The organism is Streptomyces sp. NBC_00239 (assembly GCF_036194065.1).
Taxonomy (GTDB): domain Bacteria; phylum Actinomycetota; class Actinomycetes; order Streptomycetales; family Streptomycetaceae; genus Streptomyces.
In genome coordinates this window covers 6,808,624-7,264,366 of record NZ_CP108095.1, presented here as the reverse complement: position 1 = coordinate 7,264,366, position 455,743 = coordinate 6,808,624, and the positions used below count along the sequence as shown (strand labels likewise).

At 71.9% G+C, this 455,743-nt stretch carries 418 protein-coding genes, 1 tRNA gene, 10 pseudogenes and 2 riboswitches (2 of these 431 running past the window's edge); of the genes and pseudogenes, 220 read left to right on the top strand and 209 right to left on the bottom strand.

Annotated elements, in window-relative coordinates; genetic code table 11:
• A protein-coding gene (locus OG764_RS32290; protein ID WP_328971866.1) for an ATP-binding protein crosses the window boundary here: on the bottom strand, positions 1-1,083 show its 5' portion. The gene continues 207 nt to the left of window position 1, outside the view; the window shows 1,083 of its 1,290 coding nt (coding positions 1-1,083); the start codon lies at positions 1,081-1,083; the stop codon falls past the left edge of the window.
• A gap of 232 nt (positions 1,084-1,315) precedes the next feature.
• On the opposite strand from OG764_RS32290, the gene OG764_RS32285 reads away from it, so the two are divergent.
• Together OG764_RS32285 and OG764_RS32280 are read left to right on the top strand one after the other, a co-directional pair.
• Complete coding sequence (locus tag OG764_RS32285; protein WP_328971865.1) at positions 1,316-2,944, top strand: glycosyltransferase family 39 protein; 1,629 nt, start codon at positions 1,316-1,318, stop codon at positions 2,942-2,944.
• Positions 2,945-2,996: 52 nt separating this feature from the next.
• On the top strand, positions 2,997-3,770 hold the full coding sequence (locus OG764_RS32280; protein WP_328971864.1) for a trypsin-like serine peptidase: 774 nt from the start codon (positions 2,997-2,999) through the stop codon (positions 3,768-3,770).
• 87 nt (positions 3,771-3,857) lie between these two features.
• On the opposite strand, the gene OG764_RS32275 is transcribed toward OG764_RS32280, so the two are convergent.
• The 4 genes from OG764_RS32275 to OG764_RS32260 all read right to left on the bottom strand — a co-directional run bounded on the left by OG764_RS32275 (position 3,858) and on the right by OG764_RS32260 (position 7,774).
• Positions 3,858-4,352: an NUDIX hydrolase gene (locus OG764_RS32275; RefSeq protein WP_328971863.1), complete on the bottom strand. Its 495-nt coding sequence runs from the start codon at positions 4,350-4,352 to the stop codon at positions 3,858-3,860.
• Between the two features lie 10 nt (positions 4,353-4,362).
• The gene (gene lnt, locus OG764_RS32270; RefSeq protein WP_328971862.1) at positions 4,363-6,078 is read right to left on the bottom strand and encodes an apolipoprotein N-acyltransferase; all 1,716 of its coding nucleotides are present in this window, start codon (positions 6,076-6,078) and stop codon (positions 4,363-4,365) included.
• A 154-nt stretch (positions 6,079-6,232) separates the two neighbouring features.
• Positions 6,233-6,769, bottom strand: a complete 537-nt coding sequence (locus OG764_RS32265) for a hypothetical protein (protein ID WP_328971861.1) — start codon at positions 6,767-6,769, stop codon at positions 6,233-6,235.
• 213 nt (positions 6,770-6,982) lie between these two features.
• The gene (locus OG764_RS32260; protein WP_328971860.1) at positions 6,983-7,774 is read right to left on the bottom strand and encodes a glutamate racemase; all 792 of its coding nucleotides are present in this window, start codon (positions 7,772-7,774) and stop codon (positions 6,983-6,985) included.
• A 369-nt stretch (positions 7,775-8,143) separates the two neighbouring features.
• Between OG764_RS32260 and OG764_RS32255 the strand changes: the two genes are divergently transcribed.
• The 5 genes from OG764_RS32255 (at position 8,144) to OG764_RS32235 (ending at position 14,321) form a co-directional block, all read left to right on the top strand.
• Entirely contained in the window at positions 8,144-9,355 is a 1,212-nt protein-coding gene (locus tag OG764_RS32255; RefSeq protein WP_328971859.1) for a glycosyltransferase, read from the top strand.
• 206 nt (positions 9,356-9,561) lie between these two features.
• Positions 9,562-10,047 (top strand): DUF6643 family protein, encoded by a 486-nt coding sequence (locus OG764_RS32250; protein WP_328971858.1) that lies wholly within the window; start codon positions 9,562-9,564, stop codon positions 10,045-10,047.
• A gap of 68 nt (positions 10,048-10,115) precedes the next feature.
• Complete coding sequence (locus OG764_RS32245; RefSeq protein ID WP_328971857.1) at positions 10,116-11,012, top strand: MOSC domain-containing protein; 897 nt, start codon at positions 10,116-10,118, stop codon at positions 11,010-11,012.
• 165 nt (positions 11,013-11,177) lie between these two features.
• Entirely contained in the window at positions 11,178-11,789 is a 612-nt protein-coding gene (locus tag OG764_RS32240) for an Rv1733c family protein (RefSeq protein ID WP_443056111.1), read from the top strand.
• Between the two features lie 78 nt (positions 11,790-11,867).
• Positions 11,868-14,321: a right-handed parallel beta-helix repeat-containing protein gene (locus OG764_RS32235; protein WP_328971855.1), complete on the top strand. Its 2,454-nt coding sequence runs from the start codon at positions 11,868-11,870 to the stop codon at positions 14,319-14,321.
• On the opposite strand, the gene OG764_RS32230 is transcribed toward OG764_RS32235, so the two are convergent.
• Positions 14,281-16,671, bottom strand: a complete 2,391-nt coding sequence (locus OG764_RS32230) for a hypothetical protein (protein WP_443056109.1) — start codon at positions 16,669-16,671, stop codon at positions 14,281-14,283. The two genes, OG764_RS32235 and OG764_RS32230, sit on opposite strands and share 41 nt — an antisense overlap.
• 192 nt (positions 16,672-16,863) lie before the next feature.
• On the opposite strand from OG764_RS32230, the gene OG764_RS32225 reads away from it, so the two are divergent.
• Both OG764_RS32225 and OG764_RS32220 read left to right on the top strand, forming a co-directional pair.
• Positions 16,864-17,352 (top strand): SRPBCC family protein, encoded by a 489-nt coding sequence (locus tag OG764_RS32225; RefSeq protein ID WP_328971853.1) that lies wholly within the window; start codon positions 16,864-16,866, stop codon positions 17,350-17,352.
• Positions 17,353-17,473: 121 nt separating this feature from the next.
• Positions 17,474-18,181, top strand: a complete 708-nt coding sequence (locus OG764_RS32220) for a DUF2470 domain-containing protein (protein ID WP_328971852.1) — start codon at positions 17,474-17,476, stop codon at positions 18,179-18,181.
• A 32-nt stretch (positions 18,182-18,213) separates the two neighbouring features.
• Here OG764_RS32220 and OG764_RS32215 read toward each other — a convergent pair whose 3' ends face one another.
• Complete coding sequence (locus OG764_RS32215; RefSeq protein WP_328971851.1) at positions 18,214-19,356, bottom strand: PLP-dependent cysteine synthase family protein; 1,143 nt, start codon at positions 19,354-19,356, stop codon at positions 18,214-18,216.
• A 182-nt stretch (positions 19,357-19,538) separates the two neighbouring features.
• Here OG764_RS32215 and OG764_RS32210 point away from each other — a divergent pair, with 182 nt between their 5' ends.
• The gene (locus OG764_RS32210; protein ID WP_328971850.1) at positions 19,539-19,823 is read left to right on the top strand and encodes a hypothetical protein; all 285 of its coding nucleotides are present in this window, start codon (positions 19,539-19,541) and stop codon (positions 19,821-19,823) included.
• A gap of 157 nt (positions 19,824-19,980) precedes the next feature.
• Positions 19,981-20,481: an ATP-binding protein gene (locus tag OG764_RS32205; protein WP_328971849.1), complete on the top strand. Its 501-nt coding sequence runs from the start codon at positions 19,981-19,983 to the stop codon at positions 20,479-20,481.
• A gap of 155 nt (positions 20,482-20,636) precedes the next feature.
• On the opposite strand, the gene OG764_RS32200 is transcribed toward OG764_RS32205, so the two are convergent.
• On the bottom strand, positions 20,637-21,890 hold the full coding sequence (locus OG764_RS32200) for an ROK family protein (protein WP_328971848.1): 1,254 nt from the start codon (positions 21,888-21,890) through the stop codon (positions 20,637-20,639).
• 707 nt (positions 21,891-22,597) lie between these two features.
• Here OG764_RS32200 and OG764_RS32195 point away from each other — a divergent pair.
• Positions 22,598-23,341: a maleylpyruvate isomerase family mycothiol-dependent enzyme gene (locus tag OG764_RS32195; protein WP_328971847.1), complete on the top strand. Its 744-nt coding sequence runs from the start codon at positions 22,598-22,600 to the stop codon at positions 23,339-23,341.
• 525 nt (positions 23,342-23,866) lie between these two features.
• Positions 23,867-24,118, top strand: coding sequence for a DUF6332 family protein (locus OG764_RS32190; protein WP_328971846.1), 252 nt, complete (start codon positions 23,867-23,869; stop codon positions 24,116-24,118).
• Between the two features lie 116 nt (positions 24,119-24,234).
• Here the strand turns inward: OG764_RS32190 and OG764_RS32185 are convergent, their stop codons facing one another.
• Together OG764_RS32185 and OG764_RS32180 are read right to left on the bottom strand one after the other, a co-directional pair.
• Positions 24,235-25,179 carry a spherulation-specific family 4 protein gene (locus tag OG764_RS32185; RefSeq protein ID WP_328971845.1) on the bottom strand — a complete coding sequence of 315 codons (945 nt, stop codon included), beginning with the start codon at positions 25,177-25,179 and terminating at the stop codon, positions 24,235-24,237.
• Between the two features lie 454 nt (positions 25,180-25,633).
• Positions 25,634-26,326, bottom strand: coding sequence for a TetR/AcrR family transcriptional regulator (locus tag OG764_RS32180; RefSeq protein WP_328971844.1), 693 nt, complete (start codon positions 26,324-26,326; stop codon positions 25,634-25,636).
• Between the two features lie 130 nt (positions 26,327-26,456).
• Here OG764_RS32180 and OG764_RS32175 point away from each other — a divergent pair, with 130 nt between their 5' ends.
• On the top strand, positions 26,457-26,918 hold the full coding sequence (locus tag OG764_RS32175) for a nitroreductase/quinone reductase family protein (protein WP_328971843.1): 462 nt from the start codon (positions 26,457-26,459) through the stop codon (positions 26,916-26,918).
• Here OG764_RS32175 and OG764_RS32170 read toward each other — a convergent pair.
• Positions 26,902-28,152, bottom strand: coding sequence for a geranylgeranyl reductase family protein (locus OG764_RS32170; RefSeq protein WP_443056257.1), 1,251 nt, complete (start codon positions 28,150-28,152; stop codon positions 26,902-26,904). The two genes, OG764_RS32175 and OG764_RS32170, sit on opposite strands and share 17 nt — an antisense overlap.
• Before the next feature lie 519 nt (positions 28,153-28,671).
• Here OG764_RS32170 and OG764_RS32165 point away from each other — a divergent pair.
• Positions 28,672-30,036 carry a dipeptidase gene (locus tag OG764_RS32165; protein WP_328971842.1) on the top strand — a complete coding sequence of 455 codons (1,365 nt, stop codon included), beginning with the start codon at positions 28,672-28,674 and terminating at the stop codon, positions 30,034-30,036.
• A gap of 154 nt (positions 30,037-30,190) precedes the next feature.
• On the top strand, positions 30,191-30,901 hold the full coding sequence (locus tag OG764_RS32160; protein WP_328971841.1) for an MBL fold metallo-hydrolase: 711 nt from the start codon (positions 30,191-30,193) through the stop codon (positions 30,899-30,901).
• A 196-nt stretch (positions 30,902-31,097) separates the two neighbouring features.
• On the opposite strand, the gene OG764_RS32155 is transcribed toward OG764_RS32160, so the two are convergent.
• The gene (locus tag OG764_RS32155) at positions 31,098-32,138 is read right to left on the bottom strand and encodes an NUDIX hydrolase (protein WP_328971840.1); all 1,041 of its coding nucleotides are present in this window, start codon (positions 32,136-32,138) and stop codon (positions 31,098-31,100) included.
• Between the two features lie 195 nt (positions 32,139-32,333).
• On the opposite strand from OG764_RS32155, the gene OG764_RS32150 reads away from it, so the two are divergent.
• Positions 32,334-33,365 carry a LacI family DNA-binding transcriptional regulator gene (locus OG764_RS32150; protein WP_328973242.1) on the top strand — a complete coding sequence of 344 codons (1,032 nt, stop codon included), beginning with the start codon at positions 32,334-32,336 and terminating at the stop codon, positions 33,363-33,365.
• A gap of 86 nt (positions 33,366-33,451) precedes the next feature.
• On the opposite strand, the gene OG764_RS32145 is transcribed toward OG764_RS32150, so the two are convergent.
• The 5 genes from OG764_RS32145 to OG764_RS32125 all read right to left on the bottom strand — a co-directional run bounded on the left by OG764_RS32145 (position 33,452) and on the right by OG764_RS32125 (position 38,159).
• Entirely contained in the window at positions 33,452-34,750 is a 1,299-nt protein-coding gene (locus OG764_RS32145) for a DUF6986 family protein (RefSeq protein WP_328971839.1), read from the bottom strand.
• 169 nt (positions 34,751-34,919) lie between these two features.
• Positions 34,920-35,882 carry an electron transfer flavoprotein subunit alpha/FixB family protein gene (locus OG764_RS32140; protein WP_328971838.1) on the bottom strand — a complete coding sequence of 321 codons (963 nt, stop codon included), beginning with the start codon at positions 35,880-35,882 and terminating at the stop codon, positions 34,920-34,922.
• Positions 35,883-35,970: 88 nt separating this feature from the next.
• Complete coding sequence (locus OG764_RS32135) at positions 35,971-36,756, bottom strand: electron transfer flavoprotein subunit beta/FixA family protein (protein ID WP_328971837.1); 786 nt, start codon at positions 36,754-36,756, stop codon at positions 35,971-35,973.
• A 211-nt stretch (positions 36,757-36,967) separates the two neighbouring features.
• Positions 36,968-37,492, bottom strand: coding sequence for a flavin reductase family protein (locus OG764_RS32130; protein WP_328971836.1), 525 nt, complete (start codon positions 37,490-37,492; stop codon positions 36,968-36,970).
• Positions 37,493-37,826: 334 nt separating this feature from the next.
• Positions 37,827-38,159 carry a thioredoxin family protein gene (locus OG764_RS32125; protein ID WP_328971835.1) on the bottom strand — a complete coding sequence of 111 codons (333 nt, stop codon included), beginning with the start codon at positions 38,157-38,159 and terminating at the stop codon, positions 37,827-37,829.
• A 207-nt stretch (positions 38,160-38,366) separates the two neighbouring features.
• Here OG764_RS32125 and OG764_RS32120 point away from each other — a divergent pair, with 207 nt between their 5' ends.
• Positions 38,367-39,089: a lysophospholipid acyltransferase family protein gene (locus OG764_RS32120; protein WP_328971834.1), complete on the top strand. Its 723-nt coding sequence runs from the start codon at positions 38,367-38,369 to the stop codon at positions 39,087-39,089.
• Between the two features lie 103 nt (positions 39,090-39,192).
• Here OG764_RS32120 and OG764_RS32115 read toward each other — a convergent pair whose 3' ends face one another.
• The 7 genes from OG764_RS32115 to OG764_RS32085 form a co-directional block, all read right to left on the bottom strand.
• Positions 39,193-40,407, bottom strand: coding sequence for an alginate lyase family protein (locus OG764_RS32115; protein ID WP_328971833.1), 1,215 nt, complete (start codon positions 40,405-40,407; stop codon positions 39,193-39,195).
• A 142-nt stretch (positions 40,408-40,549) separates the two neighbouring features.
• Positions 40,550-41,191: a transglutaminase-like domain-containing protein gene (locus tag OG764_RS32110; RefSeq protein ID WP_328971832.1), complete on the bottom strand. Its 642-nt coding sequence runs from the start codon at positions 41,189-41,191 to the stop codon at positions 40,550-40,552.
• A 43-nt stretch (positions 41,192-41,234) separates the two neighbouring features.
• A complete protein-coding gene (locus OG764_RS32105) occupies positions 41,235-42,296 on the bottom strand; it encodes a threonine aldolase family protein (RefSeq protein ID WP_328973241.1) in 1,062 nt (353 codons plus the stop codon).
• Positions 42,293-43,054, bottom strand: a complete 762-nt coding sequence (locus OG764_RS32100; RefSeq protein WP_328971831.1) for an SDR family oxidoreductase — start codon at positions 43,052-43,054, stop codon at positions 42,293-42,295. The genes OG764_RS32105 and OG764_RS32100 overlap by 4 nt, the downstream gene beginning before the upstream one ends.
• A 26-nt stretch (positions 43,055-43,080) precedes the next feature.
• Positions 43,081-44,478, bottom strand: a complete 1,398-nt coding sequence (locus tag OG764_RS32095) for a DUF6421 family protein (protein WP_328971830.1) — start codon at positions 44,476-44,478, stop codon at positions 43,081-43,083.
• An 81-nt stretch (positions 44,479-44,559) separates the two neighbouring features.
• Positions 44,560-45,681 carry an alpha/beta hydrolase gene (locus tag OG764_RS32090; protein WP_328971829.1) on the bottom strand — a complete coding sequence of 374 codons (1,122 nt, stop codon included), beginning with the start codon at positions 45,679-45,681 and terminating at the stop codon, positions 44,560-44,562.
• 13 nt (positions 45,682-45,694) lie between these two features.
• Entirely contained in the window at positions 45,695-46,816 is a 1,122-nt protein-coding gene (locus OG764_RS32085; RefSeq protein WP_328971828.1) for an LLM class flavin-dependent oxidoreductase, read from the bottom strand.
• A 49-nt stretch (positions 46,817-46,865) separates the two neighbouring features.
• On the opposite strand from OG764_RS32085, the gene OG764_RS32080 reads away from it, so the two are divergent.
• Together OG764_RS32080 and OG764_RS32075 are read left to right on the top strand one after the other, a co-directional pair.
• Complete coding sequence (locus OG764_RS32080; RefSeq protein WP_328971827.1) at positions 46,866-47,450, top strand: PadR family transcriptional regulator; 585 nt, start codon at positions 46,866-46,868, stop codon at positions 47,448-47,450.
• Positions 47,451-47,696: 246 nt separating this feature from the next.
• The gene (locus tag OG764_RS32075; protein ID WP_328971826.1) at positions 47,697-48,380 is read left to right on the top strand and encodes a glycerophosphodiester phosphodiesterase; all 684 of its coding nucleotides are present in this window, start codon (positions 47,697-47,699) and stop codon (positions 48,378-48,380) included.
• Between the two features lie 54 nt (positions 48,381-48,434).
• On the opposite strand, the gene OG764_RS32070 is transcribed toward OG764_RS32075, so the two are convergent.
• Positions 48,435-48,977, bottom strand: coding sequence for a GNAT family N-acetyltransferase (locus OG764_RS32070; protein WP_328971825.1), 543 nt, complete (start codon positions 48,975-48,977; stop codon positions 48,435-48,437).
• 149 nt (positions 48,978-49,126) lie between these two features.
• On the opposite strand from OG764_RS32070, the gene OG764_RS32065 reads away from it, so the two are divergent.
• The 4 genes from OG764_RS32065 (at position 49,127) to OG764_RS32050 (ending at position 52,525) form a co-directional block, all read left to right on the top strand.
• The gene (locus OG764_RS32065) at positions 49,127-49,861 is read left to right on the top strand and encodes a DUF5134 domain-containing protein (protein WP_328971824.1); all 735 of its coding nucleotides are present in this window, start codon (positions 49,127-49,129) and stop codon (positions 49,859-49,861) included.
• Between the two features lie 109 nt (positions 49,862-49,970).
• Entirely contained in the window at positions 49,971-50,906 is a 936-nt protein-coding gene (locus OG764_RS32060; RefSeq protein ID WP_328971823.1) for a M56 family metallopeptidase, read from the top strand.
• 82 nt (positions 50,907-50,988) lie between these two features.
• Complete coding sequence (locus OG764_RS32055; RefSeq protein ID WP_328971822.1) at positions 50,989-51,648, top strand: phosphatase PAP2 family protein; 660 nt, start codon at positions 50,989-50,991, stop codon at positions 51,646-51,648.
• Between the two features lie 229 nt (positions 51,649-51,877).
• Positions 51,878-52,525 carry a TetR/AcrR family transcriptional regulator gene (locus OG764_RS32050; RefSeq protein WP_328971821.1) on the top strand — a complete coding sequence of 216 codons (648 nt, stop codon included), beginning with the start codon at positions 51,878-51,880 and terminating at the stop codon, positions 52,523-52,525.
• Here OG764_RS32050 and OG764_RS32045 read toward each other — a convergent pair.
• Positions 52,516-54,000, bottom strand: coding sequence for an LVIVD repeat-containing protein (locus tag OG764_RS32045; protein ID WP_328971820.1), 1,485 nt, complete (start codon positions 53,998-54,000; stop codon positions 52,516-52,518). The genes OG764_RS32050 and OG764_RS32045 overlap by 10 nt on opposite strands.
• A 145-nt stretch (positions 54,001-54,145) precedes the next feature.
• Here OG764_RS32045 and OG764_RS32040 point away from each other — a divergent pair, with 145 nt between their 5' ends.
• Together OG764_RS32040 and OG764_RS32035 are read left to right on the top strand one after the other, a co-directional pair.
• Positions 54,146-54,796, top strand: a complete 651-nt coding sequence (locus OG764_RS32040) for a DUF305 domain-containing protein (protein ID WP_328971819.1) — start codon at positions 54,146-54,148, stop codon at positions 54,794-54,796.
• A 53-nt stretch (positions 54,797-54,849) separates the two neighbouring features.
• Positions 54,850-56,232: an FAD-dependent oxidoreductase gene (locus OG764_RS32035; protein ID WP_328971818.1), complete on the top strand. Its 1,383-nt coding sequence runs from the start codon at positions 54,850-54,852 to the stop codon at positions 56,230-56,232.
• Positions 56,233-56,549: 317 nt separating this feature from the next.
• Here the strand turns inward: OG764_RS32035 and OG764_RS32030 are convergent, their stop codons facing one another.
• A complete protein-coding gene (locus OG764_RS32030) occupies positions 56,550-56,894 on the bottom strand; it encodes an ArsR/SmtB family transcription factor (protein WP_328971817.1) in 345 nt (114 codons plus the stop codon).
• A 147-nt stretch (positions 56,895-57,041) separates the two neighbouring features.
• Here OG764_RS32030 and OG764_RS32025 point away from each other — a divergent pair, with 147 nt between their 5' ends.
• Positions 57,042-58,118, top strand: coding sequence for an NADH:flavin oxidoreductase/NADH oxidase (locus OG764_RS32025; RefSeq protein ID WP_328971816.1), 1,077 nt, complete (start codon positions 57,042-57,044; stop codon positions 58,116-58,118).
• A 55-nt stretch (positions 58,119-58,173) separates the two neighbouring features.
• Here OG764_RS32025 and OG764_RS32020 read toward each other — a convergent pair whose 3' ends face one another.
• Positions 58,174-59,553, bottom strand: coding sequence for a wax ester/triacylglycerol synthase family O-acyltransferase (locus OG764_RS32020; RefSeq protein ID WP_328971815.1), 1,380 nt, complete (start codon positions 59,551-59,553; stop codon positions 58,174-58,176).
• A 201-nt stretch (positions 59,554-59,754) separates the two neighbouring features.
• Here OG764_RS32020 and OG764_RS32015 point away from each other — a divergent pair, with 201 nt between their 5' ends.
• The 3 genes from OG764_RS32015 (at position 59,755) to OG764_RS32005 (ending at position 62,562) form a co-directional block, all read left to right on the top strand.
• On the top strand, positions 59,755-60,843 hold the full coding sequence (locus tag OG764_RS32015; protein WP_328971814.1) for a WD40/YVTN/BNR-like repeat-containing protein: 1,089 nt from the start codon (positions 59,755-59,757) through the stop codon (positions 60,841-60,843).
• An 11-nt stretch (positions 60,844-60,854) separates the two neighbouring features.
• Entirely contained in the window at positions 60,855-61,538 is a 684-nt protein-coding gene (locus OG764_RS32010) for a uracil-DNA glycosylase (RefSeq protein ID WP_328971813.1), read from the top strand.
• Positions 61,539-61,635: 97 nt separating this feature from the next.
• Positions 61,636-62,562 carry a sirohydrochlorin chelatase gene (locus OG764_RS32005; RefSeq protein ID WP_328971812.1) on the top strand — a complete coding sequence of 309 codons (927 nt, stop codon included), beginning with the start codon at positions 61,636-61,638 and terminating at the stop codon, positions 62,560-62,562.
• A gap of 537 nt (positions 62,563-63,099) precedes the next feature.
• On the opposite strand, the gene OG764_RS32000 is transcribed toward OG764_RS32005, so the two are convergent.
• The 3 genes from OG764_RS32000 to OG764_RS31990 form a co-directional block, all read right to left on the bottom strand.
• Entirely contained in the window at positions 63,100-64,152 is a 1,053-nt protein-coding gene (locus OG764_RS32000; protein WP_328971811.1) for a lactonase family protein, read from the bottom strand.
• Between the two features lie 77 nt (positions 64,153-64,229).
• On the bottom strand, positions 64,230-65,603 hold the full coding sequence (locus OG764_RS31995) for a nitric oxide synthase oxygenase (protein WP_443056107.1): 1,374 nt from the start codon (positions 65,601-65,603) through the stop codon (positions 64,230-64,232).
• 90 nt (positions 65,604-65,693) lie between these two features.
• Positions 65,694-67,208, bottom strand: a complete 1,515-nt coding sequence (locus OG764_RS31990; protein WP_328973240.1) for an FUSC family protein — start codon at positions 67,206-67,208, stop codon at positions 65,694-65,696.
• A gap of 261 nt (positions 67,209-67,469) precedes the next feature.
• On the opposite strand from OG764_RS31990, the gene OG764_RS31985 reads away from it, so the two are divergent.
• Together OG764_RS31985 and OG764_RS31980 are read left to right on the top strand one after the other, a co-directional pair.
• Positions 67,470-67,949: an Lrp/AsnC family transcriptional regulator gene (locus OG764_RS31985; protein ID WP_328971810.1), complete on the top strand. Its 480-nt coding sequence runs from the start codon at positions 67,470-67,472 to the stop codon at positions 67,947-67,949.
• Between the two features lie 65 nt (positions 67,950-68,014).
• On the top strand, positions 68,015-68,722 hold the full coding sequence (locus OG764_RS31980; RefSeq protein WP_328971809.1) for an HAD family hydrolase: 708 nt from the start codon (positions 68,015-68,017) through the stop codon (positions 68,720-68,722).
• Between the two features lie 127 nt (positions 68,723-68,849).
• Here OG764_RS31980 and OG764_RS31975 read toward each other — a convergent pair whose 3' ends face one another.
• Genes OG764_RS31975 through OG764_RS31965 form a run of 3 tightly spaced genes read right to left on the bottom strand, consistent with a single transcriptional unit; the run spans position 68,850 to position 71,805 of the window.
• Positions 68,850-69,743 carry an ABC transporter ATP-binding protein gene (locus OG764_RS31975; RefSeq protein WP_328971808.1) on the bottom strand — a complete coding sequence of 298 codons (894 nt, stop codon included), beginning with the start codon at positions 69,741-69,743 and terminating at the stop codon, positions 68,850-68,852.
• On the bottom strand, positions 69,740-70,777 hold the full coding sequence (locus OG764_RS31970) for a FecCD family ABC transporter permease (protein WP_328971807.1): 1,038 nt from the start codon (positions 70,775-70,777) through the stop codon (positions 69,740-69,742). Before OG764_RS31970 ends, OG764_RS31975 begins: the two co-directional genes overlap by 4 nt.
• Complete coding sequence (locus OG764_RS31965) at positions 70,774-71,805, bottom strand: ABC transporter substrate-binding protein (RefSeq protein WP_328971806.1); 1,032 nt, start codon at positions 71,803-71,805, stop codon at positions 70,774-70,776. The genes OG764_RS31970 and OG764_RS31965 overlap by 4 nt, the downstream gene beginning before the upstream one ends.
• A 54-nt stretch (positions 71,806-71,859) precedes the next feature.
• A riboswitch (cobalamin riboswitch) is annotated at positions 71,860-71,938 on the bottom strand.
• Positions 71,939-72,250: 312 nt separating this feature from the next.
• Between OG764_RS31965 and OG764_RS31960 the strand changes: the two genes are divergently transcribed.
• A complete protein-coding gene (locus OG764_RS31960) occupies positions 72,251-73,486 on the top strand; it encodes an NAD(P)-binding domain-containing protein (protein WP_328971805.1) in 1,236 nt (411 codons plus the stop codon).
• 8 nt (positions 73,487-73,494) lie between these two features.
• Here the strand turns inward: OG764_RS31960 and mltG are convergent, their stop codons facing one another.
• Together mltG and OG764_RS31950 are read right to left on the bottom strand one after the other, a co-directional pair.
• On the bottom strand, positions 73,495-74,337 hold the full coding sequence (mltG, locus tag OG764_RS31955; RefSeq protein ID WP_328971804.1) for an endolytic transglycosylase MltG: 843 nt from the start codon (positions 74,335-74,337) through the stop codon (positions 73,495-73,497).
• 56 nt (positions 74,338-74,393) lie between these two features.
• Positions 74,394-76,268 (bottom strand): ABC transporter ATP-binding protein, encoded by a 1,875-nt coding sequence (locus OG764_RS31950; protein WP_328971803.1) that lies wholly within the window; start codon positions 76,266-76,268, stop codon positions 74,394-74,396.
• Between the two features lie 107 nt (positions 76,269-76,375).
• On the opposite strand from OG764_RS31950, the gene OG764_RS31945 reads away from it, so the two are divergent.
• The 4 genes from OG764_RS31945 to OG764_RS31930 all read left to right on the top strand — a co-directional run bounded on the left by OG764_RS31945 (position 76,376) and on the right by OG764_RS31930 (position 83,791).
• Positions 76,376-76,939: a MarR family winged helix-turn-helix transcriptional regulator gene (locus OG764_RS31945; RefSeq protein WP_328971802.1), complete on the top strand. Its 564-nt coding sequence runs from the start codon at positions 76,376-76,378 to the stop codon at positions 76,937-76,939.
• Positions 76,940-76,957: 18 nt separating this feature from the next.
• Positions 76,958-79,894 (top strand): FAD-binding and (Fe-S)-binding domain-containing protein, encoded by a 2,937-nt coding sequence (locus OG764_RS31940; protein WP_328971801.1) that lies wholly within the window; start codon positions 76,958-76,960, stop codon positions 79,892-79,894.
• Positions 79,895-80,063: 169 nt separating this feature from the next.
• Complete coding sequence (locus OG764_RS31935) at positions 80,064-82,013, top strand: ABC transporter ATP-binding protein (RefSeq protein WP_328971800.1); 1,950 nt, start codon at positions 80,064-80,066, stop codon at positions 82,011-82,013.
• Positions 82,010-83,791, top strand: a complete 1,782-nt coding sequence (locus tag OG764_RS31930) for an ABC transporter ATP-binding protein (RefSeq protein WP_328971799.1) — start codon at positions 82,010-82,012, stop codon at positions 83,789-83,791. Before OG764_RS31935 ends, OG764_RS31930 begins: the two co-directional genes overlap by 4 nt.
• Before the next feature lie 185 nt (positions 83,792-83,976).
• Here the strand turns inward: OG764_RS31930 and OG764_RS31925 are convergent, their stop codons facing one another.
• Together OG764_RS31925 and OG764_RS31920 are read right to left on the bottom strand one after the other, a co-directional pair.
• Positions 83,977-85,122: a hypothetical protein gene (locus OG764_RS31925; RefSeq protein ID WP_328971798.1), complete on the bottom strand. Its 1,146-nt coding sequence runs from the start codon at positions 85,120-85,122 to the stop codon at positions 83,977-83,979.
• Between the two features lie 273 nt (positions 85,123-85,395).
• A complete protein-coding gene (locus OG764_RS31920; RefSeq protein WP_328971797.1) occupies positions 85,396-86,190 on the bottom strand; it encodes a metal-dependent hydrolase in 795 nt (264 codons plus the stop codon).
• A gap of 143 nt (positions 86,191-86,333) precedes the next feature.
• On the opposite strand from OG764_RS31920, the gene OG764_RS31915 reads away from it, so the two are divergent.
• From OG764_RS31915 to OG764_RS31905, 3 genes are read left to right on the top strand one after another with little or no spacing between them, the layout of a single operon-like run.
• Positions 86,334-88,847, top strand: coding sequence for a DEAD/DEAH box helicase (locus OG764_RS31915; protein WP_443056105.1), 2,514 nt, complete (start codon positions 86,334-86,336; stop codon positions 88,845-88,847).
• A gap of 16 nt (positions 88,848-88,863) precedes the next feature.
• Complete coding sequence (locus tag OG764_RS31910; RefSeq protein ID WP_328971795.1) at positions 88,864-89,754, top strand: acyl-CoA thioesterase; 891 nt, start codon at positions 88,864-88,866, stop codon at positions 89,752-89,754.
• 10 nt (positions 89,755-89,764) lie between these two features.
• Positions 89,765-90,166: a YchJ family protein gene (locus OG764_RS31905; RefSeq protein ID WP_328971794.1), complete on the top strand. Its 402-nt coding sequence runs from the start codon at positions 89,765-89,767 to the stop codon at positions 90,164-90,166.
• Here OG764_RS31905 and OG764_RS31900 read toward each other — a convergent pair.
• Positions 90,083-90,904 (bottom strand): DUF6397 family protein, encoded by an 822-nt coding sequence (locus OG764_RS31900; RefSeq protein ID WP_328971793.1) that lies wholly within the window; start codon positions 90,902-90,904, stop codon positions 90,083-90,085. The genes OG764_RS31905 and OG764_RS31900 overlap by 84 nt on opposite strands.
• Before the next feature lie 151 nt (positions 90,905-91,055).
• Complete coding sequence (locus tag OG764_RS31895; RefSeq protein WP_328971792.1) at positions 91,056-91,451, bottom strand: roadblock/LC7 domain-containing protein; 396 nt, start codon at positions 91,449-91,451, stop codon at positions 91,056-91,058.
• A gap of 97 nt (positions 91,452-91,548) precedes the next feature.
• On the opposite strand from OG764_RS31895, the gene OG764_RS31890 reads away from it, so the two are divergent.
• Positions 91,549-91,977, top strand: coding sequence for a PPOX class F420-dependent oxidoreductase (locus OG764_RS31890; RefSeq protein WP_328971791.1), 429 nt, complete (start codon positions 91,549-91,551; stop codon positions 91,975-91,977).
• A gap of 69 nt (positions 91,978-92,046) precedes the next feature.
• Here the strand turns inward: OG764_RS31890 and OG764_RS31885 are convergent, their stop codons facing one another.
• The 5 genes from OG764_RS31885 to OG764_RS31865 all read right to left on the bottom strand — a co-directional run bounded on the left by OG764_RS31885 (position 92,047) and on the right by OG764_RS31865 (position 97,610).
• Entirely contained in the window at positions 92,047-92,718 is a 672-nt protein-coding gene (locus OG764_RS31885; protein ID WP_328971790.1) for a GTP-binding protein, read from the bottom strand.
• On the bottom strand, positions 92,718-93,116 hold the full coding sequence (locus OG764_RS31880; protein ID WP_328971789.1) for a DUF742 domain-containing protein: 399 nt from the start codon (positions 93,114-93,116) through the stop codon (positions 92,718-92,720). Before OG764_RS31880 ends, OG764_RS31885 begins: the two co-directional genes overlap by 1 nt.
• Positions 93,117-93,130: 14 nt before the next feature.
• Complete coding sequence (locus OG764_RS31875; protein WP_328973239.1) at positions 93,131-93,550, bottom strand: roadblock/LC7 domain-containing protein; 420 nt, start codon at positions 93,548-93,550, stop codon at positions 93,131-93,133.
• Positions 93,551-93,570: 20 nt separating this feature from the next.
• The gene (locus OG764_RS31870) at positions 93,571-96,627 is read right to left on the bottom strand and encodes a sensor histidine kinase (protein WP_328971788.1); all 3,057 of its coding nucleotides are present in this window, start codon (positions 96,625-96,627) and stop codon (positions 93,571-93,573) included.
• A 209-nt stretch (positions 96,628-96,836) separates the two neighbouring features.
• Complete coding sequence (locus OG764_RS31865; RefSeq protein WP_328971787.1) at positions 96,837-97,610, bottom strand: MHYT domain-containing protein; 774 nt, start codon at positions 97,608-97,610, stop codon at positions 96,837-96,839.
• A gap of 150 nt (positions 97,611-97,760) precedes the next feature.
• On the opposite strand from OG764_RS31865, the gene OG764_RS31860 reads away from it, so the two are divergent.
• Positions 97,761-98,360, top strand: coding sequence for a class I SAM-dependent methyltransferase (locus tag OG764_RS31860; RefSeq protein WP_328971786.1), 600 nt, complete (start codon positions 97,761-97,763; stop codon positions 98,358-98,360).
• 63 nt (positions 98,361-98,423) lie between these two features.
• Here OG764_RS31860 and OG764_RS31855 read toward each other — a convergent pair whose 3' ends face one another.
• Complete coding sequence (locus tag OG764_RS31855) at positions 98,424-99,344, bottom strand: oxygenase MpaB family protein (RefSeq protein ID WP_328971785.1); 921 nt, start codon at positions 99,342-99,344, stop codon at positions 98,424-98,426.
• Between the two features lie 218 nt (positions 99,345-99,562).
• Between OG764_RS31855 and OG764_RS31850 the strand changes: the two genes are divergently transcribed.
• Positions 99,563-100,519 carry a hypothetical protein gene (locus OG764_RS31850; RefSeq protein WP_443056256.1) on the top strand — a complete coding sequence of 319 codons (957 nt, stop codon included), beginning with the start codon at positions 99,563-99,565 and terminating at the stop codon, positions 100,517-100,519.
• A 52-nt stretch (positions 100,520-100,571) separates the two neighbouring features.
• The gene (locus OG764_RS31845; RefSeq protein WP_328971783.1) at positions 100,572-101,066 is read left to right on the top strand and encodes an SAM-dependent methyltransferase; all 495 of its coding nucleotides are present in this window, start codon (positions 100,572-100,574) and stop codon (positions 101,064-101,066) included.
• Positions 101,067-101,308: 242 nt separating this feature from the next.
• Here OG764_RS31845 and OG764_RS31840 read toward each other — a convergent pair whose 3' ends face one another.
• The gene (locus OG764_RS31840; RefSeq protein WP_328971782.1) at positions 101,309-101,491 is read right to left on the bottom strand and encodes a hypothetical protein; all 183 of its coding nucleotides are present in this window, start codon (positions 101,489-101,491) and stop codon (positions 101,309-101,311) included.
• A 205-nt stretch (positions 101,492-101,696) separates the two neighbouring features.
• Between OG764_RS31840 and OG764_RS31835 the strand changes: the two genes are divergently transcribed.
• From OG764_RS31835 to OG764_RS31805, 7 genes are all read left to right on the top strand, one after another.
• Complete coding sequence (locus OG764_RS31835; RefSeq protein WP_328971781.1) at positions 101,697-104,867, top strand: DEAD/DEAH box helicase; 3,171 nt, start codon at positions 101,697-101,699, stop codon at positions 104,865-104,867.
• Positions 104,864-106,726: an SWF or SNF family helicase gene (locus tag OG764_RS31830; RefSeq protein ID WP_328971780.1), complete on the top strand. Its 1,863-nt coding sequence runs from the start codon at positions 104,864-104,866 to the stop codon at positions 106,724-106,726. The genes OG764_RS31835 and OG764_RS31830 overlap by 4 nt, the downstream gene beginning before the upstream one ends.
• Before the next feature lie 458 nt (positions 106,727-107,184).
• Entirely contained in the window at positions 107,185-108,450 is a 1,266-nt protein-coding gene (locus tag OG764_RS31825; protein ID WP_328971779.1) for a GAF domain-containing protein, read from the top strand.
• Positions 108,451-108,618: 168 nt separating this feature from the next.
• Entirely contained in the window at positions 108,619-110,142 is a 1,524-nt protein-coding gene (gene exaC, locus OG764_RS31820; RefSeq protein ID WP_328971778.1) for an acetaldehyde dehydrogenase ExaC, read from the top strand.
• Positions 110,143-110,311: 169 nt separating this feature from the next.
• Positions 110,312-110,788 (top strand): YybH family protein, encoded by a 477-nt coding sequence (locus OG764_RS31815; protein ID WP_328971777.1) that lies wholly within the window; start codon positions 110,312-110,314, stop codon positions 110,786-110,788.
• Between the two features lie 110 nt (positions 110,789-110,898).
• The gene (locus tag OG764_RS31810) at positions 110,899-112,941 is read left to right on the top strand and encodes a hydantoinase/oxoprolinase family protein (RefSeq protein ID WP_328971776.1); all 2,043 of its coding nucleotides are present in this window, start codon (positions 110,899-110,901) and stop codon (positions 112,939-112,941) included.
• Positions 112,938-114,632, top strand: a complete 1,695-nt coding sequence (locus tag OG764_RS31805) for a hydantoinase B/oxoprolinase family protein (RefSeq protein ID WP_328971775.1) — start codon at positions 112,938-112,940, stop codon at positions 114,630-114,632. Before OG764_RS31810 ends, OG764_RS31805 begins: the two co-directional genes overlap by 4 nt.
• Before the next feature lie 115 nt (positions 114,633-114,747).
• On the opposite strand, the gene OG764_RS31800 is transcribed toward OG764_RS31805, so the two are convergent.
• The 6 genes from OG764_RS31800 to OG764_RS31775 all read right to left on the bottom strand — a co-directional run bounded on the left by OG764_RS31800 (position 114,748) and on the right by OG764_RS31775 (position 121,744).
• Positions 114,748-116,262 (bottom strand): PucR family transcriptional regulator, encoded by a 1,515-nt coding sequence (locus tag OG764_RS31800; RefSeq protein WP_328971774.1) that lies wholly within the window; start codon positions 116,260-116,262, stop codon positions 114,748-114,750.
• Positions 116,259-117,389, bottom strand: a complete 1,131-nt coding sequence (locus OG764_RS31795) for a DUF917 domain-containing protein (RefSeq protein ID WP_328971773.1) — start codon at positions 117,387-117,389, stop codon at positions 116,259-116,261. Before OG764_RS31795 ends, OG764_RS31800 begins: the two co-directional genes overlap by 4 nt.
• Positions 117,386-118,732 (bottom strand): hydantoinase/oxoprolinase family protein, encoded by a 1,347-nt coding sequence (locus OG764_RS31790; protein WP_328971772.1) that lies wholly within the window; start codon positions 118,730-118,732, stop codon positions 117,386-117,388. The genes OG764_RS31795 and OG764_RS31790 overlap by 4 nt, the downstream gene beginning before the upstream one ends.
• Positions 118,733-118,774: 42 nt before the next feature.
• Positions 118,775-120,124 carry an MFS transporter gene (locus OG764_RS31785; protein ID WP_328971771.1) on the bottom strand — a complete coding sequence of 450 codons (1,350 nt, stop codon included), beginning with the start codon at positions 120,122-120,124 and terminating at the stop codon, positions 118,775-118,777.
• A gap of 331 nt (positions 120,125-120,455) precedes the next feature.
• Positions 120,456-120,884: a nucleoside deaminase gene (locus tag OG764_RS31780; RefSeq protein ID WP_328971770.1), complete on the bottom strand. Its 429-nt coding sequence runs from the start codon at positions 120,882-120,884 to the stop codon at positions 120,456-120,458.
• The gene (locus OG764_RS31775) at positions 120,881-121,744 is read right to left on the bottom strand and encodes an LLM class flavin-dependent oxidoreductase (RefSeq protein WP_328971769.1); all 864 of its coding nucleotides are present in this window, start codon (positions 121,742-121,744) and stop codon (positions 120,881-120,883) included. Before OG764_RS31775 ends, OG764_RS31780 begins: the two co-directional genes overlap by 4 nt.
• 94 nt (positions 121,745-121,838) lie before the next feature.
• On the opposite strand from OG764_RS31775, the gene OG764_RS31770 reads away from it, so the two are divergent.
• From OG764_RS31770 to OG764_RS31745, 6 genes are all read left to right on the top strand, one after another.
• Positions 121,839-122,306 (top strand): Lrp/AsnC family transcriptional regulator, encoded by a 468-nt coding sequence (locus tag OG764_RS31770; protein ID WP_328971768.1) that lies wholly within the window; start codon positions 121,839-121,841, stop codon positions 122,304-122,306.
• A gap of 324 nt (positions 122,307-122,630) precedes the next feature.
• Positions 122,631-124,484 (top strand): SpoIIE family protein phosphatase, encoded by a 1,854-nt coding sequence (locus OG764_RS31765; protein ID WP_328971767.1) that lies wholly within the window; start codon positions 122,631-122,633, stop codon positions 124,482-124,484.
• 225 nt (positions 124,485-124,709) lie between these two features.
• On the top strand, positions 124,710-124,865 hold the full coding sequence (locus OG764_RS31760) for a DUF6131 family protein (RefSeq protein ID WP_328971766.1): 156 nt from the start codon (positions 124,710-124,712) through the stop codon (positions 124,863-124,865).
• Between the two features lie 288 nt (positions 124,866-125,153).
• Entirely contained in the window at positions 125,154-125,555 is a 402-nt protein-coding gene (locus OG764_RS31755; RefSeq protein WP_328971765.1) for a hypothetical protein, read from the top strand.
• A gap of 182 nt (positions 125,556-125,737) precedes the next feature.
• Positions 125,738-128,026: a catalase gene (locus tag OG764_RS31750; protein ID WP_328971764.1), complete on the top strand. Its 2,289-nt coding sequence runs from the start codon at positions 125,738-125,740 to the stop codon at positions 128,024-128,026.
• A gap of 519 nt (positions 128,027-128,545) precedes the next feature.
• Positions 128,546-131,920 carry a S8 family serine peptidase gene (locus tag OG764_RS31745; protein ID WP_328971763.1) on the top strand — a complete coding sequence of 1,125 codons (3,375 nt, stop codon included), beginning with the start codon at positions 128,546-128,548 and terminating at the stop codon, positions 131,918-131,920.
• A gap of 146 nt (positions 131,921-132,066) precedes the next feature.
• Here the strand turns inward: OG764_RS31745 and OG764_RS31740 are convergent, their stop codons facing one another.
• Both OG764_RS31740 and OG764_RS31735 read right to left on the bottom strand, forming a co-directional pair.
• Positions 132,067-133,263: a M6 family metalloprotease domain-containing protein gene (locus OG764_RS31740; RefSeq protein WP_328971762.1), complete on the bottom strand. Its 1,197-nt coding sequence runs from the start codon at positions 133,261-133,263 to the stop codon at positions 132,067-132,069.
• Positions 133,264-133,332: 69 nt separating this feature from the next.
• A complete protein-coding gene (locus OG764_RS31735; protein WP_328971761.1) occupies positions 133,333-134,598 on the bottom strand; it encodes an alpha/beta fold hydrolase in 1,266 nt (421 codons plus the stop codon).
• A 208-nt stretch (positions 134,599-134,806) separates the two neighbouring features.
• Between OG764_RS31735 and OG764_RS31730 the strand changes: the two genes are divergently transcribed.
• Positions 134,807-136,555, top strand: a complete 1,749-nt coding sequence (locus OG764_RS31730; RefSeq protein ID WP_328971760.1) for an ABC transporter substrate-binding protein — start codon at positions 134,807-134,809, stop codon at positions 136,553-136,555.
• Between the two features lie 3 nt (positions 136,556-136,558).
• Complete coding sequence (locus tag OG764_RS31725) at positions 136,559-137,527, top strand: LysR family transcriptional regulator (RefSeq protein WP_328971759.1); 969 nt, start codon at positions 136,559-136,561, stop codon at positions 137,525-137,527.
• Between the two features lie 12 nt (positions 137,528-137,539).
• On the opposite strand, the gene OG764_RS31720 is transcribed toward OG764_RS31725, so the two are convergent.
• Positions 137,540-138,700 (bottom strand): agmatine deiminase family protein, encoded by a 1,161-nt coding sequence (locus tag OG764_RS31720; protein WP_328971758.1) that lies wholly within the window; start codon positions 138,698-138,700, stop codon positions 137,540-137,542.
• A 197-nt stretch (positions 138,701-138,897) separates the two neighbouring features.
• On the opposite strand from OG764_RS31720, the gene OG764_RS31715 reads away from it, so the two are divergent.
• Positions 138,898-139,578: a TetR/AcrR family transcriptional regulator gene (locus OG764_RS31715; RefSeq protein WP_328971757.1), complete on the top strand. Its 681-nt coding sequence runs from the start codon at positions 138,898-138,900 to the stop codon at positions 139,576-139,578.
• Between the two features lie 58 nt (positions 139,579-139,636).
• Here OG764_RS31715 and OG764_RS31710 read toward each other — a convergent pair whose 3' ends face one another.
• The 10 genes from OG764_RS31710 to OG764_RS31665 form a co-directional block, all read right to left on the bottom strand.
• Entirely contained in the window at positions 139,637-140,434 is a 798-nt protein-coding gene (locus OG764_RS31710) for an ABC transporter ATP-binding protein (RefSeq protein WP_328971756.1), read from the bottom strand.
• The gene (locus OG764_RS31705) at positions 140,427-141,482 is read right to left on the bottom strand and encodes an ABC transporter ATP-binding protein (protein ID WP_443056255.1); all 1,056 of its coding nucleotides are present in this window, start codon (positions 141,480-141,482) and stop codon (positions 140,427-140,429) included. Before OG764_RS31705 ends, OG764_RS31710 begins: the two co-directional genes overlap by 8 nt.
• A gap of 5 nt (positions 141,483-141,487) precedes the next feature.
• Positions 141,488-142,342, bottom strand: coding sequence for an ABC transporter permease (locus OG764_RS31700; RefSeq protein WP_328971754.1), 855 nt, complete (start codon positions 142,340-142,342; stop codon positions 141,488-141,490).
• A complete protein-coding gene (locus OG764_RS31695; protein WP_328971753.1) occupies positions 142,339-143,298 on the bottom strand; it encodes an ABC transporter permease in 960 nt (319 codons plus the stop codon). The genes OG764_RS31700 and OG764_RS31695 overlap by 4 nt, the downstream gene beginning before the upstream one ends.
• Positions 143,295-144,959 carry an ABC transporter substrate-binding protein gene (locus OG764_RS31690; protein ID WP_328971752.1) on the bottom strand — a complete coding sequence of 555 codons (1,665 nt, stop codon included), beginning with the start codon at positions 144,957-144,959 and terminating at the stop codon, positions 143,295-143,297. Before OG764_RS31690 ends, OG764_RS31695 begins: the two co-directional genes overlap by 4 nt.
• An 85-nt stretch (positions 144,960-145,044) precedes the next feature.
• Positions 145,045-146,067, bottom strand: a complete 1,023-nt coding sequence (locus OG764_RS31685; protein WP_328971751.1) for an agmatine deiminase family protein — start codon at positions 146,065-146,067, stop codon at positions 145,045-145,047.
• Between the two features lie 172 nt (positions 146,068-146,239).
• Positions 146,240-147,991: an urease subunit alpha gene (locus tag OG764_RS31680; protein ID WP_328971750.1), complete on the bottom strand. Its 1,752-nt coding sequence runs from the start codon at positions 147,989-147,991 to the stop codon at positions 146,240-146,242.
• Positions 147,988-148,683: an urease subunit gamma gene (ureA, locus tag OG764_RS31675; RefSeq protein WP_328971749.1), complete on the bottom strand. Its 696-nt coding sequence runs from the start codon at positions 148,681-148,683 to the stop codon at positions 147,988-147,990. Before ureA ends, OG764_RS31680 begins: the two co-directional genes overlap by 4 nt.
• 93 nt (positions 148,684-148,776) lie before the next feature.
• Positions 148,777-149,934, bottom strand: a complete 1,158-nt coding sequence (locus OG764_RS31670) for an agmatine deiminase family protein (protein WP_328971748.1) — start codon at positions 149,932-149,934, stop codon at positions 148,777-148,779.
• Positions 149,935-150,169: 235 nt separating this feature from the next.
• Entirely contained in the window at positions 150,170-151,801 is a 1,632-nt protein-coding gene (locus OG764_RS31665) for a serine/threonine-protein kinase (protein WP_328971747.1), read from the bottom strand.
• Positions 151,802-151,970: 169 nt separating this feature from the next.
• On the opposite strand from OG764_RS31665, the gene OG764_RS31660 reads away from it, so the two are divergent.
• Together OG764_RS31660 and OG764_RS31655 are read left to right on the top strand one after the other, a co-directional pair.
• Positions 151,971-152,555, top strand: a complete 585-nt coding sequence (locus OG764_RS31660) for a TetR/AcrR family transcriptional regulator (protein WP_328971746.1) — start codon at positions 151,971-151,973, stop codon at positions 152,553-152,555.
• 288 nt (positions 152,556-152,843) lie between these two features.
• A complete protein-coding gene (locus OG764_RS31655; protein ID WP_328971745.1) occupies positions 152,844-154,016 on the top strand; it encodes an agmatine deiminase family protein in 1,173 nt (390 codons plus the stop codon).
• A 38-nt stretch (positions 154,017-154,054) separates the two neighbouring features.
• On the opposite strand, the gene OG764_RS31650 is transcribed toward OG764_RS31655, so the two are convergent.
• The 9 genes from OG764_RS31650 to OG764_RS31610 form a co-directional block, all read right to left on the bottom strand.
• Positions 154,055-154,852 carry an N-formylglutamate amidohydrolase gene (locus OG764_RS31650; protein WP_328971744.1) on the bottom strand — a complete coding sequence of 266 codons (798 nt, stop codon included), beginning with the start codon at positions 154,850-154,852 and terminating at the stop codon, positions 154,055-154,057.
• Positions 154,853-154,863: 11 nt separating this feature from the next.
• Positions 154,864-155,445, bottom strand: coding sequence for a TetR/AcrR family transcriptional regulator (locus OG764_RS31645; RefSeq protein ID WP_328971743.1), 582 nt, complete (start codon positions 155,443-155,445; stop codon positions 154,864-154,866).
• 45 nt (positions 155,446-155,490) lie between these two features.
• Positions 155,491-155,679, bottom strand: a complete 189-nt coding sequence (locus OG764_RS31640; RefSeq protein ID WP_328971742.1) for a hypothetical protein — start codon at positions 155,677-155,679, stop codon at positions 155,491-155,493.
• Positions 155,680-155,826: 147 nt separating this feature from the next.
• Positions 155,827-156,693 (bottom strand): ABC transporter ATP-binding protein, encoded by an 867-nt coding sequence (locus tag OG764_RS31635; protein ID WP_443056254.1) that lies wholly within the window; start codon positions 156,691-156,693, stop codon positions 155,827-155,829.
• A 5-nt stretch (positions 156,694-156,698) separates the two neighbouring features.
• Positions 156,699-157,769 carry an ABC transporter ATP-binding protein gene (locus OG764_RS31630; RefSeq protein WP_328971741.1) on the bottom strand — a complete coding sequence of 357 codons (1,071 nt, stop codon included), beginning with the start codon at positions 157,767-157,769 and terminating at the stop codon, positions 156,699-156,701.
• A complete protein-coding gene (locus OG764_RS31625) occupies positions 157,766-158,632 on the bottom strand; it encodes an ABC transporter permease (RefSeq protein ID WP_328971740.1) in 867 nt (288 codons plus the stop codon). The genes OG764_RS31630 and OG764_RS31625 overlap by 4 nt, the downstream gene beginning before the upstream one ends.
• Entirely contained in the window at positions 158,629-159,609 is a 981-nt protein-coding gene (locus OG764_RS31620; protein WP_328971739.1) for an ABC transporter permease, read from the bottom strand. The genes OG764_RS31625 and OG764_RS31620 overlap by 4 nt, the downstream gene beginning before the upstream one ends.
• Positions 159,606-161,267 (bottom strand): ABC transporter substrate-binding protein, encoded by a 1,662-nt coding sequence (locus OG764_RS31615; protein ID WP_328971738.1) that lies wholly within the window; start codon positions 161,265-161,267, stop codon positions 159,606-159,608. The genes OG764_RS31620 and OG764_RS31615 overlap by 4 nt, the downstream gene beginning before the upstream one ends.
• An 80-nt stretch (positions 161,268-161,347) precedes the next feature.
• Positions 161,348-163,030, bottom strand: coding sequence for an amidohydrolase (locus OG764_RS31610; RefSeq protein WP_328971737.1), 1,683 nt, complete (start codon positions 163,028-163,030; stop codon positions 161,348-161,350).
• A 126-nt stretch (positions 163,031-163,156) separates the two neighbouring features.
• Here OG764_RS31610 and OG764_RS31605 point away from each other — a divergent pair, with 126 nt between their 5' ends.
• Complete coding sequence (locus tag OG764_RS31605; RefSeq protein WP_328971736.1) at positions 163,157-163,867, top strand: TetR/AcrR family transcriptional regulator; 711 nt, start codon at positions 163,157-163,159, stop codon at positions 163,865-163,867.
• 249 nt (positions 163,868-164,116) lie between these two features.
• Positions 164,117-165,010 (top strand): SigB/SigF/SigG family RNA polymerase sigma factor, encoded by an 894-nt coding sequence (locus OG764_RS31600; protein ID WP_328971735.1) that lies wholly within the window; start codon positions 164,117-164,119, stop codon positions 165,008-165,010.
• Between the two features lie 126 nt (positions 165,011-165,136).
• Here OG764_RS31600 and OG764_RS31595 read toward each other — a convergent pair whose 3' ends face one another.
• The 3 genes from OG764_RS31595 to OG764_RS31585 all read right to left on the bottom strand — a co-directional run bounded on the left by OG764_RS31595 (position 165,137) and on the right by OG764_RS31585 (position 166,444).
• A complete protein-coding gene (locus tag OG764_RS31595) occupies positions 165,137-165,577 on the bottom strand; it encodes an ATP-binding protein (RefSeq protein ID WP_328971734.1) in 441 nt (146 codons plus the stop codon).
• Positions 165,578-165,603: 26 nt separating this feature from the next.
• Positions 165,604-165,975 carry an STAS domain-containing protein gene (locus tag OG764_RS31590; protein ID WP_328971733.1) on the bottom strand — a complete coding sequence of 124 codons (372 nt, stop codon included), beginning with the start codon at positions 165,973-165,975 and terminating at the stop codon, positions 165,604-165,606.
• A 145-nt stretch (positions 165,976-166,120) separates the two neighbouring features.
• Positions 166,121-166,444, bottom strand: coding sequence for a plasmid stabilization protein (locus OG764_RS31585; RefSeq protein ID WP_328971732.1), 324 nt, complete (start codon positions 166,442-166,444; stop codon positions 166,121-166,123).
• A 135-nt stretch (positions 166,445-166,579) separates the two neighbouring features.
• Between OG764_RS31585 and OG764_RS31580 the strand changes: the two genes are divergently transcribed.
• The gene (locus tag OG764_RS31580; protein WP_328971731.1) at positions 166,580-166,966 is read left to right on the top strand and encodes a VOC family protein; all 387 of its coding nucleotides are present in this window, start codon (positions 166,580-166,582) and stop codon (positions 166,964-166,966) included.
• Between the two features lie 91 nt (positions 166,967-167,057).
• Here the strand turns inward: OG764_RS31580 and OG764_RS31575 are convergent, their stop codons facing one another.
• On the bottom strand, positions 167,058-167,690 hold the full coding sequence (locus OG764_RS31575; RefSeq protein WP_328971730.1) for a CGNR zinc finger domain-containing protein: 633 nt from the start codon (positions 167,688-167,690) through the stop codon (positions 167,058-167,060).
• Positions 167,691-167,770: 80 nt separating this feature from the next.
• On the opposite strand from OG764_RS31575, the gene OG764_RS31570 reads away from it, so the two are divergent.
• Complete coding sequence (locus OG764_RS31570) at positions 167,771-169,003, top strand: MFS transporter (protein WP_328971729.1); 1,233 nt, start codon at positions 167,771-167,773, stop codon at positions 169,001-169,003.
• An 8-nt stretch (positions 169,004-169,011) separates the two neighbouring features.
• Here the strand turns inward: OG764_RS31570 and OG764_RS31565 are convergent, their stop codons facing one another.
• Complete coding sequence (locus OG764_RS31565; RefSeq protein WP_328971728.1) at positions 169,012-169,413, bottom strand: hypothetical protein; 402 nt, start codon at positions 169,411-169,413, stop codon at positions 169,012-169,014.
• Between the two features lie 622 nt (positions 169,414-170,035).
• Between OG764_RS31565 and OG764_RS31560 the strand changes: the two genes are divergently transcribed.
• The 6 genes from OG764_RS31560 (at position 170,036) to OG764_RS31535 (ending at position 175,337) form a co-directional block, all read left to right on the top strand.
• The gene (locus OG764_RS31560) at positions 170,036-171,205 is read left to right on the top strand and encodes an ATP-binding protein (RefSeq protein WP_328971727.1); all 1,170 of its coding nucleotides are present in this window, start codon (positions 170,036-170,038) and stop codon (positions 171,203-171,205) included.
• On the top strand, positions 171,202-171,603 hold the full coding sequence (locus OG764_RS31555) for a roadblock/LC7 domain-containing protein (RefSeq protein WP_328971726.1): 402 nt from the start codon (positions 171,202-171,204) through the stop codon (positions 171,601-171,603). Before OG764_RS31560 ends, OG764_RS31555 begins: the two co-directional genes overlap by 4 nt.
• Positions 171,600-171,977 carry a DUF742 domain-containing protein gene (locus OG764_RS31550; protein ID WP_328971725.1) on the top strand — a complete coding sequence of 126 codons (378 nt, stop codon included), beginning with the start codon at positions 171,600-171,602 and terminating at the stop codon, positions 171,975-171,977. Before OG764_RS31555 ends, OG764_RS31550 begins: the two co-directional genes overlap by 4 nt.
• A complete protein-coding gene (locus OG764_RS31545; RefSeq protein ID WP_328971724.1) occupies positions 171,952-172,545 on the top strand; it encodes a GTP-binding protein in 594 nt (197 codons plus the stop codon). Before OG764_RS31550 ends, OG764_RS31545 begins: the two co-directional genes overlap by 26 nt.
• A 9-nt stretch (positions 172,546-172,554) precedes the next feature.
• Entirely contained in the window at positions 172,555-173,904 is a 1,350-nt protein-coding gene (locus OG764_RS31540; RefSeq protein ID WP_328971723.1) for a cytochrome P450, read from the top strand.
• Between the two features lie 314 nt (positions 173,905-174,218).
• On the top strand, positions 174,219-175,337 hold the full coding sequence (locus tag OG764_RS31535) for a tryptophan dimethylallyltransferase family protein (RefSeq protein ID WP_328973237.1): 1,119 nt from the start codon (positions 174,219-174,221) through the stop codon (positions 175,335-175,337).
• 7 nt (positions 175,338-175,344) lie between these two features.
• Here OG764_RS31535 and OG764_RS31530 read toward each other — a convergent pair whose 3' ends face one another.
• The 3 genes from OG764_RS31530 to OG764_RS31520 form a co-directional block, all read right to left on the bottom strand.
• Positions 175,345-176,721, bottom strand: a complete 1,377-nt coding sequence (locus OG764_RS31530) for a flavin-containing monooxygenase (RefSeq protein WP_328971722.1) — start codon at positions 176,719-176,721, stop codon at positions 175,345-175,347.
• A gap of 151 nt (positions 176,722-176,872) precedes the next feature.
• Entirely contained in the window at positions 176,873-178,147 is a 1,275-nt protein-coding gene (locus OG764_RS31525; RefSeq protein WP_328971721.1) for an MFS transporter, read from the bottom strand.
• A complete protein-coding gene (locus OG764_RS31520) occupies positions 178,144-179,409 on the bottom strand; it encodes an ATP-grasp domain-containing protein (protein ID WP_328971720.1) in 1,266 nt (421 codons plus the stop codon). Before OG764_RS31520 ends, OG764_RS31525 begins: the two co-directional genes overlap by 4 nt.
• Before the next feature lie 169 nt (positions 179,410-179,578).
• Here OG764_RS31520 and pdxR point away from each other — a divergent pair, with 169 nt between their 5' ends.
• A complete protein-coding gene (gene pdxR, locus OG764_RS31515; RefSeq protein WP_328971719.1) occupies positions 179,579-180,997 on the top strand; it encodes a MocR-like pyridoxine biosynthesis transcription factor PdxR in 1,419 nt (472 codons plus the stop codon).
• A gap of 18 nt (positions 180,998-181,015) precedes the next feature.
• On the opposite strand, the gene OG764_RS31510 is transcribed toward pdxR, so the two are convergent.
• The 7 genes from OG764_RS31510 to OG764_RS31480 form a co-directional block, all read right to left on the bottom strand.
• On the bottom strand, positions 181,016-182,362 hold the full coding sequence (locus OG764_RS31510) for a hypothetical protein (RefSeq protein WP_328971718.1): 1,347 nt from the start codon (positions 182,360-182,362) through the stop codon (positions 181,016-181,018).
• 55 nt (positions 182,363-182,417) lie between these two features.
• A complete protein-coding gene (locus tag OG764_RS31505) occupies positions 182,418-183,104 on the bottom strand; it encodes a hypothetical protein (protein ID WP_328971717.1) in 687 nt (228 codons plus the stop codon).
• Positions 183,101-183,742, bottom strand: coding sequence for a phenylalanine--tRNA ligase beta subunit-related protein (locus OG764_RS31500; protein WP_328971716.1), 642 nt, complete (start codon positions 183,740-183,742; stop codon positions 183,101-183,103). Before OG764_RS31500 ends, OG764_RS31505 begins: the two co-directional genes overlap by 4 nt.
• A gap of 218 nt (positions 183,743-183,960) precedes the next feature.
• Positions 183,961-185,388, bottom strand: a complete 1,428-nt coding sequence (locus OG764_RS31495) for a polysaccharide lyase 6 family protein (RefSeq protein WP_328971715.1) — start codon at positions 185,386-185,388, stop codon at positions 183,961-183,963.
• Between the two features lie 163 nt (positions 185,389-185,551).
• Entirely contained in the window at positions 185,552-187,270 is a 1,719-nt protein-coding gene (locus tag OG764_RS31490; RefSeq protein ID WP_328971714.1) for an acyl-CoA dehydrogenase family protein, read from the bottom strand.
• 44 nt (positions 187,271-187,314) lie between these two features.
• The gene (locus OG764_RS31485) at positions 187,315-187,935 is read right to left on the bottom strand and encodes a PadR family transcriptional regulator (RefSeq protein WP_328971713.1); all 621 of its coding nucleotides are present in this window, start codon (positions 187,933-187,935) and stop codon (positions 187,315-187,317) included.
• A 116-nt stretch (positions 187,936-188,051) separates the two neighbouring features.
• Positions 188,052-188,483 carry a VOC family protein gene (locus OG764_RS31480; protein ID WP_328971712.1) on the bottom strand — a complete coding sequence of 144 codons (432 nt, stop codon included), beginning with the start codon at positions 188,481-188,483 and terminating at the stop codon, positions 188,052-188,054.
• Between the two features lie 185 nt (positions 188,484-188,668).
• On the opposite strand from OG764_RS31480, the gene OG764_RS31475 reads away from it, so the two are divergent.
• On the top strand, positions 188,669-190,012 hold the full coding sequence (locus tag OG764_RS31475) for an Nramp family divalent metal transporter (protein ID WP_328971711.1): 1,344 nt from the start codon (positions 188,669-188,671) through the stop codon (positions 190,010-190,012).
• Positions 190,013-190,112: 100 nt separating this feature from the next.
• Here the strand turns inward: OG764_RS31475 and OG764_RS31470 are convergent, their stop codons facing one another.
• From OG764_RS31470 to OG764_RS31450, 5 genes are all read right to left on the bottom strand, one after another.
• Positions 190,113-191,570, bottom strand: a complete 1,458-nt coding sequence (locus tag OG764_RS31470; RefSeq protein WP_328971710.1) for a glyceraldehyde-3-phosphate dehydrogenase — start codon at positions 191,568-191,570, stop codon at positions 190,113-190,115.
• 225 nt (positions 191,571-191,795) lie between these two features.
• A complete protein-coding gene (recQ, locus tag OG764_RS31465) occupies positions 191,796-193,856 on the bottom strand; it encodes a DNA helicase RecQ (RefSeq protein WP_328971709.1) in 2,061 nt (686 codons plus the stop codon).
• A gap of 82 nt (positions 193,857-193,938) precedes the next feature.
• Complete coding sequence (locus OG764_RS31460) at positions 193,939-195,147, bottom strand: BadF/BadG/BcrA/BcrD ATPase family protein (protein WP_328971708.1); 1,209 nt, start codon at positions 195,145-195,147, stop codon at positions 193,939-193,941.
• Positions 195,148-195,381: 234 nt separating this feature from the next.
• Complete coding sequence (locus OG764_RS31455; RefSeq protein ID WP_328971707.1) at positions 195,382-198,189, bottom strand: hypothetical protein; 2,808 nt, start codon at positions 198,187-198,189, stop codon at positions 195,382-195,384.
• A 261-nt stretch (positions 198,190-198,450) separates the two neighbouring features.
• Positions 198,451-198,987 carry a universal stress protein gene (locus tag OG764_RS31450; protein ID WP_328971706.1) on the bottom strand — a complete coding sequence of 179 codons (537 nt, stop codon included), beginning with the start codon at positions 198,985-198,987 and terminating at the stop codon, positions 198,451-198,453.
• Between the two features lie 328 nt (positions 198,988-199,315).
• On the opposite strand from OG764_RS31450, the gene OG764_RS31445 reads away from it, so the two are divergent.
• Positions 199,316-199,390 (top strand) — tRNA-Ala (locus OG764_RS31445).
• A 2-nt stretch (positions 199,391-199,392) separates the two neighbouring features.
• Here the strand turns inward: OG764_RS31445 and OG764_RS31440 are convergent.
• Positions 199,393-200,088, bottom strand: coding sequence for a hypothetical protein (locus tag OG764_RS31440; RefSeq protein WP_328971705.1), 696 nt, complete (start codon positions 200,086-200,088; stop codon positions 199,393-199,395).
• Positions 200,089-200,481: 393 nt separating this feature from the next.
• Between OG764_RS31440 and OG764_RS31435 the strand changes: the two genes are divergently transcribed.
• Complete coding sequence (locus OG764_RS31435; RefSeq protein ID WP_328971704.1) at positions 200,482-200,985, top strand: hypothetical protein; 504 nt, start codon at positions 200,482-200,484, stop codon at positions 200,983-200,985.
• Positions 200,986-201,060: 75 nt separating this feature from the next.
• Here OG764_RS31435 and OG764_RS31430 read toward each other — a convergent pair whose 3' ends face one another.
• From OG764_RS31430 to OG764_RS31400, 7 genes are all read right to left on the bottom strand, one after another.
• Positions 201,061-202,626 (bottom strand): hypothetical protein, encoded by a 1,566-nt coding sequence (locus OG764_RS31430; protein WP_328971703.1) that lies wholly within the window; start codon positions 202,624-202,626, stop codon positions 201,061-201,063.
• 110 nt (positions 202,627-202,736) lie between these two features.
• Positions 202,737-202,931, bottom strand: a complete 195-nt coding sequence (locus tag OG764_RS31425; RefSeq protein WP_328971702.1) for a hypothetical protein — start codon at positions 202,929-202,931, stop codon at positions 202,737-202,739.
• A 128-nt stretch (positions 202,932-203,059) separates the two neighbouring features.
• A complete protein-coding gene (locus OG764_RS31420; protein WP_328971701.1) occupies positions 203,060-203,734 on the bottom strand; it encodes an ABC transporter ATP-binding protein in 675 nt (224 codons plus the stop codon).
• Complete coding sequence (locus OG764_RS31415) at positions 203,727-204,635, bottom strand: ABC transporter ATP-binding protein (RefSeq protein ID WP_328973236.1); 909 nt, start codon at positions 204,633-204,635, stop codon at positions 203,727-203,729. Before OG764_RS31415 ends, OG764_RS31420 begins: the two co-directional genes overlap by 8 nt.
• 185 nt (positions 204,636-204,820) lie before the next feature.
• Positions 204,821-205,777 carry an ABC transporter permease gene (locus OG764_RS31410; protein ID WP_328971700.1) on the bottom strand — a complete coding sequence of 319 codons (957 nt, stop codon included), beginning with the start codon at positions 205,775-205,777 and terminating at the stop codon, positions 204,821-204,823.
• On the bottom strand, positions 205,770-206,735 hold the full coding sequence (locus tag OG764_RS31405) for an ABC transporter permease (protein WP_328973235.1): 966 nt from the start codon (positions 206,733-206,735) through the stop codon (positions 205,770-205,772). The genes OG764_RS31410 and OG764_RS31405 overlap by 8 nt, the downstream gene beginning before the upstream one ends.
• A gap of 23 nt (positions 206,736-206,758) precedes the next feature.
• Positions 206,759-208,357 (bottom strand): ABC transporter substrate-binding protein, encoded by a 1,599-nt coding sequence (locus OG764_RS31400; RefSeq protein ID WP_328971699.1) that lies wholly within the window; start codon positions 208,355-208,357, stop codon positions 206,759-206,761.
• A 279-nt stretch (positions 208,358-208,636) separates the two neighbouring features.
• Between OG764_RS31400 and OG764_RS31395 the strand changes: the two genes are divergently transcribed.
• Both OG764_RS31395 and OG764_RS31390 read left to right on the top strand, forming a co-directional pair.
• The gene (locus OG764_RS31395) at positions 208,637-209,584 is read left to right on the top strand and encodes a fibronectin type III domain-containing protein (RefSeq protein WP_328971698.1); all 948 of its coding nucleotides are present in this window, start codon (positions 208,637-208,639) and stop codon (positions 209,582-209,584) included.
• Between the two features lie 91 nt (positions 209,585-209,675).
• Positions 209,676-211,703, top strand: coding sequence for an ATP-binding protein (locus tag OG764_RS31390; RefSeq protein WP_328971697.1), 2,028 nt, complete (start codon positions 209,676-209,678; stop codon positions 211,701-211,703).
• Between the two features lie 173 nt (positions 211,704-211,876).
• Here the strand turns inward: OG764_RS31390 and OG764_RS31385 are convergent, their stop codons facing one another.
• The gene (locus tag OG764_RS31385; protein WP_328971696.1) at positions 211,877-212,062 is read right to left on the bottom strand and encodes a DUF5999 family protein; all 186 of its coding nucleotides are present in this window, start codon (positions 212,060-212,062) and stop codon (positions 211,877-211,879) included.
• Between the two features lie 156 nt (positions 212,063-212,218).
• On the opposite strand from OG764_RS31385, the gene OG764_RS31380 reads away from it, so the two are divergent.
• Positions 212,219-212,665, top strand: a complete 447-nt coding sequence (locus OG764_RS31380; protein ID WP_328971695.1) for an SRPBCC family protein — start codon at positions 212,219-212,221, stop codon at positions 212,663-212,665.
• 424 nt (positions 212,666-213,089) lie between these two features.
• Here OG764_RS31380 and OG764_RS31375 read toward each other — a convergent pair whose 3' ends face one another.
• The gene (locus tag OG764_RS31375) at positions 213,090-214,319 is read right to left on the bottom strand and encodes an acyl-CoA dehydrogenase family protein (protein WP_328971694.1); all 1,230 of its coding nucleotides are present in this window, start codon (positions 214,317-214,319) and stop codon (positions 213,090-213,092) included.
• 164 nt (positions 214,320-214,483) lie between these two features.
• On the opposite strand from OG764_RS31375, the gene OG764_RS31370 reads away from it, so the two are divergent.
• Complete coding sequence (locus OG764_RS31370) at positions 214,484-215,128, top strand: TetR family transcriptional regulator (protein ID WP_328971693.1); 645 nt, start codon at positions 214,484-214,486, stop codon at positions 215,126-215,128.
• A 63-nt stretch (positions 215,129-215,191) separates the two neighbouring features.
• On the opposite strand, the gene def is transcribed toward OG764_RS31370, so the two are convergent.
• The gene (gene def / locus OG764_RS31365; protein WP_328971692.1) at positions 215,192-215,728 is read right to left on the bottom strand and encodes a peptide deformylase; all 537 of its coding nucleotides are present in this window, start codon (positions 215,726-215,728) and stop codon (positions 215,192-215,194) included.
• Positions 215,729-215,850: 122 nt separating this feature from the next.
• Between def and OG764_RS31360 the strand changes: the two genes are divergently transcribed.
• From OG764_RS31360 to OG764_RS31335, 6 genes are all read left to right on the top strand, one after another.
• Positions 215,851-217,089 carry a Mur ligase family protein gene (locus OG764_RS31360; protein ID WP_328971691.1) on the top strand — a complete coding sequence of 413 codons (1,239 nt, stop codon included), beginning with the start codon at positions 215,851-215,853 and terminating at the stop codon, positions 217,087-217,089.
• Between the two features lie 24 nt (positions 217,090-217,113).
• Positions 217,114-217,842, top strand: coding sequence for a type 1 glutamine amidotransferase (locus tag OG764_RS31355; protein ID WP_328971690.1), 729 nt, complete (start codon positions 217,114-217,116; stop codon positions 217,840-217,842).
• Between the two features lie 236 nt (positions 217,843-218,078).
• Positions 218,079-219,104, top strand: a complete 1,026-nt coding sequence (locus tag OG764_RS31350) for a 6-phosphofructokinase (RefSeq protein ID WP_328971689.1) — start codon at positions 218,079-218,081, stop codon at positions 219,102-219,104.
• A 91-nt stretch (positions 219,105-219,195) separates the two neighbouring features.
• Positions 219,196-220,152, top strand: coding sequence for a cytochrome c oxidase assembly protein (locus OG764_RS31345; protein ID WP_328971688.1), 957 nt, complete (start codon positions 219,196-219,198; stop codon positions 220,150-220,152).
• A gap of 149 nt (positions 220,153-220,301) precedes the next feature.
• A complete protein-coding gene (locus OG764_RS31340; protein WP_328971687.1) occupies positions 220,302-220,460 on the top strand; it encodes a hypothetical protein in 159 nt (52 codons plus the stop codon).
• An 89-nt stretch (positions 220,461-220,549) separates the two neighbouring features.
• Positions 220,550-221,266: a lysophospholipid acyltransferase family protein gene (locus OG764_RS31335; RefSeq protein WP_328971686.1), complete on the top strand. Its 717-nt coding sequence runs from the start codon at positions 220,550-220,552 to the stop codon at positions 221,264-221,266.
• 70 nt (positions 221,267-221,336) lie between these two features.
• On the opposite strand, the gene OG764_RS31330 is transcribed toward OG764_RS31335, so the two are convergent.
• The 7 genes from OG764_RS31330 to OG764_RS31300 all read right to left on the bottom strand — a co-directional run bounded on the left by OG764_RS31330 (position 221,337) and on the right by OG764_RS31300 (position 227,699).
• On the bottom strand, positions 221,337-222,986 hold the full coding sequence (locus OG764_RS31330; protein WP_328971685.1) for an alpha/beta hydrolase: 1,650 nt from the start codon (positions 222,984-222,986) through the stop codon (positions 221,337-221,339).
• Positions 222,987-223,144: 158 nt separating this feature from the next.
• Positions 223,145-223,939, bottom strand: coding sequence for an urease accessory protein UreD (locus OG764_RS31325; protein ID WP_328971684.1), 795 nt, complete (start codon positions 223,937-223,939; stop codon positions 223,145-223,147).
• Positions 223,936-224,625, bottom strand: coding sequence for an urease accessory protein UreG (gene ureG, locus OG764_RS31320; protein WP_328971683.1), 690 nt, complete (start codon positions 224,623-224,625; stop codon positions 223,936-223,938). The genes OG764_RS31325 and ureG overlap by 4 nt, the downstream gene beginning before the upstream one ends.
• 25 nt (positions 224,626-224,650) lie before the next feature.
• Positions 224,651-225,325, bottom strand: coding sequence for an urease accessory protein UreF (locus OG764_RS31315; RefSeq protein ID WP_328971682.1), 675 nt, complete (start codon positions 225,323-225,325; stop codon positions 224,651-224,653).
• A 28-nt stretch (positions 225,326-225,353) separates the two neighbouring features.
• Positions 225,354-227,075 (bottom strand): urease subunit alpha, encoded by a 1,722-nt coding sequence (locus OG764_RS31310; protein ID WP_328971681.1) that lies wholly within the window; start codon positions 227,073-227,075, stop codon positions 225,354-225,356.
• Entirely contained in the window at positions 227,068-227,379 is a 312-nt protein-coding gene (locus OG764_RS31305; protein ID WP_328971680.1) for an urease subunit beta, read from the bottom strand. The genes OG764_RS31310 and OG764_RS31305 overlap by 8 nt, the downstream gene beginning before the upstream one ends.
• Before the next feature lie 17 nt (positions 227,380-227,396).
• Positions 227,397-227,699 carry an urease subunit gamma gene (locus tag OG764_RS31300; protein WP_328971679.1) on the bottom strand — a complete coding sequence of 101 codons (303 nt, stop codon included), beginning with the start codon at positions 227,697-227,699 and terminating at the stop codon, positions 227,397-227,399.
• A 571-nt stretch (positions 227,700-228,270) separates the two neighbouring features.
• A riboswitch (cyclic di-AMP (ydaO/yuaA leader) is annotated at positions 228,271-228,430 on the top strand.
• A gap of 3 nt (positions 228,431-228,433) precedes the next feature.
• On the opposite strand from OG764_RS31300, the gene OG764_RS31295 reads away from it, so the two are divergent.
• Positions 228,434-228,910 (top strand): C40 family peptidase, encoded by a 477-nt coding sequence (locus OG764_RS31295; protein WP_328971678.1) that lies wholly within the window; start codon positions 228,434-228,436, stop codon positions 228,908-228,910.
• 124 nt (positions 228,911-229,034) lie between these two features.
• Positions 229,035-229,421 carry a VOC family protein gene (locus OG764_RS31290; protein WP_328971677.1) on the top strand — a complete coding sequence of 129 codons (387 nt, stop codon included), beginning with the start codon at positions 229,035-229,037 and terminating at the stop codon, positions 229,419-229,421.
• 45 nt (positions 229,422-229,466) lie between these two features.
• Here the strand turns inward: OG764_RS31290 and OG764_RS31285 are convergent, their stop codons facing one another.
• On the bottom strand, positions 229,467-229,919 hold the full coding sequence (locus OG764_RS31285) for an ATP-binding protein (protein ID WP_328971676.1): 453 nt from the start codon (positions 229,917-229,919) through the stop codon (positions 229,467-229,469).
• Between the two features lie 236 nt (positions 229,920-230,155).
• Between OG764_RS31285 and OG764_RS31280 the strand changes: the two genes are divergently transcribed.
• Complete coding sequence (locus OG764_RS31280; RefSeq protein WP_328971675.1) at positions 230,156-231,031, top strand: helix-turn-helix domain-containing protein; 876 nt, start codon at positions 230,156-230,158, stop codon at positions 231,029-231,031.
• 9 nt (positions 231,032-231,040) lie between these two features.
• The gene (locus tag OG764_RS31275) at positions 231,041-231,286 is read left to right on the top strand and encodes a DUF397 domain-containing protein (protein WP_328971674.1); all 246 of its coding nucleotides are present in this window, start codon (positions 231,041-231,043) and stop codon (positions 231,284-231,286) included.
• Here the strand turns inward: OG764_RS31275 and OG764_RS31270 are convergent.
• On the bottom strand, positions 231,283-232,512 hold the full coding sequence (locus tag OG764_RS31270) for an 8-amino-7-oxononanoate synthase (protein ID WP_328971673.1): 1,230 nt from the start codon (positions 232,510-232,512) through the stop codon (positions 231,283-231,285). The genes OG764_RS31275 and OG764_RS31270 overlap by 4 nt on opposite strands.
• Before the next feature lie 148 nt (positions 232,513-232,660).
• Between OG764_RS31270 and bioB the strand changes: the two genes are divergently transcribed.
• From bioB to mug, 10 genes are all read left to right on the top strand, one after another.
• Positions 232,661-233,950, top strand: coding sequence for a biotin synthase BioB (bioB, locus tag OG764_RS31265; protein WP_328971672.1), 1,290 nt, complete (start codon positions 232,661-232,663; stop codon positions 233,948-233,950).
• On the top strand, positions 233,943-235,256 hold the full coding sequence (locus OG764_RS31260; RefSeq protein ID WP_443056099.1) for an adenosylmethionine--8-amino-7-oxononanoate transaminase: 1,314 nt from the start codon (positions 233,943-233,945) through the stop codon (positions 235,254-235,256). The genes bioB and OG764_RS31260 overlap by 8 nt, the downstream gene beginning before the upstream one ends.
• A 6-nt stretch (positions 235,257-235,262) precedes the next feature.
• Positions 235,263-235,979 carry a dethiobiotin synthase gene (bioD, locus tag OG764_RS31255; RefSeq protein ID WP_328971671.1) on the top strand — a complete coding sequence of 239 codons (717 nt, stop codon included), beginning with the start codon at positions 235,263-235,265 and terminating at the stop codon, positions 235,977-235,979.
• 713 nt (positions 235,980-236,692) lie between these two features.
• Positions 236,693-237,370, top strand: a complete 678-nt coding sequence (locus OG764_RS31250) for a class I SAM-dependent methyltransferase (protein ID WP_328971670.1) — start codon at positions 236,693-236,695, stop codon at positions 237,368-237,370.
• A gap of 606 nt (positions 237,371-237,976) precedes the next feature.
• Complete coding sequence (locus OG764_RS31245; protein WP_328973233.1) at positions 237,977-238,399, top strand: GNAT family N-acetyltransferase; 423 nt, start codon at positions 237,977-237,979, stop codon at positions 238,397-238,399.
• 176 nt (positions 238,400-238,575) lie between these two features.
• A complete protein-coding gene (locus tag OG764_RS31240; protein WP_328971669.1) occupies positions 238,576-240,015 on the top strand; it encodes a hemolysin family protein in 1,440 nt (479 codons plus the stop codon).
• Positions 240,012-241,031, top strand: a complete 1,020-nt coding sequence (locus OG764_RS31235) for a hemolysin family protein (protein ID WP_328971668.1) — start codon at positions 240,012-240,014, stop codon at positions 241,029-241,031. Before OG764_RS31240 ends, OG764_RS31235 begins: the two co-directional genes overlap by 4 nt.
• Positions 241,032-241,089: 58 nt before the next feature.
• Positions 241,090-241,869 (top strand): SGNH/GDSL hydrolase family protein, encoded by a 780-nt coding sequence (locus OG764_RS31230; RefSeq protein WP_328971667.1) that lies wholly within the window; start codon positions 241,090-241,092, stop codon positions 241,867-241,869.
• 59 nt (positions 241,870-241,928) lie between these two features.
• On the top strand, positions 241,929-243,362 hold the full coding sequence (gene purB / locus OG764_RS31225; RefSeq protein ID WP_328971666.1) for an adenylosuccinate lyase: 1,434 nt from the start codon (positions 241,929-241,931) through the stop codon (positions 243,360-243,362).
• Positions 243,359-243,907, top strand: coding sequence for a G/U mismatch-specific DNA glycosylase (gene mug / locus OG764_RS31220; protein WP_328973232.1), 549 nt, complete (start codon positions 243,359-243,361; stop codon positions 243,905-243,907). Before purB ends, mug begins: the two co-directional genes overlap by 4 nt.
• Here mug and OG764_RS31215 read toward each other — a convergent pair.
• The 3 genes from OG764_RS31215 to OG764_RS31205 are packed head-to-tail and all read right to left on the bottom strand — an operon-like array spanning position 243,885 to position 246,048.
• Positions 243,885-244,319: a hypothetical protein gene (locus OG764_RS31215; protein WP_328971665.1), complete on the bottom strand. Its 435-nt coding sequence runs from the start codon at positions 244,317-244,319 to the stop codon at positions 243,885-243,887. The two genes, mug and OG764_RS31215, sit on opposite strands and share 23 nt — an antisense overlap.
• 40 nt (positions 244,320-244,359) lie before the next feature.
• Positions 244,360-245,112 carry an ABC transporter permease gene (locus OG764_RS31210; protein WP_328971664.1) on the bottom strand — a complete coding sequence of 251 codons (753 nt, stop codon included), beginning with the start codon at positions 245,110-245,112 and terminating at the stop codon, positions 244,360-244,362.
• Positions 245,113-245,115: 3 nt separating this feature from the next.
• A complete protein-coding gene (locus tag OG764_RS31205) occupies positions 245,116-246,048 on the bottom strand; it encodes an ABC transporter ATP-binding protein (RefSeq protein WP_328971663.1) in 933 nt (310 codons plus the stop codon).
• A 108-nt stretch (positions 246,049-246,156) separates the two neighbouring features.
• On the opposite strand from OG764_RS31205, the gene OG764_RS31200 reads away from it, so the two are divergent.
• From OG764_RS31200 to OG764_RS31190, 3 genes are all read left to right on the top strand, one after another.
• Positions 246,157-247,338 (top strand): sensor histidine kinase, encoded by a 1,182-nt coding sequence (locus tag OG764_RS31200; RefSeq protein WP_328971662.1) that lies wholly within the window; start codon positions 246,157-246,159, stop codon positions 247,336-247,338.
• A gap of 4 nt (positions 247,339-247,342) precedes the next feature.
• On the top strand, positions 247,343-247,993 hold the full coding sequence (locus OG764_RS31195; RefSeq protein ID WP_328971661.1) for a response regulator transcription factor: 651 nt from the start codon (positions 247,343-247,345) through the stop codon (positions 247,991-247,993).
• An 84-nt stretch (positions 247,994-248,077) separates the two neighbouring features.
• Positions 248,078-249,232: an ROK family transcriptional regulator gene (locus OG764_RS31190; protein ID WP_328971660.1), complete on the top strand. Its 1,155-nt coding sequence runs from the start codon at positions 248,078-248,080 to the stop codon at positions 249,230-249,232.
• Between the two features lie 445 nt (positions 249,233-249,677).
• Here OG764_RS31190 and OG764_RS31185 read toward each other — a convergent pair whose 3' ends face one another.
• Positions 249,678-250,439: a GntR family transcriptional regulator gene (locus tag OG764_RS31185; protein WP_328971659.1), complete on the bottom strand. Its 762-nt coding sequence runs from the start codon at positions 250,437-250,439 to the stop codon at positions 249,678-249,680.
• 261 nt (positions 250,440-250,700) lie between these two features.
• Positions 250,701-251,567, bottom strand: coding sequence for an RNA polymerase sigma-70 factor (locus OG764_RS31180; RefSeq protein ID WP_328971658.1), 867 nt, complete (start codon positions 251,565-251,567; stop codon positions 250,701-250,703).
• Positions 251,568-251,845: 278 nt separating this feature from the next.
• Between OG764_RS31180 and OG764_RS31175 the strand changes: the two genes are divergently transcribed.
• The 4 genes from OG764_RS31175 to OG764_RS31160 all read left to right on the top strand — a co-directional run bounded on the left by OG764_RS31175 (position 251,846) and on the right by OG764_RS31160 (position 258,148).
• On the top strand, positions 251,846-252,697 hold the full coding sequence (locus tag OG764_RS31175; protein WP_328971657.1) for an alpha/beta fold hydrolase: 852 nt from the start codon (positions 251,846-251,848) through the stop codon (positions 252,695-252,697).
• 231 nt (positions 252,698-252,928) lie between these two features.
• Positions 252,929-254,761, top strand: coding sequence for an alkaline phosphatase D family protein (locus OG764_RS31170; protein ID WP_328971656.1), 1,833 nt, complete (start codon positions 252,929-252,931; stop codon positions 254,759-254,761).
• Positions 254,762-254,918: 157 nt separating this feature from the next.
• Positions 254,919-256,382 (top strand): GNAT family N-acetyltransferase, encoded by a 1,464-nt coding sequence (locus tag OG764_RS31165; protein ID WP_328971655.1) that lies wholly within the window; start codon positions 254,919-254,921, stop codon positions 256,380-256,382.
• 74 nt (positions 256,383-256,456) lie between these two features.
• The gene (locus OG764_RS31160) at positions 256,457-258,148 is read left to right on the top strand and encodes a DUF885 domain-containing protein (protein WP_328971654.1); all 1,692 of its coding nucleotides are present in this window, start codon (positions 256,457-256,459) and stop codon (positions 258,146-258,148) included.
• Between the two features lie 73 nt (positions 258,149-258,221).
• Here the strand turns inward: OG764_RS31160 and OG764_RS31155 are convergent, their stop codons facing one another.
• Positions 258,222-258,734, bottom strand: a complete 513-nt coding sequence (locus tag OG764_RS31155) for a rhodanese-like domain-containing protein (protein WP_328971653.1) — start codon at positions 258,732-258,734, stop codon at positions 258,222-258,224.
• Between the two features lie 94 nt (positions 258,735-258,828).
• Between OG764_RS31155 and OG764_RS31150 the strand changes: the two genes are divergently transcribed.
• On the top strand, positions 258,829-259,275 hold the full coding sequence (locus OG764_RS31150; RefSeq protein WP_328971652.1) for an Lrp/AsnC family transcriptional regulator: 447 nt from the start codon (positions 258,829-258,831) through the stop codon (positions 259,273-259,275).
• A gap of 6 nt (positions 259,276-259,281) precedes the next feature.
• On the opposite strand, the gene OG764_RS31145 is transcribed toward OG764_RS31150, so the two are convergent.
• The gene (locus OG764_RS31145) at positions 259,282-262,401 is read right to left on the bottom strand and encodes an SMC family ATPase (protein ID WP_328971651.1); all 3,120 of its coding nucleotides are present in this window, start codon (positions 262,399-262,401) and stop codon (positions 259,282-259,284) included.
• Positions 262,398-263,564, bottom strand: coding sequence for an exonuclease SbcCD subunit D (locus OG764_RS31140; RefSeq protein ID WP_328971650.1), 1,167 nt, complete (start codon positions 263,562-263,564; stop codon positions 262,398-262,400). Before OG764_RS31140 ends, OG764_RS31145 begins: the two co-directional genes overlap by 4 nt.
• Before the next feature lie 72 nt (positions 263,565-263,636).
• Here OG764_RS31140 and OG764_RS31135 point away from each other — a divergent pair, with 72 nt between their 5' ends.
• Positions 263,637-264,668, top strand: coding sequence for an enoyl-CoA hydratase/isomerase family protein (locus tag OG764_RS31135; protein ID WP_443056097.1), 1,032 nt, complete (start codon positions 263,637-263,639; stop codon positions 264,666-264,668).
• A gap of 26 nt (positions 264,669-264,694) precedes the next feature.
• Here OG764_RS31135 and OG764_RS31130 read toward each other — a convergent pair whose 3' ends face one another.
• Positions 264,695-265,324 carry a YigZ family protein gene (locus OG764_RS31130; protein WP_328971648.1) on the bottom strand — a complete coding sequence of 210 codons (630 nt, stop codon included), beginning with the start codon at positions 265,322-265,324 and terminating at the stop codon, positions 264,695-264,697.
• A 123-nt stretch (positions 265,325-265,447) separates the two neighbouring features.
• On the opposite strand from OG764_RS31130, the gene OG764_RS31125 reads away from it, so the two are divergent.
• The gene (locus OG764_RS31125; RefSeq protein ID WP_328971647.1) at positions 265,448-265,855 is read left to right on the top strand and encodes a CoA-binding protein; all 408 of its coding nucleotides are present in this window, start codon (positions 265,448-265,450) and stop codon (positions 265,853-265,855) included.
• An 18-nt stretch (positions 265,856-265,873) separates the two neighbouring features.
• Here OG764_RS31125 and OG764_RS31120 read toward each other — a convergent pair whose 3' ends face one another.
• A complete protein-coding gene (locus OG764_RS31120; protein ID WP_328971646.1) occupies positions 265,874-266,446 on the bottom strand; it encodes a helix-turn-helix domain-containing protein in 573 nt (190 codons plus the stop codon).
• A gap of 95 nt (positions 266,447-266,541) precedes the next feature.
• On the opposite strand from OG764_RS31120, the gene OG764_RS31115 reads away from it, so the two are divergent.
• On the top strand, positions 266,542-267,411 hold the full coding sequence (locus tag OG764_RS31115; RefSeq protein WP_328971645.1) for a DMT family transporter: 870 nt from the start codon (positions 266,542-266,544) through the stop codon (positions 267,409-267,411).
• Positions 267,412-267,518: 107 nt separating this feature from the next.
• Here OG764_RS31115 and OG764_RS31110 read toward each other — a convergent pair whose 3' ends face one another.
• Positions 267,519-268,274, bottom strand: coding sequence for an acyltransferase (locus tag OG764_RS31110; protein ID WP_328971644.1), 756 nt, complete (start codon positions 268,272-268,274; stop codon positions 267,519-267,521).
• Between the two features lie 129 nt (positions 268,275-268,403).
• Between OG764_RS31110 and OG764_RS31105 the strand changes: the two genes are divergently transcribed.
• Positions 268,404-268,949, top strand: a complete 546-nt coding sequence (locus OG764_RS31105; protein ID WP_328971643.1) for a gamma carbonic anhydrase family protein — start codon at positions 268,404-268,406, stop codon at positions 268,947-268,949.
• A gap of 4 nt (positions 268,950-268,953) precedes the next feature.
• Here OG764_RS31105 and OG764_RS31100 read toward each other — a convergent pair whose 3' ends face one another.
• The 3 genes from OG764_RS31100 to OG764_RS31090 form a co-directional block, all read right to left on the bottom strand.
• Positions 268,954-269,616: a DedA family protein gene (locus OG764_RS31100; RefSeq protein ID WP_328971642.1), complete on the bottom strand. Its 663-nt coding sequence runs from the start codon at positions 269,614-269,616 to the stop codon at positions 268,954-268,956.
• 74 nt (positions 269,617-269,690) lie between these two features.
• On the bottom strand, positions 269,691-272,216 hold the full coding sequence (locus OG764_RS31095) for a beta-glucosidase family protein (protein WP_328971641.1): 2,526 nt from the start codon (positions 272,214-272,216) through the stop codon (positions 269,691-269,693).
• A gap of 267 nt (positions 272,217-272,483) precedes the next feature.
• Positions 272,484-272,936, bottom strand: a complete 453-nt coding sequence (locus OG764_RS31090) for a DUF4442 domain-containing protein (protein WP_328971640.1) — start codon at positions 272,934-272,936, stop codon at positions 272,484-272,486.
• Between the two features lie 95 nt (positions 272,937-273,031).
• Between OG764_RS31090 and OG764_RS31085 the strand changes: the two genes are divergently transcribed.
• Both OG764_RS31085 and OG764_RS31080 read left to right on the top strand, forming a co-directional pair.
• The gene (locus OG764_RS31085; protein ID WP_328971639.1) at positions 273,032-274,144 is read left to right on the top strand and encodes a hypothetical protein; all 1,113 of its coding nucleotides are present in this window, start codon (positions 273,032-273,034) and stop codon (positions 274,142-274,144) included.
• Positions 274,145-274,271: 127 nt separating this feature from the next.
• A complete protein-coding gene (locus OG764_RS31080; RefSeq protein WP_328971638.1) occupies positions 274,272-275,684 on the top strand; it encodes an MFS transporter in 1,413 nt (470 codons plus the stop codon).
• On the opposite strand, the gene OG764_RS31075 is transcribed toward OG764_RS31080, so the two are convergent.
• The 3 genes from OG764_RS31075 to OG764_RS31065 form a co-directional block, all read right to left on the bottom strand.
• A complete protein-coding gene (locus OG764_RS31075; RefSeq protein ID WP_328971637.1) occupies positions 275,646-276,491 on the bottom strand; it encodes a spermidine synthase in 846 nt (281 codons plus the stop codon). The genes OG764_RS31080 and OG764_RS31075 overlap by 39 nt on opposite strands.
• A gap of 75 nt (positions 276,492-276,566) precedes the next feature.
• On the bottom strand, positions 276,567-277,457 hold the full coding sequence (locus OG764_RS31070) for a patatin-like phospholipase family protein (RefSeq protein ID WP_328971636.1): 891 nt from the start codon (positions 277,455-277,457) through the stop codon (positions 276,567-276,569).
• 115 nt (positions 277,458-277,572) lie between these two features.
• Positions 277,573-278,289, bottom strand: coding sequence for a DNA alkylation repair protein (locus OG764_RS31065; protein WP_328971635.1), 717 nt, complete (start codon positions 278,287-278,289; stop codon positions 277,573-277,575).
• Positions 278,290-278,338: 49 nt separating this feature from the next.
• Here OG764_RS31065 and OG764_RS31060 point away from each other — a divergent pair, with 49 nt between their 5' ends.
• From OG764_RS31060 to lnt (OG764_RS31040), 5 genes are all read left to right on the top strand, one after another.
• Positions 278,339-279,055, top strand: coding sequence for a TVP38/TMEM64 family protein (locus OG764_RS31060; protein ID WP_328971634.1), 717 nt, complete (start codon positions 278,339-278,341; stop codon positions 279,053-279,055).
• A gap of 48 nt (positions 279,056-279,103) precedes the next feature.
• Positions 279,104-280,000 (top strand): undecaprenyl-diphosphate phosphatase, encoded by an 897-nt coding sequence (locus tag OG764_RS31055; protein WP_328971633.1) that lies wholly within the window; start codon positions 279,104-279,106, stop codon positions 279,998-280,000.
• Positions 280,001-280,148: 148 nt separating this feature from the next.
• Positions 280,149-280,328 carry a hypothetical protein gene (locus tag OG764_RS31050; protein ID WP_328971632.1) on the top strand — a complete coding sequence of 60 codons (180 nt, stop codon included), beginning with the start codon at positions 280,149-280,151 and terminating at the stop codon, positions 280,326-280,328.
• A 70-nt stretch (positions 280,329-280,398) separates the two neighbouring features.
• Entirely contained in the window at positions 280,399-280,884 is a 486-nt protein-coding gene (locus tag OG764_RS31045) for a nuclear transport factor 2 family protein (RefSeq protein ID WP_328971631.1), read from the top strand.
• A gap of 34 nt (positions 280,885-280,918) precedes the next feature.
• A complete protein-coding gene (lnt, locus tag OG764_RS31040; protein ID WP_328971630.1) occupies positions 280,919-282,493 on the top strand; it encodes an apolipoprotein N-acyltransferase in 1,575 nt (524 codons plus the stop codon).
• Here the strand turns inward: lnt (OG764_RS31040) and OG764_RS31035 are convergent.
• On the bottom strand, positions 282,438-283,343 hold the full coding sequence (locus OG764_RS31035; protein WP_328971629.1) for a Gfo/Idh/MocA family protein: 906 nt from the start codon (positions 283,341-283,343) through the stop codon (positions 282,438-282,440). The genes lnt (OG764_RS31040) and OG764_RS31035 overlap by 56 nt on opposite strands.
• A gap of 96 nt (positions 283,344-283,439) precedes the next feature.
• Between OG764_RS31035 and OG764_RS31030 the strand changes: the two genes are divergently transcribed.
• Positions 283,440-283,952 (top strand): DinB family protein, encoded by a 513-nt coding sequence (locus OG764_RS31030; protein ID WP_328971628.1) that lies wholly within the window; start codon positions 283,440-283,442, stop codon positions 283,950-283,952.
• Between the two features lie 145 nt (positions 283,953-284,097).
• Complete coding sequence (locus tag OG764_RS31025; protein ID WP_328971627.1) at positions 284,098-284,577, top strand: hypothetical protein; 480 nt, start codon at positions 284,098-284,100, stop codon at positions 284,575-284,577.
• Positions 284,578-284,670: 93 nt separating this feature from the next.
• Here OG764_RS31025 and OG764_RS31020 read toward each other — a convergent pair whose 3' ends face one another.
• The 12 genes from OG764_RS31020 to OG764_RS30965 all read right to left on the bottom strand — a co-directional run bounded on the left by OG764_RS31020 (position 284,671) and on the right by OG764_RS30965 (position 295,906).
• Positions 284,671-285,189, bottom strand: a complete 519-nt coding sequence (locus OG764_RS31020) for a hypothetical protein (protein WP_328971626.1) — start codon at positions 285,187-285,189, stop codon at positions 284,671-284,673.
• A gap of 83 nt (positions 285,190-285,272) precedes the next feature.
• Positions 285,273-285,950 (bottom strand): uracil-DNA glycosylase, encoded by a 678-nt coding sequence (locus OG764_RS31015; RefSeq protein WP_328971625.1) that lies wholly within the window; start codon positions 285,948-285,950, stop codon positions 285,273-285,275.
• A 113-nt stretch (positions 285,951-286,063) separates the two neighbouring features.
• Positions 286,064-287,647: an ABC transporter substrate-binding protein gene (locus tag OG764_RS31010; protein WP_443056095.1), complete on the bottom strand. Its 1,584-nt coding sequence runs from the start codon at positions 287,645-287,647 to the stop codon at positions 286,064-286,066.
• 152 nt (positions 287,648-287,799) lie between these two features.
• The gene (locus OG764_RS31005) at positions 287,800-288,564 is read right to left on the bottom strand and encodes an SDR family oxidoreductase (protein ID WP_328971623.1); all 765 of its coding nucleotides are present in this window, start codon (positions 288,562-288,564) and stop codon (positions 287,800-287,802) included.
• Between the two features lie 13 nt (positions 288,565-288,577).
• Positions 288,578-289,339 (bottom strand): 3-oxoacyl-ACP reductase FabG, encoded by a 762-nt coding sequence (gene fabG / locus OG764_RS31000; RefSeq protein ID WP_328971622.1) that lies wholly within the window; start codon positions 289,337-289,339, stop codon positions 288,578-288,580.
• Positions 289,340-289,492: 153 nt separating this feature from the next.
• The gene (locus OG764_RS30995; protein ID WP_328971621.1) at positions 289,493-289,876 is read right to left on the bottom strand and encodes a DUF3037 domain-containing protein; all 384 of its coding nucleotides are present in this window, start codon (positions 289,874-289,876) and stop codon (positions 289,493-289,495) included.
• The gene (locus tag OG764_RS30990; protein WP_328971620.1) at positions 289,873-290,712 is read right to left on the bottom strand and encodes a HipA family kinase; all 840 of its coding nucleotides are present in this window, start codon (positions 290,710-290,712) and stop codon (positions 289,873-289,875) included. Before OG764_RS30990 ends, OG764_RS30995 begins: the two co-directional genes overlap by 4 nt.
• A gap of 76 nt (positions 290,713-290,788) precedes the next feature.
• A complete protein-coding gene (locus tag OG764_RS30985; RefSeq protein WP_328973231.1) occupies positions 290,789-291,916 on the bottom strand; it encodes a tyrosine-type recombinase/integrase in 1,128 nt (375 codons plus the stop codon).
• Positions 291,917-292,106: 190 nt separating this feature from the next.
• Complete coding sequence (locus OG764_RS30980; RefSeq protein WP_328971619.1) at positions 292,107-292,424, bottom strand: helix-turn-helix transcriptional regulator; 318 nt, start codon at positions 292,422-292,424, stop codon at positions 292,107-292,109.
• 969 nt (positions 292,425-293,393) lie between these two features.
• Positions 293,394-294,173, bottom strand: coding sequence for a WbqC family protein (locus tag OG764_RS30975; RefSeq protein WP_390169031.1), 780 nt, complete (start codon positions 294,171-294,173; stop codon positions 293,394-293,396).
• The gene (locus OG764_RS30970) at positions 294,121-294,786 is read right to left on the bottom strand and encodes a YdcF family protein (RefSeq protein ID WP_328971617.1); all 666 of its coding nucleotides are present in this window, start codon (positions 294,784-294,786) and stop codon (positions 294,121-294,123) included. The genes OG764_RS30975 and OG764_RS30970 overlap by 53 nt, the downstream gene beginning before the upstream one ends.
• Positions 294,787-294,802: 16 nt before the next feature.
• Positions 294,803-295,906, bottom strand: a complete 1,104-nt coding sequence (locus OG764_RS30965) for a helix-turn-helix domain-containing protein (RefSeq protein WP_328971616.1) — start codon at positions 295,904-295,906, stop codon at positions 294,803-294,805.
• 302 nt (positions 295,907-296,208) lie between these two features.
• Here OG764_RS30965 and OG764_RS30960 point away from each other — a divergent pair, with 302 nt between their 5' ends.
• Both OG764_RS30960 and OG764_RS30955 read left to right on the top strand, forming a co-directional pair.
• The gene (locus tag OG764_RS30960) at positions 296,209-296,505 is read left to right on the top strand and encodes a hypothetical protein (protein ID WP_328971615.1); all 297 of its coding nucleotides are present in this window, start codon (positions 296,209-296,211) and stop codon (positions 296,503-296,505) included.
• Positions 296,506-296,512: 7 nt separating this feature from the next.
• Entirely contained in the window at positions 296,513-296,935 is a 423-nt protein-coding gene (locus OG764_RS30955; RefSeq protein WP_328971614.1) for an ATP-binding protein, read from the top strand.
• A gap of 152 nt (positions 296,936-297,087) precedes the next feature.
• Here the strand turns inward: OG764_RS30955 and OG764_RS30950 are convergent, their stop codons facing one another.
• Positions 297,088-297,579 carry a TrmO family methyltransferase domain-containing protein gene (locus OG764_RS30950; protein WP_328971613.1) on the bottom strand — a complete coding sequence of 164 codons (492 nt, stop codon included), beginning with the start codon at positions 297,577-297,579 and terminating at the stop codon, positions 297,088-297,090.
• Positions 297,580-297,642: 63 nt separating this feature from the next.
• Positions 297,643-299,028 (bottom strand): Tat pathway signal protein, encoded by a 1,386-nt coding sequence (locus tag OG764_RS30945; protein WP_328971612.1) that lies wholly within the window; start codon positions 299,026-299,028, stop codon positions 297,643-297,645.
• Between the two features lie 221 nt (positions 299,029-299,249).
• On the opposite strand from OG764_RS30945, the gene OG764_RS30940 reads away from it, so the two are divergent.
• From OG764_RS30940 to OG764_RS30725, 44 genes are all read left to right on the top strand, one after another.
• Positions 299,250-300,443, top strand: a complete 1,194-nt coding sequence (locus OG764_RS30940; RefSeq protein ID WP_328971611.1) for an ATP-binding protein — start codon at positions 299,250-299,252, stop codon at positions 300,441-300,443.
• A 96-nt stretch (positions 300,444-300,539) separates the two neighbouring features.
• On the top strand, positions 300,540-300,731 hold the full coding sequence (locus tag OG764_RS30935) for a DUF5999 family protein (protein WP_328971610.1): 192 nt from the start codon (positions 300,540-300,542) through the stop codon (positions 300,729-300,731).
• Positions 300,728-301,303: a DUF6624 domain-containing protein gene (locus OG764_RS30930; RefSeq protein ID WP_328971609.1), complete on the top strand. Its 576-nt coding sequence runs from the start codon at positions 300,728-300,730 to the stop codon at positions 301,301-301,303. The genes OG764_RS30935 and OG764_RS30930 overlap by 4 nt, the downstream gene beginning before the upstream one ends.
• 65 nt (positions 301,304-301,368) lie before the next feature.
• Positions 301,369-301,935, top strand: a complete 567-nt coding sequence (locus OG764_RS30925) for a recombinase family protein (protein ID WP_328971608.1) — start codon at positions 301,369-301,371, stop codon at positions 301,933-301,935.
• A gap of 217 nt (positions 301,936-302,152) precedes the next feature.
• Positions 302,153-302,617, top strand: a complete 465-nt coding sequence (locus tag OG764_RS30920; RefSeq protein WP_328971607.1) for a hypothetical protein — start codon at positions 302,153-302,155, stop codon at positions 302,615-302,617.
• Complete coding sequence (locus OG764_RS30915; RefSeq protein WP_328971606.1) at positions 302,614-303,750, top strand: hypothetical protein; 1,137 nt, start codon at positions 302,614-302,616, stop codon at positions 303,748-303,750. Before OG764_RS30920 ends, OG764_RS30915 begins: the two co-directional genes overlap by 4 nt.
• Complete coding sequence (locus OG764_RS30910) at positions 303,747-304,502, top strand: hypothetical protein (protein WP_328971605.1); 756 nt, start codon at positions 303,747-303,749, stop codon at positions 304,500-304,502. The genes OG764_RS30915 and OG764_RS30910 overlap by 4 nt, the downstream gene beginning before the upstream one ends.
• Entirely contained in the window at positions 304,499-305,092 is a 594-nt protein-coding gene (locus OG764_RS30905; RefSeq protein ID WP_328971604.1) for a hypothetical protein, read from the top strand. The genes OG764_RS30910 and OG764_RS30905 overlap by 4 nt, the downstream gene beginning before the upstream one ends.
• Before the next feature lie 154 nt (positions 305,093-305,246).
• Complete coding sequence (locus tag OG764_RS30900; RefSeq protein ID WP_328971603.1) at positions 305,247-306,263, top strand: hypothetical protein; 1,017 nt, start codon at positions 305,247-305,249, stop codon at positions 306,261-306,263.
• Positions 306,260-307,654 (top strand): MFS transporter, encoded by a 1,395-nt coding sequence (locus OG764_RS30895; RefSeq protein WP_328971602.1) that lies wholly within the window; start codon positions 306,260-306,262, stop codon positions 307,652-307,654. The genes OG764_RS30900 and OG764_RS30895 overlap by 4 nt, the downstream gene beginning before the upstream one ends.
• A complete protein-coding gene (locus OG764_RS30890) occupies positions 307,651-308,205 on the top strand; it encodes a LuxR C-terminal-related transcriptional regulator (protein WP_328971601.1) in 555 nt (184 codons plus the stop codon). The genes OG764_RS30895 and OG764_RS30890 overlap by 4 nt, the downstream gene beginning before the upstream one ends.
• Positions 308,202-309,044, top strand: coding sequence for an SAM-dependent methyltransferase (locus tag OG764_RS30885; RefSeq protein ID WP_328971600.1), 843 nt, complete (start codon positions 308,202-308,204; stop codon positions 309,042-309,044). The genes OG764_RS30890 and OG764_RS30885 overlap by 4 nt, the downstream gene beginning before the upstream one ends.
• 430 nt (positions 309,045-309,474) lie before the next feature.
• Positions 309,475-309,741 carry a hypothetical protein gene (locus tag OG764_RS30880; RefSeq protein ID WP_328971599.1) on the top strand — a complete coding sequence of 89 codons (267 nt, stop codon included), beginning with the start codon at positions 309,475-309,477 and terminating at the stop codon, positions 309,739-309,741.
• A gap of 97 nt (positions 309,742-309,838) precedes the next feature.
• Positions 309,839-311,086 carry a hypothetical protein gene (locus OG764_RS30875; RefSeq protein WP_328971598.1) on the top strand — a complete coding sequence of 416 codons (1,248 nt, stop codon included), beginning with the start codon at positions 309,839-309,841 and terminating at the stop codon, positions 311,084-311,086.
• Between the two features lie 89 nt (positions 311,087-311,175).
• Complete coding sequence (locus OG764_RS30870) at positions 311,176-311,856, top strand: HAD family hydrolase (protein WP_328971597.1); 681 nt, start codon at positions 311,176-311,178, stop codon at positions 311,854-311,856.
• Positions 311,857-312,181: 325 nt separating this feature from the next.
• Positions 312,182-312,757, top strand: coding sequence for an HAD-IA family hydrolase (locus OG764_RS30865; protein WP_328973230.1), 576 nt, complete (start codon positions 312,182-312,184; stop codon positions 312,755-312,757).
• Entirely contained in the window at positions 312,754-313,740 is a 987-nt protein-coding gene (locus tag OG764_RS30860) for a glycosyltransferase (RefSeq protein WP_328971596.1), read from the top strand. Before OG764_RS30865 ends, OG764_RS30860 begins: the two co-directional genes overlap by 4 nt.
• Positions 313,631-314,968: a hypothetical protein gene (locus OG764_RS30855; RefSeq protein ID WP_328971595.1), complete on the top strand. Its 1,338-nt coding sequence runs from the start codon at positions 313,631-313,633 to the stop codon at positions 314,966-314,968. The genes OG764_RS30860 and OG764_RS30855 overlap by 110 nt, the downstream gene beginning before the upstream one ends.
• A 22-nt stretch (positions 314,969-314,990) precedes the next feature.
• The gene (locus tag OG764_RS30850; protein WP_328971594.1) at positions 314,991-315,989 is read left to right on the top strand and encodes a phosphotransferase enzyme family protein; all 999 of its coding nucleotides are present in this window, start codon (positions 314,991-314,993) and stop codon (positions 315,987-315,989) included.
• Positions 315,990-316,106: 117 nt separating this feature from the next.
• Positions 316,107-317,099 (top strand): Gfo/Idh/MocA family protein, encoded by a 993-nt coding sequence (locus OG764_RS30845; RefSeq protein WP_328971593.1) that lies wholly within the window; start codon positions 316,107-316,109, stop codon positions 317,097-317,099.
• Entirely contained in the window at positions 317,087-318,160 is a 1,074-nt protein-coding gene (locus OG764_RS30840) for a DegT/DnrJ/EryC1/StrS family aminotransferase (RefSeq protein ID WP_328971592.1), read from the top strand. Before OG764_RS30845 ends, OG764_RS30840 begins: the two co-directional genes overlap by 13 nt.
• 1 nt (position 318,161) lies before the next feature.
• On the top strand, positions 318,162-318,944 hold the full coding sequence (locus OG764_RS30835; RefSeq protein ID WP_328971591.1) for a hypothetical protein: 783 nt from the start codon (positions 318,162-318,164) through the stop codon (positions 318,942-318,944).
• 58 nt (positions 318,945-319,002) lie between these two features.
• Positions 319,003-320,907, top strand: coding sequence for a polysaccharide deacetylase family protein (locus OG764_RS30830; protein WP_328971590.1), 1,905 nt, complete (start codon positions 319,003-319,005; stop codon positions 320,905-320,907).
• A gap of 14 nt (positions 320,908-320,921) precedes the next feature.
• Positions 320,922-322,442 carry an AMP-binding protein gene (locus tag OG764_RS30825; RefSeq protein ID WP_328971589.1) on the top strand — a complete coding sequence of 507 codons (1,521 nt, stop codon included), beginning with the start codon at positions 320,922-320,924 and terminating at the stop codon, positions 322,440-322,442.
• Positions 322,439-323,596 (top strand): aminotransferase class I/II-fold pyridoxal phosphate-dependent enzyme, encoded by a 1,158-nt coding sequence (locus tag OG764_RS30820; RefSeq protein WP_328971588.1) that lies wholly within the window; start codon positions 322,439-322,441, stop codon positions 323,594-323,596. Before OG764_RS30825 ends, OG764_RS30820 begins: the two co-directional genes overlap by 4 nt.
• A complete protein-coding gene (locus OG764_RS30815; protein ID WP_328971587.1) occupies positions 323,589-324,839 on the top strand; it encodes an asparagine synthase-related protein in 1,251 nt (416 codons plus the stop codon). The genes OG764_RS30820 and OG764_RS30815 overlap by 8 nt, the downstream gene beginning before the upstream one ends.
• 11 nt (positions 324,840-324,850) lie before the next feature.
• A complete protein-coding gene (locus OG764_RS30810) occupies positions 324,851-325,135 on the top strand; it encodes an acyl carrier protein (protein WP_328971586.1) in 285 nt (94 codons plus the stop codon).
• Between the two features lie 321 nt (positions 325,136-325,456).
• Positions 325,457-326,044 (top strand): NUDIX hydrolase, encoded by a 588-nt coding sequence (locus OG764_RS30805; protein WP_328971585.1) that lies wholly within the window; start codon positions 325,457-325,459, stop codon positions 326,042-326,044.
• Between the two features lie 109 nt (positions 326,045-326,153).
• A complete protein-coding gene (locus OG764_RS30800) occupies positions 326,154-326,291 on the top strand; it encodes a hypothetical protein (RefSeq protein WP_328971584.1) in 138 nt (45 codons plus the stop codon).
• 650 nt (positions 326,292-326,941) lie between these two features.
• On the top strand, positions 326,942-327,577 hold the full coding sequence (locus OG764_RS30795) for an NUDIX domain-containing protein (RefSeq protein ID WP_328971583.1): 636 nt from the start codon (positions 326,942-326,944) through the stop codon (positions 327,575-327,577).
• The gene (locus tag OG764_RS30790; protein WP_371639254.1) at positions 327,574-329,574 is read left to right on the top strand and encodes an ABC transporter ATP-binding protein; all 2,001 of its coding nucleotides are present in this window, start codon (positions 327,574-327,576) and stop codon (positions 329,572-329,574) included. The genes OG764_RS30795 and OG764_RS30790 overlap by 4 nt, the downstream gene beginning before the upstream one ends.
• A gap of 113 nt (positions 329,575-329,687) precedes the next feature.
• Positions 329,688-330,536, top strand: coding sequence for a 5'-3' exonuclease (locus OG764_RS30785; protein WP_328971582.1), 849 nt, complete (start codon positions 329,688-329,690; stop codon positions 330,534-330,536).
• On the top strand, positions 330,530-331,654 hold the full coding sequence (locus tag OG764_RS30780; protein ID WP_328971581.1) for an MFS transporter: 1,125 nt from the start codon (positions 330,530-330,532) through the stop codon (positions 331,652-331,654). Before OG764_RS30785 ends, OG764_RS30780 begins: the two co-directional genes overlap by 7 nt.
• A 42-nt stretch (positions 331,655-331,696) precedes the next feature.
• Complete coding sequence (locus OG764_RS30775) at positions 331,697-333,175, top strand: hypothetical protein (protein WP_202198298.1); 1,479 nt, start codon at positions 331,697-331,699, stop codon at positions 333,173-333,175.
• Positions 333,175-335,115, top strand: a complete 1,941-nt coding sequence (locus OG764_RS30770; RefSeq protein ID WP_328971580.1) for a hypothetical protein — start codon at positions 333,175-333,177, stop codon at positions 335,113-335,115. The genes OG764_RS30775 and OG764_RS30770 overlap by 1 nt, the downstream gene beginning before the upstream one ends.
• Before the next feature lie 74 nt (positions 335,116-335,189).
• Positions 335,190-337,220: an integrase gene (locus OG764_RS30765; protein WP_266354724.1), complete on the top strand. Its 2,031-nt coding sequence runs from the start codon at positions 335,190-335,192 to the stop codon at positions 337,218-337,220.
• Entirely contained in the window at positions 337,217-337,675 is a 459-nt protein-coding gene (locus tag OG764_RS30760) for a hypothetical protein (protein ID WP_033224085.1), read from the top strand. The genes OG764_RS30765 and OG764_RS30760 overlap by 4 nt, the downstream gene beginning before the upstream one ends.
• An 893-nt stretch (positions 337,676-338,568) precedes the next feature.
• Entirely contained in the window at positions 338,569-338,910 is a 342-nt protein-coding gene (locus OG764_RS30755) for an ArsR/SmtB family transcription factor (protein WP_008736324.1), read from the top strand.
• A 68-nt stretch (positions 338,911-338,978) separates the two neighbouring features.
• Positions 338,979-340,646: a SulP family inorganic anion transporter gene (locus OG764_RS30750; protein ID WP_237404268.1), complete on the top strand. Its 1,668-nt coding sequence runs from the start codon at positions 338,979-338,981 to the stop codon at positions 340,644-340,646.
• Complete coding sequence (locus OG764_RS30745; protein ID WP_033224087.1) at positions 340,643-341,074, top strand: pyridoxamine 5'-phosphate oxidase family protein; 432 nt, start codon at positions 340,643-340,645, stop codon at positions 341,072-341,074. The genes OG764_RS30750 and OG764_RS30745 overlap by 4 nt, the downstream gene beginning before the upstream one ends.
• Positions 341,075-341,124: 50 nt before the next feature.
• Complete coding sequence (locus tag OG764_RS30740) at positions 341,125-341,496, top strand: ATP-binding protein (protein ID WP_051763608.1); 372 nt, start codon at positions 341,125-341,127, stop codon at positions 341,494-341,496.
• Between the two features lie 17 nt (positions 341,497-341,513).
• Positions 341,514-341,924: an STAS domain-containing protein gene (locus OG764_RS30735; protein WP_033224106.1), complete on the top strand. Its 411-nt coding sequence runs from the start codon at positions 341,514-341,516 to the stop codon at positions 341,922-341,924.
• A 35-nt stretch (positions 341,925-341,959) separates the two neighbouring features.
• Positions 341,960-342,181, top strand: a complete 222-nt coding sequence (locus tag OG764_RS30730; RefSeq protein ID WP_033224089.1) for an alkylphosphonate utilization protein — start codon at positions 341,960-341,962, stop codon at positions 342,179-342,181.
• Between the two features lie 234 nt (positions 342,182-342,415).
• Positions 342,416-342,751 (top strand): ArsR/SmtB family transcription factor, encoded by a 336-nt coding sequence (locus tag OG764_RS30725; RefSeq protein ID WP_008736311.1) that lies wholly within the window; start codon positions 342,416-342,418, stop codon positions 342,749-342,751.
• Positions 342,752-343,243: 492 nt separating this feature from the next.
• Here OG764_RS30725 and OG764_RS30720 read toward each other — a convergent pair whose 3' ends face one another.
• The 5 genes from OG764_RS30720 to OG764_RS30700 all read right to left on the bottom strand — a co-directional run bounded on the left by OG764_RS30720 (position 343,244) and on the right by OG764_RS30700 (position 345,115).
• Positions 343,244-343,402 (bottom strand): DUF6126 family protein, encoded by a 159-nt coding sequence (locus OG764_RS30720; RefSeq protein WP_008736308.1) that lies wholly within the window; start codon positions 343,400-343,402, stop codon positions 343,244-343,246.
• Complete coding sequence (locus OG764_RS30715) at positions 343,399-343,611, bottom strand: hypothetical protein (protein ID WP_202198300.1); 213 nt, start codon at positions 343,609-343,611, stop codon at positions 343,399-343,401. Before OG764_RS30715 ends, OG764_RS30720 begins: the two co-directional genes overlap by 4 nt.
• A gap of 10 nt (positions 343,612-343,621) precedes the next feature.
• Positions 343,622-344,062: an ATP-binding protein gene (locus OG764_RS30710; RefSeq protein WP_266354734.1), complete on the bottom strand. Its 441-nt coding sequence runs from the start codon at positions 344,060-344,062 to the stop codon at positions 343,622-343,624.
• 31 nt (positions 344,063-344,093) lie between these two features.
• Entirely contained in the window at positions 344,094-344,270 is a 177-nt protein-coding gene (locus tag OG764_RS30705; RefSeq protein WP_158711911.1) for a hypothetical protein, read from the bottom strand.
• A 104-nt stretch (positions 344,271-344,374) separates the two neighbouring features.
• The gene (locus OG764_RS30700; RefSeq protein WP_202198302.1) at positions 344,375-345,115 is read right to left on the bottom strand and encodes a carbonic anhydrase; all 741 of its coding nucleotides are present in this window, start codon (positions 345,113-345,115) and stop codon (positions 344,375-344,377) included.
• A gap of 284 nt (positions 345,116-345,399) precedes the next feature.
• Between OG764_RS30700 and OG764_RS30695 the strand changes: the two genes are divergently transcribed.
• On the top strand, positions 345,400-345,780 hold the full coding sequence (locus tag OG764_RS30695; RefSeq protein WP_202198303.1) for an ArsR/SmtB family transcription factor: 381 nt from the start codon (positions 345,400-345,402) through the stop codon (positions 345,778-345,780).
• A gap of 195 nt (positions 345,781-345,975) precedes the next feature.
• A complete protein-coding gene (locus OG764_RS30690) occupies positions 345,976-346,350 on the top strand; it encodes a hypothetical protein (protein ID WP_202198304.1) in 375 nt (124 codons plus the stop codon).
• A gap of 607 nt (positions 346,351-346,957) precedes the next feature.
• On the opposite strand, the pseudogene OG764_RS30685 reads toward OG764_RS30690, so the two are convergent.
• From OG764_RS30685 to OG764_RS30665, 5 genes and pseudogenes are all read right to left on the bottom strand, one after another.
• A pseudogene (locus OG764_RS30685) lies at positions 346,958-347,698 on the bottom strand (IS5 family transposase).
• A 48-nt stretch (positions 347,699-347,746) separates the two neighbouring features.
• Complete coding sequence (locus OG764_RS30680) at positions 347,747-348,331, bottom strand: DinB family protein (RefSeq protein WP_202198305.1); 585 nt, start codon at positions 348,329-348,331, stop codon at positions 347,747-347,749.
• Positions 348,332-348,681: 350 nt separating this feature from the next.
• Positions 348,682-349,125: a CBS domain-containing protein gene (locus OG764_RS30675; protein ID WP_051762664.1), complete on the bottom strand. Its 444-nt coding sequence runs from the start codon at positions 349,123-349,125 to the stop codon at positions 348,682-348,684.
• 6 nt (positions 349,126-349,131) lie between these two features.
• Positions 349,132-349,497, bottom strand: coding sequence for an ArsR/SmtB family transcription factor (locus tag OG764_RS30670; protein WP_033215673.1), 366 nt, complete (start codon positions 349,495-349,497; stop codon positions 349,132-349,134).
• A gap of 105 nt (positions 349,498-349,602) precedes the next feature.
• The gene (locus tag OG764_RS30665; RefSeq protein ID WP_033215671.1) at positions 349,603-349,965 is read right to left on the bottom strand and encodes a hypothetical protein; all 363 of its coding nucleotides are present in this window, start codon (positions 349,963-349,965) and stop codon (positions 349,603-349,605) included.
• Between the two features lie 443 nt (positions 349,966-350,408).
• Between OG764_RS30665 and OG764_RS30660 the strand changes: the two genes are divergently transcribed.
• The 17 genes from OG764_RS30660 (at position 350,409) to OG764_RS30580 (ending at position 368,535) form a co-directional block, all read left to right on the top strand.
• Positions 350,409-350,546 (top strand): hypothetical protein, encoded by a 138-nt coding sequence (locus OG764_RS30660; protein ID WP_158711739.1) that lies wholly within the window; start codon positions 350,409-350,411, stop codon positions 350,544-350,546.
• A 47-nt stretch (positions 350,547-350,593) separates the two neighbouring features.
• Positions 350,594-350,995 (top strand): pyridoxamine 5'-phosphate oxidase family protein, encoded by a 402-nt coding sequence (locus OG764_RS30655; RefSeq protein ID WP_051762659.1) that lies wholly within the window; start codon positions 350,594-350,596, stop codon positions 350,993-350,995.
• A gap of 49 nt (positions 350,996-351,044) precedes the next feature.
• Positions 351,045-352,286 (top strand): hypothetical protein, encoded by a 1,242-nt coding sequence (locus OG764_RS30650; protein WP_051762657.1) that lies wholly within the window; start codon positions 351,045-351,047, stop codon positions 352,284-352,286.
• Positions 352,287-352,526: 240 nt separating this feature from the next.
• Complete coding sequence (locus tag OG764_RS30645; protein ID WP_033215667.1) at positions 352,527-353,741, top strand: pyridoxal phosphate-dependent aminotransferase; 1,215 nt, start codon at positions 352,527-352,529, stop codon at positions 353,739-353,741.
• Positions 353,742-354,536: 795 nt separating this feature from the next.
• A complete protein-coding gene (locus OG764_RS30640) occupies positions 354,537-354,677 on the top strand; it encodes a hypothetical protein (protein WP_328971579.1) in 141 nt (46 codons plus the stop codon).
• 10 nt (positions 354,678-354,687) lie between these two features.
• Positions 354,688-355,602: an NUDIX hydrolase gene (locus tag OG764_RS30635; protein ID WP_328971578.1), complete on the top strand. Its 915-nt coding sequence runs from the start codon at positions 354,688-354,690 to the stop codon at positions 355,600-355,602.
• A 49-nt stretch (positions 355,603-355,651) separates the two neighbouring features.
• Positions 355,652-356,977: a protein-L-isoaspartate O-methyltransferase family protein gene (locus OG764_RS30630; protein WP_328971577.1), complete on the top strand. Its 1,326-nt coding sequence runs from the start codon at positions 355,652-355,654 to the stop codon at positions 356,975-356,977.
• Positions 356,974-357,399: a GFA family protein gene (locus tag OG764_RS30625; protein WP_328971576.1), complete on the top strand. Its 426-nt coding sequence runs from the start codon at positions 356,974-356,976 to the stop codon at positions 357,397-357,399. Before OG764_RS30630 ends, OG764_RS30625 begins: the two co-directional genes overlap by 4 nt.
• Positions 357,396-358,781 (top strand): phosphotransferase, encoded by a 1,386-nt coding sequence (locus OG764_RS30620; protein WP_328971575.1) that lies wholly within the window; start codon positions 357,396-357,398, stop codon positions 358,779-358,781. The genes OG764_RS30625 and OG764_RS30620 overlap by 4 nt, the downstream gene beginning before the upstream one ends.
• A gap of 35 nt (positions 358,782-358,816) precedes the next feature.
• Positions 358,817-359,296 carry a GNAT family N-acetyltransferase gene (locus OG764_RS30615; protein WP_328971574.1) on the top strand — a complete coding sequence of 160 codons (480 nt, stop codon included), beginning with the start codon at positions 358,817-358,819 and terminating at the stop codon, positions 359,294-359,296.
• Between the two features lie 62 nt (positions 359,297-359,358).
• Positions 359,359-361,716, top strand: a complete 2,358-nt coding sequence (gene fxlM, locus OG764_RS30610) for a methyltransferase, FxLD system (protein ID WP_328971573.1) — start codon at positions 359,359-359,361, stop codon at positions 361,714-361,716.
• Positions 361,713-362,261, top strand: a complete 549-nt coding sequence (locus OG764_RS30605) for an AAA family ATPase (RefSeq protein ID WP_328971572.1) — start codon at positions 361,713-361,715, stop codon at positions 362,259-362,261. Before fxlM ends, OG764_RS30605 begins: the two co-directional genes overlap by 4 nt.
• Positions 362,262-362,286: 25 nt before the next feature.
• A complete protein-coding gene (locus OG764_RS30600; protein ID WP_328971571.1) occupies positions 362,287-362,490 on the top strand; it encodes a hypothetical protein in 204 nt (67 codons plus the stop codon).
• 43 nt (positions 362,491-362,533) lie between these two features.
• Positions 362,534-363,994 carry a site-specific integrase gene (locus OG764_RS30595; protein WP_051762651.1) on the top strand — a complete coding sequence of 487 codons (1,461 nt, stop codon included), beginning with the start codon at positions 362,534-362,536 and terminating at the stop codon, positions 363,992-363,994.
• Positions 363,991-365,787 carry a hypothetical protein gene (locus tag OG764_RS30590; protein ID WP_328971570.1) on the top strand — a complete coding sequence of 599 codons (1,797 nt, stop codon included), beginning with the start codon at positions 363,991-363,993 and terminating at the stop codon, positions 365,785-365,787. The genes OG764_RS30595 and OG764_RS30590 overlap by 4 nt, the downstream gene beginning before the upstream one ends.
• Positions 365,788-365,885: 98 nt before the next feature.
• Positions 365,886-367,970, top strand: a complete 2,085-nt coding sequence (locus OG764_RS30585; protein ID WP_033215654.1) for a hypothetical protein — start codon at positions 365,886-365,888, stop codon at positions 367,968-367,970.
• Positions 367,971-367,983: 13 nt separating this feature from the next.
• Complete coding sequence (locus tag OG764_RS30580; RefSeq protein ID WP_327386878.1) at positions 367,984-368,535, top strand: hypothetical protein; 552 nt, start codon at positions 367,984-367,986, stop codon at positions 368,533-368,535.
• A 50-nt stretch (positions 368,536-368,585) separates the two neighbouring features.
• On the opposite strand, the pseudogene OG764_RS30575 reads toward OG764_RS30580, so the two are convergent.
• The 8 genes and pseudogenes from OG764_RS30575 to OG764_RS30540 all read right to left on the bottom strand — a co-directional run.
• A pseudogene (locus OG764_RS30575) lies at positions 368,586-369,419 on the bottom strand (ISAzo13 family transposase); the annotation flags it as partial.
• 12 nt (positions 369,420-369,431) lie between these two features.
• Positions 369,432-370,342, bottom strand: a protein-coding gene (locus OG764_RS30570) for an IS5 family transposase (RefSeq protein ID WP_106971281.1) whose coding sequence is annotated in 2 segments (ribosomal slippage) — positions 369,432-369,988 and positions 369,988-370,342 — 912 coding nt in all. Because the reading frame shifts where the segments join, the coding sequence is not laid out codon by codon here.
• A 169-nt stretch (positions 370,343-370,511) separates the two neighbouring features.
• Positions 370,512-371,090, bottom strand: a complete 579-nt coding sequence (locus tag OG764_RS30565; RefSeq protein WP_266447290.1) for a TetR/AcrR family transcriptional regulator — start codon at positions 371,088-371,090, stop codon at positions 370,512-370,514.
• Between the two features lie 224 nt (positions 371,091-371,314).
• Positions 371,315-372,073 carry an SDR family oxidoreductase gene (locus OG764_RS30560; protein WP_033215650.1) on the bottom strand — a complete coding sequence of 253 codons (759 nt, stop codon included), beginning with the start codon at positions 372,071-372,073 and terminating at the stop codon, positions 371,315-371,317.
• Positions 372,070-372,858, bottom strand: a complete 789-nt coding sequence (locus OG764_RS30555; protein WP_033215649.1) for an enoyl-CoA hydratase/isomerase family protein — start codon at positions 372,856-372,858, stop codon at positions 372,070-372,072. The genes OG764_RS30560 and OG764_RS30555 overlap by 4 nt, the downstream gene beginning before the upstream one ends.
• A complete protein-coding gene (locus OG764_RS30550) occupies positions 372,855-374,498 on the bottom strand; it encodes an AMP-binding protein (protein ID WP_328971569.1) in 1,644 nt (547 codons plus the stop codon). The genes OG764_RS30555 and OG764_RS30550 overlap by 4 nt, the downstream gene beginning before the upstream one ends.
• Entirely contained in the window at positions 374,495-374,674 is a 180-nt protein-coding gene (locus tag OG764_RS30545; RefSeq protein ID WP_033215647.1) for a hypothetical protein, read from the bottom strand. Before OG764_RS30545 ends, OG764_RS30550 begins: the two co-directional genes overlap by 4 nt.
• 698 nt (positions 374,675-375,372) lie before the next feature.
• Positions 375,373-376,836, bottom strand: a complete 1,464-nt coding sequence (locus tag OG764_RS30540; RefSeq protein ID WP_328971568.1) for a purine-cytosine permease family protein — start codon at positions 376,834-376,836, stop codon at positions 375,373-375,375.
• A 139-nt stretch (positions 376,837-376,975) separates the two neighbouring features.
• Here OG764_RS30540 and OG764_RS30535 point away from each other — a divergent pair, with 139 nt between their 5' ends.
• The 6 genes from OG764_RS30535 to OG764_RS30510 all read left to right on the top strand — a co-directional run bounded on the left by OG764_RS30535 (position 376,976) and on the right by OG764_RS30510 (position 382,589).
• Entirely contained in the window at positions 376,976-378,610 is a 1,635-nt protein-coding gene (locus OG764_RS30535) for a CocE/NonD family hydrolase (protein WP_051762647.1), read from the top strand.
• Complete coding sequence (locus OG764_RS30530) at positions 378,607-379,272, top strand: GntR family transcriptional regulator (RefSeq protein WP_051762645.1); 666 nt, start codon at positions 378,607-378,609, stop codon at positions 379,270-379,272. The genes OG764_RS30535 and OG764_RS30530 overlap by 4 nt, the downstream gene beginning before the upstream one ends.
• Before the next feature lie 820 nt (positions 379,273-380,092).
• Entirely contained in the window at positions 380,093-381,229 is a 1,137-nt protein-coding gene (locus OG764_RS30525) for a PucR family transcriptional regulator (protein WP_244290657.1), read from the top strand.
• Between the two features lie 458 nt (positions 381,230-381,687).
• Positions 381,688-382,170: a hypothetical protein gene (locus tag OG764_RS30520; RefSeq protein WP_328971567.1), complete on the top strand. Its 483-nt coding sequence runs from the start codon at positions 381,688-381,690 to the stop codon at positions 382,168-382,170.
• Positions 382,167-382,334 (top strand): helix-turn-helix domain-containing protein, encoded by a 168-nt coding sequence (locus tag OG764_RS30515; protein WP_244290656.1) that lies wholly within the window; start codon positions 382,167-382,169, stop codon positions 382,332-382,334. Before OG764_RS30520 ends, OG764_RS30515 begins: the two co-directional genes overlap by 4 nt.
• A 63-nt stretch (positions 382,335-382,397) precedes the next feature.
• Positions 382,398-382,589: a hypothetical protein gene (locus OG764_RS30510; protein ID WP_033215642.1), complete on the top strand. Its 192-nt coding sequence runs from the start codon at positions 382,398-382,400 to the stop codon at positions 382,587-382,589.
• A 125-nt stretch (positions 382,590-382,714) separates the two neighbouring features.
• Here OG764_RS30510 and OG764_RS30505 read toward each other — a convergent pair.
• Positions 382,715-382,962: pseudogene (locus OG764_RS30505) on the bottom strand (IS5/IS1182 family transposase); the annotation flags it as partial.
• 616 nt (positions 382,963-383,578) lie between these two features.
• Between OG764_RS30505 and OG764_RS30500 the strand changes: the two are divergent.
• From OG764_RS30500 to OG764_RS30490, 3 genes and pseudogenes are all read left to right on the top strand, one after another.
• Positions 383,579-385,042, top strand: coding sequence for an APC family permease (locus OG764_RS30500; RefSeq protein WP_033215640.1), 1,464 nt, complete (start codon positions 383,579-383,581; stop codon positions 385,040-385,042).
• An 11-nt stretch (positions 385,043-385,053) separates the two neighbouring features.
• Complete coding sequence (locus OG764_RS30495; RefSeq protein WP_033215637.1) at positions 385,054-386,004, top strand: hypothetical protein; 951 nt, start codon at positions 385,054-385,056, stop codon at positions 386,002-386,004.
• 490 nt (positions 386,005-386,494) lie between these two features.
• Positions 386,495-388,016 (top strand): annotated as a pseudogene (locus OG764_RS30490) (ISL3 family transposase).
• Between the two features lie 68 nt (positions 388,017-388,084).
• Here OG764_RS30490 and OG764_RS30485 read toward each other — a convergent pair.
• Both OG764_RS30485 and OG764_RS30480 read right to left on the bottom strand, forming a co-directional pair.
• Positions 388,085-388,342 (bottom strand): annotated as a pseudogene (locus tag OG764_RS30485) (transposase); the annotation flags it as partial.
• A gap of 421 nt (positions 388,343-388,763) precedes the next feature.
• Positions 388,764-391,103, bottom strand: coding sequence for a SpoIIE family protein phosphatase (locus OG764_RS30480; RefSeq protein WP_051762684.1), 2,340 nt, complete (start codon positions 391,101-391,103; stop codon positions 388,764-388,766).
• A 998-nt stretch (positions 391,104-392,101) separates the two neighbouring features.
• Here OG764_RS30480 and OG764_RS41805 point away from each other — a divergent pair.
• A complete protein-coding gene (locus OG764_RS41805; protein WP_078909021.1) occupies positions 392,102-392,521 on the top strand; it encodes a hypothetical protein in 420 nt (139 codons plus the stop codon).
• A gap of 436 nt (positions 392,522-392,957) precedes the next feature.
• The gene (locus OG764_RS30475) at positions 392,958-393,839 is read left to right on the top strand and encodes a helix-turn-helix domain-containing protein (RefSeq protein WP_033215631.1); all 882 of its coding nucleotides are present in this window, start codon (positions 392,958-392,960) and stop codon (positions 393,837-393,839) included.
• Between the two features lie 19 nt (positions 393,840-393,858).
• Here the strand turns inward: OG764_RS30475 and OG764_RS30470 are convergent, their stop codons facing one another.
• From OG764_RS30470 to OG764_RS30445, 6 genes are all read right to left on the bottom strand, one after another.
• On the bottom strand, positions 393,859-394,107 hold the full coding sequence (locus OG764_RS30470; protein WP_158711737.1) for a hypothetical protein: 249 nt from the start codon (positions 394,105-394,107) through the stop codon (positions 393,859-393,861).
• A gap of 183 nt (positions 394,108-394,290) precedes the next feature.
• Complete coding sequence (locus tag OG764_RS30465; protein ID WP_158711736.1) at positions 394,291-394,449, bottom strand: hypothetical protein; 159 nt, start codon at positions 394,447-394,449, stop codon at positions 394,291-394,293.
• Between the two features lie 604 nt (positions 394,450-395,053).
• Positions 395,054-395,272, bottom strand: a complete 219-nt coding sequence (locus tag OG764_RS30460; protein WP_328971566.1) for a hypothetical protein — start codon at positions 395,270-395,272, stop codon at positions 395,054-395,056.
• Positions 395,269-395,526: a hypothetical protein gene (locus OG764_RS30455; protein ID WP_033215628.1), complete on the bottom strand. Its 258-nt coding sequence runs from the start codon at positions 395,524-395,526 to the stop codon at positions 395,269-395,271. Before OG764_RS30455 ends, OG764_RS30460 begins: the two co-directional genes overlap by 4 nt.
• Positions 395,527-395,653: 127 nt before the next feature.
• A complete protein-coding gene (locus OG764_RS30450) occupies positions 395,654-396,319 on the bottom strand; it encodes a response regulator transcription factor (RefSeq protein ID WP_033215626.1) in 666 nt (221 codons plus the stop codon).
• Positions 396,316-397,269, bottom strand: coding sequence for a HAMP domain-containing sensor histidine kinase (locus OG764_RS30445; RefSeq protein WP_033215838.1), 954 nt, complete (start codon positions 397,267-397,269; stop codon positions 396,316-396,318). Before OG764_RS30445 ends, OG764_RS30450 begins: the two co-directional genes overlap by 4 nt.
• A gap of 279 nt (positions 397,270-397,548) precedes the next feature.
• Here OG764_RS30445 and OG764_RS30440 point away from each other — a divergent pair, with 279 nt between their 5' ends.
• The 3 genes from OG764_RS30440 to OG764_RS30430 are packed head-to-tail and all read left to right on the top strand — an operon-like array spanning position 397,549 to position 399,532.
• Entirely contained in the window at positions 397,549-398,019 is a 471-nt protein-coding gene (locus tag OG764_RS30440; protein WP_033215624.1) for a cation:proton antiporter regulatory subunit, read from the top strand.
• Between the two features lie 5 nt (positions 398,020-398,024).
• Positions 398,025-399,278 (top strand): cation:proton antiporter, encoded by a 1,254-nt coding sequence (locus tag OG764_RS30435; RefSeq protein WP_033215621.1) that lies wholly within the window; start codon positions 398,025-398,027, stop codon positions 399,276-399,278.
• Positions 399,275-399,532, top strand: coding sequence for a hypothetical protein (locus OG764_RS30430; RefSeq protein WP_033215619.1), 258 nt, complete (start codon positions 399,275-399,277; stop codon positions 399,530-399,532). The genes OG764_RS30435 and OG764_RS30430 overlap by 4 nt, the downstream gene beginning before the upstream one ends.
• A gap of 349 nt (positions 399,533-399,881) precedes the next feature.
• Here OG764_RS30430 and OG764_RS30425 read toward each other — a convergent pair whose 3' ends face one another.
• Genes OG764_RS30425 through OG764_RS30415 form a run of 3 tightly spaced genes read right to left on the bottom strand, consistent with a single transcriptional unit; the run spans position 399,882 to position 403,014 of the window.
• Entirely contained in the window at positions 399,882-401,402 is a 1,521-nt protein-coding gene (locus OG764_RS30425; protein WP_033215617.1) for a potassium/proton antiporter, read from the bottom strand.
• Positions 401,403-401,411: 9 nt separating this feature from the next.
• Positions 401,412-401,693, bottom strand: a complete 282-nt coding sequence (locus tag OG764_RS30420) for a DUF3040 domain-containing protein (protein WP_033215615.1) — start codon at positions 401,691-401,693, stop codon at positions 401,412-401,414.
• Positions 401,694-401,715: 22 nt separating this feature from the next.
• Positions 401,716-403,014 carry an ArsB/NhaD family transporter gene (locus tag OG764_RS30415; protein WP_328971565.1) on the bottom strand — a complete coding sequence of 433 codons (1,299 nt, stop codon included), beginning with the start codon at positions 403,012-403,014 and terminating at the stop codon, positions 401,716-401,718.
• Between the two features lie 478 nt (positions 403,015-403,492).
• Here OG764_RS30415 and OG764_RS30410 point away from each other — a divergent pair, with 478 nt between their 5' ends.
• Entirely contained in the window at positions 403,493-404,308 is an 816-nt protein-coding gene (locus tag OG764_RS30410; protein WP_051762643.1) for a slipin family protein, read from the top strand.
• A 307-nt stretch (positions 404,309-404,615) separates the two neighbouring features.
• Here the strand turns inward: OG764_RS30410 and OG764_RS30405 are convergent.
• The 14 genes and pseudogenes from OG764_RS30405 to OG764_RS30335 all read right to left on the bottom strand — a co-directional run.
• Positions 404,616-404,891, bottom strand: a pseudogene (locus OG764_RS30405) (amino acid permease); the annotation flags it as partial.
• 194 nt (positions 404,892-405,085) lie between these two features.
• Positions 405,086-405,592 (bottom strand): gluconokinase, encoded by a 507-nt coding sequence (locus tag OG764_RS30400; RefSeq protein ID WP_033215608.1) that lies wholly within the window; start codon positions 405,590-405,592, stop codon positions 405,086-405,088.
• Positions 405,593-405,628: 36 nt separating this feature from the next.
• Positions 405,629-406,675 (bottom strand): glucose 1-dehydrogenase, encoded by a 1,047-nt coding sequence (locus OG764_RS30395; protein ID WP_033215834.1) that lies wholly within the window; start codon positions 406,673-406,675, stop codon positions 405,629-405,631.
• A gap of 635 nt (positions 406,676-407,310) precedes the next feature.
• Positions 407,311-407,604 (bottom strand): hypothetical protein, encoded by a 294-nt coding sequence (locus OG764_RS30390; protein ID WP_033215607.1) that lies wholly within the window; start codon positions 407,602-407,604, stop codon positions 407,311-407,313.
• Positions 407,605-408,491: 887 nt separating this feature from the next.
• Positions 408,492-409,316, bottom strand: coding sequence for a dihydrofolate reductase family protein (locus tag OG764_RS30380; RefSeq protein ID WP_158711735.1), 825 nt, complete (start codon positions 409,314-409,316; stop codon positions 408,492-408,494).
• Between the two features lie 52 nt (positions 409,317-409,368).
• Positions 409,369-410,082 carry a GTP cyclohydrolase I gene (folE, locus tag OG764_RS30375; protein WP_051762622.1) on the bottom strand — a complete coding sequence of 238 codons (714 nt, stop codon included), beginning with the start codon at positions 410,080-410,082 and terminating at the stop codon, positions 409,369-409,371.
• Positions 410,083-410,229: 147 nt separating this feature from the next.
• On the bottom strand, positions 410,230-410,592 hold the full coding sequence (locus tag OG764_RS30370; RefSeq protein ID WP_033215603.1) for a DUF488 domain-containing protein: 363 nt from the start codon (positions 410,590-410,592) through the stop codon (positions 410,230-410,232).
• 42 nt (positions 410,593-410,634) lie between these two features.
• The gene (locus OG764_RS30365) at positions 410,635-411,111 is read right to left on the bottom strand and encodes a VOC family protein (RefSeq protein ID WP_244290655.1); all 477 of its coding nucleotides are present in this window, start codon (positions 411,109-411,111) and stop codon (positions 410,635-410,637) included.
• Between the two features lie 135 nt (positions 411,112-411,246).
• A complete protein-coding gene (locus tag OG764_RS30360) occupies positions 411,247-411,729 on the bottom strand; it encodes a hypothetical protein (RefSeq protein WP_033215599.1) in 483 nt (160 codons plus the stop codon).
• Positions 411,726-413,543 carry a glycoside hydrolase family 15 protein gene (locus OG764_RS30355; protein WP_033215584.1) on the bottom strand — a complete coding sequence of 606 codons (1,818 nt, stop codon included), beginning with the start codon at positions 413,541-413,543 and terminating at the stop codon, positions 411,726-411,728. Before OG764_RS30355 ends, OG764_RS30360 begins: the two co-directional genes overlap by 4 nt.
• Positions 413,540-414,019, bottom strand: coding sequence for a universal stress protein (locus OG764_RS30350; RefSeq protein WP_033215582.1), 480 nt, complete (start codon positions 414,017-414,019; stop codon positions 413,540-413,542). The genes OG764_RS30355 and OG764_RS30350 overlap by 4 nt, the downstream gene beginning before the upstream one ends.
• The gene (locus tag OG764_RS30345; RefSeq protein ID WP_051762620.1) at positions 414,016-415,107 is read right to left on the bottom strand and encodes a PP2C family protein-serine/threonine phosphatase; all 1,092 of its coding nucleotides are present in this window, start codon (positions 415,105-415,107) and stop codon (positions 414,016-414,018) included. Before OG764_RS30345 ends, OG764_RS30350 begins: the two co-directional genes overlap by 4 nt.
• 786 nt (positions 415,108-415,893) lie before the next feature.
• Positions 415,894-416,169 (bottom strand): MGMT family protein, encoded by a 276-nt coding sequence (locus OG764_RS30340; RefSeq protein WP_033215581.1) that lies wholly within the window; start codon positions 416,167-416,169, stop codon positions 415,894-415,896.
• Positions 416,170-416,176: 7 nt separating this feature from the next.
• Positions 416,177-416,704 carry a DUF488 domain-containing protein gene (locus OG764_RS30335; protein WP_033215580.1) on the bottom strand — a complete coding sequence of 176 codons (528 nt, stop codon included), beginning with the start codon at positions 416,702-416,704 and terminating at the stop codon, positions 416,177-416,179.
• A 276-nt stretch (positions 416,705-416,980) separates the two neighbouring features.
• On the opposite strand from OG764_RS30335, the gene OG764_RS30330 reads away from it, so the two are divergent.
• Positions 416,981-417,745, top strand: a complete 765-nt coding sequence (locus tag OG764_RS30330; protein ID WP_051762618.1) for a uracil-DNA glycosylase — start codon at positions 416,981-416,983, stop codon at positions 417,743-417,745.
• Between the two features lie 73 nt (positions 417,746-417,818).
• Here the strand turns inward: OG764_RS30330 and OG764_RS30325 are convergent, their stop codons facing one another.
• On the bottom strand, positions 417,819-418,724 hold the full coding sequence (locus OG764_RS30325; RefSeq protein ID WP_244290654.1) for a universal stress protein: 906 nt from the start codon (positions 418,722-418,724) through the stop codon (positions 417,819-417,821).
• On the bottom strand, positions 418,721-418,909 hold the full coding sequence (locus OG764_RS30320; RefSeq protein ID WP_033215577.1) for a hypothetical protein: 189 nt from the start codon (positions 418,907-418,909) through the stop codon (positions 418,721-418,723). The genes OG764_RS30325 and OG764_RS30320 overlap by 4 nt, the downstream gene beginning before the upstream one ends.
• Positions 418,910-419,493: 584 nt before the next feature.
• Between OG764_RS30320 and OG764_RS30315 the strand changes: the two genes are divergently transcribed.
• A complete protein-coding gene (locus OG764_RS30315; protein WP_033215575.1) occupies positions 419,494-419,982 on the top strand; it encodes a beta-class carbonic anhydrase in 489 nt (162 codons plus the stop codon).
• Positions 419,983-420,072: 90 nt separating this feature from the next.
• On the opposite strand, the gene OG764_RS30310 is transcribed toward OG764_RS30315, so the two are convergent.
• From OG764_RS30310 to OG764_RS30300, 3 genes are all read right to left on the bottom strand, one after another.
• Positions 420,073-421,323 (bottom strand): NAD(P)/FAD-dependent oxidoreductase, encoded by a 1,251-nt coding sequence (locus OG764_RS30310; protein WP_033215573.1) that lies wholly within the window; start codon positions 421,321-421,323, stop codon positions 420,073-420,075.
• A gap of 189 nt (positions 421,324-421,512) precedes the next feature.
• On the bottom strand, positions 421,513-422,628 hold the full coding sequence (gene tal / locus OG764_RS30305; RefSeq protein ID WP_033215827.1) for a transaldolase: 1,116 nt from the start codon (positions 422,626-422,628) through the stop codon (positions 421,513-421,515).
• Complete coding sequence (locus OG764_RS30300) at positions 422,625-423,422, bottom strand: helix-turn-helix transcriptional regulator (RefSeq protein ID WP_328971564.1); 798 nt, start codon at positions 423,420-423,422, stop codon at positions 422,625-422,627. Before OG764_RS30300 ends, tal begins: the two co-directional genes overlap by 4 nt.
• A gap of 179 nt (positions 423,423-423,601) precedes the next feature.
• On the opposite strand from OG764_RS30300, the gene OG764_RS30295 reads away from it, so the two are divergent.
• Together OG764_RS30295 and OG764_RS30290 are read left to right on the top strand one after the other, a co-directional pair.
• Complete coding sequence (locus tag OG764_RS30295) at positions 423,602-424,141, top strand: DUF2231 domain-containing protein (protein ID WP_033215571.1); 540 nt, start codon at positions 423,602-423,604, stop codon at positions 424,139-424,141.
• 716 nt (positions 424,142-424,857) lie between these two features.
• A complete protein-coding gene (locus OG764_RS30290) occupies positions 424,858-425,232 on the top strand; it encodes a hypothetical protein (protein ID WP_266354791.1) in 375 nt (124 codons plus the stop codon).
• A 108-nt stretch (positions 425,233-425,340) separates the two neighbouring features.
• Here OG764_RS30290 and OG764_RS30285 read toward each other — a convergent pair whose 3' ends face one another.
• The 3 genes from OG764_RS30285 to OG764_RS30275 all read right to left on the bottom strand — a co-directional run bounded on the left by OG764_RS30285 (position 425,341) and on the right by OG764_RS30275 (position 428,267).
• Positions 425,341-425,814, bottom strand: coding sequence for a hemerythrin domain-containing protein (locus OG764_RS30285; protein ID WP_033215563.1), 474 nt, complete (start codon positions 425,812-425,814; stop codon positions 425,341-425,343).
• 14 nt (positions 425,815-425,828) lie between these two features.
• Complete coding sequence (locus tag OG764_RS30280) at positions 425,829-427,016, bottom strand: MFS transporter (protein ID WP_266355116.1); 1,188 nt, start codon at positions 427,014-427,016, stop codon at positions 425,829-425,831.
• Between the two features lie 270 nt (positions 427,017-427,286).
• On the bottom strand, positions 427,287-428,267 hold the full coding sequence (locus OG764_RS30275) for an Acg family FMN-binding oxidoreductase (RefSeq protein ID WP_033215561.1): 981 nt from the start codon (positions 428,265-428,267) through the stop codon (positions 427,287-427,289).
• A gap of 491 nt (positions 428,268-428,758) precedes the next feature.
• Here OG764_RS30275 and OG764_RS30270 point away from each other — a divergent pair, with 491 nt between their 5' ends.
• The 5 genes from OG764_RS30270 to narI all read left to right on the top strand — a co-directional run bounded on the left by OG764_RS30270 (position 428,759) and on the right by narI (position 436,228).
• Entirely contained in the window at positions 428,759-429,091 is a 333-nt protein-coding gene (locus OG764_RS30270) for a cupin domain-containing protein (protein WP_033215559.1), read from the top strand.
• A 354-nt stretch (positions 429,092-429,445) separates the two neighbouring features.
• Entirely contained in the window at positions 429,446-433,159 is a 3,714-nt protein-coding gene (locus OG764_RS30265) for a nitrate reductase subunit alpha (RefSeq protein ID WP_208869297.1), read from the top strand.
• Positions 433,159-434,817, top strand: coding sequence for a nitrate reductase subunit beta (gene narH, locus OG764_RS30260; protein ID WP_033215556.1), 1,659 nt, complete (start codon positions 433,159-433,161; stop codon positions 434,815-434,817). Before OG764_RS30265 ends, narH begins: the two co-directional genes overlap by 1 nt.
• Complete coding sequence (gene narJ / locus OG764_RS30255; RefSeq protein ID WP_051762612.1) at positions 434,814-435,512, top strand: nitrate reductase molybdenum cofactor assembly chaperone; 699 nt, start codon at positions 434,814-434,816, stop codon at positions 435,510-435,512. The genes narH and narJ overlap by 4 nt, the downstream gene beginning before the upstream one ends.
• Positions 435,509-436,228, top strand: coding sequence for a respiratory nitrate reductase subunit gamma (gene narI, locus OG764_RS30250; RefSeq protein WP_033215555.1), 720 nt, complete (start codon positions 435,509-435,511; stop codon positions 436,226-436,228). The genes narJ and narI overlap by 4 nt, the downstream gene beginning before the upstream one ends.
• A 373-nt stretch (positions 436,229-436,601) precedes the next feature.
• Here narI and OG764_RS30245 read toward each other — a convergent pair.
• Positions 436,602-436,827 (bottom strand): annotated as a pseudogene (locus tag OG764_RS30245) (transposase); the annotation flags it as partial.
• Positions 436,828-436,830: 3 nt separating this feature from the next.
• Here OG764_RS30245 and OG764_RS30240 point away from each other — a divergent pair.
• Both OG764_RS30240 and OG764_RS30235 read left to right on the top strand, forming a co-directional pair.
• Complete coding sequence (locus tag OG764_RS30240) at positions 436,831-437,286, top strand: hypothetical protein (protein WP_266354796.1); 456 nt, start codon at positions 436,831-436,833, stop codon at positions 437,284-437,286.
• 102 nt (positions 437,287-437,388) lie between these two features.
• Positions 437,389-437,968 (top strand): annotated as a pseudogene (locus tag OG764_RS30235) (DUF488 domain-containing protein).
• Positions 437,969-437,975: 7 nt separating this feature from the next.
• Here OG764_RS30235 and OG764_RS30230 read toward each other — a convergent pair.
• The 3 genes from OG764_RS30230 to OG764_RS30220 all read right to left on the bottom strand — a co-directional run bounded on the left by OG764_RS30230 (position 437,976) and on the right by OG764_RS30220 (position 439,630).
• The gene (locus OG764_RS30230) at positions 437,976-438,410 is read right to left on the bottom strand and encodes a cupin domain-containing protein (protein ID WP_033215821.1); all 435 of its coding nucleotides are present in this window, start codon (positions 438,408-438,410) and stop codon (positions 437,976-437,978) included.
• 207 nt (positions 438,411-438,617) lie between these two features.
• The gene (locus tag OG764_RS30225; RefSeq protein ID WP_208869296.1) at positions 438,618-439,118 is read right to left on the bottom strand and encodes a hypothetical protein; all 501 of its coding nucleotides are present in this window, start codon (positions 439,116-439,118) and stop codon (positions 438,618-438,620) included.
• Positions 439,118-439,630 (bottom strand): glyceraldehyde 3-phosphate dehydrogenase NAD-binding domain-containing protein, encoded by a 513-nt coding sequence (locus tag OG764_RS30220; RefSeq protein ID WP_208869295.1) that lies wholly within the window; start codon positions 439,628-439,630, stop codon positions 439,118-439,120. Before OG764_RS30220 ends, OG764_RS30225 begins: the two co-directional genes overlap by 1 nt.
• 422 nt (positions 439,631-440,052) lie before the next feature.
• Here OG764_RS30220 and OG764_RS30215 point away from each other — a divergent pair.
• Positions 440,053-442,826: pseudogene (locus tag OG764_RS30215) on the top strand (aconitate hydratase).
• 361 nt (positions 442,827-443,187) lie between these two features.
• Here OG764_RS30215 and OG764_RS30210 read toward each other — a convergent pair.
• Both OG764_RS30210 and OG764_RS30205 read right to left on the bottom strand, forming a co-directional pair.
• Entirely contained in the window at positions 443,188-443,658 is a 471-nt protein-coding gene (locus OG764_RS30210; RefSeq protein ID WP_033215554.1) for a universal stress protein, read from the bottom strand.
• A gap of 258 nt (positions 443,659-443,916) precedes the next feature.
• Entirely contained in the window at positions 443,917-446,685 is a 2,769-nt protein-coding gene (locus tag OG764_RS30205; protein WP_033215551.1) for a cation-translocating P-type ATPase, read from the bottom strand.
• Between the two features lie 185 nt (positions 446,686-446,870).
• Between OG764_RS30205 and OG764_RS30200 the strand changes: the two genes are divergently transcribed.
• The gene (locus OG764_RS30200) at positions 446,871-447,341 is read left to right on the top strand and encodes a universal stress protein (protein ID WP_033215549.1); all 471 of its coding nucleotides are present in this window, start codon (positions 446,871-446,873) and stop codon (positions 447,339-447,341) included.
• Between the two features lie 35 nt (positions 447,342-447,376).
• Here the strand turns inward: OG764_RS30200 and acnA are convergent.
• Positions 447,377-447,662 (bottom strand): annotated as a pseudogene (acnA, locus tag OG764_RS30195) (aconitate hydratase); the annotation flags it as partial.
• A gap of 130 nt (positions 447,663-447,792) precedes the next feature.
• On the opposite strand from acnA, the gene OG764_RS30190 reads away from it, so the two are divergent.
• The 3 genes from OG764_RS30190 (at position 447,793) to OG764_RS30180 (ending at position 450,268) form a co-directional block, all read left to right on the top strand.
• Positions 447,793-448,680 carry a universal stress protein gene (locus tag OG764_RS30190; protein WP_033215547.1) on the top strand — a complete coding sequence of 296 codons (888 nt, stop codon included), beginning with the start codon at positions 447,793-447,795 and terminating at the stop codon, positions 448,678-448,680.
• Between the two features lie 716 nt (positions 448,681-449,396).
• Positions 449,397-449,696 carry a hypothetical protein gene (locus OG764_RS30185; protein ID WP_244290653.1) on the top strand — a complete coding sequence of 100 codons (300 nt, stop codon included), beginning with the start codon at positions 449,397-449,399 and terminating at the stop codon, positions 449,694-449,696.
• A gap of 71 nt (positions 449,697-449,767) precedes the next feature.
• Positions 449,768-450,268 (top strand): AAA family ATPase, encoded by a 501-nt coding sequence (locus OG764_RS30180; protein ID WP_266354808.1) that lies wholly within the window; start codon positions 449,768-449,770, stop codon positions 450,266-450,268.
• Positions 450,269-450,299: 31 nt separating this feature from the next.
• Here the strand turns inward: OG764_RS30180 and OG764_RS30175 are convergent, their stop codons facing one another.
• Positions 450,300-450,629, bottom strand: a complete 330-nt coding sequence (locus OG764_RS30175; RefSeq protein WP_033215544.1) for a hypothetical protein — start codon at positions 450,627-450,629, stop codon at positions 450,300-450,302.
• A gap of 276 nt (positions 450,630-450,905) precedes the next feature.
• Positions 450,906-451,325 (bottom strand): pyridoxamine 5'-phosphate oxidase family protein, encoded by a 420-nt coding sequence (locus OG764_RS30170; RefSeq protein WP_078909015.1) that lies wholly within the window; start codon positions 451,323-451,325, stop codon positions 450,906-450,908.
• 938 nt (positions 451,326-452,263) lie between these two features.
• On the opposite strand from OG764_RS30170, the gene OG764_RS30165 reads away from it, so the two are divergent.
• From OG764_RS30165 to OG764_RS30155, 3 genes are read left to right on the top strand one after another with little or no spacing between them, the layout of a single operon-like run.
• Positions 452,264-452,623 carry a hypothetical protein gene (locus OG764_RS30165; protein WP_244290651.1) on the top strand — a complete coding sequence of 120 codons (360 nt, stop codon included), beginning with the start codon at positions 452,264-452,266 and terminating at the stop codon, positions 452,621-452,623.
• A complete protein-coding gene (locus OG764_RS30160; RefSeq protein WP_033215542.1) occupies positions 452,623-453,732 on the top strand; it encodes an MAB_1171c family putative transporter in 1,110 nt (369 codons plus the stop codon). The genes OG764_RS30165 and OG764_RS30160 overlap by 1 nt, the downstream gene beginning before the upstream one ends.
• Positions 453,733-453,759: 27 nt before the next feature.
• Entirely contained in the window at positions 453,760-454,935 is a 1,176-nt protein-coding gene (locus OG764_RS30155) for an amidohydrolase family protein (protein WP_033215540.1), read from the top strand.
• Between the two features lie 37 nt (positions 454,936-454,972).
• Here OG764_RS30155 and OG764_RS30150 read toward each other — a convergent pair whose 3' ends face one another.
• Positions 454,973-455,743, bottom strand: partial view of a helix-turn-helix domain-containing protein gene (locus OG764_RS30150; protein WP_033215538.1) — the 3' portion only. Its footprint extends 84 nt past the window's final position; only the last 771 of its 855 coding nucleotides appear in the window; the start codon falls outside the window, past its right edge; the stop codon is at positions 454,973-454,975.

The following is a 455,743-nucleotide window of genomic DNA, read 5'->3' as shown; positions in this document are numbered from 1 at the left end:
GGGCGAGAACATCTCGCTCGCCTCGACCAGCGCGGCCACGTCGACGTCGGCGCGGCCCGCCGTGTACCGGGACCAGATCGCCGCCCGCGCTCCGGCGTCCGGGGTCCCGATGGGGATCAGGTAGTCGAAGCGTCCGGGCCGCAGGAACGCCGGGTCGAGCGAGCGGATCGAGTTGGTGGCGCAGACCAGCAGCCGCTCGCCGCCCTCCCGGAAGCCGGGGATCAGCTTGAGCAGCTCGTTGGTCACGCCGTGGATCCCGCCCGGCTGGGCCGGCTCGGTGCGCACCGGGGCGATCTCCTCGACCTCGTCGATGAAGACGAGCACCCGTTCCAGTTCGGCGATCCGGGCGAAGGCGCTGCGCAGCGCGGCGGCGAGGTTGCCCTCGTCGGCCAGCCGGGACGGCAGCAGTTCGACGAACGGCCAGCCGAGCCGGGAGGCGATGGCCCGGGCGAAGGTCGTCTTGCCGGTACCGGGCGGGCCGAACAGGGTGATGGCGCGCGGCGGCCGCACCCCGTGCTGCGCGGCCCGCTCGGGCTCGGCGAGCGGCAGGACCACGCGGCGCTCGATGAGGTCCTTCTCGTGCTCCATGCCGGCCACCTTGGCCCACAGGTCGTTGGGGAGGAAGCGGCCGCCGAGGTCGTCGAGGAGTCCGGCCGCCGGGCCGTGCAGCGGCTCGGTCTTCTCGAAGTAGGCGACGGCGGGCTGGCGGGTGTACCCGGCGTTGAGCAGGCCCTCGCCCAGGAGGTCCTCCTCGGGGAGCACGTACGCGATCTTGCCGACGCGGGCGGCGATGAGGCGCCGTTCCAGTTCGACGAGCAGGGCGCTGGCGAGGCCGCGGCCGCGCCAGCCGGAGTTGATGGCGATCCGCATCACCCAGGCGCGCTCCCCGGCGACGCAGGCGAGGGCCGCGCCGATGGGTACGCCCTGGTGGACGGCGACCACGGCGGGCTGCCGGTCGGTGAGCGCGCTGATGCACTCGCCGAGCGAGAACACCGATTCCTGGCCGAGCTCGGCCGTCGTGTCGATCAGGTGGACCACTGCGGCGAGATCGCTCTCGCGGTAGTCGTGGATCAGCCAGTTCACCGGTGCCGCCCCTCGTTCGTGCTCGCTCCTGGGGCCGAGGCTAGGGGCGCGCGGGGGTGCCGCCGCAGCTCCGTCGTGCACAATGCGCAACCCTTTGGCCATACGTTCCGTCTATAGACGGGGGCGGCCCGGCGGCGGCCCCGACCGGAGGCGGCCCGCCGTTTCCCCTCCCGCTTCCCCGCCGGCCGTGGTCCGTCGGCGTCGCACACCACCCGAAGTCCCGAAAGTCTCCATGCCACCGCTTTCCGCCCCGCCCGCTCCGCCCGCCCCGCCGCGCACGCCGGCCCCCGGCCGGGTCCGGACGCCGAGACGGTCCCGGAGCCGGGCCCGGCTCGCGGCGCTCGCCGTCCCGCTGGTGCCCGCCCTGTTCGCGCTGGTCCTGGGAGTGTGGGGGCTGTCGCGCGGGCACAGCGTGTGGCGGGACGAGGCGGCGACCTGGCAGACGTCGCTGCGGACGGTGCCGCAGATCTGGCACATGCTCGGACAGGTGGACGCCGTGCACGGCCTCTACTACCTGCTGATGCACGGGCTCTTCACGGTGTTCGGCGACGGCACGACCACCCTGCGGCTGCCGTCGGTGCTCGCGGTCGCCGCGGCCGCGGCGTTCGTCGCGCTCACCGGCGCCCGGCTGGGCCGCACCGGGCCGGGGATCCTGCGGTCGTCGGGCCGGTGGGCCGGGATCGGGGCCGGGCTCACCCTGGCGCTGCTGCCGGCCGTGCAGTTCCACGCGCAGGAGGGCCGCCCGTACGCGCTGGTCACCGCCGGCGCCGCGGTGGCGACCTGGCTGCTGGTCCGGGCGCTGGACGGCGCCGGGCCCGGGCGCCGCGGGCTGTGGGTGGCGTACGGCCTGGCCCTGCTGGCCTGCGCCCTGCTCAACTGGTTCTCGCTGCTGGTCCCGGCCGCCCACGCGGTGACCCTGGCCTGGGTGCGCGCCGACCGGGCGCTGCTGCGGCGCTGGGCGGCCGCCACCGCGGCGGCGGTGGCCGGGGCGCTGCCGCTGGTGCTGTTCAGCCGGTCCCAGGCCGGTCAGGTGTCCTGGATACCGGCAACCACCTGGCACACCCTGATCGGGCCCGGTGCGCTGCTGCTGGCGGGCGGCGCGTGCGCGCTGGTGCGCCCGCCGCGGGCCGTGCGGCTGACGGCGGCGTCGGTGGGGCTGCCGTTGCTGGCCGTGCCGCAGTTGGCGCTGATCCTGGCCTCCCTGGTCAAGCCGCTGTACCTGGACCGGTACGTGCTGTTCAGCATGCTCGGGGTGGCGCTGCCGGCCGGGCACGCGATGGCCGCGCTCGTACGGGCCGCCGCCGCGCGGGGCCTGCGGTCGGCCGGCCTGATCGTCCCGGTGACGGCGGGCGTGGCGCTGGTGGCGATGCTGCCGCTGGAGCGGGCCTACCGCGAGCCGGGCAGCCGGGTCGACGACGTGCTGTCGGCGGCCGGCGAGGTGGCGCGGCTGAAGCGTCCCGGCGACGGGGTGGTGTTCGTGCCGGCGGCCCGCCGCGACACGGCCCTGGTCTCACCGCACGCGTTCGCGGGCCTGACGGACCTGGCGCTGGCCGTGGGGCCCGCGGAGTCCGGCACGCTCAAGGGGGTGGAGGCGGATCCGGCCACGATCTGCGCGGCGATGAGGCACCACCTCCGCATCCTGCTCGTGACGGACGCCGGCGCACGGCCGAAGCCGCTCGCGAACGAGCGGGACCGGACCAAGGCCGAGGTGCTGAGGCAGTGGTTCCACCCCGTGGCGGACACGCAGGTACGCGGCCGGCGGGTGACCGTGTACGAGGTGGCCGGCCCGGACCGACGGGATCGGGGCGACCACCGGGCGATTTCCGGCGAACCGTCTCCGGCGCCGAGGATTCATTGCTGATTCACAGGTAATTCCGGGCCCGGGCCATAGCCTCGGACCGCACCCTCGGGGCATGATCCACCGCATGCTGCTCTTCCGACCGGCAGCGCGCGTCCGGACCTCGGCGCGCGTGCTCGTCGCCTCGACCGCCCTGGCCGCGCTCGTCACCTCCACGGGCGAGCCCGCGCTCTCGGCGCCCCTGCCGTTCGGCGTCACCGCCGAGGCGCGGGCGAGCCGGATCACCGACCGGGTGGGGGCCCTGTTCGCGGGCGACCTGGACGGCGGGCACTTCTGCACCGCCTCGGTGGTCCGCAGCGACGACCACAACCTCATCGCCACCGCCGCGCACTGCCTCGACGACGTGACCAACACCGTCTTCGTGCCCGGCTACCGCGACGGCCGGGCCCCGCACGGCGTCTGGCGGCTGACCGGCTCGTACGTGGATCCCGCCTGGCAGAGCGCCGAGGACCCCGACGCGGACATCGCCTTCGCCACGGTCGCCCCGCTCGACGGCCGTGAGGTCCAGGACGCGCTCGGCGGATTCCCACTGCGGGCCGCTCAGCCGGACGACGTGGCCGTGACGGTGGTCGGCTATCCGTCGGCCCGCGAAACCCCGCTGATCTGCGCGAACAGCACGACGAAGTGGAGCAGTACACAGCGCCAGATCGGCTGCCCGGAGCTCAGCGGCGGCACCAGTGGCAGCCCGTGGCTCACCGCGGACGGCGGCCTCGCGGGGGTGCTCGGCGGCTACGAGGGCGGCGGCACCGTCCCGGAGGTCTCGTACAGCGCGGTCCTCGGCGATACGGCCCGGGCGCTGTACCGGCAGGCGGCGGTCTCCGGCGGCTGAGCCGCCGCGGACGGGCGTGCGGGCCCGCGGCACGAGGTCCGCGGATCCTCTTGCCGGCGCGGGCCCGCGGCCATCGCGGTCACGGCATCAGGAGCCCGCCGTCGGCCGGTCGCCCGCGGGCTCGAACCAGGTCGGCTCGTCCTTGAGGGCCCGGTGGATCCGGTCGAGGGCGAACGGTTCCAGGTCCGGCAGCGCGTCCAGCGGGAACCAGGCCACGTCGAGGGACTCGTCGTCGTTCACCCGGGCCCGGCCGCCGACCGCGCGGCACCGGAAGGTGATGTCCATGTACTGGCACTCGTCGCCGTTGGGGTAGACGACGGGCTGCAGCGCCTGCACCAGCACCACCCGCTCGGCGACGCAGCGCACCGCGGTCTCCTCGTACACCTCGCGCACCGCGGTCACCGCCGGCTGCTCCCCCGGCTCGGCGATGCCGCCGATGACGGACCAGCCGCCGGTGTCCGCGCGGCGGCCCAGGAGGACCCGCCCGGCGTCGTCGAAGACCACGGCGGTCACGCCGGGCAGGTGCAGCAGCTGGTGTCCGGCGGTGGCGCGGATGCGGCGGATGAAGTCGGGGGTGGCCATGACCCCGACCCTACGGCTTCGGGGTCGCGGCCCGCGGCCGGCGCCGGCCGCGGGCCGCCCCGTACAGGGCCCAACCGAGCGGGGCGGCGGCCAGGACGAACAGGGCGTACTCCGGGAGGGGCCCGAGCCGGGTGGCCGGGGTCAGCGAGGACCGCAGCGGGATCCGCGCGACCAGCGCGGCGGGCGTGAACATCTCGGTCTGCTTTACGACCTTCCCGTCCGGCCGGATGACGGCGCTGACGCCGCTGGTCACGGGGACCAGGACGGCACGGCCGTGCTCGACCGCGCGGACCCGGTCCATGGCGAGCTGCTGGTAGGTCATCTCGGTCCGGCCGAAGGTGGCGTTGTTGCTGGGCACGGAGATGACCTGGGCGCCGGCCCGCACGGTGTCGCGGACCCGGCCGTCGAAGGCCGCTTCGTAGCAGGTGACCAGACCGACCCCGGTGCCCGCCATGTCGAAGACGCCCGGCTCGTCGCCGGGGCCGAAGTCGCGGCGCACCCGGTCCACGTCGGAGCTGAAGACCCGGGCGATCGAGCGCATCGGGATGTACTCGCCGAAGGGCTGGATCTGCCGCTTGTCGTAGGTGTCGACCGGGCCCTTGGCCGGGTCCCACAGGATCTGGGTGTTGCGCAGCGGGCCGGTCTCCGGGGCGAGGACCGCGCCGATGGACACGGGCACGCCGATGGCCTTCACGGCCCGGTCGATGACCTGGTACGCGTCGGGGTTGGTGTACGGGTCGAGGTCGGAGGAGTTCTCCGGCCAGACCACGAAGTCGGGGCGGGCGGCGCGGCCCGCCTTGACGTCCTCGGCCAGTTGGACGGTCCGGCGGGCGTGGTTGTCGAGGACCGCGCGGCGCTGGGCGTTGAAGTCGAAGCCGGCGCGGGGCACGTTGCCCTGGATGACGGCGGCGGTCGCGGTGCCGTCCTCGGCGCCGGCGTCCACCAGCGGCCGTGCCGCGAGCGCGGCGGCGACGGGGAGCAGCACGGCGAGCCCGGCGACGACGGCCGGCAGCCGCGCGGGCCGGCCGACCGACGGGCCGGTACGGGGCGCGGCGGCGGGGACGGCCGGGGGGACGGCGGGGTCGTCCGCCGGGGTGACGGCGGGGTCGTCGGTCGCGGCCGGACGGCGGCGGTCGGCGGCCGTGCGCAGGCCCGCGTAGAGGCCGAAGCCGCAGAGCGCGACGGCGAACCCGACCAGCGGGGTGCCGCCCAGCGCGACGAGCGGAATGAACACGCCGTCCGCCTGCCCGAAGGCGATCTTGCCCCAGGAGAACCCGCCGAACGGCACCCGGGCCCGCAGCCCCTCGGCGCCGACCCAGACCGCGGCGGCCCACACCGGCCACAGCGGCAGCCGGGCCACCAGCGCGATGCCGAGGCAGCCGGCGGCGACGAAGAGGGCCTCGATCAGGGTGAGCGCGAGCCAGGGAACGGGCCCCACCTCCTCGCCGGTCCACACCAGCAGGGGCAGCAGGAAACCGAGCCCGGCGATCAGCCCGAGCCCGAACGCGGCGCGCGGCCGACGCCCGAACAGGCAGTGCGCGAGCAGCGCGAAGGCGGGCACGGCCAGCCACCACAGCGGGCGCGGCGGGAAGCTCAGATACAGCAGCACCCCGGCAACCGCGGCAAGACCGCAGTCGACCAACACCGCCACCCCACGCCGCCGCCTGCGCGGTACGACAACGGCAGGCGGATCCTCGGCGGCGGTCACGGCAACGCTGCTACTCATTGCCGGAGTGTACGACGCCCCCCTGTGCGGACCACCAGCAGAGCCCACCCGCCGAGGTCCCGCGCGAGCACTGTTCCAGCCCCGCCTGGGGGTCCCCCGGACGGAGTCCGGGGGAGTTCGGGGCGCGGGGTCCGGGGCGGAGCCCCGTGGCGGGTCAGGCCTGACCGGCGGCGGCCAGCGCGAGCAACCGGTCACGGATCACCCGCACAGCGGTCTCCGCATCGTCAACGGTCACCGTGAACAACCGCCCGTCCCCCAACCGCAGCACCAGCCCCTCCCCCCGCCGGACGACCACCGCCGTGCCCTTCTCGGGCCGCCACCGATAGCCCCAGCCGCCCCACTGCCGCGGTGTGACACGTGGTTCGAAGTCGGCGGCGGCCACCTCCGCGAGCGGGATCCGCCGTCGGGGCAGGCCGATGTGCCCGCACCGCACCTCCATCGCGACGTCGTCGACGGTGACGGCGACGTGCACGAAGGCGAGGGTGCCGTACAGCACGAAGAGGCCGGCGGCGAGGCAGCCGACCACGGACATGACCAGGGCGACGAGCCCGGAGGTCCAGGTGGATTCCACGGCGAGTTCGACGCCGAGCGCCATGCACGCGGCGCCGGCGGCGGCGAGCAGCCACTGGGCGCGGTTGGTGGCACGCCCGGTCCAGAGCGCGGGGGAGGTGCCGGGGGGATGGTCCCTCATGGGAGGCAGCGTACTCACGTTCCCCCGGCCCGGCACCGTGCGTGAGCCGCCCGGAGGAACCCGTCCGCAAGCCGTCCCGAAGCGTCGCGAAGGGCCCTCGGACCGCGCACGTGGCAGTCCGGGGCGGGCAGGGTACGGCCGGCGTCGTGCGGCCGGCGAAGGACGAGTGCGGCCGTGGGGGCGGTCAGCCGCGGGCCGGCCGGCGTACGGTCATCAGCCGCGGACGGGTGCCGCCGCGCCGAGCAGCCGGCCCTCGGCGTATCCCAGGGCCTCGGCCGGCAGCTCCGAGGTACGGCCGCTGAGCAGCACCGTCAGCCCGCCGGTGGGCGCGGCGTCCGGCGCGGCGGCGAGACCCAGCCGGCGCAGGGCCTGGGCGGCGACGGCGTCCGCGGAGCCGTGGAAGACCGGCAGGGCGCCGCCGGTACGGGTGCGCAGCGCGGCCCGGATCGGCTCCTCGACCAGCTCGTAGTGCGTGCAGCCGAGGACCAGGTCGGTGACGTCGGGCGGGGTGAGGGCGGCGGCGGCCGCGACGGTGCGGCGTACGGCGTCCTCGTCCGCCCACTGCACGGCGTCGGCGAGCCCGGGGCAGGGCACCTCGGTGACCTCGACGCCCGTGGCGAACTCGCGGATCAGACCGCGCTGGTACGGGCTCCCGGTGGTGGCCGGGGTGGCCCAGATCGCGACCTTGCCGCGCGCGGCGGCGGCCGGCTTGATCGCGGGGACGGTGCCGATGACCGGGATGCCCGGCTCCAGTTCGGCGCGCAGGGTGGGCAGGCTGTGCACGGAGGCGGTGTTGCAGGCGACGATCAGCGCGTCCGGGGCCAGGGCGGCGGCGGCGCGCGCGACGTCGAGGGCGCGCAGGGTCAGGTCCTCCGGGGTGCGGGGGCCCCAGGGCATCCCTTCGGGGTCGGAGGAGAGGACGATGTCGGCGTCCGGCCGCAGCCGGCGCACCGCGGCGGCTGCCGCCAGCAGGCCGATTCCCGAGTCCATGAGCGCGATCATCACCCGGTCACTTTAATCGACCCACCCCCCGACCCCCCTTTCCCGACGCCACCCACCCCCACCGACCCCCTGGCTCACAACCCCAGCCTCCCCGGCGCCAGGCCGCCTACCCCGCCAGGCCGGCAACCTCCAGCCTCGCCGGCGTTTGAGGCGAACCCCAGCGGGCCCACCCCAGCCTCACCGACGCCCTGGGATGCAACCCCCAGCCCCGCAGGGTCGGCGAGGCTGCATGCTGCCGCCGAGGCAGGGCGTTGCCCCACCGCGGGGCCGAGCTGAAGGATGCGCCACGGCCACCCGCGGAGCGGACATCGCGCCACGGGTCAGCCGGCGAGGCTGAACGGGTGGGGCGCAGGCAGCCGGCAGACTGCGGTCGTGAGCCTCGTCACCGCGACCGCCGCCCTGTCCCTGACCACCTGGCTGTGGCTGCTCCTCGCACACGGCCTCTTCTGGCGCACGGACATCCGGCTGCCCCCGCGCACCGCCCCCACCCACTGGCCCTCGGTCGCCATCGTGGTGCCCGCCCGGGACGAGGCGGAGGTGCTGCCCGCGAGCCTGCCGTCGCTGCTGGCCCAGGACTATCCGGGCGAGGCGTACGTCGTCCTCGTCGACGACGGCAGCACCGACGGCACCGCGGACACCGCGCAGGACCTCGCAGGGCGCCTCGGCGGGCTGCCGCTGACGGTGACCTCGCCGGGGGATCCGGCACCCGGCTGGACCGGCAAGCTGTGGGCGCTGCGGCACGGCATCGCGCTGGCCCGCACCGCGGGCCCGGCGGAGCCGGAGTTCCTGCTCCTCACCGACGCGGACATCGCGCACGAACCGGACAGTCTGCGCGAGCTGGTCGCCGCGGCCTGCTCGGCCGATCTCGACCTGGTGTCACAGATGGCCCGGTTGCGGGTGACCACCGGTTGGGAGCGCCTCCTGGTGCCCGCATTCGTCTACTTCTTCGCCCAGTTGTACCCGTTCCGCTGGATCAACCGGCCCGGCGCCCGCACCGCCGCGGCCGCCGGCGGCTGCGTACTGCTGCGCACCCGGGCGGCCGTCCGCGCCGGGGTGCCCGACTCGATCCGGCAGGCGGTGATCGACGACGTCTCGCTCGCCGGCGCGGTGCAGCGCTCCGGCGGCCGGATCTGGCTGGGGCTGGCCGACCGGGTCGACAGTGTGCGCCCGTACCCGGGGCTCGGGGAGCTGTGGCGGATGGTCTCGCGCAGCGCGTACACGCAACTGCGGCACAGCCTCCCGCTGCTGGCGGGCACGGTGGCCGGGCTGACCCTGGTGTACCTGGTGCCGCCGCTCGCGCTCGTCGTCGGGGCGGCCGGCGGGCGTCCGGCGGCCGCCTGGGCGGGCGGCCTCGCCTGGCTGGTGATGGCGGGGACGTACGTGCCGATGCTGCGCTACTACCGGCAGCCGGTGTGGCTGGCGCCGCTGCTGCCGCTGACCGCGTTCCTGTACCTGCTGATGACGGTGGACTCGGCGATGCAGCACCACCGCGGGCGGGGCGCCGCGTGGAAGGGCCGCACGTACGCCCGGACCCGTGCCACACCGGGCACTTCGAGCCAATCCGGCGAACCGGACGGAGTGTGACCCACGGCGATACTGATTTGACAAAGGGTCAGGATCATGCGCCTTACCGCCGGTACGAGTAGCCGCATAAACGGGCACAAGTGACGAACCGTTCGCGTGTGCGCCGAGTGAAAGCCGTGGCCCTGACCTGGGAAGAAGCAGGTCAGCGCGGGGTTGACGGAACCTCGCTATAGACCCGGTGGACCCGTGGGCTTAACTTATGTCACATGACCTCCCCCCGCGCCTCTTACGGCGGCGGTTACTACTCCGCGCCGTCCTTCACGGACACTCCCATCTACGACTCCCTCGTCGCCGAGCGTGGCACCCCGCAGATCGCCCCGATCCGGGTTCCCGCCGCCTACGAGCCCGCGGTGAGCAACAGCTACCTGCCCGCTCTTCCCGCCGCCCTGCCGGCCCTCCCGGCCGCTCCGGTCCCGGCGTACCAGCACCAACAGCAGCACACCCCGGCGTACGGGTACCCGTACCAGCAGCAGGCCGCCCAGCCGGTCCCGCTGCAGCACGCGCCGGCCCCGTACATCCCGCCGCAGCCCGTGGCGGCCCGCGGGTACGCCCAGCAGCAGCCGCGGCCGGTGGCGACCACCGGGTACGAGGCGATGCGCCCGGCCGCCCCGCGTCCGATGCAGGCGCCGGTCCCCGCGCAGTCTCCGTACGAGGACCCCTACAGCCGCCAGTACCAGGGGCGCGGCTACTGACCGTCCGCGGGTCGCAGGTCACAGGTGGGGGTGCCGGGCCGAGAGGTCCGGCCTGGCACGATGCCCCCATGGCGAACATGTATGTCCAGGCGCTCCACGTCCATCCCGTCAAGTCGCTCGGGGGCACCGCCCCCGAAGAGGCGGCCGTGGAGCCCTGGGGTCTGTCCGGGGACCGCCGGTGGGCGCTCGTCGCGCCCGACGGCGCGGTCCTCACCCAACGCGAACAGCCGCGGCTGGCGTTGGCTTCTGCTCTGCCGCTGGGGGGCGGCGGAGTGGCACTGTCCGCACCGGGACTCGCGCCGCTGACCGTGGCCGTGCCCGGTGCGGGCGAAACGATCACGGTGACGCTCTTCGGCAAGCAGGTCGAGGCGGTGCTCGCGGACGACTCCGCGCACCGCTGGCTCAGCGCCTACCTCGGCACCGGGGCGCGGCTGGTCCACCTCGACGCGCCGGAGCACCGGCGGCCCGTCGACCCCGCGTACGCGCTGCCGGGCGAGACCGTCAGCCTGGCCGACGGCTATCCCCTGATGGTCGCGACGACCGCCTCGCTCGATGCGCTCAACGCGCTGATCGCGCAGGGCCCGCACGCCGCTGAGGGGCCGCTCCCGATGGACCGGTTCCGGCCGAACGTGGTGGTGGCCGGGGCCCAGCCGTGGGGCGAGGACCGCTGGCGGCGGATCGCGGTCGGCGAGGTGGAGTTCCGGGTCGCGAGGGCGTGCGGGCGCTGCATCATCACGACCACCGACCAGCGGACCGCGGAACGCGGCAAGGAGCCGCTGCGCACGCTGGGGGTGCACCGGCGCTTCGGCAAGCAGCTGGTCTTCGGCCAACTCCTGGTGCCGGTGACCCTCGGCACGGTGCGCGTCGGCGACGAGGTGCGGATCCTGGAGTCGGTGCCGGACGGGCGGCAAGAAGCACCGCAGCAGGAGCAGTTGCACGAAGGGTTGCAGGAGCAGTCGGGCTGACGGCTCCGCCGCCGGCTCGCCCGACAGCCGGCCCGACGCCGCGGCAGGGGGAACCCGCGCGCCCTGTGGGGACGTTGTGTCGGTGATGCACGTCTCCGCGGGTCGTGGTGCGCGGGTGCCGGGCATGGGGGAGGCTGGGGCGGAGGCAAAGGGGGTGCCGGACTCGTGCGGACGGCTGTGGGTGTGTGGCGTTGGCGGCGCAATCCGCTGCGCCGGAGGACGGATTTGGTGGAGGCGTGGGTGGCGTTGGCCGCCGTGGTCTGCCTGTTCGTGGCTGCGCCGGCCGTCGGCTGGGTGACCGGGTCCCGGGTCGGCGACACCCTCCAGCAGGCCTCCCGCCGGCAGCACGAGGAGCGCCGGATGGTGGCCGCGGTCGTGGTCCGTCCCGCGAAGGAACCGCCCGCGGCCCCGGGTGCCGAGCCCGCCGCCCGGCAGGAGTCCGGGCCGTATCCGCAGGTGTTCGCGGAGTGGACCGCACCGGACGGCAGCGCGCACACCGGTGCGGTGGCCGCCGTGCAGGAGACTCCCCGGCCCGGGGACCGGCTGCGGATCTGGACCGACGCCCACGGCCGCCTGGTGCCCCGCCCGCTGGACTCGGCCACGGCCGCCTCGTACGCCGCACTGGCCGGGCTGGCCGCTGCCGTGGCGCTGGCGACGCTGGTGGACACGGTCCGGCGACTGGTCGTACGAAGGCTCATGCACCGGCGGTACGCGCGACTGGACCGGGCCTGGGCCGCGGCCGGGCCCGACTGGGGCCGTGCGGACGCGGGCAGCTGAGCGGTCAACTCCCCCGCTCCGCGCGCGCTACGGTGGAGCGACCAGTTCGGTCGGCACAGGCGGGGGCACCTCAGCACCATGGCACAGGGAACGGTCCAGGTCACGCACGGCAGCGCCTCGCGATGGCGGCGCCGTACCGGTGAATACCCCACCCTGACCGCCGCCCTCGCGGCGGCGGGCGACGGCGATGTCCTGTCCATCGCCCCCGGCACCTACCGGGAGAACCTGGTGCTCCGCCACGCCGTCACCCTGCGCGGCCCCGAGGGGTCGGTCGGGTCGGTGCGGATCGCGCCCGCGGACGGGGTGGCGCTCACCGTGCACGCCTCCGCCGTGGTGCAGGACCTGCACCTGGAGGGCCAGGACGCGGCCGCGCCCGCCGTGCTGATCGAGGACGGCGCGCCCGAACTCACCGACCTGCGCGTGGTGACGCGTTCCTCGGCGGGCATCGAGGTGCGCGGCGGCGGGCGGCCGGTGGTCCGCCGCTGCACCGTCGACAATCCGGCCGGTGTCGGCATCTCCGTGACCGACGGCGCCGGCGGGGTGTTCGAGGACTGCGAGGTGGTCGCCGCCGGCCAGTCCGGGATCGCCGTGCGCGGCGGCGGGCACCCGAGGCTGGAGCGCTGCCGGGTCCACCACACGGCGGGCGCCGGGCTGATGGTGACCGGCGAGGGCTCCGGCCTGGAGGCGCTCGGCTGCGAGATCTACGAGATCAAGGGCACCGGGGTGCAGATCGCGGCCCGCGGGGCGGCCCGGCTCACCGACTGCACGGTGCACCGCACGTCCGCGGACGGGGTCACCCTCGACACGGACGCGGTCCTGGCACTGTCCGGCTGCGACATCCACGACATCCCGGAGAACGCGCTGGACCTGCGGGCGCGTTCGGTGCTGACGCTGCACCGCACCACCGTGCGCCGGTTCGGGCGCAACGGCCTGTCGGTGTGGGACCCGGGGACCCGGGCCACCGCCGAGTCCTGCGAGATCCACGACAGCACCGGCGACTACCCGGCGGTGTGGATCAGCGACGGCGCCTCGGTGTCCCTGGTCTCCTGCCGGGTGCACGACGTGCCGGACGCGGTGTTCGTCCTGGACCGCGGCTCGCGCGCGGAGGTCGTGGACAGCGATCTCAGCCAGATCCGCAACACGGCCGTGTCGGTGAGCGACGGGGCGGTGGCCGAACTCGACGACTGCCGGATCCGGGAGGCCGGCACCGGTGCCTGGTTCCGCGACCACGGCAGCGGCGGCACCCTGGCCGGATGCACCGTGGACGGCGTGCAGACCGGGGTGATCGTCACCAAGGGCGCCGACCCGCAGGTGGAGCGCTGCACCGTCAGCTCCTCCGCGGAGGCGGGGTTCTACGTGTCCGCCGAGGGCCGCGGCACCTTCCGGGACTGCCGGGTCACCGGCAGCGACGGGTTCGGCTTCCACGTCCTGGACGGCTGCCGTACGACGCTGACCGGCTGCCGCACCGAGCGCTGCGCGCGCGGGGGCTACGAGTTCCCGGAGGAGGGGCCCGTCGCGCACGACTGCACGAGCGACGACAGCGGTCCGCGCCGCGCCGAGGGCGTGACCCGCACACCGCTGCTCCAGACCACGGGGCTGCCGGCCGCCCCCGGCCCGGTCGCCCACGCGCCGGGCACGGTGGCGGGCGCCGCGGTGGCGCCCCACACCGGGACGGCGTCGGCCTCCGCGGCCGGGTCCGTACCGGCGCGGGTGCCCGCGGCGCGCGGTTCGGTCGAAGTGCTGGGCGCCCTCGACGCGTTGGTGGGGCTGGACAGCGTCAAGCGCGAGGTCCGCGCGCTCACCGACATGATCGAGGTGGGGCGGCGCCGGCAGCAGGCCGGGCTGAAGGCCGCCTCGGTGCGCCGGCACCTCGTCTTCACGGGCTCCCCCGGCACCGGCAAGACCACCGTGGCCCGGCTGTACGGGGAGATCCTCGCCTCCCTCGGGGTGCTGGAGAGGGGCCACCTGGTCGAGGTGTCCCGGGTGGACCTGGTCGGCGAGCACATCGGGTCGACCGCGATCCGCACCCAGGAGGCCTTCGAACGGGCCCGGGGCGGCGTGCTGTTCATCGACGAGGCGTACGCGCTGGCACCCGAGGACTCGGGCCGGGACTTCGGCCGGGAGGCCATCGACACCCTGGTCAAACTGATGGAGGACCACCGGGACGCGGTGGTGGTGATCGTCGCCGGGTACACGGCCGAGATGGAACGCTTCCTGACCGTCAACCCGGGCGTGGCGTCACGTTTCTCACGGACCATCACCTTCGGCGACTACGGCCCCGACGAGCTGCTGCGGATCGTGGAGCAGCAGGCCGACGAGCACGAGTACCGGCTCGGCCTGGGCACCTCCGACGCGCTGCTCGGCTACTTCGCCGAGCTGCCCAGGGGTCCGGCCTTCGGCAACGGCCGCACGGCCCGGCAGACCTTCGAGTCGATGGTCGAACGGCACGCGGGGCGGGTGGCACAGCTGCCGGAGCCGGACACCGACCAGCTCACCCTGCTGTTCCCGGAGGATCTGCCGCAGCCCTCCTGACGGCGGCCCGGGGTCCGGGCAGCGCGGCCGGGTCCGCCGCCAGCCGGGCCAGCAGCGCGTCGCGCTCCGCGGCGAACACCGGGTCCTCCTGGTACAGGTTGTGCCCCAGGATCGGTGCGGGCAGCGGGTGTTCGCAGGTGCGCCCGTACGCGAGGGGGTCGGCGAGCGGGCCGCGGTCCACGCCGTCGGCGGGTCCGAGGACCGGCCCGCCGATGGGGTCCGTGGACCGCCACAGGTTCCGCCAGCAGTCCACGTCCCGGTGCAGCGCGGCGAGCGGCCCGGGCCCGAAGTACGCGGGGAACCAGCGCCCGTACAGCCGGCGCAGCGGCGATCCGTACGTCAACAGCGCGACGCGGGACCGGACTTCGGGCGGCAGCTGGCGGACGGCGGCGGCCGCGAGCACGCTGCCCTGCGAATGCCCGGAGATCACCAGCCGGCCGCCGGTGCGCGCCGTCCACGTGGTCATCCGCCACGTCAGGTCGGGGACCGCGCGCTCGGCGTAGCAGGGCGGGGCGAAGGGGTGGGCGGCCCGCGGCCAGAAGGTGCCCACGTCCCACAGGATGCCGATGGTGCGGCGGGCGGAGGCGTCGCGGTAGGCGCGGCGGCCCCAGGTCACGAAGAGCAGGAAGCCGAAACCGGTCAGCCAGGAGCCGAGCCCCTGCGCGCCCTGCGCGGCGCGCTCCAGGAGGGGGTGCGCGCCGCGCGCGGCCTCGCCGGGCACCCGGCCGGTGGCCCAGGCACCGGCGACGGCGGCGGCCCCGAGCAGCAGGGTCAGCCCGGCAACGGCCGCCACGAACCAGGGAGTCGAGTCGGTGAGCGCGGCCGCGGCCCGGGCGCCGGCCACCGCCCGGCTGCGCGCCGGGTCCTCGCCCTGCCCCGGGTACTCGGCGGCGACGCCGGCGGCCAGGCGGCGCCGGTGGCGGGCGCCGCGGACGGCGAACCAGAGGGCCAGGAGCAGCAGGACGACGAGCAACGGCGGCAGCACCGAGGCCTGCCAGGACAGCAGGACGGGCGGGCCGGGCAGCGGGGCGCCCGCCATGCCGGGCGTGGCTCCCCCGTCGAGCCAGTCGGCGACCCGCTGCGCGACCCCTCCGGACATCACCCCGCCCAGCGCGCAGGCCAGCATGGCGACGGCCGGTCCGCCGAGCCCGCGCAGTGCCGCGTCCGGGTCGGGGGCCCGGCGGTGCAGCCGGGCGGCGGTCCCCGCGAGCGCGAGGACCAGCAGCCCCTGGACGAGCACGAGGGCGCCGAAGGCCGGATCGCCGGGCAGCCGGCCGGCGGCCGTCCAGCCGGGCCGGGACCAGGCCGCGTACCCGAGGCAGAGGAGCAGCAGGGCGAGCGCCCCCGCGGGCAGCAGGACGACGACCCGGTCCGCCGTTTCGTCGGTGCGGTGCTCGGCGCGCCCGCGGCGGCACACCACCCAGACGACGGCGGCGAACCCGGCCGCCAGCAGCGCCTCGACGGTCCAGCCGGCGGCCGCGAGCGCGGCCGGGCCGCCGGGTGCGCGGTCGTGGCGGGCGGCGGCGGTCGCCACCGCGGCGCCGACGGTGAGCAGGCCGGCGGCGGTGTGGGCGGCGCGCAGCCGGGCGACCAGGCGCCGCCCGAACCAGAAGCCGGGCCGGCCCAGCGGGTCGGTGTCCGCGCCCACACCCCCGGCCGGCGCTGTCGCGGGGTGCGCTCCCACGGGCCGGGTCTCCCCCGGCGGCGCTGCCGCGGGCGGCGGGGGCTGGGACTCGTAGGCGCCCCACGTGTGGTGGGAGAGGTACCAGAGCAGTCCGGTCAGCGCGGCGGGCACCAGGGCGGCGACGGCCAGCCGGCGCCCGGGCTGGGCCCACCAGCCGCCGCTGCCGGGCGGGTTGCCCGGGGCGAAGGCGGCGAGCCAGGAACGGGAGGCGGCGCAGTGCGCGGAGCCGGCGCACTGCCAGGCGACCAGGTCGAGGGCCACCTCGCAGGCGGCGGCGACGAGGAGCACGGTGAGGCTGAGCGCGAGCAGGCGCACCAAAACCCCGTACGTGCGGACGGTGCGCGGGGCGCCGGCCGCGGCGGGCCGGTTCCAGTGGGCGAGGTTGGCCACCATGAAGGGCAGGAGCAGCAGCCACAGCGCGCGGGCGCCGTTGCCGGAGGTGAGCCGCGACCAGCAGTACGCCTCGGGCACCGGCCGGCCCGCGTAGCGCTCCGGGTGGGCCTCGGCGTCGGCGTCGTCGGCGCGGCGGAAGACGGCGGCGGTGGCGTCGCCGGTGACGCGTACGGTGCGGGGGTCGCCGAGCAGGTCGTCGGGGCCGGACCCGGCCACGCCGTGCACGAGGAGTTCGAGGGAGAGCGGGGATTCGGGCACGGCGGCACCTCTCACTGCGGTCCTGCGCGCGGCCCCTGCTCCCGGGCCCGCGGTCGTGACCGGTACAGCATCCCGTGTCGCGGCCCGTCCGCCCAGCGGCCATATGGGCCAAGACTTCTGACGGCCCGCCAGTTAGGGTGGCGGCGCGCACCGCCGGGCCCCGCGGTCCGGTCACCGTCACCGTCGCAGCATCCAGGGGGTACCGCCATGGCACGCCGACTCCGCTCCGTCGGGCTCGACTTCGTCGAGTCCGCGCCCGTGCGCCTGGTCTTCGCGGCGGTGACGCACGCCCCGCCGGAAGCCGTCTACCGGGCCCTGGCCGAGGAGGTCACCGGCTGGCCTTCCTGGTTCCGCGCGGTGACGCTGGCCCGGCCGACGCACGGCGGCGCCGGCCGCGAGATAGGCCTGCTGGGCGGCATCCGCTTCCAGGAGACGATCATGTCCGCCGATCCGGAGCAGCGGTACGCGTACCGGGTCGACAGCACCAACGCCCCCGGCATGCAGGCCCTGCTGGAGGAGTGGCGGCTGTATCCGTCGGGCGGGGGCACCCGGGTGCAGTGGACCTTCGCGGCGGCGGGCCCGCGGCCCTTCCGGCTCGCCCTGCGTGCCGCCCGGCCGGGGCTGGCCCGCGCCTTCCGCGACGCGGTCCACACCCTGGACCGCCGCCTGACGGGTACCCGGGCCGACACGGTCTGACCGGGGGCCCGCCGAGGGCGGCGGGGCGGGCTACCCCCACACCACTTCATAAGTTAGGTTAGGCATGCCTAAGTAGCCCGAACGGCTGCTTGGGTTCCCGTTGCCGACCCTGGAGTTCCGGATGCGCCCGTTCAGCACCCCCGCCCCGCAGCGGCCGACCCGCGCCGAGCGCGTCCGGTCGGTCCTCCTCGCCGCCCACTCGATGTCGGTCGTCACCGACGGGCGCCGCGAGGAGGTCCGGCGCCTCGAACCCGTCGGCGTCATGGGGCACATGCGCCTGCACGCCCCCGGCGACGAGGCGCAGGCCACCGCGGGCGAACGGGTGCCGGTCCGGATGGAGTTCACCGACATCGCCCCGACCGCGGTACGGGACCGGGTGCGCGCCCGCGTCACCGTCACCGGCCTGCTCACCGGCCCGTACCGCCCCGACGCCACGGAGATCACCCACGTGGAATTCGGGCAGGCGGTCATCGAGGACGCGGCGGGGCGCGCGTACGTCACGCTCGACGAGCTGGAGGCCGCCAGCGCCGATCCGCTGGCCACCGCCGAGGCGTCGATGCTCACCCACCTGGTGGACGACCACGCCGAACTGGTCCCGCTGCTGCTGCGGCTCGTCCCGGACCTCCGCACCACCGGCCTGCTCCGCGCCCTGCCGGTGGCGATGGACCGCTACGGGATCACCCTGCGCCTGGAGTACGCGCTCGGGCACGACGACGTCCCGCTCCCGTTCGCGAGCCCGCTGACGGACATCGACCAGGCGGGCCCGCGCATCCACGGCCTGTTCGCCGCCGCCCGCCGCCTCTCGCACGGCAACCGGCTGCCCGCCTGACCCGCCGGACGCCATCGGGCCGCCGGCTCCCGTCAGGCCGCCGGTTCCCGCCAGGCGCCGGTCGTCAGCAGCGTCTCGATGGTCTGCGCGTACGGCGCGAGGTCCAGGCCCTGCGCGGCCACCCACGCGTCGGAGTAGTACTTGTCGAGGTAGCGGTCGCCCGGGTCGCACAGGAGGGTCACGACACTGCCCTTGCGGCCCTCGGCGACCATCTCCGCGACGATCTTCAGGGCGCTCCACAGGCCGGTGCCGGTCGAGCCGCCCGCCTTGCGGCCGATCGCCCGCTCCAGCGCGCGGCACGCGGCGACGCTCGCCGCGTCCGGGACCTTCATCATGCGGTCTATGGCCCCCGGCACGAAGCTCGGCTCCATGCGCGGCCGTCCGATGCCCTCGATGCGCGAGCCGCAGTCGCTGCTGGCAAGCGGGTCGCCCTGCATCCAGCCGTCGAAGAAGCAGGAGTTCTCCGGGTCGGGGACGCAGATCCGGGTGTCGTGCTGCATGTAGTGCACGTAGCGGGCGATGGTCGCGGAGGTGCCGCCGGTGCCCGCGGTGGCGACGATCCACGCCGGCTCCGGGTAGCGCTCCAACTTCAGCTGCTGGTACATCGACTCGGCGATGTTGTTGTTCCCGCGCCAGTCGGTGGCCCGCTCGGCGTACGTGAACTGGTCCATGTAGTGGCCGCCGGTCTCGGCCGCGAGCGAGGCGGACTCGTCGTACATCTTCATCGGGTCGTCCACGAAGTGGCACTCGCCGCCGTGGAATTCGATGAGCCGGCACTTCTCCGGGCTCGTCGTGCGCGGCATGACCGCGATGAACGGGACCCCGATCAGCTTCGCGAAGTACGCCTCGGAGACGGCGGTGGAGCCGCTGGACGCCTCGATGACCGGGCGGCCGGGGCGGATCCAGCCGTTGCAGAGCGCGTACAGGAAGAGCGAGCGGGCCAGCCGGTGCTTGAGGGAGCCGGTCGGGTGCGTGGACTCGTCCTTCAGGTACAGGTCGATGCCCCACGCCTCGGGCAGCGGGAAGCGCAGCAGATGCGTGTCCGCGGAGCGGTTCGCGTCGGCCTGCACCTTGCGGACCGCCTCCTTGAGCCAGGCCCGGTAGCCGGCGTCGCTGCGGTCGACGTCGACGGTGGCCGACGGGCCGACTGCGCCCGGCTGTGCGGTCGTACTCATGTGCCTTGCTCCTTGCTTCGTGCGGTCCCCCTGAATCGCAATGTACCTCTCTCACCTGCACAAACGCTTACTTTGGGGGTCTCTCGGATTTGCTTTGGGAACAGATGTGCGAGGGTGCACACCCCCTGGTGCGGGCGGCTCCGCCGGGGCACACTGGGCCGGGTCGAAGGGGGCTGTCGACCATGAGCGATCCCGAGTTCACCGCGACGGGCGTACGCATCGACCGCTGGCCGCGGGCGCTGACCAGGGCCGGCAAGGTGCTGATCCGCGACGGCAGGCTGCACCTGCTGACCAGCAGCGACCGCGAGATCGACAGCGCCCCGCTGGGCGCCGTCAGCGCGGCCAGGTCCTGGCTGCCGGGGCGCGCCGCCACGGTGGCGCGGATGAACGGGACCCGCTATCGGCTGCGGATCCCGGCCGGCCGGTTCCTGGAGGCGGTACGGCGGGCCCGCACCGCCGTGGACTGAGGGGCCCCGGGAGCGTTCCGCCGCGAGTTGCGTGCTGGGCGGCGGCAGGTGACGCTGAAGGGGCGTCACTCAGGGTGCACCCTTCCGGACGTACAGTCAGCGCGCGCTGGATCGGATCGTCGTCTTCTTCCGGACCTCATTTCGGGGAGTCGCAGCCGTGATCAGTCATCGAAGCAGGCACTGCGCGGTGGAGCTGGACGCTCTGCCGGTTCGCATGGGACAGATTCGCAGAATCGTTTCTGCACAACTCCGCTACTGGCAGCTGGACCCGCTCATAGAGCAGGCCGCGCTCGGAGTGACCGAACTGCTGAGCAACGTCCACCGGCACGCGCAGCCCGACAAGCTGTGCACGGTGGAGATGCGGCTGCTGCGCGGCCGGCTCACCGTCTCGGTCCACGACCACGACCCCCGGCTGCCCGTGGTGCGCACGGCCGACCCGCTGGAGACGTGCGGGCGCGGGCTCGCGCTGGTGGCGGCGATGAGCGAGAGCTGGGGCGCGCGGCCCCGGGAGGGTGCGGGCGGCGTCGGCAAGGTGGTGTGGTTCACCCTCGAAGCCGCGGTCGCGGCCCCGCCCCCGCCGCACCCCACGGCGGTACGGATCCGCCCGGCCCCGATCCGCGTGGCCGCGCTGCCGCCGGCGGTCGTGGCGGCGGGCTGAGCGCGTCGCCGGGGCTGTTGCCGGGTTCCGTCACCTCGACCGGGGCCGCGGCCCGGCCGGGAGCCACTCAGACTCCGTCTGGGGGTTTGAGGCGCGGGGTTCGGGGCGGATCCCCGAGGACACCCCGGCCCCGCAGGGCAGGGCAGGGCAGGGCGTTACGCTGCCGAGCCCAGCGTGCCGAGGGGGTCGTCGAGGACCGGCTGCCAGGCCAGTTCGGCGGCTCCCACCAGGCTGTTGTGGTCGAGCGTGCACGGCAGGATCGGCACTCCCCCGCTGCGCCCCCACAGGCTGCGGTCCGCCACGACGGCGCGCAGCCGTTCGGGGTCCGCGTCCAGCAGTTCGCGATGCAGCCCGCCGAGGATGATCCGGTCGGGGTTGAGGATGTTCACGAGGCCGGCCAGGCCCAGGCCCAGCCGGTCGATGAGTTCCTCCGCCGCGTGCCGGACGGCCGGGTCGGCGGGTCGGGCGTACTCGCTGCGCAGCAGGTCGCGGGCCTGCTGGAGCAGCGAGACCTCCGGGCCGGGGGTGCGGCCCGCGGCGGTGAGGAAGGCCAGCGGGTCCGCCTCGACGTCCAGGCAGCCGCGCCCGCCGCAGTGGCAGGCCCGCCCCTCCGGGTTCACCGTCAGGTGGCCGACCTCCAGGGCCAGGCCGGAACTGCCGCTGTGCAGACGGCCGTCGAGGACGAGCGCGCCGCCGACCCCGCGATGGCCGGTGGCCACGCACAGCAGGTGCTGGGCGCTGCGCCCGGCGCCGTGCCGGTGCTCTGCGAGGGCCGCGAGGTTGACGTCGTTGCCGGTGAGCGCGGGCCCGTCGATGCCCGCGGCCCGGACCCGCTCGGCGAAGATCGCGCGGACCGGTGAGCCGGGCGGCCAGGCCAGGTGCAGCGGGTTGAGGGCGGTGCCCTCGGGTTCGGCGACGGCCGAGGGGACGGCGAGTCCCGCGCCGATGCAGCGCCGGCCGCTGTCCTTGAGCAGGGCCGCGCCCGCGTCGACGACCTCGCCGAGCACCTGCGCGGGGTCCGCGGAGACGGTGACCTTGCCGGGGGCGGTGGCCACGATGCGGCCGCCGAGCCCGACGAGCGCCGCCCGGAAGCCGTCCGGGTGCACCTGGGCCGCGAGGGCGACCGGGCCGTTCTCTTCGATGGACAGCCGGTGCGAGGGGCGGCCCTGCGTGCCGCCCACGCCCCCGGGCCGGGAGTCGACGCGGATCAGGCCCAGCGCCTCCAGCTCGGCGGCGACGGCGCCGGCGGTGGCGCGGGTGACGCCGAGCTCGGCGGTCAGCACCGCGCGCGTCGGCGCCCGGCCGGTGTGGACGAGTTCGAGAGCCGGTCCGAGCGCACCGCGGCCTCGCTCCAGCCGGGTCCGCGTGGACACATCCCCCACCCGCCGCGGGGCCGCGTTGCCGTTCATGGAGCCGATCCTCGCACGATCTCGATCCGGCTCCGCATCCGCGCCCACCGCGGGGCTGGCCGGGGCGCCACAAAGTCGATCAGGCCGATGCCGTAGGGGTCGTACGGGGTGTACTGGTCCGGGGCGCGGCCGCCCCGACGTCCGTCAGGGTCACCCGCGACGCAACCACACCTCCAGCCTTGACGGCACTGCGGGGTGCGACTTCCAACCTCGCCGGCGCCCAGGCGGGCAAATCCCAGCCTCGCCAGTGCCCGGCGGCGAACCCCGCCCGGCCGGCAACATCCAGCCTCGCGGGCGTTTGAGGCGCGGGGTTGGGGCGGAGCCCGCTCCGGATTCGCCGGTGCCCTGGGGGCAAGTCCCAGCCTCGCTCGCGCCCGGCGGCGAACCCCGCCCGGCCGGCAACATCCAGCCTCGCCGGCGTTTGAGGCGCGGGCCCGGGCAGGGCCCACCCCAGCCTCGCCGGTGCCCAGGCGGGCAGATCCCAGCCTCGCCGGCGTTTGAGGCGCGGGGTTTGGGGCGGAGCCCCAAGCAACCCGGCTGGCGCCGGGCACCGGGCTCCGCCCGGACCCGCTCCTCAAGCGCCGGAGGGGCTGAAGATGCGCAGGGTTGCCGGGCTCCGCCCGGACCCGCTCCCCGTCGCCCGGCCAGGCGGCAGCCGCCCAGGCACCCTGCGGGCGCACCGCCCGCCCCTGGCAGACTCCCGGATCATGGAGATCACCGAATTCATCGAAGTCCTCGCGCGGGAGAGCGCACTCCTGGCCGACACGGCCGATCAGGCCGGGACGGACGCGCCCGTCCCGGTCTGTCCCGGCTGGCGGGTCGCGGAACTGCTGCGCCACACCGGGGCGGTGCACCGCTGGGCGGCACGCTTCGTCGCGGACGGCCTCCCGGACGCGGTGCCGCTGCTGGACGGGCCGGAACTGGACGGTGCCGAGCTGGTCGCCTGGTACCGGGAGCAGAGCGGCGCACTGACGGAGCTGCTCTCCACCACTCCGGCCGACCGGCAGTGCTGGACGTTCCTGCCCACCGCTCCCCCGTCGCCGCTGGCGTTCTGGGCCAGGCGGCAGGCTCACGAGACGACCATCCACCGGATGGACGCGGAGGCCGCGCTGGGCCGGGAGTTCACGGCGGTCGAGCCCCGGTTCGCGGAGGACGGCGTGGACGAGCTGCTGACCGGTTTCCACGCGCGCCCGCGCAGCCGGGTGCGGACGGCGGGGGAGCCGAAGGTACTACGGGTACGGGCCGCCGACACCGGCGCGGTGTGGTCGGTGCACCTGTCGGCGGAACCGGCCCGAACGGTACTCGACGACGCGGGCCCGGCGGACTGCGAGATCACGGGGACGGCCGACTGGCTGTACCCCGCCCTCTGGAACCGCCTTCCCCTGACGGGCCCCCAGGTCACCGGCGACCTGTCACTGGCCCGCCTGTGGCGCGACACCTCGGGCATCTGACCCCACCCGCCGGACGGGCCCGGAACCGGCCCGCCCCGGTCCAGCCCGCTCTCGTCCGACCCGCTCCGGTCCGACCCGCTCCGGTCCAGCCCGCCCTGGTCCAGCCCGCCCTGGTCCGGCCCGCCCTGGTCCGGCCCGCCCTGGTCCGGCCCGCCCTGGTCCGGCCCGCTCCGGTCCAGCCCGCTCCGACCCGGCCTCGCCCGACCCGGCCTCGCCCTGCCTCGTCCGGCCCGGCCGGTCGGCGCGCCGGTCACCCGTCCGGCCGAGGCAGGGCAAGGCAAGGCAAGGCAAGGCGGGGAGGCGGGGAGGCGATCCGGTTCCCGTCGGGCCGGGTCGGGCACCCGCACGGTAGGCAGGCGGTCCGGATTCGGTCGGGCCCTGGTCGAAGGTGGCTCGCGGCGGTGAGGCGCGTTCGGCGACCCGGCGCGCGCTGCCCTGCGCTGCCGGCCCCCGTACGCTCCGGCGCGCCCGCTGCGCCCCTCGCGCCCCCTTGCCCGCCCCACGGGCACATGGTGGGGTGCGCGCATGGGGAGACGTACGCAGGCCGAGCGGGACGCGATCACGGTGGAGATCGGATACGCGTTGTTCAGCGCGGTGTTCGCCGCCGCGCTGGTGTTCGGCGCGGTGGCCGGACCCGCGCTGTTCTTCTCGCTGGGGTCCCGGGTGGAGTCGCTTCTCGCCGGTGTCGGCGGGGTGCTGGCCATGGCCGTGTTCCTGCTGCGGGTCACGTACGTGCTGTGGCGGTTTCCCCACCGGCAGGAGCGCACGGGCGACTGACCGGTCCCGTGGCCGCCGGGCGAACCCCGTAAGGCCCGTGTGGCCGCCTGTCGGCCGACCGTCCGAGCGCGCCCGACGGCCGATGGCCGACCCGCCGGCTACGGGCCGAAGGGGCGTCAGCCGAGCGTGGCCGCGTAGCCCGTCATCGGGCCGAAGCCCCAAACGGGCGTGGTGTCCCACGGGTTGGGCATGCCGGCCGAGGCGGCGTACGCGTATCCGGCGCCGCGGCCGAAGGCCGTCCGCAGGGTGGCGCGCATGGCGGCCTGGTCGGGGACGCCGTGGACGAGGTGCCAGAAGGCGGTGCCGCTCGGGTCGAGCGCGGCACCCGAGTGGTAGCCCTCGGTGGCGTTGAAGACGTTGCCGCCGGACCAGCCGCCGCCCGTGTAGGCGGCGTACGTGTCCTCGTACGTGACGAAGACGTCGGCTGTGCGGCGGCCCGGCGCCAGGTAGCAGTCGGCGATGGCGGTGCCCGGGTTGTCGACGACCAGGTCCGGGACGGCCGGGTCCACGTCGTGCATGACGTCCTGGACGTGGCGGCGGAGCGCGAGGTAGTGGTCGCGGGTCCGGTCCCCCGGACCGCAGTCCCGGCTGACCACGTCGAAGAAGATGCCGTCGACGTGCAGCCGGCCGTCGGCGGTCCGCAGGTAGTTGTCGATGGACGCCTCGACGGCGGCCCGGTCGCGCTGGCCGTGGTCGGTGTGGACGTAGCCGAGGACCTTGGTGTGTTCGCCGGTGGCGGTGACACCGCGACGCAGCGCGTCGGCGCGGGCCTGCCAGCCGGCGTCGAACGGGGCGTCCCCGTTGCCCGGGTTGAGGACCACCACGGAAGCCGCGGGGCCCGTTCCCGTGAGCGCGGCCAGCATGGGGTCGTCCGCGTGCCCGTACGCGGGTACGGCTATCTCCAGTCCGCGGACCGAGGCGTGCGACGGGGTCGGGGCCGGGCTCGGGGCCGCGGTGCGGGCGGGCGAGGGTGCCGGTTCGGCGGTCGCCACCGAGGGCGCCGGGGCGGCCAGCAGTGCGGTGAGCGCGACGGCGGCAAGGCACTTCGCTGCGCGGCCCATGGGCGTCTCCTCGGGAAGGCGCGGACCGGCCCGGCGGCGCAGGCACCGCCGACCCGTCGGACAGGCAGGCAGCGTAGAACGCGCCCACCCCTCCGAGAGGCAGAAGCCGCCAACTTCGGTACGACGAACAGATCAGCGAACAGTCACCTTGTCGGGAGAATCAAGCCGGCCCCCGCTCCCCCACAGCCAACGCCCCACGAGCGCAGGCACCCGACACGGCGCGCGTGCGCTGGGTACGGCCAGGGGCGTGGGCACGGGGTTGCGTGGGCACGGGGTACGGCCAGGGGTGCGGGCACGGGGTACGGCCGCGGGGTGCGGGCACGGGGTACGGCCGCGGGGTACGCGCGTGCGGCGGCGCCGGCCCGTCGCACGGATACCGGCCGGTGGCCGGGAGCCGACAGACGGGAGCAGGTGGCCGGAGCCGGCGGCCGGGCGCCGGTGGCCGGTGGCCGCTTCAGTCGGCTTGGAGGCCCACGTGGAGGGCGAGTTGGGTGGCGGCGTGGGCGAAGAACGTGTCGCGGTCCTCGACCACCCGGTTGAACTGGCCGAACAGTTCGAAGGAGAGCAGCCCGATCAGCTGGGCCCAGGCGGCGACCAGTGCGGCGGTCACCGCCGGCGGCAGCCCCGGCGCGAAGTCCGCGGTCATCCGGTCCGCCTCGGGGCGCAGGTCGGCAGGCAGCGGGGGCAGGGCCAGTCCGCGGCCGGCGTGGGCCTCGCGGACGACGGCGATGAGGGTGTTGCCGACCCGGGAGGCGGGGGCGATCGTGTCCTGCGGGGCGGTGTATCCGGGCACGGGCGAGCCGTAGATCAGCGCGTACTCGTGCGGGCGGGCCAGCGCCCAGGCGCGTACGGCCCGGCACACGGCCAGCCAGCGCTCGCGCGGCGGTGCGTCCGCGCTTCCCGCGTGGGCGGCCTCGGCGGCCGCGCCGACGCTGTCGTACGCGTCGATGATCAAGGCGGTGAGCAGGTCGTCCCGGCTGGGGAAGTAGCGGTAGAGGGCGGAGGACACCATGCCCAGTTCGCGCGCCACGGCCCGCAGGGACAGCTTCGCGGCGCCCTCGGCGGCGAGCTGCCGGCGCGCCTCGTCCTTGATCGCGGCGGTGATTTCGATGCGGGCGCGCTCGCGGGCCCCTCGGACCGTAGTCATGAGCCCCAGTCTGCCACGCAATCGGAGCACTGACCAAAATCGAGAGCACTGCTCTTGATTCGGTGCGGTGATCCGTGCACACTGATCTCAAGCGAGAGCACCGCTCTCCATTTGGGTCACGGAGGCCACGATGAGCAGCAACACCCCCACCCCGTACTACGCCCGCGCCGGCCGTTCCGCGACCCTGTTCAACTCGCTCTTCGGGAAGCTGGCCCGCATCGGCATCAGCATCGCCGGCTCGGCCGAACTCTCCGTCCGCGGCCGCACGTCCGGCCGAATGCAGCGGATCCCCGTCAACCCGTACGTCCACGACGGCGTCCAGTACCTGGTCTCCGCCCGCGGCCACTCGCACTGGGTCCGCAACATGCGCGTCGCCGGCGGCGGCGAACTCCGGGTCGGCCGCAAGGTGCGCACCTTCACGGCCACGGAGCTCGTCGACGCCGACAAGCCGGAGATCCTGCGCGGCTACCTCCAGAAGTGGGGCTGGGAGGTCAACGCCTTCTTCCAGGGCGTGACCGCGAAGTCCTCCCCGGAGGAGCTCCTCGCGGCCGCGCAGGACCACCCCGTCTTCCGCATCACGGTGTCGGAGTGACCGGCCCCTGCCTGCGGTCCACCGCGTTCAGCGCCCGGCGCGCCAGCGGATACGTCCGCACCATCTCGCCCAGCGAAGTGGATCCGCGGGTGATCCGGGCGAAGGCCCGCCAGGCAGGCCGGAAACCGGTGATGGCCGCGTGCAGCAGCCCCGGCTTGCTCTCGAACAGGGCGAGCATCCGGCTGCCGACCGCCATCTCCACCCCGAGGCCCGCCTTGATGGCGAACGCGTAGTTCAGGGCCTGCCGGCGGGTGTCCACCGCGTCCTGGGACTCCGCGATGCGCACCGCCCACTCGCCCGCCAGCCGCCCGGAGCGCAGCGCGAAGGAGATGCCCTCCCGGGTCCACGGCTCCAGCAGCCCGGCCGCGTCGCCCGCCACCAGCACGCGGCCGCGCGACAGCGGCGAGTCGTCGGCGCGGCAGCGCGTCAGGTGACCGGAGGAGAGTTCCGGCTCGAAGCCGGCGAGCCCCAGCCGCCCGATGAAGTCCTCCAGGTACCGCTTGGTCGCCGCGCCTTCGCCGCGCGCCGAGATCACGCCGACGGTGAGGGTGTCGCCCTTGGGGAACACCCAGCCGTAACTGCCCGGCATCGGGCCCCAGTCGATGAGCACCCGGCCCCGCCAGTCCTCGGCCACCGTCGCCGGCACCGGGATCTCCGCTTCCAGGCCCAGGTCCACCTGCCGCATCTTCACCCCCACGTGGGCGCCGATCCGGCCGGCACTGCCGTCCGCGCCGACCACGGCGCGGGCCAGCACCGTCTCGCCGTCGGCGAGCACCACGGCCACGGTCCGCCGGTCCGGCACCGCCGCGCCGTGCTGCTCGACCCGGGCCACGGAGACCCCGGTGCGCACCTCGGCCCCAGCCTTCTCCGCCGCGGCCACCAGACCGGCGTCGAACTCCGCCCGGTTGACGAGCCCGAAGAGCATCTGGCGGGAGCGCCGGGTCCGGGTCAGCCGGCCGTTCAGCGAGAAGGTGACGGCGTGGATGCGGTCCTGGAACGGCAGCACGAAGCCCGGCGGCAGGGCGTCGCGCGACGGGCCGATGATGCCGCCGCCACAGGTCTTGTACCGCGGCAGCTCGGCCTTCTCCAGCAGCAGGACCCGGCGGCCGGCGGCCGCGGCGGCGTGTGCCGCGGAGGCTCCCGCGGGCCCGGCGCCGACCACGACCACGTCCCAGATCTCGTCCGCGCCCGCCGGCCCGCCGTCCTCGGCGGCCACCGCACGCTCCGCGACCACGCCGGGCCCGGCCTCCGCCGCGGGGGCAGCCGTCCCACCGGCCTCGGCCGCGGGCTCCGCGTCCCCGGCCGGATCCCCGGCCCCGGCCCCAGTCGCAGTCGCGGCCTCGGGCCCGGTCCCAGCAGCCTCCGGAGTTCCGGCCGTTCTGCCCGTGCCGGCCGTCTCCGCGGCCCGGGCCGCCTCGTCCGTCGCCACGCCGTCGCCGGTGTCCGCGGTCCCGGCCACCCCGGCCGTCCCGCCCGCCGCCACGCTGTCGGCGCCCTCGACGCTGCCCGCCGTCTTCGTACCCTCGGCGCCCTCGGCGCCCTCGGCTCGGCCGTTGTCCCCGTGCTCGCTCACGATGTCCTGCTGCTCCTGATCCCCTGGTGCTCCGGTGCCGAGCGCATCCTACGGGCGGAGCCGCTCCGGCCCCGCTATGGGAAGATCGGCCCTGTCCCCGCCGTACCTCCGGTACGCACACGATGCGTACGGTGCCCGGCGTACACATCCAACAACGTCGCACCCACAAGGAGCGTGCCCATGCCGTCCCACCCGATCGCCGAGACCGTCGCCGCCCTCATGCCGAGGGCCAAGTCGGAGCTGGCAGAACTGGTGGCCTTCCGGTCGGTGGCGGACTGGGCGCAGTTCCCCAAGAGCGAGAGCGAGGGCGCCGCGAACTGGGTGGCCGCCGCGCTGCGCGCCGAGGGTTTCGTCGACGTGGCCCTCCTGGACACCCCGGACGACACGCAGTCGGTGTACGGGTACCTGCCCGGCCCCGAAGGCGCTCCGACCGTACTCCTGTACGCGCACTACGACGTGCAGCCGCCGCTGGACGAGGCGGCGTGGATCTCCCCGCCGTTCGAGCTGACCGAGCGCGACGGCCGCTGGTACGGGCGCGGCGCGGCGGACTGCAAGGGCGGGTTCATCATGCACCTGCTCGCGCTGCGGGCGCTGAAGGCCAACGGCGGTGTCCCGGTCGGCATCAAGGTGATCGTCGAGGGTTCGGAGGAGATGGGCACCGGCGGTCTCCAGCAGTACGCGGAGGCGCACCCGGAGCTGCTGACCGCCGACAGCATCGTCATCGGCGACGCCGGCAACTTCCGCCTCGGCCTGCCCACCGTCACCGCGACCCTGCGCGGCATGACCCTGGTCCGCGTGCAGGTCGACACCCTGGAGGGCAACCTGCACTCCGGCATGTTCGGCGGCGCCGCCCCGGACGCCCTGGCCGCGCTGATCCGCGTACTCGACTCGCTGCGCTCCGAGGACGGTTCGACGACCGTCGACGGGCTCGCGGCCGGCGCGGAGTGGGACGGCCTGCAGTACCCGGAGGAGCAGTTCCGCACGGACGCCCGGGTGCTGGACGGCGTGGACCTGATCGGCGACGGCTCGGTCTCCGACCGCCTGTGGTCGCGGCCCGCCGTGACCGTGCTCGGCATCGACTGCCCGCCGGTGGTCGGCGCCACCCCGTCCGTCCACGCGAGCGCCCGCGCCCTGGTCAGCCTGCGGGTGCCGCCGGGCATGGACACCGTCGAGGCCAACAAGCTGCTCGTCGCGCACCTGGAGTCGAACACCCCCTGGAACGCGCGGGTGACGGCTGAGCAGGTCGGCCAGGGCCAGCCGTTCCTGGCCGACACCGCGAGCCCCGCGTACGCGTCGATGTCCGCCGCGATGAAGGTCGCGTACCCGGGTGAGGAGATGCAGGCCGCCGGCATGGGCGGCTCGATCCCGCTGTGCAACACCCTCCAGGGGCTGTACCCGGAGGCCGAGATCCTGCTGATCGGCCTGAGCGAGCCGGAGGCGCAGATCCACGCGGTGAACGAGAGCGTGTCCCCGCAGGAGTTGGAGCGGCTGTCGGTCGCCGAGGCCCTGTTCCTCGTCAACTACGCGGCGTCCAAGCAGGTCTGACGCACCGTCTGCTGGTTACCTGGTCCCCCGTACGGACGTTCCCGACTCCCGTAGGCGGGTTCCCGGATCCGCCGTGGGCGTACTGCGCCGAGCGCGTAGTACGCCCACGGCTTGCCCGCTCCCACGGGCGGGGCCGGCGTCGTACGTTCGAGGCATGGATCTTGTCGAAGTCACTCCGCGCCTGCACATGTTCCGCTTCCCCATCGGCCAGGCCTACCTCTGGCGTGACGACACCGCGTCCGGCACCGAGCTGACGCTCGTGGACGCCGGGAACGTCACCTCCGGCCCGGAGATCGAGGCGGCGATACGCTCCCTCGGGCTGCGTCCCGAGGACATCCGCCGCATCGTGCTCACCCACTGCCACCGCGACCACGTCGGCGCGGCCGGGGAACTCGCCGGGCGGTACGGGGCCGAGGTGGTGGCCCACCGACTGGAGGCGCCCGTCATCCGAGGCGAACGGCCCGTCCCGGAGCCGGTGTTGCTGGACTGGGAGCGCCCGCTGCACGCGCACGGGCTGACGGTGCCCGAGGCGCCGCCGACCCGGGTGGACCGGGAGGTGGAGGACGGCGACGACCTCGGCTTCGGGGACGGCGCGTACGCGGTGCACTCCCCCGGCCACACCGACGGCAGCATCGCCGTCCATCTGCCGCGCCACGGCGTGCTGTTCACGGGTGACTGCGTGGCCGGCGTGCAGCTGGTGATGGTCGGCGTGTTCAACACCGACCGGGAGCGGGCGCTGGCCTCCTTCCGCCGGCTCGCGGCCCTGGATCCGGCGACCGCCTGCTTCGGCCACGGCGATCCGCTGACGCGGGACACGGCGAAGGTGCTCGCGGAGGCCGCTGCCCGCGACTCGTCGGCCGGCTGACGGCTGACGGCTGACGGCTGACGGCTGACGGCTGACGGCTGACGGCTGACGGCTGACGGCTGACGGCTGACGGCTGACGGCTGACGGCTGACGGTACCCCCCCCCGGCCGATGCGGCCGGCCCGGTCCGGCCGCCCCGGCAGACCCGTGCGCCCCGTCCCCGACCCCCCGGCCAGGCCAGGTCAGGTCAGGTCAGGTCAGCCGACGGGGATGCCCGCCTCCAGGTTCAGGACGGTGGCGCGTTCGCGTGCCCGCAGGGCCCAGCGCAGGCGCTCGAAGCGGACCTGCGGCAGCAGGCCCGCCGCCTCGGCCTCGGAGACGAACCGCCACGCGCGCAGCTCGGGCCCCGGCAGTCGCAGCCGCCCGGTCTGTTCCGGCCCGAGCCGGCCGCCGTCGAACAGCAGCCGCAGCCCGCCGTACGAGGGGCCGCGCGGCGGTTCCCAGTCGACGACGAGCAGCTTCGGCACCTCGTCGAGGGTGAGGCCGAGCTCCTCGGCGACCTCGCGCATCCCGGCCTCGGCGGGCGCCTCGCCGGATTCGACCACGCCGCCCGGGAACTCCCAGCCCGGCTTGTACGTGGGGTCCACGAGCAGGACCCGGTCCTGTTCGTCGAAGAGCAGCACCCCCGAGGCGAGGGTCTCCCCGGTCGGCTCGGGCGTCTGCACGATCTCGCAGGCGCCGGCCCGACCGCCGCGCACCGCCTCGGCGATGAGTTCGGCGGTCGCACGGGGCGTGAGCGTGCTGTTGTCGACGGCGAAGGCGTCGGCGGTCAGCCAGCCGAGGGCGTCGAGGTAGGCCGGGATGTGGTCGTAGGCCCACTGCCGGACGCGCTCGTCCCGTTCCGCCTCCGGGACGTCGGTGTCCTCGCGGGTCGCGATCCGCTCCCGCAGGATCGTTTCCTCCGGGGTGAGCAGCACGTGGCACACCGGGATCCGGCGCGACGCGAGACCGCCGAAGATCTCGTCCCGGTACTCCTGGCGCAGCAGGGTCATCGGCACGACGAGCACTCCGCCCAGCTCGGCGAGCATCGCCGCGGCGCCGTCGACGACCAGCCGGCGCCAGATGGGCAGGTCCTGGTAGTCCGTCACCTCGTCCAGGCGCTTCTGCGGCAGCAGATGGCGCAGGGCACCGCCGATCACCTCGGGGTCGTACAGGGTGCTGTTCGGTATCAGGCCGGTCAGCTCGCGTGCCGTGCTGGTCTTGCCGGCGCTGAAGGTGCCGTTGATCCAGACAATCACGTATCCCCCTCTTCCGAAGCCCCCAGTGGCTTGCCCGCAACACCCTGTCACGGAAACGCGGTTACCGGCCATCTCGGCCCTGACAACGTTGTCCTAGGCCCTACCCTGGAATCCGGGGCGGCTTTCGGCCCGCCCCGCGCCCGCCCGCACCGCCCGCAGCCGCCCGCGACAGTCCGGAGGACCCCGCCCGTGTCCATGCCGCCCCGCCCGTCCGAGCCCCGCTACGGCAGCCGTCCGACCATGAAGGACGTCGCCGCGCACGCCGGGGTCGGCCTCAAGACGGTCTCGCGGGTCGTCAACGCCGAGGCGGGCGTCACCCCGGAAACCGAGCGGAGGGTGCAGGCCTCGATCGACACGCTCGGCTTCCGGCGCAACGACAGCGCACGGGTGCTCCGCAAGGGGCGCACGGCGAGCATCGGCCTGGTGCTGGAGGACCTGGCCGACCCCTTCTACGGTCCGCTGAACCGCGCGGTGGAAGAGGTCGCGCGGGCGCACGGCGCGCTGCTGATCAACGGTTCCAGCGCGGAGGACCCGGACCGGGAGCGGGAACTGGCGCTGGCGCTGTGCGCGCGCCGGGTGGAAGGGCTGGTGGTCATCCCGGCCGGGGACGACCACCGCTATCTGGAGCCGGAGATCCGGGCGGGCATGGCCACGGTGTTCGTGGACCGCCCGGCCGGCCTGATCGACGCGGACGTGGTCCTCTCCGACAGCTTCGGCGGGGCCCGCGACGGGGTCGCGCACCTGATCGCGCACGGGCACAGCAGGATCGGTTTCATCGGCGACCACCCCCGCATCCACACCGCGACGGAGCGCCTGCGCGGCTACCGGGAGGCGATGGCTCGGGCCGGGCTGCCGGTGCACGACGCGTGGGTCGCACCGGGTTCGACGGCGCCCGGCCGGGTGGCCGGGGCGGCCGAGGCGATGCTGGCCGGCAGCGAACCGGTGACCGCGCTGTTCGCCGGGAACAACCGGGTGACGGTGACGCTGGTACGGGTGCTGGCCGACCGCGTCCCGCCGGTGGCGCTGGTCGGATTCGACGACTTCGAGCTGGCCGATCTGCTGCGGCCCGCGGTCACGGTGGTCGCGCAGGACGCGGCGGCACTGGGGCGGGTGGCCACCGAGCGGCTCTTCGACCGGCTGGCGGGGGCGCGTCCCGCGCCGGAGCGGATCGTGCTCCCGACCCGGCTCATCGCCCGGGGCTCGGGCGAGCTGCCGCCGCATCCGTAGCGGACCCGGACCGGCGATCCGCGCCGGTGCGCTCAGAACGCCGCGCGGGCTGGATCTTCCGGCCCGCGCGGCGTGCGAGACGACGATCAGGCGGTTGCCGTCAGGGTCGCCGAGCGCCGCGGGATGGCGAAGGCGTCCAGTTCGGCGCGGGTCAGGCCGGTCAGGGCGGTGACCTCCTCGGCGCCGACGGCGCCGCAGTCGAGGCCGCGTACGAGGTAGCCGGCCAGCGCCTTGGCGGTGGCGGGCTCGTCCATGACGTCGCCCTCGATCTTGGCGACGTACGCCTTCAGCCGGGCCGCGGCGGCGTCGAGGCCCTCGCGGTAGAAGGTGAAGACGGCCGCGTAACGGGTGGGCAGGTGCGCCGGGTGCATGTCCCAGCCCTGGTAGTAGGCGCGGGCCAGGGCCCGGCGGGTCAGGCCGTAGTGCAGCTTCCAGGCCTCGTGGACGTGCTCCGTCGAGCCGATCGGCAGGACGTTGGTGGAGCCGTCCGAGACGCGTACGCCGGTGCCCGCGGCCGCGACCTGCATGATCGCCTTGGCGTGGTCGGCGGCCGGGTGGTCGCTGGACTGGTAGGCGGCGGAGACGCCGACGCAGGCGCTGTAGTCGAAGGTGCCGTAGTGCAGCCCGGTGGCGCGGCCCTTCGCGGCGTCGATCATGCGGGCGACGGTGGCGGTGCCGTCGGAGGCCACGATGGACTGGCTGGTCTCGATCTGGATCTCGAAGCCGATCCGGCCGGGGCGCAGGCCGCGGGAGGACTCGAAGGCCTCCAGGAGCTCGACGAAGGCGGAGACCTGCTCGGCGTAGGTGACCTTGGGCAGGGTCAGCACGAGGCCGTCGGGGAGGCCGCCGTGCTCGAGCAGGCCGGACAGGAACACGTCGGTGGTCCGGATGCCGCGGTCGCGGACGTTGGACTCCATGCACTTCATGCGGATGCCCATGTAGGGGGCGTTGGTGCCGTTGGAGAAGGCCTCGGAGACGAGCCGGGCGGCGCGGGCGGCCGCCTGGTCCTCCTCCTCGTCGGAGCGGACGCCGAAGCCGTCCTCGAAGTCGACGCGCAGGTCCTCGATGGGCTCGCGCTCCAGCTTGGCGCGTACGCGGTCGTAGACCGGGCCGGCCAGCTCGTCGGAGATGCCGAGGACCTTGGCGAAGGTGTCCGCGTCCGGGGCGTGCTCGTCGAGGGCCGCGAGGGCCTGGTCGCCCCAGGAGCGGATGGTGTCGGCGGCGAACACGTCACCGGGGACGTAGACGGTGTGGATGGGCTGGCGGGTGCCGGGGTCGCCCGGGTAGCGGCGCGCGAGTTCCGCGTCCACCGGCGCGAGGGAAGCGCTGATGCCCTCGCTGACCGCGCCGGCGAGGCTCGTTGCCACCTTCTCCTGCTGACCCATCCTGCACACTCCTCTTTTCCGCTTCACGGAAGCATTGATCCGCATAGCAGAATTTAGCCAGGGCATTCCGCTCCGTCAATGGTCTCCCGTCCGACTCGTGGGAACGACTCGGGGCCGTGCGGTGACAATCACCACACGGCCCCGGAGACGGAGTATGCCCAGGTCAGGACTAGCCCTTGCGCGCCTGGATCTCCTCGGTCAGCTGCGGGACGACCTGGAACAGGTCGCCGACCACGCCGTAGTCGACCAGGTCGAAGATCGGGGCCTCGGAGTCCTTGTTGATGGCCACGATGGTCTTCGAGGTCTGCATGCCGGCCCGGTGCTGGATCGCGCCGGAGATGCCCGAGGCGATGTACAGCTGCGGGGAGACCGACTTGCCGGTCTGGCCGACCTGGTTGGAGTGCGGGTACCAGCCGGCGTCGACGGCGGCGCGGGAGGCGCCGACGGCGGCACCGAGCGAGTCGGCCAGCCCCTCGATGATCGCGAAGTTCTCGGCACCGTTGACGCCGCGGCCGCCGGAGACCACGATCGCGGCCTCGGTCAGCTCGGGGCGGCCGGTGGACTCGCGCGGGGTGCGGGCGACGACCTTGGTGCCGGTGGCCAGCGCACCGAAGGTGACGGCCAGCGCCTCGACGGCGCCCGCGGCCGGGGCGGCCTCGACCGGAGCCGAGTTCGGCTTGACGGTGACGACCGGAGTGCCCTTGGAGACACGGGACTTGGTGGTGAAGGAGGCGGCGAACGCGGACTGCGTCGCGACCGGGCCCTCGTCACCGGCCTCCAGGTCGATGGCGTCGGTGATGATGCCGGAGCCGATGCGGACCGCGAGGCGGGCCGCGATCTCCTTGCCCTCGGCGGAGGACGGGACCAGCACGGCGGCCGGCGAAACGGCGTCGTAGGCGGCCTGCAGCGCGTCCACCTTCGGCACGACGAGGTAGTCGGCGAACTCCGGGGCGTCGGCGGTGAGTACCTTGACCGCGCCGTGCTCGGCGAGGGTGGCGGCGGTGGCCTCGGCGCCGGCGCCGAGGGCGACCGCGACCGGCTCGCCGATGCGGCGGGCCAGGGTCAGCAGCTCAAGGGTGGGCTTGCGGACGGCGCCGTCCACGTGGTCGACGTAGACGAGAACTTCAGCCATGGGACTGCTCTCCTGCTGTTACGGGATGTCGGGGGGCGGTTGAGGAAGCGGCCGGAGCTCGGATGGGCTTCCGGCCGGGCAGGCAGCTCTAGATGAACTTCTGCTCCGCAAGGAAGGCGGCCAGCTGCTTGCCGCCCTCGCCCTCGTCCGTCACGATCTTGCCCGCGGTGCGGGCCGGGCGCTGCGCCGCGGAGTCGACCGCGGTCCACGCGCCCTCAAGGCCGACCTCGTCCGCCTCGATGTCCAGCTCCTCCAGGTCCCAGGCCTGAACCGGCTTCTTCTTGGCGGCCATGATGCCCTTGAAGGAGGGGTAGCGGGCCTCGCCGGACTGGTCGGTCACGGAGACGACGGCCGGCAGGGAGGCCTCGAGCTGCTCGCTGGCGCTGTCGCCGTCGCGGCGGCCGGTGACGGTGCCGTCCTCGACCTTGACCTCGGAGAGCAGGGTGACCTGCGGGACGCCCAGGCGCTCGGCCAGGATCGCCGGCAGCACGCCCATGGTGCCGTCGGTGGAGGCCATGCCGGTGACGACCAGGTCATAGCCGGCCTTCTCGATCGCCTTGGCGAGCACCAGCGAGGTGCCCATGACGTCGGTGCCGTGCAGGTCGTCGTCCTCGACGTGGATGGCCTTGTCGGCACCCATCGACAGCGCCTTGCGCAGCGCGTCCTTGGCGTCCTCGGGGCCGACCGTCAGGACGGTCACCTCGGCGTCGTCCGCCTCGTCGGCGATCTGCAGCGCCTGCTCGACGGCGTACTCGTCGAGCTCCGACAGCAGGCCGTCGACGTCGTCGCGGTCGACGGTCAGGTCATCGGCGAAGTGCCGGTCGCCGGTGGCGTCGGGCACGTACTTCACACAGACAACGATCCTCAAGCTCACGCCGGCTCTCCTACTGCATCGTCTTTTCTGGCTGCTGCCCTGTGAGGGCAGCATAGGCGCCTTACTGGGCGGATCCCGGTCGGGGCGACCCGCGCTCCGAACGAAATGTTACTCGTCAGTACACCGTGCGTCCCGCCAGGAATCAAGCTCGGGGAACTGTGACCTTGCCAACGCCCGGCGCGGCCGAAAAGTGCCCGCCAACAGGCACGACTCAGTCGCGCAGCGCGTTGAAGCGGCCCTGGTGGTAGAGCAGCGGCCGGGCCCGCTCCGCGACCTGCGCCGCGGGCTCGCCCGCGACCACCTCGGCGAGCACCAGCCGGTGCGTGCCGGCCGGCACGCGGGCGACCACCCGGCACACCAGCCAGGCCGGTACGCCGTCCAGCACCGGCACGCCCTCGGGCCCGGTGTGCCAGTCGGTGCCCGGCCCGAACCGGTCGGCGCCGCTGCGGGCGAACAGCCCGGCCAGCTCGGCCTGGTGCTCGCCGAGTATGTGGACGCCGATGTGTTCCGTCTCGGCGATCACGGGCCAGCTGGAGGAGCCGGTGCCCATGGAGAACGACAGCAGCGGCGGCTCGGCGGCGACCGAGCTGAGCGAGGTGGCGGTGAAGCCCACCGGCCGGTCGCCCCGGGCAGCGGTGATCACCGCGACGCCGGCGGCGTGCTGCCGGAAGACGGAGCGCAGGAGTTCGGGCGAGCCCTGGAGGGGGGTGGCGGGGAATGCGGTCTGAGCCGTCATGCGAATGTCCTTCGGAGTCGTCTGCTGCGGGTGAGGGCTGTTCACGAACCCTGACAGCGCGCGCTCGCGTGGCGGACGAGATCGACGTGGATCCGTCCGTAAAGAAGGAGTTCAGACCGCATGCGGTCAGCCTGTCGACGGTGAGCGGGTGCAGTCAAGCCACTACGGCGAGATGCGAGCGGGGTCACGGCCCGGACGGAAGCACGGACCGGGGCCCGAACGCACGGACGAGGGGCCCGGGATGCCCGAGGAGGAGGTCCGCCGACCGGCCGGCGATCGGCGGACGTGATCGCCGCACTCGGCGCGCGACGGCCGACGCCCGGCGGCCGACCGGTCAGATCGCCGCGCCGAGTGCGGCGATCACGTCCGCCTTGCGCGGCATGCCCGCCGCGCGCCGCACGATCGCCCCGGCCGCGTCGAGGACGAGGACGGTCGGGGTCTTCTCGATGCCCAGCTCCCGGACCAGGCCGAGGTGCTCCTCCGCGTCGATCTCGATGTGCGCGACCCCCGGGACCAGCGCGGCGACCTCCGCGAGGATCCGCCGGGTGGCGCGGCACGGCTGGCAGAAGGCGCTGGAGAACTGGACCAGCGTCGCCCGCTCCCCCGGCTCCGCGCCCAGTTCCGCGGCCCCCAGCCGCCTGCCCTCGTCCTGCCCGCGCACCCGCACTCCCCTGCACCCGCTCGTTCCGGCCCGTACGCAGTTCCGAGCGCCCCCGTGACCCGCCGCATTCCCGGCGTGACGAGAATCTCTCCGGGCACATGCCTCTCAACTGGCCAGCAGGGCCGCCATGGGGCACGATCCCCTTGCCACGTACCTACGATGGCGTAACTTCCACGGGAGAACCTCCCAGGCAGAAAGAAGGGGTCTCCCCGCATGGCAGAGCTCGTCTACCCCCCGGTCGTCGGTGCCGCGCACTCCCTGTTCCGTGCGCTGGACATCCGCATCGACATGAAGGGCACCGAGAACATCCCGCGCCAGGGCGGGGCCGTGCTGGTCTCCAACCACATCGGCTACCTCGACTTCATCTTCACCGGCCTGACCGCCCGGCCCTCGAAGCGGCTGGTGCGCTTCATGGCGAAGGAGTCGGTGTTCCGGCACAAGGTGTCGGGTCCCCTGATGCGCGCGATGAAGCACATCCCGGTGGACCGGACCCAGGGTGAGGCGGCCTACCAGGAGGCGCTGCGCGCGCTGCGGTCGGGCGAGATCATCGGCGTCTTCCCGGAGGCGACGATCTCCCAGTCGTTCACGCTGAAGAGCTTCAAGTCGGGTGCCGCGCGCATGGCCCAGGAGGCCGGCGTCCCGCTGATCCCGATGGCGCTGTGGGGTACCCAGCGGCTGTGGACCAAGGGCCGCCCGAAGGACCTGCGCCGCAGCCACATCCCCGTGACCATGCGGGTCGGCGAGCCCATGGAGGCGCCCGCCGACCAGTACGCGGGCGCGATCACCCGCCGGCTGCGCGAGCGGGTCCAGGAGCTGCTGGACGCTGCGCAGCGCGCCTACCCGGCCAAGCCCAAGGGCACCGAGGACTCCTGGTGGCTGCCGGCCCACCTCGGCGGCACCGCGCCGACTCCGGCCGAGGTCCGCGACGCGGGCTGAGCCGCCCGGCCCGGCGGTCCGGGCGGCCCGGGGCGGCTGCCGTTCCGCCGCCGGCCCGTCAGTTCGGGCCGTGGGCGCCCGTCAGTCCGGTTGTCGGCGTGCGTCAGTTCGGGTTGTCGGCGTGCGTGAGGGTCTCCCACGCCTCGAAGTGGTTGTCGGTGCCGGCCGGGCGGCGGCCCTCGGTGAGGGTGCGGGTCTTCTCCATGGTGACGCCGAGCCGCGTGTGCAGGGCGTTGTACCCGACCTCGGTGGCCGGGCCGAGGCCCTTGGTCACGCTCCCGCGGCACAGCCAGGACGGCACGGCCTCGCCGAGTTCGTAGCGGGCGTGGAAGCCGAGCGCGTGCCGGAAGCGGTCCTTGAACTGCGGGTAGAGGTCGCGTCCTTGGATGCGTGAGGTCTCGGCGACGTGCATGGCCGCCGCGATGCCCATGCCGGTGTGCCCGAAGTCCCGGCAGGTCTCCTGGGCGAGGCCGTCGACGAAGGTGCTCTGGCCGTGCCAGTAGTCGACGAGCTCGGCGGGCGTGTCGATGTGCGAGCGCGGCGGGTACGCGGGCTGCGCGCCGTCGGTCTTCAGGTAGAAGTACGCGGGGACCCGGCCGAGGTAGATCGCCATGGCCTTGTCGTAGGCGGCCTTGTCGTCGAGGTGGACGGCGATGCCGATCGCGGCGTCCGTCATGATGAGTTCCCAGTTGCCGTTGCTGCTCGGCCGGCCGTCCACCACCTCGGGCAGGTAGACGTTCCGCAGCATGGTGGCGAAGCGCCCCTGGTTCGGCCAGCCGCCGGTGTACGTGTGCTTGACGAGTTCCGCGGCGCGTGCCCAGCTCGAACCCGACCAGCCGCTCTGGAGCGGCGCGTTGCTGTTGGTGTGGTCCTTGATCGTGGCGGACCAGGCGTCCATCAGTTCGATCGCCTTCCGCGCGTGGCGCGCGTCCCGGGTGACGTACCAGGCGAGCCCGTGGCTGTACGCGGCGATGGCGTCCTCGCGCTCCTCCGTACAGCCGTTGTTCGGGTTGGAGTAGGAGCCGCACTCCACGATCGCGCGCGGCCTGGGCGTGCGCGCGAGCGAGCCGTACTTGCTGCCGAGCATCTGGTCGAACGCCGACTTCCACGGCTGCCGGCCCGCCTGCACCTGGGTCCGTACGAAGTCCAGCTGCGCCCGGCTGTTCAGCACGCCGGGGTGGGCGAAGGCGGCGGGGGCGGCCGCCGCGGCGGGCCCGGCCGCTCCCGTCGGTCCGGCGTGCGCGGCGGGGGTGAGGGTCAGGGCTGCGGCCAGGCCGAGGGCGAGGGCCGCGACCCCGGCGGGGAGTCCGTAACGCATGGAGCGCCTTCCTGTCGGAGGGAGGGATTCCTGCGGCCGAACATACTCATGCCCATGTCAACGTGACAACGTTATCGACAGGAAACTTTCCTATCGCCTGCCCCGCGGCACGCAGGGGTCCCCTGCCGACCGGTCGGTGGGCCTACGCGAGCGCGGTCGGAAGGGCTTTCCAGAGGGCGGGGCGGTCGGGCGATTGCCGGAGCGCCGCGAGCGGCGCCGGGTGCGGGGCGGCATGGAGCACGGGATAGTCGACCTCCCCCAGCTCCGGGCGGACCGGGAAGGCCAGTTGCTCCCGGTCGAGCGCGAACCGGGCGTCGACGCCGGGCCTGTTGCCGCGCGGGTCCTGCCGCGCCCAGGCTCCCCGGCCGGGCAGCAGGACAGCGACCAGGCCGTGGACGACCGGGTTCGTCCCGTCGTCGTCCGCCAGGCGCTGGTAGCAGAGGGCGGTCGGGATGCCCTCGGCCCGCAACAGGGCGGCGAGGGCGTGGGACTTGGCGTAGCAGATGCCCGTCCGCAGGGCGAGCACGTCGGAGGCGCGCCAGGTGACGCGCGGGTCCCCCGCGTCGGCCGAGTGCGGGATCGTGTCGCGGACGAAGTCGAAGGCCGCCTCGGCGTAGACGCGGGCGCACGCGGACCCGCCGCCGTCGGCACCGCCGGCCGGATCGGGGGTGACGGCGGCACGCAGGGCGGCCGCCGTCCGGCGGACCAGCGGATGGCCGTGGTCGATCGCGTCATCAGCCGCCAGATAGGCGGAAACGTCAGGCTGCTCCTGGATCAATTCCATGATCCAGGAGCATACCTATACGCCAGTCCGCATGACTATCGAATCAGCGGGCCATTTCTTCCTTGAGGGCCTGGAGGAAGGCGTCCACGTCCTCCGGCTGCGTGTCGAATCCGCACATCCAGCGGACGTCACCCGCGGCCTCGTCCCAGAAGTAGAAGCGGAAACGCTTCTGCAGGCGACGGGTCACCTCGTGCGGCAGCCGCGCGAAGACCGCGTTGGCCTGCACCGGGTAGAGGATCTCCACCCCGTCGACCTGGCGGACGCCGGCGGCGAGCCGCTGGGCCATCTCGTTGCCCTGGCGGGCGTTGCGCAGCCACAGGTCCTTGGCCAGCAGGGCCTCCAGCTGCACCGAGACGAAACGCATCTTCGACGCCAGCTGCATGGACATCTTGCGGATGTGCTTCATCTGGCGGACCGCGTCGGGGTTCAGCACCACGATGGCCTCGCCGAACATCATGCCGTTCTTCGTGCCGCCGTAGGACAGCACGTCGACGCCCACGGCGTTGGTGAACGCCCGCATCGGGACGTCCAGCGAGGCCGCGGCGTTGGCTATCCGCGCCCCGTCGAGGTGGACCTTCATGCCGAGCCCGTGCGCGTGCTCGCAGATGGCCCGGATCTCGTCCGGGGTGTAGACCGTGCCCAGCTCGGTGTTCTGGGTGATCGACACGACCTGCGGCATCGCCCGGTGCTCGTCCTCGAAGCCCCAGGCCTCCTGGTCGATCAGCTCGGGGGTGAGCTTGCCGTCCGGGGTGGGGACGGCGAGCAGCTTGATGCCCGCCATCCGCTCCGGCGCGCCGCCCTCGTCCACGTTGATGTGGGCGGTCTTGGCGCAGATCACCGCACCCCAGCGGTCGGTCATCGCCTGCAGCGCGGTGACGTTCGCACCCGTGCCGTTGAAGACCGGGAAGGCCTCCGCGTACGGGCCGAAGTGGCTGCGGATGATCTTCTGCAGGTGTTCGGTGTACTCGTCCTCGCCGTAGGAGACCTGGTGGCCGCCGTTGGCGAGGGCTATCGCCTCGAGGATCTCCGGGTGGACGCCGGCGTAGTTGTCGCTGGCGAACCCGCGCACCGCCGGGTCATGGTGGCGGCGGGCGTCGGTCCTCAGGGTTGCGGGGTGAGCCACAGACGCTGTCCGTTCACTTCCGAGGCGGGCCGGTCCCAGACGGCGGCGATGGCCTCGGCCAGCTCCTTGACGTCGGTAAAGCCCGCGAACTTCGCATTGGGGCGCTCGGCGCGCATCGCGTCGTGCACCAGTGCCTTGATGACCAGGATCGCAGCCGCGGCCTGCGGGCCGTCCTCGCCCCCGGCCTTGCGGAAGGAGTCGGCGAGCGCGAGGGTCCAGGCCTCGGCGGCCGCCTTGCCCGCGTTGTAGGCGGCGTTGTTCGCGACCGGCTTGTGCGCGCCGGACTGGCTGATCAGCACGTACCGGCCGAGGTCGCTGCGCAGCAGGCCGTCGTGGAAGGCCAGCGAGGTGTGCTGGACCGTGCGGATGAGGAGCTTCTCCAGGAAGTCCCAGTCCGCGAGGTCGACGTCGGTGAAGGTCTTGCTGCCGCGCCAGCCGCCGACGAGGTGGACCAGGCCGTCGACGCGGCCGAATTCCTTCTCGGTCCGCGCCGCCCACTCCTTGGTGGCGTCGAGGTCGAGCAGGTCGACGGTGTCGCCGATGACGGTGGCGCCGCCGTGCGCGTAGCGCGCCGCGTCCACGGACTCGGCGAGCCGTGTCGCGTCGGCGTCGGACGCCACCACGATCGCGCCCGCCTCGGCGAGGCGGAGCACGGCCGCCTTGCCGGCGGGGCCGCCGGCCCCGGCCACCGCGACGACCGCGCCGCTCAGCTTGCCGTTGCCGTTCCCGGAGCCGTTCATGACTGCTGCCTCCTGTGCGCGGTCGTTCACGCGGCGACCTGCTCGGCGTTCGCCGCGGTGATGCCCTCGGTGGAGGCGATCACGGACTTGAGCTTCTTGGCGAGCGCCTCATAGAACATGCTGAGCGGAAACTCGTCCGCGAGCACGTCGTCCACGAGCTTGCGCGGCGGCTGCGTCAGGTCGAGGGCGTCGGGACCCTTGGCCCACTTGGAGCCCGGGTGCGGGGCCAGGTAGGTGGAGACGAGCTCGTACGCCTTGAACCAGTGGACGAGCTTGGGGCGGTCGATGCCGGCCCGGTACAGGTCCTCGATCTCGGCGCACAGCTGGTTGGTGACCTGCGGGGCGCGCATCCAGTCGATCTTCAGCTTGTTGTCGGTCCAGCGCACCACGTCGTGCTTGTGCAGGTACGCGAAGAGCAGCTGGCCGCCGAGACCGTCGTAGTTGCGGTTGCGGTCACCGGAGACCGGGAAGCGGAACATCCGGTCGAACAGGACGGCGTACTGCACGTCACGGCCGTGCTCGTTGCCCTCGGACTCCAGCTTCACGGCCTCCTTGAAGGCGGTGAGGTCGCAGCGCAGCTCCTCCAGGCCGTACATCCAGAACGGCTGGCGCTGCTTGATCATGAAGGGGTCGAACGGCAGGTCGCCGTGGCTGTGGGTGCGGTCGTGGACCATGTCCCACAGGACGAACGCCTTCTCGCAGCGGCCCTGGTCCTGGACCATCGCGGCGATGTCCTCGGGCAGCTCGATGCCCAGGACGTCGACGGCGGCCGCGGTGACCTTGCGGTAGCGGGCGGCCTCGCGGTCGCAGAAGATGCCGCCCCAGGTGAAGCGCTCGGGGGCCTCGCGCACGGCGATGGTCTCCGGGAACAGCACCGCGGAGTGGGTGTCGTAACCCGGGGTGAAGTCCTCGAAGGTGATGCCGAGGAAGAGCGGGTTGTCGTACCGGGTGCGCTCGAGCTCGGCGAGCCACTCGGGCCACACCATCTTCAGGACGACGGCCTCGAAGTTGCGGTCGAGGTTGCCGTTCTGGGTGTACATCGGGAAGACGACCAGGTGCTGGAGCCCGTCGGCGCGCTCGGCGGCCGGGTGGAAGGCCAGCAGGGAGTCCAGGAAGTCCGGCACCTTGAAGCCGTCCGCGACCCACTTGCGCAGGTCGGCCACGACGGCCCGGTGGTAGGCGGTGGCGTGCGGCAGCAGCGGGGAGAGCTCCTCGACGGACGCGACGACGCGCTCCACCGCGGCCTCGACGGCGGCGGGGGCGGGGGCGCCCTCGGCCTCGAAGTCGATCGAACCGTCCTTGGACTGCCAAGGGCGGATCTCTTCCACGGCGGCCTTGAGCACGGGCCATGCCGGGTGGTCCACCACCCGGGCACCGGCGGTTATGGCGCCACCGGTGGCACCCTGCACAAGAGTTTCCGTCATGTCACTTCCTCCACAGGAGAACCTCACGTAAAGACAGCGTAGGCATGTGAGGCTCTCCCGCTCAAGAGGGGATCCAGGAAATTATCCTGCGGCCACCCCTGATCCACCGGAATTCTTCCCGCGATCCAGGGTGGCGGCGACGACTTCGCCCAGAATTGCCAGAGCCCGGCCGGCTTGCGGGAGTTGAGCGGACAGCGCGAGGAATCCGTGGAACATCCCGGGGTACAGGTCCACCGTCACGGGGGCACCGCGCGAGCGCCGCAGCCGGGCGTACACGTGTCCGTCATCACACAGCGGATCGCGACCCGCGAGCACCAGATGGGCCGGCGGCAGGGCCGCGAGGGCCTCGGCGCCGGCCTCAAGCGGGGCGGCCAGGGGGTCCCGGCGGTCGCCGCCGGGACCGAGGTACTGCTCCCAGAACCAGCGCAGGTGCACGGTGGTGAGGTAGGGCCCGTGCGCGTGGCGCCGGTACGCGTCCAGGTCCATGGCGGCCGAGAGCATGGGGTACGCCAGCACCTGGAGCGCCACCGGCGGACCGCCCCGCCGGGCCGCGAGCAGCAGCGAGGCGGTGGCGAGGTTGCCGCCGGCGCTGTCGCCGGCCACGACGAGGGCGCCGGGGTCCCCGCCGAGCTCCGCCACCCGCTCCCCGGCCCAGCACAGGGCGGCGTACGCGTCGAGCAGCGCGGCCGGGTACGGGTGCTCGGGGGCCCGCCGGTAGTCGACGGACACGACGACGGCGCCCGCCGCCCGGCACAGGTTGCGGACGGTGCGGTCGTGGGTGTCGAGGTCGCAGAGCACGAAGCCGCCGCCGTGGCAGAAGACCACGGTCGGCCGCGGGCCGGGCCACCGCGCCGGGTCGGGCCGGTAGACCCGTACGGGCACGGGCGGCGCCCCGGCCGGGCCGGGGACGGTCCGGTCGTTCACGGCGCCGACCGCCGGGGGCGGGCCGGCCGGGCGGGACGCGGCGGCCAGCAGCCGGCGGGCCTCGGCGGCGTCGGTGACGGCGCCGCCGAGGTCGGGGAAGACGGCGGCGAGGGCTTCGGCGTACGGGCGCGCCTCGGGGTCGAGCCCGCGGGCGGGGCCGGGGCGGCCCGGGCGGGCGGTGCGGTCGGGGGTGTCGGCGGGGGGCACGGGGTCGGGCGGGGCCGAGGGAGCGGAGGTGCGCACGGGGTCGGGGCGCTCGGGGTCGGGGCGGCCGGTCATGGTCGGTGTCCGCTCAGGCCGCGCGGAAGTGCGGGATGACCTTCTCGCCCCACTGCCGCAGGGTCTCCATGCAGGCCTCCTGCGGGACGGTGCCCATCTGGATCAGGCACATGACCTCGTCGGCCCCGGCCGCCCCGAGACGTTCGACGTACGCGATGGCGTCGTCGGCCGTGCCGTAGGCGTGGTCGGCGTTGAAGGTGGCGGTGGAGGTGGGGCGGACCGGGATGTCCTGCTCGTGCAGCCGGGCCACCACCTGCTCGGCGGCGCGGCGCAGCTCGGCCGCCTCGTCGGCGCCCTCGGTGACCGCCTCGTCGGGGATGCCGGCGCCGCCGTACCAGTGCCCGATGGACTGCGCGAAGAAGCGCTGGCCGCGGATCCCGATGCGCTGCGCCTCCGCGCGGTCGTCGAGGACGATGGTGGGGCAGAGCACCGAGAAGTGGTCGTTGACCGCGGTCGACACGAACCGGCCGCCGTCCCGGGCCGCGATCGCCGCGTCGTACGCCTCCCGCATCGCGGCGATGGGCCCGGGTCCGGCGAAGCCCATCACCAGGGCGCCGATGCCCAGCTCGGCGGCCTGGACGAGGGTCTCGGCGCGTGAGCAGGCCAGGAAGAGCGGCGGGTGCGGGTGCTGGCGGGGGCGCGGCAGGATCGGGTGCGGGTCGATGTCGATCAGCTCGCCGTGGTACTCCAGCTCGTCCTCCTGCCAGGCCTTCCCGATGATCCGCAGGGCCTCCTCGACCTCCTGGGTGGTGCGGTCGGGGTCGACTCCGCACAGGGAGGTCTCCTGCCGGGTGCCGCCGCGGCCGGCGCCGAGGTCGAGCCGGCCGCCGGAGAGCAGGTCGAGCATGGCGGCGCGTTCGGCGACGCGGACGGGGTGGTTGAAGTTGAAGGGCATGCACACCACGCCGTGGCCGATGCGGATGGTCTTGGTCCGGGCCGCCACGAAGGTCAGGAAGATCTCCGGAGCGCTCATGTGCGCGTACCAGCGCAGGGAGTGGTGCTCCACCGCCCAGATCCGGTCGAAGCCCATCTCCTCGGCGAACACCGCCTGTTCGACGCAGTCGCGGATGACCTGGTGCTCGCGTTCCACGGTGGGGTCGGCGAGCTGTGCCTCGAAGATCACGGAGAATTTCACGGTGCCTCCAGGGTTGCGTTCCGTGCCGGGCCTTACTTCAATTCGGAATATGACTAATAGTCAGACCTCGAAGAAGCAAGAGCGACGGCCGGACGATCTGCCGGCCACCGCGTGGGCGGTGCTGGGGCTGCTCTCGTTCCCCGGCGAGCGGACCGGGTACGAGCTGAAGAAGTGGGCCGACTCCTCACTCCGCTTCTTCTACTGGTCGCCGGCGATCAGCCAGATCTACGCCGAGCTGCGCCGCCTCGAGGAGCTCGGGTACGCCGGCTCGCGGCGCTCGGGCCCCGAGGAGGCGCGCGCGAAACGGCGCTACGCCATCACCCCGCGGGGCAGGGCGGCGCTGGCCCGCTGGGCCGCCGACACCGGCGAGTCCGGGCCGCCGGTGCTCAAGCACAGCCTGCTGCTGCGCGTCTGGCTGGGCCACCTCGCCGACCCGGACCGGCTGCGGGAGCTGGTCGCGGAGCACGCGGAGCGCACCCTCGGCGAACTGGCGCAGGTGCGGGCGGCGCAGGAGCAGAGCCGGGACGTGCCGCAGTGGGCGTTTCCGGAGCTGGTCCTCAAATGGAGCGAGCGGCAGCACCTGGCGGAGCTGGAGCTCGCCCGGGCGCTGCTCGCCGACCTAGGGGGTGTCTGACGGATCTCCGCGGCGTCGCGACGCGGCCCGCGGGCGCCCGTCAAGGCGCGCAGGACTCGCCCACGCCCGGGTGACGCGCGCGGGGCGGCCGGTCCGTACGGGGACAGGCCGGATACGGTCGGCGTGCCCCGTACGGCCCCTGCACGCACGGTTCCATTCCACGGGCGGAGCACTAGGCTCCCTCTTTGCCGCGTGGCCGGTCAGGGCCGGCGCGCGGGAGCCGCCGTCGACGGAAGCGAGAGAACCTTGACTTTCCTCACCATCGGTCACCGCGGGGTCATGGGCGTGGAGCCCGAGAACACGCTGCGGTCCTTCGTCCGTGCGGAGCGATCCGGCATGGACGTCGTCGAACTCGACCTCCAGCTGAGCAAGGACGGCGCCCTCGTCGTGATGCACGACGCGGAGGTCGACCGGACCACGGACGGCTCGGGCGCCGTCGCCGATCTGACCCTCGCGGAACTCCGGGAGCTCGATGCCGGGCAGGGCGAGCACGTCCCGGTCTTCGAGGAGGTGCTCGACGCCGTCCGGGCGCCACTGCTGGCCGACGTCAAGGACGTGGCCGTGGCCCGGGCGCTGGCCGAGGTGATGCGGCGCCGGGACCTCACCGGCCGGGTGGAGGTCTCCTCGTTCCACGACGCCGCGGTCTCCGAGGCCGCCCGGCTGGTACCGGGCGTACGGACCACCCTGATCGCGGGCCGCTACGGCGAGGACGTGGTGGACCGCGCCCTGGCCGCGGGTGCGCAGACGCTGTCGCTGAACATCCGGCGGCTGACCGTGGAGACGGTGGAGTCGGCGCACGCCGCCGGACTGCGGGTGATCGGCTGGGTGGTCAACACCCAGGAACACCTGCGGCTGGTGCGCGCGCTGGAACTGGACGGGGCGACCACCGACCTCCCGGAGATCCGGCGGACGGGCCGCTTCACGGCCTGACCCACCCCGGACCTTCCACGGCGCGACCGCGGCAGTGCCGGCGCCTGACGGCGGCTAGCCGAGGTCCTTGACCAGCAGGACGAATTCCAGGTCGTCGCGGAGCGGCACCCCGAAACGCTGGTCGCCGTACGGGAACGGGCTGGTGTCGCCGGTGAGCCGGTAGCCGCGCCGCTCGTACCAGGCGATCAGCTCGGCGCGCAGGTTGACCACGGTCATCCGCATCTGCGTCGCGTCCCACGCTGCGCGTACCCGGCGCTCGGCCTCGGCGATGATCACCTTGCCGAGGCCTTCGCCCTGCAGCTCCGGGCGGACGGCGAACATGCCGAAGTACGCGTGGTCGCCCCGGTGCTGGAGGTGGCAGCAGGCGACGATCTCGTCCTCGCGCTCGACCACCAGCAGGGTGCTGTCCGGGCTCTCGACGATCCCGCGGACGCCCCGCTCGTCGGTGCGCTGGCCCTCCAGGTAGTCGGCCTCGGTGGTCCAGCCCGCCCGGCTGGCGTCGCCCCTGTACGCCGACTCCACGAGTGCGACGAGGACGGGGATGTCGGCCTCGACGGCGGCACGGAACGTCAGTCCGTCCTGCGTGCGGGTCTCCATGGGTCAGCAGTCTCCGATCCGGTCCGTGGTGCGGTGGCGCACCCAGAGCCTAACCCGGTCGCCGTGCGGGCATCTCTCCCCTGGAACATCCCGGGTCCCGGACCCCCGGACCCCCGGACCCCCGGAACCCCGCGGAAGGGGAGGCCCCCGTGCACGGACCCGCGACCCCCGCCTGGCTGCTCGTGGCGCTCTGCACGGTGAGCGGCATAGCGTGCCTGATGCGGCTGCGGCTGCGGGCGGGACCGGCTCAGGACCGGGCGGCCGCGGCCGGCGAGGCGCTGATGAGTTTCGGGATGGCGGCCATGGCGGCGCCGGTGGCGGCGGGCGGCGGCGCCGGGCGGGCGTGGCTGCTGGGCACCGTGTTCGGCGGGGCGGCGCTGCACGCGCTGTGGCACACGGGCCGGGCCGTGTGGTCCGCGGCGCCGGGTTCCGGCCATCTCGCCCACCATCTGGTGGGCTCCCTCGCGATGCTCTACATGGCGCTGGTGATGGCGGGCGGCCACGGCACGCCCGGCATCCCGCTGCTCACCGGGGCGCTGCTCCTCTACTACGCGGCGTACGCGCTGCTCGCCGGAGTACGCCTGGCGCCCGTACCGGTACCGGTACGGGCCGCGACGGTGGCGGGAGTGCCGGTGGGCGTGGGTGTGACGGCCGGGGTGGGTGGGGCGGCCGAGGTGAGTGGGGCGGCCGGGTGCGGCGTCGGCGACGGAGCAGCCGCCGACGGCGGACCCGGGCGGGGCACCGGGGGAGCCTTCGGCGCCACCGGCGCACCCGGGGGCGGCGGCCACCTGCCCGGGGGCACCGGCGGACCGGCGGCCGATCTGGCGCGGGCCTGCCGACTGGCCACGGGGCTGGGCATGTTCGCCATGCTGCTGACGATGTGAGCGGCCCCGGCGGCCCGGGCGCCGCGGCGGCCCGGCGCCGACGTGTCCTCGGTCACTTGGCGTCCGCGGCCGTACCCGCGGGCGGGCGCCCGCTCATAGGCTGGCGTACATGATGGTCCCCGCCGCACTGCTGCTGCTCGGCGTCCTGACCGCTCTCGCGGCCCCCCGTCTGCTCGCCCGGGCCGACTGGCCGGACCGCGAACCGGTGGTGGCGCTGTGGGTGTGGCAGTGCGTGGTGGGCGCGGTGCTGCTGTGCTTCGCGCTGTCGATGCTGCTGAGCGCGGCCGCGGCCTGGCAGGCGGTGCGCGGCCGGCTGTTCGCCCCCGCGCCGCACGGCGTGGTCGAGGCGTACGGGCTCGGCCCGGGCGGTCCTTGGGCAGCGGGCACCGCGCTGGTGCTGGCCGGGGGTGCGGTGTGGACCGGGGCGATGCTGACCGGCGAGGTGCTGCGGGCCCGTGCCCGGCACCGCCAGCGGCACGCGGAACTCCTCGTACGGGCTCCGCTGCTGCCCGGGGAGGAGCCCGGCGGCGACGGGCTGGTGGTGCTGGAGGCGCCGCGGCCCGGCGCGTGGTGGCTGTCGGGTCCGGCGCCACGGCTGGTGGTGACCACGGCCGCGCTGCGCCGCCTGAAGGGGCACCAGTTGGATGCCGTGCTGGCGCACGAGCAGGGGCACGCGGTGGCCCGGCACGACTGGCTGCTGCACTGTTCGCGGGCGCTGGCCGGCGGGTTTCCGCAGGTGCCGGTGTTCGAGGCGTTCCGCAGCGAGGTGCACCGGCTGGTGGAGCTCGCGGCCGACGACGCCGCGTCCCGGCGGTACGGGCGGCTCACGATCGCGCTCGCACTGGTCGAACTCAACGAGGACCGCGGGGCGTTCGGGCCCGGCGCGCATCCGCAGGACCATGTGCACCAGCGGGTGCGGCGGCTGCTGTCCGCGCCCGGCCGACTGACCGCGACCCGCCGGCTGCGGCTGACGGCGGCGGCCGCCCTGATCCCCGCGGTGCCGCTGCTGGTCGCCTTCGTGCCGGGGCTGAGCGCGCTGGCCTGACCCCGGCGCCGACCCGGTCCGCGCGCCGGCCCGACCACCGGGCTGACCCGGTCCGCGCGCCGGATGTGCCAGGATCCCCGGCATGCGACCTGCGACGACGGTGCTCTGGCGGACGGCTTCCGGGTGCGCCGCGGCGGCGCTCGTGCTGACCGTCCTGCTCGTGGCGCAGTGGCCACCGCTGCTGCGGTTCGACCGGTGGCTGGCGGCCGCCCTGCACCGCCACGCGGTCGCCCATCCGGCGGTGACGCGGCTCAACCGGGTGCTGAGCGACTGGGTCTGGGACCCGTGGACGATGCGGACGCTGGCGGCGCTGGCCGCCGGGTGGCTGCTGTGGCGCGGGAACCGGCGGCGCGCGCTGTGCGTGGCGGTCGCGACCGTGGTGGCCTCGGCGGTGCAGCACGGGCTGAAGGTACTGCTGGGCCGGGAGCGGCCGACGTGGCCGGATCCGGTGGATTCGGCATGGTTCGCGGCGTTCCCGTCGGGTCACGCCATGACCGCGGCCGTGGTGTGCGGGCTGCTGCTGTGGGTGGTGGGGCGGCCCGGCCGGACGGGCTGGGCGGTGGCGGCCGTCTCGGTGCTGGGGGTCGGCTGGACCCGCCTGTACCTGGGGGTGCACTGGTTCTCGGACGTGCTGGGCGGCTGGCTGCTGGGGGTGGCGCTGGCGGCCGGAACCATCGCGTGGTGCACGCGGACCCGCCCGGAACCGCCGCGCTCTCCGGGCACGACACACCGGGGATCCTGATCGCGGCGGGGCGCGGGCGGCGCGCGTCCCCCACCGCTGCCGACGTCCCTTCCGATGCCGCGGCCGATGCCGTGCGCGGTGCTGGTCGCACCATGTGCCGGTGGGGCCGGTGGTGGGTGATCCCCCGCGTCACCCACCACTGGCGACCGGCCGCTGCGGGGCACTCGCGAGCATCCCTGCGGAGTGCGTTGAGTATATTGGCTGGGAGCCAGTCAACGCAGGAGTAAGCATGTCCCCGCGCAGCGCATCGGTCAATGAAGAATTGCGGAGACGCTCCCGGGAGCGACTTCTCCAGGCCACGGTCGAACTGGTGGCCGAGCGTGGGTACGAGGCGACGACGCTCGCGGACATCGCGGACCGTGCGGGCGCGGCCCGCGGACTCGTCTCGTACTACTTCCCCGGCAAGCGCCAGCTGCTGCAGTCCGCCGTTCACCGGCTGATGCACCGCACGCTGCACGAGGCGCTGGAGCGGGAGCCGCGTACGGCCGACGGGCGGGAGCGGCTGGCGCGGGCCGTCGACGCGGTGCTCGGGCTCGCCGTGGACCATCCGCTGCTGATGCGCACGCACATGGCGGGGATCCTGGCGGCGGAGGGTTTCGTGCAGTGCCCCGAGCAGCAGCGGCTGGCGGAGCTGCTGCGGGACACCGTGGAGCGGTACGGCTCGGCGGACGTGGACACCGACTACCCGCTGCTGCGGGCCCTGTTGATGGGGGCGGTGTTCGCGGTGCTGCTGCCGGGGGCCGCGATGCCGGCGGTGAAGCTGCGGGCCGAGCTGTTCCAGCGGTACGGGCTGGACTGGGAGCTGGGTGACCCGCCGGGCGGCGAACCGCCCGGCGGGCCGGTGGTGCGGGCCGCGCCGGGCCGGGGTCAGCGGTAGTCGGGCTGCGTCTGCGCGTTGAGGCGGTCGAGCCACACGTGCCGGGCGCTGTCGGTGCGCCGGTCGTCGATCTTCAGGACGTCGAAGCCCTTGGCGATGTCGTTCGAGTAGATGTAGCCGTTGTAGTAGTACGCGGACCAGGAGCCGCCGAGGGACATGGTGTCGGTGCTGATCGGGCCGCGCTCGAAGTAGCCGATCTCCTTGGGCCTGGCCGAGTCGGTGAAGTCCCAGACGGAGACGCCGCCCTGGTACCAGGCCTGGACCATGATGTCGCGGCCGCCGCCGACGGGTATCAGCGAGCCGTTGTGGGCGACGCAGTTCTCGGTGTCCGCCTGGTGGCGGTCGATCTTGAAGTAGCTGCGGAAGACGAGCTTGCGGGCGTCACCGCGGCCCGTGATGTCGTAGATGCCGTCCGCGCCGCGGTTCGGCCCGGTCGCCTCGTTGCAGGTGGCGCCGACGCCGCCGCCGAGCTCGTCGGTGAAGACGACCTTGCGGCCGTCCTCGCTGAAGGTCGCGGAGTGCCAGAACGCGAAGTTGACGTTGTCCTGGACCCGGTCGATCACCCGCGGCCGCTCGGGCCGGCTGATGTCGAAGATGATGCCGTCACCCATGCAGGCTCCGGCCGCGAGCCGCTTCGACGGGAACACGGTGATGTCGTGGCAGCCGGTGGTCTTGCTGACACCCGGGTTGGTGGGCCCGCCCGGGTTGCCGCCGTCCGGGAAGAGCACGGGGAAGCCGACCAGGGCCGCCTTCTCGGGCGCGTGCCGCGGGACCTTGACGACCGAGATGCCGTCGTGCGGCGGCTGGCAGTCGGGGAAGGCGGCGTTGGGCCCGTACGAGGAGACGTACAGGTAGACGTCACGGCCGCCCGGCACCAGGGTGTGGGTGTGGGAACCGCAGTTGGTCTCGACGGCGGCGACGTACTTCGGGTTCTTCTTGTCGCTGATGTCGAAGACCTTGATGCCCTCCCACGAGGACTTCTCGGTGGCGGGCTGCGAGACGCTGGCGCAGGAGTTGTCGCTGCGCGAGGAGTCGGTCGACAGGAACAGCAGGTCGCCGGAGACCGAGATGTCGTTCTGGCCGCCCGGGCACAGGACCTCGCTGACGATCTTCGGGGTCCTGGGGCGGCTGATGTCGTAGATGGTGAAGCCGTCGTAGTTGCCCGCGTACGCGTACCGGCCCTGGAAGGCGAGGTCGGTGTTGATGCCCGTCAGTGCGCCCTTGGGCATGGCGGCGACATGCTCGATGTTGGCGCTGTGCACGATCTCGTCCTGGCCCGGGATGTCTCCGGCGGCGACCGCGGCCCGCGCCGCGGCGGCCGCCTCACGGCTCACCGCGCTGCGGGTGGGGGCGTCGCCGGGATCCGGGGTGGCCGCGGCGGGGGCGGCGACGAGGAACGTGGCGAGGAGTCCGGCCGCGACCGCGGCCACCCCCAGGCGCCTGCGCCGCACCGGGGTGTTGTGCAACGAAGTCACTGTGCCCTCCCTTGAATCCGTTCGTGGTGGGAACGGAACGCGAAGCATGACCAAGGGAGTATCGTCCCGGTCATGCTCATGGCAACAGAGGTCTGACCGCGCCGGCCGCCGGACGACGGAACGCCGACTCCTTGAGGAGGACACCTTGCTGACTTTTCGTCACCTTGCGCGCACCCTGTCGGCGGCGGCCCTGCTGGCCCTCGCCCTCACCGGCTGCGACGACGGCGGACAGCGGGCGGACGGGCGGGCCGCGGCCGGCGGAGCCAAGGTGATCGCCCCGGGCAAGCCCGGCGAGACGGCCCGGACCCTCACCCCGCAGGAGGCAGCCGCGGAACTGCCGGACGACTCCCCCAACGCCGCCGACCACGCCTACGTGCGCCGCATGATCGAGCACCACCGGCAGGCCCTGACGATGAGCGCACTGGCACCGGACCGGGCCGCGTCCGCGCAGGTCAAACGGCTCGCCGAACGGATCTCCGCGGCCCAGAAGCCGGAGATCGGAGCCATGGAGGGATGGCTGGCGGCCCACCCGGGCGTGCCGGGCCCGGGCGCCGGCCACGACCACGCGGCGATGCCGGGCATGGCCACCGGGCAGCAGCTCGACCGGCTGCGGGCCGCCCGCGGCAAGGAGTTCGACCGGCAGTTCCTGGCGTTGATGATCAGCCATCACACGGGGGCGCTCACCATGGCCGGCGAGGCCCTCTCCGGCGGGAACAACGTGGCGGTCGAGGAGATGGCGACCGATGTGCTCGCCCAGCAGACCGCCGAGATCAGCCGGATGCGCGCCATGGGCTGACGCGCCCGGCCCCCGGTGGCATGCTGAAGTCACCCTGCGGAAGGAGCACCGCCGTGCTTCGTGTGGCCGTCGTCGGTTCGGGCCCGAGCGGGGTCTACACCGCCCAGACGCTCGTCCAGCAGCGTGAGGTGCCGGACGTGCGGGTCGACGTGCTCGACCGGCTGCCGTGCCCGTACGGGCTCGTGCGGTACGGGGTGGCCCCCGATCACGAGAGGATCAAGTCCTTGCAGGGCAACCTGCGCACGGTGCTGGAGGACGAGCGGATCCGCTTCCTCGGCAACGTCGAGGTGGGCGGCCCGCGGCTGGGCACCGGCAGGCTGCTGGAGCTCTACCACGCGGTGGTGTACTGCGTCGGCGCGGCCCGCGACCGCCGGCTGGGCATCCCCGGCGAGGACCTGGCGGGCGTGCGCTCCGCCACCGCTTTCGTGTCCTGGTACAGCGCCCATCCGGACGCGGCCGGCGACGCCTTCGGGCTCGGCGCGGTCACGTCCGCGGTGGTGATCGGGGCCGGGAACGTCGCGGTGGACGTGACGCGCATCCTGGCCCGCGGCGCCGCCGAGCTGAGCCCCACCGACATGCCGCACCCGGCCCTCGACGCGCTCGCCGCGAGCGGTGTGCGGGCGGTGCACATGGTGGCCCGGCGCGGCCCCTCGCACGGCAAGTTCACCACGAAGGAGCTGCGCGAACTGGGCGGGCTGCCCGGCGTGGACGTGGTCGTGGACCCGGCCGAGCTGGCCCTGGACCCGGCGTACGCGGACCCCGGCGCGGCGCTGCCCGCCGTGAACCGGCGCAATGTGGAGGTGCTCCGCGGCTGGGCGACGGCGCCCCCGGCCCCGGCCGTGCCCGAGGCGCCCGGCGGCCGCCGGATCGGCCTGCGGTTCTTCCTGCGCCCGGTGGAGGTGCTGGGCGACGGCACCGGCCGGGTGGCGGGCGTCCGCTTCGAACGCACGGAGCCAGACGGCCTCGGCGGCGTGACCGGCACCGGGCGGTACGAGGAGATCCCCGCCCAGCTCGTGCTGCGCTCGGTCGGCTACCAGGGGGTGCCGCTCGACGGGCTGCCCTTCGACGAGCACACCTGTACGGTCCCGCACGCGGCGGGGCGGGTCCTGCGCAACGGCACGCCCTCCGAGGGCGAGTACGTGGCCGGGTGGATCAAGCGGGGCCCCACGGGGGTCATCGGCACGAACCGGCCCTGCGCGAAGGAGACGGCGGGCTCGCTGCTCGCGGACGCCGGGGTGCTGGCCCGGCGCGTGCTGGCCGGGGACCCGGCCGACGGGTTGCGGGCGGCCGGGCTCGCGCCGGTGGAATGGACGGGGTGGCTCGGGATCGAGGCCGCGGAGGCCGCGCTGGGCCGCGCCCTCGGCCGCCGCTCGGTGAAGATCCCCGACTGGCCCGGCCTCCTGACCGCCGCCGCCAACCCCCCACCCCAGCCGTGACGCCCTCCCCCCGGGGCACCACCGGCCCGGCCGGCGCTTGAGCGAACCTCAGCGCCGCCGGCGCCCGGGCGGCGCCTCCCGCCGGGCCGGCGCTTGAGGCGGACCTCGAGCAATTGCAGCCTCGCCGGCGTTTGAGGCGCGGGGTTTGGGGCGGAGCCCCAAGACCAACCCGGCTGGCGCCGAGCACCGGGCTCCGCCCGAACCCGCTCCTCAAACGCCGGAGGGGCTGAAAGGTCCGCCGAGGCAGGGGGAATGCCCCCGGGGGCGTCGACTGGGGGGCTGAGGGGCGTCGCAGGCGGGCGGGGAGGTCCGGGGCGTCAGCCCCGTCTGGCTTCCTCGGCCGCCGCGGCGTGCAGCACCCGGTCGAGCAACCCGGGAAAGAGCCGCTCCAGTTCATCCGCACGCAGTGCGTTCAGCTTCGCCGTGCCCCGGTACGTCTGACGCACCACGCCACTCTCCCGCAGCACCCGGAAGTGATGGGTCGTCGTCGACTTGGTGACCGGCAGGTCGAAGGCCGAGCAGGCCAACGCGTCCGGCGCGGCCGCCAGCCGGCGCACGATCGCCAGCCGCACCGGGTCGGACAGGGCGTGCAGCACGCCCTCCAGCAGGATCTCGTCCGGCCCGGGATGGGCGAGCCTGCGAGGGGTGGCCTGTTCCGTCATGCGCGCGCTCCGCTCGCTCGTACCCGGTCCTCCGGAACCCCATCGTACGAGAACTCTCGTACTTCGATGAACGTCGTAGTACGATGACCCTCGAACTTAGCCGCCGCCCCGGCGCGTCCAGCGCCGGGCGAGAACGGAGTCCGACGGATGAGCACCCTCTTCGAGCCCTACACCCTGCGCTCGGTCACCGCGCCCAACCGCGTGTGGATGGCGCCCATGTGCCAGTACTCCGCGGCCCCCGACGGCCCCGGCGCCGGCGTGGCCGGCGACTGGCACTTCGCCCACTACGCGGCCCGCGCCGCCGGCGGCACCGGCCTGATACTCCAGGAGGCCACCGCGGTCTCCCCCGAGGGCCGCATCTCCCCGTACGACCTCGGCATCTGGAACGACACCCAGGTCCAGGCGCTCCGCCGGATCACCGGCTTCCTGCGGGAGCAGGGCACCGTCCCCGGCATCCAGCTCGCACATGCGGGGCGCAAGGCGTCCACCGACCGCATGTGGAAGGGCTCCCGCCCGGTCGGACCCGCGGAGCACGGCTGGCGGCCGGTCGGCCCGAGCCCGGTGGCCTTCGACGAGGGCCACCAGGTGCCGCACGAGCTGACGACCGGTGAGATCCGCGACATCGTCGGCCAGTTCGCGGCGGCGGCCCGGCGCGCCCTCGCCGCCGGGTTCCAGGTGGCCGAGGTGCACGGCGCGCACGGCTACCTGATCGGCGAGTTCCTCTCCCCGCACAGCAACCGGCGTACCGACGCGTACGGCGGCTCCTTCGAGAACCGCACGCGCTTCGCCCTCGAAGTGGTGGACGCCGTGCGGGCGGTGTGGCCCGAGGAGCTCCCCCTCCTGTTCCGGGTGTCCGCCACCGACTGGCTGGCGGACGGCGGCTGGGACGCCGGAGACACGGTGCGCCTCGCCGCGCTGCTCCGGGCGCACGGGGTGGACCTGCTGGACGTCTCGACGGGCGGCAACGTCCCGCGCGCGGCGATCCCGGTCGGCCCCGGCTACCAGGTGCCCTTCGCCGCGCGGGTCAAGCGGGAGACCGCCCTGCCGGTGGGCGCCGTGGGCCTGATCACCGATCCCCAGCAGGCCGAGAAGATCCTCGACAACGGCGAGGCGGACGTGGTCCTGCTCGGCCGCGAGCTGCTGCGCGACCCGTACTGGGCCCGCCGCGCCGCCCGCGAACTCGGCGCGGAGATCCGTACCCCGGCCCCGTACAGCCGCAGCTGACCGCACCGGCATCCGACCGCACCGGCGCGGACCCGACCCGGCCGCCCGGGGCCGGCTACCGCGCCGGCTCCGTGGCCGCGGCCAGCAGGGCGTCGAGTTCCGCGTGCAGGGCGGACGCCAGGTCGGCGAGGTCCGGGACCGAGGCGGCGTCGGCGACCAGGCCGAAGTGCACGGCGTCCCGGTAGGTGGAGACGGCGACCGCGAGGGACTGGCCGCAGGCCAGCGGCGCCAGCGGGTACACCTCGCGCAGCGCGCTGCCCGCCAGGGTGAAGGCGAGCCCGGGCAGCGGCACGCTCGTGACCAGGATGTCGAAGAGCAGTTGGGCCGCCCGGGCCACGAGCGGGCCGCCGAGCCGGTGGCCGAGCGGGTGGACGTGGTCGGCGAGCAGCGCGACGGCCCCGGCGCCCCGGTTCGGCCCGGCCTCCTTGTTGCGGTCCATCTCGGCGCGTACGGCGTCCAGCCGGGCCAGCGGGTCGGGCTCCGCGAGCGGCAGGCTCACGAGGTAGCCGGAGAGCCGGTTGCCGTCGGCGGCGCGGCCGGCCCGGCGCCGGCGCGAGACGGGGACCAGGGCCCGGGTGCCGGATCCGTCCAGCCGCTCGCCGCGCGCCTCCAGCCAGCGCCGCAGTCCGCCCGCGACCAGCGTGATCAGGACGTCGTTGACGGTGCCGCCGGCCGCCCGGCGGATCCGGTTGACCTGCTCCAGGCCGAGCGTGGCCCCGGCGACCGCCCGGCGGCCCGGGTCGGCGCCGGTGCTGGTCAGGCCGTCCGGGACGCCGAAGGGCAGCCCCGCCCGGGCCACCGCGGCGCCGATCTCCAGGGCCTGGCCGAGGTCCTGGACCCGGGCGGCCAGCACGCCCGGCAGCCGGGTGAGCAGCGGACGGTCGCGTTCCGCGGCGGCGCTCGCGGACCTGCGCCGGGTACGCGGCACCGCCCCGCCCGGCCCGCCGGCGCCCGGCCCGCCGTCCGCGGGCCCGTCGAAGAGCGCGGCGGCCAGCGCCAGCGCCCCGAGCCCGTCGGCCAGGGCGTGGTGGAACTTGAACAGCACCGCGAAGGAACCGTCGTCCGGCCCGCCGGGCCCCGGGAGCACGTGCGCCGCCCACGGCGGCCGCTCCCGGTCCAGCGGCCGGGCCATCAGCGCCCCGGCGGCCTCGTGCGGGCCGGGGCCGTTGCCCGGTGCGAGGAACACGTGCCGGGACGGGTCGAAATCCGGGTCGGGCACCCAGGCGGCGGCGCCGACCGGCAGGAGTACGTCCTGGATGCGGTGGCGCAGCCGGGGAACGCCGGCACAGCGGGCGGTGAGCTGCGCCGCGGCGCGGGCGGCGGCGCCGGGGCGGTCGGCGGTGAACACCGCGAGTGCACCGAGGTGCATCGGATGCCCTGAGGACTCGATCCGCCAGAAGGCGAGGTCGAGCGGGGAGAGGTGTTCGGTGGCCACGCTCCGAAGTCAATCGGCTGCGCCGCTTACGATCAAGTAACCCCATGTGAATGGTCATCATCGATCAATTGCGGACTGGCGGCCCGGCCACCGCCCCGCCCGCCGGGCCGCTGTCGGTGCCCGGGTGCAGAGTGGACGCTGAAGCCGCGGGAGCGCGGGTTCAGACCGGTTTCGGGACAACGACGTCCGGAGGTGTCGGCGATGTCCGACGTGCTGCTCACCGTGGGTACCCGCAAGGGGCTCTTCCTCGGCCGCAGGAGCGGCGGCCGCTGGGAGTTCGACGGCCCGCACTTCAACGCCCAGGCCGTGTACGCGGTCGCCATCGACCGGCGCGGGCCCGCCCCCCGCCTGCTGGCCGCGGGGGACAGCACGCACTGGGGCCCGTCGGTGTTCCACTCGGACGACATGGGCGCGACGTGGACCGAACCGGCCCGGCCCGCGGTGAAGTTCCCGGCCGACACCGGCGCCTCCCTGGAGCGGGTCTGGCAGCTGCACCCGGCCGGCCCGGCGGCCCCGGGCGTGGTCTACGCGGGCACCGAACCGGCGGCGCTGTTCCGGTCCGAGGACGGCGGCGAGTCCTTCGAGCTGGTCAGGCCGCTGTGGGAGCACCCGACCCGGGACCGGTGGATGCCGGGTGGCGGCGGTGAGGCCGTGCACACGGTGATCACGGACCCGGCCGACCCCGACCTGGTCACGGTGGCCGTGTCGACCGCGGGCGTCTTCCGCAGCCGCGACGGCGGGGCGAGCTGGTCCCCGTCGAACGAAGGGGTGTCCGCGGTGTTCCTCCCCGACCCGAACCCGGAGTTCGGCCAGTGCGTGCACAAGATCGCCCAGGACGCGGCGGACTCGGACCGGCTGTACCTGCAGAACCACTGGGGCGTGTACCGCAGCGACGACGCCGGCGGGAAGTGGACCGACATCGGCGGCGGGCTCCCCTCGGACTTCGGGTTCGCGGTGGCCGCGCACCCGCACCGGCCGGACACGGCGTACGTCTTCCCGCTCAACGCGGACTCCGACCGGGTCCCGGCCGGGCGCCGCTGCCACGTCTACCGCACCCCGGACGCCGGCCGCAGCTGGCAGCAGCTGTCCGCCGGCCTGCCGGACGGCGACCACTACGGCACGGTGCTCCGCGACGCCCTGTGCACCGACGACGCCGACCCCGCGGGCGTCTACTTCGGCAACCGCAACGGCGAGCTGTACGCGAGCGCGGACGACGGCGACACCTGGCAGCTCCTCGCCTCCCACCTGCCGGACGTCCTCTGTGTACGGGCGGCGGTGATCGACCAGTAGAGTGATGCGGCGTGGCACGACCTTTGAGCGAAATCGTCGAAGCAGGCTGGGCGCAGGCGCTGGAACCGGTGGCGGGGCAGATCGCCGCGATGGGTGACTTCCTGCGCGCCGAGATCGCGGCGGGGCGCACGTACCTGCCCGCGGGGGCGAACGTGCTGCGCGCGTTCCAGCAGCCCTTCGACGAGGTCAGAGTGCTGATCGTCGGGCAGGACCCGTACCCGACCCCCGGGCACGCGGTCGGCCTGTCCTTCTCGGTCGCGCCCGAGGTGCAGCCGGTGCCGGGCAGCCTCGACAACATCTTCCGCGAGCTGCACACCGACCTCGGGATGCCCCGGCCGGCCAACGGGGACCTGACCCCGTGGACCCGGCAGGGCGTGCTGTTGCTCAACCGCGCCCTGACCACGGCCCCGCGCAAGCCCGCCGCGCACCGCGGCAAGGGCTGGGAGGCCGTGACGGAGCAGGCCATCCGGGCCCTGGCCGGCCGCGGCAAGCCGCTGGTCTCGGTGCTGTGGGGGCGCGACGCCCGCAATCTGCGGCCGCTGCTCGGCGACCTGCCCGCGGTCGAGTCCTCGCACCCCTCGCCCATGTCTGCGGACCGGGGCTTCTTCGGCTCGCGCCCCTTCAGCCGGACCAACGACCTGCTGGCGCGCCAGGGCGCACAGCCCGTGGACTGGCGCTTGCCGTCAGTTAGTTGAAGCGTATCTGACATTCAGCGGATAAATACGGACAGATGCCGCTCGACTCCCCCCTGCCCGAACAGGCGGCCCGGGAAAGCCAGTAGCATGCGGCGCCATGAGCTCCCCCACTGGGCCCGCTGGCCTGCCCGTACGAATGCCGCGACCCCGCCAGACCGGACGGCACCGCCGCCCCGAGCCTGCGGTGGCTCCCGAGGGTGCGCCCGCGCTGGTGCTGGCCGTGCCGGGTGCCCCCACGGCCGCGTCTCGCTCGCTGGCGGAGGAGACCCTGAGCATCGCCCGTTCCGAGCTGCCGGGCCTCGACGCCCGGATCGGCTTCCTCGACGGTGATTCCGACGTCGCGGACGTGTCCGCGCAGTTCCCGACCCTGCAGGCGGTGCTCGGCGCCGTCGTCGCCGAGCGCACCGCCCGGATCGAGTTCGCGCGTGCGGCCGGCCAGGAGGTCGCCGCGCCGCAGGGCCCGGACGCGGTCGTGGTCCCGCTGCTCGCCGGACCCGACAACGGCCTGCTGCGCCGGATCCGCCAGGCGCTGATGGACAGCCCGGCCGCCGCCGAGCTGACCGAGGTGCTCGGCCCGCACCCGCTGCTCGCCGAGGCCCTGCACGTCCGCCTGTCCGAGGCGGGCCTGGCCCGTGCGGACCGCGCCCGCCTGTTCACCGTGGCGACCGCCGCGGACGGCATCATCCTGGGCACGGTCGGCGGCGAGGAGGCCGTGCAGACCGCCGGGATCACCGGCATGCTGCTCGCCGCGCGGCTCGCGGTGCCGGTGATGGCGGCCGCCCTCGACCAGGAGGGGTCGGTGGCCGCGATCGCCGAGCAGCTGCGCGGCTCGGGCTCGGTGCAGTTGGCTCTGGCGCCGTACGTGGTCGGGCCGGAGGCGGCCGAGGGGCTGCTGGACACGGCGTGCAAGGAGGCGGACTGTGCTGCCGCGGAGGCGCTCGGCGCGTACCCCGCGATCGGGAAGCTCGCCGTCGAGAAGTACGCGGCCGCCCTCGGCCTCCCCCACCCCACCCCGGCCCGCTGACCCACACCCCGCCGCCGCTCGCCCTCCGGGCCCAGCCCGGAACCCCTTGAGCAGCAACCTCCGGCCTGGCCGGGGCGGGGCCTTGCCAACCTGGCCGGGGCCGTCCCGGCCTCGCCCGACGCCCGGGCTCCAGCAGCCTGGCCCGGGGCAACTTCCAGCCCCTCCGGCGTTTGAGGAGCGGGTCCGGGCGGAGCCCGGCAACCCCGCGCACTTTCCAGCCCCTCCGGCGCTTGAGGCGCAGGTCCGGGCGGAGCCCGGCAACCCCGCGCACTTTCCAGCCCCTCCGGCGCTTGAGGAGCGGGTCTGGGCGGAGCCCGGTGCCCGGCGTCAGCCGGGTTGCCTTGGGGCTCCGCCCCAAACCCCGCGCCTCAAACGCCGGCGAGGCTGGAGGTTGCCCCACAGGGCGCCGGAGGGGCTGGAGGTTGCAGCCCAGGCGGGATGCGCCGCCTGGGCACCGCAAGCCCGGGGGTTGCGCCCCAGGGAACCAGCGAGGCCGGATCGGCCCGCTCAGGTTGAGGTCCGGCCGGCCCGGGCGGGTCAGGGGCGGGTGAAGACGATGCAGGACGGGGCCGGGAGGGCGACGGTGCCGGTGGGGGTGGGGATACCCGTCGACGGGTCGACGTCGAACCACGTGACGTCACCGGAGCGCTCATTGGCCGCGTAGAGCCACCGCCCCGACGGGTCGAGCGCCAGATCGCGGGGCCACTCCCCGCCACAGCCGACCGTCCCGACCACCCGCACCCCCTCACCGCCCCGGTCGAGCGCGAGCACCGCGATCGTGTCGTGCCCGCGGACGGCCGCCCACAGGTGACGCCCGTCGGGTGAGGCCACGATCGCCGAGGGATAGCCCCGTACGGCCCCTGAAGGCCCCTCCAGCGCCACCGGAACCTCTTCGACCGCTTCCACTGCCCCCGACTCCCCGTCCCACCGGCAGACGGTCACCGTGGGCGTCAGCTCGTTCAGGACGTAGAGCACCCGGCCGCCGGGGTGGAAGGCCAGGTGCCGGGGGCCGGAGCCGGCGCGCAGCGCGGTCTCGGCGTGCAGCCGCGGCGCCCCCGCGTCGGGGTCCACCGTGCAGATCCGCAGCGAGTCGGTGCCGAGGTCGACGCTGAGCACCCAGCGACCGCCGGGCGCGGCGACGACCTGGTGGGCGTGCGGCCCGCGCTGCCGCCCGGCGTCGGGGCCGGAACCCTCGTGCACCAGCACCCCGGCCGGCCCGGCCGGGGCGCCGTCCGCCCCGATGGCCAGCGCGCTGACGCTGCCGGAGCCGTAGTTGGCGGTGAGCAGCCAAGGCCCTGCCACGCAGAGGTGGGTGGGGCCGTCGCCGTCGACCGGGACGGCCGCGCCGAGCGGGCGCGGCCCGTCGGCGGTGAGCGCGAACGCGCCGACCGCCCCCGCCGTCACCTCGCTGACCGCGTAGAGCACCTCGCGCCGCGGGTCCAGCACGAGGTAGGAGGGGTCTGCGACGGCATCGGTGGCGCCGAGCAGCGTCAGCGCGCCCGTCTTCGGGTCGACGGCCGCGGTGGTGATGCCGCGGCCGCCCGCCGAGGTGAACGAGCCGATGTACGCCCTGTGGTCGTGGTCCTGCACGGGGTTTTCCCCTCTCCCGCCGGCCGTTCTGCCGGCCCCGGGCCGACCGTAGCAGGTCTAGACCACCAGCAGAGTGGTTATCTCGCTTCCGCCACGCGCACGCCCTCCCCCGACGTCTCCTTCGACGTCTCCCCCGGTTCCGCCCCCGGTCGCGGGTGCGACCCCGGTCCCGGTCCCGGTGGGCCCGGCTGCGCCGGTACCGCCCCCGTGACCGGGCAGCGCCCGCCCGCCGGCGGCTCGGGCGGGCCGGCCGCCGGGTCCGCGGCCGCCGGTTCGCCGAGCCCGACCCCCCGGGCCCGCGCCTCGGCCCCCGGGTGGTGGACGTACGCCGGGGTCCGCTCCGTCGTGTCGTACGTGCGGTGGAACACCGGTGTCGCCGCGCCGGACATGGGCGGCACGATCCACGACCAGTCCGCGCCGACCTCGCGGCCCTTGCGCTCCTCGCGCTCCAGGTGCGACAGGAAGCGCCGGGACTCGGTGTGGTGGTCGGCGATGGTGACGCCGGCCCGGTCGAAGGAGTCGAGGACCGCCCGGTTCAGTTCGACCAGGGCCCGGTCCTTCCAGAGCGAGCGGTCGCTGGAGGTGTCGAGCCCGAGTCTGCGGGCGACCGCGGGGAGGAGGTCGTAGCGGTCGTGGTCGGCGAGGTTGCGGGCGCCGATCTCGGTGCCCATGTACCAGCCGTTGAAGGGGGCCGCCGGGTAGCGCACGCCGCCGATCTCCAGCGTCATGTTCGAGATGGCCGGCACCGCGTGCCAGCGGAGCCCCCAGTCCGCCCACCGGTCGCCCTCGGGGTGCTCGATGGGCACCTCCAGCACGGCGTCCTCGGGGAGTTCGAACCAGCGCGGCTTGTCGTCGCAGCCCTGGACGACCAGCGGGAGGATGTCGAACGGGGTGCCGGGGCCGCCCGGCCAGCCCAGCCGCTGCACCCCCTCGGTGAAGGCCTCGTTCCGCGGGTCCCCGACCGGCTTCCCCGGCTGCCCCCAGGCCGACGCGCCGTCCCGGCCGCCGGCGCCCCCGCCGCTTCCGTAGCCCGCGTACCGGATCAGCTGCTCGTTCCAGATGACCGGGCCGGGGCGGCCGGGGATGTCCGGGGCGAAGACGGTGATGGTCGGGCGGATCCGGCCGCCGTGGGTCGCCTCGCGCAGGTGGTCGACGCAGGCCGCGGCTATCTCGTCCGCGCCCGTGAGGCCCCGCAGGTCCCGGACCCGCAGCGACTGCCAGTAGAGCCTGCCGATACAGCGGTTGCTGTTGCGCCAGGCGACCCTGGCGCCGTGGGCGAGCTCCTCCGGCGTGTGCCGGTAGGTCCCCAGCACGTGTATCTCGTCCCGGACGTCGCCGAGCCGCGCCGCCACGTCCCCGGCTTCCGGATTCTCACGGTGGTGGAGTCTGATGAACTCCTCGGCCGCTGCCCACACCTGCTCGGTCGTCGACCGCTGTTGCAGTGTTTCCATTCCGGTCGGTTACCCCCTGTCCGGCCAGATCCACCCTGCACGTGCCGGGTGAATGTGCTGAGAACAAGGACCCGTCGCACATGTCCGGGGTCAGGCGGCCACGAGGGGCGCACCCGGATTCGTGTGCAGCGGTGTCGCGAGTTCGGCTAGCGCCCGTTCCAGATCGGCGAGATGGACCAGGGCGGTGTCGCTCTGCGCGAGGTCCTCGCGCGGCGCCGGCTCGGGCCGCCAGTGGATCACCTCGCGCTCCATCGGGACCGCGCGCCGGGCCACGAGCGCCTCCACCGCGTCCTCCACCCGCGCGCACGCCAGGGCGAGGCGGTCGTCGTGCGACGCGTCCGGGTCGGCGGCGACCGCGACCAGTCCGCGGACCTGACGGGCGCACGCGTCGAGGAGTCCGAGCACCTGGCGGGCGCGCGCCTTGCGGGCGCGCAGCGGGCTGAGCGGGTGCACGAGCGGCGCGAGCGCCATCCGGACACGGGCCAGCAGGAGTTCGAGCTCCGCCGCGTGCGGGGCGGGGTCGGCCTCGGGATCGCCGGCGAGCCGGCGGGCGCTGGCGGCCGTGCAGTTGCGCACGCAGTGCAGTGCGCGCTGGATCCAGGCGTCGTTCGCCGCGTGGGTGGTCACGGGGAGCACGAGGGCGACGGCGAGGGCCGCGCCGATCGCACCCACCGCAGTCTCCTCGAAGCGCAGCAGGAGCAGCCCGGGGTGGAGCACCCCGAGCAGCCCGTACAGAAGTCCGGCCATGACGGTCACGAAGAACATCATCCAGCTGTACGAGGGGGCGGCCGTGTAGAAAATGCCGAACACGCACACGGCGACGAGAAATGCGGTAGGGGCGGGTGCGCCGTGCAGCGGGACGGCGATGAGCAGTCCGGCGGCGATGCCCACGAGCGTGCCGAGCACCCGGCGGAAGCCGCGGACCAGGGTCTCGCCGCGGGAGGCGGTGTTCACGAAGATCCACCAGGCGGTGCCGACGGCCCAGTACCAGCGGTCCTCGGACAGGGCCTGGCCGACCGCGAGGGCGAAGGCGCAGGCGGCGGTGGCCTGGACGGCCTGCCGGGTGGTGGGCCGGGCCAGGCCGCGGCCGGGCAGCGGGGGCGGCGCGGCGGCGGGCGGGTTGCGGCGCTCGATCGGCCACAGCAGGAAGCGGACGGCGCCGGCGGCGGCCAGCGCGATGCCGACCGCGGAGTACAGCTCGGGCAGCTGCCCGGGCACCGCGTGCAGGAACTGGGTGACGAAGAACATCATGAACGCGAAGACGCCGAGCGCGTGCCCGCGCGCCCCCCAGCGGCGGGCGTAGACGCCGCAGCAGACCACGGCGAGGAAGGCTGCGTCGCGGGCGACCGGGACGCCGTGCAGCGTGGTGGCCAGGGCCAGCACGGGGAAACCCGCCGCGGGCAGCAGGGCGGTGGTGAGGCGCTGCGCGGGGACACTCGCGTCGAGCACGGTGAACAGGGCGAGCAGCGCGGCCAGCCCGCCGGTGATGGACGCGGTGAGGGAGAGCCCGCAGAGCTCCGCCACGATGACGGCCAGCCCCACGCCGACGACGGCGCGAAGCGAGTTTCTGAGCCTGAAATGCCCCGGATCCGGAGCCACGAACATCCTCTTCACGGCGCTCGGCCGCCCCCTTGTGGTGCTTGGGTCACCGCGCCGTGCCGCCCGGGGTGGGGGCGGTCCGGGCACGACGAAGGCACCGCGGTCCGGAACGGCCTCGTCGCCGTCCGGCGCTGCGCGGCGCCGATTGTGCATGGATACTGCACAGATAAACATCCGGAGGCCGGTTGGCTCAACCGGCCGCAGGATGACTGGGCCATTGGTACAGCAATCGACCGTGATCTTCGTCCAGGAGGAGGCCAACGGACCATGGCGGTGGACGAGCTCGACACGCGGATCCTGCGGCTGCTCATCGAGCAGCCGCGCACGAGCGTGCGCGAGTACGCGCGGCTGCTCGGCATCGCTCGCGGCACGCTGCAGGCGCGCCTGGACCGGCTGGAGCGCACCGGGGTGATCACCGGTACGGGTCCGGCGCTGTCCCCGGCGGCCCTCGGCCACCCGGTGCTGGCCTTCGTGCACATCGAAGTCACGCAGGGGTACCTGGACGAGGTCGGCGACGCGCTGGCGGCGGTGCCCGAGATCATCGAGGCCTTCTCGATCACCGGGGGCGGCGACCTGCTGACCCGGGTGGCGGCCCGGGACAACGCGCACCTGGAGGACGTCATCCAGCACCTCATCCGGCTGCCGGGCGTGGTGCGCACGCGGACCGAGGTCGCTCTGCGCGAGCGGGTGCCGCACCGGCTGCTGCCGCTGGTGGAGGCCGTGGGCCGGGCCGCCCGCACACCCTGAGATCCTGGAGCGGGGAAGCGCATGTCCGAAGCGGCATCACAGAACCGGCAGGACGGGCGAACCGAATGATTTCCGTCATATTCGATCTCGATGGCACTCTCGTGGACAGCGAGCCGAACTACTACGAGTCCGGGCGCCGGACCCTGGAGCGCCACGGGGTCGCCGACTTCGGGTGGGAGGATCACGCCGCCTTCATCGGGATCGGCACCCGGGAGACGCTGGAGATCCTGCGCGAGCGGTACGGCATCGCCGCCCCGGTGGGGCAGCTGCTGGACGAGCAGAACGCGGTCTACCTGGAGCTGGCGGGTGCCGCCACCGAGGTCTTCCCGCAGATGCGCGCCTTCGTGGCGCGGCTGCACGCGGACGGCGTGCCGATGGCCGTGGCGTCCGGCTCCTCGCGCGCGGCCATCGACGCGGTGCTGGCGGGGACCGGCCTGGACGCGCTGCTGACCACGGCGGTCTCCGCGGAGGAGGTGCCGCACGGAAAGCCGGCGCCGGACGTGTTCCTGGAGGCGGCGCGGCGGCTGGGCACGCAGCCGGCGGACTGCGTGGTCCTGGAGGACGCGGCGCCGGGCGTGCGGGCCGCGCACGCGGCGGGGATGGGCTGCGTGGCGGTCCCGTACGTGGCGCTGGGCGCCGACGACCCGGCCTTCGCCACCGCGGACCTGGTGTTCCCCGCCGGGCAGTCGCAATTCGACGCGGCCACGGCGTACGCCTGGCTGCAGACCCGCGCGTCGGCCACGGCAACCCGCCGCACGGCATCCGCCGGCTGACTCCGACGCCCCTTCCGACCCCGCCGAGGCCACGAGGCCACGATTCAGCCTGGCGGTAACCCAGCCTCGCCGGCGTTTGAGGCGCGGCCGGAATCGGCCGCCAGGGCACCGGCAAGGCTGGGGGCGGTCAGGTCGGGGGGAGGTAGAGGAGGGTGGGGCCGCCTGTGACGGGGTGGACGCCGATCATGGCGCGCACCCCGTAGACCTCCGCGAGCAGCCCCTCGGTGAGCACCTCTGCCGGCGGCCCGCCGGCCACGACCCTGCCGCGGTCCAGGACGTACAGCCGGTCGCAGTGCGCCGCCGCCAGGTTGAGGTCGTGCAGCACGAGCAGACCGGTGGCGGGCAGCCGCCGCACCAGCGCGAGGACCTCCAGCTGGTGCCGGATGTCGAGGTGGTTGGTCGGCTCGTCGAGGGCGAGCAGCCCCGGGTCCTGGACCAGCGCGCGGGCCACCAGCGCGCGCTGGCGCTCGCCGCCGGAGAGTTCGTCGAAGGGCCGTCCGGCGAGGTCCGTCACGCCGACCCGGTTCAGCGCCGCCGTGACCCGGGTGCGGTCCCCCGCGCCGTCCTGCTCCCAGAACCGCTTGTGGGGGCTGCGGCCCATCGCGACGACCTCGCGGACGGTCAGCCCGAGCGTGCCGGTCGCGTCCTGTGGGACGACCGCGACCCGGCGGGCGCGTTCCTTGACGCCGAGGGCGGCCGTGTCCGTGCCGTCGAGGAGGATCCGGCCGGCGGTCGGCCGCAGGGTGCCGTACACACAGCGCAGCAGCGTGGTCTTGCCGCTGCCGTTGGGCCCGACCACGCCGACGGTCTCCCCGGGGCCGGCCCGCAGGTCCACCCCGTCGAGGAGGGTGCGGCCGCCGGTCTCGTAGCGCAGGCCCTCGACGGCCAGGGCCACCGGGACGGGCCCGGCCGCCCCGGCCGCCCCGGCCGTGTTGTCGGCCCCGTCGAGCCCGTGGCGTCCGTCGAGCCCGTCGAGTCCCTGTCGTCCGCCGAGCCCGCCGAGTCCGTCCGGCGCGTTCATCCCGTCAGCCCCTCGGCGCGCTGGGACCGCCGCAGCAGCCACAGGAAGAACGGGCCGCCGGCCAGCGCGGTGACGACGCCGACGGGGATTTCCTCGGGGGCGGCGACGGTGCGTGCGGCCAGGTCGGCCAGGGTCAGGAAGAGCGCGCCGCCGAGCGCGGCGACCGGGAGCAGCCTGCGGTGGGCGGACCCGACGGCCATCCGGGCTGCGTGCGGGACCATCAGGCCGACGAAGCCGATGGCTCCGCTGGCCGCCACGAGGATGCCGACGACCAGGGAGGTCAGGACGAAGACGGCGGCCCGGAAGCGGCCGGTGTCCAGGCCCAGGGTGTGGGCGCCCTCCTCGCCCGCGAGGAGCAGGTCGAGGGGGCGGGCCAGGGCGAGCAGCAGGCCGGTGCCGAGCGCCAGGGCGGCGGCGGGCAGGCCGAGTTCGCTCCAGCGCGCGCCGCCGAGGCCGCCCAGCGTCCAGAACATGATCGACCGCAGGTGTTCGGCCTGCGCGGCCATGACGAGGACCAGGCTGGTGAGCGCCGACAGGATGTACTGCACGCACACCCCGGCGAGGATCAGCCGGCCGGTGGTCATCGTGCCGCCGCGCCGGGCCAGCGCGTAGACCGCCACCAGGGCGAAAGTGGAGCCGGCGAACGCCGCCGCGGGCAGGGCGACGCTGGTGGCGATGCCCGCGCCGGCGCCGAGCACGATCACCGCGACGGCGCCCGCCGAGGCGCCGGAGGAGGCGCCCAGCAGGAAGGGGTCGGCGAGCTGGTTGCGCACCAGGGCCTGCAGGACGGTGCCCGCGACCGCGAGCCCGGCCCCGACCACCGCGCCGAGCAGCACCCGGGGCATCCGTACGTCCCACACGATCGCGGCGTAGGCGCCGGTCCGTTCGCCGTCCACGACGATCCGCAGGACCTCTCCGGGGGCCATCCGCACCGGGCCCAGCGCCAGGCCCGCGACGGCGGACCCGGCGAGGGCGGCGGCGAGCAGGAGCAGGACGGCGGGCAGCGGGAGGGTGGCGGGGAGGCGGGGCCTCACCGGGGTGCGGGGGTGTCGCCGGACTTCGATCCGGGGTGGAGCTGTGCGGCGAGGCTCTCGACGGCGTCGGCGACGCGGACGCCGAGCACCGCCGAGGAGAGCGGGAGCACGACGAACCGCCGGTTGCGCACGGCCGGCACCTGCGCGAGCGCCGGGTCGTTCAGCAGGCGCGCCTTCTTGGCGGCGACGCCGGTGCCGCCGTAGTCGTAGATGAGCACGACCTCGGGCTTGCGGGCGATGACCTGCTCCCAGGACACGTCCGCGAAGGTCTTGGGCAGGTCGGCGAAGGCGTTGGTGCCGCCGGCCAGGGAGATGATCTCGTTGCCGATGCCGTTGCCGCCGGAGGTGAAGGCGGAGCCCTCGCCGGAGTCGTAGACGAAGACCGAGGGGCGTTTCGCCGCCCGCACCCGGTCGCGGACGGCGGCGATCCGGCGCTCCTCGTCGCGGATCAGCCGTTCCCCGCGGTCGGGGACGCCGAAGGTGCGGGCCACCTCTGTGATCTCCGCCCTGAGCCGGCCGACGCCGACCGGGCCCTCGGTGCAGTACTCGGTGCTGAGGCGAGTGTTGACGCCGATGTCCTGGAGGCCGGCGCGGTCGCGGCCCGCGCCCTTGTCGAAGGCCGAGGAGTAACCGCCGTACACGAAGTCGGGGTTGGCGCCGAGGAGCACCTCCTTGGAGGGGTACTCCTCGGCCAGCACCTTGATCCCGTCGTAGGCGGCCCGGAAGCGGGGCTGCACGGAGTCGTCGAGGTAGGCGGTGCCGACGATCCGGTCCTGGAGGCCGAGGGCCAGCAGCAGCTCGGTGGCGTGCTGGTTCATGGTGACCGCACGGGCCGGGGCGGCCTTGAACGTGGTCTTCACACCGCAGTTGTCGACGGTGTACGGGAAGCCCGCGGCGGCGGCGCCGGAGCGCCCGCTTCCGCCGGGAGCGGGGGTGCCTGATGAGCCTTCTGAGCCGCCGCAGGCGGCGAGCGGGGTCAGCAGGGCGGCGCACAGGAGCGTGCGCAGGGCAGCGCGAATTCGCGGCATGGCGGCCTCTCCGGGGGATCCTCGTCCCCTGGTCGGTACGGAAAGGCGGCGCGTCAGTGTCTGACTCCCGGCCCCCGCACGGCGGGTACCGGTCACAGTGGCGGGACCGCACCGGGTTCTCACCGGTTTCCTGGCCTGCGCCGCCTGGGCAATGGGTGCCAGTCTGCCAGACCCCGCTCGGACGGGTCCCGCGCCGCCGGGCCCCCGTTCGCCGCGCACAACGAAACTGCAGCCGCCTGCCGTCTTTTGACGATGCGTCAGCCGGGCAAGTTCGCGCACGACGACCTCACGACTCCTACAGGAGGCGTTCCACGAAACAGAGCCTGAAGCGGGGACCGGGGCCGCGGCCGAGGCGGAGGCCCGGGGCCGGGGTCGGTGGCGGATGGATCGGCCGAGGCGGCCGGGCGGCGGGAAGAAGCGGCACCGCCCGCCGGTTAGTAGAACCGTGAACAATTCTTTGGGGCAGGGCGCCGGGCAGGACGTGGACGTGGCCGTGATCGGCGCCGGGCAGGCGGGCCTGTCCGGCGCCTTCCATCTGCGGCGGGCCGGGCTCGCCCCGGGCCGGGACTTCGTCGTCCTGGACCACGCGCCCCGCCCCGGCGGGGCGTGGCAGTTCCGCTGGCCGTCGCTCACGTACGGCAAGGTGCACGGCATGCACGCGCTGCCGGGCATGGAGCTGACGGGCGCAGACCCGCAGCGCCCTTCGGCCGAGGTGATCGGCGAGTACTTCACCGCGTACGAGGATGTGTTCGGGCTGGGTGTGCTGCGGCCGGTGGACGTGCGCGCCGTACGGGAGGGCGACGGCGGGCGGCTGCGGGTCGAGTCTTCGGCCGGGATCTGGAACGCCCGGGCGGTGATCAGTGCCACCGGCACGTGGGACCGGCCGTTCTGGCCGCGCTATCCGGGCCAGGAGGCGTTCCGGGGCCGGCAGCTGCACACGGCCGGCTACCCGGGTCCGCAGGCTTTCGCCGGGGCCCGGGTGGTCGTGGTCGGAGGCGGCACGTCGGCCGTGCAGCACCTGCTGGAGATCGCGCAGGTTGCCGAGCGGACCACGTGGGTGACCCGTCGGCCGCCGGTGTTCCGCGAGGGGCCGTTCGGGGAGGCCGAGGGTCGGGCTGCCGTCGCCATGGTCGACGAGCGGGTCCGGCGGGGCCTGCCGCCGCAGAGCGTGGTGTCGGTGACCGGCCTGCCGCTGAACGAGGCGGTACGGGAGGGGCTGGCGAGCGGGGTGCTGGACCGGCTGCCCGTCTTCGACCGGATCACGGAGACCGGGGTGGCCTGGGACGACGGGCGGACGGTCGAGGCGGACGTCATCCTGTGGGCGACGGGTTTCCGGGCGGCGATCGACCATCTGGCACCGCTGCGGCTGCGCGAGCCGGGCGGCGGGATCCGGGTCGAGGGCACCAGGGCGGTCCGCGACGAGCGGGTCCACCTGGTCGGCTACGGCCCTTCGGCGAGCACCATCGGCGCGAACCGCGCGGGCGCCGCCGCGGTACGGGAGATCAGACGACTGCTGGCCCGGGACCCGGGGGGCGCGGCCGTGAGTGCCGGAACGGGCACGGAAGCAGGCGCGCGCACCGACGCCGGAACGGGCACGGAAGCAGGTGCGCGCACCGATGGCGGCACCGGCTTCGGGAGGCAGCCCGCCGGCGTCGCCGCGGCCGCCGTCACCATCGGCTGACGTTCCGGTCAGGCGGACTTGGCGGCTGCCGCGCGCAGCCGGTTGAACTCGGCGACGTGCCGCTTGTGCTCCTCGTACGTGGCGGAGAAGCGGGTGTCGCCGCGCTTGACCGTGACGAAGAACAGCCAGTTCCCGGGGGTCGGGGCCACCGCCGCGCGCAGGGCGTCGGCTCCCGGGCTGTCGATGGGCGTGGGCGGCAGGCCCTGTCGCACGTACGTGTTGAACGGGCTGTCGACCCGGGTCTCGGCCAGGCTGGTGTCCACCGTCCGCCGGTCGAGGGCGTAGTGGAGCGTGGAGTCCATCTGGAGCGGCATCGAGCGGGCCAGCCGGTTGTACACCACCCGGGCCACCTTCCCCATGTCCGCGGGGGTCTCCGCCTCGGCCTGGACGATGCTGGCGAGGGTGGCGGTCTGGTAGGGGGTCATGCCGTGCTGCCGGGCGCCGTCGGCGATGCTCCCGGCCCGCAGCTTCCGGTTCGCGGTGTCCACCATGTACGCGAGCAGTCCTCCGGCCGTGCTCTTGGAGGTGACCGGGTAGGTCGCCGGGAAGAGGTAGCCCTCGGGATTGCCCTTGGCTTCGGCGGGCAGGGCGAGACCGGCGCTCGCGGAGGCGGCCTTCGCGGAGCCCGGCGGGAGCTTCAGCTCGCGGTCGAGTGCGGCGTAGACCTGTGCGGCCCGCCAGCCTTCCGGGATGAGCAGGTGCCGCGGCTGCTCCGGCTTCTCTTCGGGCAGCAGCGTCGGCAGCAGGACCACGGCGGCGGCGAGGGCGAGCAGCGCGCCGAGGAACAGGGCGAGCCGTCCTCGGCGGGTGAGTGTGGTGCGGCCGCTCCGGGGGCGGTACTCATCGCGCATGCGGGCACGCTAGCCCGACATCAGGGACATTCTGGCGCATCCCGACGGCGTGCCGATCATACGATCACACGTTTACGGGGCAGTGAGGGCGTGCTCTCCGAGGTCGTGGGGACGAGTTCGCCGTCCCGTCGGACCAGGGCCGCATACCTGCCGTCGGCCTCCAGCAGTTCCTCGTGGGTGCCGCGCTCGGCGATCCTGCCGGCGTGCAGGACCACGATCTGGTCGGCGTCCCGGACGGTGGAGAGCCGGTGGGCGATGGTGATGGTGGTGCGCCCCTCCGAGAGGGCGTCGATGGCCTGCTGCACGGCCTGCTCGGTACGGGTGTCCAGGGCGCTGGTGGCCTCGTCGAGGATCAGCACGGGCGGGTCGCGCAGGATGGTCCGGGCGATGGCAAGCCGCTGCTTCTCGCCGCCGGAGAAGCGGTAGCCGCGCTCGCCGACGAGGGTGTCGTACCCGTCGGGAAGCGAGGAGATGTGGTCGTGGATCTGAGCGGCCCGGGCCGCCTGGGCTATCTCCTCGTCGGTGGCGTCCGGCTTGGCGAAGCGCAGGTTGTCCGCGACGGAGGCGTGGAAGAGGTACGTCTCCTGGGAGACCACGCCCACGGATCGCGCGAGCGAGTCGAAGTCCAGGTCGCGCACGTCGGTCCCGTCGAGGGTGACGCGGCCGCCCGTCACGTCGTACAGCCGCGGCACGAGGTAGCTCAGGGTGCTCTTGCCCGACCCGGTGGCGCCGACCACGGCGAGGGAGCCGCCGGCCGGGACGCTGAGGTCGATCCCGGACAGGGTCTGCCGCTCGGCGCCGTCAGCCGGCTCGTACGCGAAGTCCACCGACTCGAAGCGCACCTCGCCCTTGGCCTGGTCGAGCCGTACCGGGTCGGGGCGCTCGGTGATGTCGACCGGCAGGTCGAGGTACTCGAAGATGCGGGCGAACAGGGCGAGCGAGGTCTGTATCTGCACGCCGGTGGACAGCAAGCTCACGGCGGGCCGGAACAGGCCCTGCTGGAGGCTGACGAAGGCGACGAGGGTGCCCACGGAGAGGGCGGGCGCGCCGGACTGCAGGGCGAGGCCCGCGGCCCAGTAGATCAGGGCGGGCATGGCGGCCATGACGATGCCGATGGTCGACATCCGCCAGCGCCCGGCCATGCTGGAGCGGACCTCCAGGTCCACCAGCTTCTCGGACTCCTCGGCGAAGGAGCTGGTCAGGGAGTCGGCCCGGCCCATCGTCCGGCCGAGCAGGATGCCGCTCACGGACAGCGACTCGGTGACCGTGGCGGCCATCGCCGCCATCTGCTTCTGCCGCTGCGTGGTGATCTTCTTGCGCTCGCGGCCGACCCGACGGCTGATCCACACGAACACGGGGAGCAGGAACAGCGAGACGAGGGTCAGCCGCCAGTCGAGGGCCAGCATGGCGACGACGGACGCGACCACCGCGGTGAGGTTGGAGACCAGGGAGGTGGCGGTGGAGGTGACGGTGGCCTGCATGCCACCGATGTCGTTGGCTATTCGGGACTGCACCTCACCGGTGCGGGTCCGCGTGAAGAAGGCCAGCGGCATCCGCTGGAGCTGGGCGTAGACCGCGGTCCTCAGGTCGTGCATGACCCGCTGGCCCACGGTCGTGGAGATCAGCGTCTGCAGAACGCCGAAGACGCTGGTGACGACCGCGGTGAGGATCATGCCCAGCGCGAGCAGGCTGAGCAGGCCGGTGCGCCCCTCGGGGATCGCGGTGTCGAGGATTTCCTTGAGCAGGAACGGCGAGGCGACGCCCACCAGCGAGGAGGCGGCGACGAGCACGCCCACCACGGCGAGCCGGCCGCGGTAGGGCCGGAAGAGCCGCACGATCCGGCGCAGCTCGCGCGGCTGCTCCGCGGGTGCGGGCCGGGCGGGGTCGAGCGGTTTGGACGACGGGGTCCAGTCTGGTCCTTCGGGACGCATGCGCCTCCTCCGAGGTGTGACGGCAAGGCTGACACGGAAGCCAAGAGTGAGCTTAGCTCATTGTTACCTACCTTCACAATGAACGGCATCCTGATATCGTTCCCGGTATGACCACCGCCTCCAGCCCGGCCTCCTCCGTGCCGCCCCCGGCACCCTCACCGGCCGCTCCGGCCGAGCCGACGGCTCCGGCCGACCCGGGCGCTCCGGCCGGCCCGGCCGCTCCCGCCGGGGGAAGGGCCGCCGACGCCGACGGGCTGCTGGCCGAGCAGTTGCTGCGGCTGACCCGCCGGCTCCACCGCATACACAAGCGCCAGCTGGAGCCGATCGGCATCACCCCCGCCCAGTCCCGCCTGCTGCGGACCGTGGCGCACTACGAGCAGCCGCCGCGGATGGCCGACCTCGCGGCCCGCCTGGAGGTCGTCCCGCGCGCGGTCACCAGCCTGGTCGACGGCCTGGAGGCGGCCGGCTGTGTGCGCCGCGCCCCCGATCCGGCCAGCCGGCGGGTGGTCCGCATCGAACTCACCGACACCGGCCGCGCCACGCTGCGGCAGTTGCGCAGCGCGCGCCGGGAGGCGGCAGAGGAGATCCTGGCTCCGTTGACCGCCGCCCAGCGCGAGGTGCTCGGCGGTCTGCTGACCGCTCTGGCCGAGGGGCCCGAGGTCCGCTGCTGAGAAGGTGAGGGGCCCGCCATGCCGCTGCTGGAGCCGAAGCCCGGCGCTCTGCGCCCGCATTCCGTGGCCGGCCCCTCGCCCGACCGGGTGCCCGAACACCGCGCCCAGGGCACCCCGGAGGCGCTGCGCGCCGACCTCGCCGAGCTGCTCGGTCCGGAGAAGGTGCTCGGGAAGGTCTCCGACCTGGTGCGCTACGCCACCGACGCCTCCCCGTACCGGTTCGTCCCGCAGGTGGTCGTGGTCGCCGAGGACCTCGACGACGTCTCCGCGGTCCTGTCGTACGCGCACGGACGGCAGCGGGAGGTCGTCTTCCGGGCCGCCGGCACCTCGCTCAACGGACAGGCCCAGGGCGAGGACATCCTCGTGGACGTCCGCCGCCACTGGGCCGGCGTCGAGGTCGAGGAGGACGGGCTGCGGGCCCGGATCCGGCCCGGCACGACGGTCCTGCGGGCGAACGCCGCGCTCGCCCGGTACGGCAGGGCGCTCGGCCCGGACCCGGCCAGCGCGATCGCCTGCACCATCGGCGGGGTCGTCGCCAACAACGCGTCGGGCATGACGGCGGGCACCACGAGGAACGCGTACCGCACCGTGTCCTCCCTCACCTTCGTGCTGCCGGGCGGCACCGTGGTCGACACCGCCGACCCCCTCGCCGACGAGGAACTGGCCCGCGCCGAACCCGCCCTGTGCGCCGGGCTGCTCGCCGTGAAGCGGGAGATCGAGGCGGACCCCGCGCTCACCGCCCGGATCCGGGCGAAGTACGAGATCAAGAACACCAACGGCTACCGGCTCGACGCCTACCTCGACGGGGTCACGCCGGTCGAGATCCTGCGCGGCCTGATGGTCGGCTCCGAGGGCACCCTCGGCTTCATCTCCGAGGTCGTCTTCGACACCCTGCCGCTGGACCGGCTGGTCACCAGCGGCCTGCTCTTCTTCCCCTCGCTGCCCGCGGCGGCCGCCGCGGTGCCGCTGTTCACCGAGGCGGGCGCGCTCGCCGTGGAACTGATGGACGGCAACACCCTGCGCGCCTCCGTCAGCGTCGCGGGCGTCCCCGCGGACTGGGCCGCGCTGCCCAAGGACACCACCGCCCTGCTGGTCGAGTTCCGGGCGCCGGACGAAGCCGCGCGGGCGGCGTACGAGGAGCGGGCCGCCGCGCTCACGGCCGGCCTGGAGCTGGTCGCCCCCGTGCCGTCGGTGACCAACACCTTCACCCGGGATCCGCACACCGTCGCCGGATACTGGAAGGCCCGCAAGGCGTTCGTGACGGCCGTCGGCGGCGCCCGCGCCTCGGGGACGACCCTGATCACCGAGGACTTCGCCGTGCCGCCCGCCCGGCTCGCCGAGGCCTGCGGGGCGCTGCTGGAACTCCAGGCCGAGCACGGCTTCGACGCCGCCGTGGCCGGCCACGCGGCCCACGGCAACCTGCACTTCCTCCTCGCCTTCGACGCCGCGAAACCCTCCGACGTGGCGCGCTACGCCGCGTTCATGGACGCCTTCTGCCGGCTGACGGTGGAGCGGTTCGACGGCTCGCTGAAGGCCGAACACGCCACCGGCCGCAATATCGCGCCGTTCCTGGAGCTGGAGTGGGGGCCGCGGGCCACCGAACTCATGTGGCGCACCAAGCAGATCATCGACCCGGACGGGGTGCTGGCCCCGCGGATCGTGCTGGACCGCGACCCGCAGGCCCACCTGCGCGGCCTGAAGACCATCCCGCGGATCGAGGCGGTCGGCGACCCCTGCATCGAGTGCGGATTCTGCGAACCGACCTGCCCGAGCGGCGATCTGACCACCACGCCGCGCCAGCGCATCGCGCTGCGCCGCGAGATGATGCGCCAGCAGCCCGGCTCGGCGGTCCTCGACGGCCTCCTGGAGGCGTACGGGTACGACGCCGTCGACACCTGCGCCGCCGACTCCACCTGCAAGCTGGCCTGCCCCGTCGGCATCGACACGGGCGCGCTGATGAAGGACTTCCGTCACCTCCGGCACGGCCCCCGCGAGGAACGGGCCGCCGCCCTGGCCGCGCGGAACTTCAAGGCCGTCGAGCTCTCGGCGCGCCTCGCGGTCGCCGCCGCGGACGAGATCACCGGACGGATCGGCGACGCCCCGCTGCGCGCCGCCACGGCCGCCGCCCGCAAGGCGGTGCGCCCGGACCTGCTGCCCCAGTGGCTCCCCGAGATCCCCGCGGCGGCGGCCCGTGCGCTCCCGGCCACCGAGCGGGTGGGCGCGGCCGCCGTCTACTACCCGGCCTGCGTCAACCGCGTCTTCGGCGGCTCGCGCGACGCTGACGGACCCTCCCTGCCCGAGGCGGTCGTGGCGGTATCCCGGCGCGCCGGGCGACCGGTGTGGATCCCGTCGGACGTGACCGGAACCTGCTGCGCGACCATCTGGCACTCCAAGGGGTACGAGGTCGGGAACCGGGTGATGGCCAACCGGATCGTCGAGGCCGCCTGGGGCTGGACCGCGGGCGGGCGGCTGCCGCTGGTGGTGGACGCCTCCTCGTGCACCCTCGGCATCGCGCGCGAGGTGGTGCCGTACCTCACCGACGGCAACCGGGGCCTGCACGCCGAACTCCGCGTCGTGGACTCGGTGGTGTGGGCGGCGCAGGAGCTGCTCCCGCGGCTGGAGGTGCTGCGCACGGTCGGCTCGGCCGTCCTGCACCCCACCTGTTCGATGCACCACCTCGGCACCGAGGGGCAGTTGCATGCGGTCGCCCGGGCGTGCGCGGACGAGGTGGTGGTGCCGGACGACGCCGGCTGCTGCGCCTTCGCCGGCGACCGCGGCATGCTGCACCCGGAGCTGACGGCATCGGCGACGGCGCGGGAGGCCGCGGAGGTGACGTCCCGTCCGTACGACGTGCACCTGTCGGCCAACCGGATGTGCGAGGTGGGCATGGACCGGGCGACCGGGCGCAGCTACCACTCGGTCCTGCTCGAACTGGAGCTGGCCACCCGGCCCTGAGCCCCGGCGGCCGGTACGGCGGGCCCTTGCGGGTGGTGCGGCCGGATGCGGCGAGGGGCGGCGGGCAGTGGCCGGAAAGCGCCTGTCCCCGCGGAAAATCGATTGCACCGGATCGATCCGGAAGGCGAACCTTGCACGGTTTGAACCATTCACCGAGCCATGGGGCGTCATGCAGATCAGCGATCTTCCGTATCCGGATCCAGGGGTACCGGACGCCCGCTCCGGCCCCCGGTTCCTGTGGTGGCTGGGCCGCAACCAGCTCGGTGGGCAGTGCCGGAGTCTGGCCTGGGGGCTGCTGCACCACTTCGGCGTCGCCGGGCTGCCGTTCGCGGTCGGGCTCGGCGTCGAGGCGGTCGTCGACCGCGACGGCGGCCGGCTGGTCTTCGTCGGCGGGCTCATCGTGCTGCTGGGCATCGCGATCTCGCTCGGTGACACCATGCTGCACCGCACCGCGGTCACCAACTGGATCACCGCGGCCGCCCGGGTCCAGCAATTGCTGTCCCGCAGGACGGCCGAGCTGGGCGCTGCGCTGACCCGACGGGTCGCCGCCGGCGAGGTGGTCGCCGTCTCGACGGGCGACGTCGAGAAGATCGGCTGGTTCGTCGAGTCCGTCTCGCGCTTCCTGGCGGCGGCCCTGGCCGTCGTCGCGGTCTGCATCGGGCTGCTCGTGTACGCGCCCGCCCTGGGCTGGGTCGTGGCGGTCGGCGTGCCGGTGCTCGCGCTGGCGGTGCTGCCGCTGCTGCCGGTCGCCACCAAACGGGCGGACGTCCAGCGCGAGAAGGCGGGCAAGGCCACCGAGCTGGCCTCGGACACGGTGGCGGGCCTGCGGGTGCTGCGCGGCATCGGCGGCGAGGAACTGTTCCTGGGCCGCTACCGGGAGGCCTCGCAGGAGGTGCGCCGGGCGGCCGTGCGCAGTGCGCGGATGTGGGCCGTGATCTCGGCGGTGCAGGTGTTGCTGCCGGGTCTGCTGATGCTCGTGGTGGTCGCCCACGGGGCCTCGCTGGCCCTGGACGGGCGGATCACCGTGGGTGAACTGGTCGCCGTGTTCAGCGCCGTGGCGATGATGATGTACCCGCTGCGGCACTTCGAGGAGATCGCGATGGCGTACTCCTTCTCCCGTCCGTCGGCCAAGCGGGCCGCACGGGTGCTGTCGCTGACCCGTTCGCTGCCGGACGCGTCCGCGCAGGCGGACCCGGAGGTGACGGGCGCGGCGGTGGAGGCCGTGGCGCCGGTGGCCGCGCCGGAGCCGGGCGGGGACCTGTACGACCCGGAGACCGGGCTGCTCGCGCCCGCGGGCCGGTTCACCGCGGTGGTCTGCGGGGACCCTGACCTGGCCGGGCGGCTCGCCGAGCGGCTGGGCGGCCATCCCGCCGAGGCCTCGGACGCTCCGTCCGTGCTGCTGGGCGGGGTGGCTCTGGACGAGATGGCGCTGGACACGGCGCGTACGTGCGTCCTGGTGCAGGACAAGGACCCGGTGCTGCTGTCGGGGACCCTGCGCGAGCTGCTGGACGTACCGGCCTCGGGGCTGGTGGCTGCCGAGCGGGCGCTGGCGGCGGCGCAGTGCGCCGACGTGCTCGACGCGCTGCTGCAGTCCGCCCCGGACGGGGTGACCGACGCGATGGATGCGCGGATCACCGAGCGCGGCCGGTCGCTGTCCGGCGGGCAGCGCCAGCGCCTCGCGCTGGCCAGGTCCCTGGTCACCGATCCGGAGGTGCTGGTGCTGGACGAGCCGACCTCGGCGGTCGACTCGCACACCGAGGCGCGGATCGCGGCGGGGATCGCGGAGCTGCGCAAGGGCCGCACCACGGTGGTGCTGGCCTCGTCGCCGCTGCTGCTGGACCGGGCCGAGCGGGTGGTGCTCGTGGACGGGGGCCGCGCCGCGGCCGTGGGCAGGCACCGGGAGCTGCTGGCGACCGAGCCGCGCTACCGGGCCGTGGTGACCCGCGAGACCGACGAGGAGCAGCGGGCGGCGGCACTGGACGGGACGCCCGGCCCGGACGCGGTGGTCGGGGTGAACGTCGTGGACGGACGGGATGGAAGCAACGGCCTGGCCGCCGTAAACGGCTTGGACGGCTTGGACGAAGTGAAGGCACTTTCCGAAATCGAGGAGTCGGCATGATCGGCGTGGCGCCACCGGAGTACGACCCGGCGGCCCCGGAGACGGCCGCGACGCTGCCGGTGGGCACACCGGCGACGGTACGGGCGTACGTGAGCGGGCTGTTGCGGCGGCACCGCCGGGCCTTCGTGCTGCTCGTCGCGTGCAACGCGGTCGCGGTGGTCGCCTCGATGGCGGGCCCGTACCTGCTGGGCCGGGTCGTCGACGACCTCGCCTCGGGCGCCCGCGACCTGCATCTGGGGCAGGTCGCCCTCGTGTTCGGGATCGCGCTCGCCGTGCAGGCCGTCTTCGTGCGGATGATGCGGCTGCGCGGGGCGATGCTCGGCGAGGAGATGCTCGCCGACCTCCGCGAGGACTTCCTGGTGCGGTCGGTCGGGCTGCCGCCGGGGGTGCTGGAGCGGGCCGGTACGGGTGACCTGCTGTCGCGGATCACCACGGACATCGACCGGTTGGCGAACGCGATGCGGGAGGCCGTGCCGCAGCTGGCCATCGGCGTGGTGTGGGCGGGACTGCTCTTCGGTGCGCTCGCGGTCACCGCGCCGCCGCTGGCGCTGGCCGCACTGGTGGCACTGCCGGTACTGGTGTTCGGTTGTCGCTGGTATTTCCGGCGGGCTCCTGCCGCGTACCGGTCGGAGGCGGCCGGGTACGCGGCGGTCTCGGCGGTGCTGACGGAGACGGTGGACGCGGGCCGCACGGTCGAGGCGCACCGGCTGGGCGACCGCCGGATCCGGCTGTCGGAGCAGCGGATCCGGGAGTGGACCCAGTGGGAGCGCTACACGCTCTTCCTCCGGTCGGTGCTGTTCCCGGTCATCAACATCACCTACGTGACGATCCTGGGCTCCGTCCTGATGATCGGCGGCTTCTGTGTGATGCAGGGCTGGATGACGGTCGGCCGGCTGACCACGGGCGCGCTGCTGGCGCAGATGATGGTCGACCCGATCGGGCTGATCCTGCGCTGGTACGACGAGTTGCAGGTCGCCCAGGTGTCGATCGCGCGGCTGGTGGGGGTCCGGGAGATCGAACCGGACGCCGGTGACGCGCAGGTCGCGCCGGACGGCCGGGACGTACGGGCCGACGAGGTGCGCTTCGGCTACCGGGAGGGCGTGGACGTCCTGCACCAGGTGTCGCTGGGGGTGCCGCCGGGCACCCGGATGGCGCTCGTCGGCCCTTCGGGCGCCGGCAAGTCCACGCTGGGGCGGCTGCTCGCGGGCATTTACGCGCCCCGGTCCGGCGAGGTCACGCTCGGCGGCGCGGAGCTGTCGCGGATGCCGGCCGAGCGGGTGCGTACGCACGTGGCGCTGGTGAACCAGGAGCACCACGTGTTCGTCGGCTCGTTGCGGGACAACCTGCGGCTGGCTCGCGAGGGCGCCGCGGACGCGGAGCTGTGGGCGGCGCTGTGCGCGGTCGACGCGGACGGCTGGGCGCGGGCGCTGGCGGACGGACTCGACACGGAAGTCGGTTCCGGCGGCGCGTCGCTGACTCCGGCTCAGGCCCAGCAGATCGCGCTGGCGCGGCTGGTGCTGGCGGACCCGCACACGCTGGTGCTGGACGAGGCGACCTCGCTGCTCGACCCGAGGGCGGCCCGCCATCTGGAACGGTCGCTGGCGCGGGTGCTGGACGGCCGTACGGTCATCGCGATCGCGCACCGGCTGCACACGGCGCACGACGCGGATGTGATCGCGGTGGTCGAGGGAGGCCGGATCAGCGAACTGGGCAGCCACGACGAACTGGTGGCGGCGGACGGCGCGTACGCGGCGCTCTGGCGCTCGTGGCACGGCTGATCGCCGTGTGAGCGTCCCCGCTGCGGCCCGGGGCCCGGCCTTGTGAGGAAAGGCCGGGCCCCCGGGTGCGCGCGAAGGCTGCCCGCCCGGGCGGGCAGCCATGCCGAGCCGCGCCGGAACCCGGGACCGCAGAAGTGCGGAGCTGCGGCGCGCTGCGGTGCTGCGGTGCTGCGGTGCTGCGGAAACTACGGTGCGGGCGGTACGTCGGGCAGGTAGGCCTGCCGCGAGGCACAGGTCCAGATGACGGGGCGTTCGATGCCGGACGCGTCCAGGGCGACGCCGCCGACCTGGTCCCGGGCGGTCACCGTGAAGGCCGCCGAGAACCCGCCGGGGGCGAGCCGGGGCAGCGCGAGCACGGGACCGCTGCCGGGCCAGTACTGGGCCTGGACCGGCGGCATGGGATCCGGCGGCCAGTCGTACGGCGAGTCGAAGGCCGTGCCCACCGTCACGTTGCCGGTCGGGCTGATGTCCTCGAAGCTGCCGCTGGTCCGGCCGGCCAGTGGCGCCGGGCCGGACCAGGTGTCGTACGGGGCGTCCCACGTCGCCAGGGTGTCGCGCAGGTCGCGGCTGCCCGTGATCACCCCGACGAGGCGGCCCGACTCGTCGATGGCCTGCGGCTGCGAGATCTCGTACGCGTTGCCGGCCGGCTCGGTCAGTCCGGGCGGCGCAGCCGGGTCGGCGCTCCACACGACCCCGGGTGCGGTCCCCCACGTGTCGTCCGGGTCCGCCGAGGTGCCCCAGCCGTAGCCGACGATCTGCCCGGCGTTGTTGATGCCGGTGACGTCCCGCAGGTCGAACCCGGCGGGCTCGGCCAGCTCGCGCCGGACGGCGGCGCCCGACCATTCGACGCCGACGGTGTCGGCGCCCTCGAAGCGGTAGCCGACGATCCGGCCGCGGTCGTTGACGGCGGTCGCGTACTGGCCGCCCGGCAGCAGGGTCACCGCACGCGCCCACGGCCGGTAGCTGAAGGCGCGCGGCCCGGCGGGCGAGAACAGCGTGCCGACCATCAGCCCGAACCGGTTGACGGCCGCGACGCGACCGGAGGTGAATCCGGCGGGCAGCGGCACCGCGTGCACGCCGGTGCCGAGCCAGTAGGCGGGCCGGCCGTGGGACACGCCGACCGCGAGGCCCACCGGGCCGATGCCGTTGACCTGGGTGTCCTCGATCCAGGGGCTCGGTTCGGCGGGTTCGGCGCCCGGCAGCGCGTGCAGGACCCTGATGGCCGGCCGGCAGCGCGCCGAGCCCGCCGCCTGCGGCCCCGCGGCTTCTGCCGGGGCCGCGACCGCCGGCAGTGCCAGCGCGAGCGAGGCGAGCACCGTACCGGCCGCCACCGCCCCGGCCCTGCTCCCGCTCTTCGCTCTGCTCTTCCCGGCGCTTCTGCCCGTGCGCCTGCCCACACCGTTCCCCATGCCCATGCCCATGCCCCCAGTCATGTGCGAGCCGACGGACCTGACGGCTCGTCGGCTCACATCATGAACGGACGTGGGCCCCCTGGCCACCCCTGCTTCGGGAACGGCGGGTGCCTGAGCCGGTCCGCCTGTCGAAGGGCGACGCGCGGGTATCTTCCGGGCTTGCTCGGGGTGACGGGGTGGGCGGCGGGGCGGCTAGGAGAGGAATCCGAGGGCCGAGGCGCCGCCCACGCCGCCGAGCAGCATGAAGACCGGCATGAGCACCTTCAGCTCGACCCAGCTGCCGGCGCGGAACCGCATGCCCTTGGGCGGCCCGAGCGGGTACCAGCGCTTGCCGGCGATGGGGATGGGCCACAGCACCGGGCAGCCGGACACGGTCAGCGCGTCCCCGATGTCGTGGACGAGCGCGCCCAGCACGATGGGCAGGCCCAGCCACAGGTACTCCTGGCCCGGTCCGGTGAACAGCCAGTCGGATCCGTTGTGCGGCTGGTCGAGCACGCCGGCGAGGATCCAGGCGCTGGTGGCGCCCAGCAGCCAGACCAGCACGTCGCTCGACATCCGCGCGGCCCGCCACAGCAGGCCTTCGACGGCCAGCACCAGGTGGACGAAGAGGAGGGCGAGCACGCCCCAGCGGCCGGTGGTGACGGCGATGGCGGAGGCTCCGGCCCCGATCAGGACGGCCCAGACCCAGGTGTGGGTGAGGGTCCGGTGGCCGCCGGATCGACGCGGGTCGCGGGTGGTGCGGGTCGCCTTGTATACGGCGTACGAGATCTTGTCGACCACTTCGCACAGGCCACGGGAGAGGGGACCGAATGCGCGCGAGATGGTCGCCGACTTGTGGTCGAGGTCGGGCGCGAGGGCGGCGCCGGCACAGATCAGGGCGCCGACGACGAGGACCGGCCAGGGCATCGGATGCCCGGCGGCCGCGACCGCCGCCCCCACCCCCAGCCAGGCCGCCGCGCCGGACAGGGAGTGTGCCGGTCCCATCATGGTCGTACCCGCCCCAGGTCTGTGGTGTTCGGGCCCTGTTGACGGTGTCGGTCGGGCCCGGTCGACGGGACAGCGTACCTGCGATGATCTTCATTGCGTCCTCCGGTTCCCCCTTAGGGGGTGAAGCCAGGCAAGATGGGGTCGTGACCCTCATTGATCAGCTGCCGCCGAACGCCGACCCCGACGCCCTCTTCGAGGCCTTCTCCTCGTGGGCGGAGGGACAGGGCATCGCCTTGTACCCGGCGCAGGAAGAGGCGCTGATCGAGGTGGTCTCGGGTGCGAACGTGATCCTTTCCACCCCCACCGGCTCCGGAAAGAGCCTCGTGGCGGCGGGTGCCCACTTCACCGCGCTGGCCCAGGACAAGGTCACCTTCTACACCGCGCCGATCAAGGCACTGGTCTCGGAGAAGTTCTTCGACCTGTGCAAGCTCTTCGGCACCGAGAACGTGGGCATGCTCACGGGCGACGCCTCGGTCAACGCGGACGCGCCGGTCATCTGCTGCACGGCCGAGGTGCTCGCCTCGATCGCGCTGCGGGACGGCAAGCACGCCGACATCGGCCAGGTCGTCATGGACGAGTTCCACTTCTATGCCGAGCCGGACCGCGGCTGGGCGTGGCAGATCCCTCTCCTGGAGCTGCCGCAGGCGCAGTTCGTCCTGATGTCGGCGACCCTCGGCGACATGAAGCGGTTCGAGGAGGACCTGACCCGGCGCACCGGCCGGCCCACCTCGGTGGTCCGTTCCGCGACCCGGCCCGTCCCGCTGTCCTACGAGTACGTCACCACGCCGATCACCGACACGATCACCGAGCTGCTGGAGACCCGGCAGGCGCCGGTCTACATCGTGCACTTCACCCAGGCCCAGGCGGTCGAGCGGGCGCAGTCGCTCATGAGCATCAACATGTGCACCCGCGAGGAGAAGGACAAGATCCAGGACCTGATCGGCAACTTCCGCTTCACCACCAAGTTCGGCCAGAACCTCTCCCGCTACGTCCGGCACGGCATCGGCGTGCACCACGCCGGCATGCTGCCCAAGTACCGGCGCCTGGTGGAGAAGCTCGCCCAGGCCGGCCTGCTGAAGGTCATCTGCGGTACGGACACCCTCGGCGTCGGTGTCAACGTCCCGATCCGCACGGTGCTGTTCACCGCGCTCACCAAGTACGACGGCAACCGGGTCCGCACGCTGCGCGCCCGCGAGTTCCACCAGATCGCCGGCCGCGCCGGCCGGGCCGGCTTCGACACGGCGGGCTACGTGGTGGCGCAGGCGCCCGAGCACGTCATCGAGAACGAGAAGGCCCTCGCGAAGGCGGGCGACGACCCGAAGAAGCGCCGCAAGGTGGTGCGCAAGAAGGCCCCGGAGGGCTTCGTCGCGTGGTCGGACACCACCTTCGAGAAGCTCATCGCCGCCGACCCGGAGCCGCTGACCTCGCGCTTCAAGGTCACCAACATCATGCTGCTGTCGGTCATCGCCCGGCCGGGCGATGCCTTCAAGGCGATGCGCCACCTCCTCGAGGACAACCACGAGCCCCGCAAGGCACAGCTGCGGCACATCCGCCGGGCCATCGCGATCTACCGCTCGCTGCTGGACGGCGGTGTGGTCGAGAAGCTCGACACCCCGGATGCCGAGGGCCGCACGATCCGGCTCACCGTCGACCTCCAGCAGGACTTCGCGCTCAACCAGCCGCTGTCCACCTTCGCGCTGGCCTCCTTCGACCTGCTGGACCCGGAGTCCCCCTCCTACGCGCTGGACATGGTGTCCGTGGTGGAGTCCACGCTGGACGACCCGCGCCAGATCCTGGCCGCCCAGCAGAACAAGGAACGGGGCATCCAGGTCGGCCAGATGAAGGCCGACGGCATCGAGTACGAGGAGCGGATGGAGCGTCTCCAGGACGTCACCTATCCCAAGCCGCTCGAAGAGCTGCTGCTCCACGCCTACGACGTCTACGCCAAGAGCCACCCGTGGGTGCGCGACCACCCCGTCTCCCCGAAGTCGATCATCCGCGACATGTACGAACGCGCGATGACCTTCACCGAATTCACCTCCTTCTACGAGCTGGCCCGCACCGAGGGCATCGTGCTGCGCTACCTGGCGAGCGCGTTCAAGGCGCTCGACCACACCATCCCCGACGACCTCAAGTCCGAGGACCTCCAGGACCTGATCGAGTGGCTCGGCGAACTGGTCCGCCAGGTCGACTCCAGCCTCCTCGACGAGTGGGAGCAGCTGGCCAACCCGGAGGTGGAGACCGCCGAGCAGGCGCAGGAGAAGGCCGAGCAGGTCAAGCCGGTGACGGCGAACGCCCGTGCCTTCCGGGTGCTGGTGCGCAACGCCATGTTCCGCCGGGTGGAGCTGGCCGCCCTGGACAACATCGACGAGCTCGGCGCCCTGGACGGCGAGGCCGGCTGGGACGCGGACCGCTGGGGCGACGCGATGGACGCCTACTGGGACGAGTACGACGACCTCGGCACCGGCCCGGACGCCCGCGGCCCCAAGCTGCTCGCGATCGAGGAGGACCCGGCGCACGGCCTGTGGCGCGTTCGGCAGACTTTCGCCGACCCGAACAGCGACCATGACTGGGGCATCAGCGCCGAGGTCGATCTCGCCGCCTCCGACGAGGAGGGCCGGGCAGTGCTCCGGGTCACCTTGGTCGGTCAGCTGTGAAACTGGAGGACGTGGCATGACGAACCCGGCCGAGAGACTGGTCGATCTGCTCGATCTCGAACAGATCGAAGTCAACATCTTCCGTGGCCTGAGCCCGCAGGAGTCGCTGCAGCGCGTCTTCGGCGGGCAGGTGGCCGGGCAGGCCCTGGTGGCCGCCGGCCGCACCACCGAGGGGGACCGGCCGGTCCATTCCCTGCACGCGTACTTCCTGCGCCCCGGCATTCCCGGGGTGCCGATCGTGTACCAGGTGGAGCGCGTGCGTGACGGCCGCTCCTTCACCACCCGCCGGGTCACCGCCGTCCAGCAGGGCCGCACGATCTTCAATCTGACCGCCTCCTTCCACCATCCGGAGGAGGGCAGCATCGAGCACCAGCTGCCTCCTCGCCTCGATTTCCCGCACCCGGACTCGCTGCCGAAGGTGGCGGACGAGATCCGCGAGCACCTCGGCGCGCTGCCCGAGGCTCTGGAGCGGATGGCCCGGCGCCAGCCCTTCGACATCCGCTACGTGGACCGGCTGCGCTGGACGCCCGAGGACCTGAAGGACGCCGATCCGCGCAGCGCGGTGTGGATGCGCGCGGTGGGCCCGCTGGGCGACGACCCGCTCGTGCACACCTGCGCGCTCACCTACGCCAGTGACATGACCCTCCTCGACGCCGTGCGCATCCCCGTGGAACCCCTGTGGGGCGTGCGCGGTTTCGACATGGCCTCGCTCGACCACGCCATGTGGTTCCACCGGCCCTTCCGTGCGGACGAGTGGTTCCTGTACGACCAGGAGTCCCCCATCGCGCACGGCGGCCGGGGCCTGGCCCGCGGCCGGATCTACGACGTCGAGGGACGGCTGCTGGTCTCCGTGGTCCAGGAGGGCCTGTTCCGCCCGTACGCCCCCTCGTCATCGAAGAAGGGATGACCCGGCTCCCATGAGCTCCGCCCCCTCCCCCTGCCCCTGTGGGCTGCCCGCCACGTACGCGAACTGCTGTGGGCGTTTCCACTCGGGGGCCCAGCAGGCGCCCACCGCCGAGCTGCTGATGCGCTCCCGCTTCAGCGCCTTCGCGGTCCGCGACACGGCCTACCTGCTGCGCTCCTGGCACCCGGACACCCGACCGGACCGGCTCGACCTCGACCCCGGGCAGCACTGGGAGAAGCTCGACATCCTCGGCACGGAGCACGGCGGGATGTTCGAGACGGAAGGCGCCGTGGAGTTCCGGGCGTACTACCGCGAGGGCGGGCACGCCGGCTCACTCCACGAGCACAGCCACTTTTCGCGCGTGGGCGGCGCCTGGGTGTATGTCGGCCCCCTGCAGCCCGTCTCCTTCGACTGAGCGGGCCTCGGCCAGCGCGAGGTAGAGGGCGGCCCGGTACCAGAGGACTTCGTCCGGGTGCTGTGCCCGCAGCAGCCGGCCGGCCACCTCGGCCGCGGACGGCAACTGCGGGTGCCCGTACGGCCGGGCCGGGGCGAGGGCCGTGAGGAGGATGCGCTCCGCCTCGTCGGGGACCGTCTCGGCCAGCACCTCGGGCGACAGCACGGCGGCCGTCACCGCCGCCCGCTCCCACCGGTCCGTGCACTGACGCAGCAGTTGCCCCGTGTGCCTGCCGCGCCAGTTGCGCGGCCGCAGGTCGGCGCCGGACGCGAGGGCCTCGCGGTCCCGGGCCGGTGCCGGGCCGGCGAGCAGCCGGGGCTCCCGGCGCCCGAACTCCCGGACTTCCTCGGCGAGATAGGCCCAGACCACGGCCCGGTAGCGGTTGATCCGGTAGGACACCGGGGTGAGGTACCCGCAGCGGGCGAGCCGGGTGAAACGGCCCGGGCTGGTGCCGAGCAGCGCGGCGCCGGTCACCGTGCCGACCGTGCGCACCCGCTCCTTCAGGGAGTCCGGGAACCCTTCGAGGGACCTGATGCGGTCCAGTTCGGCCCGCCGCCATCTGCGCACTCCGTCCGGCCCGCGCGCCGCGGCCCGGACCACGCCCAACTGCACGGCGAGCTGGAACTCCCCGCGTCGCAGGCCCAGTTCGGACGCGGCGCGGGCAGCCGTCACCGTATCGCCGATCGCCTTTTCGTTCATGACGGTCCTCCCACGAGCACTATTGCTGACTCTGTGTGAAGACCGTAACTCAGCGCGACGACATCCCGTCGGGCCTGTGGATAACTCCTCGGCCAGGACCGGACCACCCCGCGGGACCACCCCGCCCGGCCGCCCGGCCCACCGGCGCCCGCTAGTCGGCGCGACCCCGCTCCGCCACGCCCAGGTGTTCGCCGACCCGGTTGACCAGCAGGGTCATCTCGTAGGCGACCTGCCCGATGTCGGCCTCCGCCGCGCTGAGCACGCACAGGCAGCTGCCTTCGCCTGCGGCCATCACGAAGAGGGCCCCCTCGTCGTACTCCACCATCGTCTGCCGCACCTGCCCGGCCCTGAAGTGCAGGCCGGATCCCTTCGCCAGGCTCTGCAGGCCCGCCGAGACCGCCGCGAGATGCTCCGCGTCCGCGCGCTCGAGGCTGCTGCTGGCCCCGGTGACCAGGCCGTCGTTGGAGAGCACCACGGCGTGCCGCACCTGGTGGACTCGTTGGGTCAGATCGTCGAGCAGCCAGTCGAGCTGCTTGTCCAGCGCCATGTCTGTCGCCTCCCCCTACGCGCGGTCGCCCCCGCCCCCGCGCTCTCGTTCAGCCAGCCTTCCCCACCAGCGGCTTTCGGGCAAGGAGGATGTCCCCATGGCGACGAGAATGACTCAAGAGGAATGGCGGGCGTTTGTCTCGCATTCCACCCGAACCGGCAAACTCTCCACGGTACGAGCCGACGGCAGCCCGCACGTTGCCCCCATCTGGTTCGTTCTCGACGGGGACACCTTCGTCTTCAACACCGGGAAGGACACTGTCAAGGGGCGCAATCTGGCCCGCGACGGCCGGGTGGCGCTGTGCGTCGACGACGACCGGCCGCCGTTCTCCTACGTGGTCCTGCAAGGGCGCGCGGACATCTCGGAGGACCTCGACGAGATGCTGCACCACGCCACCCGGATCGGCGCGCGCTACATGGGAGAGGAGAGGGCCGAGGCGTTCGGCCGGCGCAACGCGGTGCCGGGTGAACTCCTGGTACGCGTAAGCATCGAGAAGGTCATAGCGTTCGCCGGCATCGCCGACTGAGCGGACTCGTCCTACTCGGCAGACCCGTCATACCCGGCCGACCCGGCCGACCCGGCCGACCCGGCGTGGTCACACCGTCCCGGCCTGCGGCTCCACCGAGTCCAGCAGCCGGGCGGTGTGCACCCGTCCCGCGTACTCGACCAGCCGGATCAGGACCTCCTTCCCCGAGTCCTTGTCCCGCGCGTCGCACAGCACCACGGGGGTGCCCTGTTCGAGGTCCAGGGCCCGCGCGACGTCGTGGGCGCCGTACGTCCGGCTGCCGGCGAAGCAGTTGACGGCGACCGCGAACGGGATGCGGCGGTGCTCGAAGTAGTCGACGGCCGGGAAGCAGTCCTCCAGCCGCCGGGTGTCCGCGAGGACCACGGCCCCGAGCGCGCCCTGGGACAGCTCGTCCCACAGGAACCAGAAACGATCCTGCCCCGGTGTGCCGAAGAGGTAGAGCGACAGGCCCGCCCTGATGGTGATGCGCCCGAAGTCCATGGCGACGGTGGTCGTGGTCTTGTGGTCGATGCCACCGGTGTCGTCGACCAACTCTCCGGCCTCGCTGAGGAGTTCCTCGGTCCGCAGCGGGCGGATCTCGCTGACCGCGCCGACCAGCGTGGTCTTGCCCACGCCGAAGCCGCCGGCCACCAGGATCTTCAGCGCGAGCGACGCCAGCTCCTCGCCGCCGCCGTCCCGACCGCCACCACCCCTGCCGCCGTCTCTGCCGCCGTCTCTGTCGTCTCTGGCGTCGTGTCCCATCACAGAGCTCTCAATCCTTCGATGACTTCCCGCAGAATCCGTTCGTCCGGCAACTGCGCCGGGGGCACCGGGCGGCTCACCCGTACGTGGCCGGCCTCCAGGAGGTCCCCGAGGAGCACCCGTACGACGCCGACCGGCAGGTCCGCGTCGGCCGACAGCTCCGCCACGGACTGGGTCTCCGACCTGCACAGCGCCAGCAGCGCCCGGTGCTCGGGCCCGAGCAGCGACTCGGCCGCCGCGTCGAGGCCGTCCGGGTCCACGACCACCAGCGCGATCAGGTCGAACCTGACCCCGCTCGGGCCCGGCTTCGTCCGGCCGCCCGTCATCGCGTACGGCCTGACGAGCGGGCCCGCGTCGGCGTCGAACCAGCGGCTGCCGCCGGACAGTTCCTCGCTCATGTGCGGGGCCGCCGTCAGCCTGCGGCCGGCGGCCGGCCGGCGAACCGCGGCGGCGTGTACAGGTGCTCGCCGACCCGCTTGACCAGCCGCGCCATCTCGTACGCGATGAGTCCGACGTCGGCGGCGGCGGCGCTCAGCACGGCGAGGCAGGAGCCGTCCCCGGCCGCGGCCACGAACAGGAAGCCGTCGTCCATCTCCACCATCGTCTGGCGCACGCCCCCGGCGTGGAAATGCCGGCCCGCGCCCTTGGCCAGGCTGTGGAACCCCGACGCCACCGCGGCGAGGTGCTCGGCGTCCTCACGGCTCAGCGCGCTGGACGCACCGACCGCCAGGCCGTCGTTGGACAGCACGACCGCGTGCCGCACCTCCCGCACCCGCGCCACCATGTCGTCCAGCAGCCAGTCCAGCTCGCCGGAACGCCGTGCACTGTCCATGTCGGTCCTCTGGTGTTCGATCACGACTGGTCTCCTTCGCTGCCTGCTCGGGTGGCATCTGCCGCGCCGCGGGCCCAGCCGGCGCGGTAGGCCGACATCCGGTCCCGGGCCTCCTCGGGGCTGCGCCCGGGCGGGTCTTCCGGTGCCCGGACCCCGGCGGGGGCGGCCGGCGCCGGTGCCTCGCGCAACTGCGGGACGAGGCTGGCCTGCCGGACCCGGCGGGGCAGTTCGGTGACGCCGGCGGGCAGCGCGCCCGGCCCCGCGGGCAGCGGTACGGGTGCGGTGGCGCGCAGGACGGTACGGGAGCCCGGCCCGCCTGCGCCGGTGCCGCCTGCGCCGGTGCCGCCTGCGCCGCGCGGGCGCAGCGTCGACACCGGGGCGGGGGCCTGATCCGGGGCGGGCGTCCGTTCCGGAGTCGGGCGCCCGGCGGGGCCGCCCGAGCTGCCGGAACCGCCGGAGCTGTCGTGGCCACCGTGGCCACCGGAGCTGCCGTGGCCACCGGAGCCACCGGAGCCACCGGCTGCGGACCCGGTCGCCCCGGAGCCGGTTCCGTCGGATCCGGCTCGCCGGGCGGCGGGGCGCTCGGAGGCGGCTCGCTCGTACGTGTGACCCGGCCCGGAGGCGCCGGGTCCGAGGGCGGTGACCCCGGATGCAGCGGGTCCGGATGCAGCGGGCCCGGCCAGGGTCTGGCGGGCGGGGGCCTGACCGACGGGGACTTGACGGGCGGGGACTTGGCCCATGGGGGTTTCCCAGGCGGCGAAGGGTCGCGGCGCCGCCGGGCGCTCCGCGTCGGGGGCCTGTGACCACGGCCCGCCCCGCCCTGGAGCGCTCTCCGCGAGGCGGCTCCGCGCCTGCCCGTTCCGCGCCGGGACTCCCGGGGCCGCGGCCCCTTCGGCCCCATCGGCCCCCGCCTCCGGCTCCGGCTCCGGAGCACCGGCCGGCAGGGCGCCTTGCAGGAGCGAGGTCGGGAGGAGCACCACCGCGGTGGTCCCCCCGTACGGCGAGGGCCTCAGGTGCACCTTCACGCCGTGCCGGGCGGACAGCCTGCTCACCACGAACAGCCCGAGCCGGTCACTGTCGAAGAGGTCGAGGGCCTCCGACTGTTCGATGCGCCGGTTGGCTTCGGCGAGCGACTCCCGGCCCATGCCCAGCCCGCGGTCCTCGACTTCGAGGACGTAGCCGGTGCCGACGGGTTCGCCGCTGACCCGGACCTTGGTGTGCGGGGGCGAGAACTGGGCGGCGTTCTCGACGAGTTCGGCGAGGAGGTGGGTGAGGTCGGCGACGGCGGCGCCGGCCACGGAGGTCTCGGCGAGCCGGCGCACCTCCACCCGCGGGTAGTCCTCGATCTCGGAGACGGCCGCCCGTACGACGTTGGTGAGCGGGACCGGCATCCGCCAGGCGCGGCCCGGGGCGGCGCCGGAGAGGATGATGAGGCTCTCGGCGTGCCGTCGCATCCGGGTGGTGAGGTGGTCCAGTCGGAAGAGGTCGCCGAGTTCGCCGGGGTCGTCGGCGCGCCGCTCCATCGAGTCCAGCAGGTTGAGCTGCCGGTGGACGAGGACCTGGCTGCGGCGGGCGAGGTTGACGAAGACGCCGGAGACTCCGCTGGCCAGTTCGGCGCGTTCCACGGCGGCGCTGAGCGCGGCCCGGTGAACCGTCGCCAACGCCTCGCCGACCTGCGCGATCTCGTCGTCGGCCGGGGTGCCTTCGGGTGTCTCCGCCGCCACGTCGATGTCCTGTCCGGCCCGCAGCCGGTCCATCGCCTCGGGGAGTTTTCGGTGGGCGATCTCCAGGGCGCCGTTGCGCAGCGAGACGAGTTCGACGACCAGGGCGCGGCCGATCCGGACGGAGATCACGAGGGAGGCGGCCACGGCCGCGAGGCCGAGGAGTACCGCGGCGCCGGCCACACTGACCACGCCTTCGGCCAGCGGGTCGGCGCGGTCGGCGGCGCTGTCGCGTGCCGCGTTCTCCACGGCGCGCATCGCCGTGGCCACTTCGGCGGCCGCGGTGTCCCAGCCGGCCGGAACGTCCCGGTCCGCCGCCCGTTCGCCGACCCGCCCGCCGCCGCTGCCGCCGCCCGTACGGGTGTCCGCGCCGAGCAGCCGGTCCTCGACGGCGGTCAGGGTGGCGTACGCGGCTCCCCTGCCGGTGGCCTGCCAGGACGCGCGCTGGGCGGCCGGCAGGTCCGCGGCCGCGGCCTCGGTCAGGGTGCGGCGGCTCTCGGCGGCGGCGGTGAACCGCCGCAGGTCCTCGGCGCCGAGCCGGGTGCCGGCGCCGGTGCGGCCGGCGAGTACGGCGTCCTCCCGGGCGAGCTGCTCGGCGGCGCGCGTGAACTCCAGGAGCACCCGGGCCTCGGAACCGTGCCCGGCGCCCTCCGCTCCGTCGCTCCCGGCGAGGGCGCCGCTGACGGCGAAGGCGGCGCCGACGACCTCGGTGTACGCCTCGAAGGCGGCGTCCCGGGTGGTCTTGCGCGCGCCGACGTCCGTACGTACCGCGGAGAGCGCGTCCGCCGCCGCGACGAACTCCCGCAGCGTGCGCGAGACGGCGGGCGGGTGGTCGCCCGAGTCGGCGACGGTGTGCCGGCCGCCGAGCCGGAGCCGGTCCAGGGCGGCGTCGGTGCGGCGGCCCTGCGCCGAGAGCGCGGCGGCGAGGTCGCCCCCCGGCGCGCCCAGGTAGCGGACGGCCGCGCGGCGCTCGGCTTGGAGTTCGGTGACGGCGCGGCCGACGGGGATACGTATCTGCTCGTCCACGCGCTGGATCCGGCCGAGCCGGGCGACGTCCTGCGCGGTGCTGACCGTGGCGAAGGCCCACAGGGCGAGCAGCGACACCACGGGCACCATCAGCAGCGAGACGATCTTGGCGCGGACGGTGCCGGGTCGCAGCCGCAGTCGCAGCGGCGCGGGGGCGGCGGGCGCGGCCGGGACGGAGGAGGCCGGTCCCGGGGCGCCGCCGGTGGCAGACCGGGGGCCCGCGGTCGGGTGCTCCTCGGCGGGCGGGCCGGCGTGCGCCCGACGGCCGCGCGCCGGTGGCGCCGGCAGCCGGGACGCGTCGGCGTCCGGGGTGCTGCGGGGTGTGCGCATGGGCTCCTCGTTCCGGATGGCGGTACGGCGGTACGGGTGGTGCCTGGGAGTCGGGCGGGGCCGGGGGTGCCTGGGAGTCGGGCGGGGCGGGGCGGCTGAACGACGGAGCGCGGAAGCGGGACGCGAACACCTCGGCCGCTGCGCCGCGTCAGGCGACGCCCGGCCCTGTCACGTCGGTGACCGGTCGTGCACGTCAGCGCGCGGTCGCGTCACGTCAGCGCGCGGTCGCCGAGGCGTTGGGCGGAAGCCGAGGCCGCGCGCTCGTCCGCGGTCGGGGAGAGCGCCACGAAGGCGGCGGTGAGGAAGAGGTACGAGCCCAGACCGACGGCGAGGGGGAAGATGAACTGCATGGCCGTGGCCCCGGGCAGGGTGCCGTCGGACGGGGCGACTTCGACGCCCACGGCCATCATTCCGGTGTAGTGCATGCTGGTCACGGCCGCGCCCATGACGAGGGAGGCCACGGCCACGGCGACGGGCGACTTGATGTTGAGGGCGGCCCACAGGGCGGCGGTGGCGGCGACGACCGCGATGCCGACGGACAGGGCGACGGTGAGCGGGTCGTAGCTGATCCGCCCGTGCAGCCGCAGTGCGGCCATGCCGAGGTAGTGCATGCTCGCGACGCCGAGTCCGGTGGTGAGGCCGCCCAGCACGAGGGCCCGGGTGCGGTCCCGGCCGTATCCGACGGCGAACACGCCGGCGCCGACGACGGCCATGGCGACGAGCAGGCTGAGGATGGTCAGCGGCACGTTGTAGTGGATCTCGGTACCGGTGACGCTGAAGCCGAGCATGGCCACGAAGTGCATGGTCCAGATGCCCGATCCGATGGCGGAGGCGGCGGTGAGCAGCCAGTTGCGCCGGGAGCGTCCGGTGGCGGCGAGCGCGCGGACGGTGCAGCGCAGCCCGAGGGCGGCGCCGATGGCGGCCATCACGTATGACAGCACGGGTGTGAGCCAGCCGAAGGCTGCGTGGTCCAGGTGTCCCATGACCCGGGGACGCTAGTCCGGGTGAGGGCACGAACAAGGGGCGCATTTCGAAAGGTGATGGAATATGACAGAGATACGTTCTTGCACGATCACACCCGGTGTCATCCTGCGCACGGCGTGTGTGGATCGCCGTTGAGGGATCATGGGCTCATGAGCGAAGACCACACGGAAGTCCAGGAGTTCTTCGGATCGCGTGCCGCCTCCTGGGACAGCAAGTTCCCCGACGACGGCCCCAAGTTCGCGGTCGGTGTCGGCGAGCTGGGCCTGCGGCGGGGCGACCGCGTGCTCGACGCGGGCTGCGGCACCGGCCGGGCGCTCCCGCACCTGCGCGAGGCGGTCGGCCCCGGCGGCACGGTGATCGGCCTGGACCTCACTCCCCACATGCTGGCGCAGGCGGCACTGGCCGGCCGCGACCGGGATGCCGTCCTGGTGCTGGGCGACGTGGCACGGCTGCCCCTGGGCGACGCGTCGCTCGACGCCGTGTTCGGCGCCGGACTCGTCTCGCACCTGGCCGACCCCGTGCGGGACCTCGCCGAGTTGGCGCGGGTGGTGCGCCCGGGCGGCAGGCTCGCGCTCTTCCACGCCATCGGGCGCAAGGCGCTGGCCGCCCGGCACGGCCGCGAGATCACCCCCGACGACCTGCGGGCCGAGGAGAACCTCCGCCCGGTCCTCGCCGAGGCCGGCTGGCAGCTGCTCTCGTACGCCGACGAGGACGCCCGTTTCCTCGCGCTGTCGGTCCGCACGGGCTGACCCGGGCATGTCCGCGCGACCGCCCCGGGCCGGGACCGGGTGGGCCGGGCCGCGGTGGGTCCGTTACCCGTCGGCCGGGGGCCGCGCGGCCGCGGCGGCCGGGCCGCGGGTGTGCGGGACCGGGCAACCGCCCCGCCCCGGCACCGGGAAGGTGCCGAGCGCGGCGACGGCGTAACCACCCGGATAGCTCTTGATCTCGGGGTTCTGGCGGGCGTAGTGCGGTGCGCGGCGCGGCGGCAGCAGCCGCACCGCCCGGCCGCGCAGCCGCAGGGCGCCCCGTACCAGCGAGCGGACGGCCGGGCGGGGCTGCTCGTAGCGGAAGGCCCGAAGGAGCGCGTCGTCGAGGAGGGCGAGGCTGGCGCCGCGCAGCAGCGGGGCGAGCGGGGCGGGGTACCAGGAGGCCATCAGGTCGAGTGTGGCGTCGGAGACCTTGCGGCCGCCCTCGTCCCAGGCGAAGTGCTCCGCCTCGTACGCGTCGAGGCAGCGCTCGAACTCCTCGAAGGTGCCCGGGATGTCCGTGATGCCCATGTGGCTGCCGAGGGTCGCGTAGTACCGGGCGGCGGCCTGCGCCTCGTGACCCGAGAGCGGCCGCCAGCCGTAGGCGTCCATCCAGCGCTTGGGGACGACCACGAACGTGCACAGCACGTAGCGCATGTCCTCGTTGCTGATGTCGTAGCTGCGGTGCATCTGGTTGACGCGGCGGATCGCGGTGCGCCCCGGGTCGCTGTCGAAGCCGTGCTCGATGACCGCGTCGAGGAGCAGCGCGGTGTCGTCGTAGCGCTTCTGCGCGCGGGTGGTGAACTCGGCCGTCTCGGCGAGCAGCCGTCCGATGCTGGGCACGGCGTACGTCCGGTAGAGGGCCAATTCGAGCGCCCGGGTGTAGTCCCAGGGGAATTCGTACGTCGCGGTGAGCCGGTAGATGGCCAGGAAGTCCTTCTCCGGGTCGAGCCGGAGGATCTCCTTGAGCCGGTCGTAACGCGTCACCGCGCGGTCCCCTTCCGTGGTGGAGGGTCAACTCTACGTGCGGGTCCAGGCCTTGGCACACCGGAGGACGGCCGCGGGGGCGGGCCGGGCGTGCGGCCGGGAAATCACATCCGGCCGCCTCTCGACGGTGGGGTTACTCACTGGTTAGGGTGCGCCGACGAACAGCAATGGGAGGGCACGTGACCGGGACGGACGAGGACGCCGACGCGGACGGCGCGATGGCGGGGACCGGCGCGGACGGCGAGGCCGCAGGAGGCGGCGACGGCGTGGACGACGGGGAGGGCGCGCTCTACGTGCTGTCGGCCCAGCTGCTCACCCCGGCACAGTTCCCGAGCGTGTTCGGCGACGACTACCCGGAGGCCTGCCGGGCCCTGGGCCTGGCCCCGCACGCCGAGGGCTACGGGCTGGTCCTCGGCCAGGACGAGCTCGGCGCGCGCTGGACCGTCGTGATCGACGACGTGTCGCTGGTCGCGGTCGCGATCGCCTCCTGGGACTGCGGGATGGAGTACGACCTTTCGCCCGACGACCGCACGATCGTGGCCTCCCTCGCGGGCTGGCCGCTCGACCTGGCCGTGTCCGCGCCCGGCGTGCCTGAGCCGCACGACCCGGAGCAGGGCGCGGACGGCACCGGCCGGGTGCCGCTGTCGCCGCCGCGCACGGACGTCTGGGGGCCGGCGCAGCGGCGGATGGGCGCGGACGAGATCGCCCTCCAGTGGACCGCGTGGCGCGAACAGTACGTCGCCCCCGAGGCGGTCGACAGCGCGTCGGGGGACGACGGATCGGCCGACGGCGCACCGGCCGAGAGCGATGCGGGCAGCGCGGCCGCGGGCTCCGCGGGAGGGGGTTCCACGGATGCCGGTTCCGCGGGCGAGGCAGGCCGGGACGCGGCGGCTGCCGCCCGGCCCGGGAGCACCGGTGTGCGGCGGGTGCTCGACGAGGCCCGCGCGTACACGCAGAACCCGCCGCCGCCCGGCCGCATCCGGTCCACGTTCGCCTCGGGCGATGCCCGCACCCTGCGGGTCGACGGGCCGGGCTGGTCGCTGGTGGCCCGGACGGACGACATGGCGTTCGTCCTGCTCGACGAGGAGCCGGGCCAGGTCCGTCCGATCGGCCGCGGGCCCGAACTCCCCGGCCTGCTGGAGTCCTTGGACAAGATCGCGGTCCGTCCGACCTGACTATTGTGATCATCACTAAGCAGTAGGGAAGCAGGGTGAGCAGGAGGCGGGCATGACGGACGGACCGGAGCGGAACGACAGCGGACACGAGGTGGCGTGTGCGCCGGTGGGCCGGGTGGTCGGCGGGCGGGCCGAGGCCGTCGACGACGACTGGGGCCGCGAGGCGGCCGTGATCCGGCTGGACGCGGCACGGTTCGGCCCCGAGGCCCTGTTCGGACTGGCGGACTTCTCCCACCTGGAGGTCGTCTACCACTTCGACCGGGTGCCCGTGTCGAAGATCGAGACGGGTGCGCGGCACCCACGCGGCAACACCGACTGGCCACTGGTCGGCATCTTCGCGCAGCGGGGCAAGAACCGCCCGAACCGGCTGGGCGTTTCCCGCTGCCGGCTGCTCAAGGTGGACGGCCTCGACGTGCACGTCGAGGGGCTGGACGCGGTCGACGGCACGCCGGTGCTCGACATCAAGCCGTACCTCGCGGAGTTCGGCCCCCGCGGCGACGTCCGGCAGCCCTCGTGGTCGGTGGAGCTCATGCGCGACTACTACTGAGCCGGCCGGACAGGGCGCGGCGGCCGGTTCCGGGCCGCGCGCCTTGTCTCCGCCGTGCCGGCTCGGGCGCGCCCGCCTCCGCCGACGTCGATCAGGCCTGCTCCGCCGCGGCGGTCAGACCCGCCCGCTGTCGGAGTCGGGGGCGGGCTCGGAGCCGGGCTCGGACCCGGTGGAGCTGTGCTCGGTGGAGCTGTGCTCGGCGGGGGCGCCGACGGCTCTCACGGAACCGCTCCTCGTGCCGGTCACCGGCCTATCTGCTTGCGCGAGACTCCCCGCAGCCGGCGCCGCTGCGACGGGTCGAGCAGGAGGTACGCGGCCACGGGCACACCGATCAGCACCAGCAGTCCGGCCCAGAACCCGACCGCCCAGAACAGGACGATCGCCGCCACCACACCCGCAGCGGCCACCTTCGCGCGTGTCGACATCGCGGCGCCTCCAACCAACCGATCGGCGGCGCCCTGCGGCGACCCGCCTCCTGTCCCCTCAACGCCCGGCCCCGCCGCGCCGTTCCCGTGCGGTTCGCGCACCGCCGCCGTACCGGCCGGGGCGTCGCCGGGTCGCCCGCGTCCGGCCGGTGCGTTGAGGTACCCTCGGCCGCTCCGGTCTCAAGTAGTCAAATTTGAGGAATGTGTGCTCCACGAGATCTCCGACCTCATCCGCTGCTCCGCCGTCTTCCTGCCCGCCGACCCCGCCCGCACCGGCCGGATCGCCTTCTGGCGCCCGGACGGGGAGACCGCCGCGGTCGCCGGACTCGCCGCGCCCGACGCCCTCCCCGGAATCTCCGCCCTCCCTGGACCCTCCGGGCCCCCCGGGCTCCCCGGGCTCTCCGCCATCGCCGCGGATCCGGCCGCACGGATTGAGGAACTGACCGTCCTCACCCCGGCCCTGCGGACCGTGACCGTGTCGGCCGTGACCCTGCCGGTGCGGGCCGCCCTCCCCTTCCTCACCCGCGCGCGGGCGGCGGCGCTCAGCGGCCCGGAGCCGTCCCGGACCGCCCCCGCGTTCTGGGGCGCGGCCGCCCTGCTCGCCCTCCAGCTCACCGCCCGCGGGCTGCTGCTGCCCGGCCTGACCGCCACCGGCCACGACGCCTGGCGGGCCGGCCCCCTCGGCGCCGAGGAGCTGGCGCAGCTCCGGGCGCTGGCCGCGGCCATGCCGCCCGACGCGCACTGCGTACCGCTGCCGGGCCCCGGTCCCCTGCGGCTGCCCGCTCCCGAGGGCCTGGTACGGGCGTTCCTGGACGCCGTCGCGGACACCCTGCCGCGCTCCCCCGCCGCGGTACTCGCCGCGGGCGGCCCGGCCTTCGCCGCCGAGGAGCCCGGCCGCCACCCCGAACACCGGGCCTGGGCCGCCGACGTGGCCTCGGCCCACGACGCGGGCGTACGCGTCTCCCTGCGGATCGAAGTCTCCGGCCTCGACACCCCCGCCCCGGGCTCCGGCGCCGGCCCGGACGGCGACACCGACACCTCCGCCTCCGCCTCCGCCTCCGCCTCCGCCTCCGCCTCCGCCTCCGGGGAGCGTGCCGCGTTCCGGGCCGTGGTGCAGATGCACAGCCTCGCCGACCCCTCCCTCGTCGCCGACGCGGCCGCGGTGTGGTCCGCGTCCGTCCCGGGCGAGTCCGCGGCGGCGGGTGCGGGCCTCGGCCCGCAGGCCCGGATGGACGCGCTGCTCGCCCTGCGGCGCGCGGCCCGGGTCTGGCCGCCGCTCACCCCGCTGCTGACGGCCGCCGTGCCGGACTCGGTCGCGCTCGCGGACGAAGACGTCGCCGAACTCCTGGGCCGCGGCGCGCAGGCACTCGCCGCCGAAGGCGTCCAGGTCCACTGGCCGCGGCACCTCGCCCGGGAGCTGACCGCGCACGCCGTGGTCGGCCTCCCCGGCGACCCGGACCACCGCACCCACCCGGGCACTCCCGACTCCACCAGCAGCACGCCCGGCTCCACGTCCGATCCCGGTCCCGCTCCCGGATCCGGTCTCCGTTCCGGATCCGGGTCCGGCTCCACTTCCGATTCAGGATCCGGCTCCGGCCCGGGAATCGGGGCGCCGGCCTTCCTCGCCCCGGACGCCGTCCTCGCCTTCGACTGGCGGTTCGCGCTCGGCGACGAGCCGCTCAGCCGCGCCGACCTCGACCGGCTCGCCGAGGCCAAGCGCCCGCTGGTCCGGCTGCGCGACCGTTGGGTCCTGGTCGACCCCCGCGCCGCCCGGCGGGCGCTGGCGCGGCAGGACCGCAAGATCGCTCCGGTCGAGGCCCTGTCCGCCGTGCTGACCGGTGCCGCCGAAGTGGACGGCGTACGGATTCCTGTGGCGGCCACCGGTGCGCTGGAGCGGTTGCGGGCGCGGCTGGCCGATCCCGAGGCTCCCGGCGCCGATCCCGTACCGCAGCCGGCGGGCCTCGCCGCGACGCTCCGGGACTATCAGCTGCGCGGCCTGGACTGGCTCGCCCGTACCACCGCGCTCGGGCTGGGCTGCTGCCTCGCCGACGACATGGGGCTCGGCAAGACGGTCACCCTGATCGCGCTGCACCTGCACCGCCGGCAGGACCCTGCGACCGCGGGGCCGACCCTGGTGGTGTGCCCGGCCTCGCTGATGGGCAACTGGCAGCGGGAGATCGAGAAGTTCGCGCCCGGCACGCCCGTGCACCGCTTCCACGGTGCCGGGCGCCGGCTGCCCGAGCCGGATGCGGGGGCGTTCGTGCTCACGACGTACGGCACGATGCGGCTGGACGCCGCGCGCCTCGCCGGCGTCCCGTGGGGCCTGGTGGTGGCCGACGAGGCGCAGCACGTGAAGAACCCGCGTTCGGGGACGGCGCGGGCGCTGCGGACCATCGGTTCCCGGGCCAGGGTGGCGCTGACCGGCACCCCGGTGGAGAACAGCCTCTCCGAGCTGTGGGCCATCCTGGACTGGACGACGCCCGGTCTGCTCGGCCGGCCGAGCGCCTTCCGCGCCCGGTACGCGCGGGCCGTCGAGGGCGGTACGGATCCGCAGGCCGCGGCGCGCCTGGCCGCGCTGGTACGGCCGTTCCTGCTGCGCCGGCGCAAGTCCGACCCGGGGATCGCACCCGAGCTGCCCGCGAAGACGGAAACAGACCATCCGGTCTCGCTGACGGCGGAGCAGGTGGTGCTGTACGAGGCGGTGGTGCGGGAGACGCTCGCCGAGATCGCGGGGGCGGACGGCTTCGAGCGGCGCGGGCTGGTGGTGAAGCTGCTGACCTCGCTGAAGCAGATCTGCAACCATCCGGCCCAGTACCTGAAGGAGGAGCAGCCGCGGCTGCCCGGCCGTTCGGGGAAACTGGAACTGTTCGACGAGCTGCTGGACACCATCCTCGCCGAGGGCGGCGCGGTGCTCGTCTTCACGCAGTACGTGGCCATGGCCCGCCTGGTGGAGCGGCACCTCGCGGCGCGGGGCATCGGCAGCCGGCTGCTGCACGGGGCGACCCCGCTGGCCCGCCGTCAGGAGCTGGTGGACCTTTTCCAGGCCGGCGAGGTGCCGGTGTTCCTGCTGTCCCTGAAGGCCGCGGGCACCGGGCTGAACCTCACCCGGGCCGGACACGTCGTGCACTTCGACCGCTGGTGGAATCCGGCCGTCGAGGACCAGGCCACCGACCGCGCGTACCGGATCGGCCAGACCCAGCCGGTACAGGTGCACCGGCTGATCGCCGAGGGCACCGTCGAGGACCGGATCGCCCGGCTGCTGGAGCGCAAGCGGGCGCTGGCCGAGTCGGTGCTCTCCGGCGGCGACAGCGCGCTGACGGAACTGACCGATGCCGAGCTGGCTGAGCTCGTGGAACTGCGGGGAGGCACCCGGTGAGCGGTGGGTACGACGCCGAAGACCAGGCTGAGGACGGGGCCCGGGACGCGGGCGAGCGCGGGGAGCGGCACGAGGCCGGGCGCGGGAGTCGGCGTGGCGGGGCGGAACAGGTGCGGACGTTCGCGGCGCTGCCGCCCGCCCGCGGGCGCGGATTCGCGCTGACGTGGTGGGGCCGGGCGTGGCTGCGGGCGCTGGAGGACAGCGCGCTCGACGGCGAGCAACTGCGGAAGGGCCGCCGGTACGCGCGCGCCGGCGTGGTCGGCGCGGTGTCGGTGCGGCCGGGCCGGCTGACGGCGGTCGTGAGCGACACGGACGGCACCGCGCACCGCACGGACGTGCTGGTGCAGCGTTTCGCGAGGGCCGAGTGGAACCGGTTCCTGGACCTCGCGGCCGCCGAGTCGGGGCACATCGCCGCGCTGCTCGACCGGGAGATGCCGCCGGTACTGGCGGAGGACGCGGCGGCGGCCGGGATCGAACTGCTGCCCGGCATGGGCGATCTGGACCCCCGGTGCGACTGCGGGGAGTGGGACCACTGCGCGCACACGGCAGCCCTGTGCTACCAGCTGGCACGCCTCCTGGACCAGGACCCGATGCTGCTGCTCCTGCTGCGCGGGCTCGGGGAACGCGAGGTGCTGGACGAACTCCAGGACCGGAACGCGGCATCGGGCGCGGCCGCACGGCGGGCCGGCGGAGGCTCGGGCGGCTCCGATACGGCGGGCGCGGACGGGGCGGGCGCGGCCGCGTCTTGTGCGGAGGGGTGCCGCTCGGGCGGGTCTTGCGCGAACGGGACTTGCGCGAGCGGGTCGGGGGTGGACGGGGTACGTGCGAGCGGCGCTGGGGCGAGCGGGCCGCGTGCGGACGCCGCGGGGGTGGATGCGGCGGAGGCCTTCGGCGCCCGGGAGATGCTGCCGCCGCTGCCGCCTCCCCCGGCGCTGCCCGACGGTCCGGGGCAGCCGCCGCTGCTCGACACGGAGACCGAGCCGGGCGACGGCCTCGACCCGGGCGCGGTGGAGTTCCTCGCGGAGGCGGCGGCCGTGGAGGCCCACCGGCTGCTCGCCCGGGCCCTGGCACCGGGCCACGCGGAACAGCCGCCTCCGCGGTCCGGGGCGGCGCCGCTCCCGAGCCCGTACCGGGACCGGGACCGGGAGCTGGGGTTCGACTCCGGCCGGGACCGGGAGCTGGAGTTCGACTCCGGCCGGGACCGGGAGGGAGAGCGGGAAGGGGAGCGACCGCGGGACCGGTACCGGGACGAGGAGCGCGATCAGGCCCTCCACGCCGACCTGATGCGGCTGGCCGCCGTGGCGGCCGATGTGCGGGTGCTGTCCCGGCTGGCCGCCGCGAGCGGGCGCGACCGGGCCGGTCTGGGCCGGGCGGTACGCGCCTGGCGGTACGGGGGCCCGGCCGCGGTGGCCGTACTGGAGGAGGCGTGGCAGCCCACCGGCGAGGCCGCGGCCCGGGCGCGGGCCGCACTGGACACGGCATGGGACGAAGGCACGGACGGCATGGATTCCGACGGCATGGACGGCGCGGATTCCGGCGGCACGGACGGCATGGATTCGGACGGCACGGATTCGGGCGGGAACCGTGGCGACGGAGTCGGTACGGAGGCCTACGCCGGAAGTGGCGGGACTGGCGCGAGTGGTGGGAGTGGCGGGAGCGGCGGGCGCCCGGTTCTCGAAGCGGACGGGAACCGGTGGACGTTGGCGGGCGGTGCCGCTCAGCTCCGGCTGGGGCGGGACGGGCGCTGGTGGCCGTACCGCCGGGACGGCGCGCATTGGGAGGCGGCCGGTCCGAGCGAGACCGATCCGGCGGCGGCCCTGTCCGCCCTCGACACCGGCGAGTCCGAGGAACCCTGGTAGCGGTCGGCGGGCGGGGCAGCGGGCGCAGCGGCGGACGGGAACCAGCCGCGCCGGATCCTTCCCCCTTCGCGCGCTGGCCGACGGCACGCTTGTCGGCCCTGACGCCCGGGACGACGATGGGTGCGCGCCAAGGCGAGTCCGGGGAGGACGAGTTGGTCGGATCCACCAGGTCGGGCGGAGCGAACGGGCAAGGCGATGAACGCGGGGCGGGCAGAGGCCGCAGGGCGGGCGAAGGAAGCCGGGCGGCCGAACCAGCCGAAGCGGACCGAGCCGGTGGAACGGCCCGGGCCGAAGCGGACCGAGCCCGTGGAACGGACCGGGCCGATGGGGACCGAGCCGGTGGAACGGGCCGACCCGGTGCAGGCCGAGCGGGCGGACCGGGCCGAGCCGATGCGGACCGAGCGGGCGGACCGCGCGGACCGGGCCTGCGTGCCGGGGCCAGGGCCGCGGCCGGGGCCGTGTTCCCGGGCGCGGGTGGTGATCCGTGGGTCGCCCTGCCGCCCGGCACCGACCCCGCCGAACGCCAGCTGCAACTGCGCCGCGCGCACCGGGTGTTCACGGCCGACGGCCGGGTGGAGGCGCCGGTGCGCCCGGTGGTGGCCGCCTCGTGGCGGCGCTGCGCGCGGGCCCGGGTCAGCCCCGACAGCAGCGCCGGCGTGGACCTCCCGGAGCGCGAGCTCAGGGCGTACCGGGAACGTCATCCGCTGGCCCCGGTGATGCCGCTGTTCCGCGAGCTGGTCGGTGCGTTCGCGGCCGACGGCGAGCACCTCCTCGCCGTGTGCGACGCGCAGGGCCGGCTGCTGTGGGTGGAGGGGCACGCGCAGACCCGGCGCCGGGCCGACGGCCTGGGGTTCGTGCCCGGCGCCTGCTGGGCGGAGTCGGTGATGGGGACGAACGCGCCCGGCACGGCGGTCGCCGAGGACCGGCCCGTCCAGGTGTTCGGCGCCGAGCACTTCAGCAGGCGGGTGCACTCGTGGACGTGCGCGGCCGCTCCCGTGCACCATCCGCGGACCGGACGGCTGCTGGGCGCGGTCGACGTCACCGGCGGCGCCGGGCTGGCCCATCCGCATTCGCTGGCGTTCGTCCAGGCGGTGGCGCGTGCGGCCGAGTCGCAACTCGCGCTGCTGGAACCGGATCCGCCCGCCGCGGACGGGCTGTTCGCCCTGGGGCGTGAGGAGGCCGTGTTCGTATCCGGCGGCCGCAGGATCCAGCTCGGCCGCCGGCACAGCGAGATCCTGGTCCTGCTCACCCGACACCCGGGCGGGCTGTCCGGCGACGAACTGCTGATCGGACTGTACGAGGACGAGTCGGTGTCGCCGGTGACGCTGCGCGCCGAACTGTCGCGGCTGCGCGCCCTGCTCGGTCCGGGCACACTGCTCTCCCGCCCCTACCGGCTGGCCGCGCCCGTGGAAGCGGACTTCGCCGCGGTCGGCCGCCACGTGGCGCTCGGCGCCGCCTCCGCCGCCCTGGCCGGCTACCCGGGCCCGCTCCTGCCGTCCTCGTCCGCGCCCGAGATCGTACGGCTGCGCACCCGGCTGGCCGACCAGCTGCGGGCCGCGCTGATCGCGCGCGGCGACCCGGGGCTGCTCACGGACTGGGCGTACAGCCCGTGGGGCGAGGACGACCTGGAGGTCTGGCGCGCCCTCGCGGCGCTCCTCCCCCGGGAGGGCCGGGCCGCCGCCCTGGCCCGGGCGCACAGCCTCGACGCGGAGCTCCGCGGCTGACGACGGGGCGGGCGGACGGTCGGTCCGGCAGCGGCCGGCCGAGCACCCGGCGCCCGTGCGCGGTGACCCGCGCCCGGACCCGCGCAACGTGGGCGCAACGTACGGCTCCATAGCCTCGCGCCGAGCGTCGTCCGGCACGGCCGGCGCCGTCACCGGGAGGACTCTGGGATGACCCGCTACGCAGCGCCGGGCAGCGAGGGCTCGATCATGTCGTACGCGTCCCGCTACGACCACTGGATCGGCGGCGCGTACGTGCCGCCGGCCCGCGGCCGGTACTTCGAGAACCCCTCGCCCGTCAACGGGCAGCCGTTCGCCGAGATCGCCCGCGGCACCGCCGAGGACGTCGAGCGCGCCCTCGACGCGGCGCACGCGGCCGCACCCGCCTGGGGCCGGGTGCCCGCCTCGGAGCGCTCCACGATCCTGCTGCGCATCGCGGACCGGATGGAGCAGAACCTCGAACGCCTCGCGGTCGCCGAGAGCTGGGAGAACGGCAAGCCCGTACGCGAGACGCTCGCGGCCGACATCCCGCTCGCCATCGACCACTTCCGCTACTTCGCGGGCGCGGTACGTGCCCAGGAGGGCGCCCTCAGCGAGGTCGACGAGGACACGGTCGCCTACCACTTCCACGAACCGCTGGGCGTGGTCGGCCAGATCATCCCGTGGAACTTCCCGATCCTGATGGCGGTGTGGAAGCTGGCGCCGGCGCTCGCCGCGGGCAACGCGGTCGTGCTCAAGCCCGCCGAACAGACCCCGGCCTCGGTGCACTTCTGGCTGAGCCTGGTCGCGGACCTGCTGCCGCCCGGGGTCCTGAACATCGTCAACGGCTTCGGCGAGGAGGCGGGCAAGCCGCTCGCGTCGAGCCCCCGCGTCGCCAAGATCGCCTTCACCGGGGAGACCGCGACCGGCCGGCTGATCATGCAGTACGCGGCCGAACACCTGAAGCCGGTCACCCTCGAACTCGGCGGCAAGAGCCCCAACATCTTCTTCGACGACGTGTGGGCCGTCGACGACGACCTGCGCGACAAGGCCCTCGAAGGCTTCACGATGTTCGCCCTCAACCAGGGCGAGGTGTGCACGTGTCCCTCGCGGGCCCTCATCGAGCGCGGCCGCTACGGAGACTTCCTCGACGCGGCGGTCGCCCGCACCGAACTCATCGTGCCCGGCCACCCGCTGGACACGGAGACGATGATCGGCGCGCAGGCCTCCGCCGAACAGCTGAAGAAGGTCCTGTCGTACCTGGAGATCGGCCTGCAGGAGGGCGCGAAGATCCTGACGGGCGGACAACAGATCAGCTACGACGGGGAGATGGCGGGCGGCTACTACGTCCAGCCGACGATCTTCGAGGGCGACAACCGCATGCGGATCTTCCAGGAGGAGATCTTCGGCCCGGTCGTCTCCGTGACGTCCTTCCAGGACTTCGACGACGCGATCCGCATCGCGAACGACACGGCGTACGGCCTCGGCGCGGGCGTCTGGACCCGCGACATCAACAACGCCTACCGCGCCGGCCGCGCCATCCAGGCAGGCCGCGTCTGGACGAACTGCTACCACGCCTACCCCGCCCACGCGGCCTTCGGCGGCTACAAGCAGTCCGGCATCGGCCGCGAAACCCACAAAATGATGCTGGACCACTACCAGCAGACCAAAAACCTCCTGGTCAGCTACTCCCCCAAGAAGCTCGGCTTCTTCTAGAGACTCGAACCGAGTACGGAGCCACCGGGAATCGCCCCGCGCGCCCATCCGCGCGCCGTGAAGGGCGCATGGGCGCATCATGGGCTGCCGGCCCGGGTGTGTAGGTTGACTGCCCGTCGCCGCCCCACACGACGCGACCTCTCTCCCCGCAGCTCCAGGAGGCTCCGCCATGCCCGCATTCCCCTCGCCCCCCGTCGGTGCCCGCCCCGGCGCGGCTCCTGAGACGGCAGCCGATGTGTGGCGAGTGATCACCACCATGTACGAGGCCTACTCGGCCGGGGACCGCGCGCGGATCGACGCCTGTCTGGACCCGGAGGCGACCGTGTGGGATTCCGGTACTGCCGGGCTGCTCTTCGGGAAGCCGGACCTGGACCGGGTGCGCGAGGAACGCCCGGCCGCTGGAGAGGGGCCGGTGGAGGCCGGGCTGGAGCCGTACGGGCAGGTCGTGGACGTCTTCGGTGACATCGCGGTGCTGCGTTTCTGGCTGCGGGTGGACTTCGCGCCCGACCCGTCGGCCGGTGAGCTGCGCCCCGAGCTGGTCCGCAACACCGCGGTCCTGCGGCAGGGCGCCGACGCGCGGTGGCGCATCGTCCACCTGCACGAGGACGTGCAGCAGCCGGGCGGTGCTCCCCTCGGCGATGACTGACCCGGGCGCGGCGCACTGCGGTGGTCCGCCACCCGTGCGCCGCGCACAGCGCTCTCCGGAAGCCTCGGGCTAGCGTCCTCGGCGATCCCCTGAGAAAGCCGGGAGGCGCAATGACATACCGGGTGGCCATGGACATCGGTGGAACCTTCACCGACGTCGTCGCCTATGACGAACACAGCGGTACCTACTTCGCGGCCAAGGCGCCCACGACGCCGGGTGACCTGGCCGAGGGAGTCTTCGCCTCGCTGGGCCGGGCGGTGGACTCGCCCGGCGACATCTCCTTCTTCGTGCACGGGACCACGCAGGGCCTCAACGCCCTGCTGGAGCGCAAGGGCGCCCGCGTCCTGCTGCTCACGTCGGCCGGGATGCGGGACGTCTACCACATCGCCCGCGGCAACCGGGACCGGATGTTCGACCTGCACTACCGCAAGCCGAAGCCGCTGGTGGAGCGCCGCGACACGATGGAGGCGGGCGGCCGCTTCGACTGGCGCGGCACCGAACTCGAGCCCCTCGACGAGGACGCCGTACGGGCCGCCGCCCGACGTGCGAAGGACGAGGGCTTCGACGCCGTCGCCGTGTCATTCCTCTTCTCGTACGTGAACCCGGACCACGAGCTGCTGGCCGGGAAGATCCTGGAGCAGGAGCTCGGCGAGGACGTCGTCGTGGTGCTGTCGCACCAGGTGGCCGGCGAGTGGCGCGAGTACGAGCGGACGTCCTCGGCCGTCCTGGAGGCGTACACGGGCCCTGTGGTGCGCCGCTATCTGGGCCGGATCGAGGGGCGGTTCGCGGAGCACGGCCTGACCGTCCCGGTCCAGGTGATGCAGTCCTCGGGCGGCATCGTGAACGCCGCCTACGCCCGCCGCCACCCCTTGCAGACCCTGCTGTCCGGGCCGGTCGGCGGCACCATGGGCGGCGCGGCGGCCGTAGGGCTGCTGGGCCGGCGCAACGCGATCTGCGTGGACATGGGCGGCACCTCCTTCGACGTGTCGCTGGTCCTCGACGGCCGCCCCGACGTCTCCAACGAGGGCTCTGCGGACGGCTTCCCGGTCCTGATGCCGCTGGTCAACCTGCAGACCATCGGCGCCGGCGGCGGCTCCCTCGCCTATGCCGAGGCCGGGGGCCTGCGCGTGGGACCGGAATCCGCCGGAGCCGTCCCCGGCCCGGCCTGCTACGGGCGCGGCGGTACGCGGGCCACCGTCACCGACGCCAACGCGGTGCTCGGACGCGTCGACCCGGACTGGTTCGCCGGCGGCCACATGACGCTCGACGTGGCCGCGGCCCGGCAGGCCGTCGCCGCTCTCGCCGGTGAGCTCGGTCTGGAGCCGCTGGAACTGGCGAGCGGGATCTGTGACGTCGCCAATGCCAAGATGGCCCAGGCGATCCGTACGCTCACCGTCGAACACGGCTTGGAGCCCGGCGAGTTCGTGCTGCTGGCGTTCGGCGGCGCGGGCCCGATGCACGCCGTGGAGATCGCCCGCGAGCTCGGCATCGGCGAGGTCGTCGTGCCGCGTTTCCCCGGCGCGTTCTCCGCCTGGGGCATGCTCGGCACCGAGGTCCGCCGCGACCTCACCCGCCAGTTCTTCACCCTGGCCGCCGACCTGGACGGCGATGCCATGGCGCGGGCCCTGGCAGGCCAGGAGGCCGAAGCACTGGCCGAACTCGCCCAGCAGGGCGTCCCCGAGGAGCGCCAGCGCGTCGAGCACGTCGTCGACATGCGGTACGAGGGCCAGGACTACACCCTCGCCGTGCCGCTGCTCTCCGCCACCGAGCCGGCCGACGAGGATTTCCTCGCCACCGCCGCCGAACGCTTCGCCGCCCTCCACGAACGCCGCTACGGCCACGCCACGCCCGAGGCGCCCGTCGAGTTCGTCACCCTGCGCAGCACCGCGCTCGGCGCGCTGCCCGAGGCCGCACCGGTGCCGTACGCCGCCGACGAGGCCGCCTGCGACACCGTCCGGCAGCGGCCGGTCGTGTTCGGCGGCCGCTCGTACGACACCACCGTTCTGCGCCGAGAGCGGCTGGCGCCCGGGCAGCGCCTCGAAGGGCCTGCGGTCATCGTGGAGGCCACCTCCACCACCGTCGTCCCCCCGGACTCGTCGGTCTCCGTCGACGAGAACGGCTTCCTCGTCATCAAGGTTGGAGCCACGGCATGACCGACACCGACAGCCGGGTCGTCGACCCGGTCACCACCGAGATCATCCGCTGCGCGCTCATGCAGGCCGCGGAGGACATGAACACCACCCTCATCCGGTCTTCCTACACGCCCACCATCTACGAGGCGAAGGACTGCGCGGTCGCCCTCCTCGACCGGGACCACAACGTGCTCGGCCAGTCCTCGGGCCTGCCGATCTTCCTGGGCAACCTGGAGGTGTGCACCCGGGCCACCGAGGAGACGTACGGCGCGGACGTCTGGAAGCCCGGCGACGTGTGGGTCCTCAACGACTCCTACATCGGCGGCACACACCTCAACGACGTCACCGTCTACGCGCCGATCTTCACCGAGGACACCGCCGACGGGGAGCTGATCGGCTTCGCCGCGTCCCGTGCGCACTGGATCGACATGGGATCCAAGGACCCCGGCGGTTCGATGGACTCCACCTCGATCCACCAGGAGGGCCTGCGGATGGGCCCGTTGAAGATCTACGAGGGCGGCGAACCCTGCGAGCAGGCACACTCGTTGATCGCCCGCAACGTCCGCTTCCCGCAGCCCACCCTCGGGGACATGCGCGCCCAGGTGGCCTGCGCCCGCACCGGCGCGCGGCGGTTCGCCGAGATCGTCCGCCGCTGGGGGCTGCCGACCGTCCTCGCCGCGCGGGACGCCATCTTCGCGCAGACCGAGCGGCTCGAGCGGGAGCAGATCGCGGCCATTCCCGACGGTGTCTACGAGGCGACCGGCTACCTGGACAACGACGGCATCGACCTGCGCACCCCGCTGCACGTCACCGTGCGCGTCGAGATCGACGGCGACCGGATGACCATGGACGTCACCGACTGCGCCGACCAGGCCACCGGGCCCGTCAACTGCGGCGCGGCGCAGACCGTCGCCGCCTGCCGGGTCGGCTACAAACTGCTGGTCAGCGGCGACGTCCCGCTCAACGGCGGTTCCTTCCGGCCGCTGAAGGTGCTCACCCGGCCGGGCACCATGCTCGCTGCCGTCGAGCCGGCCGCGTGCCAGTACTACTACTCCCACCTCGGGCTGGTCATCGACCTGGTGGTCCAGGCGCTGGCGCCCGCGGTGCCCTCGCGGGCGGCCGCCGCCAGCTACGGCGACTCGATGATCGTGCAGTTCACCGGGACCGACCCGCGCAACGGCAGGCTCTTCGTCTCCCAGGAGGCGACGGTCGGCGGCTGGGGCGCCTGGCAGACCGACGACGGCGAGTCCTGCCTGATCAACAACGTCAACGGCTCCCTGCGGGACATGCCCGTGGAGGTGCTGGAGACGCTGTTCCCCGTACGGGTCACCGAGTACGCGATCCGTACCGACTCCGGCGGGGCGGGCCGCACCCGCGGCGGCAACGGCGTGGTGCGCCAGTACACCTTCGAGGCCGACCAGGACCTGTCGCTGTGGTGGGAGCGTTCCGTGACTCCCGCGTGGGGCGTCTTCGGCGGCGGCGCCGGCGCGGCGCCCCGCGTTGTCCTCAACCCCGGCCGGGACGGCGAGCGCGAACTGCTCAAGGTGAACGCGCTGGCCGTGCGCCGGGGCGACGTGCTGCGCTGCGAGAGCGGCGGGGGCGGCGGGTTCGGTCCCGTCGCCGAGCGTCCGGCCGGGGCGGTACGGGAAGACCTCCGGCAGGGGCTGCTGAGCCATGGGCGGGCAGCGTCCGCCTACGGCGTGGAGGACTGACCTCCCAGCGCTCCGAATACCCCCTGAACCGGGCCCGGTTGCCGAATCCCCCCCCACACGGCGACCGGGCCCTCCCCACGTGGCGGCGCGTTCGTCGCTGCTTCCCGCTTCCCGCTCAGGACTCGGCCAGCAGGACGCGGCAGGCCAGGTGCAGGGGGAGCCGCTGGGCGGGGTCTTCGGGGTCGAAGCCGAGCGACCGGATGCGCTCCAGGCGCGCCGCGACCGTGTTCCGGTGGACACCGAGGATCTCCGCCGCCGCAGAGGGGGCGGCGCCCTGGTCCAGGACGACCGCCAGCGTACGCAGCAGCGTTCCGTCCCGGTCCGCGGCGAGCAGCGAAGCCAGCACGACCTCGGAGGGCCGCCGCAGTGCCTCCGCGGGCAGCGCGGACAGCAGTTGGGCGGGCCCCATCCGGTCGGCGCGGACGACCGCCCCGGGTACGGCGGCGACCGCCGCAGCGGCCCGGGCATCGGCGAGCGCCACGCCCAGCGTGCCGGTACCGTCGGCCGGACCGGCCACTCCCCCGGCGAGCGGCAGCTGGTCCCCGATCGCCCCGACGGCCGTACGCAGCTGTGCCTCGCCCTGCCGCAGCCACACCTCCGGGTCGGGTGCCGTGCTGCCCACTGCTGCGGAACGCCACGACACCCAGCAGTCCTCGTACGCGATGAGCGGGCCGCCGACGCCGTACCTGGCCCAGAGCGCCCGCAGCGCGGGTCCCGGTGCCGACCCGGTGCCGGCGTCCGCGGCGACGGCCGGTCGCAGGGCGAACGCGATCAGGGGCCCGGCCAGCGGCCAGCCCAGCGCCGCGGCCTCGGCCCGGACGCGGCTACGGGCCTCTTCGTCCTCGTCCTCGGAGCCATGCGTCAGCAGGTGCAGCAGCAACTCGCTGCGGCGGTCCTGCTGTTCTTCCGCGAGGCGGCGGGTGGCGGCCCATGCGGTCAGCGGAGGTACGGCCAGCCGCAGCACCGCTTCGACGGTCGACGCCCAACCCGCTTCCTTGGAGCGGGAGTCGGCTACGAGAACCGCGAGCGGATGTCCGTCCGGGCCCGGCACGTCCAGCCGCACCGGGTGCGCGGAGTCGAGTGCGGCCCGCCGCCCGGCCAGCATTCCGCCCACCGGATCGGTGAGGGCCAGGGACGTCGAGGGCAGCGCCGTGTGCAGCGCGGCCAGTACGCGATCGACGTGCGGGCCGGCGGCGGCGAGGCGCTGGGCGGCTTCGGCCAGCAGTGCGGTCCGGCCGGCGTCGGGCCGGGACACCGCGGAGGCGATCCGTACGGCGCCCTCCAACGCGTCGCCGCCGATCAGCAGCAGGGGAACGCCGAGGCGGTCCGCGAGGGCGCCCGGCGGATGCGCGGCCACCGCCGTCTCGGTGACGACCACGCAGGCGGCCGCCTGCTCCCAGGCCTTGCGCAGGGCCATCTCCACGATCCATCCCGACCGGGCGAGCGCCTCGGTGAGGACGACCGCGGTGTGCGGACGCAGGTCGTCGAGGGCTTCACGCCGGTCCACGATGCGCACGTCCAGGACCTGGGCGTCGCGCCCCGCCGTACCGAGTATGCGCACACCGGGCAGCGGGCCGTACTGCACCAGCTCCGCGACGGTCATGGGCACGGGCAGGTCGGGACGTCTCACCACCGTGTCTCCTCGGGTCGTTCCGCGTCCGGGCGTTCCGCCCGCCACGCATCCGGTTCCGGGCCCAGCAGGATGAGCCCGCCGGCAGCCGCCAGCCGGCGGCCTTGCGGGGTGTGCCAGGCGGGTGCGGCGGGGATCACGACGATCTCCACCTCGACACCTGGCATGGCACGTTCGACGTCCAGCACCCGCTGGTCGGCCGCCGACAGCATCAGGATCTGGTCCGGCGCGGCCGCGGCCGGCGCGCCGTCGGCGAGGACCAGCAGTACCTCGTTGTGTGCCTCCAGGCGAAACCGTCTGTGCAGGCCCTCGGTCTCGGAGACGACCACACTGGTCGGCCGGGAGGGCAGCGCCGTGCCCCCGGCGGTGTCCGGTCCGGGGGTCACGGGGTGCTCCACGGCAGTGATCCGCCCGATGCCCAGTCGGCGGGGCCGCGGCTGCCACAGGGCGAAGGGGTCACCGTGCGTCGGGCGCCCGGCCCCCAGGGCCCGGCTCACGGTGCCGGGAACCACGGCGGCCGCCAGCCGTCCGCCGTCCATGGCGTAGCAGGCGGCGACCGCCCAGCCTCCCGCCGCGAGGACCAGCGGCCGTACGAGCTCCTCCACACGGCTGCCGGCCGCCTCCACGACGACCACGTCCCCGGCGGGCGTGGCCAGGGCGACCGGGGCGACGTCGATCCCGGCGATGGTGAACGTGGTCTGCTCCAGCAGGGGGAGCACTCGTCCGCAGCCGTCCCCGTCCACCAGCGGCAGCCCGCAGGACGCCGCCGTGACGACGGCGAGCAGGGCGTTCTCAGCCGCGGTGTTGAGCGGCACCACGGCGTCCGCCGCCTTGCCCAGGCGGCGCTCCAGCGCCCGGACCGCCCGGCGCGGCTCCTCGCCCGTGGGCAGCTGCTCGGCGAGCGCGGCCGAGGAGCCGAGCAGGCTGACCGTGACGCACATCTGCCCGGAGCCCAGGCCGCCGGGGCGGATCAGCGGCACCGGCCCGTGCTCGACGATGGCTGCCCGCGCCCAGTCGAGGCTCGCCCGGTACGAGGAGTGCTCGGAGCCGGCTGCGAGCAGCAGTGCCCCCTTGGCGAGCTCCTCCAGCCGTGCGGCGTCCAGCACGGTCTCCGTCCCGGGCGTCATGTGCGGCGGCTACGGGTCATGCCGGGATTCCCGAGGGATCCGGCGGCGCGGACGCGGAGGCGGTGGACGCCCTCGGGCAGGTAGGACACGGGGGTGTGGGCGGCGAACGCGATGCGGGCGGTGTCCGGGGCGGCGCCGGCGGCGACGACCCGGGCCAGGGCCTGGTCACGGGCGAGCCCGAGAAGCCGTTCGAGTTCGCCGCTGCCCCCGGCGACGGCGACCTGATCGACTTCGGCGACGATCTCCGAGCAGGCGGCTCCGTAGGCCGCCGCGGCGATGGCGGCCGCCGGATCCGGGGCGCCGACGGGCACCAGCCCGCTGTCGCCGCCCGCCGCGAGGAGCACACCGCCGGGGGTCCGTCGCCGGACCCTGGCCACCAGGTCGGCGACCTGCTCGGCGCCGGTACGGACGAGGTCGACCCGGGCCAGCAGTTCGGTGCGGATCCGGGCCAGGTCCAGGTCGACGCCGCCGAGCCCGGGGCCGACGTCAGAGCGTTCCACTTCGCCGTCGGTGACGCTCGCGCACCGGAATTCCGCGGCCCCCGCGTCGACGACCAGGGCACGGTCCGCCCCGGCCGCGAGCGCGGCGCCCCGTACGGCGCTCGCCGTGGTGGAGGCGATGGCGAGGACCGGGTAGCGGCGGAAGTACACGGTGGAAACCAGTCCGCCGGTGTTACGGGCCAGGAACAGCGGCGCCCGCAGACCGCCGGCGCGCAGCGCGCGTTCAGCCGTATGGCTCACGCGTGCCGCCCACGGCCGCAGGGCGGCGTTGATGACCGCGGTGTTCTCGCGCTCCCGCAGTCCCGCCCGCCCGAGCTCGTGCGACAAGGTGATCTCCGCACCGGGCACGGCTTCCGCGATGACCTCTGCGGCGGCGACCTCCGGGTCGGGCCGGGTCAGCGCGCCGGCCGCCGCGACCGAGAAAGCGGTCACACCGTCCTCGGCGGCCCGCCGCGCGAACTCCGCGACCGCTCCCCGGTCGAGCCGGGCCAGTTGCCGCCCGGTGAGCGCGGATCCGCCCGGAACGACCGCGTGGAGCGGCCCCACCTCGCGGGCGGCCTGCGCAGGCCAGCCTGCGAGCGGCCCGAGGGAGGGATGGCTGGGCGGGGCGATCCGCAGTGCGGCCACCCGTCGCAGCCGCGACGGACGGCGCTCCAGGTCCGTGGTGAGGCCGACGGCGTCCACCTCACCGGTCCGGTCCCCCGGCAGCGCGGCAAGCACCGAACGCAGACACTCGCCGAGGCCGGGAACGCTGTCCACCACCGCGCGCGCCACCGTCCGACCGTCCGGCCCGACCAGCACGGCGACGGTGGTGACGCGCCCCACGTCCACTCCCAGCCTCACCCACGTGATCCTGTCACCATCTGCCCCCGTATATCACTCGCCTCACTCCAGATCGCGGCCCTCGGTCTCCGGCAGCGGCACGGCCACGACCAGCGCCACGACCAGGAATCCGGTGATGAACAGCACGGTGGAGGAGAACCCGGTGGCGCGCGCCAGCAGGTACCCGACGGCCGACGGTGCGACCGAGGTGGAGATCAGCTGCGCCGCGGTGGCCCACGAGTACCCGGTGGCGCGCAGCGCGGTCGGGTAGAACTCGCCGTTCCAGGTGTTCCAGACACCCCATGCGCCGAGGCTGAAGAACGACAGGGCGAAGTTGGCCGCGTACAGCTGGGTGAGGCTGCCCGAGTAGGCGAACAGCACTCCGCTGACCGCGGCGGCCGCCACGTACGGCAGGAAGACCTTCTTGCGGCCGAAGCGCCCGGTCAGGTACGAGGCCGAGACGTAGCCGGGGATCATGAAGAGGGCGCTCAGCGCCACGAAGCCAAGGCTGCCGGACATGCTCAGCCCCTTCTCCATGAGCAGCGTGGGCAGCCAGGTCTGCAGGCCCCAGTAGCCCCAGTTGAACGCGAAGTTCACGATCAGCATGAGCAAGGTGACGCGCAGCAGCCGGCCACGGAGCAGCGCGAGGGGGTTACCGGCCCGCTCGGCCTCGACCACGGCGAAGCGGGCGCCCTGGGGGACCTCGGCGCCGAGCTTCACGAGCACCGCCCGGGCTTCGGCGTGCCGGCCACGGGCGGCCAGCCAGTACGGCGACTCGGGCACCCAGGCGCGGATCGCGAACACCCACAGGGCCGCCAGCGCACTGGCCACGGCCACGACGTGCCAGCCCATCCCGGAGAGCACCTGCGTCACGCCCACGGCGGCGAGCACGCCGATGGGCCAGCCGATCGACAGGCAGACGGCGGCCCGGCCCCGCAGCCTGGCCGGGAGCAGCTCGAGGAAGTACGGGAAGGTGACGCTGTAGATGCCTGCCAGGGCCATCCCCGAGAGCACCCGGGTGACCATCAACGTGGTGAAGTTCGGCGAGAAGGCGCTGGCCAGCGCCACGGCACCGTAGGAACCGAGGCTCCACAGGCAGACGGCCCGGCGTCCGATCCTGTCGGCCACGGGCCCCCAGACGAGCGCACCGGGGATCATGCCGAGAGCGACGGCCGACAGGACCCAGCCGATCCGTCCGGTGTCGAGGGCGAAGGCGTCGCCGAGGTCGGCGGAGACGTAGACGAGAGCGAGCTGCTCCCACGATTCGATGACGAAGGCCATGAACAGCGCGAGGGCGATCAACACATGGGCCCTCCCGAACGGCATCCGTTCGAAGTAGACACCCACGGGCTGCGGACCGACGGCCCCGTCCGGGACTCCGGCGGTTCCGGACTCTACTGAGACTGCGCTCATCGGCTGCCCTCCTGGCGACTGGTACCGAGACGCACACCATCGGGTTCGGTGTGAATGCGAGGCACCATAAACAAGCCACCACGGCCGGAACCGTGCTGCGAGCACAGACGGCCGGGCCGTGGGTGTGCCCGGCGCACGGGCCCCGGCCGCGGGCACGCGGCCGGGGCATCACGAGTCGTGGCCGGCGCATCCTCCGAGGTCCACCCGGTCCGCACCGGGGCATCCGTCTGAGCTCCGCCGAAACCGCGGGCCAGGCGCGGCGCCATGACCGACCGCCCGGCCGGTGCACCGTGCACAGCCCGGACCGGGAGATGGCGGCTATGGCAGACGCTCAGCGGTAGTACCCCTCGACCACGGACCGCACCTCGTCGAGCAAGGCCGGGCCGTCCTGAGGCACCGGCTGCCGCCCGCTGCCCGGCCTGATGTCCAGGAGCTGTTCGTTGGACAGGGCGAACACCACCCTTCGCAGCCCCGCCTGTTGGATGACCGCTGCGCACATCCCACACGGCTGGCAGCTGGTGTACATCGTGGTTTCCGCCGCGGTGGCCACGTCCAGCTCCCTCGCGGCCCACCTCGCCAGCTTCAGCTCCGGGTGCGCGGTGATGTCCTCGTCGGTGAGGGTCGTGTTGTGCGCCTCTGCCAGGACCGTCCCGTCCGGCCCCGCCAACAGCGACCCGAACGGCGGGTCACCGCCCTCGCGTGCCTTGGCCGCGAGGGCGATGGCCCGCCGGAGGAGGGTGTGGTCGTCGGAAGTGGTCATGACGGTTCCGATCCGGTGCGGGGAGAGGAGAAGTGAGCGGCCACCGTGGCGAGCGCCTGCCAAGCCGCCTGTGGCCGGCAGGTCTGGCGGGGGTCGCCGCTGTAGGTGTCGAGGACGACGGTCTCGGCGCCCAGCAGCCGCAGTTGGTCGAGGTCGTCCATGATCTGGTCGATCGTGCCCTCCCCTGCGAGCCGTTGCGGTCCGGTGATCGGCGCCTGGGTGAGCTTGAGAGCGATCCGGGGGGCCAGCGCGGGGACGGGGAGATGCTGCTCGTCCGCAGCCCCCTTCATCCTGACCGCAGCCTCGCGCAGCCACGGCAGGGTGCAGCGCAGTGGATGCCATGCGTCGCCGAGCCGCACGGCACGGCGCAGCCCCGCGTCACTGTTGCCGCCGACCCACACGGGGATCTGTCCGCTCCCGTAGGAAGCGGTATTCGCCCAGGCCGCCCGGATGTCCCGCAAATGATCGTCGGTCAGCCGTCCCCGGCGTTCGAACGGGATCCCGAGGGCGGCGAACTCCTGCCGTGCCCAGCCCACCCCCACGCCGAGGACCAGCCGGCCGCCGCTCAACTCGTCCAGGTTGGCCGCCATGCGGGCGGTGAGCAGCGGGTGCCGGTAGGGAGCGATGAGTACCGTCGTGCCGAGCCGGATCCGAGTGGTGAGGCCTGCGAGCCAGGACAAGGTGGTGAACGGCTCGTAGAAGGGCGCCGGATAGCGCTCGGCCACGTCGGGGGTGATGGCGATGTGGTCCGAGACCATCAGCAGGTCGAAGCCCAGGCCCTCCACGGTCTGGGCCCAGCTCCGCAGGATTCCCGGGTCGGTTCCGGGACCGAAATTGAGGACGTTGATTCCGATCTTCACGAAACCCAGGCTAGTCAGGGAGCAGGCGCCGCCAGAAGGGATTCCTGCCTGTTCAGGCGCGGTTCCCCAGTGGATCCACCGGTAATCTGAGCGGATGACCGAGAATCTTGACGCGACCGACTGGGCGATCCTGGATGAGCTCCAGCGGGACGGCAGGATCGCGTTCACAGAGCTGGCACGGCGGGTGAATCTGAGCGCGTCGGCGACGACGGAGCGGGTGCGGCGGCTGGAGGCGGCCGAGGTCATAACGGGGTACCGCGCGGAGGTGCACCTCGAGCGGACCGGGTACATGGCGCTGGCAGTGGTTCGGCTGAAGTATCCGGGGACCCGCCACGAGCCCTTGCATCAACTGCTCGCGGAGCGCTCGGAGATCCTGGAGTGCCTGCGCACCACCGGAGAGGACTGCTACGTCCTGAAAGTGGCAGCCACGTCGATGGCCCAGTTGGAGGAGATCGTCGACGCGCTGGCCCGGTTCGGGAGCACGACCACCAACCTGGTCCTCAGTCCGACGCTGCCGTTCCGCGGCCCACGAAAGCCTCAGGCCGCCACCCGGCCGCTCTGAGGGACCACCTCGACTCACCCGGCCACGGCAGCCGCCCGGCCGTCTCGGCGGCGGCGTTGCCGGATCCCGCACCGATGACGTCAAGATCGTGGTGTCGCATCTTCCGTCAAGATCGTGGTGTCGCATCTTCGACGACGCGCGGACCGCGGTCCACGGGGATCCCCCCTGTCCCGCTCCACGAACAGGAACTCCTCCTCCACTCCCAACGTCATCCGCCGGGTGCCCGAGGGCTGTGCCGCGGCCCGCGGCGCGACCGGTCGTGCCGCTTCCTGCTGTTCTACGATGCTTTCAGAAAACGCCTCGGGCAGCGGCACCGGAGGGCAGATGGCACTGCAGGACCGGGATCCGGAAGCGGCGGCTGTCACCGGACGGCGGGAGGCCTTGCGACTGGCCGGGCTGTCGGCCGCGTCCGATCCCGGGATGGACCGCTTCGCGCGACTGGTGGCGAGACTGCTCCGGGTGCCCGTGGCCTTCGTTTCGATGGTCGAGGAGGACCGTCAGGTCCTGCCCGGCATGATCGGCCTCTCCGAGCCCTGGGCGGGACGGCGGGTACTGCCCCTGTCGCATGCGCTGTGCCGGTACGTGGTGCCCTCCGGGGAGCCGCTGATCGTTTCCGACGTCCGCGCGGACGACCGGCTGCGCATCAGCCCGGCCATCGCCGACCTCGGGGTGGTCGCGTACGCCGGTGTGCCGCTGACCGACGTCGACGGGGTGGTGCTGGGTTCCCTGTGCGCGATCGACCACGAGCCGCGGACCTGGGACGGCGATGAACTGACCGACCTGGAGGATCTGGCCGCGGCCTGCTCGGCCGAGCTGTGCCTGCGGATCCTGTCGGTGCAGCGCCGCTCCGCACAGAAGGTGCTGGAAACCGCACGGTCCGCCGCCGAGCGGGCCCGGAGCGAAGCGGTGCGGTTGGAGCGCGAGGCCCAGACGGGTCTGGACCACGCCGAGCTGCTGCTGAGGGCCTCGGAAGAGCTGGCGCAGACCTCCGGGCTGGAGGACGTACGGCGCCGGCTGCGTGACCTCTTCGCCGGTGTGGGGAAGCCTGCGTACGTGGGCCTGCTCGTCGCCTACAAGGACGAACTGCGGCGGATCCCCGACCCGGACGATCCACGGTCCCTGGAGCGCGAGGTCCTCACCCTCGCAGCGGACGCGGCGTTTCCGAGCGCCCAGGCCATGCGTGACGGGCGGACCGTGTTCGTGCCCGACCGCGAGGCGCTCGTCGCCGGCTACGGCCCCGAGGCGGTCCGCTTCTTCGACCGCATGGGTTTCACCACCGTGATGTGCCTGCCTCTCTGGGGAAGCCGCAGCCTGCTGGGCGTACTCGCGATCGGCTGGGCCAAGCGGCACGAGGTGACCATCACGGAGCGCGCCACGCTCACGGCCGCGTCCGGCTACATCGCTCAGGCGGTGGAGCGTGCCCAGTACCTCGACGAGCGGATCTCCGTCGCCCGGCAGCTCCAGGAAGCCATGCTCACCGATCTGCCGCTCGCCAACAGCATCGAGATCAGCGCCCTCTACCAGCCGGCCGCCGACGACCACATGATCGGCGGGGACTGGTACGACGCCTACCACCTGCCGCCCGCCTCACCCGGCGCGGACTCCGCGCTCATGATCACCGTGGGGGACATCACCGGGCACGACATGCACGCCGCCACCGTGATGGGCCAGATCCGCAGCATGCTCCGCCAGGCCACCCTCGACCATCCCCCGTACAGCCCCGCCAGCGCTCTGGCCGCCCTGGACGCCGCCTGCGCCGTCCTGCCCATCGAGGCCGGCGGCACCCTGGTCCACGCCCGCCTCGACCCAGCCGCGCCCGGCACTCCCTGGAGCCTGACCTGGTCCAACGCCGGCCACCCCCCTCCGCTCCTGCGCACCCCCGACGGCCGGGTGACCCCCCTGGACGAGCACGACATCCTCCTCCACCAGGGCCTGCAGACCGTTCACCGGACCGAGCACCAGCGCGAACTGCCTCCGGGCGCGACCCTGCTGATCTACACCGACGGCCTCATCGAGCGCCGCGGCCGCGACATCGACGCCGCGATCACACAGCTCGCGGGCCTGCTGGCCCGCCACGGAAGCCGCCCAATGCCCGAATTGCTCCGCAGGATCAGCACCCGGATGACCGAGACACCTCCCGGCGACGACGTGGTCCTGCTGGCACTGCGCATTCCCTGACCTCCCCCGGGCAGGTCCGGGCCGCAGCGGAGTCCTGCGCACCGCGCTCGGGCCCGGGCCCGGGCACCACGGCGGAACCGATCGACTGCCGAGACTTGGCGACTGCCCCTCCACCTGCTCACCGTCCGGAAGGCCGTCGATCTCAGGAGGATCCCGGGCACGGCAAGCCGATGGCGGCGAACGTGCCTAGGCTGGAAGGGCGGCACAGCGAAATAGGAGGACGACATGATCATCCTCGGAGTGATTCTGCTGGTCATCGGCTTCGTCGCGGGAATCAGCATCCTGTGGACCATCGGCATCATCCTCGTCGTCATCGGAGCCATCCTCTGGATCCTCGGCGCCCTCGGACACGCCGTGGGCGGACGCAAGCACTACTGGTGACGACGACGCCGCCAGGGGAACTCCGCAGACACGGAAGGCGATTGTCCCCGCCGCGGGAAGGCGGGCGGCCACCCCCTGCGCGGCCTCGGCGGCACGCTCCCCAACCCCGTCACGAAAAACGCCGCTCCAGCTCCGGCACCCGCGGCATGCCGGCCCGCCTCGCCAAGGTCGTCGAAACGGCGGGACGGCGGGCCATTGGTGTGCGCCGCCCCGCGTGACGTTTCCCTTTCCGGGTAGGCGCCAGCCGTGCCCGGCGGGTCATCCGGGCACGGACGCGAGGAGCAGGCCATGATTCTCATCCTGGGATTGATCATTCTGATCGCCGCCGTGGTCTTCGGCGTTGTCGGCATATTCGGCAACATGGGAGCCGATCACGCTCTCGGCGCCGGCGGCGATTTCTCCATCTTCGGCTACCACGTCCTGGGCTCCACGGGAAGTGTCTTCCTGTCCGGAGTCATCGTGGGCGGCGCCGCCCTGCTCGGCCTGACCATGGTCATGCTCGGAGTCCGTCGCTCCGCGCGGGCCCGGCGCGGAGTCGGCGCGTCTCGCCGTGAGGCCGCCGTCGTCGACCGCGAACGCGACGACCTGATCAAGCAGCGCGACATCGCCCGCGCCGAGACCGGCGGCCCGGTGCCCGAGGCCCCCGACACCCGCCGCCACTGGTTCGGCCACCGCGCCGCGCCGCGCTGACCTCGCGGCCGGCCGTTCTCAGCCGCCCGCCCACGATCGGAGCAGGCTTAGCCGATACGGCCGTACTCAAGGTGCCGGAGGGCGGGCGGCGGAGAAAGGGTTGTGCCAGGGCTCGAGGGCCGTCAGCCGGTCGGGCGGCAATGGATCGCGGGCCGAGGAATCCGTAGAGGGAGACACCGGGCATGGCCCAGACGAAGGCGACGAAGGCAGCGAAGGCAGCGAAGGCAGCGGCCAAGAAGGCCACGACGGCGAAGTCCGCAAGGCGGGGCAAGCCCGATACCGCCCCCGACAGTCCCGCACCGAAGCCTCGAAAGTTGACCGGGCCCACCGAGCCGCGCGAGCCGCTGCCGCCCGAACCGGACCAGGTCGGGCCCGAGACGCTCAGCCCCACGGGACAGCCCACCGGTGCGCCCCGGGCCGCGGTGGCGCAGGGCGGCGCCTACCTGACCACTGCCCAGGGGGCCCGGCTCTACGACAGTGACCATTCTCTGAAGGCCGGCCCACGCGGGCCGGTGCTCCTCCAGGACCACCACCTGCGGGAGAAGATCACCCACTTCGATCACGAGCGGATTCCCGAGCGGGTGGTGCACGCACGGGGTGCCGCCGCCCACGGGGTCTTCCAGGGCTACGGCACGGCGGGCAAGATCACCAAGGCGGCGTTCCTGGCGAAGGGCGTCGAGACCCCGGTGTTCGTCCGGTTCTCCACCGTCCTCGGATCCCGGGGCTCGGCGGACACGGTGCGTGACACGCGCGGGTTCGCCACGAAGTTCTACACCGGTGAGGGCACCTTCGACCTGGTCGGCAACAACATCCCGGTCTTCTTCATCCAGGACGCCGTCAAGTTCCCCGACATCATCCACGCCGGGAAGCCGCATCCGGACCGGGAGATCCCCCAGGCGCAGAGCGCGCACGACACCTTCTGGGACTTCGTCTCCCTGCACACCGAGGCCACCCACCACACCCTCTGGAACATGTCCGACCGCGCCGTCCCCCGGTCGTTCCGGATGATGGAGGGCTTCGGCATCCACACCTTCCGCCTGGTCAACGCCAAGGGCGCGACCACCCTGGTGAAGTTCCACTGGAAGCCGAAGCTCGGCGTCCACTCGCTGCTCTGGGAGGAAGCACAGCTCACCAACGGAATGGACCCCGACTTCCACCGCAGGGATCTCGCCGACGCGATCGAGGCCGGCGCGTACCCGCAGTGGGAACTGGGCGTCCAGACCTTCCCCGACACTCCGGAGCAGACCTTCGAAGGGATCGACCTCCTCGACCCCACCAAGATCGTCCCGGAGGAGCTCGCACCCGTACGACCCATCGGTCTGATGACGCTCAACGCCAACCCGTCCAACTACTTCGCCGAGACCGAACAGGTCGCGTTCCACCCAGGCCACCTCGTCCCGGGCATCGACGTCACCGACGACCCACTGCTCGCGGGACGGCTCTTCTCCTACCTCGACACGCAGATCACCCGGCTCGGCGGCCCGAACTTCGCGCAGATCCCGATCAACCGCCCGCACGCCCCCGTCAACGACATGCTCCGCGACGGCCTGCACCAGAGTGCCGTGCACAGCGGCGTCGCCCCGTACCGCCCCAACAGCCTCGACGGAGGCTGCCCCTTCCTCGCCGGAGCCGACACGGGCGCCTTCATCGAGGTGCCCCTCGAACTCCCGGCGACGCGAAAGGTCCGGGACGCATCCGCCTCCTTCGCGGACCACTTCACCCAACCCCGCTTGTTCTGGCTGAGCATGACCCCGGTCGAACGCGAACACATCATCGCCGCGTACACCTTCGAACTGAACAAGTGCCACCGGCAGACCGTCAAGGAACGCACGCTCGCCGTCCTCGCGAACATCGACCCGCGACTCTGCGCGGAAGTGGCCACCGGGCTCGGGCTCCCCGCCCCCTCTGCCACCGAACCGCTCGCGGACGCCGATCCGAGTCCGGCGCTTTCACAGCTGGGCCGCACGTGGCCGGTGGACGGACGGATCGTGGGCATCGTCGCCGATGCCTCCTGCGACCTGAAGGGCGTCCGGGCCGTGCGGGACACCGTGCTCGAATCCGGCATGGTCCCCCTCGTCATCGCCCCCACGGGCGGCACGCTCGGACCCAAGAGGAACCCGGTCGCGGTCCAGCGCACCTTCGCCACCGCCCGCTCCATCGAGTTCGACGCCCTCCTCCTGGCCGGAACGCCCCGGGCGGCCGCCGACGCCCACGGCGCCCGCGACGCCAAAGCCGGCGCACCCGAGCCCGACAGCCCCGACCCCCGCGTCCTGATGCTGGTCACCGAGGCCTACCGCCACGGCAAGGCCATCGGCGGTTGGAACGACTCCTCCCGCGTCCTCGAAGCCGCCGGGATCCGGGCAGAGGGACCCGGCCTGGCCTTCGACGACACCGCCGCCGGCGCTCTCGAACACCTCACGCACGCCCTGGCGGAACACCGCGCCTGGGACAGGTTCCCCGCGACCGTCTGACCGACCGGCCGATCCGGACCATTTCGCACAAGAAGCTCGGGCTCTTCGAGGGCCGTGAGAGAGGGCGCCTGACCCGGCTGGTCGACGGGCAGGCGCCTTCGGCCTGTGCGGTCGGCGCGGGTGGGGCCATGGGCTGGAGGGGCGGGTACGGGCGGGTACGGGCGGGTGCGGATATGGCCAACTTGAGGGGTGCGCTCCGGTCGTAAGGGTTCCGGGGGGTGAAACGGGGGCGCGGCCCGGTCTCCAGGGGGATTCGAGGGGCTGGTGCGCGGCGGGGTCGCAGGGCCATCGTCCAGCGGTCACACAACCGTCACAGTGCCATCGTCGCCCCGTCAAACTCGGGGAACCCAAGATGACTTGAAATGGTGCGCCTCAATCCCCCACGCCCACAGCGCCGTTGATCACATTCCGCTGACCTCACATACTGCGCTGACCGCCGGCGGCGCTGTTGGTTGCGCCCTGGCTGGAATTGACCGCTCGATCTCATTCCAAGCTCCTGGGGGAGCCTTGCGCCCACATGTGAAGAGAGCACGCGCCTTCACCCTCGCAGCCGCCACGTCGGTGGCCCTCGTGGCCGGTATGACCGGTCCCGCGACAGCGATCGCTGCGAACACGACGTACGCGATGAACACGACGAACACGACGAGTCCCACACGCTTTGATGGCGACCAGCGGATCCAGCTCATCACGGGCGACCGCGTGGTGGTCGGCGCCAAGGGCCAGATGCTGGGCTTCGAGCCCGCGGAGGGCCGTGAGCACATACCCGTACAGGTGCAGCGCACCAACGGCCGCACGCTGGTGGTGCCCGCCGACGCGCAGCGCCTGATCGCCACCGGCAGGCTGGACCAGCGGCTCTTCGACATCAAGGAGCTCACCGACCCGCTGCTGCGCAAGAGCCACGGGGACGGGCTCAAGCTGATCGTGCGGTACGACGCCGGCTCCGTTGCCGCGCGGGCCGACGTCCGGTCGGCCGGTGACACCCGGCTGCGGCGTACGTTCCCCACCATCAACGCCGACGCCATCGGTACGTCGCAGGACGACGTGGCCCGGGTGTGGGAAGCGCTGACCGACCGGCAGGCGAGCGGCCTGCGCGCCACCGCCCCGGGCATCGGCAAGGTGTGGCTGGACGGGGTGCGGCGCGCGAGCCTGGACCGCAGTGTCCGGCAGATCGGCGCCGACAAGGCGTGGCGGGCCGGGTTCGACGGCAAGGGCGTCAAGATCGCCGTCCTGGACACCGGCGTCGACAAGACGCACGACGACCTCAAGACCCAGGTCGTCGGCGAGAAGAACTTCTCCGCCTCCCCCGACACCGCGGACCGGGTCGGCCACGGCACCCACGTCGCCTCGATCGCCGCCGGCACCGGCGCTCGGTCGGGCGGCAAGTACAAGGGTGTCGCGCCCGGCGCGAAGGTCATCAGCGGCAAGGTGCTGGGCGACGACGGCTACGGGGACGACTCCGCGATCGTCGCGGGCATGGAGTGGGCCGCCGCCCAGGGCGCGGACGTGGTCAACCTCAGCCTCGGCAGCCCGGACTCCCCCGGCGTGGACCCGTTGGAGGCGACGGTCGACAAGCTGTCCGCCGAGAAGGGGATCCTGTTCGCCATCGCGGCGGGCAACGACGGCGAGTTCGGCGAATCGACGGTGGGATCGCCGGGCAGTGCGGACGCCGCGCTGACCGTCGGCGCCGTCGACCATGACGACAAGCTGGCGCCCTTCTCCAGCATCGGCCCGCGCGTCGACGGCGCCGTCAAGCCCGACGTGACCGCGCCGGGCGTCGCCATCGCCGCGGCCGCTGCCGCCGGCAGCCTCATCGACACCCGCCCGGGCACACCGCACCCGGCGCCCGGCTACCTGCAGATCGACGGCACCTCCATGGCCACCCCGCACGTGGCGGGCGCGGCGGCGATCCTCAAGCAGCAGCACCCGGGCTGGAAGTCCACCGAGCTCAAGGGCGCGCTCACCGCGTCCGCCAAGGGCGGCGCCTACACCCCCTTCCAGCAGGGCACGGGACGCATCCAGGTCGACAAGGCGCTCGCCCAGAGCGTGATCGCCGAGTCGGGCTCGCTGAACTTCGGCCTCGCGCAGTGGCCGCACACCGACGACAAGCCCGTCACCAAGAAGGTCGTCTACCGCAACCTCGGGACCAAGGACGTCACGCTCGACGTGTCGGTGTCCGGGCTGGACCCGGCGGGCAAGCCTGCCCCGGCCGGCTTCTTCGGCGTCGGCGCCGGCAAGGTGACCGTGCCCGCCGGCGGCAAGGCCGCGGTCGACCTCACCGCGAACACCCGGATCGGCACCGCCGACGGCACCTACACGGGCTACGTCACCGCCACCGTCGCCGGCCAGTCCGTCCGTACGGCCGCGGTGGCCGTACGCGAGGTCGAGTCCTACGACCTCACGCTCCGGACCGTCGACCGCGACGGCGTCGACGCCCGGAACTTCTCCAACTCCCTCTACGGCGTCTCCGGCCCCGCCAAGGACTTCCAGCTCTACATCGACAGCCGGCCGGGCACGCACAAGGTCCGCGTGCCCAAGGGCTCGTACACCTTCAACGCGGCCGTCTACCGGGACCCGTCGGACTACACCAAGGGCACCGACTGGATCGCCCAGCCGAAGCTGGACGTCTCCGGCGACGCCAAGGTCACCGCCGATGCGCGCACCGCCAAGCCCGTGAACGTCACGGTGCCCGGCCTCGACAAGGTCGACTTCGGCGGCACGTACTACGAGCGCGCGACCGACGGCAGCCACGTCGGCAACGGCTGGGTGCTGCGCAGTTTCACCAACTTCCGCACCGCCCACATGGGTCCGGCCATCACCGACGGCTCGCTCCTGCAGACCTGGGACGCGCAGTTCGTCAAGGGAGCCACCACTCACTACGCGGTGGCGTTCGGCGGCAAGACGCGCAAGGTCTCGACCGGCTACACCAAGCACGTGAAGGCGAACGAGCTGGCGACGGTCAAGGTCGCCATCGGCGCCCCGGCCCCCGGGAAGACCGCTCTGCTCGCCCCGTTCCCCCACCTGCCGGGAGCACCGGAAGGCAACGGGTTCTGGGGGTCGCAGGCGGCGCCGGGCACGCGCACCTTCCTCGTCTCCACTGCCGACGGCGTCAAGTGGCTGACCCGGTTCAACCAGTACGGCGCGCCCGGCGAGGGGGGCCAACCGGTCTTCGACGCGGCGTCCATGTCGTCCGAGCCGAAGCGCTACGAGGTCGGCCGCACCTACCGGGAGACGTTCAACACCGGCGTCTTCGGCCCGCAGCTCACCAAGGACGCGGGCGTCTTCCGCACCGCGCCCGACCCGGCCACGGGCGAGCAGCAGCTCATCGGCTCCGTGCGACTGTTCTCCGACGGCCAGGGCCACCTGGGTGTTTCGACGCACACCTCCGCCAAGTCGACGCTGTACCGCAACGGTGTCAAGGTCGCCGAGAACGACGACGCGCTGAGCGGTGAGCAGCCCTTCACGGTCGACTCCGCCGACGCCGAGTACCGGCTCACGACCTCCGTCAAGCGCTCGGCGAAGGTCGCGGCGGTCTCCACCCGCATCGACACCAGCTTCACCTTCCGCTCCGGGCAGGTCGCGTCCACCACGGCGCTGCCGGTGTCCACGGTCCGCTTCGCGGTCCCCGTCGACCTCGCCTCGCGCGCCCCGGCGGGCAAGACGGTCCTCGTCCCGGTGACCGTGCAGGGTTCGGCGGCCGGGAGGAACCTCAAGTCGCTCACGGTGTCCGTGAGTTACGACAACGGGCGGACCTGGCAGCGCGTGACCGTCGCGCACGGCAAGATCTCCGTGAAGAACCCGGCGAAGGACAAGGCCGTGTCCTTCCGCGCCCACGTCACGGACAAGCAGGGCAACCAGTCGACGCTGACGATCCACAACGCGTACTACGGCAAGTGATGCCGCCGCGGTGACGCGTTCCTCGTGACGGCGACGCGTTCCTCGTGACGGCGACGCGTCCTCGCAGCGGTACCGCGAGGACGTGAGGGGCGGCACCACCGAGTCGATCGGTGGTGCCGCCCCGTTCGTGTCGGACGGGCCGCTTCTCACTCCTTGGTCAGCCGCACCGTGTCGCCCGCCCGTCCGCCCGCGAGGACGTCGATGCGCACGCCGCTCTCTGGGTCGGTGAAGCTCTGTCCGGGCGCGTGCGCGGCCAGGTCCAGCGGGGTGCAGCCGGTGGGCGGGGTCGCGGTCGGGTTCGCGTTCATGATCCGTACCGGGCCCTCGCCGGTCCGGGCGGCGGAGTCGACCTTGTAGATGAGGACGCCGGTGGAGCAGGCGGCCGCGTCGTTGCCCCGGGCCCGGCGGGACTCCGCCACGTACGCGGTCGTCTCACCGGTGCGCAGGACGGCGATGGTGGTTCCGCCGGGCCGTTCCACCGGGGTCAGCCGTACCGTCCGGCGACCGGAGGCGGGCAGGCAGGCGACCTGGTCGTCGCGGGTCCAGCCGAGCTTCCAGGAGTGCCAGCCGAGGTACTGCGGGGCGTGGCCGGCGATGTTGCCCATGACGTCCCAGCCGCCCGCGTACCGGTGGGTGGCGCCGGTGAACGCGTACAGGTCGGGCAGTCCGAAGGTGTGGGCGGTCTCGTGGGCGACGACCTTGTGGCCCCAGCGCCACATGTCCTGCCCGAAGGTGACGGCCCATTTGATGCGGGTGCCGTCGGCGGTGATGCCGGGCGTGGCCGGGTCGTGGAGGTAGGTCGGGGAGAAGGGAACGGCGGTCGCCGTCCTGGCGGGGACCACGTAGACCATGTCGTAGCGGGAGAAGTCCGCGTAGGGGTCGGCGGCCGTGATCGCGTCGCGGAGGTACTTCTCGTGGGCCTCGAAGGTGAGGCCGCGCGCGAAGCCGTACGAGGTGGACTCGGCGGGCATCCGGATCCAGCGGTGCAGCGGGGTGTTGTCCAGGCGCAGGCGGCCGTGGCTCGCGCGGCCCATCCAGCCGGCGGCCGGGGCGAGGTGGGCGGCGTACGGCGCGGTGGAGTCGCCGGCCGGGGCGTCCGGGAAGTCCACGTACAGGGTCAGGGCGCGGCGGGTTCCGGTGGCGGGCTGGAACCGGTTCCGGTCGGTGTCGTGGCCCTCGTCCGTCCAGCCGGTCCGGCCGGGGAGGGCGCAGCCGGCGGCGGGTGCCGGCCGGCCGGGCGCGGCGGCGGGGGTGGATGCGGCGGCCGCGGTGGGCGCGGACAGGCAGGAGACGAGGGCGACGGCCGCGGCGAGCGGCCGCAGGCGGTGGAGCGGGCTGGTCATGTCTCTCCCGTCGGAGGCAGGTTGAGGGGGTACGAGGGGCGGGTGCGGCCGGGCAGGGGCGGCGCGGGCTTACGCGCGGCCCGCGGCCAGGTCCATCAGGCGGGACAGCACGCGGCCGCCGGAGGCGGTGATGCCGTCGTGCTCCCATTCGTTGGTGACCCATGCGCGGGTGGCGCCGACCTCGCGGGCGGTGCGCAGGGAGAGCCCGGCGTCCACGTACATGTCGTCGTGGTAGACGATCGCGGCGAGTGGCACCCGGTTGGCGGCGAGACGGCGGGGGTCGTACAGCGCCGGCCAGTCGGGGCGTTCGGCGAGCAGGTCGGCGGCTTGGGCGAAGGGGCGCAGTCCCTTGATCTCGCGGAACATCCAGGGGTAGATCATTTCGCCGGTGAGCAGGAGGGGGTCGGCGTCCTCGGCGAACGCGGGGGCGTCCGCCAGGGCCCTGGCCGCCGCCCAGCCCGTCGGGCCCGCGCCCTGGCCGTACAGGGTCTCCTGCATGACGGCGAAGAGCGGGTTGTCGGTGAAGCCGGTCAGGGCCGTCACCTGGTGCAGGAACGTGTCGGTCGGCTGTCCTTCCCCGTCGAGGGATTCGTCGAGGAGCCAGTGGAGCCGCTCGAAGCCGTCGCCCATGCCGAGGACGAGGCCGAGGGTGCGCAGGCGGTGCGGGGTGAGCCGGTCTCCGTCGGGCAGGCGCACCTCGGTGGCGGCCAGGAGGCGCGCGAGTTCCCGCAGCCGGGCGGCGTCGTCGGGGTAGCGGGCGTAGAAGTCGAGGACGCGGTCCCGGACCCGGGGGTAGGTGCGGGCGTAGACGTCGTCGGCGGTGGCCGACAGGCCCGGCAGGCCGCCGGTCACGTAGCACGCCCGCAGGCCTTCGGGGGCCTGGGAGAGGTAGGTGAGGGTGATGAACCCGCCGTAGCTCTGGCCGAGGGTCTCCCAGGGTTCGTCGCCGCACAGCTGCCGGCGGATCAGTTCGGCGTCCGCGACGATCGAGTCGGCGCGGAAGTGGCCGAGGTGGTCGGCCAGCCGGGCCGGTGAGGCGAAGCGGGAGGCCGTCCGGGCGGTGACGGGGGTGGAGCGGCCGGTGCCGCGCTGGTCGAGGAGGAGGACCCGGTGGGTCTTGAGGGCCTGCGGCAGCCATCCGGGTGAGCCGGCCGTAGGTCTGGGGGACTTGCCGCCGGGTCCGCCCTGCAGATAGAGCAGCCAGGGCAGTTGCCGGCCCGCGTGGCGCGCGTCGGTGACCTCGCGGGCGAAGATCCGCAGGGTCGGGCCGTGCGGGGCCGCGTGGTCGAGGGGGACGGCGAAGACGTGGTCGACGGTCGCGTACGCGGGGTTCATGGGTCCCTTTCAGGCTGCGGGCGCACGGTGGCGTGTGACATTGCACGACAGCATGGCGCGGCCGCCGGAACCCGTGGAGCCCCCACTTGTCCATAACTCCGCGCTATGGAGGTACGACAATTGTGGGTACCATTTCACATAACTATGTTACGGGTCACATTCCACAGCCTTCCAGGGCTCTTCCCGACCGTTCACGGAGTGACCACTGATGAACAAGCGCACTCTCCACGCCGTCGCCACCGGCCTGGCGGCGACCGTCACGCTCGGCCTGGCGGGCTGTTCCAACGGCAGCCACTCCGACGGGGGCCGGCAGGACGGGGCCGCCCCGAAGAACCCCGCACTCGCCAACGCCGGGGCCACGGTCGGCGGCACCCCGCAGAAGGGCGGCACGCTGACCGTCCTGTCCAACCAGGACTTCACCCACCTCGACCCGGCCCGCAACTGGGTGATCGGCGACATGGACTTCGGCACCCGGCTGCTCTACCGCACGCTGGTGACGTACAGGGCGGCGCCGGGCGCGAAGGGCGGAGAGCTGGTCCCCGACCTGGCCGAGGACCTCGGCGTCTCCTCCAACGGCGCCAGGACCTGGACCTTCAAGCTCAAGAGGGGCCTCCGTTACGAGGACGGCACCCCGATCACCGCGCAGGACGTCAAGTACAACGTGGAGCGGTCCTTCTCCCCCGACCTGGCCGGCGGCCCCGACTACGCCGCCCGCTACCTGGTGGGCGGCGAGGGCTACCGGGGACCCGCCCGGGGGCAGCACCTCGACTCCGTCAGGACCCCCGACGACCACACGATCGTCTTCGAACTCCGCAAGCCCTTCGCGGAATTCTGCAACGTCACCGTCCTGCCCACCTTCGCCCCGGTGCCCAGGGCCCGGGACAAGGGCCCCCGGTACGACAGCCGCCCGTTCTCCTCGGGCCCCTACAAGATCGAGTCGTACGACCGGGACAAGCGGCTCGTGCTGGTCCGCAACCCGCACTGGGACCCGGCGACCGACACCGTGCGCAAGGCGTACCCGGACAAGCTGGTCGTGATGATGGGGATGAGGGCCAACCAGATCGACGACCGGCTCATCGCCTCGGAGGGCGTGGACGCCTCTGCCGTCCCCTGGAGCAAGCTGCGCCCCGAGAGCACTCCCAAGGTGCTCACGAAGACCGACGTCAGGGCGCGGCTGCTGGCCGAGTCCACCAACTGCACCGAGATGGTGCAGATGCACACGGGACGCGCCCCCTTCGACGACCTCAAGGTCCGCCAGGCCGTCCTGTACGCCCTGGACCGCGAGGCGGTGCTGACCGCCTCGGGCGGTCCCGCGCTCAACGACCTCACCACCGCCCTCATGCCCGGCTCGCTCTTCGGCGGCAAGCAGCCCGACACGCTGGGGATCCCGGCCACGGGTGACGTGGAGAAGGCGAAGCGGCTCCTCAAGGAGGCGGGCCGGCCGGACGGATTCGCCACCACCATCACCGTCTCCAACGGCGACAAGGGAGTCGCCGAGGCGATCCAGCAGTCCCTGGGCCGGGCGGGGATCAAGGTCACGATCGACGCGGTCGACCCGTCGGCCTTCTACGACACCATCGGCGACACCGAGAACCGCACCGACCTCGTCTACACCGGCTGGTGCCCCGACTACCCGTCCGGCTCCACCTTCCTGCCCTTCCTCTTCGACGGCCGCTACATCAAGGAGAAGGGGAACTCCGGCAACCACTCGCTCTTCCGCGACGCGGCGACGATGAAGCGGATGGACGAGATCGCCGGCATGACCGACGCCGCGCGGGCCGATGCGGCGTGGCGGCAGCTGGACGGGGAGATCCTCGCCAAGGCCCCGACGGTGCCCGCCGTCATCGAGCGCATGCCGCTGCTGCTCGGCACCAACATCGCGGGCGCGTTCGGCCACACGTCCTTCGGCGGCCAGCTCGACTACGCCACCATCGGGCTCAAGGACCCGGCGAAGTAGCGCATGGAACTGGAGGTACGGCACCTGCGTGTGGTGTGCGCGATCGCCGAGGCCGGCAGCCTCACCCGGGCCGCCGCCGCGTTGTCCATGACCCAGCCGGGCCTCAGCACGCAGTTGCGCCGCATCGAGTCGATGCTCGGCGGAGCGCTCTTCGAGCGGCGGCGCGCCGGGGCCACGCCCACGGCCTTCGGTGAGCTGGTGCTGGCCCGGGCCCACGCCGTGCTGCCCGGCATCGACGCGCTCCTCGCCGACACCGCCCGCGCGGCCCGCCACCTGGCGTCCCCGGACCGGGTCCGCGTGGGATCGGTAGGTGCTCCCCTCATCGGCCACCTCGTCCTGGCCGTACGGACGTTGCTGGCCGAGGCGGAGGTGACCTCCCGGTGCCACTACTCCCCCGTCACGCTCCTGGACGACCTGGCCGCCGGCCGCCTGGAGGCGGCGGTCCTCGGGGACCACCCGGAGCAGGTCCTGCCGCCGCGCGACGGGGTGGTCCTCACTCCCCTCGTCACCGAACCCGTCTTCGCCCTGCTGCCCGCCGCCCACCACCTGGCCGGCCAGGAGGCCGTGTCCCTGGCCGAACTCGCCGATCACGACTGGGCGATGCCCAGGCCCGACGGCGACCGCACCCGCGAGTACTGGTCCTCGGTGTGCGCCCTGACCGGCCGCCGCCCCTCCGCCCCGCACGAGGCGGAGGGGCGCCAGCTGATCGAACTGGTCCGCGCGGGCCTGGCCGTCAGCCTCTGCCAGGCCACTTTCTCGGAAACCCCCGGCATCGCCGTCCGCCCCCTCGCGGGAAACCCGCTCTGGTACCGCCACGTCCTGGCCTGGCACCGGGACGGCCCGCTGGCCCCCCACGGCGACGGCATCCTGCGCGCGGTGGCGGCCGGCTACCTGGAGACGTGTGCCGCCAGCCCGGTCTACGCGGACTGGCGGCTACGGCACCCGGGCGCGGCCCGGGTGCGGTCGGCGTGAGCCGGTCAGGGGTCACGCCACCGGCTGCTGCTGGGTGACGCAGTGGATACCGCCGCCGCCGGTGCCCAGGCGGTCGATGTTGAGCTGTTCGATGGCGCGGCCGGGGAAGAGCCGGGCGAGAGTGGACCGGGCGGCGGCGTCGGCGGCGGTGTCCCCGAACTGCCCGGTGACGAGGGCGCCGTTGCACAGGTAGTAGTTGGCGTAGGAGGCGAGGAAGTCCGGGTTGGCGGAGCGGATCTTGTAGTAGTCGGGGCCCTGGAGCCTGGAGACGGACATCGGGGTGCCGGACGCCGTCGTGGCGGTGGACAGGACCTGGTACTGCTTGCGCGCGTCCTTCGCGTAGACGTCGTTGTCGGAGGCCAGGGGCATCTGGACGAGCGCCCTGCCGGGGGCGAGGAAGCGCGAGGTGGCGTCGACGTGGTCGTCGGTGATGTCCTGACCGACGACGCCGTCGAACCAGATGACCTTGGAGGCGCCGTAGGCGGCGAGCATCGCGCTCTCGACCTGTGCCTGCGACATCCCGGGGTTGCGGTTGCGGTTGACGAGGCTGCTGCGGGTGGCCATCAGGGTGCCGGCGCCGTCCTGTTCGATGGCCCCGCCCTCGCCCACCAGGTCGGCGCGGCTGAACGGCACGCCCGCGTAGGCGGCGATCCGCTCGGCGACGAGGGCGTCCTTGGCGTGGGTCTGCTTGTTGCCCCAGCCGTTGAAGTTCAGTCCGACGGCGTCGAGGCCGCCGGCGCCGTCGGTGCGGAAGACCGGTCCGCTGTCGCGCATCCAGCAGTCGTCGACCGGGATCGAGGTGATGACGGTGACGGACGTGCCGCACATCGAGCGGGCCTTGGCGGCGCCCGCGGAGTTGGCGCACATGACGACGGGTTCGTAGCGGGCGATGGTCTTCGCGATCAGCGCGATGTCCGCCTGCACGCCGCCGAGTTTGCCGCCCCAGATCGAGGTGCTGTCGGGCCAGGCCATCCAGGTGCGGGTGTGCCGGACGTCCTCGATCGGGACGCTGAAGCCGGCCGCCGACGCGGCGCCGCTCCTCCGCGACGCCGCCCGGGCACGGCCTTCGGCCGCGGCCAGCGCGGCGCCCGCGGCGGTCAGTCCCGCGACCGTCAGGAACCTCCGCCTGCCCATCCCCTCACCCGAGGGATGACTCACAGCGTGATCGTTCATGGCTGTCTCCTGTCTCAACTGCCTGCATTGGATGGGGTGTTGAAGGGAAGCTAGAACTGACCGAGCGCTCGGTCAATAATCTCGACACCAGTTCTGCGGGGGGGGGTGCCGCACGAACACCGGGCGGATGCCGAACGGATGTCGACCGGACCGGAGAAACCCGCAGGTGGCGCCGGGACGCTGGTTAGAGTGGCGCCATGGCAGCATCCGCGAAGAGTTCCCGGGATCTCGGCACGGCCCCCGCCCGTACGGTCCCGGCCCGCACCGTCCCCGCCCCCGCGGGTCCCGCTCCCACGGGCCGGCCCCGCGTGTCGGCCAAGGGCGAGCAGACCCGGGCACGGCTCGTCGCGGCGGCCCGCACCCTGCTCGCGGGCGAGCAGAGCGAGCGCTTCACCACGCGCAACGTGGCCGCCCTGTGCGGGGTTTCGCACGGGATGTGCCACTACCACTTCAAGGACCGCACCGACCTCGTCCTGGCGGTCGTCGAGGACATCCGGCCCGAGTGGATTTCCCCCCTCGAACAGGCTGTGTCCGCGCCCGGCGCCTTCGCCGAGCGGGCCGAGCGGGTCCTCGCCCTACTGACGGAGCCCGAGAGCGCCGACCTCTCGCACCTGCACGCCGCGCTGCACTGGCACGCGCTGAACGACGAGCGCGTACGGGAGTCCCTGGAGGCGGAGTACCGGCGCTGGCGGGCTTGCTTCGTGGACCTGTTCCGGGTGCTGGCGGACGAACGCGGCGAGGACGTCGACGCCCGCCCGCTGGGCGAGGCGGTGGCCGCGGCCGTGGACGGACTGGCCGCCGCTCAGTCCCTCGACGCGGAGTTCGACGCGGGCGCGGTGCTGCGCGTGCTCGTGCGCACGCTCGCCGCCGGCGCCTGAACCACCCGCGGCCCACGCCCTGCCGCAGAGCCCGCAACAGGGCCGGTACCACCGCCCGTCACAGGGCCCGGCGGGCGGCGGCGATCGACGCGGGATCCCAGCCGGGACGGGGCACCGACTCCATCAGGAGCCGCGTGTACGGGTGCCGGGGCGCGGCGAGCACCTCCGCCGTGGCGCCCGCCTCGACGATCCGGCCCTCACGCATGACGATCACGTCGTCCGTGACGCAGCGCACCACGCCCAGGTCGTGGGTGATGAACAGGTAGCCGATCCGGGTCTCCTCCCGGATGTCGGCGAGCAGGTTGAGGATCTGAGCCTGCACCGACACGTCGAGGGCCGCGACGGCTTCGTCGAGGACGAGCACGGCCGGCTCGACGGCCAGGGCGCGCGCGATGGCGACCCGCTGGCGCTGACCGCCGGAGAGCTGGCGGGGCCGGGCCTGCGCCGCCCGGCTGCCGAGGCCGACCTGGTCGAGGAGTTCGCGGACGCGCCGGTCGTGGTCCCCGCCGGGGAAGTGCAGGCGCAGGGTCTCGCGGAGGACCCCTTCGATGCTGGTCCTGGGGTCGAGGGAGAGGTAGGGGTCCTGGAAGACCATCTGGACCTCGCGGGCCCGAGCCAGGCGCTGTGCGCGACCGCGCCCGTGCGCCGGCCGGGCCTTGCCCCGTACGAGGACCTCGCCGGAGTCGGCCCGCTCCAGGCCGACGACGATCCGGGCGGTGGTGGTCTTGCCGGAGCCGGACTCGCCCACGATGCCCAGGGAGCCGCCCTCGGGGAGGACGAACGACACGTCTTCCACGGCCCGTACGGTCCCGTAGCTGCGGTGGAGGCCGACGGCCTCCAGTACGTGCTCAGGCATCGGCCGGGCTCCCTTCGAGGCGGTCGGTGTGGTGGCAGGCGGCCCGGTGTTCCGGGCGTCCCGGGGCGGCCAGCGGCTGCGGGGCCTGCCGGTCGCAGATCTCCGTGGCGAACGGGCAGCGGGCGGCGAAGGAGCAGCCGTGGAGTTCCTGCCGCAGGTCGGGCGGCCGGCCGTCGATGGCGGCGAGCCGGCCCCGCGGCGCCGCCGGCCGGGGGGTGGAGGCGAGCAGCGCGGCGGTGTACGGGTGGCGGGGGTGCGCGAACAGGTCCGCGGCCGGGCCGGTCTCGACGATTCGCCCGGCGTACATGACACAGACCCGGTCGCTGATGGCGGCGGCGAGGTCGAGGTCGTGGGTGACGAAGAGCAGGCCGGTGCCGAAGCGTTCGCGGAGCGTGGCCAGCAGGGCGATGACCTCGGCCTGGGTGGTGACGTCGAGGGCGGTGGTCGGCTCGTCGGCCAGCAGGAGGACGGGGTCCCCCATGAGGGCCGCCGCGATCACGACCCGCTGGAGCATTCCGCCGGAGACCTGGCCGGGGTACTTCTGGAGGGCCGAGGCGTCCAGGCCCACGGCTTCCAGGAGTTCGACGGCACGGGCGGTCGCCCGGGGCCGGCTCAGGCTCGCCGTCCTGGCGAGCCTGACGCTCTCGGTGAGGAAGTCCCCGATCCGGCGGAGCGGGTTGACGGCTGCGCGGGGGTCCTGGAAGACCATGGCCGCGGTGCGGGTGCGCAGGGCGCCCAGGTCGTCGGCGCCCATGGCCAGGACGTCCCGGCCGGCCACCCGGACGGAGCCCTCGGCCGTGGCGCCGGGCGGGAGCAGCCGTAGGGCGGCGCGGGAGGTGAGGGTCTTCCCGGAGCCGGACTCGCCGACGAGGGCGACGGTCTCGCCGGGCGCGACGGTGAGGTCGACGCCGTCGAGGACGGGGCGCGCGGTGCCGGGCAGGGTGATCCTGAGTCCCCGGACGTCGAGCACGTACGCATCCGCCGTCGTGCGCGTCGGATCCGTCGGGCGGGCCGGGTCGGTGGGGCTCGCGGGGCCGGTCGGTTTCATGGGGCTCATCGGTCTCTCCTGGCGACGCGGTCGGCCCAGCGTTCCCCGACCACGTTGAAGGCGACCACCGTCAGCACGATGAAGGCGCAGGGCAGGATCGCGGACAGCGGGTAGCCGTGCTGGACGGCGGTCTGCCCGTCGAAGACCATGCGGCCCCAGTCGGGGGTGAGCGCCGGCACGCCCAGCCCGAGGAACGAGAGACCGGCGAGGTCCATCAGGGCGTAGCCGAAGTTGATGGTGGACTGGGCGAGGACCACGGGGGCGATGTTGGGCAGGACGTGGCGCAGGCAGATCTGCACCGCCGAGTGGCCTTGGACCTGGTACGCGCTGACGTAGGGGCGTTCGCGCTCGGCAAGGACCAGGGAGCGGGTGAGGCGGCTGACGTAGGGCAGGTAGGCGATGGCGAGGGCGATGACCGGTGCGGTCAGGCCTTCGCCGTAGACCGAGATGATCAGGATGGCCAGCAGCATGCCGGGGAAGGCGAAGACCAGCTCGGTGCTGCGGGACAGGACCGAGTCGAGCCAGCCGCCCCTCCAGGCGGCGGCCGTGCCGATGGCGACACCGGCGACGGTGGAGAAGACCACGACTCCCAGAGGGCCGAGGAGCGAGGTGCGCGCGCCCAGCAGCAGCCGCGAGAGGGTGTCGCGGCCGGCCGCGTCCACGCCGAGCGGGTGCCCGGCGGAGGGTCCGGCGAGTGCGTTGCCCAGGTCGATGACGTTGGGGTCGTACGGCACCACCCAGGGGGCGAGGAGTGCCGCCGCCACCACGAGGGCGACGAACCCCATGCAGAGCACGTACAGCGGGGACCTCGGTGACCGGATCCGGGCGAGGCCCGGCCGGCGCGTCAGGACGGCGGTCATGCGGAGGACCTCCTCGAACCGAGGGCGATCCGCGGGTCCACCAGGGGCAGCAGCAGGTCGACGACGAGGTTCACGGTCATGAACAGGGCGACGATGATGAGGGAGATGGCCTGGACCGTGGGGAAGTCCTTGGTGGTCGTGGACAGTTCGAGGAGTTGTCCGATGCCGCCGATGCTGAAGGCGGTCTCGACGAGGATCGTGCAGACCAGCAGGGTGGAGACGATCAGACCGCCGGTGGTCAGGACGGTTCCCAGGGCGTTGCGGAACACGTGGCGGCGGATGACCTGTCGTTCGGGGACGCCGCGGCTGCGGGCGACCGTGACGTGCTCGCTGTCGAGGGCCTCGGCCATCGCGGAGCGGGTGACGCGGGCCAGCATGCCGATCAGGTACAGGGCCAGCGCGATCGAGGGGAGGGTCAGGTGCCAGACCATGTCCCCGAAGCCGTCGCCGGCCCCGCTGCTGGGGAACCAGCCGAGGTTGACGGCGAACAGGCCCTGGAGCAGGACGGCCGCGACGAAGGACGGGGTGCCGACGGCGAACGTGGTGGTGACCAGGACGGCGGAGTCGGTGGCGCCGCCGCGGACCGCCGCGATCCAGCCGAGCAGCAGCCCGAGGGCGACGACCACGGCCAGCGCCATCGTGATCAGCAGCAGCGTGGTGGGGAGCCGGTCGGCGAGCAGCCGCGAGACGTCGGTGCGGTAGGTGATGGAGCGCCCGAAGTCGCCCTGCAGCACGTCGCCGAGCCAGCGCAGGTACCGGACGAGGAAGGGGTCGTCGAGGTGGTACCGGGCGTTGATCGCGGCGAGCGCTTCGGGTGAGGCGGAGCGGCCGGCGAGCAGAAAGCCGGCGGGGCTGCCCGGCGCGAGGTACATCGCGCCGAAGACCACGAACGACGCGCCCAGGAGGGTGGCGGCCATCTCCGCCACCCGTCGCACGGCGAATCTGGCGATGTTCACTGGGCTGCCCCCACGCCGGCGGCCCACGGGTGGTACATGTAGGAGATGGTCGTGGGGGCGCCGGTGATCCTCTTGTTGAGGAACATCGCGGTGGGCCATTCGGCCACCGGGATCCACAGCAGCTGTTCGGCGGCCCGCTTCTGGAGTTCGGCCTCGACGGCGAGCCGCGCCCGCCGGTCGTACGTCGCGGTGGCCCGGTCGACCAGCGCGTCGTACTTCTTGTCGCTGTAGCCGGCGAAGTTCAGGTAGGCGCCGGTCTTGAAGGCCGTGAGCAGGTCCAGCGGATCGGTGATCGAGTCGTAGTAGGTGAGCGGGAACATGTCGATGCCCTCGCGCGCCTTGGGATCGGTGAACAGCGCGGTGAAGGCGTTCGGGGCGATCGTCTTGAGCCGGATGTCCAGGCCGATCTGGGTGCCGGCGGCCTGGACCGCGGTGGCGAGGAGGGAGACGTCCTGGCCGATGGAGCTGGTGGCGACGGTCAGCGTCCTGCCGGTGGCACCCGCCTCCTTGATCAGCGCCTTCGCCTTCTCGATGTCCCGGTCGGGGCGCGGCAGGCTGTCGAGGGCGACCTTCAGGGTGTTCTCGGGGGCGGCGGCCCAGGCGGCCCGGGTGGTGAGCGAGTTCGTGACCGTGCCGGCGCCGCCGAGTCCGGCCTTGACGAATCCGGAGCGGTCGAGGGCCAGGGACAGGGCGCGCCGTACGCGGACGTCGCCGAGCGGGCCCTTCATGTTGGTGACGTTGACGTTGACCGTGCTCAGGCCCTCGCCGAAGTACAGCGTGCCGACGCCGCTGCCGCGCAGCCGGGCGTAGCTCTCGGTGGGGATGAGGTAACCGCCGTCGGCTTCTCCGCTGAGCAGGGCGTTGGTGCGGGCGGAGGGGTCGGTGAGGACCCGGAAGACGGCCTTCCTGGACTTGGCCTTCTCGCCGCGGTAGCCGTCGAAGCGTTCGAGTTCGATCGACTGGCCCTTGTTCCAGGTGCCGAGTTTGAAGGGACCGGTGCAGGCGAGGCTGCCGGCGGTGCCGTAGTCCTTGCCCGCCGCTTCGATGCCGGCCTTGGAGGCCACCACTCCGGCGGCGGTCGCCATGTACTGGGGGAACTGGGAGTCGGGCTTCTTGAGCTTGACGGTGACCTGGAGGGGGCCGGTCTTGGTCACGCCGGCGACGTTCTGGAAGACCTGGGCCCAGGCGGCGGCGTTGTCCGGGTCCATCTGGCGGCCGAGGCTGTAGACCACGTCGTCGGCGGTCATGATGCCGCCGTCGTGGAAGCGGACGCCGGAGCGCAGGTCGTAGACCCACGTGGTGGGGTCGGGGTTGGCGGCTTTGACGGCCAGCCCGGGCTCGGTGGTCAGCTCCGGGGTCCAGCGCATGAGGCTCTCGCACACGTTGGAGAGGATCGTGTTCTGCGGGTAGTCGAACGCCACCGTGTAGTCGAGGGTGGGCGGTTCGGCGTAGACGGCCCAGGTGAAGGAGTCGATCTCGCCGCGGGCGGTGGGCGTGGACGCGGAGAGGTGCACGTCGGTGACGTTGCCGGGGTCGCCCTTGGGCGGACCCGCACAGGCCGCGAGCAGGGCGGAAGAGGTCAGAACGGCGGTGGCGAGGCCCGCGCTGCGGCGGCCGGCGCGGTAGGGGCGTCTGCTCGCGCGGGGTGGGGAGGTGGTCATCGTCGCGCTCTCTTTCCGTGAGGGATGCGGGGGGAGGAGCGGGCGGACCGCCGGGGCGGACCGCCGGGAACGGCGGGTGTGCGGGTCAGCCGGCGGCCGCGGTGGTGCGCGTGGCGGGGACCTGCTGGGTGATGCAGTGGACTCCGCCGCCGCCGAAGGCGATGGCGAGGGCGCGCACGCCGACGACCTTGCGGCCGGGGTGGGCCGAGGCGATCACCGCGAGGGCCTCGTCGTCCTGGGGCATGCCGGCCACCGGAACGACCACGCCGCCGTTGGCGACGTAGTAGTTCAGGTAGGACACCTCGATCTCGCCGCCGGCGAGGTCGGCGAAGGCCGTCTGGGGTACGTCGATGATCTCCAGCCGGCGGCCGCGGGCGTCGGTGGAGGCGTCGAGCACGGCGCGGTTGGCGCGCATCCGGGCGTAGTCGGGGTGGTCCGGGTCGGAGGGGAGCGAGACGACGACCGTGCCGGGCGCGGCGAAGGCGCAGACCCCGTCGACGTGGCCGTCGGTCTCGGTGTCGAGCAGACCGCCGTAGGGCAGCCAGATGACCTTGGTGACCCCGAGCCGGGTCTTCAGTTCGGCCTCGATCTCGTCACGGGTCAGGCCGGGGTTGCGGTTGGGGTGCAGCAGGCACTGCTCGGTGGTGATCAGCGTGCCCTCGCCGTCGACGGTGATCGCGCCGCCTTCGAGGATCATGTCGGAGGCGATCCGGTCGACTCCGAGGTGCTCCAGCAGCAGGGAGCTGATCCGGTCGTCGGCGTCGAAGGGGTGGTGCTTGCCGCCCCAGGCGTTGAAGCGGAAGTCCACGCCGGCGCGGTTGCCGTCGCCGTCGAGGACGAACAGCGGGGCGGAATCCCGGAACCAGGAGTCGTCGAGGGGCAGCTCGATCACGGTGACGTCGGTGCCGCAGCGGGTGCGGGCCTCCTCCCCGTGGCCGGGCGGCGCGACCATGGTCACGGGCTCGAATCCGGCGATGGCCCGGGCGACGTCGGCGTACTCCTCCTTGGCCTCGTCCAGCACGCTCCCCCACAGGTCCTGGCGGGTGGGCCAGGCCATCAGGCACCCGTCGTGCGCGGACCACTCGGCGGGCATACGGAATGCAGTCATCGCGGGTCTCTCTTCTTCTCGCCAGAAGTACCCGTCGGCGGTGGCCGGCAGCTCGGTGTCCGGCAGAGGCGCGGGACGGGTACGCGGTAGTGAACGGAATCTTCCTCTCGACTGAAAATTCAGTCAAGAGTGGGGATGTGGGTCTACAGGGACGAAGCGGCCGCGGCCGGACTCACAGGAAGTACAGGCGGCTCAGCGAGACCTCGTCCGCGGGTTCGGAGCGCATCGGATCACCGTCGAGGGTGACGAGACCGCTGCGGGGGTCGACGTCGACCCGGCCCAGGCGGGCGTTGTGCACCATGTCGGCGGGTCCGATGCCGCGGGTTCCCCGGACGGCCACCCGCCGGCGCCGGGTGCCCAGCGTGTCGTGGGGTCTTCCGAAGGAGCCGGACTCGGCGGCGGCCCGGCTGACGAAGGCCACGGAGAGATCGGCCGGTGCCGCTCCATGGGCGCCGAACAGAGGCCCGAGCACCAGGGGCTCGCAGCTGTCGGTGGCGGCGTTCGGGTCACCGGTGACCCCGTACGCGGGGAAGCCGGACTTGAGGACGAGCTGTGGTTTGGCGCCGAAGAACGGGGGGCGCCACAGGACGATGTCGGCGAGTTTGCCGACCTCGATGGAGCCGATCTCGTGGGCGAGGCCGTGGGCGATGGCCGGGTTGATGGTCAGCTTGGCCATGTAGCGCAGCACGCGGGCGTTGTCGTCGCCCGCGCCGTCGCCTTCGAGCGGGCCGAGTTCGGCCTTCATCTTGGCGGCCATGGCGAAGGTGCGGCGGATGGTCTCGCCGGCGCGGCCCATGCCCTGGGCGTCGGAGGAGGTGATGCCGATGGCCCCGAGGTCGTGCAGGACGTCTTCGGCGCCCATGGTCCCGGCGCGGATCCGGTCGCGGGCCATCGCCGCGTCACCCGGCAGGTCCGTCTTGAGCGCATGGACGGAGACGATCATGCCGTAGTGCTCCGCGATGGCGTCGCGGCCGAAGGGCAGGGTGGGGTTGGTGGAGGAGCCGATGACGTTCGGCACGCCCGCCATCTTCAGCACGTTCGGCACGTGCCCGCCACCACAGCCCTCGATGTGGAACGCGTGGATCGTGCGGCCTTCCAGGACCCGCAGGGTGTCCTCGACGGAGAGGCACTCGTTGAGGCCGTCCGAGTGCAGCGCCACCTGCACGTCGTGCTCCTCGGCCACCCGCAACGCGGTGTCCAGGGCGCGCGTGTGGGCGCCCATGTCCTCGTGCACCTTGAAGCCGCAGGCACCACCCTCGGCGAGGGCCTCGACCAGCGGGGCGGCGTCCGACGAGGAACCGCGCGCCAGGAAGCCGATGTTGACCGGCCAGGCGTCGAAGGCGTTGAACCCGTGCTTCAGCGCCCACGGTGAGTTCACCCCGACGCCCCAGACCGGCCCGATCTCCTGGCCGATGATCGTGGTGACGCCTGCGGCCAGCGAGGCTTCCATGATGCGCGGGGAGAGCAGGTGCACGTGGGTGTCCACGGCTCCGGCGGTGGCGATGAGGCCCTCGCCGGAGACGATGGTCGTACCCGTGCCCACGACGACGTCGACGCCGTCGAGGGTGTCGGGGTTGCCGGCCCGGCCGATCGCGTGGATGCGGCCCTCACGGATGCCGATCGACACCTTCCGGATGCCGAGCACCGCATCGATCACCAGAACGTTGCTGATCACCACGTCACACGTGTCACGGACCGCCGCCGCCTTCAGGTGCAGACCGTCCCGGGCCGTCTTCCCGAAACCCGCCAGGAACTCGTCACCCGCCTTCTGCGCGTCCGACTCCACCCGCACGGTCAGCCCCGAGTCCCCGAGCCGCACCCGGTCACCGGCACGCGGACCGAACACCGCCGCGTACTCCTGAGGGTCGATGTGCCGGCTGCCGCCGGGCAAACAGTGGTCGCTGTGTTTGGTGGGTCTGCTCATCTCGGTACTTCCTCTGCTCCCAGGTAGCCGCAGGCCGCGGCCTTGCGGAGGGCCTCTTCCTTCGCGCCGGGCGCGTCCAGCGGCCCGTCGACCAGGCCCGCGAAGCCGATCGCGATCCGGTCACCGCCCATGGGTACGAGCCCCACCTCGACGGCGGCGCCGGGGTCGAAGCGGGTGGACGATCCGGCCGGGACGGCGAGCCGCATTCCGTAGGCGGCCGCCCGGTCGAAGTCGAGCCGCGGGTTCGCCTCGAAGAAGTGGAAGTGCGAGGTCACGCTCACCGGGACGGGCGCCGTGTTGCGGACCTCCAACGTGATGGCCGGCGCCGCTTCCGGCACGGTGTCCTCGTGGGGAAGGACCGCGCCGGGGGCGTCGTCACCGTGCTCCACCTCACCGAACGGGTCGCTGATGACGGCGAGCCGGGTGCCGTCGTCGAACACGGCCTCGACGTGGACCTCCGTCACGACGTCGGTGACGCCGGGGAGTACGTCGTCCGGGCCGAGTACGCCGCGGCCGCGCTCGATGGCCGCGGCCAGCCGCAGTCCGTCACGCGCCGCCTCGCACACCGTGTCGGCGATCAGGGCTGTCGCTTCCGGCACGTTGAGGCGGAGCCCGCGCCCGAGGCGCGACCGCGCGAGTTCGGCGGCGCTGAAGAGCAGCAGTCGGTCGCGCTCAGTGGGGGTCAGAGGCATGGTTCCCCCTGGTCTCGGGGTCCGGTCGGACGCACGGTGTGTCTTCCTTCCTTCTCTTCACGGCGGCCGCCGGCCGCGCGGGACGGTCGCGCCTCAGACCGCCGGCGGAACGGCCGGCTGCTGCTGGGTGGCGCAGTGGATGCCCCCGCCGCCGCTCGCGATGTTGTCGATGTCGAGCTGAACGATGTCGCGGCCCGGGTAGGAGGCCCGCAGGATCGCGTGGGCGGCGTCGTCGGCCTGGCCGTCGCCGAACCGGGGCACGAGGACCGCGCCGTTCACGAGGTAGTAGTTGGTGTAGCTGGAGAGGAACTCCTCGCCCCGGCCACGGATGTGGCGGCGGTCGGGCCCGGGGAGTTCGGTGATCCGCAGGCTCCGGCCGCGGGCGTCGACGGCGCTCTGCAGCACCCGCTTGGTCTCCTCGTAGACGGCGACCCACTTGCTGTCGGCGCCGGGGCCGGGCCGGTCGAGCATGACGTGGCCGGGTGCGACGAACCGCGCCAGGCAGTCGATGTGGCAGTCGGTGATGTCCTGGCCGGCCAGGCCCGGGACCCAGACCACCTTGTCCATGCCGAGGTCCGACATCAGCGCCCGCTCCACCTCGGCCTGGGACATGCCGGGGTTGCGGTTGCCGTTCACCAGAGAGCTGACCGTGGCGAGCAGGGTGCCCTGGCCGTCGGTCTCCAGCGAGCCGCCCTCGCCCACGAACGAGGCCCGACGGCGGCCGATCCCGTACTCGGCGAGGAGCGTCGCGGCCGCCGCCGCATCGTTGACGAAGGGCTGCTCGTACGGGGTTCCCGTCTTGCCCCAGCCGTTGAAGTTGGTGTCCACCCCGACGACGGCGCCCGGGGCGACCAGGAAGGTGGGGCCGAAGTCGCGGATCCACAGGTCGTCGTTGGCGATCTCGACGACCTGGATGCCGTGGTACGCGCCGCCCCCGCACTCGTAGCGGGCGTCGGCGGCCTGCCCGGGGCGGGCCAGCACCACGACGGGCTCGTACCGCGAGATCGTGTCGGCGACGGTCGCGATGTCGCGTCGTACTCCCCCGAGCCGGTTCGACCAGACCGAGGACAGCGCGGGCCACGCCATGTAGGTGCGTACGTGCCGCACGTCCTCGGCGGGCATCCGCAGCGTGGCGTCGGCGGGGGCCGTGGCAGCGCGGGCGGCGGGGACGGCGGACCCGAGGGCCGCGAGCGGCAGCGCCGCCGCACCGAGCTGGAGGATCCGGCGCCGGGAGGTGACTGGCGTGTTCATGGGGACTCCCTGATGAGGGGCGGGAGGGGATGTGCCACAGCATGGCCCGGACTGAAAATTCAGTCAATGATCTGGAGGCCAAAAATCGTCCGGCGCGCAAAAAGGAGCATGGGCACCTCGCCATCGACTCAGCGAAGTGGCGAAGTATTGCGGCCTGACCTCTACTTTTAACGCAAAGTCCGGCATCCGACACGGCCTGATATTTTACTCAGGCCTGAATGTCCACGGTCGTCGCTCACGGGGTCCGGCGGTACTGATCGAGCACCACGGTCACAGACCCGCCGTCCGTCGGCGCCTCGATCAGACGCACGACGACGATGTCCTTCTGGTCCGCGCTGCGGACGCAGAAGGGGCGCTCGCCCAGCTCGCCGAAGGGGAGCACGGTGACCGGCTGCGTCTCGATCCCGCGGACGCAGTCGGCGGGGCCGAGCACGTCCCCGGCGGCGACGAACGCGTCACTGTCCTCCGGCAGCACGAACTCCTCGCCGGTCCGCGCCAGATACCAGGCGGCGTTCTCCTCGGGGACCACCTTCCCGGCCTTCAGGTCGAACTCGTACCCCGCGTCCGGGGAGGTCAGCTCGACCTCGGTGCGCACCGGCAGGTAGCCGGCGGGAGCGGGCGGACGCGCCGGCGGCGCGGCGCTCGCACCGGGGGCCGCGCTCGCGCCCGGCGCCTCGGACGCCCCCTCCGCCCCCCGCGGGCGGTCCAGGTGGACGGCGGCGGCGCCCACCCCTGCGGCGACCGCCACGGCCGCGGCGGCGAGCGCCGCCACCCGCAGCCGGTGGCGGCCCCTGCGCGCCCGGCGGGTACGCGCGTCCGCGCGCGGGCCGGTCCGGGTCTGCGTGTCATGGACGGCGGCGGCCGCGAGGGTGGGCCGGTACACCGGCGCCGGCAACGGAGTCGGCGCCGGCATCGGATGCGAGCCCGGCGCCGGAATCGAGACCGGCACCGGCTCCACGCCGCGCCCCGCGATCTCGCTCCTGACCGGCTGGGGCAGCCAGCCCTCGGCGAACTCCGCCTGCGGACCCACCAGAGGATGGGCCCGGACGGCCGCGATCAGCTGCCCGGTCGTGGGCCGGTCCCGCGGCTCCTTGGCCAGGCACTGCCACAGCAGGTCCCGCAGGCCGGCGGGCACCCGGGCGAGATCGGGCTGCCCGTGCACCACCCGGTAGAGGACGGCCGATTCGGGGCCGGGCCCGAAGGGCGCCGTGCCTCCCGCCACGTACACGGCGAGCGCCCCCAGGGCGAAGACGTCCGTGGCGGGCGCCACCGACAGGCCTTGAGCCTGTTCGGGAGCCATGAACGCCGCGGTCCCGACCGTCAGCCCGGTCCCGGTGAGCGCGACGGTGTCGGCCGCGCGGGCGATCCCGAAGTCGATCACCCGGGGTCCGTCCTCCGCGATCAGCACGTTGGCGGGCTTGAGGTCGCGGTGGACGACGCCCGCCCGGTGGATCGCCTGGAGCGCCTCGGCGATGCCGGCCACGAGCAGCAGGACCGTGCGCTCGGGCAGCGGACCGTGGCGCTGGACCACCTGCTGCAGGGAGGGCCCCGGTACATAGGCGGTGGCCAGCCAGGGGGTCGGGGCGTCGGCTCCGGAGTCCACGACCTGCGCGGTGAACAGGCCGTGGATGCGCCGGGCGCTGGCCACCTCCTGGGCGAACCTCCGGCGGAACTCGGGGTCGCCCGCGAACTCCGCCCGTACGGCCTTCAGGGCGATGGGGCGGCCGCCGGGGGTGTGCGCCAGGTACACCACGCCCATGCCGCCCGAGCCCAGCCGGGCGTGGAGCCGGTAGCCGCCGATCTCGCGCGGGTCGTCGGCGGACAAGGCCGTGCGGGCGGGCTGCACACCAGGGATGCGAGCGGACATGCGGTGGCTCTTTCAACGAACGGAGCGAGGCGCGCGGGCCGGAGCCCCGCACCCGCGAGCAGGGGCGTCACAGCCGGGTGCGTGGACGTCCGGCCCCGGCAGCCTGGCACTAACTAAAGATTCAGTCAATATGAGACACTGGCCGGCGAGATCACCAGGAGGAGACGACGTGGCGACGGACCGCCGAACGGCAATCTTGGAAGGAGCCGCCCGGGTCATAGCCCGCCGGGGGGTCCGCGGGCTGCGGGTGGAGGAGCTCGCCACCGAGGCGGGCGTTTCCACCGCGCTGATCTACTACCACTTCAAGGACCGCGCGGGCGTCCTGCACCACACGCTCGAGTTCATCAGCGACCGCGCGGAACGGTACACGGCCGCGGCCTGCCAGGCCGCCGGCCCCCTCGACGCCCGGCAGGAGCTGGAGCAGTCGCTGCTGCTCGAATTCCAGGACCTGCCCGAGGTGCGCGAGAACAGCACCGCGTGGGGAGAGCTCCGGGCCAGCGCCGTCTTCGACCCCGAGCTGCGCGACGACCTGGCCAGGGCCGGCCTGATCTGGGTGCACGAAGTCGCCGAGTACCTGGGTCGCATCCACCCGACGGCGCCCGCCCCCGCCCTCACCTGCGCCGCCGAACGGCTCACGGCCCTGCTGGAAGGACTCAGCACCCGCTGGCTGAGCGGCGCCCTGCCCCTGACGCACGCCCGCGAGCTGATGCGGGAAGCGGTCTCCGTGGAGATCGGGCAGCTGTCCCGCCACTGACCCCGCGCCGCGCGAAGGACACCACCACACCCGCACCCGAGCCCATGCCACCCCCGCGCCCTCACCTTCGCCCCCTGCACCCCACCCTCGAACTTGACTGAATTTTCAGTCAGTGCCAGTGTGGAGACACGGAATCCGCATCCGCTCCGCGCGAGCGGCGATTCCCGGTGCAGTCTGTGCACCCTGATCACACCAGGATCCGGCGGCGACCCGCGCTCCCGTCTCCCACGGCGCCCGCCCTCTCGCCGCCCGGTTCCCGGTCAGGCACGTTCACGATCGGAGCCCCTCATGTCCGCACTCCTCCCATCCCGCCGCACGGCCCTGCGTGCGCTCGCCGGCGTCTCCGCGTTCGCCTTCGGCGCCTCGGCGTGCGGGCCCGGCGATTCCGCCGGATCGGCCGCCTCCACGGGTGCCTCCGGTGCGGCTCAGCAGGCCGCCCGGCAGACCGGAGGGCGCCGGCTCGGAGCCGAGTGGGAGAGCCACACCCGCACCTTCATGTCCTGGCCCGCCCTGAAGTCGGTCTGGGAGGAGGACCTGCCCTACGTGCGGCAGGACATCGCGCGGGTGGCCCGCGCCATCGCCGATTACGAGTACGTCGTCATGATGGCCAGGCCGGACCAGGTGAACGCGGCCCAGAAGGCGTGCGGCTCCCAGGTCGAGGTGATCCCGCTGGCCGTCGACGACCTGTGGGCCCGCGACACGGTCCCCGTGTTCGTCGAGGAGGCCGGCGACGTCATCGGCGTCGACTTCAACTTCAACGGCTGGGGCAACAAGCAGCAGCACACGAACGACGGCAAGGTCGGCCGGAACCTGCTGTCCACGTATCGCGTTCCCCGGGTGCAGGCGCCCCTGGTCGCCGAAGGCGGCTCCTTCGAGACCGACGGCGAGGGCACCCTGCTGATCACCGAGAGCTCGATCGTCAACGACAACCGCAACCGGGGCAAGAGCCGCGACGCGATCGAGGCCGAGCTCAAGCGGCTCCTGGGCGTGAACAAGGTGATCTGGCTGGCCGGCGTACGCGGCGAGGACATCACCGACGCCCACGTCGACAGCCTCGTACGGTTCACCGCTCCCGGGGTGATCCTGCTGGACCGGGCCTACCCGGGCACCCCCGCCGACTCCTGGTCGCGCTCGTCCGACCAGGCCAAGTCCGTGCTCGACCAGGCGACCGACGCGCGGGGACGCCGGTTCGAGGTCATCGACCTGCCCCAGCCCGACCCGTACGGGATCACCGGCCGCGGCGACGACTTCCTCTCCACCTACGCCAATTTCTACGTCGCCAACGACTCCGTCTTCATGCCGCGCTTCGGCGACCGGAAGGCCGACGACCGCGCGCGCGGCATCCTCCAGGAGCACTTCCCCAAGCGGGACATCGTGCCCGTCAAGATCGACACCATCGCCACCGGCGGCGGCGGTATCCACTGCGCCACCCACGACCAGCCCGGCAAGCCCGCCGCCTGATCACGGCAAGGGGTCACCGGTCCACCGCACCGGACGGCCTACGGGTGCAGGGCGTCGACGAGTTCCGCCAGGGCCGCGGCCAGTGCCGGCAGGCCGGGGCCGGGCGGACCGCCGGGCTCGGACATGTAGGTGTCCCGCCGGATCTCGATCATCAGCGCACTGACCCGGTCGTCCGTCCCGTAGTACTCCAGCGGTACGTACGTCCCCGCGAAGGGGGTGTCGAGCCCGGTGCCGCCGAAGCCCCCGAAGGCCTCCCCCGCCACGTCGAGGAGGGTCGCCGGGGTGTGGAAGCGGTCCGTCCCGAGGCAGATCGGCGGGCGGGGCCCGGCGCCGTGGAGTTCGTACGGCAGGGGCCGGGTCGGGTACGAGTGCACGTCGATGACGACGGCCCGCCCGACGGTCTCCAGCCGGTCGGCCACGGCCCGCGTCATCGCGTCCGCGTACGGGTGGAACCAGCGGTCGGTCAGCGGCCGGCCGTCGAAGCCGTCCGGTCGCAGCCGCTCCCCGTGCGTGGTGCGCGTGTACACCGCTCCCATGCCCGCGGCCAGCATCTCCTCGCGCTCGTCGGGGAACCGCTCGGGGTCGACGACCAGCCGGGACAGCCCGTTGACGAACTGCCACGGCGTGACGGCCGAACGCGCCGCGGCGGCGGCCGCGATCGCGGCGGTGTGGGAGTCGGTGATGTGGTCCAGCTCCCGCTCCAGCGACGGGTCGTCCAGCAGGATGCCGGCGCGGACGGACTCCGGGACGACCCGCGAGGAGTGCGGCACGTGCAGGATCACCGGTGAGGCGGCGGCTCCGGGAAGCAGCCGGAAGGACGCGGTCGATCGGTCCATGTCCGGGCCCGTCAGTTCTGCCGGAGCCCGGCCAGTTCGGCGTCGACGGCGCCGCGCATGAGGTCCCGGGCGTGGGTGATCTTGATGCCGCCGCTGAGCCAGCGCATGCTGAGCCCCTCCAGCAGTGCGGTGAGCCGCTCGGCCGCGGCGGCGAGCGACGAGGCCGGCGCCATCGGCTGGACCTGGCCCAGCAGCGCGGCCACCTCCTGGACCCACACCAGGGTGGCGCGGGCCAGATCCTCGCGCAGCACCTCGTCGAAGACGGCGCTGGCCCGCAGTTCGCCCCAGGCCGAGCTGTTCTCCCGGACCTCCACGGAGTCCTGGAGCTCCAGCAGCAGGGTCTCCTCCAGCTCCTCGCGGGGAGTGAGCGGCGGGGCGTCCGGGTCGCGGTCGGTCGTGTAGCGCTCTGCCCTGTCGTTGATGAATTCCAGGGTGTGGCGCAGGACGCCCGTGCGGTCCTTGAAGTGGTAGTAGATCAGGGCGGTGGAGACGCCGGCCTCGGCCGCGAGCTCTTCCACGCGCAGCCCGCGGACCCCGCGCCGGGCGATCACCCGGGCGGCCGCTTCGAGGATCTGAGTACTGCGAGACGCCATGCGCCGACCTTACCGGGGCGTACCCGGGCGGGCGTACGCGGCCTGTCACCGGGTGCGGGCGTACGAGCCGTTGCGGGGACGCGTCCGGCCAGTGCGGGGCGCGGGTTGCAGGTCGTACGGGCGCACGGTCCAGCCGCGTGCCGCCAGGCCGGGGCGGAGCATCCGGCCGATCCGGCCGGCCGCCCCGGTGAGCAGGATGTCGGCCGCCGGGTGCGCGTGGTCGTGTCCGGTCACCCGTTGATCCTGTGGCACCGGAGGCCCGATGCCCAGGAGGGTTCCCGCCGCGTCGCGGCCCGGCCGGATCGCGGTGCGCCCGCGCCCGGCCCGGTCCGGTCCGCTGCCGGCGTTCCCCGGCCCCGGCCGGATCGCGGTGCGCCCGCCTCACCCCGGGGCGTCGAGCTCCCGGCGGCGCCGGCTGATGGAGCCGGGGTCCCAGCCGGGGCGGGGCACCGAGGCCAGCAGCAGGCGGGTGTAGGGGTGTTCGGGGGTGGCCAGCAGGTCCGCGACGGGCCGGTGTTCGATGGTCCGGCCGCGGTAGAGGACGAGCGCCTCGTCGCAGACGTACCGGACGACCGCGAGGTCGTGGCTGACGAAGACGAGGCCGATGCCGGTGTCGCGGCGGATGTCGGACAGCAGGTTGAGGACCTGCGCCTGCACCGAGACGTCCAGGGCGGACACCGCCTCGTCGAGGACGAGGACGGCCGGCTCGACGGCCAGCGCCCGTGCGATCGCAGCGCGCTGGCGCTGTCCGCCGGAGAGCCGGCGGGGCAGCGCGGCCGCCTCGCGGTCGCCGAGGCCGACCTGGGCCAGCAGCTCCCTGACCCGGGCGGCCCGGGCCGCCGGATCGCGGAGGCCGTGGAGCCGCAGCACCCCGTCGACGGTGTCGCCGATGCCGATGCGGGCGTCCAGTGAGAGGTACGGGTCCTGGAAGACGATCTGGACCGCCTTCGCGCGGGCCAGCCTCGCCGCCCTGCCGCGTACGGCCGCGGCCGGCGGCTTCCCCTGGACGAGGATCTCCCCCGCGTCCGGGTGTTCCAGCCCGACGAGCATGCGGGCCGTGGTGGTCTTCCCGGATCCTGACTCCCCGACGATGCCGAGCGCGCCGCCGGCCCGCAGGGAGAACGACAGGTCGTCGACGGCGACCACCTCGGTCGTCCCCGTGCGGTAGGTCTTGCGCAGGCCGTTCACCTGGAGCAAGGTGCGGGCCGCGGCGGCCGGGCCCGCGGACGGCTGGGGCGGGGTGTTCACCGTGGTCACCGGTCCTCCTCGGAGGATGGAGCGGACAGGAGGGACGGGACCGGCAGGACGGGCGGGTCCGGCGTGACGGCGCGGCCCGCGGTCACGGGCTGCGGCGCACCGGCCGGGCCGGTGAGTTCGCCTGCCCGGTGGCAGGCCACCAGCGCCGGGCCGTGCGGGAGCAGCGGCGGCGGGGACTGGTCGCAGCGGCCGGGCTGGGCAAAGCCGCAGCGGGGTGCGAAGGAACAGCCCGGCGCGGAGTCCAGCAGTCCCATCGGGGCGCCGGGGATGGGGGCGAGGCGGCCGACCGGGCCTTCCAGGGGCGGGGAGGATCCGAGCAGGCCGGCCGTGTACGGGTGCCGGGGCGTGGCGAACAGCTCGGTGCGGGTGGCGGTTTCGACGATCCGTCCCGCGTACATCACGTAGATCCGGTCGCAGGCGGCGGCCGCGAGTTCCACGTCGTGCGTGATCAGGAGCATGCCCAGGCCGTGTTCGCGCTGGAGCCTGCCCAGGATCGCCATGATCTCGGCCTGGGTGCTGACGTCGAGGGCGGTGGTCGGTTCGTCGCACAGCAGCAGCCGGGGGTCGGCCGTGAGCGCGCCGGCGATCATGACGCGTTGGAGCATGCCGCCGGACAGTTCGTGCGGGTACTGGCGCAGGTGCCGGACGGGGTCGGGCAGGCCGACCGCGTCGAGGAGTTCGGCGGCGCGGGCGTTGGCGCGTTCCTTGGTCCAGCCGCTGCGCCGGCGCAGCGACTCGGTGAGGAAGTCCCCGATGCGCCGTACCGGGTTGATGCCGGCGCGCGGGTCCTGGAAGATCATCGACGCTTTGGAGGTGCGTACGTCGCGCAGGGCGGCGGCGTCGGCGCCGACGAGGTCGGTGCCTTCCACGCGCACCCGGCCGCCGATCCCGGCGCCGGCCGGGAAGAGGCCGAGGGCGGCGCGGGCGGTGACCGACTTGCCGGAGCCGGATTCGCCGACGAGGGCGACGACCTCTCCGGCGGACACGTTCAGCGTGATGCCGTCCAGGACCGGGCGGGCCATCCCGGGAAGGGTGATCCGCAGGTCGTCGTAGGCGAGCAGTGTCATCGGGATTCCCTCCCCGCGAGCCGGTCGCCGAGGCTCTCCCCGACGACGTTGAAGGCGACGACCACGAGCACGATCGCCATGGCGGGCGCGGTCGCGGAGAGCGGCCTGCCTTCGAGGACGGCCGCCTGGCCCTGGTTGATCATGGCTCCCCAGTCGGGTGTCGGGGGCTGGACGCCGAGGCCGAGGAAGGACAGGGCGGCCAGGTCGAGCAGGACGTAGCCGAAGTTGACGGTGGACTGGGCGAGCACGGTCGGGCCGATGTTCGGCAGCAGTCTGCGGACCGCGACGTACGGGCCGGAGTGTCCTTGCACCCGGTAGGCGGCGATGTACGGGCGGGCCTTCTCCTGCGCGGCCAGGCCGCGCACCAGGCGGGCCGTGTACGGCATGTACGCGATCGCCATGGCCAGGACCGGTGCGGTCATGCCCTTGCCGAACACGGCCACCGCGAGGATCGCGAGCAGCAGCGCGGGGAAGGCGAACACGATGTCGAGGATCCGGTTGATGAGGGTGTCGGCCCAGCCGCCCCGCCATGCCGCGAGCAGGCCGACGGCGATGCCGGCGAGCGTGGAGAACAGCACCACGGCGAGCGGTCCGGCCAGGCTGGTTCGGGCGCCCTCGATCAGCGCCGAGAAGGTGTCGTGCCCGCCCTGGTCGGTGCCCAGCCAGTGGGCGGCGCTCGGCGGGGAGAGGGTCTCGCCCAGCTCGCCGAAGGTCGGGTCCTGCGGCGCGAGCCAGGGTGCGAAGAGTGCGACCAGGACGAAGAGGCCCAGGAGCACCAGGCAGATCCGCTGGAGCGGACCGCCGCCGAGGGCCCGCAGCCGTGCGAGCGGGCCGCGCACGACCCCTGCGGTCCATGCGCTCATCGTGCGCTCCCTGCGGCCGCGACCCGGGGGTCGATGAGCGGGTGGACGAGGTCGACCAGGGCGTTGACCACCACGAACGCGGCCACCACCAGCAGGACGATGGCCTGCACCACCTGGAAGTCGAGCTGGTTGACCGACTGCACGAGCAGCGATCCCACCCCGGACATGCCGAACGCCGTCTCGACGATCGCGGTGCTGACGAGCATCCCCGACACGAGCAGCGCCGAGACCGTCACGATCGGTCCGAGTGCGTTGCGCAGCACGTGCCGCCGGATCACGGTCCGGCGGGGTGTGCCGCGGCTCAGTGCGACCTCGACGTGTTCGCGCCGGAGTTCGTCGAGCATCGCCGAGCGGGTAACGCGGGTCACGAGCGCCATGAAGGTCACGGACAGCGCGACCGCCGGCAGGACGACGTGGTGCAGCCGGCCGAGTACGCCGCTGCCGTTGCCGATGGTGGGGAACCAGCCGAGCTCCACTCCGAACACCGAGCGCAGCACGAGGGCGACGACGAAGGCGGGGGCGGCGGCCCCGACCGTCACCAGCAGCATGAGCGTGGTGTCGGTACGGGTGCCCCGGCGCAGCGCGCCGATCACGCCGGCGGCGACGCCCACGACGGCGATCATCAGCGTCGCGACGGCGACCAGCAGGAGGGAGGCCGGCAGCCGGGACCAGATGACGGCGCTGACGTCCTGGTGGAAGAGGTACGAGCGGCCGAGGTCGCCGTGCAGGACGCCTTCGAGCCAGTTCCAGTAGCGGACCGGGAAGGGCTCGTCGAAGCCGTACTGGCTGCGGATCGCGGCCAGTTCCTCGGGGCTCGCGCTGCGTCCCCGTACCAGGAAGCTCGCCGGGTCGCCCGGTGCCAGGTAGAGCGAGGAGAACACCAGGAAGGAGGTCACCAGGAGGGTGGCCGCCATCCCGGCGAGCCGGCGCAGGACCCGTACGGCCCGCGCCAGGCCCCTGTGTGCCGCGGTCGTCATCCCTTCGCCCCGATCTCGGCCGCCCACGGGTAGTAGAGGTAGGCGATCGAGGGCTGGACGCCGGTGATCCGCTTGCCGAGGAAGACGCTCACGGGCTGGGTGTACAGGGGCAGCCAGGGCAGCTCGCGCAGGGCGATCCGCTCGGCCTCGGCGTTGGCGGCGGCGTGCCCGGCCGGGTCGTACGTGTCGATGGCCCGGTCGATCGCGGCGTCGAAGCGGGGTTCGGACCAGCTGCCGTAGTTGCTGAACGCCCCGGTCCGCAGGGAGCCGTACATGTCCAGCGGGTCGGTGATCGAGGTGTACCAGAAGGTGAGGAAGAGGTCGATGCCCTTGCGGGCGGCCGGGTCGGTGAACAGCGCCGAGTACTTCTCCGCGGAGATGGTGTCGATGCGCGGCGTGAGCCCGATCGCCTTGGCCGCCTGGGCGACGGCCTGGGTGATGATCGTGGTCTGGGAGTCCAGCGGGCTGGTGGCGATCACGATCTGCTGTCCGGACACCCCGGCCTGCGCGGCGAGTTCCTTCGCCTTGGCCAGGTCGTACGGGTAGCGCGGCACGGCGTCCAGGATGTCCTTGCGGGCCGCGGCGGGTGCGTCGTTCCAGAGGTTGGGGGTGACGAGGGAGTCGGCGACCTCGCCGACGCCGCCGGCGCCGGCCTTGATGATGCCCTTGCGGTCGATGGCCATGAGCAGGGCCTGGCGGATCCGCTTGTCGCCCAGGGGGCCGTCGAGGTTGCTGACGACCTCGTCGGCGACCGTGGTGTTGCGGCCGAAGTAGAGGGTGCCGGCGGTGCTCGTCTTCAGCCGGGAGTAGGAGCTGGGCGGGACCATCCAGCCGCCGTCGACCTCACCGCTCTGGAAGGCGTTGACGCGGGTGGTGGCGTCGCCGAGGAAGACGAACTTCACCTGGCCGGACTTGGCCTTGAGCTGTGGGTTCCAGTAGTCGTCGAAGCGCTTGAGCACGAGGGACTGGCCGGACGTCCAGGAGCCGAACGAGAACGGGCCGGTGCAGTTGACGCCGGTCTTGGGGCTGCCGTAGTCCTTGCCGGCCTTCTTGAGGGTGGCCGCGGACTCGACGGTGCCGGGGCTGGCCGCCAGGTACTTGTTGAAGGTCGAGTCGGGGCGGGCCAGGGTGACGGTGACCTCCATCGGGCCCGTCTTGCCGACCGACTTCACGTTCCGGAACGGGTAGGCCCACACGCTGGACGTCTGGGGGTCGAGGTTGCGGCGCAGCGAGGCGACGACGTCGTCCGCGGTGAGCGCCGTGCCGTCGTGGAAGCGGACGCCGGAGCGGATCTTGTACACCCAGGTGGTGGGGGTCGGGTTGGTGTACGAGGACGCCAGGTTCGGCGAGGTCGTCAGGTCGGGGTTCCAGCGCAGCAGGCTCTCGCAGACGTTGGCGAGGACCTGGTTGGGCGGGTAGTCGAAGGCGTACGTGTAGTCGATCGAGGTCGGCTCGGCGAAGATCGACCAGGTGAAGGAGTCCAGGTCGCCCGCCGCGGCCGGGGTCTTGTCCGTGAGCTCGTACGCGACGAGGCCGGCTTCCGGGTCCGCGGCGCCGCTGCACGCGCTCGTGATGAGTACCGCCGCCGCCGCGAGGACGGTCCTTAGGGTGTGGCGCGGCCTTCGGGGCGTTCGCGTCGTCGCTCGGGCTGAGGTCATCGTCTCTACCTCCGTCAGGGGGGAGCTCAGGGGGGAGCTTGAGGGGACGTACGTGGTGCTGCTGCGCCGCCGGTGGCGGTTCAGCCGTTCGCGGCGAAGACGAGCTCCCCGTCGATGTAGGTACGGAGCACCCGGGTCTCGGCGATCTCGAGGGAGGGGTGGGCGAAGGGGTCCCGGTCCAGGACGACGAGGTCCGCGCACTTGCCGGGCTCGATGGTGCCGGTGATGTCGTCCTGGTGGTTCGCCCAGGCGCTGCCGGCGGTGTACGCGGTGAGGGCCTGGGCCAGGGTCAGGGCCTGCTCGGGGAAGAACGGGGCGCAGGGCTCGGGCTCCCCGGGGGCGTTGGGCGCCTCGACGGGGACGATCCGGTTGACGGCGACGTGGATGCCCCACAGCGGGTTGGGGCTGCTCACCGACCAGTCGCTGCCGGCGACCAGGCGGGTGCCGGCGCGCTGGAGGTCGCCGAACGGGTACTGGAGGGCGGCGCGTTCGGGGCCCAGGAAGGGGATGGTCAGCTCGTCCATCTGCGGTTCGTGCGCGGCCCACAGGGCCTGGATGTTGGCGGCGGCGCCCAGGTCCGCGAAGCGCGCGATGTCGTCGGGGTGGACGACCTGGAGGTGGGCCAGGTGGTGCCGGTTGTCGTTGGCGCCGTTGGCCTCGCGGGCCGCGGCCAGGGCGTCGAGGACCTCCCGTACGGCGCGGTCGCCGAGCGCGTGGAAGTGGACCTGGAAGCCCTTGGCGTCGAGGGCGCACACGGCCTCGGTGAGGAGGGCGGGTTCGATGAAGCTGAGTCCGGAGTTGGCGGTGGCGCAGCCGCAGCCGTCGAGGTAGGGCTCCAGCATGCCGGCGGTGAAGTTCTCGGCGATGCCGTCCTGCATGATCTTCACGCTGGTGGCGCTGAACCGGCCGACGCGGCCGGTGCGGCGGCGTTCCTCCAGCTCCGGGACCTGTTCCAGGCCGCGCTCGCGGTCCCACCAGAGGGCGCCGACGACGCGGGCGCGCAGCGAGCCCTCCTCTGCGGCGCGCAGGTAGACGCCGTAGTTGTCGGGGTTGCCGGGGAAGACGCCGATCATGGCGTCCTGCCAGCTGGTGACGCCGAGGGAGAACAGGTGCTCCTGGGCGGCGAGCAGGCCGGCGTGCGCCTCGTCCGCGGTCGCGATGGGCATGTGGCGGGCGACCAGGTCCACGGCGCCCTCCTGGAGGGTGCCGGCCGGGGTGCCGTCGGCCTCCCGCTCGATCCGTCCGTCCACCGGGTCGGGGGTGTCGCGGTCGACGCCCGATGTCTCGAGGGCGCGGGTGTTGGCCCAGGCACCGTGGCCGTCGCGGTTGGTGAGCATGACGGGCCGGTCCGGTACGACGGCGTCGAGCATGGCTCGGGTCGGCGTGCCGCCGGGGAAGATGTCCATCGACCAGCCGCCGCCGCGGATCCAGGGCGAGGCCGGGTGCTTCTCGGCGTAGCGGGCCACCGCGGCCAGGTAGCCGTCGATGGTGCGCTCCTCGCTCAGGTCGCAGCCGAGCATCTGGACGCCGGCGACGGCGGGGTGGACGTGGGCGTCCTGGAAGCCGGGGACGAGCAGTCCGCCGGCGAGGTCGACGACCTCCGTGGCGGCGTCCGCGAGCGAGCGGATCCCGGTCTCGTCGCCGACGGCGATGATCTTGCCGTCGGCGACGGCGACGGCCGCGTCGACCGGGGCGTCCGCCGTCCCGGTGAAGACCCGTCCTCCCACGAAAAGGGTGTCGGCCCGCTGGCTGGTGTTCGCCATCAACGCATCCTCCGGCTCGGCGGGCGGACCCGCTCGGCTTGTGTTGAGGAGGAGTGAACGGCAGCGCAACAATGTTGTCAACGGTGTTGCGCTCGCCTTGTTCCAAATCGATACACTGGCCGCACCATGCCGAAGTCACCTGCCACCACCGCCCGGACCAAGCGCGCGGGCAGCCAGCTCACCCCCGACGCGATCATCGAAGCGAGCCTGCGCATCGCGGCCCGCGGAAGCGAGGACGCGTTCACGGTCCGACGCCTGGGCGAGGAGCTCGGGGCCGACCCGACCGCGATCTACCGCCACTTCCGCGACAAGGACGAACTGCTGCTGTCCGTGGCGGACCGCACGCTCGGCGAGGTCCTCGACCGCATCCCGGCCGGCCTCGACTGGAAGGGCCGCATCCGGGCCCTGGCCGCCGGGTCGCTGGAAGTCGCCCTCCGCTACCCGGTCGTCGGCTCGATCATGACCAGCCGCACCACCCGGCGGCCCAACGAGTTCCGGGTCGTCGAGCTCATCCTCGGCGCCGTCACCGAGGCGGGGCTCCACGGCGCCGAGGCGGCCGTCCACTACCGGATGGTGGGCGACTCGCTCCTCGCCTTCGTGGGCCAGCGGGCCGCCTACCTGCTCTTCGACGCGGAGATCCGGGAGGCCGACGAGTCCGCCTGGAGCCGCGAGTACCGCCTCGTCGACCCGCAGAAGTTCCCCCACATCACCCGCCTCAGCTCCGAGTTGGCCGAGGTGACGGAGGAGCAGATCTTCGACGTCCGGGTCGAGGCGCTGATCACCGCCATCGAGACGAGGGCCGCGGCCATGCGGGCGGCCGGCGAGCCTGGGGCGTGACACCGCGGGGTGCCGACGGCACCGACGGGCATGTCGTCTGACACCGGTGGGGCGCATGTGACACCGGAGGCGGGGAAAGCGCGTCAGGGGGAGCCGGAGAAATGGCGTCCACGGCGGCGCCGAGGTCGCGTCTGCGGGGCGGCGAGGTCGCCGTCATGGGTCAAACCACCCTCTGATGGGTATATCCCCTGAGACCACGACGGTCCCGATGCGCCGCCCGGCGCCGGACCACTCCGTCGGAGGATTCTCATGTCGACCCTTTCCCGCGCCACAGCGGAGCCCGTCCATACCGGGCAGACGACAGCCGACCTCGGCATTCCCGAGGATCCGCTCGGCGTCAGCACCTCCTGCGCCCGGACCCTCTCCGTCGTCCTGTTCCGCCGCCTGAACGAGCTCACCGAGGGCAGCCCCGAGTACTCGTACGTGCGCAACACGCTCGTCGAGCTCAATCTCAGCCTGGTGAAGTATGCCGCCCGCCGGTTCCGCAACCGCAGCGAGCCCGTGGAGGACATCGTCCAGGTGGGCACGATCGGCCTGATCAAGGCCATCAACCGGTACGACGTCGAGCGCGGCGTCGAATTCGCCACGTTCGCGCTGCCGACGATCACCGGTGAGATGAAACGCTTCTTCCGGGACACCTCGTGGGCCGTGAAGGTCCCCAGGCGCCTCCAGGAGCTGCGGCTCGACATCGCGAAGGGGCACGACGCGCTGGAGCAGCGGCTGGGCAGGCGGCCCACCGACCAGGAGCTCGCGGAGCACCTCGACATCGACGAGGAGGCCCTCGCCGAGGGCCGTCGGGCCGCGAACGGGTACAGCGCGGGCTCCTTCGACGCCCCGGTCGGGGACGAGCCCGAGGCGAACGGGTCGATGCCCGCGCTGGGGTTCGAAGAGGGCGCCTACGACCTGATCGAAAGCCTGGAGTCGCTGAAGCCGCTCGTCGACGGCCTCGGCGAACGGGACCGGCTGGTCCTGTCGCTGCGCTTCGGCGAGGACCTGACCCAGGCCGAGATCGGCGAACGGCTCGGCGTCTCCCAGATGCAGGTCTCCCGGCTGCTGGGCCGGATCATGGCGAAGCTGCGGGCCGGACTGCTGACGGACGACCCGCCGGAGCCGGCCGAGGCCGACGGCGAACCGGCCGACTGAGGCGCGGCCGCCACACCCTGCGGACCGGCGGACGGGGGCGAGGCGCTCGCCCCCGTCCGCCGGTCCGCATGTCCGCCGGTCCGCATGTCCGCCGGTCCGCATGTCCGCAGGGTCGGTCACCGCCCGCTACGACGGGTCGTACGCCTGGTGTGCCGTGACCTCCAGCCAGACGCACTTGCCGCCGTCCAGCGGCTCCGCACCCCAGCGCCGCGCCAGCCGGTCCACGATCAGCAGGCCGTGCCCGCCGGGCCGGGCGGGGTGCGCGGGGCGCCGGAGCACCGGCAGGGCCGGGCTCCGGTCGGTCACCTCGATGCGCAGTCCGCCCGCGGTGCGCCGGAGCACCAGCGAACTCGGGCCGCCGCCGTGCAGGCGCGCATTGGCCACCAGCTCGGACACCAGGAGCAGGACGTCCTCGGCGTCCGCCTCGGCGTCGGGCCCGGCCGCGGGCAGCCACTGCCAGTCGGTCAGGGCCCGCCGGGTGAAGTCCCGGCACTGGGTGACGACGTTCTCGTCCCCTGCGCCGAGGACGAACACCCGGCTGCCGTCCGGTGGGCGGCCCTCGCTCATCTCACGCCTCCGCTCGTGCTGCGCGCCTACTGGGGGTGCTGCGGTGGGACCGCCAGCGCCTCCGCGACGTCCGCGTACACGGGAAAGACCTCGTCCGCGCCGGTGATGCGGAACATCCGCCGGACCGGCCCGCGAAGTCCCACGAGCTCGATGGCCGTCTCCGCGCGCTCGGCCGAGAGGCGTGCGCGCAGCAGGACGTTCAGTCCGGTCGAATCGCAGAATCCCACTTCGGAGAAGTCCACCAGGACGCGGTCGGCGGTGCCCAGGAGCCCTCGGAGCGCCGCGGCCAGCGGCTCGGCCGTGTCGTTGTCGAGCTCTCCGGCGAGCTTGAGGACGGCGACCCCCGGCAGGAGGCGCACCTCGACGGTGAACCGGTCGCCCTCCGCTGTCGAAGCCATGGGATCCCCTTCCCGGCTCTGGCTGTGGCTCTGGCTGTCGGTGTGACTCTGCACGGCCCCTACCCGGGCGGGCGGCTGCCAATCCCGCCACCGCCGCCTCGCGGCCCGATCCACCCGGGGCGGCATCTCGTGGCCGAGGGCGCCGTCAGCGGCCGAGGGCGCGCTTGAGTTCCGCCTTGTCCATCTGCGAGCGGCCCGTGATGTTGCGCTGCCTGGCCTCGTTGTAGAGCTGCTCCTTCGTCGGGCCCTGGGCGCCGGTGTGGGAGCGCAGGCCGCCGCGCCGGCCGGAGGAGATGTCCTCCAGGGAGGAGCGGCTCGCGGTCTTCGACTCGCCCGCGCGGGCCCGTTCCTTGTTGACGGTGCGGGCCGCGATCTCCTTGGCCCGCTCGGGGCTCTCGCCCCGCTCCTCGGCGCTCTCCTTGATGTGCTCGTACTGGCGTTCCCGCTTGGGGCTGGATCCTCTGGGCATGGTGACTCCTCGGCCGGATCGCGCGGGCAGCCCGGGGTCGGTGGTGCCCCGCACCGCGCTCCTGCCCCGGTGGCGGCGCCGTAGACGTTGCGGGAAGGCGGCCCGGCGAGGGGCCGGATGGGTCACAGTGGGGGCATGGTGCATGTACTGGGCAGCAGGGTTCTGCTGCACCCCACGGACCCCGAGCGCTCGCGCGTCTTCTACGGCGAGACCCTGGGGCTCGCCGTCTACCGCGAGTTCGGCACCGGCCCGGAGCGCGGCACGGTGTACTTCCTCGGCGGCGGGTTCCTGGAGGTGTCCGGGCGCGCCGGGGCGCCGCCCGCGCCCGGGCTGGAGCTGTGGCTCCAGGTCGCGGACGCGCAGGCCGCGTACGAGGAACTGCGCGAGGGGGGTGCCGAGGTCCTGCGGCCGCCGCTGCGCGAGCCCTGGGGGCTGATCGAGATGTGGATCGCCGACCCCGACGGCGTACGCATCGCCGTCGTGGAGGTGCCCGCGGACCACCCGCTGCGCCACCGCCCCTGACCGCGGCGCGGCCCCGCCCGCAGGCTCCGTCCGGCCGGCCCCGGGCCGCCGGACGGCCCGCCGCCGCGCCGCCGGCAGCCCCCGTCCGCCGTCAGCCGGCGGCGCCCTTGCGGGCACGGAAGGCCGCGGCCTTGGTGCGGTTCTGGCAGGCCGTGGAGCAGAACTGGCGGGCCGCGTTCCGGGAGCCGTCGACATAGACGCGGTCGCAGCGGTCCGCCCTGCAGACGCCCAGCCGGCCCGCCAGACTGCCGCCCACGGCGAGGGCCAGCGCCGTGGCGCAGCTCGCGGTGTGGCCCACGGCGAAGGAGTCGTCGGCCCCGTGGAAGTGCAGCCGCCATCGCGGCCCGCCGCTACCGTCCTCCCCCGCGGCCACGCTCTCCCCCGCGCCCTCGGTCCCGCCCGGGGCCCGGTCCAGGCACGGCCGGGCTCCGCTGTCGCGCAGCAGGCGGTTCACGGTGCCGGCCGCCTCGTCCGGCCGGCCGTCGTGCATGGCCTCGAAGACCTCGCGCATGCCCCGCGCCGTCGCCACCAGGTAGTCCGCCTGGGCGGCGTCGACGACGCGCGGGAGGGAGCCCGCGACGTCCGACACGGCGGCGGCGACCGCGTCCGGCAGCCCGGCTCCGCGGGGTGCGGCGTACGGGCGGCCGCGCGCCTCTCCGTCGGTCAGCGTGTTCACGAGCGATACGGCGTGGTCCAGCAGTACCGCCACGTGACTGTCGAACATCACTTGACCAGTCACTCCTTCGATGGCTAGCGTTCGTCACTGACGATACTCGATACGACAGTCACGTGAAGGGTGGTCGCATGCCCCGGACCGTATGGCTGCTGGTGGCGGCACGCGCGATCAACCGCCTCGGCGCCTTCTCCCTGCCCTTCCTGACCGTCCTGATCAGCGCCGACTTCGGCGCGGGCGCCACCACGGCGGGCCTGGTCTCGGCGGCCTTCGGACTGGCGACGATCCCGTCCCGGCTGGCCGGAGGCAGGCTCGCGACCCGCCTCGGGCGGCGCCGCACGATCGTGTTCGGCCTCACCGGATGCGCCCTCGCCCAGCTGGGCATCGCCGCCGCCGGATCCCTCGCCGCGGTGACGCTCTTCGCGATCCTGCTCGGCCTGGCCTTCGAGCTGTACGAGCCGCCCAGCCAGGCGCTGATCGCCGACGCGGTCGGCCCCGCCGAGCGGGTCCGCGCGTACGGCCTGCTGAACGCCGCCCTCGCGGTGGGCGGCACCGGGGCGGGCCTGCTGGCCGCGGCCCTGGGGCGCTGGGACCTGCGCTGGCTGTTCGTCGCCGACGCGTTCACCTGCCTGCTGTGCGCGCTGGTGCTGCGCATCGCGCTGCCCGCCGACCACGCCGGCCACCCGGCCGCCCGGCCCGGCCGGCGCTCCGGGCCCGTCCACCCCTGGCGGGACCGCGCGCTGCGGGCGGTGTTCCTTTCGGGCACCCTCTTCGCAGTCGTCTCGCTACAGATCACGATGGGGCTGCCGCTGACCCTCGCCCGGCGCGGCCTCGAACCCGCCGACGCCGGACTGCTGTTCACCGCCTCGGCGGTGACCGTCGTGGCGTGCCAGCCGGCGCTGCGCCTGCGCCGCGTGGCCTCACTGCCCGACTCCGCGACCCTCGCGCTCGGCCACGTCCTGCTGGCGGCCGGCCTCGCCGGGTACGCGACGGCGTCCGCGCTCCCCGGGTTCCTGGCGGCCACGGTCCTGTGGAGCCTGGGCGACGTGCTCGTCCTGGGCCGGGTGCTCGGCATCGTGGCCGACCTCGCCCCGCCGGGCGGCGCGGACCGCTACCTCGCCGCCTACGGCATCAGCTGGGGCATCGCCACGGTCACCGCCCCCGTCACGGCCACGCAGGCGCTCGAACACCTCGGCGCCACCACGCTGTGGGCCGGCACCGCGGTCCTCTGCCTGGCGCTGGCGGCCGCGCAACTCCTCGTCGTCGAACCGCTCATCGGCCCTGCGCGCCGGGCCCGGGCCCGGGCGGCCGGGGCGGCGGGGGCGACAGGGGCGGCGGGACCGACCGCCCACGCGCGGCGGTAGCCCGGCCGTCAGACGGCGGCGAAGGCCTCCTGGTCCGCGCCGTCGAGGACGAACCCGTTGTCGAAGCGGACGCGGACCGTCACCCGGTCCTTCCGCTCCTGAAAGGCGCGCCACTCCGCTTCCAACTCGCCGATCCGGTCTTCCAGCTGCTGCCGGCTGGCCGGGGGCATCTGGTGGCCGAAGTCGCCGAGGAGGGAGGTGAGCCGTTCGTACTCGCGGGCTCCGTGGCTCTGCTCCCGCTCGTGGGCATCGACCCGCTCGACGGTCCCCTCGGTGCCCGACGCCAGGGCCAGGAACCCGGCGGAGGCGCCCGCCGCCGGGGAGTCGGGCGCGTCGACGGCCAGGGTGGCCTCGCCGGCCAGCCTGAGGTCCGCCACCAGCTTCACCCGCCGACCCTCTGTGAACCTCATCGTTCCTTCGTCTCTTCCGGTCGTTCGGTCGGCCGCCGCCGCGCACGCGCGGCGGGCAGCCCGGGAAGGGTCATTATCCGGGCCGGACGGCCGCCCCCGCCGCCGCCCGGGCCGCCGCGGGCCGGGCCGCCGCCGGTGGAGAGCAATTCCAAGCCATTCATCGCATCCCGGTGAAGTCCCGGCACCGCGCGCGCCCTCCGGCCGCCGGTGCACGACGGTGCCCACCGTCCCCGAACGCCCGGACAAGAGCACCCGGACAGCTATCGAAGACCGGGCATCCAGCCAGAGGAGAGCAAGTCGCGAATGCCAATTGACGGTCCTAATCGGACAGTTCGCCGCCGCGCGACTCAACTCGGCCGCGAGCGGCTCCCCGTACTGCATTAACTTCTCGTGAAGTCGACCGAATCAGGCCAATGCCCACCGTCGAACCCCCTGTTGACGGTCGGTCACCTGCACATGCCCGGTGATACGATCATCGCGCTTGCGGAGCGGCGGATGGGCGCACGACGACATCTCCGCCCCCGGCGGCCACCCGGGAAGTTACCCCCGGTACCGACGGCCGCCGGTCCACCCGCATTGACGGAATTCAGCAACTGGCCGTCGGTCGCCCGAAGAGAGTCTTATGACGGATTACATGCAGAACCCAGTGCTCTGGGCCCTCCTCGTCGCCATCATCGGCGCCGTCGTCGTCATCGTTCGCCAGCGCAGGGCGGCACGAGTCCTGCGGAATGAGATCGAAGAGGTCAAGGCCCACTACATCACACTGGAGAACAGTTTCTCGAAGTCCGTCGAGGCCGAAAAAGAACAGGCCCAGGACGCGACGAAAACGGTCCTGAAGTCCGCGATGCGGACGCTTCAGGGCCTCGCCGCCGAACAGCAGTCGGTCATCTCCGGCCTGCAGAGCAAATACGGCGAGTCCGTCATCCTCCAGGACCTCCTGGAGATCGACCACACGAACTCTCAGTTCGGCCGGCGCGCCCAGTCCATCGCCGTGTTGTGCGACGGCTGGCTGGGCCGGCAGCGCGAGGTCGCCTCGGTTTACGACGTCGTGCGCAGCGCGCAGGGCAGGATCCGCCATTTCCGGCGGGTGGAAATCCTTTCGCAGGTCGACTTCGGCATCACCAACCGGACCGTCGAGCCCGTGGCGCTGGCTCTCGCCGAGCTGCTCGACAACGCGACCAGCTATTCCAGCCCGGACACCGTGGTCGAAATCAACATTCGCACCGTGCCCAAGGGAATTTGCATCGTCGTCGACGACGCCGGTGTCGGCATGAACGACGAGGAGCGGGCCCGGGCCGAAAAGCTCCTTTCGACGGAGCGGGTCACCGGCGTTTCGGGACTCGGCAGTCCCCCGCAGTTCGGTTTCGCGGTGATCGGCGTGCTCTGCGAGCGCTTCGGATTCGAGGTGTCCGTGGATTCCAGCTCCCCGTACGGCGGCGTCCGCGCGGTCCTCCTGCTGCCGCACGCGCTGCTCACGGCCATGCCCGAGCGGAAGGCCCCGGCGCCCGCCTCCCCCGTCGCCGCGGCGGAACCGGGCGGCGGTCCCGAAGCCGCGGTGGCCACGGCCTCCACCGCCGACGGCCTGCCCAAGCGCAGCCGCAAGCGGCCGATGGCCATCGTGCCCGGAGGCACCTCGCCGTCGCTCCCGGCGGCCCGCTCCGGCGCGGAGACCGCGGCGATCATGGGGGCGTTCCAACGGGGGACGCAATCCGGACGGGCCACCCGGCCGGACGCTCCGGACCAGACGAGCAGCACACGTGATGCAAGCAGCGAAGGGCATGAGGTCTCGTGAACGACGATCTGTCATGGATGCTTGACAGCGCCTTGGAGATTCCCGGGGCGCTGCACGCGGTCCTGGTCTCCGCCGACGGTCTGCTGATGGCTCGGACCAAGGACTTCGACAAGGACAACGCGGACACAGTGGCCGCCGCGATGAGCGGCGTGCAGTCGCTCAGCCGCTCGCTCGGCTTCTTCGTCGACGGCGGCCGGATGCAGTGGCGCCAGACCGTGGTCGAGTTCGACGGCGGCTGGGTCTTCCTGATCTCCGCCGGGGAGGGCGCGTACCTCGGTGTCTCGGCCTCCCAGGACGTCGACATGCAGGACATCACCTTCCGGATGCAGCAGCTCGTCGGCAGGCTGGGCAAGGCGCTGACGACGCCGCCGCGCGAGAACCTCGGCGCGCGCTCGTGAACGGCCCCGGGGACCACGAGCCCGAGGCCGCCGGTTTAGTCCGCCCGTACGTCATCACGAAGGGGCGCGGGCTGCCCGACGAGGAGCAGCTCTCCCTGATCACCCTGGTCACCGCCGCGGGCGACGACCAGCAGCGGCCGACCCGGCTGTCCCCCGAGGAGAAGGGTCTGCTGGACCTGTGCACCGCCGGCTACCTGTCGGTCGCCGAGATAGCGGGGCACACGCAGCTGCCGATGGGTGTGGTGAAGATCCTCCTGTCCGCCCTCACCGAGGGCGGCTACCTGATCACCCGCCCGCCCGTGCAGCGTGCCGCGCTCACCGACAGACACATCCTGGAGGAGGTGCTGAATGGACTCCGCGCCAAGTTTGGGTAGCCAGGCGTACGTCCGCGGCGGAGCCACGCAGACCGCGGTGAAGATCCTCGTCGTGGGGCACTTCGCCGTGGGCAAGACCACCTTCATCCGTACGATCTCGGAGATCCCCCCGCTGTCCACCGAGGAGACGATGACTCGCGCCGGCGAGTCCTTCGACGACCTCAAGGGCGTCCGGGGCAAGACCACCACCACGGTGGCCATGGACTTCGGCCGCCTGACCATCAGCGACCGCGTGGTGCTGTACCTGTTCGGAACGCCCGGTCAGCAGCGTTTCGTTCAGATGTGGGAGGACATGGCACGCGGTGCGCTCGGCGCGCTCGTGCTCGTGGACCCCGAACGGCTGGCGGACTCCTTCCCGGTGATCGACCTGATCGAGCAGTACGGCCTCGACTACGCCATCGCCGTCAACCGCTTCGACGGCACCGCCGACCGCGAGGCGCGGGCGCTGCGCGAGGCGCTCGACCTGCTCGACGACACCCCGGTCGTCACCTGCGACGCGCGCGACGAGAAGTCGTCCGCCGACGCGCTGATCACACTCGTCCGCTATTTGCTGCACCGCGCTCGCTAGGAGCAGACCATGCACACCCAGCCCACCGCCCCCGTGCCCCCGCCCGGGTGCCCTGCCCACGAAGCCGGCGGCAGAGTGCCGCTGTACGGACCGGGGTTCGCGGCCGATCCCCAGGCGTACTACGCCTACCTGCGCCACCACGGTCCGACCGCGCCCGTGGAGCTCGCTCCGGGCGTGGAGGCCACCTTGGTCACCGACTACTCGGCGGCGCTGCAACTGCTCCAGGACTCCAGCTCCTTCCGCAAGGACTCGCGCCGCTGGCGGGCCCTGGGCGAGGGCCAGGTCCCGCCGGACAGCCCGGTCGTGCCGCTGCTCGCGTACCGGCCCAACTGCATGTTCACCGACGGCGCCGAGCACCTTCGGCTGCGCCAGGCGGTCACCGACAGCATGGCGCGGGTCGACCAGCGCAAGCTGAGCCGGAGCACCGAGCAGATATCCGCCTACCTGATCTCGCAGTTCTCCACCCGCGGTTCGGCCGACCTGCTCGGCGACTACGCCCGGCAGCTGCCGCTGTTCGTGTTCAACGAACTGTTCGGCTGCCCCGCGGAGATCGGCGACCGGGTCCTGTTCGGCATTTCCGGGATGTTCGACGGCGTCAACGCCGAGAAGGCGACCGAAGTGCTGTTCGGGGCCGTGGGCGAACTGATCGCGCTCAAGCGGAACCGGCCCGGCGACGACGTCACCTCCTGGCTGATGCAGCATCAAGCACAGCTGACCGACGACGAGATGATGCACCAGCTCGCCCTGCTCCTGGGCGCGGGCGCCGAGCCGCTGCGCAACCTCATCGCCAACACCCTGCACCGGCTGCTCACCGACGACCGGTACGCCGACGGCGGCGGCCTGATCGACGAGGCCATCGACGACACGCTGTGGGACAACCCGCCGATGTCGAACTACGCGCCGCACTATCCGGCCGCCGACATGGAGTTCGCCGGGCGGACGCTGCGGGCGGGCGATCTGATGCTGGTCAGTTTCGCGGCCGCCAACACGGGTCCGGCGCTGACCGCCGCCCGCCAGGCCGGCAGCAACCGGGCGCACCTGGCGTGGAGCGCGGGCTCGCACGCCTGCCCGTCGAAGGAGCCCGCCCGGCAGATCACCGTGACCGCGATCGAGAGCCTGCTCAACGCGCTCCCCGACGTCGAACTCGCGGTCCCCGAGGACAGCCTCATCTGGCGTCCCGGCCCCTTCAACCGCGCCCTCGCCGCGCTGCCCGCGCGGTTCACCCCGGCCGGGCCGACGCACCGCGGCGTGCCTCAGGCGCGCCCCGAGGCAGCCGTGCGCACCGAGGCGGCCCAGGCCGCGGGCAAGCCTGAACGCGGCGGAAAGTGGAGCCAGTTCCTCAACTGGCTCACGAAGTGATCCACCCGACACCGGCCGGACCCTCTGCCACCGCATGAACGGTCGGCCTCGGGGGTAGTGAGGAACGCGTTATTCCGACGTGCTTACGAGGCTAAGGAGGTGTCGTGGACCGCATATCCGCCGACGCCGCTGTCCCCCCGCTCACCACCGAGCCGGGCCCCCTCGATACCCGCCCCTCCGGGCGGGTATCTTCTTGGGCGCTCCGGACCGGGGCAGGACGTACGGCAACGGAGTCACGGCCCGCCTCGCGGCCTGACGCGCGGGCCGGCTCGCGGCCCGACTCGCGGCCCGGTTCACCACCCGGTGGGGAGACACTGGGCGGTCACACGTCAAGACAGGTCCTGCGGCTGTGCGAGGCCGCAGGACTGGGCGGGGCCGACTCCGCGGACTACGCCCGTACGCTGCTGGCGGCACTGGGCCCGGCCGCCGAACGGCCGCTCGCCCTACCGCCGTCCGCCGACTGCTTCCTCTCCGACGACCACACGCCGGTGGAGTTCTCGCTCTCCTTCGTTCCCGGTGCGGCCCCGACGCTGCGCGTGCTGCTGGAGCCGGGGTTCGGCGCCGACGGACTGGCGGCGAACGGGCGGAGCGGACTGCGGGCGGTCCGCGCCATGGCGCGCCGTTGGGGGTTCGGGACGAGGCGGCTGGACGAGCTGGAAGACCTCTTCTTCCCGCCGGCCCCCGAAGGGCCCCTGGCGCTCTGGTGCGCGCTGGAACTGCTGCCCGGCGGGGTCCCCAAGGTCAAGGTGTACCTGAACCCCGCCGCGGCCGGGCAGGAACGTTCCGCCGATACCGTGCGCGAGGCGCTGCACCGCCTCGGCCACCGGCAGGCGTTCGCCGCGCTGCCCGAGGGCGACCGCCACCTCTTCTTCGCGCTGGACCTGGGCGCGTGGGAGAAACCCCGGGCGAAGGTGTACCTCACGCACCGGAACCTGTCGGCCACGGCCGCCGCCGGCCTGTCCCGCATGGACGGCGGCCCGACGCGGTCGGAGGTCGAGAGGTTCTTCCGCACGGCGGCCGGACACGGCACCGCCGCCGGCACCGGCGGCCGCGATTCCCCGGCCGGGACGGGCCCGTCACTGCACCGGCGGCCCGGCATCACCTGCCACGCCTTCACCGAGACCGGTAGCGCCCGGCCCAGCGGATTCACCCTCCACATCCCGGTACGCGACTACGCCCGCCACGACGGGGAGGCCCTCGACCGGGCGGTGGCCGTGCTCCGCCGCCACGGCATGGACCCCGCCCCGCTGGTCCGCGCGCTGTCCGCCGTCACCGCGCGGCGCCCCGAGGACGGCGTGGGCCTGATCGCCTACCTCGCGCTCGTCCACCAGCAGGGCCGGCCGCCGCGGATCACCGCCTACGTCTCGTCGGAGGCGTACGCGGTCCGGCCGCCGGCCGCCGAGGTGCGCGTACCGGCCGGGGCCGCCCTGTGAGCCGGCGCTACGCCTCCTGGAGCTCGCGCAGCTCCCGCAGGTAAGGGCCGACGTCCACCTGGATGGAAGCACCCTCCGTCCGCCCGTAGCGCTTCTCGATGGCGCGCAGGTACGCGCCGATCTCCTCGCGCATGGAGTCCTCGGACGGCAGGGTGACGTCCCCGGCGGCGATCCCGGCCACCCACCGCGACTGGGCTTCCACGAGGCGGGTGATCGAGCCCACGGGGCGGATCAGACCGACGAAGTACAGGCCGGGGCGGTCGGGCGCGACCACCCGCTTGTACAGCCGCACGGCCCGCTCCAGCGGGTCCGCCGGGCAGCCCTCGGCCAGGAAGGGGAACGCCATGCGGAATCCGGTGCAGTAGACGATCGCGTCGGCCTCCTCCGAAGTGCCGTCGGCGAAGGACACGCGGCTGCCGTCGAGGGCGTGGATCGCGGGCCGCGGGACGACCGCGCCGTGCCGGATCCGGCTGAGGATCTCGTCCGAGATGGTCACGGCCGAGGCGAAGATCGGGTGGTCGGGCTCGGGCAGGCCGTAGTCCGACACCTTGCCCCGCGCCACGTACAGCGCCTGCTCGACGAAGGTGCGCTGCTCGGGGAAGGACATCTCGTTCCACCACGGCGCCTCCGCGATCAGGTCCACGGAGATGCCGTAGAGCTGCTTGGGCACGACGTGCAGGCTGCGGCGGACGGACAGCACGGTCCGCGCGGCGTGCCGGGAGAGGTCCGAGGCGATGTCCACGCCCGACGCGCCCATGCCGACGACGACGACCCGCTGCCCGGCGAAGTCGCCGCCGTCGCGGTAGTCGAGGGAGTGCAGGATCCGTCCGGAGAAGGACGCGGCGCCCGGCGGCAGCGGATCGGGCAGCGCGGCCTCCGTGTTGTGGCCGGAGGCGACGACCACGTGCGTGAACCGCCGCCGTGTCACCGCCCCCCGGGCGTCCCGGCTGGTGACCGTCCAGCCGCCGCCGGTGGCCGCGCCGGCGCCGTGTCCGTCCGCGGCGCGGTCGCCGTCCTGCCGTACGGAGAGCACTTCGGTGCGCAGTTCGATGCGGGGCAGCAGCCCGGCCCACTCGGCGAAGGAGCGCAGGTACGCGGCGACCTCGCTGTGCCGCGGGTAGAGGGGCAGGTCGGCCGCCATCGGGAAGTCGGCGTAACCGGTGAGCTGTTTGGCGGTGTTGAGGTGCAGCGACCGGTAGCCGGGGCCCCGCTCGCCGGCGCCCTCCTGGCGCCACATCCCTCCGACGTCCGGCGCCTTCTCCAGACAGACGAAGTCGACGCCCCTGGCCGCCAGCGCGTGCGCCGTCGCGAGCCCCGACAGGCCCGCGCCGATGACGCACACGGCGGCCGCGGCGCGATCGCCGCCGGCCCGTGCCCCGCCCAACGAACCCTCCACAGCACACCATCCGTCCACAACAGCGCGTGGACGGCCGCGACGGATGTCGCGGCCGCCCACGCGCGGGAGCCCATCGGCCTCACGATACCGAGCGGCTGCCGCGGCCCCATTCCCGGGCGGGGGTGGGCGACTTGACGGATCAGCCGGACTTCGCCGGGCGGTTCGCCGCGGCGGGCATGCCGGCGTAGGCGGCGGCCGCGGCGAGCGCGGCGACGGCCGCGCAGGCGAGCCACACCGCGTCGCCCATCAGCGACCACGCGGCGACACCCGCGGCGGGCCCCACGGCCGAACCCACCCCGAACATGGCCTGGGAGGCTCCCAGATACCGGCTGCGGTTCTCGGGCGCGGCGGCCAGCGCGGGGTAGGCGGTCATGGTCGGCGAGCCGATGATCTCGCCGGCCGACCACACGACGGTGGCGGCCACCAGGCCGACGATCCCCCAGGGCAGCGCGTAGGCGGCGAGGCCGATGCCGACGGCGAGGATGCCGGCGAGGGTGGCGACCCGGGCCGGCCACCGCTGCACCTTACGGGTCACCGCCAGCTCGCACAGGATGACGATCAGGCCGTTGACGGCGACGAGGACCCCGTACACGAAGACGTCCAGGCCGCGCTCGCGGACGGCGAGCGGGAGCGTCGACAGGTACTGGGTGTAGACCGCGGAGAAGCCGAGGATGGCGAGGAGGAACAGGACGAAGCCGCGGTCGCGCAGCACCGCCCGGTAGCCGCCCCCGCCCGCCGCCTCCTGTGCCTCCTGCGCCCGCGCGCCGCCGTGGCCCGCCGGGCCGGCGGCCGTCGCGGCGCCGGGCCGGTCGCGCGGGAGGATCCGGGCGGCGAACACGGCGACGGCCAGGGCGGCGGCCGCCTCCGCCCAGAAGAGCAGGGTGTACGAGTGGGCGACGAGCGCGGCGCCGATCAGCGGCGCCGCGGTGGTCCCGATGTTGGTGGCGAGCCGGTACATGGCGAACACCATCACGCGGCGCTCCTCGCCGGTGAGCCGGCTGACCAGTTCGGCCGACGCGGGCCGGTAGACCTGGCTCGCCGCGCCGGTGCCGGCCGCGAGAAGCAGCATCACCGGGTAGGACCCGGCGTACAGGAGCGCTGCGGTGAGGGCCGCGTTGGCCGTCATCGAGGAGACGATCGAGGCCCGGACGCCGATCCGGCCGACGAGCCAGCCGCCGAGGAGGATGCCCGCCACCGCGCCCGCGCCGTGTGCGGCGAGCGCGAATCCCGCCCGCACCTCCGGATATCCGCCGGCGACCATGTAGAGCACCAGGAACACCTGGAGGAAGCCGCCGAGCCGGTTCACCATGATGCCGGCGATGACCGCCTTGACCGGCAGGGGTGCCTCGCGCCAGGTGAGCAGGACGCCGGCCGCCTCGGCCTCGCCGGTACGGGTCTCCCCCGCCACGCTCACCGGGGGATCGGGAGCGGCTCGGCGGCTTCGAGGAGGACCGCGTCCTCGGCCGCGTCGAGCGTCGCCCGGCAGCCCTCCGCGCCGTCGGCGGCCGCGACGAGCATGGCGTACCGGCCGGTGTGCGAGGCGGGCGGGAGTTCCAGGACGTGGCCGGGCCGTGCGACCACCCGGGCGATCCGGATGCCGGCGGGCAGCCGGTCGCGGTCGATGGTGACGCGTCCGACGACGGTCTCCTCGTCGGGGTAGAGGAAGCGTACGGCGGCGGCCCCGCAGCTCGCCTCGCCCTGTTCGGGGCGCTGTCCGAGCGAGAGCCGGGCGGCCGCCAGGCCGGCGTCCCAGCCGGTGGCCAGCAGGCCGAGGTAGGAGATGAAGTCGCCGCCGCTGCGGGCGTTGACCTCGACCAGTGCGGGTCCGCGGGCGGTGAGGCGCCACTCGGAGTGCGTCCAGCCGCGGGTGACGCCGACGGCGGCGTGCACGGTGGTCAGGGCGCGCAGCAGTTCGGGGTCGGCGAGCAGCGGGTCGGCGGCGTCGACGCCGTGGCCGACTTCCTCGAAGTGCGGGGGCGGGCTGAGTTCCTTGCGGGCGACGAAGAGCGGGGTCACCTCGCCGTCCCAGATCAGCGCGTCGACGCTGATCTCGGGGCCGTCGAGGTACTCCTCGACGAGCACGGGCTGTTCGAAGCGCTCGCGGACCTCGTCCATGGTGGTGCCGCGGATGCCGGGGAAGACCTCGGCGAGTTCCTCGGGGGTGCGGGCCAGCCGGGTGCCCGTGCTGCCCACGAGCGCGCGGGGCTTGACCACGACCGGGTAGCCGGTCGCCGCGGCCGCCTCGTACGCCTCGGTGAGCGTCGAGACGGCGGTGGAGCGGGCCTGCGGGCCGCCGGCCTCGGCCACCGCGAGGCGGGTGAGGTGCTTGTCCCGGCAGGTCAGTACGGCTTCCGGGGTGAGCCCCGGCAGGCCGAGGGCGCGGGCCACCCGGGCGGCCGGGAGGATGCGGGTCTCGTCCCAGCACAGGACCGCGTCGGGGGCCACGGCGAGGGCCGCCCGGGTCATGCCGTCGGCGTCCAGGGTGTCGACGCGCGTGTGACCGGTGATGAACGGCGTCTCCCAGCCGGGCTCGCGGTCGGAGAAGAGCCAGATCCGGTGGTCGCGCGCCACGGACTCCAGCAGGTGGCCGCGGGTCTCCTGGTCCATGGGGCTGATCAGGAGGAGCAGCGGGTGGTCACCGCGGTCGAGCGGGTCCGTCGGGGACGGGGACGGCATGGCACATGCACCTTTCGGCCGGGGCTTAGCAGTCTGGTGAGCGGGAAACGTGCACGCCAGACCAGTTCGGCGGCTCGCCACCGGACCAATCCCGGCCCGCCTGTAGATTCTGTGAAGACCGCTAGATTTTGTGAAGACCGCTGAAAACATGAGCAATTGGGGGTACAATGTGACGTGGCACGTCATGTTGGAGGTGCGGCGCGACAGTGAGGAACCACTGGGTTCCCAGATCGCCGACCAGCTGCGCCGACAAGTGGAGCAGGGGCGGCTCGCGCCCCGCACGAGACTGCCGTCCAGCCGTCAACTCGCCCAGGACCTGCAGGTGTCCCGCAGCGTCGTGGTCGAGGTGTACGAAAAGCTCACCGGGGAAGGCCTGCTGGAGTCCGTCCGCGGCTCCGGCACCCGGGTCGCCGCCCACGCCGACACCCGGATCAGGAAACCCGTGGTGCTCGTCGACCGGACCGTCCCCTCGGCCCGTTTCAACCTCCTGCCGGGCACGCCGAACGCGGCGACGTTCCCGCACCGCGAATGGACGGCCTCCTACCAGCGGGCCGTGACCACCGCCCGCTACCAGGGCCTCGGCTACCCGCCCCTGCTCGGCGTCGACCAGCTGCGCACGGAGCTGGTCGCCTACCTCGGCCGGGTCCGCGGCGTGCTGGGGCACGCCGACAACACCATGGTGACGGGCGGCTTCGCGCACGGCCTGGGGCTCATCTGCGCGGCCCTGCGCGAACTGGGCATCGACCGGCTGGCGGTCGAGGACCCCAGCCACGACCGGCAGCGCCAGTTCATCGAGGAGAACGGGATCCGCACCCTGGCCGTGCCGGTGGGCCCGGAGGGCGTGGAGATCGAGCAGCTCTACGCCAGCGGCGTTCGGGCCGTCCTGGTCACGCCCTCGCACCAGTTCCCGCTCGGCGTGCCCATGTCCGCGCATCGGCAGCAGGAGCTGGTGCGCTGGGCGCGGGACACCGACGGCTGGATCATCGAGGACGACTACGACGGCGGGCTCTGGCTGGAGCACCGCGGCCGCCACCTGGCGCTCCAGCCCGTCGACCCCGACCGCGTGATCTACGCCGGCACGGCGAGCAAACTCCTCGCGCCCGGCCTGCGGCTGGGCTGGCTGGTGCTGCCGGCCGCGCTGACCCGGATGATGGAGATGATCCGGGTCAGGCGCGACCTGGGCTGCGACGGACTGATGCAGCTGGCCTTCGCGGACTTCCTGCGCAGCGGTCTCCTCGACGGGCACCTGCGCAAGATGCGCACCCGCTACCGGGCCCAGCACGCGATGCTGACGCAGGCCGTCGAGCAGTACCTGCCGGCCGCGACCCTCCTCGGGCCCGTCGCCGGCCTGCACGTCGTCGCCGCGCTCCCGCACGGCGCGGACGAGGACCACCTGGTCGCCCAGGCCCTCCAGCGGTCCGTCCTGGTCAAGGGGAGCAAGGCGTACTACGACGATCCGTCGACGGCCCGGCCCGGGCTGGTCCTCGGGTACACCGCCCTGGGCCGGTCGGGCATCTCCGAGGCGGTCCGGCGCATCGGAGAGGCCTACGCGCAGCAGCCCGCCGCGGCGCGCCCGCCGGCCGTCTGAACAGGACCCGGTTCCCGGTCAGTTGTAGGGGGAGAGAGCCGACCGGGACCGGACCCAGGGACTGAGCACCGCCGCCTGCCCGAAGCGGTGCTGCGGCAGCAGCGAGCGGTCCGCGTCGAACAACCGGTCCTGGTAGAAGCTCCGCAGGTACGGGGCTCCCGACGTGCCGCCCGAACCCGTGGTCTCCGCGGGCAGGTAGCGCAGCGCGACCCCGTAGTGGATCTTCCGCCAGGCGTACAGCTCCTCGTCGAGCCGGTGGGCCGCGTCCAGCACCTGCCGTCCCGTCGCCTCGTCCGGCACCCAGCGCAGCAGCTCGCGCAGCGGCTCGAAGTCCGGGTTCTGGTGCATCAGGACGTACGCGTTCTCGGTGGCCTCGCCGAGCGCCCCGGTCTTCTCCGGGTGCACCCCCAGCAGGTGGATGTGCAGCAGCTGGGTCGGGTACGCCTGCACGGCGCTGGCGTCGCCGGTGGCCTCCCGGAAGCCGCCGAAGTGCTCCACCGGCATGGTCCTGCGCATCACGAGCAGCGCCGCGGTCTGGGCGGCGGCCAGCTCGGCGGCCCGTTCCAGGCATGCCGCGGCGTAGTCCCAGCGTCCGCCGCGCAGCCACTCCGCGGCCGACATGACCCGGGCGAGCACCCCCCACGTGGTGGCCTCGACGAGGTGGATCACCCGCAGGAAGGTGACCTCGTCGTGCTGGGTGGTCTGCGGCAGCACCGCCAGGTGCTCCAGGATGTTCGCCGGTCCGTTCGGCTGGAGCACGTAGTCCCGCCAGTGGCGCGGCGGTTCGGCCGCGGCGGGCGGCAGGGCGGGAGCCCGCCCGGCGGTCGAGGCGACCAGCGCGCCGAGCCGGGTGATGCGCTCCGCCAGCTGCGCCGGCTCGGGTACGGCGTCCTGCGCCCACTTCTCGGTGCCGTCGGCCGTGCGCTGCTCGTACGCCCGCCAGCTCTCGGCGGTGGCGCGGACCGCCTGCCAGCAGGCCCGCTCGACGGCACCGTCCGGGGCGTGGCTGCGGGTGCCGAGCACGTGGTTGAGGAGCCGTACGTTGCCGTAGGGCTGGTAGCGCTTGCCGCGCCGGTCCAGCGGTCCGCCGCCCCGGGCGGCGACCTGCTGGGGGCTCTCCCCCTCGGGGACGGCCAGTTTCCATTCGGCCTGGAAGACGAGTTCGGCGAAGCGGAGTAACGCGTGTTCCCGGCGGTCGAGCCGGTCCCGGTCGAGGGCGAGGAGGACGACCAAGTCCTCGTAGATCCCGGCCATCCAGGCGCGCAGTTCCGGGTCGAGCCGGTCCCGGCCCACGGCGCGGGCGTGGCCGACGTACTCGGTCAGGTCGAAGCCGAGTACGGCGCGCAGAGTAGCGGTGGTGCGCATGGCGCAGTTCCCCCCAGATCGCTTGTGGCGCTCGTGCGGTACGTGGTGCGGCAGGTCACTCGGCGCCGAGCGCCGCCGTCGGGTGCGGGACGGCCGGTCCGTGCCCCGTCAGCCGCTCCAGGACCTCCAGGCGGCTCTCCGCCTCGGCGGCCAGCGCCCTCGCCGTGTCGGCGAAGTGGTCGTCGAGCGCGTCCTGGGCGGGGTGCTGCGTCTGCGGTCCCCCGGCCGCGAACGTCGCCCCCTCCACCCTGGTCACCATGGGCAGTGCCAGCCAGTTGTCGCCGAGCCGGTCGTTGACGTACGAGACCGCGGCCCGTGCGGCGGCCAGGTCCTGCTGCGGGTACGGGCCGACCACGTCGGTCGCGCCGAGCACGAGCAGCTCGGCGACCCGCAGCGGGTCGAAGCCGTCGCCGACCGGCAGGGTTTCCAGCAGCCGGGCCAGCGGGGCGAGGGCCGGGACGTCCGCCGGCCGGTAGAAGTGGGTGGCCTGAAGGGTGCATCCGGCCGCGGTGAAGCGGGCGACGGCGGCGCGCTGCTGCGGCCCGGTGCCGCCCGGGACGCGCACGTAGACCCCGCCGACGTACTGGCGCTGCCAGCGGGCCGCGGCCGGGTGCAGGCCGGGCTGGCCGTACGGGTGGCCGGCCGGCTCCGGCTCGGCGCATATGAGGATGCGCCGCTGGTGGCGGCTGGGCAGGGACTCCCGCGGGAGTTCCCCGAACCCGGCCGCCGCGGGCTCGGTCACAGCCGTACCTCCAGCACCTCGGGGACGGCCCCGGACGCGGTGAGGAGTTCGCTCAGGAGGTGGACGCCGCCGTCGAAGTCCGCGGCGGCCAGGCCGGGTGCGTCGTACACGGTGAAGACGAGGTGCCGGGAGGCCTTGGTGACGCTGGTGCGGCGGTCGGGGCCCTGGATCACGGAGGCGACGATCGCGGTCCCGTCCCGGACCACGGGCTCGTCCTGCGCGCAGGTGACGGTGGTGCGGAAGCCCTCGAAGGTCTCGCCCTGCTCCGCCCGGTCGAAGAGCAGGTCGCCGTCGATGGTGTCGGCGTCCTGGACTCCCATCAGCACGCCCGTGGTCAGCTCGGCGTACAGCAGGGTGTCGACGGCCGGCCCGATCGCGGGCAGGCCCTTGCGGCGGGCGCCGGCGATCTGGCCGGGCAGCGGGCAGGTGACGCCGTGGGCGTCGAACCAGCGGGCGTAGACCTCGGCGACCTCCGCCGCGCGTGCGAACACCCCGTCCGACTCCGCCAGTTCCTGGCGGCGCCGTTCGAGGAGGGTGCCGAGGGCAGCGGGGTCCACCGCTGCCACGACGGCGGCGAAGCGGGTCGGCCCGGCCGCTCCGGGCGGCTTCCCGCCCGCCCTCAGTGCTGGGGCTCTCACAGGGATTCTCCCGGTTGGATGTGCTGGTCAAGTCTGGCTTGATCATTCCAACAGCCGGAAGCGGTGCCCCCAAGTCCACTCGGAGCGGTGCGGTCCAGACCAGTCCCACCATGTGGACCGGTGTCGGGACGTATCCGTCGGGCGGACGGCCCCGCGAAGCACGCAGGCGCCCGGCCCGGCGGGTGCCGGACCGGGCGCCTTGGGCGACAGGAGAGCGGTTACGCGGCGTTCGGGCCGACGTCGGCCGTGGTGAGGGGGCGGCGGACCGGGGTCGCGGTCGTGTACTCGTCGGCGCCGACGTCGCGGGCGCTGCCGCGCGCGTGGCCGTCGACGTCCTCGGCCACGGACACGCCGGTGAAGGTCGCCGCGCCGATCGCCGGGCTGCCCGCCGCCAGCCGGAAGGCGCCGTCGGACTCCTTCCGCAGGAGCGGGTCGACCCGGCGGTAGCCGCCGGCGGGGATGGTGCCGTTGGCGGCGGTCCCCCACAGGATGTTGCCCTGCCAGGTGAAGCCGGTGGTCTTGCCCATGGCGACCAGGTTGCCGGCGCTGCCGACCAGGAGGTTGTCGGCGATGACCACGTCCTTCGGCTCGTAGGTGCGGGTCTCGCCCGAGAGCGAACCGGTGTTGCCGACGAGGGTGTTGTGGAGGATCAGCGCGCGGTCGCAGGCGTCGTTGCCGCGGCGCTCCTCGGTGCTCTCGCCCGCGTGGTGGTCGCGGGTGGTGCCGCTGCCGATGACCAGGGCCCGGCCGGAGAGTCCGGCGAGGAGGTTGTTGACGACCAGGTGGTCGTTCCCGTAGACGCGGATGCCCTCGCCGCCGTCGAGCAGGTGGTTGCCCTCGACGGTGGTCTCGTTGCCGTGCCGCAGCACGATGCCGCCGCGGCTGTCGCGCAGCGTGTTGTAGCGGATCGTGTTGCCGGAGGACTTCACGGAGACGGCCTCGGGGTCGCCGTCGCACCGCTCGAACAGGTTGTACTCGACGACCGCGTCGGCGACGGACAGCGCGCGGCTGCTGACGCCGAGCCGGATCGACTCGCCACCGTTGGCGCCGGCGTAGCTGTGGTCGGAGAAGTGGTTGCGCAGGAGCGTCAGGCGCTGTGCGACGGCGGTCGTGCCGGGGCCGTCGAGGACGACGAAGATGCCCTCGGTCGTCTTGTCGTGGAAGGAGTTCCGGTCGATCTTGGCGTCGTCGCCGCGTACGACGACCCAGTCGAGGCCGCTGACGTCGGCGAACCGGAAGTCGTTGCGGGTGAGCCGGATGCGCGGGCAGCTCGCCGGGATCTCCAGGGTGGTGCTCTGGCGGAAGGCGAAGCCGCTGATGGTGATGTTGCTCGAGTTGGCGAGGACGAAGCCGCGCTGGCCCTGGAGCACCGCGCCACCGCGGGATTCCGCGACGATCGTGATCGGCGCGCTGGTGGTGCCGTTCCTGCCGGAGATCGCTATGCCGCCCGAGGGGACGGTGTACGTGCCGTCGGCGAGGACGATCCGGTCGCCCGCCACCGCCCGGTCGATCGCCTTCTGGAGGTCGCTCACGGAGCCGACCGTCACCGTGGCCGCCGAGGCGGTGCCGGCCGTCAGGACCGAGAACGGCGCGGCGGCGGCCGCCGCCCCGAGCAGGGTGCCGGTGAGGAACGTACGTCGCTGCATGGATGCCTCCGAGAGCCCGAGCTGATCACCACCCGCGCGAGGGGTTGGTTCGTGGTCCCCCAGCTTCGGGGCCCGCCCTGCCGTTCCGCTGACGTCCCGCTGACGTGCCGCTGACAGTGGGGCCCGGGGCGGGCCGGCCGGACCGCCCCGGGCATCCGGAACCCTACGGAGCCATCTCGTAGGCCCCGGCGAGGGCCTCGACGCGCTCCCAGACGCGCGCCGCGCGCGCTTCGTCGACGACGGGGCGGCGGACCGCGCCGAGCGCCCAGCGCTGCTGCTGCTCGGTGGCGGAGTCCTTGCCGTGCAGCTCGACGGCGTGCGCGGAGAAGTCCCGTACGAGGACGGCGAAGAGCTCGTCGAGAACGTCCTCGTCGAGGCCGGTCAGGCGGGCCTGCTCCAGGATCAGCTGGCCGTGCACGACGAGCGCGAAGAGCTGGCCGACGGCGAGGAGCAGGTCGAGGTCGCGGCTCTGCTGCTCGTCCGGGGCCGCCGTGGTGACGAACTCGCACAGGGCGTCGGCCTGTTCGCGGAACCGGGCGACGTTCGGGACGTCGGCGTACGCGTCGAAGGCGGGGCGCCAGTCGTGGAAGCGTACGGAGCCGAGGCCCCGGGCCGGGCCCTGCCGGAAGAGGAACGCGTCGTCGGCCGCGTCCAGGCGGGTCGGCACGGCAGGGTAGTCGACCGGGTCCAGCAGGTGGTTGCGCATGAACTTGAGGATCAGGGCGAGGTTGACGTGGACCGTCCCCTCGAGCTTGGGCAGTCCGCGGATCTCGACGGCCGCGTTGGCGAAGTAGGTGTCCTTCTCGAAGCCCTTGGCCGCGATGACGTCCCACATCAGGTCGATGACCTTCTCGCCCTCGGTGGTCACCTTCATCTTCGTCATCGGGTTGAAGAGCAGGTAGCGGCGGTCGTCGGGGCCGGCCGAGCGGAAGTAGTCGACGGCGCGGTCGCTGAACAGCTTCATGCCGACGAGGCGTACGTACGCGTCCGCCAGCTCGCGGCGCACGTGCGGGAAGGCGGTGACGGGGCGGCCGTAGAGGATGCGGCCGTGCGCGTGGGTGACGGCCTCGTACATCGCGTGCTCGCAGATGCCGATCGAGGCGGTGCAGAGGTTGAACTTGCCGACGTTCACGGTGTTGAGGGCGGCGTCGAAGGCGGCGCGGCCGGTGTGCAGGACGTCCTCTGCGGCCACCGGGTAATCCGCCAGCCGGAACTCGCTCACGTACTTCGAGGAGTCGACGACGTTCTTGACGAGGTGGTAGGCCGGGTGGCGGCTGTCGGCCGCGAAGAAGACGTACCCGTCCGGGCCCTCGATGTCGGTGCGGCGGCCGAAGACGGACACCAGGCCGGCGGCGTTGCCGTTGCCGATGTAGTACTTGGAGCCGCTCGCCCGGAAGCCGCCGTCGCCGGTGGGCTCCAGCAGCATGTCGGTGGAGTAGATGTCGGCGCCGTGCGTCTTCTCGGACAGGCCGAAGGCGAACACCTCGCCCTGGGAGAGGAGTTCCGCGGCGCGGTCGCGGGCGGCGGCGTTGTCGCTCTGCCAGACCGGGCCGAGACCGAGGATGGTCACCTGCCACGCGTACCAGTAGTCGAGGCCGTAGAAGCCGAAGATCTCGTTGAGGGCGGCGATCCGGGCGGTGTCCCAGCGCTGGTCCTCCCGTCCGGCGTTCGCGGCCGGGGTGAGGAAGGTGGCGAACAGGCCTTCCTTGGCGGCGAACGCGAGGAAGTCGCCCAGCCAGGCCCGGGTGCGGTAGTCCTCGATCAGCCGACGCTTGCCGCGCGCCTCGAACCAGTCGACGGTGGCGCGCAGCAGCCTGCGGGTCTCGGCGTCGAAGTGCTGCGGGTCGTAGGTGCGCGGGTTGAACAGGAGGGGGTCGGACATGGGAGGTCCACCTTCCGAGGGGTTGGGAGTCGGTCGAAGGTCGTTCAGACGGAAGCCGGGGCCGCGGGCCCGGCCGCGGGCGCGGGCGCGGAACCGGCCGCGGGCGAGGGTGCGGAACCGGCGAGCCGGTGGAGGGTGGCGAGGACGTCGTCGAGCCAGGCGATCGTCATCCGCTCGTACGCGATGCCGCCGCGCAGCACGACGTGCTGGAGTTCGCGGCCCGCGTCGAGCGGCACGGGGGCCTCGGGCCCGGTGAAGTCCCGCAGTTCGCCGGCGAGGTAGTGCGCGAGCCGGCCGCTGTGCACCTGGTGGTGCCGCTCGACCTCGCGGATCAGGGCGGCCGGGTCGTCGAAGGCGGCGCCGCGGATCTTCACGGCGAGGTCGTGCCGCAGGCTCTCGGGTTCGATCGGCTCGTGCAGCCAGGCGGCGAGCGCGGCCCGGCCGGGGGCGGCGACGGAGTACTCCTTCTTGTCCGGCCGGCCCTGCTGGGGCACCTCGCGGACGGCGAGCATGCCGTCGGTCTCCATGCGCTTGAGCACGCGGTAGATCTGCTGGTGGGTGGCGGTCCAGAAGTAGCCGATGGACCGCTCGAACCGGCGGGCCAGCTCGTAGCCGGAGCCCGGCTTCTCCAGCAGGGAGACGAGGATCGCGTGGTCGAGCGCCATACCGCGATCCTGCTATGCAACTCGTTGCATAGACAAGCGGCGGCGCGCGGGTGAGACACGGCTCACCCCGCGCGCCGCGGTCGGCGCCGCGGCGAGCGCGGCGGTCAGCGCAGTGGTCAGCGCTCGGACAGCTCCGACGGAGCTTCCTGGACCACCCATCCGTTGCCGTCGGGGTCCTCGAACGTCATGAACGAGTTCCAGGTGCCGCCCTTGCCGTCCTCCCAACCCGTCTCGCCGACGTGGCGGACCGGCGAGACGTCGACGCCGCGGCCGGCCAGTTCCTCGCGGGCCGCTTCGATGTCGGTGACGCAGAGCTGCAGCCCCTGCAGCGTCCCGGGGGCCATCGGCTTCGTGCCGGGCGCCGCGGGCATCCCCTGCAGCATGGCGATCGAACAGCGCGAGCCGGGCGGGGTCAGCTGGATGATGCGCATGCCGGGGGCGACCTCGTCGTCGAGGTCGACCTTGAAGCCGACCTTGTCGGCGTAGAACGTCTTCGCCCGGTCCATGTCGGCGACAGGGAGCGGGACGACTTCGAGGGTCCAGTTCACGGCGAGTCTCCTCAGCAAGGGCCGGCGGGATCCGGCCGTCCCACCGTCGCGTACGGATGCGCCGGTACGCAGCCGAAACGCCCGACCGGTTCCGGCCGCCGGGCGGAGGCCCTCTTGCGCCGACCGCCGCCCGGGCGATTTGGTGATCCAGGTCACTTCAGAGGCGAACGGGAAGGCCACCACGGATGACGGACACCACCCGGACCGGGCCCGGATCCGGGCCGGAACCCGGACCCGAAAGCACCGGCACCGGCACCGGCACCGGCGGCAGCGGATACCACACGCCCCGGAGGGCGAGTTGGCGGTCCATCGGGCCGGGCGTCGTCGTCGCGGCGACCGGCGTCGGGGCCGGTGACCTCGTCGCCACCCTCATCGCGGGCGGCAAGTTCGGCTACACCCTGCTGTGGGCGGCCGTCATCGGCTGTCTGGTCAAGATCTCGCTCGCCGAGGCCGCCGGCCGCTGGCACCTCGCCACCGGCCGTACGCTCTTCGACGGCTGGCGCAGCCTCGGCTCGTGGACCACGGTCTACTTCGCCGGCTACGTCGTCGTCTGGGGCTTCGTCTACGGCGCCGCCGCGATGTCCTCCAGCGCACTGCCGCTGGCCGCGCTCTTCCCGGACACGATGGACCTGAAGGTCTGGGCCGTGCTCTGCGGACTGGTGGGACTCGTCTTCGTGTGGTTCAACCAGTACGCCGTGTTCGAGAAGGTCATGACGGTCCTCGTCGGTGTGATGTTCCTGGTCACCGTCTACCTCGCGATCAGGGTCACGCCCCACCTCGGCGCCGCCGCGGCCGGCCTCGTGCCCGTCCTGCCGGACGGTTCGCTGTTCTACACGCTCGGCCTGATCGGTGGTGTCGGCGGCACGATCACGCTCGCCGCGTACGGCTACTGGGTCAACGCCAAGGGCTGGACGGACACGGGCTGGATGAAGGTCATGCGCCTCGACAACCGCGTCGCCTACCTGACCACCGGCCTCTTCGTCGTGGCCATGCTCTTCGTCGGGGCCGAGCTCCTGCATGCGTCGGGTGTGGCGCTGGCCAAGGGCGACAAGGGCCTGCTCAGCCTGAGCACCATCCTGGAGGAGCGGTACGGGGCGGCGACCGCGAAGCTCTTCCTGATCGGCTTCTTCGCGACCTCGTTCACCTCACTGATCGGCGTCTGGCACGGGGTGAGCCTGATGTTCGCCGACTTCGTCACGAAGTTCCGGCCCGCCGGGGCTGCCGGGGCCGCCGGGGCCGCCGGGCCGAGCCCCGAGAAGTCGCTGCCCTTCCGGGCCTACCTGCTCTGGCTCACCTTCCCGCCGATCAGCCTGCTCTTCCTGGACCAGCCCTTCGGCCTGGTCGTGGTGTACGGAGTGATCGGCGCGCTCTTCATGCCGTTCCTGGCCGTGACGCTGCTGTGGCTGCTCAACTCCGCTCGCACGCCGGCCGACTGGCGCAACGGGCCGGTGAGCAATGTGATGATCGGGGCCGCCGGCCTGCTGTTCGTGGTGCTGTGCGTGCAGCAGCTGCGCGAACTGCCCTGGTGACGGCGCCCGCGCCCGCCCGGAGCCGATCTTCTTCCCTGAAGACGAAAAGGGCGTCCGGCCTGGGATGAACCCAGGCCGGACGCCCTTCGGACCGCCGTGATCAGGCCGACGGAGCCGCGGCCGGAGCCGGGTAGGTCGGGTACTCGACGCCCGAGACGTGCTGGACGACGCGGATGACCTGGCAGGAGTAGCCGAACTCGTTGTCGTACCAGAGGTAGAGGATCGCGTTGTCGCCGTCGACCTTGGTGGCGCCGGCGTCGACGATCGACGCGTGACGCGATCCCACGAAGTCCATGGAGACGGCGTCGGGAGCGGTCGTGAAGTCGATCTGACGCTTCAGCGGCGAGTGCAGCGAGACGTCGCGGAGGTAGTCGAGGACTTCCTCGCGGGTGGTCTCGCGGCCCAGGCGCAGGCTGAGGATCGCGATCGAGACGTCCGGCACCGGCACGCGGATCGAGCTGCCCGTGATCGGGGCCTCGAGCTCCGGCAGCGCCTTGGCGACGGCGGAGGCGGCACCGGTCTCGGTGATGACCATGTTGAGCGGCGCGGAGCGGCCGCGACGGTCGGCCTTGTGGTAGTTGTCCAGCAGGTTCTGGTCGTTCGTGAACGAGTGGACGGTCTCCACGTGACCGCGCAGCACGCCGTACTCGTCGTTCATCGCCTTCAGCGGCGGGACGATGGCGTTGGTGGTGCACGACGCGCAGGACAGGATCTGCTCGTCCGGCTTGATCATGTCGTGGTTGACACCGTGCACGATGTTCGGGACGTCGCCCTTGCCCGGGGCGGTCAGGACGACCTTGTCGATGCCGGGGCGCAGGTGGTTCGACAGGCCCGCGCGGTCGCGCCACTTGCCCGTGTTGTCGATGAGGATGGCGTTCTTGATGCCGTACGCCGTGTAGTCGACCTCGGAGGGGTCGTTGGCGTAGATCACCTTGATCGCGTTGCCGTTGGCGACGATCGTGCTGTTCGCCTCGTCGACCGTGATCGTGCCCTGGAACTGGCCGTGGATCGAGTCGCGGCGCAGCAGCGACGCGCGCTTGACGAGGTCCTGGTCGCCGCCACCGCGGACGACGATGGCGCGCAGGCGCAGACCGTTGCCGGAGCCGGCCTTCTCGATGAGCAGGCGGGCGACGAGGCGGCCGATCCGGCCGAAGCCGTAGAGGACCACGTCGCGGGCCTCGCGGCGCTCGATCTTGTTGGCACCCGTGGCGCCGACGACGGCATCGGCGGTGAACTCCGCCACCGACAGACCGCGGTCGTCGTTCTTGTACTCCGCGGCGAGCATGCCGATGTCGATCTGGGACGGGCCGAGGTCGAGCGCGGTGAGCGCCTGCAGGAACGGCAGCGTCTCGGTGACGGAGAGTTCCTCACCGTCGATCTGACGGGCGAATCGGTGGGTCTTGAGAATGCTGACGACCGACTTGTTCACCAGGGAGCGGCTGTGCAGCAGGATCGTGACGTCCTGCTCCCGGTGCAGCTTCCCGATGATCGGGATCATCGATTCCGCGATCTCCTCGCGGTTCTTCCAGTCGGTGAACGAGTCCTCGTTGACAGTCACAGGTTTTATCTTTCGAGCTAGGCGGCGCTCATATGCTAACCCCCCGCCGCTCCGAGCACTCAGGGGGTGCCCCCCGGAGCACCCGCCACCCCTCCCGCCGGGCCCGGACGGCCTGGTCCGGGCCCTCTCCCCCGCGTTGGTCCGGGCCCGCTTCCGTGCCTGGTCCGGGCCCGCTTCCGTGCTGGTCCGGGCCCGCTTCCGTGCTGGTCCGGGCCCCGTGGACGCCTACTGCCAGTCGTCCCAGGACGGGTCCATTTCCTCCAGGTCGAAGGGCGGTTCCTCGTCGTGGCCGAAGCCGTCGAAGGGGGACGGCTGGCGCTCCGGGGCCGCCTGGGCCGTGGCGGCCTTCCCGGCGGGCCGCGAGGCGGGCGGGGCCGCGGCCGGGGCCGGGTCGGAGGGAGGGTTCCCGCCGGCGGCCGGGGCCGCGTCGGCGCCCGCCTCCGCCAGCGCGCCGAGGACGCCTTCGGCGTACCGGGCGAGCTTGGCCTCGCCGACACCGGCGATCGTGCCCAGCTCGGCGGCCGTGGCGGGCAGCTGCGACGCGATCTCCCGGAGCGTGGCGTCGTGGAAGACCACGTACGCCGGTACGCCCTGCTCGCGGGCGGTCGCGGCCCGCCAGGCGCGCAGGGCCTCGAAGAACGGCACGGCGGCCGCCGGCAGGTCGACCGGCACCCGGGAACCCTTCCCGGAGCGCCCGGAACCGGACTCCTTGCGGGCGGGACCGCGGACGGCCGTCTCCTTGCGCAGCGACACGGTGCGGCCGCCGCCGAGCACCTCGCCGCTGGCGTCCGTGAGGACCAGCGTGCCGTAGTCGCCCTCCACGGCCAGCAGCCCCAGCGCCAGGAGCTGGCGCACCACACCGCGCCATTCCGCGGTGCTCAGGTCGGCGCCGACCCCGAAGACCGAGAGCCCGTCGTGGTCGAACTGGATGACCTTGGCGGTCTTCTTGCCCTGGAGGATGTCGATGATCTGGCCGGCCCCGAACTTCTGCCGGCGCTCCTTCGCCAGCCGCCACACCGTGGACAGCAGCTTCTGGGCGGCGACCGTGCCGTCCCAGGACTCGGCCGGGGTCAGGCAGGTGTCGCAGTTGCCGCAGGGCTCGCCGGACTGCCCGAAGTACGCGAGCAGCCGCACCCGGCGGCAGGAGACCGTCTCGCACAGCGCGAGCATGGCGTCGAGGTGCCCGGCCAGCGCCCGGCGGTGCGCCTCGTCGCCCTCCGATCCCTCGATCATCTTGCGCTGCTGCACCACGTCCTGGAGGCCGTACGCCAGCCAGGCCGTGGCCGGCTCGCCGTCACGGCCGGCGCGTCCGGTCTCCTGGTAGTAGCCCTCGACGGACTTCGGCAGGTCCAGGTGCGCCACGAAGCGCACGTCCGGCTTGTCGATGCCCATGCCGAAGGCGATGGTGGCCACCACCACGACCCCGTCCTCGCGCAGGAAGCGGGACTGGTTCGCCGCACGCGTACGGGAGTCCATGCCGGCGTGGTACGCGACGGCGTCGATGCCGTGCTCCACCAGGAAGGCGGCGGTCTTCTCCACCGAGGCGCGCGACAGGCAGTAGACGACGCCGGCGTCCCCGGCGTGCTCGGCGCGGATCAGATCCAGCAGCTGCTTGGTGGGGTTGTTCTTCCCGACGATGCGGTACTGGATGTTCGGCCGGTCGAAGCTGGCGACGAAGTGCCGGGCGTCCTGGAGGCCGAGCCGGGCCGCGATCTCGGCGTGGGTCGCCTCGGTGGCCGTGGCGGTCAGTGCGATCCTCGGCACCTTCGGCCAGCGCTCGTGGAGCATGGACAGCGCGAGGTAGTCGGGACGGAAGTCGTGGCCCCACTGGGCGACGCAGTGCGCCTCGTCGATCGCGAACAGCGACACCTTGCCCTGGTCGAGGAGCCGCTGCGTACCCTCCGTGCGCAGCCGCTCCGGTGCCAGGTAGAGCAGGTCGAGCTCGTCGGCGAGGAAGGCCTGCTCGACGCGGCGGCGCTCCTGCGGGTCCTGCGTGGAGTTGAGGAAGCCGGCCCGCACGCCGAGGGCGGTGAGCGCGTCCACCTGGTCCTGCATCAGCGCGATCAGCGGCGAGACCACGACGCCGGTGCCCTCTCTGACCAGCGCCGGGATCTGGTAGCAGAGCGATTTGCCGCCACCGGTCGGCATCAGCACCAGTGCGTCGCCACCGCCGACGACCTGCTCGATGATCTGCTGCTGCTCGCCGCGGAACGAGTCGTATCCGAAGACTCGGTGGAGCACTTGCAGGGCATCGGAGGTCTCGGCAGAGGTGTCGGAGAGGGTCATTCCAGAAGCCTAGCGGCCGGTGACGACACGGCCGACCGGCTCCGGCCAACCTGTGGACAACTCGCTTCCGCCCGGCAGGAGCTCACCGACAGCGGATGACCTGGAGCCACGGCGCGCCGGTCGGCCAGGGCGGCCCACCGTCCGCGGCGGCCAGCCGGAGGGCGCCGAGGAGCGGGTCGCCCTCGGCGGGACGCAGCCGGACCCCCGGCACTGCGTCCGTCAGCCGGTCCGCCACCGCCGCGCGCAGCCCGGCCAGCTCGAAGAGGCGCCCGGTGAGCGCGATGCGCGGGCCCGCGCCCGGGTCGGCGCCAGGGCCTCCGCCTGATCCGGGGCCGGAGTCGGCGCCGGATCCGGGACCGGAGTCGGCACCGGATCCGGGACCGGAGTCGGAGTCGGGCCGGGTGACCGCGGAGGCGACCGCGGCTGCCGTGCCGGCGATCTCGGCGGCCGCGCGGGCGAGGATCCCGGCGGCGACGGGGTCCGCGGCGGCGGCCTCGCCCACGTCGGGCGCGATCGAGGCGAGCAGCGCCGCCCGGTCGGAGCCCTGGAAGACGGCGGGGAGCCCGGCGGGCGGGCCGAAGCGGTCGGTGACGCGGGCGAGCAGCGGCGCGGACCCGCCGTCCCGGCCGTCGTGCGCGCGCAGCGCCGCGTCGAGCGCGGCCCGGCCGATCCAGGCACCGCCGCCGCAGTCGCCCAGCAGGTGGCCCCAGCCGTCCGCGCGCCGCCAGCCCGTGGCCAGGTCGGTGCCCAGCGCGATCATTCCGGTGCCGGCGGCGACCACCACGCCGGGCCGGGCGCCGAGGGCGCCGGCGTACGCACAGACCGCGTCGGAGGCCAGCACCAGCCGCTCGGCCCCGGTGATCCGGGCGAGCGGTCCGGGCAGCCGGGCGGCGAGGTCCCGGCCGAGGGCGACCATCCCGGTGGCGCCGACGGCGAGGGTGCGGACCGCGGGCGCCCCGGTCTCGGCGAGCAGCCGGCCGCAGGCGGGCAGCAGGGTGTCCAGCAGCGCCCGGGCGTCGATGCCGCCGGGGCCGGTTCGGGTGGCGGCGGCGATGTCGGTACGGGCCACGACCGCGGGCCCGCCCCCGTCGCCGTCGAGACGGGCGAGGGCGACGCGCACGCCGGTGCCGCCGACGTCGACGCCGGCCACCCACACCGGCCCGGCGGCCCAGCCCGCCGCCGCACCGCCGAGCCGGTCCATCCGGTCCGGCCGGTCGGTGTGGCCGATCCGGTCCGGCCGGTCGGTGTGGCCGATCCGGTCGTCGTGGTCGATCCGACGCATCCGATCCATCCGAGCGCCCCCTGGGCGATGTCGCTCTTCCCGGTCCGTGCCGGCCGGCCGAGCTTCACCGCCACTGCCCGCGTACGTCAAACCCGCGCGGGGCGGAACGGCGGACGCCGCCGCCCGGCCGTCCCGGTGGTGTCCGGTCCGGCCGGCGCGGCGGCGCCCGTTGTTCACTGCCCGCGGCTCCACAGGGAGTTCACGGTGCTCGTGGTGCTCGTGGTGCTCGTGGTGCCCGTGGTGCTAGGAGGCGTCGCGTACCGTGCCCGTGACGACGGGGCCCGGCTTCGGGTTCCACTGTTCGTCGTACATGAACAGCTGTCCGCGCACGGTCTCCGCCGGCTCGCGCACCCGGTCCGCCACGGTGGGGACGGTCACGTCGGTGCGCAGCTTGCCGGCGGGGATGTGGAACCACAGCGACGGCGAGCCCTGGGCGAGCATCTTCGAGAGCGGACGCTCCGGGTCGGGCTGCTGGTCGAAGGTCTCCTTCAGCCACACCGGGTCGACGTCCTTGGTGGACAGCTCGGTCCCGTCGGTGACCTTCGCGAAGTCGAACTGGTACATCATGTCCGAGTCGGAGACCGCCGACAGGGCCACCCGCCAGGTCAGCTTCTTGCCCTCGACGACGTCACCCGCGACCGGAGTCATGGTGACCTTCGGCATGGGGTCGTCGTTCAGCGCGGTCACACCGCCGCGGTGGCTGCCGACGGCGACGCCGCGGACGGCCTTGACGAAGATGTCACTCGAAATCGAGGAGCCGAAGCGGGTGTTGCCGGTGACGGAGACCGGGACGTCGATGGCCTGGCTGCCCGGACGGACGGTCACGAGGCGGCTGGTGGTCTGGTCGGTGCCCGGCTTCGGGACGAACAGCCGCAGCTGCCCGCTGCCGTGCCCGGTGACCTGCACGGGGATCCGGTAGGTCTTGGTGCCGGAGTCGCCCTCCTTGACCTGGAGACGGCCGATGTCGACGCGGGTGAGCCCGGCCGGCTTCACGGCGGGGGTGCCGGGGCGCCAGCCCCAGGCGTCCATCAGCCACGCCTTGCCGGAGGCGGTGCGCGGGGTCAGTTCCAGGGACTTGACGTGCTTGAGGTCGAGCCCGGCGCGGACGGCGGCGGCCAGCGGAACGCGGACCTCGCGCGCCCAGTACGAGGAGGTGCGCTCGGTGCCGGGCAGTCCGTCGACGGTAGCCCGGCCGAGGGTGGCGCGCTTGCCGGCGGCGTCGACGACGGTGACGTCCAGCTTGGTGCCGGTGGTGTTCGGCGGTACGAAGACGCGCAGGGCCAGGGACTCGGCACCGGCCAGGGAGACCGGGCGGGCGGGCCGTACGGTGACCGGGGAGCCGGCGCGCGACCACTGCATCACCATGGCGTCACGGCCCGGTTCGGGCATGGTCTCCCAGGACGCGAAGTGCGGTGACGGGCTGCCGCCGTGCTCGCCCGAGGGCAGGCAGGCGCGCTTCGGGTCGGGGTCGATCTGGGCGCACACCCGGCCGCCGGTGACGGTGGTGGTGGGGTCCGGCAGGAAGGCCGGGGTGCGGTGGGCGCCGACGGCGTGGGTGAGCACCCGTGCCGGGTCGGCGGACGGCGCACGACGGTTCGAGCCGTCGAGCAGCGGGCGCACCCGGTCGTCGCCGGCGACGAACAGCCGGGCCGCGGCCGCGATGTAGGTGGCGCCCGCGGTCTGCTGCTGGGCCGCGGTCAGGCGGGTCTTCTTGCCGACGCCGCACACCGGGTCCGGGGTCTCGCCGGGCCAGAAGTCGTCGTCGGCCGGGGCCGCGGCCTGACCGGGGGTCCACTCGGTGTTGAAGAAGTTGTGGTTCGCGCCGACCATGTAGACGGAGCTGTGCAGGGCCGCGCCCCGGCTGACGCCGCGGGTGCCGTCGGCGTAGATCTGGCCCTGGAGGTCGGAGACGTCTCCGTCGCAGCCCGGCAGGATCGTCATGGAGGGCACGTCGGGGACGGGGTTCTGCCCGAAGACGGTGGGGCCGATCAGCACGTTGCCGCGGATCTTCCAGCGCACCGGGCCGCGGTAGCCGTCCTGGGAGGCGGGCGGCTTTTCGAGGCTGTCGAGCGCGGCCCGGTTGACGCCCTCGCCGCCGCGCGAGTGGCCGACGAGCATGACGCGGGACAGGTCGGCGGGCGCGAGCGCGCGGACGGCTGCCGGGGCGCCGGACCGGTCGGCGGACCAGTCTGCCCAGCGGGCCAGGTGCAGCCGGACCAGGGAGGAGCGGGCCTGGGCGCCGGCGTCGTCGGCGAGGTGGTCCTGGGCGTTGATGCCGTTGGCGGCGATGGAGACCGTCACATAGCCCTGGGAGGCCAGCAGCTTCTGGGACTGGAGGTAGCCGCGCTCGCTCGGTATGGGCTTGGTGCCGTTCTTGCAGGGCCACTCGCCGCCGAGTTCGCCGCCGGGGATGTAACAGACGGAGTGGCGGCCGTGCAGGAACAGGACGACCGGGCGCTTGCCGGGGGCGTTGGTCGGGCCCACGACGGTGGCGCGCATCTCGACCGGCGCCGCGTAGCCGGGCAGCTTCACGGACTTCAGGGTGTACGCGCCGTCGGCGGTGCGGTAGTTGCCCGCCTTGCCGGGGTCGACCGCGTTGGCGGGCAGCGGCGCTTCCTGGGCCGACGGCACGGTGGTCCGGCCGGACTGGGGGGCCGCGGCGGCGCCGCGGGCGTCGAGGCGGCGGCCGCCGGCCACCACGCGCAGGTCGGTCGCCCCCGCGAACCGCGCGCCGTCGGCCCGCAGCCGGAAGGTGCGGCCGTCCGGGCCCGCCGACGGGCGGCCGAGCAGCCGGTCCCCGTCGTAGAACTCGACCCGGGCGTCGCCCATGGGCACGGTGTCGGCCGAGGTCCACACCAGCTGCCGGCCGTTGCCGGTACCGGTGAACTGCCAGCCCTCGGGGAGGCCGTCGGCCGCTGCCGCCCGGGCACCCGAGAAGGGGCCGGGCGAGCCGGGGACCGGGGCCGCGAGCGCCGGCGCCGCCGACGCGGCGAGCGCGAGCACCGCCATCGTCGCGGTTGCCACGCGTGTGACACGTATCAAGGTGGTCATCCTCATCGTCGGTCTCGTCTGGGGCGCCGCGGGTTTCCCCGGGGAGCCTCCTCGATCGGTGAGGATGACGACGGAAGGGCGCAGGTTGCCTCATGAACCGCACTGCGTGACAAAAGTGCCCTCAGAGCGGCAACTTGGCCGAATACGCACGCCCGTTCGCGCCTATTACACCTCAAACCTGCACAGCATTCAGCAATTTCCCCACGGCAGCACATAAACTCCTGATTCGGGCATGGCGGATCGCGTGCGGAGCCGGGCCCGTCAGCCGGCCAGTTCGCGGGCGTCCAGCGGCAGTCCCCACGCGTTGCGGCGGCGTACGGACTCCAGCGCGGACTGGAGCGGACTGGGCGGCACCGTCATCACCGGGCAGGTCGCGTACGCCAGGCAGTACCGGGCGACCGAGCGGTGCAGCGCGCGGTGCACCGGCCGCCGCGGCCTGCCGGTCCCGACGACGAGCAGGTCGTCGGCGTCGCGGGCGAAGTCCACCAACACCTCGCCCGCGCCGCCCCGTGCGGTCAGCGCGGTCAGGTCCGGCGCGGGCGGGATGCGCGAGGCGCGGTCCGGCCCGGCGCCGAAGGCGGCACGGAGGGTCGCGCCGAGGCGGGCGGCCGCCGCCTCCTGGCCGGCGGTGAGCACCGACACGTCGCCGAACCGGTGGGTGCCGAGCCCGCCCGGCGGCTGCCAGGCCAGCACCACCCACAGCTCCGCGCCCCGGGCGCGGGCCTCGGCGGCGGCCCGGTGCAGGGCCGTCACGCTGCCCAGCGATCCGCTCACCCCTGCCACGACCCGTTGCCGCACCCGACCCACCACCCCTCCCGCCGGCCCTCGCTGCCGCCGTCCGACAGTCGCCTGCGCCCATGGAACCGCGCCGGAGCCGGGCGGACCAGAGGAGTTGACGGTCTTCTGGAACCCCGGCGGCACACCCTGACGCACCTCTGACGTCACGGCCCTCCGCCGTCGGTGTCGCCACCGTCGACGGCGGCTCGGCCCACCTCCTCGTACGCCGGGACACCCTCGCCGACTTCCGCAGCCGGGACACCGGCGGACAGCGGGCGGCGGACGGCGGCCGGGCGGCCGGAAAACCGCTGGCCGGGAGGCGGGGAGGCAGGGTTAAGATCGCCCCAAGGCGGGGTCGTAGCACAGAGGTAGTGCGCCTACACAGCATGGAGGAGGACGCCGGTTCGAATCCGGCCGCCCCGCCCCCTACCGTCCGCCGCCGCGCGTCGGCGGCGTCCAGCTCCCGACCCGCGGGCACATGGCCGCGATGGCGGGATCCACCCTCCCCCGGGCGGCCGCGCACAACGCGCGCATGTCGTAGGACGGTTGGTTCCGGGGCTTGGGCGCGGGACGCACCTTGGGCCGGTGCTGCGGCCTGCGCTTCGGATGCGGCAGGGCCTTCGCCGTCGGCCGGACCCGGCGCTCCCCCTTCGCGCGCGCCTTCCCCTTGGCCTTCGCCCCGCCCTTGAGCGCCGCCCTCCCCCTGGCCTTCGCCTGCCCCCTCGTCTTCCCCTTCCCCCCGGCCTTCGCCGCGGGCCCCGCATGACGGACCGTGCGCTTGGTCCGGGGCTTGCCGTGGGACCCGGACTCGGACCTGGACTCGGACCTGGACTCGGACTTGGACTCGGGCTTCGGCTCGGACCCGGGAGCCGACTTCGGTTCGGCCCCGGCCCGTGACCCGGCCTCCGACCTGGGCGTCTTCGCCCGCCGTACGTCCACCCCCGGGCCCGCGGGCCGGTCGGACACCCCCTCGGGCACGGCCGCCGGGACGACGGCGGCGGGCAACACCGGTGCGGGTGACGGCAGATGGCCGGTCGGCGGCGGTACGGACGAGACCACCATGCACCCCGACGCGCCGAGCGCGAGGAGTGCGAAGGAGGCGAACCAGGAGCGGGATGTCATCCGCCCACCCTGGCGCAGCCGGACCGCACCGGTCCCGCTCCTGCGCCACGGATCACCGGACCGGGTGAGCCGGACCGCCCGCGCTCGGTCGCGCATCCGCCCGCCGGACACCCGCACAGCCCCGGACACCCGCACAACGCGTCGCAGGCTCCGGCACGCGGTGCCATCCAGCCAATTTCTTGACGGGTACCTGACAGTTCAAGGTGGCTGTGGGACCTTCCATGACGCACCCGCATCCGCGCGCATCCGCCCCGCCGGAAGCGGTACGTGAACGTCCGGCTCCCTCCCCGGTCCCGCCGCGGGCACCTCCCCCGGCACGACCGGAAGCACCCCCCGGTGCGGCCCGCCCGTCGCACCGCACACCCCCACAAGGAAGTGGCAAGGAGGAGCACCATGAGGCACATCGCGAAACTGTCCTGCGTCACCGCCCTGGTCGTCGCCGCCACCGTCGGCGGTTCGGCCACGGCCACGGCACTGGGCCCCACGGCCGACCAGCTGCTCGACGGCAGCATCCTGGTCGCGGGCAGCACCTGTACCTGGACCAACGCCCGCACCAGCGCGAACGCCCCCGCCGCGCTGACCGTCGACCGCACCTCTATCAACAAGCCGGGCGGGAACCTGTCCTGCAGCGGCGGCATCACCGCGGCCCTCAACAACAACCCCGGCTTCACCTTCGACGACGCCGCCGGCACCGCGAAGCTGGACGTCATCGACATCACGGGCCAGCAGAGCTTCATCTCCTGCCGCTACAAGGCCTCGAACATCCTGTGGAACCGGGACGGCAGCACCCGCAAGTACCTCAACCAGGCGTTCACCGCGACCAAGACCTCGGGGAGCTTCCTGTGCCCCGGCTCGGTCACCACCGCCGCCGGCGGCGCCTCCATGCTCTTCCACTGAGCCCGGACACCGGCACCGCACCCGCACGACGGCGCCGCCGGCCTTCGGGCCGGCGGCGCTGCGTCGCGTACCGCCTCAGCGGTCGCGGACCGCCACGATCCCGTTGAACACACCGACGTACGCGGTGCCGTCGGGACCGAGGGTGACGGGCGCCCAGTTGTTGTCGTACGCGGGTCCCGTGCCGGTCAGCTGCCGCCAGCGGCGCTCACCGGTGCGGAAGTCCACGGCCGTCAGGTACCAGGCGTCGATGCCCCAGATGTTGGGGTCCTTCTCGTAGAAGTAGAGGAGCCCGTTGGCGGTGGAGAGCTTCGGGACGGTGGAGGGCGAGCGGATCGCGCTCTCCCACACCGTGTCGCAGCCGCTGCCGTCGGGTCGCACGTCGATGCGGCTGACACCGCCGACGACGGACTTGCCCAGCAGCAGCGTGGTGACGTTCTCGTAGCCGTAGTTGTTCTCGACGACGAGGCTGTTGCCCCAGCTGATCAGGGAGTTGTCGGTGGTCGAGGCGCCGGAGCCGAAGACCGGCACCCGGCAGACCAGCCGCCGGTCCGCCGGCGCGTCCGCGCCCCGCCGGTAGACGAGGACGTTCATCCGGTCGTCGGCGTTGTCGGTGATCGCGACGTAGCCGTCGCCGAACAGGTCCGGGGTGGTGCCCGAACCCTGGTTCACCGAACCCGGCTTGGTGCCGGTCCCGCGGTCGTACGGCTGGCGCCACTGCACCTTCGGGGTGCCGTCGGCCTCGGCCCGGAAGCTGTACAGCGCGTGGTCGGAGACGATCGACACGCCGTCCTCGGCCACCGAGAACGAGTTCTGGATCTCCTCGCCCGCCAGCCGCACCGAGCGGATCCGCCCGTCGTCCGGGTCCACGGTGCCGACCCGGCCCTGCCGGGTGACCCACCAGATCCGGCCGTGCCAGTCGGGCATCACGGAGGTGACGGGGTCGCAACTGCCGCTGGGCCACAGGTTGGTCCAGCTGACGCAGTCGTGCGGGACCTGCGGGGTGAGGTCCCAGTCGTCCTCGACGGTGAACTTCCAGCTGCCGTCGGGGTTCTGCGCGTGTCCGAGCCGCAGGATGTGCTGCCGCGAGTCGGCGAGGACGGCCCGGTCCTGGTCGTCCAGGTAGAAGTAGGCGCCGCCCGAGGTGTCCTTGAAGATCTTGGAGAAGTCGAGCGAGGTGATCGCCTCGACCGTCGAGGAACGCTGCGGGAGCTGGTACTCCGCGAGCGTGGCCAGGGAACGCGGGTCGAGGAGCTTGACCTTGAAACCCGCGAAGGTGCCGCACACCGTGACCAGCCGGCCGCCCGAGTCGAAGGTGGCGGTGGCGCACTCACCGCCGAGCGCCGCGATCTTCTCGCTGCGCACCTCCGGGTCGCGGCCGAGCGGACCCGGCCACGGGTAGGTGGCGCTGCCGGCCGCGTCGGCGTGCATGCCGCTGCGGCCGTTGGGTGCGAGGTACGGGTGCTGCGGCGGGGCCTCGCCGGGCACCGGTACGGCGGTGGCGGGGCTGCCCTCGTACTGGCTCACCAGACGGTGGCCGGGGGCCTTGGGTATGTCGTCGGCCTGCGCCGGCGAGACACCGTACAACGCCGCCGCTGCGGCGAGGGCCGGGGCCACCGCGCAGTTCAGCGTTCTGCGGAACATCCGGTCGTTCCTCCTCTGCGTACAAGATCGCGCCCGGGGGCAGACGCTAGAACTCGTTGCCTGAGGAGTCCATATCGCTGCGCGATGATTCACGAACGCGCAACAGTCGGTCAGGGTTTGAGGCTGCTCACCACGTCGGCGGTGGCCGCCAGGCTGTTGTGGATGGTCGCCGCCATGCTGCTGCTCGCCAGGTAGAAGCCGAGCAGCAGACAGACCAGCGCGTGCGAGAACTTGAGCCCGCCGCTGCGTACGAAGACCACTGCGAGGATCAGGAGCAGCAGCACCACGGAGATGGAAATCGCCATCGGAACCTCCTGCGCCGCAGGGTTCTGGCACGGCTGCGGCATCGGTCCGCCATCCTGGCGCAGCGGGAGGGCCTTCCGGGCGAACGACGTGTCCGCCGTACGGGTTGTTGACCCTCGGTGACGGCCGGTCAGTCGGACGTGTCCGTGCCGCCGGTGAGATCGGGCCAGTGCACGGTGCGGTCGCACCAGCGCTCCAGCAGCACCGGATCGTGGCCCACGGCGAGCAGCCCCGCGCCCGTGTCGGCGCGGTACGCCTCGACCACGCCGACCAGCGCGGCGGCGGTGGAGGCGTCGAGCATCGCGGTCATCTCGTCGCACACCAGCCAGCGCGGGCTCAGCACCAAGGCGCGTGCCAGGCAGGCGCGTTGCAGCTGCCCGTCGCTCACCTCGTGCGGCCGGCGGTCCAGCAGGTCGGCGCCGAGGCCGACGCGCTCGGCGAGTTCTGGCACCCGGGTGCGGACCTCGCGGCGGCGGCCGGTGGCCCGCAGCGGTTCGGCGACCAGGTCGCGCAGCCGCAGCCGGGGGTCGGCGGCGAGGCGGGGCTGCTGGAACACCACGCCGACGGCGGTGCGCAGTTCGCGCGGCGCCCGGTGCCGCCAGCGGGTGACGGTGGTGCCGTCGACGGTGAGGGTGCCGTGGTCGGGGCGGTGCAGCAGCGCGGCGACCCGGGCGAGGGTGGACTTGCCGCACCCGCTGGGGCCGAGCAGCCCGGTCGCCCGGCCGGGGGCCAGGGTGAGGCTGACGTCGCGGACGGCCGGGGCGCCGCGCCCGTAGCCCGCGGTGATCGAACGCAACTCAAGCACGGGCCGGCTCCGGTGGGGCGGGGTGGTGGCAGGCGAGGCCGCCGGTGAAGGCGGGGCGCCGGCCGCAGGCCTCGTCGGCGGCCGGGCAGCGGGCGGCGAAGGCGCAGCCGGGCGGCAGCGCGGAGAGCGCGGGTGGGCTGCCGGGCAGCGGCACGAAATCGCGCTCCGGCAGCGCCGCGAGCAGCCCGCGGGCGTACGGGTGCCGGGGGCCCGGCACGCCGAAGAAGGCGTCGGCGGGGGCGAGTTCGACGATCCGTCCGGCGTACATGACGGCGACGGTGTCGGCGATCCGGGCGGCCGCCGCGAGGTCGTGCGTGATCATCAGCAGGGCGCGGCCGTCACGGGTGTGCCCGCGCAGTTCGTCGACGGTGCGGTGCACGAGTGCGCGGTCGAGGCCGGTGGTGGGCTCGTCGGCGAGCAGCAGCGGGGCGTCGCCGACCAGGGCCAGCGCGGTGGCGGCGCGCTGGGCGAGCCCGCCGGACAGCTCGTGGGGGTACCGGTCGAGGTGGGTGCGGGGGAACGCGGCGCGGTCAGCGGCGGCCTCCGCGGCGGCCCGTAGTCCGGCCCGCGGCACCGGGGCCAGTTCCCGTACGGTCTCTGCCAGTTGGGCGCGGACGGTACGGACCGGGGTGAGGTGCGCGGCCGGGCTCTGCGGGACCAGGCCGATGCGGCGGCCCCGTACGGTGCGGGCGAGGGTGCGCTCGTCGGCGGTGAGGAGGTCGAGGCCGTCGGCGAGGAGGGCTGCGCCGGCGGTCTGGGCGTTGCCGGGGAGCAGGCCGAGGAGGGCGGAGGCGAGCACGGATTTGCCGCAGCCGCTCTCGCCGACGAGGGCGAGGCACTCCCCCGCCGCGAGGTCGAACCGGGCGTCGCTGACGGCCTCCACGTACCGCCCGCCGCGCATCGCGAAGCGCACGGAGAGCCCGCGCACACGGAGCACGGGCGCGGCACCGGCCGCGGGCGCGGCACCAGCTGCGGGCGCGGCACCAGCTGCGGGCGCGGCACCAGCTGCGGGCGCGGCACCGGGAGCGGCTTCGCCTTCGGCGCGGCGGCTGCCGGGGCCGGTTCGCAGTCGGACGCGGAGGCGGTTCAAAGCATCAGCTCCGAGCGGGTGCGCGGGTTGAGCCGGTCGCGCCAGGCGGCGGCGAGGCCCGCGATGGCGAGCGTCGGGACGATCAGGAAGATGCCGGGGAACAGGGTCGGCCACCACGCGCCCGCGAGCAGCGCGCCGCGCGCGCTCTGCACGAGCGTGCCCAGGCTCGCCTCGTGCGCGGGCAGGCCCAGGCCCAGGAACGACAGGGCCGATTCGTGCCACATCGCGTGCGGGATCATCAGGACGGCCGCGAGGCCGGCCTGCGGCAGCACCCCCGGCACCAGGTGCCGAACCGCGATCCGCAGCCGGGATGCGCCGCCCGAGACGGCCGCGTCCACGAAGGGCCGGGCGCGCAGCGAGAGCATCTCGGCGCGCACGATCCGGGCCGTGGAGAGCCAGTGCGTGAGCGCCACCGAGACCACCACCGGCCAGACGCCGGGGCGGAACAGTGCGACGACGAGGATGCCGAGCAGCAGGTGCGGCACGGCGGAGAAGGTGTCGACGAGCCGCATCACGAGCCGGTCGGTCCAGCCGCCGAGCGCGCCCGCGGCGGCTCCGACGGCCGTGCCGATGACGGTGGCGACCAGCGCCGCGACCACGCCGACGAGCAGGGAGACGCGCAGCCCGTAGACGCAGCGCAGCAGCAGGTCGCGGCCCACTTCGTCGGTGCCGAAGGGGTGCGCCCAGGACGGCGGCAGGAGTTTCGCTGCGAGGTCGACTGCCTGCCGGTCGAGGGGTACGACCACGGGGACGAGGACGACGGCGAGCACCACGGCGGCGACGAGGGCCGCGGCGGCGCGCACGCGCAGCGTACGGGTGGAGCGTGCGGGGCGGCCGGAGCCCGCCCGCGCGTGCCACACGGTCCCGGCAGCCTCCGCAGTCCCGGCAGTCCCGGCAGCCTTGACGGCGCCACCGCACCCAACAGTCTCGGAAGCACCCACCGGGTCAGCCATCGAAGCCCACCCTCGGGTCGGCGAGCCCGTACAGCAGGTCGGAGAGCAGGTTGCCGGCGAGGACGGCCGCCGTGGCGAGCACGGTGAGGGCGGCGAGCAGCGGGAAGTCGACCGAGGTCGCCGCCTCGACGGTCGCGGCGGCGATGCCGGGCCAGCTGAAGACGGTCTCCACCAGCAGGGCGCCGGTGATGACTTCGGGGACGCGGGAGCCGACCAGGGTCAGCGTCGGGAGCATGCCGGCGCGCAGGGCGTGCCCGAGCAGCACGGTGCGTTCGGCGAGGCCGCGGGCCCGGGCGCCGCGTACGGGGTCCTCCGCGAGCGCGTCGGCCACGCCCTGGCGGACGTACAGGAAGAACCAGGGCAGCTGGGAGACGGCGAGCACCAGGGCGGGCAGCACGAGGTGGCGGGCGACCTGGCCGGCGGTCACGGTGTCGGCGCCGGCGTCGGTGAGTCCGCCGGCCGGCAGCACGCCGAGGTGGACGGCGAAGAACCAGATGGCGAGCAGCCCGAGCCAGAAGGCGGGCGCCGCCTCCAGGGTGTACGCGGCGGCGGTGGCGGCCCGGTCCAGGAGGCGGCCGGGCCGGCGGGCGGCGAGCACGCCGAGGACGGCGCCGAGCAGGACGGCCACCAGGAAGGCGGTGCCGGCCAGCAGGACGGACCAGCCGAGGCGTTCGGTGATCACGTCGGCGACCGGCCGGCGCATGACGGCGGAGGTGCCGAGGTCGCCGGTGAGCGCCGAGCCGAGCCATTCCCACCAGCGGGTCAGGAAGGGGCGGTCCGCGCCGAGGTTGTCGCGGAGCTGGTCGAGGGTCTCCTGGGAGGCGGTGAGCCCGGCGGTGCCGGCGTACGCCTTGACGGGGTCGAAGGGCGACAGCGCGGCGGCCGCGAAGACGCCGAGGGTCACGGTGAGCAGGACGGGGGCGGCGAGCAGGACCCGCCGTCCCGTCATCCTGGCCATCGGCCCCCAGGGCAGGCCGCGGTTCACGTGGCGGGCTGCCACTTCTCCACGTTCCACCAGGGGCCGGAGCCGAGGCCGTGGTCGTGCGGTTCGACCTGGGTGGTGAGGTTCTTCCAGCGGTTGCCGACCACGTACAGGTGGTCGATGTGGGTGAGGAAGGTGTAGCCGGGGTTCTTCACCAGTTCGCGCTGGACGGTGTCGTAGGCGGCCTTGCGGACGGTGCGGTCGCCGCTGCGGCGGCCTTCGTCGAGGGCCTTGTCGACGGCCGGATTGTCGTACCGGGCCATGTTGTTGAAGCCGTCGCCGCCGAGGGTGGACTTGAGGAGCAGGTACTGGTCGAAGTCGGGGTCGGCGGGCGAGCCGCCGCCGGCGAGGACCGCCTCGGTCTTCATCCGCGGCTCGATGACCTCCCAGGTGCCGGCCTCGGTCGTTATCTCGATGCCGGCCTTCTTGGCGTCGGAGGCGTAGGCGAGGGCGTGCTCCTGGCGGAGCTTGTCGCCGGAGGTGTACCAGAGCGGGAAGGCGGCGCGGACGCCGTCCTTGACGCGGATGCCGTCGGCGCCCGGCCGCCAGCCGGCCGCGTCGAGGATCCGGCGGGCCCGGCCGAGGTCGTGGGCGCGCTCGGTGCCCTTCGTGAACCAGGGGCTGTCGGTGGGGACCGGGCCGTAGGCGGGCTTGCCGGCGCCGTCGAGGAGCTTGTCGACCATGGCGGTGCGGTCGACGGCGAGGTCGAGCGCCCGGCGGACGGCCGGGTCGCCGGCCACCTCGTGCAGGGTGGGGAGGGTGACGTTGCGGTAGTCGAAGGAGGTGGCGGCGAGGGTGGTGCGGCCCTTGTCGTGGGCGAAGCCCTTGGCGAGGTTGGGCGGCAGGACGGCCCCGTCGAGCTCGCCGGCGCGCAGCCGGGTGGCGCGCACGTCGTCGTCCTTGATGACGGCCATCGTGAACTTCTTGACCGCGGGCGCGCCGCCCCAGTAGTCGGGGTTGGCGCGGAAGCTGAGCTTCTCGCCCTTGGACCAGGCGGTGAGGACGTACGGGCCGGTGCCGACGGGCCGGGTGGTGAACTCGCCGCTGTTGACGTCCTGGCGGCCCGCGATGTGCTCGGGCGCGATGGGCAGTACGGTCCGCTCGGCGAAGGGCGCGTACGGGTACTTGAGGGTGAAGACCACGCGGTCGGCGCCCTGCCGGGTGACCGACTCGACGGCGTCGAGCTCGGTCTTGGCGGCGTTGTTCGTCTTCGCGTCGAGGATCGTGCGGTACGTGAAGACGACGTCGGCGGCGGTGAAGGGCGTGCCGTCGCTGAACCGGACGCCCTGGCGCAGCCGGTACGTGTAGGTGAGCCCGTCGCGGGAGACCTCGGGCAGGGCCACGGCGAGCGCCGGGCGCAGCCGCATCGACGCGTCGTGGGTGAGGAGGCCGTCGAAGATCTTGGAGTTGCCGTCCTTGCCGTACCCGAGGAGCGGGCTGAGGCTCTCCGGCTCGGTCGCGATCCCGACGACCACGGAGTCCGCGGCCGCGGCGCCCGCGGGGCCGCCCGCTCCAGGGGTCGAGCAGGCCGCCGCGCTCGCGATGAGTGCGGCGGCCAGCGTGGTCGCGGCCAGTCCCCGTGCCGTTCGGGCCGTCATGCTGTGCACACCTCTTGTACTGCTCGTGTCTTGCTTACTGCTCGCGCCGGTCCTGCTCGTGCCGGTACCGGCTCGCGCTGTTTGCCGATCAAAGGTTATTGCGAGTCGGTCGCAATTAAACAGTACGTAATGGGCACGCAATGACACAGTCCGGTCAGCGCCCACCGAGAGCGGACACTTCCCACAACTTCCCGCAGCGGTCTTGATGGCCGCCTGCGCGACGTGTCATATATGTCTAGACCTTTGGCGTGCCCGCATCAGATCAGTCGGGGAGGGGCCGTGCGACGCTCCGTGGGAACAGCCGTCCTCCTCTGCGGCCTGCTGACCGGCTGCGCCGGACCGGCCCCCGACACCCAGAGCCCGCCCGCGCCCCTGGAGCTGACGGCCCAGGCCGGCAGCTCCGGTTCGGTGCACGTGATGTGGGCCGAGGCCGATCCGGCCGACGGAGTCACCGGCTACCAGGTTTTCCGCGGCGCCGCCCTCGTCCGCGAACTCCCCGCCGACAAGCGGATGGTGGACATCACCGGCCTTACCCCCCGGACCGCGTACGCCTTCTCCGTACGGGCCGAGGACGCCGCGGGCAACCTCTCGCCGCGCAGCGCCGAGGCGCGCGTGACCACCCCCGACGCGGCGCCCGACGACCGGCGCGCGCCCGGCACCCCGGCATCGCTGACCGCCCGGCCGGACGGGCCGCGGGCGGCGTCGCTCTCCTGGTCGGCGGTCACCGACGACATCGGCGTCAGCGCCTACGACGTGTACCAGGGCGGGGCCCGGATCCACACCGTGGACGGGCGGACCACCCGCACCACGGTCACCGGGCTGCTGCCGGACACCGTCTACACCTTCACGGTCCGCGCCCGCGACCGCGCCGACCACTCATCCCCCGACAGCCCGGCCGCCGACGTCACCACGCCGCACGCCACCGGGCACGCGCCGAGCACCGCGCCCGCCGACTTCCGGGCGACCGCCGGGCCGGGCGCGGTGGAGCTGTCCTGGCGGGCCCCGGACACCGGGAAGCCGGTCGGCGAGTACCAGCTGTACGTGGACGGGCGGATGACCACGGTGATCCAGTGGGGCCGGGGAGCCGTCCCGGCGGGCCGCGCCGTCTACCGCCTGACCGTGGCCGAAGCGGCCGGGACCGTGTGGCGGCTGAAGCTGCGCGCCCGGCTGCCCGACGGCAACTGGGGATCATTCTCCGCCGAACGATCGGTCACACTCGCAGGCTAGAAGTCCCTTACGCCAAAGGGAGGGTGACCGTTCGATCAACAATGATCACGAGGACTTGCGTCACCCTGCCCCTGAGACAGAATCTGTCGCCGTGTTGGGGAATCTGCCGTCGGAGACGGCAAGCTTTGTGGGACGCAGCACCGAACTGGACCGGCTGCGCCGGCTCCTGCGGGACCGACGGCTGGTCACCCTGACCGGTGTGGGCGGGGTGGGGAAGTCCCGGCTCGCCCTGCGGGCGGCCCGCAACGCCCGCCCCGGGTTCCCCGACGGAGTCTGGTGGGTGGAGCTGTCCCCGCTGCGCGACCCCGGCCTCCTCTCCGCCACCGTCGCGCACACCCTCGGCCTCTCCGAGCAGTCCCTGCGCTCCTGCGACGAGGAGCTGTGCGCCTGGGTCGCCGACAAGGACATGCTGCTGGTCCTGGACACCTGCGAGCACCTCGTCGAGCGGTGCCGCCACCTCGTCGGCGAGCTCCTCCAGTCCGCCCCCCGCCTCACCGTGGTGGTCACCAGCCGCCAGCCGCTCGGCTGCCACGGCGAGTGGGTCACCGAGGTCCGGCCGCTGCCCGCCGAGGGCGCCGACAGCGACGCGCTCGCCCTGTTCCGCGACCGCGCCGTGTCGGCCACCCCGCACGCGGCCGCCGCCTTCACCGACCCGGGGCGCGCGGCCACCGCCGCGGACCTGTGCCGGCGCCTCGACGGGATCCCGCTGGCCCTGGAACTGGCCGGCGCCCGGCTGCGGCTGTGGTCCCTGGAACAGGTCGCGGAACGTCTCGGCACCCGGTTCGAGGTCCTCTCCGACGCGCCCACCTCCCGGCTGCCCCGGCACCAGACCATGCGTACCGCCATCGGCTGGAGCCACGAGCTGTGCGAACCGCTCGAGCGGCTGCTGTGGGCGCGCCTGTCGGTGTTCGCCGGCGACTTCACACCCGCCGCCGCGCGCGCCGTCTGCGCGGGCGGCCCGCTGCCCGCCGGCAAGGTGGCGGCGGTCCTCGCCGGCCTCGCCGGGAAGTCCGTGGTGCGGCGCACCGTCGAAGGGGCCCGCGAGCGGTACCGGATGCTCGACACCATCCGCGAGTACGGGCGCACCTGGCTGGCCGAACTCGGCGAGGAGCGGCGCTTCGCCGACCGGCACGCCCACTGGTTCGCCGCCTTCGCCGGCGAGGCCGACGCCGGCTGGCTGGGCCACGGCCAGGTGGACTGGTACCGGCGGATGAGCGCCGACCACATGGAACTGCGGGCCGCGCTGGAGCACCTGCTCGGCACCGATCCGGCGGCCGCCCTGGAGATGGCGGGGAGCCTGTGGTTCCTCTGGTTCTGCTGCGGCCACCTGCGCGAGGGCCGGTCCTTCCTGGAGCGGGCGCTGGCCGCGGCGGCGCAGGGCGCCGGGCCGGTCCGCGCCAGGGCCGTGTGGGCCCTCGGGCTGACCGCGATGCTCCAGGGCGATCTGGACACCGGCCTCGCGCACGGCCTCGCGAGCGCGCGCCTGGCGCGACGGCTCGGCGACCCCGAGCTGGAGCTGCGCGCCGCCTACCTGGTGTCGGTGTCCGTCCTGATGCCCGGAGACCCGCTGCGGGCGCTGGAGATCGCGGACCGGTCGGCCCGGGAGGAGATCGTGGCGCGCGGCGGCCGGCCGGACGGGCCGGGCGCGCTGCTGTGCCGGCTCTCGGCCTCGTACGCGCTGTGCGACCTGGAGCGCTTCGAGGAGGCCTCGGTGGAGGCCACCGAGCTGCGGGACGCCTGTACGCGGCTGGGCGAGCGCTGGCTGCGGGCGTACGCGGACTACGTCCTGGCCCTCATCGCGCTGCGCTCGGGCCGTCCCGACGAGACGGAACGGCACGTCCGCGCCATGCTCTCGGGCAAGCGGCTGCTGCACGACAGCTTCGGCATCGCACTGGGCCTGGACCTGCTCGCGGCCGCGGTGGCGGCCCAGGGCGACGGGGAACACGCCGCCCGGTTGCTGGGCTCCGGGCACACGCTGTGGCGCACCGTGGGGCAGCCGCAGATGGGCTCGCCGTCACTGGCGGCCGTACGGGACGCCGCCGAGCGGCAGGCCCGCGCGGCCGTCGGCGACGATGCCTTCGACCGGGCCTTCCAGCGCGGCGCGGCGCCGCAGCCGTGAGCCGGGGCGGCCGCCGGGCCGCTGTGCGACCGGCCCGGCGGCGGGTCTGGCTCCCGTACCTGTCAGTACGGGAGCGGTCTGCCCGACGGTGTGCGCAGGTCCAGGTCGCGCGGGGCGGGCTTGGGGGTGGGCTTGCGTATCTGCAGCTGGCGCATCTCTCAGGCCTCCTTGGCTCAGACCGCGACCGGGCGGCGGGACTCCACCGTGCGGCCGTCGGGGAGCAGCTCCCCGGTGTCGTCGAAGAGCACCACTCCGTTGCACAGCAGGCTCCAGCCCTGTTCCGGGTGGAAGGCCACGGTGCGGGCGGCGTCGTGATCGGCACTGTCGGCCGGTGGGCAGGGTGGCTGGTGTGTGCACATGGCGCACCTCCTGGCTCTGTGGAGGCGCAAGGCCGGTGGTCATTGCGGTCGTGCCGCCATCCACGGTGGCCGGAAGTATTACTGATCAACCGGGGTCGGCGGAACCCGTTTTCGTGCTGTATCTCAAGGACCGAGCGGCCGATTTACGCTCTGTGGGTGGCCTTTATCCGAATCGTGCGCAGTACGCCGCTACCGGTGACCCAAACGTGGCGGCTGCTCACCGACTGGGAGCGGCACGGCGCGCACGTGCCGCTCACGCGGACCGTGGTGGGGACGGCGCCGCCCACCCGTGTCGGGACCCTGTTCACCGCCCGGACCGGGGTCGGGCGGTTCGCCTTCGACGACCCGATGGAGGTGGTGGCGTGGCAGCCGCCGGGTGCCGGGGGCGGTGGGTACGTGCGTCTGGAGAAACGCGGTCGCGTGGTCACCGGCTGGGCCGAGATCGAGGTCCTCCCGGCGCCCGACGGCGCGTCCGGCAGCCGGGTCGTGTGGCGCGAGGCCCTACGCGTGCGCGGCCTCCCCCGCCCCCTGGACCCACCCCTCACCACGGCCGCCACCGCCCTCTTCACCCACGCCCTGACCGCCCTACTCCACGAGCCGTAGCCCCTCCAGCCCCGCCGGCGTTTGAGGCGCCGGGTCTCGGGCCGAGCCCAACCCAGCCTCGCCGGCCCTTGAGGCGCCGGGTCTCGGGCCGAGCCCAACCCAGCCCCGCCGGCGTCCGAGGCCAACCTCAGCCCGAGCGGACCATTACCAGCCTCGCCGGCGTTTGAGGCGCGGCGTTTGGGGCGGAGCCCCAAGCAACCCGGCTCCGTCGGGTACCGGGCCCCGCCCGGACCCGCGCCTCAAACGCCGGCGAGGCTGGGAGGTGCCCCTCAGGGCGTCGGCGAGCCTGAAGGGCGCCAAGGCCAGCCGGCAAGGCTGGGAGGTGCCCCTCAGGGCGTCGGCGAGGCTGAAGGTGCGCCAAGGCCAGCCGGCGAGGCTGGGGCTGCCTCAGGGCGCCGGCGAGGTGGGGCGGGTCGGGGTGCGGCTAGCGGATGGGCATGTCGGAGATCGTCCGCGCGATCACCAGCCGCTGGATCTCGCTCGTCCCCTCGAAGATCGTGTAAATGGCGCTGTCCCGGTGCATCCGCTCCACCGGGTACTCCCGCGTGTACCCGTTGCCGCCGAGGATCTGGAGCGCCTGCGCGGTGACCTTCTTGGCCACCTCGCTCGCGTACAGCTTGGACATCGAGCCCTCGGCGGACGTGAAGGGCTTGCCCGCGACCGCCATCCAGGAGGCCCGCCAGACCAGCAGCCGGGCCGCGTCGATCTGGGTGCGCATGTCGGCGAGCTGGAAGGCCACGCCCTGGTTGTCGATGATGGGGCGCCCGAACTGGGTGCGGGTCTTGGCGTAGTCGAGTGCGACCTCGTACGCGGCGCGGGCGGTGCCGACGGCCATGGCGCCGACGGCCGGCCGGGAGGCCTCGAAGGTGGCCATCGCCGCGTTCTTCACGCGCTCGCCGCCGCCGGCCTTGGCCCGCTCGTGGGCCCGCGCCAGGCGCTCGTCGAGCTTCTCCTTGCCGCCGAGCAGGCAGGAGCCGGGCACGCGGACGTCCTCAAGGACCACCTCCGCGGTGTGCGAGGCGCGGATGCCGTGCTTCTTGAACTTCTGCCCCTGGGTCAGGCCGGGCGTGTTCGGCGGCACGATGAAGGAGGCGTGGCCCTTGGTGCCGAGCTCGGGGTCGACGACGGCGACGACGATGTGGACGTTGGCGATGCCGCCGTTGGTCGCCCAGGTCTTGGTGCCGTTCAGGACCCACTCGTCCTTGGCCTCGTCGTAGACGGCGCGGGTGCGCATCGCGCCCACGTCGGATCCGGCGTCCGGCTCGGACGAGCAGAAGGCGGCCACCTTCACGTCGTTCTGGTCGCCGTACATCTGCGGGATCCAGGTGCCTATCTGCTCCTCGGTGCCGTTGGCGACGACGCCGATGGCGGCGAGGCCGGTGCCGACGATCGACAGGGCGATGCCCGCGTCGCCCCAGAACAGCTCCTCCATCGCCATCGGGACGCCGAGGCCCGTCGGGTCGAAGAACTGCTGGGCGTAGAAGTCGAGGGAGTAGATGCCGACCTTGGCGGCTTCCTGGATGACGGGCCACGGAGTCTCTTCGCGCTCGTCCCATTCGGCGGCCGCGGGCCGGATCACGTCGGCGGCGAAACCGTGGATCCAGTCACGGACCTGCTTCTGGTCCTCGTTGAGCTCCATGGTGAACTCCGCCATGTCCCCTCCAAAAATGCGTTACCCGTAGTAACATCAGCAAGGAGCACAGTCTGTTACCCGCCAGTAGCCAATGTCAACGCCGCGGCCGGTCCGATCCCCCCGAGGCACGGGGTGTTACGTTGCGTGGGCGTCACGCAATCGCACGGGCGGGGAGAAGAAACGTCATGGAGACCACGCAGCAGGACGGCCGGCAGGGCACGGCCGATCGACGGCGACGGGAGTTGCTCGAAGCCGCCGACCGGGTCGTCCTCCGGGACGGCCCCCGGGCCTCCATGAACGCGATCGCCGCCGAGGCCGGCATCACCAAGCCGATCCTCTACCGGCACTTCGGCGACAAGGCGGGCCTCTACCAGGCCCTCGCCGTCCGCCACACCGACGCCCTGCTCGACTCGCTGCGCGCCGCTCTCGACGCCCCGGCCGAGCGGCGCCGCCGGGTGGAGGCCACCCTCGACACCTACCTCGCGGCCATCGAGGCCCGCCCGCAGGTGTACCGCTTCCTGATGCACCCCGCCGAGGACCCGCACTCCGCGGAACGCGGGTTCGACGTCGGCCTGCACTCGGCCCCGCTGCTGCGGCGGCTCGGCGAGGAGCTGGCCAAGGTGATCGCCGAGCGGGTGGACCTCGGCGCGGACGGCGAGGAACTGGCCAGGGTGTGGGGCCACGGCATCGTCGGCATGATGCACGCGGCCGGCGACTGGTGGCTCGGCGAGCGCCCGTGCGCCCGCGCGCAGCTGGTCACCGCGCTGACCGACCTGCTGTGGGGCCGCCTCGCCACGGCCGGCAACCGGGCCGACGGCCCGGGGTTCTAGGAAGGGACGGCCCGGGTCGGGCCGGATCCGGAAGGGACGGCCCGGACACCCGCCGGCCCCGTCTCAGCTCCAGGCCGCCTTGCGGATCTGCCGCTGGAGCCGCCGGGCGCGCAGCCCGGTGACGCGGTCCGCGTAGACCGTGCCGTCCAGGTGGTCGCACTCGTGCTGGAGGCAGCGCGCGAAGAAGCCCGTACCGGTGATCCGCACCGGGGAGTTGTCGAGGGTCACGCCCTCGACCACGGCGCGGTCGTGGCGGACCGTCCCCGCCTCCAGCCCCGGCAGCGACAGGCAGCCCTCGGGGCCCAGGATCTCGATGCCGTCCGCCTCGACCAGCCGCGGGTTCACGATGTGCCCGACGTGCCGGACGTCCTCGTCGTCGGGGCAGTCGTAGACGAACACCCGCTGTGCGACGCCGATCTGGTTCGCGGCCAGGCCCACGCCCTCGGCCGCGTACATCGTGGCGAACATGTCCTCGACGAGCCGGGCGAGCCCGGGGCCGAATTCGGTGACCTCCGCACAAGCGGAACGGAGCACCGGGTCGCCCAGCAGGGTCATGGTGCGGACGAGACCGGAGCTGCCGGGAAGGGGACGCTGTCGCATGGGCGTAAGGGTACGTCGGGCGAATATATGAGGAGATCCGCGGCTCACAGCGGCGCCGCGGTCGGGGGCCTGGCGGGTTCTGGATAGGCTGGGCCGGACCGACGCAAGGAGGAACAGGGACGATGGCAGGCAACACAGAGCCGCTTTCGCCGCGGGCCAAGCTGGCCGTGACGGCGGGCAAGGCCGCGGCGGCGGTGTCGCGGGCCGCAGGGCGCGGAAGCGGATCGGTGATCGGGGGCAAGGTCGCGCTCAAGCTCGACCCCGATCTGCTGGGGGCGCTGGCGCAGCACCTGGACGTCGTCCTGGTCTCCGCGACCAACGGCAAGACCACGACGACCCGCCTGATCGCGGAGGCGCTGCGGGCCAGCGGCCCCGTGGTCTCCAACGCGCTCGGCGCGAACATGCCCGCGGGCATCACCTCGGCGCTCGCCGGCGGCTCGGACGCCAAGTACGGCGTGATCGAGGTCGACGAGAAGTACCTGGCGGGCGTGGCCCGCGACGTGACCCCGAAGGTCATCGCGCTGCTGAACCTGTCGCGCGACCAGCTGGACCGCGCCGCCGAGACCCGGATGCTCGCCGAGAAGTGGCGCGAGGGCCTGGCCGGCTCCAAGGCCGTGGTCATCGCGAACTGCGACGACCCGCTGATCGTGTGGTCGGCGTCCTCCTCGCAGAACGTCGTGTGGGTCGCGGCCGGCCAGGAGTGGAAGGACGACGCCTGGTCCTGCCCGTCGTGCGGCGGCGTCATGCAGCGCCCCGGCGACGACTGGTTCTGCGGCGAGTGCGGCTTCCGCCGCCCGACGCCGAGCTGGGTGCTCAGCGGCGACCACGTGCTCGACCCGCACGGTTCGGCCTGGCCGATCCACCTCCAGCTGCCCGGCCGCGCCAACAAGGCGAACGCCGCCACCTCGGCCGCCGTCGCCGCGGTCTTCGGCGTGCCGCCACAGGTCGCCCTGGAGCGCATGTACCAGGTGCAGGCCGTCGCGGGCCGCTACGACGTCGTGAACTTCCAGGGCCGCGAGCTGCGGCTGCTGCTGGCGAAGAACCCGGCGGGCTGGCTCGAAACGTTTTCCCTCATCGACCCGCCGCCGGCGCCCGTGATCCTTTCGGTGAACGCCCGCGGCGCGGACGGCACCGACACCTCCTGGCTGTGGGACGTGGACTACCCGCGCCTCGCCGGTCACCCGATCTTCGTCATCGGCGACCGCCGCCTCGACCTCGCGGTCCGCCTGGAGGTCGCCGGCCTCGACTTCCGGGTCTGCGAGACCCTGGACGAGGCCGTCCAGCTGGCCCCGCCCGGCCAGATCGAGCTGATCGCCAACTACACGGCGTTCCAGGACGTGCGCCGCCGCGTCGGCAACTGACCCACCGGAGAAGGACGAAAGCGAATGAGCGACAACAGCCTGCGTCTGGTGTGGGTCTACCCCGACCTGCTGAGCACGTACGGAGACCAGGGCAACGCCCTCGTCGTCGAGCGCCGGGCCCGCCAGCGCGGACTGGACGTGCAGCGCGTGGACGTGCGCAGCGACCAGCCGATCCCCACCTCGGGCGACATCTACCTGATCGGCGGCGGCGAGGACCGGCCGCAGCGGCTGGCCGCGGAGCGGCTGCGCCGGGACGGCGGCCTGGAGCGGGCGGTGTCCAACGGGGCGATCGTCTTCTCGGTGTGCGCCGGCTACCAGATCCTCGGCAACGCCTTCATCAACGACCTGGGCGAGCGCGAGCCGGGCCTGGGCCTGCTCGACGTCGAGACCGTGCGCGGCACCGGTGAGCGCTGCGTCGGCGACGTCCTCGCGGACATCGACCCGCGGCTCGGCCTGCCGCAGCTGACCGGCTTCGAGAACCACCAGGGCGTCACCCAGCTCGGTCCGACGGCGAAGCCCTTCGCCCGGGTCCGGCTGGGCCGCGGCAACGGTACCGGCGACGGCACCGAAGGCGCGTACAACGAGACCGTGTTCGGCACGTACATGCACGGTCCCGTGATGGCCCGCAACCCGCAGATCGCGGACCTGCTGCTGAAGCTGGCCCTCGACGTGAACGCGCTGCCGCCGGTCGACGACCGCTGGTACGAGGCGCTGCGCAACGAGCGCATCGCGGCGGCCACGCAGCCCGCCTGAGGACGCACGAACGGCGCCGGCCCGGACCTGCCCCAGGTCCGGGCCGGCGGCGTTTCGCCACGGCCTTTCGTGTTGCTCAGATGAGCCCCGAACGCCGGATTGAGCGTTCGCACAACCGATGTGACCAGCATGTGGAGGATGGTTCAGTCCACACCCCGGGCGCTTGTAGGCTGGCGTCAGTTCCAACCGGACGACGTGGTCCGGTCGTCGGCCCACGTTGCAAAGGTCTTCCTGCCATGCGCATTGGTGTGCTCACTTCCGGAGGCGACTGCCCCGGCCTCAATGCCGTCATCCGTTCCGTCGTGCACCGCGCCGTCGTCGACCACGGCGACGAGGTGATCGGATTCCAGGACGGCTGGAAGGGCCTGCTGGAGTGCGACTACCGCAAGCTCGACCTCGACGCGGTGGCCGGCATCCTGGCCCGCGGCGGCACCATCCTCGGCTCCTCGCGGGTCCAGCCGGCCCATCTGCGCGACGGTGTGGAGCGGGCCCGCGGACACGTCGCCGAGCTGGGCCTGGACGCGATCATCCCGATCGGCGGCGAAGGCACCCTGAAGGCCGCGAACCTGCTGTCCGAGGCCGGCCTGCCGATCGTGGGCGTGCCGAAGACCATCGACAACGACATCGCCTCGACGGACGTCACCTTCGGCTTCGACACCGCCGTGGGCGTGGCCACCGAGGCGCTGGACCGGCTGAAGACGACCGCCGAGTCGCACCAGCGGGTCATGGTGGTCGAGGTGATGGGCCGGCACACCGGCTGGATCGCGCTGCACTCGGGCATGGCGGCCGGCGCGCACGCGATCGTGGTCCCGGAGCGTCCGTTCGACATCGAGGAGCTGACCGGCATCGTCGGCGAGCGCTTCTCGGCCGGCAAGCGGTTCGCGATCGTGGTGGTGGCCGAGGGCGCCAAGCCGCGCGAGGGCTCGATGGAGTTCCAGGACGGCGGCAAGGACATCTACGGCCACGAGCGGTTCGCCGGCATCGGCAACCTGCTCGCCGTCGAACTGGAGCGCCGCCTGGGCAAGGAGGCCCGCCCGGTCATCCTCGGCCACGTCCAGCGCGGCGGCACCCCGACCGCGTACGACCGGGTGCTCGCCACCCGCTTCGGCTGGCACGCGGTGGAGGCTGCGCACCGCGGCGAGTTCGGGATGATGACCGCGCTGCGCGGCACCGACATCGCGATGGTGCCGCTGTCGAGCGCGGTCGAGACCCTCAAGACGGTGCCCGCCGAGCGCTACGACGAGGCGCAGAACGTTTTGTGATCTTTCCCCCTCTCTTGTACCGCCCCCGGCCGCAGTCGCGACCGGGGGCGGCACTACTGTGGTGGGGCACCACGGTCAAGGGAGTAGGCACATGGATCACAGCGGGCACGGCATGGACATGAACATGGACCTGCCGCCGTTCACGCTGGGGCGGGGCCTGGAGTTCTCGCCCGACGCGTTCTTCCTGATCGGGTGCCTGCTCGGGCTGGCGCTGTACGGCTGGGGCGTGGTCCGGCTGCGCCGCCGCGGCGACGCGTGGTCGTGGGGCCGTACGACCGCCTGGACCGCGGGTGTGCTGAGCGTGGCCCTGGTGATGTGCACCAAGCTGAACGACTACGGCATGGTCATGTTCAGCGTGCACATGGTCCAGCACATGGTGATCAGCATGCTCTCCCCCATCCTGCTGCTGCTCGGCGCGCCGATGACGCTGGCGCTGCGGGCCCTGCCGCCCGCCGGGCGGGGCCGCAAGGGGCCGCGCGAGGTGCTGCTGATGTTCCTGCACAGCCGCTACATGCGGGTGGTCACGCACCCGGCGTTCACGATCCCGATGTTCATCGCGAGCCTGTACGCCCTGTACTTCACGCCGCTGTTCGACACCCTGATGGGCAGCAAGGCCGGGCACATCTCGATGATGGTGCACTTCCTCGCGGTCGGGCTGATCTTCTTCTGGCCGATCATGGGCGTGGACCCGGGACCGCACCGCCCCGGCTACGTGATGCGGATGCTGGAGCTGTTCGCGGGCATGCCCTTCCACGCCTTCTTCGGCATCGCGCTGATGATGGCCACCGAGCCGATGATCGGCACGTACGCGAATCCGCCCGGCTCGCTCGGCATCGACCCGCTCGACGACCAGCAGTGGGCCGGCGGGATCGCCTGGGCGTTCAGCGAGATCCCCTCGGTGCTGGTGCTGATCGCCCTGATCTTCCAGTGGTACCACTCGGAGCAGCGCATCGCGAAGCGTGCCGACCGGGCCGCGGACCGGGACGGCGACAAGGAGCTGGAGGCCTACAACGCGTACCTGGCCTCGCTCCGCACCGGCAGCAGGTAGCCCGGTCGGCTCCGGTCCCGTCGGCCCCGCCGGGCAGGGCCGCGGCGCGGAGAGTAGCGCCGCGGCCGCCTTTGGAGCGACGATGGCCACCTGATCGCCGTCCGGGCCGAGCGGTACCCCCCGGACTGCCGGGAGAAGGGGACGCGCGCATGCCCGGATCTGTGAAGACGATGGCCGGTCTGACCCTCGGCGGTCTCGTGGTGGTCTCCGCCTACTCCGTCGTGCTCGGCTCCAACGGCTGGCTGTGGTTCGGCTGGGTCGTCCTGGGCCTGCTGACCGCCGGCATGGCGGCCTCCCGCAGCAACTGAAAAGTCCCCGTCCTCGCCCTCTCCCGTACGCGCGGCGGCGTGAGCTGTCAAAATCTACGAGCGTCCGGCGGCGACGAAGGGGTCTGCCCGTGTTCTACCACCTGCTCAAGCACGTGCTTCTGGGGCCGCTGCTGCGGCTTCTGTTCCGGCCGCGGATCGAGGGGCTGGAACACATCCCGGCGGAGGGGCCCGCGATCGTCGCGGGCAACCACCTGTCGTTCTCCGACCACTTCCTGATGCCCGCGATCCTCAAGCGGCGGATCACCTTCCTGGCGAAGGCCGAGTACTTCACGGGCCCGGGCCTCAAGGGGCGGCTCACGGCGGCGTTCTTCCGCAGCGCGGGGCAGATCCCCGTGGACCGCAGCGGCAAGGCAGCCGGTCAGGCCGCGATCCGCGAGGGGCTGGGCGTGCTCGCCAAGGGTGAGCTGCTCGGGATCTACCCCGAGGGCACCCGCTCCCACGACGGCCGGCTGTACAAGGGGAAGGTCGGGGTCGCGGCGATGGCCCTGCAGGCCGGGGTGCCGGTGATCCCGTGCGCGATGGTGGGCACCTTCGAGATCCAGCCGCCGGGCCAGGTGGTCCCGCGGCTCAAGCGGGTCACGATCCGTTTCGGGGAGCCGCTGGACTTCTCCCGGTACGCGGGTCTGGAGGGCGAGAAGGCGGTGCTGCGGGCGGTCACCGACGAGATCGTGTACGCGATCCTCGGGCTGTCCGGCCAGGAGTACGTGGACCGGTACGCGGCGGAGGTCAAAGCCGAGGAGCAGGCCGCGGCGGAAGCGAAGAAGGCCCAGCGCAGGTCGCGCTGAGCCTTCTCCGTGGTCACTTCGGTGAAGTCGTCACTTCCGTGAGGACGTCACTTCGGTGGTGCTTCGCGGACTACCGCTGCGGCAGGGCCGGCAGGTCCGAGGCCGCGTGGGCGTTGACCTGCGCGCGGGCCTTGGCCGCCGAGGTCGGGACCGGGGTGGCGTGCGGGGCGCAGACCACGTCCTTGGCGTCGACCTTGCCGGTGAGCAGGTAGGTGTCGACCCGGGTGTTGATGCACGGGTTGACCAGACCGGTGACGCCGTGCGAGCCGGCGCCCTTCTCGGTGATCAGACGCGAGCCGGCCAGGCGCTTGTGCAGGTCGACGGCGCCGGCGTACGGGGTGGCGGCGTCACGGGTGGCCTGGACGATCAGGACCGGCGCCAGCTTGCTCTTGACGCTGACCTCGACCGGGTTGTGCTGCTTGGACTTCCAGGTCGCACACGGCAGGTTCATCCAGGCGTTCGCCCAGGTCATGAACGGGTAGTCCTTGTGCAGCTTGGTGTTGTCGCGGTCCCACTTCTTCCAGCTGGTGGGCCACTTGGCGTCCGCGCACTCGACGGCCGTGTAGACGGCGTTGCCGTTCTCGGAGGCGATGTTGCCCGCGATGTCCGTCATGTCCGGGGCGGCCGCGTCGACCAGCGCCTGGGTGTTGCCGCCCAGGTAGTCGCTCCAGACCTGGGCGGTGGGCACCCAGGCGGAGTCGTAGTACGGGGCGCTCTGGAAGAAGCTGATCAGCTCGGCCGGACCGACCTTGCCGCCGAGGGGGTTCTTCTTGGCAGTGGCGCGCAGCTTGAGCCACTGGGCCTCGACCTTGGCGGCGGTGTTGCCGATGTGGAAGGTGGCGTCGTTCTTGGCGACCCACTTCTTCCAGTCGTTCCAGCGCATCTGGAAGGCGACGTCCTGCTCGAGGTTGGCCTCGTACCAGATGTTCTCGCGCGAGGGGCCGACCACGCTGTCCACGATCATGCGGCGGACGTGGGTCGGGTACAGCTCCGCGTAGACGGCGCCGATGTAGGTGCCGTAGGAGACGCCGAGGAAGTTCAGCTTCTTCTCGCCGAGGGCGGCGCGGATGACGTCGAGGTCGCGCACCGTGTTCGGCGTGGTCATGTGCGGCAGCATGGCGGCGCTGCGCTTCTGGCAGCCGTCGGCGTACGCGGCGGCGAGCTTGCGCTGCTTGCGCTTGTCGGCCTCGCTGTCCGGAACCGGGTCCATCTTGGGGGCCTTGACGAACTCCTGCGGGTCGATGCAGGAGATCGGTGCGGAGTGGCCCACACCGCGCGGGTCGAAGCCGACGAAGTCGTAGGCCTTCGACACGTTGGTCCACAGCGGGTTCTTGGTGGTGACCCGGCGCGGGAAGCGCATGCCGGAGCCACCCGGGCCGCCCGGGTTGTAGACGAGGGCGCCCTGGCGGTCGGCCTTGGTGCCGGTGTTGCCGATGCGGTCCACGGCGATCTCGATCTGCTTGCCGTACGGCTTCGCGTAGTCGAGCGGAACCTTCACCCAGCCGCACTTGATGGGGGCTTCGAAGCCCCAGTCGGCGGGACAGTCCTTCCAGGCGATGCCCGTACGGGCGGCCCGGGCGGCGGCGATGGCCGCGCCGCGGGCCTCGGAGGTGGTCTGGCTCTGGGTGTCGGCCGCGGCCGACGGAGCGATGACGGCTCCCGCGATGAGCGTGCCCGCTATCAGAGTGCCGGCTCCACCGAGCACCGCTGTGCGTATCACGTGGTTGTCCCCCTGCGTCATGTAAGGCCGGTGACGGCCTGATTCGGTCTGACTGCAGTGGGATCCTTTCGCCTGAGTGGTCCCTGACAAAAGGGTGGCGGCCGGTTCTTTACCAACCCGATAACCGGATTAATGAGTACCGCTGAGCGGTACGGGGTTCACCAGCCGTACCACTGGACGGCTTCGTCCAGCAATGCGCGCAGCCGCAGGGCGTCCGGCGCCACGGCCGTGACGAGCACCGCGGGCCCGGCCAGCGGGGCCGCCACGGCGTACTCCCCCAGTTGCCGGGCCGGCGGCGGCTCCCGGTCGAAACCCGGGTCCACGACCAGCAGCTGACCGAGCGCCCGGTGCCCGGCGAGCCCGGCCGGCCCGTCCCAGCCACCGGGCGCCCCGGGGCCGCAGCACACTTCCTGGTCGAGCAGCGGCCGGCCGGCCCGCCACACGGTGAGCCGGGCGGCGAGCCGGCCGGGCTCCTCCCCGGTCCGGCCCAGCACCTGCTCCTCGCGCAGCAGCAGCCGGGCGGTGGGGGCGAGTTCGGCCCGGGTGCGGACGTGCAGGTCGCTGCCGCGCACGGAAACCAGCGGCTCCGGCAGCCAGCGCACGGCCGCGCCGTCGGCGAGGGTGAGCCGTACGTCGTAGCGGGCGGGGGCGCCGCCCCGGCCGGGGAGCGCGATCGTCGCGGCGGCCGAATTCAGCCGCAGCGCCGCGCCGGGGCCGACGTCGGCGGTGAGCGAGAGGTGGTCGCCGCCGAGCGGGCCGCTCATCGCACCGACCAGCGTGATGTGGGCCTCGGTTCCGGGCGAGCGGGTGCGGCGCAGGGCGAGCGGTCCCGAACCGGCCAGTTCGGGCAGCGCGGTGCCGCCCCGGCCGTCGGCCACCGCCGTGATCCGGGCATCGGCCCGGATGCCGGAGCCGGGCGTGGCGGCAGCCGCCGGCCTCGGGGCGGTGGTCACGGCCGGGCCGTCCACGCGGCCAGCCGGTCGCGGACCCAGGAGGCCACCGGCGCCACTCCCTCGGCGCTGCGCAGGGACTGGAAGGCGACGGGGAGTTCGCCGCGCTGCTCGCGCGCGTCCCGGGCCATCCGGCCGAGGTCGGAGCCGACGTGCGGGGCGAGATCGGTCTTGTTGACGACCAGCAGGTCGGCGGTGGTGACGCCGGGGCCGCCCTTGCGGGGGATGTCGTCGCCGCCCGCCACGTCGATGACGAAGATCTGGGCGTCGACCAGGCCCCGGGAGAAGGTGGCGGTGAGGTTGTCGCCGCCGGACTCCACCAGCACCAGGTCGAGCGGGCCGACCGCGTCCTCCAGGTCCTCGACGGCTTCGAGGTTGGCGGAGATGTCGTCGCGGATGGCGGTGTGCGGGCAGGCGCCCGTCTCCACGGCCGTGATCCGCTCCGGCGGCAGCACCGCCTCGCGGAGCAGGAACTCGGCGTCCTCCCGGGTGTAGATGTCGTTGGTGACGACGGCGAGGGAGAACTCCGCGCGCAGGGCCCGGCACAGGGCGGCGACCGTGGCCGTCTTGCCGGAGCCGACGGGCCCGCCGAGTCCGATGCGCAGCGCGCGCCGCGCGCCGTCGGCCCGTACCGGCGGCGCGCTGTGGGTGTGGCGCTGCGGGTAGGTGTCGGCGTGGTCGAGGTGCATGGGCGGGTCCTTCGGATCGGGAGGGTCAGGAGGCGAAGAGCCGCACCGGCCAGTGGGCGTGCTGGTGTGCGGCGATGTCGAGCAGCGGGGCGGAGGCGGCGGGCAGGGCGCCGGCGCCCTCGCGGCGGGCGCGGTGCCCGGCGGCGGTGGCGTGCCCGGCCGTCTCGTCGAGCGCGGGCGCGAGCCGGGCGAGTACGGCGGTGGCGTCGAAGGGGTCGAGGCCGAGCAGCCGTACGGTGGCGGTCGCGGGCCCGCTGACGCTCTCGTACAGCGCGATGTACGCGGCGTCCTCGGGGCCGAGTCCGGCGGCCCGGGCGGTGACCCCGAGGACCACGGGCTGGTGCGCGCCGCGCGGGAACGCGGCGGCCAGCGCGTCGAGTCCGGGCCCGGGCCACACCGTGCGGGCGGCCCGCAGGAACTGCCGGCCGAGCCGCCGCGAGGTGGCGCGCAGGGCGGGGACGGGGGTGCGGGCCTCGGCGGCCGCGTCGGCTTCGGCGGGGTCCAGGCCGAGGGCGACCGCCGCCGCGAGGGCGGCCGACACCAGCCCGGCCGTGTGCAGCCGGCCCCGGCAGAACTCCTCCAGGGTGGCGGCGTCCCGGATCCGGCCGGCCTTGACGGCCGCCTCGGCGCCGCCGGAGTGGGCGTGGCCGCCGGCCGGGAAGCGTCCGTCGGCGAGGAGCAGCAGGGTGGCCCGGCTCATCGTCGGCCGCCCGTCATGAGCGTGCCCATCAGAAGAGGAAGTAGCGCTGGGCCATGGGCAGTTCCGTGGCGGGGGCGGGCTCCACGGGTTCCCCGTCGATGGTGACGGTGAAGGTGTCCGCGTCCACTTCGACGCGGGGCCGGGCGTCGTTCTCGCGCATGTCCGCCTTGGTGACATTGCGGGTGCTGTCGATCGCGACGAACTCCTTGGCCAGGCCGAGGCGTTCGGGCAGCCGGTCGTCGAGGGCCGCGGGTGCGGCGAAGTTCACGGAGTTCAGGCCCGGGGCCCGGCCGTGGGCGCCGAACATCGGGCGGGGCAGCACCGGCTGCGGGGTGGGGATGGAGGCGTTGGCGTCGCCCATCTGCGCGTAGGCGATCTGGCCGCCCTTGAGGACGAGGAGGGGCTTGACGCCGAAGAAGGCGGGGTCCCACAGCACCAGGTCGGCGAGCTTGCCGGTCTCGACCGAGCCGATCTCGCGGGCCAGGCCCTGCGCCACGGCGGGGTTGATCGTGTACTTGGCGACATAGCGCCGGGCCCGGTGGTTGTCGGCCCGGCCGTCGCCGGGGAGTGCTCCCCGGCGCTCCTTCATCACGTGTGCGGTCTGCCAGGTCCGCAGGATCACCTCGCCGATCCGGCCCATGGCCTGGGAGTCGGAGGAGATGATGGAGATGGCGCCCAGGTCGTGCAGGACGTCCTCGGCGGCGATGGTGCTGGGCCGGATCCGGGACTCGGCGAAGGCGAGGTCCTCGGGGACGGCCGGGTTGAGGTGGTGGCAGACCATCAGCATGTCGAGGTGCTCCTCGACGGTGTTGAGGGTGTGCGGGCGGGTCGGATTGGTGGAACTGGGCAGCACGTTGGCCTCGGAGACCACCGTGATGATGTCCGGCGCGTGCCCGCCCCCGGCCCCTTCGGTGTGGTACGCGTGGATCGTCCGCCCGGCGATCGCGGCGAGGGTGTCGCCGACGAAGCCTGCCTCGTTGAGGGTGTCGGTGTGCACGGCGAGCTGGGCGCCGGTCTCCTCGCAGACGCCGAGGCAGGCGTCGATGGCGGCGGGGGTCGCCCCCCAGTCCTCGTGGATCTTGAAGCCGAGGGCTCCGCCGCGCAGCTGGGAGTACATGGCCTCGCGGGAGGTGGTGTTGCCCTTCCCGAGCAGCCCGATGTTGACGGGGTGCGCGTCGAGGGCGGCGAACATCCGGGCCAGGTGCCAGGGTCCGGGCGTGATGGTGGTGGCCTTGGTGCCCTCGGCGGGCCCGGTGCCGCCGCCGACCAGGGTGGTGATGCCCGAGGCGAGGGCGGTGTCGAGGAGGGTCGGGGAGATGAAGTGGACGTGTGCGTCGATGCCCCCGGCGGTGAGGATGCGCCCGTTGCCCGCGATGATCTCGGTCTCGGGGCCGATCACGAGGGTGGGGTCGACGCCGTCCATGGTGTCGGGGTTGCCGGCCTTGCCGATGCCGGTGATGCGGCCGTCGCGGATGCCGATGTCCGCCTTGACGATGCCCCAGTGGTCGATGACCACGGCCCCGGTGATCACCGTGTCGGGTGCGCCCTCGGCGCGCGTGAGGCGGGACTGGCCCATGGACTCGCGGATGACCTTGCCGCCGCCGAAGACCGCCTCGTCGCCGGCCCGGCCGGGGCCGCCGCTGCGGTCCTCCTCGATCTCGACCAGCAGCGAGGTGTCGGCGAGGCGGATCCGGTCGCCGGTGGTGGGCCCGAACAGGTCGGCGTACTCGGCGCGGGAGAGCTCAGGCATCGAGGGGACCTCCGGTCTCCCCGCGCAGCCCGGGCACGATGCGGGCGCCGGCGAGCGGCACCAGGGACACCGGGACCGGGATGCCGGGCTCGAAGCGCACGGCGGTGCCGGCGGCGATGTCCAGGCGCAGGCCGCGGGCGGCCGGGCGGTCGAAGCGCAGGCCGGGGTTGGCCTCCGCGAAGTGGTAGTGGGAGCCGACCTGGACGGGCCGGTCGGCGGTGTTCAGGACGGTGAGCCGGGTGACCGGCCGGCCCTCGTTGAGGGCCACCGCTCCGTCGCCGTACAGGATCTCTCCGGGGATCATCGGATGCGCGCCGCCCTTCAGAGGATCGGGTCGTGGACGGTGACGAGCTTGGTGCCGTCGGGGAACGTCGCCTCGACCTGGACGTCGCGGATCATCTCGGGGATGCCGGCCATGACCTCGTCGCGGGTCAGCACCTTGCGGCCCGACGCCATGAGCTCGGCGACCGTACGCCCGTCGCGGGCGCCTTCCAGGATGTGCGCGGTGATGAGGGCGACCGCTTCCGGATGGTTGAGGAGCAGGCCGCGGGCCTTGCGCCGGTCCGCCACGTCGGCGGCGACGTGGACGAGCAGGCGCTCTTGTTCGTGCGGGGTCAGTTGCACGGGGTCCCACCTCAGGGTCGGCTGGCGAAGCGACGGGCCTCGCACGTTAGGACGCCCGCTTTTCCGTCTCGTTAATTCACGTTTCGGGCAGTGCATCGGTTGGCCGGTCGGCGGGCCCGTCCGGGCCGTCCGTATACGGAGCCGCGGCGGCGGCACATCGGGCACGGGCGGTACCGATTTCCGCACCGAACGTCACATCAATGCCTGCGTCCGGATGTTGGAGACGGGGTCGTGGCGGCCGGAAGGTCGACACGAGGCCGAGATCGCATCCCCCATTCGGAGTAGTGCTGGGGTCACCCGTTCGCGCCTCGAGTTGCGCACCGGAGAGGTTGAGCCCCCTCCGCGCAGGATGGTTCGCTGCAGGTGAGGCCTGTTTCCGCCGGTATCAACCGTGGCGTAAATCACCCTTGAGCGCCCAATCGGGTCAGGCGTGATGAGACTCACAAACCACCGAATGAGCTTAGTTTTCCGGCAATTCGTGAGTCAGGATCCCTGGGACGACAAGCCCCCGCCGCCGCGGCGGGGCGGTCCGGGCGGACGCCGAGTCCTGCCGCCTCACCCGGACGACTGGTCGACAGGAGTGCATCGGCAGGAGTGGAGGACCCAGGCAGTACGGGGTGGCGGGTATGGATGCCCGCCACCCCTTGGGGTGAAGCCGTCTCGGCGGCCGGGCGAACTTCGCAGGCCCGAACCCGACAGGTCATCCTTCACAGGCGGCTGACGAAGGGTTGCGCATGTCCGCGCTCAAGAATGTTCCGTCTGTGATGTCCCGGGCCGGCGCCGCATCGGTGCTCACGCTCGCCGTGGTCGGGGGCTCGGTGCTCGTCCCCGGCGGTGCCCCGGAGGCCCAGGCGGCCCCGTCGACGGCAGTCAAGGCGCTGCAGACAGCCGCCTCGAAGAAGGGCTCCCCGTACAAGTGGGGGGCGACCGGGCCGACCCGGTTCGACTGCTCCGGTCTGACGCTCTACTCGTACAAGCGCGCAGGCAAGACGCTGCCCCGGACGGCAGCCCAGCAGTACAACAGGACCACGCACATCTCCGCGGGCTCGCGGCAGCAGGGCGACCTGGTCTTCTTCCACTCGCGGGGGAACATCTACCACGTCGGGATCTACGCGGGCGGCGGCAGGATCTGGCACTCACCCAAGGCCGGCTCCACGGTCCGTCTGGAGAAGATCTGGACCGGCAGCGTGAAGTACGGACGGGTGCGGTAGACCGGCCGGGGGGACCGGCTCACGGCCACGACCGGCCCGCTCCGTTAATCGATGGGGAACCCCCAGCTCCGCAGGTAGGTTGAGGCCGCGGCGGCCCCCCGCCGCGGCCTACCCGAGGAGCAACGTGACCTTCGTCAACCCCGTCCGGCACATCACCGTCGATGCCCACGACCCGTACCGGATCGCCGAGTTCTGGTCGGCGCTGACCGGCTGGCCGCTGGGCCCGGACGACCACCCGGGCGACGAGGAGGCGCTGGTCGACCCGGGGCAGCCGGGGGTGCCCGGGCTGCTCTTCATCCAGGTGCCGGAAGGCAAGACCCTCAAGAACCGCATCCACCTCGACATCCAGCCGCCCACCGGCACCCGGGACGAGGAGGTGGCGCGGCTGACCGGCCTCGGCGCCCGCGTCCTCGACGACCGGCGCACGGACGACGGCCGCGGCTGGGTCGTGATGGCCGACCCCGAGGGCAACGAGTTCTGCGTGGAGCGCAGCGCGGCCGAACGCGCCTGACCGCGCGGGCCGGCCGCCCTCGGCGCCGCTGCCCGGCGCCCGCGGTCAGCGCTGCGGCTCCGCGGCCGCCGCGGGGGCGGCCGCCGTCCAGGGCAGCGCGATCCAGACGGTCTTGCCGCCGTCCTCGGTCGGGCTGACCGACAGCCTGCCGCCCGCCTCGGCCGCCAGCCAGCGGATGATCACCATGCCCCGGCCGTTGTCCTGCTGGACGGCGGCCGGCAGCCGTCGCGGCCACCTCGGGTGGCTGTCGGTCACCCCGATCCGCAGCTGCTCCTCCCGCTCCAGCCGCATGTCCACCGTGAAGGTGGGCGACTGACCGAAGGTGTGCTGCACCGCGTTGGTGGCGAGTTCGGAGACGATCAGCCGGACCGTGTCGGCGGTGACGTGCCCGTCCGGCAGGCCCCATTCGGAGAGGACGTCCGCCACGTATCTCCGGGCGGCGGAGACCGAGGCGGGATCGCTCGGCAGGGTGACGGATGCTTCCTGGTGGTCTGCCATGGCGGCGCTGTCCCTTTCCCACCGGGTCCGGACTCCGACTCGAAGCGGATGAACTCGAGGACGGGCCCGGATCTGTGCTTCGCGCCAGACTGCCACTCCCCGCGGTTCCGTTGCGGGCGATCCCCCAAGATATGCATATATCTGTCGCTCAAAGCGGTGAACTCTGCTACGGAAGACCGTATTTGGAAACGAAAACGGCAGACTGACGCAGCGGCTGCCGGTGGAGGGAGACGGCCATGCAGCACGGTCCCGCGGTACGCCGCCGCCAGCTCGGCGAGGAACTGCGCGCGCTCCGCGACCGGTCCGGCCTCACCAGCGGTGAAACGGCCCGGATGCTCGGCTGGCACCAGTCGAAAATCAGCCGCATCGAGACCGGACGCAGTGGCGTGAAACCTGAGGACGTGCGGCTGCTGCTCGACACGTACGGGGTGGCCGGCGCCGGCGAGCGGTCCCTGCTGGAGGCCTTGGCCGCCTCGGCCGCGAGCGGCGGCCCGAGCACCGGGCTGGACCGCCAGTGGTGGCACGAGTACCGGGGCCTGCTCCCGCAGGAGTACCGCGACTTCATCAGCCTGGAGGCCGGGGCGCGCACCGCGCGGACCGTGGAACTCTCGGTGGTTCCGGGGCTTCTGCAGACCGCCCGCTACGCCCGGGCGGTGACGCGGGCCGCGCTCGGCGGGCTACCCGAGCCCAAGGTGGACGCACTGGTCGACGTACGGCTGGCCCGGCAGACGGTGTTGCGGGCCGATCCGCCGCTCCAGCTGAGCGCGGTGCTGGACGAGGCGGTGCTGCGCCGCCAGATCGGCGGGCCGGAGGTGATGGCCGAGCAGCTGACCCACCTGGTGGAGGTGGCGCGACTTCCCCAAGTGCGGCTACAGGTACTGCCGTTCAGCGTCGGGGGCCATCTCGGCCTGACGGGCCCTTTCGTTATTTTCTCATTTCCGGACACTGTCGATCTGGACGTGGTTGTTCTCGACCATTTGACGAGTAGCCTCTATCTGGAGCGGAAGGAAGACATCGAGGCATACGGCGCCGCGTTCCGTACGATCCAGGCGCACGCCCTCCCGCTCCAGGACTCGTCGAATCTCATCAGCCGGATCGCTGACGGCGCGTAAGGAGGCACCATGTCCGCAACCCCCTTATCCACCGGCGGACTTCTGCACAGTGCGAACTGGCGGCGCAGCAGCCGCAGTACCGGGATGAACAACTGTGTCGAGGCGGCCGTCCTCGGCACCGGCGGCCTGCTGGCCGTCCGTGACTCGAAGCGGACCGGGGGCCCGGCCCTCGTCTTCACGGGTACGGCCTGGGACGGCTTCCTCGGATTCGTTCGTGCCGGCGACCCCGTCGACGGCGCCGGAGCCCGGCCCTAGTCCGCGGAGCCGGCAGCGGCGGGAGCGGTCCGCAGGATCGTTTCGACCGCGCGGGCGATCTCGTCCCCCGTGAGATCGGCGCGCGCAGTCAGCCGCAGCCGGGAGATGCCGTCGGGTACGGACGGCGGCCGGAAACACCCCACGGACAGTCCTGCCTCGCGGCAGTCGGCGGCCCAGCGCAGTGCCGCCGAAGGCGACGGGGCCCGCACCGAGACGACGGCCGCGTCCGGCCTGGCGGCAGTCAGGCCGGACGCGGTCAGCCGCCCGTACAGCGTGGCGGCGACCTCACGGGCCCTGGCCGCGCGTTCCGGCTCCCGGCGCAGCAGGCGCAGGCTGCCGAGCGCCGCACCGGCGGCGGCGGGGGCGAGGCCCGTGTCGAAGATGAAGGTCCGGGCGGTGTTCACCAGGTGCCGGATCACCTTGGCCGGGCCGAGCACGGCCCCGCCCTGGCTGCCCAGGGACTTGGACAGGGTGAGCGTGGCGACGACGTCGGCCGCGCCCGCCAGGCCGGCGGCGGCGAGCGCCCCGCGGCCGCCCTCACCGAGGACCCCCAGCCCGTGCGCGTCGTCGACGAGCAGGGCCGCGCCGTGTTCCCGGCAGGCCGCCGCGTGGGCGGCGAGCGGGGCGGCGTCGCCGTCCACGGAGAAGACCGAGTCGGTGACGACCAGCGCCCGGCCCTCGTGGGCCCCGAGGGTCTTGGCGACCGCCTCCGGGTCGGAGTGCGGGACGATCGCGGTCTCGGCGCGCGAGAGGCGGCAGCCGTCGACGATCGAGGCGTGGTTCGCGGCGTCCGAGACCACCAGGGTGCCGCGGCCGCTGAGCGCGGTGACCGCCGCGAGGTTCGCCGCGTATCCGGACGACAGCACCAGAGCCGCCTCGAACCCGCAGAAATCGGCCAGTTCGCGTTCCAGCTCGGCGTGCAGTTCGGTGGTGCCGGTCACCAGACGGGAGCCGGTCGCGCCGGCCCCCCAGCGCTGCGCGGCCTCGGCGGCCGCGGCGACCGTCTCCGGGTGGTGGGTCAGGCCGAGGTAGTCGTTGCTCGCGAGGTCGAGGAGGCCGGAGACGGCCGGGCGCGGGCGCAGGGTGCGGACCAGACCGGCCCGTTCGCGCGCCTCGGCCGCGTCGTCGATCCAGCCGAACACGTCCGCGGCCGGGCGCGGGAGGGTGGCGGCGGGCGGGACGGCGGGAGCGTGCGGGAGTGCGTCCGGGAGTGCTTCCTGCGGCATCGGCTGGGTCCTCGCGTTTTGTCGGCTGTCCACAGACCCTAGCCGCCGGTGTTCCCGGTGTCGGTGTGGCGATGCACACACCGTGATCACACGAACTTGTAGCTTCTCTCCTTGGCCGCGGGCGGTGCCGTAAGCCAGGATCAAGCCCATGGACCTGCTGAACACCCTGGTGGACAAGGGGCTGCGGCGTGAGCTGCCGACCCGCGAAGAGGCGCTCGCCGTACTGGCGACCTCCGACGACGAACTGCTCGACGTGGTGGCCGCGGCCGGCAAGGTGCGGCGCCAGTGGTTCGGTCGCCGGGTCAAGCTGAACTACCTCGTGAACCTCAAGTCCGGGCTGTGTCCGGAGGACTGCTCGTACTGCTCCCAGCGCCTCGGCTCGAAGGCCGAGATCCTCAAGTACACGTGGCTGAAGCCCGAGGAGGCCTCGCAGGCCGCCGCCGCCGGTGTGGCGGGCGGCGCCAAGCGGGTGTGCCTGGTCGCGAGCGGCCGCGGTCCGACGGACCGGGACGTGGACCGGGTCTCGAAGACCATCGAGGCCATCAAGGAGCAGAACGAGGGCGTCGAGGTCTGCGCCTGCCTGGGCCTGCTGTCGGACGGCCAGGCCGAGCGGCTCCGCGACGCCGGCGCCGACGCGTACAACCACAACCTCAACACGTCCGAGGCGACGTACGGGCAGATCACCAAGACGCACACGTACGCGGACCGCGTCGACACCGTGCAGAAGGCGCACGCGGCCGGGCTGTCCGCCTGCTCCGGTCTGATCGCGGGCATGGGCGAGAGCGACGAGGACCTCGTCGACGTCGTCTACTCGCTGCGCGAGCTGGACCCGGACTCGGTGCCGGTCAACTTCCTGATCCCCTTCGAGGGCACCCCGCTGGCCCAGGAGTGGAACCTCACGCCGCAGCGCTGCCTGCGGATCCTCGCGATGGTGCGGTTCGTCTGCCCCGACGTCGAGGTCCGGCTCGCGGGCGGCCGCGAGGTGCACCTGCGCACCATGCAGCCGCTGGCGCTCCAGCTGGTCAACTCGATCTTCCTCGGCGACTACCTGACCAGTGAGGGGCAGGCCGGTCAGGCCGACCTCGACATGATCGCGGACGCCGGCTTCGAGGTGGAGGGGGCGGGCACCACGACCCTGCCCAAGCACCGGGCCGACGCGCTCGCCGGCGGCTGCGGCTCGCACGCGGCGCCCGCCGAGGGCGGCGGCTGCGGCTCGCACGCCGCGGACTCCGACGGCGGCGGCTGCGGTGGGCACGCGGGCGGCGGCTGCGGCCCGTGCGGCGGCGCGGTGTCCGCCGAGGACGCCGGGTCCGCCTCGTCCGCTTCGTCCGCCGAGCCGGCCGTGGCCGCGGCCGCGGCCGACCCGTCGGCCGCGCGCCCCGACCTGGTGGCCGTGCGCCGCCGCGGCGCCGGAACGGACCTCGCGCCCAATGCGTGACCTGCACCCGCCGTTGAGCGCCGGCGAACTGCTGGCGCTCGACCGGCAGCACGTCTGGCACCCGTACGGTCCGATGCCGGGCCGGCAGGACCCGCTCGTCATCGCCTCGGCCTCGGGGGTCCGGCTGCGGCTCGCCGAAGCCGCCCACGGGCAGGACGAGCTGGTGGACGGCATGTCGTCCTGGTGGTCGGCGATCCACGGCTACAACCACCCGGTGCTCAACGAGGCGGTCACCGACCAGCTCGGGCGGATGAGCCACGTGATGTTCGGCGGGCTCACCCACGAGCCCGCCGTCCGGCTGGCCGCCCGCCTCGTCGAGATCACCCCGGCCGGCCTGGAGCACGTCTTCCTGTGCGACTCGGGATCGGTCTCGGTCGAGGTCGGCGTCAAGATGTGCCTGCAGTACTGGCGTTCGCTCGGCCGGAACGGCAAGACCCGGCTGCTGACCTGGCGCGGCGGCTACCACGGCGACACCTGGCAGCCGATGGCCGTGTGCGACCCCGACGGCGGCATGCACGAGCTGTGGCAGGGGCACCTGCCCCGGCAGGTGTTCGCCGACGCACCGCCCGGCGGCTTCGACTCCGCACCGGATCCGGCGTACGTGGCGCACCTGCGCGAGCTGCTGGCCCGGCACGCGGACGAGCTCGCGGCCGTGATCGTGGAGCCGGTGGTGCAGGGCGCGGGCGGCATGCGCTTCCACTCCCCCGGCTACCTGCGGGTCCTGCGCGACCTGTGCGACGAGTTCGAGGTGCTGCTCATCCTCGACGAGATCGCCACCGGATTCGGGCGCACGGGCGCGCTGTTCGCCGCGGACCACGCCGGCATCACCCCCGACGTGATGTGCCTCGGCAAGTCGCTGACCGGCGGGTACCTGACGCTCGCGGCCACGCTGTGCACGTCACGGGTGGCCGACGGGATCTCGCAGGGCGAGGTGCCGGTGCTCGCGCACGGGCCGACCTTCATGGGCAACCCGCTCGCCTGCGCCGTGGCGCTGGCCTCGATCGACCTGCTGCTGGGCCAGGACTGGGCGCTGGAGGTCAAGCGGATCGAGGCGGGCCTGCGCGAGGGCCTCGCGCCGGCCGCCGCGCTGCCGGGAGTCCGGGACGTCCGGGTGCTGGGGGCGATCGGCGTGGTCCAGCTCGACCACCCGGTCGACATGGTCGCGGCGACCCGCGCGGCGGTGCGGGAGGGCGTGTGGGTGCGGCCGTTCCGCGACCTCATCTACACGATGCCGCCGTTCGTGACCGGCGATGCCGATGTGGCACGTATCTGCCGCGCGGTCGTCGCGGCCGCACAGGAGGGCTGAGGCTGCATGGGAATCGTGGTGGTGTCCGGTACGGGCACGGAGATCGGCAAGACCGTGGTGACCTCGGCGGTCGCGGCGGCGGCGCTGGCGGCCGGGCGGACGGTGGCCGTCCTGAAGCCGGCGCAGACCGGCGTGGCACCGGGCGAGCACGGTGACGTGGCGGAGGTGACCCGGCTGGCGGGCGCCGCGGTGACGGGCGTGGAGCTGGCCCGGTATCCGGAGCCGCTGGCTCCGGAGCGGGCCGCGGCCCGCTCCGGGCTGCCGCCGGTCACCCCTCAGGAGGTGGCAGAGGCCGCCGCGAAGCTGGCCGCGGACCACGACCTGGTGCTGGTCGAGGGCGCGGGCGGCCTGCTCGTACGGTTCGACGACGCCGGGCACACGCTGGCCGACGCGGCGCGGCTGCTGGACGCGCCGGTGCTGGTCGTGGCCCCGGCCGGGCTCGGCACGCTGAACACGGCGACCCTGACCGGCGAGGCACTGCGGGCCCGGGGGATCGCGCAGCTGGGCGTCGTGGTGGGCAGCTGGCCCACCGCGCCGGACCTGGCCGCGCGCTGCAACCTCGCCGACCTCCCGGTGGCCGCACGGGCCCCCCTGCTGGGCGCCCTCCCCCAGGGCGCGGCCGCCCTGGCCCCGGAGTCCTTCCGCACGTCGGCCGCCTCGTGGCTGGCCCCGGAACTCGGCGGCACCTGGTCCTCCGAGGACTTCCTGGCCGCCTGGGTTTGAGCGGGGACGTACGGCCGGCGCGCGCATGGACGACGCGGTCCGGCCGTACGTCCGCGGGCGGCGGCCGGGCGGGCGTTACCGCCTTACGGGCGGGGCTGGCGGCGGCCGGGCGGGTGCTGTGCTGTCGCCGTACGCGCGGGGCGGCGGCCGGGCGGTCTCGCCGTACGGGCGGCGCGGCGGCCCGAGCCTGCGTTCGGCTCGTCGGCGGGGCGTCTCGCTGTACCCCGCACTGCGGTCGGGCCGGCAGGCTGCGCGTACCCCACGTCCGCGACCGACCGGCCCGGGCTTTCCCCCGTACCCCTGCGGCTCCGGCCGGGCCGGCGGTCAGCCCGTGGGCCCGCGGCTGCGACCTCGCAGACGTTTCCGCCGCCCGTCGTACGCGCCGGGCGGCGACCGCACCGGGCGGGCGGTGTGCGTGCGGGCGCGGGCCGGGCTGGGGGCGGCGTGTCACCCGTATGCGGCCGGTGCGCGGGCCCGGCGGGATGTCCCAGGGGTGAGGCGTGGTGGCGGGGGGAGACTGAAGGTACGGATCCGTCCGGTTCCGCCGCACCGGCGTCGGTACCAGTCTCCGCGGAGCGGACGCGCGCACACGCGCACACGCCACCGCGGAGGTCCGCAGGGTCCCGTGTCCGTGCGTGTCCGCGTAACCCCGCGGCCGCGTCGTCGCGTCCACGCGCGGCCGCGCCGTCGCGCCCCGCGTGAGGAGGTCCGCCATGCCCCCGCGAGCCCACGGGCCGCAGTCGCCCCGCACCGCCGTCAACCATCCCGTGTTCGCGCGTTTCTACGCCCGCGTGAGCGTGCAGGCCGACATCCGCGGCGGTCTCGCCGCGGTCCGCGCCGAGCTGCTGGCCGGCCTCTCCGGCCGCGTCATCGAGATCGGCGCCGGCAACGGCCTGAACTTCCCGCACTACCCGCGTGCCGTCTCCGAGGTCGTCGCGATCGAACCCGAGCCCACCCTGCGCCGGCTCGCCCTGCGCGCCGCGTACCGCTCCGACGTGCCGGTGGACGTCGTACCGGCGACCGCCGAGGCGCTGCCCGTCAAGAGCGAGGCCTTCGACGCCGCCGTGTGCTCCCTGGTCCTGTGCACCGTACGCGACCTGCCGCGCTCGCTCGCGGAGCTCCACCGGGTGCTGCGCCCCGGCGGCGAAGTGCGCTTCTTCGAACACGGGCTGGCCCCCGGCCCCGCCATGGCGGCCGTACAGCGCGGCCTCGACCGCACCCTGTGGCCCCGGCTGTTCGGCGGCTGCCACACCTCGCGCGACGCGCTGGCCGCCCTGGAGGCCGCCGGCTTCGACATCACCTCCCAGCGGGGCCTGCGCATCCCCGAGCGCGGCCCGGCCCTCCCCACCTCCTACTGCGTCCTCGGCTCCGCCCGCCGCCCGCCGGCCTGAGGGCAGGCGCCGCACCCGTCCGGTCCGCGGGCCGGTCGCGGGCGCGCCGACGTCTCAGGAGGGGCGGGCCCACACCCGCTCGCGGACGGAACTTACGGGCCCGCACCCGCTCGGGCCGGGGACTTCCGGGCCCACACCCGCCGGGCCGGGGACTTCCGGGCCCGCACCCGCTCGGGCCGGGGACTTTCGGGCCCACACCCGCCGGGCCAGGGACTTCCGGGCCCGCACCCGCTCGCGCCGGGGACTTCCGGGCCCACACCCGCCGGGCCAGGGACTTCCGGGCCCGCACCCGCTCGCGCCGGGGACTTCCGGGCCCACACCCGCCGGGCCGGGGACTTCCGGGCCCGCACCCGCTCGCGCCGGGGACTTGTCGCGGGTCGGTCGCGGCATCCCGAAGCCTCCGGTGGGACGGGAGCCGCGCGGGTGCGGCCGCGGCCGGGCACGGCGGGAGCGATCTCCGGCGCCCGCGCGGCGCCCGCGATCCGCACCCCCGCGCAGTCCCGGCCCGCAACGCACATCCGCGCCGTCCCGTCCCGCGCGGTCCGCGCGTCCCGCACCGTGGAACTCGGTGGCGGGCGGGCGAGCCGCGATGCTTGGCTGCGGATCATGACCGACCTGCGCATACGGGCCGCCACGCCGACCGACGCCGAGACCGTGCTCGCGTTCTGGAAGACCGCCGCCGAGGGCACCTCCATCACGGACGACGCGGACGGCGTCACCCGGCTCATCGCCCGCGACCCCGACGCCCTGATCCTCGCGGAGTCCGACGGGCTCCTCGTGGGTTCCGTGATCGCCGGCTACGACGGCTGGCGGTGCTCCCTCTACCGGCTCGCCGTGCTGCCCTCCCACCGCCGTCAGGGCATCTCCACCGCGCTCCTCGACGCGGCCGAGCAGCGCTTCCGCGCCCTCGGCGGCCGGCGCGGCGACGCCATGGTCCTAGTCGAGAACCAGCGCGCCCAGCACGCCTGGACCGCGGCCGGCTACCGGCAGGAGGACCGCTGGCGGCGCTGGGTGAAGCGCCTCGTCTAGGCGTGGAGAACGGGCGGCTCGCCCAAGGGCACGACGATGCTTTGCCCGTCCTTTACCCTGTAGGGGACATCCGAACCACGTGAAAGGTGTGAGCGTCCGCCCATGGGCGAGCCTCCCAGTACTCGACATCGCGCACAGCGCCTCCCCCTGGCCGATCATGGGACGGAGGTGAACCGATGACCGAAGTGCTTCTGCTCCTCGTGGCGCTGCTGCTCTGCCTTGCCTGCGGGGGGTTCGTCGCGGCCGAGTTCTCGTTGACGACCGTCGAGCGGGCCGAACTCGAAAAGGCCGTGGAGCGCGGCGAGCGGGGCGCGGCCAGCGCGCTCACCGCCGCGCGGAGCCTCACGTTCCAGCTCTCCGGCGCCCAGCTGGGCATCACCGTGACCGGCCTGGTCATCGGCATGATCTCCAAGCCCTCGATCGCCGCCCTGCTGCAGAAGCCCTTCGAGGCCCTCGGGCTGTCCGCCGGCGCGGCCTCGTCCACGGCGCTGCTCCTCGGCACCGTGCTCTCCACGGTCGTCCTGATGGTCGTCGGCGAACTCGTGCCCAAGAACTGGGCCATCTCCTCTCCGCTGGCCGTCGCCAAACGCGTGGCCACCGGCCAGCGGGCCTTCAGCACGGCCTTCAAGCCCCTGATCCGGCACCTGAACAACACCGCGAACCGCTTGGTGCGCGCGTTCGGCCTGGAGCCGGCCGAGGAACTGGCCTCCGCCCGCACCCCGCAGGAGCTCGTGGCGCTGGCCCGGCACTCCGCGAAGGCGGGCGCGCTGGAGAAGGACACCGCCGAACTGTTCGTCCGCACCCTCAACCTGGCCGACCTCACCGCCGAGAACGTCATGACCCCGCGCGTGCAGGTCACGGCCCTCGACGTGCAGACCACCGCGGAGGACGTCGCCAACGCGACGCTGGCCACCGGTCTGTCCCGTTTCCCGGTGTACCGGGGCAGCCTCGACACGGTCGTCGGCACCGTCCACATCAAGGACGTCCTGGCGCTGCCGGCCGAGGAGCGCCACCGGTACCCGGTGTCGCAGCTGCTGCGCGAACCGCTGCTCGTCCCCGAGTCACTGACCGTCGACCGACTGCTGGACCGGCTGTCCGGCCGCCGCACCATGGCCGTGGTGATCGACGAGTACGGCGGCACGGCAGGCGTGGCGACCCTGGAGGACATCGTCGAGGAGGTCGTCGGCGAGGTGCGCGACGAGCACGACCCGCACGAGACCCCCGACCTGGCCCCGGCCGGCACCGACGCCGACGGGCGCCGGCTGTTCTCGGCCGACGGCGCCGCGCGAACCGACCAGCTGGAGCGGATAGGGCTGCGGGTGCCGGACGGCCCGTACGAGACCCTGGCCGGGCTGATCGCGACGGAGCTGGGCCGGATCCCGGCCGTGGGCGACACGCTGGAGCTGGGCGGCTGGCGGCTCGACGTTGTGGACGCCTCGGGACGCCGCGCGGCGCGCGTCCTGCTGCACGTGCCCGCGGCCGCCCCGGAGCCGCCGGGCCGACCGGAGCGCTCCGCCGACCGGACCCGCCGGTCGCACGGCCGGAACAAGAAGTCGACGGGTGACACGGACGGGACGGGCGACACGCACGGCCCCGGGACGGAGCAGGGCCGATGACCGCGATACAGCTGCTGATCGGCCTGGCGACCCTGGTCGTCAACGCCTTCTTCGTCGGCGCGGAATTCGCGCTGATCTCGGTCCGGCGCAGCCAGATCGAGCCGTACGCCGAACAGGGCGACCGGCGGGCCCGCAGCGTGCTGTGGGGCCTGGAACACGTGTCCGCGATGATGGCCGCGGCCCAGCTCGGCATCACGTTGTGCACGCTGGTGCTGGGTGTGGTCGCCGAACCGGCGATCGCGCACCTGCTGGCGCCGGTGTTCGACTTCTTCGGCGTGCCGTCCGGGCTGACGCACGCCATCTCGTTCGTGGTGGCGCTGGCCCTCGCGACGTACCTGCACATGCTGTTCGGTGAGATGGTGCCGAAGAACGTGGCGCTGGCCGAGCCGGTGCGCACCGCACTCCTGCTCGGTCCGCCGCTGGTGACGCTCACCCGGGCGCTGCGGCCGGTGATCTTCACTATCAACGCGTTCGCGAACACCCTGCTGCGGATGTTGCGGGTGGACGTGAAGGACGAGGTCTCGGCCACGTTCTCGGACGACGAGCTGGCCCGCATCGTGAAGGATTCCAGTGATGCCGGGCTCATCGACGACCGGGCGAGCGAGCGCCTGCACGACGCCCTGGAGCTGGGGCGTCGGCCGGTGACCGACGTGGTGCTGCCGGCGGACCGCGTGGTGGTCGCCGCGGAGGGCGTCACCCCGGCCGGACTGGAGCGGCTGTCGGCCGACTCCGGGTACTCCCGCTTCCCCGTCCTCGACAGCCAGCGCGGCATCCTCGGATACCTGCACGTCAAGGACACCCTGGACGCGGCGGACCGGAACGAGCCCTTCCCGCTGTCCGCGCTCCGGCCCATCGCCCAGGTGCGTGCCGACACCCCGCTGGACGACGTGCTGACCGCGATGCGGCGCAGCCGTACCCACCTGGCGGCCGTGCTCGGCACCGACGGGACGCTGACCGGGCTGGTGACCATGGAGGACGTCCTGCGGGAGCTGTTCGGCAACCCCGCCGCTGCCTGAATCCCGCGCGGTTCCCGACCTGACGGGGTGGGGAACCGCGCGGTAACATCGCTCCGCCATGGAGATGAATGCGTCGTACACCAGTTTCGTCGCGGTCGGCGATTCCTTCACCGAGGGAATGTCCGACCGGCTGCCCGACGGCTCCTACCGGGGCTGGGCCGACCTGCTCGCCGCGCGGCTCGCCGCCCGGGAGCCGGGCTTCCGCTACGCGAACCTCGCGGTGCGCGGGAAGCTGATCGGCCAGATCGTCGAGGAGCAGGTCGACGCGGCCGCCGCCATGAAGCCCGACCTGATCACCCTGGTCGGCGGGTTGAACGACGCACTCCGGCCCACGTGCGACATGGGCCGGGTGCGTGGCCTCCTCGAAGAAGCCACCGAGCGCCTGGCGCCCGCCTGCGGACAGCTGGTGCTGATGCGCTCGCCGGGCCGCGAGGGCCCGGTGATGGAACGCTTCCGCCCACGGATGGAAGAACTCTTCACCATCGTCGACGAGCTGGCTGCCCGCCACGGAGCCCTGGTGGTGGACCTGTACGGGGCGCAGGCGCTCGGCGACCCGCGGATGTGGGACGTGGACCGGCTGCACCTGACCGGTGAGGGCCACCGCCGCGTGGCCGAGGCCGTCTGGCAGACCCTGGGCATGCCCCCGGAGGAGGACTGGCGCACGGTCATGCCCCCAGCGCTGCCCCCGTCCTGGCCCGCCCGGCGGACCAGTGACCTCCGGTTCGCCCGGGAACACCTTCTGCCGTGGATCGGCCGCCGCCTGACAGGCCGCTCCTCGGGGGACGGCCGCCCGGCCAAGCGCCCGGAGCTGCTGCCGTACGAGACGCCGCTCTCGTAGGTAGACACAAACAGGGGCGGGGCGCTGGCCTGCGCGAATCGACAGTAGAATCCGTACACGTGACAGCCAAGCCCCGCATCCCCAATGTCCTGGCCGGCCGCTACGCCTCCGCGGAGCTCGCCGTCCTGTGGTCCCCCGAGTACAAGGTGACGCTGGAGCGTCGGCTGTGGCTCGCCGTCCTGCGCGCCCAGAAGGACCTCGGCATCGAGGTCCCGGACGCGGCCCTCGCCGACTACGAGCGCGTCCTGGAGCAGGTCGACCTCGCGTCCATCGCCGAGCGCGAGAAGGTCACCCGCCACGACGTGAAGGCCCGCATCGAGGAGTTCAACGCCCTCGCCGGCCACGAGCACGTCCACAAGGGCATGACCTCCCGCGACCTGACCGAGAACGTCGAGCAGCTCCAGATCCGGCTCTCGCTGGAGCTGGTCCGGGACCGCACGGTCGCGGTGCTCGCCCGCATCGGCAAGCTGGCCGGCGAGTACGCCGAGCTGGTCATGGCCGGCCGCTCCCACAACGTCGCGGCGCAGGCCACGACCCTGGGCAAGCGCTTCGCCACCGCCGCCGACGAGCTGCTGGTCGCCTACGGCCGCCTCGACGACCTGCTGGAGCGCTACCCGCTGCGCGGCATCAAGGGCCCGGTCGGCACCTCCCAGGACATGCTCGACCTGCTGGGCGGCGACGCCGCCAAGCTCGCCGACCTGGAGCAGCGCATCGCCGGTCACCTCGGCTTCGCGCACGCCTTCACCTCCGTCGGCCAGGTCTACCCCCGTTCTCTCGACTACGACGTGGTCACCGCCCTGGTGCAGCTGGCCGCGGCCCCGTCCTCGGTGGCGAAGACGATCCGCCTGATGGCCGGCCACGAGCTGGTCACGGAGGGCTTCAAGCCCGGCCAGGTCGGCTCCTCCGCGATGCCGCACAAGATGAACACCCGCTCCTGCGAGCGCGTGAACGGCCTCATGGTCATCCTGCGGGGCTACGCCTCGATGACCGGCGAGCTGGCGGGCGACCAGTGGAACGAGGGCGACGTGTCCTGCTCCGTGGTCCGCCGAGTGGCCCTGCCCGACGCGTTCTTCGCCTTCGACGGCCTGCTGGAGACCTTCCTGACGGTCCTCGACGAGTTCGGCGCCTTCCCGGCGGTCGTGGCCCGCGAGCTGGACCGCTACCTCCCCTTCCTCGCCACCACCAAGGTCCTCATGGGCGCGGTGCGGGCGGGCGTCGGCCGCGAGGTCGCCCACGAGGCGATCAAGGAGCACGCCGTCGCGTCCGCGCTGGCCATGCGCGAGCAGGGTGCCGAGCGCAACGAGCTCCTCGACAAGCTGGCCGCCGACGAGCGGATCCCGCTGGACCGCGCGCAGCTCGACGAGCTGATGGCCGACAAGCTGTCCTTCACCGGCGCGGCCGGCGACCAGGTCGCCACCGTGGTCGCCCGGATCGAGGAGATCGCCAAGCAGCACCCGGAGGCCGCCGCGTACACGCCGGGGTCGATCCTCTGAGCCCCGAAGAGCTGGCCGCCGCCCGTGACCGCGTCCTCCCGGACGTGGTCGCGGGCGGTCTTCGCGTGCTGTTCTGCGGCATCAATCCCGGTCTCCTCTCCGCCGCGACGGGCCACCACTTCGCCCGCCCCGGCAACCGCTTCTGGCCGGTCCTGCACCTGTCCGGCTTCACTCCGCGCCGGTTGGCCCCCGAGGAGCAGGACGAGCTCCTCACCTACCGGCTCGGCATCACGAACGTGGTGGCCCGGGCCACCGCCCGCGCTGACGAACTGACGGCCGAGGAGTTCCGCGAGGGCGGCCGGATCCTGACCGCGAAGGTGGAGCGCCTCCGGCCGGAATGGCTGGCCGTCGTCGGTGTCACCGCGTACCGCACGGCCTTCGGCGACCGCAAAGCCCTGATCGGTCCGCAGGAGCGGACCATCGGTTCCACCCGCATCTGGGCCCTGCCCAACCCCAGCGGTCTCAACGCCCACTGGACCGCCGAGTCGATGGCCGAGGAGTACGCCCGCCTGCGGTCCGCCGCTACGGCGGATCGACGACCGTGACCGAGGCCAGCAGCACCTCGGGCTGCCCGAGTGCCCACTGCGCGGCGCAGACCGCCAGCCAGCGGCTCCCGGCCCGCCACAGGTGCACGTCCCGGGTGACCCCGCACAGCGTGAACCAGGGTTCCGGTATCTCCTCCTCGGTGCTCCGCATGAGCACGCTCGTCAGGCTGAACCACTCGGGCGCCCCCCAGCGCACCGTCAGCGCCTCGGTCAGCGCGTCGTACTCGGCCGAGACCTGCTTCGCCCACTGCGCTTCGACGGCGGGGTCCTCCTCCTCGAACGGACGGCGTACGCCCAGCTCGGCGAGGTGATACCCGGGCCCGCCCCACGTGTGGGGCGGGCTGGCGCCGGTATCGGGGAAGGCCCGCGTCAGCAACCGTTCGATCGTGTCGAGATGCAGTGCCGTGGTCATACCGTCAGTAAACCGTGCGGCACTGACAGCTGGCCTCCCGTCAGGCGTCCCTGCGTCGGACCGCGGCCCAGCCAGCGACCACCGCGGCCGCCGCCCAGAGCGCCATCACCCCGAGACCTGCCCAGGGGCCGAGCGCGCCCTGTGGCGCCTCCTGCAACACCAGCTGCCCGGCCCGGTCGGGCAGGTACTGCGCGACGCCCTCGGCCATGTCCGTGACGACGAAGGACACGATGAGGATGAACGGTATGAGGATGCTCAGCACGGCAACACCGCTGCGCAGCAACGCCGTCAGGCCGGCCGCGAACAGCGCCATCAGCGCGAGGTAGAAGCCACAGCCCACGGTGGCCCGCAGCGCGCCGGGGTGGTCGAGGCCGATGGCGTGGGAGCCCATGAAGGCCTGGCCGCCCAGGAAGGAGGCGAAGCTCGTGACCATGCCCACGAGAAGCGCGGAAGCTCCGACGACCGCCATCTTCGACAGGTAGAAGCGGGTGCGGTCGGGCACCGCGGTGAGGGTGGTGCGCAGCGCCCCGTTGTGGAACTCCGCGGACAGGGCCGTGGCGCCGAAGGCGATGGCCGCTATCTGGCCGAAGTTGAGGGCGTAGAAAGCCCCGGAGACCGGGTCGGCCCCCAGGTTGTCGGCCTCGTCCTGGCCGACCGTCGCACTCACCAGCAGGGCGATGCCGACGGTGACCGGAAGTATGGCCATCAGAGAGCCGAGGGAGGCCCGCACGGACCGTATCTTGATCCACTCGGAGTGCAGGACGGGGCGGACGGCGAGAGCGGTGGCGCGCATGGTTCAGCCCTTCTGGGGGACCGGCGTCGAAGCGGATGCGAACGGGGTGTCCGCGGCGGTGAGGTCGAGGTAGGCCTGTTCCAGAGAGGCCCGCTCGTCGGTGAGTTCCAGCACGGGTATCCCTTCACGAGCGGCGAGTGTGCCGATGTCCTCGGCCCGGACGCCGTCGACGGTCCAGCGCCCGTCGCCGGCGCTCGTCAGGACTCGGCCCTCGCGGCTCAGTGCGCCGCGCAGCCGGGCGGGATCGCTGGTGCGTATCCGCACCCGTGCCGTGCTGTAGGAGTCGATGAAGTCGTCCATGGGCATGTCGGCGAGCAGCCGTCCCCGCCCCAGCACGACCAGGTGGTCCGCGGTGGCCGCGGTCTCCGCCATCAGGTGGCTCGACACCAGTACAGTGCGGCCCTCGGTGGCGAGGCGTCGCATGAGTTCGCGGATCCAGATGATGCCTTCGGGGTCGAGGCCGTTGGTGGGCTCGTCCAGCATCAGGACCGCGGGGTCGCCCAGGAGTGCGGCCGCGATGCCGAGGCGCTGGCGCATTCCCAGGGAGAACGTCTTGATGCGCTTGCGGGCCGCGGAGGCCAGACCCGACTCCTCCAGGACCTCGTCGACCCTGCGGGAGGAGAGTCCGTTGCTCACTGCGAGCGCCCGCAGGTGGTCCCGGGCGGTGCGGGAACCGTGGGCCGCCTGCGGGTCGAGCAGGGCGCCCACTTCCCGTAGCGGGCGGCTGAAGTCGGTGAAGGCGCGACCGCCGATGGTGGCTTTGCCCGAGGTCGGGTGGTCGAGGCCGAGTGTGAGTCTCATGGTCGTGGACTTGCCGGCGCCGTTGGGACCGAGGAAGCCGGTGACGTGGCCGGGCCGGACGGTGAAGGTGAGGGCGTCCACAGCCCGGGTGGTGCCGTATTCCTTCGTGAGTTCGCGGATCTCGATGCTGTTCATGGCTCAAGAGTGGCCGCGGCCCCTGCCTCCCTTCCTCCCCCGCACGGGGGGATCGTCTCCCCCGTGCGGGGGAGACGGACTTGATCGGTCGGCTGGCACGATGGCGGCATGTCCCGCTTCCTTCGTGCACCGGCCCGGCCGGTGACCTACGCGCGCTGGCTGCACCTGTTCGTGCCCATCCTCGTCATGGCGTTCTGGCTGTTCATATTTCCCGAGCACCCGCTCGTCCCCGCGTTGCTGATGGCCCCGTTGGGTCTGATCCCGTGGGTGCGGCTGGCCGAGGGTGCGCAGGCCCAGTTCCTGCTGATCGCGCACGGGTCGGAGGAGGACACGCACTCCATATCCGCAGCGCCCGCCGACAGTTGGGCCGACCGGTGGCGCACGGTGCTGTGGCTGGAGATACGTCTGGCGCTGGCAGCGGTGACGACGGCCGGCACCGTGTGGCTGCCGGCTCTGACCGTGGAGCTGGTGGCGTACGCCGCCGGGCATCCACTGGGCGGGGACCTCGTACGGATCCCGCACGTGCTGCCCCGCTGGGCCGCAGCGGCGCTCGCGCCGGTGCCGCTCGTGGTGCTGCTCGCTCTGGTGATACTCCTCGGCGAGGTGATCACGGCCATCGCTCGGCGGCTGTTGGGGCCGTCGGCGGCCGAACAGCTCAGCGTGCTGGAGGCCCGGACCGCTCAGCTCCTGGAGCGGACGCGCATCGCGCGGGAGTTGCACGACTCCATCGGGCATGCGCTGACGGTGGCGGTGGTCCAGGCCGGCGCGGCCCGGGCGGCGGGCGACCCGGAATTCACCGAGCGGGCGCTGACCGCGATCGAGGAGACGGGCCGCACCGCGCTGGAGGACCTGGACCGGGTGCTGAAGGTGCTGCGGGAGTCGGTGCAACCGCCGTCGAAGGGGCCGACCCTGGACGAGGCGGACCGGCTGCTGGAGTCGGCGCGGAGCTCCGGCTCGCAGGTGGAGGCCGAACTGCTCGGTCCCCTCGACCGGTTGCCCACGACGGTGAGCCGGGAGGCCTACCGGATCCTTCAGGAGGCCCTGACGAACGTGCTGCGGCACTGCGGCCCGGTCCCCGTCCGGGTCAGGATCGATGTCAACGCGGAGGAACTGGAGTTGGAGGTGTGCAATCCGCTTCCGGATGACGTCATCGCACTGCTGAAGGGAGGCGGCAGCGGGCTGCGGGGCATACGGGAGCGGGCCGCGTTGCTCGGCGGAGAGGCCCAGACCGGTCCGCACTCGGGCGGGTGGCGGGTGCGTGCCCGGCTTCCGCTGCAGCGCATACCCTGACCGGATGCCGATCACCGTGCTTCTCGTCGACGACGAGCCCCTCGTGCGCGCGGGCCTGCGCGCGGTCCTGGAGGCCCAGCCCGATATCGAGGTCGTGGGCGAGGCCGCCGACGGGGCGGCCGTCGTGCCGCTGGTGCGGCAACTGCGGCCGGACGTGGTCGCGATGGACGTCCGGATGCCGCTGCTGGACGGCATCGAGGCCACCAAGGCGGTGCTGCGGACGGTCGACGCTCCGCCGAAGATCCTGGTCGTCACCACGTTCGAGAACGACGAGTACGTGTACCAGGCGTTGCGGGCGGGGGCTGACGGGTTCCTGCTGAAGCGGGCCCGGCCGGCGGAGATCGTGCACGCGGTGCGGCTGGTGGCGGAGGGCGAGACGCTGCTGTTCCCCACGGCGTTGCGGGCGCTCGCGGCGGAGTACGGAAACCGGGCGGCCCGGCAGGCACTGGAGCGGGCGGCACTGACGGAGCGGGAGGAGGCGGTGCTGAGGCTGATGGCGCGCGGTCTGTCGAACGCGGAGATCGCCTCGGAGATGTACGTGGGCACAGAGACGGTGAAGAGCCATGTCAGCGCGGTGCTGACGAAACTGGGGGCGCGGGACCGCACCCAGGCCGTCATCGCGGCGTACGAGTCGGGGTTCGTGGCGCCCGCCTGAGGCGAGGGGCCCCCTGCTCCTCGCCGCGGAACCTGCGGCGCAGTACGATCCGGCTGACAGGTGCACAAGCTGGGAGGACACACGTTGGGGCAGCTGACCGGCGGGGATCCCTCTCTGCTCCGGCGGATCAATTCCGCCGTGGTGCTGCGCGCGCTGCGCGCGGCGGGATCACCGACACTGACCGACCTGACCCGGGTGACCGGGCTGTCCCGGCCCACCGTCGAAGGTGTGGTCGAGGGACTCATGGCGTCCGGCCTGGTGGTCGAGGCCGTTGCCGAAGAGGGCGCCCGCAGGCAGGGGCGGCCCGCGCGGAGGTTCCGCTTCCGGACCGAGGCGGGGCATCTGCTCGGGATCGAGATCGGCTCGCACCGGGTCGCGGCGCTGCTGTCCGGGCTGGACGGGCGGGTGATCGGAGCGGGGACCAAGGAGGTTGCCGAGACGGCTTCCAGTGACGAGCGCCTGGAGAAGGTTCGGGCGACCGTGGCCGACCTGCTGCGGCGGGCCGGGGTGCCGCGCGACTCGCTGCGGGCCGTGGGCGTGGGCAGTCCTGGGATCGTCGAGGCGGACGGCACGGTACGGCTGGGCACGGCGCTGCCGGGGTGGACCGGGCTGCCGCTGGGCGACCGGCTGCGGCGGTCGTTCCGTTGCCCGGTACATGTCGAGAACGACGCGAACGCCGCGGCCGTCGCCGAGCACTGGAAGGGCGCGGCGCAGGAAACCGACGACGTGGTGTTCGTGATGGCGGGCCTCAGCCCGGGGGCCGGGTCGCTGATCGGCGGGCGGCTGCACCGGGGGTTCGGCGGCGCGGCGGGCGAGATCGGCGCGCTGCACCTGCTGGGCCGCGACGTGACCCCGGAGCGGCTGCTGTCGACGACGAGCGAACCACTGCATCCGCTGGACGAGGCGGCCGTCGCGAAGGTCTTCGCGGAGGCGCGGCGGGGTGACGAGCGGGCCGTGGCGGCGGTGGAGCGGTTCATCCAGCGGCTGGTGCACGACGTGGCGGCGCTGGTGCTGGCCATCGACCCGGAGCTGGTCGTGGTGGGCGGCTGGGCTGCGGGGCTCGACGGGGTGCTGGAGCCGCTGCGCCAGGAGCTGGCGCGGTACTGCCTGCGGCCGCCGCGGGTGGCGCTGTCCCTGCTCGGCGAGGCCGCCGTGGCCACGGGCGCGCTGCGGCTGGCGCTGGACCACGTGGAGGAAGAGCTGTTCGCCGTCGACAAGACGGTGACGGCCCGCCGCTGACCACGGCGGGCGGAGATCGGCGGGCGCGATCTGCCGGCCGGACCGCGCCCGCCGCAGCGGCCTCACCTGCGCGGCTCCGGCCCTCATCTGCGCGGCTCGGGCGGGGGCCCGGTGGGGACCCCGTCCGGGAGGCGGTCCACGGGCGGCCGAAAGCGGCGCTCCCGCCCCCTGCCCGGTGTTGAGTCGAGCGCGGGTGTCGGAACAGGCCGGCGTGCCGTATCCCCGGCTCCGCCACGCCCGGCGTGGCCAGGCTCAGCCCGACCCGCCTGCCCCTGCCCCTGCCCCTGCCCCAATCCCTGTGCGGCCAGGCTCAGCCCGACGCGACGTGCCCCTGCCCCTACCCTGTGCGGCCGGGCTCGGCCCGGCCCGGCCCGGCCGAAAGGTGGACCGGCGCGGGTCGGCCGCCGGTGGCCTTCGGTGGTGCGGGCGGGTGCGGGTGAAGGGGTCAGGAGGCTTGACGGGGTTCGTCTTCGTGGATTTCCACGTCGCCCGAGGCGCCGAAGGTGAGGCGGCAGGTGTCGGCGCGGTAGGTGGCCACGGAGACGGCGGCGGTGCCGGCGGCGGTGAAGTAGCGGGTGGTGACCACCAGGACCGGGGCGCCGGGAAGCCGGTCCAGTTCCTTCGCGTCGTCCGCGCGGGCGGAGCCGAGCTCGACGGCGCGGTCCTGGCCGAGCAGCTCCAGGCGCTGGAGTTCGCGGAGCACGGCGCGGGCGCGGGCCGGTCCGGCCGGTGCGTCGATGCCGGAGAGGCCGGGCACGGACACGGCCGGGACGTGGAGGAGTTCCGCTGCCACCGGCTGCCCCTGGGTGACACGGGTGCGGCGCACGGTGTGCACGGCCTGCGAGGTGCTCACGCCGAGCAGGCGGGAGATCGCGGCGGAGGGGAGCGTCTCGGCGGCGTCGACGGGCTGCCAGCCGTCGCCCGCTTCGCCGGGCCAGCTGCGCCGGGCGCCGCCCACATCGACGCCGACCCGCGGCGGAGCGACGGTGGTGCCGACACCGCGGCGTCGCTGCAGTCGGCCTTCCAGCTCCAGTTGCTCCAGCGCCTGCCGGAGAGTGGCGCGTGCGACGCCGAAGCGGGCAGCCAGGTCACGCTCGTTGGGAAGGACCTCGCCGACGGCGAAATCCTGGTCGAGCGCCTCGCTGAGCACGGTCTTGAGGTGCCAGTACTTCGGCTCCGGTACCGATTCGAGCTGCGTGGTCCCCACCCTGACTCCTCCTGCAGACGCCGTGTTCCAGCGGCAGTTCCGCGCCCTTATTTATTAAAGGTTCCTGCACTATCCCTGCGACCTTAGGGCGGCACACCCCCTTGGTCAAGACCAATCCTCATGCCTTTGCCGGGCAGACCGGGCATACGTATCAGGCCGTTCACAGGATGTTCTTGCTGAGTGCAAACGCGCGGTAACGCAGAGTGCCCCGCGTCACACGGGACGCGGGGCACCACCTGGTTACGTGAGCACAGACAGCCGTCAAACGGCGATCGACGCCAGCTTGTCCGGATTCCGCAGGATGTAGACGCAGTGGATCCTGCCGTCGCGGACGTCGGCCTGGAAGACGGTGTCGGGGCGGCCGCCGGAGAGGACGAGCACGGCAGGTCCGCCGTTGAGCTCCACCATCCGGTACGACATGTCCGCGACCGGCTTGCGCGCGGCGCCGATCAGGAAGCGGCCGACCTTGTCCGCGCTCGCGATGATCCGCAGCGGGGCGCGGGACTTGCCGCCGCTGTCCCCGACCAGGCACGCGTCGGGCGCGAGCAACGCCATCAGGCCCGCCAGGTCTCCCCCGCCGGCCGCGGCGAGGAATCCTTCCGTCAACTGCTGCCGCTGCACCGGGTCCACGTCGTAGCGCGGTGTGCGGGCGTCGACGTGTTTGCGGGCGCGGGCCGCGAGCTGGCGGACGGCCGGTTCGGCCCGGTCCAGCGTGCCGGCGATCTCCGCGTACGAGAATCCGAAGGCCTCGCGGAGCACGAAGACGGCCCGCTCCAGCGGGGAGAGCGATTCCAGGACGACCAGCACCGCGAAGGAGACGGACTCCGCCAGGACGGCGCGCTCGGCGGCGTCGGAGGGGGTGGAGGTGTAGCTGGTGGCCAACGGTTCGGGCAGCCAGGGGCCGACGTAGCTCTCGCGCCGGGACTGGAGGTGCCGCAGGCGGTCGATGGCCAGGCGGGTGGTGATCCGTACCAGGTAGGCGCGGATCTCGCGGACCTCGCCGCGGTCGGCGGCGGCCCAGCGCAGCCAGGCCTCCTGCACGACGTCCTCGGCGTCGGCGACGCTGCCGAGCATCCGGTAGGCGACGCCGGTCAGGAGGGAACGGTGCTCTTCGAACGCCCCGACCACGCCCGGGTCCCGTCCTCCACGGCCTCCACGGCCTCCATCGCGCCCCTCGCCTCCGGAGCCTCCATGACTTCGCTCGCTTCCGGCGCCTCCAGGGGCTCCGCCGTCGACGAGGTCGGGTGGGGTGTCTGCTGCCATGGCTCCCATCCTGCCTCTTGAAGTCCAACCTACTCAACGGTAATGATTGTTGACGGTACGTCTCACAGGTGCTGCCACCAGCGGAACTTCCCGCCGGCCCGCAGCCCGTCAGCCAGTCCGCCCGCGCGCCGAGGAGCAGCAGCATGACCGCCACGGTCTCGTTCACGATCGACTCCGTCCTCGGCCCCCGGAAGGCGACGGTCGCCTACGAGCGGCGCGGGGCGGGCGAACCGCTCCTGCTGCTCCACGGCATCGGCCACCACCTCCAGGCCTGGCACCCGGTGCTGGACGTCCTCGCCTCGGAGTACGACGTCGTGGCCGTGGACCTGCCGGGGTTCGGCACCTCCGAGCCGCTGCCGGCCGGGGTGCCGTACGACCTGGAGACGGTGGTCCCCGCGCTCGGCGCGCTCTGCGGGGCGCTCGGGCTGGACCGCCCGCACGTCGCCGGGAATTCCCTGGGCGGACTGCTCGCGCTGGAGATGGGCCGGACCGGGCGGGCCCGCTCGGTCACCGCCCTGTCCCCCGCCGGCTTCTGGACCGAGGCCGAGCGCCGCTACGCCTTCGCCACCCTGCTCGCGATGAGGGCCGGCGCGCGGGCGCTGCCGCGGCCCGCGCTGGACCGGCTCGCCCGCAGCGCCCCCGGCCGCGCCGCCCTCACCGGCACCATCTACGCCCGGCCCGGGCGCCGCTCCCCCGAGGCCGTCGTCGCGGAGACCCTCGCCCTGCGCGGGGCCACCGGTTTCGGCCGGACGCTGGCCGCGGGCGGCTCCGTACGGTTCACGGACGACGTGCCGGGGCTGCCCGTGACCATCGCCTGGGGCAGCCGGGACCGGCTGCTGTTGCGCCGCCAGGGGGTGCGCGCGAAGCACACGGTGCCCGGCGCCCGGCTGGTGCGGCTGCCCGGCTGCGGCCATGTCCCCATGCACGACGACCCCGCGCTGGTCTCGCGGGTGATCGTGGACACCGCCCGCGCCGCCGCCCTCCCGGTCACGTAGCGGCGGGGCGCCGTCCCCGCCCGGCTTCCCTCCGACGCCGTACGGACCGTCCCGCCCGTACGCGCCCGTGGGCCTCCGGGCCCCACCGGCGTACGGGTCCCGGCGGGTGCCCGTACGCCGCGTGCGACCGCCACACGTCTGACGGGTGTTCATCCGCGGTTCGCGTGGAGGTCGCGGAGGGCCGCGGGGACGGCAGCAGACTGGGCGGACCCGTCCCAGGAGGCGCACCCGATGCCGCACAGCAGCCCCGACCGCAGCCCCGACCACAACCCCGGCAGCAACCTCGACCGAAGCTCCGGCCGCAGCTCCGGCGGCAGCTCCGGCGGCGACCCGGCCCGCGACCTCGTCGCAGATTCGGGCCACGGCCCCCGGCACGGCTCTCCCGGCAGAGTCGGCGCCGGCTCCCCGCTCGTCGTTCCGGCGCGCCGTTCCGTGCTGCGCGGGTCCCTGGCCGCCTCGGCCGCGCTCGCCCTGCCCGCAGCAGCCGCCGGACTGGTCACCGCGCCGGCGTTCGCGCTCTCCGGCCGGCCGCAGGCCCTGTGGGGCACGCAGACCGGCGAGGTGACCGCCCACTCGGCGCTGGTGTGGGTGCGTTCCGACCGCCCCGCCCGGATGATCGTCGAGGCCGCGCCCACCGAGTCCTTCCGCCACGGCGTGCGCCGCTGGACCGGCCCGCTGCTCGGCCCCGCCACCGACTTCACCGGCACCACGGCGCTGCACGGCCTGCCGCCCGGCCGACAGGTCCACTACCGGGTGCTGCTCGCCGACCCGGACGACCCGCGCCGCACCGGCGAACCGGTCCACGGCACGTTCCGCACCGCCCCGGAGCGCCGCCGCGACGGCGTCCGCTTCCTGTGGTCGGGCGACCTGGCCGGTCAGGGCTGGGGCATCAACCCCGAACTCGGCGGCTACCGCGTCTTCGAGGAAATGCGGCGCCTCGACCCGGACTTCTTCCTGTTCAGCGGGGACACGGTGTACGCCGACGGCCCGATCCTGCCGTCCGTCCCGCTGCGCGACGGGCGGATCTGGCGCAACGTCACCACCGAGGAGAAGTCGAAGGTCGCCGAGACGCTGGACGAGTTCCGGGGCGCGTTCCGCTACAACCTGCTGGACGCCAACCTGCGGTCGTTCTACGCGCAGGTGCCGGTGATCGCCCAGTGGGACGACCACGAGGTGCGCAACAACTGGTACCCGGGGCAGCTGCTCGACGACCCCCGATACGTCGTCAAGGACGTGGACGTGCTCGCCGGCCGGGCCCGTCAGGCCTTCGGCGAGTACTTCGCCTCACCGGGCGCCGCGCCGAGCGCACGGGGAGCCGCACGGGCACCGGCTGCCGCACCGGGCGCGGCGCTGCCCGCCGGATCGGGTTCCGCGCACTCCGGTGGGCGCTCCGACGGGCGGATGTACCGGGTGGTCCGCCAGGGCCCGCTGCTCGACGTGTTCGTCCTCGACATGCGCACGTACCGCAACGCCAACTCGCCGGGCGGCCAGGCCCAGGACCCGGCCGGCATCCTGGGGGCCGACCAACTGGCCTGGCTCAAGCGGGAGCTGGCCCGGTCCCGCGCGGTGTGGAAGGTCATCGCCTCCGACATGCCGCTGGGCATCGTGGTGGCCGACGGCGCCACGAACTTCGAGGCGGTGGCCCAGGGCGACCCGGGCGCACCGCTGGGCCGCGAGCTCCAGATCGCCGACCTGCTGCGGTTCGTCAAGCACCGCCGGATCACGGGCACGGTGTGGCTCACCGCCGACGTGCACTACACCTCCGCCCAGCACTACGCCCCCGAGCGGGCGGCGTTCTCCGACTTCGCCCCGTTCTGGGAGTTCGTCTCCGGCCCCATCGGGGCTGGCGGTTTCCCGTCCGGGCGGCTGGACGCCACGTTCGGTCCCGAGATGGTGTTCGTGCAGTCGGCTCCGCTCGCGAACATGTCCCCGGCCGAACACCCGCCGTACTACGGTGAGGTCGACATCGACGGGGACAGCGGCGAGCTGACCGTTCGGCTGCGCCGCGAAGGCGGAGCGGTGCTGTTCACCCGCGTCCTGCAGCCGGGACGGGTGGGTCAGTAGCGTCGGAGCGGCGGACGGGGGCGGCTGCGCGCCGGTACCCGGCTCCGGCGGATGGAAACCCGCCGGAAAACTGGACGAAATCGGCCAGATCGACACTTAACCAGTCGGTCACAGTACGTTCGTGATCACGCAACACCACTCCACCACAGTGGTGTGCATGACTGACCGTACCTCTGCCGCCCCTGCCGCCCCCGCCGGCGCCGCCGCCCCGCACGCCCGCCGCCACCACTGGCGCCGCGACCTCGTCGAGCTCGCCGCGCTCTTCACCGCCGTCGCCGTGGCGGACGCGATCGCGAACACGATCGCGCACGGCCCGCACGGCCCGGTGCTGCTCGTCGCCTCGGCGGTCGCCCTGCTCATCACGACCGCCTTCCACACCTGGTGGGCCCGCCGCCACAGCCATGCCCCGCCGCCCCCGACCCCCGGCCCGACCGGCAGCACCGCCGGCACGCATGCCGCGGGGGCGGGCACGGCCGACCACGCCGACGCGCCCCCCGCCCTGTGGCGGATGCGGACCACCGTGCGCGACGAGCCGGGCAGCCTCGCCGCGCTGTGCACCGCCCTCGCCACCCACCGCGTCGACATCCTCACCCTCCAGACCCACCCGCTGGCCGACGGCACCGTCGACGAGTTCCTGCTCCGCGCCCCGCAGGACCTGCCCGCCGCCGACCTGACCCGCGCCGTGTCCCGGGCCGGCGGCCACAGCACCTGGATCGAGCGGGCCGACGCCCACGACCTGGTGGACGCCCCGACCCGGATCCTGGGCCTCGCCACCCGCACCGCGCTCGACGCCGCCGAACTCCCGCTCGCCCTGCGCCAGCTGCTCGGCCGCTGCACCATCCACTCGCTGCCCGCCACCACCCTCTCCGGCCGCCCGACCGGCGCGGACGCCCCGGTCGAGGGGGTGCTGGAAGCGACCCTGATGCGGCTGCGCGACCCGTCCGGCGGTGCGATCACCATCGAGCGCCCCCATCTCCCCTTCACCCCCACCGAGTTCGCGCGGGCCCGCGCCCTCGTCGAGCTCGACGCCCGGCTCGGCGTCCGGGTGCCGCGCAGTCAGGACGTCCTGACCCTGCCCGAGGGCAACGAGATCACCGTGCGCCGCGCGGACCCGTCCGACGTGCCGGCCGCCCGCGCCATGCACGACCGCTGCTCCGACCGCACCCTGGGCCTGCGCTACCACGGCCCGGTCGCCGACGCCGACCGCTACCTCTCGCACCTGCTGAGCCCGCGCTTCGGGCGCACCCTGGCCGCCCAGACCGCCTCCGGCAAGCTGGTCGCCCTCGGCCACCTGCTGTGGGACGGCGACGAGACCGAGGTCGCGCTGCTGATCGAGGACGCCTGGCAGCGCCGCGGCATCGGGTCCGAGCTGCTGCGCCGGCTGGTCGCGCTCGCCGTCGAGGCCGGCTGCGACAGCGTCTACGCGGTCACCCAGTCCTCCAACACCGGGATGGTGGCGGCCATGCGCGGTCTCGGGCTGCCCCTCGACTACCAGATCGAGGAGGGCACGCTGGTGATCACGGCGCGCCTCGACGCCATGAAGGCGCGCCGGTCCCGGCCCGCGTACGAGCTGACGCCGGAGCGCCCGTACAGCCTCCCCGGCGGCGCCGCCGAGGAGTGAACGAGCCTCCGGCGTCAGGCGGCTGAGTAGGAACGGTAGTGACGCGGGAGACATTTTCGTACGAAGATGTCCCCATGTCAGACACCCTCTCCGGCAGCCAGCTGCCCCGCCAGGTCGCCGATGCGTACGTCGACGCCCTCATCGCACTCGACCCGATCACCGGCACCTACCTCGGTGTCGCCGAGAGCTCCTCGAAGCTCCCGGACTTCTCTCCGGCCGGCCGGGAGGCCGTCGCCGAGCTGGCCCGGACCACCCTGGACAAGCTGACCGCCGCGGAGCGGCTGCCGGGCGGCGACAGTGACGCCGAGCGTCGCTGCGCCCGGCTGCTGCGCGAGCGACTCACCGCCGAACTCGCCGTGCACGAGGCCGACGAGGACCTGCGCGCGGTCAGCAACATCCACTCCCCCGTGCATTCGGTGCGCGAGGTGTTCACCCTCACCCCGGCCGACACCGACGAGGACTGGGCGGCGATCGCCGAGCGCCTGCGGGCCGTCCCGGACGCCCTCGAGGGCTACCGGGCGTGCCTCGCACTCGGCCTGGAGCGCGAGCTGTACGGCGCCCCGCGGCCCACCGCGACCTTCGTGGGCCAGCTCACCGCGTGGGCCGGCGAGGACGAGGGCGCCGCCTTCTTCGACGAGTTCGCCGCGGGCGGCCCCGAGGCGCTCGCCGGTGAACTGGGCGAGGCCGCCAAGGGCGCCACGGCCGCGGTCGTCGCGCTGCGCGACTGGATGCGCGACGTGTACGCGCCCGCCGTCGAGGGCCGGCCGGAGACGGTGGGCCGCGAGCGGTACGCCCGCTGGTCGCGCTACTTCAACGGCACCGACCTGGACCTGGACGAGGCGTACGCGTACGGCTGGTCGGAGTACCACCGGCTGCTCGGCGAGATGAAGGCCGAGGCGGACAAGATCCTGCCCGGCTCGGACCCGTGGGAGGCGCTGCGCCACCTCGACGAGCACGGCACCCACATCGAGGGCGTGGACGAGGTCCAGGCCTGGCTGCAGGGCCTGATGGACGAGGCCATCGAGGCGCTCGACGGCACGCACTTCGAACTCGCCGAGCGCGTGCGCAAGGTGGAGTCCCGGATCGCGCCGCCCGGCGGCGCGGCCGCCCCGTACTACACGGGCCCGTCCGAGGACTTCTCGCGCCCGGGCCGGACCTGGCTGCCGACCATGGGGGCGACCCGCTTCCCGGTCTACGACCTGGTGTCGACCTGGTACCACGAGGGCGTGCCGGGCCACCACCTGCAGATCGCGCAGTGGGCGCACGTCGCCGACCAGCTGTCGCGCTACCAGGCGACGGTCGGCATCGTCAGCGCCAACGCCGAGGGCTGGGCGCTGTACGCGGAGCGGCTCATGGACGAGCTGGGCTTCCTCAAGGACGCCGAGCAGCGGCTGGGCTACCTGGACTGCCAGATGATGCGCGCCTGCCGGGTGATCGTCGACATCGGCATGCACCTGGGCCTGGAGATCCCGGCGGACTCGCCGTTCCGTCCGGGCGAGCGCTGGACCCCCGACCTGGCGCAGGAGTTCTTCGGGCTGCACAGCGGCCGCCCGGCGGACTTCGTGGTCAGCGAGCTGACCCGCTACCTGTCGATGCCGGGCCAGGCCGTCGGCTACAAGCTGGGCGAGCGCGCCTGGCTGCTGGGCCGCGACAACGCGCGGGCCGCGCACGGCGACGCCTTCGACGCGAAGGCCTGGCACATGGCCGCGCTGTCGCAGGGCTCGCTGGGTCTGGACGACCTGGTCGACGAGCTGTCCAAGCTCTGACCCCGGAGCGACGCGTACGGGCCGTTCCGCCTCCGCGGGGGCGGGACGGCCCGTACGCCGTTTCCGGCGGGTGTCAGCAGCCGCAGTCGTCCGAGTCGGTGGGCGCGGTCAGCGGGTCGGCCTCGGGGCGCCGCTCGGTGCCCTGCCAGGTCTCGACCTCGAAGCCCTCGCGGATCCAGTACTCGATGCCGCCGAGCATCTCCTTGACCTGGTAGCCGAGTTCGGCCAGCGCGAGCGCGGAGCGCGTGCCGCCGTTGCAGCCCGGGCCCCAGCAGTACGTCACGACCGGCACGTTCTTGTCGAGGAGCCGCTCGGCCTGCTCGGCGATGAGCGCGGTGGGCAGGTGGATCGCGCCGGGCACGTGCGCCTGGTCCCAGGACGGGGTGGAACGGGAGTCGAGGAGGACGAAGCCAAGCTCGGCACCCTCTTCGCGGTGCGCCTTGAAGGCGGCGGCGACGTCCGACACGTCCGCGTGGAAGGCCAGGCTCGCGGCGAAGTAGGCCGCTGCGGCGGCGGGGGTGGCCGGCGGCACCCGGAGCACGGGGTTGGCGGCGGGGGCGGTGGTGGGGTTCTGCGTCGTCGTCATGCTCAGAAATCTACGATCTGTTGATCATCCGAGGAAGTGGGTTTCCGCGGGCTTTCGCTTGTTCTGCCGGGGATTCACCTGGTACTCCTGGCGCATGACCGCTTATTCCCCTGACGCCACTGACTGGCGCATCCTCGAAGCCCTCCAGCGCGACGGCCGGGCCAGCTTCGCCGACCTCGCCCGCGCCGTCTCGATGTCCGCGAGCGCCGTCACCGAGCGGGTCCGCCGGCTGGAGGAGGCCGGGGTGATCACCGGCTACACGGCGGTGGTCGACCACGAGAAGCTGGGCAAGTCGATCCTGGCCCTGGTCCGGCTGCGCTATCCGCACGGCAACTACAAGCCGTTCCACGATCTGCTGGACGTCACGCCCGACATCCTGGAGGCCCATCACGTCACGGGCGACGACTGCTTCGTCCTCAAGGTCGCGGCCCGGTCGATGCGCCACCTGGAGGAGGTCGCCGGCAGGATCTCCGCACTCGGCCCGGTGACCACGAGCATCGTCTACTCCTCGCCGCTGGCGCGGCGGCCGCTCAGTCCGTGAGACCGGTCAGCCCGCCGCGCCCGGCACGCTCGCGGGAGCGGCCCGGGGAACGGGCACGGTCCCGGTCGCTTCCCGCGCCCCGGTCGTGGTCGCCTTCGCGTCCCCCGTCCCGGTCGCGGCCGGCGCCCCGGTCCGCTGGCGGACCGCAGAGCCGTCCCGCTGCTTGACGACCTCCAACTGCGCCTGGACGCGCGTGCGCAGGTCCGCGACGTGGCTGACGATGCCCACGCTGCGGTCGCGTTCGCGCAGTGAGTCCAGCACGTCGAGGACCTCGTCCAGGGCCTGGTCGTCCAGGCTGCCGAAGCCCTCGTCGATGAACAGGGTGTCCAGCCTCATGCCGCCGGCCTCGTCGGTGACCACGTCCGCCAGGCCCAGCGCCAGGGCCAGTGACGCGAAGAACGTCTCGCCGCCGGACAGCGTGGCCGTGTCGCGGGCCCGTCCGGTCCACGCGTCGAGCACGTGCAGGCCGAGTCCCGACCGGCCGCGGCCGCCCGCCCGTTCGTCGGAGTGCACGAGCGTGTAGCGGCCGCCGGACATCTTCAGCAGCCGGATCGTGGCGGCCGCGGCCACCTGCTCCAGCCGGGCGGCGAGCACGTACGACTCCAGCCGCATCCGGCGTTCGTTGTCGGCGGAGGTGCCCGCCGTGAGGCCGGCGAGGCGGGCCACCCTGTCGTACTCGGCGCGCAGCGGGCCCAGCGAGCGCAGTTCGGCGTCGGCCTGCCGGGACAGCCGGTCCACCTCGGTGCAGCGGACCCGGGCCGCGTCGGCCGCGGAGCCCGCCGTACGCAGGTGTGCGGCGGCGCGGTCCGCGGCGGCCTGCGCGTCTTCGGGGCGGGCGGGCGGCAGTTCGGCCGCGGCGGCGGAATCGGTTTCGGCGCGCCGCTCGGCGAGGGCCGCTTCCTCGGCCTGCCAGGCGTCGGTCCGGCGCTGGTACGCGGCGCGTTCGTGCTCGGGCAGGACGGCGGCGGCCGCCGCGTCGGTGGTGTCGAAGCCCGCCTTGAAGGCGGCGTCGGCCAGCCGGTCGTCGGCCTCCTTGAGCCGCTGGGCCGCGGACTCCGCCTGCCGGGCGGCCGCCCCGGCCTCGGCGACCAGGCGGATGCGGGTCTCCAGGGTGCGGGCGCGCTCGGCGACGCTGGCGGCGTCGCCGCGGACCTGCGCGAGTTCGGTTTCGAGGTCGCGCTGTTCGCGGTCGAGGGCCTCGCGGTGCGAGTGCCGTCCGGCGGAGTGCTGTTCGGCGCGGCGCCGGCTCTCCAGCCGTGCCTCGTACTCGCGTTCCGCCCGGGCCACCGCTTCGCGGGCCGCGTGCAGGGCGCCGGCCGCGGTGTGCGCGGCGGCGTGGTCCTCGGTCAGGCGTGCGGTCAGGGCGAGGAGTTCGGCGGTGGCGGCGCCGCCCGCGGCGGCCGACGCCTCCGCGGCGGCCTCGCGTACGGCGGCGAGCCGGCGTTCGGCGGTGGCGCGCCGGTCGTCGGCCTGTTCGTAGCGGGCGCGGGCGGCGTCCTCGGCGGCCCGGTCCACGTGGCCGGGGGCGGGGCGGGCCGGGTCGGGATGGTGGGCGGAGCCGCACACGGTGCAGGGCTGCCCGACGGTGAGGGCGGCGGCCAGTTCGGCCGCGATCCCGCGCAGCCGGGCCTCCTTGAGCTCCAGCCAGTGCTCGCGGGCGGCGCCGGACTCCTCCCGTACGGCGAGCAGGGCGGCGGCGGCCTCGTCGGCGTCGCGGGTGAGGGTGTCGCGGCGGCGGGCGGCGGTCAGCTGGAGCCGGGCCGGTTCGAGCCGGCCGGCGAGCTGTTCGGCCAGGGTGGCGGCCTGCTGGGCGTGTTCGACGCGGGCCACGAGCGCGGCGCGGTCGGTCTCCCAGCCGGCCAGCCAGGCGGCGCTCTCCTGGAGGTGTTCCTCGGCGGCGCGCGCCTCCCGGTCGAGGGCGGCGCGCTCACGGGTGATCTCGGCGCTGCGGCGCTCGGCGCGGGTGGCGGCGGAGACCGCGCCGAGTTCCTCGCTGAGGCGTTTTTCCAGGTCGGCGAGTTGTTCGGCGCCGGCTTCGGACAGCGGGTGGGGCAGCCGGGCCCGGCAGCGGGCGTCGGCGGCGGCCGCGGCCCGGTGGGCGGTGTCGGCCGCGTGCCGCAGGTCGAGGGCGGGGGCGACGAGGTCGGCGCGGCGGGCCCGGTCGAGCCGGTCCCGCACCCGGTCCCGCTCCGGGGTCTGGGCGGCGAGGGCCTCGGCGCGGCGCCGGGTCTCGGCGTGGCGGTGCTGGAGCCGGTCGAGTTCGCGGGCCTCGGCGAGGGCCCGGGCGGCCTGCTCGTGCCGGTGTTCGGCGGCGGTCAGGGCGAGCCGGGCGACGGTGCGGCGCTCGCGGGCGTCGGAGCGGGCGACGGCCGCCCAGTTGCGCACCTCGTCGGCCAGCCCGGGGTCGCCGGGGGTGAGCGGGGGCAGCGGCCAGGCGCGCAGGTCGGCGCTGTGGCCGGCGGCCTGGGCGAGCCGCTGGGCGGTGCCGAGCACCCGCTCGTCACCGGCCCGCACCTGCTCCTCGGCGGCCCGGCGCTGCTCGGCGAGGCGCTTCTCGACGGCGGCGAACCGGCGGGTGTCGAAGAGCCGGCCGAGCAGCTTGCCGCGGTCCTCGGCGTCGGCGCGCAAGAAGCGGGCGAAGTCGCCCTGCGGGAGGAGGACCACCTGGCAGAACTGCTCGCGGCTCATGCCCAGCAGGTGTTCGATCTCGGTGGCGATCTCCTGGTGGGAGCGGCTGAGGGCCTGCCAGCCGGACTCGGCGGTGTGTTCGCGCAGCCAGGTCTGCGCCTTGTCGCGGGTGGTGCCGGCGCCGCGCTTCTTGGGGCGGGGCTGCTCGGGGCGCCGGGTGAGTTCGAGGCGGCGGCCGCCGACGGTGAGTTCGAGGCGGACCTCGGTGGCGGTGCCCGGGGCCGCGTGGTCGCTGCGCAGGCCGGCGCCGGGGGCCTGGCGGCTGCCGGGCACCGAACCGTAGAGGGCGTAGCAGACGGCGTCGAGGACGGAGGTCTTGCCGGCGCCGGTGGGTCCGTGCAGGAGGAAGATCCCGGCGGCTGCGAGCGCGTCGAAGTCGATGTCCTGGGCGGTGGCGAACGGCCCGAAGGCGGTCACGGTGAGCCGGTGCAGCCTCATCGGTCCGTCTCCCGGAGGGTGTCGTCGGTGCGTACGTCGTCGAAGGCCCGCCGCAGTACGTCCCGCTCGTCGGCGTCGGCCGCGCTGCCGCCGCGGACGTGGACGACGAAGTCCTCGGCGATCTCCTGGTCGGTGCGGCCCTTGAGGCGCTCGGCGTACGAGGCCCCGTGGTCCGCGTCGGCGCCCTGCGGGTCGAACGCCAGGCTGAGGACGTGCGGGAAGCGGGCGGCGAGGCGGGCCATGGGTTCGGCGGGCCGGGCCGGGTCGGTGAGGGTGGCCTCGACCCAGGCCCGTTCGTGGCGGGCGAGCGCGGGATCGGCGAGCAGTCCTTCGAGGGGGCCGCGGATCCGGGCGAGGGGGCGCGGCACGGGGGTGTCGAGGCGCTCCGCGGTCAGTTCGCCGGCCGGGCCGAGCTCGACCAGCCACATGGTCTTGCGGTGGTCGGTCTCGGAGAAGGAGTAGGCGAGGGGGGAGCCCGAGTAGCGGACCCGCTCGCCGATGGTCTGGCAGCCGTGCAGGTGGCCGAGGGCCGCGTAGTCGACTCCGTCGAAGACGGCCGCGGGCACCGCGGCGACACCGCCGACGGTGATGTCGCGTTCGCTGTCGCTGCCCTGCCCGCCGGTGACGAAGGCGTGCGCGAGGACGACGGACCGGGTGCCGGGGGCGCGGCCGGCGAGGTCGGCGCGGACCCGATCCATGGCGGCGCCGAGCACCGCCTCGTGCCCGGCCTGCGCGGCCCCGAACTCGTCCTTGACGAGGGCCGGCTCCAGGTAGGGCAGCCCGTAGCAGGCCACGTCCCCGTGTGCGTCGGACAGCACGACGGGGTCGGCGCAGCCCGCCGGGTCGGTCCTGAGGTGGATGCCGGCCCGGCCGATGAGGCCGGCGCCCACGCCGAGGCGCCGGGCGGAGTCGTGGTTGCCGGAGATCATCACGGTGGGCACGCCGAGGTCGGCGAGCCGATGCAGGGCCCGGTCGAAGAGGTCGACGGCGGGCAGCGGCGGGACCGCCCGGTCGTAGACGTCGCCGGCGACGAGGACGGCGTCCACCTCGTGGGTGCGGACGGTCTCGATCAGGTGGTCGATGAAGGCCGCCTGGGCGTCGAGCAGGTTGACGCGGTGGAAGGAGCGGCCGAGGTGCCAGTCGGAGGTGTGCAGAAACTTCACTCGACCCGCTCCGACCGTCCGCCTGCTCCCAGTGCCACCCCCTAAGCCTGCCAGACCTCAGGGGTCGCTCGTATGCTCGGGCGCATGTCCGTACTCATCCGCACGGCCGGCGCCATCGGGCGCATCACTCTCGACCGCCCGGAGGCGCTCAACGCGCTCACCCACGACATGGTGCGCCGGATCGACGCGGCACTCGACGGGTGGGAGCGGGATCCGGCGGTGACCGCGGTGGTCCTGGACGGGGCCGGGGAGCGGGGGCTGTGCGCGGGCGGCGACATCCGGGCCATCCGCGAGTCCGCGCTCGGCGACCGGTCGCGGGCGCTCGCGTTCTGGCGGGACGAGTACCGGCTCAACGCGCGGATCGCCCGGCTCGGGGTGCCGTGGGTGGCGCTGATGGACGGGATCGTGATGGGCGGCGGGGTGGGCCTGTCGGCGCACGGCCGGGTGCGGATCGTCACGGAACGGTCGCGGGTGGCCATGCCGGAGGTCGGCATCGGCTTCGTGCCGGATGTCGGGGGCACGTACCTGCTCGGCCGGGCCCCGGGCGAGCTGGGCACGCACCTGGCGCTGACCGCCGACGCGATGGGCGCCGCGGACGCGGTGCTGTGCGGTTTCGCCGACCACGTGGTGCCGTCGGAGCGGCTGCCGGAGCTGGTGGCGGCGCTGACGGCGGGCACGCCCGCGCCGGAGGCGGCCGCGGCGCTCGCCGTGCCCGCGGGCGAGGCCGGGCTGTCCCGGCACCGGGACTGGATCGACCACTGCTACGCGGCGGACACGGTGGAGGAGATCGTGGACCGGCTGTCCTCGTACGGGGAGCCGGCGGCGAAGGAGGCCGCCGGGCGGATCCTCGGCCACTCGCCGACCTCGGTGAAGGTGACCCTGGCCGCGCTGCGCCGGGCGAAGGCGCTGGACACATTGGAGGAGGTCCTGGAGCAGGAGTGGCGGGTGTCCTCGGCCGCGCTGGCGGGCCCGGACCTCGCGGAGGGCGTCCGCGCCCAGGTGGTCGACAAGGACCGCAGCCCGCGGTGGTCGCCCGGCACGCTCGCGGAGGTCGGCGAGGCCGCCGTCACCGCCCACTTCGCGCCGGCGGGTCCGCTGTTCTGAGGCTGGGTTCTGAGGCTGGAAAGAGGTCAGGCGTCGCCGTACGCCTCGCCGCCGAGTTCCAGGGCGGCGCTCCCCGCGGTGACGTCGGCGAGCCAGCCTCGGAAGGCGTCGATGTCCGCCTCGGGGAGGCCTATCCCGATCGAGACGGCTTCCCCGTAGCGGACGTCCAGCACGGCCCGCCCGGTGGACCGCAGGTCGTTCTGCATCTTCCCGGCGCGCTGGTGGTCGACGGTGACGGTGGCCAGCCGGTAGCGGTGGCGGGTGAGCGTGCCGAGCGCGTCGAGGGCCTCGCCGACGACGCCCCCGTACGCCCGGATCAGCCCGCCGGCGCCGAGCTTGACCCCGCCGTAGTAGCGGGTGACCACGGCGACGGCGTACCGGATCTCGCGGCGCATCAGCATCTGCAGCATGGGGACCCCGGCGGTGCCGCCCGGCTCGCCGTCGTCGCTGGCCTTCTGGATCGAGGCGTCGGCGCCGACGACGTACGCGAAGCAGTTGTGCGAGGCGGTGGGGTGCTCCTTGCGGATGCGGGCGACGAAGTCCTGGGCCTCCTGCTCGGTCGCCGCGGGGGCGAGCGAGCAGATGAAGCGGGAGCGGTTGATCTCGGACTCGTGCACGCCCTCGCGGGCCACCGTCACGTACTGGTCTGCCTTCACCCGTCCACCCTACGGGGAATCCCGGAGGGCCCCGCCGCGGTTGGGGCCCAGTACGAGCCGGCACCCGGCACGGCGGTCGGCACGGCCGCCGGCACGGGCCGGCAGGGCAGACGGAGGCAGCACGTGTACGGCGACCCGGCAACCATCCGCAAGATCCTCACGGAGCTCGGCGACACCTGGGCCGTGGTCGGCCTGTCGGCCAACCAGGACCGGGCCGCGTACGGGGTGGCCCGTACGCTCCAGCGGTTCGGCAAGCGGATCGTCCCCGTGCACCCGAGCGCGCAGAGCGTGCACGGCGAGCGGGGGTACGCCTCGCTGGCCGAGGTGCCGTTCGAGGTCGACGTGGTCGACGTGTTCGTGAACAGCCGGCTGGCGGGTCCGGTGGCCGACGAGGCGGCGGCCGCCGGGGCCGCGGCGGTCTGGTTCCAGCTCGGCGTGATCGACGAACCTGCCTACCACCGCACCCGCGCGGCCGGCCTGCACATGGTCATGGACCGCTGCCCGGCGATCGAGATCCCCGCCCTCGGCTGACCGGCCCCGCGCCGGCCGTCACCCGGCCTTCGGGACGGACACGGCCATGGTCATCTCCATCGGCTCGGCGCCCTCGTTGTGGTAGCCGTGCGGCACCGCCGCCTCGAAGGCCACCGCGCCCCCGGCCGGCACGGCGTACCGCTCCCCCTCGACGACCAGCGTGAGCTCGCCGGCGGTGACGTGCAGCATTTCGAAGGTGCCGGCGGGGTGCGGGTCCGATTCCGTGCCCTCGCCGGGCGCCAGCCGGTAGCTCCACATCTCCAGCGGGCCGTCGCGGTCGTCGCCGACGAGCATGTGTGACGCGCTGCCCGCCTCCGTGGACCACATCCGCACCTGCTGCTCCGGCAGCATCACCCGCACCTCCGGCCCGCGGTCCATGTCGAGGAGCGTGGTGATGCTGACGCCGAGGGCGTCGGCGAGCTTGACCGCGGTGCCCACGCTGGGGTTCGTGCGGGCCTGCTCGATCTGGATGATCATGCCGCGGCTGACCCCCGAGCGGGCGGCCAGTGCGTCGAGGGTGTACGCCCGTTCCGCACGCCAGCGCTTCAGGTTCCGGGCCAGAGCCTGCGTCAGCTGTTCGAGGTCCGACAACTTTCCGTCCAATATATTAGATGGCAGAGTTCAATGGACTGCACTACCGTGTGGTGTACCGACTCGTTCACTGCACTGTACTGCGAGGTCCTGCCATGACCACGATGTTCGCCCTGGCCACAGCCTTGCTGTGGGGCTTCGCCGACTTCGGCGGCGGACTGCTGACCCGCCGCCTGCCGGGGCTGACCGTCGTCGTGGCCTCGCAGACGCTGGCCGTGCTCGTGCTGGGCGTGATCGTGCTCGCGACCGGCGCCTGGAGCGAGGCCGGGCCGAAGCTGTGGTTCGCGGTGGCCGCCGGACTCGTCGGACCGATCGCCATGCTCGCGTTCTACAAGGCCCTCGCCCTCGGCCCGATGGGCGTGGTCTCGCCGGTCGCCGCGCTCGGCGGCGTCAGCGTGCCGATCGGCGTGGGCCTGGCCCTCGGCGAACGGCCGGGCGCGGGGCAGCTCACGGGCATCGCCATCGCCGTCCTGGGCATCGTGCTGGCGAGCGGGCCGGAGATCGGCGGGGCGACCGTACAGCGGCAGACGCTCGGGCTCACCCTGCTCGCCGCCTTCGGCTTCGGCGCGGTGATGGCCTTCATCGCCGAGGCGGCGACCACCCTGACGGGCCTGTTCCTCGCGCTGTTCGTGCAGCGGGTCACCAATGTGCTCGCGGGCGGCACTGCGCTGTGGGTGTCGGCGCGGCGCGGCAACCCCGTACTCCCCGAGGGCGACGGCCGGGCCGTGCTCCGCGCGGCGCTGCCCGCGCTGGCCTTCGTCGGGCTCGCCGACGTGGCGGCGAACGGCACGTACGCGATCGCCGCGCAGCACGGCCCGGTGACCGTGGCCGCCGTCCTCGCCTCGCTCTACCCGGTGATCACCGCCCTGGCCGCGCGCGGGGTGCTCAAGGAACGCATGCGGGGCATCCAGGCGGCCGGCGCGGGCCTGGCGATGGCCGGCACGGTCCTCCTCGCGGCAGGCTGACGGCCGCCCCGAACCGACCCGGCCGCCTCGCACCCACCCGAACCGGCCCCACTCGCACCTGCCCCACCCGAACCGGCCCGGCTGGGCCCGGCCCGGCCGGCGGACGGTCAGCCGGTGGGCAGGTCGCCCGTACGCTCGGCCTCGGCCAGGGCGACCAGCTGCTCGGGGGTGACGCCGTCGGGGATGGGCACGGGGGCCGGCGTCCGCAGCGGCGGCTGCCAGCCGGTCTCGGGCTCCCAGCGCCGTACGATCCGGGCGGGCGCCCCGGCGACCACCGCGTGGTCGGGGACCTCGCCGCGTACGACCGCTCCGGCGGCCACCACCACGTTCCGCCCCAGCCTGGCGCCCGGCAGGATCACCGCGCCCGTGCCCAGCCAGCAGCCGGGCCCGATCTCGACGGGCGCGCTGCGCGGCCACTGCCGGCCGACCGGCTCGTGCGGGTCGTCGTAGCTGTGGTTGGTGGAGGTGATGTAGACGCCGGGGCCGCAGAAGGTGTCCGAGCCGATGCTGACCCGGGTGTCCGCGATGACGTGGCTGCCGCGGCCGAGGACGACGCCGTCGCCGAGCACCAGCACCGGCTCCTGGCCGAGGTCGAGGCCCGGCATCATGCCGGCCGTCAGGGTGACCTGCTCGGCGATGATGCAGTGGCTGCCGAGGTGGATCCAGCGCTCTCCGAACACGGTGCCCTGGGGGAACGCGAGCCGGGTGCCGTCGCCGATCGCGCCGAACCGCAGCCGACCCGGAGTCTGCGCGGACACCGCCCCCGCCTGCTGCATCCAGCGCCAGCCGGCGTGGACGGCCCGGGAGGCGGCGCGGCGCCGCCAGGCGGCCAGCGATGAGAACGTGTTCTGGTTCTTCGGCACCCGGCCACGGTAGTGCGCGCCGGGTGACGCGTCCGGCCGCACAGCCTGTGATCTTCACCCCATCGTCGGGAGGCGCCGGCGCGTGCCCTACGGTGCTGGGGGCGCGCCACAGAAGCACAAGGAGAGATCATGAGCAGTCAGCCGGAGCGGGGCCTCGTCATGGGTGTCGGCGGGAAGTCGCCGCAGGTCGACGCGGGGGCGTTCACCGCGCCCACGTCCGTGGTGGTGGGTGACGTCTCCCTCGCCGCGGGGGCCAGCGTCTGGTACTCGGCGGTGCTGCGGGCCGACTGCGGGCCGATCACCCTCGGTGCCGACAGCAACGTCCAGGACAACTGCACGATCCACGTGGACCCCGGTTTCCCCGTGTCGATCGGCGAGCGGGTCTCGATCGGCCACAACGCGGTGGTGCACGGCTGCACCGTCGAGGACGACTGCCTGATCGGGATGGGCGCGACCGTGCTCAACGGCGCGGTCATCGGCGCCGGCTCCCTGGTCGCGGCGCAGGCGCTGGTCCCGCAGGGCATGCAGGTCCCGCCGGGCTCGCTGGTCGCGGGCGTCCCCGCGAAGGTGCGCCGGCAGCTGACCGAGGAGGAGCGCGAGGGCATCCGCGTCAACGCCGCCATGTACCGGGAACTGGCCGGGCAGCACCGGGCCGCGGCGGCCGCGCAGGGCTGAGGGGTCAGTCCGAGGTGACGGCCGCCGCCGGCGCGGCTTCGGCCGGGGTGGCGGCGGCTTCGGCCGCCGCCTTCTTGGCGCGGTTCTTCAGGACCAGCATCGAGGTCAGGCCGATCAGCACGGCGAGCACCAGGCCCAGCCACGAGAAGCGCTTGAGCCAGGCCTCCGCGACCACGCCGACGTAGTAGATGACGGCCGTGGTGCCGCCCGCCCAGAGGATGCCGCCGAACACGTTGGCGATGAGGAACTTCCAGTACGGCATCTGCAGGACGCCCGCGAGGGGGCCGGCGAAGATGCGCAGCAGGGCGACGAAGCGGCCGAAGAAGACCGCCCACATGCCCCACTTCTGGAAGGACCGCTCGGCCATGGCGATGTTCTGCTCGCCGAAGTGCTTGGGGAACTTCTTCCCGAGCCGGGCCAGCAGCGGCCGGCCGCCCCTGCGTCCGATCGCGTAGCCGATCGAGTCGCCGATGATCGCTCCGGCGGTCGCGCAGACACCGAGGATCACCGGGTTGATGTCGCCGTGCTGCGAGGCCAGCAGCGCCGAGCTGACGAGGATGATCTCGCCGGGCAGCGGGATGCCCAGGCTCTCCAGGCCGATGACCAGTCCGACCAGGATGTAGATGCTGACCGCCGGTACGGTTTCGAGCCATTCCTGGATGTGCACTGCCGTGGTCCTCCCGAGTCCCCGTGCGCCCGCTGCGGCGCCCGGCGGGCAGCCTACCCGCTCCGCGGCCGTCGTCACCGCCCGCCGGTGGCCCGTACCACCGCCTCGGCCCGCAGCGGGAGATCGCGCGAGGAGCGGCCCACGTACACGGTCCGGCGGCCGGTGCCCAGCACCCAGCCGGGCCGGGCCGGGTCCCACGAGGACAGGGTGCGGGCGTCGATGTCGACGGCGACCCGCCGGGACCGGCCCGGGTCGAGGGTGAGCCGCCGGTAGCCGGCCAGCAGCCGCACCGGCTGGTCGAGGCGCAGGTCGGGCGAGGGCCCGAGGTACACCTGCGCCACTTCGGTGCCGGGCCGCCGCCCGGTGTTCCGTACGGTGAACTCGACGCGCAGGCCGTCCGCCTCCGCGCGCACGGCCGGCTCCCCGTAGCCGAAGGTGGTGTACGAGAGCCCGTGCCCGAAGGGGAAGAGGGGCGCCACCTGCCGTCCGTCGTACCAGCGGTGTCCGACGTGGACGCCTTCGGTGTACTCCTGGCGGCCGCCGACTCCCGGGTAGCGCACCGGGTCCCCGGCGACGGGGTGCAGGTGTTCGGCGGCGGGGAAGGTCTGGGTGAGGCGGCCGCCGGGGTCGCTGTCCCCGAAGAGGACGGCCGCGGTGGCGGCTGCGCCCTCCTGGCCCGGGTAGTACATCTGGAGGACGGCGCCGGTCTTCGCGAGCCAGGGCATGGCGGTGCTGGACGAGGTGTTGAGGACCACGGTGGTGCGGGGGTTGGCCGCGGTGACCGCCTCGATGAGCTGCTGCTGGCTGCCGGGCAGGGCGAGCGTGGTGCGGTCGCGGCCCTCGGTGGCGTCCTCGTACGCGAACAGCACCACGCTGTGGGCGCCCCGGGCCGCGCGGACGGCCGCGGCGAGGTCCTCGGCGCGGCCCGCCCGGCTGGTGTGCCGGAGCCGGAAGCGCTGTCCGGACGCGCCGCCCTCGGCGGTCACCGCGAGCCGGTGGGCGCCGCGCGTGAGCTTGACGGTGGCGCGCCGCACGGTGAGTCCGTCGGGCGCGGCGGCGAGCAGGCCGCCGGCGAAGTACTCGGCCACTCCGGTCCGTACGGGGAAGAGCTCGCGGCCGTCGAGGCGGACCGCGGGCCGCTTGCCGGTGTAGTGGACGATCAGATTCCATTCGTCCTCGGCGGGCAGTGTGAGGGTGCCCTCCCAGGTCCAAGTCCGGCCGGGGGCCACCTGTGCGTCGTCGAGGGCCGCGGCCGGAGCGAGCGCGGCGGCCGGCAGCGGCCGGCCGTACAGGTCCTCTCCCAGGGCGTACCCGACCTCGGCGGACGCGCCGGCGCGGGCCCGCAGGGCGGTCAGCGGGCTGTCCGCGCGGTCGGGCACCACGTGTGCGCTGCCGCCGCCGCTGACGAAGGGGACGCCGCCGGTGGGGCCGATGACGGCGAGGGAGCGGGCGGCGGCCCCGGTGAGGGGGAGGGTGCCGCGCTCGTTGCGCAGCAGGACCGCGCCGGCGACGGCGACCTTGCGGGCGACGGCGGCGCCCGCCGCGGCGTCCCGGGCGGGGCGCGGCGGCGGGGCTCCGTCGAGGAGCCCGAACCGGTCCAGGGTGGCGAGGATCCGGCGCACCGACCGGTCGAGGGTGGCCACGGGGACGGTTCCGGCGGTGACGGCGGCCTTCAGGGCGTCGCCGTAGTGCCGGCCGCCGGGCATCTCCATGTCGAGGCCGGCGCCGATGGCGGCGGCCGTGCTGTGGGTCGCGTCCCAGTCCGACACCACCCACCCGGCGAACCCCCACCGCTTGCGCAGGAGGTCCTCCAGCAGCGGCTTGCTCTCGCACGCGTGGACGCCGTTGACCTTGTTGTACGCGCCCATCACCGAGCCGGCCCCGGCGGCGACGGCGGCCTCGAAGCCGCGCAGCTCGGTCTCGTGCAGGGTCTGTTCACCGGCGACGACGTCGACGGTGGTGCGGCCCTCTTCCTGGTTGTTGAGGGCGTAGTGCTTGACGGTGGCGATCAGCCCCTCCTCCTGGATGCCGCGGATCATCTCGGCGACCAGGTCGGCGGTGAGTTTGGGGTCCTCGGAGAACGTCTCGAAGTTCCGGCCGGCGTACGGGGTGCGGATGAGGTTGACCATGGGCGACAGGAGGACGTCCTGGCCCAGCGCGCGGCCCTCGCGGCCGATGACCCGGCCGTACTCGCGGGCGAGCGCGGGGTCGAAGGCGGAAGCCAGCAGCACGGGTGCGGGCAGGGCGGTGGCGGGCTTGGCCACCCGGACCCCGGCGGGGCCGTCGGCCAGCCGCAGGGGCGGGATGGCGAGGCGGGGCACGCCGGGGACGTACCCGGCCTGGCCGAGGGGGGCGGGGTCGCGGTCGCCGTGCAGCAGCCGGATCTTCTCGTCGAGGGCGAGGCGTTCGATCAGGGCCTCGATCCGGGCTTCGCTGCCGGGCCGGGCGGCGCGGCCCGCCGCGGGGCCCGGCGGCGGGCTCGGGTCGGGGCCGGTGCCGGTGCGCAGCGCGGCGCCGCCGTGCGGGGCCGCGCACCCGGCGGTGACGGCGGCGGCTCCCAGCAGCCGCATCGCGGATCGGCGGGACACGGCCTCGGTCATGGCGGTCACTCCCTGGGTGCGGCGTGCGGTGGGCGCGGCGGCCCGTACGGACCTGCCGCGCGCGGCCACTGTGCGCCGACTTCCCGCCGCGGCGCCCGCCGACTCCCCCACCCGGCGACGGGTTCGCGTCCGGATTCCCCCGGCTGCGCCAATGCCCGGCGGACGCGCAAGAGCCGGAGCCCCGCGCTCGACGGCGGGGCTCCGGCTCTTTTCGGCCGCATCGCGGCGGGCCGGCCGCGGGCGCAGGCCCGTGGCGGCGGGGTGTGACTAGCTGTTGGGGCGCAGGGTCCAGACGACGGTCATCTCGCCGGTGACGGCCTCGTCCTCGCGCTGGATGCTGATCGTGACCGGGAACTCGGGGCGGCCGCCGGCGTCCAGCTCGGCGACGACCTCGGCGGCCGGGCGGCCGAGGGTGGCGGTCGCGGTGACGACGCCCTTGGCGAGCTTCTTGTAGCCGATCTCGGCCTTCACGGCGAGGGGTACGGCGCGCGAGAGCTGGTCGCCGAAGGCGGCGAGGACGATCGCGCCGCTCGCGGACTCGGCCAGGGTGAACATCGCACCGGCGTGCGGGCCGCCGACGTGGTTGTGGTACTCGGCCTGGTCCGGCAGCCGGACGACGGCACGCTCGGGGGTGGTCTCCAGGAACTCCAGCTTCAGGGTCCGGGCCATCGGCACCGTGGCGGCCAGCAGCTCGCCCACGTTCATCTGATCAGCGCTCATGGGGCCCGATGTTACCCACGAGTAGCGCAGCTTGGCCAGACCTGGCCGGGGGCGGCCGTAGCACCGCCGACCCTCCCCCCTTATCGTTACTCGCCATGTGGCCAGAACAGCAGCCGCCCGGGGGCGAGCAGAACGCGCAGAACGGGCAGCCGAACCCGTACCAGCAGCCGGGGCAGCCGAACCCGTACCAGCAGCCGGCTGCACCCCAGCCCGGCGGCTACGGCTATCCCCAGCAGACTCCGCCGCCGCCGGCCGGTTACGGCTACCCGCAGCAGCCGCCCGGCGCGTACGGGTACCCGCAGCAGCCGGCGCCCGAGGGCCAGTTCGGCCAGCCGCAGCAGGTTCCCGACGGCCAGTTCGGCTACCAGCAGCCGCCGACCGCCGAGTCCTGGGCGTACGGGCAGCCGCCCGAGCCGCCGAAGTCCCGCAACACCACCAAGATCGTCGCGATCGGCGCCGCCGTGGCCGTGGTGATCGCCGCCGCCGTCACCGCCGGCGTCGTCATGAACAAGGACGACACGAAGGCCGTGGCGGACGACAAGCCGAGCACCCCGGCCTCCTCCGCGCCCGCGGCCCCGTCCTCCCCCGCCGCGAATCCGCGGGCCGGCGGCGAGGCCCCGCCGCAGATCCCCGGCTGGAAGGTCGTGACCAACCCGAAGTACGGCGTGGCCTTCGACGTCCCTCCGGAGTGGAAGGTCGACAGCCCCACCGTCTCCCGCGGCTTCAGCGACGCCAAGAAGAACGACGGCATGCCCGTGGTCAGCATGTCCGGCACCGCGGTCCTCAAGGAGGAGTGGTGCAGCGTCGACGCGAACAAGGACGGCTACTCCGAGAAGACCAGCCTCGCCGACGCGGGCACCAAGGGCGGCCAGGGCGCCAAGAACACCGCCGAGGCCGCCCGCAACGAGGCCGGCAACTGGGTCTGGGCGGCCTTCGCCCAGGAGGAGCCGAAGGGCACGGTCAAGGTCTCCAAGGCCAAGCCCTACACCAGCACTTCCGGCCTCAAGGGCCACTACGCTTCGGCCACCGCGAACGGCGTGAAGAAGAAGGGCAAGTGCGACACCGACGGCAAGGGGCTGGCCTTCAGCTTCAAGACCGCCAAGGGTGACTTCGCCAGCTTCGTGCTCTTCGCGCCGAACAGCATCAAGGACGAGATCCCCTCGGCCACCTCGAAGAAGATCATGAGCACGGTCCGCCTCGTCAAGTAGCGACCCCGGGGGTGCGCCCCGGCGCTCCGGCGCCGCGTGCGGCCGTCCCCCCGTCCCGGTTTCCCGTCCCCGTCCCGCCCGGACAATCCGTTTGGATTCCCCGGCCGGGGCGGGGATAGTCGCACCGGTGAGTTCTCCTACCGTCCCGCGCCGCCCCGAGTGGGCGGGCCGCAACTACACGCTGCTGACGGCGGCCGCCGTCGTGACCAACCTCGGCAGCCACGGCGCCCTGATCGCGGCGGCCTTCGCGGTGCTCGAAGCGGGCGGCACCGGCGGTGACGTCGGCCTCGTCGCCGCCGCCCGCACCCTGCCGCTGGTCCTGTTCCTGCTGGTCGGCGGCGCCCTCGCGGACCGGCTGCCGCGCCACCGCGTGATGGTCGCGGCCAACGCCCTCAACTGCGTCTCCCAGGCCGCCTTCGCCGTGCTCGTCCTGACCGGACAGCCGCAGCTGTGGCAGATGATGCTGCTCACCGCCCTGTGCGGCACCGGCCAGGCCTTCTTCAACCCGGCCGCCGAGGGCATGCTCCTGTCCACCGTCACCGGCGAACAGGCCGGCCGGGCCTTCGCGTTGTTCCGGCTCGCCATGAACGGGGCGGGCATCGGCGGCGCCGCCCTGGGCGGGGCCATGATCGCCGTGATGGGGCCGGGCTGGGTGCTCGCCGTGGACGCGGCCGCGTTCGCCGTCGCGGGCGCGCTGCGGGCCTTCCTCGACGTGAGCCACGTACCGAAGCGGGTGCCGGGCGGCGGGATGCTCGCCGACCTGCGCGAGGGCTGGCACGAGTTCCGCAGCCGGCCCTGGCTGTGGAGCATCGTGCTCCAGTTCTCCGTGGTGGTGGCCGTGGTCGGCGCGGCCGAGTCCGTCTACGGGCCGCTGGTGGCCCGCGACCACCTGGGCGGCGCGGCCCCCTGGGGGCTCGCCCTCGGCGCGTTCGGGGTCGGCACCATCGGCGGGGCGCTGCTGATGATGCGGTGGAAGCCGAGGCGGCTGCTGCTCGCCGCGACCCTGTGCGTGTTCCCGCTGGCGCTGCCCTCGGCCGCGCTCGCCGTGCCGCTGCCCGCGTGGGGGCTGTGCGCGGTGATGCTCTTCAGCGGGGCCGCCATCGAGGTGTTCGGCGTCTCCTGGATGACGACGATGCACCAGGAGATACCGGAGGAGAAGTTCTCCCGGGTGTCCGCCTACGACTGGTTCGGCTCGGTGTCGATGCTGCCGCTGGCGACCGCGCTGGCCGGCCCGGCCGAGACCGCGTTCGGCCGGACCGAGGCGCTGTGGGGCTGCGCGGGGCTGGTGGTCCTGGTGACGGCGGCGGTGCTGCTGGTCCCGGACGTACGACGGATGACCCGCCGCCCGGCCGTACCCGCGTCCGGTCCCACCACCGCGTCCGGCTCAGCGTCCGGCTCCGCGGCGACTGTCGAGACCACTGCCGACGGCGCCGGGGCCGCCGCGCCCGGGGTCTGCGCCGCCGCGCCCGCGCCCGCGCCATCCGTGCCCGGGGCCAGCGACTCAGCCGATGCTGAAGGCTCCGTCGGGCGGCTGCGGTGACGGCACCGCGTCCGCGTCGCCGACCGGGCGCGCGCCGCCCGTGAACCGGGTCAGGGCGCTGCCGTGCTCGACCCGGGCGGGAAAGGCGTCGGCGGCGCAGCGGCGGGCCAGCGGCGCCACGTCGATCCCGCTGTGCGAGGCGAGCAGGACGGCGTTGCCGAAGCGGCGGCCGCGCAGCACGGACGGCTCCGCGATCAGGGCGAGCTCGGCGAAGACGGTGGCGAAGTTGGCGAGCTGGGAGCGCAGGAAGCCGAACGGGGCGCCGTCGGCGAGGTTCGCCGCGTAGATCCCGCCGGGGCGTACCACCCGGGCCGCCTCCCGCGCGTACTCGACGGAGGTGAGCTGGGCGGGCACCCGCGAGCCGCCGAACACGTCCCCGATGACGACGTCCGCACTGTCCGCGGGCGCGGCCGCCAGCCAGGCCCGGGCGTCGGCCGCGTGCACCGCGATCCCGGCGCCGGCCGGCAGCGGCAGCTTCTCGGCGACCAGGTCGAGCAGTTCCCGGTCGGCGTCGACCACGTGCTGGCGCGACCCGGGCCGGGTGGCCGCGGCGTACCGGGCCAGCGTGAACGCCCCGCCGCCGAGATGGACCAGGTCCAGGGCCTCGCCCGGCCCGTCCACGCAGTCCAGCACATGGCCCAGGCGCCGTACGTACTCGAACTCGAGGTGCTCGGGGTCGTCGAGGTCCACGTACGACTGGGGTGCGCCGTCCACGGTCAGCAGCCAGGCCCGGTCGGAGTCGACATCGGGCATGAGCTTGGCGGTCCCGCCGCCGACTTCCCGCATCACGGGCATCGCTTCGTCCACGTCCCCATTGTCACCGGGCGCGCGGGCGCTCCGGTGCCACCCCGCCCCCGCCGGTCCGCGGCCGTGCCGGGCCGGTCAGCCGGTCCAGACGGCCGCCGCCTCCCGCGCGTGCGCGGCCGCCTGGGCCAGCCCCGCGCGGGCGGCCGGGTCGCGCCGGGCCGGGTCGAGCACGTTGCGGCCGAACGCGGCGCGGGCCGCCCGGTCGGGGGTGATGAGCAGCACGTTCGCCCCGCCCGCGCGCAGCCGGTCCGCCAGGGCGCGGGCCGAGGGGACCACGGCGGTGCCCAGCGCCATGGGCGCCAGGATGACCACGCGGTCGCAGCCGGCGGCCAGGTCGGCGTTGGTCCCGGAGCGCACTCCGCCGTCGATGAAACGCCGCCCGCCTATGGTCACCGGCGGCCACACGCCGGGCACCGCGCAGCTCGCCGAGACCGCGTCCACCAGCCCGGCGCCGTCCTCCCGGCCGAAGGCGCGCAGCTCACCGGTCAGCGCGTCCACGGCGGTGATCAGGAGCCGTCGCGCCGGCCAGTCGTGCGAGACGAGCCGCGCGGCCAGCACCTTGCGGCGCTCCGCCTCGTCGTCGGTGGCCGCGGCCAGCGCGTACCGGCCGACCCTGCGGGCGTACGCGTGCGGATCCCGCTCGCGCAGCATGGAGAGTGCGAAGCGGGCGACGACGCCCGCGCCGAGGCGGGCGACGGCCTCCCCGGTGGCGTCGCCGAGCTGACGTTCGTACAGCTCCGCCGGGGTGAGCCGGCCGGAGGTGAGCTGGGCGCCGACGACGGAGCCCGCGGAGGTGCCCACCACGAGGTCGGCGGTGCTCAGGTCGGTGCCGGCGGCGGCGAGACCGTGCAGGATGCCGGTCTCCCAGCCGATGCCGGTCAGCCCTCCGCCGCCGAGCACCAGCGCCGTACCGCCGCGCCTGCCGCCGATCCCTCTGTCGCCGCCGTCCCCGCTGCCGCCGGTCATCCGCCTACCCCCCGTGTGTGTCCCGTGGTCGTGGTCACGGCAGTCTGCCGCAGCGGGGCCGCCGCCACCGCGCCGGGGTGCGGGACGAGCCGCCGGGACGCGCCTTCCCGTCCCCTCAGAGGTTCTTGAGCGCCTCGCGCCGGGAGAGCGGGGACAGCAGGTCCTGGGCGTCCGTCACGAACGCGCGGACCTCGTCCGGGGCGGTCTTGGCGTACTCGCGCAGGCTCCAACCGATCGCCTTGCGGATGAAGAAGTCCGGATGGTCCGCCCGGCGCAGGCAGTACCCGAAGAGCCGGTCGGCGTCCGTCGCGTCCCGGTAGCGCAGCTGGTGGAGGAGCGCGGTGCGGGCGAGCCAGAGGTCCTCGTCGGCGATCCATTCGTCCATCACCCGGGCGAGCGCGGGATCGGCCGCGACCAGCGGCCCCACCGTGTGGGCGGCCAGCAGGTCGACGGTGTCCCACCAGGGCACGGTGACCAGCAGGTGGCGGACCACCGGCAGCAGACCGGACGAGCACCGCCCGACGTGCCGGCGCAGGTAGTCGACGGCGAAGTACTGGAACTCGCGCTCGGGCAGCTCCCAGCAGCGCAGCGCGAGGGCCGCGCAGTCGCCCTCGGTGGGCGCGGGCGTGTCCGCGAGCACGCCGCGGTCGAGGGCGCGGCGGGCCGGGGTGGCCAGCCCGAGGAAGGGCGCGACGTCCTTCATGTACGCGGCCGCGCTGCGGGCCCGTACGGGGTCCGTGGCCTCCCGGTAGGCGGCGGTGAGCCGGTCCAGGACCAGGTCGGCGAGGGCGCTGGGCGGGACGCTGGGCGTTTCCCGGTCGTTCGGCCGCATGAGGTCCAGATTACGGCGATCACACAACGGGGTCGGCTACTCTCCCCGGATGTCTCTGCTCCTCGCGCCCTGGACCCGGCTGTCGCTGCTCGTCGTGCTGCTCGCTGCCGCGGGCGTGTGCGTGCTGCTGTACGAGCCGCAGCGGATCCTGTCCGAGGGCTGGTCGCCCGCGATGCCGGCCGGTGTGGCGGTGCTGCTGTTCGCGGCGGTGTACGGGCTGTGCACGGCGGCGTTCGTGCCGCGGCCGCTGCTGAACCTGGCGGCCGGCGCCGTGTTCGGCTCGCAGCTCGGGCTGGCGGCCGCCGTGGCGGGCACCGTGCTCGGCGCCGCGATCGCCTTCGGGCTGGGCCGCGGGCTCGGGCAGGAGGCGCTGCGGCCGCTGGTGCGCGGGCGCTGGCTGGAGGCGGCCGACGGGCAGTTGAGCCGGCACGGGTTCCGGTCGATGCTGGCGGTGCGGATCTTCCCCGGGGTGCCGTTCGCCGCGGCCAACTACTGTGCGGCGGTGTCCCGGATGCGGTGGCTGCCGTTCCTGCTGGCGACCGCGCTGGGCACTGTCCCGAACACGGCCGCGTACGTCATCGCGGGCAGCAGCGCCTCCTCCCCGACTTCGCCCGCCTTCCTCGCGTCCTTCGCGTTCATCGCCGTGTCGGGGCTGGTCGCGGGCGTGGTGGCGTGGCGCAAGCGGCACCGGCTGACCGCACGGCCCGCGCCGGCGGTGGGCGCACAGCACCCCCCTGTGGTCAGCGGTGTCACGTACGGGCCCTAGCATCGGACCCGACCTGCCCACGATCACTAAGGACGAGCGCACCCCGACATGAGCTGGTTCGAATCCCTAATCCTCGGTCTCGTCCAAGGGCTCACGGAGTTCCTCCCGATCTCCTCCAGCGCCCATCTGCGGCTGACCGCGGCGTTCGCGGGCTGGCACGACCCCGGTGCGGCCTTCACCGCGATCACCCAGATCGGCACGGAGACGGCCGTTCTCATCTACTTCCGCAAGGACATCGCGCGGATCGTCTCCGCCTGGTTCCGGTCGCTGTTCAACAGCGACATGCGGCGCGACCACGACGCCCAGATGGGATGGCTGGTCATCGTCGGCTCCATCCCGATCGGTGTCCTGGGCGTCACGCTCAAGGACCAGATCGACGGCCCGTTCCGCGACCTGCGGCTGATCGCCACCACCCTCATCGTGATGGGCCTCGTGCTCGGCTTCGCGGACCGGCTGGCGGCGCGCGACGAGACGGGCGGCAAGCACCGGGTGGTGCGCGAGCGCAAGTCGCTGAAGGAGCTGAGCGTCAAGGACGGCCTGATCTTCGGTGTGTGCCAGGCGATGGCCCTGGTCCCCGGCGTCTCCCGGTCCGGCGCGACGATCTCCGGCGGCCTGCTGATGGGCTACACCCGTGAGGCGGCGGCCCGTTACTCCTTCCTCCTCGCCATCCCGGCCGTCCTGGCCTCCGGCGCGTACGAGTTGAAGGACGCGGGCGAAGGCCACGTCTCGTGGGGCCCGACCATCTTCGCGACGTTCGTCGCCTTCTTCGTCGGCTACGCGGTCATCGCGTGGTTCATGAAATTCATTACCACGAAGAGCTTCATGCCGTTCGTGATCTACCGGATCCTGCTCGGCATCCTCCTGTTCGTCCTCGTCGGCACGGGCGTCCTGAGCCCGCACGCCGGCGAGTCGGCCGGCGTGCCGCTGGGCGAAGCCACCCCGTAGCCCCCGTGGCCCCAAGGCCCGTCGAACCTGCGGGGCCCGACCGGGAACGTTCCCGGTCGGGCCCCGCGTCGTTGTCCCTGAAGAGCCGGTCCCGTACGAGGCGGGGCGCGGCGGCGGTACGAGGGCACGGACGAGACGGGGGCATCCCATGAGGCGACGGGTGGTACTGGAGCGGTTTCCGGCGGGCAGCCCGCGCGGGAGCTGGCCGGCGGAGGAGTACGCGGCCGAGCGGCTGCGCGAGGGGGTCGCGGCCGAGGTGGTGATGGACCTGGCCTCGGACGCGTTCCTGGTCGTCGTACGGCAGCGCGAGGCGCATTCCGGCCACTGAGCGCGGAACTCCGGCATCCGGGGCCCGCACGGCCCTTGGCCTGGCGGGCCCGCTGTCCCACACTGACCCGATGACGCAGCGTGTGGATCTCGCGACGGTAATGGACCGGCTGGCTGTGGATGCGGTGATCACCGGGTACGCGGTGGCCGTGGACGACGGGGACTGGGCGGCGTACCGGGCCCTGTTCACCCGGGGAGGGCGCGCCGACTACCGCTCGGCGGGCGGCATCGAGGCACCGGCCGCGGAGGTCGCGGAGTGGCTCGCGGAGACGATGAAGATGTTCCCGGTGCGCCAGCACCTCATCGTCAACCGGCGGATCACCCTGGAGGACCTGGGCGGCTCGCCGGGCGACCGGGCCGAGGTCCTCGCGGACTTCGTCAACCCGATGCGGCTGACGGATCCCGCCGACACCTCCACGGCGCCCAATTTCGCGGCGGGCGGCCGCTACACCTTCGCCCTCGACCGCAGCTACGACGGCTGGCTGCTGCGCCGGGTCACCGTCCACGAGCGGTGGCGGCACTTCACCCCCGCGGGCCCGACGACCGCCCACGGCTGACCGGACGGGCCCACACTGTAAGCGGAGGCGCATCATGCGATTCGTCCCGGCAGGCCCGCAGGTCCCCGCCCGGCACGGGTGGCGGCTCGCCGCGGCCCCGGTCGCCGGGGCGCTGCCCGCCCTCGCCTTCCCGGCCCCGTCCCTGTGGTGGTTCGCTTACGTCGCGCTGGTGCCGTGGCTGCTGCTGCTGCGGACCGCCGGCACCGCGCGGCGGGCCGCGCTGGAGGGCTGGCTCGGCGGCTGCGGTCTGATCGTCGCCCTGCACCACTGGCTGCTGCCGAGCCTGCACGTGTTCCTGCTGCCGCTGGCGGCGCTGCTGGGGCTGCTCTGGATCCCCTGGGCGCTGCTGGTGCGCCGGCTGCTCGGCGGTGAGCCCTCGGCGAGGGACGTGGGCCGGGCCCTGCTGGTGCTGCCCGCAGGCTGGCTGCTGGCCGAACTGGTCCGGTCCTGGGAGGGGCTGGGCGGCCCGTGGGGGCTGCTGGGGGCCAGTCAGTGGCAGGTGCCGGCGGCGCTGCGGCTGGCGTCCGTGGGCGGTGTCTGGCTGGTCGGCCTGATGGTGGTCGCGGTCAACTGCGCGGTGGCGGTGCTGCTCTCGGTGCGCCGGGCCCGGCGGGTGGCGCTGGCCGGCACCGCGGGCTGCGCCGTGGTCACCGCGGTGGTGTGGGTCGGGGCCCCGCAGCCGGAGCCGTACGGGATGCTGCGGGTGGCCGTCGTGCAGCCGGGGATGGTGGGCGGTGCGGACGGCTCGGAGCGGCGGTTCGCGGCCGGCGAGCGGCTGACCCGGCAGCTGGCGGGGAGCGGGGCGGACCTGGTGGTGTGGGGCGAGAGCAGTGTCGGCGAGGACCTGGTGCGGCGGCCGGACCTGGCCCGCCGGCTGGCCGCGCTGTCGGCGCGGGTGGGCGCCCCGCTGCTGGTGAACGTGGACGCGCGCGGCGGCGGCGCGGACGGCCGGGCGCCCGGCATATACAAGAGCGCGCTGCTGATCGGGCCGGACGGCCCCACCGGGGACCGGTACGACAAGATGCGGCTGGTGCCGTTCGGGGAGTACGTGCCGGCCCGCGACCTGTTGGGCTGGGCGACGTCGGTGGGGCGGGCCGCCGGCGAGGACCGGCAGCGCGGCGGCGGCCCGGTGCTGATGGAGCTGCCGGGCCGGGACGGGGTGCGGTTCGGCCCGCTGGTGTGCTTCGAGTCGGCGTTCCCCGACATGAGCCGGCGGCTGGTGCGGGACGGCGCCGCGCTGCTCGTCGTGCAGTCGGCGACGTCCACCTTCCAGGGGAGCTGGGCGCCGGCCCAGCACGCCTCGCTGGCCGCGCTGCGCGCCGCCGAGACGGGCCGCCCCGTGGTGCACGCGACCCTGACGGGCGTCAGCGCGGTGTACGGACCCCAGGGCGCGCGGGTCGGCCCGGCGCTGGGCACCTCGGAGCGCGCGGCGGCCGTCTTCCGGGCGCCGCTGGCGCGGGGCTCCACGCTGTACGTGCGCTTCGGGAACTGGCCGGTGTACGGCTCGCTGCTGGTGCTCGCCGTGTTCTGCGCGGGCGAGGCCGTACGGAGCGTCAGAGGGCCTGCTCCAGAGCCGTCAGCACCACTCGCTCACACAGCTCGTGGGTGAGCAGCGCGTCCTGGGCGCTCAGCGTCTTCCCGGTCTCCACGGCCTCGAGGAAGGCGTCGACGACCTGCTCGATGCCGCGCTGGCGGGCCACCGGGGTCCAGTCGCCGCGGCGCCGCACGGAGGGCTGGCCCTTGTGGTCGACGACCTCGGCAAGGTTGAGCACCTGCCGCTTGGTGTCCTGGCCGGAGACCTCCAGCAGTTCCTCGGTGGAGCCGGAGAGCCGGTTCATGATGCCGAGGGCGGTGAAGCCGGCGCCGGACATCTGGAGCACCACCTGGTGCATCAGGCCGTCCCGGACCACGGCGCGCACGTCGATGTGGTCGGCGTCGCCGGGCAGCAGGAAGCGCAGGGTGTCCACGACGTGGATGAAGTCGTCGAGGACGAAGGTCCGCGGGTCCTCGGGCAGCCCGACGCGGTTCTTCTGCATGAGGATCAGCTCGCGCGGGTGCTCGGCGCACTGCGCGTAGCCGGGCGCGTGCCGGCGGTTGAAGCCGACGGCCAGCGACACCCCGCGTTCCTCGGCGAGTTCGACGAGCCGGCGCGAGTCCGCGAAGTCGTAGGCGAGCGGCTTGTCCACGTACGTCGGCACGCCCGCTTCGAGCAGCCGCGTGACGATCTCGGGGTGCACGGCGGTCGGCGCGTGCACGAAGGCGGCGTCGAGGCCTTCGGCGAGCAGCGCGTCGAGGTCGGTGTGGCAGCGCCCGGCCGGTACGTGGTGGCGGGCGGCCACCCGCTCGAGGGTGGCCGGGGTGCGGGTCTGGAGGTGCAGTTCGAGGCCCGGGCGGGCCGTGAGGACCGGCAGGTAGGCCTTCTGCGCGATGTCGCCGAGTCCGATGCATCCGACCTTCACCGGGTGCCTCCCTGTTCTGATCGTCGTGCCGTGTGAGCCGGTCCGCTGAAGCTTAATCGCTGGCGCTGAGCTGGGGGTTCCCCCAAGATCTGCGCCATGAGCACTTCAGATCGCACCGAACCGTCCACCACCGCCACCGAGCGCGACATGCTGGAGGGCTGGCTCGACTACCACCGGGCCACCCTGGCCCTCAAGTGCGAGGGGCTGGACGACGAGCAGCTGCGGCGGGCCGCGATACCGCCCTCGGAGCTGTCCCTGCTGGGCCTGGTGCGGCACCTCACCGAGGTGGAGCGGTGGTGGTTCGCCGAGGTCACGGAGGGGCTGGAGCTGCCGGACCTGTACTCCACCGAGCAGGACCGCGACGGGGACTTCCACGTCACCGACCGGCACACCTTCGCGGAGGCCGAGGCCGCCTGGCAGGAAGAGATCGCGCGGGCCCGGGAGATCACGGCGCGGCGCTCGCTGGACGACCTGTCGGTGCACCGCTCCCGCCTCGGCGAGCAGTTCAACCTGCGTTGGGTCTACACCCACATGATCGAGGAGTACGCCCGCCACAACGGGCACGCGGACCTGCTGCGCGAGCAGATCGACGGCGTCACCGGGGAATGAACCCTCACCCGTGCGGGGTGAATTTCGGCTCCTGGTTTCCGCAAGCGGGGCGGCGCACAGCAGAGTTGCGCGGGTGCATCGAAACCGAACAACGACAAAGCTGCTGCTCGGAGTGGCCTGTGCGGTCTCTGCGGTCTCCGGCTGTGTGAATGTGAACCCCGTCGCGGGGCAGTCCGCGGCCTCGGCCGAACCGCCGCGGCACGATCCGCGCGGCGGGGCCGCGCCCGAACCGGTGGTCGTGCAGGCGCCCGTACGCGAGGTCCTGGAAGCCGTCGAGGCGGCGCGGCCCGCCGGTTCGCGGGACGGGTCCCGGGCGGACGCCGGGTCCGAGCGGCCCCGGCAGCAGCGGCAGCCGGAGCCGGAGAGCGCGGCCGCGCCGCCGGCGGATCCGCAGCCGCCGGCGGCCCGTCCCGCCCCGGCGGCGGGCCGGGCGCACCCGGCCCATCCGGCCCATCCGGCGCATCCCGATCGCCCGGAGCACGCCAAGGGCCGTCCGCCCAAGCTGAGCGACCTGCGGGAGCTCCCGCACGACGCGGCGGACGTGTGCGCCCTGGGCCGCAAGTTCGGCAAGTGGCACAAGGACAGCCCCGAGTCCCGGATCTGCGCGGGCGTCTCCGGCGACTGACCGGCGGACGGCCGCCGGGCGGACCGGCCGCGGGGGAACCGGCCACCACATGAACCGGCCGCCGGGTGAAGCGCACGTCAAGCGCGGCGCACCTCAGGTGAACCGGCCCGGGTACGGACCCGGGCCGGTGTCGCCCCTGCCGCTCTCCAGGCGCCGTTCCAGCCGTCCGATGGCGACGCGTACGCCGTTCGTATAGGTGTCGTCGGGCAGGGCCGCGCAGGCGGACCGGGCCCGGTCCAGATGGACCCGGGCCGCCGCCCGGCGCTGCAGCTTCAGGTAGTCGGCGGCCAGGTTGAGGTGCAGGGACGGGTAGAACGCGCGGACCGCGACGGCCGGCCCGCGCCGGGCGGGGCGGCCGTCACCGAGCTCGTCGGCCGCATTGAGGGCCCGCAGGTCCCAGGCGAGTTCGTCCGCCGGATCGTCCTGCGCGTCGGCCATGTAGTGCGCGAGCGTGCACCGGTGCAGGGGCTCGGTGTCCCGCCCGAACTCCGCCCAGATCACCCCGAGCCGGTTGCGGGCCTCCTCGCGGTCCCCGGCGTGGAGCAGCATGATCGCCTGGCCGATCCTGGTCATGACGGCGTCTGCCTCCGCCGCCTTCTGCTGCTCCGTCAACGCGGCCTCCTGTGGTGCCGTCCGATGCGATCATCAAGACGCTAACGGGCGGCACCGGCATTCGGGCTCAGGCACGGGCGGCGTCAGCCCAGGTCCGGGATCCGCCAGTCGATCGGCTCATGGCCCTGCGCGGCGACGGCCTCGTTGATCTGCGTGAAGGGCTGCGAGCCGAAGAACTTCTTCGCGGACAGCGGCGAGGGGTGGGCGCCCTTGACGACGACGTGGCGCGACTCGTCGATGAGCGGCAGCTTCTTCTGCGCGTACGCGCCCCAGAGCACGAACACGGCAGGGTCCGGCCGGGAGGCGACGGCCTGGATGACGGCGTCGGTGAACTTCTCCCAGCCCTTGCCCTTGTGCGAGTTGGGCTCGGCCTCGCGGACGGTCAGGACCGCGTTGAGCAGCAGCACGCCCTGGCGGGCCCACGGCATCAGGTAGCCGTTGTCGGGGATCGGCAGGCCGAGTTCCGCCTGCATCTCCTTGTAGATGTTGCGCAGCGACGGCGGGGTCTTGACGCCGGGCTGCACGGAGAAGCACAGGCCGTGGCCCTGGCCGGCGCCGTGGTACGGGTCCTGGCCGAGCACCAGCACCTTGACCTGGTCGTACGGGGTGGCCTCCAGCGCCGCGAACACCTGGTCGCGGGGCGGGTAGACCGGCCCGGCGGCCCGCTCCTTCTCGACGAACTCGGAGAGCTCCCTGAAGTAGGGCTTCTCCAGTTCTCCGCCGAGGACGGGGAGCCAGGACTCGGGCAGGATCTCGGTCACGTCAACAACCTCCGGTAGCGCCTTCGCCGCGTTCTTCAACGCGCTCGACGAACCTACCCGCGGCCACTGACAGTGGCGTACCCGCCGTCGTCCCGGCTCCGCGCCGGCGGCTGCTACCAGCTGGTCTTGCGGTACATCACCCACAGCTGCATGACGGTCTGCGGGTCGAGGGTGCGCTCGGCGCCGCCGATGTCCTCGCCCGCGGCGACGTACATCTTGCCCTGCCACAGGGGCAGCAGGCGGACGTCCTCGGCGAGGATCTGCTGGGCCCGGGCGAACTGCGTGTCGACGGCCCCGCGGTCGCTCTCGCGGCGGGACTTGGGCAGCAGCTCGTCGGTGATCTCCTTGGCCTCGTACGGCGTGCCGACGGCGTTCTGCTTGCCGACGAACGGCGCGATGAAGTTGTCGGGGTCCGGGAAGTCGGGGAACCAGCCGCGGCCGAAGACCGGGTACTCGCCGTTCTTGTAGCCCGCCTGGAAGTCGGTCCACGGCTCGCCGCGCAGGGTGATCCGGAACAGCCCGCCGGCCTCCAGCTGCCGCTTGATCTCGGCGAACTCGGCGGCGGTCGAGGAGCCGTAGCGGTCGGTGGTGTAGTACAGCGACAGGTCGACGGGCGTGCTGACGTCGGCCGCGCGCAGGATCTTCTTGGCCTTGGCCGTGTCGGGGTGGCCGAAGCGGTCGTAGAACGGCGTCTTGTGGCCGGCCACGCCCTTGGGGACCATCGAGTACAGCGGCTCGGCGATGCCCGGGTAGACCTTGGCCACGAGCGCGCCGCGGTCGATGATCTGGGCCACGGCCTCGCGCACGGCGGGCTTGGCGGCGGCGCCGTCGGCCGGGTTGAAGACCAGGTAGCGGATCTCGGAACCGACGTTGTCGACGAGCTGGATGCCCTCCTTGCGGGAGGGCGGGCTCTTGAGGTCCTTGATCTGCTCGGCGGTGAGACCGCGGTAGGTGGCGTCGATCTCCTTGTTCTTGAGGGCCTCGACCATCACCTTGGAGTCGTCGAAGTACCGGATCGTCGCCGCTTCGTTCTTGCGGTCGGCGAAGCCCTCGTAGTCCGGGTTCCGGACGAGTTCGGCCTCTTTGCCCTTCGTGTACGACTTGAGCAGGTACGGGCCGGAGCCGGTGACCTTGCCGTCCTCGCGGAGCTTGTCGGCCGGGTAGTCCTTGGGCGCCACCAGCGAGGCCGCCGGGGAGCCGAGGACAAAGGGGAAGGTCGCGTCGGGCGTCTTGAGGTGGAAGACGACCGTCAGGTCGCCCTTCGTCTCCACCTTGTCCAGGCTGCCGAACAGGTCCTTCGGGCCGACCTTGGAACCGATCGTGAAGATCCGGTCGAAGGAGTGCTTGACGGCCTTGGCGTCGAGCGCCTCGCCGTTGGAGAACTTCAGGCCCTTGCGCAGGGTGCAGCGGTACGACTCGTTGCCCGAGTCGGTGAACTCGCAGTTCTGCGCGGCGTCGGGCCCCGGCTTCGCGGCGCCGGTCGGGAAGCTCAGCAGGGTCTGGTAGACGTTCCGGTACAGCTCCCAGGAACCGTCCCAGGCCGCGGCTGGATCGAGGGTGCTCGGCTTGCTCGTCGTACCGACGACGATCTTCTGATCGCCCTTTTCGCCATCGTCCGAAAGCAGGCCGCATCCGGCGAGCAGGGATATGGACGCAAGGGCCGCAGCGGTCTGCAGACATCTGGTCCGGTTGAACACGTGCACGCTCCTCGATCAACCATGGGATCGGCGAACGATACCGCAGTGCCCCACGAATCCAAGGGGGTGGACCCGTGGGGCACTTGACCGGTTCCGTGCCTGTTAGGCACGCATTTCACACCCCCAGGAGAGGGCATTCGTCCGAATATCGGTCATCCAACTCCGGCATTCAGAAAAATTCCACCGTCAACAATCAATGTCTGTCCTGTGATCCATTCGGCCTGCTCGGAGGTGAGAAATGCGGCGGCACCTCCGATATCGGCCGGAACCCCCAGGCGGCCCAGCGGATACGCCGCCGCGGCCTCCGCTTCGCGACCTTCGTACAGGGTCTGGGCGAACTTGGTCTTGACCACGGCGGGCGCGATCGCGTTGACCCGGACCCCCGGCGCCATCTCGTGCGCGAGCTGCAGGGTCAGGTTGACCATCGCCGCCTTGCTCATGCCGTAGGCGCCGATGAAGGGCGAGGCGGAGACCCCGGCGATGGACGCGATGTTCACGATCGCGCCCCCGTGGTCCTTCTGCCAGGCGTGCCAGGTCCGCTGCGCGAAGCCGAGCGCCGAGATCACGTTCGTCTCGTAGACCTTGCGGGCCACGCCCAGGTCCAGGTCGGCGAGCGGCCCGAAGACGGGGTTGGTACCGGCGTTGTTCACCAGGAAGTCGACCCGCCCGAAGGCCTCCATCGCCCGCTCGACCGCCACGGCCTGGTGGGCCTCGTCGTGGGCCTTGCCGGCCACCCCGATGACCCGGTCGGCCCCGAGGCGCTCCACGGCCTCCTTGAGGGCCTCCTCGTTGCGTCCGGTGATGCACACCCGGTCGCCGCGGGCGACGAGCGCCTCGGCGACCCCGTAGCCGATGCCGCGGCTGGCGCCCGTGACGAGGGCGGCCTTCCCGCTGTCCGGCAGTGCTGCGTCGGTCATGTCGGTACCTCCGTCAGTTGAGCGGGCCGCCGGCGACGTACAGGACCTGGCCGGAGACGAAGCCGGCGGCCTCGCCGGTGAAGAAGGCGATCGCGTTCGCGATGTCGTCGGGCCGGCCGACGCGCTGGACCGGGATCTGGGTGGCCGCGGCGGCCTGGAAGTCCTCGAAGCCCATGCCGACGCGGGCCGCGGTCTGGGCGGTCATCTCGGTGACGATGAAGCCGGGGGCGACGGCGTTGGCGGTGATGCCGAACTTGCCGAGCTCGATGGCGAGGGTCTTGGTGAAGCCTTGCAGGCCGGCCTTGGCTGCGGCGTAGTTCGCCTGGCCGCGGTTGCCGAGCGCGGAGCTGCTGGAGAGGTTCACGACCCGGCCGAACTTCGCCTCGACCATGTGCTTCTGACAGGCGCGCGCCATCAGGAAGGCGCCCCGCAGGTGCACGTTCATGACCGTGTCCCAGTCGGTGTCGCTCATCTTGAAGAGCAGGTTGTCGCGCAGCACGCCCGCGTTGTTGACGAGGATGGTGGGAGCGCCGAGCGTGCCGGCGACCCGCTCGACCGCCGCCTCCACCTGCGCGCTGTCGGAGACGTCGCAGCCGACCGCGAGGGCCTTGCCGCCCGCCGCCGTGATCGCCTCCACGGTGTCCTTGCAGGCCGCCTCGTCGAGGTCGAGAACGGCGACGGCCCGGCCCTCGGCGGCCAGGCGTACGGCGGTGGCGGCGCCGATGCCCCGGGCCGCCCCGGTCACGATCGCGACGCGCTGCTCGGTGGTGGACATGCTGGATCTCCTCGCCCTCGGATGCGGCGCCCGGGGCCGGCCCGGTAGGGCGGCCAATCGGTGAGCAACCGCTTAGTAGCTTCAGCGGAGGAGACGCTAGAAGCCCTGGCACCCGGTGTCAACGGCACCCGGCCGCCGGGGCTCGCGGCGGGGTCAGAGCACCAACAGGCCCAGCAGCCGCTCCACCTCGGCCTCCGGATCGGCGGTGAGCCCGGTGTGCACGGGCCCCGGCTGTACGACGGTGCTCCGCGGGGCGATCAGCCAGCGGAACCGGCGCCCGGCGTCGTCGCCCGCCGCCTGACCCGCCGCCGTGCCGCCCAGACAGACACCCTGGACACCGCCCAGCGCCGCCCGTACGCCGGCCACGTCGGCCGCCGGGTCCAGGGCGAGGAGCTTGTGCTCGTCGAGGTGGGTCCGGGCGGCCACGAAGGACTTGGCCCGGCAGTAGACGATCACCCCGGCGTTGAAACACTCGCCGCGCTCGACCCGGGGCACCACGCGCACCAGTGCGTACTCGAAGACGTCCCGCTTGGTCACTTGCTGTCGCTCTTCTTCTTGTGGGGCCATTCGGTCAGGTGGTCGGTCAGCCAGCCCGGCGGCTTGGAGGGGGCCTTGACCGGGGCCTCCATCGAGATCCGCTCGTGGATCACCGCAGCGCGCGGCAGCAGCGTATCGACGTACGCCCGCCGAACGTCGTCGGGCGACACGAAACCGGGCTCGTCGACCAGCCACTCGTCCGGGACCTCGGCGGTGACCTCGGTGAGCAGCTCACGGGTGACCAGCGGGGCCAGCGCGGCGGCCGCCGCGGCGATGTCCGGGCCGAAGGGGGCCAGCACGTGGTCGGAGGCGTTGTACGGCTTGTCCGCCGCGGCCGCGGCCCCCGCCCAGTTGTGGTGCCAGATCATCGTGGCGCCGTGGTCGATGAGCCACGGGTCCCCGTGCCACACGATCATGTTCGGGTTGCGCCAGGACCGGTCGACGTTGTTGATCAGCGCGTCGAACCAGACCACGCGCCCGGCCTCGGCCGGATCCACCTGGTAGGCGAGCGGGTCGAAGCCGATCGACCCGGGCAGGTAGTCCATCCCGAGGTTGAGGCCGCCGCTCGCCTTGAGCAGCTCCTGGACCTCCTGATCGGGCTCGCCGAGCCCGATCACGGGGTCGAGCTGGATCTGCACCAGCCTCGGGACCCGCAGGCCCAGCCGCTGGGCGAGCCGGCCGCAGACGACCTCGGCGACGAGGGTCTTGCGGCCCTGGCCGGCTCCGGTGAACTTCATGACGTAGGTGCCGAGATCGTCGGCCTCGACGATCCCCGGGAGCGAGCCGCCCTCCCGCAGGGGCGTGACATAGCGAGTCGCTACGACCTCTTCCAACACTTTCCCAGGCCACCCATCTTCTCAACCTTACAATCAACGGACTGCTTCTCTGGGGCGCGAGGGTAAGAAGCACCGGTCAAAGGGGCTGGGGAGAATCTGGGGAGTTTCGGCTGGCGGGCCGGTCTCCCCGCTCCCCAAGGAGCCCGTCGAGGGTGCCGCGGCCCTTGCTTCCAGCTTCCGGCATGAAGTGAGCATAGTAACCGAGGGTGATCGCTGGCGAGGAGTGCCCCAGCCACCGAGCCAGGGTCACGACGGACTCCCCCGCTTCCAACATGATCGAGGCGTAGGTGTGCCGAAGCACGTGGAAACCGTCTTTCGGGGCCGCTGCCCACTGCCAGGACTTCGCCCCCTCGGCACGTGGCGGAATGACGCCGGCCTTGGCCAAGGCCGGCTTCCAGGTATAGGTGTTCCAGGTGTTCACCGCGATGGCATTCCCAAACCGCGTGGTGAGCAGCAAGGCGACCTTCCTCTCCGGGCCGCCGGGCTTCCCCCACGGAAGCTCCACGACGACTGGCGGACACGCCTCTATGTGGCGCTTCAACTCCTCCGCGACCGCACGGGGCATGTCGACGGTGCGGACCTTCTTCCCCTTCGGTAGGGCGAAGTACAGCCTTCCGTGAATGGCCTGCACCTGCCGCCGGACGTGGAGCACCCCGCGTTCATAGTCGATGTCCTCTGGGCTCAGCCCGAAGACCTCGCCCTGACGAAGCCCACAACCCAGGCCCACCACGACGGCGATCCTGTTCCGCGAGTTGATGGCATCGCGGACTCGAAGTGCCGTAGCCATCGGCCACGCGTCGCGTCGCTCCCGTGGCGACTTGGGCCACCGGACAGACTTCGCACGCATTGGGTTGCGCACGAGACGCTTGTCGTCGACAGCTGCCTCCAGGATGGAGGAAAGCTCGGAGAGGATGCCGCGTTGGTAGTCGATCGAGGAGACCGTAGACCCCAGCGTGGTTATGAACGCTCTTAGATCCGTTGCGGCGATGTTTCGGAGCGGGAGTTCGCCCAAGTGCGGGACGATATGGAGACGCGTTCTACGCTCTTGGCCGTCCTGGGTCTTGGGAGCGCCGCCTCGCCCCGGTGCCCAGTGCGTCGCAATGTAGTTGGCTAGTGTGATGGACCCATCCCGCGGGTCTACGAATTCACCACGCTCCTCGTCCGTCGCTGTGCGTCGTAGCCACGCCTTTGCGTCCTCAAGCACATCGAAGGAGCGGTCACGCACTCCCGGTATGCCAGCGACTTTATAGCGCTTTCCCTTGCCGTAGCGAGCGGTCTTCTCCCTTCTTCCAGTGACGGGATCCTTCGTCTTTCTGATCCAACGGTCCTCGATGTAGCCGGCCAATCCAGATCTCTTTCAATAGGGAGTAGACAACACACAACCAGCCCGCGCGTCACGTCCTGAAGCTCGCGCGTCGCAGCGGGTGGGAGTTCAACGGGTCCAAGGCAGGATTGGAGCGGGAGTCTATGCATTCTTGCTCATGGATCCACGCGTCCAGAGCTTCCCTCCGATACATGACGCGCCCGCGGGGCCCCATGCGAAAACTGGGCGGCCCTTGCCTTCGATGTCGCCAGACATAGAGGGTGTGCGATGAGAGGCCAAGATAGGCTGCGGCATTCTTTACGTTGAGGAATGATGCATCCAATGGGCCCGGGGTGGCAGGTTCAGCCAGAGGAGCCTGTAGCGAACGCGTAGGCAGGGGTGTGGGCATGGAGTTCTCTCTGTGGGGACGAAAAGGGTGCAGGTCGGTGAGCAACCCCGTTCGCCATGACCCCACCGCCAAGCGCGGTCGCGTACGAACATCAAGAAGGTTGACTGACACACCCGCACCACCCACCGCCAAGTAGTTGGTGCAAGCTCCTTCAATGGTCTGGAGAATCGCCGGTTTGGCTGACCGGGGATCGTCTGCTATGTAGAGACAGGGCGTCCAAGCTGGAGGCCGCTCAGGTCTCCTAGCCTTGCGCGTGCACGGTTATCCGATATGAGCAATGAGCGGGGTCTACGTCCACAACCACCGGAACCAGCAGTCCATCGCGGGAGAGCCGGGCGAAGTCCTGAGTCGCGCGCCGCACCGTGCCCCCGAGTACGTGGGCAGACTGAGTGGGGGTAGAGCCGGGATGTGTCGCCACGTAGACCAGGAGGGCTCGATCTCGCCGGTACGCCTCCCGGACTAGGCCCTCGGCGAACAGCGCAGACGCACAAACGCAGAGACAGAGCGATAGAGCGACGGCCACGTAGTCACCGCAGAAATTCCCAGATACGGCGCAGCCAGCACCGATTGCAAAGAGGGTTGGCGCGGTCAAGCGAAATGCAAAATGGGCAACGTCAGACAGCTTAGACTCCCCAGGTAGACATAAGAGGACGAGAACGGCAGGAGCTGGACGCTCGGCCCGGCTCGGTATCCACGCCGATCTTCCGACGGGTGTTGTAGGTTGACATGCACCAGCCGAATGTTCCAGTCTTCTCGGCGACCTCTACGTCTGCCGTGAGCGAATCCGACCGAACGGGCCTCGTCGCCGAGAAGAACACATTGGTGCGGACTCCTAAAGGCAAGCGGGAACGATCACTCCACAGGCTGCAGAAGCTGGGCCAGATTTCGGCAGCAGCACACGGGCGGGCAGCCGCAGCACGCGAGGCGCTCGCCTCCGTTGAGGGCACCGCACAGGGGGGTAGGCGTGCGCTATCCGCCGCTCGTGGACGTTGCCATGACGGTCTGCAGCTGTTCCTTCAAAGCGCCGGGACCGAGCATTGCCAGGGCCCAAAGGGCGCTGACCTGCCTGCCGGGCACCCAGATACCCGTGGTCTGAGGCAGGAATGGAATGACTGGGATCGCCTGTGCCGCAAACGGGGCCGCATCCAGATACTTCATGCCGCCCGTCCCACAGAGATACGAGCCGGCGCCGACACTGACGGTGAGGTCGGCAAGCCGCTGGGAACGTCCGGACCGAGCGGATAGGTTCGTGCTGCGGAAGATCTGACCCTTCCATCCCAGTAGGTCCAGCATGACCCGGGTTGAGGCCTCGGCGACGGACGCGGTCCGGCCGCTGTCGAATGTCGCCTCAATCGGTTCCAAGGCCTGGGCGATCTCAGGCCAGTACGAACTGGCTCCGTAGTGTTGCCGCAGCATCGCCATGGTGCGGCGCCGAGCAAGGCCAGGGTCGACGATCAGAGCCTCTCGAATGATCGTTTGGCGTCCCTGAGGCAGGTGGGTCGAAATGGACATCCACTGCAGGCGATGTGGATCTTCTAGAGCCGCCAGGCGGGTGCGGTGCTGATAGTCGCGGCGGGTGAACTGGACGTCGTCAAGGACTATCCAGATGTCCGCCGCGACCAACTTGGCCAGTGTTGTCAGCCGGGGAAACAGGTTGGGCTGGTGAATGGCACACAGCCCACCCGGCACTGGGGCATCAGGAGATAAGGCGGCTCGTGAAGCCGTCGCGGATGAGGGATTCGTACGCATCATGCACGTCCTCCGGGACATCCTGGGCGACGGCGAACCCGTTCTTCGGATACTCGATCACCCTCTGGAGATCGCCGACAAGCATGTCGAGGACGAGCTTCTCGTCGCCGATGCTCTTGAGGTAGTCGTCCAGTTCCAGCTGCTCCGAGGCGCAGATGATCTCGGCCTCGGGCCACAGCTTGCGGGCGGTGGCGAACGATCGCCTCTCCATATAGGGCTTGGAGACCAGCAGCACGGTCTTCGGCGTGATGCCATTCGCAGCCAGGAGCTCACGACTGAGGGTGATGTTCTGCCCCGTGTTGGCGGCGTTCGGTTCGACGAGGATCGCCTCGTCGGGGACGCCGAGTTCCAGGGCGTGCTCGCGGAAGTGCACGGCCTCACCACGCGGGAAGACCTTCGCGGTGGTGGGGCTGTTGCCGCCGGTGAAGACGAGGACCGGGAACAGGCCGGCGCGATAGAGATCGGCGGTCGCGGCAGCGACTCCGAGGTCGTGGCTGCCCAGCCCAATCGCGACGTCCACCGCCGCCAGGTCGTGGCCCATCTGGTGGTAGTCCCAGATCAGCTTGGCCTTGCGCCACTGGTCCTCGGTGATCGTCTGCTGGATGTCCGTCACGCGATCTTCTCCCTGGTTACCGTCGTCGGGGGCCAGCGGCCCCTTCGCTCGTGGCCCTGATGCCCTCGATACTGGCCAGCTGGTGGCTTAGGCCGAACTGCCCGGCCAGTCGCGCAGCCTTGTCGAGGACGTGAAGGCCATCATCGCGGGTCGCGGCATCGGACAGGAGGATGTGGCCGTGGGCGGTTTCCAAGCGAACCCGCTGCATCGGTGCGTCGGTGGCGGCCGTGCTGCGGGCAATGGAGATGAAGTGCAGGGCCGAGGCCAAGTCGCCGGCCCCGCGGTGGGCCAGAGCAAGCTTCTGATGGGCCACCGACCAGTCCTCGGGCTCGGCGAGGTCCTCGAACTCCCGCGTCGCGGCGAGCATGACGCGCGAGGCATAGCTGTGGTTGCCGTCCTTGCTTAGAGCCGTTCCCACCCACAGTCGGGCACGGGCCCGGTCACGGCGGGAGAGCCGGTCGTCGACGGCCAGGGACTCGTACTGGTGGGCGGCGACCTCAAGCCGTCCCGACATCTCCGCAACGACCGCGAGGGACAGGTCGAGCTGGGCGACACGGCGGGGAATGTCCAGCTGCCCGAACAAAGACTTCGCCGAGGCATAGGAGTGCTGGGCCGACAGCGGGCCCATCACGGCTCCCTGGTCGCGTTGGAGATCACCCAGCAAGGCAGTTGAGCGGGCGAAGAGATATAAGCCCTTGTCATCGAGCGTGGCCGGCTTGAACCGGCCGAGCCAGCGGCGGATCAGGCTGTCGGCGAAGGTGAAGTCCTGCCGGGAGAGAGCCACCACGGCCCGGTCGAGATCGTCGGTCCAAGACTCGTACTCCCAGGCCAGCGGCCCACTCGCCGTCACCCTGTGGGCACTGGCGGCAGGAGCGGTCCGACCGGCTTCGGACAAGAACGTCTCGAAGCGGAGGTGGACGGCGGCATCCGCGCGGGCCAGGGCCGTATCCAAGATCGCCTGGGTGTCCTGGCGGGGTTCGGTCGCGGCCAGGAGCTTCTCCCACTTGGAGATCGTCCTGATGCCGAGGCCGAGCTGGCCGGCGAATGCTCGGACGCTCAGCCGCAGCGCGAGACGCAGGGCCTTGGCCTCCAGGCCTGTCCAGTGGTGCACGGTCGCCACACGTTGCTCCCTTCCTGCCGCCATCGAAGCACGGCCCGCACGAGCGGGGGGACACAAGTGCAACGGAAGTACAACAGGCGGTCATTTCCGCAGCGTTCGAGCAGGTCCAGGCTGAGCAGTGACACCATCCGCCGGACCTTTGGACAGACATCAGCATGCAACCCCTCACCGAGCATCGCGACGTTAGCGGTCCGGTCGTTTACGGCTACCTGCGTCTGGTCCGGGTCTCCCCAGCCCGCCAGATGGCCTTGAATGAGGCTCTGGCCGAGTACTGCCGCCAGCACGAGCTGACGCTCTCGGGAGTGTTCACAGAACGCGACTCCGGCAGCGGGCCGGTGGCAGCGTTCACCGGCCTGATCGACGTCCTAGAACTGCCCGACACCTACGGCGTCGTCCTGCCGGCCGCCTCCCACCTGGGCCCCAAGGAGATAGCAGCCCCGAGGCAGGCCCAGATCGCTGCGGCCGACGCCCGGCTGCTGCTGGTCCGGGGACCCGGCAGGCGCCGCCCGGTGGTCCACAACCCCACGGGGCCGGACCCGGTGCCAGTCCGCCGCCGCTTCGGCCCCAACCCCACACCAGCCCTAGATACCGAGACGTGAGGCCCCGATGCTCGATGTGAAGCAGAAGTTCTTCGACCCTCGGCCCGAGTCGGTTGGCCTGGCCAGGGAGTTTGCCGTCACAACCCTGAGCTCGTGGGGTCTTCGCGGCGCCACCGAGGACATCCGGCTCTGTGTCTCCGAGCTCGCCTCGAACGCCCTGGCCCACGGGAGCTACACCGAGCACGGCTTCGTCGTGAAATTGGACGCCAACGAAGACTTCGTACGCGTGGAAGTGCACGACAGCCGTCCCCGCCACCGCCGCGAACCCGAGATCGCGTTTGCGGGCGAGACCGACACCACCGGCCGGGGCCTGCAGATCGTCGCGTTGCTGTCCGACTGCTGGGGCGTCGAGGACCGTATGCCCAGCGGCAAGATCGTCTGGACGCTGTTCAAGACGGCACAGCTAGCCGGACGAGCGCGCGCGTGCTGACCCGCACCGGCCCAGGCGTCCGACTGCAGCCCTCGGCCGGATGTCCCGCGCTAGGCGCAGGCGGGAAGAAGGCTTTCCCACCGATACGACGAACTGCTCGGACGGTGCTCATGAACAGCAGACCTTGCTCACTAGTCCGCCGGCCCTCCAACTCACTCGGGACGGTCGCTGTGGTTGACCCAGTAGTCGGTGAGCATCTCGCCAGGCCAGGCGGGGACGGTGACCGTGCCGCGGGGGCCCATCTGCGGGAAGTAAGGGGCGAGGTCGATCACAGGGGTGCCGTCGACGGCATCGAGGTCGGTGACGTGCAAGTCCAGTCCCTCCACGCGAAGAAGGCGGGGGAAGGACGTCGCAAGTTGCGCCGGCCTGCGGTGGTTGCGATGGACGAATGTGCCGGTGGCCGGCCAGCGGGGGTTCCCTCGGGGACTGCGGGCGTGGAGTTCCACGTCGGTGGGCGAGGCCAGGGTGAAGGGCCAAGTGACCTGCAGATGCGAAAACTCCTCGATCCCCCGGAGGACTTCTTCGGGGAAGTCTGGGTTGAGGCGAATGACGGCCTCGGTGCCGCCCTGATAGTCGTCCAGGGGTGTGGTGTGGCCGCCGATGACGGTGGCGACGGGTGTGTAGGTGAAGGTCTGGTCGGTCATGAGGTCCCCCCGATCCATCTGGCCGGAGCTCGGCTCCGGCAGCTTGGTGCTGTCGTGGCGGGGTCAGGCTACGTGGGCGAGGAACTCGCGGGCCCGCTGATCGAGGGCGACGGCGGTGCTGCCGCCGCGGCCTTTGACCGGGGAGAGGGAGCGGCGCATCTGGACGACGGTGTCGCGGGTACGGCCGGAGCGGATGCCGGCCATGGCGTCCAGGGCCCGGTTCCAGGTGTGGCAGGCGTCGTCGAGGTGGCCTTGGCGGACCTGGACATCGCCGAGGTATCCCAGGGTCACGGCGTGCGTGCGTGCGTAGGGGAGGGCTCGGGTGCGGACGCTGCGTTGGAAGGCGGCTTCGGCGCCCTTGAGATCGCCGAGGTCCCGCATGGTGCAGGCCATCTCGTGCGACAGGGACGCCTCGGCGAAGAAGGCGACCCGGGCGGGTTCCTCGACGCCCGAGTCGGCTGCAGCCAGGTCAGTGCTCGCGCGGTTCAGCGCGGCCAGCGCCTCCTTCTTCTGCCCGCTCACCGCCAGAGCTCGGGCATGGACCACACCCAGCAGGGCCCGCTCTCGGGGTGTAGCCAGCTTGTAGCGGCGCTCGGCCATCGATCCTTCGGCCAGTTGCAGCGCCCGGCGGGGATGGCGCAGATCAACGGCCTGGTGCGCGGCCGCGCGCAGAATGTGCCCGGCCAGCGCCGGCGCATCGGCTTCGGCGGCCATGCGCAGCGCGACCCCGAACTGCCGCTGGGCGACCGCGTGCTCGCCGGTGTCGAAGCTGGTCCATCCGGCGAGGTAGACGAGCTCGGCGGCGGCCATGAGCAGGTCGCGCCGTACCTGCTCGGAAGGGAAGCGTCCGGAGAGGTATGCGGCGACGTCGGTGCGCAAGTAGGCGGCGAGGGCGGTGCGGCCCGCGCCACCGCCCAGGCGCTGGTCCTGGCTGGAGTAGAAGCGGGTGGCGTCCTGTATCGCGGCCACGTGTCCGGCCGTAACCGTCAGGTGGGTGCGGGGTTCGCGGGTGCGCGCGTGGTCGCGGGTCTGGTCCCACCAGGCGGGTGGGGGCAGGGCGGCGCCCGCCACCGAGTACGCCGTGGCGGAGAGCGCGGTGCGCCGGTCCATGCTCATGCTGTCCCCGAAATCTGCCAGTGCGGTGGCCGTGTCGATGTCCCAGGCCGGCCGGACATCGTCAGCCCCGGCGGCGAGCGAGGCGAGCCCGATGTGCGCTGGGGTAACGACACGTGCCAGACGGCGCGAGAGCGTCTCGCACAAGATAGACGCCGCTCGGGGAGCAGGCCGTGTGCCATTCACCCAGGCCGAGACGTGCTGCTGGCTCACAGACGCGAGCTCGCTCACTCCGGTCTCGGTGGCGACCCGTACGAACGCGGCGGCCAGTTGAGGCTGGGACCAGCCGGTTTCGGTGATCACCGAGGCCAGCAGCGTGTTGCGTTCACGGGCCACCGTGCGCCCCTTCTCCTCGAAACGATCTTTTGTTGGTTTTGTGGGGTTGCCCAGTGCTGGGGTCTGCCCGCACGGCGAGGTAAGCGGTTTGCTTTCTGCAACCCACCCTATGGCCCAACTCCCAGACAGGGGTGGGAATCCAGACACCGCTCAGCCCTACGGGCCGGTCGTGTTCCGCGACCTGTTCGCCGTCCGATCTCGACTCTCCGTGAGGAGCTGACGTGAACGAGCTCACCACCATCGCCCTGGCGCTGTCCCCGAGCCTGGGCACGGCCTGCGCGGCGCGTGCCGTCCTGGGGCGCGCGAAGCGTACGGCAGCCGCCAGCGCCCGGAGCGCAGCGGACGCCGAGGCCGCCAAGACGCTCAAGGCCCAGGGCGAGGAAGTGCTACACACCGCCACAGTGCGTCTGCCCAAGATGGCCGCCGGCCCCCGCCCCGCCCATGAGACCTTCGCGGGGCCACCCCTTCACCCCGACCTGGTCGGTGCGGAGTTCACCGAAGCACAGCAGGTGGTGCTGCGCCAGGTGGCGGCCTTACTGAACGCCGCCGACAACCAAGCCGAAGCGGCTGCCACGCAAGCACTGCGGGTGATGCTCGAGCCGGTCATGAGCCTGGTCGTGCGTCAGCAGCAGTCCATGAGCCAGGTACTGGAGTTCGCCTCCGACCCCGGTCAGCTGGAGCGCCTGTACCGGCTGGACCACGGAACCAGCCTGATCATCCAACGCGCCCAGATCCTGGGTGCCGCCACCGGAACCCTCCGCCTTCAGCCGCGGGAAATGGACGTGGCGCTCATGGACGTCCTGCGCGGGGCCCAGGGCCGCACCAGCGACTATCAGCGGGTCGAACTGCCTTCCACCCACAACGTGCTGGTCCACCGCTGGGCCGCTGAAGCCGTCACCATCGCCCTGGCCGAACTCATGGACAACGCCCTGCGCCACGGCACACCCGGGCAGGGGAAGGTCGCGGTGTGGCCCCGGCTGGCGGGCCGAGGCCTGGACATCGCGATCGACGACAACGGTCCCGGCCTGAACGAGGAGCAGTACACCCGGACTCGAAAGGTCCTGGCAGGCCAGGAACAGCTGCCGGTACGGGCGCTGGCCGCGCGGAGCGGGTTCGCGGCGGTCGGTGCGCTCGCTGCGGCCTACGGGTTCGGGGTGTATCTGGACCGGTCCCCGCTCGGGGGACTGCGGGTCGTCGTCCAGGTGCCCGAAAACCTGCTCGTAGCCGCCACCGTCCCGGTACCGGAAGGGCCCGGCCACGGCTCCGTCCCCGATAGGGCACCCATCACACCGAGCCCGGTCGCGGCGTTCCAACAGGCCGTCCGCTCCGTACGGGCCCACCCTACCGGGGAGCACGCGTCCGGCTACGCCGATACGTCCGTTGCCGGGCGGCCCGAGCGCGAAGGTGTTTGGTGAGAGCCTCCCCGGGCCGGCAGACCGCCCGAACTCCTCCGCACCACCGTCCATCAGAGCGTCGAACTGACTCCAAGCACTCCCGAAGGGACCATTAGCATGTGCACCCACAGGCCCTCGTGTCCGTCCAGTACGGCCCCTGACTGGGATGCCGCGCGCAGCGTGGCATCCCATCCCGAACAGGGCTGGTCCCTGCTCTGCAACGGCACACTGATCTTCGAGGACACCGGTGCGCTGACCCCCGACGGAGCCATCGTGAGCCCGGTGCGGGCGCACGCGAGGGCGGCATGACCACGCTCTTCAGCACGATGCCCTCTGCCGTGGCCCCCGCCCCGGCCGCAGACCAGGCCGTCCAGGACTCCTCGCCCTCGCTCCCGGAGATGCTGATCGCGTGGTCGGCCCGCGATGAAGCCCTGACAGCGCGCTCCGCACGCTTGCCGGGCGTCGCGTACTGGCTCCGTGAGGTCGCGGCCGCCCGCACGGAGCATGAGCGCGCGCTCGTCCGTGTCGTGAACCAGCACGGGTGGCCGTCCGTGGACCTCGTCGGCGACGAGGCGGCCACGGCCGCGCTGCGGATCCTTCTCCACGGTCAGGACCACGCCTTCCTGCTGCGCTGCCGGGATCTGATCGCGGCCGCCGTCGAGGACGGCGCCTGTTCCCAGGTCCACCTGGCCTACGTCGTCGACTGGTGCCTGGTCCGCCTCGCGCAGCCCCAGCTGTACGCCACCGCCATCAACCCCGCCCTCGGGCGCCCCTACCCGGTGGCGGACCCGGACGGCCTGGACACGCGGCGCAACGAGATGTGTCTGCCCCCGCTGGCCCAGGAGCTGGCCCGTCACCAGACCCGCCGCCTCGCCTCCTGATCCCTCTCTCCCTGTACGGCGTCCGGCCGTGCTGTCCGTTCGTGCTGCCCTGATTGGAATCCCCCATGCCTCCTGAGGACTTCCCCCGCCGGAGTGTGGCCGCCGATGCCATACTCGGCACGCGCCTGGAGACGCTCCTCGGCTGGCTGCTGGCCCTCCCGTCGTCCCCGGCCACCGCCGTGCTGATCGAGGAAGCGGAGCGGCCCTCGTTCACTGATTCGGCTGGCTTGCGCGGCCTTGTGGCCAGGGCTGAGGAGCACGTCAAGGAGCGGGCGACCGCGGCCGTCTATGCCGTGGTGCCTCCGGGGGCGGGCGAGCGCGCCTTCGCGGACATGGAGACGGCGGCCGCCCGCTATTGCACGGCGAAACCCCTGCGCCATCACGACCTCGCCCCGCTGGCCGGCCATGAACGCCCGGGCCTTCGCGCGGTCCTCGAACTCGTCGAGGACCGGTCTGTCCAGATCCTCGTTGTACCGTCCCTGGACCACCTGCCCCCCGACGGCACCGGCGCTGAAGACAGCCTGTGGACCCTCACCGGCATCCGGGCCCTGCTCAGCGCGCGCGGGGTGCGTCTGATCGCAGCAGACCACCGCAGGACCCTGTCCGGCCGCATGGTCGGGGCGGCCCGGTGAACGCAGCCAGCAGCAGCATGACACCGCGACGACGTGGGCCCGATCCCTTGTGCAGGCTGACGCCGGCCTGCCCGCCGGATCCCGGCCCGGATCGGCTCACCGTGGCCTCTGGCACCCCGACGCGTCTGGCGGGTGCGGCGCACGTTCCCGCCCGTACCAGGATCGAACACCGTGCTGTGCGAGCCGTCCTCGTCACCCGTCGAAGGAGCAGAACCGCATGCTGACCGTGCTGCCGTCCGTTACGGGTTGCTCCCCCGCCTCGTTACCGCCCGCTGTACCCGTCACACCTGACCGCTGCGTACCGCCCGCCCGGCCGGACCGCGGTCTGGCCACGACGGACGCTGCGACGCTGTGGCGGCTGCGAGAGCGGCTCGCCGTCGACCGAATCGCGGACCTGGTAGCCGAAAACAGCCCCCTGTACGCCGACTTGAACACCGTCTGGGACGAAGGCGAAGTCCTGACCGAGCACGAGCGGGACCTCCTGCGCTACCGGCTCCATCGCGACCTCGCCTGCCTGATCAGCAGCAGCTCCCTCACCGTCCTCACGCTGACCCTGCCCACGGTGAACTTCGCACGCCTCGCTCTGGGCGACACGGCCCCGGCCCTGCCTTGCTCCCTCGGACAGCTGCGCCGCCTCGCGGCCGTACTCAGCACCGTCCTCGACGAAATCGGTGCCCAATGACGAGCCACGCTCTCGCTCCCGCCCCGTACGTGATGCGGCGGGCCTCGGCGGATGACGCGGTGGCGATCCGGATGCTGTTCATGGCCCACCTCGACCACGCCCACAGGCGGGGCGACGTGCCTGCGGTGCGGGGTGCGGACGCTGCCGGTGTCCTGGAGCGGTTGGCGTGCGGCCCGCGGTGGGGCGGCGAGGTGTGGGTCCTGTCCGACCGGGATGAAGGCCATATCGGGGCCCTCGTCGAGGTTCTGCCCACCCGGGGGACACGTCATCGCCGGATCCTCCAGGTCACCACGCTCATTGCCCCGCCCCTTCCCGGGCAGAGCTCGCTGGCCCGCGTGACGGTGGCCTGGCTCCTCGACCACGCGGCCCGCCGCAACGCCGAGGCGGTCGAACACGAGCCGGACTCTCCGGCGATCCGCACTGTGCTGCTCGCCGCCGGCTGGAGCAGCGCGCCCAGTGCCAGAACCCGCCCGGGCCCCGTGCTCCTGAGCCATCCCTCCCGGCGTACCCCTTCGCTGCCCGCCTACGTCACCACCGACCAACACACCCCGCTGGTACCGGGGGTGCCGCTGTTCACGGTGCGGCGCCTGGAGGACGGGGACCGTGCGGCCCTGCTCCGGATGATCACGGAGCGCGACAGATGGCTGGGCGAGCGCGGGCACCTCGGCATCCGGCCGCAGACCAGTGGCTTCCTCCACAACCCCACCCGTCTCCATGCCAACCCTCTCGACGGCGGCTGGGCGCTCCTGCAAGGAAGCGCCCTGGTCGGCGCCGTCACCCTGGAACACCCTGATGACCAGGGCAAGGGCGGTCCCGGGACAGAAGTCACCGTCACCCACATGTGCACCCTGCCCGGCCAAACCCGGCATCTGGCCCGCCTCCTCTCCGCCTGGGTCTCCCACGCCTCGCACCGGGCCGGAGCCCGGACCATACGCTGCACGGCCCCGCTTCCGCTCGCCGACGTGTGGATCGATGGCCAGTGGACCCCGGTCCGGTGCCTGAGCACGGATACGGGACTGCGTTACCTGCTGACCCGGCCTGCCCAGCCCCACCCCGAGCTCGCCTGCCTCCTCGACTCGCATCTCCAGCCCACCGGCACGCTGACAGCCGACGCTGACAGGGGGGCCCGATGAGCATCCCGGCCAAGGTCACCGCCGTCCTCTCCCCGCGTGCGAGGGTCCTTCGGCCGTACATCGCGGCCCTGGCCTCCGAGCAGCCTGAACTCGCACACCTCACCCTGCGAGGTGACGGCTCCCTCGGGTATGCCGACGAGCGCGAGGACGACCGCGACAACGAGGACGGCCTGTGGACCCGGGTCCCCGAGCACTCCGATGCGGTTGGGCAGGTGGAGAACTGGCGTCCGCATCCCCGACGCCAGCGCCATTTGATGAGCGAGCTGCTCTGCCAAATCTGTGCAGGCCCGCCCGCCCGTAGCGCGGACGGGTGGCTGTTCGTGCTGCCCGGCGGGCCCGAGTCCCCGTCGGATGGGGATACGCAGTGGGGAGAGGGCCTCATCGAGGCGACCCCGCCCGTCTGCCGCCGCGACGCCCGCCTTTCCGTCAAGCGATGCCCGAGCCTGGGCCAGGCCGTCGCGCTGTGGGTGAAACGGCCCATCCTCTACGGCATTTACGGCACCACGTACCGGCTCGGCCCGCGCGGCATCGAACGGCAGGGCGCAGGTATCGCCAAGTACGAAACGCCGGCCTTGGGCTGGACGGTGGCCACTCAGATGGTCCGGGAGCTGACCGGCACCCGCATCGACCGGGATCTGACCGTCCGCCTCCGCGCCCTGCACGCCCGCCGCCGGCTGCCCACTGAGCCGCGGTGCCCGCACCGTCCTCCCTCGTCTACCAGCCCTGACATGTTGAACAGGAACCACGGATGATCACCACAGCGCCCCAGCGGCACCGCTCCTTCTCGCGGATACCGGATGACCGGCCTCGGCCTACAAGGCGCTCCGCCGCCCTGAGCAGGGACCTGGCGCGGGCGGTGCTGGCACTGCGCCGTCACTTGAGTCGCTCCGCCGTGCCGTTGGCTGGCCGGATCTCCCGGGCACGCGCCGTGGGTCTGCTCAGCACCGAACTGGGCCTGCCAGAAGAGCTGACCTCAGCGGCCTTGGCGGTCCTGGAACAGCGCGGCGACGTCTTCTTCAGCGGCCGCGGTCGCGGTGTGTCCGTGGTTGGCCCCGGCATGGTGCATCCCGACGACGCGGTCATCACTGCCTACCTCGAAACGGCGGCCCTCTCCTACGGGCCCGGCGACGCCCTGCCCATGGGGCTGATCGCGCACGACTGCCAGGTGCCGGTGGCCCACGTCCGGCGCGCGAGCCGCCCGCTGATCGTCTCCGGACTCCTTCAGTTCCGCCCTCGTGGACCGCATGGCCCTGGCCTCTATGTCCGCGAGCCGTCCACCGCCACACGGGAACCGGATCGCTCCGGGGCCCCGGCTCGCGCGAAGGCTGCCAGGCATGGGTAGCGCCACCATGACGCCGGCTGTCGGTCATCCTCCACGCGAGGCCGGGACCCAGACCGGAGACGGGCTGCAGGAGCTCTGGAGTCAGGAGAGGGCCCTGGCCTTCGTTGAGCAGGCGCGTGCGGTAGGCCAGCTCCTGGCTTCCTGCGCCACCACCGTGCCTGCGCCGAGTGCCGGTACGGAGACTGAAGCCGTCGAGATCGCCGGCCGGATTCGCTCCGCCGCCGAATACCGGCTGTACACCCGTACGCAGCCGCTGACGGTGCCGCAGCTGGCTGCCGACCTCGGCGTGCGTCCGGCCTCGGCCGCTGTGGCCCTGGAGCTCCTTCATCGCGAGCAGTTCCTCGAGCAGGTCAGGGACCGTGGTGCTGACGGCGGCCTGTACCGGGTGCGTGTCCAGCAGGACTTACCCACCCTGACGGTGGACTGGGCGGTAGAGCAAGTACGGATGCAGCTGGCCACGGGACTCCACCCGGCGGGCAGCGTCTTCCGGATAGACCTCGCGGAAGTCCTGTTCAACGTCGGCACCTTGCCGGACCTGCCCCGCCAACTGCAGAGCCAAGGGCTGCTGCGGCGCGCGGGCGGCCAGTGGGTGGTCACCCGCAACGCCCGCAAACTGCCTCGCCCTCCACGCGTGTCCGAACCGGCGCCCCACCACCGTGTGGTGTTCACGCGGGACGAGATCCTCGTGACGGTCACGATGCTGCGGCACGACGGGCGCCGGATCCCTCTGCCCGCCCGGGCGGATGTCGACTCCTGGCATCGCCTGCGGGCGATGGCCGCCCACGTCCAGGCCGCCCTGCCGCCCGTCGCCACCAGCGGTGAGCAGGCGTTCGTGAATGCCGCGCTGTCTGTGGGCTCCTGGGTCCTCGCGCCGCTGGAGCCCACGGCCCGCAGATGGCACGTCGCCTGGCTCGCCACCGCCATCGACGCGGCCCTCGCCACCCTGCCCGCAGATCCCGCACCGCCCCCCGCCGAGCTTCCGCTGACCCCCCGCAACAGGGACAAGCACCTCACCGGATGGGAGCGGGAGGAGGCCGGCGCCGAGGCTGCCTACGCGTACGACGTCAAACAGCTGCGCGTCGCTGAGATCGCCCAGGCGACCGGGTTGTCCGTGAGCGTCGTCTACGGCCTCTTGCGTGAGAAGCGCGTCGAGCTGCGAGGCCGCGGATGAACGATCGCAACCCCGCCCCGGCCCGCCCCGCGACCGGCAGCAACGCCGCAACGGACGGGCCCGCCCGGGGACCGGCCGATGCCCTGACCACTCCCGAGCGCCGGCATCGGGCGGTGAACTGGTACCTGACGGGTGAGGCGGCGAGCCTGGCCGGCACTGGTGTCCACACCGTCGCCCTACCCGTCATCGCCATGCTCTACCTCCAGGCCAGCCCCGCACAGGCGGCCCACCTCTACCTGCTCTCCCAGATCCCGTATCTGATCGTCTCGCTGCCCGCGGGGGCGATCGTCGACCGGTACCCGGTCAAGACCGTGCTGATCGCCACCGATCTGACCGCGGCCGCCCTGGTTGCGGCCATTCCCGCCGCGACGGCCTCACACACCCTCACGATGTCCGTCCTCTACACCGTCGCCCTCGCCCTGGGGTGTGTCACCGTCCTGCACCAGGCCGCCGCCAGCGTGGTCCTCGTCAAACTGGCCGCTCCCGCCTTGCTCCAGCAGGCCACGGCCCGCCAGGAAGCCGTCCTGGGCGCCGCCTCCACCATCGGCCAGTACCTGGGCAGCGGCCTTCTCGCCGTTACTACCGCGGCCCGGGCCATCGCGGCCGACAGCCTCTCCTACCTGATCTCGGCCTGGTGCACCTCCCGCCTCCCCGCCCTGCCCTCACACCGGGCCGGTGCACGCCGCACGACGCTCATCACCGAGATCCGTGATGGGCTCCGCTACACCCTGGGCGATCCGATCCTGCGGCCTCTGGCCCTGTGCCTCGGCATCACCGGCGCCGGAGCGGGCGTCGTCACCGCCTTCTCGTCCTGGTACCTGCTGACCGTGATCCAGGTCGGGCCCACCGGACTCGGCATCATCATGGGCGCGTCCGGGGCCGGATACCTGGCCGGAGCCCTCCTCTCCCCGCGGCTCATCCACCGGGCCGGGCCCGGGAAGACCCTGATCGTGAGCGTCGCCGTGTACCCGGTTCTGGAGGTGCCGCTCCTGATGGCCCGGCCCGGCGGGGCGTGGGTGGCAGTGCTGGTGGTGGCCGGGGCTGTTCAGCTCGCGGCCGCGGCCTGCGCGACCGCGACTGTCCGGCTGGTCCGCCTTCGTCTCTGCCTACCCAAGCTCCAGGCCCGCACGCAGCAGTCCGCGACTTGGATGGTGGCCGGCAGCCGCCCCCTCGCTGCTCTCGCCGCCACTGTCCTCGCTGCGGCCGCCGGGGTCTGGGCGACGCTTCTCGCCGGGACCGTCGTCCTTGCCGGCTCCGCGCTCGCTCTGTGGCTCTCGCCCATCCGTCTCCTCACCCACCTGCCCGAATCCTCTTTTCCCCGAGAGGAAGGCGGCCCGGTACTCCAGCCACCCCACGGCCCAGCTGCGAACCGGAGGAGTTTCTCCCCATGACGTCCCAAGCACCCTCCGCCGTCGCACCGCTGACTCCCGTGCAACGGCCGATCGCGCAGCACGTGGTCGAGGGCTGGTCGAACACGAAGATCGCCAAGGAATGCTGGGTGTCGCCCAGCACGGTCACCACCCACCTCCGGCGGATCCGCGTACGCCTGCACGGCGAGAAGCGCTGTTCACGCGCAGTCCTCGCCCACACCCTGCTCCGGTATCGCTTGGTCGATCCGCCACCCCTCCCGCCGAAGCTCGAACCGTTCACGCCTTCCCGGGGGACGCTCCTGCTGCTGCGGGCCCTCGCCGAGCACTCGCTCGCTGCCGACATCGCCGAGGCAGCACAGATCGCCCCCACCTCCGTCGGAACCCGCACCCGCAAACTCATGCGGACCATGCAGGCCACCGATCCCGCGCACCTCATCGGGATCGCCCACGCCCTGGGCTTCCTGCGCCCCGGACCACCAGCTCAGCCTGCCGCCGCCGTGCCCTCCGACCCCGGGACCACGATCCGCACCAACCTCCCCAACACCCTTGCGCCCAGAAGGCGAACCTCATGACCGCCCCCGACTACGGCGTCATCCCGCTGGGTGAGGACGCGCTGCGCCGGCCATCCGCCAGCCGGATCGCCCACCTCCTGATCGGTGGCCACCGCGACGCCTACGAGGCCGACACCGCCCTCACCGACCAGCTCCGCGCCATCTTCAGCCACCTCGACTCGGCCGCCCGCATCGGCCGCGCCTACCGGACCCTGACCGCCCAGCACCTCGCCCACCTCGGCTTCCGCCAATACCTCGACCTCGGCTGCGGCTACCCCGCCCCCGACACGGGCCATCCCGACATCCACCACCTCATCCACCCCCACCACCCCGCCGCCACCGTCGTCTACATCGACGGTGACCGCATCGCGCTCGCCCATGCACAGGCCGCGGCCTGTGGCGCGGCCGGCGTGCACCACCTTCTGGCCGACCTTCGCCATCTCCCCGACGTCCTCCACGACCTCACCGTCAGCGGGATCCTGGATCGGGACGTGCCCACCGCGGTTCTCGCCCACGACGTCCTGCCCTACCTCCCCGACCACACCGCCGGCGAAGTCCTCGCCGCGTTGAGGGGCTGGCTGGCGCCGGGCAGTGTCCTGTCGATCAGCCACGCCACCACCGACTACGGCCTGGCGGAGGTGATGTCCAAGCTCACGTCCGCGTACGAAGTAGCAGGCATCACCTACCAGCCGCGGCCCCACGCCGTGGTGAGCGCGATGTTCGGCGGGTGGGGTCAGCTGGGATCCGGTCTGGTGCCGGTCGCCGGCTGGCACGCGAACCATCCCGACCGGGCGGCCCCCGAGCAGGTCTCGGCCGCGTACGCGGGCATCGCCATCAAACCGGCCAGGAGGCTGCCGTGACCGCTCCCACTGCTGCTCACGGCGCCTTCGACGTGAAGCGGACTACCCCGCAACGGCCCTACGGCTCGACCGCGGACCCCCTCCCCGACACTGGCTCCTCCGAACGAGCTCCGGGAGCCGCCTCATGACCGCGTCCCGTGTCCGTGCGCAGGCACCGGGCGAGGAGGTCACCACGCCGGCCGAAGGTTCCCGCAGCAACCCAGGTCCGCACGGTCCGCACCGTCGGCGCAGCACCCCGGCACTGCCAGTACGGCGCGCGCCTGGAGCGGGAAGTACCTCGTTCTCGCCGGGGGCCCGCTGGCTTGCCGAGCAGGCTGGCTTCCCCCGGCCGACCAGAAGCCGTAACCCTTGGGCCCGTGTTCTCCTCGCCGATATCCCGCTCGGCCGCGGCCTGTGCGTTGTGCGCGTCGCTGCGCCCTCCGCGGCCAGGGTGGTCAGGGTTCTCGAGGGCTGGGACCTGGCCAACACCCCGACCCTCGAAGCAGGGCACGTGTGGACGTTCGTGGTCCGTCCCGGCATGACCGACGGGCGTCAGATTCCCGGCGGAGCTTTGCTCACGGGCGCGGCCGGGGAAGTGCTGCGCTGCCCGGAGCCCGGGCAGCTGTCCGTCCCGCCGTGGAGCTGGGTCGTGCCGCCCGACGGCTCCGGTGACCTGCTGGACCCGCGGGCCCTTGCCGAGGCACTGCGACCCGTCTGAACCGGCCAGCCCCACAGGGTCAGCTACGCCGTACGCCGACCGTCCGCGATGCAGGCCATCCCCGATATGTGGCCCTCGCCTGAGAGATGTGGACCTGATGAGCACGCAGATACCGGCACAGCGCCGAAACGAGAAGCTGGGATGGTGGGTCCGGCAAACCGGTCTCAGCTATGCGCAGTTCGCGCGGGAACTGCGGGCGACCGCGCAGGCGAATGGGCGGCCCGATATTCGACCGGATCGTACGCGCATCGGTCACTGGATCAATGACGGGCAGGTGCCGCAGCACCCGCTGCCGGACCTCCTCGCCCAGACAGTGAGCAGGCTTCGTGGCTGTGCCGTCGCACCCGCTGAACTGGGGCTGCCACGCGCGTTGCCTGTGCAGGCCGGGCTTGGTGCAGTGGACGTCGCCAATGCCTTCGCCCGCCAGGCCACCTCCTCGGAACTGGCCGCATCCGACCTCGCCGATCTTGACGTGGCGGTCCATGAACTCACCGCGGTCTATCCCAACCGTGTGCCGGGAGACTTGTGGGAGTTGGCCATGCGTCACCGGCGTGCGGCCCATGAGCTGCTGCACCACCGGCGCCACACGCTCCGTGAGGGGCGTGAGATCGCGCGCCACGCCGGGATGCTCTCGGTAGTCCTGGCCTGGATCGCACACGACACGGGTGATCACGGTGCTGTGTCGGCCTTCGCCGCCGACGCGAGCGCGCACGGGCAGCAGGCCGACGCCCCGGAAGTGACCGCATGGGCGGAAGACGTACTCGCGACCGACGCTCTCTACAACGAGAGACCGCTGGACGCGCTCGCCGCCGCAACGCGCGGACTGGCCGTGGCCCCCCGCCGGAGCGAGGCCGTGTACCGGCTCACAGCCCAACTGGCGCGCGTACATGCTCGCCTGGGCAACGAGGACGGCTATCGCGAAGCAGCACGACGTATCGACGAGTACCGTCCGGAAGTTCCCCAATGCCGAAGCGGGCTCTTCGGGTTCGACAGCGCGGCCATCGACTCGATCAACGCCTCGTCCCTTCTATGGCTGAGCCGTCCGCAGCAGGCTCACAACGCGGCGACAGCCGCGATCGGCCTCTACCGCTCGATGGTCGCGCCGGCCGCCGCACCCACCCGTCTGGCTCTTACCGAACTGGATCTCGCTCTGGCACACGCAGCCCTCGGTGATCCGGATGAGGCTGTCCGCGCAGGCCAGGAGGCCCTCGCCGGTACCAGGGTCGTCGAAGCCATCCTCGACCGTGCCCATCAGCTCGACCTCGACCTGCGACGGCGCTTCCCCGGCCACCGCAGCGCCGACGACCTCCGAGACCAGATCCGTTCCATGCGCCCCGCCGCCTAACGGTCCGGCCATCCGCGAGCACAGCCGACCAGTACATACGCGCCGCCGACCACGAACGGCGCTCCCGCTCAACGAGGAGGGACCAAAGGATGCAGCACTCTGCTCTCAGCCGTGTCGCCCCCGGACCGCGAGCCGCGGTGGTCTTCGACTGCGATGGTCTTCTGATCACCACGGAGAGAGCCTGGGACCTGGCATACGACGAGCTCTTCGCCCGCTACAGCACCGAGCTCGGCCCCGGCGGCCGCAACCGCCTCAGGGGCCTCGGTCTCGAAGCAGTCGGGCAGGTTCTCGCCGAACTGCTGCACCAGCCCGGACTCGGCCCCGCCCTCGCGAAGCAGGCCCTGGAGCTGATGCAGAGCCAGGTCGAAGAGGTCATCGCGCCCATGCCCGGCGCAGTCGCGCTGGTTGCCAAACTGGCCGGCACCCGCCCACTCGCTGTCGCCTCCAACGCCCCGACCAGCGTGGTGCGGGCCCATTTGCAGAGGTTCTTCGATCTGACCGACATCATCATCGTCGGAGGAGACATGGTCCGATCCCCGAAGCCTCAACCGGACGTCTACCTCGCCGCCTGCGAGGCACTCGCCTCACAGCCGGCGCAGACGTGGGCCTTCGAAGACTCCGCCGTCGGCGCCGCAGCCGCGCACGAAGCCGGTCTGTACGTCGTGGGCGTCCCGCACGGCACGATGTCGGAGATTGCCTGCCACCTCACCGTCGACTCCCTGGACGATCCGAGGCTGCGCCGCGCCCTGTTCCACCGCGCGGTCGAATAGAGCGCTCCGGCTGTCGGGCCTCCGGCCGTCCGGAATCACGGTGCGAGACGGGTGGGCCAGCGACGACGTGTGCCCAAGCGGAGCGCCACAGCCCGCCACACGGTGCCACACCCCGGCATCCGAACCGCCACAGCGCGCGCCCTTTCCGTGCCACAGGCCCATGGGATGTCCTGTGGAGGTGAACAGCCCGTGCGGCATACGCCGCAAGGTTCTTCAGACCGGCGCGCAGCGCGGGTTCCAGCGCGGCCGGATCACCCCGGCCATGCGGGCCCGGCGGCACGGTCTAAGGGAGGGGTCGGCTGTGGTGCACAACGTCTTGACCACTGTGCTCTGCGACGTGGGCGATGTACTGATCAAGTTCGACCGGGGCGTCGCCGAGGCGATCGAGCGCCGGCACGGACTTGCCGAAGGATCGCTCCTGCCCGCTGTCTTGAAGTCCCAGCCCGGGCGCCTGGCCATGGCCGGGGCCATCGACCACAACACGTGGCGCGCCGAAGTCGGTGCGCTGGTGGGGCCGGGCGCGGTCGAGGCATGGCTCCGGTACCACGGCGACCTCGACTCGCAGGCCGTGGCCTGCCTCAAGGCGGTCAGGGACCGGGGGGTGCGTGTCGTCCTGCTGTCCAACGCCAACGGCCGACTGCGTTCGGATCTCGCCTTCCACGGGATATCGGACGTGGCGGACCTGGTGCTCGGCTCCGCCGAGATGGGCCTGCTCAAGCCCGACCCCCGCTGCTACCAGGAAGCCGCACGGCTCGGCGGCTTCGCGTTCCACGAGGCGCTGTACGTCGATGACACCCCCTCCTGGGTGGCCGCCGGCGAGGTCCTCGGAATGACCGGGCACACCTTCACATCCGCACGGGCGCTGAACGAGTGCCTCATATCGAAAGGACTGCTGTCGTGAGCACCGCTGAGGGCGGACCGCGCGCTCCCGCCGTGAGCATCATCGTCGCCACGGCCCGGGACACCGGCTGCAAGCGGCTGGTCCAGGCCGTACGGGCCCAGTTCGCCGCCTTGCCGACGACGTCGTACGAGATCGTGCTCGTTCTGGACGGATGTCCCCGCTACCCGTGGCTGACCGGCGTCGAGGAGGACCTGTGCGTCATCGTCCTGCCTCAGCGCCTGGGCATCGCCCGAGCCCGGAACACGGGGATCAACGAGAGCCGGGGGAACCTGCTGGCCTTCCTCGACGACGACTGCGTGCCGGCGGACACCTGGCTTCCCGAGCTCGTACGTATGAGCGCCGAGTACCCCGGATCGACCGCGTTCGGCGGGCGGGTGATCGCCACCGCCCCCTCGAACCTCTACAGCCAGCTGCGCGACGGGATCTACTACTACGAGACCTTCGGCTCCTGGTACACGGACGACTCCTCCAGCGCAGACATCGTCGGGGCCCCGTACGTCAACGGCGGCAACAGCGCCTACCGGCGAGAAGCGCTCCTGGGCAGCGGCGGGTTCGATGCGCTGTTGCCCGCGTACAGCGACGTGGAGCTCGGCCGGCGCATGCTCCTCGCAGAGCGGGCGGTTCTGAGCCCGCGGATGGCGATCCACCACGATCATCCCAGCGAGTTCCGGCAGTACATGGTCCGCTGCTGGCGCAGCGGCCGGGCCCGCGCCGTCCTGTGGCGGCACCGGGGCTACCGGCAGGACTCACCCCTCGCAGTCAGCCGCACCATCGCGGCGAACCTCATGTGGCACAACGCCGTCGACCGGCGGCGCCGGATCACCGCGTCCCCCGTCCGGGTGGTGGCGGTGCTGACCTGTCAGGAGATCGTTCATGGCATCGGATACGCGTACGCGCTCCTCGGGAGCCTCGCTGGCCGCCGGGGTGCTGGCGACCGCTCTCGTGGCACGCCGGGCGTTGGAGTGGCGGCAGGTACGGCGTAGCCGCGCCCTGCAGGCGCTGCCCGTGGCCCTGTCCGCGGGCCGGGACGACGCTGCCCGGATGGTGTGCGTCGTGCCGATGTTCCAGGAGACCGACCTCGCCGAGGACACCGTGCGCTTCTGGCGCCGCCTCGTACTGGACAAGACGGTGGACGCGGTGGTCCTGGTGACGACCGTCAAGGAGTCGGATCAGACCGGGCCGACCACGCACGCCCTGCTGGAGGAGGCTCTCACCGCCGACGCCGGCGGGCCGGACTCGCTCGTGCTGCTCCACTGCCAGGAGGTGTGCCCCTACCGTGCGGCCCAGCTCGATCTCGCGGTCGAGTGGGCGCGGGAGCGGTTCACGGCGGCCGCGGAGACGGAGTCGCTGTGGATCGGGGTCTACAACGCCGACTCGCGGCCGCAGCCGGAGACCTTCGCCGAACTGCGGCAGCAGATCGCCGCCGCGCCGGACGTGCGGCTGTTCCAGCAGCTGGTCGACTACGTGGTCCCCGACCGCGAGGGCAGCGGGAAGGTGGCCGCGGGAAACGCCGTGCTGCAGACCTGGTGGACCCTGTCGCACTACGTGTCCCGCAACACGCAGGGCCTGTCCGGTGACACGGTGTGGTCCAGGACCTCGCCGTACTCGACATTCGGACACGGTGAGTTCATCCGCAGTGACTTCCTGCAGTTCATCGGCGGGTTCCCGCGCTACGCCTACGCCGACGGGCTCCTCCTGGGATGGGTGGCCCGCCTCGCGGGCGAGCCGATCGGCCTGCTGATGAGCCGCGACATCGCCGAGGTCCCCCGTACCGCCCGTGACCTCGTACTGCAGCAGACCGCCTGGCTGCGCGGCCTGCTCAATTTCTCCATCACGGTCGATTGGTGCCGCACCCAGGGGCTGCTGAACCTCTCGGAATGGGAGGTCCGGCTGCTGCGGGCCCGCCACCTGGCGATTCCCGTGGCGTGGGGGCTGAGCACCGCGGCGGTCACGGCGGGAATCGCGGCTGAATCCCACCGGGTGATTCGCCGGCGAAGCTCTGCGGCCGGCATCGCGACGGTGGCAGCATTGGCTGCCTACCCCGTCCTTCCCGGGCTGGTGGCCACGACGCGTCAGCAGCGCGACATGGGACTGGGCCGGAGGGTCGCCGGGGTACTGGCATCCTGGCCAGTGGAGGGTCTGGCTTTCTGGCCGGCCTTGCACGGGCACCTGCGGCACGGCCAGCAGGCCCCGGCCAAGACGCCGCGATAGGCGGTAGGAAAGGTGAACGGGAATGTCGGCCGACGACAGCGCCAGCGAGCAGCTGCTCAGCGACGCCCTGGCCCGCGTGAGCGGGACGTGGCACGCGGCGGACTACCGGTTCGAACCGGTGGCCGGCGGCACCATGGCCGCGGTCTGGCGTGGCGTCCCGGCGTCCTCCCAGGCACCGGAGGTGGCCGTTCGGCTGACGCCGAAACCGGCCGCTCTGATCAGCCGGATCGGCGGATTGGTCGACGGTGTCAACAGTGTGGAGTGTCCGCAGACGCTGGCCGTCGGCACGGTGGAGACCAAGGGCGGCCCGCAGACCGTTCACGTGTGCACCTGGATCGGCAAGGGCGGCGCCGACCGGAGCGACCCGTACGGACTGGGCCAGGATCTTGCCCGGCTCCACTCGGAGCTGGCCCGGCCGGACGCGGGCGACTTCACCGACCGCCGCCTGACCTTCGAACGCGGCCCGGTTCCCTCCCCGGACCAGGAGCTGCCACATTGGTACGTGGCCCGGCATCTGTGGCGGGACCGGATCCTTCCCCGCCTGGCCCAGGACCTGGCGTCCCTGCGGCCCCAGCCCATCCACGGCGACCTGCACTGGGACAACGTCGTGGCCGGCAGTGGTGGCGGCCGGTTCGGGTTCATCGACTTCGACAAGGTCATGCACGCCCCACCGGTCTTCGACCTCGCCAAGCTCCTGGCCACCGGGTTCTTCGTCCTCCAGGGCGAGCGGGCCCGCTACCAGCAGGCCCGGGCCGCGGACCTCCTGGCGGGCTATCGCAGCATCCGGCCACTGGAGGAGGCCGAGGTAGCCGCGATCGAGGGCTTCGTCGTGATCCTCAACGGCGAGATCGCCCGCCTCGGGTACGCCTACGACGTCCCCGCCTACCAGACCCAGGCCAACGCGGTCGGAGCCTGGTGGACGAACCGGCGCCGCCAGCGCCCACAGGACCCGCTCGGCCTGCGCGAGCGGAAAGAACCGCCCGCGCCCCAGCAGCTCCGCCTGCCTGACCACGACAGCTAGCCCCTCCCTCACCCCCCGCACCTTCTGACGACACCCGTGTGCCCGAAAACGGCCGGGCCCTGCCCGCACACGAGGTCGTCTGTCATGCCCATGCCCACTTCCTGAATGGAGTGATGAATGCGTTCCCTGCTCATCGGCGCCGGCGGTCACGGCGGCGACACCCTGCTGCCGGCAGCCTGCTCCGCCGGCCTGCCCCTGTCCGCCCTGGTCGACCAGGACACCGAGCGCGCCAAGCAGCTCGCCGCCCAGTGGATGATCCCCCAGACCTACTCCTCGGCCGGCGAGGTCGACCCGGCCGTCTTCGACGCCGCGCTCATCGCGCTGCCCGTCACCGAACAGGCCGAGCACGCCGCGTGGGCGATCAAGTCCGGACTGCACACCTTCGTGGAGAAGCCCCCGGCCCCGGACCTGGAGGGCCTGCACTCCCTCATCGCGCTGGCCCGGCAGGCCGAGGTGACCTGCTGCGTCGGCATGAACTTCCGGTGGGCGGAGGGCGTGCGCCAGCTGGTCAACGCCCTGGACTCCGGCCGGTACGGAACGGCCCGCTGCGTCCGGGTCGATCACGTGGCCCGCAAGCCCGTGGACACCTTCGGACCGGACATGTCCCTGGAAGCGAGCCTCTTCGCCGCGCAGGGAATCCACGCCATCGACCTGGCCGAGATGCTCCTGCCGGGCACGTCCTCCCCGGCCGGCCAGATGATCTCCGTGGACCGTGGGCGCCTGTGCTCCATGGTCTCCAGCGACGCCGCCGCCGGAACCCGGGTGGAAGTCCAGTTCGGCAGCTGCGCGGCCGGCTTCCACCACTCCGTCCACGTCACCACCTCCCGCGGCGACGTGCTGTCCCTGCGCGACCTGTCCGAGCTGCAGCTGCGCCCGAGCGGCGGCGACCCGCACGTCGCGGAGTACCCCGGTCCCCGGGTCCTGTGGCGCCGCTCCCCGGCCTCGGGCGGCTACGCGCACGCCGGATACGGCCCCGAGCTGGCCGCCTTCCGGGACCTCCTGCGGACCGGCACCGCCCCGAGCCACCTCGCGCGGCTCGAGGACCTGCTCCCCGTGTACGAGGCGTTCGACTCGCTGCTGAAGAAGGAGGGCCTGTCATGGACCGCGTGACCAGCCAGCTGCTCGACCTCGCGATCGCCGACGGCGGCACCGGCAACGCCGAGGTGGTCCGCACCCTGGAGAAGCACCTGGCCTCGCTTCTCGACGCCCCCTACGCGCTGTGCGTCTCCTCGGGCACCGCCGCTCTGGTCTGCGCGCTGCACGCCGTCGGCGTTCAGCCGGGAGACCGTGTCGCGGTCTCGGCGCTGGGACCGTCGATGACCGGGCTGGCGGTCGCCACGGTGGGCGCCGAACCCGTGTTCGTCGACTGCCGGCCCGGCTCCTACGGTCTGGAGGCGGACGCCCTGAACACGGCGGCGAAGGCCGGTCCGCTGGCCGCCGTGATCCCGGTCCCGATGTGGGGCTACTGGGACGAGGACCCCCAGGTACTCGCCGACCTCCGCCAGCGCGGCATCCCGGTGATCGTAGACGCCGCCCAGGCCCCCCTCCTGCGGCTGGGCCCGCAGACGCTGGCGGAGAGCGCCGACGTGATCTGCCTGAGCCTGCACGGCCGCAAGCCCATCAAGGCCGGCGAGGGAGGGGCCTGCCTGACCCGGAACCCCGAGCTCGCCGAGCGGGTCCTGGCCGTGCGCAACTTCGGGCAGCAGACGAAATTCACCGGCACCCGGCTGGATCCCACCGGCCCCTTCGCCGGCCAGTTCGGCAGCAACTTCAAGATCAACGCGCTGGGCGCGGCCTGGGCCCTGGACCAGAGCACGGACGTCGGCGCGCTGCGCTCCCGCTTCGCCACGCTGCGCAAGACGGCGCAGGCCGCGTTCGAGGCCACCGGCATCGACTGGCAGGAGGCTCCGCAGTCCGGCGGCGTCCTGGAACACGGCGGATACGGACTGGTGGCCGTGTGCGCCGACGCCGGCGACGCCGCGGACATGGCCCACCAGCTGGCCGACAGCGGCATCGAGGTCGACACGCTCCGCTACTCCTACGCCCCCATGCACCACAGCCCGTACTTCGCTCCCCACCGGACGAGCACCCCGGCCGCGAGCGCTCTCGCGGCCCGCGCGGTGGCCTGCCGGCTCGAAGCGTTCCCCTCACCCCTGCCCCTCGGAGGCTGACATGAAGATAGGCATCATCGGCATGGGCCACGTTGGCCACTCGATGCGGGACCTGTTCCACGACCGGGCCGAGCTGGTCACCTACGACCAGGCGCACGACAGCTCGTACCCGCAGGCGGCCCTGGAGGAGTGCGACTTCGCGGTGGTGTGCGTGAACACCCCGTCCGGGGCCGACGGGGAGTGCGACGTGACCCACGTCGTCGACGCCATCAAGCGGGTCCCCACGCAGCGGATCCTGCTGAAGTCCACGGTGCCTCCCGGCACCACCGCCCAGCTGGCCGCCGCGACCGGCAGGGACATCTGCTTCAGCCCCGAGTACGTCGGGGAAAGCACCTACTTCAACCCCGTCTGCGACGACCCGAGGACGATGTCGTTCGTCATCCTCGGCGGGGAGAAGGAGATCCGCGGCTACTTCCTCGACGCCCTGCTGCCGATCCTGGGACCCCACAAGACGTACTTCCAGTGCACGGCCGCCGAGGCCGAGGTCGTCAAGTACATGGAGAACGCGTTCTTCGCGACGAAGGTGACCTTCGTCAACGAGTTCCGGGAGATCGCCGAAGCGATGGGCGCCGACTGGCACACCGTCCGCGAGGGCTGGCTCCTCGACCCGCGCGTCGAGCCCTCGCACACCGCCGTCTTCGCCGACGACCCCGGCTTCGGCGGGAAGTGCCTGCCCAAGGACCTGTCCGCCATCATCGCCGCGGCGCGCACGGCCGGCGCCCGCCCGGACCTCCTGACCGCGGTCGCCCACAGCAATCAGCAGCGCCGGGCCGCGCTGAGCTGACCGCCCTGCCGCCCGGCGCGAACGTAGCCGGGCGGCAGCCGTCCCCGGGAGGACCCGCATGCCCGCACCCACCGTCATCGGCGTCAACTACCACCGCATCGGCGACGTGGATCCCGCCAACCCCTACCACCGGCTCCACACCGTGTCCGAGGAGACCTTCGCCCGCCAGCTCGACATGATGCTGGAGCTGGGCCAGGTCGTCTCCCTGGATCAGGTCCGCGCCGGCGAGGGCCTGGCCGAGGTCAACTTCGTCCTGTGCTTCGACGACGTCCCCGTCTCCGCGCTGACCGCCATCGACCAGGTGCGCGCCTGCGGCCTTCCGCTGACGCTCTCCCCGGCGGGCCTGCTCACCGACACCGGGCTGGGCAGCCGCGACAAGGTCTACGCCATCGAGAAGTACGCCGACCCGGCGGCGATCGCCGAGCACATCGCCGCCCGCCTTCCCGAAGCCGCTGGCCTGGGCACCTTCTACCAGCTCACCAAGAGCGCCGAACTCGACCCCGAAGCGGTGGCCGCGCAGCTGATCGACCCGCTGTACGCGACCGTCGAGGCGGCGGCAGCGCCGTACTTCGCCGAGCGCGGCTACCTGCCGTGGCCGAAGCTGCGGGAGCTGGCCCTCGACCCGCTGGTCACCGTGGCCAACCATAGCTTCGGCCATACCAATCTCGCGGCCCTCGACGCCGACGCCGTGCGCCAGGAAGTCGACCGCTCCCACGTCCACTTCCAGCAGCGCATGGGCATCGGCGCCCGGTACTTCACTGTGCCGTTCGGACGTCTCACGCAGGAACTCGCGCTGGACCTGCAAGATCCGCTCGCCGCACTCGGATACGCCGGAATCCTCTGGGTTGGATCCGCGGGCGTGCGCATCCACGCGCCCTACGAGCACCAGCTCCTCCACCTGATGCGGCTGCACACCGACGACAGCAGCGACGGTTTCGCCGCTCAGGTTCAGGCCGCGACGCGGGACGCCACCCGGGCGGCGATCTGGCAAGTCCCCGCCACGGTGCACCGGCGACCGGTCCAGGTCGTCCACGGCAGCGGGGCCCGCCGCGCCGGGCAGCTCGAGATGCTGCTGCGCCAGGGTAAGGACTACGCCAGTGACCCGCGGTACTACCAGCACCAGTTCACCGACAACCCGCAGCGCGGAACGCGGCCCGACTACTGCACCGTCGAGGCCGACGGCCGCCCCGAGGCGATCGTCTACAGCTTCCACACCCGCTTTGCCCTGAACGGTCAAGCGGTACCCGGCGTCTACCTGTCCGGCTGGCGCAAGCTCCCGCACGCCCATGCCGCGGCCGCCGGCCAACTGCTCCGCGTCCACCTTGACCGTGAGCCCGTCGTCGGGGTCTACCGGCCCAACCCGGACATCCATGCGGCCTTCCGCGGCTGGCACCGGGCCCCCGTCCACCAGCTCGACCTCCCCGTCACGAGCAACCTCCCACAGGCACAGCGGATCACCAGCGACGTGGAGGAGAGCGCCACGTTCCCCATGGACTTCGAGGCCCTGTGCATCGCCTCCGCCCGGCGCGCCGGATTCACCGTGGTCCGCGACCCCGCCTACCACCACTGGCGGCACACCACCTATCCCGTGGCCCCCGCCACGTATCTGGCAGTCCGTCGCGCGGGCGGCCCCACGGCGCTGGCCATCACGCTCCATCTCCACGGCGTCACGCACGTCATCGACTTCCACCTGGCCGCCGAGGAGAAAGCAGCATCCCTGATCGCCGCCGTCCTCGCGCACGCCGGCGACCACGGGTCCACCACCGTGCGGTGGGAGACCAGCAGCCACCACGTGGCCCAGGTTGCCACCGAGCGGTTCGCCGCCACGGACGCGGCCTACGAAAACTTCTACCGCTTCAACCCCGCGCTCCTGGCCGACCACGGCATCGCACCCCCCGCAGAGCGCTGGCACCACCTGCCCCTGCACGAGACCGCCACCACCAGCGACGTCCTGCCGCGATGAACCAAAGGAGCCCCATGTACACGGTCGCGGACCTCCTCCTGAGCAACGCCCAGGCGAACGCGGACGCCCCGGCCGTCATCGACGGCCCAGACGTCCTCACCTACCGCCAGCTCGCCAACCGGGCGCACCACGTCGCCGGCCATCTGGCGGCCCGTCTTCCCGCCGGGTCACGCATCGCCCTGCTGCTGCCCCGCTCGGCGGACGCTGTCACCGCCTACTTCGCCGCGCACCTGGCGGGCCTCGTCCCGCTCTTCATCCACGATCAGCTGCGTCCCCGGCAGATCGCGCACATCGTCGACCACAGCGAAGCCGGCCTCGCCCTGACCAACAGCCGCCTCGCCCCGCGCCTGCAGGGAGCGCTGCCGCAAGAACGCATCCTCACCCCCGAGGACCTCATGCAGGCTCCCGCCGCGGCACCCACCACACCGTCCACCATCGGCAAGGACCTGGCGGGACTGATCTACACCTCCGGGTCCACCGGCACAGCCAAGGGCGTCATGCTCAGCCACGACAACCTGCTCAGCGGAGCCCGGATCGTGGCGGACTACCTGGGACTGACCCGCGAGGACCGCACGCTCGCCCTGATGCCGTTCAGCTTCGACTACGGGCTGAACCAGATCCTCGCCACGTTCCACGCCGGAGGCGCCGTCGTCATCCAGCGCTCCCCATTCGCCCCCGACATCAGCCGTACCCTCCTCGACTACGAGGTCACCGGCCTGGCGGGCGTCCCCAGCCTCTGGAACGACCTCCTCCACCCCAACTCCCCCTTCACCACCACCCGCTACCCCTCACTGCGCTACCTGACCAACACCGGCGGCCCCCTCACCCCCACGACCATCAGAACGCTCCGCTCCGCCCACCCCCAGCTCGCCCTCTTCGCCATGTACGGGCTCACCGAGGCATTTCGCAGCACCTACCTCGACCCCGCCCGGATCGACAGCAAGCCGACCTCCGTGGGCCAGGCCATCCCCGGCTGCCACGTCGACGTCCTCGACGAGAACGGCATGACCTGTCCCCCCGGCACGGTGGGCGAGATCGTGCACCGCGGCCCCACCGTCACTCTGGGCTACTGGCGCGATCCCGACACCACAGCTCTCGTCTTCCGCCCGCGCGCGGGGCTACGCCCGCCCTGGACCGAACCCGTCGTCCACTCCGGAGACCTCGGCTACACCGACGCCGACGGCGACCTGTACATCACCGGGCGACGCGACGAGCTCACCAAAATCCATGGCATCCGGGTCACCCCCGCCGAGATCGAGGCAGGCATCGCGGCCGCCGGCCTGACCGCCGGCGTCGTCGCCCTCATCGTCCCCGACCCCGGCGGCCTGGCCGACGCGTCCGTCCTCGTCGCCGTCGAGCCCAATGGCCCGTCCTTCACCCTCGACGCCCTCAGCGCCTACTGCTCGGCCGAACTCCCGCCCCACATGCGGCCCCGCCACATCGAGGTCGTCGACAGCCTGCCCCGCACCCCGCACGGAAAGCCCGACCGCAACCACATCCTGTCCCTCCTCACGAACACCGGGGCCATCCGATGAGCCCCACCGCCCACGAAGACCTGATGCGGCCACTGGAGGAGTACACCCGGCTGCACCTGGACACGCTGCGCCGCTTCGGCAGCCGGGCCCTGGACCTGTCCTTTCCCAACCCCAAGTTCCTCAGCGACACCCGTCCCTACGACGTCCTGGCCTCGCTCGCCGCGCAGGCCCGCCCCCTCGACCTGCGCTACAGCCCCTTCGGCGGGTTCACCCCCGTACGCCGCCGCGTCGCCGCCGCCCTCGCCAAGCAGCACGCGCTGCCGTACGCCTGGAACGACATCGTCATGACGCCCGGAGCGACCGCCGCCCTCCGCGTCGCCCTGAGCTCCCTGTTCTCCCCGCCCGACCGGATCATCCTGGTCACCCCCTGCTGGATGGACTACCCCCTCTACCTCCAGGACCTCGGCCTCGCCTTCGACCTGGTCCCCACCACCCCCGACAAACACCTCGACGTCCAAGCCATCGCGAGCGCCTGGACCCCCGAGACCCGGGGCGTCGTCATCGCACAGCCAGGCAGCCCCACCGGAGTCATCCACGACGACCGCGAACTCGAGCAACTGGCCGCCCTGATGCTGCGGCACCCGGTACCGACGCCACCGCTGCTCATCGCCGACGAAGCCCACGCACTCCAGGTCTGGGACCCGACCCCGTGCCCGGCCCCCGCCACCCACTACCCCCACACCATCACCGTGCGCTCCTTCGGTAAGGCATGGGACATGCAGGGCCAGCGCACCGGATGCCTCGCCGTCTCCCCACACCTGGGCGTCCGCGACCAGGCCGTCGCGGCCCTCGTCCGGAGCATGCGCGTCACCGGGCACTGCGCCCCCACGGCCCTCACCCAACAGCTGGCCGCCGCCCTGTCCGACACCGCGCCCGACCTGACCGGGCTCGCCGAGCTCCAGCGCCACGCCCGCCACCAGCTCAGCCGCCGGGGCCTGACCGTCCTCGACACGCACGCCACGCGATTCCTCTACGCCCGCTGCCCCACAAAGGACGACAACGCGTTCGTCTCCCGCCTGGCCGAGCGCGGCGTTCTGGTGATGCCCTCCTCGCTGTTCCACGAGCCGGGCTGGTTCAGGATCGCCCTCAACCTCGAGCAACCGCACCTCGACCGGGCCATCGACATCATCAGCCAGGAGCACGGACGTGCTTGAAACTCACCTCCCCGTACGCAACGTGTACTGGAACCCGGACGGTGGCACCCACCCGGAGCGCATCTCGGCGCAATCGGCGCCGGCCCTCGTTGGGCGGTTCGCCCATGTCCAGCAGGACGGCGACCGTGTCACCGCGATCCGCGACCAGCTCGGTCTCAACAAGCTCTACGTCGGCTTCCACCCCGACCGAGGCGTCATCGCCGCCAACTACCTGGCCGACCTCGTCACGGCGGGCATCGCGTTCACCGGCACCTACGCGATTCCCGCCGGCAGCATCGTCACCCTGGACCCCGACAGGCGCACAGGGGTCGTCCGCAGCTTCGCTTCACTCCCCGCCCGCGCCGGATCCAACGACACCCCCGCCAAGATCGCCCACCGGGTCTCCGAGCTTCTCGACCAAGGAATGCGCCACCTGGCTGACGCGCATCCGGGCCTCCCCGTTGCCGTCTGCCTGTCCGGCGGCGCGGACAGTTCCGTCGTCGCCGCCTACACCCGCGAGCACTTTCCCCACGCCGTCGCCTACACCTACTCCTTCGGCGACGAGCACCTCAGCCAGGACGCGGCCGCCGCCCAGCGCGTAGCCGCCCACCTCAACATGCCGCTGCGGCTGGTGCGAGCCGACCGCGAGACCCTCCTCACCGCGCTCCCTCCGGCGCTCCTGCATGGCCAGGACTGGCGCGACTTCAACGTCCACGCCGCCGTCGTCAACGAGGTCCTCGGCGCCGCCATAGCCGACGACCACCCCCACGGCGCACTCGTGTTCACCGGCGACCTCATGAACGAATTCCTCGCCGACTACACCCCCGTGCCGTACGCCGGCAGCCTCTACTACCGCCTGCCGAACCTTCCGCCCGACCGCCTTCGAGTCCATCTCACCCGCGGCGTCCAGACCGGCGACCGCGAAGTCGGTGTGTTCGCCGCGCACGGGCTGACCGTGGTCCAGCCCTACAGCTGGGCCACCACCGAGCTGCTGGCCCTGCCCGAACCGGTGAGCAAGCCCGGCCTCATGACCCGTCTCGCGCGTCACAGGCTCCCTGACAGCACCCTGCGGCGCCCCAAGGTCCGTGCGCAGATCGGCGACCTCGGCTCCGACACCGGAGTGCTGCCGCAGCTACTCCAGGCAGGCATCACCCAGCCGCGTCTGGAAGGCCGCTTCCGCCACGACCTGGGCATCTCCTCCTCCGCGGACCTGCACCGCACCATCCGCGGTGGCATCCACCAGCCTGTACCGCACGTTCCCTAGGAAGGCACCTCATGGCCCTCAGTCCGGCCGACGCGGCCACACACATCGAAACATTCATCCGGCGCGAAGCCGCCGTTGCTGACGACGACCCGGGCTTCACCCGGCAGGTGCACCTCTTCGACACCGGCTATCTCGACTCCCTGACCGTCGTGGCCCTCACGGTCCACGTCGAGGAGGTCCTCGGGGTCTCGATCACCGACGCCGACCTGTTCGACACCCGATTCGCCACGATCGACGGCATAGCCGAGCTGATCACGCAGCGCGCCGCTCTCGAAGACGGTGATCCAGCCGCGTAATCCCACCTGTCACACGCGTATCAACATCGGCGTTTCGGCCAGCACCCTCCAAGGGCAGGGCCCGCACGCATCAAGGGTGGATGCACCCCGCACGAGGCGCCACCCGTGCCCCTGTACGGAATCCGCTTCGTCTCAAACACGCGTGTTCGATCCGGTGCTCCTCGTCGTTGATCCCGGCACCATCACATGACCACAACACACCAAGCAGCACCTGCAGTTGGCTGCATCGAACCCCGTTGATGCCCGGCGCGGGAGCGAAGGTCCCACCCACTGTCCTGTTCGCGGCCACGTCGATCACGTTCCACCGTCGAAGGTATCCAGATGACGCCCACTCGCTCCGCTCTCCGCTACCTCGTCCACGAATACCTTGAGCGCTACCCTGCCGAGCGCGACCGCCTGGCGCCCCTGACGACGGCCCTCGACGAACCCGGTGATCCAACGAGTCGGGCCACCCTTCCGGGACATATCACATGCAGTGCCGTCGTCATCGACCGCGACCAGCACGTCCTGCACATCCACCACAGGGCCACCGGACTGGCCCTCGTGCCTGGTGGACACCTTGAACCGTCTGATCGCACGCTCATCGCCGCTGCGGTGCGCGAGCTCCACGAGGAGGCAGGGATTGCCGTCGGCGACCTATCCCTCACCACCCAGCTCCTCGACAGCCCGCTCGACATCGATATCCACGACATCGCTCCCCGGCCAGCGAAGGGCGAAGGCGAACACCAGCACTACGACGTCAGATTCGTCTTCTACCTCAGGCGGGAGGCTCCTCCGATCTTCCTGCAGGACGAGGAAGTCTCCGGGGCCCAATGGCTCCCCTTCGACCAAGTCACCTCCCCCGCGCTGCGCGCCAAACTGATCGACACACCACTCGACGGACCGTCAGTCAATACGGTCTACGCATGAGCGAGAAGGTGCCCTTGAAGGAATCCACGATCAACGCGGAACGCGTCACCCGCATCGGTCGTGAAGCTACAACAACCGCGACCGCGACGCCGCCGCCCCCGTCCAGGCTGTGTCCCCGCTCCGCACCCGCCCACCCGTCGAACTCGCCGTGGCCGCGGTGCAGCTGGTCGAGCTCCGCCGGGAAGCGCGGACCTACCGGGGGGAGTCCGTCCACGAGGTCCCGCTGAACGCGGGCAGCCGGCCGTAGCGTCTGCCGGCAGGGCTGTGACCCGGGCGCTCCGTCCTGCCGGGCGCGGGAACGGCGGCGGTTCACGGCGTTGGATGCGGGGCTCGCGGACAGAGTTGCATCGGTCTGCGGTCCACAAGGGGTTTTCCCGAAGTCTGCTTTCGCAGGGGCGGGTTCAGGCCAACATCTGGTCTGCGGCAGCCTGCGAAGGCTACGGCTCCAGAGATCGATCAGCGGCCACCGGACGGGCCCTCAGGCGACGAGGTCGGCCAGATCGTGCTGCTCCGCCCATCGCGCTGCGCTGTACTCACTGACTCAACCTCGTCTGCTCGAACGCCCTCGCCTCCGCACCCCGCGGACGGCGTACTTCGCCACGCCCCCACCCGGAGGACAAAGTGCGTACACACCAGTACCTCGCACCCCGCCCTGCACTCCTGACGAGCACCGTCCTCGGACCAGGAGGCGCATCGCGCAAGTCCCTGATCGGGTGCCGTAAGCCCCCTCGCCACTCGAACGTGTGAGTTCAAACGCCCCCACCCCCAGAGGAACTGCCCTCCACACCCACACCGCATCTCAGTTCGAGAAATTCCCCCTTCCGCGTCCGTTACGGCACCCAGGCGTGGGGGGTTGTTCGACCATCGCTCGGTTCCACGTCAATTAAGGGAGGACCAGTGCACACCGCGCCCCATCCCCGCCCGGCTGCTGCCCGAATCGAACAGACCGGGCCCGGCTACCGGCCGCTCACGAAGGTCGTGCTCCTCGCGCTGCGCCCCGACGGGCGGGTCGCGCTGGTCCGCCGGGCTCATCTGCCAGATCGCGGACAGCTGGCCTTGGTGGGCGGACGGCTGGAGCCGGCGGAGTGGCTGGACGAGGCCGCGTGCCGGGGTGCCTCCCGAACCCTGGGCATCCGGGTGGGGGTACAGGACATCGAGCTCAGCGGCCTCCTGCACTACCGCAGCGAGCAGGGCGCGGGACGCTTGTGCGCCGTCTTCGCCACCCAGCGCTGGTCCGGAGTGCCCCGCAACACCGCACCGGACCGGTACAGCGAGGTGGTGTGGGCCGACCCCGGCGGCCCTCCGGCCGACTGCCGGGCCCTGACCCACGCCGTCCTCAACCAGTACGTCGCCGGAACCCTCTACGGCGCCCTCGCTATGCCTCCTGCCGGGCCGGCCACGGCCGAAGGTGCATCAGCGGGGGCGGCGGAGTGCGGAGGCGAACTGCAGCCGCCGGTGCGGGGGCCCGCCGGACCGCTTACGACCAGCGACGAGACCAGCAGTGCACGACCGGATCTGAGGGGGACGAAGTGAGCAGCGAAGCCGATGGTGATCCTGAACAGGCAACGGTGTCGGACTCGGAACGGCTGCTGTTCGGCGGGGAGCTGGCGTACGACGTCGGCTGGGACCAGCACGAGGGCGCCTGGCTGAAGCTGGGCCTGTGGACCATGGCCAAGGGCTTACCCCGGATGATCGGCACCGGGCTGCGCCTCGCGCACCTCGCCGACGCCCGCGCCCTGCGCGTGGTCCTCGGCGCCGAAGTAGGCCGCGGGATCGCCCAGGCGATCGGGCTGGTCGCAGTCAACGCGGTCCTGGGGCACATCCTCGCCGGAGGCGGGACGAACGAGCGCTTGACCAGCGCGTTCCCAGCACTGATGGCCGTCGCGGTCACCGCTCTGGTGGGTTCGCTTCTGCGGTCCGCGTCAACGGCCGCCACCGGTGAGCTGGAGCCGAAGGTCCAGAGGGTGGCCACCGAGCAGTACCTGGGGCTCGTCCACCGGGTTGAGCTCGCGGCGATCGAGGACGACGAGTTCCACCGGCTGCTGGACGCCGCCCGGTACGGGGCCGACTCCGCCCGGCGCATGATCCGCTACTGCACCAACACCCTCAACTCCGGGATCTCCCTGGTCGCGGCGGCCAGTGTGCTCACCGTGCTCCACATCGGACTTTTGCCCCTCCTCGTCCTGATGACCCTGCCGAGCGGTTGGAGGTCGCTGACGATCTCCCGCCAGCGGTACCTCTCCTTCCACGCCTTCGTCCAGCACGCACGGGCCGGACACCTCCTGGGTCAGTTGCTGACCCAGCGGGAAGCGGCGGCCGAGGTCCGCGTCCACGAGGTCGGGCCCTTCCTCCTCTCCCACTTCCGGGAGATGGCCGAGACGAGCGAGCGCGAGCAAACCCGCCTGGCCCGCAACGCGGCGAAGATCGGCCTGATCGCCGACGGCGCGTCCGGCATCGCCACCCTACTCACCTACGGGGCGCTGGGACTGCTGCTGTGGAGCGGGCGGATGGACCTCGCGGTCGCCAGCACGGCGGTCCTGGCCATCCGCACCGGGTCCTCCAGCCTGGACGGCCTCGTCGTGCAGATGGCCGACCTGCACCAGGAGTCCCTGTTCGTCGCCGACTTCGAGCGGCTCTGTGTGGAGGCGAAGGCGCGGGCCATCCCGGAGACCGGCGAGGACCTGCCCGCGAAGGTTCGCGAAGTCCGCTTCGAGAAGGTCACTTTCACCTACCCCGGCAGCGGGGGCGAGACGCCGGAGCCGACCCTGCGCGAGGTGTCCCTGTCCTTCCCCATGGGCAAGGTCATCGCCGTGGTCGGGGCGAACGGCTCGGGCAAGTCCACCCTGGTCAAGCTCCTGGCCGGCCTGCACATGCCCGACGAGGGCGGCGGCACGATCTGGTGGGACGACGTCGACGCGGCCAAGGCCCAGCGCAAGCAGATCTTCGCCCGCATCGCGCTCATGTCGCAGTCCTTCTTCCGGTGGCCCTTCACGGTGAGGGTGAACGTCGGCATCGGCCGGCCCACCGTCCCCATCGACGACCAGGCGGTACAGGCTGCCGCCGAGTTCTCCGGCGCCTGGAAGTTCATCGCCGCCCTGCGCCGCGGCCTCGGCACCTTGCTCGGGCGGGGCTACAAGGGCGGTCAGGAGGCGTCCGGCGGCGAGTGGCAGATGCTGGGGATCGCCCGAGCTTTGTACAGGAGGCCCGAGATTCTCGTGGTCGACGAGCCCACGAGCGCCCTTGACGCGGTGGCTGAGCAGCGGGTCTTCGACCAGATCCGGGCACTGGCCGCGGCCGGTCAGACCGTCGTGCTGATCACCCACCGCCTTCACTCGGTGCGGCATGCCGACGTCATCCACGTCATGAAGGACGGCCAGGTCGCCGAGTCCGGGACGTTCTCCGAGCTCATGGACGAGAGCACCGGCACGGGGGAATTCCGCAGCGCCTATCTGGTCCAGGCCGCCGCGTTCGCGGACAGCGTGCCCGCCCAGCGGTCCCCCGCAACGGATCTCGCGAAGGACATGACGTGAACCCCGTCGTACAGGCCCTTCCCCGTGCAAGGGCCGATATTCTGGCGGGCTGCCCGTCTCGGGGCACCCGGGCGTCGCGGCCGCAGGCGCCTCGGATGCCGGGAGGCACCACCATGACCGCGATCGCGCCGCTGCTCCTCGTCGACGGGCATCATCTGCTCTACCGCGCCCACTTCGGGTTCCCCAAGCGGTTCCAGGCGCTGGACGGGACCGACGTGACCGGCGCGTTCGGCTTCGTGGCGCTCCTGCGCAAGGCGCACCGCGAGCACGGCTACGGTCATGAGGTCCTGGTGGTCTTCGACGCCGAGGACGGCGCCGACACTCGGATCCAAGCTGAGGCCGGGTATAAGGCAAACCGGGCTGACGCCGACCACAGTCCGATCCAGGCTCTGGCGCCGCTGAAGGCGATGCTCGACCAGGGCGGAGTGCGGTGGCTGGAATGGCCCGGCGCCGAGGGCGACGACGTGCTGGCCACGATCGCCACGCGTGAGGCCGCCGTCGGCCGTGCGGTGGTCGTGCTCTCGGGGGACCGCGACCTCTACGGCCTCCTCACCCAGAGCAGGATCCGGATCCTGAACCCGCAGGCCCCGCCCGGCCGCCAGTTCGTCACCGCTCCCGCGGTCGCCGACCGCTACGGGGTGACGCCGGCGCAGTGGACTGACTTCCGGGCCCTGACCGGGGACCCGTCCGACAACCTCCCCGGCGTCCCGGGCGTGGGACCGGTGACCGCCGCCCGGCTCCTGACCGGCGGGCGCCGGCTCGAGGACCTGCCCGCCGCCGCACCGGGCCGCCTGGCCAAGCCCCTGGCCCGCATCCGGGAGACGTGGGACGACGTCGTCCGCGTGCGGTCCATCCTGCGCCTGAACTGCGACCTGCCGTACCCGCAGAACACCGTCACCGGGACAGCCACACCCGAACTGACAGCACCCGCCACGCTGATGAAGGCGGCCGGCCTGTGGTGACCACGCCCGCCCAAGCCTCCGTCACCACACCGGACGACAAGGCGTCGCTGCGCGGCCACCGGTCCTTCATCGCATTCCTGACAGGCGAGAGCGCAAGCTTGATCGGGACGGCTGTGCACGGCATCGCCCTACCCACGCTCGCGGTACTCCTCCTGCACGCCACGCCGGACCAGATCTCGTTCCTCTTCTTCCTCATCCAGATCCCGACCTTCGTCCTCGCGCTGCCGGCCGGGGCGTTCATCGACCGGCACAACAAGAAGACGGTGCTGATCACCACTGATCTTGCGGCGGCCGCCGTGGTCGCGGTGATCCCGGCCGCCACCGTCCTCGGGACGTTGTCCATGCCAACGCTGTACGCCGTGGCCCTGGCCTTGGGTGCCGTGACGGTGCTCCACCAGGCCGCGGCCATCGCCATCGTGCCGCAGCTCGTCGAACCCGGGCTGCTCCAGCAGGCCCACTCACGGATCGGAGCGGCGTTCGGCGCCGCCGACACGGCCGGTACCTATCTGGGGACCGCGGTGGTCGCCGTGGTGGGCGCCGGCCGGGCCTTCGCCCTGGACGCCGTCTCCTACCTGGTCTCGGCATGGTGTGCGACCCGGATCCGCACCGTTCACGCGCCGCCGGCCCCCAAGGTGCGGCGAAGAATGGCCACGGACATCTGGGAGGGCCTGATGTACGTGGCCCGCACACCGCTCGTGCGGCCGCTCGTCCTGTGCCTGGCCGGGACAGGGTTCGGCTCCGCCCTGACCTCGACTTTCTGGGCGTATCACCTGCTGACCACAGTGAAGACCGGCACGACCGGGCTCGGCGTGATCATGGGGGTGTCCGGCGCCGGATGCCTGGCCGGTGCGCTCGCCGCACCCCGGATCGTCCGCAGGTTCGGGCCCGGACCGGTCCTGGTCGCCGGATTCGCGATGTACCCGCTGATGAGCGTGCCGCTGCTGATTGCCGGGCCCGGGCCGCTGTGGCTCCTGGTCCTCGCCCTGGCGGGCAGTCTCCAGCTCGCCGCGGCCGCCTGCGCGGGCACCACCCAGCGCTCGGTTTCTTGGGGCACTTCAGTTCTGTCTCATCACTCGTCCCTCGAACCGGTGAAGGGTGTCCGCGTCGCCCTCTACTGACTGCTATCTCTCGTCTCTCAGAGGTCTCGGGAGGCAACAGGCATGCAGCTGTACGCGGTTGACACGGCGGTGGTACGCCGGTATTTGGACAGCCCCGTCTTGACGGGTGACCAGGCGGCTCGGCTGCTGGAGCTTCGAGGGATCTCGGACGGCACACCGATCTATCTGGATGCCGAGACGATGATGCCGGTGGAGCCGCTGTGTTCATGGGGCAGGAACATGTCGTACGCCGATCTGGCCGGAAGCACCTTGAAGGACTACGGGCGGATCATGGCCCGGTTCAGCGCTCACCAGGACACGCGTGTGAGCGACGTGCTGTCGGCCACGGAGTCCGATCTCGTGGCGTACAAGAAGCAACGCACTCAGTTGCAGAAGAAGCCGGTCGGCACCTCGGCGTGGTCGAAGGAGTCGTCGGTGCTGGACCAGTTCTTCACCTTCGCGGTCGAGCAGCGGTACCTGCGGCGCCGACCCATGCGTGTGGCGGCGCGAGGGCGTAATGCGCTGAGTCCGCGGACGCGGCGGGGAATGGATATCCGGCATCTGAGTCTGGGGCAGTACCGCTACTTCAGAGATGTCGGTCTTGGCGGGCAGTGCCCGGACTCGCAGCTCAGCCGGTCCTATCGGGGCAGCTCCCCGCACCGCGACCGAGCGGGCGCGGATCTGGCCTTGTGTAGCGGCATGCGGTGGCAGGAGTGGGCCACGGTTCTTCTGCCTGAGCTGGGTCTGGGCGTGGGCCAGTGCGCAGAGGAGGCCGAGTTCACGGTCCAGGCGTGCGCGAAATACGGGAAGGAGCGTGGAGTCTTCGTTCCCGAGCAGGCCATGCGGGCGGTCGAGACTTACTGCTTGCTGGAGCGGAAGGAGTTCACTGCGGCGGCGGCCAGGCGGCTGGAGCGCCAGCATCGGGAGCTGTTCGTCGTCTCCCGCGTGGAGGAGGAGACAGGCCGGATCCACGGCACGCTCGACGGTACGGCGCAGGTGTTCTCGATGCAGGCGATGCCGCCGCGCCTTCGCCGGATCACGGTCCGGGAGGGCGAGTTCGGGCTGGAGGCGATGGCGGTGTTCCTGTGTCGGGGCGGGCTGATGCCGGGGGCAGATTCCTGGAAGCGGTACCGGCATGCGGCGTGGCGCCGGATGGTGGCGCTGGCTGATGAGACGACGCCGCAGCTGCCCGCGAAGAGATGGCGCTGGCACGATCTGCGTCACACGTACGCGCTGCAGCTGCTCACCTATCTGGAGCAGCAGATGGACGGGGCCGAGCCTGACATGGTTGCGCGGCGTCGGCGTCACCGCTCCTATTTGAGTGGGCATATCCGCTACAACCCGTTGTTGATCGTGAGCCGGCGGCTTGGTCATTCCAGTCCGGAAACGACGTACGCGTATCTGGAGTACACCGACGATCTGGTGCAGGAGTACGAGGCGGCGTTCGCCGGGTGGGTCGGTGACCGGGGTGAGGAGGCCACGTACGCGCAGATCGCCGCCAGGGCCTTCCGTCTGGAGAAGTCGCCGTTGGGGGTGGGTTGATGGCGCGCGTGAAGTGGCGGAGGTCGGCTGAGTGGACAGCGTTTCTGCGTCAGGCGTTGGGGGTTCCGGGCGGGGACGGCCGCCTCGGCGTTCGTGTGGTGGCGGTCAATGAGCAGGGTCGCGAGCGCCTGCACTATGTCGATCCGGCAGATTACCGGTGTTCACGGCTGGCCGCTCAGCTCGCCGATGAATGGGTCGAGTACGTCGCGGTCACCGGTCTGTCGGCCTCAGCGTCTCGCGACTATGTGCGTGCGGTCGACCTGGTGTGCTCCGCGATGGACGGTGCGTGCGAGGAGGCGGCATCCCTGTCGTTGGAGTCGGCGGATCTGCTGCCTTTGCTGGCTCGGTGGGAGCGCACCCTGCCGGCCTCTTACCAGGAAGGGTCGCGTCAGGCGGGGGTGGCAGCGTCGTGCGTGAGGGTCCTGATCGTGCGGCGGGAGGACCATTCCGAGCGGGGGCTGGACGAATCCCTCGCGAGGTTCGCCCGTGGCCGTTGCTTGACACCGTGGGGTGATAGCTCGGAGCGGGACGAGTTCAGCCGGGCCGACAAGCGGGCGTTGGTCAAGGCCGCGTGGCAGGAGGTGCAGGCCTTGGAGAAGCGGCTCGCCGATGGCTGGTCTCTGGCGGCACAGGGCCGGCATCCGGATGAAGGGGACTGGCTCCATGTGCCGGATCTGTTGTGGGGGCTGTCGCGGGGAGTGATCGAGCCACGCCAGATCGGCGATGCGCTCCCCCCGCTCACCGCGCAGTGGCCCGACGCGTTGCGCGAGATGGTGCTCAGAGCGGACGGAACGGTAGCGAAGCGTCGGGCCAGACGGGATGTGATTCTGCGGCTGCTCGCGCGCCTGTACCCTACGAATCTGGATCTGCACTCCTTCCGGGTCCTGCTGGTGGACGCCACCGGGCACGCCTCGGAGGAGGTCACAGGCTTCGGCGCGCAGGACATCGAGTTCCTCCCCAAGGGCGTACGCCTGACACTGGTCAAGGACCGCGCTTCGCGGGTACGCCATCGCGCCTTCCGGGACGCCTCCGAGCCCCGGAACGCCGATCAAGGTGAGGTGTCGGCGAGCGAGTTGCTTGACGGGCCGCGCCGGGAGGTGAGCGCGATCGTGCGCCGGCTGCTGGCGGTCACGGAGAAGGTCCGGGAGCGGTGCCCGGAGGTGAGCGACACCCTGTTCGTCCGTCCCTCACTTGTGTATTACGACCTGCGCTTCGGCCGCTGGAATTCCAATATGCAGGGCCAACGTTTCACCGATTGGCTTCACACGGCAGGCGTCACGGTAGACGGTGAGGCCCATATCGGGCGGCTGCGGAAGTCCACCAAGGTCGAGAAGGCCATCGTCTCCGGCGGCCGGATCAGCGTCGCCGCCGACGACCACCTCGAGGAGACCTTCGCCGGACACTACGCCCAGGGCACCACGCTGCGGATCCTGTCCGGCAAGGTGATCAATACAGCCCAGGACCACTGGTTCCAGCAGGCGGTGGAGGGGCCGACCCTGATCTCGTCCGACGCAGTCGAGATCACCGAAGACAGCGAACGGCTGCAGGCACTTGGGCTGGACAGGGAGCAGGCGGACGGCATTGTCCAGGGCGAACTCGACATGGGCGTCTCGCACTGCAAGAACCCGTGGGATTCACCCTTCAGCCCGCCGGGCGAGCTGTGCGCCGTGGCGCCGCTGCGCTGCCTGGAGTGCCGCAACGCGTGGCTGCTGCCCAGCCACCTGCCGCAGCTGATGCTGTTCGCCGAGCACCTGGAGACGGTGCGCCAGCGACTTGACCCGAAGACGTTCACCCGGCTGTGGGGCCAGTCCTACACCAATCTCCGAGCTGCCATGGACGAGCGCACCGAGGAAGAGAAGGCCCTCGCCCGGAAGCACATCACCGCGGGTGAGGTCTCACTCGACCTCCCGCTGCCCGCACATGTGGAGTTCGACACGTGATCATCCCGAGTTCCGGGGAGAGCCCCCGGTCCCTGTTCCGCCCGGACGAACCCGTTGTCCAGAGCCACCCTCTGATGCCTGCGGCTCGCCGATCGCAGGTCCGCATGCCGCTGTTCGGCGACAGCGAGTTCATGGACTTCAACGGTGTCGTGCGCCGGCCCGCCAACCGCAACCGCTCGTGGTGGAAGATGCGCCTGGTCGGCGTGCTGGCCGATGAGCCCTGGAATCTTCTCGCCCGCGAAATGATCATAATTCTGGCGAACCCCGGCCACGAGGCACTCCAGGCGGCGGGGCTTCACCTCGGCTTCACCCCGTGGGACATCGGCAGCATCAATCTGGAGATCAGCTGCCTGCGCGGTGTGATCACCTGGGCCCGCGAGGACGGCCTTCCCGAGGACCCCTCCCGCTGGAGTGAGTCCGATCTGCGCCGACGCATCAAGGCACTGAAGAGGGAAGTGAAACCGAGAACGCTCACACGGCATGTGAGCTTCGTCCAGCGGATGGCGACGCTCTCCCCGGCGCTCAGCTGCGGCTGGCCGGGTGTCAACCCGTGGCCGGGCAAACCTCCGGGACAGGTGGCCAAAGACGTGCGCGATGGCACCCTGTCCACGAAAGCGATTCCGCCCGACATGTGGTTTGCGCTGGTCCGTGCCGCATGGACGTACATCCACGTCTTCGCCCCGGACATCTTCCGCGCACTGGACATGCTCAAGGAACTGCGCCGTGCCGCAAGGCTCTCGGCCGATGTCCGCGACAAGAACGGGGAACTGGACGCCTGGCTGGCCGACCCGGCGAACAAGGTGCCCTGCCACCACGACCCGCACACGGCCGAAGGACAGCAGCCGGAGGTCTACTGGGTGATGCTGACGCTGCTGCTGGGAGTGAAGGAGAAGCAGAGCAGCTCGTTCTTCGGGACGTACTGCATGGCGGGCCGACAGCGCAGAGAGAGGGTCCAGCGGGCGGTGGCCGACGGCCGGTACGCCTACGGCCTGCCCGTGGAACTGACGCAGGTCACCCGCCCGGACGGCAGCCGCGGCCCCTGGCACCCCGGTTTCGACCTCTACGAGCTGTCCCGCCTGCCCACGATCCTGCGCGATGCCGCCTTCGTGCTGGTGGCCGCCTTGTCGATGATGCGAAGTTCTGAACTGCAAGAGATCGTCCGGGGCAGCGTCGTCGAGCACTACAACGCACCCGCCGTCGCCTCCACCCTCGTCAAGGGCCGTCCCGGGCGACCGCGCAAGCACTGGTGGATCAGCGAGCCGGTCGCGGAGGCCATCGCGGTCGCCGAGGCCGTCTCCCCCCACCCCGTGCGGGTCTTCGCCCCGCTGACACCCAAGGCTGTCAACGAAGAACTCGACGGCGGCGCCATGGTCGACTCGTTCATCGGGTTCGTCAACGCCGGCCTCACCTGGTCCGGGCTGGCTGCGATCCCCGACGGCAAGGCCCGGCCCCACATGTTCCGCAGGACGATGGCGATGCTCACCGACCAGTTCGCCGGCTCCGAGATCGCGCTGGGCATGCAGCTCAAGCACATCGCCACCCGCGCCCTGGCCAACCGCGCCACCCGCGGCTACGCAGCTCCCGACTCCGCTTGGGCCAAGCACCTTCAAGACGCGGTCCACGCCGCCCGGTTCCGCCGGCTCAAGGACCTGTACGGGGCCCACTCCCAAGGACAGGAGATCGGCTTCGGCCCCGGAGCCGAACGCCTCAAGGGCGTCTTCGAGCAGATCACAGCCACCGCCCGGGCCCGCCACGGAGACGCCCGCGTCGAAAACGACCTCCTGCGCAAAGCCCGGATCACCATCCGCTTCGGAGCACTCAACAACTGCCTGTTCGACGAACGCAACCCGACCGGCGCCGTCTGCCTGGAGAACGCGATCATCCCCGAAGGGCATATCGGCCCGCTGGAAGACCTCTGCCGGCCCGACCGCTGCCCCAACAGCATGATCGGCACCGAGCACGCCCCGTTCTACGACGCACACCACCGCACCCAGCTCGAGCTCCTGAAGACCCCTGGACTGCCCGCCTGCCGCAAAGCCCTGATCGCCAGGGAAGCCGAACGCGCCGAATCGGTCCTTGACAAGATCCGGGGTACCTCCGCATGACCGCTCACAGCCGTATGACCTGCGACGGTGTCTCGCCCGACACCGCGGAGGCCCTGAGGGCCGCCATGCAGCGGCTGTTTGCCGGAAAGCCACAGCGCACCGACGGACGGCTCACCAAGGAGAACCTCTGGAGAGAAGCCCAGGTCAGCCGGGCCACCATGAACCGAGCTCGGCCGATCCTCGCCGAATGGGATGCCCGCATCGCCGAGCAGGGCAAGACCACGTCCGGAGAGGCCCGCAGAGACGAGGAGATCAGCAAGCTGCGCAAGAAACTGGCCGCCAAGACCCGAACATGCGCGCTCCTGGAGAAACAGCTCAGGGCCGCGGCCACCGCTATCGCCGCCTTGCACCACGACAACTGTGCCCTGCGCGAGGAGATCGGCCGACAGCAGGGCACCAACATCGTCGGGCTCGACGGACGCCGCACAAGACTCGACAACAATTCCCACGCGTGACGGCACTCCCGCATCCAGGGGATACAGCGCGGTACACGGGTCGGCATATATCTGCTGGACATCCAGCTGTCGTGCGCAGGGTGGATGTCGGCTTGGACACCGCCGCGGCCACGGCAGGCGCGGCATACCGGCCACCTCCCTCGCGGCGCTCGCCGTCACGCTGCGGCGCCGCGCCGCGAAGGAGTCCGTCATTGCCATCGCCGGGCATCTTAGCGTCGGCCGCTCCACCCTCTGCTGCCCTCTCGCCGCATTCGACGCCCGCCACCACACATCCGGGGCCGCAAGCGCGGTGGCCTGCTGCCTCGCGTGCCGTCAAGTGTTGCCGCAGCCGGTCACCGGCTTCGCCGACCGCGACCAGGAGAGCCGCGGATGAGGTGCAGGGCGCGAGCGGTGAGTGGTGCCCACGAGCCGTGCTCGCCAGCCAGAGGATGCTGGTGAGGGCCACCCATCAGGCTACGGCGGACCAGGCCGGGAACAGTCGCGGACGGCGCCCGATGACACCGTCCCGGCCGGCCCCGGGGGCGGACGGCGACCGGCGGCGTCATCGAGAAGCCGGCTTCGTCATCGAAGACCAAGCTGTCAAAGCCGGTGAAGATTGCCTGAAATCTGACCCACCGCCCCCGTTCCGCCGGGGAGGGTCTGGCCGGACGGAAGCATTCCCACCGCCCGGCTCGGAGCAGGTCACGCCTACGGCGCCGAAGTCGGTGAGGTCTCGCCGACGGGGGTGGCGGCGAGACCTCACGGCATGACGGTACTCCTCGCGGCGACAACTTTCCGCAGCATCCATAAATTGCAAATATCTGCAATTGAATACATGATGTAGGAGTTGTGTCCGTAGGTAGCCGCGGGCACGGCACCAGACCGCAGGCCCGCGGCGTTGAAGGGTGGAGATCGTGCCGGTTCCGCTGTATCAGGCGAAGGCCGAGTTCTTCCGCATGCTCGGGCACCCCGTGCGCATACGCGTACTCGAGTTGCTGCAGGACGGGCCATTGCCGGTGCGCGAGCTGCTGGCGTCGATCGAGGTGGAGCCCTCTGCCTTGTCGCAGCAGCTGGCGGTCCTGCGCCGGTCCGGGATTGTCACCTCTTCCCGCAACGGCTCCACGGTCGTCTACGCGGTAGCCGGCGGCGACGTGGCCCAGCTGATGCTGGCGGCACGCCGGATCCTGACCGAGGTCCTCACCGGGCAGACGCAGCTCCTGGCGGAGCTGCGCGAGACGGGAGGCCGTGCGTCGTGAACACGTTCCTCGTGGAGTCGGCGAGCCGACTGCGGGCGGTGCTGCCCACGCGCGCAGATCTAGCTGGGATGACCCGCGACCCCCGGCGGAATCTGCTGGCGGGGCTGACGGTGGCGATCGTGGCCCTGCCTCTGGCCCTGGGCTTCGGCGTTTCCTCGGGTCTGGGCGCGGAGGCGGGACTTGCCACCGCAGTGGTCGCGGGCGCTTTGGCGGCGATATTCGGCGGCTCCAACCTGCAGGTGTCCGGACCGACCGGGGCGATGACCGTCGTGCTGGTGCCGATCGTGGCACAGTACGGGCCCGGCGGTGTGCTGACGGTCGGGCTGATGGCCGGTGTCATGCTGATCGGTCTGGCGCTGCTGCGGGCCGGCAGGTATATGCAGTACGTGCCGGCGCCGGTGGTGGAGGGTTTCACCCTCGGTATCGCGTGCGTGATCGGTCTCCAGCAGATCCCCAACGCGCTCGGGGTGGCCAAGCCCGAGGGCGAGAAGGTCCTGCTGGTGGCCTGGCGGGCCGTGGTCGAGTTCGTGGCGTTTCCGAACTGGACGGCGATCGGGCTCTCGCTGGGTGTGGCCGTGGTGATGCTGGCCGGGGCGCGGTGGCGTCCGGCGATCCCTTTCTCGATCGTCGCGGTCATCGCCGCCACCGCCTTGGTTCAGGTGTTCGGGCTGCGGGGTGCGGCGCCGATCGGTGATCTGCCGTCCGGACTTCCCGCTCCGTCGCTGTCCTTCCTCGACGTCTCCGCGCTCGGCTCGCTGCTCGCGCCTGCGGTGGCGGTGGCCGCGCTGGCGGCGCTGGAGTCGCTGCTGTCGGCCACGGTGGCTGACGGGATGACGGTGGGGCAGAAGCACGACCCGGACAGGGAATTGTTCGGGCAGGGGCTTGCGAATCTGGCGGCCCCGCTGTTCGGCGGTGTGCCCGCGACTGCGGCGATAGCCCGGACGGCGGTCAACGTGCGCAGCGGAGCCTCCTCGCGGCTGGCGTCCTTGTCGCATGCGGCGGTGCTGGCGGTGATCGTGTTCGCCGCGGCTCCGCTGGTGTCGAAGATTCCGCTTGCGGCGCTGGCGGGTGTGTTGCTGGCTACCGCGATCCGCATGATCGAGGTCGGCGCTCTGAGGGCGATGGTGAGGGCCACGCGCTCGGATGCGGTGGTCCTGGTCTTGACCGCGGTGGCCACGCTCGTCCTCGACCTCGTCTACGCGGTGATCATCGGTCTCGTCGTCGCCGGGGCCCTGGCCCTTCGGGCTGTGGCGGGCCAGGCGCGGATGGACCAGGTCGATTTCCGCCCTGACATGCCCGGTGAGCACAGCGCCGAGGAGCACGCTCTCCTGGCCGAGCACATCGTGGCCTACCGCATCGACGGGCCTCTGTTCTTCGCCGGCGCGCACCGCTTCCTCCTGGAGCTGTCCGAGGTCGCTGACGTGAGGGTGGTGATCCTGCGCATGTCCCGCGTCACGACCCTGGACGCCACTGGCGCGCTGGTGTTGAAGGACGCGGTGGAGAAGCTGAACCGGCGGGGGATCGCCGTGATGACCTCCGGCATCCGCCCCGGTCAGCGCCAGGCCCTGGAATCGGTGGGCGCCCTGGCCTTGCTCCAGCAGGAAGACCGCGAGTACGCCACTACCCCCGAGGCCATCGCCGGCGCCCGCAAGCACCTGGAGCAGGCCGGGCTTGTGCCGGCGCGCCACCGACCGCACCTGCCTGAGTCGCACCGCATCCGGAAGGGCCCGCGATGACCGTCCCCGCCGACCTGAACCTGACCGACATGTCCGGGGCAGAAGTGCTCTGGCTCCTCGAAGGAGCAAGCCACGGCCGTCCGCTCTACCGGGGCCGCCTGGTGTATGTGCGGCGGGAGCAGGCTGTCATCCGGCCCGCCACGCACGTGATGGCGTGCGGGCGGCTGGTCGTGCGCGCGCCGGTGCAGACATCGGCCGTCGCCGGCCGGACGGTGCTGACCTACCAGGTCGACCAGATCCACCCGCGGACCGGCACCGGGTGGACGCTCACCGTCCACGGCCCGGCCGAGGTGATCACCGACCCCGATGAGACGGCCCACTACCGGCGGATCCTGCCCGGGATGGCGTACGGGCCCCATGACACGCTGCTGTGGCTGCACCCGCAGGCCCTCACCGGACACCGCCTGGCGCCCGTGGAGGAGCGGTGAGCGTCCGGACGGAGACTTTGCCCTACCGGCATGTGCTGACCCTGCCCGCGATGGGCGCCGCCGTACGCACCGCGAGGGAGACGACCGAGCTCGTGCTGCTGGAGTGCGGTGTGGGTCTTCGCCATCCGAGTGTCGGACCGGCGCTGCTGATCCTGGCGGAGCTGGTCACCAACGCTGTCCGCCACGCCGCCGCGCTCTCCCCTACGCTCACCGTCACCTACGCCCACGGCCCGGGCGTGTTCGCGTTCGCTGTCCACGACCGCCACCCCTACCTGCCCGCCCTCTACGGGGCACTGGCCATCAAGCCGGGCAGCGGGCTGGCCACCGTGGTGGAGATGACTATGGAACTGGGCGGCACCGCCGTCGTGCGCCCGGACGCGGACGGTCGCGGCAAGAGCGTCTGGATCACCCTGCCCCTGTGAACACCGAGGAAGCGACGATGACGATCGAGTGGAACTACGCCGCGCACGAGGACCTGGCTGTCCTCTCCCTGGCCGGATACCTCGGCGCGGAGGCGACCGGCCGCTTCACCGGCGCGGTGGGCTGGGCCCTGGCCCGGGGCACCGGGCCCGTGATCCTGGACCTGACCGCCCTGCACGGCTGGTCGGCCGGCGGGCAGCTGGCCGTGGCCCAGGCCGCCCGCCTTCTGGCCGAACACGGGCGTCGCCTCGAACTCGCCGCGATCCCCGCCGACGGCTCCCTCGTCCCCGAGGCCACCGGACCCTCCATACCCGTCCACCCCGACCTGCCCGCAGCCCTGGCCGCACACCGCCAGATTCGCCAGCCCGACAGGCAGTGGAGCACCGGCAACTGGCCCGCCCGCCCCGTGGTCACGGCCAGCACTATCTGACCCGCCACCTCGCAACCAAGGAACACAGCCACATCATGAGCGACATCACCTTCAAGGACTCCAACGGCACCGTGCTCGAGGAGGGAGACTCCGTCACGCTGACCAAGGACCTCAAGGTCAAGGGCACCTCCGAGACCCTCAAGCGCGGCACCCTCGTCAAGAACATCCGCCTCACCTCCCGGCCCGGCGAGATCGAGTGCAACACCAAAAAGGTCAAGGGCCTGGTCCTGAAGAGCGAATTCGTCAAGAAGGCCTGACCCGGCCACAGAGGCCCGGGCCGAAGCGCCCTCAACGACGGGCTGTTCGGCCTGATCCGCTCCCGCGGGTATCCATCAGTTGCGAAAATCTGCAATTGTAGAGGTCGCAGGATGTTGACGGGGACGCTGGAGCAGGTCCCCTGGTGGAGAGTTTGGGTGGACGAGGTGCCAGGTACACGCGCGAAGAACACGGCCCGGGATGGCAGCGGCCCGGCCGGCGCCGCAGGAGCGCCGATGGTCACGCCGCTGTACCAGCTGAAGGCCGAGTTCTTCAAAACGCTCGGCCATCCGGCCCGGATCCGGGTGCTGGAGCTGTTGGCCGAGCGTGAGCAGGCGGTCGGCGAGTTGCTGGCCGAGGTCGGCATCGAAGCCGCTTCCCTGTCCCAGCAGCTCGCGGTGCTGCGCAAAGCCAACCTCGTGGCCACCCGCCGTGAGGGCTCCAACGTGTACTACCGGCTCACCAGCCCCGACGTCGCCGAACTCCTGCGCGTCGCCCGCGGCATCCTGTCCGGTCTCCTGCAGGGCCAGGCCGATCTCCTGGCCGACCTGCGCGCCACCAGCCGGAAATAGCCGGCCGGGCGCCCTCAGACGGCGGCCGTCTTCCGTAGTGCGGGGTTCACCCGGCGCTTCTGACACCGGGAGACGGCCGCTTCCCTCTTTCTTCGGGCCCCCAGCCCGCCGTGGAGTGCTTACAGGAGCCGGCCATCAGACTACGGCCGGTGAGCGAAGCGCGGCGGATGCCCAGGATCGCGCCCTGGCCCGAGCCCTCGCCCGTCAGCGGCAGCAGGCCCGGGCAGCGGACAAAACGCCCCGGTTCACGCTCCAGTGTGGCGATGCCCGTCACCGACACGCTCCGCGGCATGGGTCACCGAACCGGCCGACACCACGCGAGGCACCAAGCGGACGGCCGACGGAGCCAGCCGCGGGAACACCACCGCGCCACCCCGATCGCCGCGAGCATGCGGCACTCCTATTCGCCCGCGGCGCGGCGCCGCAGGTCGTCCCGGGCCGGCGGGGTCCGCGCCTTCGATGTCATGGCCGTGCCCTGCTCGGCGAATGCGGTTACTTCTGGGCGTGCTGGCCCAGATAGAACAGCAGCCAGATGAATCCGGCGAACACGTGCGTGCCGAAGATGTAGAAGAACGCGCGCAGCGCGACCCCTTTCTCCTTCCACTTCTCCGCATCCGCTCTCGCCGTCTCGGCGCGTTTGTCGTCGCTCATGACTGACTTGCTCCCTTCCCTGCCGCTGCGGCGTCCCGAGCGGTCGCCGGGCGGGCGTAGGGCCGGATGAGGATCGTGGCACCGACGGAGCCGGCCTGCTCGATGAGGTCCGCGACCTCGGCGGCCGCCACCCGGCAGGTCGCCGGATCGTCCCCGCCCAGATACGTGATCTCGTACATCTGCTCCTCCACTTCGTCGGTGCCGCTCACGATGCGCCGGTCACGGTGTTCCGGACGGCAGGATGAAGCGGACCAGCACCGTCTTCCCGCGCCCGTCGGGCGAGGGTTCGACGCCGACGTCGCCGCCGTGGGCCCGCGCCAGGTCCGCCACCGTGCGCAGCCCCTGTCCCGCGGACCGGTCGGCGAGCGTGACCGGGAGCGGGTCGAGGTCCCCGACGGCGACGACGAGCAGGTGATCGGTCATGGTCAGGGTGATCTCGGCCTCGGGGGATGCCGTGGCGTGGCGGGCGGCGTTGGCCACCAGCTCGCTGACCACCAAAAGCACCGCACCGCCGAGCGAGGATGCTCCTCCTACACCGAACAGCACCAGGGACCGTTCGGTGCGCTCGCGCGCGGCCCTCACCGAACCCGGCGCCAGCGGCACCGTCCAGGCATGGCGACGCTCCCGGACCAACTGCCGCCCGCTCGGATCGCGGCCCATTACCGGCCCGCCTGCGGCCGCGCCGCCAGATTCACCGGACACCCGGCTCATCAGCACCGATGCCGTGCTCCCGGGCCAGACGCGAAGCGTCCTCCAGCTCCTCGGCTGCCTGCGCCTCCTCGAAGGCGTCCTCGGCCTCCCGCGCAGCCTCCAGACGAACCCGCGCCACACGGACCCGCTCCAGCGCCGCACCCTCGAATCCGACCACACCGCAACCCCCCGTCCACCATCATGGAACTAGTAAATTGCATAACTCTGCAAGTCTAGCGTGGCCTGCCCCGCCCGCCAGTCTCTTTGACCGCCCACTCCCGGTCAGCCGACCCGGTGCGCCCACTGGCCGGCCAGTTCGTAGCGGGCCCCGACCACCGCCAGCTTCCCCGCCGCGATACGCCCCGCCATCTCGGACTGGGCGGCCAGCCGCGAGGCCACCCGGCGCACGTTCGCGGTGACCGCCGCGTCCACGCACGCGTCCCCCGTCAGCGTGCGATCGATCGACGGACGGATCTGCCCGGCCAGATACCGCAGAGGACCTGGCAGCTCACCCTGCCCCGTCTCGGCGTGGACGGCGGCGGCGACGGCCCCGCACGCCTGGTGCCCCAGGACCACCACCAGCGGAATCCCCAGCTCCAGCACCCCGTACGCGACGCTCCCCACCACCGCCTCGTCCAGGACTTCACCGGCCGAGCGGACCGTCAGCAGGTCACCGAGCCCCTGATCGAAGACCAGCTCCGGCGGAACGCGGGAATCCACGCAGCCCAGCACCACGGCGAACGGATGCTGGCCGCCCACCAGCTCCCTGCGCAACCCACCCGACTCGTCCGGATGCCGCTCACGCAGTGTCCGCCAGCGGCCGTTGCCCGCGGCCAGCTCCGCCCACGCGCCTTCCGGCGTCACGGGACGCCTGCGCACCCCGCCATCGGAACGCGTGGAGACGGCGCTGGAACCGGATACGAGCCCCGCCCCCAAGGCGACCGCACCCGTGAGGGCGAAGCGAGCGAGCCCGCGCCTCCCCAGCACCTTCCCGCCGCCTTCACCCTGGGCACTCACGCACATCACCCTAGGCGGGCACCAGGCCCGACGCCCGGGACCACGGGCCGCCTTGGCACTTCCTTGGCCAGGCCATGGCGAGAAAACACCCTCGAGCCAGTGGCCCCCGGCCGCGGCCTGCAGTCAGTGCCGCAGCCGTAACCGCGGCGGACACAGACACCACGCGACCTGATTCCCCGATACCCCGATACCCCGGGCAACGGTCCGCAGCGTACGGAATTCTGCAATTGTGGCGGTCACAGCGCGGCAGACGTCCGACAGCCGCCCGACGCCAGGATTGGGCCCACGCCGTGTCAGGACGCGCCAGCAAAGCGAACGAGGACGAGACCCCAGAGGTCAGCACTCCCCTCTACCAGTTGAAGGCAGAGTTCTTCAAAACCCTCGGCCACCCGGTACGCATCCGCGTCCTGGAACTCCTGAGCCAACGCGAACACGCAGTCTCCGAACTCCTCACCGAGGTAGGCGTGGAATCCGCGTCCCTGTCCCAGCAACTCGCCGTACTCCGCAGAGCCAACCTCGTCCACACCCGACGAGAGGGCGTCAGCGTCCACTACCGCCTCGCCAGCGACGAAGTCGCCGAGCTCCTGCGCGTGGCCCGCAGCATCCTCACCGGCGTCCTACAGGGCCAGGCCAGCCTGCTGGCCGACCTCACCGCCCACCCCCACCGATAACCCGCACACCCGCCCCGGACGCCAGTCCTCCGGCACCCTCCCGCGCTGCGGGACGGCCCGCCCCACTCCCTCCGCCCGATCACGCCAACCCCACCCGAACTTGCCGAATCCCCCACGGGCGGGGCCAGGCAATGAGTAGCGTCCCGGTGACAGCCCGCGCCCAGCGCGCACGCAGACACACCGGAAGGCGACATCATGGCCAACGTGGACACCGCCCTCAAGGACATCATGACCAGCGTCGAGGGGACCCTCGGAGCCGCAGTGGTCGACTACAACAGCGGAATGGCACTCGGCACCGCAGGCGGCGGACGCGACCTCGACCTCGCCGTGGCCGCAGCCGGCAACACCGACGTCATCCGCGCCAAGGTCCGCACGATGGAACACCTCGGACTCACCGACGCCATCGAGGACGTCCTGATCACCCTCGGCAACCAGTACCACCTCCTGCTCCTGTGCACCGGACGCGGCAAGGAAACCCTCTTCCTCTACCTCGTCCTCGACAAGCGCAACGCCAACCTGGCCATGGCCCGCCACCAGCTGCGGCGCATCGAAGCCGACCTCGAAATCTGAGCTCAGCCCTCTTTCCCACGCCCAAGAGTTGCAATTTTTCGCAACTATCCATGTCGGCATGTCTGGCAGTCTGCAGCTCCCTACGGCCCCGCCAGGGCCCCGGCCTCGACGAAGCACGACACTCGCCCCTGCGGCTGTATAGGGTCTCCGAAGCCTGAAGCTTCACCCGTTGAGGGCATCCAGCCGCAGGGGCGCCCACTGCTCCCCGCGCGTGGCGTGGGCAGCGGATTGGCGGACCCAAGGCGGGCCTCGGCGCCGCGACGGCGCCACCCCCGATGGTGCCGCGCGGTCAGGTGCCCGAGCGGCGTTGAGCAGCACCCGCTCGCGATCCTCCTCCAGCGTGAACCCGTGCCGCGCCGCAGAGACACAGCGAAGCGCCGGACGGGTCCCAGGACGGAGCAGGGCGCCAGCCTTGATCAACTTATGGACTTGGGCCTCGCGACCGGCTGGGGCCGGTAAATCGCGCCCAACAGAGGCGAGGGCGGACAGAGGCGAGAGCGGAGGGCCGCATGCTTCAACCCGCAATGGAGGCGCGCTACGAACTCTGCGCCGAGGTATCCGGGCCCCGTACACGCGGACGACGTGTCCGAGATTCTACGAGGTCGTCTCACGTGGCAAGTTTCGCGAGCTCCTTGTAGCAGGTCAGGGCAGCGGCCAAGGCGAGGAGTGCGAGCCCTTTCGTTCGTATCGGATGCTCAGGCGGCGGTAGCCGAAGAGCCAAGCGATCGACCGTTCGATCTTCCAGCGGTGCCGGCCGAGGCGTTCGCCGGACTCGATGCCTGGCCGCGCGATGCGCGCGACAAGCCCACGCTCGCGCAGCCAGATGAGGTGTTCGGCGGAGAAGTGCGCCTTGTCCGCGCGAAGTTTGGCAGGCCGGCGCCGTCGGGGCCCCCGGCCGGACCGGACGGCCGGGATGCCAAGGATGAGCGGCCTGAAGGCGAGGCTGTCGTGCATGTTCGCACCCGACACGGCGACGGCGAGCGGGATGCCCTGGGCATCGGACAAGACGGGCAGCTTGCTGCCCTTCTTGCCACGATCGCCCGGGGTGCGGGCCCGTCAGCGATCCCCCGTTGGCGCGAACGGAGGATGCGTCGACGATCGTCGAGGTCCAGTCCACCTCGCCCCGGACCCCGAGTTCGTCCAGCACCGCCCGATGCAGCCGACGCCACAGGCCGACCCCGGTCCATACCGTGAAGCGCCGATGCGCGGTGGCGGAGGACGTGCCGAACGTCGGCGGCAGATGCTGCCAGGCACAGCCGCTGGTCAGCACGTACGCCACTGCCGTGAACGGGCCAACCAGCTCCCAGAGTTCATCAGGAACCAGACGCTTCGACAGATCAGCGCTCACGACCGGCATCATGCCGTTCGAACATCACCTCATGTCCTGGAACAGCCCCTACGCGGTGGTTGGTGTGGCCATCCTGGCGGCTTGCTCGATCTTCGCGAAGTAGGCTGCGCGGGCTTCCTTGTCTATCGGCTGCTCGTGTTCGGCGCGCATCCCGGTCCGGCCGTCTACGCCCTCGCGCAGGATGTCGGCGTGCCCGGCATGCCGGATGGTCTCGCCGAGGACATGGACCATGATGGCGAACAGGTTCGTGTTCGTATAAGGCTCCGGCCACCAGGGCACGTGGCCGGGGGCATCGAGGGCAAGCTCGTCGATCGTCGCATCCGAGTGTTCCCACGTGCGCCGGTAGAACCCGACGATCTGACCACGCGTCTCGTTCTCGGCCGCCCATTGATCGCTGCCGTCGGAGTCCTGCCACCGGCAAAGCGGCTCCGGAGAAGGGCGGCCGAAGACCTCACCGAAGTACCTGGCCTCGACCGTGGCCACGTGTTTGACCAGGCCGAGGAGGTTGGTCCCGGTCGCCGTCAGAGGCCGGCGCGCGTCGTATTCGGACAAGCCGTCGAGCTTCCAGAGCAACGCCTCACGGTCCCGCCGCAGTCTCTTGTGCAGGTTGTCTTTCGCGAAATCATCGATCATGCGGCACGAGCCTGCCATGGGCTGCTCATAGTCTCAAGATCCCGTACGCGGTCCGCAACGACTGGCGGAGCCGTGGTCAGCTATGGTCACCGCCCCGCCTGCTGCAAGGAGCTCAGGAACCTGTCCACGTGCGACAACCTCTAAGCCGCTGGATCATTCCGGCGCTGTGAGGGCGAGCGCCTGGTCCTTTCGGGGCTGCGGCGGCTCGCCTGCGGTCGTCCGAGAGCGGCCCAGCGGGCTTCGTGCAGCGTCGGCGGCAGCCGGACCGGCCTGTCGGCGGCAGCCGGACCGGCCTTGGGCGGGCCGTCGGTTTCGGGGCGCACGGGAAATGCCGGATCGGCAGCCTGGGGTCAGGGTTGCTCTTGCGTGTCCTGTGATGCTGTGCCGAGGAGTGTCTGCAGCCGTTCGGTGGTGAGGATGCCTACGGCGAAGCCCTCCTCATCGACGACGGGCAGGACCGTCAGAGACCGTTCGCGCATGGCGGCGGCGGCCTCCGAGGCGGGCATGCCGGGGCGGGCGAACGGGCTGTGGTCGTGCGCGATGTCACGGACGCGGGTGTTCTCGGCGTACCAGGGTTTTGCCCCGAGGGCGGTGAGCTGGTCGCGGGTGACGATGCCGGCGCACCGGCCGGTGTCGTCACGGATGAGTACGTATTGGCTGTGGGATCCGCGCAGAACGTCGAGCGCCCTGTCGATGCTGGTGTGGTCACTGATCTGCAGGTCCGGCGGGATCATGGCGTCGGCGGCGGTGGGGCTCGTTGGAGGAGTGATCGTCGGCTCCAGGGGGTGGGGCACGCGGCGTCAGGCCGGGCGTGCAGGGGCGGGTGCGCTGACGGAGGGCGCTGCGGCCCGGAGGTCTTCGAGGAGTCCGGCCTGGCCGGCCAGGAGACCGCTGAGGATGCTGCGGGCTGCGGCCAGGAGGTCGGCGACCTGGGGTGTGGTGAGGCGGTAGAAGACCGCCGAGCCTTCCTTGCGGGTGGCGACCAGGTTCGCGCGGCGCAGGATGGCCAGCTGCTGGGAGAGGTGGGCGGCTTCGATGCCCACTTCGGGGAGCAGTTCGGCGACGGCGTGTTCGCGCTGACTGAGCAGTTCGAGTACGCGGATGCGCACCGGGTGGCCCAGGGTTTTGAAGAGGTCGGCCTTGAGCTGGTACAGAGGTGTGCTCATGGCCGCCGCCTCATGGGTTCGGGGACCGGTGCCGACGGTATGCGGCACCCGGCCGGGTGCGCCTTCCGTCGGCCGCGGACAAGAGATGATCGGTTGCCGACTTTATCAATGCACATCGCCCGCCGGGCGGGAGGCTTCTGCCCGGCTTCGCGCGTCGGAGGCCAGGTGGGCCACCGCGGAGGGAAGGTCCGGGTAGATCCGGATCACGGCCTCGCGCGCGGCGAGGAGTGGAGCGGGGCGCTCACGCAGACCGCACACGGCCAGCGAATCCCCGGCTGCTCGTACCACGGCGGCCTCGCCCTCTGTGCTCCAGCCGAGCAGGCCGGACATGTCGAGCACCAGCGGGCCCTTGCAACGGGAGCGCACCCAGTCCACCGCCCCCTCGAAGCGGTGTGCATCCTGACGGCCCAGGAAGCCGAAGAGCTGCAGCACCCCTACGCCGTCACACTCCGCTGAATCCCAGTACATGCTCACCACCGCCCCAGCCGGTGCCAGGCGCGCACCAAACCGGCCCGGTACAGCTTGCGGCGGGGGCCGGACTGTACGAGGCGGGAGCCTCCGCATCGCGAACAGTGCCTCTGGCCGTCCAGTGCGGAGGGGCGGCACAGCAGCCCGCACGCCGCACAGAGCAGCACCGGGGCCCTCTCTCCGCGAATCGGCGTGATACGCATGACCCCTCCTAGTGAGTTTACCAATTGCCAATCTTAGCAACTGATAATGTATGCAGCTAGTGGTTGCCGTGGGGGCCGGCGTCGGGGCACCCGCGTCCCGCCGCACGGCGGTGTCGCGAAGTGGGGCATTTTTCACGCGTGTTGCACCCGAGGAGTGTGGGTGGGCGCGCAGGGCACGGGAGGCGATTGATGGGCGAGCCGGAGCTCCGCCGTCGGGCGGCGCAATTGCGACGGGGCCGCGTGGAGGCTGACGAACAGGGCGACGCGTGGGCGGTGGCCCTGCACACCGTGGCTCTGGAGGACGTCGAACGCCTGGGACGCGAGCGAGGCATCGACCTGAGCGGCGAGGCGGACCCGAGCGCGGGGGTGCACGGATGATGAGCCGATCCCACCCGGACGGGGACCCAGCCCCGGCGACGCGGGCCTTGCCCCGTCCCATCGCACTCGGACCCGACGAGGGGCTGCCCCTGCTCGACATCCTGACCGCGGGGCGCTTGATCCACGACGAGCCGGGACTGCCCGCGGTACGTGTCCTGCGCCACTGCCGCGACTTCGGGTATCTCGTCGTACGCGTCCAGCTCACTGGCCCGCCCGCGGTGTTCCGGTGTCCCGGCCGCCTCACCTACCAGACCGAATGGGTCGACCCGCAGGACCACACCGGCTGGACCGTGACGGTCAGCGGCCCCGCGCAGCGCATCACCAACGGCTACCAGCAGGCCCGCTATCGCCTGATGCTGCACGCCGGACCGCAGACCTCCCATGAGCACCTCCTGCGGATCCGCCCGGACAACGTCACCGGATACCGCCTCACCCGCGCCCCGGCCTGAGCAGCCCAGGTCACCAGCCCGAATGTCCCGGATAAGGAGCCAGGCCCGCATGCCGCACAACAGCAGCAATCTTCAGATTCCCTCGCCCGGCAGACCCGGCCCGGCCTTCAGCCTCACCGCCCACGTGCAGCCGGCCGCGGCTACCGCAGCCGCGGCGCTCATCGCCTCCGTCGCCGGGGCCGTCATGACCGAGACGGACCACGACCCCGGTGTCGGCCTCGACCGGATCAGCGCCGACACAGACGGGCCTGAGACCCTGCTGCGGCTGTGCACCCTGCTGCGGGACCGTCTCGGCACAGCCCTGATCCACCTGGGTGATCCCGCCCTGGACGCTGCCGCCACGGGCAAGATCACCCAACGGCTGTGCGTGCCCGCCGGCACCCCTCGCGAGAGGGCGCTCCTGGACACCGAAGCCGACCACCGCGTCATCCAGCATCTGCTCCTCAATCCCGGCAGCGTCGACTCCTGCACCGGCCGGCGCCACCGCATCGCACTGCTCTCCAACGCCTCCGCCGTCGCCGATCTGGGCCCCCTGCCCGCCGCCGTGGTCCTGCCGGCCCTGGAGTCCGCCGCCGCCCACCTGCGCAGGACCACCGGCCTGGACATCTATCCCCTGCCGATCGACGCTGACACACCCGAGGACTTCGCTGCCACGGCCGCCGCGCTGGCTCCCGGCTTCGCGGCGCTGTGCCTGTCGCACACTCACCCCGCCTACGTCGGCGCGGTCCGCGCCACCCTGGAGCACACCGACACACCGGTCGTGGACACCACCAGCCACGCCCACGCGGTCGCCGTCACCGCTGCCGCCCTCAACGCTCTTCGCCACAAGGCGATCCCCACCGGCGAGGCGCGCGTGACCCTCACCGGCGCTCATCGCGGCGGAGACCTGTCCGGCCTGCTCACGGCTGCCGGCATCAGGACCCTGACCCTGCATCAAAGCGGAGCGCCGCTGGTGGACCCGGCCGGCCCCGCCGACCTCCTGATCGACCTGACCGGCGTCCCCGCCCCTCGGGACGGAACGCCCGTGCTGCGCGCCTGCCCTCAGCATCTGCCCCCGCTGGGTGCAACGGCCTCTCGCGCTCACCCCCTCCACGCTCTGCCCGCCCTGCTGTCCGCCGCGGCACGCACCCGGCGGCTCACCCCGCACAGTCTCCTGGCCGCTGCCTTCGCACTGGCTGAGCTGGCGGGGCCGGACCGGCTGCTGCCCTCCGTCGACGAACCCGGGCTCACCCAGGCCCTGGCAAGCGCCCTGATCCGCGACTCCGCCCATCCCACCGATTCTCAATCCTGACCGCGGGACACCACCGCCGCGTCCGAAACCATCCTGCTCCTGCGGCACGCGGACACCTGTGTACGTCAGGGCCCGCGGGCCCTGACGGCCGCGATCCTCGTCACTGCCCAAGCCCACGCCACTGGCGGGCGCGGAACGCGGCAGGTCAGAGCGCGCCCATGCAACGGCTGCCGCGCCGACCGCCCACCGGAGCCCACAAGGCCCGGCCCTCCGCAATCTCCCAGCCATGAGGTGAACCACATGCAGGTAAACCAGTCCAGCAAGCTCGCAGGAGTCTGCTACGACATCCGCGGACCGGTACTCGAGGAGGCGACGCGCCTGGAAAACGAGGGCCACCGCATTCTGAAGCTCCACACCGGCAACCCCGCCGCATTCGGCTTCGAAGCGCCCACGGAGATCCTCCGGGAAATCACCGGCAACCTGGCCAGCGCACACGGCTACGGCGACGCCAAAGGACTGCCCTCAGCCCGCCGGGCCATCACCGACTACTACCTGCAGCGCGGCGTGACCGGCCTGACAGCCGAAGACATCTACCTGGGCAACGGAGCCTCCGAGCTGATCCAGATGTCCATGCAGGCCCTGCTCGACAACGGCGACGAAGTACTGATCCCCGCACCCGACTACCCCCTCTGGACCGCATCGGTCTCGCTGGCCGGCGGCACAGCCGTGCACTACCGCTGCGACGAACAGGCCGGCTGGTTCCCCGACCTCGCCGACATCGAAGCCAAGATCACTCCTCGCACCCGGGCCCTGGTCCTGATCAATCCGAACAACCCCACCGGCGCCGTCTACTCCACTGCCCTGTTGCACGGCCTCATGGAGATCGCCCGCCGCCACCAGCTGATCGTCTGCTCGGACGAGATCTACGACAAAATCCTGTACGACGGCCTGGCCCACACCTGCACCGCCTCCCTCGCCCCCGACCTGCTGTGCCTGACGTTCAACGGCTTGTCCAAGGCCTACCGGGTAGCTGGATACCGCTCCGGCTGGATGGCCGTCTCCGGCCCGAAAGCCCACGCCACCAGCTACATCGAGGGCCTCAACATCCTCGCCAACATGCGCCTGTGCGCCAGCATGCCCGCCCAGTACGCCATCAACGCCGCACTCGGCGGCCCGCAGTCCATCAACGACCTGCTCCTGCCCGATGGACGGCTGACCCAGCAGCGCGACACTGCCTGGAAGCTGCTCAACGACATCCCCGGCGTCTCGTGCGTCAAGCCCCAAGGCGCGCTGTACGCCTTCCCCCGCCTCGACCGCACGGTCCACAAGATCAACGATGACGCGCGGTTGGTACTCGACCTCCTCAGAGCCCAGCACCTCCTCATCGTCCAAGGCACCGGCTTCAACTGGCCCGAACCCGACCACTTCCGCCTCGTCACCCTGCCCCGCGCCGAGGAGCTCACCGACGCGGTCACCCGTATCGCAACCTTCCTCGACGGATACAGCCAGCACTGACCCCGCCACACCACCTGGAACATGCGCAGAAATCAGCAATGGCTGAACTCCGCAAGTCGCTAAATAGTGTTGGGGTCATGCCCGCGCTGTGCGGGCGGGCATGCCCCCAGTCCTTGCAGTACAGGGGCGGGCGAATCTGGCCATATCGCCTGGTGGGTGCGGCCGTTTACTACGCGTCGGCCAGCCCTCAGGTGGCCCAGTTGATGTCGGTGGCCCGGGCGACCGCGTCCCAGGACGACAGCTACATCGACGGCCCGCTTGGTCGTGATCGCGACCTGCTCGACGCCAAGCGTGATCGAGTGCCGGGCGGTGGGCTGTTCGTCGCGGAAGGCGAAGAGGCCGCCCGGATGAGAAGGTCCCGTGCATGCCCGCCCGTGCCCTGCGGTACGGGAGCTGTGGGCATCTCCGCGTTTGCGTGCTCGTGCCCAGCTGGTCGGGCTCTGACACGTCCCCGGTGTGTGAGCATGGCGCTGGCGCAGCGCGCAGCTGGTCATACGTACCAACCTCGAACGTCGCCCGAACGGGTGACTCTCGTGGCCGGCCAACCCAGGGCTCCGATGTCTCAGACTTCCGCACAGCAGACTCGAAGTGGCGCCACCATCAGCAGATGTTCAGCCCAGAGACTGCGGCTCTACGAATGTCTCATGAGACATCTGCATCGCGGAGAAATCGGTCCGCCAGCAGATCTGCCCGCCCGAGCTGCAGGCCCGCGCCCAGCAGACCTCTACCTGGCTGGTCTCCGGCAGCCGGCCCTTCGCCGCACTGGCCGCGGGCGCCCTGGCCTCCGCCACGAACGTGCGGACGGTCCTGCTGGCCGGAGCACTCGTCCTCGCCGTGCCCGCGCTCATCCTGTGGCGCTCGCCGGTGGCCCGCCTCACCACCATGCCGGTCTCCGCCTCCACGCCGCCCTCCGACACCACTCGTTCCCGATCCTGAGGAGCCCCAGATGACCGCCCTGTCCACCGAGCCGCAAGGCACCGCTGCACTCCTGGTCAACTCCGCCGGCCAGTACCTGCTGCATCTCAGGGACGCCAACAAGCCGCACATCTGCGACCCGGGCACCTGGTCCATCCCCGGCGGGAACCGCGAGGGCGAGGAAACCTGCCGCCAGGCCGTCGAGCGCGAACTGTTCGAGGAGACGGGCCTGAGGGTGCCGCTGGAGCCCCTCACCGTCGTCAGCTCACACGGCCCCACCGGCGAGAAGGGCCACATCCAGGTTTACCTCGGTACCTGGGACGGCGACGACAGCACCCTGCCGTGCCCCGAGGGCATCATGTACCGGTGGTTCGCCGCTGAGACCACGGCCTGGCTGACGATGTGCCCGTGGACGGCCGAGGTCATCGCCCTGCACCAGAAGACCGCCCCGGTACCGGCACCCCGGGCAGGCGGGCCCGCGCGGGTCGGGGGAAGCCGGGCCCGGCTGAACGTGGTCGGAGTCCACCTCTACCTCCAACGCAAAGACGGAAAGATCCTCCTGGGGCTCCGCCATCCCGACGTCGCGTTCGCAGGCGGCCATTTCCACGCCCTCGCCGGGCACTTGGAGACCGAGGGCGCCATGGCCGGGCTAATCCGGGAGGCCGCGGAGGAAGCCGGCCTCATCATCGCGCCGGAGGATCTCGAGCTCGTCCACACCGTGCACATGCTCGACGAGGGCGACGACTCCGACGGGCAGCCGAGGATCGGGCTCTTCTTCCGCGCCCGCACGTGGTCCGGAACGCCCGAGGTGCGCGAGCCGGACAGGTGCCTGGAGTGGGTCTGGGCCGACCCGGCCCAGCTTCCGAAACCCATGGTCAGGTACACGGAGATCGCGATCGAGGCGATCGGCCGCGGCGAGACGTACACCGAACTCGGCTGGGCCTGACCCCCACGCCGCACCATCCCGTTCCCGGATGCCGAGGAGGCACCCGCCCATGCCCGAACACCCCCTTGCCGACGGGCTCACCGCCGCCCTACCCCGCCAAAACCCCGACCCCGACCCGGATCCGGCGGCGGCCCGGGCCGCGATGGTCGCCCGCCTCGAAGACGAAGACGCCCTGCACCCAGGACCCGTGCGTGACGTGTTGCTGGAGCTCGCGCGCGAGGTGCTGATGCAGCAGGCGTACGTACGGCGCACCGCGGACGACGTGACCCCGCCAGAGTGGACGCTCCTGGACTGGGCGCGGCCGGCGGACCGGGCCGAGCTCCTCGACATCCTGCACTGCGGGGAAAGCGTCCTGACCCAGCACGACGACGAGCCGATCTTGGGCCGTGAGGCCGGTACGTGGCGGAAGGGCGGCGAGATCACCTCGCTCTCCAGCGGCATGACCATGACCGCGGGCCTCATGGAACAGCTCGGCCTTCAGCCAGGCATGCGGGTCCTGAACCTTGGCACCGGGCCGGGTGTGACGTGCGCGATCACCTCGATTATCTGCGGCGCGCAGTATGTGGTCTCCCTGGACAGCAGCGCACACGTCACCGAGGCCACGCGCGTGCACCTGGCCCGGCTCGGGCTGCATCCGACGCTGGTCACGGGCCAGGGCGAGGACGGCTGGCCGGACTTGGCTCCGTACGACCGCATCTTCGCCTCGTACGCGGTCCCCGCCATCCCGGCGGCCTGGCTGGAGCAGCTTGCTCCCAACGGTCTCGCGCTGGCCCACCTCACCTCCGGGTCCCCGTCCTGGCCCGCTCTCGCGGTCATCACCAAGACCACCCTCGGCACCATCGCGGGAGAGCTGCGGCCAGCACGCTACGGGCACCGGGCCGGACACGGCCTGCCCCGCCTCTACCTGACCAAGCCGTTCCGGGACCGGATCGACGCCCGCGAGGGCGCCGCCGTCACCCGCAGCAGGCAGGAAGCGCCGGCGAGCACCGAGCGGGGCTTCTGGGTCGCGTACGACGCCCTGCACCCCGGAGCAGTCCGCCGCGGCGGGGTCGAACATCTCGTCATCGGAGCACCGGCCTGCGGATCCTGGATGATCGCCGAACCCGCCACCAACGGCGCGTGGACGGTCCGCAGTTGCGGACCGCGGAACATCTGGGCCGAGATCCAGGACACCGCCACCCGCTGGCGGGCCGCCGGATCCCCCGACTCCTACCAGCTCCACCTCGACACCGATGGCACGCAATGGGTCAGTACCCGCACCGGCGCCGGGTCCGGACTGCTGTCCTGGCCACTGCCCGTCGCCGTACCTCCGGCACCGCGGCAGAGCACGGCACCGGACACCAAGGAACGATCGGACCAGGAGATGACCGCATGACCCTCCTCCCCTCCAGCGAGCCCCGCACCGGTGGCTGCGTGTGCGGCAACATCCGGTTCACGGTCACCGGCCCGCCAGATTTCCCCCACACCTGCAGCTGCCGGGACTGCAAGAAGCGCGGCGGGGCCCCGATGATGACGTGGGTCGCGTTCCCCCTCGAAGGCTTCGAATGGACCGGAGAGGGAGGCGAGCCCACCTGGTACGACACGTACCCGGGCAAGACCAAGCGCGGATTCTGCGGTACCTGCGGCACCCACGTCGCGGCCTACGACTACGGCGACACCTGGATGGGCGTCACCATTCCGGCGCTCGACGAGCCCGATGGTGAGGGCCTTACTCCCGTCAACCAGTCCTGCCGTGACGAGGCGGTGCCCTGGCTCGGTCAAGTTCCCGACACGCGCTCCACCCAGGCCGCGCAGTGAGCGGGGTTCCCCGGCACACCGTGCCGGTCGACGTCCACCTCATCCTGCGCCGCGACGGCAAGGCTGGCCCCGAGGTCCTGCTGTCGCGCCGTGCAGGCCCTGTGTATGCGACAGGGCTCTACCACTGTCCGTCGGGACATCTCGATCCGGAGGAGGACATGGTCGAGGCCGTCATTCGGGAGGCCTGTGAGGAAACTGGTGTCCTCATCGACCCCGAGGACGTCACGCTGGCAGTGACCGTGCACCACAGTCCTCCGGTCGGTGCCGGGAGCCGCTTCGGGATGTTCTTCGAGGTCCGCCGGTGGTCGGGGCAGCCGGAGGTGAGGGAGCCGGACCTGTGCGACGACATGGGCTGGTATCCGCTGGAGGGCGAGTTGCCCGAGCCGATGGTGGCGTACTGCCGGGCCGGCCTGGATGCCTACCGTGCCGGGCTGCCCGCTGCCGTCCACTTTCAGGAACCGGGCGACCCGATCTCCTACGCCACGGAGGGCCCCGACCGCACCCTCCTCGTGCCCGGCCCCCCGGTGGACGGCCCCGGGCTCCCACACCACCTGCGGGTGTTCGCCGAGCGGGCCGTGGGCCGGATCACCGGAGCCGAAGACGTTTCCTGGGTACGGACCGGGAGCAGGGTCTGGCGGATCACCGGCGCAGGCGGCGGCACTTGGTACCTCAAGCGGCACCGGGGCGCCAAGTTCCATGACCGGGAGGTGGCCGCGCTCCGGTTCTGGGCGGGGGTTCTCGGCGCGAAGGCCCCGCGGCTGGTCGCAGTCGACACCCCGGCGAGGGCCGTGGTAATCACCGCGCTCACCGGTCGGCCTCTGCACGGCACGGCCCTGGAGCCGGCGGCCGAGGCGCAGGTCCAGCACGGTTTGGGCCAGCTCGTTGCCGCCCTGCACCGTGCCACCCCCACACAGCCCGCTGGCCCCTCCCCGGCCCTGGGCAAGGTAGAGCGGCATCTGAAAGCTGCCGGACCGTACCTGGCCGTCGGCGACGAAGCCCTGGTCCTCGCCCTGGCCCGCGCGTACGCGGACCTGCCCGCGGCTTCCGCAGTGCCGACACACGGGGATCTGCAGTACCGCAACGTCCTGATCGGAGAAGACGGCGGGCCGCGACTGCTGGATTTCGAGCGCTCCGAATACGCCAGCGCCACCAGGGACATGGTGCGGCTCTCCGATACCTGGACCGGCAGAGACGACCTGAAGGCCGCATTCCTGAGCGGATACGGCCGGCAGCTCGACCCGGACGAGGAACTCCGTCTGGACTGCGAGGCGGCCTTCGACGCGGTCTCCGGCATCGCCTACGGCATGGCCCACGGCGACCCCGAGGTCACCGAACGCGGCCGCCGCACCCTGCTGCGCCTCCACACCGCCCGCCGCAGCTGACCCCGCCCGGCATCGATTCGAGGAAGGCGCACGGTATGACCCAGCCCCGCCTGGCCACCCCCGCCGACGCGGCGGAGATCTCCCGCCTGCGCTCGGAGAACATCCTGTCCGAGCCCCTGGACCCGCTCTGGCTGGCCCGGTGCACCGACCAGCTGACCGTACGACTCGCCACCGGAGGCGACGCGCGTGCCTACGTCGTCGAAGCCGTCGAGGGCCGGCTGGCCAGCTGCGCACTCGGGCTCGTCCACGCGGTCCTGCCCGCCCCCAAGTACCCCAAGGGGATGGCCGTACGGATCCAGGCGGTGGCCACCGACCCCGATCACCGGCGCCGCGGTTACGCCAAGGCCGCGCTCACCGCGCTCCTGGACCATCTGGAAGCCGACGGGGTCACCCTCTACGACCTGCACGCGAGCGAGGACTCGGCCCCGCTCTACGCAGCGCTCGGGTTCACCGCGGACCCGGCGCTGATGCGGATGACCCGGCTCCCCGGCCGCGCCCCTGGACGCACCACCTAGCCGCGGTTCGCCACCCAAGACACGAGCTATCTGATGGCCTATACGAGTTGAGGAGCACCGCTGTGGGGTACGTGGTTCGCGCGGAGTGGGAGCAGCACTACGCGCAGGGGAAGGGGTTCAGGCTTCTCGGTGACGTCGAGCGGGCTCTTCTCGCCGAGCATGTCCCGGCTCCACAGGAAGGCGGCCGGGCTCTCGATGTGGGCACCGGGAAGGGTGAGCTCGCGGTCTACCTGGCGTCCCTCGGCTACACGGTGGACGCCACCGACTTCGCCGACAGCGCGCTCGACCACGCCCGGCAAGAGCACCCTGGCGTGGAGGGTGTGCGCTGGATTGGGCTGGACATCGAGAACGGTGACCCTGTCGATCTGCACCCCGACGGGTACGACCTGATCACCCTGCGCCTCGTCGTGCCGTTCGTCTCGGGGCGAAGCCGCGTCCTGCACCAGCTGGGCGAGCGCCTGCGGCCCGAAGGCGCCCTCGTGATCATCACCCCCACCGCGGAGAACACCCCCGAGGAGCGGAGGAACATCGCCCTCGACGAGAGCGAGATCCGCGTTCTGACCGAGGGCTGGAAGCAGACAGAGCAGCTGGACGCGGAAGGGCTCGCCGTCTTGGTCCTGCGCGGCCCCTGCCCCACCCCGACCACGGCAGTGGAGAAGGGGCAGCCGACCGGACACGCGTTGACCGGCGCCCTCGCCGTCGTCACCGACGAGGCCGGACGCGTCCTCCTCGCCAGGTCCACCCGAGGGATGTGGGAACTCCCTGGCGGCAAGCCGACCGGATCGGAGGATTTCGCCTCTGCTGCCGTCCGTGAGCTGGAGGAGGAGTGCGGGCTGATCGCCTCGCCCTCGGACGCGTACGTGGTGACGATGCTTGCCGACGACAGCCACGGCGTGCCCAGGCTGACCGCGGTCGTACGCGTCACCGCGTTCTCCGGCACCCTCACCAACCCGGAACCGAACCTCTTCGAACGAGCCGAGTTCCACGACCTGCACACCCTCGCCCGCATCGGGCCCGTCTTCGCCCCGGCCGCCCAGGCCCTGGACGCGATCTGGCCCGGCATCATCCCGGGCCTGCCCCCGGTCCACTCCTACCCGCTCGCCACCACCCACCCCCCGGTGCCCGGCGAGCCCGCCGAAGCCGTCCGGCTGCGCCACTCCATGGCGGCCAAGATCATCGCAGGCGGGTGGGCGCCCTCGAAGCGCGTGCAGGAGGCCCTTCACGAGATGGCCAGGCACCGGTACGCGCCGGAGAAGGATCTCAAGACCGCCTACGACGACGACTTGTGCATCAGCACCCGCCGCGATGAGGCCGGGCGGAGCACCAGCTCGGTATCGGCGGCCTGGCTCCACACCGACATGGTCGAAAGCCTGCACCTGCCGGAAGGCGGGCACGTCTACGAGGCGGGATCGGGCGGCTGCAACGCCGCCTTCATCTCCCACGTCGTCGGACCCACAGGGTCGGTAGTCACCGGCGACATCGACCCGTACGTCGTGCGCCGCGCACAGCGATTCACCGCAGAAGCCTACAGCGGGCAGGTCACCGCGTTCCAGGGCGACGCAGCGATCGGAGCCCCGGCCTGGCTCGTTCCCCGCGGCGGATTCGACGGCAGCATCATCACCTACAGCGTCTGGCAGATCGCACCTGCATGGCGCGAGCAGCTCGCCGAAGGCGGATATCTGGTCCTCCCCCTGGAGATCCACGGCTACACCCGTGCGGTCAGCTTCCAACGCGACGGGGATGTCCTCCACGCCCGTAAGTTCACGCACTGCGGCTTCGTGCACGCACAAGGCGAACACGCGCGGACCGTTCCCGTTGTCGACCTTCTCGACGGTGAGCTGCAGCTCCGCTTCGAGGACGGCGCGCCCCAGCCGACGCAGGGGCTCGAGGACGCGTTGCGAGGGCCACGCCACGAGGTGGGCACGGGGCTGGTTGTGAGCGGCGAGTTCTACTTCGGGGGCCTTCAGCTGTACGCGGCTACGACCCTGGCGGGGTTCTGTCGGCTGGCCGCCCACGTCGATAAGGGCGCGGGGATCACCCTGATCGCGAAGGGGTCCGACGCGCCGGCGATCCTCGGGGACCGGTCGATCGCCTACCTCATCCACGTCCAGACCCGCCGCGGAGTCACCCCGAAGGACAGCGAGTGGGAGTTCGTCGTGCACGCCTTCGGCGAGCAGGGCCCGCAGCTCGCCGAGCGGCTGGTGGACACGGTCAGGGCCTGGGACCAGAACGTGCGGGCGAACCCCGATCCGGCTCTGAGCGTCCACCCTGCCGGAACCCCGGACCACCGACTGCCGCCCGGTGACGTCCTGGACCGCCCGCTGTCCCGGATGGTGTTCCAGTGGGCGGGGCGTGACGGCCTCCTCCCGGCACCCGTTGAACGAGCGGTGCACGTAGGGGCGGATGCGGAGGAGCGGTGATCGTCTGGATCAACGGGCCATTCGGGGCCGGGAAGTCGACCCTGGCGACCGGTCTGCGCGAGGCACTGGCCGGATCAGTGGTCGCGGACCCAGAGGATGTCGGCTCCCTCCTGCGCAAGAGCATGGCCGGCCACGCCCTGCGCGTGCGCGACTACCAGGACTATCCCGCGTGGCGGCGGCTGACCGTGCAGCTCATCATCGAGCTCTACCAGCTGACCGGCGGGACGGTCATCGTCCCGATGACTGTACTCAAACGGGCATACGCGGACGAGATCCTCAGGCCACTCCGCGAACTCAGCACCGAGGTCCACCACCTGGTGCTCCACGCTGATCCACGGCAGCTCGAAGCCCGGATCGCCGCGAGCCAGGAGTACCCCGACGGCGCGCGCAGCGAGGCCGTCCGCTCCCACCGACGCCGACGCGCCCACGACTACGAGCAGGCCGCGGCCGAGTGGCTGCACGACGCCGGGCACGTGATCGACACCAACGCCCTCACCCCCAAACAGACCCTTCAGGCCGCACTCGCCCACCCCTACAGCCGCTGACCCGTCCAGACCGGAGAACCGCACCATGAGCCCCCTCGCAACCCAGACCATCCGACTCGGCACCCGGCCCAGCCCAATGGCGATGGAACAGACCGGCCGCTTCGCCGAGACGTTCCGTACCCAACATCCCGGGACCACCCTGGACATCTTCAAGATCACCAGTGAGGGCGATGCGCACCGCGGACCGCTATCCCAGATCGGTGGCAAAGGCGCCTTCTGTCTACGGTGACCGTGTTGTCAGAGGTCGTGTTGCCGTACGTGAGGCGTGCGTTGTGGACGAGTGGCAGCTGTTCTGGACCGGCGCGGACGTTGTGGCGCCGGCGTCAGAAGCTGGTGTTCTTGACGGCTGGGAGGGTCTCGCAGCGCGCGAGAGCCAGCTAGGGATTCGTACGGGGCAGCCAATCCTTCTTTCGCCTGCGGGACGGGTCGACCCGCGGCTGAGCCGGATTTTCAAGTCGCACTACTTCGCTCGGAAGTCCGAGGGGACTCGGCAGACGTATGCCCCCTGCTACCGCGTGTTCTTCACCTTCCTGTGGCAGCGGGGCCTTAACTGGGACGAAGCAACCCCAGAGGACCTGGAGGACTGGGAGGACTGGCGTTTGCGAGGGCTGGGCAACCGGAACACGATCACGGGGTCAACGTGGGGCAAGGAACTTGCGGCTCTGCGCTTGCTCTATGACATCGCGAGGAAGCTGAGGTTCGTCGCGGACAGTCCGGTGCTTCTGAGGTCGTTCGTCCTGCCGGACGGAACTATGGTGGAGTCGGCGGAGCTGGCTCCCGCTGATGTGCGCGGCTCGGACGTGAAGTGGCTGACGCCACGGGCCTACAGGCTGTGGCGGGACGTTGGTCTGGGCGGGCTGCTTTCGGATGGTCTGGAGAATCCGAGCTGGCCGGGCCGCAACGACGCCCGGGACACGTCGTACGCGGATCTCGTGTACTCCTCCGGGCTCCGGCGCAGGGAGGGCGGAACGCTGCTCCTCGCGGAGCTGCCAGAGCTGACTGACCGGCGGTACTACGCCGGCAAAGTGGGAACGGCTGTCGCAAAGCGCGCCGGCCGTACCTTCTACGCCAGCCACGGCGCGCTACGGACGGTGGAGTACTACCGGCTGTCCACGCGGGCCCAGGCCGTAAGGCGGGCTCAAATGCGGGGACTGTACGAGCAGGTGCCGGACAAGCGGATCCTGGAAGAGGTCACGCGCCGGCGGATCGCTCGCTGGTCGGAGCCCGACGGCAGACTCGGCCAGGCCCACCTGGACAAGCTGAATGTCCGCCAGCGCATGAAGCTCTTCGTCCGCGCGGCTGACGGGCTGGAGCCGGCCATGGTGTGGCTGACCGAGTCGGGCATGCCGATGGCCTACCGCAGCTGGACCAAGACCTTCGAACGGGCTAGCGAACGATGTGCGGCGATGGGGCTCACGGTGTTCGCGACCCCGCACATGCTGCGCCACTCCATGGCCTTGCGGATGCTTCTGGCCCTCAACCATGCACTGGACCGGCGTCTGGGACTGACGCCCGGTGAACGGCGCCGGTACGAGGAGGCTTATGGGACGGTCTGGTCGATGGTGAAGGACCTGCTCGGACACCTGTCGGAGGAGACTACGAAGGCCATCTACCTAGAGCCGGTCCGCGGGCTCCAGCTGGAGACGCTGCTCAACGATGAGGACCATCCGGTGAACGACCTGATGCTGAGCGAACTGGCCCGGCGAACCGGCCTGATCTTGGACGCCGTGTGACGCGAGGGAGGGGCAAGGCGACCCTGCCGCCTGCGGACTACCGGCGCCGGAGCACCGTCGATGCCTCCGGACTGATCTGTACCCCGCTGGGACCCGCCGGCCAGGACCTGGGCACCTACAACTTCACTCAGTGTCCGGGATCGCTGGAGATCAGGCGGGAACTGGCGGCCGGCTTCGCCCGCGCCGCCAGGGCCTGGACCAGCGCGGCCAGCTGCGACACCCACGCCAAGGTGGTCCGCCAGTTCCTGAGGCATCTGGAAAAGGAGTATGGGAAGACCATCGGACACGTTGGCGAGATCAGCGCAGGTATCTGGAACAGGTGGGTGGACGCAATCGAAACCAGGCGGATGCTCGGTGCCGTCCTGCGCCAGGTGCCTTCACTGCCGGCGGCTACGCTCGCGGCGATGTCCGTTCGAAGCCGCTGGGTCCGCAAGGCCGCGCCCAAGGAGAGCTTCTCCCGCACCGAACTGCTGATGATCCGGGACGAGGCAGCACGGACCGTTCGGACTGCCCGCCTCCGGATCACGAGCAACGCCCGCCTGCTGGAGCGCTGGCGGTCCGGCGAAATGACCGACGGGGACAAGGACTGGCCATGGGGTGAGCTGCTGGACATCCTCAGCCGCGACGGCGACTTCCCAAGGACACCGAGCGGGTACCCGCCCCATCCCGTCCGGCGGGAACTGGCCCGCCGCTTCGTGCCGCCCGGCCGCTACCACCAGGGCATCTCTGCTCTCTTCCCGACGGTCGTGGAAAAGGGCGCGGCCGCGGTGCTGCTGATCTGCCACGAGGCATGGAACCTGTCGGTGCTCGCGGCAATGGAGGTTCCGTCTGTGTGGCCGAACGGAGACGGGGACACCGCGGAGCCGGTGGTCCAGCGCGTCGAGACGGACAAGGCACGGCGTGGCTCCCGGCTGCGGCACAGTACGAACAACCTGGTCAACGTCGGTGAGGACACTGCAGGGTGGGCCTTGCGGCAGGTCGTTGACATGACCGAGCAGGTCCGGATCACGTTGGCGGGGCTTGGCTGGCCGAGCAGGGCCCTGTTGTGGTCGCGGGGTCTGCACCGGGGGGAGATGTTCAACGATGGGTCCACGGGGCTTGAGCACGCGATCGTGGACTGGTGCGAACTCATGGGTGCCCGCGGCGTAGCCCTGCCACCGGGTATCGGCGCCCGCAAGCTGCGGCATTCGGTGGAGGTCGTCATCGGCGCTCCTCACAACAACACCCGGAAGGTCCACGACGACGCGTACGTGCGGCGAGACCGTCGGGTCATCGAGGACTCCCCGACCGCGGTGGCTGCCGGGCTGACCAAGGCGGTGGAACAGGCACGCGCTCACGTCAGGATGAGGGTCGTCACCGTGGACGGCGGCGACCCGGAGTGCCAGGCCCACGCTGTCCAGGGCCAGGTGGGCATCACGCTGGAGGCCGCCCGGCAGTTCGTCTCGGGCGATCTCGATACGGCTGTCGGGGCGTGCCAGGACTTCGACCACAGCCCCTTCAGCACCGACGGCCCCTGCTCGGTGTCCTTCCTCCTGTGCTTCGCCTGCCCCAATGCGCTCGCCACCGGGCGCCACCTCCCACGGATCGTCTACCTGTTCAAGGCGTTGGAGGCGCTGCGGTCGGCGGTGGCGCCGGCCGTGTGGATGGCCGACTGGAAGGAGCACCACGCCCGGGTGGGTGATCTCCTGGCCGAGCACACCGTCGAGCGGGCCTGGCCCGCTCTTCTGGGCCGGCTCACCGGGTCGGATCGGGAACTGATCGACGCGATGCTTGAGAGGAAGCTGGACCCGTGACACGCTCATCCGGCTCTGCGCTGGCGGGCCCCGGCCTGGTCGATCCGCCACCCACCGCCCTGGTGTTCCCGCCCGCGCGAGTACGGCGGGGTGTCGAGATGGAGGTCCTGCCGCGGTTTGCCGACGACCGCTGGCAGTTCGCCTACCTCGACCAGCGCGAGACCACACGTAGTTCCGCAATCCGGTGGAGCACGTTCCCGGCCCCGCTTCGGGCATCCTTCAAGCGCCTGGCCTGGGCCTTGGTGCACATTCCCACGCCGCCTGCCCTGATGGACCAGCGCGCCTCAGTGACCCGCTCGGTGGTCACGCCGGCGACGATGATCCTCACAGTCCGATCCTGGCAGAACTTCGCCGATTGGGCCGACCGGCGCTCAATTACCCGTCTCGACCGCGTGAGCCGTGAGGACCTTGAGCATTTCGCCACCACCCTGACGGACAGGAAGGGCGCGGGTGCGGACGAGCGGGTCCTGTTCGCCCTGACTCGTGCCTGGGCATACGCGCCCTTCATGCTCCCCGGCGACCGCCTGGTGATGCCGCCGTGGGCAGAGCCGGCGAGTGCGCCCGGTGACTTCACCGACTCCAGCAACGGGCCCGCTCGCGGAGAGAACCGCACACCGGTCATCCACCCGGCGACGATGTCACCCCTGCTCGTGTGGGCCCTTCGCATGGTCCTGGACCTGGCACCCGACGTCCTGGCCGCCCGCCGGGAATGGCAGCGGCTCGAGGCCGCCGTGGTGCCGCCGGGCTCGGCTCCGAGGGACGGCCGGGACCGCCTTCGCGCCTACATGCGCCAACTACGGGCGAGCGGTGAGGGCATCCCGGCATACAGAGGACGGTCCACTCGAGCTGTGAGCGCGCGATGGGACACGAGTGGGCCCGCCGCGAACGTCCGCTTCATCGCAGGACTCCTCGCGGTCACCACAGGCCAAGTGCAGGATTTCCTTCGCGGCGGCCCTGAGCCGCTGGTCGGACTAAAGTTCGCAGACGGTGCCGCCCTGCCCACACCGATCACCGCGGCCGTCGATGGAAAGGCGTGGACCCACAGCATCGACCACAGCGAAGTGCGGGCGCTGACGGTGCATCTGGCTACGGCCGCCACCGTGGTCATCGCCTACCTGTCCGGGATGCGGCCCGCCGAGGTTCTGCACCTGGAACGCGGTTGTGCGACCAGGGAAGAACGCGCCGACGGCACCGTCCGCTACCGCGTTGCCGGCCGTCACTTCAAGGGCGTCACCGATCACGAGGGCAACACACGACTGGAGGGGGAAATCCGCCCCGACCCCTGGACCGTGATCGAAGTAGTCCACCGGGCCATCCAGGTGCTGGAGAACCTCTCCGACGAGCAGCTGCTGCTTCCCCGAACCATCAGCCCGCATCACCGCGCTGCCGGGTATCTCGCGCGCGGGCTGTCCAGCGACACGGTCACGCACTGGATCAAGAGGTTCATCGCCTGGGCGAACGAGCAGGCCGCCATCCTGGAGCGGCCTCACGAGATCATCCCCACCGATCCGGACGGTGATGTCACACTTCGACGCTTCCGCCGTACGGTGGCCTGGTTCATCTACCGCCAGCCCGGTGGACGCATCGCGCTCGGCCTGCAGTACGGCCACGTCGGCGCATCCCTGGCCGAGTCCTACGGCGGCCGGACCACGGCCGACATGCTGGACGTCCTGGACTTCGAGCAGGGCATCGCCATGGCGGACGCGCTTGCCGAAGCCAGCGAGCGCATCCAGTCGGGCGAGACGGTCAGCGGTCCAGCTGCCGACCGCTACCGCGCGGCGGCTACCCAATACCACCACCATGCGTACGACGGCGCCTTCGTCTCCAAGGCGCAGCTCACCGCGCTGAGGAGCAACCCTCGCCTCCAGATCCACGATACAGATGCGGCCCTGCTCGCCTGCAACTACGACGCGTTCAAGGCGCTGTGCGACCCCGAACGCGGCCGGCCCGGCGCAGCGGCGCAGAAGACGCCCAGCCCCAGCCGCTGCAATCCCTCCTGCGGCAACGTCTCACGCACCGACACGCACATGGAACGGGCACGCCGGGAGATCACACGGATCGAGAGAGAGCTCGCTGATGGGTTCGACCCGCTTCCCCTGCGTTCACGCAAACTGCAGCGCACTGCTGCTCTACGCCTGATCATCGACAACCACGAGGCCGCACGGCCGACGGAGCCGGCGTGAACGGGACGGGCTCATGAACACCCCCATGACCGGCGCGCACGAGATCACAGCAGACCCAGCGAGCGGGCAGGACGCCTCTGCCCCAGTACCGATGGCGGCCGCCATCGCACAGACCGTTGGAGCTGTCCTGGCCCAGAGCGCTGCGCTCACCGCCCCGAGTACCACAGTGGATGCGGACGAGATCAGAGCGATCACCGACGCCATGATCCGGCTCCTCATCGGTGTTCCGTGCCGCTCCGACGGACAACTGACCGTGAAGTCGCTGGCCGCCGAGGCAGGGCTCAGACGCAACAAGCTGACCCACAAGCACACCGGCCTCAGAGACCTCTTCTACGCCCTCGTCCGAGCCCAGGACGTCCGCCCCAAGATCGCCGACAGCCTGAAGGCCGATAACGACACGCTGCGGAAGCAGGTCTCACGACTTCGAGCCGACCGGGACGCGCAGGCCGCCCAAACCGCCCAACTCGTGCGAGTGATCCAGGTGCTCGAACTTGAAAACCTCCAGCTCCGCGAGTCCGCCGACACCACCGGCGTCATCCGGGTCCTCGCCCCGCGAGGACATTAGCCACCGCAGCCAGGATCAGGTGCCCCTGGTCCGGTCTAGGCGAACATCGGTAGAGCGGTTTCGGAAGCGAGCTGGGCCAGCTGGAGCTTCCAGACCCGGGTGCGGTAGCCGTTGGATCCGCCGGCGTCGGCGGTGATCAGCAGCCGTGTCGCCTGCGGGTAACTGGCCTGGCCCTGGCCGTGCCACCAGCGGCGGATCGATTCCACTGCGAACGCGGCGGTGTCGTGATCGGTGCCGACGTTGACCCAGCCGGTGTTCGCGGTCAGGTCGTAGATCCCACAGGGGACGGCTTTGCCCAGCTGCGGGTCGGCGAAGTCGTGGACGCCGACCGGGACGGGCTCGCCGACGGGACGCCACTGGCGGCCGCTGTTCTTGAACTCGCCGACGCGTTCCTTCTTCTTGGTGTCCACGCTGATGACCGGCTGGCCGGCGTCCCGGTGGTTGCGGGCTTGCTCGTTGAGGTAGCGGAACTGGGCATCCCGGTCCGGGTGCTGATTGCCCTCGAGCGTCTTTGCGTTCGCCTGCAGGCTGAAGCCCTCTTCCCGCAGCAGGTCGCCCACGGTAGCGGCGCTGATCCGGTGCCCGGCCCGCACCAGCTCCGCCGCGAGCGTACGGGTCGATTTCACAGTCCACCGCAGCGGCGACATCGGATCGCCCCTCTCATCGGGCTCGACCAGCGCGAGCAGTGCCGGCCGCACACCCGGGTCCAGGTCGGCGACTCGTTTGCGTCCTCCGCCGGGACGCCCGACCCGTCCCAACGGCTCGTCGCCGGATTCCAGCTCGAACACACCATCGCGGACCGTCGTCTCACTGACCTGGGCCGCCCGAGCGACAGCGCGGATGCCACCATGCCCCAGCAGCCGGGCCTCGGCCCCCATCAACAGCCGTCGCTGCCGCTAGGCCGTGTCTGACAAATGATCACGGGCTGGTTGGCGGAGCCAGAGGATCAGCGAGGCCAGGACGACTCCGGCACGGTAGCGGTCGGCGAGCTTGTCGAACCTGGTCGCGATCGCGCGGAATTGCTTGAGGCGTGCGAAGCATCGTTCGACGACGTTGCGGTCGCGGTAGGCCTCCTTGTCGAACGCGGGCGGTCGGCCGCCGTGGCGCCCTCGGCGCCGACGGTTGGCCGCTTGGTCGCGGCGCTCGGGGATCGTGACGGCGATGCCGCGGCGCCGCAGCAGGTGCCGGATCGCCCGGCTGGAGTAGGCCTTGTCGCCCAGGACTCGGGTCGGTGTCGTGCGCGGGCGGCCGGTGTCGGCTCTCGGAACGCGGATCCCGTCGAGGACCTGACCGAAGGCGGTGGCGTCGTTGACGTTGCCAGGCGTGAGCACGATGGACAGGGGCAGGCCCCGGCCGTCGACGGCGAGGTGGACCTTGGTGGTCAGCCCGCCTCGGGACCGGCCGAGGGCCTGGCGCGTCTGCGAGCGGCCCGGATCTTCCAGTTCGTCCCCGTCTGCGGCCCCTTTTTACCTGCGCCGGCGGCATGCTGGTAGGCCCGGTTGACCGTGGAGTCGACGGCGACGGTCCACTCCACCCGGCCCACCGCGTCGTCGCGGACCTGCACATGCTCCAACAGCCTCGCCCACGTACCATCCGCCTCCCAGCGGGCGAACCGCTCGTAGACGGTCTGCCACGGCCCATACCGCTCCGGCAGGTCACGCCATGGAGCCCCGGTCCGCAACCGCCACAGCACACCATTGACCACCTGCCGGTGATCACGCCACGGCCGACCACGCCCGTCCACCTGCGGCAACAAGGGCTCTATCCGCTCCCACGCCGCTTCCGTCAACTCGCCTCGCCCTGCCACAAGATCAATTATCAGACAGGCCTTAGTCCAGATGCGGGAACAACACCGCAATCTTCGCGGAGAGTTCGATACGGGTCTCGTCCGGGATGCGCATACCAGACCAACGAGCCCCAGGTCGGGAAGCAACACCTTGATGATCTGCAGGCCCTTAGCCCTGTCTGTCACGTTCCTATCCGGGCGCGCCCTGCCCCGCACTGAGGCCGTCCAGCAGGAGGTCCCCGAGTTCGGAGAAAGCGTCGCCTGCGGTCAGGCCGGTGCTCTCCAGAAGGGCCCCCGACTGGAGTGCGTCGATGGTCACTGCCACGACCTGGGCGGCGAAGTGTCCGTTGAGCGCGCGGAAGACGCCAGTTTGTACGCCTTCCTCGATCATTTGGTGGACCCGGTGCGCGGCGGCAGCGGAGTTCTTGCGGTAGATCTGTGCGGTCGGTTCGTAACCCACCATGTCGTCGTAGAAGGCGTTGGAGTGACGGCGCATGGCCGTGCCGATGCCGGCGAGGTAGACCCGGATGCGCTGCCGGGGGTCGGGCTCGGCCTGGACGGCCTGCTCGATCTCGGCCGTCACGGCCCGGAAGAAGGCGCGGGTGACCGCCAGTACCAGCTGTTCCTTCGTGGAGGCCAGGCTGTACAGCGTCGCCTTGGAGCATCCGAGCCGCTGGGTGAGCTCATCCATGGTCACCGCGGTGAAGCCTTCGGCCAGGATGATCGCCTCGGCCTGACGCAGCAGTTCGTCCCGCCGGCGAGTGTCCACGACCCGCCGGCGGGCCGTTTTGCGCGGGCGTCGGTCGCGCGAGTCAGTTGGGGCCGTCACCGCAGCAGTCTCCCATGGACGTCATCGCCGGAACCGGCGGGTGGTCGTCCGGGACGGGAGTCCGAGACTTACGAGGGGGTACCAGGGTACCGCTCGACGTACCTGGGCTGCGACGGTCCCCGCTGGCGATCCGACGGCCGCAGCGTGACCGTGGATGCGGCGCTCTACCGGATCGAGGACCCGATCGAGATGCCGCCGTCCACGTCCAGGACGATGCCGGTGATGTAGCTGGCGGCATCGCTTGCGAGGAAGGCCGCGGCTTCGGCGATGTCCTGGGGGCGGCCGGTGTGGCGCATGGGGATCTTGTTGGTGAGCTTGTCGCGTGCGGGGCCGTTCATGGAGGCGAGCATGGGTGTCTCGATGAGGCCGGGTGCGATGGCGTTGGCGGTGATGCCGTGGCGGGCGCCTTCAAGCGCGAGGGTGCGGGTCATGCCGACGATGCCGGCCTTGGCGGCCACGTAGTTGGTCTGGCCGAAGTTCCCGCGCCATGACATGGAGGAGAAGCTGACGATACGGCCGTAGCCCTGGCGTTTCATGGGGGCGAACGCGGCGCGGGCGCAGTGGAAGCCGCCGGTGAGGCTGACGTCGATGACGGCGTGCCAGTCGTCGTCGGTGATGTCCTCGACGCGGTTGTCGCGGAGGATGCCGGCGTTGTTGACCAGCACGTCGATGCGGCCGAGATCGGTGGTGACGCCGTCGATCCAGGCGTTGACCTGGGCGGAGTCGGTCACGTCCACCCTGTCGGTGCGGAGTTTGGCGTCGTGGGCGTCGGTGATGGTCCCGGCGGCGTCGGTGAGGGTTTGTTCGTTGACGTCGGCCAGTGCGAGCGTGGCGCCCTCGGCGGCGAACCGGGTCGCCATGGCGAGGCCGAGGCCCTGTGCGGCCCCGGTGATGGCGACGACGCGTCCCTGGTAGCGATTCATGTGTTGTCCGCTTTCGTGGTAGGGGGAGTGAGGAAGGCCCGCAGGGCGTCGGCCACGGAGCTCGCAGACCAGTTGTCGGCGAAGACGTCCAGTTCCTCGCGCAGGGCCTGCTCGGGGGCCATGCCGTCGATCCGGTGCAGCAGCGTCTTGAGGTGTTGCTGAGCGGGGCGGTGGCGGTCGGCCAAATGTTGGCAGATACGGGTGGCGGTGGCGATGAGGTCGGCCTCGGGCACGATCGCGTGGATCCAGCCGGTGTGTGTGAACGCGGTCGCGGGGATCAGTTCGCCGGTGAGCAGGAGCCAGCGGGATAGTCCCCGTCCGACCGCGTCGGGCAGCCGGACGCTCGAGCCGCCGGCTGGTACCAGACGCCGCTGGAGGTGGCCGTCGCCGATGAGGGTGGTGTCGGCGGCGACGACGACATCGCAGGCCAGCGCGAGTTCGAGGCCGCCGGCGACGGCGTGACCGTGTAGGACGGCGACCCAGGGTTTCGGGCTGGCCGCGATACGGCTGAAGCAGGCCGACACGTCGGTGAGGAAGTCGACCGGGTTGTCGCCCGCGTCGTGGAGTTCCAGGAATTGGTGGAAGTCACCGCCGGCGCAGAAGCTCGGCCCCTTGCCTGCCACGGCGATGACCGCTGTGCCGGGGTCGGCCTCGGCGCTGGTGATCTGCTTGTTCAGGGCTTCGATGAGGGTGACGTCGAGGGCGTTGCGCCGCTGAGGGCGGTTGAGCAGGAGCCATCGGACGGTGCCGTGTTGCTCGACGAGCAGGGGTTCCGTGCCGGTCAACGGGGCTCTGGGGTGGTGAGTTCGGTGTGTCGGCGGTTGCGCAGCAGGTAGCGCTGGGTCTTGCCGCTGGGTGTCTTGGGCAGGGCGTCGATGAAGTGGATTGTGCGCGGGTAGGCGTGGGCGGCGTAGCGGGTCTTGACCAGTTGTTGGAGTTCGGTGGCCAGGTTTGGTGAGCCGTTGTCGCCGTCGCGCAGGACGACGTACGCCTCGATGACCTCGCCGCGGACGTCGTCGGGTGCGCCGATCACGCTGCACTCGGCGACGGCGGGGTGCTGGGCGAGGACGCTCTCGATCTCGAACGGCCCGATCCGGTAGCCGGCCATGATGATGACGTCGTCGTCGCGGGAGGAGAAGAAGAAGTCTCCGTCGGCGTCGATGCGCCCGGCGTCGCCGGTGAGGTACCAGTGGCCGTCGGGGGTGAACTTGGAAGCGCTCTGTCCGGGGATCTGGTAGTCGCGGAAGGTCATCAGCGGGCTCCCGGCGACGTCGATCGCGACCCGGCCGAGTACGCCCGGTCCTGCGGGCTCGTCCTTCTCGTCGGCCAAGACGGTGAGGTTCCATCCGGGTACCGGCCGGCCCATCGATCCCGTCTTGAGGGGACGGGTGAGTTCGCTGTGGTGGTGGTTGGCCAGGGGCATGCCGACCTCGGTCTGGCCGAAGTGGTCGTGCACGGCGAGGCCGAGTGCGGCGTGTGCCCACTCGTTGACCTCGGGAGTCAGGGGCTCGCCGGCGCTGGACGCCCGCTGCAGGCGCAGGCCCTGTGGGACCGGCACCGGCGAGGAGCGCAGTCCCCGGTACACGGTGGGGGCGGCGGTGAAGTCGGTGACCTGGTGGTCGGTGAGGGTGCGCCAGGTTGTCTCGGGGGAGAAGCCGCCGGTCAGCAGCAGGCTGGGGATGCCGGCGGCCATCGGGGCGACGATGGCGGCGTACAGGCCGTAGGCCCAGCCGGGGTCGGCGGCGCACCAGTAGCTGCTGCCTTGGGTGACGTTTAGGGCGTACTCCAGGTAGATCTGCCATCCGGTGATGTAGGAGACGGGGTGGATGACGCCCTTGGGCTTGCCGGTGGTGCCGGAGGTGAACATGTGCACCAGTGGGCCGTCCCCGCTGGTGGTGACGGCGGGTACCGGTTCCGGTGACGCGGCCGCGACGAGGGCAGAGAGCACCGTGGCACCGTGCGAAGTGCTGTTTCGGGTGACGACGAGGCGGCGCTGGGGGTCGTCCGGCAGGTCGGGGCCGGGGTCGAGTTTGTGGCGCTGGTCCGGGTCGACGATCACCACGTGCGCTCCCGCGCCCTCCAGGCGCAGGGCGATGGCCTGGGGCGCGAAGGCGGTGAACAGCGGGACGTAGACCGCGCCGAGCCGCCAAATCGCCAGGATGACGGTGACCAGGTCGGTGCTCTTGCCCATCAGGGTCGCCACTCTGTCACCCGGACCGACCCCCAGCCCCTGCAGTGCCCGTGCGTACCGGTGCGAGTCCGCGGTGAGCTTGCCGAAGGTCAGCGTCGATGCCTTTCCGTCGCCGTCGACCACGGTGAAGGCGACCCGGTCGGCGGGATGCCGGTCACACAGCAGGTGGGCCACGTCGAGGGAAGGAGCCGCGAAGGTCGAGGTCAGCTCGGCGACCCGGTCGGCGGCGCTCACGGCTGGTCCTTGCGGTCGATGACCGGCAGCACCAGGCCGCTGGGTTGGTCCGGCTCGTGAGGGATGTGGTTGAGCGCGGGAACCATCTGCTCCTCGCCCTGGCGGGCGATGTTGGCGGCGAGGGTTGCGCCGTCAGGCATCGGGACCCGGACGTCTATGTCGTGTAGGTGCTGCATCGGTGCTCCTCGTCGAGCTGCGGCGGCGGTGCCTGGATGTGGGTACGTTAGGAGGTACGTTCGTACCCTGTCAATTACCCGCACGGGAGACGGACCGCCGCGACCTGCTGCGACGGGATGACTTCCGTGTCCACTTGTCGTGTTCAAACCCGTTCCTTCATCCCTGATGGTGTCGACGGGTGCTTCGTTGGCCGTGGCGCCCATGGCAAAGGGGCGCGCCGGAGACTGCTCGTCAGGGGCGGGATGGCGGGTGCGCGGAATCCGCCCGGAACGCTTTCAGGCGTCGTGTCGGCGGATGCCCGCGACTTTGGGAGGGTCCGCGGCGGGTGCGGTTCTGCTGATGATTCTGGCGTGGCGGCGTCGATGTGGCACAGACGGCCCGCCCCCGCGCAGGGCTCCTGGTTGTTCTCGTAGACGGAGCACTGCGGGGCCCGGCACTGGCAGGCCGGCGTCCGGACGGGTCGCGGCGGCCTTCGCGTGGGCGAGCGCGCGTGCAGGGGCGAACCGGCGCAGTGCCGCGATGTCCTGGGACCACCTGGCTGGCGTGGCACCGGGCGAGGAGCAGGTGACCGACGCTGTGCGATCGCTGTGGCCAGCGATGCGGATGGTCCACAGTCGGCCTAGACCCCGCCCCCTGCGCCCCCGCTCGCCACCGAACCGATCTGTAGATCGAGGTCGGCTCGGGCGGCAGAGCGAGATCAGATCAGGCGGCCACTCTTTGTGGCGCTGATCGGCGCTCCGCTCGCGTTGTCGCTGCGCAGGACCGCCTCTTCGGCGGCGAAGTCGTAACCGCGATAGCTGAGCCAGTAGCAGGCACCTCCCACCGTCAAGCCAACGAACACAGCGAGGTCGGCGCCACCGATCGCATCGGTGACTGGCCCGATGAACGCGCTGGTGTTCATGAACGGTACCTCCGCGGCGGCGCCCAGCGTGTAGGCGAGCAGGCCGCGGCCGTTGATCCGGCCGTAGATGCCGTCAGCCTTGAAGATTTGCGCGATGGAGTAGCGGCCACGGCGGACCAGGAAGTAGTCGACGAGGTTGATCGCCGTCCACGGCGCGAAGAGGTAGAGGAGGAGCGTCAGATAGGTGCCGAACGAGCTGAGGAAGTCGTCAGAGGCGAGGAACGTCAGCAGGATCACGACCGCACTGACCGCTAGGACCGCGACTGTTCGCAACCGCGCGGTGGGTCGAATGTCCCGAAATGTGTCGAGCATGCTGATGAGGGTGAGGGCCGAGCCGTAGGTGTTCATGGCCATCGTCGCGATGAGCCCGAGCAGGCCGATCAGCACGACGATGCGGCCAAACCCGGCAGTGGCCGCGTCGCCTGCTGCGACCACGCCAGCGACGGCGTCGCCGGGTACGAATCGAGCCGCCAGCAAGGCCCCGAGGGTCGCGAGCCACATCGAGCTCAGGCTCATGCCGAGGTAGGTGCACCAGAACATCGCCCGTGACGACACTGTGGGGGGCAGGTAGCGGGTGTAGTCGGAAACGTAGATCGCCCAGTTGATCTGGTAGCCGGCTGCCAGACCGAAGACGACCAGGAAGGGCGTCCATGCGAAACCATGAGCTATCGGGGCAACTGCGGCTACTGTGGCGTCGCTGCCGACGGCGACGACGGTCAGAACTGCGAAGGAGATGAGGAAGGCAGGGGTGATCCACCGGGTTGCGTGGTGGATCCAGTTGTACCCCAAGAGTGCGATGACGGCAGATATCGTCACCACGGCCAGAACCGATGCCGTCTTCCCGAGGCCGATGCCTACGGACAGGCTCTGCGCCGCGAGAATGCAGGCGAAGGTGTTGAAACCGATGTAGTTCACAAGTGCCAGGACGAAGACGCCACCTGCACCCGCGTACCCGAATTGTGGACGCGACTGGATCAGTTGGGGCAGTCCGAGGTGGGGTCCCTGTGTCGAGTGCAGCGCAGCGAAGATCGCGCCAAACGCGGACCCGGCACAGGCAGCGATGATGATCCAGAGCAGATCGGCGCCGAGGGCGACCCCCGCTGCCCCGACCGCGACCGTGCCGACATTGGCATTGCCGGCGATCCACACGGGTGCGACATGCCACACCTTCCCGTGTCGTTCGCCAAGCGGGATGTGATCGATCGACCGCGCCTCGATCGCAGATGCTGCGGCGGTGGAGGGGTCTTGAGCGGCTTGCATTGGGTCACCTCGACTGTGCCAGTGGCCTCCGCCACATCAATGGGGTAGCTATGTATACAAGTGAGCGTCTTGCATGTAAATACTTGACTTGCATTTGCTGGCTGTGTCGGCCACCCCGAACCACCTGAGAGGTGACATCATGACCACCCCCTTCGCCAACGCTCCTGGCGAGCGGCGCGCTGAACGTCTCCCGCTGACCGAACCTCCGCCGCACGCCCGCCAGCACGCGGTGCCCATGCGCGACGGAATTCGGCTCGCGACCGATACGTATCTCCCGCCCGCGGGAGACGGGCCGGTCTTGCTGGCACGACTGCCGTACGACAAGACCAGCGCAGAGTGCTTCATGCCCCAGATCGCAGACTGGTTCACGGCCCACGGTTACGTCGTCGTGGTGCAAGACGTCCGCGGCAAACTTCGCTCCGACGGTGCTCTCATGCCGTTCGTCGCGGAGATCGACGACGCCTACGACACCCTGGAGTGGATCGTCGCTCAGCCATGGGCGACCGGCCCAGTGGGCATGTTCGGCGACTCCTACTACGGCTTTACTCAATGGGCCGCAGCTGCCAGTGGCCACCCGGCACTGTGTGCCATCACCCCGCGAGTGACGGCCCCAATGTTGCGGCGCGCTGTTCGCCGGCAGGACGTCTTCCCACTCGAGCTGTGCACGGTGTGGGCACTACAGACCTGGGTCGACGAGGGCCTCTACGACTACGAAGGGACCATCGATTGGCGCGTACGGCCACAGTCCGAGATCGCAGCCACCGCCTTGGGCGGGCGGCGCCCCCTCTTCCTCGACGAGTGGGCCACCGGGAAGCTGGATGTGACAACGCTGCCAGTCACCGACCGCATCCCCACCTTGCACCTGGCCGGCTTCGACGACTACTTCCTCAGCGACCAGCTAGCAGCGTGGGAACAGGCACGGACTGGACCCGCAGAGCACCTTCTTGTCGTCGACGTTCGCGACCACGGCTGGACTGTACGGCGTCCGACCGGTGAGCCGTATGCCGACCCGTTCGCCAGTCCGGGCGCCCAGAAGAAGTTTCTTGACGACTACCTCGGCCTCCTGCTGCCCTTCTTCGAGCGCCACCTCAAAGGCGCCGAGCTGCCGGTACCGGCCGCTGTGCGGTGGCGGCTGGGTTCTGAGGAGTTCCGCGAGGACGACCACTGGCCACCGCGCGGCACGACCGAGGCCTCTTTGTTCCTGACCTCCGATGGCCGCCTCTCCCCCGCGCCCAGCCCAACCAGCGAGGTGCGCTGGCACCATGATCCGACCGATCCTGTTCCCAGCCTGGCGCATCCGCACTACCCGAACATCGACCCTCCCGACGAGTCTTGCGTTCTCGGTCGCGATGACGTTGTCAGTTTCGTAGGCGAACCGGCCGAAGCGCCCATGGAGATCCTCGGCCGGGCCACCCTCGCGGGACGGTTCCGGGGCGGCTGTGGATCTGCACACGTCATGGTCCGGCTCCTCGACCTCGCACCGGATGGAACTGCGCGCCGCATCGGCGATGGTGCCGCCCTCGTCCGGGCCCCCTGGCCAGCTGAGGCGACCGTCGACCTCGGCGTGATCGGTTGTCGACTTGATGTGGGCCACCGCCTTGCTGTCCTGGTCTCGGGGAGCAGCTTCCCGCAGTACGCTGTCCACCCCGGCACTGACGAAGAGCCGTGGACAGCCACTACCGTCACCACGGTTGAGCTCGCCATGGCGACCGGAGGCACTGCCGGCACCGCGCTCACGATCGGCATCCTCAACCCGGCAGGATCGGCAACGTGAAGGGTTTCCGGCCGCATACGAAGACGCCGATCGAGCGCACCCCCGCGTCTGCCCGCGTCTACCACGAGCTTCGACGCCGGATTCTGCACGGCGAGCTTGCGGCAGGCAGCCCGCTCAGCGAGATCGAGATCGCGGGCGAGCTAGAAGTTTCGCGGACACCGGTCCGTGAGGCACTGCGAGAATTGCTCTCCGATGCTCTCGTCCTGGACGGACGTCGCCGCCAGTGCGTGGTGGCCGATACATCGCCAGAACTCGAACGTGAGGTGCTACTGATGCGCACCGCGCTTGAGAGTCTCGCCGCGAGAGAAGCGGCGACCGTCGCCGACGAATCGGGCAGCGACGTGCTGCACCTCATCATGGTCCGCACGCGACGGGCTCTCGCGGCCAAAGATGTCAACGCTGCGCTCGACTGCGACGACGAGTTCCACCAGCGTCTGGCCGCGATGTCGGGGCTGCCAATTGTCGCCGACACCGTCCGGCGACTACGCGGCTTCGCACGTCTGATCGGCCTGAAGAAGGGGTGGCATCTGGCCGACCTGCGCCGTTCCGCGGACGAGCACGAACAGATCATCGCCGCCCTCGAAAGCGGCGAACCTGATCTCGCCGAACGGCTAATGGTGGATCATCTCAAAACAGGAAGCGGCGAACACGGCCGACAGTAGGTCACCCGTGGCACTGCGCGCGCTCCGATCCCTTGGCTTGTGGCATCCCACACATTCGGACCGGGCGACATTGGCTGGGCACCGAATGCGGTGACAGGCTCGACCGACGAAGGTGTGGAGGTCGGTGCCAGCTCGCGGACCCGACCAGCGACAGAACGTGGTCGCGACCGAGGCCCCTCGCTCAAGGACGGAACGAGGGGCCTCAAAGGCCACGCGGTCGCCCCACCCTGCTTGATCGAAGATGTCTCCCGCCAACCGCTCGCGGGTGCAGCCGGCCCGCGGGTTCGGCGGTGGCGGACGCGGTCTGCCCGGTGACGGAGTTCGCGTTCGCCGCGAGGGCGAGGCCCGCCGGGCGAGCATCCGACACCCAGAAGCGGCTCCGCCGGCTGCTCCTGGTTCTCCCAGGTCCGTGGGCATGGCCGAGCTGGGAGAGAAGAAAGGATCGTGGAGACATACAGCACCTTCAGAGATTTATCGGAAGGTGACAACTTTCCGCGCGTCTCTCCGAAGATCGAACAATCCGGAAGATCCTCCTCCAACAGAGTCACGATCGTCAGCCGGCCGCCAGCCACCCGCCGCATCCCGACATCGGGAACGAAGTAGATCTGCGGGAAGAACCTGGAGAACGGGCCCGCAATAGGCGGGCAAGGGGCTGCGCCAACCCGGCTGCGGCTGAGGGGGATCGTAACGCGGCCTCAGTTGGCCGGCCCGTCGCCTTCCCACCCCCGGCAGGAACGAGGAAACGATGTGTGAACTCTTGAACCGCATCTTGTCCCGCCCCCCAAGCGAGTGGATCCGCGTCCTGCGCACGGAGCTCCCCGTGCTGGCCGACGAGATAGTGGAGGAGCTTCTGCGAGGGACACCAGGCTCTTCTGTGCTTGGGAACGGCAACGAGACCCACGACGAATTGCTTAGGCGCTCGCTGGAGGAAGCCTTGTTCGCCGCCCTGGGCTACCGGCAGCCGGAGAATCAGGGCATGAATGGCGGGGATCCCTGCCTCGAACACGAGAGCAACGTCCCACAGGAAGGCAGACACGAGGCAGGCCCGCCGGCCACCCAGAAACCCGCCCGCCACACCGGCGCCGGACCGGCGCACCACGATGGACACGGGGCCACAGACCGGGCCTCCGCAAGGCACTGGCACGAGCCTGGCGCACCGTCCGACCAGCCACGGCAGCATCTGTTCAAGGCGCTCACCGACGCCAGAGCCACCCCGCAACGGTCCCTCGCTGAGCTGGCCGAGGAGGCAGCCTGGCCCCTCCCGCCCGCCGTGCGGGGCGTCATGCTGGCAACCCCCGGAGAGATGCAACAGCTTGCGGCTGTCCTGCACGACTCCCTCCCTGGCGTGTTCGCGGGCCGGCCCTGCTTGCTCGTTCCAAGCGCGGGCTCGGACACCAGGGCGTGGCTGGAGGCCCCGCTGCGCGGCCGCCTCGCAGCTGTAGGACACGAGGTTCCCCTGGCGGATACCGCGTCCTCCCTGCGCTGGGCTCTTCGCCTGCTCAGCCTCACCTGGGCCCACCAAGGTCAGGACATACGCCCCGTCTTCGTCGACGATCATCTCTCCACTCTGATGCTCCTCCAGGACGAAACACTGCCCGCGGCGTTGGCTGCCCAATGGTTGAAGCCGCTCGCGGACCTGACCCCACGCCAGAGCGAGCGGCTCGAGGTCACTCTGCTTGCCTGGCTCGAACACGGAGGCGCCCCGGAGGTCGCGAAGGCCTTGAGCGTGCATCCGCAGACCGTGCGGTACCGCATGCGCCAATTGGAGAAACTCTTCGGATCGCAGCTCCGTGATCCTCGTGCCCGGTTCGAGCTGGAGGTGACGTTGCGCAGCCGCCAGCTTTTGGCGCAGGCTCGGATTGTGGACTCGCGGCAGGTCCGTCATTCGAGCCGCTTCATGACGGCGAACTTCACACCGGTGACCGCGAGGAAGATGGCCCGTATCAACGGCCTGTGACTTCGATAATCCAGCGCGGCTCCGCCCTCTCAGCGGAGGCGCTCAGCTCGAGTAGCTCGATAGAGCGTGTGCATCCACACGGCGAAAGGGCTGGCACCCGGCACGACGCTGGAGGCGCGGGCGGGCAGTCCGAGGCGGCAGCTGACGTACTTCCGCTCGCGTCGAGGAGCCGAACTGGGCAAAGCGTGGACAGGGCCGGACCAGGGACGCGAGAAACGCGCGAGTGCCGGATCGTGCGGGCAGTCCAGCTGGGCGTGTGTGCTTGCCTGCGGCGGTTGGCGCTCGGCGCTCCGTGACCAGCCTCACTCCGCACCGCAAGATCTGGATGAACGACCTACTCCACCGAGTGCTCCCGACGTCCCGCAGGCTCCTGCAGGAGCGGGCGGTGCGTCTTGAGCGCGATTCGTTTGGCCAGCCGACTCTGGACTTTTCAGCCAGATCGGACTTACAGCCCAGGCATGGGTGAAGTGGAAGACACTCAGGACCCTCGAATTCGGCTGTGGGCGCCGGTGGCCCAGGCCGTCGCGCTGCTGCTCGGCCCGTACGCGGAGGTCGTCCTGCATGATCCGGACACCGACCGGGTCCTCGGGATCTGGAATCCGATGACCTCCCGCGGCGTGAGACCCCTCGCTGCTGGGAGAGCTGGACGATCTCGAACCCTCGGCACAGGTCGTCTTCGGGCCGTACGAGAAGCTGCTCGTCGACGGCCGCCGACTGACATCGGCCAGCGCGGTCCTTCGCGATCGCAGGGCCGGCCCTCGGCGGTGCTGTGCATCAATCTCGACCGCACGCCGCTGGAACAGGCAGCCGCGATCCTGTCCGCCTTCGGCGCCCCCACCGTGCAGCGCCCGGAGCCACTATTCGAGCAGGACTGGTCCGAGCGGATCCAGCACACATCGGAAGCTACGTCCGCGAGAGGGGGCGCCCCGTCGAACGCATGACCCGCCAGGACCGCCTGGCCGTTCTCGGCCGGCTGGAGGAGGCCCGGGTGTTCGCGGTCCGCCGCGCCGCTCCCGTCGTCGCCGGCGCCCTGCGGGTGTCCCGTTCCACTGTCTACGGCCCGCTCGCCGAACTCAGATCACCGAACGCGAAGGACCGACCATGAACCGGCTGCGAGAACCTGCCCCTGGGTTACACCGAGACCTTCGGCGATCCGGCCCTGCGCGAGGTGATCGCCCAGACGTACGAGAACGCCGCCGCGGACGACGTGATCTGCTTCGCCGGAGCCGAGGAAGCCCTCTACCTGGCCATGAACGTCCTGCTCGACGCCGGGGACGACGCCGTGGTGGTGACCCCGAACTACCAGGCCGCCGAGACCGTGCCGATGGCCCTGCGCGAGGCCACCGGCGTGGCCCTCTGACCCGGACCGCAACTGGGCCCTGGACCTCGACGAGGTCGCAGCGGCGCTCCGGCCGAACACCCCGCGTCGTGTCGGTGAACTCCCCAACAACCCCACCGGAGTGTTCCAGTTGCGCGTGGACCGGTTCCCGTCAGCGTGACGGCGAGAGGGATGCCGGTGGCATCGGTGATCAGGTGGTGTTTGCTGCCCGCTCTGCCCCAAAGACTTCGTTCCGTCTGGGAGCCACCTCTCACGCGCGGATGTGGGAGCCGTCAACGGCCGCCCGGGAGAAGTCCAGAGCGTCCGCACGGCGAAGCTTCGCCAGAAGAACCTCGACCTCGTGCAGGCGGGGCCACACGCCGACCTCGGTCCACTCCGCCAGACGGCGCCAGCAGGGTCGCAGCGGACGCGGCACCCGCCTGACTGACTGCGGAGCAGCAGCCGTGGAGGCACGCAGCATCTCCACAGGGTTTATCGGAACACGATAATTTCTCACAGCGCGTCTCCGGTGCGTCGAACAATCCGGAAGGTCCTCTTCCACCCGGAGTCGCGACGGGCCACCGCGCCCTGCCACTGCGCGTCGCCCGACGGCAGAATCGAGGCGAAGCCGCGGGACTGCGAGCCCTCGAGGCGGCACGAAGATTCCACTCACCCGGCAGTCACGAGGGTTGACGACTCGGCTGTCCTCGGGGCTCATCCCTCTCCACCGAACAGCCACGCCAGCATGATCGAGGAAACGTATGCGAACTTCTGAACCGCGTCTGGTCCTGCCCCCGAGTCGAGTGGACCCGCGTACGCCGCCCGCCATGGTGGATGAGTTGGTGCCCGAAAACCTCACGCTGCCACGACGCAGCCACCTCCTTCTCGTAAGCCGTCCATAACTCTGCCTGCTGTTCGCGAGATTACTGGCCGGCCCGGACCGGACCAGCCACCCCGCTGTCCGTCCCCGTGGCCGTGCGCTTCTTTGCCGGGACGACAGCGGCCGTATCCGAAGGGCACCACAAAATCTCATGAGCACACACAAAGGGCTCCAGGCGAACGTCCTGGGCACCTTCGACAGCGTTGTCATGGCGGTAGCCGGCAGTGCCCCCGCCTACTCCCTGGCGGCGACCACAGCGGTGCTCGTCGGCACTGTCGGTTTCGCCGCCCCTGCCGCGTTGCTCTACTGCGCGATACCCATGTTCGGCATCGCCTGGGCGTTCAACTACCTGGGCAAGCTCGACATCAACGCCGGCGCCAGCTACTCATGGGTGGCCCGTGCCCTCCATCCCTCCCTCGGCTTCCTCAGCGGCTGGGCGCTGGTGGTCTCGGCCACGATCTTCATGGTCGCGGGCTCTCTGCCGGCCGGCAGCATGACACTGTCCCTGTTCGCCCCGGACCTGGCCGAGAACACCGCGCTGGCGACCGTGGTCGGCGCGATGTGGTTCCTGGTGATGCTCGTCGTCGTGCTCAAGGGAGCGCGACTGACGGTCCACGCCCAGCTGATCATGTCTGGCATCGAGCTGCTCATACTGCTCGCCTTCGCCGTGGCGGCCTTGTTCCATGACAATGCGGTTCAGTACTTCTCCTGGTCCTGGCTGGGCTTCAGCCACTTCGATGGCGTCCAGGGCTTCGCAGCCGGAGCGTTGATCGCGGCGTTCTACTACTGGGGCTGGGACGTCACCAGCAACCTCAGCGAGGAGACTCGCAACAGCCGCAAGACGTCAGGGCTGGCCGGCTTGGTTGGCCTCGCCGTCGTCTTCGTCCTGTTCGAGGTCTTCACGATCTCTGTGAACCTGCTGCTCACCGCCGAGGAGATCGAGGCCAACAGCGCCAACGTCCTGGCGCTGCTCGGCGAGCGTCTCTGGCCCGGCTGGGGCGGCAAACTGTTGATCGTCGCCGTCATGCTGTCCACGATTGCCACCCTGGAGACCACCCTCATCCAGGTGACCCGCTCCCTGTTCGCGATGGGCCGCGACCGCACCATGCCGGCCGCCCTCGGCGCCTCTCACCCCCGCTACCGGACACCCTGGGTCGCGCTGGTGGTTGTCGGTGCGGTCGCCCTCGGGCTCTTTGTGGCGTCCAATGCGCTGGGCTCGGTCGGCGACATCCTGGAGAGCGCTGTGGCCGCCATCGGACTCCAGATCGCCGTCTACTACGGGCTGTCCGGAGTTGCGGTCGTCGTCGCCTACCGCAAAGTGCTGCTGAAGAACCCGGCGAACTTCATCTTCGGCGGGCTGTGGCCGCTGACCGGGGCGCTGTTCCTGTTCTGGGTGTTCGTCGAGTCGCTGGGCGCACTCGATGCCACCGCCATCTGGATCGGCATCGGCGGTCTCGCCGTGGGCCTGGTGCCGATGTTCGTGTACCGGCAGAGCCCCTACTACCGTCCGGATCGGCTCGACGCCGCAAAGACCGAGCGAATCAAACAAGAGTACGAAGGCCTGGAACCCGTGTCTGCCTCGTCCGCTGACAACACCATAGCCACGGACTTCTGAAGGGCGCGGCCATGACACCGGGAAGCAAGCCCTTCACTCCCGAATTCGACGCTACGCTCAGGGACCGGGATCTCGCGAAGGCGCGCCAAGACATCGCCATCGGCCGGTGGCAGGGTCTTCCCGAGCTGCTCCACTCCACCGGACACGACTGGGACCGCCGCACCCACCGGGTGCGCCTGCTCGCCCAGTCCACGGCCGGCACGACCATCGCCGAGGAATGGCACACCGCCCGGCCGGGTGATCCGGACGCGCTGGTGCTGCGGGCGGATACAGAGGTGCTGCGCTGCTTCAACCTCGCCGTGGCCGCGGGGGACCCTGGCGCTGCCGGCCAGGACCGGCTGGACATGGCCGTACGGACCTGCCTTCGCGCGGCCGACGCACATCCTTACGACCCTGTGCCCTGGGTATCGCTCCTCACCATCGCCCGGCTATACGCGGGTGGGCACCGCCAATTCAACCACTGGTGGAAGGAGCTGAAACTTCGGCACCAGGACAACCGGGAAGCGCACAATCAAGCGCTGCGCCATGTGTCCGCTCGCTGGCACGGCACGCACGGGACCATGTACGACTTCGCCCGGGACGTGGTGGACAGCACTGCGCCGGGCTCGCCACTCGCCGTACTCCTGCAGGTCGCGCGGCTGGAGGAGTACCGCTACCGCCTTGAGCGTGAGGGTGACATGGCACTCTTCCTACGTCGGCATTGGAGTACCGACGTAGCACTCGCCGATACCCGTCGCACCTGGGATACATGGGTCGTCAACTGGGACGGCATCTACCGGGCGCAGGACATCGCCGACTTCAACTACTTGCTGCACGCGACGTGCGCCGGCGGGCTGTACAGCGAAGCGGCGTACCTCTTCAAGCTGCTCGCCGACCAAGCAACCGCAGTGCCCTGGTCCTATTTCGGCGACCCCGCGACCGTCATCGCAAAGTGGCACCGCACTGTCATGCGCTCAACCTGATCATTGACCCGCAACTCTGAATATTGTGTCGTGCTTACAACCCCTAACGAAATGATCTTTGGGCGGGTTGGATGGCTCCGCGTGCCGGTCGTCGTGCTGCCGTACCCATCCTGCGCCGCCAGCGATAACGCACGGCTCAGAATCGAAGAACGCGAGGCCCGGGACAGAAGTCGCGGGCCTCGCCCCATTTCGCCCCGACTGCCGCTTGCGAACATCTGGCGCCGGTCAGCCCGTGGCGGCCGCCCCTTGGCCGAACTCAGGAACATCGTCCACGGTCGGTCCAGGCGGAGCCGCTGGAAGCGGAGCGGGTTGCGGGTAGATGCGCCGTGGTCGATGGCACGGTCGGCGCTGACCTCGGCAGCCAGGGCGGGGTGGACGAGGGTGGCGTCGAGGATGCCGCGGCTCCCCCACGTCGGGGTCTGTCAATCGAACGGCTCTGGCCTGTAGTCGGTGGTGACGCCGAGTAGCCATCCGCGATCATGATCTTGTGATGGATGTCAACCCCCTTATCGGGACGGTGTTTTCCGGTTCGGCACTGGCCGTCGAGGACGTGACGGACGACGGTGACAAGGTGGTGGTCACGGCCCGCACCCGGGATGTGGCGGTGCCGTGTCCGGCGTGCCGAACGCCAGCGGCGAGGGTGCACGGGTACCACCGCCGGACGGTGCGGGACGTGCCGGTCGACGGCCGCCCGGTCGTCGTCCACCTGCGCGTACGAAGGCTGGTCTGTCCGGTTCTGGGCTGCTCCCGGCAGACCTTCCGTGAGCAGATTCCCGGACTGCTGAAGCGTCATCAGCGCCGCACTGTGCGTCTCGCCGGGCAGATATCGCAGGTGGCACGGGAGTTATGCGGCCGCACGCCTGGCCGGCCTGCTGGCCGTGCCCGTCTCCCGCAGCACCGCACTGCGGCATCTGCGGCGCCTGCTGCTGCCCAAGCAGGCCATCCCGCGGGTGATCGGCGTGGACGATTTCGCCCTGCGCCGCCGCCACCGCTACGCCACGATCATCACGGATGCCGAAACCGGCCGACGCATCGAGGTCCTGCCCGACCGCGAGAGGGCCACCCTGGAGTCCTGGCTGCGCGAACATCCCGGCATTGAGGTCGTGTGCCGGGACGGCTCGGCCACCTACGCCGAGGCCGTCCGCCGCGCCCTGCCCGACGCGGTGCAGGTCAGCGACAGATGGCACCTCTGGCACAACCTCTGCGACAAAGCCCAGCTCGAGGTCCGCGCGCACACCGGCTGCTGGGCCACCATCAACCCGCCCCGCCCCGGCGGAATACGCGAGCAGACCACCCGCGAACGCTGGAACAAGATCCACGATCTCCTCGGCCAAGGTATCGGCCTCCTCGACTGCTCCCGCCGCCTGGGCCTGGCCCTGAACACCGTCAAACGCTATGCCCGCATGCCCGAAACCCAGGCCCTGCGCCTCACCCCTGCCTACCGGCCCACCCTCGTCGCCCCCTACCGCGAGCACCTGCGACGGCGCCGTGCTGAGGAACCGGCCGTCCCGGTCACCCACCTCCTCGAAGAGATCCGGGAGCTGGGCTACACCGGCAGCGCAAACCTCCTGGTCCGCTACCTCAACCAGGGCCGCGCCGAAGGCGACCGCCCCGTCACCACGGTGCGTCACGCCGGCCGCCTCCTGCTCACCGACCCCGTGAATCTACGCCCGAAGGAAACGGCCCTCTTGGAGAAGATCGCCGCAGCCTGCCCGGAGATGACCGCACTCGCCGATCTCATACGCGACTTCGCCGCTCTGCTGAAACCAGCCGAGGGCAACGACACGAAACTCACCGATTGGATCACAGCCGCCCGCACCGTCGCCCTGCCCCACCTGCGAAGTCTCACCAACGGGCTCGAAATCGACCGGCCCGCCGAGAACGCCGGCCTCACCTTGCCTTACCACAATGGCCGCACCGAAGGCGTCAACACCCGCACCAAGAGGATCATGAGACAGATGCACGGACGCGCCGGATTCGGCCTTCTCCGGCACCGCATCCTCCTGCCCTGACGGCTACTCGGCGTCACCACCGACTACGGGCCAGAGCCAATCGAACGGTGTAGCGCGGGCGGTTGGGATTACTGACGGGCTGCGGAGAGGCGGCCATCGAAGGTGATGTCGAAGGCGTTCAGGGCGGTCTTCCAGCGCATGGTCCAGCGGGCCTGACCACGGCCGATGGGGTCGAGCGACATGATGGCCATGTAGACGCACTTCAGGGCGGCGGTCTCGTTGGGGAAGTGTCCGCGGGCCTTGACCGCCCGGCGGATCCTCGCGTTCACGGACTCGATCGCGTTGGTGGTGCAGACGATGCGGCGGATCTCGGTGTCGAAGCGGAGTGTGCGGGCGATTCGTATGTTCGCGGCGGCGAGGGCACGTCGATGGCGCGGCAGATCTCACCAGACCCGCCCTTGTGGAGCAGTTGTGGGTCACGGGAGCCGCTCAGGAGTCGAGGATCCGTCGGATGCTGGCCGCCTACGACCAGGAGGCGCACACGCTGCGTCCGGAGGTACGTGAGCTGTTGGGCGGGCGGGCGTACAACCCGAGGCACAGGCGGGACGCCAAGCCGCTACTGCCGTACGACGAGTCGATCTGGAAAAGTCTGCACGAGGTGTGCCGGGCGGAGATCCAGGAAGCCTGGTCGCAGTTCCGTGGGGCTCGTGCCGCGGCTGAGAAGGGACGGGATCCCTATCAGCACGGCTGGTCGTACGAGAACTTGTGCTGGTGGATGGTCCGTCACGGGCCGGGCACGACTCCTCGCTACGAGGGGAAGGCAGTCGGCCGCCTCACCGAAGGCATCGCCTGCTCGGCCCAGATGATTTTTCCCGTGGCCGTGTAGCGGGTGCCCCACTGTTGGGTTATTTGCGCCACGATGAACAGGCCCCGGCCGCCCTCGTCGTCACCGGCGGCGTGCCGCATGTGCGGGGAAGTGTGGCCGCTGTCGGACACCTCGCAGATGAGTGTCTTGTCGCGGATGAGACGCAGCTGGATGGGGCCGGCCCCGGCATAGCGAATGGCGTTAGTGACCAGTTCGCTGACCACGAGTTCGGTCGTGAAGACCAGGTCGTCGAGTCCCCAGGCGCGGACCTGGTCAGATGCCCCAGCCCGGGCCCGGCCAGCGGCCTGACGGTCTGCGGTCAGCTCCCAGACGGCTACCTGTTGCTGGCCGAGGAGACGGGTGCGGACCAAGAGCAGCGCCGCGTCATCTTCTGCCGGGCCGGGCAGCAGAGTCCCGACCACCTCGTCACACAGGTCGTCCAGGGTCCCCGTCGAGTGGCTCAGGACCGCACTCAGGGCGGCAAGTTGCTCGTCGACATCGCGGTCACGACCTTGCACGAGGCCGTCGGTGAACAGGGCGAGCAGACCGCCTGGTGGAATGGCCAGTTCCGCAGACTCGAAGGGCAGGCCGCCCAGCCCCAGCGGCGGAGCCGACGGCAGCTCGGGAAAGGTCACCGTGCCATCGTCCGGGTCGACGACGGCAGGCAGCGGGTGCCCGGCCCGCGCCATCGTGCACGTTCCGGACACCGGGTCGTACACGGCGTAGAGGCAGGTGACCCCGAGGGCCTCGTCTTCCGGGAGTTCCTCGCCCTCGATGCGCACCGCGGCCCGTTCGTTGCCGCCCTGGGTGACGAGGTCGTCGAGGCGGGCGAGGAGTTCATCGGGGGCGAGGTCCATCCGGGCCAGCACTCGCACGCTGGTGCGCAGCCGGCCCATGGTGGCGGCGGCGCTCAGACCGTGCCCGACCACGTCCCCCACGACCAGTCCCACCCGGGTTCCGGACAGGGGGATCACGTCGAACCAGTCGCCGCCCACACCCGCGCGGCTGTCGGCAGGCAGATAGCGGTACGCGAGCTCCACCGCGGACAGCTGCGGAAGCAGTCTAGGCAGCAGGCTGCGCTGCAGCACGAGGGCGGCGGCGTGCTCGCGGGCATACCGGCGGGCATTGTCTATGCAGACTGACAACCGCGCGACGAGTTCGCTGGCCACGGCCAGTTCCCCCTCATCGAGAGGGTCGGTGCGGTGTTCCCAGACGAAGGACACGATGCCGAGGTCGGTTCCTTCGGTGCGGAGCGGTACGGTCAGCAGGCCCGGTTCATGAACGGGCCGTACCGTGGCCGGGCAGTCATCGGCGGTGATGGTGGAGACGGCTGGGGGCTCCTCGTGGGGCCATAGCCGCACCATCCGGATTTCGGGCACGGCACCGGGGCGTGACCGGTCGCTGTGGAGGACCGTCTCCAACAGGTCCACCGTGACTGCATCGGCGAACCACGGGGTCGTCACGGCGGCGAACTCGCGGGCCGTGCGCCTCGTGTCAAGCGTCGTACCCACACTCCGGCCGGCCCGGACCAGGAGGTCTAGGCGCTGTTGGGCGAGGTAGCGCTCGGTGATGTCGACCGTCTCCTCGCATACGCCCAGCGGTGATCCTGCCGGGTCCTCCAGCCGGTAGTATGAGCATGACCAGATCCGGTCGCGGTCTGGCGTGGATGGTGGGCGGCCCCGGTAGTACAGCTCGATCACGGGCTGACCGGTCGTGAGCACCTCGCCGATGACCTCCTCCAGCGTGTCGGGCATGCCGGGGGAGACGATCACGCCGTGCGTGACCATGTCGTCCGGGCCGAAGCCGGCGTAGTCGGCGGGCCCCATCTCCTCGTAGAGAGCGGCGTTCGTCCACACCACGCGGAGCCGGGTGTCGTAGATGGCCAGGCCGATGGGCGACCGGGTGGCCAGCCCACGCAGCATCGACTGCAGGGCGTTCCACTGCTCGGTCTCGCCGGCCTCGGCCATGGCGAGCAGGCGCGCCGGTCGCGTCCCGACGACACCGCTGAGACTACTGCCGCCGTCACCGTCCGGCTTCTCGCCACCGAGCGACAGGGCGAGGACGACCACCGCCGCCCGCTCGCTGTGCCCGTCCCGGTGACGCAGCCGGATCACGTGCCGCATGCCTGGCGAGAATTCCGGCGCCGCGGCGTCGGTCACGAGGTCGGCGAACTTCCGGCCGAGAACCTCGGACGCCCCGTACCCGAGCAGCTCCGCGGCCGCCGGGCTCCAGCCGACCACCCGGCCCGCGCCGTCGAGCACGGCCGTGGCCGCCCGGGACATATCGAGGGGGCCCTGCCGTTCACCGAAACCGGGAATCTCGCTCACGACGCCCCCTCACTGCGCTGGCCGACGGCGAGCGGTGGGGCGAGGCCATCGGGGCCCGTGACCTCACCGGCCTCGCTCGGGGCCATAGCGGGCGTGTCGCCCACGGGCTGCTCCCCGTGCGGGCGGGCGGCCGGCGACGTACCCCTGGCGCCGACTGCTACCAGCCCGTCCCCGGCTTGTCGGGCCTGGCCGGCGGTTGGAACGCGAGCGTGTGGCGGCGTCGCACGCCCACCTCTATGTGGGTACGACAGACGCCCAGTTGGAACGGAGCTTGCCCACCGTCGTCCAGATTTCCAGGTCACGCCTCTCTCCCGGTCACACAGCCATAATGCCTCTGCCCCGCAGCCGCCGCGACCGGACGGCAGTAGGTGGACTGCTCCCTGACGGCGCGCCGCAGCCTGGACGACAACTACAAGGCGACGTGGCCGGCCGGGCCGGTACCGACCGTGGAACGCAACTCGACCGCCTTATGCGGGTCGGCATCGGCGGGATATCCGCTACTCGCTGCGCGGGAATCCGCCATGCATTGTGCGCGCCGACCCGGAGCCCCACAAGACTGGGCGGCTCACCGACTCACGGATTGCTCCCTTCCTGCCTGCAATGGTTTCCGTTGACTTTCTGGCCATGTGAACTGATTTCGTTGAAATCTGGCGTCGTGACTGCGATATTGATAGCTTGAGGGGGAGTCGACTTCGAGGGTAATCGGCCTGTGCTGGCCCGCGACAGTCGACACGCCTTGGGTCTGCCAGCGCAGCTGTGTGGGCCCGCCCCGTACGCGTACCGCGCGCGGCGTCCTCGGCGGTCCCGGCTACGCGGTACCACCCCTGCATGCTGCGCGGTCGCCGGACGCGCTACGTCCCTTAGCTTACTGAGCCTGCACATGCGACCGAAGCGCCCGCCAGCCAGAGTCGCGCAGGAGGCGCAGGCCCTCGCTCAGCACGGAAGCAGCGCAGCTGAGCGGCCGAGCAGGTGGTGGTTCTTGTGCATGGCCCGAAGCACCGGGGTGGGGGCATCTGGTCCGCACGCCTGTCACGCCCCGCCCGCCCCACGCAGCTCAGAAGAGGAATACCGCGGGTTCGGAATTCTGCCTCTCCACCAGTGGATCCTCATCAGCCTCGCTGAATCGCTCAGACAACACGTCCAGAGTTGACGCAGAAGGAGCCTTCACCCGCCGTGCCGACGAACACCTCCTCGGCGGCCGGGTAGACGCGACCATCGCCTGCGCCAAAGACCTCCCCGGCGTCCACGACAGGGCTCCGGGTATGGCCGTCGGGTCCGTCCTTGCCCGCGAGGACGCCCGCGACGTTCTGGTCTTCCCTGTCAAGTTTGTGTGTTCAGAGGTCAGTTCCACCACCGTCTCCTGCCCTGCCTGAGCAGGGTCCTTGCCAGCTCCCAGGAGCTTCACCACGATGTCGCGGTGGTGAGCATGTCCTTGAGCCTCGTCGGTGGCCTGCGCAGATCGGCGCCCGGCTCGGCGGTGAGGCCGACAAACAGTTGCTCGCCAAGGCTCTGTGCACCCCAATCGCCGCCGCCGACCTGTTCTCCCGCGCGTGAGCCACACGGCCGCCCGAGCCCTGGCCCCCCACACCCGGGACTTAGCAGGTAAGCGAGCATTTCCGGCAGATAGGTGAAAGGTCGTGGCATCTGGGTGAAACCTGCCCTGGCTCTGCACGCGACTGCGTTCACACGAGATGACACTCGCCAGCGGGGCCCGTTGATCATCACTGCACGGCGCATACGTTCGCACGGGCCCGGCCACGGGCAACTCCCGTGGCTGGTGGACAGTCCCGAGCCGGAGGTAGACCGCCCGTGGCGGCGAACGGAAACCCGACCGTACGACGACGCCGGCTGGGCGCGGAGCTGCGCCGGCTCCGCCTGGCCCGTGGCCTGACCAGTACCCAGGTGGCCGAACGCCTATTGATCTCTCAGCCCAAGATCAGCCACCTGGAGAACGGCCGCCGCGCCATCAAGCCCCGTGACGTGCGGGACCTGTGCGCCCTCTACCAAGTGACGGACCCACAGCTCATCCACTCGTTGATGCAGATGGCCGCGGAAGCGGACCGGCAGGGCTGGTGGGTCGCCTGCGGCGAGGTACCGTACGCCGTCTACATCGGCTTGGAGACGGCAGCCGCTTCTGTCCGCTCATACGAGCCCCTGGTGGTCCCCGGCCTGCTGCAAACGCCCGCCTACGCGGCCGCGGTCATCGCGGAAACGATCCCTCTGGCCACCCCTGAACAGATCGCCGTGCGCCGTGAGGTACGGCTGCGCCGTCAGTCCCGGGCCCACCACCCGGCCCGGTGCTTGCGCTTATGGGTGGTGCTGGATGAATCCGCACTGCGCCGCGTGGTCGGCTGCCCGCAGATCATACGCGAACAGCTGGAGTTCCTGAATCGCCTTGGCGCGCAGCCGCACGTCACCGTGCAGGTCGTCCCGCACAGCGCGGGAGCCCACCCCGGCGTCTCGGGACAGTTCTCCATCCTCGACTTCCCAGACGCTCCCGGGGCGGGGACCGTGTATCTGGAGCGGTTCAACAGCGACCTCTATCTGGAGAAACGATCCGACGTGCGGCACTTCAGCGCCATGTTCGACCATCTTCAGGCGCAGGCCCTGAACCCGGAGCGCACCCGCTGCTTCATCACCCGCGCCGCCGAGGAGCTGCCGGCCGCCGCATCGCTGCCCGGCCGGCCGTGATCGGCGCACCGGCCGCAGGTCACTGCGTCGCGTACAGCCGATCGCGCAGGTACAACAGGACGGCGGTGTCCGCGACGGCGGCCAGATCGGCCAGCAGGGTGCGGATGGCCGCGCCGTTGCCGTCACGAACCGCCCGCACGATCTGCTCGACCACCTCGCGTACGGACGGATCGATGCCTGCCGGACCGGCCGGGGCCCAACCAAGGCCGACCGGTCGGGCAGGCTCGCCGGCGCCGGCGCCCGCCGAGGTGCCTGGCACTGCCGTCATGTCATCCCCTAACGGATCGCCCCGGGCGCAGGTCACGGCCCGCGCGGCGCGGCGGGTGGCCGTCCTCCGCCCTCCTATGGAGCCCTGGGACGACCGCAACAGCGCACTTACCGACGAAGCGACCGCGCCAGACGGCAAGCGCCAAAGGAGGCCCCACGGGTGGCTTCCGGTCGCCGTGGCGTGTCACAGGACGGCGCCGAGCGCCAGTCCGATGGGCGCGCAAACCGGGATGACCAGCATGTATGCCGTGACGGCCCGCAGACAGCCGGGGTCGTGGATGGAGAGTCCGACGTGGCGGGAGGCCAGCATCGCCGTGTTCTCCTCGGGCGGGCTGTCCGTCATGGTGCGTCTTCCTTCCGTGTTCGGCTCCCGGGCGGGCGAGGGCACGGGTGGACGAGGATCTGCATGCCGAGCTCTCCGGCGTGCTCGATTACGGCCGCGACCTCTGTGGCCTCGACCGTACGAACGTCCGGCTCAGAGCCCGTGATGAGGTAGGTGATCTGGTAGAGCTGGACGGCTCCTCGGTCGCGGCTGGTCGCGGTGTGCCTCCGGGCCTTGCAGAAATTCCGAAGCGGCAGGTCAACGGCCCGGCCCAGCAAGCCCCAGGAACGCCCTTCTCTCATTTTGGGAACGCATGGGCTCCTTTGCAGGTCAGCGGGCTCGCCGCGACGGCTGGGGACAGACATGCCTCCCCAATATCGACGACTACGACGCCCACCGGACGTCGACCTCAGCGCACTCGGCAAGAACGATGTGGTGGCCGCCTGAGCGGGAAGAAGGCGCGCCGCATGTACGCCGGATCACTGGCCGAGATGTACCTCACGATTGTGGCGGGGTATGCGCCCAGGCTGGTGTTGGAGCCGGGGTTCAGCGCCAGCCGGCCCTGGGCGGCGAGCGCATCGTCACCGCAGACGATCATCGGTAGGGGGTAGCGAGTCGCTCTGCGTCACCCTGCTCGCGTGGTCCTGGTCCTGTGGCGCAGGCGCTGCCTCAACCCGTTGCCCGCTTCGCCCACCGCGATCAGGAGCACCGCGGACGCACCGCATCCCACAAGGGTCACCGGCCGGCCCAGGGCCACGGTCGACAGCACCAGTACGAGCGTGACGACCGCCCACCACCCCAGGAATGATCCCAGCGGGCGCCGCCAGTTCCGTGTCCCGCTCACGGGGCACCAACTCCCGGCGTGCCCGTCGGGGAGAGGGGCGGCCAGGAGTGCTCGTACGCCGGGGGGTTCCACGGTTTGGGGGCGGGAGGGGCTGCGAACGGCCCGGCCCGGTTGGCCATGAGGATCAACATCGTCCCGACGAAGAGCAGGGTGATGACGATGAGGGCGAGGCCGACTGGGTTTTGGGGGTTGTAGTAGTAGTGGTTGGTTCCCCACTTGCTGCGTTTGAAGACCGGCTCGTCGTCGTGATGCACAGGCTTTCCCCGGCTCGAAGGTCCTTGGCTGCCGCAGCACGCAGGCGCGAAGCGCGGGTACGGGCTGCCGGATGGCTTGCAGAGTTGGGTGTATCCCCGGTGCGCGCCGGGGCGACTGCGGCTGCGGCTAGGGCTCGATCAGGCCGGCGCGGATGGCGTAGCGGGTGAGTTCGAGGCGGTCGCGCAGGCCGAGTTTCTGGAGGAGGTTGGCGCGGTGTCGTTCGACGGTCTTGGGGCTGATGACAAGGAGGTCGCCGATCTCCTTGGAGCTGTGGCCCTCGGCGACGAGTTTGAGGATCTCCTCCTCGCGTTCGGTGATGGCCCGTTCCGGGATCGGGCCGCCGGTGCGGGCGCGGTCGAGGTAGCTGCGGATGAGGGTGGTCTCGGCGCCGGGGTAGATGAACGGCTCGTCGCGCAACGCGGCGCGGCAGGCTTCGACGAGGTCGCGGTCGGCGACGGATTTGAGGACGTAGCCGGAGGCGCCGGCGCGCAGGGCTTCGAAGAAGTACTGCTCGTTGTCGTACATGGTGAGCATCAGGATCCGCAGGCCGGGTTGGATGCGGGCGAGTTCGCGGGCGGCCTGGAGGCCGGTCTGGCGGGGCATGGCGATGTCGAGGACGGCGAGGTCGATGTCGAGGGTGCGGGCCTGGGTGACGGCTTCGGCGCCGTCGGCGGCCTCGGCGACCACGGTCAGGTCGGGTTCGGCGTCGAGGATGAGGCGTACGCCGCGGCGGACGAGGGTGTGGTCGTCGGCGAGCAGGATGCGGGCGGGCCCGCCCTCCGGCTGACTCATGCTGTCGCCCCCGTGGTGTCGTGGATTTCGAGTCGGACCTGGGTGCCGCCGTGCGGGCTGGCCCCGACGAGGAGTTCGGCACCGATCAGCAGGGCGCGTTCGCGCATCCCGCGGATGCCGGCGCCCTCGGGTGCGTCCCCAAGCCCGTGGCCGTTGTCGCGGACCAGCAGGCCGACGCCGCCGCGGGGCAGCGGGCGCAGGTGGACCTCGACGCGGGTGGCCCCTGAGTGCCGGGCGGCGTTGGTCAGGCCTTCCTGGGCCACGCGGTAGAGGACGAGCTCGGTGGCCGGGTCCAGGTGGGGCAGGCCCGGGGTGATGTAGGCGGTGACGCCCAGGCGCGGGGTGGTGAACTCGGCGGCCAGGGACCGCAGCGCGCTGTACAGGCCGAGTTCCTCCAGGACGCCGGGGCGCAGGCGTCGGGCGATGCGGCGGATCTCGTCCAGGCTGGCGCGGGTCGTCTCCTGGGCCTGGTGCAGATCGGTGCGCACGGGCTCGGGGGCGCGGTCGGCGGCGTGCTTGATCTGGAGGAGGACGGCGGTGAGGGTCTGGCCGATCTCGTCGTGGAGTTCTTGGGCGATGCGCTTGCGTTCGGCCTCCAGCGCGGTCAGCACCCGGCCGCTGCTGGTGGCGCGCTCGGCTTCGAGCCGGTCGAGCATGGCGTTGAAGGTCCGGGTGAGTGCGGCAACCTCCCCGCCGCCGGTGACCGTCGGGCGGGCGTCGGGTTTGAGGAGGTCGGCGGTGGCCATGGCCCGGTTCAGGCGGGCGAGCGGGGCCAGCCCGACCTTCAGGAGGACCGCGTTGATGACGAGCATCGCGGCCAGCCCACCGAGCAGCACGAGCGCCTCCCCGAACAGAACCGGCGTGGAAACGGTGACCGGGCCCAGCAGCAAGGCCACCGCGAGGGCCAGCACACCTGCGTTCAACAGGAAGATCCGCCAGTACAACGACACGGCCACACGCCTTTCCAGCCGGTCCCCCAGCATCCGTCACGGCCGCCCGGCCTCCCCGCATCCAGGCACTTTGACCTGCGACGGAGCCCACTTCCCCGGCCCCATCCTCACGCCGGTGGAACGCTGCTGTCTATCCGTGCCGACACCCATATTTCGGACGCGCGGAAAGTGGCACGATGGGCCCGCCGAGCGGCTTCTCCTGCCCGAGACCATTGTCCGCCGCAGCGGCGTCACGTACGAAAGCGAACATAAGGGGGGACAGCTGTGCCTGCTCCACGGATGAGCACCACACCACTGCCCGGCATCGGGGTCCAGTACGACCTCACCACCCGCGAACACCGCCACCTGTCCGTGGTTGCGCACCGCGACGGCACCCGGACGGTGAACCTCTACCGGGCGGATGACCCCGACGCCTGCGCCCAGTCCCTGCATCTGACGGGCGCGGAGACGGCCTCGCTGATCGACGCGCTGATGCCGGCGCACCACAGCCCCAACGTGCTGCACACCACCGACCTCGGCCTGGTCGCCGAGCGGATCGAGCTGTCCGCCCACTCGTACTGGAACGGCCGGGTGCTGGGCGAGACCCGGATGCGGACCGAGACCGGCGTCTCGATCGTGGCCGTGCTGCGCCGCGCGGAGGCCCGCCCCTCACCCGCGCCGGACTTCCGCCTGGCCGGCGGGGACACCCTCATCGTGATCGGCACCCGCGAGGGCGTCGACGCCGCCGCCTCCATACTCGGACGGGAGTGACGCCTGTGCACTCCGCTCTCTTCCTGATCGAGTTCGGCGCGATCATCCTCGGCCTCGGCCTGCTCGGTCGGGTCGCCGGACGCCTGAAGTTCTCCCCCATCCCCCTCTACCTCCTGGCCGGCCTCGCCTTCGGTACCGGCGGACTGCTGCCCATGGGAGCGAGCGAGGAGTTCGTCGCGATCGGCGCCGAGATCGGCGTCATCCTGCTCCTGCTGATGCTGGGCCTGGAGTACACGGCCTCGGATCTGGTCTCCAACCTCAAAACCCAGTACCCGGCCGGACTGGTCGACTTCGGCCTCAACGCCGTACCCGGCGCCGTGGCAGCACTCTTGATGGGCTGGGGCCCGGTCGCCGCCGTGGTCCTGGCCGGCGTCACCTGGATCTCCTCCTCCGGGGTGATCGCCAAGGTCATGGGAGACCTGGGCCGTGTCGGCAACCGCGAGACCCCGGTGATCCTGTCCATCCTGGTCCTCGAAGACCTCGCGATGGCGGTCTACCTGCCGATCATCACCGCCCTCCTCGCCGGCGTGAGTCTCGCCGCCGGCAGCGCGACCCTGGCCATCGCCCTCGGCGTCGCAGGAGCGGTCCTGTTCATCGCCGTGCGCTTCGGGCGCCACATCTCCCGCTTCGTCTCCAGTGACGACCCTGAGAAGCTCCTCCTCGTCGTCCTCGGCCTGACCCTGCTGGTGGCGGGCATCGCCCAGCAGCTCCAGGTCTCCGCTGCCGTCGGCGCCTTCCTCGTCGGCATCGCCCTCTCCGGCGAGGTCGCCGAAGGCACCCACACCCTGCTCAGCCCGCTGCGCGACCTGTTCGCAGCGGTGTTCTTCGTCTTCTTCGGCCTGCACACCGACCCCGCGAGCATCCCGCCCGTCCTGCTGCCCGCGCTCGCGCTCGCCGTGGTCACGGCCGGTACGAAGATCGCCACTGGGTACTGGGCCGCAAAGCGCGCCGGCGTCGGGGTCAAGGGGCGCTGGCGCGCCGGTGGCACGCTGGTGGCCCGCGGCGAGTTCTCCATCGTCATCGCCGGGTTGGCCGTCACGGCCGGCATCGAGCCCGCGATGGGACCGCTCGCGACCGCGTACGTCCTGATCCTCGTGGTGATCGGACCGCTCACCGCCCGCTACACCGAACCCGTGGCCGCATGGGTGAGCAGCCGCCGCAACCCGCCGGGAACGGTCACCCTGGCCGCGGTGCCGTCCCAGCCGGGATCCCCGGAGGACCTCAAGGACCAGGCCCAGGATCCGGCCGGCCGCGCGTGAGCGAGGACACCTGGGCGGCGATCACCAGCCGGGAGACCGTGCTGCTGCTCGCCGCCCTGGCCGTCTACCTCGGCGGCGCGGTCGGCTTCGCCCACCGCCTGCCCCGCCTCCTGGCACGTCACCCGGGCTGGCGCCGGGACACCGAACACGACCCCGTCTCCAGCGCCCTCACCCTCACCCTGCTGATCGTCCTGTGGCCGGCGACCGCCGTGTGCCTGGCCCGCAAGCTCGCCGCCGCTCGCCGCGATCGGTGACCAGGCCGTCTGCGGGACGGCCCTCACCACGAACACGCAATTCCCGCGCCCACGCTCATGCTGATGTACGGAGGTACACATGCTCACCGTTGTACAGGCGGCCACGATCGCGATGGCCCTTGGAGTCGGGACCGCCGGCGTCTGGACGATCGTGACCGGCCGTGTCGCCTTCCCGTGGCTTCGCCGCAGCGTGCGGCGGCCGGTTGTCTGGGGCGTGGGAGCGCTCGTCATGGCGGGGGCGCTCGCGGGGGCGCCCGCATTGCCCTTCACGGCCTTCGTGCCGCTTCTGATGGCCGGTGTCGCCCTGGTCGGATTCGCGCAGGTCTCCCGCCCGTCAAACGCGCCTAGGTCACTCGGTGCCGCCACCGACCGGTTCGGACCTGCCGTGTTCGCCGAGCCAGCGGGCGAGTTTGCCCCGGCGGCCAACAGCGCGCAGCCTGCGCTCGGTCGCCTGCCGGGTCGCCGAAGTGGTGACCAGGAGCAGCTCATCGCCGGCGGCGAGGACCGTGTCAGGGCCGGGTACCTGGGTGACGCCGCCGCGGACGAGAAGGGTGATCACCGCGGGCGGTGGGAGCCGTAGTTCGAAGACGGCGACGCCGTGGAGGCGTGAGCCGGGCGGGATGGTGACGGTCAGCAGGTCGGCGTCGAGGACGTCCAGGGGCGCGCTCTCGACTTGGATCTCCCGCACGGCCCCCGGCCGGGCGATGTGCAGGAGGCGGGCGGCGGCGGGCAGGGTGGGGCCCTGGACGAGGGTGAAGACGACGACGAGGACGAAGACGATGTTGAGCAGGTGCCGGGAGCCCTCGACGGCCGCGACGATCGGGAACGTGGCCAGGACGATCGGCACGGCGCCGCGCAGGCCCGCCCAGGAGATGAAGGCCTGTTCCCGCCACGGCGTGCGGAAGGGCAGCAGGCAGGCGGCGACCGAGACGGGGCGGGCGATCAGCAGCAGAACCAGGCCGACTGCGAGGGCGGGCAGGACGGCTGAGGGAAGTTCGCTGGGGTCGACGAGCAGGCCGAGCATGACGAACAGGCCGATCTGGGCGAGCCATCCGGTGCCCTCGGCGAAGGAGCGGGTCGCCGCGCGGTGGGGCAGGTGCGAGTTGCCCAGGACCAGCCCGGCCAGGTAGGCGGCGATGATGCCGCTCGCGTTGACGAAGCCGCCGGCGGCGAAGGCGATGATGCCGAACCCGACGGTCGCCAGCGGATAGAGGCCGGTGGCCGGCAGCGCGATGTGCCGCAGTGCGGCCACCCCGATCCGGCCGACGGCCAGCCCCAGCAGACCGCCGACGACGAGCTGGTAGACGACGTTGCCGAGGATCGCGGCCGGGCCGGGGAGGTCGGCGACGGCGGTGGAGAAGACCAGGACCAGGATGATGGTCGGGGCGTCGTTGAACCCCGACTCCGCCTCCAGCAGCCCCGTGGTCTTGCGCGGCAGGGGCAGGGAGCGCAGGACGGCGAAGACCGCGGCGGCGTCGGTGGAGGAGACGATCGCGCCCAACAGCAGGGCCAGATGCCAGTCCATGCAGAGGAGGTAGTGGGCCCCGGCGCCCGTGACCGCCACGGACACGGCAACCCCGGCGGTGGCCAGCACACCGGCCGGTGCCAGCCGGCGCCTGACGTCGGGCCAGTGCGTGCTCAGGCCGCCCTCGACGAGGATGACGGCCAAGCCCGCGGTGCCCAGGGACTGGGCGAGCTGCGCGTCGTCGAACTCGATACCGATCACGTCCTCGCCCGCGATCACACCGACGGCGAGGAACAGCAGCAGGCTCGGCAAGCCGAGCCGGTGCGCGGCCCGGGCGGCGGCGATGCTGGCCATGAGGACGACACCGCCCACCAGCAGCACCAGATACAGCTGCTGCAGCGTCACGGCATACCCCTAGGACCTTGGCCGGCGCAGGCGGCGCAGGCGGTTGCCCTCGAGGAGGTTCACCGCGAGCGCGGCCATGATCAGGCCGGCCGCCAGCAGCAGCCCGTGCGGGACCAGTACCCCGGTGACCACGGCGGCCAGGGCCAGCAGCATGGCCAGCCAGGCCCGGCCGCGCCGGTACTCGCGGGGCCGTCGGGGGCGGCCCTTGCCCAGGCCGCGGGCGAAGTGGGGATCGTCGTGCCACAGCGCGGCTTCGAGGTCGGCGATCCGCTCGTCATCGTAGTCGGTCATGGCCTTGCCTCCTTTCCATCGGTCAGGCGAGTGCGAAGTAGCGCAGCCACACGTACGCCCCGGCCAGCACGGTGGTGACGGCGGTGACAACCAGCCCGTATCGGCTGAACTGCCAGAAGGAGATGTGGTGTCCGGCGCGGTCGGCGATGCCGACGGTGACGACGTTGGCGGAGGAGGCGATGATCGTGGCATTGCCCGCGAGGTCCGCACCGAGGGCGAAGGACCACCACAACACCTGCGCCTGCTCGCCTCCTCCGGAGGCGGCGACGATCTCGGAGACGACCGGGCTGGTCGAGGCGACGAAGGGGATGTTGTCGATCACCGCGGACGGCACGATCGACCCGAACAGCAGGGCCATGCTCGCCCCGAACAGGTTGCCGTCCAGTACGCGGGCAGCGGCCTGGCCGAGGTCGGTGAGGACCCCCGTCTGGACCATGGCACCGACCATCACGAACAGGCCGGCGAAGAACGCCAGGGTCTCCCACTCGACGTCCGCCGCGACCTTGCGCGCATCCAGCCGGGAGACGGCGAGGAGGATCAGACCACCAGAGATCGCCACCACCGACGGCTCCAGGTGGAGGGTGGTGTGCAGGACGAAGCAGGCCATCACGATCGTGACGACGATGCCGCTGACGGCCAGGAGCCGGGGGGCGGTGATGGCGTCCCGCTCGCGCATGGCCATGACGTGCGCGGCCCGCTTGGGGTCGTAGGAGAACGCACCGCGGAACATCCAGCGGGCCATCACCGCGAACACCACGACCAGCAGCGCCGCGATGGGCGCCATGTGGAGCAGGAAGTCGTTGAAGGAGAGCCCGGCGCGGGAGCCGATCATGATGTTCGGCGGGTCGCCGATCAGGGTGGCGGCTCCGCCGATGTTGCAGGCCATCACCTCGGCGATCAAGTAGGGCACGACCGGGACGCCGAGCTTGGTGCAGACCGCGATGGTCACGGGGGCGATCAGCAGGACGGTGGTGACGTTGTCCAGCCACGCGGAGAGGAACGCGGTCGCGAGGATGAGGAGCACCATGAGCCGGTAGGGGCGGCCGTGCGACCGTTTGGCGGCCCAGATCGCGACGAACTCGAACAGGCCGGTGCGTTTGAGGACGGAGACGATCAGCATCATGCCCAGGAGCAGGAAGATGACGTTCCAGTCGATGCCGGCCACGTCGGAGAAGAAGGCGTGCTCGGGGCTGGTCGCCCCGATGAGCAGCATGACGACCGCACCGCCCAGGGCTGCGGCGACCCGGTGGACCTTCTCCGTGGCGATCAGTACGTAGACGGTCCCGAACACCGCCACGGCCAGCCACGCGGTGACACTCATGACGGGCCTGCCCAGCAGATCCGGGGGTGAGGCGGCGACGGGGGCGGGGTCGTCATCGGCGCGGCTCCGTTCACAGGTGCTGCCACGAGCACCCGCCCCGCGAGGGCCCGCCCACAGCGGGTGCTCCAGGTCCCCACCATCACCTGGCGCCCCTGCCCGGCGCATCGGGGCCAGCACCCATCTTCACGACCGACGCGGAGGGACCTCCCGTTGGCAGCCCCCGCTGTGAGCGGTCGCGGTGGCAGGCTCCGCGCCCCGAACCGGTATGGGCGACAACAGCTCCCTTGGACCGGCCAGTGCCTCGCATGCAACGCGCACACCGCCGCGGCACGCACGGCGCCGGCGATGGCCGCTCGCCGGAATGCACCGCCCGCTGCCTCGTACGGTCGACGGGCCTCCGAGTGCTCCACCCAGCACAAGGTCAAAGAATGGCAAAGAGGGCATATCCAGGAGAGAGGATGCAGGGAGATGGTTCGCCATGGTCCAGGAGCTGCTGACCGCACTGGCCCTCACGGGCGCCGCCGGTGCGCTGTACGTGGCAGCGGCAGCCCGGGTGGTCAGGCAATATGAGAGGGGCGTTGTGCTGCGCTTCGGTCGCCTGCGCGGCCAGGTCCGGGGGCCCGGGTTTGCCATGGTCGTTCCGGGCGTGGACCGGATGCACAAGGTGAACATGCAGATCGTGACGATGCCAGTGCCCGCCCAGGACGGCATCACCCGCGACAACGTCACAGTCCGGGTGGACGCCGTCATCTACTTCAAGGTCGTCGACCCGGTCGACGCGATCATCCGCGTCGAGGACTACCGGTTCGCCGTTTCCCAGATGGCGCAGACCTCGCTCCGGTCCATCCTCGGCAAAAGCGATCTCGACGAGCTGCTCTCCAACCGCGAGAAGCTGAACCAGGGCCTGGAACTGATGATGGACAGCCCGGCTGTCGAGTGGGGTGTGAACATCGACCGGGTGGAGATCAAGGACGTTTCCCTCCCGGAGACGATGAAACGGTCGATGGCGCGGCAAGCCGAGGCCGACCGCGAACGCCGGGCAAGGATCATCAACGCCGATGCCGAGCTCCAGGCGTCCAAGAAGCTGGCGGAAGCCGCCGCCGTGATGTCCGACCAGCCCGCCGCCCTCCAGCTCAGGCTGCTGCAGACGGTGGTCGCGGTCGCCGCCGAGAAGAACTCCACCCTCGTCCTGCCTTTCCCCGTCGAGCTGCTGCGCTTCCTCGAACGGGCCACCCCGCCACAGTCCGCCGCACACAAGGCTTCGCCCGCTGTCACGCTGCCCAGGCCCCCATAGCAGGGAGACGGCCGTCCGGATCCCCAGCATCGAACGGCACCAGCCCCGCCCTGCCTGACGGAATGCCAGAATCCGCGGTGAACCGGAGGGCCGCCTGATACCGGGGAGCCTGCACGGGGGTCAGGCCACCCGCGCGTACCCCTCGGCCCCGGCGCGGCCCAGGCGAACAGAGCCCATGTCCCCTTCTGCCACCCACCGTCGGCGGGCCGGGCGTGATCTTAGCGCGGCCCGCCCGCAGCTATGCGCGGGCCAGTGACCTGCGGCAAGGGCGGCCTTTGGAGATAACATCACGGCAGCACCAGGCGCGTGTGCGGAAGTGCTGGTGCTCGACGCGTTCGCGGCGCAGGACGAGGACGGCGATGTTGACGACCGTGAAGACGCACAGGAGCAGGAAGGCGGTGGTGTCGCCGAGGCCGGCGATCTCTCCGGTGGAGACCAGGCCGATGGCGAGGAGCGAGACGAAGACGATGCCGACGACCGGGGTACGGCGCCTTGGCAGGACACGGCCCATGGCGCGGGGCAGGATGTGTTCGTTGGCCATGCCCGCCATCATGATGTTGATCAGGGTCGAGTTCGTGACGGATCTCTGCCCAGTCCTCACGAGGATCACCCTTCCCCCTGGCCTTGATCACCAAGGCCAGATTCAGACGAAGAGCACCACGTGGATCACTTTTGATACGCCGTCAGAGGGCCCGAGTGCAACCGTCGCCGAGAGATGCCGTTCCTTGGCCGGCAGGCAGTTCGCGGGGCTGGGGCGGGCTGCGCAATGCAACCGGTTCAGGAGGTGACGGCGGCATGAGCCAGGGCAGCGGTCTCCTGCGGCGTACCGTCGATCGGGATGGCCGCGCCCGTTTCGTCGTCGCCCAGCGGTTCGAGGTCGGCAAACTGCGAATCGAGCAGACCGGGCGGCATGAAGTGGCCCTTTCGCGCAGTGATCCGTGCGGCGATCAGCTCGGGCGAGCCATCGAGGTGCAGAAAGAAGACCTGCGCTGCGGCGGAGGCCAGCCGGTCACGGTAGCGCCGCTTCAATGCTGAACATGACACCACTCCACCGCCCTCCGCGTGATCGGCCAGCCACCGTGCGATCTCGTCCAGCCAGGGACGGCGGTCTTCGTCGCCGAGCGGATGGCCGGCTCGTATCTTCGCCACATTGGCTGCCGGGTGGAAGTCGTCCGCCTCGGCGTAAGGAACACCGAGGCGCTGCGCCAGCAGCTGGCCCACCGTGGTCTTTCCCGAGGCCGACACGCCCATGATCACGACCAGTGGAGCGGTGTTGTGAGACATCCGTCCAGGCTAGGGCCTGCCTTCGGGTCTTGCCCGCTACAGGTCGATGACGACCTTGACGTCGTCCGGCTGCGGCGTGAACGCTTCTGCCGCGCGCTCCAGCGGCACCCGCCGGGTGATCAGGCGCTCAAGCCATGACAGGTCGGCCGTGGCCAGCGCGTCGGCAGCCTGGCGGTAGTGGCGCAGGTTGGCGTTGACCGAGCCCACGACCGCGTCGTTCTCCAGCACGATCTCCCTGTTGATGGCGCCCGCGTCCACGCTCACCCTGCGGCCGGCGGGCGACACACCGGTCAGGCACACCACCCCGTAGGGCGCGGTGCCCGTCAATGAGGCGAAGACGAGCTCGCTCGCGCCCGTGGCTTCGATGACGACATCTGGGCACACATCGGAGATGACCTGCTCAATGCCCTCGGCGTGGAAAGCGGCACCCAAGTCCCGTACCAGAGCGGGCTTGGGCCCTTCGGTCACCCGATCGAGTACATGAACCTCCAGTCCGCGCTGTGTGCCCAGGAGGGCGGCCAGCAGGCCGATGGGCCCCGCACCGGTCACCAGGGCGCGACGCGGCTCGAACCACGAGCGGGCACCGACACGCTCGACCTGTTCCCATGCCTTTGCCACCACGGTGGTCGGTTCCATGAGGACCCCGACGCGCTGCAGATGCGGCTCCAGCTTCACCGCGTAGCCGGCTTCCACGCACCACACCTGCGCGCCATATCCGTCGATCTCCTTGATACCGCGTTCGGTGTAGCGGCCGTTGCGGCACATGTCGAACTCGCCGCGTGCGCAGGCCCCGCACGGCTCAGGGTCCGGTCGGCGCACCACTCCGGCAACAAGGTCACCGGCCGAGAAGCCGCTGCCAGGTGGCGCCTGCCGCACCCGCCCGAGTGATTCATGCCCCAGTACCAGCCGCTCACGGCCCGGAGGAGCCCAGCCGTACTCGCCTCGGGCGATCTCCCTGTCCGTACCGCACACCCCCACCACCAGGCCCTGCACCAGCAGCTCGCCGGTCGCCGGGACGGGGTCGGGCACATCCCTCACCTCTAGGGATTCCTTCTCACCGGGCCGCACGGTCAATGCACGCATCGCCAACCTCATCCCCTCTCGTCCGTCGGCGCGTGAGGTCCGTACGTGCCGCTGCTTGACGTCTGTCCCGCCGTGGTCCTCCCGCTCAGAGCTTTTCAGCACCAGCCTGCCGGGATGGAGCGACACGTCCGTGCGCCGCTGTGCTGCCACCCGGAAGGGATGAGCAGCTCACGTGCTGGTGCGTGCGACGTGGGCCCGTTCCGCTTCATGAGCTGTCCATCGCGGTAGGGGTCACACCCATACTGGGAGACAGTTACCCGCGAGGATCCGGGTGAAGTCTGGTTGTCGCCTTACCTGGAGCGGGTGCGGCGGCGGGTGTCGAGACTGAGGAGTTCAAAGCTCGGCACTCGATACTCCGCCCCCTGCTGGACTACGGCAGGGGTTCATTTGGGGAGCCGGTTCGCACTGCTGCCGGCTGGCTCAGTCCGACGCGCTGGCGGACACTGTCCTGCCCCGCGGGACGCGACCTGGCAGGCGTAGGGGTCACCTGAAGGCACCCCGTCCCGTATCACGCACCGCTGCTGGGCGAAGCACACAAGGCCTGCGGATCCTTGCAGTCGCGGGCCACAGCGCGGCAGGGTGCGCCCGGCCGGCCGCGAGCGAGGTGCGGCAGTCTCCCTATGCGCCCGTGCCGCTCAGGAAGATGCCAGGCGTTCCCGCAGTTCATTGAGGTAGCCGTCATAGGCCGCAGCGACATCCTCCAGATCAATCATCGGAGGAAGGTCCATGACTGGCTGATGCTCGAGCAGGAACGCGGCCGTCTCTCGGACGACGAATTGCTCGGCGGCGCTGTCGACGCCCAAGTCCTTCAAGACGTTGGGGCTGGCCCGGAACCGGAACTCAGCCTCCCTCGCGTCTCCTGGGACCCGGAGCAGGTATTCGTGGTCACCCAGCGGCTGGACGCCGTAATCTGCAGAGTTATCGGACATATCGGCACTCTACTCGCAGGCGTGAGACCCATGCGCGCCAGCCGGAACTCGGCTGCGCGCCTGCGGATCGCGGCTAGTACTCCAGCCGGACTTTGATGTTTTGCCTGGTCAACGGCTTGGGTGTGGCTTGGGCACACACCGTGTTTACTTTCTACAGGTCGTCCTGAATGCCACTTGCTGGTCGGCGATTGTGTGGGCCGAGCGTGAAAGGGGAGGGTGTAATCGCGCGCAGTCGTCATGCGGGTCGATGTTCAGATGCGCGCGGCATCTCTCCTGGTGTGGGTGGGCGCGTTTTGCCGTGCGGAGCCAGTTCTCGCCCAGTCTTGCGCAGAACGGAGCGTACGAACATGCGCCGGCGCCAGTCCGATGATGACCAAAGCGGCGTCGGACGGCCCGAACCCCAGTACGGGCCGCCCCCAGTACCCCCAGTCACCACGGGTCGAGACCGTGGCTGGAACGAGAGCTGCGCCTGCTGCAGCCCACCGCGCGTTCCATCGGCGTCCTCGGAGGCTTCGGTCGGCTCGCCGCACTGCCGGCCCTGGGGCCTCCGGTCCGTGTGGCGACGACATGGCCGGGTTGGATGCGTTGCTGGTGGGATGTCGCACCTGCCCAAGCAGCATGATGGCCATGGTGCGCCGAGCAGTTCGGGCGCTGCGGTGCTCCGACGCTGGGTTCCTGGCCGACTTTCGTGGCCATGATGGGCCGACGGCGATGGTTGATCACGTGAGGGCCAGCGGCCGTCTCGACGACACCCGCTGATTAAGGGTGGTTCGCGGATGCCCCCGGTGTCGCGGCTGCACGGCGCGTTCGGTGTTCGGAGGTGGGAGCAGGAGGTTCCACATCGCCGGCCCGCAGTCAGGCGTTCGACGGAACAACGGCGGCCTGCGTCAATTGGCCAGTGCTGGACGGCCGCGTGGCGTCCGAAGTCGGTAGCGCAGGTAGAGGTATGAGTTCTGTCGACGGGCGCTGATCAGGTCCGTCCACACCGGCCGGTTCGGCAGCAGTTCGAGCCCGGAGACGACTCCGGGACGGGGTGTGTCAGCCCGGCCGGCCAGCACTGGGGACGCCGTGAGGAACAGCTCGTCAAGCAGGCCCTCGCCGAGCAGGTATCCGATGAGCCGCGGTCCACCCTCGGTGAGCACCAGGGTGTGTCCCTGGACGCGGAGGGCCGCGAGGACGTCGGCCATTCTGAGGGCCGATCCTTCGACCGCGGTGAGTATCGCGCATGTCGGCGGCAGCCGTCCCTCCAGTCGGCGGGCGCCGACCGCGGTAGTGGCCACGAGCGCGCCCGACTGCAGCGCTGGATGCTCAGTGGGCAGATCTCCGCTCGCTGTGACGAAGACCAGTTGTGGTCGGGTGGCGCGTCCCAGGCTGCGCCTTAGCTCGGCGAAGTCGGGTGCGGCTTGAGGGCAGACATGGTCGGGCGTCCACAGGTGGCGGGGTGTGGCCCGCAACGTGCCGGCTCCGATGAGGATCGTGTCGGCGCATGCGCGCAGCAGTCCCATGACGAAGCGGTCCGCGGGTTCACGCCCGCTGATCGCCGAGCCGGAGGAAGGGTATTCGGGACCGAGGGCGACCACTCCGTCAAGGGAGGTGACGAAGTTGGCGTACACGCACGGCGAAATGAAACCCAGATCGCCGCCGTACGCCGTGGCGAGCGCCGCAGGAAGACCGAAGCCGGGTGGCCCTGCCTCCTCGTACAGCAAGTCCAAGGGGTCCAACGAACCTGCGTGTGGTCCGTCGGCGGGGTATGCGGTGCTGTCTTCAGCCATGTCCGGCCAGGCCGCGTTGACCGCACAACGTGAAGAATTCGCCCCGCAGTTGCGGATCCTCGTCGTAGGTACCCCGCCAGTGGGTGGTGCGGGTGCTGGACTCGATCTCCCGTACACCGCGCATCTGCGTACACAGATGCACCGCTTCCAAATGGACTGCAACACCGTGCGGCAGCATGATTTGCTGCAAGGATTCGGCGAGTTGGTGGCCGATGCGTTCTTGCACCGAGAAGCGGCGGGCGAACAGCCGTACCAGCCTGGTCAGCTTCGAGAGCCCGAGGATGTGCTCGTGTGCGATGTACCCGACATACGCCTTGCCGAAGAACGGCAAAGCGTGATGCTCACAGAGAGCGAAGAACGGGATCGGTCCTTCGACGATCTGGCTGATCCGGCAGTCCGACCCACCATGGCATTCGGTCTCGAAGGCGGTGACCAGCTTTTCGTCGCCTTCGTACCCGCTCGTGGCGTCGAAGAGGGCGCGCAGAAAGCGGCGGGGCGTGTCGGCCGTGGCCGCTGACCCGACGGCCAAGCCCAGCGCCTCGAAGATCTCCTTAAGGTTGCCCTCGAACCGCTGCCACTCCTCCGGGGTGATCTGCCGTGGAGACACGGCCGCCCACTCGATCTCGTCCGTGACGGGTATGAGGCTTTCCCCGACCAGCCCCGCCACGGGCGGGGGACCGTTCATCTGCGGCAGCTGATCATTCATAAGCAGCTCCAAGATGCGAGATCACCGCTGGAGTCGATCACATCCATTATCGACTGATTTCCGCATGACTGCCTGAGAACACGAAGCCACTGCGCAGCGCAGTGGCATCGGGGCGATGCGTGCACCCCGGTGCCTTCATCCCGATACTCAGCTGCGGAGCATCTCGGCAAGCACCTCGGCTTCACTGATCTCCGGATGCTTCGTTGCGGTGAGCAGCGTCAAAGTCCCGTCTTTGGCGAGGTCGCGCAGGTGCGCCAGAGCGTCTGCGTGTTCGGGATCCTTGAGCTCGGTCCGGTAGCGCCGGCTGAATTCCGTGAATCGCTCGGGGTCGTGGCTGTACCACTTGCGCAGTTGCGTGGACGGGGCGACTTGCTTGCACCACTCGTCGAGATGAGCCTTGTCCTTGGTCATCCCCCGGGGCCAGATCCGGTCGACCAGCACTCTCACGCCGTCACTCTGCGCCGGATCCTCGTAGACGCGGCGCACGTGTACCTTCCTACTACGAGCCATTGAAGGACCTCCTCGTGAGCCGGGTACTCGGCTTCCTCCGTGTCACACGTAGTAGCGAGTGATGATCTCGAGCCGCGCTACTTCGTCGGGCCCTGGATAGGCCACCAGGACCGGCAGGCCGCTGGGGTCCCGGCCTTCGATGAGGGTGAATCCCTCACTCTCCCGGGTGTAGACGTGGTCGGAGCGGGCTCTGAGTACGCGCTCGCACCGCTGGAAGTCCTCAGGGCCGTCCGCTGTCCAGATGACGTACTGCGCCCCAACGTGGCCGACCGGGTGGGCGGCGTGGGGGCCGACGGCGCGGAGGTACACCTGGAAGCCGGCTCGGCCCACGAGCAGCGCGGCGGTGGTGGTGCGTACGGTGACCTTCATGTTCAGCAGCTCTTGGTAGAAGTCCGCCGATGCGTCGTGGTCGTGGACGAACACCACGACCGATGCCAGCCGTGGCCCGCGCGTGTCCGGTCCGCTATCAGTCGGCTCCGGATGCGGGTCGCTGGGTGCCGCTTCGTGGGTATGGGGCATGAGGACCTTTCCGCCGTGACCGCGATGGCAGGCTTCAATTTTGTGCGGGTTCTTGGTCCTGATTCCACGCTACCGGGCCCGCGTACGGTCCGCCGTTACACGCTGGCGGCCCCTGGGCGATACCAGCCAGGGTGGTCAGCTTGGCCAGGCGATGAACCCTCCCACGATGGTGCCGTAGGCGAGGTGCGCGGCGAGGGTGACGATGGGTGTGCCCCGTCCGTAGTTGAGCATGAGGAAGCCTGGGGGTTCGAGCAGGGCGACATCGGGCGCGCTGGTCTGGGGTGAGCCCATGCGCGGGTGGACGAGGGGCAGCAGGATGTTGACGAGCGCGGTTGCGGCGAAAAGGCCGTGGACGAGGCCGAAGGCGGTGCCCAGCCACCAGCTGCTGTAGTCGAGGGCGGCGAAGACCGCGTAGTAGAGCAGGGCGAAGATCAGTCCGTTGACGAAGTGTGCTCCATAGCCGAGGGCCTTGGCGCGGGTCCGGTCGCTGGTGAAGGCGGTGCCCAGGAGGAACGGCAGATCGATGCGGGTGACGTTGAAGGTATTGGCTGCCCGCAAGCCCGTGGTGAGGACCAGGGTGCCGACGAAGCCGCCCGCCAGCGCGGCCCAGATGCTCATCGTGTGGCCTCCCCGATCGCGCAGGCGGCGCTGATCAGGGCCAGGTGGGACAGGCCCTGGGGCATGTTGCCGAGGAAGGCGCCCGTGGTGGGGTCGATCTCTTCACTGTAGAGGCCGACCCCATTGCCGAGGGCCACAAGCTGGTCCATCAGGGACACAGCCTCGTCGATGCGGCCGCATCCCGCGAGGGCTTCGGCCAGCCAGAAGGAGCACGCGAGGAAGGCACCCTCACGGCCAGGGACACCGTCGGAGCCGAGGTAGCGGCTGACGTAGGGGCCCTCGCGGAGGGTCTCCTGGACGGCGGAGACGGTGCCGCGCAGGCGTCCGTCGTCTTGCGGGCGGTAGCCGTGCAGCAGGCCGAGCAGGAGGCTTGCGTCCAGGTCGTCGCTGCCGGCGGAGCGCATGTAGCTGTTGAGCCGCTCGCTGAAGCAGCGGGTTTCGACGAATTCGGCGATGGCCTGTCGTTCGCGCTGCCATCGGGCCGAGTGCCGGTCCGGGATCAACTGCCGCCTGGCCAGGTCCACGGCCCGGTCGAGGGCGATCCAGCACATCATCTTGGACTGGGTGAAGTGTTCCGGTGAGCTGCGGACCTCCCAGATACCCGCGTCGGGCTGCTGCCAGATGGTGCAGACGAAGTCAGCGGTCTCGGCCAGCCGGCGGGCGATGTCGGCATCGAGTCGATGGCCCGCGGTGGTGTAGAGCCACGCGGTCTGCAGCAGCTCCCCGTAGGTGTCCAGCTGGACCTGGCCTGCGGCTGCGTTGCCCACACGTACAGGCGTCGAGCCTCGATAGCCCGACAGGGGCAGGGCCTGCTCGGGTGCCCGGGTGCCGCCGTTGAGGCGGTACAGGACGTTCAGGTGGGGGTGAGTGAGCTGGGAGGCGTGCATGAGCCACCACAGGTAGCTGGTCGCTTCCGGCGCGCAGCCCAGCTTGAGGAAGGCGTCCAGGGTGAAGGCGGAGTCGCGGATCCAGCTGAAGCGGTAGTCCCAGTTGCGCTCCCCGCCCAGCTCCTCGGGCAGCGAGCAGGTCGCGGCAGCGGCGACCGCGCCGGAGGGGGCGAAGACCAGGAGCTTGAGGGCGAGGGCGCTGCGCAGTACGGCGTCACGCCACGGTCCGGTGTAGGTGCGGTCGTCCGACCACTGCCGCCAGGTCGCGGTGGTGTGGTCCAGGCGGGCTTCGCATTCGGCACGGGTGGGGAGCACCAGTGGTTCTTGGTATGCGTAGGGCAACGCGATCAGAGCCCGGGTACCGGATTCGGCTCGGAACCGGGCGGTGACGGAGTCGGCCGTGCACTGCGGGTGGCCGGCGTCCCAGGCACAGACGGCGACGGCTTCGGCGCCGCAGACGGCCACCGGTACGCCCGCTCGGCGCGCCACGATTGGTATGCGGGCGCCGTAGCCGAAGCGCGGCTGAACGCTCCAGCTCATTGGGACGCTGCCCGACAGGCCCTCGATCCGGCGGACGAGCTCCCGTCCGGGAGCCAGCGAGGCGGTGTCGGGGAGCGTGAGGGCGTCGGTCACGCGGACGGTCCCGCCTGCGGTGGTGAAGGTCGTCTCCAGCACATTGGTGCCGGGAAGATAGCGGCGCGCCACGGTGTGCGGCACATCGGGCCGCAGGAGAAAGCTGCCGCCGCGGGCCTGGTCGAGGACGGCGGCGAAGAGGGTCGATGAGTCCAGATCCGGCCAGCTCAGCCAGTCCACCGCTCCGTCGCGGGCGATGAGCGCGACACAGCGGCCGTCCCCGATCGCTGCGTAGTCCCGTAGCTCTGCGTAGCCATCCAGTCGTGTCGGCGCGGTGGCGACCGAGTCATTCACGATGTCCGGTCCGGCTGCCCGCCGGGCACGACGACGACGGGCAGATGGGCGTTGTGCACGACCTCGGTACTGGTGGAGCCCAGAGTGAGGCGCCCCCATGCGCCTGAGCCCCGGCTGCCGACCACCAGGAGGCAGGCGTCCGCGCTCGCGTCCAGTAGGACCTGGGACGGGCGGCCCGGCTCAACCCTGATGTCGACCTCCACCGGCTCGCCGCCGACCTGTCCCCGGGCCTCCTCCACCGCCTTGGTGACCGCTTCCAACGTGCTGTCGCGCAGCTGCGTATCCAGATCGTGGAAACCGGAGGCGGCAAACCACTCGAGACCGCTGTACCGAGTGGTGAAGTCGTACGCGCATACGGCGCGGAGGCCGGTCCCGCGCAACTGCGCCTCCTGAAGGGCGAAGCGCAGGGCCGGGCCGGAGGCTGGAGAGCCGTCGGCGCCGACCACGATCGGTGCGGGAGGAGCGGCGTTCGTCATAGCGGGTGCCTCCAAGCCGAGTCCGGTGCTCCTGTGGAATCGCTGTCGGGTGCTGTTCTGCGGACCACGAGGGCGGTGATGTCGTCCCGCTGCTCTCCTGCGGTGTGGCGGCTGAGGTCTTCGGCCAGGTAGTCGGCGACCCGCCAGGAGGAGATGTGCTCCAACGCCTCCAGGCGCTCTGCAAGGGGATAGAAGGCTCCGGTGGCGTTGCGGGCCTCGGTGACACCGTCGCTGCAGCTGATCAGGGTGGCGCCCGTTGGGAACGGGAACCACGCGACGGTTCTGGGTTCGGAAGCGAGGTCCGCCAGACCCAGCGGTACCCCGGGGTTGCCGAGCGGCACTGGAGCGACCGGTCCGGCCTTCAACAGGTGGGGTGGAGGGTGGCCGCAGTTGACGGCCTGTGTTTCGGTCGAGGTGTCGACGCTCAGGATGAGGGCGGTGACGAAGCGTTCGGGCTCGCCGGTCTGCTGGGCGAAGGCGTTGTGCCGGACCACGGCCTGTTCGAGATAGTCCACGAGCGCGGTGAGGGTCGGCTCACGCGGAGCGGCCTCACGGAAAGCGCTGAGGACGGCGAAGGCGGCTCCGATCGCGGGCAGGCCCTTGCCCTGGACATCGCCGAAGAGCAGCCGCGTGCCGTAGGGCGAGGCCACCGCCTCGTAGACATCTCCCCCGACCAGCCTGTCCGCCTCCACCGGCAGGTACAACCCGTCGACGATCACCCGGTCGGTGAGGATCGGCAGGGGCCGCAGCATCTGCCGTTGCAGAGCGACCGCCGTGGACCGGACCCGCAGCAGTTCCCGCTCCCTCCGGATCCGCCAGTGGCAGCTCACCACGCACAGCACGCCGAGCACGACTGCCAGCAGCATGACGATCCCGTAGTCGTACGACGCGGGCAGGGGCCGGTACAGCAGAACCGCGGTGATGACGATCAGCACCCAGCCCACCGCGTAGGCGGTCTGCCGCACCGTGCCGACGACCGCCGGGAACGCGGGAAGCAGGATCAGCAGGGGGATGAGCCGCACTGTGCTGTCGTCGATCGTCAGCTCCAGCAGCACGACCGGTACGGTCGCCGCGACCACATACGCCATCGGAGCTCTGACGCCACCTCCGGGAGATGACTCGGCATCGTTCCCGAAGCGCGACATCAGCGGCGCGCCGGGCGTACGGGCCGCCACACGCCGACGTATCACCCATTCAGACTCCCGTGGTCCACTCGCCGCCGCAAGGCGACGGGCTTCCTGTCGCTCCGCCACGAAGAACCGCTGCTGAACGGCACAGCACTGATGCCGAGTGTGCAGCACGCTTGGACCACGCGGTGGTCACGAATCCAGCGGCTATGGATGGACGAACGACCAGCGCATCGACGCTGCTGAGGCCGTCAGGTCAGTGGCTGCCACGGACTGGTCGAGCCGCGCGGGGGATGACGGCAGGCGGTCGAGGAGGCGCCGCGCTGCCCACCATGGTCGGCACCCGTACCGCCGCGCTGCTCGTGAGACGGCTGAAAGCCTCGAGGGCCTCCGCCGCTGCGAGCGGGTACTCAAAGCGTGGTCTGCCCATAGGACGACCAGGAATACTCAAGGGTTCACTCTCGTCGAAGTCCACGATCCCAGCGGCTTGCGGGTGATGGCCTACCCTGCCCGGACGAAGTCGCACGGCTTGAAATCATCGCCCGCTACTATTTGTGATTCCCTCCTACACCCACGTTTATGGAGGCCAGCCATGGCCCGAAGGTCAGAAAGCGGTCTGCCGGATATGACCTCCGGCCGAGGGCGACGGGGCCAGAGTGCTGGTCGACCGAGCCTGGTCCCGAGGGCTGACCAAGCAGGAGCCTCACACCCCGATGAGTGGTGCAAGCGGGTCGCACCCCGGGGCCCTCACCGATGTCGTGCACGCTCCATGTCCACCCGCGTCCCCCGCATCGGGGTCCCCTCGCGGTTGAGCAGCTCTGGTGCCTGTCCGTCGTGGCAGGCGGCCGGTGTTCCGTCGGCGTGGACGACACGCCACCACGGCACGCCGTCGTCGAGCAGACTCATCGCCCGTCCTACCTGCCGTGCGGTCGTACCGATCCGCGTGGCGATGTCACCGTAGGAGGCAGCGGACCCAGCGGGGATGGTGATGACCACCTCACGGACTTCCTCGATGATGCTCATGGTGGCCTCAGGGGTGCGCCGGATAGGTCAGGTGCCCGTTGTGGACCTGCGCGTTCTTGTTCAGGACCGCTGGCTTCGTCGTCGTGGACGACATGATGTCCACGACCTCGGCTCCTTTGACGATCAGCGCATCGGTGATCAGTCGGCGGTGACAGCGCCACGGCACCGCCTCGCTACACATGATCGCCGGCCGTTCGTGGTGGGCCAGTTCGAGCAATTCGTCCAGCCCCTCCTTGAAGGCATCGCCTGCCATGTAGTCGGCGTAGTCACGGAAGGCTTTGACCCGCCAGGCACCGTTCACGCTCGGAACGCCCTTGGGGGTGTGCCGCCGGCCGCCCAGCTTCGGGATCCACCGGTATCCGATATCAGGAGGGAGGGCGTCAATGACCGCGTTCTGGTCCCATTGCGGAAACTTCCTCGACGAGGGAAACGACCGCACATCGACCAGGCAGGTGATCTCATTGCTCCGCAACATCTCCAGCACTTCCTCGAAGTCGCGCGTCGAATGCCCCACCGTACAGATACGGTTCGTCATCCTGCCGCCTCACTCACGCCACTCGATTGCCCGCCCCACCGGCCGGCCGTCAGCTCGCCCGCACTGCCGTACAGGCCCTTCGCTATTCACCGTACGAACCCGGCAGGACACTGCGCCACCTGGCTCGACGCGCCCCGTGGACCTCGGCCTCCTGCGCCGGAACGGTCGTATCTGATGTCCTGGCCCCGCTCAGGGTGCTCTCGGACAGGCCGGGGGTTGTCCAAGGCGGAGACGTTCACCCATGCGCTACCAGTCACTGTGAAAGCGGATTGATCATTGTCCACGGAATACCCGGTGCGGGCCGCAGCCAAGGCCCGCACGCTGACCGAACTGGAGACGCGGCTGGTGCGGTGCCGCGCCTGCCCACGCCTCGTGGCGTGGCGTGAGGAGACCGCCCTCGCCAAACGTCCCGCGTTCGCTGATTGGGAATACTGGGGGCGGCCGGTACCCGGGTTCGGGCCCGCGGACGCCGCCATGATGATCACAGGACTCGCGCCCGCCGCACACGGCGCGAATCGGACGGGCCGGATGTTCACCGGCGACCGGGCGGGCGACCTTCTGTACGCGACGCTGTACGAGCTCGGCCTGGCCTCCCAGGCAACGGCCACGGGCCTGGATGACGGGCTGGAACTGTACGGAGTCAGGGTCACCGCACCCGTGCACTGCGCTCCACCCGCCAATCGCCCCACGACCGGCGAGAGGGACACCTGCCGCGTGTGGCTGGTCCGGGAGGCACAGTTGATGCAACCGACCCTGCGCTCCGTCGTCGTGCTGGGCACCTTCGGCTGGCAGGCAGCCCTCTCGGCCCTGGAGGAGGCCGGCTGGAGCGTGCCCCCGCCGCGCCCGGCGTTCGGCCACGGCGTACGGACGACATTGACGCCGGCGGGCCCGACGGGCGCCGAGGTGACAGTGTTCGGCTGCTACCACGTGAGCCAGCGCAACGTGTTCACCGGCCGACTGACCCCAGCGATGCTGCGCCAGGTGCTCGCCGAGGCTGCGTACACGGCAGGCCTCCCCGTCGAACGACCGGGCCCAGGGTGACACCCTCCGGTACGACCGCCGAGACGTCCGGGAGTGGTGTGGCCATTGGACTCTCCTGCCCTGGTGGTCGGCCTCAGTCGTGCGCGACGACGGCGACCGGAGAGATGGAGTGATGCATCAACGCGTGGGCGATGGGGCCGATGTGGCCGCCGAAGTCGGACCGGCGGATGCGTCGGCCGACGACGACGAGGGCGGCGTCGGTCGCCGCGTGGAGAATCTGGGCCGCGGCCTGACCGATCGGGGCACGTGGTTCGACATGTACGTCGGTGAACCTGTCACGCCACGGGCTCAGCATCTCGTCCAGGGTGGTGGTGATGGCGTGGGCCATCTCGCTCTGGATACCCGGGTTGAGCGCTGGTGAGTAGCTGAGAATCGGCGGCGGGGTCCATCCGTGGACGACGATGAGCGTCGTGTCACGGTGGGCGGCTTCCTCGAAGGCGAAGGCGAGGAGATTGTCGCAGGGCTGACGGATGTCCAGCCCTGCCACGACGGGTCCGCTGGCGCGGCCGCCGTCGGGTGGCTTGCCCGTCCCATCGGCGGACCGCACCAGCACGACGGGGCGTTCGGTCTCGGCGATGGTCTCCGAGGCTACGGATCCGACGATGAAGCCGGCGACGACGCCGAGCCCGCGCGAGCCGATGGCCAGCAGGTCGGAGTCCTTCGCTGCGCGGGCGAGGGCCAGGGAGGGCAATCCGCCCACGCGACGTGTGGAGACCCCGAGGTCAGGGTGCTCGTGACGCAGCTCGTCGGCGGTGTCCCGCAGCAGGTTCTCCGCCCAGGCGCGCTGTGCCTCGGTGGTCGTGACGGGGAGCGGTGGATGTTCCAGCCATTCCTCGGCGTGGACCAGATCCAGGCGGGCGTGTCGGAGTTCGGCCTCGCCGGCGGCCCAGTGAGCGGCTGCCGTGCTTTCCGGTGTCCCGTCAAGACCTACAGTCACCTGGTTCTTCATGGTGTGCATCTCGTTTGGAGTGCGGGTCATGCTGACGGACTCCTCCGTGTTGCGGTGTCGGGTGTGACGAGTGGCATGTCGTCCTGCTCGTAGGTGAGCCGGTCGATGACGTCCACGACGCCGTCGACGCCGTACGACGAAGGCAGGGGCCGGTACATCGGAACTGCAGTGATGACGATCAGCACCCAGCCCACCGCGTAGGCAGTCGGTCGCATGTCGCACCGTGCCGACCACCGCCGGGAACGCGGGAAGCAGAATCAGCAGGGGATCAGCCGCACCGTGCGGTCATCAATCGTCAACTCCAGCAGCACGACCGGTACGGTCGCCGCGACCACGTAGGCCATCGGGGCTTGACGCCACCTCTAGGGATGGCTCGACCCCGCTCCCATCGCGCGACGTCACGGCGCGTCGGGCGCACGGGCCGCCACACGCCGACGAATCACCTATCCAGGCTCCTCCGCTCGAGGCAGCGCCGCAAGCGACGGGCTTCGCCCGGTGTGCGGCCACGGGCACGGTCGAGCCGGCCGGCTACGTCGCCAGGCGGTGTCCCGCTGCCCGATCGTCTTGCTGCATTGCCCGGCACGGGGCATGTGGTGCCCGCCCCGCAAGAGCGTCGGGTCGTATGCGGACGTATCCGGGGCGACTATCGAAGGGAGAGACGTGGTTCTCGCCCAGGCTGTGACACGGCCGGCGCGGGCCAGCACCGGCACAGCCCTCCACGCCGGGCGGGTAGATGCGCGGAGCCGAGAATCCTGGGGCAGCGGCCATCGTGCCAAGACCATGGGGAGAGGCAGCGAAGATGTCAGTCACCGAGCTCTATCTCGCGAACAATCGGGCCTATGCCTCTCGGCACACCGGCCCGCTTCCGAAGGAACCCTCCCAGCGCGTGGCCGTGGTTGCCTGCATGGATGCGCGGCAGGACATCTACGCGGTCCTGGGCCTGGAGGAGGGCGAAGCGAGTGTGATTCGCAATGCGGGGGGAGTGATCACTGAAGACGTCATCCGCTCGCTGGCCGTAAGCCAACAGTTGCTGGGAACGGACGAGATCATGCTCATCCACCACACTGACTGTCGGATGCTGACGTACCCCGGCTATCGGCTCAAGGAGCCGATCCTCAGCGAGTCGGGGCTTCGGCCCCCCTGGCCGGAAGATTCCTTTCACGACGTGGAGGTCGACGTACGATGGTCCATCAGCCGCGTCAAGGCGAGCCCCTACCTCCCCCACCGCGAATCCGTACGCGGTTTCGTGCTCGACATCGCCACAGGACTGCTTGAAGAAGTGAAGTAGCACGCCGTCGGGAAGTCGCGGGGCATTGCCTGATCGGTGGCGATGCGGATCGGGGTTCCGAACTGATGCGTAAGGCCCCCTCGCGGACCTTCAGCCGGTCGCGTCGGGGTGGTTGAGGAGTTGTGTCAGCGGAACGTTCACGTCGGCGAGTTCCTTTGCGTCGACTGCTTGGCCGGATGTGACGAGGGCGCGGATCGGGTCGGTGACGTCCCAGACGTTGACGTTCATGCCGGCGAGGACCCTGCCGTCGGAGAGCCAGAACGCGATGAACTCGCGGGTGTCCCTGCGGCCGCGGAAGACGACCTGGTCGTAGCCGCCTGGTTCGACGTAGCCGGTGTACTCCATGCCCAGGTCGTACTGGTCGGTGAAGAAGTACGGAACGCGGTCGTAGGCCACGTCCCGGCCGAGCATCGCCTTCGCCGCGACCTGCGGCTGGTTGACGGCGTTGGCCCAGTGCTCGACACGGATGTGCTTGCCCAGGAGCGGGTGGAAGGCGTTGGCGACGTCGCCTGCGGCGTAGATGTCCGGGTGTGAGGTGCGCAGGTGGGCGTCGACGCGGATGCCGTTGTCGACCTCCAGGCCGGCGGCGTCCGCGAGCTGGGTGTTGGGGGTGATACCGACTCCGACGATGACCGCGTCGGCAGTGATGCGGCTGCCGTCGGCCAGCAGCACGCCGGTCGCCCGGCCGTCGGCGCCGGTGATCTCGGCGACCTGGACACCGAAGCGCAGGTCCACCCCGTGATCGGTGTGCAGGTCGGCGAAGACCTGGGCCACCTCGCGGCCCAGCACGCGCAGCAGCGGCAGCTCCGCCATCTCCAGCACCGTGACCTCCACCCCGGCCGCGCGGGCGGCGGCCGCGGTCTCCAGACCGATCCAGCCGGCGCCGATCACCACGATGCGGGATGCAGACTCGAAAGCTTGCTTGAGACGGTCGCTGTCGGCGAGCCGGCGCAGGTAGAGCACTCCGTCGAGGTCGGCTCCGGGCACCGTCAGGCGACGCGGTGAGGACCCCGTGGTCAGAAGCAACTTTCCGTAGCCGATGCGGCTGCCGTCAGCGAGCGTCACCTCGTGTCCGGCCGGGTCGACCGCGGTGACTGTGGCGCCCAGGCGCAGATCCACGTCGTGCTCGGCGTACCACTGGGGAGGGTGGACGTAGACGGTGTCACGCTCGTCCTTGCCCAGCAGATAGCCCTTTGACAGCGGCGGCCTTTCGTAGGGGCGCTCGTTTTCGTCTCCGAGCAGCACGACGGGGCCGTCGAAGCCCTCTTCGCGGAGGGTCTGTGCTGCCTTCGCACCGGCCAGGCTGGCTCCGACGATCACGAATGCGTTGTTCGCGGCCATGTTCTCTCCTCTGCTGCGTTGGCTCGGCCCGCGGGCGGGTGGTGATCCGCACCCTGCCCTCGTCGCACGTGGCCAGGCCATCGTCGTCGATAGCCCTGCGCTGTCAGCGGTTGATGTGTTCCCCGGTGTGTCTGCCGATCGGTTGTCGCCGGTGACTGCCGGTGCTGGGACCGTTCGTCGACGGCCGTGTCAGGCGGCGGTGCGTGTCGCGTGTATTTCGGCGTCCAGTTGCTTGAACAGTTCATTGCCGGAGGCGGTGAACTTGGCGATGCCCTCATCCTCCAGCACACGCACCACGTCGTCGTAGGACACTCCGACCGTCTCCAGGTCGTTGAGTACCTGCTGGGATGCCTCATAGGTGCCGTGGATGGTGTCGCCCTGGATGTGGCCGTGGTCGGCGACCGCGCGCAGGGTCTGCTCGGGCATGGTGTTGACCACCCAGGGCGCCACCAGTTCGTCGACGTAGCGGGTGTCGGCGTAGGCGGGGTCCTTCACCCCGGTGGAGGCCCACAGCGGGCGCTGGGGGCGCATCCCAGCCGCGGCGAGCGCCTGCCACTCCTGGGAGGCAGCGGCCTGCTCGAAGTGCTGGTAGGCCAGGCGCGCGTTGGCGATCGCGGCCCGCCCGCGCAGGGCCAGTGCGGCCGGTGTGCCGATCTTGTCCAGTCGGCTGTCGATTTCGGTGTCCACCCGGCTGACGAAGAAGGAGGCCACCGATGCGATGGACGCCAGGTCACGACCCGCCGCATGGGCCTGACCCATGCCGTCGAGGAAGGCGCGGAGCACCTGGTCGTAGCGGTCGAGGGAGAAGATCAGTGTCACGTTGATGCTGATGCCTTCCGCGAGCGCCGTGCTGATCGCCTCCAGGCTGGGCTGGGTGGCGGGGATCTTCACGAACAGGTTCGGCCGGTCCACCAGCCACCACAGGGCCCGTGCCTCGGCGATCGTCGCCGCCGTGTCGTGGGCGACACGCGGGTCCACCTCCAGCGACACCCTTCCGTCCACGCCGCCGCTGGCCTCGTACACCGGTCGCAGGACGTCGCAGGCCCAGCGCACATCGAACGCCGTCAGCAGCCGGACGGCCTCCTCCACGCGCACCCCGCGCCGGGCCAGATCTCCGACCTGCTCGTCGTAGCGGGCACCCGAGCGGATCGCCTTGGCGAAGATCGTCGGATTGCTGGTAATACCCACCACCTGCTGCTCCCGCACCAAGTCGGCCAGCCCGCCACCGGCGAGCCGCTCCCGGCTCAGATCATCCAGCCAGACCGCCACGCCTTCAGCGGACAGCCGGTCCAGGTTCTCACTCATGATCTTCTCCTTCGCGTCGTCTCGCGAGATGCCGGCCACGTACCGCCCGGCTCCCCTGCGGACCGAGCACAGACCTCCTTCACACACGCCCCATTGGCAGGGCCAGGCACGCTCGCACCGCTAGCTGCGGCGCGAAGTTCCACACAGCACCGGCCCGGGTAAGGGGCGAGGACCGCGGCAATCCCAGATGCCTGAAGGCCGGTGAGGAAACCGCCGAGGAAGGCATGGTTGATCGAGCACACCAGGTCGGGCGATCGGGCGGCCAGCGGGTGGAAGGGGCAGTTCAGCAGCCGCACCTCGGTCGGAGCCTGCCGGTCGGGCTCGAAGCCGTGCTCCTCCAACACGGATTCCGAAAGCGTGAGAGAACGCTCGGGGCCCAGACGGCCGGGACGGCTGCTGGCGCGTGTCGCAGCCCCGAGCGCCTCACCGCGGTGGCGGGCCGTGCGCAATGCAGCGGACTGCGCGTCCTCGCCCGGCTGCTGGCCGAGGACCGCGTCGATGAGGATCTCCGCCAAGAGGTCGGGGCGGCGCTCGGGGATGGAGATGCGGATGTCGGTGTCCGCCGGCTCGTACACCTTGGGCTTGCGGCCCACCCTGCGGATGCCGCCCGGGTGGTCGTATCGGGATGTCAGCAGCCCGGCCGCGGCCAGTTTGTCGAGGTGGAAGGCGGCCAGCTTGGCCGAGATACCGGCATCGGCGGCGGCCTCCTCGCGCGTCACCGGCCGGTGGGCGCGCCGTATGAAGCCATACAGCCTGCGGCGTACCTCGTCCCCGAGCACCGAGACCGCTTCCACTCCCGAAACGGTGTGGGCCTGAGGAGGAGCCGGGGTCGGGTCAGGGGTCATACATCAACGATAACTCCAATCCACGTGCCCGTAACCGAGCAGCTTCATATCCCCCGCCTGGCGGATTGCCCCCTTCCGCGAATACATCCAATACTGATTGGTGCAATCTTCTGGAGGAGGATCCTGTCATGCCGAGCGAACCGCACCAGCAGGCGAAACAGCCGGTCAGCGCCGCCCTCGCCGGTCCGTACGGGCATCCGTTCCATCCGATCCTGGTCACCGTGCCGATCGGCGCGTGGGTGGGCAGCCTCGTCTTCGACATCGCCTCCCACCTCGTGGACGATCCCGACTTCCTCGCCCGCGGGGCGATGTGGCTGATCGCCGTGGGCGTGATCGGAGCGCTGGCTGCCGCGCTGGTCGGCCTCCTGGATCTGTTCGCCATCCCCACCGGCACGCGCGCCTTTCGTACCGGTCTCATCCACATGACGCTGAACCTGCTGGTGACCGCGTCATACGCAGGCAGCTTCCTGTGGCGTCACGCCGGGGACGGGCCGTCCGGCAGCGTCGGGGCGGGGCAGCTCGTAGTGAACGCCGTGACCTTGGCCGTGCTCGGCGTCTCGGGGTTTTTGGGCGGCAAGCTCGCCTACCGCTATGGCGTCCGCGTCGCCGACGAAGCGACGCAGGCCGAGGGCTTCCTTCCGTCCCGCCGGAACTCAGCCCGCCCCTGACCCGCAGCGAGCGCATTCGCACTACATATTCACCGCTACCGCTCAGGGAGTTCCCATGGACATGGCCGCACTAAGGCGCTCACGACTCCAGCGTCCGCTCACGGACGACATCGGGGTGGGGGTCTTGAGCAGCGGCGCCATACGTCCTGGGCTGCATTGCCTTGGAGGAGCACGGCCCTTGTTGAGGCCAACGACGGCGACCGGTACCTGTGCACCGCCTCCCCGACCGGCCAGCTCACCGCAGCCCCGACCGACCTGTTCCGCTCGCACGCGGCCGCCGAGGCCGAACGCCTCGGACGGGAGCGCCGCCGAGTCTCCCGCCCCATGACGCCTTCGCCGTCGGCGCTGCCCTGGAAGTCCTCGACGCGCTCGATCAGATGTACCAGCCGCAGTTGTGCGTGCTGATGCCCGACCATGCGTATGGTCGCCGACCAGCTGCTGCTCGGCTCGCCGGCACGAAGGCCCCTCCTCCCGCAACGGCTTGACGTCACCACCAAGCTGGCCGGCCTGCTCGCCGCACCGATGCGCCTGATCGTCGTGGGCGAGTCCAGGCGGCTGACCGGCGACTGCAACGAGCTGCTGAGCCACTCCACGACCACCCCAAGACCCGCTACGCCCTGCGCTACGTCGGCGGCGGCTGAGAGTCCTTCGAACGGATCGCCGCCAAGCTCGACGACAACCCCAACCGGGTCAACTACGCAACGCGACGTCGGGCCATGGTCGGCTGGCGGATGCCGACGTCCGATTGGCCCGAGCTGTGCAATGGTATTCCCAAGCTCGGCCGCCTGGCCCGGCAGGAGCCGGCCCTCGGCGCGGTCCTCGTCTGGGCCGAGGTCACCCAGTCCGAGCATCTCAACTGCCCTCTTCTTGCCACGACGGTGCTTGCCGGCCAGGACAGGAAGCTGTTGGTCGACCAGGTAGGCCAGTTCCTCACCCCGACCAACCAGAAGGCCGGGCGCCTCAAGCTCCGCCGCCGGCTCGAGCTCTACGCCGCCCGTCTCGCCGCGCGATGTGACGCCGCACCTCGCGGCACTTTCGGGCCGGGCACTTCGGCGGTTTCGGCTGTTTGGAGCACAATCGGCGCGGTATGAGAAGCGGCGGATGCCGACCCGTGCGGGTGATCGGGTGGATGCCAGGCGAGGGTCGGGCTTATCTGTGGGGCTTGCCGGAAGCAGGCCCCCGAGCAGTGGACAACACGCCTAACGGGTCGGCGTGGAAGCCGCGTCGGTGATGCGGGTGCGTGCCGCGTCCACCATGTCCCACTGCTCCGGGGCGAGGATTGCCAGTGTCGCCGGGAACACCCCGTCCTGTTCCTTGAGGATGTGCTCACGTAGCAGGGCGAGTGCCTCCATCAGCCGACTGGGCCAGCCCGGATCGGCCGGGACGCCGTCGGCGGCCTCGCCCAGGACCTTCTCGATGCGTCGGTGTTCGTCCTCCAACGCGGCGATCTGCTCGGGGAACTCGTCCGACATCGCGGGGAAGAGGCCGTGTTCCTCCACCTGGGTGTGCGGGAGGAGAATCGCAGTGATCAGGCGTGCCACCCGGGCCATCTCCGCGGCATCGGCGCCGTGGTGGGCAGCACGCACGACGCTGATCAGATCGACCACGCTGTCGTGCTCGGCGGTCAGTTCGGCGATGGCCTTGATCGACTGGCAACCACAGTACTCACACATGGGGATCCCTTTGCTCACCGCACGGGTGCGGGCTCGGTGTCGGGCGCTGCGGGACGGGCTGCTACCCGGCGTACGCCGGTGACGGTGTACGCGAGTGCCGCTAGTGCCACGACGGCAAGCAGGGCCAGCCCCAGGGCGTAGGAGGCTGTGGCGCCGTAGATGGTGCCCATGACCAGTGGCGGGATGAATCCGCCCAGTCCGCCGGCCGCGCCGACCATCCCGGTGACCGATCCGACCTTGTTCGCCGGAGACAGCAGGGCGACCAGGGCGAATGTGGCACCGCTGCCGGCTCCCAGAGCGGCGGCCATGGCCAGGAATGCGATGCTGCCCACCGGAGCCAGTGACGGGGAGGCGGCCTGTACGGCCGCGCCGACGGCCACGACCGCCATGGCCGTACCGAGCACCGGTGTCGGCCCCACGCGGTCCGACAGCCAGCCGCCCACCGGCCGCATCGCGACCGCCAGCAGCACGAACCCCGCCATGCGGTTCGCCGCGTCCGCCTGACCGAGGCCGTAGCCGGTCTTCAGGTAGGTCGGCAGGTATACCGAGAACGCTACATACCCGCCGAACGCGACCGCATACAGGGCGCCCGCCTGCCAGGTGATGCCCAGGCGGGCGGTGGCGGCCAGCCGGTGGCCGGGCGGCTCGTTCGGCGCGGTCCGCCCGGGAGCGTCCCGCAGCACCACGGCGGCCAGCACCGCGTAGACGGCCAGCGCGGCGGCAGTGATCAGGAAGGGGTTGGCCATGCCGTGGGCGTCGACCAGCTGCACCGTGGTGAGCGCGCTGATCGCGGTGCCGCCCATGCCGGCTCCGAAGATCCCGATGACCAGACCACGCCGCTCCGGCGGGAACCAGGCGCTCACGAAGGGCACGCCGACGGCGAACGAAGTGCCGCCGATTCCGAGAAAGAACCCGCCCACCAGCAGCGCGGTGAGCGAGGAATGGCCGGCCAGCCCCAGAAACAGCACTGGAGCCACCGTTGCGGCAGAGACTAGCGGGAACATCACCCGCCCCCCGAACCGGTCGGTCAGGGCGCCCACAGGAATCCTGCCCAAAGACCCCACCACCACCGGCACCGCGACCAGCAGTGACTGCTCGAACGAGCTGAGCAGCAGCGTGTCCTTGAACTGCGGCCCCAGTGGACTCAGCAGGGCCCACGCCCAGAAGTTGATGGCGAATCCCAGTGTGGCCAGCGCCAGCATCACCACCGGCCGGGCATCGGGCGGCACCGGGCCCCCCGCGTCCGCTCGCCCGTCAACCGCCCCTTCCCTCACATGGCGCATTGCTGCCCTCTCCGTCCCGCTCGCGGCTGCCACCAGCTGACAGCCTGGGCCGGGACACTCTCCTGGTCTTCCACCAGCGGCTCCAGCCCCAGGTTCGGGCACCGGCCGGCCGGGTGGCAGGGCCGTTCGGCCTCTCCGTTCGGCCAACCGGGACCAAGAGACAGAACGATCGTGGCCCTGCGTGTCCCCCTACGCGAAGTCGAGCACCTCGCCCACCGGACGGCGGGGGGACCGCACACCCCCAGGCCCGTACCCAAGCCGCAACACCATCTGCACATGCCCCATGGCAGTGAGAGGGTCACGCACATTCCACCGCAGATCAGGACGTTCCAGCGCATGAGAGGTCAAAGAGGTGGCCAGCCCATGGGAAGTGGCCGCGAGCAGAACACGCTCCATGGCCTGACCGGCCCGCAGCCAGTCAGCAGGCCCATCTTCTGCCGTGCCCAGCAGAACAAGCCGCGGCGCACTCTCGAAGGTGGCCGCAGGGCGATCCGCAACGCGATGCCGGCCGGCGAAGTCACGCACCGGAGCCCTGCCGTCATGCCGAAAGGGACCGAAAGCGTATTCCGGTACGCCGTCAGTGCTGAGCGACGCGGCGGGGCCGGTGCGGATCCAGCCCTCCATCTCCTCACTGTTGGCCGGCTCCAGGCTGTCGCGTCCCTCGGCGTCCTGGACCAGTTCCAAGATCGACTGAGTGTGCCAGGCATCGGGAACGCCCAGGCCGGCGCCCTCCGCACGGGCCGCCTCGCGCAACTCACGCCACACTGTCTCTGGAATCTCCTGCTCCGTGAACGGCTCCCGGCTGGTGTGGCGGCGGCGGATGGCCGGGCGCAGCGCGCTCAGGACGGCGCTGGCGACGACTGGTTCGTCAAGGCGCACCGTGGCGACCAGGAGTCCCTCAGCCGGATCGGGCAGCAGCCGGCAGACCGGCTCGAGACCGGCATGTGCTGCGGAGACCCGCAGATTGAACAAAGCCGCACCACAGCCCAGGTGCAGGGCTCTGTTGTCCGGGTCCGCGTGCGGCATCGCCCGTGCTGTATCGGCACGGAGCTCCAACACATGACGTTTCGAAAGCCAGCGAAACCGCCACGGCTGCGCATTATGCATCGACGGAGCCGCCGTGGCGTCCTCGACCAGGCCCGTCACCCGTCCGGGATCGACATGCCGCATCGGAACACCTCCGCTGAGAACCCACCGCACTCCAACGCCTCGGAGCGTCTCCTACCCACCGTAGGGCGGAGCTACCGAAAGGCAAACGCCCTCGTTGGACCGGGCATGACAAAAGAACCGATGCGAGAGACCTGCGAGATGCCCGACCGGGGTGCTGTTGCGCCGGCTGCCCCCGCCACAGGAGCCCGCCGCAGTGAGCGAACTGATCGAGGCGATCGTGACGGCCCCGCCCCTGTCGGCAACGATCAACGCATCCGCACCTTGCTGCAGGACCTGGCGCGCGTAGCCGGCATCCAGGTACTCATGCCGCTCCGTCGCCGCCTGTACGACGGACTGCGGTGAGACTCTTCGCGGCCACCCGGAGGCCGGCATCGCAGCGGCACCTGAACCGACACCGCGCCGCCAGCACCCCGGGGCCTCGGACGGCGCCGGCGCAACGGCGCCGTCGTGCCGGGCATTGACGATCACTGAATGAGTGACAGACTCGGCCCATGCAGAAGTTCTCTCTGGATGCCAAAGTCCGCGAGCACGTGCAGCATGCCGCAGCAGCTGCCTCCGGGCGTAGCGCGGAGACCGTCTACGGCGGCGCCGAGCACGTACTGCGCCAGACTGTCGTGGCCCTGGAGGCGGGGAGGTCACTCACCGAACACGAAAACCCCGGCGAAGCCACACTGCTCGTTCTGCGCGGACGGGTGCGCTTGCACAGCACCGATGCATCGTGGGACGGGATGGCCGGTGACATGATCGTAGTACCGCCGGTTCGGCACAGTCTTGAGGCACTGGAGCGATCCGCGGTTCTGCTCACCGTTGCAAAGCATCAATGACCTCGGCGCCGGTCCCGAGAGTCGCTGAACGCGCTGCCTGGCGCGGCTGTCCGCACCTTGAGCGCTGAGCCACACGCTTCGCTCACATCGCTCGGCAAGCTCCCCCCTCGTGTGCTCCGATAAGCCCACCGACACGCATCGCGGTGCGGTGCGTGACCGGTCGGTGGCATACCGGAGTCGGTGAAGGGTGCAGGGACGCCTCCGCCGGCCATCGTTGTCCCTGGGATGGGTTGGCCCGTGCGTGTTCGGCCGTTGTTGTGCGCGGTCACCGCGGGTTTCGCATCGGCCGATATTTCGATCGTTGTCCCCTTTTACCGCACAAGGACAGGAAGCGTTATGGGCAAGGATATCGGGATGGACGGGCCCCTGGCCGACGCACTGGTACGCAGTCGGCGGTTCTTCACCCGGGGTACGGTCTCCGCCGATCTGAGGACGCTGTCGCAGACCGGGGGCCGTGACGCCGACGACTTCTACCGGGACCGGTGGAGCCACGACAAGGTCGTCCGCTCCACCCATGGCGTCAACTGCACCGGTTCCTGTTCCTGGAAAGTCTACGTCAAGGACGGGATCATCACCTGGGAGACCCAGCAGACCGATTATCCCTCGGTCGGCCCGGACTCGCCGGAGTACGAGCCCCGCGGCTGCCCACGCGGCGCGGCCTTCTCCTGGTACACCTACTCGCCGACCCGGGTGCGCTACCCCTACGTCCGTGGTGTCCTGCTCCAGATGTTCCGTGAGGCGAAGTCACAGCACGACGGCGACCCGGTTCGGGCGTGGGCGCACATCGTCGAGAACCCGGCGAGGGCCAAGGCGTACAAGTCCGCGCGGGGCAAGGGCGGCCTGGTCCGTGCCACCTGGGAGGAAGCCGCGGAGATCATCGCGGCTGCCCACGTGCACACCATCGACAAGTACGGCCCCGACCGGGTGGCCGGTTTCTCACCGATCCCGGCCATGTCGATGGTCTCCCATGCCTCCGGCGCCCGGTTCGTCAACCTCATCGGCGGCTCGATGCTGAGCTTCTACGACTGGTACGCCGACCTCCCGGTGGCCTCGCCCCAGGTGTTCGGCGACCAGACCGACGTCCCGGAGTCCGGGGACTGGTGGAACGCGGGCTACCTCATCATGTGGGGCTCCAACCTGCCGGTGACGCGCACACCGGACGCGCACTGGATGACCGAGGCCCGGTACCGCGGCCAGAAGGTCATCGCGGTCGCCCCCGACTACGCCGACAACGTGAAGTTCGCCGACGAATGGCTGCCGGCCAAGCCGGGCACCGACGCCGCCCTGGCCATGGCCATGGGCCACGTCGTGCTCAAGGAGTTCTTCGTCGATCGTCACACCCCGTACTTCACGCAGTACGTCAAGACCTACACCGATCTTCCCTACCTGGTCCGGCTCGACGAAGCCGCCGGACCAGGTACGAGCGGCGAGAAGACGTACACGGCGGGCAAGTTCCTCACCGCCTCCGATCTCCCCGGGCACCAGCATGAGGAGAACGCCGCGTTCAAGACCGTGCTCGTTGACGCGCGGACAGGGCAGCCGGCTGTTCCTGGCGGTTCTCTGGGGCACCGCTACGGCGAGGCCGGTGTGGGCAAGTGGAATCTGGAACTCGGTGACGTCGACCCCCAGCTGACGCTGATGAGCACCTCGCAGGAGAGTGTGCTCGTCCGGTTCCCGCGCTTCGACACCCCCGACGGTGCGGCGGCCGACCTGCCGCGCGGTGTGCCGGTCCGGCGGGTCGACGGCCATCTGGTCACCACTGTCTACGACCTGCTGCTCGCGCAGTACGGCGTGGGCCGGGACGACCTTCCGGGAGAATGGGCCACCGGGTACGACGACGCCGAGTCGCCCTACACCCCGGCATGGCAGGAGACGATCACCGGTGTCCCGGCCTCCACCGCGGCCAGGGTCGGACGCGAGTTCGCCGCGAACGCCGAGGAGTCCAAGGGACGCTCGATGATCGTGATGGGTGCCGGAACCAACCACTGGTTCCACTCCGACACGATCTACCGGGCGTTTCTCACCCTCACCAACCTGACGGGCTGCCAGGGGGTCAACGGCGGTGGCTGGGCGCACTACGTCGGCCAGGAGAAGGTCCGGCCGCTCACCGGCTACACACAGATCGCCAACGCGCTGGACTGGAACCGGCCGCCGCGCAACATGATCCAGACCGCGTACTGGTATCTCCACACCAACCAGTTCCGCTACGACCAGTTCGGCGCCGACACTCTGTCCGCCAAGACGGGCAGCGGGCAGCTGGCGGGAATGAGCACCGCCGATGTACTCGCGCAGAGCGCGCGCATGGGCTGGATGCCGTCCTACCCGACCTTCAACCAGAACCCACTCGACCTGAGCGACCAGGCCACCGCGGCGGGGACCCCGGTGGGCGAATACGTGGTCGAGCAGTTGAAGTCGGGTGCCCTGGAGTTCGCGGGGGAGGACCCGGACTCGCCCGAGAACTATCCGCGCATTCTGTCCATCTGGAGGGCCAACCTGCTCGGCTCGTCCGGCAAGGGCAACGAGTACTTCCTCAAGCATCTGCTCGGTGCCGACTCCTCGGTACGGGCCACCGAGACACCGCAGGACCGACGGCCGGTCGACGTGAAGTGGCACGACGAGGCCCCCGAGGGCAAGCTCGACCTGCTGATGACGATCGACTTCCGGCAGACCAGCACCACGGTCTTCTCCGACGTCGTGCTGCCCGCCGCCACCTGGTACGAGAAGCACGACCTCAACACCACGGACATGCACCCCTTCGTGCACTCCTTCAACCCGGCCATCGCGCCGCCCTGGCAGACCCGCACGGACTGGGATGCCTGGCAGACGATCGCCGAGAAGTTCAGTGAGCTCGCCGCCAGCCGGCTGGGAGTCCGCAAGGATGTGGTGGCCCTTCCGCTCACCCACGACACCCCGGACGCGATGGCGAATCCGCACGGAACCGTGCGGGACTGGAAGAAGGGCGAGTGCGAGCCGGTCCCCGGGGTCACGATGCCCAGGCTCGTCGAGGTCGAGCGCGACTACGGGGCCGTGGCCGAGAAGATGAACGCACTCGGTCCGCTCGTGGACACGCTCGGCGCGACCACCAAGGGTGTGACCTTCGAGCTCGGCGCCCAGGTGGACTACTTGCGGCGCAAGAACGGCACGGTCCGGACCGGTGCGGCGGCAGGCAGGCCGTCGCTGAAGCGAGACGTGAACGTCTGCGAGGCGATCCTCGCGCTGTCCGGCACCACCAACGGGGCTCTTGCCACCCAAGGGTTCAAGACTCTCGAGAAGCGCACCGGCGTGCGGCTGGCCGACCTCGCCGAGGAGCACGAGGGTAAACAGATCACCTTCGCCGACACCCAGGGCCCGCCCGTGCCCGTGATCACGTCACCGGAGTGGTCAGGATCGGAGAGCGGCGGCCGGCGGTACTCGCCCTTCACCATCAACGTCGAGCGCAAGAAGCCGTGGCACACGCTGACCGGGCGTATGCACTTCTACCTCGACCACGACTGGATGGCCGAGCTCGGCGAAGGACTCCCGGTCTACCGGCCCCCGCTGAACATGGCGGCACTGTTCGCCGAGCCCTCCCTCGGCCACGTCTCGGACGGCTCCGCCGGCCAGGGCGTCGAAGGTCTCACCGTGCGCTACCTCACCCCGCACAACAAATGGTCCATCCACTCCGAATACCAGGACAACCTGTTCATGCTCTCCCTCTCGCGGGGCGGCCAGAACATCTGGATGAGCGACCGGGACGCCGCGAAGGTCGGGATCAAGGACAACGACTGGATCGAGGCGGTCAACCGCAACGGCGTGGTGGTCGCCCGGGCGATCGTGTCCCACCGGATGCCCGAGGGAACGGTGTACATGTATCACGCACAGGACCGGCTCATCGACGTACCGACCGCCGAGACCTCCGGCAAGCGCGGAGGCATCCACAACTCGCTCACCCGGCTGCTGGTCAAACCCACACATCTGATCGGCGGCTACGCGCAGCTCACCTACGCGTTCAACTACCTCGGCCCCACCGGAAACCAGCGCGACGAGGTCACCGTCATCCGCAAGCGCTCGCAGGAGGTGACCTACTGATGAGGGTCATGGCACAGATGGCGATGGTGATGAACCTCGACAAGTGCATCGGCTGCCACACCTGCTCGGTGACGTGTAAGCAGGCATGGACCAACCGCTCCGGCACCGAGTACATCTGGTTCAACAACGTCGAGACCAAGCCCGGGCTCGGCTATCCCCGCACCTACGAGGACCAGGAGAAGTGGAAGGGCGGCTGGACGCTCAACAAGCGGGGCCGGCTCACACTCAAGGGCGGTGGCCGGTTCAAGAAGCTGCTGACCATCTTCTCCAATCCCAAGCTTCCCTCGATCAACGAGTATTACGAGCCCTGGACCTACGACTACTCCACGCTCACCGACGCGCCGGCTCAGGAGCACACGCCGGTCGCGCGTCCCAAGTCGCTGATCTCCGGCAAGGACATGAAGATCGAGTGGTCAGCCAACTGGGACGACGACCTCGGCGGCTCCACACTCAACGGTCACCGGGACCCGCTGCTGAAAAAGATCGCCGACAAGGTGAAGTTCGAGTTCGAGCAGACCTTCATGTTCTACCTGCCGCGCATTTGTGAGCACTGCCTGAACCCCTCGTGCGCCGCCTCGTGCCCCAGCGGTGCGATCTACAAGCGCGAGGAGGACGGCATCGTCCTCGTCGACCAGGACAAGTGCCGCGGCTGGCGGATGTGCGTCTCGGGCTGCCCCTACAAGAAGATCTACTTCAACCACCGCACCGGCAAGGCGGAGAAGTGCACCTTCTGCTTCCCCCGCATCGAGGTCGGGCAGCCCACGATCTGCTCCGAGACCTGCGTCGGCCGACTGCGCTACATCGGTTTGATGCTGTACGACGCCGACAAGGTGCTCGAGGCCGCGTCCACCACCGACGAGCAAGGGCTCTACGAGGCCCAGCGTGACGTCTTCCTCGACCCGTCCGACCCCGAGGTGGTGCGCGCGGCCGAGAAGGCGGGCATCGCCCGCGACTGGATCGACGCCGCCCAGCGCTCCCCGATCCACGCCCTGATCAGCACCTACAAGGTGGCACTGCCGCTGCATCCGGAATACCGCACCATGCCCATGGTCTGGTACATCCCGCCGCTGTCCCCGGTCGTCGATGTGGTCAAGGAGACCGGCGAGGACGCCGAGGACAAGGGCAACCTGTTCGCCGCGATTGACGCGCTGCGGATCCCGGTCGAGTACCTCGCCGAACTCTTCACCGCCGGCGATATCACGCCGGTGGACGCCGTGCTGAAGAAGCTCGCCGCGATGCGGTGCTACATGCGTGACATCAACATGGGCCGCGAGCCCGACGCCTCGATCCCCGCCGCCGTCGGGATGAGTGAGGAGGACATGTATGACATGTACCGCTTGCTGGCGATCGCGAAGTACGACGAGCGCTATGTGATACCGTCCGCCCACGCCGAGCAGGCCCACTCCCTGGAAGAGCTGGCCACGGAATGCTCGCTCGACTACGAGGGCGGGCCCGGGATGGGCGGTTCCGGCCCGTTCGGGGAAGGATCGGGCGCCCCGACACCGATCGCGGTGGAGAACTTCCAGATGCTGCAGGACCGGCAGACCTCCGACTCGCTGGCCGGCCCCGACGACAAGGCAGGGCGGGTCAACCTGCTCAACTGGGACGGCAGGGGCTCTCCCCCCGGGCTCTTCCCGTCGAAGGGATCGGACTCGTGAGCAGGGTCCGCGCGAAGTCCGCGCTGACTTCGCACCAGCTGACCATTGTGTGGCAGTCGGTCTCGCTCCTCCTGGACTACCCGGACGAAGAGCTTCCCGGACGGATCGCGCTGGTCCGGTCGGCGATGCGGGAACTGCCTCCGGCGCTCGGCGGGACGATGCGCGAGTCCGTGGAGCAGCTGGAGGCCACGCCCTCGGCGGAGCTGCAGGCGAAGTACGTCGAGACCTTCGACAACCGCAGACGCTGCAACCTGTTCCTGACCTACTTCGCCCACGGGGACACCCGCAAACGGGGAGTCGCTCTGCTCCGGTTCAAGCAGGTCTACCTGCGCTCCGGCTTCATGCTCGACGATGCGGAGCTGCCCGACCACTTGTGCGTCGTGCTCGAGTTCGCCGCGACGGTTGACAGAGAGCTCGGCCGAGGGCTGATGCTCGACCACCGGGCCGGTCTTGAGCTGCTACGGCTGTCGCTGCGGGACATGGCCTCTCCGTGGGCCGGCCTGGTCGAAGCCGTCACCGCGACCCTGCCGCCGTTGCGCGGCGACGAGCGGGACGCCGTGAGCCGCCTCGCCGCAGAGGGACCGCCCGAGGAAGAGGTCGGGCTCGCACCCTTTGCCAACCCCCGGTTCAGCCCCGCCGCCTCTCGCGAGACCACGACGCTGCCCATGCCCACCTTCCCAGGAGCCCGCACATGAATCAGTTCCTGTACGTGGTCTTCCCCTACATCTGCCTGACGGCCTTCGTCCTGGGACATCTGTGGCGCTACCGCTACGACAAGTTCGGCTGGACCACCCGCTCCTCCCAGCTCTACGAGAACCGGATACTGCGGATCGGCAGCCCTCTGTTCCACTTCGGGATCATCGGGGTGTTCTTCGGCCACGTGATCGGGCTGGGCATCCCCAAGTCCTGGACCGAAGCGGTCGGTGTGTCCGAAGGGCTCTACCACTTCCTGGCCTTTTCGGTCGGTGCGCTGGCGGGGCTGGCCACGGTCGTTGGGATGGCGATCCTGATCTACCGTCGACGCACCGTGGGCCCGGTCTTCTCAGCCACCACCCGGATGGACAAGGTGATGTACCTCTTCCTCGCCGTGGTGATCTTCCTCGGCCTGTTCAACACGGTGGCGGCCAACATCTTCGAGCACTACGACTACCGGGACGGTGTCTCGGTCTGGTTCCGCGGAATCTTCCGATTCGACCTCCACCCCGAACTCATGGGCGAAGCGCCGCTCGGCTTCCAGCTCCACGGCCTGTTCGCCATGGCGCTCTTCGCGCTGTGGCCCTTCACACGGCTCGTCCACGTGTTCAGCGCCCCGATCGGGTACTTCACCCGCCCCTACATCGTCTACCGCAGCCGCGACACCACCCAGCTCGGCAGCCACCAGCCACGTCGCGGCTGGGACCGGGTGGGCTGACACGGATGGTGGTCAATGCGCCGGTCCCCGCCACCGGCCAGAACCATCAGCCGGCATGGCCCGCTGCCGGGCATCTGACTCGCGCATCCGAGTGGTCCGTGGACGCCGCGGTCTTCGATCTCCGGCTCGCCACCCTGCACCCGGGCCGTGGCCGGAGGTGAGGCTGCTGCCGGATCCGCACGACCCGGTTCGCCGGCCACCGTACGACTGACGGTGATGATGCGAGTGGCAGTTCTGTTGATGCGTCCGACTCGCCGACTGACAACGCGGACGCTCAAGCGGTCGCCGAAGCCATCGCCGACGCACCGGTGCCTGGCCGGCCGTATCGACGACACACCCTCGTCATGAACAGAGCCAACGGCGTTGTCCGCTGCCACGTGCCGTCACGCTGCCACCGGCGGAACAGGTCGTAGACCCGGTCCCACGGCCCCGTACCGTTCCGGCACGTCCCGCCACGGTGTCCCGGCCCGGGTCCGCCACCGTATGCCGTCAATCAGCTGCCGCCGAGTCCACAACCGCAGCCGGCCCGGCTTGCCACCCACCGGCAGCAACGGCTCCAGCCTCGCCCACTGTGCATCCGTCAGATCTCCACGCGCCACACGATGATCACCACCGATCAAGATCCATTTTCGCAACAGACCCTAATCGCCTGGGTGGTCACCGCCCTCGGCCGCGCCTACATGCTCGGCATCTGGCTTAAGCACGGCGGTGCCCGTGGCGGCACCAGCCACCTGCCAGTCCCGGTCATCTTCGGCCACTTCGCACTCGCCGCCATCGGCCTCGTCGTGTGGATCATCTACGTGATCACCGAAAAGCACGCGTTGGCCTGGACCGCCTTCGGCCTCCTGCTGCCCGTCGCCCTGCTCGGGTTTGTGATGCTCGCCCGCTGGATCCCCGTCCACCGCGACCGCGCAACCGCTGCCGGCCAGAACGCCCCGGCCGAAGGCCACTTCCCGCTCCCTGCCGTCGCGGGACACGGCCTCGCCGCCGTCATGTCCACCATTCGGGGGGGGGAACGCCCTGGTTCTGGTCTTGCTAACCGCACTCCGGATGGGTGAGTGACGAGTCCCTTACCTTGACCGGCCTGCCCCACTGTCCCGCACAGCCAACCGAAGGCGCACACGGGTGCCGTGCCGGCCGGAAGCTGCTGCACTCGATGTATGGGTGATCACCGGACCGACCCTGCAGACGGGCCGACGCCGCGGATCGCGCTGATCACCTTCGGCCACAGCACCGCGGACCCCGCTCGCTGGCTGGACTCCTCCGGGAAGCCGGCGTTACCGCCGTCGTGGACGCAAGGACCGCTCCCGGCAGCCGCCGTCACCCGGACCTCTCACGGCAGCGGGTGGGCCAGTGGACGCCCGAAGAGCACATCGCCCACCGGTGGGAGCCGCGCCTGGGCGGCTTCCGCAAACCGCCGCCGGACTCGCCCGACAGGGCATGGCGCAACGCGTCCTTCCCCGGCATGCCGCTCATACCCGCAGCCCCGAGTTCGTCACCGCCATGGACGCCCTCATGCACCAAGCGGGCTTGGAGCGCACCGCGGTGATGTGCAGCGAAGCGGTGTGGTGGCGATGCCACCGCCGCCTCATCGCCGACTTCTCCCTCCTGGCCCGAGGCATGCTCGTCCACCACCTGATGCACGACGGACGCCTCACAGCGCACCATCCGACACCGGGGCTGGCGCTTCGCAGCGACGGCCTCCTTGTGTACGACGACGCCGGATCCGTACCACCGTGATCGCGGTTCAGGCCCCGGCCCGGCCGGACTCCCCATTCCGGCCGGTCCCGGCAGGCTGGATCCGCATCCCGGGCCGGCGCCGGTGGACTGTCAGGTACGACAAGCCCCCCTTGCCCGCGACAAGGCCGCGAGTGGAGCCGTGCGGCAGCCAGGTGAGGCTGCCTTCGCTCAGGAGACACGGTCCGTCGGAAGTGACCAAGGTGCCGTCTCCGGCCACGACCAACAGGAGTACGTCCAGGTCCGGTTCGGTATGGGTTTCGACGCGCTGCCCGGCCGGGATCCGCACGATGTTGGCGTCGAGCTGCCGGCCTGGTGCCGACAACCGCCACACCGCGCCGGTCGATGCCGGGCCGAGTTCCTCCAGCGTTCCGGTGTCGAACAGAATTCGAGGCACCGGCGCCCCATCGACCGGGTTCGAGAAGTCGCCGTCCGCCACAGTCATCACCGCTACGCCTTGCCTTGTTCCTCGCCGGTGGTCCGGTGCTCTGCCAAGGGAACGCCCGAAGCCGCCCGTCCGTAACGCACGCCGCACGATCGCTGTCTCTTTCGCGCCCGGATTGTTTGACTGACAAGGACCTGCGCTGCGCTCCGACATGCGTCTGGCGGTCTGCACCAGGGGCTGCGTCGGGCACGGTGACCGCCTGGGTGGTCATGATCTCCGTGGTGAAGTGACGCCGAGCACGGTGAGTGCCTCGCGGACCATCTGGTGAGTGAAGCCCCACTCGTTGTCGTACCAGCTCATGATCTTCACCAGGGTGCCGTCCACGACCCGGGTCATCCCCGCGTCGACGACGGAGGCCCGGGAGTCACCGATGATGTCGCTGGAGACAATCGGCTCGTCCGAGACGCCGAGGATGCCGCGGTAGCGCTCGGTAGCCGCCTCCGCACGGAAGAGGTCGTTCACTTCCTCGGCGGACGTCGGGCGGGCGGTGACGAACACAATGTCGGCGATCGATCCGACTGGGATCGGGACTCGGAGCGCCACGCCGTCGAAGCGCCCGGTCAGCTCCGGAAGTGCCTTGGTGGTCGCGAGCGCGGCGCCGGTGGAGGCGGGAAGCATGTTGGCTGCCCCGGCCCGGCCGCGCCGGAAGTCCTTGCTGGGCCCGTCGATGAGCTGCTGGGTGGAGGTGTAGGCGTGGACTGTGGTCATCACGGCGCGCTCCACGCCGATTCGGCGTCCATGACCTCCGCCACCGGTGTGATGCAGTTGGTCGTGCAGCTCGCGCAGGAGATGATCTGCTGTCCGGCCGGAAAGTCGCTCACGCCGTGGACCACGGTGGCGACCGTCTCGGTCCGGACGGGCGCTGAGAGGATCACGAATCGTGCGCCTGCGGACAGGTGCCGGGCCAGTTCCTCCTCGCGCCGGAAGGCACCCGTGCACTCCAGGACGAGGTCGATGCCCAGGTCGTGCCACGGCAGCTCGGCCGGGTCGCGGCGGCTGTACAGCGGGACGGTGTGGCCGTCGACGACCAGCGCGTCACCGGCAGCGGTGACGGACTTTCCGTAGCGTCCGTAGACGGTGTCGTGGGTGAGAAGGTAGGCCAGGTTCTCGGCGGGGACCAGGTCGTTGACCGCAGCCACCTCAACCCCGTCGAGGTCGTGGAGAATCTTGAACGCGGCCCGTCCGATACGTCCGAGCCCGTTGATTGCGATCTTCGCCATCTGGCATCACCTTCCATCCGTTTCCGGGCACATGCGGACGAGGCCTGGATCCGTCCTATCACCTCCCCGCTCCGCGCGCAGGCGACGTGGGCCCAGCCGAGGCCGCTGCATAGCCCTGCCCGCGGGCTGCGGATTCGCACCATTTGCGGGCCGGGTGCGCGCGGTCGAGACTGAGCATGGTTGGTTCCGTTCCATCCCAGGGCGGGTATTGCCCCTGCCGGTTGCCTCTGGCCTGTCGATGAGGCGGAACGACGCCCGGACGAAGAGTGCCCTAGGTGAGAGCGAAAGCTGCCGGCGAGCCGGCAAATGCGCGAGTCCCGGGACGGGCGGCCGATCCGGGCGCGGACCCGCACAGCGACGCGCGGTGGACTCACAATCCGCTCCGAGCTAGCTCCGCCGATCCGTACTAAGGAGGCAGGCCCATGTCCCTGGACAGCTTCGCCGCGCGCGGCACGCTCGACGTCGGCGGCGCCTCCTACTCGATCCGCCGGCTCGGCGCCGTGCCCGACTCACGACGGCTGCCGTACAGCCTGAAGGTGCTGCTGGAGAACCTGCTGCGCAATGAGGACGGCCGCACCGTCACCGCCGACCAGATCGCTGCGCTCGCCGGCTGGGACCCGGCGGCGGAACCGGCAACGGAGGTTCAGTTCATCCCCGCGCGGGTGCTGATGCAGGATTTCACGGGTGTGCCGTGCATCGTGGACCTGGTGGCGATGCGTGAGGCGATGGCTGCGCTCGGCGGCGATCCGGCGCTGATCGACGCGCGGCGGCCCGTGGAACTGGTGATCGACCACTCGGTGATCGCCGACCACTTCGGTTCCGCAGCGGCGTTCAGCCGCAACGTGGAGCTCGAGTACCGGCGCAACCGGGAGCGCTACCAGTTCCTGCGCTGGGGACAGAGCGCCTTGCGGAACCTGCGCGTCGTTCCCCCTGGAACTGGAATCTGCCACCAGGTCAACCTGGAGCACCTTGCCCGGGTGGTGTTCGCGGAGGACGGCACGGCCTTCCCCGACACTTTGGTCGGGACCGATTCCCACACCCCCATGGTCAACGGGCTCGGTGTGCTCGGCTGGGGGGTCGGAGGCATCGAGGCGGAAGCCGCGATGCTCGGCAGTCCGGTGAGCATGCTCATCCCCAAGGTCGTCGGCGTGCGGCTCACCGGCGCACTGCCCGAAGGCAGCACCGCCACCGATCTGGTGCTGACCATCACCGAGCGGCTACGCCATCACGGCGTCGTGGGCGCCTTCGTGGAGTTCTACGGACCTGGCGTGGCCGAGGTGCCACTGGCCAACCGGGCCACCATCGGCAACATGAGCCCGGAGTACGGCGCCACCTGCGCGATCTTCCCGATCGACTCCGAGACCCTTTCCTACCTGCGGCTCACCGGCCGGGACCCCGGCCAGGTAGCGCTGGTGGAGGCGTACTCCAAAGAGCAGGGACTGTGGCACGACCCCGGCCACACCCCTGATTACTCGCAGACCCTCGAAGTGGACCTGTCGGCCATCGTCCCGTCGATCGCCGGACCCAAACGGCCACAAGACCGCATCGCCCTGGCGGACGCGTCGCGGGTCCTGCGCGCTGTCCTGGACGGCGACGTGACCTGCGACGCGGCCCCGGTCGGGCTGGACCAGAGCGGGGCGGAGTCCTTCCCGGCCTCCGACCCGGTGGCCGTCACCGGCAGCCACCCCGGCGACCAACCGGGGTACCTGGAGGCGACCGGACCGGGAAAAGAGGCACGTCCGCATGAGCGTGTACCGGTGACGCTCGAGGATGGCAGCAGCTTCGAGATCGGGCACGGCGCCGTGGTGATCGCCGCGACACCTCGTGCACCAACACCTCCAACCCACAGGTGATGGTCGCCGCCGCGCTGCTGGCCAAGAAGGCCGTAGAGCGCGGCCTGCGGTCCAAGCCCTGGGTGAAGACCAGCCTCGCGCCGGGGTCGAGGATCGTGACGGACTACTTCGAACGCGCCGGTCTGACCCCGTACCTGCACACGCTCGGCTTCGACCTGGTCGGCTACGGCTGCACCACCTGCATCGGCAACTCCGGCCCGCTGATCAATGAGGTCTCCCGGGCGGCCACCGACGCCGGCCTCGTGCTGGCATCCGTGCTCTCCGGCAACCGCAACTTCGAAGGCCGCATCCATCCCGAGACGAAACTGAACTATCTGGCCTCACCGCCCCTGGTGGTCGCCTACGCGCTGGCCGGCTCCATGGCCGTCGACCTCACCCGCGACCCGCTGGGCACCGCCAACGACGGCCGGCCCGTCCACCTGCGCGACATCTGGCCCACCCAGGACGAAATCCAGCAGGTGATCTCCACCAGCCTGAGCCCGAGCATGTTCACCAACGGCTACGCGGACCTGTTCACCGGCGACGATCAGTGGCGGGCCCTGCCCACCCCCGAGGGCGACCTGTTCGCCTGGGATCCCGACTCGACCTACGTGCGCAAGCCGCCCTACTTCGAGAACATGCCCCGCCGACCGCAGCCACCGGACGACATCACCGGCGCCCGGGTGCTGGTCCTGCTCGGCGACTCGGTCACCACCGACCACATCTCCCCGGCCGGCACGATCAAACGGGACTCGCCGGCGGGCGAGTACCTGCAAGCCCACGGAGTCGCACCCAACGACTTCAACTCCTACGGCTCCCGGCGCGGCAACCACGAGGTGATGATCCGCGGCACCTTCGCCAACATCCGCCTGCGCAACCTGCTGGCCCCCGGAACCGAGGGCGGCTACACCCGCCACCTCCCCGACAGCGAGCCGGCCACGATCTACCAGGCGGCGATGCGGTACGCAGCCGAGGGCGTCCCCCTCCTCGTCATCGCCGGCAAGGAATACGGCTCGGGCTCGTCGCGGGACTGGGCCGCCAAGGGAACCGCCCTGCTCGGCGTCAAAGCCGTCCTGGCAGAGTCGTTCGAGCGAATCCACCGCTCCAACCTGATCGGGATGGGCGTCCTGCCGCTGCAGTTCGCCCCCGGCGACAACGCCGGCTCCCTGGGCCTGACCGGTGAGGAGACCTACACCGTCCACGGACTGGCCGAGCTGCCCCGCGAGGTCACCGTCGAAGCGACAGGGACCGGCGGCACCACGCGGTTCACCGCACGCCTGCGCCTGGACACCCCCACCGAAGCCGACTACTACCGGCACGGCGGCATCCTGCCCTACGCACTGCGCGCCCTGCTCCCCACATGACACCGCGCCGAGAGCCGCACCGCGGGCTTCCCGAAACATTGACACCACAAATCCGCCCATGAACGGCATCCACGCCTTAACGGCCGCCTTCTGGCGGGTCGGCAGCGATGCCGTCGCCCGCCTCCGCGGCCGGTGCAAGGGGGTGCAGCCGAAGCGAGACGCAGGAGGACCCGAGGGACGCACCGTGCGCCGCATCCGGAACCTGAGCCGGTTGAGAACGTTGAGCCTGGAGTACGGTGCACCTACGGCTCACCAGCCGCGACCCTGGCCAGGTAGCCCTGGGAGGCGTACGCCAAAGCGCAAGGACTGTGCGCCGCGCGATTGGGCCGCCAAGGGGCTTGTGCCGCTGACGAGCCCCGCCTCACTCGGCCTGTGTACCGGAGTCCGTCACCTCGACGTTCCCACGAACGATGACGACCGGACATGTGGCGTGCAGCGCGCACTGCTGGCTCACGGAGCCCAGCAGCGTTCGACGGAATCCGCCCATGCCCCGGCTGCCCACCACGAGGGCCTCGGCCCCCTCCGCCTCACTGAGCAGCACCTCGACGGGATGGCCTTTCACCAGACGCTTTCGTACCTGGGCGGCGCCGGACTCGCCGAGAACCTGGTGCACCTGGTTGAGGAGGCCCCGCTCGGCGATGGTTCTGTCGAAAGTGGGGTCCACCGCGGGCGCGGACCACCCGTACGCCCAGGGCGGCTCCCAGGCAGCCACTGCCACCACACCACCGCCGGTCAGCTCGGCATACTGCACCGCCCACCGAAGCGCGGCATGCGACGAAGGCGACCCGTCGATACCGACCACGACGCGCAAGGCGGCATCCTGCATCCCCATGATGTTTGCCCCTTCTGCTCAGATATGTGTCCACATTGTGTGACACGCAGGCAATTCGCCATATAACCGCAGCCGACAGGTACACCCCCGCCGATCCGGCGAGTGGGTAGGAGTCGGTTCCGGTCGGCGTGTCCAGCCGGTCGCCGGTCGCGACGCAGCACCCTGAGCAGGTCGGTACGCTGCGAATCCCGTGATCGCATTACGACGCCTGCGCGCCCACCATCGGCCAACGGCTGAGCGGTCAAAGAAGCCGACGGATCACTGTGCTCCGGCGGGCGGTGGCTGCATGGTCTGTGAGCGCGTGCGACGCCGGGTACGGGACCGGAGCACCGTCTTGACCAGCTCGCCGGCCCACAGGATGGTCGAGCCGACGGCTGCGCATACAAGCCACTGGCTGGAGGTCAGGTTGGTCGTGGTGAAGAAGCCGTGCAGGGCGTCCATCTCGACAATGAGGACCAGCAGCACGATCACAGCGGCACCGGCGACGAACATGGAGGGGTTCTCCAGTGTCCGCCTGCTGAAGACGCTGTGTGTGTCGTGCCGGACGTTGAGCAGGTTGTAGACCTGGAAGAAGACGAAGGTGACGAAGGCCATGGTGCCCGCGACGGTGGCTTGCCCCGGTTCCGCCTCCGGGCCTGGGGCCCATTTCAGCACCGCGAGGGTGCCTGCCGCCATGACCGTGCTGGTCAGCAGGATCCGGGCAAGCCGCTTTCTGCTGAGGATGGGTTCGCCGGTCGGGCGTGGGGGCTTGTTCATCGCGTCCGGGCTGACCGGGTCGACTCCGAGGGACATCGCCGGCGGGCCGTCCATCACCAGGTTGACGAACAGGATCTGCAGCGCCGTGAACGGTGCGCCCCCCGCCAGGCCGGTCAGTGAGCTCACCAGGAACGTGGTCACGAAGCCCAAGGCCGTCGAGACCTGGAAGCGGACGAACTTCACGATGTTGTCGTAGATGCCCCGGCCCTCGCGGACGGCGGCCACGATGGTCGCGAAGTTGTCGTCGGTCAGGACCATCGTCGAGGCTTCCTTGGTCACCTCCGTCCCGGTGACGCCCATCGCCACCCCGATGTCAGCTCGGCGCAGCGCGGGTGCGTCGTTGACTCCGTCGCCGGTCATGGCGACCACGTCCCCGCGGGCCTGCAGCGCCCGTACGATCCGGATCTTGTGCTCCGGCGATACGCGGGCGACCACCCCCACCTCGTCGAGCCGGCCGGGCAGGGCGTCGTCGTCGATCCGGTCCAGGTCGGCGCCGGTGATGGCCTGCCCCGGGATGCCGAGTTCACCGGCGATGGCTCCAGCGGTCATCGCGTGGTCACCGGTAATCATCCGGACCCGGATCCCAGCGTCGCGGCACTCGGCGATCGCCGTGCGCGCCTCCGCGCGCGGTGGGTCGACGATGCCGACCAGGGCCAGCAGCACCACCCGGTCCAGTAGTTCCTTCGGGTCGGCGGGAGCCTGGAAGTCCTCGGCCGGGAAGTCTTCCGTCCCCAGGGCCAGCACCCGCATGCCCTGTCCGGCCAAGGCGCTGTTGGCCTTCTCGTAGCGCTGCCGGGCTTCCTGATCGAACGGCAGGATCGTCTCTGCGCCGAGATGCCGGTCCGCGCGGTCGGCCAGCACATCGGGGGCACCCTTGACGAAACACCGGATCACATCGCGGCCGGTGTCATCGGTCCAGTCGTGGAAGGTCGCCATGAACTTGTAAGCGGAGTCGAAAGGGATCTCCAGTCGCCTGGGCCGCTCCTGGCGCAGCCGGGCCACATCGATGCCCGCCTTCTCGGCCAGCACCACCAGCGCACCCTCAGTCGGGTCCCCCACCACCTGCCCGTCCCGGATCACGGCATCGGAGCACAGGGCCATCGCGGTCAACGCGTCGTCCATGGTGGCCGGCACGGGAGAGCCGTCGGTGGTGCGGATGCGGCCGTCGAAGGAGTAGCCCTGCCCCGAGACCGTGAACCGGCGCCCGGCCAGCAGCAGCTCGCGCGCGGTCATCTGATTCAAGGTCAGCGTGCCGGTCTTGTCGGTGCAGACCTGCGAGGTACTGCCGAGGGTCTCCACCGATGCCAGCCGCTTGACGATCGCGCCTCGCTTGGCCATCCGGCCCGTGCCCATGGCCAGCGTGAACGCCACGACGGCCGGCAGTCCCTCGGGGATGGCCGCGACCGCCAAGGACACGGCGCTGACGAACAGGTCGCCGAAATCCTGCCCGCGCACGAGACCCAGGACGAAGACGGCGAGGATGACCACCCCGGAGACCCAGGCCAGGGTGCGGCTCAGGGTGTCGATCTGCCGCTGCAGCGGTGTCGGCCCCGGCTGGGCCTTGTGAAGCATATCGGCGATGCGGCCGGTCTCGCCGGCCATACCGGTGTCGGTGACCAGCACCTCCCCGCGACCTCGGGTGACCGCCGTGTTCATGTACACAGCGGTCACCCGGTCTGCCAGCGGCACATCGGCCCCGACGACGGCATCCGCCAATTTCGCCACGGCCAGCGCCTCACCCGTCAGGACGGATTCCTGCACTTCCAGGGAGCTCGCCGAAAACAACCGGCCGTCCGCGGGCACCCGGTCACCGGCCGCCAGGACGACCACATCTCCGGGCACCAGTTCCGCGGCGTCCAACCGCACCAGTCGGCCGTCACGACGCACGGTGGCGGTGGTCACGGTCATCTGCCGCAGCGCATCCAGCGCCGCCTCGGCGCGAGACTCCTGCACGAACCCGATCGTCGCGTTGAGCAGCACCACGACGACAATCGCCACCGGCGTCTCCCACTCCCGGGACACCACCAGGCTGACCGCCGCTGCGATCAGAAGGATGACGATCAGCAAGTCCTGAAACTGCCGTAGGAACGCCCGCCACCCGGGCTCTCGTGGGGCCGCCGCGAGCTGGTTCGGCCCATACTCCGCAAGCCGCCGGGCCGCCTCAGCCGACGACAGCCCCGAGGAAGGATCGACATCGAGCCCGGCGGCGACCTCACGGGCCGGCGAGGCATGCCAGGAACGGGGCAGTCCCGCGCTCGTCGAATAGGCCATGCCTTCATTGTTTCTACGACCGAGCACTGATGCAGTACGGGCGCAGCGTGGCCGGACCGCACCGCCTCCCACCCACGCGCCGGATCGGCGTCGAGGCGGGCTGCACCTGTCGGCGGCGCTTGTATGGCGGAACGCCCCCGGGTCGCACAGTGTGGACCCACGTGAGAACGGAAGGGATAAATGCCATGGAGAAGCAGGATTCGGCCTTGCGCGTCGTGGTGGGCGTCGACGGTTCGCCTTCGTCGCATGCCGCGCTTCGGTGGGCGGTCCGGCATGCCGAGCTGATCGGCGGTGATGTGGTGGCAGTGGCTGCCTGGGAGCTGCCGGGGGCCCACGGATGGTCCGCGCCCGCCGTGGACCCCGGATTCGACAAGTCCATTGCCGAGCAAGGCCTCGTCAACCAGCTGAACGAGGTCCTGGGCGAGTCCGGCGCTGCCAAGGTCCGACAGCGTCTGATGCACGGCAATCCCGTTGAAGTCCTGCTTAGCGAGGCCGAGGGTGCAGAGGCGCTCGTGCTGGGCAACCGGGGTCTGGGCGGATTCCGCCGTGCGCTGCTGGGTTCGGTGAGTCAGCAGTGTGCGCTGTACGCCACGTGCCCGGTCGTCATCGTGCGTCCGACCACCGAGGTTAGAGACTCCGCAACCCAGGCCGAGTGAGGCGTGGCCCATGGCAGCCACGGTGCGACATTGCCGGCCCAATCGCGCGACGATCCGGAGCCGTATTCCTTGCCGGCGATGACGAGGAGGCGGACGCCCTCGGCTGCGTACCGCATCGCCCCCTGGTGGATCGTGATCCCCTCGCCGTCGCAGATGCCGGGTGTAACCGCCCTCTGTCCCAAGGGCCCAAAGTCTGCGCAGCCTGAGGCTGGCAAAGGTGCCGCGGATCATCAACTCGTGGTTGCCGCGCCGCGAGCCGTAAGAGTTGAAGTCCTCATGCCGACGCCAGTGGGCCTGCAGAAACTCACCCGCCGGTAGATCCCCTTCAGGGCGCCGACCGGGCCACCGGACGACAACACCGGCGCGTTGGGGCATGTACCGAAGCAAAGCCGCCTGCGCACGTATGCGATGTCCCCTTGATCCATTGACAGCGGGAAGTTGTGGAGGCGTGATGAGCGCTCTGGTCGTGGTCGGCGTGGACGGTTCGGACTCTGGTTTGGCCGCGGTAGAAGCGGCGGCGCGGGAGGCGCGGTGGCGCGGTGCAGATTTGCGGGTAGTGCACGCGTTCATCTGGCCCGCCATGCACGTGCCGTTGGGCCCGTCGCCACTGGGCCCGCCCGAGGGCGGCTTGCGCAATATGGCGGAACGCCTGCTGGCCGAGGCGGAGGAGCGCGCCAGGACCGTGGCACCGGAGGTCGATGTCTCCCGCGCTGTGGTGACGGGTGAACCGCTGACGGTCCTGGAGGCGCAATCGCGTGCCGCGGAACTCGTAGTCGTCGGGTCTCGCGGCATGGGGGGCTTCGTCGGGCTGATGGTTGGATCGACGGCCGTGCATCTGGCAGCTCATGGCCGGTGCCCGGTCCTCGTCGTGCGGGAGCAAGGTGAGGACACAGGGCCGATCGTCGTGGGTGTCGACGGCTCCTCGGCCGCTTCCGGAGCGGTTGACTTCGCCTTCGCCGAGGCGGCACTGCGCGGGGTCGACATCGTCGCCTTGCACGCCTGGACCACCTGGAACACGCCGATGCCACCGCCGCAGGACGAGGCGATGCCGTACGCGAACGAGCCGCAAGCTCTGAAGGCAAGGCAAGAAGCTCTGATGTCCCAGGTGCTCGCGGGCCACCAGGAGAGGTACCCGGGGGTGCGGGTGAAACGCGAGGTTGTGCAGGGCGCGACGCGCGAGACGCTAATCGAGGCGAGCCGCACAGCCCAGCTGCTGGTGGTCGGCGCGCGCGGACGCGGAGGTTTCGCCGGACTGCTGCTGGGATCGGTGAGCCAGGCATTGCTGCATCATGCACACTGCCCAGTGGCGGTGGTCCGCAGCCCCGGCGAGATCCCCTGACAGCCGCCGTGCCCATCGGCCGCGGCGGAATAACGCCGCAACTTCATGGCCTTCAGCGCGGTGGCGCTGTCCGGGCTGTCCGCCCAGTGGGCGAGCCTCGAACCGGACCGGCTCCCGAGCTCCCTCGACGGACGCCCCGTGGACACCGAGCTTGTGGACTGGCTGGAGACGACCGCAGCCGCGCTCACCTCGCTGCCGACCGAACGTCGCCAGCACACCGTCAAGCTGATGGACGCCCACCTCGACACGGTCACCGACCTACTCGAAGGCGGCCGCTACCCCCAGCACCTCGGACTCCGGCTACACGCTCTCGCCACCCGCCTGGCCAGCACATGTGGCTGGTACCGCTTCGACCAGGGCAAACACCACGCCGCCGACGTCTACTGGAACGCCGCACTCACCAACGCCCACGCCGCCGACGACCACGATGCCGGCGCCGGGGTCCTGGCTGACTATGCGTACCAGTCGATCTGGGTCGGCCGCCCGCACGCCGCCGTAGACCCCCTCACCCATGCCCTCGCGCGCACGTCGCACCCGACCGCTCGTTCCCTCCTGCACCTTCGACGGGCCCGGGCCTACGCAGCCGCTGGCGCGCGCGCCGAGTGCTACCGGGACCTGACCGCGGCGGAGACGGCCATCACCACGGACGCCAGCACCCCTCCGCCATCGTGGTGCTCGTGGATGAGCACGGCTGACCTGTCTGTCGACGCGGGGCAGTGCCTCCTCGACCTCGGCAACGCCCCGAAGCACGTGCCCGGATCGACGAAGGGCTGGCCCTGCTCCCCGTCAGCCGGGACAAGACCCGCGGGGTCTTCCTCCTCAGCCAGGGACGCTCCTTCCTCAAGTCCGGCGAGATCGAGCAGGCCGCCGCCGTCGCCGCTCAGTCCCTCGACCTCGCGGAGCGCATCGGCGCCGACCGGTGCGTGGCCCTCGTGCGAGAGATGGCGCCCGACTTCGCCCCATACTGTGGCGAGGCCAGCGTTGCTGAACTTCTCGAACGCCTCCGCACCGCATAGCCGGGGCGCCACGAGGGCCGAAACTCTTCGAGAGCTGGGCGGGTCAGAGGCAGTCGGTGGAAGGTGTGACGGTGGGGCGCGATGTGCCGGTGGTGTACCTGCTCGTCGGGCTGACGGGTTCGGGGAAGACGACCTACTCCAGGCAGCGGCTCGAGCCGGCGGGTGCGGTGCGACTCTCGGTGGACGAGGTGGTGCACGACCGGTACGGCCGATACGGCGTGGACTACCCGGAGAACACCTACTTCGCGAAAGAGGCCCCCGTCGTCGCCGAGCTGCAGGAGCGGCTGGCGCGGCTGGTGGCGGAGGGCCTGGATGTGGTGTGGGACCACGGGCTGTGGCCTCGCAAGCACCGGGATGAGATGAAGGAATTCGTGGAGGGGGCTGGTGGGCAGTGGCGCCTGCTGTACTTCCCCGTCGACCAGACGGAGTTGCTCAGGCGGCTCCAGGAGCGCAACCGGCGCGAGGACGCGAACGCCATGTTCGTGTCGCCAGAGGCGCTGGACGACTTCTTCGCACGGTTCGAGGCGCCTCAGGGCGAAGGCGAGGAGATCGTCGAGCCGGGCTGGCTCTGACCGCTGGCCGGCGGCCTCCAGGTCTCGACGATTAGGTGGATTCCTCGGCCCACCAAGAGGGCGTGTTCGCCAGGGAGACGGGCCGGAAGCACAGGTGCTCGTCGTGGACGTTGATCCGGCCGTCGTGCTGGTCGAGGATCCGCCGCGTCTCGGTGGGAATGGCCAGCGAATCGGTCTGCCAACTGCCGTCGAGGCTGTGCTGATACCTGCGGGTGAGGTCTTCGCGGATGCCGAAGCGCCACTTGAAGTGGTGGTGACGAGCGGTAACAAGCCCGGTCCCGCGCCTGCCAAGGGCTTCGCTACCCTCAGCCTTTCCGACGGGCGAGAGGGAAGGCCAAGGCGCGGATGTTCGATCACGCACGTCCGCCGGATCGAGCCATGCCGCGCGAAGAGTTAGACGCTAGCCATTTTCGTGGACCATATGACGCATGGACCAATTCTGGGCGCAAGTACCGTCAGGAGATGAGGGTATGAGGAAGTAGGTCTCTCCGGGTGCTCTCCACCGCAGAATGACGCCAGCACGGAAGCGATCTTAAGTCGCCGACGAATTGAACCCACCTGGCAATCCAGACGCCCTACTATCACAGCACTTGAAAAACCATTCCACCCAACGATAAGAAGCTCGCACCCCAACAGCTTAGGAGCGGGTGGGCAACTCAACCCTGCCCATGGTGCGCACCGGTGTTATCTCCAGGACGACTCGCTCGGGGTCCGGCGCGGGCCGTCGTCCATAGCGATCCGCGTAACTGTTCACCGCACTGGAGACTTCGTCTTCAGCGGTTCGAACTTCCGCAACGCCCTCGATTGTCAGCCACCTTGGACCTGCGACCTGCGACACAGCCACGCGCGCTTCACCTGGAAGCGCGGACAGAATGTTGGTGACCTTCACGCTGCTCTTTCGCGTAATGACGCGTGCGACACCCGCCCCGTGGTCGTATGTCACACCGACGGGCACAACATGCGGGGTTCCATCCGGACGCAATGTCGTCAGCGTGGCGAGATGGTACTCAGACCAGAAGTCCACGAAGGCATCGGTCTTGTTGATCGCGGTAGCCATGTCGCCAGGTTAATTCACTTCTGCATTCGGATCACTGCGAGCTATGTCACGTGACCCAAGATCGCTAATCCACACCCCACCCCGGCGCCCGGAAAGTGGCATTTTGGGCGCGATCGACTAACCCCTTTCATTTCAGATTCATAACGCCCGCAACAGAACGAGATCCTCGCGTACCCGACAAGTGCTCAGTATCGTTCTGGCAGGTCAGAGGCTATGCGTGGCAATTCGTGCCACCTTGAAGCTTGATCACAACGAGCCGTCTTGATCTTGCTTTGATTTTGCAGCGTCGCCGCGAGAGCGGGCTCGAAGATTCCCAAAGCCCGCGCATGACGTACGGTTCGATCAAGCAAGCGGAACCACAGGTTCAGGGGCGCCCCGCGCCCCCGGCCAACCCGCAACCCCATGGGACCCGTGCGTCGCACCTCTCCCAGACAGGCGCGGAAGTGACCCGCCCTCAGGGCCGTTAAATGATCACCACGGAAACGGCTCCGCTTGGAGGGCATCAAGGGCGCGCGGTCGACCAGCCGCAGCCCTCCCCTCTGCACAGCAGGACGATGCCGAGCCGCGCCCCCACTGCCGTGGCGTCCGGCCCGCGCATCGAACATACGCACGATTTTGGTAGTGACCGGCCTCCTCCTTCGCAGGGCGCGGCGGCCGGCACGCCGACTGACGAGGGACCTATGTGGTGGCGAACCGGGGAAACAACGCTTCCCCACAGCAGACTTGATCGCCCGGCACGTGCCTGGCCACTCCTCCGACTGGATATCTCGCGTCCGCGAGGGCGTGCTGACCGACTGACAGACCGCCAACTGCGCCGGCGCGTACGGCGGGAGCTTCAGGAGCTCGGCATCCAGCCTCCGCTAAGCGTGGACGAGCTCCGGATGGCGCTCGCAGCTCAGCGCGGCCGTCCCATCGTGGTTCAGCAAAAGCCTCTGCCGATGCCGGGACCGCTGGGCTTCTGGATCGATCACAAGCTCGCCGACATCATCGTCGTTCAGGAGCGCACCACGAAGCTCCACCAGGACCACATCGTCCTGCACGAGCTGTGCCACCTGAAGGCCGAAGTCTCGGAGGCAACGCCCTGGGAGTCGCTTGTATCGGGCAGCGAAGCGGACGACGTGCATCAGCTCTTCCAGCGGTGCTCTTACGACGACACGGAGGAGTGCCGGGTGGAGAAGGCAGCCACGATCATCATGGAGTGGGCGTCCGTGCTGGAGCAGGTAGGACCACCGCCCGCTGCCGACCCCTCCGTACGGCGCGTCAACCTGGCGCTGGGTGACCGGCAGGGGTGGCTGTAATGACCGTCCTGTTCCTTCTCGTCCTCGCCGCTGCCGTGGCGTGGAAGGTGTACCAGCTTACGAAGGCGCCCCGCGACGGGGCCCTTCGGTCCGTGACGCTCTGCCTGCTGTGCGCCGCCCTCTCTTACCCGGTGGCCATGCCAGGAGGCGCGAGTGGCATGGACACCGTCGCCGGCCACGGTGCAGCGAAGCTTGTGCAGAACTTGCTGCTGCTCGGCACGGTGTACTTCCTGATGTGCTTCTACCTGTATTCGTCGGCCGATCGGGCGACCAGCAGGCGGCGGGCGCGTCTGGAGGCCGTCGTCGTGCTCGGCGTCGCGGTGGTGCTGGTCGTCGCGGCCACGACCGTGCCGCACGAGACCTTCGCCGGAAGCTTCTCTTCGGCTGATATGACGATCACGCAGCTCGCCGCCTTCTACGGCATTGCGGGGCTGTATCTCACGTACGCGCTGGGCGCGGCGGGCGTCTGGACCGTTCGCTATGCCCGGCTCTCTCCGCGCCCGCATTCCACTGGGTTGTGGATCACGGCGGTCGGGCTGCTGGCCATGGCCGCGGCTTGCGCGGTCCGGGCGGTCTTCGTCGCGACCCGCTGGCAGGGCGGCACCGTGCCGAAGGGCCTGATGGCTTCGGTGGCGATGCTGCTGGTCGTCTCCATCCTCCTCTTCGTCGTGGGAGTCTCCTACTCCGGTGCCCGCAGCCGCCTCTCGGCGCTCCGGGTGTGGAGGCAGCACCGGCGCGGGTACCACCGGTTGGACGCGCTGTGGACTCTGCTCTCCGCCCGGTTCCCCGAGACCGTCCTCGCCTCGCGGTCAACCCTGCTCGAGCGGTGGGGTGTGCGTGGCGTGCACCGCCTCTACCACCGCCGCGTGGTCGAGTGTCGGGACGGGCTGGTCCGCATCAGCCCGCTCATGGGCGACCTGACCCCGGAGGAGCTGATGTCCATGGACGCCAACGTCTTGGCTGACCGTCTCCGCGCGGCAGCCGCTGCCGACGTCCACACGCGCGAGGAAGCCCAGCCGGTGATCCCACTGGCCGTGCCCCGGACCGACAGCCGCGGCGCTGACGCCGCTCACCTCTTCGCCCTCTCCGACGCACTTCGCGCCGCCTGACCACCCCTCATGGAAAGAGACACCCCGATGCTGATCACAGCCGGCCGCATCCTGACCGGAGACGCCGAAGTAGCCGACGGAGCCGTGCTCGTACGGGACGGCATCATCACGGCCGTCGGACCGCGGGCAGACATCGAAGCACAGGCCGGCAGCGGTGAGCTACGGCACGATTTCCCGGACTCCACCCTGCTGCCCGGGCTGATCGACGCCCACGTCCACCTCGTCTTCGACGCCGGCGCCGATCCCGTCGCCACCATGCAGGAAGCCAGCGACGAGGACCTGCTGGAGGGCATGCGCAAGCGCGCCGACCAGCTGCTGGCCACCGGCGTCACCACGGCCCGCGACCTCGGCGACCGGAGCGGCCTCGCCCTGCGCCTCGCCCAGGAGATCGCCGCCGGCAACTCGGCAGGCCCCCGCATCATCGGAGCCGGAGCACCCATCACCCCGCCCGGCGGCCACTGCTGGTTCCTCGGCGGCGAAGTCTCCGATGCCGAAGAAGCCCGCGCCCTGGTCCAGCGCAACGTGGCCGCCGGCGCCAAGGTCGTCAAGGTAATGGCGGGCGGCGGCGGACTCACCAAGGGCGGAGCGCCCAGCTGGAAGAGCCAGTTCGGCGCGGAAGAACTCACGGTCGTCGTGGAGGAGGCCCACCGGGCCGGCCTCAAGGTCGCCGCCCACGCACACGGCACCGACGCCATCACCGACGCGGTGACCGCCGGCGTCGACACCATCGAGCACTGCACCTGGATGACCGAGGACGGCTTCGACCTGCGCGAGGACGTCCTAGCGCAGATCATCGAGAAGGGCATCTACGTATGCCCGGCCGTCAGCCCGCACTGGCGGATGCTCCCGCGCTTCTTCGGCGAGGAGAAGGCAGCGGCCATCTTCGCGCTCGTACGGCAGATGGCCGAGGCCGGGGCCCGGCTGATCGCCGGCACCGACGCCGGCGTCCAGCGCGCCGGGTTCGACGGGATCGTCGGAGCCCTCGGCTTCTACGAGCACCTCGGGGTCTCCCGCGACCGGATCCTGGCCATGGCCACCACCGACGCCGCGGCAGCCCTCGGAGTGGGCGAGCAGACCGGCCGCGTCACGCCCGGCTACACCGCCGACCTCCTCGTGGTCGACGGCAGCCCGCTCGAAGACCTGGCCGCCCTCAGCGCGGTGCGCGCCGTGTTCGCCAACGGCCGCCAACACCAAGCCGCGTAACCGGGCACACGAACGAGCGGGGCTCCGCCCGGCGCCACTAGGCGCTGGGCAGGCCCCGCTCTTCGATTTCCGCGACGATGTCATTGATCATGGCCATGACCTCGGTGGGCAGCCCCTCGGGCCCCATCTGCCGGCCTTTCAGGCCTCGAATGCTGCCTGACTTCACGTGAGCGAGGAGCGTCAGCCCCTCGGCCACCTGCTGCTTGACCACGTCGCGGCTGCGGAAGAAGAGGGCGCTGACACCGAACGCAGCGCTGAGACCCTCCAGGACAGGCGGAGACGCCTCGGTCACCTCGCCCGTCCGCATGTCCGCCACACCGGCAGCGGAGATCACCCGCGCACCGACGTACTCGTTCACCGCGCTGGCGATCTCAGCATCCGAGGGCGGCACTTGATCGTCGCCCGGGTTGTCCAGCAGATACCGCATCTTGTCGGCAAGGCTCGTGGGCACCTCGGGGTGAGGCTCGGGCACATCCACGCCGAAGGAGCGCTCCTGGGCCGCCATCAGCTGCTCGACGCTCACGCCGTACGCCTTGGCCAGCGGCTCCACGTAGACGCCCGAAAGCCTCCGCTTGGCCCGCTCCGCGTTCGCGACCGGGCCGGCGGATTTGGTGCCCAGGAGTGCCGGGACCTCGTTCTGGAAGTAGCCCGCATCAGCGCGCAGATCGGCCAGGGTGGGCAGACCGTCGCGCGGGAACAGCTCGCCGAGCGACTGTCCCAGCGCGCGGGCAAGAGCCGGAAGTCTCTCCGGATCTGGGTGGCTCGTGCCCCTCTCCCACGCGGTCACGCTGGTCGCGTGGACTCCCAC

What these genes read in the sequence shown, in the direction of transcription:
- OG764_RS31705 (WP_443056255.1), bottom strand. Translation starts at nt 141,482, where the DNA reads ATGAAACCGACCGGCCCCGCGAGCCCCACCGACCCGGCCCGCCCGACG.
- OG764_RS31995 (WP_443056107.1), bottom strand. Translation starts at nt 65,603, where the DNA reads ATGGAAACACTGCAACAGCGGTCGACGACCGAGCAGGTGTGGGCAGCG.
- OG764_RS31235 (WP_328971668.1), top strand. Translation starts at nt 240,012, where the DNA reads ATGACCGCGATACAGCTGCTGATCGGCCTGGCGACCCTGGTCGTCAAC.
- OG764_RS31285 (WP_328971676.1), bottom strand. Translation starts at nt 229,919, where the DNA reads ATGGCAGACCACCAGGAAGCATCCGTCACCCTGCCGAGCGATCCCGCC.
- OG764_RS30170 (WP_078909015.1), bottom strand. Translation starts at nt 451,325, where the DNA reads ATGGCTACCGCGATCAACAAGACCGATGCCTTCGTGGACTTCTGGTCT.
- OG764_RS32160 (WP_328971841.1), top strand. Translation starts at nt 30,191, where the DNA reads ATGGATCTTGTCGAAGTCACTCCGCGCCTGCACATGTTCCGCTTCCCC.
- OG764_RS31885 (WP_328971790.1), bottom strand. Translation starts at nt 92,718, where the DNA reads ATGGGACACGACGCCAGAGACGACAGAGACGGCGGCAGAGACGGCGGC.
- OG764_RS30535 (WP_051762647.1), top strand. Translation starts at nt 376,976, where the DNA reads ATGACCACCCCCTTCGCCAACGCTCCTGGCGAGCGGCGCGCTGAACGT.
- OG764_RS30495 (WP_033215637.1), top strand. Translation starts at nt 385,054, where the DNA reads ATGACACCGGGAAGCAAGCCCTTCACTCCCGAATTCGACGCTACGCTC.
- OG764_RS31840 (WP_328971782.1), bottom strand. Translation starts at nt 101,491, where the DNA reads ATGTCGACACGCGCGAAGGTGGCCGCTGCGGGTGTGGTGGCGGCGATC.
- ureA (WP_328971749.1), bottom strand. Translation starts at nt 148,683, where the DNA reads ATGCCTCTGACCCCCACTGAGCGCGACCGACTGCTGCTCTTCAGCGCC.
- OG764_RS31730 (WP_328971760.1), top strand. Translation starts at nt 134,807, where the DNA reads ATGAACAAGCGCACTCTCCACGCCGTCGCCACCGGCCTGGCGGCGACC.
- OG764_RS30600 (WP_328971571.1), top strand. Translation starts at nt 362,287, where the DNA reads ATGAGCCCCCTCGCAACCCAGACCATCCGACTCGGCACCCGGCCCAGC.
- OG764_RS32220 (WP_328971852.1), top strand. Translation starts at nt 17,474, where the DNA reads ATGCGCCCGTTCAGCACCCCCGCCCCGCAGCGGCCGACCCGCGCCGAG.
- OG764_RS31880 (WP_328971789.1), bottom strand. Translation starts at nt 93,116, where the DNA reads ATGAGCGAGGAACTGTCCGGCGGCAGCCGCTGGTTCGACGCCGACGCG.
- OG764_RS31145 (WP_328971651.1), bottom strand. Translation starts at nt 262,401, where the DNA reads ATGAGGCTGCACCGGCTCACCGTGACCGCCTTCGGGCCGTTCGCCACC.
- OG764_RS31210 (WP_328971664.1), bottom strand. Translation starts at nt 245,112, where the DNA reads ATGCGCGCCACCGCTCTCGCCGTCCGCCCCGTCCTGCACTCCGAGTGG.
- OG764_RS31490 (WP_328971714.1), bottom strand. Translation starts at nt 187,270, where the DNA reads ATGTCCGACCCCCTCCTGTTCAACCCGCGCACCTACGACCCGCAGCAC.
- OG764_RS30840 (WP_328971592.1), top strand. Translation starts at nt 317,087, where the DNA reads ATGGACCGCGTGACCAGCCAGCTGCTCGACCTCGCGATCGCCGACGGC.
- OG764_RS31050 (WP_328971632.1), top strand. Translation starts at nt 280,149, where the DNA reads ATGAGGCGACGGGTGGTACTGGAGCGGTTTCCGGCGGGCAGCCCGCGC.
- OG764_RS30635 (WP_328971578.1), top strand. Translation starts at nt 354,688, where the DNA reads ATGACCGCCCTGTCCACCGAGCCGCAAGGCACCGCTGCACTCCTGGTC.
- bioB (WP_328971672.1), top strand. Translation starts at nt 232,661, where the DNA reads ATGGACCTGCTGAACACCCTGGTGGACAAGGGGCTGCGGCGTGAGCTG.
- OG764_RS30845 (WP_328971593.1), top strand. Translation starts at nt 316,107, where the DNA reads ATGCGTTCCCTGCTCATCGGCGCCGGCGGTCACGGCGGCGACACCCTG.
- OG764_RS31580 (WP_328971731.1), top strand. Translation starts at nt 166,580, where the DNA reads ATGGTGCATGTACTGGGCAGCAGGGTTCTGCTGCACCCCACGGACCCC.
- OG764_RS30230 (WP_033215821.1), bottom strand. Translation starts at nt 438,410, where the DNA reads ATGACTGTGGCGGACGGCGACTTCTCGAACCCGGTCGATGGGGCGCCG.
- OG764_RS30350 (WP_033215582.1), bottom strand. Translation starts at nt 414,019, where the DNA reads ATGACGAACGCCGCTCCTCCCGCACCGATCGTGGTCGGCGCCGACGGC.
- OG764_RS30270 (WP_033215559.1), top strand. Translation starts at nt 428,759, where the DNA reads ATGCAGAAGTTCTCTCTGGATGCCAAAGTCCGCGAGCACGTGCAGCAT.
- OG764_RS31245 (WP_328973233.1), top strand. Translation starts at nt 237,977, where the DNA reads ATGACCGACCTGCGCATACGGGCCGCCACGCCGACCGACGCCGAGACC.
- OG764_RS31540 (WP_328971723.1), top strand. Translation starts at nt 172,555, where the DNA reads ATGCACACCCAGCCCACCGCCCCCGTGCCCCCGCCCGGGTGCCCTGCC.
- OG764_RS30220 (WP_208869295.1), bottom strand. Translation starts at nt 439,630, where the DNA reads ATGGCGAAGATCGCAATCAACGGGCTCGGACGTATCGGACGGGCCGCG.
- OG764_RS31355 (WP_328971690.1), top strand. Translation starts at nt 217,114, where the DNA reads ATGAGCGACAACAGCCTGCGTCTGGTGTGGGTCTACCCCGACCTGCTG.
- OG764_RS32060 (WP_328971823.1), top strand. Translation starts at nt 49,971, where the DNA reads ATGATGGTCCCCGCCGCACTGCTGCTGCTCGGCGTCCTGACCGCTCTC.
- OG764_RS31405 (WP_328973235.1), bottom strand. Translation starts at nt 206,735, where the DNA reads ATGGCCAGGATGACGGGACGGCGGGTCCTGCTCGCCGCCCCCGTCCTG.
- OG764_RS31740 (WP_328971762.1), bottom strand. Translation starts at nt 133,263, where the DNA reads ATGACCAGCCCGCTCCACCGCCTGCGGCCGCTCGCCGCGGCCGTCGCC.
- OG764_RS31610 (WP_328971737.1), bottom strand. Translation starts at nt 163,030, where the DNA reads ATGGCGAACACCAGCCAGCGGGCCGACACCCTTTTCGTGGGAGGACGG.
- OG764_RS30200 (WP_033215549.1), top strand. Translation starts at nt 446,871, where the DNA reads ATGGAGAAGCAGGATTCGGCCTTGCGCGTCGTGGTGGGCGTCGACGGT.
- OG764_RS30395 (WP_033215834.1), bottom strand. Translation starts at nt 406,675, where the DNA reads ATGCGTGCATTGACCGTGCGGCCCGGTGAGAAGGAATCCCTAGAGGTG.
- bioD (WP_328971671.1), top strand. Translation starts at nt 235,263, where the DNA reads ATGGGAATCGTGGTGGTGTCCGGTACGGGCACGGAGATCGGCAAGACC.
- OG764_RS30500 (WP_033215640.1), top strand. Translation starts at nt 383,579, where the DNA reads ATGAGCACACACAAAGGGCTCCAGGCGAACGTCCTGGGCACCTTCGAC.
- OG764_RS31410 (WP_328971700.1), bottom strand. Translation starts at nt 205,777, where the DNA reads ATGGCTGACCCGGTGGGTGCTTCCGAGACTGTTGGGTGCGGTGGCGCC.
- OG764_RS31650 (WP_328971744.1), bottom strand. Translation starts at nt 154,852, where the DNA reads ATGGACCGATCGACCGCGTCCTTCCGGCTGCTTCCCGGAGCCGCCGCC.
- OG764_RS30520 (WP_328971567.1), top strand. Translation starts at nt 381,688, where the DNA reads ATGGGTGAAGTGGAAGACACTCAGGACCCTCGAATTCGGCTGTGGGCG.
- OG764_RS31780 (WP_328971770.1), bottom strand. Translation starts at nt 120,884, where the DNA reads ATGACCACTTCCGACGACCACACCCTCCTCCGGCGGGCCATCGCCCTC.
- OG764_RS31865 (WP_328971787.1), bottom strand. Translation starts at nt 97,610, where the DNA reads ATGGGACACCTGGACCACGCAGCCTTCGGCTGGCTCACACCCGTGCTG.
- OG764_RS31105 (WP_328971643.1), top strand. Translation starts at nt 268,404, where the DNA reads ATGAGCAGTCAGCCGGAGCGGGGCCTCGTCATGGGTGTCGGCGGGAAG.
- tal (WP_033215827.1), bottom strand. Translation starts at nt 422,628, where the DNA reads ATGAGTGAGAACCTGGACCGGCTGTCCGCTGAAGGCGTGGCGGTCTGG.
- OG764_RS30480 (WP_051762684.1), bottom strand. Translation starts at nt 391,103, where the DNA reads ATGTCCCGGGCGGCCACGGCCGTGCTCGACGGCGCGGGCCGGGTGGTC.
- OG764_RS31720 (WP_328971758.1), bottom strand. Translation starts at nt 138,700, where the DNA reads ATGAACGATCACGCTGTGAGTCATCCCTCGGGTGAGGGGATGGGCAGG.
- OG764_RS30280 (WP_266355116.1), bottom strand. Translation starts at nt 427,016, where the DNA reads ATGCTGGCGCTGGCCACACTGGGATTCGCCATCAACTTCTGGGCGTGG.
- OG764_RS31520 (WP_328971720.1), bottom strand. Translation starts at nt 179,409, where the DNA reads ATGCCGTCCCCGTCCCCGACGGACCCGCTCGACCGCGGTGACCACCCG.
- OG764_RS31510 (WP_328971718.1), bottom strand. Translation starts at nt 182,362, where the DNA reads ATGCGCACCACCGCTACTCTGCGCGCCGTACTCGGCTTCGACCTGACC.
- OG764_RS31475 (WP_328971711.1), top strand. Translation starts at nt 188,669, where the DNA reads ATGACGGACACCACCCGGACCGGGCCCGGATCCGGGCCGGAACCCGGA.
- ureG (WP_328971683.1), bottom strand. Translation starts at nt 224,625, where the DNA reads ATGCACCTCGACCACGCCGACACCTACCCGCAGCGCCACACCCACAGC.
- OG764_RS31645 (WP_328971743.1), bottom strand. Translation starts at nt 155,445, where the DNA reads ATGGCGTCTCGCAGTACTCAGATCCTCGAAGCGGCCGCCCGGGTGATC.
- OG764_RS31160 (WP_328971654.1), top strand. Translation starts at nt 256,457, where the DNA reads ATGTCAGACACCCTCTCCGGCAGCCAGCTGCCCCGCCAGGTCGCCGAT.
- OG764_RS31940 (WP_328971801.1), top strand. Translation starts at nt 76,958, where the DNA reads ATGCCGCTGCTGGAGCCGAAGCCCGGCGCTCTGCGCCCGCATTCCGTG.
- OG764_RS32115 (WP_328971833.1), bottom strand. Translation starts at nt 40,407, where the DNA reads ATGCGTTACGGACTCCCCGCCGGGGTCGCGGCCCTCGCCCTCGGCCTG.
- OG764_RS30615 (WP_328971574.1), top strand. Translation starts at nt 358,817, where the DNA reads ATGACCCAGCCCCGCCTGGCCACCCCCGCCGACGCGGCGGAGATCTCC.
- OG764_RS32120 (WP_328971834.1), top strand. Translation starts at nt 38,367, where the DNA reads ATGGCAGAGCTCGTCTACCCCCCGGTCGTCGGTGCCGCGCACTCCCTG.
- OG764_RS31085 (WP_328971639.1), top strand. Translation starts at nt 273,032, where the DNA reads ATGTGGCCAGAACAGCAGCCGCCCGGGGGCGAGCAGAACGCGCAGAAC.
- OG764_RS30950 (WP_328971613.1), bottom strand. Translation starts at nt 297,579, where the DNA reads ATGACCGACCAGACCTTCACCTACACACCCGTCGCCACCGTCATCGGC.
- OG764_RS31260 (WP_443056099.1), top strand. Translation starts at nt 233,943, where the DNA reads ATGCGTGACCTGCACCCGCCGTTGAGCGCCGGCGAACTGCTGGCGCTC.
- OG764_RS31250 (WP_328971670.1), top strand. Translation starts at nt 236,693, where the DNA reads ATGCCCCCGCGAGCCCACGGGCCGCAGTCGCCCCGCACCGCCGTCAAC.
- OG764_RS31795 (WP_328971773.1), bottom strand. Translation starts at nt 117,389, where the DNA reads ATGACGCCCGGGACGGAGACCGTGCTGGACGCCGCACGGCTGGAGGAG.
- OG764_RS32265 (WP_328971861.1), bottom strand. Translation starts at nt 6,769, where the DNA reads ATGAGGGACCATCCCCCCGGCACCTCCCCCGCGCTCTGGACCGGGCGT.
- OG764_RS32055 (WP_328971822.1), top strand. Translation starts at nt 50,989, where the DNA reads ATGCGACCTGCGACGACGGTGCTCTGGCGGACGGCTTCCGGGTGCGCC.
- OG764_RS31415 (WP_328973236.1), bottom strand. Translation starts at nt 204,635, where the DNA reads ATGCGCGGCGGGCGGTACGTGGAGGCCGTCAGCGACGCCCGGTTCGAC.
- OG764_RS32015 (WP_328971814.1), top strand. Translation starts at nt 59,755, where the DNA reads ATGTCCGACGTGCTGCTCACCGTGGGTACCCGCAAGGGGCTCTTCCTC.
- OG764_RS31665 (WP_328971747.1), bottom strand. Translation starts at nt 151,801, where the DNA reads ATGTCCGCTCGCATCCCTGGTGTGCAGCCCGCCCGCACGGCCTTGTCC.
- OG764_RS30540 (WP_328971568.1), bottom strand. Translation starts at nt 376,836, where the DNA reads ATGCAAGCCGCTCAAGACCCCTCCACCGCCGCAGCATCTGCGATCGAG.
- OG764_RS30205 (WP_033215551.1), bottom strand. Translation starts at nt 446,685, where the DNA reads ATGGCCTATTCGACGAGCGCGGGACTGCCCCGTTCCTGGCATGCCTCG.
- OG764_RS31485 (WP_328971713.1), bottom strand. Translation starts at nt 187,935, where the DNA reads ATGGCGCTCGACCACGCGATCCTCGTCTCCCTGCTGGAGAAGCCGGGC.
- OG764_RS30730 (WP_033224089.1), top strand. Translation starts at nt 341,960, where the DNA reads ATGAGCGACATCACCTTCAAGGACTCCAACGGCACCGTGCTCGAGGAG.
- OG764_RS32080 (WP_328971827.1), top strand. Translation starts at nt 46,866, where the DNA reads ATGACTAATAGTCAGACCTCGAAGAAGCAAGAGCGACGGCCGGACGAT.
- OG764_RS30290 (WP_266354791.1), top strand. Translation starts at nt 424,858, where the DNA reads ATGGTCGGCTGGCGGATGCCGACGTCCGATTGGCCCGAGCTGTGCAAT.
- OG764_RS32090 (WP_328971829.1), bottom strand. Translation starts at nt 45,681, where the DNA reads ATGACCGGCCGCCCCGACCCCGAGCGCCCCGACCCCGTGCGCACCTCC.
- OG764_RS30915 (WP_328971606.1), top strand. Translation starts at nt 302,614, where the DNA reads ATGACGAGCCACGCTCTCGCTCCCGCCCCGTACGTGATGCGGCGGGCC.
- OG764_RS31965 (WP_328971806.1), bottom strand. Translation starts at nt 71,805, where the DNA reads ATGCCGCGAATTCGCGCTGCCCTGCGCACGCTCCTGTGCGCCGCCCTG.
- OG764_RS32025 (WP_328971816.1), top strand. Translation starts at nt 57,042, where the DNA reads ATGAGCACCCTCTTCGAGCCCTACACCCTGCGCTCGGTCACCGCGCCC.
- OG764_RS31150 (WP_328971652.1), top strand. Translation starts at nt 258,829, where the DNA reads ATGACCGCTTATTCCCCTGACGCCACTGACTGGCGCATCCTCGAAGCC.
- OG764_RS32235 (WP_328971855.1), top strand. Translation starts at nt 11,868, where the DNA reads ATGGCACAGGGAACGGTCCAGGTCACGCACGGCAGCGCCTCGCGATGG.
- OG764_RS31785 (WP_328971771.1), bottom strand. Translation starts at nt 120,124, where the DNA reads ATGAGCGCAGTCTCAGTAGAGTCCGGAACCGCCGGAGTCCCGGACGGG.
- OG764_RS31175 (WP_328971657.1), top strand. Translation starts at nt 251,846, where the DNA reads ATGACCGCCACGGTCTCGTTCACGATCGACTCCGTCCTCGGCCCCCGG.
- OG764_RS31460 (WP_328971708.1), bottom strand. Translation starts at nt 195,147, where the DNA reads ATGGATCGGATGCGTCGGATCGACCACGACGACCGGATCGGCCACACC.
- OG764_RS30515 (WP_244290656.1), top strand. Translation starts at nt 382,167, where the DNA reads ATGACCCGCCAGGACCGCCTGGCCGTTCTCGGCCGGCTGGAGGAGGCC.
- OG764_RS30470 (WP_158711737.1), bottom strand. Translation starts at nt 394,107, where the DNA reads ATGACGGCAGTGCCAGGCACCTCGGCGGGCGCCGGCGCCGGCGAGCCT.
- OG764_RS30580 (WP_327386878.1), top strand. Translation starts at nt 367,984, where the DNA reads ATGAACACCCCCATGACCGGCGCGCACGAGATCACAGCAGACCCAGCG.
- OG764_RS31860 (WP_328971786.1), top strand. Translation starts at nt 97,761, where the DNA reads ATGAGCGAAGACCACACGGAAGTCCAGGAGTTCTTCGGATCGCGTGCC.
- OG764_RS30285 (WP_033215563.1), bottom strand. Translation starts at nt 425,814, where the DNA reads ATGTGTGAGTACTGTGGTTGCCAGTCGATCAAGGCCATCGCCGAACTG.
- OG764_RS30225 (WP_208869296.1), bottom strand. Translation starts at nt 439,118, where the DNA reads ATGACCACAGTCCACGCCTACACCTCCACCCAGCAGCTCATCGACGGG.
- OG764_RS31625 (WP_328971740.1), bottom strand. Translation starts at nt 158,632, where the DNA reads ATGAGCGCATGGACCGCAGGGGTCGTGCGCGGCCCGCTCGCACGGCTG.
- OG764_RS30810 (WP_328971586.1), top strand. Translation starts at nt 324,851, where the DNA reads ATGGCCCTCAGTCCGGCCGACGCGGCCACACACATCGAAACATTCATC.
- OG764_RS31670 (WP_328971748.1), bottom strand. Translation starts at nt 149,934, where the DNA reads ATGAACACGCCAGTCACCTCCCGGCGCCGGATCCTCCAGCTCGGTGCG.
- OG764_RS32185 (WP_328971845.1), bottom strand. Translation starts at nt 25,179, where the DNA reads ATGGGCCGCGCAGCGAAGTGCCTTGCCGCCGTCGCGCTCACCGCACTG.
- OG764_RS30370 (WP_033215603.1), bottom strand. Translation starts at nt 410,592, where the DNA reads ATGGCTCGTAGTAGGAAGGTACACGTGCGCCGCGTCTACGAGGATCCG.
- OG764_RS31280 (WP_328971675.1), top strand. Translation starts at nt 230,156, where the DNA reads ATGCAGCACGGTCCCGCGGTACGCCGCCGCCAGCTCGGCGAGGAACTG.
- OG764_RS30765 (WP_266354724.1), top strand. Translation starts at nt 335,190, where the DNA reads ATGCCTGCGGCTCGCCGATCGCAGGTCCGCATGCCGCTGTTCGGCGAC.
- OG764_RS31205 (WP_328971663.1), bottom strand. Translation starts at nt 246,048, where the DNA reads ATGAACAGCATCGAGATCCGCGAACTCACGAAGGAATACGGCACCACC.
- OG764_RS30870 (WP_328971597.1), top strand. Translation starts at nt 311,176, where the DNA reads ATGCAGCACTCTGCTCTCAGCCGTGTCGCCCCCGGACCGCGAGCCGCG.
- OG764_RS31875 (WP_328973239.1), bottom strand. Translation starts at nt 93,550, where the DNA reads ATGGACAGTGCACGGCGTTCCGGCGAGCTGGACTGGCTGCTGGACGAC.
- OG764_RS31070 (WP_328971636.1), bottom strand. Translation starts at nt 277,457, where the DNA reads ATGACCGGCGGCAGCGGGGACGGCGGCGACAGAGGGATCGGCGGCAGG.
- OG764_RS30560 (WP_033215650.1), bottom strand. Translation starts at nt 372,073, where the DNA reads ATGAATCGCTACCAGGGACGCGTCGTCGCCATCACCGGGGCCGCACAG.
- OG764_RS31565 (WP_328971728.1), bottom strand. Translation starts at nt 169,413, where the DNA reads ATGAGGTTCACAGAGGGTCGGCGGGTGAAGCTGGTGGCGGACCTCAGG.
- OG764_RS31575 (WP_328971730.1), bottom strand. Translation starts at nt 167,690, where the DNA reads ATGTTCGACAGTCACGTGGCGGTACTGCTGGACCACGCCGTATCGCTC.
- OG764_RS31240 (WP_328971669.1), top strand. Translation starts at nt 238,576, where the DNA reads ATGACCGAAGTGCTTCTGCTCCTCGTGGCGCTGCTGCTCTGCCTTGCC.
- OG764_RS31990 (WP_328973240.1), bottom strand. Translation starts at nt 67,208, where the DNA reads ATGTTCGTGGCTCCGGATCCGGGGCATTTCAGGCTCAGAAACTCGCTT.
- OG764_RS31980 (WP_328971809.1), top strand. Translation starts at nt 68,015, where the DNA reads ATGATTTCCGTCATATTCGATCTCGATGGCACTCTCGTGGACAGCGAG.
- OG764_RS32005 (WP_328971812.1), top strand. Translation starts at nt 61,636, where the DNA reads ATGAGCTCCCCCACTGGGCCCGCTGGCCTGCCCGTACGAATGCCGCGA.
- OG764_RS30955 (WP_328971614.1), top strand. Translation starts at nt 296,513, where the DNA reads ATGCTCGATGTGAAGCAGAAGTTCTTCGACCCTCGGCCCGAGTCGGTT.
- OG764_RS32100 (WP_328971831.1), bottom strand. Translation starts at nt 43,054, where the DNA reads ATGAACGGCTCCGGGAACGGCAACGGCAAGCTGAGCGGCGCGGTCGTC.
- OG764_RS30770 (WP_328971580.1), top strand. Translation starts at nt 333,175, where the DNA reads ATGGCGCGCGTGAAGTGGCGGAGGTCGGCTGAGTGGACAGCGTTTCTG.
- OG764_RS31655 (WP_328971745.1), top strand. Translation starts at nt 152,844, where the DNA reads ATGTCCGCACTCCTCCCATCCCGCCGCACGGCCCTGCGTGCGCTCGCC.
- OG764_RS31115 (WP_328971645.1), top strand. Translation starts at nt 266,542, where the DNA reads ATGACCACGATGTTCGCCCTGGCCACAGCCTTGCTGTGGGGCTTCGCC.
- OG764_RS31900 (WP_328971793.1), bottom strand. Translation starts at nt 90,904, where the DNA reads ATGAACGAAAAGGCGATCGGCGATACGGTGACGGCTGCCCGCGCCGCG.
- OG764_RS31005 (WP_328971623.1), bottom strand. Translation starts at nt 288,564, where the DNA reads ATGACCGACGCAGCACTGCCGGACAGCGGGAAGGCCGCCCTCGTCACG.
- OG764_RS31895 (WP_328971792.1), bottom strand. Translation starts at nt 91,451, where the DNA reads ATGGCGCTGGACAAGCAGCTCGACTGGCTGCTCGACGATCTGACCCAA.
- OG764_RS32140 (WP_328971838.1), bottom strand. Translation starts at nt 35,882, where the DNA reads ATGGCTGAAGTTCTCGTCTACGTCGACCACGTGGACGGCGCCGTCCGC.
- OG764_RS31930 (WP_328971799.1), top strand. Translation starts at nt 82,010, where the DNA reads ATGATCGGCGTGGCGCCACCGGAGTACGACCCGGCGGCCCCGGAGACG.
- OG764_RS32180 (WP_328971844.1), bottom strand. Translation starts at nt 26,326, where the DNA reads ATGACTACGGTCCGAGGGGCCCGCGAGCGCGCCCGCATCGAAATCACC.
- OG764_RS30750 (WP_237404268.1), top strand. Translation starts at nt 338,979, where the DNA reads ATGACCCGCGACCCCCGGCGGAATCTGCTGGCGGGGCTGACGGTGGCG.
- OG764_RS30665 (WP_033215671.1), bottom strand. Translation starts at nt 349,965, where the DNA reads ATGTACTGGGATTCAGCGGAGTGTGACGGCGTAGGGGTGCTGCAGCTC.
- OG764_RS32070 (WP_328971825.1), bottom strand. Translation starts at nt 48,977, where the DNA reads ATGGAGACCCGCACGCAGGACGGACTGACGTTCCGTGCCGCCGTCGAG.
- OG764_RS31435 (WP_328971704.1), top strand. Translation starts at nt 200,482, where the DNA reads ATGAGGCACATCGCGAAACTGTCCTGCGTCACCGCCCTGGTCGTCGCC.
- OG764_RS31755 (WP_328971765.1), top strand. Translation starts at nt 125,154, where the DNA reads ATGATTCTCATCCTGGGATTGATCATTCTGATCGCCGCCGTGGTCTTC.
- OG764_RS31735 (WP_328971761.1), bottom strand. Translation starts at nt 134,598, where the DNA reads ATGAACCCCGCGTACGCGACCGTCGACCACGTCTTCGCCGTCCCCCTC.
- OG764_RS31045 (WP_328971631.1), top strand. Translation starts at nt 280,399, where the DNA reads ATGACGCAGCGTGTGGATCTCGCGACGGTAATGGACCGGCTGGCTGTG.
- OG764_RS30325 (WP_244290654.1), bottom strand. Translation starts at nt 418,724, where the DNA reads ATGACCCGCACTCCAAACGAGATGCACACCATGAAGAACCAGGTGACT.
- OG764_RS31905 (WP_328971794.1), top strand. Translation starts at nt 89,765, where the DNA reads ATGAGCTCCGCCCCCTCCCCCTGCCCCTGTGGGCTGCCCGCCACGTAC.
- OG764_RS32175 (WP_328971843.1), top strand. Translation starts at nt 26,457, where the DNA reads ATGAGCAGCAACACCCCCACCCCGTACTACGCCCGCGCCGGCCGTTCC.
- OG764_RS31615 (WP_328971738.1), bottom strand. Translation starts at nt 161,267, where the DNA reads ATGACCTCAGCCCGAGCGACGACGCGAACGCCCCGAAGGCCGCGCCAC.
- OG764_RS31065 (WP_328971635.1), bottom strand. Translation starts at nt 278,289, where the DNA reads ATGCGGCCGAACGACCGGGAAACGCCCAGCGTCCCGCCCAGCGCCCTC.
- OG764_RS32275 (WP_328971863.1), bottom strand. Translation starts at nt 4,352, where the DNA reads ATGGCCACCCCCGACTTCATCCGCCGCATCCGCGCCACCGCCGGACAC.
- OG764_RS30190 (WP_033215547.1), top strand. Translation starts at nt 447,793, where the DNA reads ATGAGCGCTCTGGTCGTGGTCGGCGTGGACGGTTCGGACTCTGGTTTG.
- OG764_RS32030 (WP_328971817.1), bottom strand. Translation starts at nt 56,894, where the DNA reads ATGACGGAACAGGCCACCCCTCGCAGGCTCGCCCATCCCGGGCCGGAC.
- OG764_RS30775 (WP_202198298.1), top strand. Translation starts at nt 331,697, where the DNA reads ATGCAGCTGTACGCGGTTGACACGGCGGTGGTACGCCGGTATTTGGAC.
- OG764_RS31850 (WP_443056256.1), top strand. Translation starts at nt 99,563, where the DNA reads ATGGCGGGGACCGGCGCGGACGGCGAGGCCGCAGGAGGCGGCGACGGC.
- OG764_RS31275 (WP_328971674.1), top strand. Translation starts at nt 231,041, where the DNA reads ATGTCCGCAACCCCCTTATCCACCGGCGGACTTCTGCACAGTGCGAAC.
- OG764_RS32130 (WP_328971836.1), bottom strand. Translation starts at nt 37,492, where the DNA reads ATGACGGCTCAGACCGCATTCCCCGCCACCCCCCTCCAGGGCTCGCCC.
- OG764_RS30710 (WP_266354734.1), bottom strand. Translation starts at nt 344,062, where the DNA reads ATGGGCCGCGATCCGAGCGGGCGGCAGTTGGTCCGGGAGCGTCGCCAT.
- OG764_RS31910 (WP_328971795.1), top strand. Translation starts at nt 88,864, where the DNA reads ATGACGAACCCGGCCGAGAGACTGGTCGATCTGCTCGATCTCGAACAG.
- OG764_RS31155 (WP_328971653.1), bottom strand. Translation starts at nt 258,734, where the DNA reads ATGACGACGACGCAGAACCCCACCACCGCCCCCGCCGCCAACCCCGTG.
- lnt (WP_328971862.1), bottom strand. Translation starts at nt 6,078, where the DNA reads ATGAGTAGCAGCGTTGCCGTGACCGCCGCCGAGGATCCGCCTGCCGTT.
- OG764_RS31715 (WP_328971757.1), top strand. Translation starts at nt 138,898, where the DNA reads ATGGCAGCATCCGCGAAGAGTTCCCGGGATCTCGGCACGGCCCCCGCC.
- OG764_RS30345 (WP_051762620.1), bottom strand. Translation starts at nt 415,107, where the DNA reads ATGGCGTATGTGGTCGCGGCGACCGTACCGGTCGTGCTGCTGGAGCTG.
- OG764_RS30760 (WP_033224085.1), top strand. Translation starts at nt 337,217, where the DNA reads ATGACCGCTCACAGCCGTATGACCTGCGACGGTGTCTCGCCCGACACC.
- OG764_RS31945 (WP_328971802.1), top strand. Translation starts at nt 76,376, where the DNA reads ATGACCACCGCCTCCAGCCCGGCCTCCTCCGTGCCGCCCCCGGCACCC.
- OG764_RS31215 (WP_328971665.1), bottom strand. Translation starts at nt 244,319, where the DNA reads ATGACCACGGCACTGCATCTCGACACGATCGAACGGTTGCTGACGCGG.
- OG764_RS32245 (WP_328971857.1), top strand. Translation starts at nt 10,116, where the DNA reads ATGGCGAACATGTATGTCCAGGCGCTCCACGTCCATCCCGTCAAGTCG.
- OG764_RS31920 (WP_328971797.1), bottom strand. Translation starts at nt 86,190, where the DNA reads ATGATGGGACCGGCACACTCCCTGTCCGGCGCGGCGGCCTGGCTGGGG.
- OG764_RS30920 (WP_328971607.1), top strand. Translation starts at nt 302,153, where the DNA reads ATGCTGACCGTGCTGCCGTCCGTTACGGGTTGCTCCCCCGCCTCGTTA.
- OG764_RS31845 (WP_328971783.1), top strand. Translation starts at nt 100,572, where the DNA reads ATGACGGACGGACCGGAGCGGAACGACAGCGGACACGAGGTGGCGTGT.
- OG764_RS31585 (WP_328971732.1), bottom strand. Translation starts at nt 166,444, where the DNA reads ATGCCCAGAGGATCCAGCCCCAAGCGGGAACGCCAGTACGAGCACATC.
- OG764_RS30160 (WP_033215542.1), top strand. Translation starts at nt 452,623, where the DNA reads ATGACCGTCCTGTTCCTTCTCGTCCTCGCCGCTGCCGTGGCGTGGAAG.
- OG764_RS31200 (WP_328971662.1), top strand. Translation starts at nt 246,157, where the DNA reads ATGTCCCGCTTCCTTCGTGCACCGGCCCGGCCGGTGACCTACGCGCGC.
- OG764_RS30735 (WP_033224106.1), top strand. Translation starts at nt 341,514, where the DNA reads ATGACGATCGAGTGGAACTACGCCGCGCACGAGGACCTGGCTGTCCTC.
- narH (WP_033215556.1), top strand. Translation starts at nt 433,159, where the DNA reads ATGAGGGTCATGGCACAGATGGCGATGGTGATGAACCTCGACAAGTGC.
- OG764_RS31060 (WP_328971634.1), top strand. Translation starts at nt 278,339, where the DNA reads ATGTCTCTGCTCCTCGCGCCCTGGACCCGGCTGTCGCTGCTCGTCGTG.
- OG764_RS31680 (WP_328971750.1), bottom strand. Translation starts at nt 147,991, where the DNA reads ATGAGCAGACCCACCAAACACAGCGACCACTGTTTGCCCGGCGGCAGC.
- OG764_RS31590 (WP_328971733.1), bottom strand. Translation starts at nt 165,975, where the DNA reads ATGGCTTCGACAGCGGAGGGCGACCGGTTCACCGTCGAGGTGCGCCTC.
- fabG (WP_328971622.1), bottom strand. Translation starts at nt 289,339, where the DNA reads ATGTCCACCACCGAGCAGCGCGTCGCGATCGTGACCGGGGCGGCCCGG.
- OG764_RS31700 (WP_328971754.1), bottom strand. Translation starts at nt 142,342, where the DNA reads ATGACCGCCGTCCTGACGCGCCGGCCGGGCCTCGCCCGGATCCGGTCA.
- OG764_RS30625 (WP_328971576.1), top strand. Translation starts at nt 356,974, where the DNA reads ATGACCCTCCTCCCCTCCAGCGAGCCCCGCACCGGTGGCTGCGTGTGC.
- OG764_RS30275 (WP_033215561.1), bottom strand. Translation starts at nt 428,267, where the DNA reads ATGCGGCATGTCGATCCCGGACGGGTGACGGGCCTGGTCGAGGACGCC.
- OG764_RS32285 (WP_328971865.1), top strand. Translation starts at nt 1,316, where the DNA reads ATGCCACCGCTTTCCGCCCCGCCCGCTCCGCCCGCCCCGCCGCGCACG.
- OG764_RS30585 (WP_033215654.1), top strand. Translation starts at nt 365,886, where the DNA reads ATGGAGGTCCTGCCGCGGTTTGCCGACGACCGCTGGCAGTTCGCCTAC.
- OG764_RS31605 (WP_328971736.1), top strand. Translation starts at nt 163,157, where the DNA reads ATGCCGAAGTCACCTGCCACCACCGCCCGGACCAAGCGCGCGGGCAGC.
- OG764_RS32195 (WP_328971847.1), top strand. Translation starts at nt 22,598, where the DNA reads ATGGAGATCACCGAATTCATCGAAGTCCTCGCGCGGGAGAGCGCACTC.
- OG764_RS31170 (WP_328971656.1), top strand. Translation starts at nt 252,929, where the DNA reads ATGCCGCACAGCAGCCCCGACCGCAGCCCCGACCACAACCCCGGCAGC.
- OG764_RS31345 (WP_328971688.1), top strand. Translation starts at nt 219,196, where the DNA reads ATGGATCACAGCGGGCACGGCATGGACATGAACATGGACCTGCCGCCG.
- OG764_RS32190 (WP_328971846.1), top strand. Translation starts at nt 23,867, where the DNA reads ATGGGGAGACGTACGCAGGCCGAGCGGGACGCGATCACGGTGGAGATC.
- OG764_RS32215 (WP_328971851.1), bottom strand. Translation starts at nt 19,356, where the DNA reads ATGAGTACGACCGCACAGCCGGGCGCAGTCGGCCCGTCGGCCACCGTC.
- OG764_RS31710 (WP_328971756.1), bottom strand. Translation starts at nt 140,434, where the DNA reads ATGCCTGAGCACGTACTGGAGGCCGTCGGCCTCCACCGCAGCTACGGG.
- OG764_RS31350 (WP_328971689.1), top strand. Translation starts at nt 218,079, where the DNA reads ATGCGCATTGGTGTGCTCACTTCCGGAGGCGACTGCCCCGGCCTCAAT.
- OG764_RS31975 (WP_328971808.1), bottom strand. Translation starts at nt 69,743, where the DNA reads ATGAACGCGCCGGACGGACTCGGCGGGCTCGGCGGACGACAGGGACTC.
- OG764_RS30910 (WP_328971605.1), top strand. Translation starts at nt 303,747, where the DNA reads ATGAGCATCCCGGCCAAGGTCACCGCCGTCCTCTCCCCGCGTGCGAGG.
- narI (WP_033215555.1), top strand. Translation starts at nt 435,509, where the DNA reads ATGAATCAGTTCCTGTACGTGGTCTTCCCCTACATCTGCCTGACGGCC.
- OG764_RS31295 (WP_328971678.1), top strand. Translation starts at nt 228,434, where the DNA reads ATGTCCGCGCTCAAGAATGTTCCGTCTGTGATGTCCCGGGCCGGCGCC.
- OG764_RS30680 (WP_202198305.1), bottom strand. Translation starts at nt 348,331, where the DNA reads ATGATCGATGATTTCGCGAAAGACAACCTGCACAAGAGACTGCGGCGG.
- OG764_RS32150 (WP_328973242.1), top strand. Translation starts at nt 32,334, where the DNA reads ATGCCGCCCCGCCCGTCCGAGCCCCGCTACGGCAGCCGTCCGACCATG.
- OG764_RS30545 (WP_033215647.1), bottom strand. Translation starts at nt 374,674, where the DNA reads ATGCAGCACCTACACGACATAGACGTCCGGGTCCCGATGCCTGACGGC.
- OG764_RS32225 (WP_328971853.1), top strand. Translation starts at nt 16,864, where the DNA reads ATGGCACGCCGACTCCGCTCCGTCGGGCTCGACTTCGTCGAGTCCGCG.
- OG764_RS31340 (WP_328971687.1), top strand. Translation starts at nt 220,302, where the DNA reads ATGCCCGGATCTGTGAAGACGATGGCCGGTCTGACCCTCGGCGGTCTC.
- OG764_RS30690 (WP_202198304.1), top strand. Translation starts at nt 345,976, where the DNA reads ATGGCCAACGTGGACACCGCCCTCAAGGACATCATGACCAGCGTCGAG.
- OG764_RS31455 (WP_328971707.1), bottom strand. Translation starts at nt 198,189, where the DNA reads ATGACCACCTTGATACGTGTCACACGCGTGGCAACCGCGACGATGGCG.
- OG764_RS32095 (WP_328971830.1), bottom strand. Translation starts at nt 44,478, where the DNA reads ATGACGGAAACTCTTGTGCAGGGTGCCACCGGTGGCGCCATAACCGCC.
- OG764_RS31560 (WP_328971727.1), top strand. Translation starts at nt 170,036, where the DNA reads ATGACGGATTACATGCAGAACCCAGTGCTCTGGGCCCTCCTCGTCGCC.
- OG764_RS30155 (WP_033215540.1), top strand. Translation starts at nt 453,760, where the DNA reads ATGCTGATCACAGCCGGCCGCATCCTGACCGGAGACGCCGAAGTAGCC.
- OG764_RS30265 (WP_208869297.1), top strand. Translation starts at nt 429,446, where the DNA reads ATGGACGGGCCCCTGGCCGACGCACTGGTACGCAGTCGGCGGTTCTTC.
- lnt (WP_328971630.1), top strand. Translation starts at nt 280,919, where the DNA reads ATGCGATTCGTCCCGGCAGGCCCGCAGGTCCCCGCCCGGCACGGGTGG.
- OG764_RS30310 (WP_033215573.1), bottom strand. Translation starts at nt 421,323, where the DNA reads ATGGCCGCGAACAACGCATTCGTGATCGTCGGAGCCAGCCTGGCCGGT.
- OG764_RS31165 (WP_328971655.1), top strand. Translation starts at nt 254,919, where the DNA reads ATGACTGACCGTACCTCTGCCGCCCCTGCCGCCCCCGCCGGCGCCGCC.
- OG764_RS30650 (WP_051762657.1), top strand. Translation starts at nt 351,045, where the DNA reads ATGCCGCACAACAGCAGCAATCTTCAGATTCCCTCGCCCGGCAGACCC.
- OG764_RS31760 (WP_328971766.1), top strand. Translation starts at nt 124,710, where the DNA reads ATGATCATCCTCGGAGTGATTCTGCTGGTCATCGGCTTCGTCGCGGGA.
- OG764_RS30335 (WP_033215580.1), bottom strand. Translation starts at nt 416,704, where the DNA reads ATGACGAACCGTATCTGTACGGTGGGGCATTCGACGCGCGACTTCGAG.
- folE (WP_051762622.1), bottom strand. Translation starts at nt 410,082, where the DNA reads ATGAATGATCAGCTGCCGCAGATGAACGGTCCCCCGCCCGTGGCGGGG.
- def (WP_328971692.1), bottom strand. Translation starts at nt 215,728, where the DNA reads ATGCGACAGCGTCCCCTTCCCGGCAGCTCCGGTCTCGTCCGCACCATG.
- OG764_RS30820 (WP_328971588.1), top strand. Translation starts at nt 322,439, where the DNA reads ATGAGCCCCACCGCCCACGAAGACCTGATGCGGCCACTGGAGGAGTAC.
- OG764_RS30295 (WP_033215571.1), top strand. Translation starts at nt 423,602, where the DNA reads ATGCCGAGCGAACCGCACCAGCAGGCGAAACAGCCGGTCAGCGCCGCC.
- OG764_RS31310 (WP_328971681.1), bottom strand. Translation starts at nt 227,075, where the DNA reads ATGCCTGAGCTCTCCCGCGCCGAGTACGCCGACCTGTTCGGGCCCACC.
- OG764_RS30745 (WP_033224087.1), top strand. Translation starts at nt 340,643, where the DNA reads ATGACCGTCCCCGCCGACCTGAACCTGACCGACATGTCCGGGGCAGAA.
- OG764_RS30465 (WP_158711736.1), bottom strand. Translation starts at nt 394,449, where the DNA reads ATGACGGACAGCCCGCCCGAGGAGAACACGGCGATGCTGGCCTCCCGC.
- OG764_RS30340 (WP_033215581.1), bottom strand. Translation starts at nt 416,169, where the DNA reads ATGAGCATCATCGAGGAAGTCCGTGAGGTGGTCATCACCATCCCCGCT.
- OG764_RS31595 (WP_328971734.1), bottom strand. Translation starts at nt 165,577, where the DNA reads ATGAGCGAGGGCCGCCCACCGGACGGCAGCCGGGTGTTCGTCCTCGGC.
- OG764_RS30980 (WP_328971619.1), bottom strand. Translation starts at nt 292,424, where the DNA reads ATGCCCACACCCCTGCCTACGCGTTCGCTACAGGCTCCTCTGGCTGAA.
- OG764_RS30835 (WP_328971591.1), top strand. Translation starts at nt 318,162, where the DNA reads ATGAAGATAGGCATCATCGGCATGGGCCACGTTGGCCACTCGATGCGG.
- OG764_RS30895 (WP_328971602.1), top strand. Translation starts at nt 306,260, where the DNA reads ATGAACGATCGCAACCCCGCCCCGGCCCGCCCCGCGACCGGCAGCAAC.
- OG764_RS30825 (WP_328971589.1), top strand. Translation starts at nt 320,922, where the DNA reads ATGTACACGGTCGCGGACCTCCTCCTGAGCAACGCCCAGGCGAACGCG.
- OG764_RS30670 (WP_033215673.1), bottom strand. Translation starts at nt 349,497, where the DNA reads ATGAGCACACCTCTGTACCAGCTCAAGGCCGACCTCTTCAAAACCCTG.
- OG764_RS30450 (WP_033215626.1), bottom strand. Translation starts at nt 396,319, where the DNA reads ATGAGTCAGCCGGAGGGCGGGCCCGCCCGCATCCTGCTCGCCGACGAC.
- OG764_RS31935 (WP_328971800.1), top strand. Translation starts at nt 80,064, where the DNA reads ATGCAGATCAGCGATCTTCCGTATCCGGATCCAGGGGTACCGGACGCC.
- recQ (WP_328971709.1), bottom strand. Translation starts at nt 193,856, where the DNA reads ATGACCCTCTCCGACACCTCTGCCGAGACCTCCGATGCCCTGCAAGTG.
- OG764_RS31495 (WP_328971715.1), bottom strand. Translation starts at nt 185,388, where the DNA reads ATGCAGCGACGTACGTTCCTCACCGGCACCCTGCTCGGGGCGGCGGCC.
- OG764_RS31090 (WP_328971640.1), bottom strand. Translation starts at nt 272,936, where the DNA reads ATGAGCGCTGATCAGATGAACGTGGGCGAGCTGCTGGCCGCCACGGTG.
- OG764_RS30320 (WP_033215577.1), bottom strand. Translation starts at nt 418,909, where the DNA reads ATGCGACCGACTGCCTACGCGGTGGGCTGGGTGCTGATCGTCATCACT.
- OG764_RS31600 (WP_328971735.1), top strand. Translation starts at nt 164,117, where the DNA reads ATGTCGACCCTTTCCCGCGCCACAGCGGAGCCCGTCCATACCGGGCAG.
- OG764_RS30875 (WP_328971598.1), top strand. Translation starts at nt 309,839, where the DNA reads ATGAGCACGCAGATACCGGCACAGCGCCGAAACGAGAAGCTGGGATGG.
- OG764_RS31690 (WP_328971752.1), bottom strand. Translation starts at nt 144,959, where the DNA reads ATGACCACCTCCCCACCCCGCGCGAGCAGACGCCCCTACCGCGCCGGC.
- OG764_RS32200 (WP_328971848.1), bottom strand. Translation starts at nt 21,890, where the DNA reads ATGAACGGCAACGCGGCCCCGCGGCGGGTGGGGGATGTGTCCACGCGG.
- OG764_RS31315 (WP_328971682.1), bottom strand. Translation starts at nt 225,325, where the DNA reads ATGAGCCGGGCCACCCTGCTGCTCCTCGCCGACGGACGCTTCCCGGCC.
- OG764_RS30645 (WP_033215667.1), top strand. Translation starts at nt 352,527, where the DNA reads ATGCAGGTAAACCAGTCCAGCAAGCTCGCAGGAGTCTGCTACGACATC.
- OG764_RS30830 (WP_328971590.1), top strand. Translation starts at nt 319,003, where the DNA reads ATGCCCGCACCCACCGTCATCGGCGTCAACTACCACCGCATCGGCGAC.
- OG764_RS30975 (WP_390169031.1), bottom strand. Translation starts at nt 294,173, where the DNA reads ATGCGTACGAATCCCTCATCCGCGACGGCTTCACGAGCCGCCTTATCT.
- OG764_RS31890 (WP_328971791.1), top strand. Translation starts at nt 91,549, where the DNA reads ATGGCGACGAGAATGACTCAAGAGGAATGGCGGGCGTTTGTCTCGCAT.
- OG764_RS30365 (WP_244290655.1), bottom strand. Translation starts at nt 411,111, where the DNA reads ATGCCCCATACCCACGAAGCGGCACCCAGCGACCCGCATCCGGAGCCG.
- OG764_RS31545 (WP_328971724.1), top strand. Translation starts at nt 171,952, where the DNA reads ATGGACTCCGCGCCAAGTTTGGGTAGCCAGGCGTACGTCCGCGGCGGA.
- OG764_RS31805 (WP_328971775.1), top strand. Translation starts at nt 112,938, where the DNA reads ATGACCGACACCGACAGCCGGGTCGTCGACCCGGTCACCACCGAGATC.
- OG764_RS31725 (WP_328971759.1), top strand. Translation starts at nt 136,559, where the DNA reads ATGGAACTGGAGGTACGGCACCTGCGTGTGGTGTGCGCGATCGCCGAG.
- OG764_RS30890 (WP_328971601.1), top strand. Translation starts at nt 307,651, where the DNA reads ATGACGTCCCAAGCACCCTCCGCCGTCGCACCGCTGACTCCCGTGCAA.
- OG764_RS31360 (WP_328971691.1), top strand. Translation starts at nt 215,851, where the DNA reads ATGGCAGGCAACACAGAGCCGCTTTCGCCGCGGGCCAAGCTGGCCGTG.
- OG764_RS30740 (WP_051763608.1), top strand. Translation starts at nt 341,125, where the DNA reads ATGGGCGCCGCCGTACGCACCGCGAGGGAGACGACCGAGCTCGTGCTG.
- OG764_RS31815 (WP_328971777.1), top strand. Translation starts at nt 110,312, where the DNA reads ATGCCCGCATTCCCCTCGCCCCCCGTCGGTGCCCGCCCCGGCGCGGCT.
- OG764_RS31950 (WP_328971803.1), bottom strand. Translation starts at nt 76,268, where the DNA reads ATGCGTCCCGAAGGACCAGACTGGACCCCGTCGTCCAAACCGCTCGAC.
- OG764_RS31375 (WP_328971694.1), bottom strand. Translation starts at nt 214,319, where the DNA reads ATGGCGGAGTTCACCATGGAGCTCAACGAGGACCAGAAGCAGGTCCGT.
- exaC (WP_328971778.1), top strand. Translation starts at nt 108,619, where the DNA reads ATGACCCGCTACGCAGCGCCGGGCAGCGAGGGCTCGATCATGTCGTAC.
- OG764_RS30390 (WP_033215607.1), bottom strand. Translation starts at nt 407,604, where the DNA reads ATGTCCGATAACTCTGCAGATTACGGCGTCCAGCCGCTGGGTGACCAC.
- OG764_RS30440 (WP_033215624.1), top strand. Translation starts at nt 397,549, where the DNA reads ATGAGCACCACACCACTGCCCGGCATCGGGGTCCAGTACGACCTCACC.
- OG764_RS30725 (WP_008736311.1), top strand. Translation starts at nt 342,416, where the DNA reads ATGGTCACGCCGCTGTACCAGCTGAAGGCCGAGTTCTTCAAAACGCTC.
- OG764_RS31630 (WP_328971741.1), bottom strand. Translation starts at nt 157,769, where the DNA reads ATGACACTGCTCGCCTACGACGACCTGCGGATCACCCTTCCCGGGATG.
- OG764_RS30885 (WP_328971600.1), top strand. Translation starts at nt 308,202, where the DNA reads ATGACCGCCCCCGACTACGGCGTCATCCCGCTGGGTGAGGACGCGCTG.
- OG764_RS32145 (WP_328971839.1), bottom strand. Translation starts at nt 34,750, where the DNA reads ATGGGTCAGCAGGAGAAGGTGGCAACGAGCCTCGCCGGCGCGGTCAGC.
- OG764_RS31385 (WP_328971696.1), bottom strand. Translation starts at nt 212,062, where the DNA reads ATGTGCACACACCAGCCACCCTGCCCACCGGCCGACAGTGCCGATCAC.
- OG764_RS30905 (WP_328971604.1), top strand. Translation starts at nt 304,499, where the DNA reads ATGATCACCACAGCGCCCCAGCGGCACCGCTCCTTCTCGCGGATACCG.
- OG764_RS32110 (WP_328971832.1), bottom strand. Translation starts at nt 41,191, where the DNA reads ATGGAATTGATCCAGGAGCAGCCTGACGTTTCCGCCTATCTGGCGGCT.
- OG764_RS30700 (WP_202198302.1), bottom strand. Translation starts at nt 345,115, where the DNA reads ATGTGCGTGAGTGCCCAGGGTGAAGGCGGCGGGAAGGTGCTGGGGAGG.
- OG764_RS31570 (WP_328971729.1), top strand. Translation starts at nt 167,771, where the DNA reads ATGCCCCGGACCGTATGGCTGCTGGTGGCGGCACGCGCGATCAACCGC.
- OG764_RS30935 (WP_328971610.1), top strand. Translation starts at nt 300,540, where the DNA reads ATGTGCACCCACAGGCCCTCGTGTCCGTCCAGTACGGCCCCTGACTGG.
- OG764_RS30805 (WP_328971585.1), top strand. Translation starts at nt 325,457, where the DNA reads ATGACGCCCACTCGCTCCGCTCTCCGCTACCTCGTCCACGAATACCTT.
- OG764_RS30210 (WP_033215554.1), bottom strand. Translation starts at nt 443,658, where the DNA reads ATGGGGATGCAGGATGCCGCCTTGCGCGTCGTGGTCGGTATCGACGGG.
- OG764_RS31770 (WP_328971768.1), top strand. Translation starts at nt 121,839, where the DNA reads ATGACCGAGAATCTTGACGCGACCGACTGGGCGATCCTGGATGAGCTC.
- OG764_RS30925 (WP_328971608.1), top strand. Translation starts at nt 301,369, where the DNA reads ATGCCTCCTGAGGACTTCCCCCGCCGGAGTGTGGCCGCCGATGCCATA.
- OG764_RS32165 (WP_328971842.1), top strand. Translation starts at nt 28,672, where the DNA reads ATGCCGTCCCACCCGATCGCCGAGACCGTCGCCGCCCTCATGCCGAGG.
- OG764_RS31370 (WP_328971693.1), top strand. Translation starts at nt 214,484, where the DNA reads ATGGAGACCACGCAGCAGGACGGCCGGCAGGGCACGGCCGATCGACGG.
- OG764_RS32210 (WP_328971850.1), top strand. Translation starts at nt 19,539, where the DNA reads ATGAGCGATCCCGAGTTCACCGCGACGGGCGTACGCATCGACCGCTGG.
- OG764_RS31765 (WP_328971767.1), top strand. Translation starts at nt 122,631, where the DNA reads ATGGCACTGCAGGACCGGGATCCGGAAGCGGCGGCTGTCACCGGACGG.
- OG764_RS31030 (WP_328971628.1), top strand. Translation starts at nt 283,440, where the DNA reads ATGAGCACTTCAGATCGCACCGAACCGTCCACCACCGCCACCGAGCGC.
- OG764_RS31750 (WP_328971764.1), top strand. Translation starts at nt 125,738, where the DNA reads ATGGCCCAGACGAAGGCGACGAAGGCAGCGAAGGCAGCGAAGGCAGCG.
- mltG (WP_328971804.1), bottom strand. Translation starts at nt 74,337, where the DNA reads ATGCGCGATGAGTACCGCCCCCGGAGCGGCCGCACCACACTCACCCGC.
- OG764_RS31400 (WP_328971699.1), bottom strand. Translation starts at nt 208,357, where the DNA reads ATGACGGCCCGAACGGCACGGGGACTGGCCGCGACCACGCTGGCCGCC.
- OG764_RS30165 (WP_244290651.1), top strand. Translation starts at nt 452,264, where the DNA reads ATGCCGGGACCGCTGGGCTTCTGGATCGATCACAAGCTCGCCGACATC.
- OG764_RS31230 (WP_328971667.1), top strand. Translation starts at nt 241,090, where the DNA reads ATGGAGATGAATGCGTCGTACACCAGTTTCGTCGCGGTCGGCGATTCC.
- OG764_RS31135 (WP_443056097.1), top strand. Translation starts at nt 263,637, where the DNA reads ATGCTCGGGCGCATGTCCGTACTCATCCGCACGGCCGGCGCCATCGGG.
- OG764_RS30360 (WP_033215599.1), bottom strand. Translation starts at nt 411,729, where the DNA reads ATGAGCATCTGGGCCGCGCTGGCGGGCGGCTTCGTCGGCACCCTGGTC.
- OG764_RS31425 (WP_328971702.1), bottom strand. Translation starts at nt 202,931, where the DNA reads ATGGCGATTTCCATCTCCGTGGTGCTGCTGCTCCTGATCCTCGCAGTG.
- OG764_RS31685 (WP_328971751.1), bottom strand. Translation starts at nt 146,067, where the DNA reads ATGACTGCATTCCGTATGCCCGCCGAGTGGTCCGCGCACGACGGGTGC.
- OG764_RS30240 (WP_266354796.1), top strand. Translation starts at nt 436,831, where the DNA reads ATGATCACCACCGATCAAGATCCATTTTCGCAACAGACCCTAATCGCC.
- OG764_RS30785 (WP_328971582.1), top strand. Translation starts at nt 329,688, where the DNA reads ATGACCGCGATCGCGCCGCTGCTCCTCGTCGACGGGCATCATCTGCTC.
- OG764_RS30850 (WP_328971594.1), top strand. Translation starts at nt 314,991, where the DNA reads ATGTCGGCCGACGACAGCGCCAGCGAGCAGCTGCTCAGCGACGCCCTG.
- OG764_RS31870 (WP_328971788.1), bottom strand. Translation starts at nt 96,627, where the DNA reads ATGCGCACACCCCGCAGCACCCCGGACGCCGACGCGTCCCGGCTGCCG.
- OG764_RS31195 (WP_328971661.1), top strand. Translation starts at nt 247,343, where the DNA reads ATGCCGATCACCGTGCTTCTCGTCGACGACGAGCCCCTCGTGCGCGCG.
- OG764_RS31985 (WP_328971810.1), top strand. Translation starts at nt 67,470, where the DNA reads ATGGCGGTGGACGAGCTCGACACGCGGATCCTGCGGCTGCTCATCGAG.
- OG764_RS30410 (WP_051762643.1), top strand. Translation starts at nt 403,493, where the DNA reads ATGGTCCAGGAGCTGCTGACCGCACTGGCCCTCACGGGCGCCGCCGGT.
- OG764_RS30315 (WP_033215575.1), top strand. Translation starts at nt 419,494, where the DNA reads ATGTCAGTCACCGAGCTCTATCTCGCGAACAATCGGGCCTATGCCTCT.
- OG764_RS31430 (WP_328971703.1), bottom strand. Translation starts at nt 202,626, where the DNA reads ATGTTCCGCAGAACGCTGAACTGCGCGGTGGCCCCGGCCCTCGCCGCA.
- OG764_RS31270 (WP_328971673.1), bottom strand. Translation starts at nt 232,512, where the DNA reads ATGCCGCAGGAAGCACTCCCGGACGCACTCCCGCACGCTCCCGCCGTC.
- OG764_RS32280 (WP_328971864.1), top strand. Translation starts at nt 2,997, where the DNA reads ATGATCCACCGCATGCTGCTCTTCCGACCGGCAGCGCGCGTCCGGACC.
- OG764_RS30855 (WP_328971595.1), top strand. Translation starts at nt 313,631, where the DNA reads ATGGCATCGGATACGCGTACGCGCTCCTCGGGAGCCTCGCTGGCCGCC.
- OG764_RS30420 (WP_033215615.1), bottom strand. Translation starts at nt 401,693, where the DNA reads ATGACCGACTACGATGACGAGCGGATCGCCGACCTCGAAGCCGCGCTG.
- OG764_RS31055 (WP_328971633.1), top strand. Translation starts at nt 279,104, where the DNA reads ATGAGCTGGTTCGAATCCCTAATCCTCGGTCTCGTCCAAGGGCTCACG.
- OG764_RS31440 (WP_328971705.1), bottom strand. Translation starts at nt 200,088, where the DNA reads ATGACATCCCGCTCCTGGTTCGCCTCCTTCGCACTCCTCGCGCTCGGC.
- OG764_RS30630 (WP_328971577.1), top strand. Translation starts at nt 355,652, where the DNA reads ATGCCCGAACACCCCCTTGCCGACGGGCTCACCGCCGCCCTACCCCGC.
- OG764_RS31305 (WP_328971680.1), bottom strand. Translation starts at nt 227,379, where the DNA reads ATGATCCCCGGAGAGATCCTGTACGGCGACGGAGCGGTGGCCCTCAAC.
- OG764_RS30930 (WP_328971609.1), top strand. Translation starts at nt 300,728, where the DNA reads ATGACCACGCTCTTCAGCACGATGCCCTCTGCCGTGGCCCCCGCCCCG.
- OG764_RS31095 (WP_328971641.1), bottom strand. Translation starts at nt 272,216, where the DNA reads ATGACCGAGGCCGTGTCCCGCCGATCCGCGATGCGGCTGCTGGGAGCC.
- OG764_RS32250 (WP_328971858.1), top strand. Translation starts at nt 9,562, where the DNA reads ATGACCTCCCCCCGCGCCTCTTACGGCGGCGGTTACTACTCCGCGCCG.
- OG764_RS31620 (WP_328971739.1), bottom strand. Translation starts at nt 159,609, where the DNA reads ATGACGACCGCGGCACACAGGGGCCTGGCGCGGGCCGTACGGGTCCTG.
- OG764_RS31810 (WP_328971776.1), top strand. Translation starts at nt 110,899, where the DNA reads ATGACATACCGGGTGGCCATGGACATCGGTGGAACCTTCACCGACGTC.
- OG764_RS32050 (WP_328971821.1), top strand. Translation starts at nt 51,878, where the DNA reads ATGTCCCCGCGCAGCGCATCGGTCAATGAAGAATTGCGGAGACGCTCC.
- OG764_RS30720 (WP_008736308.1), bottom strand. Translation starts at nt 343,402, where the DNA reads ATGAGCGACGACAAACGCGCCGAGACGGCGAGAGCGGATGCGGAGAAG.
- OG764_RS30400 (WP_033215608.1), bottom strand. Translation starts at nt 405,592, where the DNA reads ATGTCTCACAACACCGCTCCACTGGTCGTGATCATGGGCGTGTCGGCC.
- OG764_RS30415 (WP_328971565.1), bottom strand. Translation starts at nt 403,014, where the DNA reads ATGAGTGTCACCGCGTGGCTGGCCGTGGCGGTGTTCGGGACCGTCTAC.